The 453,178-nt window shown below is 68.4% G+C and carries 430 protein-coding genes and 6 tRNA genes (1 of these 436 running past the window's edge); 276 read left to right on the forward strand and 160 right to left on the reverse strand.

Annotation, left to right across the window (positions count from 1 at the left end; translation table 11 throughout):
• Positions 1-400, reverse strand: the start of a protein-coding gene (gene kdpA, locus ASC55_RS12915) for a potassium-transporting ATPase subunit KdpA (protein ID WP_055876377.1). Its footprint begins 1,280 nt before the window's first position; 400 of the gene's 1,680 nt are visible here — the first part of the coding sequence; it begins with the start codon at positions 398-400; its stop codon lies off the left edge, out of view.
• Complete coding sequence (locus ASC55_RS12920) at positions 400-489, reverse strand: potassium-transporting ATPase subunit F (protein WP_017201862.1); 90 nt, start codon at positions 487-489, stop codon at positions 400-402. Before ASC55_RS12920 ends, kdpA begins: the two co-directional genes overlap by 1 nt.
• Positions 490-695: 206 nt before the next feature.
• Between ASC55_RS12920 and ASC55_RS12925 the strand changes: the two genes are divergently transcribed.
• Positions 696-1,859 (forward strand): SLC13 family permease, encoded by a 1,164-nt coding sequence (locus ASC55_RS12925; protein ID WP_055876380.1) that lies wholly within the window; start codon positions 696-698, stop codon positions 1,857-1,859.
• Between the two features lie 88 nt (positions 1,860-1,947).
• Here the strand turns inward: ASC55_RS12925 and ASC55_RS12930 are convergent, their stop codons facing one another.
• Both ASC55_RS12930 and ASC55_RS17590 read right to left on the reverse strand, forming a co-directional pair.
• Entirely contained in the window at positions 1,948-2,463 is a 516-nt protein-coding gene (locus tag ASC55_RS12930) for a nuclear transport factor 2 family protein (RefSeq protein WP_055876383.1), read from the reverse strand.
• A gap of 306 nt (positions 2,464-2,769) precedes the next feature.
• Positions 2,770-3,273, reverse strand: coding sequence for a MarR family winged helix-turn-helix transcriptional regulator (locus ASC55_RS17590; protein WP_055876386.1), 504 nt, complete (start codon positions 3,271-3,273; stop codon positions 2,770-2,772).
• Between the two features lie 378 nt (positions 3,274-3,651).
• Between ASC55_RS17590 and ASC55_RS12940 the strand changes: the two genes are divergently transcribed.
• A complete protein-coding gene (locus tag ASC55_RS12940) occupies positions 3,652-4,053 on the forward strand; it encodes a nuclear transport factor 2 family protein (RefSeq protein WP_055876389.1) in 402 nt (133 codons plus the stop codon).
• Positions 4,054-4,127: 74 nt separating this feature from the next.
• Entirely contained in the window at positions 4,128-5,153 is a 1,026-nt protein-coding gene (locus tag ASC55_RS12945) for an NADP-dependent oxidoreductase (RefSeq protein WP_055877854.1), read from the forward strand.
• A gap of 78 nt (positions 5,154-5,231) precedes the next feature.
• Here ASC55_RS12945 and ASC55_RS12950 read toward each other — a convergent pair whose 3' ends face one another.
• Both ASC55_RS12950 and ASC55_RS12955 read right to left on the reverse strand, forming a co-directional pair.
• Positions 5,232-6,107 (reverse strand): NmrA family NAD(P)-binding protein, encoded by an 876-nt coding sequence (locus tag ASC55_RS12950; protein WP_055876392.1) that lies wholly within the window; start codon positions 6,105-6,107, stop codon positions 5,232-5,234.
• A gap of 161 nt (positions 6,108-6,268) precedes the next feature.
• Positions 6,269-6,916 carry a DsbA family oxidoreductase gene (locus ASC55_RS12955; protein WP_055876395.1) on the reverse strand — a complete coding sequence of 216 codons (648 nt, stop codon included), beginning with the start codon at positions 6,914-6,916 and terminating at the stop codon, positions 6,269-6,271.
• An 88-nt stretch (positions 6,917-7,004) separates the two neighbouring features.
• Here ASC55_RS12955 and ASC55_RS12960 point away from each other — a divergent pair, with 88 nt between their 5' ends.
• The gene (locus ASC55_RS12960; RefSeq protein WP_055876398.1) at positions 7,005-7,709 is read left to right on the forward strand and encodes a DUF1361 domain-containing protein; all 705 of its coding nucleotides are present in this window, start codon (positions 7,005-7,007) and stop codon (positions 7,707-7,709) included.
• A gap of 9 nt (positions 7,710-7,718) precedes the next feature.
• Here ASC55_RS12960 and ASC55_RS17795 read toward each other — a convergent pair whose 3' ends face one another.
• Both ASC55_RS17795 and ASC55_RS12965 read right to left on the reverse strand, forming a co-directional pair.
• A complete protein-coding gene (locus ASC55_RS17795; RefSeq protein WP_268775993.1) occupies positions 7,719-7,847 on the reverse strand; it encodes a hypothetical protein in 129 nt (42 codons plus the stop codon).
• 82 nt (positions 7,848-7,929) lie between these two features.
• Positions 7,930-10,050 carry an APC family permease gene (locus ASC55_RS12965; protein ID WP_235563377.1) on the reverse strand — a complete coding sequence of 707 codons (2,121 nt, stop codon included), beginning with the start codon at positions 10,048-10,050 and terminating at the stop codon, positions 7,930-7,932.
• 83 nt (positions 10,051-10,133) lie between these two features.
• Here ASC55_RS12965 and ASC55_RS12970 point away from each other — a divergent pair, with 83 nt between their 5' ends.
• The 6 genes from ASC55_RS12970 to ASC55_RS12995 all read left to right on the forward strand — a co-directional run bounded on the left by ASC55_RS12970 (position 10,134) and on the right by ASC55_RS12995 (position 15,000).
• Complete coding sequence (locus ASC55_RS12970; protein ID WP_055876402.1) at positions 10,134-11,222, forward strand: VanZ family protein; 1,089 nt, start codon at positions 10,134-10,136, stop codon at positions 11,220-11,222.
• Between the two features lie 10 nt (positions 11,223-11,232).
• Positions 11,233-11,967 carry a GTP pyrophosphokinase gene (locus ASC55_RS12975; RefSeq protein WP_055869293.1) on the forward strand — a complete coding sequence of 245 codons (735 nt, stop codon included), beginning with the start codon at positions 11,233-11,235 and terminating at the stop codon, positions 11,965-11,967.
• Positions 11,968-12,029: 62 nt separating this feature from the next.
• Positions 12,030-12,317 carry a hypothetical protein gene (locus ASC55_RS12980; protein WP_055876405.1) on the forward strand — a complete coding sequence of 96 codons (288 nt, stop codon included), beginning with the start codon at positions 12,030-12,032 and terminating at the stop codon, positions 12,315-12,317.
• A gap of 96 nt (positions 12,318-12,413) precedes the next feature.
• Entirely contained in the window at positions 12,414-14,039 is a 1,626-nt protein-coding gene (locus tag ASC55_RS12985; RefSeq protein WP_055876408.1) for a molybdopterin-dependent oxidoreductase, read from the forward strand.
• Positions 14,040-14,080: 41 nt separating this feature from the next.
• Positions 14,081-14,569, forward strand: coding sequence for a MogA/MoaB family molybdenum cofactor biosynthesis protein (locus tag ASC55_RS12990; protein WP_055876411.1), 489 nt, complete (start codon positions 14,081-14,083; stop codon positions 14,567-14,569).
• Positions 14,566-15,000, forward strand: coding sequence for a molybdenum cofactor biosynthesis protein MoaE (locus ASC55_RS12995; protein WP_017831259.1), 435 nt, complete (start codon positions 14,566-14,568; stop codon positions 14,998-15,000). Before ASC55_RS12990 ends, ASC55_RS12995 begins: the two co-directional genes overlap by 4 nt.
• 117 nt (positions 15,001-15,117) lie before the next feature.
• Here ASC55_RS12995 and ASC55_RS13000 read toward each other — a convergent pair whose 3' ends face one another.
• The 6 genes from ASC55_RS13000 to ASC55_RS13025 form a co-directional block, all read right to left on the reverse strand.
• Positions 15,118-15,351 (reverse strand): MoaD/ThiS family protein, encoded by a 234-nt coding sequence (locus tag ASC55_RS13000; protein ID WP_055869296.1) that lies wholly within the window; start codon positions 15,349-15,351, stop codon positions 15,118-15,120.
• On the reverse strand, positions 15,348-15,842 hold the full coding sequence (gene moaC / locus ASC55_RS13005) for a cyclic pyranopterin monophosphate synthase MoaC (RefSeq protein ID WP_055876414.1): 495 nt from the start codon (positions 15,840-15,842) through the stop codon (positions 15,348-15,350). The genes ASC55_RS13000 and moaC overlap by 4 nt, the downstream gene beginning before the upstream one ends.
• Positions 15,839-17,074: a molybdopterin molybdotransferase MoeA gene (locus ASC55_RS13010; protein WP_055876417.1), complete on the reverse strand. Its 1,236-nt coding sequence runs from the start codon at positions 17,072-17,074 to the stop codon at positions 15,839-15,841. Before ASC55_RS13010 ends, moaC begins: the two co-directional genes overlap by 4 nt.
• The gene (locus ASC55_RS13015; protein ID WP_055876420.1) at positions 17,071-17,856 is read right to left on the reverse strand and encodes a HesA/MoeB/ThiF family protein; all 786 of its coding nucleotides are present in this window, start codon (positions 17,854-17,856) and stop codon (positions 17,071-17,073) included. Before ASC55_RS13015 ends, ASC55_RS13010 begins: the two co-directional genes overlap by 4 nt.
• 4 nt (positions 17,857-17,860) lie before the next feature.
• Positions 17,861-18,775: an esterase/lipase family protein gene (locus tag ASC55_RS13020; protein WP_055876423.1), complete on the reverse strand. Its 915-nt coding sequence runs from the start codon at positions 18,773-18,775 to the stop codon at positions 17,861-17,863.
• Between the two features lie 85 nt (positions 18,776-18,860).
• Positions 18,861-20,249, reverse strand: coding sequence for a D-alanyl-D-alanine carboxypeptidase family protein (locus tag ASC55_RS13025; protein WP_235563378.1), 1,389 nt, complete (start codon positions 20,247-20,249; stop codon positions 18,861-18,863).
• A 139-nt stretch (positions 20,250-20,388) separates the two neighbouring features.
• On the opposite strand from ASC55_RS13025, the gene ASC55_RS13030 reads away from it, so the two are divergent.
• The 7 genes from ASC55_RS13030 to ASC55_RS13060 all read left to right on the forward strand — a co-directional run bounded on the left by ASC55_RS13030 (position 20,389) and on the right by ASC55_RS13060 (position 25,886).
• Positions 20,389-20,781 carry a TOBE domain-containing protein gene (locus tag ASC55_RS13030; RefSeq protein WP_055876426.1) on the forward strand — a complete coding sequence of 131 codons (393 nt, stop codon included), beginning with the start codon at positions 20,389-20,391 and terminating at the stop codon, positions 20,779-20,781.
• A 1-nt stretch (position 20,782) separates the two neighbouring features.
• Positions 20,783-21,559, forward strand: coding sequence for a molybdate ABC transporter substrate-binding protein (gene modA / locus ASC55_RS13035; RefSeq protein WP_055876429.1), 777 nt, complete (start codon positions 20,783-20,785; stop codon positions 21,557-21,559).
• On the forward strand, positions 21,556-22,344 hold the full coding sequence (gene modB / locus ASC55_RS13040) for a molybdate ABC transporter permease subunit (protein WP_055876433.1): 789 nt from the start codon (positions 21,556-21,558) through the stop codon (positions 22,342-22,344). The genes modA and modB overlap by 4 nt, the downstream gene beginning before the upstream one ends.
• Positions 22,341-23,420: a sulfate/molybdate ABC transporter ATP-binding protein gene (locus tag ASC55_RS13045; protein WP_055876437.1), complete on the forward strand. Its 1,080-nt coding sequence runs from the start codon at positions 22,341-22,343 to the stop codon at positions 23,418-23,420. Before modB ends, ASC55_RS13045 begins: the two co-directional genes overlap by 4 nt.
• Positions 23,421-23,536: 116 nt before the next feature.
• Positions 23,537-24,628 (forward strand): GTP 3',8-cyclase MoaA, encoded by a 1,092-nt coding sequence (gene moaA / locus ASC55_RS13050; protein WP_055876438.1) that lies wholly within the window; start codon positions 23,537-23,539, stop codon positions 24,626-24,628.
• Positions 24,629-24,634: 6 nt separating this feature from the next.
• A complete protein-coding gene (locus tag ASC55_RS13055) occupies positions 24,635-25,336 on the forward strand; it encodes a hypothetical protein (RefSeq protein WP_055876442.1) in 702 nt (233 codons plus the stop codon).
• Positions 25,337-25,373: 37 nt separating this feature from the next.
• The gene (locus tag ASC55_RS13060) at positions 25,374-25,886 is read left to right on the forward strand and encodes a hypothetical protein (RefSeq protein ID WP_157559465.1); all 513 of its coding nucleotides are present in this window, start codon (positions 25,374-25,376) and stop codon (positions 25,884-25,886) included.
• A gap of 25 nt (positions 25,887-25,911) precedes the next feature.
• Here the strand turns inward: ASC55_RS13060 and ASC55_RS13065 are convergent, their stop codons facing one another.
• Positions 25,912-27,126 (reverse strand): amidohydrolase, encoded by a 1,215-nt coding sequence (locus ASC55_RS13065; RefSeq protein WP_055876447.1) that lies wholly within the window; start codon positions 27,124-27,126, stop codon positions 25,912-25,914.
• A 53-nt stretch (positions 27,127-27,179) separates the two neighbouring features.
• Entirely contained in the window at positions 27,180-27,827 is a 648-nt protein-coding gene (locus tag ASC55_RS13070; protein ID WP_055869311.1) for a TetR/AcrR family transcriptional regulator, read from the reverse strand.
• A gap of 160 nt (positions 27,828-27,987) precedes the next feature.
• On the opposite strand from ASC55_RS13070, the gene ASC55_RS13075 reads away from it, so the two are divergent.
• From ASC55_RS13075 to ASC55_RS13100, 6 genes are all read left to right on the forward strand, one after another.
• The gene (locus ASC55_RS13075; protein ID WP_055876448.1) at positions 27,988-29,649 is read left to right on the forward strand and encodes an ABC transporter substrate-binding protein; all 1,662 of its coding nucleotides are present in this window, start codon (positions 27,988-27,990) and stop codon (positions 29,647-29,649) included.
• Positions 29,650-29,719: 70 nt separating this feature from the next.
• Positions 29,720-30,544: an ABC transporter ATP-binding protein gene (locus tag ASC55_RS13080; protein ID WP_055876456.1), complete on the forward strand. Its 825-nt coding sequence runs from the start codon at positions 29,720-29,722 to the stop codon at positions 30,542-30,544.
• Positions 30,541-31,347, forward strand: a complete 807-nt coding sequence (locus ASC55_RS13085; protein WP_055869314.1) for an ABC transporter ATP-binding protein — start codon at positions 30,541-30,543, stop codon at positions 31,345-31,347. The genes ASC55_RS13080 and ASC55_RS13085 overlap by 4 nt, the downstream gene beginning before the upstream one ends.
• Complete coding sequence (locus tag ASC55_RS13090) at positions 31,344-32,432, forward strand: ABC transporter permease (protein WP_055869315.1); 1,089 nt, start codon at positions 31,344-31,346, stop codon at positions 32,430-32,432. The genes ASC55_RS13085 and ASC55_RS13090 overlap by 4 nt, the downstream gene beginning before the upstream one ends.
• Position 32,433: 1 nt before the next feature.
• Positions 32,434-33,561, forward strand: coding sequence for an ABC transporter permease (locus ASC55_RS13095; RefSeq protein WP_055876458.1), 1,128 nt, complete (start codon positions 32,434-32,436; stop codon positions 33,559-33,561).
• Positions 33,561-35,807 carry a glycoside hydrolase family 3 N-terminal domain-containing protein gene (locus ASC55_RS13100; protein ID WP_055876460.1) on the forward strand — a complete coding sequence of 749 codons (2,247 nt, stop codon included), beginning with the start codon at positions 33,561-33,563 and terminating at the stop codon, positions 35,805-35,807. Before ASC55_RS13095 ends, ASC55_RS13100 begins: the two co-directional genes overlap by 1 nt.
• A 126-nt stretch (positions 35,808-35,933) precedes the next feature.
• Here the strand turns inward: ASC55_RS13100 and soxR are convergent, their stop codons facing one another.
• Positions 35,934-36,383 (reverse strand): redox-sensitive transcriptional activator SoxR, encoded by a 450-nt coding sequence (gene soxR, locus ASC55_RS13105; RefSeq protein WP_055869318.1) that lies wholly within the window; start codon positions 36,381-36,383, stop codon positions 35,934-35,936.
• Between the two features lie 117 nt (positions 36,384-36,500).
• Between soxR and fdxA the strand changes: the two genes are divergently transcribed.
• The 4 genes from fdxA to ASC55_RS13125 are packed head-to-tail and all read left to right on the forward strand — an operon-like array spanning position 36,501 to position 39,330.
• A complete protein-coding gene (fdxA, locus tag ASC55_RS13110) occupies positions 36,501-36,827 on the forward strand; it encodes a ferredoxin (RefSeq protein WP_055876463.1) in 327 nt (108 codons plus the stop codon).
• Positions 36,824-38,182, forward strand: a complete 1,359-nt coding sequence (locus ASC55_RS13115; RefSeq protein ID WP_055876466.1) for an FAD-dependent oxidoreductase — start codon at positions 36,824-36,826, stop codon at positions 38,180-38,182. Before fdxA ends, ASC55_RS13115 begins: the two co-directional genes overlap by 4 nt.
• Entirely contained in the window at positions 38,179-38,688 is a 510-nt protein-coding gene (locus ASC55_RS13120) for a flavin reductase family protein (RefSeq protein ID WP_055876469.1), read from the forward strand. Before ASC55_RS13115 ends, ASC55_RS13120 begins: the two co-directional genes overlap by 4 nt.
• A 12-nt stretch (positions 38,689-38,700) precedes the next feature.
• Positions 38,701-39,330, forward strand: coding sequence for a superoxide dismutase (locus ASC55_RS13125; protein ID WP_055876472.1), 630 nt, complete (start codon positions 38,701-38,703; stop codon positions 39,328-39,330).
• A gap of 51 nt (positions 39,331-39,381) precedes the next feature.
• Here ASC55_RS13125 and ASC55_RS13130 read toward each other — a convergent pair whose 3' ends face one another.
• Positions 39,382-39,669 carry a metal-sensitive transcriptional regulator gene (locus tag ASC55_RS13130; protein ID WP_055876475.1) on the reverse strand — a complete coding sequence of 96 codons (288 nt, stop codon included), beginning with the start codon at positions 39,667-39,669 and terminating at the stop codon, positions 39,382-39,384.
• A gap of 258 nt (positions 39,670-39,927) precedes the next feature.
• On the opposite strand from ASC55_RS13130, the gene ASC55_RS13135 reads away from it, so the two are divergent.
• On the forward strand, positions 39,928-41,574 hold the full coding sequence (locus ASC55_RS13135; RefSeq protein WP_055876478.1) for an FAD-dependent oxidoreductase: 1,647 nt from the start codon (positions 39,928-39,930) through the stop codon (positions 41,572-41,574).
• Here ASC55_RS13135 and ASC55_RS13140 read toward each other — a convergent pair.
• The gene (locus ASC55_RS13140; protein ID WP_055876480.1) at positions 41,571-42,578 is read right to left on the reverse strand and encodes a LacI family DNA-binding transcriptional regulator; all 1,008 of its coding nucleotides are present in this window, start codon (positions 42,576-42,578) and stop codon (positions 41,571-41,573) included. The two genes, ASC55_RS13135 and ASC55_RS13140, sit on opposite strands and share 4 nt — an antisense overlap.
• An 86-nt stretch (positions 42,579-42,664) precedes the next feature.
• Complete coding sequence (locus ASC55_RS13145) at positions 42,665-44,335, reverse strand: glycoside hydrolase family 13 protein (RefSeq protein ID WP_055876482.1); 1,671 nt, start codon at positions 44,333-44,335, stop codon at positions 42,665-42,667.
• 226 nt (positions 44,336-44,561) lie between these two features.
• Between ASC55_RS13145 and ASC55_RS13150 the strand changes: the two genes are divergently transcribed.
• On the forward strand, positions 44,562-44,990 hold the full coding sequence (locus tag ASC55_RS13150; RefSeq protein ID WP_055876484.1) for a DUF1761 domain-containing protein: 429 nt from the start codon (positions 44,562-44,564) through the stop codon (positions 44,988-44,990).
• Between the two features lie 187 nt (positions 44,991-45,177).
• Positions 45,178-46,443 (forward strand): hypothetical protein, encoded by a 1,266-nt coding sequence (locus ASC55_RS13155; protein ID WP_055876487.1) that lies wholly within the window; start codon positions 45,178-45,180, stop codon positions 46,441-46,443.
• A gap of 7 nt (positions 46,444-46,450) precedes the next feature.
• Here the strand turns inward: ASC55_RS13155 and purQ are convergent, their stop codons facing one another.
• The 3 genes from purQ to ASC55_RS13170 all read right to left on the reverse strand — a co-directional run bounded on the left by purQ (position 46,451) and on the right by ASC55_RS13170 (position 48,041).
• The gene (gene purQ, locus ASC55_RS13160; RefSeq protein ID WP_055869328.1) at positions 46,451-47,158 is read right to left on the reverse strand and encodes a phosphoribosylformylglycinamidine synthase subunit PurQ; all 708 of its coding nucleotides are present in this window, start codon (positions 47,156-47,158) and stop codon (positions 46,451-46,453) included.
• Positions 47,155-47,403, reverse strand: coding sequence for a phosphoribosylformylglycinamidine synthase subunit PurS (gene purS / locus ASC55_RS13165; RefSeq protein WP_017831295.1), 249 nt, complete (start codon positions 47,401-47,403; stop codon positions 47,155-47,157). The genes purQ and purS overlap by 4 nt, the downstream gene beginning before the upstream one ends.
• A 104-nt stretch (positions 47,404-47,507) precedes the next feature.
• The gene (locus ASC55_RS13170) at positions 47,508-48,041 is read right to left on the reverse strand and encodes an adenine phosphoribosyltransferase (RefSeq protein WP_017831296.1); all 534 of its coding nucleotides are present in this window, start codon (positions 48,039-48,041) and stop codon (positions 47,508-47,510) included.
• A gap of 135 nt (positions 48,042-48,176) precedes the next feature.
• On the opposite strand from ASC55_RS13170, the gene ASC55_RS13175 reads away from it, so the two are divergent.
• The 5 genes from ASC55_RS13175 (at position 48,177) to ASC55_RS13195 (ending at position 54,134) form a co-directional block, all read left to right on the forward strand.
• Positions 48,177-49,487 (forward strand): ABC transporter substrate-binding protein, encoded by a 1,311-nt coding sequence (locus ASC55_RS13175; protein ID WP_055869329.1) that lies wholly within the window; start codon positions 48,177-48,179, stop codon positions 49,485-49,487.
• Positions 49,488-49,584: 97 nt separating this feature from the next.
• On the forward strand, positions 49,585-50,673 hold the full coding sequence (locus tag ASC55_RS13180) for a carbohydrate ABC transporter permease (protein WP_055869330.1): 1,089 nt from the start codon (positions 49,585-49,587) through the stop codon (positions 50,671-50,673).
• On the forward strand, positions 50,670-51,560 hold the full coding sequence (locus ASC55_RS13185) for a carbohydrate ABC transporter permease (protein ID WP_055869331.1): 891 nt from the start codon (positions 50,670-50,672) through the stop codon (positions 51,558-51,560). Before ASC55_RS13180 ends, ASC55_RS13185 begins: the two co-directional genes overlap by 4 nt.
• A 5-nt stretch (positions 51,561-51,565) precedes the next feature.
• Entirely contained in the window at positions 51,566-52,996 is a 1,431-nt protein-coding gene (locus ASC55_RS13190) for a GH1 family beta-glucosidase (protein WP_157559466.1), read from the forward strand.
• Positions 52,997-53,138: 142 nt separating this feature from the next.
• A complete protein-coding gene (locus ASC55_RS13195; RefSeq protein ID WP_055876490.1) occupies positions 53,139-54,134 on the forward strand; it encodes a LacI family DNA-binding transcriptional regulator in 996 nt (331 codons plus the stop codon).
• Between the two features lie 110 nt (positions 54,135-54,244).
• Here the strand turns inward: ASC55_RS13195 and ASC55_RS13200 are convergent, their stop codons facing one another.
• On the reverse strand, positions 54,245-55,306 hold the full coding sequence (locus ASC55_RS13200; protein ID WP_055876493.1) for a hypothetical protein: 1,062 nt from the start codon (positions 55,304-55,306) through the stop codon (positions 54,245-54,247).
• Positions 55,279-56,151 carry a DUF1266 domain-containing protein gene (locus tag ASC55_RS13205; RefSeq protein ID WP_055876496.1) on the reverse strand — a complete coding sequence of 291 codons (873 nt, stop codon included), beginning with the start codon at positions 56,149-56,151 and terminating at the stop codon, positions 55,279-55,281. The genes ASC55_RS13200 and ASC55_RS13205 overlap by 28 nt, the downstream gene beginning before the upstream one ends.
• Positions 56,152-56,279: 128 nt before the next feature.
• On the opposite strand from ASC55_RS13205, the gene ASC55_RS13210 reads away from it, so the two are divergent.
• Positions 56,280-56,966 carry a TetR/AcrR family transcriptional regulator gene (locus ASC55_RS13210; RefSeq protein ID WP_235563379.1) on the forward strand — a complete coding sequence of 229 codons (687 nt, stop codon included), beginning with the start codon at positions 56,280-56,282 and terminating at the stop codon, positions 56,964-56,966.
• A gap of 75 nt (positions 56,967-57,041) precedes the next feature.
• On the opposite strand, the gene ASC55_RS13215 is transcribed toward ASC55_RS13210, so the two are convergent.
• Together ASC55_RS13215 and ASC55_RS13220 are read right to left on the reverse strand one after the other, a co-directional pair.
• Positions 57,042-57,860, reverse strand: coding sequence for a matrixin family metalloprotease (locus ASC55_RS13215; RefSeq protein ID WP_055869336.1), 819 nt, complete (start codon positions 57,858-57,860; stop codon positions 57,042-57,044).
• A 236-nt stretch (positions 57,861-58,096) separates the two neighbouring features.
• On the reverse strand, positions 58,097-58,735 hold the full coding sequence (locus tag ASC55_RS13220; protein WP_017831303.1) for a GntR family transcriptional regulator: 639 nt from the start codon (positions 58,733-58,735) through the stop codon (positions 58,097-58,099).
• Positions 58,736-58,908: 173 nt separating this feature from the next.
• Between ASC55_RS13220 and ASC55_RS13225 the strand changes: the two genes are divergently transcribed.
• From ASC55_RS13225 to ASC55_RS13240, 4 genes are read left to right on the forward strand one after another with little or no spacing between them, the layout of a single operon-like run.
• The gene (locus ASC55_RS13225) at positions 58,909-60,186 is read left to right on the forward strand and encodes an NRAMP family divalent metal transporter (RefSeq protein WP_055869339.1); all 1,278 of its coding nucleotides are present in this window, start codon (positions 58,909-58,911) and stop codon (positions 60,184-60,186) included.
• A gap of 4 nt (positions 60,187-60,190) precedes the next feature.
• Complete coding sequence (locus ASC55_RS13230; RefSeq protein ID WP_055869342.1) at positions 60,191-60,958, forward strand: LamB/YcsF family protein; 768 nt, start codon at positions 60,191-60,193, stop codon at positions 60,956-60,958.
• A 19-nt stretch (positions 60,959-60,977) separates the two neighbouring features.
• A complete protein-coding gene (locus ASC55_RS13235) occupies positions 60,978-62,612 on the forward strand; it encodes an urea amidolyase family protein (protein WP_055876499.1) in 1,635 nt (544 codons plus the stop codon).
• The gene (locus ASC55_RS13240) at positions 62,609-64,348 is read left to right on the forward strand and encodes an acetyl/propionyl/methylcrotonyl-CoA carboxylase subunit alpha (protein ID WP_055876502.1); all 1,740 of its coding nucleotides are present in this window, start codon (positions 62,609-62,611) and stop codon (positions 64,346-64,348) included. The genes ASC55_RS13235 and ASC55_RS13240 overlap by 4 nt, the downstream gene beginning before the upstream one ends.
• Positions 64,349-64,446: 98 nt before the next feature.
• Here ASC55_RS13240 and ASC55_RS13245 read toward each other — a convergent pair whose 3' ends face one another.
• Positions 64,447-65,775 carry a uracil-xanthine permease family protein gene (locus ASC55_RS13245; RefSeq protein ID WP_017831308.1) on the reverse strand — a complete coding sequence of 443 codons (1,329 nt, stop codon included), beginning with the start codon at positions 65,773-65,775 and terminating at the stop codon, positions 64,447-64,449.
• 197 nt (positions 65,776-65,972) lie between these two features.
• Positions 65,973-66,851, reverse strand: a complete 879-nt coding sequence (locus tag ASC55_RS13250) for a phosphoribosylaminoimidazolesuccinocarboxamide synthase (protein ID WP_055869353.1) — start codon at positions 66,849-66,851, stop codon at positions 65,973-65,975.
• 75 nt (positions 66,852-66,926) lie between these two features.
• On the opposite strand from ASC55_RS13250, the gene ASC55_RS13255 reads away from it, so the two are divergent.
• The 8 genes from ASC55_RS13255 to ASC55_RS13290 all read left to right on the forward strand — a co-directional run bounded on the left by ASC55_RS13255 (position 66,927) and on the right by ASC55_RS13290 (position 73,161).
• Positions 66,927-67,475 carry a GNAT family N-acetyltransferase gene (locus ASC55_RS13255; RefSeq protein WP_055876505.1) on the forward strand — a complete coding sequence of 183 codons (549 nt, stop codon included), beginning with the start codon at positions 66,927-66,929 and terminating at the stop codon, positions 67,473-67,475.
• 73 nt (positions 67,476-67,548) lie between these two features.
• On the forward strand, positions 67,549-68,175 hold the full coding sequence (locus ASC55_RS13260; RefSeq protein ID WP_055876508.1) for a PadR family transcriptional regulator: 627 nt from the start codon (positions 67,549-67,551) through the stop codon (positions 68,173-68,175).
• Positions 68,172-69,743 (forward strand): MFS transporter, encoded by a 1,572-nt coding sequence (locus ASC55_RS13265; RefSeq protein WP_055876511.1) that lies wholly within the window; start codon positions 68,172-68,174, stop codon positions 69,741-69,743. The genes ASC55_RS13260 and ASC55_RS13265 overlap by 4 nt, the downstream gene beginning before the upstream one ends.
• Positions 69,744-69,853: 110 nt before the next feature.
• The gene (locus tag ASC55_RS13270) at positions 69,854-70,090 is read left to right on the forward strand and encodes a DUF4160 domain-containing protein (protein WP_055876512.1); all 237 of its coding nucleotides are present in this window, start codon (positions 69,854-69,856) and stop codon (positions 70,088-70,090) included.
• Entirely contained in the window at positions 70,071-70,307 is a 237-nt protein-coding gene (locus tag ASC55_RS13275; RefSeq protein ID WP_036323853.1) for a DUF2442 domain-containing protein, read from the forward strand. Before ASC55_RS13270 ends, ASC55_RS13275 begins: the two co-directional genes overlap by 20 nt.
• A gap of 41 nt (positions 70,308-70,348) precedes the next feature.
• On the forward strand, positions 70,349-70,903 hold the full coding sequence (locus ASC55_RS13280; protein ID WP_055876516.1) for a GNAT family N-acetyltransferase: 555 nt from the start codon (positions 70,349-70,351) through the stop codon (positions 70,901-70,903).
• 54 nt (positions 70,904-70,957) lie between these two features.
• Entirely contained in the window at positions 70,958-72,436 is a 1,479-nt protein-coding gene (locus ASC55_RS13285) for an amino acid ABC transporter substrate-binding protein/permease (RefSeq protein WP_055876518.1), read from the forward strand.
• On the forward strand, positions 72,433-73,161 hold the full coding sequence (locus tag ASC55_RS13290) for an amino acid ABC transporter ATP-binding protein (protein ID WP_017831317.1): 729 nt from the start codon (positions 72,433-72,435) through the stop codon (positions 73,159-73,161). Before ASC55_RS13285 ends, ASC55_RS13290 begins: the two co-directional genes overlap by 4 nt.
• A 98-nt stretch (positions 73,162-73,259) precedes the next feature.
• Here ASC55_RS13290 and purD read toward each other — a convergent pair whose 3' ends face one another.
• The gene (gene purD, locus ASC55_RS13295) at positions 73,260-74,537 is read right to left on the reverse strand and encodes a phosphoribosylamine--glycine ligase (RefSeq protein WP_055869373.1); all 1,278 of its coding nucleotides are present in this window, start codon (positions 74,535-74,537) and stop codon (positions 73,260-73,262) included.
• Between the two features lie 43 nt (positions 74,538-74,580).
• Positions 74,581-75,255, reverse strand: coding sequence for an NUDIX hydrolase (locus ASC55_RS13300; protein ID WP_055876521.1), 675 nt, complete (start codon positions 75,253-75,255; stop codon positions 74,581-74,583).
• Between the two features lie 49 nt (positions 75,256-75,304).
• Between ASC55_RS13300 and ASC55_RS13305 the strand changes: the two genes are divergently transcribed.
• Positions 75,305-75,673 (forward strand): sterol carrier family protein, encoded by a 369-nt coding sequence (locus ASC55_RS13305; protein ID WP_055876523.1) that lies wholly within the window; start codon positions 75,305-75,307, stop codon positions 75,671-75,673.
• Positions 75,674-75,751: 78 nt separating this feature from the next.
• Here the strand turns inward: ASC55_RS13305 and ASC55_RS13310 are convergent, their stop codons facing one another.
• Entirely contained in the window at positions 75,752-76,258 is a 507-nt protein-coding gene (locus tag ASC55_RS13310) for a hypothetical protein (protein ID WP_235563380.1), read from the reverse strand.
• A 144-nt stretch (positions 76,259-76,402) separates the two neighbouring features.
• A complete protein-coding gene (locus tag ASC55_RS13315) occupies positions 76,403-76,771 on the reverse strand; it encodes a VOC family protein (protein ID WP_055876529.1) in 369 nt (122 codons plus the stop codon).
• 63 nt (positions 76,772-76,834) lie between these two features.
• Between ASC55_RS13315 and ASC55_RS13320 the strand changes: the two genes are divergently transcribed.
• Positions 76,835-77,284 carry a MarR family winged helix-turn-helix transcriptional regulator gene (locus ASC55_RS13320; protein ID WP_055876532.1) on the forward strand — a complete coding sequence of 150 codons (450 nt, stop codon included), beginning with the start codon at positions 76,835-76,837 and terminating at the stop codon, positions 77,282-77,284.
• A gap of 11 nt (positions 77,285-77,295) precedes the next feature.
• On the opposite strand, the gene ASC55_RS13325 is transcribed toward ASC55_RS13320, so the two are convergent.
• The 3 genes from ASC55_RS13325 to ASC55_RS13335 are packed head-to-tail and all read right to left on the reverse strand — an operon-like array spanning position 77,296 to position 80,242.
• The gene (locus ASC55_RS13325) at positions 77,296-78,075 is read right to left on the reverse strand and encodes a heme ABC transporter ATP-binding protein (RefSeq protein ID WP_442922356.1); all 780 of its coding nucleotides are present in this window, start codon (positions 78,073-78,075) and stop codon (positions 77,296-77,298) included.
• Complete coding sequence (locus ASC55_RS13330; protein WP_055876538.1) at positions 78,066-79,139, reverse strand: FecCD family ABC transporter permease; 1,074 nt, start codon at positions 79,137-79,139, stop codon at positions 78,066-78,068. Before ASC55_RS13330 ends, ASC55_RS13325 begins: the two co-directional genes overlap by 10 nt.
• Positions 79,136-80,242, reverse strand: coding sequence for a heme/hemin ABC transporter substrate-binding protein (locus ASC55_RS13335; RefSeq protein ID WP_055876541.1), 1,107 nt, complete (start codon positions 80,240-80,242; stop codon positions 79,136-79,138). Before ASC55_RS13335 ends, ASC55_RS13330 begins: the two co-directional genes overlap by 4 nt.
• A 163-nt stretch (positions 80,243-80,405) precedes the next feature.
• On the opposite strand from ASC55_RS13335, the gene ASC55_RS13340 reads away from it, so the two are divergent.
• Together ASC55_RS13340 and ASC55_RS13345 are read left to right on the forward strand one after the other, a co-directional pair.
• Positions 80,406-84,614 (forward strand): HtaA domain-containing protein, encoded by a 4,209-nt coding sequence (locus ASC55_RS13340; protein ID WP_157559467.1) that lies wholly within the window; start codon positions 80,406-80,408, stop codon positions 84,612-84,614.
• A 107-nt stretch (positions 84,615-84,721) separates the two neighbouring features.
• Entirely contained in the window at positions 84,722-85,036 is a 315-nt protein-coding gene (locus tag ASC55_RS13345) for a hypothetical protein (RefSeq protein WP_017831327.1), read from the forward strand.
• 3 nt (positions 85,037-85,039) lie between these two features.
• On the opposite strand, the gene ASC55_RS13350 is transcribed toward ASC55_RS13345, so the two are convergent.
• The gene (locus ASC55_RS13350; protein WP_055876546.1) at positions 85,040-85,645 is read right to left on the reverse strand and encodes a hypothetical protein; all 606 of its coding nucleotides are present in this window, start codon (positions 85,643-85,645) and stop codon (positions 85,040-85,042) included.
• An 86-nt stretch (positions 85,646-85,731) separates the two neighbouring features.
• On the opposite strand from ASC55_RS13350, the gene purM reads away from it, so the two are divergent.
• The 3 genes from purM to ASC55_RS13365 are packed head-to-tail and all read left to right on the forward strand — an operon-like array spanning position 85,732 to position 89,648.
• On the forward strand, positions 85,732-86,841 hold the full coding sequence (gene purM, locus ASC55_RS13355; protein WP_055869402.1) for a phosphoribosylformylglycinamidine cyclo-ligase: 1,110 nt from the start codon (positions 85,732-85,734) through the stop codon (positions 86,839-86,841).
• Positions 86,842-86,865: 24 nt separating this feature from the next.
• On the forward strand, positions 86,866-88,338 hold the full coding sequence (gene purF / locus ASC55_RS13360) for an amidophosphoribosyltransferase (RefSeq protein ID WP_017831330.1): 1,473 nt from the start codon (positions 86,866-86,868) through the stop codon (positions 88,336-88,338).
• Positions 88,335-89,648: an MFS transporter gene (locus ASC55_RS13365; RefSeq protein ID WP_055876549.1), complete on the forward strand. Its 1,314-nt coding sequence runs from the start codon at positions 88,335-88,337 to the stop codon at positions 89,646-89,648. Before purF ends, ASC55_RS13365 begins: the two co-directional genes overlap by 4 nt.
• A gap of 49 nt (positions 89,649-89,697) precedes the next feature.
• Here the strand turns inward: ASC55_RS13365 and ASC55_RS13370 are convergent, their stop codons facing one another.
• Complete coding sequence (locus tag ASC55_RS13370) at positions 89,698-90,732, reverse strand: LacI family DNA-binding transcriptional regulator (RefSeq protein WP_017831332.1); 1,035 nt, start codon at positions 90,730-90,732, stop codon at positions 89,698-89,700.
• A gap of 94 nt (positions 90,733-90,826) precedes the next feature.
• Here ASC55_RS13370 and ASC55_RS13375 point away from each other — a divergent pair, with 94 nt between their 5' ends.
• From ASC55_RS13375 to ASC55_RS13390, 4 genes are all read left to right on the forward strand, one after another.
• The gene (locus ASC55_RS13375; RefSeq protein ID WP_082524359.1) at positions 90,827-92,653 is read left to right on the forward strand and encodes a glycoside hydrolase family 35 protein; all 1,827 of its coding nucleotides are present in this window, start codon (positions 90,827-90,829) and stop codon (positions 92,651-92,653) included.
• Between the two features lie 264 nt (positions 92,654-92,917).
• Positions 92,918-98,101 (forward strand): endo-alpha-N-acetylgalactosaminidase family protein, encoded by a 5,184-nt coding sequence (locus ASC55_RS13380; protein ID WP_055876552.1) that lies wholly within the window; start codon positions 92,918-92,920, stop codon positions 98,099-98,101.
• 201 nt (positions 98,102-98,302) lie between these two features.
• Positions 98,303-98,536, forward strand: coding sequence for a FitA-like ribbon-helix-helix domain-containing protein (locus ASC55_RS13385; protein WP_055876555.1), 234 nt, complete (start codon positions 98,303-98,305; stop codon positions 98,534-98,536).
• The gene (locus ASC55_RS13390; protein WP_055869415.1) at positions 98,533-98,931 is read left to right on the forward strand and encodes a type II toxin-antitoxin system VapC family toxin; all 399 of its coding nucleotides are present in this window, start codon (positions 98,533-98,535) and stop codon (positions 98,929-98,931) included. Before ASC55_RS13385 ends, ASC55_RS13390 begins: the two co-directional genes overlap by 4 nt.
• Positions 98,932-98,935: 4 nt before the next feature.
• Here ASC55_RS13390 and ASC55_RS13395 read toward each other — a convergent pair whose 3' ends face one another.
• From ASC55_RS13395 to ASC55_RS13415, 5 genes are all read right to left on the reverse strand, one after another.
• Complete coding sequence (locus tag ASC55_RS13395; protein WP_055876558.1) at positions 98,936-99,856, reverse strand: carbohydrate ABC transporter permease; 921 nt, start codon at positions 99,854-99,856, stop codon at positions 98,936-98,938.
• The gene (locus ASC55_RS13400; protein ID WP_157559468.1) at positions 99,853-100,830 is read right to left on the reverse strand and encodes a carbohydrate ABC transporter permease; all 978 of its coding nucleotides are present in this window, start codon (positions 100,828-100,830) and stop codon (positions 99,853-99,855) included. Before ASC55_RS13400 ends, ASC55_RS13395 begins: the two co-directional genes overlap by 4 nt.
• A 90-nt stretch (positions 100,831-100,920) precedes the next feature.
• Positions 100,921-102,234 (reverse strand): ABC transporter substrate-binding protein, encoded by a 1,314-nt coding sequence (locus ASC55_RS13405; RefSeq protein WP_055876561.1) that lies wholly within the window; start codon positions 102,232-102,234, stop codon positions 100,921-100,923.
• A 189-nt stretch (positions 102,235-102,423) separates the two neighbouring features.
• Entirely contained in the window at positions 102,424-103,251 is an 828-nt protein-coding gene (locus tag ASC55_RS13410; protein WP_055876563.1) for an MOSC domain-containing protein, read from the reverse strand.
• A 128-nt stretch (positions 103,252-103,379) separates the two neighbouring features.
• Entirely contained in the window at positions 103,380-103,565 is a 186-nt protein-coding gene (locus tag ASC55_RS13415; RefSeq protein WP_017204296.1) for a DUF3073 domain-containing protein, read from the reverse strand.
• A gap of 150 nt (positions 103,566-103,715) precedes the next feature.
• Here ASC55_RS13415 and ASC55_RS13420 point away from each other — a divergent pair, with 150 nt between their 5' ends.
• Positions 103,716-104,261, forward strand: coding sequence for a universal stress protein (locus tag ASC55_RS13420; protein WP_055869427.1), 546 nt, complete (start codon positions 103,716-103,718; stop codon positions 104,259-104,261).
• A 223-nt stretch (positions 104,262-104,484) separates the two neighbouring features.
• Here ASC55_RS13420 and ASC55_RS13425 read toward each other — a convergent pair whose 3' ends face one another.
• Both ASC55_RS13425 and ASC55_RS13430 read right to left on the reverse strand, forming a co-directional pair.
• Entirely contained in the window at positions 104,485-105,111 is a 627-nt protein-coding gene (locus ASC55_RS13425) for a PadR family transcriptional regulator (protein WP_055869430.1), read from the reverse strand.
• Positions 105,108-105,947 (reverse strand): DUF4097 family beta strand repeat-containing protein, encoded by an 840-nt coding sequence (locus ASC55_RS13430; RefSeq protein ID WP_017831342.1) that lies wholly within the window; start codon positions 105,945-105,947, stop codon positions 105,108-105,110. Before ASC55_RS13430 ends, ASC55_RS13425 begins: the two co-directional genes overlap by 4 nt.
• A gap of 181 nt (positions 105,948-106,128) precedes the next feature.
• Here ASC55_RS13430 and ASC55_RS13435 point away from each other — a divergent pair, with 181 nt between their 5' ends.
• From ASC55_RS13435 to ASC55_RS13480, 10 genes are all read left to right on the forward strand, one after another.
• The gene (locus tag ASC55_RS13435) at positions 106,129-106,791 is read left to right on the forward strand and encodes a GntR family transcriptional regulator (RefSeq protein ID WP_235563381.1); all 663 of its coding nucleotides are present in this window, start codon (positions 106,129-106,131) and stop codon (positions 106,789-106,791) included.
• Between the two features lie 66 nt (positions 106,792-106,857).
• Entirely contained in the window at positions 106,858-107,655 is a 798-nt protein-coding gene (locus ASC55_RS13440) for an MBL fold metallo-hydrolase (RefSeq protein ID WP_235563382.1), read from the forward strand.
• Positions 107,656-107,682: 27 nt separating this feature from the next.
• Positions 107,683-108,468 (forward strand): NAD-dependent epimerase/dehydratase family protein, encoded by a 786-nt coding sequence (locus ASC55_RS13445; RefSeq protein WP_055877868.1) that lies wholly within the window; start codon positions 107,683-107,685, stop codon positions 108,466-108,468.
• Positions 108,465-109,454, forward strand: a complete 990-nt coding sequence (locus tag ASC55_RS13450; protein WP_055876569.1) for a phosphoglycerate dehydrogenase — start codon at positions 108,465-108,467, stop codon at positions 109,452-109,454. Before ASC55_RS13445 ends, ASC55_RS13450 begins: the two co-directional genes overlap by 4 nt.
• Positions 109,451-110,257, forward strand: coding sequence for a hydroxypyruvate isomerase family protein (locus tag ASC55_RS13455; RefSeq protein ID WP_055876572.1), 807 nt, complete (start codon positions 109,451-109,453; stop codon positions 110,255-110,257). The genes ASC55_RS13450 and ASC55_RS13455 overlap by 4 nt, the downstream gene beginning before the upstream one ends.
• Positions 110,254-110,922 (forward strand): hypothetical protein, encoded by a 669-nt coding sequence (locus tag ASC55_RS13460; RefSeq protein ID WP_055876575.1) that lies wholly within the window; start codon positions 110,254-110,256, stop codon positions 110,920-110,922. The genes ASC55_RS13455 and ASC55_RS13460 overlap by 4 nt, the downstream gene beginning before the upstream one ends.
• A complete protein-coding gene (otnK, locus tag ASC55_RS13465) occupies positions 110,919-112,145 on the forward strand; it encodes a 3-oxo-tetronate kinase (RefSeq protein WP_055876578.1) in 1,227 nt (408 codons plus the stop codon). Before ASC55_RS13460 ends, otnK begins: the two co-directional genes overlap by 4 nt.
• The gene (locus ASC55_RS13470) at positions 112,142-112,780 is read left to right on the forward strand and encodes a class II aldolase/adducin family protein (protein WP_055876582.1); all 639 of its coding nucleotides are present in this window, start codon (positions 112,142-112,144) and stop codon (positions 112,778-112,780) included. The genes otnK and ASC55_RS13470 overlap by 4 nt, the downstream gene beginning before the upstream one ends.
• The gene (locus ASC55_RS13475; protein ID WP_055876583.1) at positions 112,777-113,454 is read left to right on the forward strand and encodes a substrate-binding domain-containing protein; all 678 of its coding nucleotides are present in this window, start codon (positions 112,777-112,779) and stop codon (positions 113,452-113,454) included. The genes ASC55_RS13470 and ASC55_RS13475 overlap by 4 nt, the downstream gene beginning before the upstream one ends.
• 22 nt (positions 113,455-113,476) lie before the next feature.
• Positions 113,477-114,463, forward strand: coding sequence for a nucleoside hydrolase (locus ASC55_RS13480; protein WP_082524361.1), 987 nt, complete (start codon positions 113,477-113,479; stop codon positions 114,461-114,463).
• Between the two features lie 14 nt (positions 114,464-114,477).
• Here the strand turns inward: ASC55_RS13480 and ASC55_RS13485 are convergent, their stop codons facing one another.
• The gene (locus ASC55_RS13485) at positions 114,478-114,891 is read right to left on the reverse strand and encodes a hypothetical protein (RefSeq protein ID WP_055876587.1); all 414 of its coding nucleotides are present in this window, start codon (positions 114,889-114,891) and stop codon (positions 114,478-114,480) included.
• A 172-nt stretch (positions 114,892-115,063) separates the two neighbouring features.
• Here ASC55_RS13485 and ASC55_RS13490 point away from each other — a divergent pair, with 172 nt between their 5' ends.
• The 6 genes from ASC55_RS13490 to ASC55_RS13515 all read left to right on the forward strand — a co-directional run bounded on the left by ASC55_RS13490 (position 115,064) and on the right by ASC55_RS13515 (position 119,948).
• Positions 115,064-116,380 (forward strand): MFS transporter, encoded by a 1,317-nt coding sequence (locus ASC55_RS13490; RefSeq protein WP_055876592.1) that lies wholly within the window; start codon positions 115,064-115,066, stop codon positions 116,378-116,380.
• Positions 116,381-116,387: 7 nt separating this feature from the next.
• Positions 116,388-116,669 (forward strand): hypothetical protein, encoded by a 282-nt coding sequence (locus tag ASC55_RS13495; RefSeq protein WP_055876594.1) that lies wholly within the window; start codon positions 116,388-116,390, stop codon positions 116,667-116,669.
• 21 nt (positions 116,670-116,690) lie between these two features.
• Positions 116,691-117,650: a nucleoside hydrolase gene (locus ASC55_RS13500; protein ID WP_055876598.1), complete on the forward strand. Its 960-nt coding sequence runs from the start codon at positions 116,691-116,693 to the stop codon at positions 117,648-117,650.
• Positions 117,651-117,791: 141 nt separating this feature from the next.
• Positions 117,792-118,589, forward strand: a complete 798-nt coding sequence (locus ASC55_RS13505; protein ID WP_055876602.1) for a MerR family transcriptional regulator — start codon at positions 117,792-117,794, stop codon at positions 118,587-118,589.
• A gap of 142 nt (positions 118,590-118,731) precedes the next feature.
• Positions 118,732-119,103, forward strand: coding sequence for a hypothetical protein (locus ASC55_RS13510; protein WP_055869455.1), 372 nt, complete (start codon positions 118,732-118,734; stop codon positions 119,101-119,103).
• A 5-nt stretch (positions 119,104-119,108) separates the two neighbouring features.
• Positions 119,109-119,948: a nitroreductase family protein gene (locus ASC55_RS13515; protein WP_055876606.1), complete on the forward strand. Its 840-nt coding sequence runs from the start codon at positions 119,109-119,111 to the stop codon at positions 119,946-119,948.
• Here ASC55_RS13515 and ASC55_RS13520 read toward each other — a convergent pair.
• On the reverse strand, positions 119,917-121,443 hold the full coding sequence (locus ASC55_RS13520) for an FAD-dependent oxidoreductase (protein ID WP_055876610.1): 1,527 nt from the start codon (positions 121,441-121,443) through the stop codon (positions 119,917-119,919). The two genes, ASC55_RS13515 and ASC55_RS13520, sit on opposite strands and share 32 nt — an antisense overlap.
• A gap of 87 nt (positions 121,444-121,530) precedes the next feature.
• Between ASC55_RS13520 and ASC55_RS13525 the strand changes: the two genes are divergently transcribed.
• The 10 genes from ASC55_RS13525 (at position 121,531) to ASC55_RS13570 (ending at position 132,645) form a co-directional block, all read left to right on the forward strand.
• Complete coding sequence (locus tag ASC55_RS13525; protein ID WP_235563383.1) at positions 121,531-121,905, forward strand: fluoride efflux transporter FluC; 375 nt, start codon at positions 121,531-121,533, stop codon at positions 121,903-121,905.
• On the forward strand, positions 121,902-122,261 hold the full coding sequence (locus tag ASC55_RS13530; RefSeq protein ID WP_055876617.1) for a fluoride efflux transporter FluC: 360 nt from the start codon (positions 121,902-121,904) through the stop codon (positions 122,259-122,261). Before ASC55_RS13525 ends, ASC55_RS13530 begins: the two co-directional genes overlap by 4 nt.
• Before the next feature lie 105 nt (positions 122,262-122,366).
• Entirely contained in the window at positions 122,367-123,632 is a 1,266-nt protein-coding gene (locus ASC55_RS13535) for an ABC transporter substrate-binding protein (protein WP_055876621.1), read from the forward strand.
• Between the two features lie 4 nt (positions 123,633-123,636).
• Positions 123,637-124,596 (forward strand): carbohydrate ABC transporter permease, encoded by a 960-nt coding sequence (locus ASC55_RS13540; RefSeq protein ID WP_055869469.1) that lies wholly within the window; start codon positions 123,637-123,639, stop codon positions 124,594-124,596.
• Entirely contained in the window at positions 124,589-125,470 is an 882-nt protein-coding gene (locus ASC55_RS13545) for a carbohydrate ABC transporter permease (protein WP_017831365.1), read from the forward strand. The genes ASC55_RS13540 and ASC55_RS13545 overlap by 8 nt, the downstream gene beginning before the upstream one ends.
• 3 nt (positions 125,471-125,473) lie before the next feature.
• The gene (locus ASC55_RS13550; RefSeq protein WP_055869471.1) at positions 125,474-126,532 is read left to right on the forward strand and encodes a LacI family DNA-binding transcriptional regulator; all 1,059 of its coding nucleotides are present in this window, start codon (positions 125,474-125,476) and stop codon (positions 126,530-126,532) included.
• 40 nt (positions 126,533-126,572) lie between these two features.
• A complete protein-coding gene (locus ASC55_RS13555) occupies positions 126,573-127,754 on the forward strand; it encodes a Gfo/Idh/MocA family protein (RefSeq protein ID WP_200935183.1) in 1,182 nt (393 codons plus the stop codon).
• A complete protein-coding gene (locus tag ASC55_RS13560) occupies positions 127,751-128,716 on the forward strand; it encodes a DMT family transporter (protein WP_055876623.1) in 966 nt (321 codons plus the stop codon). The genes ASC55_RS13555 and ASC55_RS13560 overlap by 4 nt, the downstream gene beginning before the upstream one ends.
• Positions 128,717-128,828: 112 nt before the next feature.
• On the forward strand, positions 128,829-129,416 hold the full coding sequence (locus ASC55_RS13565) for a TetR/AcrR family transcriptional regulator (RefSeq protein WP_017831368.1): 588 nt from the start codon (positions 128,829-128,831) through the stop codon (positions 129,414-129,416).
• Between the two features lie 16 nt (positions 129,417-129,432).
• Entirely contained in the window at positions 129,433-132,645 is a 3,213-nt protein-coding gene (locus ASC55_RS13570; protein ID WP_055876625.1) for an efflux RND transporter permease subunit, read from the forward strand.
• Between the two features lie 144 nt (positions 132,646-132,789).
• On the opposite strand, the gene ASC55_RS13575 is transcribed toward ASC55_RS13570, so the two are convergent.
• Positions 132,790-133,686 (reverse strand): aldose 1-epimerase family protein, encoded by an 897-nt coding sequence (locus ASC55_RS13575; RefSeq protein WP_055876630.1) that lies wholly within the window; start codon positions 133,684-133,686, stop codon positions 132,790-132,792.
• Between the two features lie 281 nt (positions 133,687-133,967).
• Between ASC55_RS13575 and ASC55_RS13580 the strand changes: the two genes are divergently transcribed.
• A complete protein-coding gene (locus tag ASC55_RS13580) occupies positions 133,968-136,244 on the forward strand; it encodes a DEAD/DEAH box helicase (protein ID WP_055876632.1) in 2,277 nt (758 codons plus the stop codon).
• A 60-nt stretch (positions 136,245-136,304) separates the two neighbouring features.
• On the opposite strand, the gene ASC55_RS13585 is transcribed toward ASC55_RS13580, so the two are convergent.
• Positions 136,305-136,844, reverse strand: a complete 540-nt coding sequence (locus tag ASC55_RS13585; RefSeq protein ID WP_055876634.1) for a YaeQ family protein — start codon at positions 136,842-136,844, stop codon at positions 136,305-136,307.
• Between the two features lie 46 nt (positions 136,845-136,890).
• The gene (locus ASC55_RS13590) at positions 136,891-137,982 is read right to left on the reverse strand and encodes an Rv2578c family radical SAM protein (RefSeq protein ID WP_055869491.1); all 1,092 of its coding nucleotides are present in this window, start codon (positions 137,980-137,982) and stop codon (positions 136,891-136,893) included.
• Between the two features lie 74 nt (positions 137,983-138,056).
• Between ASC55_RS13590 and ASC55_RS13595 the strand changes: the two genes are divergently transcribed.
• The 3 genes from ASC55_RS13595 to ASC55_RS13605 all read left to right on the forward strand — a co-directional run bounded on the left by ASC55_RS13595 (position 138,057) and on the right by ASC55_RS13605 (position 141,928).
• Positions 138,057-138,986, forward strand: a complete 930-nt coding sequence (locus tag ASC55_RS13595; RefSeq protein ID WP_055876638.1) for a M15 family metallopeptidase — start codon at positions 138,057-138,059, stop codon at positions 138,984-138,986.
• A gap of 152 nt (positions 138,987-139,138) precedes the next feature.
• Positions 139,139-140,302, forward strand: a complete 1,164-nt coding sequence (locus ASC55_RS13600; protein WP_055876641.1) for an acyl-CoA dehydrogenase family protein — start codon at positions 139,139-139,141, stop codon at positions 140,300-140,302.
• A gap of 207 nt (positions 140,303-140,509) precedes the next feature.
• Positions 140,510-141,928, forward strand: coding sequence for an HNH endonuclease signature motif containing protein (locus tag ASC55_RS13605; protein WP_055876645.1), 1,419 nt, complete (start codon positions 140,510-140,512; stop codon positions 141,926-141,928).
• A gap of 101 nt (positions 141,929-142,029) precedes the next feature.
• Here the strand turns inward: ASC55_RS13605 and ASC55_RS13610 are convergent, their stop codons facing one another.
• The 4 genes from ASC55_RS13610 to ASC55_RS13625 are packed head-to-tail and all read right to left on the reverse strand — an operon-like array spanning position 142,030 to position 146,009.
• Entirely contained in the window at positions 142,030-142,605 is a 576-nt protein-coding gene (locus tag ASC55_RS13610; protein ID WP_017831377.1) for an ECF transporter S component, read from the reverse strand.
• Positions 142,602-143,477, reverse strand: coding sequence for a siderophore-interacting protein (locus ASC55_RS13615; protein WP_017831378.1), 876 nt, complete (start codon positions 143,475-143,477; stop codon positions 142,602-142,604). The genes ASC55_RS13610 and ASC55_RS13615 overlap by 4 nt, the downstream gene beginning before the upstream one ends.
• 10 nt (positions 143,478-143,487) lie before the next feature.
• Positions 143,488-144,306 carry an energy-coupling factor transporter transmembrane component T gene (locus tag ASC55_RS13620; protein WP_055876648.1) on the reverse strand — a complete coding sequence of 273 codons (819 nt, stop codon included), beginning with the start codon at positions 144,304-144,306 and terminating at the stop codon, positions 143,488-143,490.
• Complete coding sequence (locus tag ASC55_RS13625; protein ID WP_055876651.1) at positions 144,303-146,009, reverse strand: ABC transporter ATP-binding protein; 1,707 nt, start codon at positions 146,007-146,009, stop codon at positions 144,303-144,305. Before ASC55_RS13625 ends, ASC55_RS13620 begins: the two co-directional genes overlap by 4 nt.
• 184 nt (positions 146,010-146,193) lie before the next feature.
• Between ASC55_RS13625 and ASC55_RS13630 the strand changes: the two genes are divergently transcribed.
• Positions 146,194-147,522: a heparan-alpha-glucosaminide N-acetyltransferase domain-containing protein gene (locus tag ASC55_RS13630; RefSeq protein ID WP_055869509.1), complete on the forward strand. Its 1,329-nt coding sequence runs from the start codon at positions 146,194-146,196 to the stop codon at positions 147,520-147,522.
• Here the strand turns inward: ASC55_RS13630 and ASC55_RS13635 are convergent.
• On the reverse strand, positions 147,494-148,039 hold the full coding sequence (locus ASC55_RS13635; RefSeq protein WP_017831382.1) for an ECF transporter S component: 546 nt from the start codon (positions 148,037-148,039) through the stop codon (positions 147,494-147,496). The two genes, ASC55_RS13630 and ASC55_RS13635, sit on opposite strands and share 29 nt — an antisense overlap.
• 167 nt (positions 148,040-148,206) lie before the next feature.
• Here ASC55_RS13635 and ASC55_RS13640 point away from each other — a divergent pair, with 167 nt between their 5' ends.
• From ASC55_RS13640 to ASC55_RS13670, 7 genes are all read left to right on the forward strand, one after another.
• Positions 148,207-151,440: a S8 family serine peptidase gene (locus ASC55_RS13640; RefSeq protein WP_162243057.1), complete on the forward strand. Its 3,234-nt coding sequence runs from the start codon at positions 148,207-148,209 to the stop codon at positions 151,438-151,440.
• Between the two features lie 184 nt (positions 151,441-151,624).
• The gene (locus ASC55_RS13645; RefSeq protein WP_055869515.1) at positions 151,625-153,910 is read left to right on the forward strand and encodes a carbon starvation CstA family protein; all 2,286 of its coding nucleotides are present in this window, start codon (positions 151,625-151,627) and stop codon (positions 153,908-153,910) included.
• 1 nt (position 153,911) lies between these two features.
• Positions 153,912-154,157: a YbdD/YjiX family protein gene (locus ASC55_RS13650; protein WP_055876657.1), complete on the forward strand. Its 246-nt coding sequence runs from the start codon at positions 153,912-153,914 to the stop codon at positions 154,155-154,157.
• A 31-nt stretch (positions 154,158-154,188) separates the two neighbouring features.
• A complete protein-coding gene (locus tag ASC55_RS13655; protein ID WP_055876661.1) occupies positions 154,189-155,370 on the forward strand; it encodes a sensor histidine kinase in 1,182 nt (393 codons plus the stop codon).
• Positions 155,371-155,378: 8 nt separating this feature from the next.
• Entirely contained in the window at positions 155,379-156,113 is a 735-nt protein-coding gene (locus ASC55_RS13660; protein ID WP_055871125.1) for a LytR/AlgR family response regulator transcription factor, read from the forward strand.
• Positions 156,110-156,484 (forward strand): hypothetical protein, encoded by a 375-nt coding sequence (locus tag ASC55_RS13665; protein ID WP_055869524.1) that lies wholly within the window; start codon positions 156,110-156,112, stop codon positions 156,482-156,484. Before ASC55_RS13660 ends, ASC55_RS13665 begins: the two co-directional genes overlap by 4 nt.
• Positions 156,481-157,938 carry a sodium/solute symporter gene (locus ASC55_RS13670; RefSeq protein WP_055876664.1) on the forward strand — a complete coding sequence of 486 codons (1,458 nt, stop codon included), beginning with the start codon at positions 156,481-156,483 and terminating at the stop codon, positions 157,936-157,938. The genes ASC55_RS13665 and ASC55_RS13670 overlap by 4 nt, the downstream gene beginning before the upstream one ends.
• A 1-nt stretch (position 157,939) precedes the next feature.
• Here the strand turns inward: ASC55_RS13670 and ASC55_RS13675 are convergent, their stop codons facing one another.
• The 4 genes from ASC55_RS13675 to ASC55_RS13690 form a co-directional block, all read right to left on the reverse strand.
• Positions 157,940-159,064 (reverse strand): DUF6226 family protein, encoded by a 1,125-nt coding sequence (locus ASC55_RS13675; protein WP_055876666.1) that lies wholly within the window; start codon positions 159,062-159,064, stop codon positions 157,940-157,942.
• Positions 159,065-159,069: 5 nt separating this feature from the next.
• Positions 159,070-160,005, reverse strand: a complete 936-nt coding sequence (locus ASC55_RS13680) for a pirin family protein (protein ID WP_055876668.1) — start codon at positions 160,003-160,005, stop codon at positions 159,070-159,072.
• Positions 160,002-160,346 (reverse strand): GNAT family N-acetyltransferase, encoded by a 345-nt coding sequence (locus tag ASC55_RS13685; protein WP_055876671.1) that lies wholly within the window; start codon positions 160,344-160,346, stop codon positions 160,002-160,004. The genes ASC55_RS13680 and ASC55_RS13685 overlap by 4 nt, the downstream gene beginning before the upstream one ends.
• 73 nt (positions 160,347-160,419) lie before the next feature.
• On the reverse strand, positions 160,420-161,862 hold the full coding sequence (locus ASC55_RS13690) for an MFS transporter (RefSeq protein WP_055876675.1): 1,443 nt from the start codon (positions 161,860-161,862) through the stop codon (positions 160,420-160,422).
• Positions 161,863-161,921: 59 nt separating this feature from the next.
• On the opposite strand from ASC55_RS13690, the gene ASC55_RS13695 reads away from it, so the two are divergent.
• Both ASC55_RS13695 and recQ read left to right on the forward strand, forming a co-directional pair.
• On the forward strand, positions 161,922-162,431 hold the full coding sequence (locus ASC55_RS13695; protein ID WP_055876677.1) for a MarR family winged helix-turn-helix transcriptional regulator: 510 nt from the start codon (positions 161,922-161,924) through the stop codon (positions 162,429-162,431).
• A gap of 62 nt (positions 162,432-162,493) precedes the next feature.
• On the forward strand, positions 162,494-164,542 hold the full coding sequence (recQ, locus tag ASC55_RS13700; RefSeq protein ID WP_055876680.1) for a DNA helicase RecQ: 2,049 nt from the start codon (positions 162,494-162,496) through the stop codon (positions 164,540-164,542).
• 39 nt (positions 164,543-164,581) lie between these two features.
• Here the strand turns inward: recQ and ASC55_RS13705 are convergent, their stop codons facing one another.
• Positions 164,582-165,856 (reverse strand): TetR/AcrR family transcriptional regulator, encoded by a 1,275-nt coding sequence (locus tag ASC55_RS13705; protein ID WP_235563384.1) that lies wholly within the window; start codon positions 165,854-165,856, stop codon positions 164,582-164,584.
• Between the two features lie 133 nt (positions 165,857-165,989).
• Here ASC55_RS13705 and ASC55_RS13710 point away from each other — a divergent pair, with 133 nt between their 5' ends.
• From ASC55_RS13710 to ASC55_RS13735, 6 genes are all read left to right on the forward strand, one after another.
• Positions 165,990-167,288: an MFS transporter gene (locus ASC55_RS13710; RefSeq protein ID WP_055869542.1), complete on the forward strand. Its 1,299-nt coding sequence runs from the start codon at positions 165,990-165,992 to the stop codon at positions 167,286-167,288.
• Positions 167,285-169,054, forward strand: coding sequence for a glycoside hydrolase family 3 protein (locus ASC55_RS13715; RefSeq protein WP_055876685.1), 1,770 nt, complete (start codon positions 167,285-167,287; stop codon positions 169,052-169,054). Before ASC55_RS13710 ends, ASC55_RS13715 begins: the two co-directional genes overlap by 4 nt.
• Before the next feature lie 270 nt (positions 169,055-169,324).
• Entirely contained in the window at positions 169,325-174,262 is a 4,938-nt protein-coding gene (locus tag ASC55_RS13720; protein WP_157559469.1) for a choice-of-anchor G family protein, read from the forward strand.
• A gap of 78 nt (positions 174,263-174,340) precedes the next feature.
• Positions 174,341-175,162 (forward strand): DUF5819 family protein, encoded by an 822-nt coding sequence (locus ASC55_RS13725; protein ID WP_055876690.1) that lies wholly within the window; start codon positions 174,341-174,343, stop codon positions 175,160-175,162.
• A complete protein-coding gene (locus ASC55_RS13730; protein ID WP_055876693.1) occupies positions 175,159-176,394 on the forward strand; it encodes an HTTM domain-containing protein in 1,236 nt (411 codons plus the stop codon). Before ASC55_RS13725 ends, ASC55_RS13730 begins: the two co-directional genes overlap by 4 nt.
• A gap of 120 nt (positions 176,395-176,514) precedes the next feature.
• A complete protein-coding gene (locus ASC55_RS13735) occupies positions 176,515-178,581 on the forward strand; it encodes an acyl-CoA dehydrogenase family protein (RefSeq protein ID WP_055876695.1) in 2,067 nt (688 codons plus the stop codon).
• 129 nt (positions 178,582-178,710) lie between these two features.
• Here the strand turns inward: ASC55_RS13735 and ASC55_RS13740 are convergent, their stop codons facing one another.
• A complete protein-coding gene (locus tag ASC55_RS13740; protein ID WP_055869560.1) occupies positions 178,711-179,157 on the reverse strand; it encodes a hypothetical protein in 447 nt (148 codons plus the stop codon).
• Between the two features lie 125 nt (positions 179,158-179,282).
• On the opposite strand from ASC55_RS13740, the gene ASC55_RS13745 reads away from it, so the two are divergent.
• Entirely contained in the window at positions 179,283-180,329 is a 1,047-nt protein-coding gene (locus ASC55_RS13745) for an NAD(P)-dependent alcohol dehydrogenase (RefSeq protein ID WP_055876697.1), read from the forward strand.
• A 24-nt stretch (positions 180,330-180,353) separates the two neighbouring features.
• Here the strand turns inward: ASC55_RS13745 and ASC55_RS13750 are convergent, their stop codons facing one another.
• Positions 180,354-181,820, reverse strand: a complete 1,467-nt coding sequence (locus tag ASC55_RS13750; protein WP_055877871.1) for an alanine/glycine:cation symporter family protein — start codon at positions 181,818-181,820, stop codon at positions 180,354-180,356.
• Between the two features lie 119 nt (positions 181,821-181,939).
• On the opposite strand from ASC55_RS13750, the gene ASC55_RS13755 reads away from it, so the two are divergent.
• The 28 genes from ASC55_RS13755 (at position 181,940) to ASC55_RS13885 (ending at position 217,322) form a co-directional block, all read left to right on the forward strand.
• Positions 181,940-182,509 (forward strand): DNA-3-methyladenine glycosylase I, encoded by a 570-nt coding sequence (locus ASC55_RS13755; RefSeq protein ID WP_055876700.1) that lies wholly within the window; start codon positions 181,940-181,942, stop codon positions 182,507-182,509.
• A 129-nt stretch (positions 182,510-182,638) separates the two neighbouring features.
• Positions 182,639-188,722 carry an Ig-like domain-containing protein gene (locus ASC55_RS13760; RefSeq protein ID WP_055876702.1) on the forward strand — a complete coding sequence of 2,028 codons (6,084 nt, stop codon included), beginning with the start codon at positions 182,639-182,641 and terminating at the stop codon, positions 188,720-188,722.
• A 46-nt stretch (positions 188,723-188,768) separates the two neighbouring features.
• Positions 188,769-189,740, forward strand: coding sequence for an AAA family ATPase (locus ASC55_RS13765; RefSeq protein ID WP_055869575.1), 972 nt, complete (start codon positions 188,769-188,771; stop codon positions 189,738-189,740).
• On the forward strand, positions 189,740-191,002 hold the full coding sequence (locus ASC55_RS13770) for a DUF58 domain-containing protein (RefSeq protein ID WP_055876705.1): 1,263 nt from the start codon (positions 189,740-189,742) through the stop codon (positions 191,000-191,002). The genes ASC55_RS13765 and ASC55_RS13770 overlap by 1 nt, the downstream gene beginning before the upstream one ends.
• Positions 190,999-193,395, forward strand: coding sequence for a transglutaminase family protein (locus tag ASC55_RS13775; protein WP_055876708.1), 2,397 nt, complete (start codon positions 190,999-191,001; stop codon positions 193,393-193,395). The genes ASC55_RS13770 and ASC55_RS13775 overlap by 4 nt, the downstream gene beginning before the upstream one ends.
• On the forward strand, positions 193,392-194,699 hold the full coding sequence (locus ASC55_RS13780; protein WP_055876711.1) for an RDD family protein: 1,308 nt from the start codon (positions 193,392-193,394) through the stop codon (positions 194,697-194,699). The genes ASC55_RS13775 and ASC55_RS13780 overlap by 4 nt, the downstream gene beginning before the upstream one ends.
• The gene (locus ASC55_RS13785; protein WP_055876714.1) at positions 194,696-195,511 is read left to right on the forward strand and encodes a PP2C family protein-serine/threonine phosphatase; all 816 of its coding nucleotides are present in this window, start codon (positions 194,696-194,698) and stop codon (positions 195,509-195,511) included. Before ASC55_RS13780 ends, ASC55_RS13785 begins: the two co-directional genes overlap by 4 nt.
• On the forward strand, positions 195,511-196,812 hold the full coding sequence (locus ASC55_RS13790) for an FHA domain-containing protein (RefSeq protein WP_055876717.1): 1,302 nt from the start codon (positions 195,511-195,513) through the stop codon (positions 196,810-196,812). The genes ASC55_RS13785 and ASC55_RS13790 overlap by 1 nt, the downstream gene beginning before the upstream one ends.
• Positions 196,809-198,437, forward strand: coding sequence for a serine/threonine-protein kinase (locus ASC55_RS13795; RefSeq protein ID WP_055876719.1), 1,629 nt, complete (start codon positions 196,809-196,811; stop codon positions 198,435-198,437). Before ASC55_RS13790 ends, ASC55_RS13795 begins: the two co-directional genes overlap by 4 nt.
• Positions 198,425-199,162 carry a hypothetical protein gene (locus ASC55_RS13800; RefSeq protein WP_055876727.1) on the forward strand — a complete coding sequence of 246 codons (738 nt, stop codon included), beginning with the start codon at positions 198,425-198,427 and terminating at the stop codon, positions 199,160-199,162. The genes ASC55_RS13795 and ASC55_RS13800 overlap by 13 nt, the downstream gene beginning before the upstream one ends.
• Positions 199,159-200,547, forward strand: a complete 1,389-nt coding sequence (locus ASC55_RS13805; RefSeq protein ID WP_055876730.1) for an RDD family protein — start codon at positions 199,159-199,161, stop codon at positions 200,545-200,547. Before ASC55_RS13800 ends, ASC55_RS13805 begins: the two co-directional genes overlap by 4 nt.
• Before the next feature lie 43 nt (positions 200,548-200,590).
• A complete protein-coding gene (locus ASC55_RS13810; RefSeq protein ID WP_055876733.1) occupies positions 200,591-205,102 on the forward strand; it encodes an FtsK/SpoIIIE domain-containing protein in 4,512 nt (1,503 codons plus the stop codon).
• A gap of 124 nt (positions 205,103-205,226) precedes the next feature.
• Complete coding sequence (locus ASC55_RS13815; protein ID WP_055869603.1) at positions 205,227-205,562, forward strand: hypothetical protein; 336 nt, start codon at positions 205,227-205,229, stop codon at positions 205,560-205,562.
• A gap of 1 nt (position 205,563) precedes the next feature.
• Entirely contained in the window at positions 205,564-206,826 is a 1,263-nt protein-coding gene (locus ASC55_RS13820) for a hypothetical protein (protein ID WP_055876735.1), read from the forward strand.
• Positions 206,826-207,374 (forward strand): hypothetical protein, encoded by a 549-nt coding sequence (locus ASC55_RS13825; protein WP_055876738.1) that lies wholly within the window; start codon positions 206,826-206,828, stop codon positions 207,372-207,374. Before ASC55_RS13820 ends, ASC55_RS13825 begins: the two co-directional genes overlap by 1 nt.
• Positions 207,361-207,978, forward strand: coding sequence for a hypothetical protein (locus ASC55_RS13830; protein ID WP_055869612.1), 618 nt, complete (start codon positions 207,361-207,363; stop codon positions 207,976-207,978). Before ASC55_RS13825 ends, ASC55_RS13830 begins: the two co-directional genes overlap by 14 nt.
• 5 nt (positions 207,979-207,983) lie before the next feature.
• On the forward strand, positions 207,984-208,850 hold the full coding sequence (locus ASC55_RS13835; protein WP_157535634.1) for a hypothetical protein: 867 nt from the start codon (positions 207,984-207,986) through the stop codon (positions 208,848-208,850).
• A gap of 192 nt (positions 208,851-209,042) precedes the next feature.
• Positions 209,043-209,204: a hypothetical protein gene (locus ASC55_RS17375; RefSeq protein ID WP_235563385.1), complete on the forward strand. Its 162-nt coding sequence runs from the start codon at positions 209,043-209,045 to the stop codon at positions 209,202-209,204.
• A 78-nt stretch (positions 209,205-209,282) separates the two neighbouring features.
• Positions 209,283-210,182 carry a hypothetical protein gene (locus ASC55_RS13840; RefSeq protein ID WP_055876741.1) on the forward strand — a complete coding sequence of 300 codons (900 nt, stop codon included), beginning with the start codon at positions 209,283-209,285 and terminating at the stop codon, positions 210,180-210,182.
• Between the two features lie 86 nt (positions 210,183-210,268).
• Positions 210,269-210,616 carry a hypothetical protein gene (locus ASC55_RS13845; RefSeq protein ID WP_055869619.1) on the forward strand — a complete coding sequence of 116 codons (348 nt, stop codon included), beginning with the start codon at positions 210,269-210,271 and terminating at the stop codon, positions 210,614-210,616.
• 14 nt (positions 210,617-210,630) lie between these two features.
• Entirely contained in the window at positions 210,631-211,944 is a 1,314-nt protein-coding gene (locus ASC55_RS13850) for a putative T7SS-secreted protein (protein WP_055876744.1), read from the forward strand.
• Positions 211,941-212,540 (forward strand): hypothetical protein, encoded by a 600-nt coding sequence (locus ASC55_RS13855; RefSeq protein ID WP_055876746.1) that lies wholly within the window; start codon positions 211,941-211,943, stop codon positions 212,538-212,540. The genes ASC55_RS13850 and ASC55_RS13855 overlap by 4 nt, the downstream gene beginning before the upstream one ends.
• Positions 212,541-212,594: 54 nt before the next feature.
• A complete protein-coding gene (locus tag ASC55_RS13860; protein ID WP_055876749.1) occupies positions 212,595-213,482 on the forward strand; it encodes a hypothetical protein in 888 nt (295 codons plus the stop codon).
• On the forward strand, positions 213,479-214,156 hold the full coding sequence (locus ASC55_RS13865; RefSeq protein ID WP_055876752.1) for a hypothetical protein: 678 nt from the start codon (positions 213,479-213,481) through the stop codon (positions 214,154-214,156). The genes ASC55_RS13860 and ASC55_RS13865 overlap by 4 nt, the downstream gene beginning before the upstream one ends.
• A 109-nt stretch (positions 214,157-214,265) precedes the next feature.
• On the forward strand, positions 214,266-214,496 hold the full coding sequence (locus ASC55_RS13870; RefSeq protein ID WP_082524366.1) for a hypothetical protein: 231 nt from the start codon (positions 214,266-214,268) through the stop codon (positions 214,494-214,496).
• Between the two features lie 167 nt (positions 214,497-214,663).
• The gene (locus ASC55_RS13875) at positions 214,664-214,978 is read left to right on the forward strand and encodes a hypothetical protein (RefSeq protein WP_055869634.1); all 315 of its coding nucleotides are present in this window, start codon (positions 214,664-214,666) and stop codon (positions 214,976-214,978) included.
• A complete protein-coding gene (locus ASC55_RS13880) occupies positions 214,959-216,647 on the forward strand; it encodes an alpha/beta hydrolase (protein WP_055876757.1) in 1,689 nt (562 codons plus the stop codon). Before ASC55_RS13875 ends, ASC55_RS13880 begins: the two co-directional genes overlap by 20 nt.
• Positions 216,648-216,680: 33 nt before the next feature.
• Complete coding sequence (locus ASC55_RS13885; protein WP_055869640.1) at positions 216,681-217,322, forward strand: hypothetical protein; 642 nt, start codon at positions 216,681-216,683, stop codon at positions 217,320-217,322.
• A 20-nt stretch (positions 217,323-217,342) separates the two neighbouring features.
• Here ASC55_RS13885 and ASC55_RS13890 read toward each other — a convergent pair whose 3' ends face one another.
• Both ASC55_RS13890 and ASC55_RS13895 read right to left on the reverse strand, forming a co-directional pair.
• The gene (locus ASC55_RS13890) at positions 217,343-217,819 is read right to left on the reverse strand and encodes a dehydrogenase (RefSeq protein ID WP_055869643.1); all 477 of its coding nucleotides are present in this window, start codon (positions 217,817-217,819) and stop codon (positions 217,343-217,345) included.
• A 54-nt stretch (positions 217,820-217,873) separates the two neighbouring features.
• Positions 217,874-218,863, reverse strand: a complete 990-nt coding sequence (locus ASC55_RS13895) for a malate dehydrogenase (RefSeq protein WP_055876760.1) — start codon at positions 218,861-218,863, stop codon at positions 217,874-217,876.
• Between the two features lie 52 nt (positions 218,864-218,915).
• Between ASC55_RS13895 and ypfJ the strand changes: the two genes are divergently transcribed.
• Together ypfJ and pip are read left to right on the forward strand one after the other, a co-directional pair.
• Positions 218,916-219,800 (forward strand): KPN_02809 family neutral zinc metallopeptidase, encoded by an 885-nt coding sequence (gene ypfJ, locus ASC55_RS13900; protein ID WP_055876762.1) that lies wholly within the window; start codon positions 218,916-218,918, stop codon positions 219,798-219,800.
• A gap of 66 nt (positions 219,801-219,866) precedes the next feature.
• Entirely contained in the window at positions 219,867-220,844 is a 978-nt protein-coding gene (gene pip, locus ASC55_RS13905) for a prolyl aminopeptidase (protein ID WP_055876764.1), read from the forward strand.
• A 3-nt stretch (positions 220,845-220,847) separates the two neighbouring features.
• On the opposite strand, the gene ASC55_RS13910 is transcribed toward pip, so the two are convergent.
• Genes ASC55_RS13910 through ASC55_RS13920 form a run of 3 tightly spaced genes read right to left on the reverse strand, consistent with a single transcriptional unit; the run spans position 220,848 to position 224,362 of the window.
• The gene (locus ASC55_RS13910; RefSeq protein WP_055876766.1) at positions 220,848-222,644 is read right to left on the reverse strand and encodes an aldehyde dehydrogenase family protein; all 1,797 of its coding nucleotides are present in this window, start codon (positions 222,642-222,644) and stop codon (positions 220,848-220,850) included.
• Between the two features lie 28 nt (positions 222,645-222,672).
• The gene (locus ASC55_RS13915; RefSeq protein WP_055876768.1) at positions 222,673-224,067 is read right to left on the reverse strand and encodes an MFS transporter; all 1,395 of its coding nucleotides are present in this window, start codon (positions 224,065-224,067) and stop codon (positions 222,673-222,675) included.
• 31 nt (positions 224,068-224,098) lie between these two features.
• Positions 224,099-224,362 carry a glutaredoxin family protein gene (locus tag ASC55_RS13920; RefSeq protein ID WP_017831447.1) on the reverse strand — a complete coding sequence of 88 codons (264 nt, stop codon included), beginning with the start codon at positions 224,360-224,362 and terminating at the stop codon, positions 224,099-224,101.
• 140 nt (positions 224,363-224,502) lie between these two features.
• Here ASC55_RS13920 and ASC55_RS13925 point away from each other — a divergent pair, with 140 nt between their 5' ends.
• Positions 224,503-224,895 (forward strand): SIP domain-containing protein, encoded by a 393-nt coding sequence (locus tag ASC55_RS13925; RefSeq protein WP_055876771.1) that lies wholly within the window; start codon positions 224,503-224,505, stop codon positions 224,893-224,895.
• Between the two features lie 19 nt (positions 224,896-224,914).
• Here ASC55_RS13925 and ASC55_RS13930 read toward each other — a convergent pair whose 3' ends face one another.
• Positions 224,915-225,370, reverse strand: a complete 456-nt coding sequence (locus tag ASC55_RS13930) for an adenylyltransferase/cytidyltransferase family protein (protein WP_017831449.1) — start codon at positions 225,368-225,370, stop codon at positions 224,915-224,917.
• A gap of 120 nt (positions 225,371-225,490) precedes the next feature.
• On the opposite strand from ASC55_RS13930, the gene ASC55_RS13935 reads away from it, so the two are divergent.
• Positions 225,491-226,711, forward strand: a complete 1,221-nt coding sequence (locus tag ASC55_RS13935) for a glycosyltransferase (protein WP_055869668.1) — start codon at positions 225,491-225,493, stop codon at positions 226,709-226,711.
• A 94-nt stretch (positions 226,712-226,805) separates the two neighbouring features.
• Positions 226,806-227,828: a glycosyltransferase family 4 protein gene (locus ASC55_RS13940; RefSeq protein WP_055876775.1), complete on the forward strand. Its 1,023-nt coding sequence runs from the start codon at positions 226,806-226,808 to the stop codon at positions 227,826-227,828.
• A gap of 27 nt (positions 227,829-227,855) precedes the next feature.
• On the opposite strand, the gene ASC55_RS17735 is transcribed toward ASC55_RS13940, so the two are convergent.
• Positions 227,856-229,853, reverse strand: a complete 1,998-nt coding sequence (locus ASC55_RS17735) for a glycosyltransferase (protein WP_055876778.1) — start codon at positions 229,851-229,853, stop codon at positions 227,856-227,858.
• Positions 229,854-230,043: 190 nt separating this feature from the next.
• Here ASC55_RS17735 and ASC55_RS13950 point away from each other — a divergent pair, with 190 nt between their 5' ends.
• The 9 genes from ASC55_RS13950 (at position 230,044) to ASC55_RS13990 (ending at position 244,852) form a co-directional block, all read left to right on the forward strand.
• On the forward strand, positions 230,044-230,997 hold the full coding sequence (locus ASC55_RS13950) for a glycosyltransferase family 2 protein (protein WP_235563386.1): 954 nt from the start codon (positions 230,044-230,046) through the stop codon (positions 230,995-230,997).
• Positions 230,988-231,707: a CDP-alcohol phosphatidyltransferase family protein gene (locus tag ASC55_RS13955; protein WP_055869677.1), complete on the forward strand. Its 720-nt coding sequence runs from the start codon at positions 230,988-230,990 to the stop codon at positions 231,705-231,707. Before ASC55_RS13950 ends, ASC55_RS13955 begins: the two co-directional genes overlap by 10 nt.
• The gene (locus tag ASC55_RS13960; RefSeq protein WP_055876780.1) at positions 231,704-232,321 is read left to right on the forward strand and encodes an arsenate reductase/protein-tyrosine-phosphatase family protein; all 618 of its coding nucleotides are present in this window, start codon (positions 231,704-231,706) and stop codon (positions 232,319-232,321) included. The genes ASC55_RS13955 and ASC55_RS13960 overlap by 4 nt, the downstream gene beginning before the upstream one ends.
• Positions 232,322-232,519: 198 nt before the next feature.
• The gene (locus ASC55_RS13965) at positions 232,520-233,053 is read left to right on the forward strand and encodes a DUF4352 domain-containing protein (RefSeq protein ID WP_055876782.1); all 534 of its coding nucleotides are present in this window, start codon (positions 232,520-232,522) and stop codon (positions 233,051-233,053) included.
• Between the two features lie 92 nt (positions 233,054-233,145).
• The gene (locus ASC55_RS13970) at positions 233,146-237,852 is read left to right on the forward strand and encodes a PKD domain-containing protein (protein ID WP_055876785.1); all 4,707 of its coding nucleotides are present in this window, start codon (positions 233,146-233,148) and stop codon (positions 237,850-237,852) included.
• A gap of 11 nt (positions 237,853-237,863) precedes the next feature.
• On the forward strand, positions 237,864-239,174 hold the full coding sequence (locus ASC55_RS13975) for a hypothetical protein (protein ID WP_055876788.1): 1,311 nt from the start codon (positions 237,864-237,866) through the stop codon (positions 239,172-239,174).
• A 56-nt stretch (positions 239,175-239,230) separates the two neighbouring features.
• The gene (locus ASC55_RS13980; RefSeq protein WP_017831458.1) at positions 239,231-240,583 is read left to right on the forward strand and encodes a polysaccharide biosynthesis tyrosine autokinase; all 1,353 of its coding nucleotides are present in this window, start codon (positions 239,231-239,233) and stop codon (positions 240,581-240,583) included.
• A gap of 287 nt (positions 240,584-240,870) precedes the next feature.
• Complete coding sequence (locus ASC55_RS17520) at positions 240,871-243,531, forward strand: right-handed parallel beta-helix repeat-containing protein (RefSeq protein WP_055876790.1); 2,661 nt, start codon at positions 240,871-240,873, stop codon at positions 243,529-243,531.
• A 10-nt stretch (positions 243,532-243,541) separates the two neighbouring features.
• A complete protein-coding gene (locus ASC55_RS13990; RefSeq protein ID WP_055876792.1) occupies positions 243,542-244,852 on the forward strand; it encodes a lipopolysaccharide biosynthesis protein in 1,311 nt (436 codons plus the stop codon).
• A gap of 66 nt (positions 244,853-244,918) precedes the next feature.
• On the opposite strand, the gene ASC55_RS13995 is transcribed toward ASC55_RS13990, so the two are convergent.
• From ASC55_RS13995 to ASC55_RS14005, 3 genes are read right to left on the reverse strand one after another with little or no spacing between them, the layout of a single operon-like run.
• Complete coding sequence (locus ASC55_RS13995; RefSeq protein WP_055876795.1) at positions 244,919-246,055, reverse strand: glycosyltransferase; 1,137 nt, start codon at positions 246,053-246,055, stop codon at positions 244,919-244,921.
• Complete coding sequence (locus ASC55_RS14000; protein ID WP_055876798.1) at positions 246,055-247,248, reverse strand: glycosyltransferase; 1,194 nt, start codon at positions 247,246-247,248, stop codon at positions 246,055-246,057. Before ASC55_RS14000 ends, ASC55_RS13995 begins: the two co-directional genes overlap by 1 nt.
• Before the next feature lie 4 nt (positions 247,249-247,252).
• Positions 247,253-248,779 (reverse strand): sugar transferase, encoded by a 1,527-nt coding sequence (locus tag ASC55_RS14005; protein WP_055876801.1) that lies wholly within the window; start codon positions 248,777-248,779, stop codon positions 247,253-247,255.
• A gap of 351 nt (positions 248,780-249,130) precedes the next feature.
• Here ASC55_RS14005 and ASC55_RS14010 point away from each other — a divergent pair, with 351 nt between their 5' ends.
• From ASC55_RS14010 to ASC55_RS14025, 4 genes are all read left to right on the forward strand, one after another.
• The gene (locus ASC55_RS14010; protein WP_055876804.1) at positions 249,131-250,273 is read left to right on the forward strand and encodes a low temperature requirement protein A; all 1,143 of its coding nucleotides are present in this window, start codon (positions 249,131-249,133) and stop codon (positions 250,271-250,273) included.
• A gap of 75 nt (positions 250,274-250,348) precedes the next feature.
• Entirely contained in the window at positions 250,349-251,305 is a 957-nt protein-coding gene (locus ASC55_RS14015; RefSeq protein WP_055876807.1) for a dioxygenase family protein, read from the forward strand.
• 200 nt (positions 251,306-251,505) lie between these two features.
• Positions 251,506-251,790 carry a hypothetical protein gene (locus tag ASC55_RS14020; protein ID WP_151486879.1) on the forward strand — a complete coding sequence of 95 codons (285 nt, stop codon included), beginning with the start codon at positions 251,506-251,508 and terminating at the stop codon, positions 251,788-251,790.
• A gap of 147 nt (positions 251,791-251,937) precedes the next feature.
• The gene (locus ASC55_RS14025) at positions 251,938-253,056 is read left to right on the forward strand and encodes a fatty acid desaturase family protein (RefSeq protein WP_174799596.1); all 1,119 of its coding nucleotides are present in this window, start codon (positions 251,938-251,940) and stop codon (positions 253,054-253,056) included.
• Positions 253,057-253,142: 86 nt separating this feature from the next.
• Here the strand turns inward: ASC55_RS14025 and ASC55_RS14030 are convergent, their stop codons facing one another.
• The 3 genes from ASC55_RS14030 to ASC55_RS14040 all read right to left on the reverse strand — a co-directional run bounded on the left by ASC55_RS14030 (position 253,143) and on the right by ASC55_RS14040 (position 255,646).
• Positions 253,143-254,540, reverse strand: a complete 1,398-nt coding sequence (locus ASC55_RS14030) for a hypothetical protein (protein ID WP_055876811.1) — start codon at positions 254,538-254,540, stop codon at positions 253,143-253,145.
• Positions 254,541-254,768: 228 nt separating this feature from the next.
• Positions 254,769-255,293, reverse strand: coding sequence for a hypothetical protein (locus ASC55_RS14035; RefSeq protein WP_235563388.1), 525 nt, complete (start codon positions 255,291-255,293; stop codon positions 254,769-254,771).
• Positions 255,294-255,340: 47 nt separating this feature from the next.
• Complete coding sequence (locus ASC55_RS14040; protein ID WP_017831470.1) at positions 255,341-255,646, reverse strand: DUF7882 family protein; 306 nt, start codon at positions 255,644-255,646, stop codon at positions 255,341-255,343.
• A gap of 134 nt (positions 255,647-255,780) precedes the next feature.
• Between ASC55_RS14040 and ASC55_RS14045 the strand changes: the two genes are divergently transcribed.
• The 3 genes from ASC55_RS14045 to ASC55_RS14055 all read left to right on the forward strand — a co-directional run bounded on the left by ASC55_RS14045 (position 255,781) and on the right by ASC55_RS14055 (position 258,395).
• The gene (locus tag ASC55_RS14045; protein WP_235563402.1) at positions 255,781-256,044 is read left to right on the forward strand and encodes a hypothetical protein; all 264 of its coding nucleotides are present in this window, start codon (positions 255,781-255,783) and stop codon (positions 256,042-256,044) included.
• A gap of 87 nt (positions 256,045-256,131) precedes the next feature.
• The gene (locus ASC55_RS14050; RefSeq protein WP_082524372.1) at positions 256,132-257,502 is read left to right on the forward strand and encodes a peptidoglycan DD-metalloendopeptidase family protein; all 1,371 of its coding nucleotides are present in this window, start codon (positions 256,132-256,134) and stop codon (positions 257,500-257,502) included.
• A 47-nt stretch (positions 257,503-257,549) separates the two neighbouring features.
• Entirely contained in the window at positions 257,550-258,395 is an 846-nt protein-coding gene (locus ASC55_RS14055; protein WP_055876818.1) for a hypothetical protein, read from the forward strand.
• A 39-nt stretch (positions 258,396-258,434) separates the two neighbouring features.
• Here ASC55_RS14055 and ASC55_RS14060 read toward each other — a convergent pair whose 3' ends face one another.
• From ASC55_RS14060 to ASC55_RS14085, 6 genes are all read right to left on the reverse strand, one after another.
• A complete protein-coding gene (locus tag ASC55_RS14060) occupies positions 258,435-258,725 on the reverse strand; it encodes a hypothetical protein (protein WP_017831474.1) in 291 nt (96 codons plus the stop codon).
• 253 nt (positions 258,726-258,978) lie between these two features.
• On the reverse strand, positions 258,979-259,311 hold the full coding sequence (locus tag ASC55_RS14065; RefSeq protein ID WP_055869727.1) for a hypothetical protein: 333 nt from the start codon (positions 259,309-259,311) through the stop codon (positions 258,979-258,981).
• Complete coding sequence (locus tag ASC55_RS14070; RefSeq protein WP_055876824.1) at positions 259,308-259,541, reverse strand: hypothetical protein; 234 nt, start codon at positions 259,539-259,541, stop codon at positions 259,308-259,310. The genes ASC55_RS14065 and ASC55_RS14070 overlap by 4 nt, the downstream gene beginning before the upstream one ends.
• Before the next feature lie 281 nt (positions 259,542-259,822).
• A tRNA-Phe gene (locus tag ASC55_RS14075) sits at positions 259,823-259,895 on the reverse strand.
• Positions 259,896-259,964: 69 nt separating this feature from the next.
• Positions 259,965-260,038 (reverse strand) — tRNA-Asp (locus ASC55_RS14080).
• 29 nt (positions 260,039-260,067) lie between these two features.
• A tRNA-Glu gene (locus ASC55_RS14085) sits at positions 260,068-260,140 on the reverse strand.
• 210 nt (positions 260,141-260,350) lie between these two features.
• Between ASC55_RS14085 and ASC55_RS14090 the strand changes: the two genes are divergently transcribed.
• Complete coding sequence (locus ASC55_RS14090; protein WP_055869732.1) at positions 260,351-261,721, forward strand: M23 family metallopeptidase; 1,371 nt, start codon at positions 260,351-260,353, stop codon at positions 261,719-261,721.
• Between the two features lie 79 nt (positions 261,722-261,800).
• Here the strand turns inward: ASC55_RS14090 and ASC55_RS14095 are convergent, their stop codons facing one another.
• On the reverse strand, positions 261,801-262,292 hold the full coding sequence (locus tag ASC55_RS14095) for an inorganic diphosphatase (protein ID WP_055869737.1): 492 nt from the start codon (positions 262,290-262,292) through the stop codon (positions 261,801-261,803).
• Positions 262,293-262,375: 83 nt separating this feature from the next.
• Positions 262,376-263,041 carry a TMEM175 family protein gene (locus ASC55_RS14100; RefSeq protein WP_235563389.1) on the reverse strand — a complete coding sequence of 222 codons (666 nt, stop codon included), beginning with the start codon at positions 263,039-263,041 and terminating at the stop codon, positions 262,376-262,378.
• Between the two features lie 76 nt (positions 263,042-263,117).
• Here ASC55_RS14100 and tilS point away from each other — a divergent pair, with 76 nt between their 5' ends.
• Positions 263,118-264,110 (forward strand): tRNA lysidine(34) synthetase TilS, encoded by a 993-nt coding sequence (gene tilS, locus ASC55_RS14105; protein ID WP_055876829.1) that lies wholly within the window; start codon positions 263,118-263,120, stop codon positions 264,108-264,110.
• A 63-nt stretch (positions 264,111-264,173) separates the two neighbouring features.
• On the opposite strand, the gene ASC55_RS17800 is transcribed toward tilS, so the two are convergent.
• Positions 264,174-264,770, reverse strand: a complete 597-nt coding sequence (locus ASC55_RS17800) for a DUF937 domain-containing protein (protein ID WP_055876833.1) — start codon at positions 264,768-264,770, stop codon at positions 264,174-264,176.
• A gap of 132 nt (positions 264,771-264,902) precedes the next feature.
• Here ASC55_RS17800 and hpt point away from each other — a divergent pair, with 132 nt between their 5' ends.
• The 10 genes from hpt to ASC55_RS14160 all read left to right on the forward strand — a co-directional run bounded on the left by hpt (position 264,903) and on the right by ASC55_RS14160 (position 273,643).
• Entirely contained in the window at positions 264,903-265,454 is a 552-nt protein-coding gene (gene hpt / locus ASC55_RS14115) for a hypoxanthine phosphoribosyltransferase (RefSeq protein WP_017831480.1), read from the forward strand.
• A gap of 73 nt (positions 265,455-265,527) precedes the next feature.
• On the forward strand, positions 265,528-267,528 hold the full coding sequence (ftsH, locus tag ASC55_RS14120) for an ATP-dependent zinc metalloprotease FtsH (RefSeq protein WP_055876837.1): 2,001 nt from the start codon (positions 265,528-265,530) through the stop codon (positions 267,526-267,528).
• Position 267,529: 1 nt separating this feature from the next.
• On the forward strand, positions 267,530-268,138 hold the full coding sequence (gene folE, locus ASC55_RS14125) for a GTP cyclohydrolase I (protein WP_055869750.1): 609 nt from the start codon (positions 267,530-267,532) through the stop codon (positions 268,136-268,138).
• Positions 268,138-268,947 (forward strand): dihydropteroate synthase, encoded by an 810-nt coding sequence (gene folP / locus ASC55_RS14130; RefSeq protein WP_055876839.1) that lies wholly within the window; start codon positions 268,138-268,140, stop codon positions 268,945-268,947. The genes folE and folP overlap by 1 nt, the downstream gene beginning before the upstream one ends.
• Before the next feature lie 32 nt (positions 268,948-268,979).
• The gene (gene folB / locus ASC55_RS14135; RefSeq protein WP_055869756.1) at positions 268,980-269,375 is read left to right on the forward strand and encodes a dihydroneopterin aldolase; all 396 of its coding nucleotides are present in this window, start codon (positions 268,980-268,982) and stop codon (positions 269,373-269,375) included.
• Positions 269,372-269,911, forward strand: a complete 540-nt coding sequence (gene folK / locus ASC55_RS14140) for a 2-amino-4-hydroxy-6-hydroxymethyldihydropteridine diphosphokinase (RefSeq protein WP_055876842.1) — start codon at positions 269,372-269,374, stop codon at positions 269,909-269,911. The genes folB and folK overlap by 4 nt, the downstream gene beginning before the upstream one ends.
• Positions 269,908-270,390, forward strand: coding sequence for a DUF3180 domain-containing protein (locus ASC55_RS14145; protein ID WP_055869757.1), 483 nt, complete (start codon positions 269,908-269,910; stop codon positions 270,388-270,390). The genes folK and ASC55_RS14145 overlap by 4 nt, the downstream gene beginning before the upstream one ends.
• A complete protein-coding gene (locus ASC55_RS14150) occupies positions 270,341-270,922 on the forward strand; it encodes a PH domain-containing protein (RefSeq protein ID WP_055869760.1) in 582 nt (193 codons plus the stop codon). The genes ASC55_RS14145 and ASC55_RS14150 overlap by 50 nt, the downstream gene beginning before the upstream one ends.
• The gene (locus tag ASC55_RS17805; protein WP_055876844.1) at positions 270,919-272,961 is read left to right on the forward strand and encodes a PH domain-containing protein; all 2,043 of its coding nucleotides are present in this window, start codon (positions 270,919-270,921) and stop codon (positions 272,959-272,961) included. Before ASC55_RS14150 ends, ASC55_RS17805 begins: the two co-directional genes overlap by 4 nt.
• Positions 272,951-273,643, forward strand: coding sequence for a DUF2520 domain-containing protein (locus ASC55_RS14160; RefSeq protein WP_055876848.1), 693 nt, complete (start codon positions 272,951-272,953; stop codon positions 273,641-273,643). Before ASC55_RS17805 ends, ASC55_RS14160 begins: the two co-directional genes overlap by 11 nt.
• A gap of 49 nt (positions 273,644-273,692) precedes the next feature.
• On the opposite strand, the gene ASC55_RS14165 is transcribed toward ASC55_RS14160, so the two are convergent.
• Positions 273,693-275,570: a DUF2207 domain-containing protein gene (locus ASC55_RS14165; protein ID WP_055876849.1), complete on the reverse strand. Its 1,878-nt coding sequence runs from the start codon at positions 275,568-275,570 to the stop codon at positions 273,693-273,695.
• A gap of 80 nt (positions 275,571-275,650) precedes the next feature.
• On the opposite strand from ASC55_RS14165, the gene lysS reads away from it, so the two are divergent.
• Positions 275,651-277,183 (forward strand): lysine--tRNA ligase, encoded by a 1,533-nt coding sequence (gene lysS / locus ASC55_RS14170; protein WP_055876852.1) that lies wholly within the window; start codon positions 275,651-275,653, stop codon positions 277,181-277,183.
• A 32-nt stretch (positions 277,184-277,215) separates the two neighbouring features.
• Here lysS and ASC55_RS14175 read toward each other — a convergent pair whose 3' ends face one another.
• A complete protein-coding gene (locus tag ASC55_RS14175; RefSeq protein ID WP_055871139.1) occupies positions 277,216-278,334 on the reverse strand; it encodes a DUF4192 family protein in 1,119 nt (372 codons plus the stop codon).
• A 112-nt stretch (positions 278,335-278,446) separates the two neighbouring features.
• Between ASC55_RS14175 and ASC55_RS17660 the strand changes: the two genes are divergently transcribed.
• The 3 genes from ASC55_RS17660 (at position 278,447) to ASC55_RS14185 (ending at position 280,946) form a co-directional block, all read left to right on the forward strand.
• The gene (locus ASC55_RS17660; RefSeq protein ID WP_017831493.1) at positions 278,447-278,620 is read left to right on the forward strand and encodes a hypothetical protein; all 174 of its coding nucleotides are present in this window, start codon (positions 278,447-278,449) and stop codon (positions 278,618-278,620) included.
• Positions 278,621-278,706: 86 nt separating this feature from the next.
• The gene (gene cls, locus ASC55_RS14180; RefSeq protein ID WP_055876855.1) at positions 278,707-280,167 is read left to right on the forward strand and encodes a cardiolipin synthase; all 1,461 of its coding nucleotides are present in this window, start codon (positions 278,707-278,709) and stop codon (positions 280,165-280,167) included.
• A gap of 47 nt (positions 280,168-280,214) precedes the next feature.
• Entirely contained in the window at positions 280,215-280,946 is a 732-nt protein-coding gene (locus tag ASC55_RS14185) for a hypothetical protein (RefSeq protein WP_055869776.1), read from the forward strand.
• A 21-nt stretch (positions 280,947-280,967) separates the two neighbouring features.
• Here the strand turns inward: ASC55_RS14185 and ASC55_RS14190 are convergent, their stop codons facing one another.
• The gene (locus ASC55_RS14190; protein ID WP_055869779.1) at positions 280,968-281,966 is read right to left on the reverse strand and encodes a diacylglycerol/lipid kinase family protein; all 999 of its coding nucleotides are present in this window, start codon (positions 281,964-281,966) and stop codon (positions 280,968-280,970) included.
• 83 nt (positions 281,967-282,049) lie between these two features.
• Between ASC55_RS14190 and ASC55_RS14195 the strand changes: the two genes are divergently transcribed.
• Positions 282,050-282,580, forward strand: a complete 531-nt coding sequence (locus tag ASC55_RS14195; RefSeq protein ID WP_055876859.1) for an RNA polymerase sigma factor — start codon at positions 282,050-282,052, stop codon at positions 282,578-282,580.
• 36 nt (positions 282,581-282,616) lie between these two features.
• On the opposite strand, the gene ASC55_RS14200 is transcribed toward ASC55_RS14195, so the two are convergent.
• Positions 282,617-282,997: a YybH family protein gene (locus ASC55_RS14200; RefSeq protein WP_055869786.1), complete on the reverse strand. Its 381-nt coding sequence runs from the start codon at positions 282,995-282,997 to the stop codon at positions 282,617-282,619.
• Positions 282,998-283,106: 109 nt separating this feature from the next.
• Between ASC55_RS14200 and serS the strand changes: the two genes are divergently transcribed.
• From serS to ASC55_RS14220, 4 genes are all read left to right on the forward strand, one after another.
• Positions 283,107-284,423, forward strand: coding sequence for a serine--tRNA ligase (serS, locus tag ASC55_RS14205; RefSeq protein ID WP_055876862.1), 1,317 nt, complete (start codon positions 283,107-283,109; stop codon positions 284,421-284,423).
• Positions 284,420-285,241, forward strand: a complete 822-nt coding sequence (locus ASC55_RS14210; protein WP_055876864.1) for an HAD family hydrolase — start codon at positions 284,420-284,422, stop codon at positions 285,239-285,241. The genes serS and ASC55_RS14210 overlap by 4 nt, the downstream gene beginning before the upstream one ends.
• Before the next feature lie 42 nt (positions 285,242-285,283).
• Positions 285,284-285,368 (forward strand) — tRNA-Ser (locus ASC55_RS14215).
• Positions 285,369-285,417: 49 nt separating this feature from the next.
• Positions 285,418-286,671 carry an LCP family protein gene (locus tag ASC55_RS14220; RefSeq protein ID WP_055876867.1) on the forward strand — a complete coding sequence of 418 codons (1,254 nt, stop codon included), beginning with the start codon at positions 285,418-285,420 and terminating at the stop codon, positions 286,669-286,671.
• A gap of 27 nt (positions 286,672-286,698) precedes the next feature.
• Here the strand turns inward: ASC55_RS14220 and ASC55_RS14225 are convergent, their stop codons facing one another.
• Positions 286,699-287,283 carry a TetR/AcrR family transcriptional regulator gene (locus ASC55_RS14225; RefSeq protein ID WP_017831502.1) on the reverse strand — a complete coding sequence of 195 codons (585 nt, stop codon included), beginning with the start codon at positions 287,281-287,283 and terminating at the stop codon, positions 286,699-286,701.
• A 94-nt stretch (positions 287,284-287,377) separates the two neighbouring features.
• On the opposite strand from ASC55_RS14225, the gene ASC55_RS14230 reads away from it, so the two are divergent.
• Positions 287,378-289,663 (forward strand): glycoside hydrolase family 3 C-terminal domain-containing protein, encoded by a 2,286-nt coding sequence (locus ASC55_RS14230; RefSeq protein ID WP_055876869.1) that lies wholly within the window; start codon positions 287,378-287,380, stop codon positions 289,661-289,663.
• 13 nt (positions 289,664-289,676) lie between these two features.
• On the opposite strand, the gene ASC55_RS14235 is transcribed toward ASC55_RS14230, so the two are convergent.
• From ASC55_RS14235 to ASC55_RS14250, 4 genes are all read right to left on the reverse strand, one after another.
• A complete protein-coding gene (locus tag ASC55_RS14235; protein WP_055876872.1) occupies positions 289,677-292,271 on the reverse strand; it encodes an alpha-L-rhamnosidase in 2,595 nt (864 codons plus the stop codon).
• An 83-nt stretch (positions 292,272-292,354) separates the two neighbouring features.
• On the reverse strand, positions 292,355-293,968 hold the full coding sequence (locus ASC55_RS14240) for an MFS transporter (protein WP_055876874.1): 1,614 nt from the start codon (positions 293,966-293,968) through the stop codon (positions 292,355-292,357).
• Positions 293,965-295,440 (reverse strand): DUF2252 domain-containing protein, encoded by a 1,476-nt coding sequence (locus ASC55_RS14245; RefSeq protein ID WP_055876877.1) that lies wholly within the window; start codon positions 295,438-295,440, stop codon positions 293,965-293,967. The genes ASC55_RS14240 and ASC55_RS14245 overlap by 4 nt, the downstream gene beginning before the upstream one ends.
• 186 nt (positions 295,441-295,626) lie before the next feature.
• Entirely contained in the window at positions 295,627-296,337 is a 711-nt protein-coding gene (locus tag ASC55_RS14250; protein WP_055876881.1) for an ion channel, read from the reverse strand.
• Positions 296,338-296,526: 189 nt separating this feature from the next.
• Between ASC55_RS14250 and ASC55_RS14255 the strand changes: the two genes are divergently transcribed.
• The 6 genes from ASC55_RS14255 (at position 296,527) to ASC55_RS14275 (ending at position 301,055) form a co-directional block, all read left to right on the forward strand.
• Positions 296,527-296,615: transfer RNA gene (locus ASC55_RS14255), tRNA-Ser, on the forward strand.
• A gap of 102 nt (positions 296,616-296,717) precedes the next feature.
• Positions 296,718-298,340 (forward strand): sodium-dependent transporter, encoded by a 1,623-nt coding sequence (locus ASC55_RS14260; RefSeq protein ID WP_055869823.1) that lies wholly within the window; start codon positions 296,718-296,720, stop codon positions 298,338-298,340.
• Positions 298,337-298,471, forward strand: coding sequence for a methionine/alanine import family NSS transporter small subunit (locus tag ASC55_RS17405; protein WP_082524373.1), 135 nt, complete (start codon positions 298,337-298,339; stop codon positions 298,469-298,471). The genes ASC55_RS14260 and ASC55_RS17405 overlap by 4 nt, the downstream gene beginning before the upstream one ends.
• A 111-nt stretch (positions 298,472-298,582) precedes the next feature.
• Positions 298,583-299,449, forward strand: a complete 867-nt coding sequence (locus ASC55_RS14265; RefSeq protein ID WP_055876884.1) for an AraC family transcriptional regulator — start codon at positions 298,583-298,585, stop codon at positions 299,447-299,449.
• A 107-nt stretch (positions 299,450-299,556) separates the two neighbouring features.
• Positions 299,557-300,192, forward strand: a complete 636-nt coding sequence (locus ASC55_RS14270; protein WP_055876887.1) for a GyrI-like domain-containing protein — start codon at positions 299,557-299,559, stop codon at positions 300,190-300,192.
• A gap of 62 nt (positions 300,193-300,254) precedes the next feature.
• A complete protein-coding gene (locus ASC55_RS14275) occupies positions 300,255-301,055 on the forward strand; it encodes a DUF1206 domain-containing protein (RefSeq protein WP_055869829.1) in 801 nt (266 codons plus the stop codon).
• 19 nt (positions 301,056-301,074) lie between these two features.
• Here the strand turns inward: ASC55_RS14275 and ASC55_RS14280 are convergent, their stop codons facing one another.
• Positions 301,075-301,722, reverse strand: a complete 648-nt coding sequence (locus ASC55_RS14280) for a LysE family translocator (protein ID WP_017828038.1) — start codon at positions 301,720-301,722, stop codon at positions 301,075-301,077.
• 76 nt (positions 301,723-301,798) lie between these two features.
• Entirely contained in the window at positions 301,799-302,191 is a 393-nt protein-coding gene (locus ASC55_RS14285) for a nuclear transport factor 2 family protein (RefSeq protein WP_055876889.1), read from the reverse strand.
• Between the two features lie 90 nt (positions 302,192-302,281).
• Here ASC55_RS14285 and ASC55_RS14290 point away from each other — a divergent pair, with 90 nt between their 5' ends.
• The 8 genes from ASC55_RS14290 (at position 302,282) to ASC55_RS14325 (ending at position 308,096) form a co-directional block, all read left to right on the forward strand.
• Positions 302,282-302,662, forward strand: a complete 381-nt coding sequence (locus tag ASC55_RS14290) for a winged helix-turn-helix transcriptional regulator (protein WP_055876892.1) — start codon at positions 302,282-302,284, stop codon at positions 302,660-302,662.
• A 43-nt stretch (positions 302,663-302,705) separates the two neighbouring features.
• A complete protein-coding gene (locus ASC55_RS14295; protein WP_055869838.1) occupies positions 302,706-304,013 on the forward strand; it encodes an aminotransferase class V-fold PLP-dependent enzyme in 1,308 nt (435 codons plus the stop codon).
• Positions 304,010-304,444, forward strand: coding sequence for a Fe-S cluster assembly sulfur transfer protein SufU (gene sufU, locus ASC55_RS14300; protein ID WP_055876895.1), 435 nt, complete (start codon positions 304,010-304,012; stop codon positions 304,442-304,444). The genes ASC55_RS14295 and sufU overlap by 4 nt, the downstream gene beginning before the upstream one ends.
• A gap of 16 nt (positions 304,445-304,460) precedes the next feature.
• Entirely contained in the window at positions 304,461-305,402 is a 942-nt protein-coding gene (locus ASC55_RS17410) for a GNAT family N-acetyltransferase (protein WP_082524374.1), read from the forward strand.
• Positions 305,403-305,461: 59 nt separating this feature from the next.
• A complete protein-coding gene (locus ASC55_RS14310) occupies positions 305,462-306,103 on the forward strand; it encodes an NADPH-dependent F420 reductase (protein ID WP_055876898.1) in 642 nt (213 codons plus the stop codon).
• Positions 306,104-306,214: 111 nt separating this feature from the next.
• Positions 306,215-306,880: a GntR family transcriptional regulator gene (locus tag ASC55_RS14315; RefSeq protein WP_235563390.1), complete on the forward strand. Its 666-nt coding sequence runs from the start codon at positions 306,215-306,217 to the stop codon at positions 306,878-306,880.
• A 110-nt stretch (positions 306,881-306,990) separates the two neighbouring features.
• Complete coding sequence (locus ASC55_RS14320; RefSeq protein WP_055869848.1) at positions 306,991-307,236, forward strand: hypothetical protein; 246 nt, start codon at positions 306,991-306,993, stop codon at positions 307,234-307,236.
• Positions 307,233-308,096 (forward strand): hypothetical protein, encoded by an 864-nt coding sequence (locus ASC55_RS14325; RefSeq protein WP_055876904.1) that lies wholly within the window; start codon positions 307,233-307,235, stop codon positions 308,094-308,096. Before ASC55_RS14320 ends, ASC55_RS14325 begins: the two co-directional genes overlap by 4 nt.
• Positions 308,097-308,119: 23 nt before the next feature.
• Here ASC55_RS14325 and ASC55_RS14330 read toward each other — a convergent pair whose 3' ends face one another.
• A complete protein-coding gene (locus ASC55_RS14330; protein ID WP_055876907.1) occupies positions 308,120-308,959 on the reverse strand; it encodes an SDR family NAD(P)-dependent oxidoreductase in 840 nt (279 codons plus the stop codon).
• Positions 308,960-309,089: 130 nt separating this feature from the next.
• Between ASC55_RS14330 and ASC55_RS14335 the strand changes: the two genes are divergently transcribed.
• On the forward strand, positions 309,090-309,674 hold the full coding sequence (locus tag ASC55_RS14335; protein ID WP_017828049.1) for a hypothetical protein: 585 nt from the start codon (positions 309,090-309,092) through the stop codon (positions 309,672-309,674).
• 64 nt (positions 309,675-309,738) lie between these two features.
• Positions 309,739-309,811 (forward strand) — tRNA-Arg (locus tag ASC55_RS14340).
• A gap of 57 nt (positions 309,812-309,868) precedes the next feature.
• Here the strand turns inward: ASC55_RS14340 and ASC55_RS14345 are convergent.
• Positions 309,869-310,804, reverse strand: a complete 936-nt coding sequence (locus ASC55_RS14345) for a LysR family transcriptional regulator (protein ID WP_017828050.1) — start codon at positions 310,802-310,804, stop codon at positions 309,869-309,871.
• Between the two features lie 71 nt (positions 310,805-310,875).
• On the opposite strand from ASC55_RS14345, the gene ASC55_RS14350 reads away from it, so the two are divergent.
• Positions 310,876-312,606 (forward strand): L-aspartate oxidase, encoded by a 1,731-nt coding sequence (locus ASC55_RS14350; protein WP_055876912.1) that lies wholly within the window; start codon positions 310,876-310,878, stop codon positions 312,604-312,606.
• 96 nt (positions 312,607-312,702) lie between these two features.
• Here ASC55_RS14350 and ASC55_RS14355 read toward each other — a convergent pair whose 3' ends face one another.
• Positions 312,703-313,011, reverse strand: coding sequence for a hypothetical protein (locus tag ASC55_RS14355; RefSeq protein ID WP_055876915.1), 309 nt, complete (start codon positions 313,009-313,011; stop codon positions 312,703-312,705).
• 75 nt (positions 313,012-313,086) lie between these two features.
• Positions 313,087-313,719, reverse strand: coding sequence for a hypothetical protein (locus ASC55_RS14360; RefSeq protein WP_055876918.1), 633 nt, complete (start codon positions 313,717-313,719; stop codon positions 313,087-313,089).
• 55 nt (positions 313,720-313,774) lie between these two features.
• Between ASC55_RS14360 and ASC55_RS14365 the strand changes: the two genes are divergently transcribed.
• Positions 313,775-315,277, forward strand: coding sequence for an L-serine ammonia-lyase, iron-sulfur-dependent, subunit alpha (locus tag ASC55_RS14365; protein ID WP_055876921.1), 1,503 nt, complete (start codon positions 313,775-313,777; stop codon positions 315,275-315,277).
• Positions 315,278-315,343: 66 nt separating this feature from the next.
• On the forward strand, positions 315,344-316,096 hold the full coding sequence (locus ASC55_RS14370; RefSeq protein ID WP_055876924.1) for an AAA family ATPase: 753 nt from the start codon (positions 315,344-315,346) through the stop codon (positions 316,094-316,096).
• A gap of 136 nt (positions 316,097-316,232) precedes the next feature.
• Here the strand turns inward: ASC55_RS14370 and hrpB are convergent, their stop codons facing one another.
• The 3 genes from hrpB to ASC55_RS14385 form a co-directional block, all read right to left on the reverse strand.
• Complete coding sequence (gene hrpB, locus ASC55_RS14375; protein WP_055876927.1) at positions 316,233-318,785, reverse strand: ATP-dependent helicase HrpB; 2,553 nt, start codon at positions 318,783-318,785, stop codon at positions 316,233-316,235.
• Between the two features lie 201 nt (positions 318,786-318,986).
• Complete coding sequence (locus ASC55_RS14380) at positions 318,987-320,591, reverse strand: SPFH domain-containing protein (protein ID WP_055876930.1); 1,605 nt, start codon at positions 320,589-320,591, stop codon at positions 318,987-318,989.
• A 163-nt stretch (positions 320,592-320,754) separates the two neighbouring features.
• The gene (locus ASC55_RS14385) at positions 320,755-321,183 is read right to left on the reverse strand and encodes a MarR family winged helix-turn-helix transcriptional regulator (protein WP_055877883.1); all 429 of its coding nucleotides are present in this window, start codon (positions 321,181-321,183) and stop codon (positions 320,755-320,757) included.
• Positions 321,184-321,629: 446 nt separating this feature from the next.
• On the opposite strand from ASC55_RS14385, the gene ASC55_RS14390 reads away from it, so the two are divergent.
• From ASC55_RS14390 to ASC55_RS14410, 5 genes are all read left to right on the forward strand, one after another.
• Positions 321,630-322,367: a TnsA-like heteromeric transposase endonuclease subunit gene (locus ASC55_RS14390; protein ID WP_055876931.1), complete on the forward strand. Its 738-nt coding sequence runs from the start codon at positions 321,630-321,632 to the stop codon at positions 322,365-322,367.
• Positions 322,367-322,675, forward strand: coding sequence for a hypothetical protein (locus ASC55_RS14395; protein ID WP_055876933.1), 309 nt, complete (start codon positions 322,367-322,369; stop codon positions 322,673-322,675). Before ASC55_RS14390 ends, ASC55_RS14395 begins: the two co-directional genes overlap by 1 nt.
• 197 nt (positions 322,676-322,872) lie before the next feature.
• Positions 322,873-326,754, forward strand: coding sequence for a hypothetical protein (locus ASC55_RS14400; protein ID WP_055876935.1), 3,882 nt, complete (start codon positions 322,873-322,875; stop codon positions 326,752-326,754).
• A gap of 466 nt (positions 326,755-327,220) precedes the next feature.
• Positions 327,221-327,790, forward strand: a complete 570-nt coding sequence (locus tag ASC55_RS14405; RefSeq protein ID WP_055876938.1) for a TlpA family protein disulfide reductase — start codon at positions 327,221-327,223, stop codon at positions 327,788-327,790.
• A complete protein-coding gene (locus tag ASC55_RS14410) occupies positions 327,787-328,548 on the forward strand; it encodes a cytochrome c biogenesis CcdA family protein (protein WP_055876941.1) in 762 nt (253 codons plus the stop codon). Before ASC55_RS14405 ends, ASC55_RS14410 begins: the two co-directional genes overlap by 4 nt.
• A 97-nt stretch (positions 328,549-328,645) precedes the next feature.
• Here ASC55_RS14410 and ASC55_RS14415 read toward each other — a convergent pair whose 3' ends face one another.
• From ASC55_RS14415 to ASC55_RS17525, 13 genes are all read right to left on the reverse strand, one after another.
• Positions 328,646-330,001 carry a M23 family metallopeptidase gene (locus ASC55_RS14415; RefSeq protein WP_055876944.1) on the reverse strand — a complete coding sequence of 452 codons (1,356 nt, stop codon included), beginning with the start codon at positions 329,999-330,001 and terminating at the stop codon, positions 328,646-328,648.
• A gap of 193 nt (positions 330,002-330,194) precedes the next feature.
• Entirely contained in the window at positions 330,195-330,878 is a 684-nt protein-coding gene (locus ASC55_RS14425; RefSeq protein WP_055876950.1) for a copper resistance CopC family protein, read from the reverse strand.
• Positions 330,875-332,590, reverse strand: coding sequence for a cytochrome c oxidase assembly protein (locus tag ASC55_RS14430; RefSeq protein WP_055876955.1), 1,716 nt, complete (start codon positions 332,588-332,590; stop codon positions 330,875-330,877). The genes ASC55_RS14425 and ASC55_RS14430 overlap by 4 nt, the downstream gene beginning before the upstream one ends.
• A 179-nt stretch (positions 332,591-332,769) precedes the next feature.
• Positions 332,770-333,285, reverse strand: coding sequence for a DUF3515 family protein (locus ASC55_RS14435; protein ID WP_055876958.1), 516 nt, complete (start codon positions 333,283-333,285; stop codon positions 332,770-332,772).
• The gene (gene lnt, locus ASC55_RS14440) at positions 333,270-334,874 is read right to left on the reverse strand and encodes an apolipoprotein N-acyltransferase (RefSeq protein WP_082524378.1); all 1,605 of its coding nucleotides are present in this window, start codon (positions 334,872-334,874) and stop codon (positions 333,270-333,272) included. Before lnt ends, ASC55_RS14435 begins: the two co-directional genes overlap by 16 nt.
• The gene (locus ASC55_RS14445) at positions 334,858-335,808 is read right to left on the reverse strand and encodes a cytochrome c oxidase assembly protein (RefSeq protein ID WP_055876961.1); all 951 of its coding nucleotides are present in this window, start codon (positions 335,806-335,808) and stop codon (positions 334,858-334,860) included. The genes lnt and ASC55_RS14445 overlap by 17 nt, the downstream gene beginning before the upstream one ends.
• 25 nt (positions 335,809-335,833) lie before the next feature.
• Positions 335,834-336,169 carry a DUF6804 family protein gene (locus ASC55_RS14450; RefSeq protein ID WP_055876964.1) on the reverse strand — a complete coding sequence of 112 codons (336 nt, stop codon included), beginning with the start codon at positions 336,167-336,169 and terminating at the stop codon, positions 335,834-335,836.
• Positions 336,166-336,693: a signal peptidase II gene (gene lspA / locus ASC55_RS14455; RefSeq protein ID WP_055876967.1), complete on the reverse strand. Its 528-nt coding sequence runs from the start codon at positions 336,691-336,693 to the stop codon at positions 336,166-336,168. The genes ASC55_RS14450 and lspA overlap by 4 nt, the downstream gene beginning before the upstream one ends.
• Entirely contained in the window at positions 336,686-337,354 is a 669-nt protein-coding gene (locus ASC55_RS14460) for a copper resistance CopC family protein (RefSeq protein WP_055876971.1), read from the reverse strand. Before ASC55_RS14460 ends, lspA begins: the two co-directional genes overlap by 8 nt.
• Entirely contained in the window at positions 337,347-338,261 is a 915-nt protein-coding gene (locus ASC55_RS14465; protein WP_055876973.1) for a cation diffusion facilitator family transporter, read from the reverse strand. Before ASC55_RS14465 ends, ASC55_RS14460 begins: the two co-directional genes overlap by 8 nt.
• A gap of 9 nt (positions 338,262-338,270) precedes the next feature.
• Positions 338,271-339,260: an NAD(P)-binding domain-containing protein gene (locus ASC55_RS14470; protein ID WP_319944139.1), complete on the reverse strand. Its 990-nt coding sequence runs from the start codon at positions 339,258-339,260 to the stop codon at positions 338,271-338,273.
• Complete coding sequence (locus ASC55_RS14475) at positions 339,257-339,922, reverse strand: DsbA family protein (protein WP_055876976.1); 666 nt, start codon at positions 339,920-339,922, stop codon at positions 339,257-339,259. The genes ASC55_RS14470 and ASC55_RS14475 overlap by 4 nt, the downstream gene beginning before the upstream one ends.
• A 71-nt stretch (positions 339,923-339,993) precedes the next feature.
• Positions 339,994-340,467: a hypothetical protein gene (locus ASC55_RS17525; RefSeq protein WP_127481847.1), complete on the reverse strand. Its 474-nt coding sequence runs from the start codon at positions 340,465-340,467 to the stop codon at positions 339,994-339,996.
• Between the two features lie 258 nt (positions 340,468-340,725).
• Between ASC55_RS17525 and ASC55_RS14480 the strand changes: the two genes are divergently transcribed.
• On the forward strand, positions 340,726-340,998 hold the full coding sequence (locus ASC55_RS14480) for a hypothetical protein (RefSeq protein WP_029259137.1): 273 nt from the start codon (positions 340,726-340,728) through the stop codon (positions 340,996-340,998).
• Positions 340,999-341,079: 81 nt separating this feature from the next.
• Here the strand turns inward: ASC55_RS14480 and ASC55_RS14485 are convergent, their stop codons facing one another.
• The 6 genes from ASC55_RS14485 to ASC55_RS14515 all read right to left on the reverse strand — a co-directional run bounded on the left by ASC55_RS14485 (position 341,080) and on the right by ASC55_RS14515 (position 346,009).
• Positions 341,080-341,946, reverse strand: coding sequence for a F510_1955 family glycosylhydrolase (locus ASC55_RS14485; RefSeq protein WP_045278977.1), 867 nt, complete (start codon positions 341,944-341,946; stop codon positions 341,080-341,082).
• Between the two features lie 60 nt (positions 341,947-342,006).
• Complete coding sequence (locus ASC55_RS14490) at positions 342,007-342,606, reverse strand: DUF305 domain-containing protein (protein WP_029259139.1); 600 nt, start codon at positions 342,604-342,606, stop codon at positions 342,007-342,009.
• An 85-nt stretch (positions 342,607-342,691) separates the two neighbouring features.
• Complete coding sequence (locus tag ASC55_RS14495; RefSeq protein ID WP_051671013.1) at positions 342,692-343,153, reverse strand: DUF6153 family protein; 462 nt, start codon at positions 343,151-343,153, stop codon at positions 342,692-342,694.
• A gap of 51 nt (positions 343,154-343,204) precedes the next feature.
• Positions 343,205-345,316, reverse strand: a complete 2,112-nt coding sequence (locus tag ASC55_RS14500; protein ID WP_200935185.1) for a heavy metal translocating P-type ATPase — start codon at positions 345,314-345,316, stop codon at positions 343,205-343,207.
• 56 nt (positions 345,317-345,372) lie between these two features.
• Entirely contained in the window at positions 345,373-345,696 is a 324-nt protein-coding gene (locus ASC55_RS14510) for a heavy-metal-associated domain-containing protein (RefSeq protein WP_055876979.1), read from the reverse strand.
• Between the two features lie 31 nt (positions 345,697-345,727).
• Positions 345,728-346,009 (reverse strand): metal-sensitive transcriptional regulator, encoded by a 282-nt coding sequence (locus tag ASC55_RS14515; RefSeq protein ID WP_029259144.1) that lies wholly within the window; start codon positions 346,007-346,009, stop codon positions 345,728-345,730.
• A gap of 234 nt (positions 346,010-346,243) precedes the next feature.
• Between ASC55_RS14515 and cmtR the strand changes: the two genes are divergently transcribed.
• From cmtR to ASC55_RS14540, 5 genes are all read left to right on the forward strand, one after another.
• Entirely contained in the window at positions 346,244-346,603 is a 360-nt protein-coding gene (gene cmtR, locus ASC55_RS14520) for a Cd(II)/Pb(II)-sensing metalloregulatory transcriptional regulator CmtR (protein ID WP_029259145.1), read from the forward strand.
• Complete coding sequence (locus ASC55_RS14525; protein ID WP_036271584.1) at positions 346,600-348,516, forward strand: heavy metal translocating P-type ATPase; 1,917 nt, start codon at positions 346,600-346,602, stop codon at positions 348,514-348,516. Before cmtR ends, ASC55_RS14525 begins: the two co-directional genes overlap by 4 nt.
• Positions 348,516-349,124: a cadmium resistance transporter gene (locus tag ASC55_RS14530; protein ID WP_029259147.1), complete on the forward strand. Its 609-nt coding sequence runs from the start codon at positions 348,516-348,518 to the stop codon at positions 349,122-349,124. The genes ASC55_RS14525 and ASC55_RS14530 overlap by 1 nt, the downstream gene beginning before the upstream one ends.
• Positions 349,125-349,216: 92 nt before the next feature.
• A complete protein-coding gene (locus ASC55_RS14535; RefSeq protein ID WP_235563391.1) occupies positions 349,217-349,654 on the forward strand; it encodes a signal peptidase II in 438 nt (145 codons plus the stop codon).
• A gap of 54 nt (positions 349,655-349,708) precedes the next feature.
• Positions 349,709-349,918, forward strand: a complete 210-nt coding sequence (locus tag ASC55_RS14540; protein WP_029259149.1) for a hypothetical protein — start codon at positions 349,709-349,711, stop codon at positions 349,916-349,918.
• A gap of 175 nt (positions 349,919-350,093) precedes the next feature.
• On the opposite strand, the gene ASC55_RS17415 is transcribed toward ASC55_RS14540, so the two are convergent.
• The gene (locus ASC55_RS17415; RefSeq protein WP_081860107.1) at positions 350,094-350,405 is read right to left on the reverse strand and encodes a thioredoxin family protein; all 312 of its coding nucleotides are present in this window, start codon (positions 350,403-350,405) and stop codon (positions 350,094-350,096) included.
• A gap of 386 nt (positions 350,406-350,791) precedes the next feature.
• On the reverse strand, positions 350,792-351,766 hold the full coding sequence (locus tag ASC55_RS14545; RefSeq protein ID WP_055877896.1) for a helix-turn-helix transcriptional regulator: 975 nt from the start codon (positions 351,764-351,766) through the stop codon (positions 350,792-350,794).
• Positions 351,767-351,875: 109 nt separating this feature from the next.
• On the opposite strand from ASC55_RS14545, the gene ASC55_RS14550 reads away from it, so the two are divergent.
• A complete protein-coding gene (locus tag ASC55_RS14550; RefSeq protein ID WP_055876982.1) occupies positions 351,876-352,850 on the forward strand; it encodes an alpha/beta fold hydrolase in 975 nt (324 codons plus the stop codon).
• 19 nt (positions 352,851-352,869) lie between these two features.
• Here ASC55_RS14550 and ASC55_RS14555 read toward each other — a convergent pair whose 3' ends face one another.
• Positions 352,870-353,847, reverse strand: coding sequence for a sigma-70 family RNA polymerase sigma factor (locus ASC55_RS14555; protein ID WP_327038720.1), 978 nt, complete (start codon positions 353,845-353,847; stop codon positions 352,870-352,872).
• A 24-nt stretch (positions 353,848-353,871) separates the two neighbouring features.
• On the opposite strand from ASC55_RS14555, the gene ASC55_RS14560 reads away from it, so the two are divergent.
• Complete coding sequence (locus tag ASC55_RS14560) at positions 353,872-355,179, forward strand: FAD-binding oxidoreductase (RefSeq protein WP_200935186.1); 1,308 nt, start codon at positions 353,872-353,874, stop codon at positions 355,177-355,179.
• Positions 355,180-355,352: 173 nt separating this feature from the next.
• Positions 355,353-355,898: a DUF6611 family protein gene (locus tag ASC55_RS14565; RefSeq protein ID WP_327038721.1), complete on the forward strand. Its 546-nt coding sequence runs from the start codon at positions 355,353-355,355 to the stop codon at positions 355,896-355,898.
• 37 nt (positions 355,899-355,935) lie between these two features.
• On the opposite strand, the gene ASC55_RS14570 is transcribed toward ASC55_RS14565, so the two are convergent.
• Together ASC55_RS14570 and ASC55_RS14575 are read right to left on the reverse strand one after the other, a co-directional pair.
• On the reverse strand, positions 355,936-356,529 hold the full coding sequence (locus tag ASC55_RS14570) for a hypothetical protein (RefSeq protein WP_055876991.1): 594 nt from the start codon (positions 356,527-356,529) through the stop codon (positions 355,936-355,938).
• Positions 356,526-357,053 (reverse strand): hypothetical protein, encoded by a 528-nt coding sequence (locus ASC55_RS14575; protein WP_055876994.1) that lies wholly within the window; start codon positions 357,051-357,053, stop codon positions 356,526-356,528. The genes ASC55_RS14570 and ASC55_RS14575 overlap by 4 nt, the downstream gene beginning before the upstream one ends.
• Positions 357,054-357,269: 216 nt before the next feature.
• On the opposite strand from ASC55_RS14575, the gene ASC55_RS14580 reads away from it, so the two are divergent.
• The 3 genes from ASC55_RS14580 (at position 357,270) to ASC55_RS14590 (ending at position 360,521) form a co-directional block, all read left to right on the forward strand.
• Positions 357,270-357,923 (forward strand): GntR family transcriptional regulator, encoded by a 654-nt coding sequence (locus ASC55_RS14580; RefSeq protein WP_055876997.1) that lies wholly within the window; start codon positions 357,270-357,272, stop codon positions 357,921-357,923.
• Between the two features lie 203 nt (positions 357,924-358,126).
• A complete protein-coding gene (locus ASC55_RS14585) occupies positions 358,127-359,146 on the forward strand; it encodes a TerC family protein (RefSeq protein WP_055877000.1) in 1,020 nt (339 codons plus the stop codon).
• Positions 359,147-359,240: 94 nt separating this feature from the next.
• Positions 359,241-360,521 (forward strand): hemolysin family protein, encoded by a 1,281-nt coding sequence (locus ASC55_RS14590; protein WP_055877003.1) that lies wholly within the window; start codon positions 359,241-359,243, stop codon positions 360,519-360,521.
• 43 nt (positions 360,522-360,564) lie between these two features.
• Here the strand turns inward: ASC55_RS14590 and ASC55_RS14595 are convergent, their stop codons facing one another.
• The 4 genes from ASC55_RS14595 to ASC55_RS14610 all read right to left on the reverse strand — a co-directional run bounded on the left by ASC55_RS14595 (position 360,565) and on the right by ASC55_RS14610 (position 363,112).
• Positions 360,565-361,470: an SDR family NAD(P)-dependent oxidoreductase gene (locus tag ASC55_RS14595; protein ID WP_055877006.1), complete on the reverse strand. Its 906-nt coding sequence runs from the start codon at positions 361,468-361,470 to the stop codon at positions 360,565-360,567.
• A gap of 35 nt (positions 361,471-361,505) precedes the next feature.
• A complete protein-coding gene (locus ASC55_RS14600; protein ID WP_055877008.1) occupies positions 361,506-362,165 on the reverse strand; it encodes a cation diffusion facilitator family transporter in 660 nt (219 codons plus the stop codon).
• Positions 362,165-362,500, reverse strand: a complete 336-nt coding sequence (locus tag ASC55_RS14605) for an ArsR/SmtB family transcription factor (protein ID WP_017828075.1) — start codon at positions 362,498-362,500, stop codon at positions 362,165-362,167. The genes ASC55_RS14600 and ASC55_RS14605 overlap by 1 nt, the downstream gene beginning before the upstream one ends.
• A 63-nt stretch (positions 362,501-362,563) precedes the next feature.
• Positions 362,564-363,112 (reverse strand): hypothetical protein, encoded by a 549-nt coding sequence (locus ASC55_RS14610; protein ID WP_055877011.1) that lies wholly within the window; start codon positions 363,110-363,112, stop codon positions 362,564-362,566.
• A 155-nt stretch (positions 363,113-363,267) separates the two neighbouring features.
• Here ASC55_RS14610 and ASC55_RS14615 point away from each other — a divergent pair, with 155 nt between their 5' ends.
• From ASC55_RS14615 to ASC55_RS14665, 11 genes are all read left to right on the forward strand, one after another.
• Positions 363,268-364,467, forward strand: a complete 1,200-nt coding sequence (locus tag ASC55_RS14615; protein WP_055877014.1) for a sensor histidine kinase — start codon at positions 363,268-363,270, stop codon at positions 364,465-364,467.
• Positions 364,464-365,066 (forward strand): response regulator transcription factor, encoded by a 603-nt coding sequence (locus ASC55_RS14620; RefSeq protein WP_017828078.1) that lies wholly within the window; start codon positions 364,464-364,466, stop codon positions 365,064-365,066. The genes ASC55_RS14615 and ASC55_RS14620 overlap by 4 nt, the downstream gene beginning before the upstream one ends.
• Before the next feature lie 223 nt (positions 365,067-365,289).
• Positions 365,290-366,054: a 23S ribosomal RNA methyltransferase Erm gene (erm, locus tag ASC55_RS14625; RefSeq protein WP_055877016.1), complete on the forward strand. Its 765-nt coding sequence runs from the start codon at positions 365,290-365,292 to the stop codon at positions 366,052-366,054.
• A 55-nt stretch (positions 366,055-366,109) separates the two neighbouring features.
• Complete coding sequence (locus ASC55_RS14630) at positions 366,110-366,616, forward strand: methylated-DNA--[protein]-cysteine S-methyltransferase (protein WP_055877019.1); 507 nt, start codon at positions 366,110-366,112, stop codon at positions 366,614-366,616.
• Between the two features lie 88 nt (positions 366,617-366,704).
• The gene (thrC, locus tag ASC55_RS14635; protein ID WP_055877022.1) at positions 366,705-368,108 is read left to right on the forward strand and encodes a threonine synthase; all 1,404 of its coding nucleotides are present in this window, start codon (positions 366,705-366,707) and stop codon (positions 368,106-368,108) included.
• Between the two features lie 223 nt (positions 368,109-368,331).
• Positions 368,332-369,669: a purine-cytosine permease family protein gene (locus ASC55_RS14640; protein WP_055877025.1), complete on the forward strand. Its 1,338-nt coding sequence runs from the start codon at positions 368,332-368,334 to the stop codon at positions 369,667-369,669.
• Positions 369,670-369,709: 40 nt separating this feature from the next.
• Positions 369,710-371,257 carry a hydantoinase/oxoprolinase N-terminal domain-containing protein gene (locus ASC55_RS14645; protein WP_055877028.1) on the forward strand — a complete coding sequence of 516 codons (1,548 nt, stop codon included), beginning with the start codon at positions 369,710-369,712 and terminating at the stop codon, positions 371,255-371,257.
• A 1-nt stretch (position 371,258) separates the two neighbouring features.
• Positions 371,259-372,359 (forward strand): DUF917 domain-containing protein, encoded by a 1,101-nt coding sequence (locus tag ASC55_RS14650; protein ID WP_055877030.1) that lies wholly within the window; start codon positions 371,259-371,261, stop codon positions 372,357-372,359.
• Positions 372,356-373,474, forward strand: a complete 1,119-nt coding sequence (locus tag ASC55_RS14655; protein ID WP_055877033.1) for a DUF917 domain-containing protein — start codon at positions 372,356-372,358, stop codon at positions 373,472-373,474. The genes ASC55_RS14650 and ASC55_RS14655 overlap by 4 nt, the downstream gene beginning before the upstream one ends.
• Before the next feature lie 9 nt (positions 373,475-373,483).
• Complete coding sequence (locus ASC55_RS14660) at positions 373,484-374,512, forward strand: S-methyl thiohydantoin desulfurase domain-containing protein (RefSeq protein ID WP_055877035.1); 1,029 nt, start codon at positions 373,484-373,486, stop codon at positions 374,510-374,512.
• Positions 374,509-376,023 carry a PucR family transcriptional regulator gene (locus ASC55_RS14665; protein ID WP_055877037.1) on the forward strand — a complete coding sequence of 505 codons (1,515 nt, stop codon included), beginning with the start codon at positions 374,509-374,511 and terminating at the stop codon, positions 376,021-376,023. Before ASC55_RS14660 ends, ASC55_RS14665 begins: the two co-directional genes overlap by 4 nt.
• 32 nt (positions 376,024-376,055) lie before the next feature.
• Here the strand turns inward: ASC55_RS14665 and ASC55_RS14670 are convergent, their stop codons facing one another.
• Both ASC55_RS14670 and ASC55_RS14675 read right to left on the reverse strand, forming a co-directional pair.
• A complete protein-coding gene (locus ASC55_RS14670) occupies positions 376,056-376,322 on the reverse strand; it encodes a thioredoxin family protein (RefSeq protein WP_055877040.1) in 267 nt (88 codons plus the stop codon).
• Between the two features lie 93 nt (positions 376,323-376,415).
• Positions 376,416-377,156: an SDR family oxidoreductase gene (locus ASC55_RS14675; RefSeq protein WP_055877043.1), complete on the reverse strand. Its 741-nt coding sequence runs from the start codon at positions 377,154-377,156 to the stop codon at positions 376,416-376,418.
• Between the two features lie 131 nt (positions 377,157-377,287).
• Between ASC55_RS14675 and sigJ the strand changes: the two genes are divergently transcribed.
• The 3 genes from sigJ to ASC55_RS14690 are packed head-to-tail and all read left to right on the forward strand — an operon-like array spanning position 377,288 to position 381,047.
• A complete protein-coding gene (gene sigJ / locus ASC55_RS14680) occupies positions 377,288-378,166 on the forward strand; it encodes an RNA polymerase sigma factor SigJ (RefSeq protein WP_082524404.1) in 879 nt (292 codons plus the stop codon).
• 24 nt (positions 378,167-378,190) lie between these two features.
• Entirely contained in the window at positions 378,191-379,531 is a 1,341-nt protein-coding gene (locus ASC55_RS14685) for a M20/M25/M40 family metallo-hydrolase (protein ID WP_157559472.1), read from the forward strand.
• A 55-nt stretch (positions 379,532-379,586) separates the two neighbouring features.
• Entirely contained in the window at positions 379,587-381,047 is a 1,461-nt protein-coding gene (locus ASC55_RS14690) for an MFS transporter (protein WP_055877054.1), read from the forward strand.
• 3 nt (positions 381,048-381,050) lie between these two features.
• Here ASC55_RS14690 and ASC55_RS14695 read toward each other — a convergent pair whose 3' ends face one another.
• From ASC55_RS14695 to ASC55_RS14710, 4 genes are all read right to left on the reverse strand, one after another.
• On the reverse strand, positions 381,051-381,878 hold the full coding sequence (locus ASC55_RS14695; protein WP_082524379.1) for an acyl-CoA thioester hydrolase/BAAT C-terminal domain-containing protein: 828 nt from the start codon (positions 381,876-381,878) through the stop codon (positions 381,051-381,053).
• The gene (locus tag ASC55_RS14700) at positions 381,878-382,156 is read right to left on the reverse strand and encodes a hypothetical protein (protein WP_235563392.1); all 279 of its coding nucleotides are present in this window, start codon (positions 382,154-382,156) and stop codon (positions 381,878-381,880) included. Before ASC55_RS14700 ends, ASC55_RS14695 begins: the two co-directional genes overlap by 1 nt.
• A gap of 131 nt (positions 382,157-382,287) precedes the next feature.
• Positions 382,288-382,692, reverse strand: coding sequence for a VOC family protein (locus ASC55_RS14705; RefSeq protein WP_055877064.1), 405 nt, complete (start codon positions 382,690-382,692; stop codon positions 382,288-382,290).
• A 33-nt stretch (positions 382,693-382,725) separates the two neighbouring features.
• Positions 382,726-383,493, reverse strand: coding sequence for a siderophore-interacting protein (locus ASC55_RS14710; protein ID WP_055877067.1), 768 nt, complete (start codon positions 383,491-383,493; stop codon positions 382,726-382,728).
• Between the two features lie 100 nt (positions 383,494-383,593).
• Here ASC55_RS14710 and ASC55_RS14715 point away from each other — a divergent pair, with 100 nt between their 5' ends.
• The 4 genes from ASC55_RS14715 to ASC55_RS14730 are packed head-to-tail and all read left to right on the forward strand — an operon-like array spanning position 383,594 to position 387,412.
• On the forward strand, positions 383,594-384,589 hold the full coding sequence (locus tag ASC55_RS14715) for a siderophore ABC transporter substrate-binding protein (protein ID WP_055869962.1): 996 nt from the start codon (positions 383,594-383,596) through the stop codon (positions 384,587-384,589).
• Between the two features lie 48 nt (positions 384,590-384,637).
• Entirely contained in the window at positions 384,638-385,624 is a 987-nt protein-coding gene (locus ASC55_RS14720; protein ID WP_055869965.1) for an ABC transporter permease, read from the forward strand.
• Between the two features lie 7 nt (positions 385,625-385,631).
• Complete coding sequence (locus tag ASC55_RS14725; protein WP_055877070.1) at positions 385,632-386,660, forward strand: iron chelate uptake ABC transporter family permease subunit; 1,029 nt, start codon at positions 385,632-385,634, stop codon at positions 386,658-386,660.
• Entirely contained in the window at positions 386,657-387,412 is a 756-nt protein-coding gene (locus ASC55_RS14730; protein ID WP_017828100.1) for an iron ABC transporter ATP-binding protein, read from the forward strand. The genes ASC55_RS14725 and ASC55_RS14730 overlap by 4 nt, the downstream gene beginning before the upstream one ends.
• Before the next feature lie 9 nt (positions 387,413-387,421).
• Here the strand turns inward: ASC55_RS14730 and ASC55_RS14735 are convergent, their stop codons facing one another.
• The 3 genes from ASC55_RS14735 to ASC55_RS14745 are packed head-to-tail and all read right to left on the reverse strand — an operon-like array spanning position 387,422 to position 389,352.
• Positions 387,422-387,619, reverse strand: coding sequence for a hypothetical protein (locus tag ASC55_RS14735; RefSeq protein WP_017828101.1), 198 nt, complete (start codon positions 387,617-387,619; stop codon positions 387,422-387,424).
• A 22-nt stretch (positions 387,620-387,641) separates the two neighbouring features.
• Positions 387,642-388,601, reverse strand: coding sequence for a DNA-3-methyladenine glycosylase family protein (locus tag ASC55_RS14740; RefSeq protein WP_055877072.1), 960 nt, complete (start codon positions 388,599-388,601; stop codon positions 387,642-387,644).
• Between the two features lie 43 nt (positions 388,602-388,644).
• Positions 388,645-389,352: a winged helix-turn-helix domain-containing protein gene (locus ASC55_RS14745; RefSeq protein ID WP_055877075.1), complete on the reverse strand. Its 708-nt coding sequence runs from the start codon at positions 389,350-389,352 to the stop codon at positions 388,645-388,647.
• A gap of 332 nt (positions 389,353-389,684) precedes the next feature.
• Between ASC55_RS14745 and ASC55_RS14755 the strand changes: the two genes are divergently transcribed.
• The 5 genes from ASC55_RS14755 to ASC55_RS14775 all read left to right on the forward strand — a co-directional run bounded on the left by ASC55_RS14755 (position 389,685) and on the right by ASC55_RS14775 (position 396,556).
• Complete coding sequence (locus ASC55_RS14755) at positions 389,685-389,993, forward strand: GNAT family N-acetyltransferase (RefSeq protein WP_055877081.1); 309 nt, start codon at positions 389,685-389,687, stop codon at positions 389,991-389,993.
• 52 nt (positions 389,994-390,045) lie between these two features.
• Positions 390,046-390,528, forward strand: a complete 483-nt coding sequence (locus ASC55_RS14760; protein ID WP_055877084.1) for a DIP1984 family protein — start codon at positions 390,046-390,048, stop codon at positions 390,526-390,528.
• Positions 390,529-390,852: 324 nt separating this feature from the next.
• Complete coding sequence (locus tag ASC55_RS14765) at positions 390,853-392,298, forward strand: MFS transporter (protein ID WP_055877087.1); 1,446 nt, start codon at positions 390,853-390,855, stop codon at positions 392,296-392,298.
• Between the two features lie 103 nt (positions 392,299-392,401).
• The gene (locus ASC55_RS14770) at positions 392,402-393,571 is read left to right on the forward strand and encodes an exonuclease SbcCD subunit D (protein WP_055869977.1); all 1,170 of its coding nucleotides are present in this window, start codon (positions 392,402-392,404) and stop codon (positions 393,569-393,571) included.
• Positions 393,572-396,556 carry an AAA family ATPase gene (locus ASC55_RS14775; RefSeq protein WP_055877089.1) on the forward strand — a complete coding sequence of 995 codons (2,985 nt, stop codon included), beginning with the start codon at positions 393,572-393,574 and terminating at the stop codon, positions 396,554-396,556.
• A 96-nt stretch (positions 396,557-396,652) separates the two neighbouring features.
• Here ASC55_RS14775 and ASC55_RS14780 read toward each other — a convergent pair whose 3' ends face one another.
• Positions 396,653-397,210 carry a phosphorylase family protein gene (locus tag ASC55_RS14780; protein ID WP_055869983.1) on the reverse strand — a complete coding sequence of 186 codons (558 nt, stop codon included), beginning with the start codon at positions 397,208-397,210 and terminating at the stop codon, positions 396,653-396,655.
• A gap of 108 nt (positions 397,211-397,318) precedes the next feature.
• Here ASC55_RS14780 and nadE point away from each other — a divergent pair, with 108 nt between their 5' ends.
• The 3 genes from nadE to ASC55_RS14795 all read left to right on the forward strand — a co-directional run bounded on the left by nadE (position 397,319) and on the right by ASC55_RS14795 (position 402,468).
• Positions 397,319-398,137, forward strand: coding sequence for an ammonia-dependent NAD(+) synthetase (gene nadE, locus ASC55_RS14785; protein WP_055877092.1), 819 nt, complete (start codon positions 397,319-397,321; stop codon positions 398,135-398,137).
• 84 nt (positions 398,138-398,221) lie between these two features.
• Positions 398,222-401,692 (forward strand): TM0106 family RecB-like putative nuclease, encoded by a 3,471-nt coding sequence (locus ASC55_RS14790; RefSeq protein WP_055877094.1) that lies wholly within the window; start codon positions 398,222-398,224, stop codon positions 401,690-401,692.
• On the forward strand, positions 401,689-402,468 hold the full coding sequence (locus ASC55_RS14795; RefSeq protein WP_055877096.1) for a hypothetical protein: 780 nt from the start codon (positions 401,689-401,691) through the stop codon (positions 402,466-402,468). The genes ASC55_RS14790 and ASC55_RS14795 overlap by 4 nt, the downstream gene beginning before the upstream one ends.
• 7 nt (positions 402,469-402,475) lie before the next feature.
• On the opposite strand, the gene upp is transcribed toward ASC55_RS14795, so the two are convergent.
• Complete coding sequence (gene upp / locus ASC55_RS14800; protein ID WP_017828113.1) at positions 402,476-403,108, reverse strand: uracil phosphoribosyltransferase; 633 nt, start codon at positions 403,106-403,108, stop codon at positions 402,476-402,478.
• An 81-nt stretch (positions 403,109-403,189) separates the two neighbouring features.
• On the opposite strand from upp, the gene tadA reads away from it, so the two are divergent.
• Complete coding sequence (gene tadA, locus ASC55_RS14805; RefSeq protein ID WP_055870000.1) at positions 403,190-403,645, forward strand: tRNA adenosine(34) deaminase TadA; 456 nt, start codon at positions 403,190-403,192, stop codon at positions 403,643-403,645.
• Between the two features lie 12 nt (positions 403,646-403,657).
• Here the strand turns inward: tadA and ASC55_RS14810 are convergent, their stop codons facing one another.
• Complete coding sequence (locus tag ASC55_RS14810) at positions 403,658-404,629, reverse strand: cation diffusion facilitator family transporter (protein ID WP_055870002.1); 972 nt, start codon at positions 404,627-404,629, stop codon at positions 403,658-403,660.
• Positions 404,630-404,688: 59 nt separating this feature from the next.
• On the opposite strand from ASC55_RS14810, the gene proC reads away from it, so the two are divergent.
• Positions 404,689-405,528, forward strand: coding sequence for a pyrroline-5-carboxylate reductase (gene proC, locus ASC55_RS14815; RefSeq protein ID WP_017828116.1), 840 nt, complete (start codon positions 404,689-404,691; stop codon positions 405,526-405,528).
• An 80-nt stretch (positions 405,529-405,608) separates the two neighbouring features.
• Here the strand turns inward: proC and ASC55_RS14820 are convergent, their stop codons facing one another.
• The 4 genes from ASC55_RS14820 to ASC55_RS14835 all read right to left on the reverse strand — a co-directional run bounded on the left by ASC55_RS14820 (position 405,609) and on the right by ASC55_RS14835 (position 410,131).
• Positions 405,609-407,201 carry a hypothetical protein gene (locus ASC55_RS14820; protein WP_055877099.1) on the reverse strand — a complete coding sequence of 531 codons (1,593 nt, stop codon included), beginning with the start codon at positions 407,199-407,201 and terminating at the stop codon, positions 405,609-405,611.
• Complete coding sequence (locus ASC55_RS14825; RefSeq protein ID WP_055871145.1) at positions 407,183-407,959, reverse strand: ABC transporter ATP-binding protein; 777 nt, start codon at positions 407,957-407,959, stop codon at positions 407,183-407,185. The genes ASC55_RS14820 and ASC55_RS14825 overlap by 19 nt, the downstream gene beginning before the upstream one ends.
• Before the next feature lie 77 nt (positions 407,960-408,036).
• Positions 408,037-408,708: a potassium channel family protein gene (locus ASC55_RS14830; protein ID WP_017828119.1), complete on the reverse strand. Its 672-nt coding sequence runs from the start codon at positions 408,706-408,708 to the stop codon at positions 408,037-408,039.
• Positions 408,701-410,131, reverse strand: a complete 1,431-nt coding sequence (locus ASC55_RS14835; protein WP_017828120.1) for a TrkH family potassium uptake protein — start codon at positions 410,129-410,131, stop codon at positions 408,701-408,703. The genes ASC55_RS14830 and ASC55_RS14835 overlap by 8 nt, the downstream gene beginning before the upstream one ends.
• A gap of 106 nt (positions 410,132-410,237) precedes the next feature.
• Here ASC55_RS14835 and ASC55_RS14840 point away from each other — a divergent pair, with 106 nt between their 5' ends.
• The 10 genes from ASC55_RS14840 to ASC55_RS14880 all read left to right on the forward strand — a co-directional run bounded on the left by ASC55_RS14840 (position 410,238) and on the right by ASC55_RS14880 (position 415,686).
• Positions 410,238-410,654 (forward strand): ArsR/SmtB family transcription factor, encoded by a 417-nt coding sequence (locus ASC55_RS14840; RefSeq protein WP_055871149.1) that lies wholly within the window; start codon positions 410,238-410,240, stop codon positions 410,652-410,654.
• Between the two features lie 69 nt (positions 410,655-410,723).
• Entirely contained in the window at positions 410,724-411,434 is a 711-nt protein-coding gene (locus ASC55_RS14845; RefSeq protein ID WP_055870015.1) for a DUF2071 domain-containing protein, read from the forward strand.
• A gap of 260 nt (positions 411,435-411,694) precedes the next feature.
• Positions 411,695-411,886, forward strand: coding sequence for a helix-turn-helix domain-containing protein (locus ASC55_RS14850; RefSeq protein WP_017204627.1), 192 nt, complete (start codon positions 411,695-411,697; stop codon positions 411,884-411,886).
• A gap of 153 nt (positions 411,887-412,039) precedes the next feature.
• Positions 412,040-412,138 carry a 30S ribosomal protein bS22 gene (locus ASC55_RS17420; protein ID WP_003792170.1) on the forward strand — a complete coding sequence of 33 codons (99 nt, stop codon included), beginning with the start codon at positions 412,040-412,042 and terminating at the stop codon, positions 412,136-412,138.
• 78 nt (positions 412,139-412,216) lie between these two features.
• A complete protein-coding gene (locus ASC55_RS14855; RefSeq protein WP_017828123.1) occupies positions 412,217-412,519 on the forward strand; it encodes a rhodanese-like domain-containing protein in 303 nt (100 codons plus the stop codon).
• The gene (locus tag ASC55_RS14860) at positions 412,516-412,812 is read left to right on the forward strand and encodes a glutaredoxin family protein (protein WP_055870017.1); all 297 of its coding nucleotides are present in this window, start codon (positions 412,516-412,518) and stop codon (positions 412,810-412,812) included. Before ASC55_RS14855 ends, ASC55_RS14860 begins: the two co-directional genes overlap by 4 nt.
• Positions 412,809-413,111 (forward strand): Dabb family protein, encoded by a 303-nt coding sequence (locus ASC55_RS14865; protein WP_055870019.1) that lies wholly within the window; start codon positions 412,809-412,811, stop codon positions 413,109-413,111. The genes ASC55_RS14860 and ASC55_RS14865 overlap by 4 nt, the downstream gene beginning before the upstream one ends.
• 172 nt (positions 413,112-413,283) lie before the next feature.
• Entirely contained in the window at positions 413,284-414,102 is an 819-nt protein-coding gene (locus ASC55_RS14870) for a basic amino acid ABC transporter substrate-binding protein (RefSeq protein WP_017828126.1), read from the forward strand.
• Positions 414,103-414,136: 34 nt separating this feature from the next.
• Positions 414,137-414,934 (forward strand): amino acid ABC transporter permease, encoded by a 798-nt coding sequence (locus tag ASC55_RS14875; RefSeq protein ID WP_055870022.1) that lies wholly within the window; start codon positions 414,137-414,139, stop codon positions 414,932-414,934.
• Positions 414,931-415,686: an amino acid ABC transporter ATP-binding protein gene (locus ASC55_RS14880; protein WP_017828128.1), complete on the forward strand. Its 756-nt coding sequence runs from the start codon at positions 414,931-414,933 to the stop codon at positions 415,684-415,686. The genes ASC55_RS14875 and ASC55_RS14880 overlap by 4 nt, the downstream gene beginning before the upstream one ends.
• Positions 415,687-415,757: 71 nt before the next feature.
• Here the strand turns inward: ASC55_RS14880 and ASC55_RS14885 are convergent, their stop codons facing one another.
• From ASC55_RS14885 to ASC55_RS14910, 6 genes are all read right to left on the reverse strand, one after another.
• Positions 415,758-415,937, reverse strand: a complete 180-nt coding sequence (locus tag ASC55_RS14885) for a YegP family protein (protein WP_021198051.1) — start codon at positions 415,935-415,937, stop codon at positions 415,758-415,760.
• Between the two features lie 87 nt (positions 415,938-416,024).
• A complete protein-coding gene (locus ASC55_RS14890) occupies positions 416,025-417,116 on the reverse strand; it encodes an ABC transporter ATP-binding protein (protein WP_055877102.1) in 1,092 nt (363 codons plus the stop codon).
• On the reverse strand, positions 417,113-417,907 hold the full coding sequence (locus ASC55_RS14895) for an ABC transporter permease (RefSeq protein WP_055877902.1): 795 nt from the start codon (positions 417,905-417,907) through the stop codon (positions 417,113-417,115). The genes ASC55_RS14890 and ASC55_RS14895 overlap by 4 nt, the downstream gene beginning before the upstream one ends.
• On the reverse strand, positions 417,904-418,842 hold the full coding sequence (locus tag ASC55_RS14900; RefSeq protein ID WP_373695315.1) for an ABC transporter permease: 939 nt from the start codon (positions 418,840-418,842) through the stop codon (positions 417,904-417,906). Before ASC55_RS14900 ends, ASC55_RS14895 begins: the two co-directional genes overlap by 4 nt.
• Positions 418,839-419,978, reverse strand: a complete 1,140-nt coding sequence (locus tag ASC55_RS14905; RefSeq protein WP_055877113.1) for an ABC transporter substrate-binding protein — start codon at positions 419,976-419,978, stop codon at positions 418,839-418,841. The genes ASC55_RS14900 and ASC55_RS14905 overlap by 4 nt, the downstream gene beginning before the upstream one ends.
• 135 nt (positions 419,979-420,113) lie before the next feature.
• Positions 420,114-420,629, reverse strand: coding sequence for a GNAT family N-acetyltransferase (locus tag ASC55_RS14910; RefSeq protein ID WP_055877116.1), 516 nt, complete (start codon positions 420,627-420,629; stop codon positions 420,114-420,116).
• 111 nt (positions 420,630-420,740) lie between these two features.
• Here ASC55_RS14910 and ASC55_RS14915 point away from each other — a divergent pair, with 111 nt between their 5' ends.
• Complete coding sequence (locus ASC55_RS14915) at positions 420,741-421,523, forward strand: sulfite exporter TauE/SafE family protein (RefSeq protein ID WP_055871151.1); 783 nt, start codon at positions 420,741-420,743, stop codon at positions 421,521-421,523.
• Positions 421,524-421,599: 76 nt separating this feature from the next.
• Here ASC55_RS14915 and aspS read toward each other — a convergent pair whose 3' ends face one another.
• Positions 421,600-423,381: an aspartate--tRNA ligase gene (gene aspS, locus ASC55_RS14920; protein ID WP_017828136.1), complete on the reverse strand. Its 1,782-nt coding sequence runs from the start codon at positions 423,379-423,381 to the stop codon at positions 421,600-421,602.
• Positions 423,382-423,524: 143 nt separating this feature from the next.
• Here aspS and ASC55_RS14925 point away from each other — a divergent pair, with 143 nt between their 5' ends.
• The 10 genes from ASC55_RS14925 to ccsB all read left to right on the forward strand — a co-directional run bounded on the left by ASC55_RS14925 (position 423,525) and on the right by ccsB (position 432,510).
• Positions 423,525-423,899: a DUF5684 domain-containing protein gene (locus tag ASC55_RS14925; protein ID WP_017828137.1), complete on the forward strand. Its 375-nt coding sequence runs from the start codon at positions 423,525-423,527 to the stop codon at positions 423,897-423,899.
• 1 nt (position 423,900) lies between these two features.
• A complete protein-coding gene (locus ASC55_RS14930) occupies positions 423,901-424,530 on the forward strand; it encodes a histidine phosphatase family protein (protein WP_055877119.1) in 630 nt (209 codons plus the stop codon).
• Between the two features lie 211 nt (positions 424,531-424,741).
• Positions 424,742-425,629 carry a sce7726 family protein gene (locus ASC55_RS14935; RefSeq protein WP_055877122.1) on the forward strand — a complete coding sequence of 296 codons (888 nt, stop codon included), beginning with the start codon at positions 424,742-424,744 and terminating at the stop codon, positions 425,627-425,629.
• A 3-nt stretch (positions 425,630-425,632) separates the two neighbouring features.
• Complete coding sequence (locus ASC55_RS14940; RefSeq protein WP_055877123.1) at positions 425,633-426,580, forward strand: sce7725 family protein; 948 nt, start codon at positions 425,633-425,635, stop codon at positions 426,578-426,580.
• A gap of 238 nt (positions 426,581-426,818) precedes the next feature.
• Positions 426,819-427,607 (forward strand): RES family NAD+ phosphorylase, encoded by a 789-nt coding sequence (locus tag ASC55_RS14945; protein WP_200935187.1) that lies wholly within the window; start codon positions 426,819-426,821, stop codon positions 427,605-427,607.
• Positions 427,608-427,801: 194 nt separating this feature from the next.
• Positions 427,802-428,149, forward strand: a complete 348-nt coding sequence (locus ASC55_RS14950; RefSeq protein WP_268775997.1) for a MerR family transcriptional regulator — start codon at positions 427,802-427,804, stop codon at positions 428,147-428,149.
• Between the two features lie 62 nt (positions 428,150-428,211).
• On the forward strand, positions 428,212-428,862 hold the full coding sequence (locus tag ASC55_RS14955) for a TlpA family protein disulfide reductase (protein ID WP_082524380.1): 651 nt from the start codon (positions 428,212-428,214) through the stop codon (positions 428,860-428,862).
• A 16-nt stretch (positions 428,863-428,878) separates the two neighbouring features.
• The gene (locus ASC55_RS14960; protein WP_017828142.1) at positions 428,879-429,664 is read left to right on the forward strand and encodes a cytochrome c biogenesis CcdA family protein; all 786 of its coding nucleotides are present in this window, start codon (positions 428,879-428,881) and stop codon (positions 429,662-429,664) included.
• A gap of 82 nt (positions 429,665-429,746) precedes the next feature.
• Positions 429,747-431,531 (forward strand): cytochrome c biogenesis protein ResB, encoded by a 1,785-nt coding sequence (gene resB / locus ASC55_RS14965; protein ID WP_055877909.1) that lies wholly within the window; start codon positions 429,747-429,749, stop codon positions 431,529-431,531.
• Between the two features lie 4 nt (positions 431,532-431,535).
• Entirely contained in the window at positions 431,536-432,510 is a 975-nt protein-coding gene (gene ccsB, locus ASC55_RS14970) for a c-type cytochrome biogenesis protein CcsB (RefSeq protein WP_055877131.1), read from the forward strand.
• A 50-nt stretch (positions 432,511-432,560) separates the two neighbouring features.
• Here ccsB and ASC55_RS14975 read toward each other — a convergent pair whose 3' ends face one another.
• The 3 genes from ASC55_RS14975 to ASC55_RS14985 all read right to left on the reverse strand — a co-directional run bounded on the left by ASC55_RS14975 (position 432,561) and on the right by ASC55_RS14985 (position 438,043).
• Positions 432,561-433,151: a 2'-5' RNA ligase family protein gene (locus tag ASC55_RS14975; protein WP_235563394.1), complete on the reverse strand. Its 591-nt coding sequence runs from the start codon at positions 433,149-433,151 to the stop codon at positions 432,561-432,563.
• A 120-nt stretch (positions 433,152-433,271) separates the two neighbouring features.
• Positions 433,272-435,245 (reverse strand): YhgE/Pip family protein, encoded by a 1,974-nt coding sequence (locus ASC55_RS14980; protein WP_055877137.1) that lies wholly within the window; start codon positions 435,243-435,245, stop codon positions 433,272-433,274.
• Positions 435,242-438,043, reverse strand: a complete 2,802-nt coding sequence (locus tag ASC55_RS14985; protein ID WP_055877139.1) for an MMPL family transporter — start codon at positions 438,041-438,043, stop codon at positions 435,242-435,244. The genes ASC55_RS14980 and ASC55_RS14985 overlap by 4 nt, the downstream gene beginning before the upstream one ends.
• Before the next feature lie 131 nt (positions 438,044-438,174).
• Between ASC55_RS14985 and ASC55_RS14990 the strand changes: the two genes are divergently transcribed.
• Positions 438,175-438,798 (forward strand): TetR/AcrR family transcriptional regulator, encoded by a 624-nt coding sequence (locus tag ASC55_RS14990; RefSeq protein ID WP_055870043.1) that lies wholly within the window; start codon positions 438,175-438,177, stop codon positions 438,796-438,798.
• Here the strand turns inward: ASC55_RS14990 and ASC55_RS14995 are convergent.
• Positions 438,785-440,203, reverse strand: a complete 1,419-nt coding sequence (locus ASC55_RS14995; RefSeq protein WP_162243059.1) for an MFS transporter — start codon at positions 440,201-440,203, stop codon at positions 438,785-438,787. The genes ASC55_RS14990 and ASC55_RS14995 overlap by 14 nt on opposite strands.
• Before the next feature lie 84 nt (positions 440,204-440,287).
• Between ASC55_RS14995 and ASC55_RS15000 the strand changes: the two genes are divergently transcribed.
• Positions 440,288-440,908: a helix-turn-helix domain-containing protein gene (locus ASC55_RS15000; RefSeq protein ID WP_055877145.1), complete on the forward strand. Its 621-nt coding sequence runs from the start codon at positions 440,288-440,290 to the stop codon at positions 440,906-440,908.
• 33 nt (positions 440,909-440,941) lie between these two features.
• Here ASC55_RS15000 and ASC55_RS15005 read toward each other — a convergent pair whose 3' ends face one another.
• On the reverse strand, positions 440,942-441,925 hold the full coding sequence (locus tag ASC55_RS15005; RefSeq protein ID WP_055877148.1) for an o-succinylbenzoate synthase: 984 nt from the start codon (positions 441,923-441,925) through the stop codon (positions 440,942-440,944).
• Positions 441,926-441,965: 40 nt separating this feature from the next.
• Positions 441,966-442,985 (reverse strand): GNAT family N-acetyltransferase, encoded by a 1,020-nt coding sequence (locus ASC55_RS15010; protein WP_055877150.1) that lies wholly within the window; start codon positions 442,983-442,985, stop codon positions 441,966-441,968.
• A 92-nt stretch (positions 442,986-443,077) separates the two neighbouring features.
• Here ASC55_RS15010 and ASC55_RS15015 point away from each other — a divergent pair, with 92 nt between their 5' ends.
• From ASC55_RS15015 to ASC55_RS15065, 11 genes are all read left to right on the forward strand, one after another.
• The gene (locus tag ASC55_RS15015) at positions 443,078-443,410 is read left to right on the forward strand and encodes a PadR family transcriptional regulator (RefSeq protein WP_055870057.1); all 333 of its coding nucleotides are present in this window, start codon (positions 443,078-443,080) and stop codon (positions 443,408-443,410) included.
• Position 443,411: 1 nt separating this feature from the next.
• A complete protein-coding gene (locus ASC55_RS15020; RefSeq protein ID WP_055877152.1) occupies positions 443,412-444,380 on the forward strand; it encodes a permease prefix domain 1-containing protein in 969 nt (322 codons plus the stop codon).
• 10 nt (positions 444,381-444,390) lie between these two features.
• The gene (locus ASC55_RS15025) at positions 444,391-445,311 is read left to right on the forward strand and encodes a 1,4-dihydroxy-2-naphthoyl-CoA synthase (protein WP_017828156.1); all 921 of its coding nucleotides are present in this window, start codon (positions 444,391-444,393) and stop codon (positions 445,309-445,311) included.
• A gap of 13 nt (positions 445,312-445,324) precedes the next feature.
• Positions 445,325-446,479: an AMP-binding protein gene (locus ASC55_RS15030; protein WP_082524381.1), complete on the forward strand. Its 1,155-nt coding sequence runs from the start codon at positions 445,325-445,327 to the stop codon at positions 446,477-446,479.
• 26 nt (positions 446,480-446,505) lie between these two features.
• Positions 446,506-447,297, forward strand: a complete 792-nt coding sequence (locus ASC55_RS15035; RefSeq protein WP_055877154.1) for a class I SAM-dependent methyltransferase — start codon at positions 446,506-446,508, stop codon at positions 447,295-447,297.
• A 61-nt stretch (positions 447,298-447,358) separates the two neighbouring features.
• The gene (locus ASC55_RS15040; RefSeq protein ID WP_055877155.1) at positions 447,359-448,537 is read left to right on the forward strand and encodes a sensor histidine kinase; all 1,179 of its coding nucleotides are present in this window, start codon (positions 447,359-447,361) and stop codon (positions 448,535-448,537) included.
• On the forward strand, positions 448,534-449,169 hold the full coding sequence (locus tag ASC55_RS15045) for a response regulator (protein ID WP_055870070.1): 636 nt from the start codon (positions 448,534-448,536) through the stop codon (positions 449,167-449,169). Before ASC55_RS15040 ends, ASC55_RS15045 begins: the two co-directional genes overlap by 4 nt.
• Before the next feature lie 105 nt (positions 449,170-449,274).
• Positions 449,275-450,036 carry an ABC transporter ATP-binding protein gene (locus ASC55_RS15050; protein WP_055877157.1) on the forward strand — a complete coding sequence of 254 codons (762 nt, stop codon included), beginning with the start codon at positions 449,275-449,277 and terminating at the stop codon, positions 450,034-450,036.
• Positions 450,033-451,493, forward strand: a complete 1,461-nt coding sequence (locus ASC55_RS15055) for an ABC transporter permease (RefSeq protein WP_055870073.1) — start codon at positions 450,033-450,035, stop codon at positions 451,491-451,493. Before ASC55_RS15050 ends, ASC55_RS15055 begins: the two co-directional genes overlap by 4 nt.
• Before the next feature lie 18 nt (positions 451,494-451,511).
• Positions 451,512-452,171: a 2-phosphosulfolactate phosphatase gene (locus ASC55_RS15060; RefSeq protein WP_055877159.1), complete on the forward strand. Its 660-nt coding sequence runs from the start codon at positions 451,512-451,514 to the stop codon at positions 452,169-452,171.
• Between the two features lie 79 nt (positions 452,172-452,250).
• Entirely contained in the window at positions 452,251-452,664 is a 414-nt protein-coding gene (locus ASC55_RS15065; protein WP_055870080.1) for a DUF3054 domain-containing protein, read from the forward strand.
• Between the two features lie 7 nt (positions 452,665-452,671).
• On the opposite strand, the gene ASC55_RS15070 is transcribed toward ASC55_RS15065, so the two are convergent.
• A complete protein-coding gene (locus ASC55_RS15070) occupies positions 452,672-453,160 on the reverse strand; it encodes a SprT-like domain-containing protein (RefSeq protein WP_017828165.1) in 489 nt (162 codons plus the stop codon).
• Positions 453,161-453,178: the final 18 nt, after the last annotated feature.

The raw sequence follows: 453,178 nt of genomic DNA on the forward strand, positions 1-453,178 counted from the left end.
TGAGGCCCGCGAGCTGCACGGTGTAGCCCACGGTCTGCTCGGGGGAGTAGGACTGCCAGTTGGTGTTCGCCACGAACGAGGCGGCGGTGTTGAACGACAGACCCTCCGGCACCGCCGGGAGTCCGAGGGACTGCGGCAGGAACGCCTGCAGCCTCTGCAGGCCGTAGACGAGGAGGACGCCGATGACCGAGAACGTGAGCACGCCGCGGGCGTAGGCGCGCCAGGTCTGCTCGGATGAGGAGTCGACGCCGATGAGTCGGTACACGCCGCGCTCGACCCGCAGGTCGCGCGCCGAGGTGAAGACATGGGCGATGTAGTCGCCGAGAGGGCGGTAGAGGAGCACGAGCACGACCACGACGGCCGTGAGCTGCAGGATGCCGAACCAGATCGACGCGTCCATCAGAACCTCTCCGGCGCGACGAGCGCGACCACGAGGTAGACGACGGCGGCGACCGCGAGGGCGGCGGCGAGGATCTCGAAGACGATCACAGCCGCTCCACCCCCTTGGCCACCAGGGACACGAGGGCGAACAGCGCAAGAGTCAGCGCGATGTAGATGATGTCGAGCACGGATCCGATACAACTCCCGCACGGCTCCCGTCACGGCGATCCTCACGCTTCCCCTACGCCCTCCGAGCAGATGCATGCGGGTTGCTCACGATCGAGCCCTATGCTCACGAAGTGGGAATCAGAAGGATGAGGATCGGGGCCGGGACGTGGATCGTCGCCGGACTGGTCGTCGTCGCGCTCGTCTGCGTGGTCAGCGGGCTCCTGCCGCGCGCCGATGCCGGGGCTCTCGGCACACGGATAGCCCCCGTGCTGGGGTTCGTCGTCGCCATCACGATCGTCGCCGAGCTCGCCCGCGACGCGGCGGTCTTCGACGTGGTCTCGCAGCGGCTCGCCCGCTGGGGCCGGGGGCGGGTGCTGGCTCTGTGGGCGCTGGTGGTCGCGCTCGCCGTGGTGAGCACGGTGTTCTTGTCGCTCGACACGACAGCGGTGATCGTCACCCCTGTCGTGGTCGTCTTGGCGCAGAGCATCGGCGTCTCACCCCTCCCGTTCGCGTTGGCGACCGTCTGGCTCGCCAACACGGCATCCCTCGCGCTCCCGGTGTCGAACCTCACCAACCTGCTCGCCGCCCCCGCGATCGGCGACGGGCCGGGGGCGTTCCTCGCTCTCAGCTGGGCGCCCACGCTGGTCGGCATCCTCGTTCCCGTCGCGATCCTCACGATCATGCATCGGCGTACCGTCTTCGGTGCGTACGAGACGCCGGTGCCGCGCAGACCCGCCGATCCGACGCTGTTCTGGAGCGCCACCGGCATCCTCCTCGTGCTGATGCCACTGCTCGCCCTCACCCATGACGTCTGGATCCCGGCCACGGTCGCCGCCCTCGCGCTGATCGGCCTGTTCGCGGTACGGAGGCGGCGCGCCCTGCGGCTCTCGCTGGTCCCGTGGCAGGCGCTCGCGCTCGCCGCATCACTGTTCGTGCTCGTGGAGGCCGCGCACGCGCAGGGGCTCCTCGACTTCCTGACCTCGCCGACCGCGAACGGCGATTCTGCCGGCGACCTGTTCCGGCTCGCCGCACTCGGGGCCGTGAGCGCCAACGCGATCAACAATCTTCCGGCTTATCTCGTGCTCGAGCCCGCAGCAGGCGATCCCGTCGCCCTGATGGCGTTGCTGATCGGGGTGAACCTCGGCCCGCTCATCACGCCCTGGGCCTCGCTGGCGACACTGCTCTGGCACCACCGGGTCGTGGCGCTGGGCGTGACGATCCGATGGAGCCGCTTCATGCTGTGGGGCGCGGTGGCCGCGGTGCCGACCGTGCTCGCCGCCGTGCTCGTGCTGATGCTGGTCTCGGGCTAGCGACGCGGCGGAGTTCGAGCGGGCCTGGCTCTCGCATCCGACAGGCTCGAGCCCATCCGATGCCGTCGTGTCCCGGAGCGCTTCGGCGCTAGTCCCCGTCTTTCACGTCTCCGCTTCGGCCCGGTGCCGCCATCGGAACGAAGGTGCGGTCTCCTGTCGCAGCCACGGAGTCGAGAAATGCGCCGGTCGCCCTGAGCAGTCGCGCGGTCCCGTCGTGTCCCTGTCGTCTCGCGACGGCGGGTCCGAGCCCACGAAGGAACTTCGTCGCCGCGGGCAGGGGGCGGAAGAACAGCGTGAGCTTCGATATGCGCCCGGTTTCGGCATCCAGGTCGATGAACTGCGCTTCGTTGAGTCGGACGTCGCCTATCCGCGCCTCAGCGAACAGGATCGCGCCGGACGGGATTCGCTCCACTCTGGTGTAGGTGATCTCGGTGATGACGTCGAACACGTCACGAAGCAGATCGACCACGCTCTCCGCGCCCTCGAAGACGAACTGATCGGTCACCGGTGACACGAGCACCACGTCATCGGCGAGAGCAGCGCGGGCGCGCTCCGCATCACCGCTCTCCCCGGCATCCATCCAGGTCTGCAACCAGTCGTTCATGCGGATGTCCCCCGGCGAGCTCGAAGAGCCATGATCCCCTCGGGTGACCCCCATCGACACAGCACCACCGGTCTTGCGAGATCGAGCACCACAACTACCTGCCGTTCGGTTTCGGTGAGTTCGCCCATTCTCCCGATGGCCTGTCGAGTCTGAGCGGGACGGTCAACGGGGATCCCTGTCTCCACACAGGAGTGCCGACTGCGCGATGAAGCGTGTGCAGCGGTGAGGATCATCTTACTGCGGATGATCTTGTCTGGTCCGATATGTCAGCCTGCGCTGAGATCTCGCACGCGGCTGATCGGTCGGCTACGGGGTCGGCGAGGACGAGATGCGCCAGAGGAAGGAGCGGAGGTCCGCGATCTCCGGGGCGCTGAAGCTCGACATGAGGGTCTCCACCGCTTCCTGTCCGAGCTGATTCGCCTCGGACAGGACCTCGGCTCCGGCCGGCGTGGTGGTGGGGATGCGCACCTTGCGGTTCGAAGGGTGCGCGGTGCGCACGAGGAGGCCGTCGTTCTCGAGGCGATCGATGATGCCGCCGAGGGTGGTCTTGTCCAGACCGACGATCTGAGCGATCTCCGTCTGGGTATGTCCTGCTCCGTCTCCTGCGACGGAGAGGACGAGGGTGTCGCGCACATCTCGAAGCCCGACCGAGCGACAGGCTTCATCGAACGTCGCCGTCAGGGCGCGTTCGGACTGACGCAACATCCAGACGAGCGCCGCGCCCTCCGGACCCTCGATGGTCGCGCACGGCGCGATCGAGGGTGTGGAGAGATCGATGTCGGGGAGCACGTCCTCATTGTACTCAGGCATATCAGACCTCCCAGGATCATCTGTTGTAAGATGATCTTGGTCCGTGCAAAGCATCATCCTGCGTCGGGCCGCAGGGTTCCTCCCGTGTGGGGGCCGGAGAAACCCTGCCGACGTGACAGGGCTCCTCCGGTGTGGGGACTGGAGGAGCTCTGCCGACGTGACCACGGATCCCTTCGGGCGCCGTGACGGTGAGCGCATTCCGCGGACCTTTCCGCGCTCCGTTGCGCGCGCAGGAGAGGCATCGCCTGAATCCAGGCCCACTTCCCGTCCTTCCCGGGCCGAGCCCCTGCAGATTATCCGAGATAAGATCATCTCGTATCGTTCAATAAATGGGCGGCGGTCGAGATCCGACAGTCGTCGTCCAGGAAGGAATTCATCATGAGCACCCCAGAGAAGTCCGTACTGGATCGCATGTTCGCAGCCTTCGCAGCGCAGGACGCGCACGCCGCGGCAGCGACCGTCACCGATGACTCGGTCTGGATCCACCACGGCACCCAGAAGCTGCCGTCCATGCGTTTCGAGGGCAAGGCCGCGGTCACCAAGTTCTTCGAGATCAACTTCACGACCATGTCGGTCGAGCAGTTCGAAGTGCTCAGCATGGTGCAGGAGGGCGATGTCGTCGCCGTGTTCGGCCGCGAGAAGTTCACGATGAGCAACGCCGAGGGCGACTTCACCCAGAAGTGGGTGCAGGTCTACACCTTCCGTGAAGGTCTGATCGCCCGCATGGAGGAGTACGCGACCTCCGCTCCGGAGAGCGACTACAACGTCATCACGGAATAGATGATCTCGGTGGTGGGCTGCGGCCCACCACCTCTCCTCTGATGATGATCCAGACATCCGTGACGGAAGAAGCCATGAGCAACAACGCTGCCGAACCCCTGCCCACCTCGACCAGGGCATGGTCCCTGGTGAGCCGCCCGGAGGGGCGACCCACGACGGACGACGTCGCCCTTCAGGTCCTCGCGCTCCCCGACCTCCAGGACGGGCAGATCCTCGTGGAGAACGAATACCTGTCGGTGGACCCCTACATGCGCGGACGCATGAGCGACAAGAAGTCGTACATGCCTCCGTTCGACGTGGGCGCGCCGATGGACGGACCTGCCATTGGCAGAGTCATCGCATCGCGATCGGACGACTTCGTCGTGGGAGACCACGTCTTCCATGTGCTCGGATGGCGCGAGCATGCCGTGCTCGATGCCGACACGGCTTTTCCGGTGGACCCGGACGCGGCTCCCCTGCCCGCATACCTGGGGGTTCTCGGAATTCCGGGGCTGACCGCCTACGTGGGGATCGAACGGTTCGCCGAGATCTCGGGCGGCGAGACCGTCTACGTGTCGGGAGCCGCCGGCGCGGTGGGCAGCGTCGCAGGCCAGATCGCGAAGCTCCGCGGTGCAGAGCGCGTGATCGGAAGCGCCGGCAGCGATGAGAAGGTGCGCGAGCTCGTCGAGGTCTTCGGTTTCGACGCCGCCTTCAACTACAAGACTGCGCCGATCGCGGATCAGCTCGCCGAGCTGGCGCCCGACGGGGTGGATGTCGTGTTCGACAACGTCGGAGGCGAGGCGATGGAAGCCGGGATCGGGGCGTTGCGCGTGCATGCGCGTTTCGTGCTCGCCGGCATGCTCTCGCAGTACAACGACGAAGCCGTGGTCGGGCCGCGAAACCTCTGGCACCTCTCCATCACGCGTTCGCGGATTCTCGCGTTCATGGTGTCGGAGGAGATGGATCTGCGCGAGCGCTTCCTGACGGAGGCCTCGGGCTGGATCGCCGAGGGCACGCTTCGGCACCGCGAGACGATTCGAGAGGGCTTCGACGGGATGTTCGATGCATTCCTGGCGATGATGCGCGGAGAGAACACCGGGAAGATGGTCGTTCGGGTGTGACACCTGCTCACAGGAGAAGGGCCGAGCTGCTGACCGCGTCAGAGGCTCGGCCCTTCTGGTGTGCTTCTCCCGCGCTTCTCAGACGCCGCTCTCGGCGAGAGCACCCTGGTACAACTCGGACAGCATCGCCGGGAGCCCGCGAGGGCGGCGCCCGAGCAGTGCGGTCAGGTCCGATGACACGACCTCATACTGGCCGTCCTTGATATCGGCCACCGTCCCTGCGGTGAGGTGTCTCGCGAACTCGGGCATGCCGGTTCCCGCGAGCATCGAGGTGAACTCGTCCGCGGAGACGTCGCGATACTCGACAGGGCTGCTCACGAGTTCTGAGAGGGCCGATGCCACCTCGGCGTACGACCAGGAGCGGTCGGCGGTGAGAGTGTAGGTCCTGTTCTCGTGGCCGCCGTCGATGAGGACGTTCGCGGCCGCCTCAGCCAGCTCGGCACGCAGCACGTACGGCACGCGTCCTGCCCCGCCGGGCAACGAGAACGAACCGTCTCGCAGAGCCGGGCTGACGATATCCCGGATCGCCTCGGCATACATGGTGTTGCGCAGGAAGGTGTACCCCACCCCGCTCGCCGTGATGTGATCTTCGGTCTCGAAGTGACTGCTCATGATGTCCCGCACTCCGGAGGACGCGATGTCGCGGATGGCGAGGCCGGTGTAGACGATGTGCTCGACGCCTGCCGCGACGGCCGCATCGACCACCTGGCGTTGCTGGTGCGCTCGATTCATCGACATCGTCGAGATGAGCAGGAGAGTGCTGACGCCAGCGAAGGCTGGAGGGAGCGAGGCGGGGTCGTCGAAGTCGGCCAGCCGAACGGGCACGTCGACGAACCGTGCAGCCTTCGCGGCATCGCGCGCCAGGATCGTGAAGTTCCCCTCGAGGTTCGATCGGCGCAGGTGTGAGACGACGCCCCGCCCGAGCTGGCCGGTGGCACCCGTGACCATCAGCATCTAGGCCTCCTCTCGGGCGGCGGACTCGGTGAGGCGAGGCTCTGAGGGGTTCGACACGGTTCCGACCACGGGAAGCGCACAACCCTGCGGGGTGCACATCTCCTCGCCGCCGGCTTCATCTTCACCGTCGAAAGGCCGCAGGAGTGGTCTCTGCGATGCGCTCATGCGGATGCCCTTTCGTTCCATGCCTGTTCGAGGGCCGCGACGATCGTGCTCACGGGTTTCGCGCCGGAGAGCGCGTAGGTGCGGTCGATCACCACGAACGGAACGCCTCCGGAGCCGAGCGCGGTCAGTTCGGCATGGTCGGCTTCGACGTTGCTGCGGAACCGACGCTCATCCAGCGCCTCCCGGGCTTCCTGCGCATCGAGACCCAGGGGTTCAGCGAACGCCGCGAGCTGCTCGCTCGTCCAGATCTCCACCCTGTTGCCGAACTTCTCGCGGAAGACGAGGTCCCACGCCTCTCGGTGCTTTCCCTTCGATGTCGCCCATGCCAGGAACTCATGCGCGAGCGTCGTGTTGCCGATGGTGTTGCCGGCCACGTGATAGGCCTCGATGCCGTCGGCGTGGGCGATGTCCTCGATGCGGCGAGCCATCTCCGTCGCCTCTTGTTCCGTTGCGCCTCGTTGCCTCGACATGAACTCGGTGAACTCCCACCCGGTGCCCTCGGGCAGCTCGGGGAGAAGTCGGAACGACTTGTGCTGGAGCTCGGTCTCGCGACCATGCGCGAATTGCTCGATCGCCGCGTTGATCCGCTCGTTGGCGATACCGCACCACGAGCAGACGACATCTGCCCACATCTCGACCTTCATCACGCCATCGCTCTCTTCGTCTTCGGATTGTATGGATCCATACTATCCGAACTCGGACGATAAGGGCTTTTCAGGTACGCTCCGTCAGGTGGTCATTCTCTTCGTGGGTTCTCTGGGGCTGAACATCTACGCGACGGTGCTCGTGCTGCTCCGGGCGCGGGTCTACGGCACCCGGCTGTACCGGCCGATGCTCTGGAACATCTTCTTGTCGATCGTCCCCGTTCTGATCCTCGCGGTGGTGATGGCGGTCTCTGTCGCGCTTGTCGTGGTGGCTCCGCCGCTCAGCGTGGCAGCGCTGGTCGTGGGAGGTGTGGCCTGGCTGCTCATGCTGCCCAACGCCAGCTACCTGATCACAGAGCTCAACCAGTCTCATCGCAAGGCCGACGACCCCGTGCCGCTGTGGTACGACATCATTCTCGTCATCTCGCTCGCGATGTCGGGGGTCATCAACACCGTGGTCAACGTGTTCCTCGCGCACACGATCTTCGCCCTGCAGTTCTTCGGAGATCAGGCCGGTGCCTTCACGAGATGGCCATCGCTCGTCGCCGTCGGGGGCGTCCTGGTGGCGATCGCGTTCGGCATGTACCTGGGGCGCTACATCCGCGTGAACAGTTGGGACATCCGGCACCCGGGCGCACTGCTGAGTCGCGTCGGTGAGCACTTCCGCACCCGCACGACGCGAGGCGCTGCGATCGGCTTCACCGCGACATACGCGATCTTCCTCGCGTTGATCTACACCGTGGTCGCGGGGCCCATCGTCGAGAACCTCCTCAACCTCGAGGCTCTGCGCTGACCGCCTCGCTCAATGCCGGTCGGGCTTCGTTCCGAGGTCGGTCCACAGCCAGGTGAGATCGACCTGGGCTGTCGGCGGCAGCGAGACGGACGCCGGGTCGAGGGCGGGGCGGAAGATCGATTCGTCGTGGATGCTCACACTCTGTATTGCGCGATCCCGACCATCGGGTTCACGGAGATTCGAACGCGAGATCCGGAAGGGGGCGGGGGACGACGCGGACTCAGGCCTCGGGGGCGCCGTCCTGCGGCGGGCCGGCAGGACGGTGCGCGCGTCGGCCGTTCACGACCACAGGACGACCGGCGCGCTCCTGCCCGGGCAACGGGCGTGAGCGGCGGCCGTAGATGAGCTCCGACGAGTCGAGCAGCCACGGCACGAGGGTGATCGACACGCCATGCACGAGCATCAGCTGGTTGGCGAGACGGCGGGCGCGACGGTTGTGCAGGAACGACTCCCACCAGTGGCCCACGATGTACTGCGGCAGGTACACGGTGACGACGGACGAGCCGTGCTTCTCGCGGTACTGCTTGATGAACTGGGTGACCGGTTGCGCGAACGAGCGGTACGGGGATTCGACGATCACGAGCGGGATCGGCACGAGGTGGTCGGCCCAGTCCTTCTGCAGATGTGCCGCATCGTCGGAGGCCACCGCCACGTGCACCGCCAGGGTCTTGCCGTGCTTGGCCGCGATCGCGTAGTCGATGGCCTTCACGACCGGCTTCTGCAGTCGATTGACGAGAACGATGGCGAGGTCGCCCGTCGCACCGAACCGGGTGGTGTCGTCGATCGCGATCTCGTGCTCGACGTCGCGGTAGTACCGCTTCACGCCCAACATCAGGAAGGCGAGGATCGGGATCGCGAAGAACACCAGATACGCGCCGTGCGTGAACTTGGTGATCGTCACGATGACCAGCACGAGCACGGTCATCACAGCGCCGGCCGAGTTGATGATGAGCCCGACCTTCGCCGAGCGGCGATCGGATGCCGAGGTGCCGTCGACTCCCGAGTCCTTCGTGTCCTCGACCGGTCCGCGAAGCACGCGTCGCCAGTGCCGCACCATGCCGATCTGTCCGAGTGAGAACGAGACGAACACGCCGATGATGTACAGCTGGATCAGCGTGGTCAGCTTCGCCTGGAAGATCACGAGCACCGCGATCGCCGCGATGCCCAGCAGGATCATGCCGTTCGAGAACACGAGGCGGTCGCCACGGGTGTTGAGCGACTTCGGAGCGTAGCCGTCGCGGGCGAGCACGGCCCCCAGCAGCGGGAAGCCGTTGAACGCGGTGTTCGCGGCGAGCAGGAGCACGCACGCGGTCGCCGCCTGCACGATGAAGAACGCGATGCTGCCGCCGCCGAAGGTCGCTGCGGCGATCTGGGCCATCAGGGAGGGCTGCGGATTCGTGCAGTCGAACCCGACGAGGTCGCAGGGGTTCTCGGCGTAGTGCACACCGGTGATGAGGGCGAGGGCGGTGAGCCCGGCGAAGAGGCAGATGGCGATCGAGCCCATCAGCACGAGGGTCGACTGGGCGTTGCGCACCTTCGGAGCGCGGAACGCGGGGACCCCGTTCGACACGGCCTCGACGCCGGTGAGGGCGGAGCATCCGCTCGAGAACGCGCGCAGGATCAGCAGGATCACGGCCGCCTGCCCGAGGCTCTCGGCCTGCACCGAGAACTCGGCGCTCGAGGCCACGGGGGCGTCGCCCAGGAAGGTGCGGATCAGGCCGGTCACGATCATGACGCCGACCGAGCCGATGAACACGTACGTCGGGATCGCGAAGACCAAGGAGGCCTCGCGCACCCCGCGCAGGTTCACGACGATGATGAGCACCACGAAGCCGACGGCGAGCTCGATGCGGAAGGGGTCGAGCCCCGGCACGGCCGAGATGATGTTGTCGACACCGGAGGCGACCGACACGGCCACGGTCAGCACGTAGTCGACCAGGAGTGCCGCGGCCACGATCACACCGGGGATCTCGCCGAGGTTCTTCGACGCGACCTCGTAGTCGCCACCGCCCGACGGATAGGCCTTGATGAGCTGGCGGTAGCTGAGCACGACCACGACAAGCAGCACGACGACGGCGATCGCGACGAGTGGCGTGAACGACAGGAAGGTGAGCCCGCCGATCAGCAGGATCATCACCAGCTCCTGCGGGGCGTAAGCCACCGAGCTGAGGGCATCGGATGCGAAGATCGGCAGAGCCATGCGCTTCGGGAGCAGCTGGTCGTCGACCTGCTGACTCGTCAGCGGTTCTCCGATGAGGATGCGCTTGGCGCGCGGCGGTGCGTCCGCGGCCTCCCTGTTTTCGTCTGGCACGTCGGGCGACACTACGCCTCCTGATGGCATCCTCACGCGATCCTCACGGAATCCCTACGGTGGGATGTGCGGTCCTCACGCAATCCTTACGGGCGCGGCTACACTGGCACGCGGTGGAAGATCAAGTGTTGCTCGGATTCATCGCGATCGCGGTGGGGGTGGCTTTCGGCATCCTTCTGTTCGTGCCGTTCGTGGCGGTCAGCTACCGGCGGCGCGGGCGACTCGGCTTCGGGCGCACGCTGCTCTGGCTCGCGGCCCTCATCTACTTCTGGGCCATCTGGACCTACACCCTGCTTCCGCTGCCCGACCCCGACACGATCCGCTGCGTGGGGGCGATCACCGATCCGATGTCGGTCGTGCGCGACGTGCAGAAGGCCCTCGCGGCGCCAGGGAACCCGCTGCGGCACCCGGCCCTGCTGCAACTGGTGTTCAACGTGGTGCTGTTCGTGCCGCTCGGCTTCTTCGTCCGCGTGCTCGCCGGCCGCGGCATCCTGACCGCGCTGGCCGCAGGCTTCGGTCTGTCGTTGCTGGTCGAGACCACGCAGCTGACCGGTGTGTGGGGCGTCTACCCGTGCGCGTACCGCTTCTTCGACGTGGGCGACCTCATGACGAACACGCTGGGCGCCGTCGTCGGGTGCACAGTGGCCCTCCTCGTCCCGAGGGCGCTGCGCGGCGCGAAGGCGAGCCCCGACGCTGACCTCCCGCGTCCCGTCACCCGCGGTCGCCGGGCCCTCGCGATGCTGTGCGATGGCCTCGCCTTCGGGTTCCTGAGCGTGGGCGTCAGTGTGACCGTGCAGCTGTGGCTGCAGTTCGTGGCCGACGACCGCGCAGCGGTGCTCGACGGCGGCCTCGCGTCCGCCGCGGGAACCATCGTCCCTTCGGCCCTCTTCCTGGTGCTGATCCTGATCAGTGGGCGCTCGATCGGTGACATCGCCGTGCAGCTGCGGTACACGGGCTCACCCCTGCCGGCACCGTTCGCCCGGCTCCTGCGGTGGACGGGCGGCATCGGCGGGCTCAGCGCGCTCGCACTGCTGGGGGGACTCTTCGATCTCGCCTCGTCGCTCCTGATCCTCGTCGCGATCGTGATGCTGTTCACCACCCGCTTCGGGCGCGGGCTTCCCGGCGTCCTCTCCGGTCAGCATCTCGTCGACGCCCGCGCGGACATCAGGGATCCACAGCGGTTTCCGATCACGACGCCGTAACGTCGAGGGCATGACGACTGTTCACGTCACCGAGGACACGATCAACCAGGCCCGCGTGCTGCGAGACGAGCTGCAGCGGTTCCTGCGCGAGTACGAGTTCGGGATGCGCGAGGTCGAGACGAAGATCTCGATCCTGCGCGACGAGTTCACGCACGACCACGCGTACAACCCCATCGAGCACGTGAAGAGTCGGCTGAAGTCGCCCGACAGCATCGTCGAGAAGATCGCCCGCAAGGGTATCGACGAGCCCGACTTCGACCGCATCCGCGCAGAGATCACCGACATCGCCGGTGTGCGCGTGACCTGCAGCTTCGTCGCCGACGTCTACCGACTGTTCGACCTGCTCACCGCGCAGGACGACGTCACCGTGCGCACGGTCAAGGACTACATCGCCCACCCCAAGGCCAACGGCTACAAGAGCCTGCACGCGATCATCGAGGTGCCCGTGTTCCTGTCGACCGGTGCGCTCTCGGTGCCGGTGGAAGTGCAGTTCCGCACGATAGCGATGGACTTCTGGGCGAGCCTCGAGCACAAGATCTACTACAAGTTCTCGAACCAGGTGCCCTCGCACCTCGTCGACAGCCTCTCGGATGCCGCGGATGCCGCCGCCGAACTCGACAGCCGCATGGAGCGACTGCACCGCGAGGCGCACGGGGTGCCGCAGCGCCAGCTCGCCCCGGCTCCCCCTCCCGCGCCGCCGGCGATCCCGGACGCTCCCACCGATCCACGGGTGGTCGGGGTCTGACCGGGGCGCGCCCGCGCGAGAGCGTGTTGCGCGCGCAGCCGAGGTCCTGGGAGCATCGGCTGGTGGGGAGAACGCAGGAAGCCGAGGCCGTCGAGGCCGACACCGACGTCGACGAAGTCGCGAAGATCGACCAACTCGCGGGAGTCGACCGTGAACGGCAGCGGTGCGAGTGCGACCACGGCGACGACGACGGCTACCAGCCGTGCGGGCGCAAGGCGAAGTGGCGCGTCACGGTCGACTGCGTGTGCGGCGAGGGCCACCCGCGTCGGGTCGAGATCCTGTGCTCCCGTTGCATGCGCACGCTGCGGCAGTTCCAGGGACGCGAGGCCATCACCGTGCGGCGTCTCTGACCTGCGGGAGCGTCTTCCGCCGATCCTCACATCCGATCGCGCCTCGGCTCCGAACAACGGGGGATCACACCGGACCCGGTGGAACAGGAGACGATCATGGTGCAGCGCCGCAGTGGCAAGAGATTCCTCGTCTGGGCCGCCCTCGCGGGCGTGATCGGCGGTGGCGTCTTCCTCGCGACGGCCGAGCTGTTCGCGCTGCTCTTCGCGCGCGCGGCCAGTCCGATCCTCGCGGTCGGCGGGTTCGTGATCGACATCGTGCCGCAGCCCTTCAAGGAGTTCGCGATCGCCACCTTCGGCGAATACGACAAGATCGCGCTGCTGGCCGGCCTCGGTCTCGCGGTGTTCATCGCCTCGGCGATCGCCGGCATCCTGCAGCTGGTGCGTCCGCCGCTCGGCGTGATCGCTCTGGTGATCGCGGGCGTGCTCTCGACCGCGGCGATCGTGACCCGCGCCGCGGTGACCCCGCTCGCCTTCCTTCCGCCGGTGCTCGGAACCGTCGCGGGGTCGTTCGTCCTCGTTCTCCTGTGCCGGCGCCTGCGCGGGTGGAGGGCATCCGTGGTCGGAACGCCGGGGGACGAGAACGACGACACGGTGTCCGCGGACGCCGCTGAGACCGGTGCCGACCTCGCCGCTGCGGAACCTGCGCGGCCGGGGATCGACAGGCGCCGCTTCTTCGTCCTCGCCGCTCTCGCCGGAGCATCCGCGCTGGTGGTGGGCATCACGGCTCGCACGGTGAGCATGGCCGTGTCATCGGTGGAGGCGATCAGGAGCGCGCTCAAGCTGCCCTCTCCCCGCACGACGGTCACGGTGCCGGACGGCGCCGAGCTCGACATCCCCGGGCTCAGCAAGCTGTTCACCCCGAACAAGGACTTCTACCGCGTCGACACGGCCCTCACGGTTCCCTCGATCGATCCGGACACCTGGCGTCTGGTGATCGACGGCATGGTCGACCAGCGTGTGGAGATGAGCTTCCAGGACATCCTCGACATGGGCCTCGACGAGTACGCCATCACGCTCACGTGCGTGTCGAACGAGGTCGGCGGCGAGCTCGTCGGGAACGCGAAGTGGCTCGGGGTGCCGTTGCGCGACGTGCTCAAGAAGGCGGGTGTGAAGTCCGGCGCCGACATGGTGCTCTCGCGCAGCGTCGACGGCTACACCGCGAGCACGCCGCTGTCGGCACTCACCGATGACGACCTCGATGCGATTCTCGCCGTCGGGATGAACGGTGAACCGCTCCCGCTCGAGCACGGTTTCCCTGTGCGGATGGTGGTTCCCGGACTCTACGGGTACGTGTCGGCGACCAAGTGGCTCACGGAGCTCAAGGTGACGACGTTCGCCCAGGATGAGGCGTACTGGACGCCGCGTGGCTACAGCGCCGAGGCGCCGATCAAGTTCGCCTCTCGCGTCGACACCCCCAAGATCGGCGAGGCGGTGGCGGCGGGGAAGATCCCGATCGCTGGAGTCGCCTGGGCGCAGTCGGTCGGCATCGAGCGCGTGGAGGTGAGCATCGACGACGGCGACTGGGTTCAGGCCACCCTGTCGGCGCCGATCAACGACGACACCTGGGTGCAGTGGTTCATGGAGTGGGATGCCACACCGGGCACGCACTATGTCGCGGTGCGCGCGGTGAACAAGAACGGCGACCTGCAGATCCAGGAGCGGGCACCCATCGCGCCGAACGGATCGTCGGGCTGGCAGCGTTCGCTCATCCGGGTCAACTGAGACCCGTGCGCGGTCACCCGCTCGGGCCTATGGTGGGAGCCATGGGCCCGTTCCCCGCACTCGTGATCACCGTCTCGGACCGCTCGTTCTCCGGAGAACGCGAGGATCGGGGAGGCCCGATCGCCGTGGGGCTGCTGCGTGAGGCAGGGTGGCACTGCCCCGACGCCGAGGTCATCGCCGACGGTGCGGGGTCGGTGGCGGATGCCCTGCGCCGAGCCGCCGCACGTGGCATCCGCCTGGTCGTGACCACCGGTGGGACGGGCATCGGCCCTCGTGATCTGACACCCGAGGGGACACGGCGTGTGATCACCCGCGAGCTTCCCGGCATCGCCGAGGAGCTGCGTCGTCGCGGCCTCGCCGACACCCCGCTGTCCGTGCTGTCGCGCGGGCTCGCCGGCATCGTCGACCCGGCGGGCATGCTCGTGGTGAACCTGCCCGGCTCGACCCGCGCTGTCGCCTCCGGCGTACCCGTGGTGCTCGGCGTCGCCGCGCACATCCTGGATCAAGTGGAGGGCGGAGACCACTCATGAACGACGTGCGAATAGCAGCGGTATCGGAAGCGCGACTCGATCTGGATGCACACCTGGCGGCGGTCGAAGATCCCCGGCTGGGAGCGGTGACGACCTTCGTCGGTCGCGTGCGCGACAACGACCCCGACGCCGAGACGCCCGTGGTCGGACTGGAGTACAGCGCGCACCCCGATGCGGAGGCGGCACTGCGAAGGATCGCCCAGGAGGCCGGTGCCGGAGCGGAGGCCCCCGCCGTAGTGGCCGTGAGCCATCGCATCGGACGCCTCGACGTCGGCGATGCGGCCGTCGTGATCGCGGTCGCCTCCGAGCACCGCGCCGAGGCGTTCGAGGTGTGCCGGGCCGTCATCGAGGCGATCAAGGCAGACCTGCCGGTGTGGAAGCGTCAGCTCGAGGTCGACGGGACGTCGTCGTGGAAGGGCATCGGCGGCTGAGCCCCTCGCACCATCGCCGTACTCGACACGTCACCTGCATGAGGTTTTGCCGTATGCAGGAGGAAACGCCGGCCGGCGATCATGCAGGTGGCCGGCGGTCATGCACGTGGTGCGCTGTCAGCCGCCCGCGAAGGGCGGGAGCACGTCGATGAGCTCGGCGTCGTCGAGGGCGATGTCGCCGTCGGTGCGCACCCCGTCGACGAGCACCGCGCAGCGCGGCAGGATGTCGGCGAGAGCCGGATGCTCAGCCACGACGGCGGTCCGCAGAGCCAGGAGGGAACGTTCGCCGCGCTCCTCCTCGCCCGTCCCCGCGGCCTCTGCGGCGGCGGCGAAGTAGCGCACCCGCGTCATCGGGCTTCTCCGGGGGCGGCTTCTCCGGGGCGCACCCAGTCGCCCGAGCGCCCTCCCGACTTCGCCACGATGCGCACGTCTTCGATCACGACCGCGCGGTCGACGCCCTTGATCATGTCGACGACCGCCAGAGCGGTGACCGAGACGGCGGTGAGAGCCTCCATCTCCACCCCGGTGCGATCTGCGGTGCCCACGGTCGCCTCGATGCGAACGCCGTCGTCGACGATGTCGAGCTCGACGCTCGCGCGGTGCACCCCGATCACGTGCGCGAGCGGCAGCAGGGAAGGCGTGGACTTGGCCGCCTGGATACCGGCGATGCGCGCCACGGCGAGCACGTCGCCCTTCGGTACGGTGCCGTCGCGGAGGGCGGCGATCACGTCGGTGCTGCAGCGCACGAAACCGCGGGCGGTCGCGGTGCGGACGGTCGGCTGCTTCGCGGTCACATCGACCATGTGCGCGCGGCCGCCGGCGTCAAGGTGGGGAAAGCTCATCCGACCAGCATGACATCGATCACATCGCCCACGGCGACGGTCTCGACCTCGGCCGGCACGATCGCGAACGCGTGCGCACGGGCGAGTCCGCCGGCGAGATGGGATCCCGATCCGCCGGCGGTCGCCGGACGCACGGTGCGCGCGGCGAGGTCGACCACGGCCGGCAGGTACTGGCGACGTCCCGGGGGCGGCGTCCACGATGCGTCGGCGGTGAACGGCGCACGAGGGCGGTGGATCAGGGCGCGCCCCTGCATCGCGAGCAGGGCGGGGCGCACGAACACCTCGAACGACACCGCCACGCTCACGGGGTTCCCCGGCAGGCCGAACACCAGGCACCCGTCATCGAGCACTCCGAAGGCCTGCGGCTTGCCGGGCTGCATGGCGACCGCGCTGAACTCGACCTGTCCGCCGCCGTCGAAGGCCCCGCGCACGGGCTCGTAGGCCCCCGCGCTCACCCCGCCGGTGAACACGATCACATCGGCGCCGAGGGCGAGGGCTTCGGCGGTCACCGCCCTGACGGCGCCCGCCTCGTCCGGAACGCGCGCGACCAGCACCACCTCGGCATCGGCCTCGGAGACCAGTTGTTCGAGCAGCGGTCCGTTGGAGTCGGGGATGCGCCCGCGGGTGGGGGATTCCCCCGGTGCGAGCAGTTCGCTCCCGGTCGACACCACCGCCACGCGCGGAGCTCGCGTCACCGAGACCTCGGCGACCCCGGCGGCGACCGCGGCGGCCAGCTGGAAAGGACCCAGGCGCTCGCCGGCGTGCACGACCTCGTCGCCTGCGTGCAGGTCGGCCCCGCGTCGGCGCACGAACACCCCGGGCTTCGCCGGAGCGCGCAACACCCTCACCTCGTCGAGCGAGTCGGCGAGGCCACCGGCCGTGTCCTCGAACGGCACGATTACGTCGGCGTCGGTGGGGGTGGGGGATCCGGTCATGATGCGGGCGGCTTCGCCCACGCCGAGCGGGGGGTCGAGGTCGACGCCCGCGGGGAGGTCGGCGACCACGCGCAGAGTGACCGGGTTCTCCTCGGAGGCCTCAGCGACATCGGCGCCGCGCACGGCGAAGCCGTCCATCGCGGAGTTGTCGAACAGGGGGATGTCGTGGGCGGCGGCTGCGGGAGCGGCGAGGGTGCGCCCTGCAGCATCAGCCACCGGACGCGCCTCGCTCTCGATCAGGCGGACGGCATCGAGCACACGGGCGAGCTGCTCCTCGACCGTGCGGCGGCCGGTCATGCGCGCACCGCCCTCGTCGCCGCGGATGCCGGACGGATCGGTATCTCGTGCTGGCGGGAGGTGAGCGCATCGATCATCGCGAGCCGACCGAGCAGCGGTTCGCCGGCACCGCTCAGGAGCTTGATCACCTCGCCCGCCAGCAGCCCGCCGACCTGCACACACAGGGCTCCGAGAACACCGACCTGAGCGCAGCTGGGCGGCTCGCCCTCGGTGCCCAGCGGGAAGAGGTCGGCGAGCACCACCGGCTCCCCCTCCGGCGGGTCCGACCAGAACACCGTGGCCTGCGCATGCCACTCCTGCACGGCACCCCACACGAGCGGGAGTCCGAGCGCTTCGGCCGCCGCGGCCACATCGCGGCGGGTCGCGAACGAATCGCTCGTGTCGACCACCACATCGGCGCCGGCGAGCAGGCGTTCGGCGTTGCCGGCGTCGAGGCGTCCGGGCACCTGGGTCACCACGGTCTGCGGAGCGAGGGCGGTGATGGCGCGCGCGGCGGATGCGGTCTTCAACGCTCCGATGTCCTCCACCCGGTGCGCCAGCTGGCGCTGCAGGTTGGTGAGCTCCACTATGTCGTCGTCGATCACCGTGATGGTGCCGATTCCCGCGGCGGCCAGGGCGAGCAGCACGGGGGAGCCGAGCCCTCCCGCGCCGATGATTGTGACATGCGCGGCGTTGAGGCGGCGCTGACCTTCTTCGCCGATGCCGGAGAGCACCGCGTGCCGGGCCGTGCGGACGAGTTCTTCGGGGTCCAGCGCGGCGACGGGGGCGACGAGGGGCTGCATGGGTTCAGCGTATGCCCCCGGTTCTGGCATCGAGCGCATCGTCGACGACCGCGAACACCTCGGGATCCCAGGTGAGCGCCCGCTCCCACGGCAGGCCGAAGGCGTCGGCGAAGAAGATGCTGTGCACGTCGTCGTCGAAGCTGTGACGGACAGCGCGGGGGAGGACCTCGCTCGGCACGTCGTCCGCCCGAGCGCTCCGCTGCGACACGAGCCCGTCGTGCGGCCACAGCTGGAGTGGTTCGGATGCCGCGTGGAAGTGCCCGGCGCCGATCGCGGTGACGGTGATCGTGTCGAGCACTCCGACCTGGGCCGCATTCCACTCGCGCAGGAACCGGCGCGAGACCTGGTCGGCAGCGCCCTGCGAGTTCTCGGCGGCGTAGCTGCGCGATCTCTCCAGGATCTGGGCGGTCCCCTCGTCGCCGGCGGCGTCGTTCGCGGAGATCTCGCCGGTGAGCACATCGCCGAGCAGCGAACCCTCCCACGGGGTCCCGAGGGTGAGGAGTCGATGCACCGACGGTCCGGCCCCCTGCAGATGGCGGATCGCCGCGCGGGAGAACAGCCCGCCCATCGAGTGCGCGACGAGGTCGACGTCGGTGAGGCCGTGTTCCTCGCCGAGCCACCGCAGGAATGCGGCCAAGCGGGCACCGCCCTCGTCGATCCCGCCGACCGCGTTGACGGTCATCTCTGCGGGCAGCACGACGGGCACATCAGCGAAACCCTGCCACCCGGCGTCTTCCCGGACCTCGCCGTCTCCGATGCGGGCGGGTGCGGTGAAGACCGCAGCGCCACGCTCGAGAAGATGAGCGCGAAGGGCGGTGAGCGTGTTGCCGGCGGCGAGGCCCGACCCGCTGGCGCGGTCGGGATCCGTGAACGGTGTCACTGCAGCACCGCCCGATACGAGAACGACAGCATCCGCCATGGTGTTCCTTCCGAAGACCTACGCGGTCAGGATAGGGCAGAACGCGGGTGCCCTGACGACGGTCGATCGGATCGCTCGTGTCGCCTCAGCGCGCGGCATCCGTCATCGAGCCGAGCTCGGACGGGTGGGTGAGCCGCCACCACTCGGACGGCGAGTCGATGCTGCCTTTGATCTGGACCCGGGCGGTGACGGTGTTCGGGCCCGCGGTCCAGGTGACGCTCCCCACGACCGAGCCGTCCCGATAGGTCGGCGGAGTCTCGATGTCCATCGTCACGGTGATCGGCGTGTCCGACCAGGTGAAGATCGATGCCGCCTCTCCGATGACCAGTCGCGCGGTGTCGCCCCACGGCGTCGAGATCGTGCCGATCTCCTGTCCCGAGGTCGCGACCGGCACCTGGTGGAAACCGGCGCGGACGCTGTCCAGAGTGGCGATCACGCTGGCGTTCACCGACTCGCGCGAGGGTCCTCCGAGCACGACACCGGTCACCGCGAGAGGGTCGGTGGTGCCCACGACGAGGGTCGCGGTGTACAGCAGGCTGTAGGTGCCCTCGCCGAGGCTGCCGGTCTTCAACCCCGTGATGCCGCTGGTTCCGAGAAGTCCGTTGGTGTTGTTGAGCGGGCCGGCGCCGGGGAGTGAGATCGATGGGGTCGCGACGATCTGAGCGATCACCGGATTCGCGGCGGCGAGCTTCCCGATCGCCAGGAGGTCGGCGGGCGTGCTCGTGTTGCGGGGGCTGATCCCCGTGGGCTCGGTGATCGTCGTGCCCGTCAGGCCATGGGCGGCGAGCCAGTTGCGCGTCGCGCCGAGGAACACGCTCTGCGATCCGAAGATCCGGGATGACAGCGCCTCGGCGTAGTTGCTCGCCGAGGGGATCAGCATGGCGGCCAGGGCATCGCGCAGCGACATCGAGGTGCCGGTGGGCATGGGGGCGATGGTCGCCCCCATCACGTAGTGCCTGTCGTAGAGGTCGTGATCGGATTTGTCGAACGTGATCGTGGGTCCGGGGTCTTCGGCGGAGGCGAGAGGGGAGGCCTCGAGGATGACCAACGCGGTGATGAGCTTCGTGATGCTCGCGATGGGGAGCGGCTCGCCGGTGCCGCTCGACGTCCAGATTCCACTCGCCGACTCGCCCAGGTAGGCGTCCGCGCCGGAGACGCTGATCGCCGATGCGCCGACCGGGGGCGTGGCGACCGCCGCCGCACCGACGGTCGGTGCCTGCGGTGTCTGTGTGGTCATCGTGGGCGCACCGACGGGAGCGGTGAGAGCCCACCCGACGTAGCCGCCGGTGACGGCCAGCAACAGGACGACGCAGACCGCCGTGATGATGAGACCCCGGCGCCTGCGCCTTCGGCGGACTACCGGATCGACGAGATCACGAGGGGAGAGGAACTCCTGCTCGTGCGTCATCAGCTCGGCGAAGTCGGACAGGTCGTCCGCCGGTGGATTCGGTGCCGTCATGGTGATAGTCATCATGTCGGACATCCGACGCACGCGGTATCGGCCATTCGGGGGACACAGGGACCGCGGCGCTTGAGGGTGGGGTGTTCGGCCGCGTCGTCGCAGGAACGGAGATTATCAGTAGATATCTCCGTATCTGCGGTAGATTCTCTTCATGCAGACCTACCGGATCGCCCGTGCCGCGCAGCTGCTCGGGGTGAGCGACGACACGGTCCGTCGATGGATCGAGCAGGGGCTGCTGCCGGTCACCGATGCGGTTCCGGCCGAGATCCCCGGGGATGCCGTCGCGGCGCGAGCCGTCGCCCTCGCGGACGAGGCGAAGAAGGCCGGAGACGTGCTCTCCAGTGCCCGCAATCGCTTCGTCGGCATCGTCACCCGGGTGCAGGTCGACGGGTTGATGGCACAGATCGACATCCAATCCGGACCGCATCGGGTCGTCTCGCTGATCTCGTCCGAAGCGGTGCGCGAACTCCAGCTCGAGGTCGGTTCGCTCGCCACCGCATCCGTCAAGGCGACCCAGGTCGTCGTCGAGGTCCCGAAGGGCTGACATGAACCGCACGTTCCGCCGTTCCGCCGTCGCCGTCCTCGCCGCCGTCGCGCTCGCCCTCACGGGCTGTGCGACCGCCGACGGGAGCACGGCCACACCGACGACGGCGGAGGGCGGCCTGAGCGGAGACCTCACGGTCTACGCCGCCGCCTCCCTCAGCGGGGCCTTCGACGCGATCGGAGAGGCCTTCACCGCCGAGAACCCGGGCGTGCGGTTCAGCCCCGTGTACGACGGCTCGTCGACCCTGGTCACGCAGATCCTCGAAGGCGCGCCGGCCGACGTGTTCGCATCCGCCGACGAGGCCAACATGGACAAGGCGACCGATGCCGCGGTCGATCCTGCGTTGTTCGCCTCCAACACCCTCGTGATCGCCGTGCCGACCGGCAACCCGGGCGAGGTCGGGGCACTGGCCGATCTGGCCGACGTGACCACGGTGCTGTGCGCGCCGGAGGTGCCCTGCGGTGCGGCCTCCGCGAAGCTGCTCTCCACGGCGGGCGTGACGGTCGACGCCGCGAGTCTCGAGCAGAACGTGACGGCCGTGCTCACGAAGGTCGCCGCCTCCGAAGCCGACGCCGGACTCGTGTACGCCACCGACGTGATCGGTCGTGACGATGTCGAGGTGATCGTGCCCGACGGCGCCGACGAGGTCGTCAACCACTACCCGATCACCGCGCTCTCCGACGCGCCGAACGTCGAGGCGGCCGAGGCATTCGTGGCCTTCGTGCTGTCGGCGGAGGGTCAGAGGATCCTGGCGGACTTCGGCTTCGGAGCCCCGTGAGCGCGGCACCTGCGCACGGATACGCTCCGCGCGCTCTCGCAGTTCCCGCCCTCGTCGGACTGGTCTTCCTGGTCCTGCCGCTCACCGCTCTCGTCGCGCGGGTGCAGTGGTCGACCTTCCTTGCGGATGTGACGTCGCAGGCTGCGCTCTCGGCACTCCTGCTCTCGCTCGGCACCGGCCTCGTGGCCACCGTCGTGTGCATCATCGTGGGCGTGCCACTCGCGCTGTACATCGCCCGCTCCGGCCCTCGACTGGCAGCGGTGCTGCGCGCCGTCGTCACGGTGCCACTGGTGCTGCCGCCGATGGTGGGCGGTGTCGCGCTGCTGTACCTGTTTGGGCGTGCAGGGTGGCTCGGCGGACTCGGTCTGTCCTTCAGCACCCCGGCGGTGGTGCTGGCGCAGACGTTCGTCGCGCTGCCGTTCCTGGTGCTGGCCGTGGAGGGTGCCGTACGCACCTCGGGCGTGGACTACGAACGCACGGCGGCGGCGCTCGGAGCCGGCCGATGGACGATCCTGCGCCGCATCACCCTGCCGCTCGCGGCTCCGGGCATCGTCGCCGGCGTCGTGCTGTGCTTCGCGCGGGCGATCGGCGAGTTCGGCGCGACGGCGCTGTTCGCCGGAAATCGGCCTGGGGTCACGCAGACAATGCCGCTGGCGATCTACACGGCGTTCAACGGAGCGGGAGTGTCGCAGGGCACGGCGGTCGCCCTCGCGCTGCTGCTGCTCGCCACCGCGATCGTCGTACTGCTGCTGGTGCGCGGGTGGCGACCGGGGGTGACACGATGAGTCCGTCGGAGCACCACGCCGGCGCAGCGCCGGGGCTGCGGGCGCAGGTGATCGTCGAACGCGAGCACTTCGCCGTCGAGGTCGCGGTGCAGGTCGCGGTCGGCGAGACCGTCGCCATCATGGGGCCCAGCGGTGCGGGCAAATCGACCCTGCTGCAGGCGCTCGCAGGGCTCGAGCCGCTGACCGCAGGGGAGATCGAGGTCGCCGGACGCGTGGTCGACCGCGTCGCCGCTCCGCGCGTGCGGACCGCACCCATGAACCGGGGCATCGTGCTGCTCGGCCAGGATGCGCGGCTGTTCCCTCACCTGTCGGTGCGCGAGAACGTCGCCTTCGGCCCTCGCGCGGCAGGAGAGGACGCCCGCACCGCGCGAGACTCGGCCGATGAGTGGCTTGCACGCGTCGGACTCCCCGGAGCGGGGGATCGCATGCCGCGCGAGCTCTCCGGCGGCGAAGGGCAGCGCGTCGCGGTCGCCAGAGCGCTCGCCGCATCTCCGCGCGCGGTGCTGCTCGACGAACCGCTGGTGGCGCTCGATCCGGCGACGGCGGGCGACATCCGACAGATGCTGCGCGATCAGCTCACCGGGATCACCACGCTCGCGGTCACGCACGACGCCGCGGACGCCGTCGCGCTGGCTGACCGTCTCGTGGTCATCGAGTCGGGGCGTGTCACGCAGACCGGACCCGTGCGCGACGTGCTGTCTGCGCCCGCCTCGGACTTCGTCGCCTCGATCGCGGGCGTCAATCGGCTGGTCGGCGTCGCGGCGGACGGCGGGTGGCGCAGCGGTCACCGGCGTCTCGCGAGCACGGATGCCGCCTCGCTCGCGCTCGCCGCGGTCGTGGGCTCGCCGCTCGCCGCAGTGTTCCGTCCCGAGCATGTGCAGGTCGTCGGTGATGCGGAATCGGATGCCTGGGAGACCGAGGTCACACGACTCGAATCCACGCTCGCCGGGGTGCGGGTGCAGACCGAGTCGTGCGCGGTCGATGTCTCGCTCGCCGAAGCGGACGGGCTCGTGCCGGGGGATCAGGTCCGCCTGCGGATAGACCCCGAGCGCGTGCGCTTCGTGTCCGTGGTCTGAGCAGCCCCGCGAAGGCCGTCGCAACACTGACAATCTCCCGCTCGCCGTCGACCAGGCGGCCCCGATCGGGTCTCGGCGGGTTAGTCTCGAACGATGACGGGGAGCGGGGGAGCGCCATGACGGCCGTACCGGTCGTGATCGGTGTGCGCCCGCCGCACGCCGCATCGGCGCCGCAGGCGGCCGGCCACGAGGCCCCCGGTGGCGGTCTCGTCGACACGCATGGCCGTGTGCATCGTGATCTGCGCATCTCGCTCACCGACCGCTGCTCGCTGCGCTGCACCTACTGCATGCCCGAGCAGGGCAACGAATGGCTCGCCCGCACGAGCATCCTCTCCACCGACGAGATCGTCGAGGTCGCCGAGGTGGCCGCCGCTCTCGGCATCCGCACGTTCCGCCTCACCGGCGGCGAGCCGCTGCTGAGAGGCGACATCGTCGAGGTCGTGCGGCGCATCGCCCGCATCGAGGGGGAGGACGGCCCCGTCGAGGTCGCGATGACCACCAACGGCATCAGCCTCGCCCCGAAGCTCCCCGACCTGATCGATGCCGGACTCACGCGCCTCAACATCAGCATCGACACGGTCGACCGTCAGCGCTTCGCCGATCTCACCCGGCGCGACCGACTAGACGACGTGTTCGAGGGCATCGCCGCGGCCGCGGCCTCGTCCCTCCGCCCTCTCAAGCTGAACGCGGTCGCCATGCGCGGCATCAACGACGACGAGCTGGTCGACCTCGTGGAGTTCGCGATGAGGATGGGCGCGCAGCTGCGCTTCATCGAGCAGATGCCGCTGGATGCCGGACACACCTGGGACCGAGCCTCGATGGTCACGCGCGAGGAGATCCTCGCATCCCTGGGCGAGCGTTGGCGTCTCGACCCGGTCGAGGGTCGTGGGGGAGCGCCGGCCGAGAAGTGGCGCATCGACGGCGGACCGCACGAGGTGGGTGTGATCGCCTCGGTCACCGCCCCGTTCTGCGGCGCCTGCGACCGTCTGCGCCTGACCGCCGACGGTCAGCTGCGCAACTGTCTGTTCTCGAACGTCGAGTACGACCTGGTCGACGTGCTTCGCGGCGCCGACGCCGTACCGGGCGCGCGTGCCGGGGGGATCGCCGCGATGCTGCGTTCCTGTGTGCACGGCAAGCTCCCGGGACACGCGATCAACGACCCCTCGTTCCTGCAGCCGGCGCGCGGCATGAACGCGATCGGCGGCTGAGCCGGCGTGCGCATCGCCGACTCGCGCGCGGCCGTGCTGACGCAGCTGTGGGCTGAGATCGAGAGCCTTCGTCCTGAGAATCGCATCCTGGTGGCCCTGGACGGCTTCGACGGGGCAGGCAAATCGCACCTCTCCCGCGAACTCGCGGTTCACGCGCGGCGACGTTCGAGCAGACCTGTCGTCCGTGTGAGCATCGACGGATTCCACCGCCCGAAGGCGGAGCGCGTCGCCGCGGGTGTAGGTCCAGAAGGGTTCTACTCCGGTTCGTACAGATACGATGCCTTCCACGCGTGCGTGGTCGACGGCCTGCGTGTGCACGGCTCGATCACACCGGGCGTCTGGGACGTCGATCGCGACGAAGCTGTCAACCCCGCTCCGATAGCCGTTCCTCCGGCGGGGGTCGTGCTCGTCGACGGGATCTTTCTCCAGCGTCCCGAGCTTGCGAAGGTGTGGGACGCGACGGTCTGGGTCCACGCGCCCTTCGAGGTCAGCGTCCCCCGGGGCAACGCTCGATTCCCGGGGAACCATGACCCGGACCCGGAGGCTCCGTCGAACCGGAGATACGTCGGCGGTCAGCGGCTGTACCTCTCAGCGGCCCGGCCGCAGGAGCGGGCGACGTGGGTCTGGGACAACACGATCCTCGAGCAGCCGACGTATCGACGGAACGGGGGGTGCACGGATGTGGGAGCCGATCGGGCAGGGGCGTGACGGGTACCGCCTGACGATCCGGGCGACGCGAGTCTCCATGCGCCAGCTCGTGGCGATCATCGTCGGCTGCGTGGCTGTGGGAGGGTCCGCTGCCACGGCGGCGTTGATCGCGATCTCCCTCGAGACCGATTCCATCCTCGGCAGGTCCGGTGTCGTCGCGGTCGCCGGTGGCGTGGCTGTCGTCATCGTGCTCGCCCTGTTGTGGATCTTCGCCTGGCGAAGGAAGCGCTACGTCATCGAGTGGGATGACGGGGGGATCCGGATCATGGGTGCCGGGGTGGAGCGAGCGCTCCCCTGGGCCTCCATCGCTCGTGTGCTGATCCGCCTCGACACGGACTACGCCCGCGTCGAGGTGAGGGGCACGGACGGCGAGTCCGTGACGCTCTTGGCCGGATTCGGCTCCCAAGACGTGAAGAAGGCCCACGCGATCGACCCGATTCCGGGAGAGGTCGCCGACCTGCTGCACCGCCATCTTTCTGTCGAACAGCCGAGCAGGAGAGACGCCCTCGGCCTGCACGTCTTCCTGCGGACGCGGCAGACCGTCGCATGAGCGGCCCTGCCCGGTTCTTCCACCTCTAGGCGAGGAACTCCCGGGCCGCGGCCGAGAGGGCGGTCACGCCGACCTCGATCGTCGGGTGGATCTCCGGCGCGAAGAACGGCGAGTGGTTGGTGGGGATGTCCTCTCCCAGGCGACCGGCGGCGACCGCCTCGGCGAACCGCGTGGGGTCGATGCCGCCCCAGAACCAGAACACGAGAGGCACTCCGGCGTCGCGGGCGAACCATGAGACGTCCTCGCTGCCGGTGAACATGCCGGGGTCGATGACGGCCGCCTCGCCCAGCGCGCGCTGCAGCGCTGCGGTGACGCGTGCGGTGGCGTGCTCGTCGTTGATCGTGGCCGGCAGTGTGTGATCGGTGCGGATCTCGGGCTCGCGCTCGGCGCCCGAGGCCGTGGCCTCGGCCCGCACGATGCGCTCCACGCTCGCGAGCACCTTCTCGCGCGTCTCCTCGTTCGGGTAGCGCAGGCTCAGTTCGAGCTTCGCCTCGGCGGGGATGATGTTGTTCTTGAGGCCGGCGTGGATCGAGCCGACCGTCACGACCGCGACGCCCTGCGGATCGATCTCGCGGGAGGCGATGGTCTGCAGACGCATCACGGTGGCTGCCGCCATCACGACGGGGTCGATCGTGGCGTGCGGGSGSGAGCCGTGTCCGCCGCGCCCGTGCAGGGTGACGGTGAGCCCGTCGGAGGCCGCCATCTGCGTGCCGCTGCGCACGCCGATCACGCCGGCGGGAAGCGGCGTGACGTGCTGGCCGAGCACCACGTCGGGCTTCGGGTAGCGGTCGAGGATGCCGTCGTCCAGCATCGCGCGCGCCCCGGCGCCGTACTCCTCGGCGGGCTGGATCAGCACGACGAGGGTTCCCGACCAGTCGGAGCGTTCGGAGACGAGCTTCTCGACCGCGCCGATCATGGCGGTGACGTGCATGTCGTGACCGCAGGCGTGCATGACGGGAACGGTCGTGCCCGCCGGGTCGATGCCCTTGGCGGTGCTCGCGTACGACAGGCCGGTCTGCTCCTCGACCGGGAGCGCGTCCATGTCGGCCCGAACCCACACGACCGGACCTTCGCCGTTTCGCAGCACGCCGACGACGCCGGTGACTCCGACGCCCTCTTCGACCTCGAGGCCCAGGTCGCGCAGATGCTGGGCGGCGATGCCGGCGGTGCGCGTCTCCTGGAACGAGAGCTCGGGGTGCTGGTGCAGGTCGATGTAGAGCGCTTCGAGATCGATCGTCATGGCCCGAGCCTAGCCCTGCGCGCGACTCGTGCCGAGGGTGCGCGATCGACGGATCAGGCGGGGTGCACGTAGGTCGGCAGTTGCGGCCCCGGGCGCAGCACGGCGTTCACGATCGCCTGGATCGCGAACTCGCTCGTCTCCCCGAGCTCGACGGTCCCGGGATGCAGGAGCCACTGCAGCTGCAGGCCGTCCATCACCGCGAGGATCGCGGCGGAGGCTGCGGCGATGGTGTCCGGATCGCGCACGCCCTCCTGGGCGCACAGCTCGTGGAATGCGGCGGTGACTTCTCGACGCAGGGTCGTGTACCGCTCCTCGAAGTAGTCCCTGGCGGGGTGGTCGTCGGTCACGGACTCGGCGGAGAGCACCGTGTACGCCTGCACGATGCCGGGCCGTTTCTCGTTCGCGAATGCCGTGCGCACCAGGTGCAGGAACAGCTCGGGTCCGCCGGGGATGTGCTTCTCGGCGAGCTCCGCGACGTCGGCCTGATCGCGGTAGGCGAGCACCTCGAGCAGCAGCTTCTGCTTCGAGCCGAAGTGGTGGAGGACGCCCGCATGCGTGATGCCGACCTGCTCAGCCACATCGGCCAGGGTGCCGTTGGTCGACCCCTTGTTGCCGAAGATCTCCACGGCCGCCTTGAGGATCTGCTCGCGCTTCGCGAGGGTCGCCGGGCGCACGCGCACGGTCTGGTCGCTGTCTGACACCGCGGCCTCCTCTCCATCGTCGGATTGTGCTTGCGATCAAACTTACTACTCGGTAACCTCACGGAAGCTTACTTTCTCGACAGTAAGCAAATCACGACAGTCGGCGGACTCCCCGTCCTCCGGCGACGCCGCACAAAGACCCGTGCCCCTAGGAGAAGCAATGAAGCTCAGAAAGTCTCTGATCGCCGTGACCGCGATCACCGCCCTCGGCGTATCGGCCCTCGCCGGTTGCTCGACAGGCGGTGGATCCGACGAGGGTGCCGGCTCCGCATCCCTCACCATCGCCAAGCCAGACGGCGCGATCACCACCGAGTCGAACAACCCCTTCGTCGGTGATTCCTCCGCGTCGAAGTACGGCTACGGCAAGGTGATCTTCGAGACGCTGGGCCTCGTGAACCAGACCGGCGACCGCGGCGTGACCCCGTGGCTCGCCGAGAGCATCGAGTGGAACGACGACTACACCGTTCTCACGGTCGTCCCTCGCAAGGACGTCACCTGGAGTGACGGCACGCCCTTCACCGCCGACGACATCGTCTTCTCGTACGAGCTCGTCTCCACTCCGGCTCTCGACACGGCCGGCCTGCAGTTCGAGGGCGCCGTGGTCGAGGGCGACGCGGTCGTGCTGACCTTCGCCGAGTCGAAGTACGTCAACCAGGCCCGCGTGCTGCACGTGCCGATCGTCCCGAAGCACATCTGGGAGAACCTCGACGACCCGGCCACGAACCCCGTCAAGGGCGACGACCTCGTGGGCACCGGCCCCTACGTGCTCTCGAACTGGTCGACGGAGTCGGTCACCCTCGAAGCCCGCGACGACTACTGGGGCGGTGCCCTCGCGGTGCCCGAGCTGCACTACGTCTCCTACGGTGACAACACCGCGCTCACCACGGCACTCGCCAACGGCGACGCCGACTGGGCTCAGGCGTTCATCCCGCAGATCGAGGAGCAGTTCCTCTCGGCCGACCCCGAGCACAACAAGTTCTGGGCGGCGCCCACCACCGGTTCCGCGACGCTGTTCATGAACCTCCAGCAGAAGCCGTTCGACGACCCCGCATTCCGTCAGGCTCTCGCCTGGGTGATCGACCGCGACGCCTACGTCGACATCGCGCGTGAGGGCGCGAGTGAGCCCGTCTGGTCGGTCACAGGCCTCTCCTCGATCCTCGACGACGAGATCCAGCCCGAGTTCACGGACAAGGAGTACGCGGTCGACGCCGAGAAGGCCCGCGATCTGCTCACCACCGCCGGCTACACCTGGAAGGACGACGCGCTGATCGACCCCGACGGCGAGCCTGTGTCGTTCACGCTCTCGGTCCCCTCCGGATGGAGCGACTGGAACACCGCGCAGGAGCTGATCGCCGAAGACGTCACCGAGGCCATCGGCGCCGAGGTCAAGATCGACATGCCGGATTGGGGCGGCTGGGCCGACCCCCGCGACAACGGCACGTTCTCGGCGATCATCCACTGGCTCGAGGACAGCGGCACGGCGTACGGCCTCTACACCTCGACCATGGATCCGCGCTGGATCTCGCCCGAGGGCAAGGCCGGCTTCAACTTCGGTCGCTTCGACGACCCGGTGGCGACGGCGGCGCTGAACACCTACGCCAACGCCTCGTCGGACGAAGAGCGCACGACGGCCCTCGACACGCTGCAGACGATCTTCTCCGAGCAGGTGCCGGCCATCCCGCTGGGCGCGCACCCGCTGCTGGGTGAGTTCAACACCCGCAACTACGTCGGGTGGCCCTCGGACGAGGACCCGTACGCGTCGGCCGACCCGACGCAGCAGAACATCGTGCAGATCCTCACGAAGCTGAAGCCCGCCGAGTAGGCACCATCCTGCAGGGGAGCCCGCGCCGAGGCGGTGCGGGCTCCCCGATCAGATCGACGAAGGACACCCCATGCCAGAACCCCTGCTCAGCGTGCGCGACTTCTCGGTCGTGTACGACGTCGATCCCCCCGTCGAGGCGGTGAAGAACGTCACCCTCGAACTGCAGCGCGGCGAGATCCTCGGCCTCGCCGGGGAGAGCGGATGCGGAAAGACCACCCTCGCCTACGGCGTGCAGCGCCTGCTGCGCGCACCGGCCGTCATCACCGGCGGCAGCGTGACCTTCCATGACGTCACCGGCGTCGACATCGACATCAACGCTCTCGATGTCGATGCGATGCAGCGGTTCCGCTGGGACAAGGTGTCGATGGTGTTCCAGGGGGCGATGAACGCCCTCAATCCGGTGGCGACGATCGGGTCGCAGCTGGAGGACGTCTTCGAGATCCATCGTCCCGATATGAACCGCGCGCAGCGGCGTGCCGAGTCCGAGGAGCTGCTGGAGATCGTCAAGGTCGGACGCCAGCGCATGCGCTCCTTCCCGCACGAGCTCTCCGGCGGCATGCGCCAGCGCGTGATGATCGCGATGGCCCTCGCCCTGCGCCCGCAGCTGATGGTCATGGACGAACCCACGACCGCCCTCGACGTGCTGGTGCAGCGGGAGATCCTCAAGCAGATCTCGCAGCTGCGGCACGAGTTCGGCTTCTCGGTGATCTTCATCACCCACGACCTTCCTCTCCTCTTGGAGATCAGCGACCGGATCGCGATCATGCGCGAGGGCGAGATCATCGAACTCGCGACAGCGGAGCGCATCTGGACACAGCCCGCGCACGAATACACGAAGACGCTGCTGTCGTCGTTCCCCCGACTCACCGGGGAGAGAGGGGTGCTGGTGCGATGACCACCCTCGAATTCCGAAGCGTCACGAAGGCCTACAACGTCCGCGGCGCCGGCCAGATCAAAGCCCTCGACGATGTGAGCTTCACCCTGACCTCCGGGCAGACGATCGGGCTGGTCGGCCAGTCCGGAAGCGGCAAGTCCACGATCGCGAAGATCCTCACCCAGCTCGAGACCCCGACCAGCGGAGAAGTGCTGCTCGACGGCGCACCCATCCCTCGGCGAGGCAGGGGTCTGCGGAAGTACCGGCAGCAGCTGCGCATGGTGTTCCAGGACCCGTTCGCCTCGCTCAACCCGTACCACTCGATCCGCTACCACCTGGAGCGTCCGATCCGCCTCGACGACGTCGTGCCGAAGCGGGAGACGGAGGCCGAGGTGCGCCGACTCCTCGACCGCGTGCGCCTGGATGCGGACGCCGTGATCGACCGCCGCCCGCACGAGCTGTCGGGCGGCCAGCGGCAGCGGGTGGCCATCGCGCGTGCCCTCGCCTCGCGTCCCTCGCTCCTGGTCGCCGACGAGCCCGTGTCGATGCTCGATGTCTCGATCCGCCTCGGTGTGCTGAACCTGCTCGCCGACCTGCAGCGCGAAGAGGGGCTCGGCGTGCTCTACATCACCCACGACCTCGCCACCGCCCGCCACTTCAGCGACGAGATCATGGTGCTCAACCAGGGCCGTGTCGTGGAGTACGGCGCCGCCGACGACGTGATCCTCAACCCGCAGGACCCGTACACGCGCGAACTGCGATCGGCTTCCCCCGACCCGGACAAGTTCTTCGCACAGGCGACATCGACCGGAGGCGCACTGTGAGCACCGCGTTCCCCCAGCTCGACGACGACGACCTCGTCGCCCGCGACGCCCTCGAGGTGGGTACCACCGCGACCGCGGCAGAACGCGGACGGCGGCGCGTGCCATGGCGCTTCTTCGCCGGTCGCGCGGCCTTCTACCTGTTCACGCTCTGGGCGGCCATCACGATCAACTTCTTCCTGCCGCGCTTCATGAAGGGCGATGCGGTCAGCTCGTATCTCGCACGCAACCGCAGCGTGAGCCCCGAGGCCGAGGCGTCGCTGCGCATCCTGCTCGGCATCGACACGGACAAGTCGATCTGGCAGCAGTACATCGAGTACTGGGGGATGCTGCTGCGCGGCGATCTCGGCATCTCGACGCTGCACGGTCTGCGCCCGGTCGCGGAGGTGCTCGCGTCAGCCCTGCCGTGGACGCTCGGCCTGGTCGGCATCGCGACCATCATCTCGTTCACGATCGGCACCGTCGCCGGAGCGGTCGTCGGATGGAAGCGCGGCAGCAAGCTCGACGCGATCATCCCGGTGACGACGTTCTTCAACACCATCCCGTACTTCTGGCTGGGCCTCATCGCGATCGCGATCTTCTCCTCCACCCTGAAGTGGTTCCCCTCATCGCATGCCTACGACAAGGGGCAATCCCCGGAATGGAGCTTCGACTTCATCGGCCAGGTGATCATGCACGGCACGCTTCCGGCACTGACCATCGTGGTCGCCTCGCTCGGCGGCTGGGTGCTCGGCATGCGCAACATGATGCTGACCGTGCTCGACGACGACTACATCACGGTCGCTCAGGCCAAGGGCATGCCCAACAAGCGGGTGCTCTGGGGCTACGCCGCCCGAAACGCGGTGCTGCCGCAGGTGCAGAGCTTCGCGCTGTCGATCGGGTTCATCGTCGGCGGCACCATCGTGATGGAGATGGTGTTCAGCTATCCGGGCGTCGGCAAGCTCCTGCTCGATGCCACCAACGCCAAGGACTTCGCCCTCATGCAGGGCGTGTTCCTCGTGATCACGCTGTCGGTGCTCGTGGCCAACATCCTCGCGGATGTGGTCTACGCCTACCTCGACCCGCGCACGCGCCAGATGGAGTCCTGACATGACCGTTCCCACCACCGCCCACAGCACGGCACCCGACGGATCGGCCGTCGTCTCCGGCATGCCGGAGACCGCTACGCTGCGCACCCCGCCCGTCGCCGCCCCACCGCGCAAGACGTTCTGGTCGCAGCTCGCCCAGGCGTTCGCGATGTTCCGCAACCCCAAGTCGATCGCCGGGCTCATCATCCTCGGGGTGTTCGTGCTCATCGCCATCCTCGCGCCGTGGATCTCGCCGTACGGTCCGACCCAGAAGGACCGCACCGCCCTGCGCCAGCCCCCCTCCTGGGAGCACTGGCTGGGCACGACGCACATGGGGGAGGATGTGCTGAGCCAGATCATCTACGGCACCCGCGGAGTCATCGTGGTCGGCTTCCTCGCCGCCTTCATCGCCACGATCATCGCGATCACCATCGGTGTGATCGCCGGGTACGTGCGCGGCTGGAAGAGCGAGTCGCTGTCGGCGCTGACCAACGTGTTCCTGGTGATCCCCGGCATCCCGCTGATCATCATCATCGCCTCCCAGTTCGAGAACCCGCCCCTGATCGTGATCGCCGCCGTGCTCGGCATCACGGGATGGGCCTGGGGTGCCCGAGTGCTGCGTGCCCAGACGATGTCGCTGCGCAACCGCGACTTCATCCAGGCCGCGCGCGCCAACGGTGAACCGCTGCGCCGCATCATCACGGTCGAGATGCTGCCGAACCTGATGGCGCTCATCGCCTCGAGCTTCGTCGGGACCGTGACGGCGGCCATCCTCGGTCTCACCACGCTGGCGTTCATCGGGGTGATCCCGGTGAGCAACCTGAACTGGGGCACCATCCTGTTCTGGGCCCAGCAGAACGGCGCGTTCCCGCGTCTGTGGTGGTGGTACGTGCCCGCCGGGCTCTGCATCGCGATCATCGGCGTCGCCCTCTCGCTCATCAACTTCGGCATCGACGAGTACGTCAACCCGCGCCTGCGCTCCGCGGGCGAGCGGGCCAGAGCGATGAAGAAGAAGGGGCTGAACGTGAACGACGCCGTCACGGCCGTCCGCAGCGTGCCCCTGCCCGAGAAGGCTCCCGATCCCGTAACGTCGGCGGCCTCACCCGACAGTGCCGACTCCTCGAAGACCTCGACCCAGAACACGAAGTGATGACCTCTCAGACTCTGACCACGCAGCTCCCGTACCAGGACCCCGCTCTCTCGATCCCCGAACGCGTGGCCGACCTCCTCAGCCGTATGACGCTGGAGGAGAAGGTCGGGCAGATGCTCCAGCTCGACGCCCGCGACGACATCGACGACCACATCGCCCGCCGTCACGCCGGATCGATCCTGCACACCTCGCCGGAGCGAATCCTGCGGGCGAACGAGCTCACGGCGCAGACCCGGCTCCGCATCCCGCTGCTGGTGGCGGAGGACTGCATCCACGGGCACTCGTTCTGGCCGGGAGCGACGATCTACCCCACGCAGCTCGGCATGGCCGCGTCGTGGGATTCCGACCTCGTCGAGCGCGTCGCACGCGCGACCGCCGAAGAGGTCGCGGTGACCGGCATCCACTGGACGTTCTCTCCCGTGCTGTGCATCGCGCGCGACCTGCGCTGGGGTCGCATCGACGAGACCTTCGGCGAAGACCCGTTCCTGATCGGCGAGCTGGCCTCGGCGATGGTGCGCGGCTACCAGGGCGACGGACTCGACGATCCGACCGCGATCCTCGCGACCGCCAAGCACTTCGCCGGGTATTCCGAGACGCAGGGCGGGCGTGATGCGAGCGAGGCCGACATCTCACGGCGCAAGCTGCGCTCGTGGTTCCTGCCGCCGTTCGAGCGCGTCGCCCGCGAAGGATGCCGCACGTTCATGCTCGGCTATCAGACCACCGACGGCGTGCCGATCACGACCAACGACTGGCTGCTCAGCGACGTGCTGCGCGGTGAGTGGGGCTACACCGGCACGCTCATCACCGACTGGGACAACGTCGGTCGCATGGTGTGGGAGCAGCGGATCCAGCCCGACATCATGCACGCGGCCGCGGCAGCCGTGCGGGCGGGCAACGACATGATCATGACCACTCCGTCGTTCTTCGAAGGAGCGCTGGACGCGGTGGCCGAGGGCATGCTCGCCGACGACGCGTTCGATGCGGCGGCCGCGCGCATCCTCACGCTCAAGTTCGAGTTGGGGTTGTTCGAGAACCCGCGTCTTCCCGGAACCGAGCTCGACGCCGTGGTGGGCAGTGCGGCGCACGCCGAGCTGAACCTCGAGGTCGCCCGACGCTCGCTGGTGCTGCTCGAGAACGACGGTGTGCTGCCGCTCGATCCCACGGCGGCGCTGAAGGTCGCCGTGACCGGGCCTCTCGCCGACGATGCCCAGACACAGCTCGGCGACTGGGCAGGCGGCTCCGGCCAGGCGGGCTGGCTCGACGGCCAGCCCCGCGAGATGATCACGACCGTGCTCGACGGTCTGCAGTCGGTCGACGGCTGGACCATCACGCACGCCCGCGGCGCCGACATCCTCACGCTCGAAGAAGACCCGCAGGGGCCGTTCTTCCCCGACAAGCAGCCGCGTCCGCCGGTGGTGAAGGCCTGCGAGCCGGATGCCGCGCTGATCGCGGAGGCCGTCGCCGCGGCATCCGACTCCGACGTCGTCGTGGCGGTCGTCGGCGACCGGATCGAGCTGGTCGGCGAAGGGCGCTCCACTGCGACGCTCGAGCTCATCGGCGGGCAGAACGCCCTGATCGATGCGCTCATCGCGACCGGCACGCCCGTCGTGATCGTGCTGCTCGCCTCGAAGCCGCTGGTGCTCCCGGCATCGGCATCGAAGGCCGCCGCCGTGATCTGGGCGGCGAACCCCGGCATGCAGGGCGGGCGCGCACTCGCCGACATCATCTCCGGCGCGGCCGAACCGTCGGGGCGCCTGCCGATCTCGTTCGCGCGCCACGTCGGCCAGCAGCCGACCTATTACAACCAGATCCGCGGACAGCACGGCGATCGCTATGCCGACCTCACGCAGTCGCCCGCCTGGGCATTCGGCGAGGGCCTCTCGTACACGACGGTGGAGTACTCCGACCTGACGCTCGACGCGACTTCGCTGCGGGAGTCCGACACCATCGTCGGTCATGTCACGGTGTCGAACACCGGGGAGCGGTCCGTGCGCGAGACCGTGCAGGTGTACGTGCGCGACTCCGTGACGAGCGTGAGCTGGACCGACAAGGAGCTCAAGACCTTCCGTCAGGTCGACCTCGCCCCCGGCGAGTCCGCGCGCGTGCGGGTGGAGCTGCCGGTCGCCGACTGCACGATCGTGGATGCCGCGGGCAACCGCATCGTCGAGGCCGGCGCCTTCGAGCTGCTCGTCGGCCCCAGCTCCCGCGACGAGGCTCTCCTCTCCGCGGACTTCGAGGTCGCCTGACCTGTCGTAGCCCTGCCTCGCCGAGACCCACGCCCCTCGCCGAGGCCCACTGCCGCCGACGTATCCGGCGATGGGTCTGGCGGGCGAGCGTGGGTCTCGGCGATACTGACGCGGCGACGAGGGGGGTCAGTCCTGCAGGCGCTGGGGGCCGGCGCCCTGGGTGCCCAGGGCGTCGTCGGGGTTGAGCAGGCCGCACGCCTTCATCGACAGGCAGCCGCAGCCGATGCATCCGGTGAGTTCGCGTTCGAGTCGTTCGATGCCCTCACGGCGCTTCTCGAGTTCGCGCTTCCAGCGCCTCGAGGCCCGCTGCCAGTCGGCGTGGCTCGGAGTCTCGGTCAGGGGTACGTCGGCGAAAGCCGTCTGCACGTCGGACAGCGGGATGCCGAGGCGTTTGGCGACCGTGATGAGCGAGACGCGGCGCAGCATGTGCCGGGCGTAGCGGCGCTGGTTCCCGGGGGTGCGGGTCGAGGCGATGAGGCCGAGCGACTCGTAGAAGTGCAGAGCGGAAGCGGCGACTCCGGTGCGCCTGGTCATCTCGCCGATCGTCAGCGGCTCGTCGGGTGCGTGCGGACTCATCCCGGTGCCTTCCTCGATTTGACCTCAAGTATACTTGAGGTTTTACGGTTGTCAGGTGGCCCCGATACGGGCCGAACGACCGAACGAGGACAGCGTGACCCGAACGAAGACCCCGCGATGACCTATGTGATCGCTCTGCCGTGCGTCGATGTGAAGGACAAGGCCTGCATCGACGAGTGTCCCGTCGACTGCATCTACGAGGGCGAGCGGTCGCTCTACATCCACCCGGATGAGTGCGTGGACTGCGGTGCCTGCGAGCCGGTCTGCCCCGTCGAGGCCATCTACTACGAAGACGATCTGCCCGACGAGTGGCAGGACTACTACAAGGCCAACGTCGAGTTCTTCGACGAGATCGGAGCTCCCGGAGGCGCCGCGAAGACGGGGATGCTCGCCTTCGACCACCCGATCATCGCCGCACTCGCGCCCCAGGGAGAACACGCATGACCGTCGTCGAACCCCGCATCGCCATCGTCGGGGCGGGCCCTGCGGGCATCTACGCCGCCGACATCCTGCTCGGCCGCGTGCCGAACGCGTCGATCGACCTGTTCGAGAAGCTGCCGGCGCCCTACGGCCTGGTCCGCTACGGCGTCGCCCCCGACCATCCGCGCATCCGCAAGATCACCGATGCGCTGCACGAGGTGCTCGTGAACCCGCGCATCCGGCTGCGGTGCAACGTCGAGATCGGCGTCGACGTCGGGATCGACGAGCTGCGTGCGGCGTACGACGGGGTGATCGTGGCGACGGGGGCCGACCTCGACGTCGCCCTCGACATCCCCGGCATCGATCTGCCCGGATCCTTCGGCGCGGCCGATTTCGTCGCCTGGTACGACGGGCACCCTGATGCGCCGCGCACCTGGCCTCTCACGGCGGAGACGGTGGCCGTGCTCGGTGCGGGCAACGTGGCGCTCGACGTGACGAGGATCCTCGCCACGCACGCCTCGGCGCTGAGCCGCACCGACACTCCGGATGCTGTGCTCGATCAGCTCGCGACCAGCCCGCTGCGCGACGTGCACCTGTTCGCCCGTCGGGGCCCCGCCGACGTGCGGTTCTCGGCCATGGAGCTGCGAGAGCTCGCCGAGCAGGACGACGTCGACGTGATCGTCGACCCGGAGGAGCTCGCTCTCGACGAGCACGCCGAGCGGATGGTCGCCCAGTTCTCGCAGCGCCGCATCATCGTGCGCACCATGACCGAGTGGGCGGCCCTCGATCCGGCGAGCCGCACCGCCTCGCGCCGCATCCACCTGCACCTGCGGCAGCGCCCGGTGCGACTGCTCGGCTCCGACGCCGTGACGGGCATCGAGATGGAGCGCACCGCCTCCGACGAGCTGGGTCGGATGGTCGGTACCGGGCACCTGCTGCGCTATGAGGTCGGGGCGGTCTATCGTGCCGTGGGCTACCGCTCGACCCCTGTTCCCGGGATGCCGTTCGACGCCGATCTCGGCGTCGTGCCGCACGTCGAGGGACGCGTCGTGGACGCGGAGGGCGCACCGATCCCGCGGCTGTACGCGACCGGCTGGATCAAGCGTGGCCCGGTCGGGCTGATCGGCTCGACCAAATCGGACGCCGCACAGACCATCGGACATCTCGTGGACGACCTCGACGCCCTGGAGCGCGAGGCCCGCGACGACGACCCGATCGCGCATCTCACCCACGCCGTCGACTTCGACGGGTGGCTGCGCATCGATGCGGCCGAGCGCAGCGCCGGCGCGGACCGCGGTCGCGAGCGGACCAAGCTCGTCGAGCGTGAGGAGATGCTGATGCATGCCAAGCAGGAACAGATGATGGAGGCCGGCCGATGACCGCGACACCCGTACCCACCCCGATCGGCGAGGCGCTCAAGGCCGCGTTCCGCACGCACCCCGCCGGCGTCGCGATCATCACCGCGAGCACACCCGAGGGCCCGGTCGGTCTCACGGCGTCGAGTGTCGCCTCTGTGGCGGTCGACCCTGCCGCGATCGTGTTCTCCGTGACCCGTGCCACCGGTTCCGCCGGGGCGATCCTGGGGGCTGCGACCTTCGTGGTGCACCTGATCGACGACGAGCATGCCGACCTCGCGCAGAGCTTCGCCGTGAGCGGCTCCGAGCGATTCACGCCCGAGCAGGGGTGGGCCGCACTGCCGACCGGAGAGCCTCATCTCCCCGAGGCCAGGGCGGCGCTGCGCTGTCGGACGATCCAGACCGTGGCGGTCGGCTCGTCGACCGTCGTCATCGCCGAGGTCATCGACGTGCTGGCAGGGCCGACCGGCCGCCCGCTCGTCTACCTCGACCGCCACTTCCACGCCCTTCCGAACGACACCCACCACTGAAAGGAAGACGTCATGTCCACTCTCTACACGCTCCCTGAGCTGCCCTACGACTACTCGGCCCTCGAGCCGCACATCTCGGGCAAGATCATGGAGCTGCACCACTCCAAGCACCACCAGGCCTACGTGACCGGTGCGAACACCGCGCTCGAGCAGCTCGCGACCGCTCGCAGCGCCGGCGACCTCGCGAACGTCAACAAGCTCGAGAAGGACCTCGCGTTCAACCTCGGCGGCCACATCAACCACTCGGTGTTCTGGCAGAACCTCTCGCCCGAGGGCGGCGGCGCCCCCGAGGGCGAGCTGGAGGCCGCACTGGTCGACGCGTTCGGGTCGATCGAGGCGTTCCGCGCGCACTTCACCGCGACCGCGCTCGGCGTGCAGGGATCGGGCTGGGCCGTGCTGGCGTGGGACAGCGTCGGAGCGCGCCCCGTGATCTTCCAGCTGTTCGACCAGCAGGGCAATGCCCCACTCGGCGTCACCCCGCTGCTGCAGCTGGACGTCTGGGAGCACGCGTACTACCTCGACTACCTCAACGTGCGCGCCGACTACGTCAAGGCGTTCTGGGAGCTGGTGAACTGGCCCGACGTGCAGCGTCGCTTCGAGGCAGCCCGCACGGCGACGAAGGGTCTCATCGTCGCGAGCTGACCGTGATGTGCGGCCGGCCGTGAGTATCTGCGCGACCGGCCGTGCTCGCGGTCACGCGAGGGAGAGGAAGAGCCTCTCCAGTTCGGCCATCGACACCCCACCGGTGTCGGTGGCCGTCTCCGTCTCCGCCTCCGGGTCGGTCAGGCACTCCTTCATGGCGGAGGCGATGATCTGGAAGCCCGCCTTGTCGAGCGCCGAGGTGACGGCGGCGAGCTGTGTGACCACCGCGCGGCAGTCGCCTCCGCTTTCGACGGCGGCGATCACGGCCCCGAGCTGTCCCTGCGCGCGCTTGAGTCGATTGACGATCTTGCGCTGAGTCTCGGCGTCTGCGGATGACATGTTCGCTCCCTGAGTGTCGGCTGGACTTCTCACTATACCCCCTGGGGTATAGTGAGACCCAGATACCCGTGGGGGTATCGGTGAGGAGTCGAGAACAATGTGCCGAGCTGTCCGTTGCAAGACCTGTGGCAAGACGACCTGGGCGGGGTGCGGTGAGCACGTCGACGCTGTGCGGCGAACGGTTCCCGCATCGCAGTGGTGTTCCGGGCACCCGAAGGAGCAGACGCAGCGCGGCTTCTTCTCGCGGATGTTCCAGCGATGACGTCCGCCGAACCGCTCACGGTCGTCATCGTCGGCGGTGTCGCCGGGGGGATGTCGGCGGCTGCGCGCCTGCGCCGGCTCGACGAGCACGCGCAGATCGTGGTCTTCGAACGCGGACCCGAGGTCTCCTACGCGAACTGCGGGCTGCCCTATTACGTGGGAGGCGCGATCACAGAACGCGAGTCGCTGCTCCTGCAGACGCCCGCGTCGCTGCGCAGCCGCTTCCGACTCGACGTCCGCGTGCGTCACGATGTGGTGCGCGTGGACACCGCCCAGAAGGTGGTCGAGGTCATGGACATCGACACCGGGCGCCGCTTCACGCAGCGCTACGACACGCTGATCCTCGCCACCGGTGCGCGCCCGCGGCGGGATGAGCCCCTCTCCGACGTCCCCGTCCGCAGTCTGCGGACTGTCGAAGACGCGGACGTGATCGATGCGTCGCTCTCGCGCCCCGGAGTGCCGGTGGTGGTCGTCGGCGGTGGCTACACGGGCCTGGAAGCGGTCGAGAACCTCGTCGCACGGGGAGCGTCGGTCACCCTCGTGCAGCGGGGGCCCCACCTGCTCTCTCCTCTCGATGCGGAGATGGCCGCCCCGATCGCCGCCGAGATCCGTGCGCGCGGTGTCGACGTGCGCCTCGGGGTCGAGGTCGCCACGGCGGGGAGCGGCGCCGTCACGCTCAGCGACGGGTCGTCGGTCGCCGCGGAACTGGTCATCGATGCCTCCGGCGTCGTACCGGAGACGGCGCTGGCGGAGGGCGCCGGCATCCGCCTCGGTGAGACCGGCGGCATCGCGGTCGATTCGATGTGCCGCACGAGCGCGCCCGACGTGTTCGCTGTGGGAGACGGCGTCGAGAAGCTCGAGCTCGTGGGCGGTGACACGGCTCTCATCACCATGGCCGGCCTCGCGAACCGACACGGCCGCATGGTGGCCGATCTCATCGCGGGGCGGACCGAGACGGTGCGACCCGCACTCGGCACCGGGATCGTCCGCGTGTTCGGGATCGCCGCGGCGAAGGTGGGGTGGAGTGAACGGCAGCTCCGGGCGGCAGGGCGCGAGTTCTACGTCGTGCACGTGCACCCCGGATCCCATGCGGGGTACTACCCCGGTGCCGAGACGCTGTCGATGAAGCTGCTCGCCGACCCTGGATCCGACGCCATCCTCGGGGTGCAGATCGTCGGGCGAGACGGTGTGGACAAGCGGATCGACGTGGTGGCGACGGCCATGCAGGCCGGCATGCCCGCGGCCGAGCTCGCGCATCTCGAGCTCGCCTACGCGCCGCAGTTCGGCTCGGCGAAGGATGCGGTGAACATCCTCGGCTACGTCGCGGAGAACACCCGCACCGGCACCACTCCGACGATCCAGTGGCATGAGCTCGAGGCCGCGCAGACGGCGGGAGCCACCTTGATCGACGTGCGCTCGCCCGCGGAGTTCGCGGCCGGGGCGATTCCCGGTGCCCTCAACGTGCCGGTCGACGAGCTCAGGGATCGGCGGGACGAACTGCCGGACGGGCCCGTCGTGGTCCACTGTCAGGTCGGACTGCGCGGGCACATCGCCACCCGGATCCTCCGGCAGTACGGTGTCGACGCGCGCAACCTCGACGGCGGCTATCGCACCTGGCGCGACGCCACCCTGCTTCGCGGCTAGAGCAGGCGCGCGGTCGTCCCGCGCACGTTCAGCTCGTAGGGCAGCGCCGAGGGGATGTGCACGGCATCCGGGGTGGCGAGCTTCGCAAGCACCGCATCCGCTGCCCGCTCTCCCTGTCCGAGCGGGAACTGATCGACCGTGGTCAGGCGGAAGAACTCGCCGAGCTCGTGCCCGTCGATGCCGACGATCGACAGCTCCTCCGGCACGCTGAAGCCGAGGTCGCGAGCCGCGAGCAGGGCGCCGATGGCCATCTCATCCGACGCCGCGAACACCGCGGTCGGGCGGGGTCCCGGGCGTCCGAGCAGCTGCTTGGCCGCCCGGTATCCGCCCTCGACCGTGAAGTCGGCTGGTTCGAGGAAGGCATGGTTCAGGGGGAGGCCGGCCTTCGCCAGAGCCTTCTCGAAGCCCAGGCGGCGGTTGGTCGGGATGTGGAAGTCGATGTCGAACTCGGGGTTCGCCCCGATGTGCGCGATGTCGGTGTGGCCGAGGCTGATCAGGTGCTCGGTCGCCAGCTGCGCGACCGCGATGTCGTCGACCGTGAGGGTGTCGAGCTTCGGGTTCGGACCGCCGATCGCGATCACGGGAAGCCCGAGATCGAGCAGGTACTGCGTCTCGTCCTCGTCGAGCTCGATCGACACCGCGATCACGGCATCCACGCGCTGCCGACGCAGGAACGTGTCGAACACATGGCGGCGCACGTCCTTGTCGGCGGTGATGTTGTAGAGCGTGATGTCGTAGCCCGCGCGCATGAGAGCGGCGGAGACGCCGGAGAGCACCGTGCTGAAGAACCACCGGTCGAGGAACGGGACGATGACGCCGACGTTGCGGGTGCGACCGGAGGCCAGGCTCGACGCGCGCGACGAGACGACGTAGCCGAGCGACTGCGCCGCGGCCTGCACCCTCTCCTTCGCGGACTCGGACACATGGCCGCGTCCGCTCAGTGCGCGCGAGACGGTCGCGGTGGAGACTCCGGCGAGCCGGGCGACCTCATCGATGCTGGCCATGTGTTCCTTCTCGAAAAGTGCTCCGGTCGCGATTCCTGTCGTCTCACGGGGGAGTGAGCGGCAGGAATCGCGACCGGAAGGGCCTGTCAGGCCTGGATTGCGGTGGTGTACCAGACGGCGGTGTCGACCGGGATCGATGCGCCCTCGAACGGCTGGCTCTGCAGGATCACGAGGGCATCGGCCGGCAGGTCGATCGGCGCGGTGCCGAGGTTCGCGACCACGTGCACGTCACCGCGGCGGAAGGCCACCGCGTCGGGACCGGCGTCTTCCCAGACCAGCGAGCCGCTGCCGAAGCCGTGCTCACGACGAGCGGCCAGCAGACGCTTGTACAGCGCGAGCGTCGACGAGGGGTCGACCTCCTCGACGTCGCGGGCGTAGGCCGACCAGTCGGCGGGCTGCGGGAGCCACGAGATACCGGTGTCGTTGAAGCCGAACGCCGGAGCCTCCGCCTCCCAGGGCAGCGGCACGCGGCATCCGTCGCGTCCGTAGCGCTCGCCGTTCGTGCGGAACCAGGTCGGGTCCTGACGGTACTCGTCCGGGATCTCCATGGCTTCGGGCAGCCCGAGCTCCTCGCCCTGGTACAGGTACGAGGAACCGGGCAGCGCCAGCATGAGCGTGGTCGCGGCGCGGGCGCGTGCCAGGCCGATCGCGGTGTCCGGCTTGTTCGGGGTGTTCGGGCCGATGCCCTCGCCCTGGGGGTTCTCGGCGGTCAGCGCGAGGCGCGAGGCGTGGCGCACGACGTCGTGGTTCGACAGCACCCAGGTGCTGGGGGCGCCCACCGCGCCGAAGTCGTCGAGGGACTCGCGGATGACATCGCCCAGCGCCTTCGCATCCCACGGCGTCATCAGATACGGGAAGTTGAAGGTCTGGTGCATCTCGTCCGGACGCACCCAGAGAGCGGTCTGCTTGAGCGTCGGCATCCAGGCCTCGCCGCACAGCGCGCGGTCGCCGTCGTATTCGGCGAGCACCTTGTGCCAGTCGCGGTAGATGTCGTGCACGCCGTCCTGGCCCCAGTACGGCACGTTCGACTCGCCGCCGCCCATGGAGTCGGCATCGCTCGGGGGCGTGTAGTCGGGCAGGCCGTCGGCCTTGATCATGCCGTGCGCCACGTCGACGCGGAAGCCGTCGACACCGCGGTCGAGCCAGAAGCGCAGGATGGAGCGGAACTCCTCGCGCACCTCTTCATTGGTCCAGTCGAAGTCGGGCTGGGTGGCGTCGAAGATGTGCAGGTACCACTGGCCGGGGGTGCCGTCGGCCTCGACGACGCGCTCCCACATGCCGCCGCCGAACACCGACTCCCAGTTGTTCGGCGGAAGCTCGCCGTTCTCGCCCTTGCCGTCGCGGAAGATGTAGCGCGCGCGCTCGGGGCTTCCCGGCGCGGCCTTCAGTGCCTGCTGGAACCAGACGTGCTGGTCGGAGGAGTGGTTCGGCACCAGGTCGACCACCACGCGGATGTTGCGTGCGTGGGCCGCTTCGAGCATGTCGTCGAAGTCGGCGAGCGTGCCGAACAGCGGGTCGACGTCGCGGTAGTCGGCCACGTCGTAGCCGGCGTCACGCTGCGGGCTGGTCATGAACGGGCTCAGCCAGATCGCGTCGACGCCGAGCTCCTGCAGGGCGTCGAGCCGGCTGGTGATGCCCGGCAGGTCGCCGATGCCGTCACCCGAGGCATCCGCGAAGGAACGGGGGTAGATCTGGTAGATGACGGCGCTGCGCCACCACTCGGAACCGGGGGCTGCGATCTGCTCAAGCTGTGCCATGGGAACAGGCTAGTGCAAACGCTTACATTCATGCCAGAGCGGGGATCGAATCGGTTCGGTGACGGGAGCTGTGCGCGGGCGTGCGGGCGTTTGCAGGAGGATTCGCCGGATGCATGAGCTCTTCGCCCGCGGGGGTCATGCATCCGTCACGCGATCATGCCGGTGTCGCCGGCGGCCCGATCGCAACCGGGGAGTAGGGTGAGGCATCCGATGAGTGGAGGCTGTCATGGTTCCCGAGATCAACTACTGGGCGGTCCTGCTGGCCACCGCGTCGAGCATGATCGTCGGCTCGATCTGGTACGCCCCGAAGGTGTTCGGTACGCGGTGGTCGAAGCTCGCGAACGTCGACATGGACCGTCCGGCGGCGACGGCGGTCTGGCCCATCATCACCACCGTGATCGTGAGCTTCATCACGGCATGGGTGCTCGCCGGAGCCTCCTCGATCGCCTGGCACTTCTACGGCGGATCGTACTTCTGGGGTGCCATCGTCACCGCGGTGACGCTGTGGGCGGGCTTCACGGCCGCCCGTTTCATCACGCATGACGCGTTCGAGGGGCGCTCGACCAGGCTCACCACCCTGAACATCGCTCACGAGCTGGTGACCGTCGTCGTCATGGCGCTCATCACCGGCGTCTGGCCGCCGGCGATCGCCTAGCGAACCGCCCGGACTCCGGGGATCGGGGGCGGTCAGCGGATCGGCGCGCATCGGATTCGCCGATGGGAGAGGCATCCCTAGACTTTCGCCGCTTCTGCGGTCTCGACGGGGCTGTCAGTGTGGGTCTCGTGGCCTCCGGGCCGCCCGCGTGGTCCTGACGGCGCGCGGCTCTGACCGAGGGGTCCCGATGTCCGGTTCTTCGCGCCGATCGGCGCCGTGGACGATCGCCGCAGCGCTCGTCGCCGCGGCCGTGCTCGTGGGAGCGGCTCCTGCCGCCTGGGGAGCCATCCGGCCGGCGGACGACCAGGGCTCCGGGGCGGGCGCTCCGGATGCCGCGCAGTCCGTCGCGCTGGCGTACGAGTTCCTGGATGCGCGTGTCGATCAGTTCTGCGACGGGGCCGGTCACTGTCTGCCGCGCAGCTACGAGGGCGGGTTCTTCACCACTCCGAGCTGGGACTTCACACCATCGTTCGTCTACGACGACGCGCTCGTGATCATCGCCTACACCGCGCGCGGCCTTCCGGATGATCTCCGTCGCGCGCGGGCGATCGGCGACACGCTCCTCTTCGTGCAGGACAACGACCCGATCGGCGACGGGCGCACCCGGGCGTCGTACGAGCCGCACGGAATCCGTCAGGGGCGAGTGGAGATCACCGGTCCCGGTTCGTTCACCGGGAATCAGGCATGGGTCGGGCTGGCCCTCACGCGTCTCGCACACGCCACCGGGGATCAGCGGTACCTCGACGGAGCGCTGCGTGTGGGGCAGTGGATCCAGGACAACACGGCCGACATGGTCAGGGCCCCGTACGGCTACACCGGCGGTCAGCTCGAGGACGGCACGTCGCTGAGCTGGAAGTCCACCGAGCACAACAGCGATGTGTCGGGGTTCTTCACGCAGCTGGCACAGCTCACAGGGGACCCGGTGTGGTCGGAGAGAGCGGCCGTGGCGGCCGACTTCGTCGCGGCGATGCAGAGTGCCGACGGCCACGTGAACACCGGCACGGGACTCGACGGCTCGACCGTCAACACCCGCCCGATCCCCCTGGATGCCCAGACGTGGAGCTCACTCGCCACCGGCGATCCGCGCTACGGCGCCGCTCTGGACTGGACACTCGCGAACCTGATCGCGACCGATGGCCCGTACACGGGGCCGTCGATCAGCGAGGTCGACGTGTCCAAGGCATGGTTCGAGGGCGGCGGGCACCTGGCTCTCGCCCTCAAGCTGCGCGACGGAGCGGGCGACGCCGATCGCGCCGAGACGCTGCTGAGCAGCATCCGTCTGGCGCAGCGCGACGCGCCCAACGGCGACGGCAAGGGCATCGTCGCGACGTCGAACGACGGCCTCGACTCCGGATTCGGCGACCTCTACTACGCCAGCCTGCACACCGGTGCGACCGCGTGGTACCTGCTCGCGGCAGCCGGGGACAACCCCTTCGCTCTGCCGGTCGAGTGACCCGGGGCTACGCGGCGACGCGGGCGACCGCGGCGATGGCGCTGGTGAAGAAGTCGAGTCCGTCGACACCGCTGCGCATGGCGACGGAGGTGTCGGGGCCGAATCCTGCCTCGGTGGCGTGCTCGGGGTGCGGCATCAGGCCGACCACGTTTCCGGCTTCGTTGGTGAGGCCGGCGATGTCGCGCAGCGACCCGTTCGGGTTGACTCCGGCGTAGCGGAAGGCCACGAGCCCCTCGCCCTCGATACGGTCGAGCGTCTGCTCGTCGGCGATGTAGCCGCCGTCGGCGTTCTTGAGGGGGATCACGATCTCCTGGCCGTTGCGGAACGCATTGGTCCAGGCGGTGTCGGAGTTCTCCACCGTGAGCCGCTGGTCGCGGCGCACGAAGTGCTGGTGGTTGTTGCGGATCAGGCCGCCGGGGAGCAGATGCGCCTCGACGAGCATCTGGAAGCCGTTGCAGATGCCGAGCACGGGCATGCCCTTCGCCGCGGCGTCCTTGACCTCGCTCATGATCGGCGAGAGTGCGGCGATCGCACCGGCGCGCAGGTAGTCGCCGTAGCTGAAGCCGCCGGGGAGGACGAGGGCGTCGACGCCCTCGAGGTCATGCGAGCCGTGCCACAGCGCGACGGGCTCGGCACCGGCGATGCGCACGGCGCGCTGCGCGTCGCGGTCGTCGAGCGAGCCGGGGAAGGTGATGACGCCGATGCGGACGGTCACTCGGCGACCTCGATGCCGACGACATCCTCGATCACGGAGTTGGAGAGCACCTCGTCGGCGATGCGCTTGGCCTCGGCGAGAACCTCGTCGGTGACCTCGCCCTCGACGGTGAGCTCGAAGCGCTTGCCGATGCGCACGTCGGTGAAGCCCTCGACGCCGAGGCGGGCGAAGGCGCCGGAGACGGCCTTCCCCTGCGGGTCGAGCAGTTCGGGCTTGGGCATGACGTCGACGACGATGGTGGGCATGAACGGCTCCGGGAGTCGCGGGCGGACGGGCGCACCCAGTCTACTGCCCCGGGCCCGCGCTCTTTCCCGGCGCGTGTGCGCGACCGCGCGGAGCGGAAGACCGACTACGCGGAGTGGAAGACGGTGTGCAGGTCGCCGACTGCCTCGCGGCCGCCGAGACCGTCGATCTCGAAGAGCACCGAGATGCCGACGACGTGGCTTCCGAGGCGCTCGACGAGCTCGCGCCCCGCGGCGAGGGTTCCTCCGGTGGCGAGCACGTCGTCGATGAGCAGCACGCGGGATCCGGCCGGCAGATCGTCGTGCATCTCGATCGTGGCGGTGCCGTATTCGAGGGCGTAGTCGACGGATGCCGCGGGCCGGGGGAGCTTGCCGGCCTTGCGGATCGGGATGAGTCCGACGCCTGCGGCGATGGCGGCGGCGCTGGCGAGGATGAACCCTCGCGCCTCGATGCCCGCGATCACGTCGAACTGCCCGGCGAAGGGCTCGATGATCGCCTCGGTCGTCACGCGGAGGGCCTCGGCGTCGGCGAGGAGCGGCGTGATGTCGCGGAAGATGATGCCCGGCTGCGGGTAGTCCGGCACATTGCGGATCAGGGCTTCGGCGCGGACGAGGGCGGGGGACAGGGTGGCTTCGGGCACTGCCCAAGGGTACCCCGCGTCGGTCGGGTTGACACCGTGGGAGCGCTCCCATAGAGTGACTGGTCAGTTCGTGGGAGCGCTCCCACGGCACCCCGAAGCACCACACACCGCACGACCACCACAAAGGAGTGAACTGTGAACACACGTGCCCGCCACCGGATCCTCGTGACTGCCGCCGTGGCATCCGTCTCCGCCCTCGCCCTCGCCGGCTGCTCCGGAAACCCGGGAGATTCCGGGGAAGGAAGCGCCGACGAACAGGTCACACTGACCGTCACCACGTTCGGCACCTTCGGCTACGAAGACCTCTACAAGGAGTACGAGAAGGCGCACCCGAACGTCAAGATCGAGGCGACCAACATCGACACCGGCGGCAACGCCCGCACCGATGCGTTCACCAAGATCGCCGCCGGTTCCGGCCTCAGCGACGTGGTCGCGATCGAGGAGGGCTGGCTCGGCGCCATCATGGACGTCTCTGACACCTTCGTCGATCTGCGCGACTACGGCATCGAAGACCGCAAGGACGACTGGGTCGACTGGAAGTACGGTCAGGCGACCGACGCCGAGGGTCGCGTCATCGGATACGGCACCGACATCGGCCCGAGCGGCATCTGCTACAACGGCGCTGCTTTCGAGGCGGCGGGTCTCCCGAGCGACCGCGAGTCGGTGGCCGAGCTGCTGAACGGCGACTGGGAGAACTACTTCGCGGTCGGCGCCGACTACACCGCGAAGACCGGCAAGGCCTGGTACGACCACTCCGGCTTCGTCTGGAACGCCATGGTCAACCAGCTGGACGAGGGGTACTACGCCGCCGACGGCACGTTGAACGTCGAGGACAACGCCGAGCTCAAGGAGCGCTTCGAGCTCCTGGGCGCCGCGACCGAGGGCGGGCAGTCCGCCGCGCAGACGGCGTGGGACTGGAACGGCGGCAAGTCGTTCGTCGACGGCACCTTCGCGACGTTCGTGTGCCCGGGCTGGATGCTCGGCGTCGTGCAGGGGCAGGTCGAAGCCGGCGGCGGTGACGCGTCGACCGGATGGGACTTCGCCGACGTGTTCCCGGGAGGCGCAGCCAACTGGGGCGGTGCGTTCCTGTCGGTCCCGGAGTCGTCGCAGCACAAGAAGGCGGCCGCCGAACTCGCCGACTGGCTGACGCAGCCCGAGCAGCAGGTGAAGCAGTCCGCTGCTGCCGGCAACTTCCCCTCGACGATCAAGGCGCAGGAGACGCTCGCGGCCGACGCGACGCCGAACGCCTTCTTCAACGACGCCCCGACCGGTGCGATCCTCGCCGAGCGCGCCAAGGGCGTCGTGGCCCAGTTCAAGGGTGCCGATGACTCGGTCATCCAGGAGAACGTCTTCGGCCCGGCGCTCAGCAGCCTCGATCGCCGCGAGACCGACACCCAGGGCGCCTGGGATCAGGCCGTCGGTCTGCTGAACGACCTCGTCGGCTGACATCCCCCTTCCGGTCGCAGTTCCTGTCGCCTCGTCCCACGGTCGGCGACAGGAACTGCGACCGGGACTCCTCGGAACTCCGGGACAAGGACACCCCATGACTCTCACCGCCCCGCCCGCGGAAAACCGCGAGAAGGCATCCCCGGCGAAGGATGCGCCGTCGAAGCCCTCCTGGCGCCACCGCGTCTCACGGTTCGACCAGAACGCCTCACCGTACTTCTACATCTCGCCGTTCTTCCTGTTGTTCGGGCTGGTGGGGCTGTTCCCCCTGCTCTACACGGTCTGGGTCGCCGTGCACGAGTGGGATCTGCTGAAGGGCGAGGGGGAGTTCGTCGGTGTCGGCAACTTCGTCGAGATCCTCGGCGACGGGATGTTCTGGAACTCGATCGGCAACACCCTGAGCATCTTCCTGCTCTCCGCGATCCCGCAGCTGGCCGTGGCCCTCGTGATCGCCTACCTGCTCGACCGCGGCCTGCGGGCGCCGACCTTCTGGCGGATGAGCGTGCTGATCCCGTTCGTCGTGACCCCGGTCGCCGTCGCCATCATCTTCTCGAGCATCTTCAACGAGGCCGACGGCCTGGCCAACAACCTCCTCAACCTCATCGGCATCGCCGACCAGGAGTGGAAGCACAACACCGCGCTGTCGCACATCGCGATCGCTGTCATGGTGAACTTCCGCTGGACGGGCTACAACGCCCTGATCCTGCTGGCCGCGATGCAGGCCGTGCCGCGCGACCTGTACGAGTCCGCGGCGCTCGACGGGGCGGGAGCGGCGAGACGCTTCTTCTCCATCACGATCCCCACGATCCGTCCGACCCTGATCTTCGTCATCATCACCGCGACGATCGGCGGGCTGCAGATCTTCGCCGAGCCGCGTCTGTTCGACGTGTCGACCGCGGGCGGCATCGGCGGCAGTGACCGCCAGTTCCAGACGACGGTGCTGTTCCTGTGGGAGCTGGCGTTCTTCCGACGAAACCTCGGAGAGGCGTCCGCCGTCGCGATCCTGCTGTTCCTGCTGATCGTCGGGATCGGTGTGATCAACTTCCTCATCTCCCGGCGGATCTCCACCGGAGACGCCCCTAAGAGCCGTGCGGCCCGTCGCCGCGCGCGCACCGCCGGATCGGCGGCGAGCAGGGCCGCCGCCGGATCGACGATCGCCACCACGACCGAGGAGAACGCGCGATGACCGCCACCCAGGCGCTGAGCGTCCCCGAGAAGATCCGCCGGCGCCGAGCCGTCGCCGGCGGTACCGCCGGCATCGGCAGCCGCCCCGGCTTCCTCACCTACGGCCTCCTGGCCGCGTTCATCATCGGCAGCGTCTACCCGCTGTGGTGGTCGGTCGTGGTCGCCAGCGGCACGAACGCGACGCGAGGTGAGACGCTCCCGCTGATCCCCGGCGGGAACTTCCTCGCCAATGCGGCTCGGGTGTTCGACGCGATCCCGTTCTGGCTCGCCCTCGGCAACTCGTTCCTCATCTCGGGCATCATCACGCTCTCGGTCGTGACGTTCTCGACGCTCGCGGGCTACGCCTTCGCGAAGCTGCGCTTCAAGGGCCGCGACGGACTGATGATCTTCGTGATCGCGACCATGGCGATCCCGACGCAGCTGGGCATCATCCCGTTGTTCATGCTGATGCGCGAGCTCGGCTGGACCGGATCGATCGGTGCGGTCATCGTTCCGACGCTGGTCACCGCGTTCGGCGTGTTCTTCATGCGGCAGTATCTGGTCGACGTCATCCCGGACGAGCTGATCGAGGCCGCGAGGATGGACGGGGCGAACCAGTTCCGCACCTTCCTGACCGTCGGGCTCCCCGCCGCCCGGCCGGCCATGGCGATCCTCGGACTCTTCACGTTCATGACCGCGTGGACCGACTACCTGTGGCCGCTCATCGTGCTCTCCCCGCAGAACCCGACCCTGCAGACGGCGCTCAGCCAGCTGCAGTCCGGGTACTACATCGACTACTCGATCGTGCTCGCCGGCGCGGTGCTCGCGACCCTCCCGCTGCTCGTGCTCTTCGTGGTCGCCGGACGCCAGCTGGTCAGTGGCATCATGGCGGGCGCGGTGAAAGGATGACCCGTATGACCCGCTCCTTCCCCGAGAACTTCCTGTTCGGCGCCGCCACCGCCGCGTACCAGATCGAAGGGGCGGCGTTCGAGGACGGGCGCACCGCATCCATCTGGGATGCCTTCTCGCGTGAGCCGGGTGCCGTGATCGGTGCGGAAAACGGCGATGTGGCCTGCGATCACTATCACCGCTACCCGCAGGACGTGGCGCTCATGAAGCAGCTCGGCCTGCAGACGTATCGTTTCTCGACGTCGTGGTCGCGGGTGCGCCCCGACGGCGGAGCGGTGAACGCGGCCGGTGTCGACTTCTACGAGCGCCTGGTCGACGAACTGCTCAGCGCCGACATCCTGCCCTGGCTGACGCTGTACCACTGGGACATGCCGCAGGCGCTGCAGGAGGCGGGCGGCTGGACGAACCGTGACACGGTCGATCGCTTCCTCGAGTACGCGGGCACCATGCACGATGCGCTCGGCGATCGCGTGAACGTGTGGACCACGCTGAACGAGCCGTGGTGCTCATCGTTCCTCTCCTACACCGCCGGCGAGCACGCACCGGGGCACACCAGCATCGCGGAAGGTCTGCTCGCCTCGCACCACCTGCTGCTCGCGCACGGCAGGACGGTGCAGGAGCTCCGTCGCCGTGATGCCTCGCTCAACCTCGGCATCACCCTGAACCACACGGTCGCCGACCCCGCCGATCCGCAGAACCCGGCCGATGTCGACGCGGCCCGGCGCGTGGACGGACAGTTCAACCGCTGGTTCCTCGACCCGATCTACCGCGGCAGCTACCCGGCCGACATCGTCGACGACATCCGGGCGGTCGACGCCGAGGCTGTCGCACGGTTCGAGGCGGCGGTCCATGACGGCGACCTCGAGACGATCTCGCAGCACATCGACACGCAAGGGGTGAACTATTACCACGGCGACCTCGTCTCGGGCACGGCGCCGGTCGAAGGCCCCGTCTCCGCGGAGCCCGAGACCGAGCGAGTGCGGCGCAGCCCCTATCCGTCGAGCGACGACATCCACGCGGTCGAGCGGGGCCTGCCGCGCACGGCGCAGAACTGGGAGGTGCAGCCCGAGGGCCTCACCCGGGTGCTGCAGCGCGTCTGGACCGAGTACGCCGAGCCCGCGGGCACCGTGCTCTACATGACCGAGAACGGCGCGGCCTACGACGACGTCGTGGTGGTCGAAGACGGCGAGACGCGCGTGCACGATGCCGGCCGCACCGAGTTCCTGCGACTGCACCTCGGTGCGGTGCTCGACGCCGCGGAGGCGGGCGTGGACGTGCGCGGCTACTTCTACTGGTCGTTGTTCGACAACTTCGAGTGGGCGTGGGGCTACGACAAGCGCTTCGGCATCGTCCGCGTCGACTACGACACCCAGGAGCGCACCCTCAAGGACTCGGGGCGGGAGTACGCGCGCATCATCGGCGACCGCGCGCTCTGATCAGCGCGTCGCTCCCGATTCGAATCGTCGGAGCGGTCCCGTCCGGGGTCGAGAGGCGGCAGTTTGCGCGACGCGGAGGGGGAGTGTCGTCGCAGCCCGCGCCGACCGGTGAGAATAGGGCGATGGAAGAGTGCGTACGTTGATGTCGCCCCGAGCGACCATCGAAGAGGTGGCATCCGCCGCCGGTGTCTCCCGATCGACGGTGTCGCGCGTCGTGAACGGGTCGACCGCCGTGAGCCCGGAGGCCCTCGCCGCCGTGCGCGCCGCGATCGATGAGCTGAACTACGTGCCCAACCGCGCGGCACGCTCCCTCGCCTCACGGCAGACGCACGCGATCGCCCTGATCGTGCCGGAGGACACCACCCGCTTCTTCGGCGACCCGTTCTTTGCGGCCATCGTCGCCGGGATCACGGGTGCACTCGGCGGCTCGGACTACCTGCTCAACCTGCTCATCGCGAGCGATGACCCCGGCGACAAGATGACCAGCTTCGTGCGCAACGGCGGCGTCGACGGCGCGTTGATCGTGTCGCATCACACGAGCGACGCGTTCGTCGATCGGATCGCGGATGCCGTTCCGGTCGTCTTCGGTGGACGCCCCGTGCGTCGGCGCGACGGCGACTACGTCGTCGATGTCGACAACGTGGCCGGAGCGAAGAACGCCACCCGCCGCCTGATCGACATCGGGCGCACGCGCATCGCCACGATCTCGGGTCCGCTCACGATGGTCGCCTCGGAAGATCGTGTGCAGGGGTTCCGCGCGGCGCTCGCGGACGCCGGCCTCACTCCGTATGCGGAGGAGGAAGGCGACTACACCGAGTCGAGCGGAGCGGAAGCCGCCAGGCGGCTGCTCGACGGCGGACGGCCGGATGCGATCTTCGTCGCGAGCGACCTGATGGCCCGTGGCGCACTGACGGCACTGCGCTCAGCGGGTGTGCGTGTGCCGGAGGACATCGCCCTGGTCGGTTTCGACGACTCCTCGGTCGCCATCACCACCGATCCGCAGCTGACCACGATGCGCCAGCCGATGTACGCGCAGGGTGAGGCGATGGCCCGGGTCCTGCTGTCGCGACTGGCAGGCGAAGAGCCGCCGACCACGACGATCCTGCCGACCGAGCTGGTGATCCGCGCCTCCGCCTGAGCGGTCGCGCCGGTGGGCGCGCCCTGCGGCGAGGGGGATGAACACGGCTGTGGCCCTGGCGCCCCCTCCGGGCCAGGCCCACAGCCGTGGGTCGGTGTCGGCTGAGCAGGTCAGCCGAAGATCGACGTCAGCAGATCACCGCCGAACAAGGAGAACGCGGTGATGCCTGCGGACAGCAGCAGCACCGCGGCTGTGCCGGCGAGCGCGAAGACGGAGATCCCGCGGCCGCCCAGCCGTTGGCCACGCAGGCCGACGGACACGCCCGCTCTGGCGGCGATGTCTCCGGCGTCATCGTCGCGATACAGCTCGGTGCGCGCCGCGAATCGGCGATGGAACTCCTCGGCGAGGGTGATCGCCGCCGCCATGGTCTCGGCGCGGTCGAACCGCGTGCCGGAAGGCAGGTAGACGTAGAGCCGGTCGGATACGAGTTCGATCTCGGCACCAGAGCCGAGGTCGAGCACGCGGGCCATCAGGTCGGGTGTGAAGATGTAGAGCGCGTCCTGCTGGTAGCCCTTCGGCACCAGAAGGCGGAACGTCTTCGCGAACTCGCCTTCCAGATCCAGGCGCGCAGCCCCGCGCCCTAGACCCAGCGTGGGGATGATGCTGCGCTTCCGGTTCGCGAGCACGATGTGCGGAACGGGTGCCGGCAGCGGTAGCTCGATGAACGCGAACGGGCGCTGGATCGTCGCGCGCTCCTGGCCGTGCGAGACCGAGTGGTGCATGCCCATCTCGAACGGCATTCGCTCGTCATCGCAGGCGATCACCGCACGTTCACGCCCGTGCACGACCCGCGTGAACGCGGTGCCGGGGCGGCGGGTTCGCTCGAGTGCGTCGGCGTAGGCCCAGCCGTTCTGCCAGGCGAAGGCTGCGACCTTCACCCGGCGGCTCAGACCCACAGCCCACCAGACGAAGCCGACGGCGGCGAGCACCGTGTACCCGATCACGAACACCCCGAGGATGGGTGCGACCGTGAGGATGTCGCCGCGCCCGAGGAACCACAGACCCGTCAGCATCGCGGCGGCGAACAGCAGGACGGCGACCAGGACCACCAGGAACCGGCGATGCGGCGGGATCCCGCAGAGGCGTTCGTAGGTGAGGATGTCGCGGAGGCCCGCGCTTCTTCGCAGCGGTTCCAGATCGACGGCTACAGGCTCCACGACAGCGACGCCCACGGACCGTTGCGCTTCTCGGTCGCCGCGGCCTGGAAGTCGGACCAGCCGTCTCCGAACTTCTCGAACGACTTCTCGTCGACACTGCCGTCCGACCAGTGCATCACGCGGCCCACGATGTAGCTCAGGCCGAAGTCTGCCCACGACTCGAAGGCCGGGCGTGCCTCGATGTTGATGCGGTGGATGATCGCGCGTGCTTCGGCGACGTCGCCGTGTCCGAGCGCGACGCCCCAGGTGGTCATCGCCACGGCCTGACCGATCCCGTAACCGTCGAGGGTCTTCACGAAGAGACCGGGGGTCACGATGTCCTTGCCCACGCGCTTGCGCACCTCGGACTCGGCGTATTCGATCGAGGTGACGAAGGTGCGCGCATCGCGCTTGTCCCCGCCTTCCTGCACGATCGCGGCAAGCCACTCCTTCGCCTTCGGGGTGCGTCCGAGGCGCTGGGCGAGCTCGACGCGGACGGCGAGGTAGAGCATCCACACCTCGCGACGACGACGGACGGTGCTGAGGCGCTCGATGCTGGCGAGCCAGTCGTCACGTGTGTGCACACCCCATTGGTCGACCAGGACCTTCTTCTCGCTGTCGCCGAGGAGCGAGGCGGTCGGATCGTTCCAGTATCCGGAGGGCAGGTTCACGATCTGCAGGAAGCCGAGCGCGAGCTCGTTCGCCTCGGCGTCGCTGGTCGAGTAGTCCGGCGAAGCCTTGACCTTGGCCGCGGGGAGGATCCAGCTCACGAGGAAGAACAGCGCGACGACGCCGACGATCGCCCAGGCCCACCACTGGCTGATGAGCCATTCGAAGATCGAGGTGACGCTGTTGAAGTCGACGCTCGCGAGAGAGTGCATTGATGCTCCTGGGCAGGGGGGGAAGTCCGTGTCGGTTCATAGATTGAACGCGTATTCAGTGAGTAATCTATACGGCAGGGGGCGATTCGGAAAAGACAAGCCGGCAGGACTCGGGAGGTGGATGCCACATGGCGCGCTCCGACGAGCAGAACCGGCTGGCCCGCGAGCGCGCCAGGGAGAACATCCTGCAGGCGGCGATCGAGACCTTCAGCGAACGCGGCGTCGCGGGTGCGAGCATCGCGGAGATCACCCAGCGCGCGGGTGTCGCGCAGGGGCTCGTGAACTACCACTTCGGTGGCAAGGAGCAGCTCGTCATCGCCGTGATCGATCGCTGGTTCGAGACGGTGCTCGGCTTCGCCCGAGTGGAGGGGACGCCCGACGAGATGCTCGCGGCGGTGATCGACGCCGCTCTCACGGCGACCGCCTACGCGATTCCGTTGCAGCGGGCCGTGCTGGCGATGCAGCAGCAGCCCTCGACGCACCGGCTGTTCGCGGTGTCGGAGGCGCGGCACGAAGCGGCGGCGACCGCCGCGGAGGACGCGGTTCGCGACCTGTTCCGCGCGCGGGGGGCGGAGGATCCGGCTCTCGAGGAGGTCATGCTGCGCAGCACGATCGAGGGTGTCTTCGTGAAGTCCGCCGTCTTCGGCGACACCTACCCGCTCGAGGAGGCGCGACGCTGGATGTTCCGGCGCTACGGTCTGCCGGAGCCGACGACGCCCATCGCGCCGCCGGTCCCCCTCCGCGACGGTGAACCGCGGCCTCGGGCGACAGCGGCGCTGCGCTCGGACGAGGAGCGCGCGGACGCATCCGCGTGACGAACAGTACGGACGCGGGGCCCGGTCGTGAACGACCGGGCCCCGCTGATTCCGACAGCGTTCGAGTGAACGGTGTCAGTTTCCGTAGAGTGCGACGACTCCGTCGGTGTCGACGCTCGTCATCGACAGATCGGCGGACGATCCGTTGCACTGCGGGTAGTGCATGATCGACGACGAGTCATACGGCGTCAGCGGACGCCAGTTGTTGTCCTCGAAGCAGGTGCCGGCCTCGGGGCGGGTGTGCTCGTGGCGGAAGCCGAGCACGTGACCGAGCTCATGACCCAGCACATTCGTCGGGGTCCAGGACGAGCCCGGGGTCCAGATCGAGTCGTCGATGAGGACGTTCTGCAGGCGCGGCGCCGTGCTCGGGAAGAAGGCCCGGGCGATGTACTGCGTCGTCTGCACGGGCTCCACGGAGAAGAGGACGGCGTTGTTGCGCGTCGTGCAGTTGGCATCGGCGCTGCTGTCGTAGATGAAGTCGATCTTCGATGACGCGGCCTCCCAGAGTGCGGCGCCGCTTTCCATGGCGCTCACGACGTCGGCATGACGTGCACCGAATGCCGTGCTGACGCAGTAGGTGAGGGCGCTCGCCTGCGCGTCGGACCACTTGTCGTCGATGCTGTTGACCGTGTTGACGATGAGGCCGTTGGTCACGGGATCGGCGCCGAGGAGCTGTTCGTAGAACGACCGCAGTTCGCCCTGGTTGGAGATCACCTCGTCCCCGTTGACGACGTAGGCTCCGTCGATGTCTCGGTAGGTCGACGCCTCGAACTCCTGGAAGGTGGGGATGTCGTCGGCGTCGGGTGCGGAATTCGCGGCAGCGGGGATGACCGTGCCGAGGCAGAGCGCAGCAGCCGCGGTAGCGGCGAACGCCAGTTTTCTCGTGAGTCGCAAAGTACTGGTCCTTTTCGATCTGAACGATTCCGCGCGCCCCCTCGGTGCGCGGCCCCCGGGGAGAAAGGCGGGCAACTCTGCGTCGTCGTTCGCCCCGAAGTCCGCTCACGGTAACCATGCCTTTCACGGGATCGCAAGGCATCTCCCGGCACGTTCACAGATTTATGCACTCAGGTCAGAAATACCGAATGCTGTTCTGGTCGAACGTGCTGCCCGACGTCGCGAGACGTCGGGGGTCAGGGGTGACCCATGCGGGCGAAGGCCCCCAACACGCTGCGCTCGGATGCCGTGAGGTAGCGCTCGAGCTCTTCGGTGGCCGCCTCGGGTCCGCGCTCCAGCAGCGCGGTGAGCACCGCGCGGTTGCGCCGGACGAACGGCTCATGCAGTGATCGCGGCTCGTCGATCTCGAGGAAGACGAGGCGCAGCTCGGCGGCGACGTCTCGGTAGGTGCGGGAGAGGCGTGCGCTGTCGGCGAGGGCGACGATCGCGTCGTGGAAGGCCATGTTGGCGCTGCCGATGCGCCGCCAGTCCTCGTGCGGCAGCTGCTCCTCGGCCTCGGCCAGGGCATCGCGCATGAGCTGTACGGCGGGGTGCTCCGGCTCGGACTGGCGCAGCGCCGTGCACTCGATCACACGGCGGGCGCGGTAGATGTCGATCACGTCGGCGATGGTGGGGGATGCCACCGAGACGCCGCGATGCGGGATGTGTTCGACGAGCCCCTGCTCGGCGAGTACACGGAACGCTTCACGGAGGGTGTTGCGCGAGACGTCGAACTGCTCGGCGAGGGCGGACTCCGACAGTCGCGACCCCGGCGCGAAGTCGCCGTCGATGATGCGCTGTCGGAGCACGTCGGCGAGCACGCCCTGCTGGTTCATGCCTTCATCGTAGGTGGCGCCGTGGTCGGATCGTCTGCGGGTGGCAGTGAGGGATCATACGAAAGCAACCGCTCTGTAGCACGGCCGTAACATGATTGTTGAACAATCGGGTTCTATCCGTTCTACACTGGGGGTCACCCGACACCCACCAACGACGATGGGAATCCCCCCGCATGTCTGAGCAGACCACCGCCTCCCTCTCCCCGGAGGACGAGGCCCGCCTCTCGTCCGTCAAGAAGCGCGCGGGCCGCAGTGCCGTCATCGGCGCGATCTTCCTCATGGCCACCAGCGCCATCGGCCCCGGCTTCATCACGCAGACCGCCACGTTCACGGCGACGATGGGGGCGGCCTTCGCGTTCGCGATCCTCATCTCGATCCTCGTCGACATCGCGGTGCAGCTGAACGTCTGGCGCATGATCACCTCCTCGGGCAAGCGCGCCGGCGAACTCGCCAACAGCGCCATCCCCTTCTCGGGGCACCTGATCGCCGTGCTCGTCGTGATCGGCGGGCTGGCGTTCAACATCGGCAACATCGCCGGTGGTGGGCTCGGACTGAACGCTCTGCTCGGAATCGACACCAAGCTCGGCGGCATCGTCACCGCGGCCCTCGCGATCATCATCTTCCTCGTGAAGAAGGCGGGGCCGGTGATGGACGTCGTGCTGGTCGTGCTCGGCATCGGCATGATCGTCATGACCGTGGTCGTGGCCGTCATCGCCCAGCCGCCGATCGGCGAGGCCCTGCGCCAGACCTTCGCGCCGGATGAACTGAACTTCGCCACCATCACGACCATCGTCGGCGGAACCGTCGGCGGGTATATCACCTACTCCGGCGCCCACCGCTACCTCGACTCCGGCCACACCGGACCGGAGCACGCCCGCTCCGTGATGCGTGCGGCGACCAACGGCATCCTCGTCACGGGTGTCATGCGTTACGTGCTGTTCCTCGCGATCCTCGGGGTCGTGGCCTCCGGTGTCACGCTCGACCTCTCCGGTCAGGGCGCGAACCCCGCCGGTCAGGCGTTCGGCGCGGTGCTCGGCGATGCCGGACTCCGCATCTTCGGCGCGATCTTCTGGGCCGCCGCGATCAGCTCGGTCATCGGGGCGGCGTACACCTCCGCCACCTTCCTCTCCACCTTCACCAAGAAGCTCAAGGGCGGCTGGCCCCTGCAGCTGGCGACCGTCGCCTTCATCGTGGTGTCGCTGGCGGTGTATCTGTCGATCGGCACGGCACCCGCGGCGATCCTCGTCTTCGTCGGCGGTTTCAACGGCCTGATCCTGCCGATCGGACTCACGGTGTTCATGTACATCGGCTGGTTCCGCCGGGACCTGCTCGGCTCGAAGAAGTACCCGATGTGGCTGCTCGTCGCCGGTACGCTCGTGACGCTGCTCACCTGGTACATGGGCATCGTCTCGGTCGGCCCCATCTTCGCCTTCCTCGGAATCGGAGCGTGATCGCATGACGTCGATCGACCTGAACTCGGACCTCGGCGAGAACGTCGCCGACCGGATCGTCAGTGACGATGCGAGCATGCTGCGCCTCGTCACGAGCGCCAACGTGTCATGCGGGTTCCATGCGGGGAGCCCTGAGGGCATCCGCGAGACGCTCGCAGCAGCAGTGCAGGGCGGCGTCGTGATCGGCGCGCATCCCGGCTACCGTGACTACGAGAACTTCGGACGAACGAAGGTCGACATCGACTCGGCCTCGCTGCAGGCGCACGTCGAGTACCAGCTCGGTGCTCTCGTGGGACTCGCCGCCGCTGTGGGCGGGAGGGTCTCGTACGTCAAGCCGCATGGTGCGCTCTACAACACGATCGCGCGCGACGAACGGCAGTCGAAGGCCGTCGTGGCGGCGATCCGCGCGATCGATCCGAGCCTGGTGCTGCTGGGGCTCTCCGGGGGCGTCGTGCTCGATGTCGCCGCGCGCGCAGGACTCGCGGTCGCCGCTGAGGCCTTCGCCGACCGCGCCTATCAGCCCGACGGGCAGCTGGTGTCGCGTACCGAGGAGGGGGCCGTGCTGCACGACCCGGATGCGGTCGCGGAGCGCATGGTGCGCCTCGCCTCGGAGGGCGTGATCCGTGCGATCGACGGCACCGACGTACCCGTGGTCGCCCAGTCGATCTGCGTGCACGGCGACAGCCCTGGTTCGGTGGCGATGGCGGCTGCGACCAAGCGGATGCTGCAGGACGCAGGCATCACGATCGCACCGTTCGCGGGCGCGCGATGAACACGGAGCACCTCGTCTGATGCGCATCCGCACGGCATCCGATCATGCTCTTCTCGTCGAGGCGGACGACCTCGACGAGGCGATGCGTCTGAACCTCGCCTGGGAGGGCATTCCCGGCATCGTCGAGCGCATCCCCGGCGCCCGCACCGTGCTCGTGCGCTTCGATCCGCTTCGCGTCTCGGCATCCGACCTTGCGGCCGCGCTCGCCGCAACGCCGATCGACACCGCGCATCTGCCCGGCACGGGAGAGGTCACGGTGCCCGTGAGGTACGACGGCGAGGACCTCGAGGAAGCGGCATCTCTGCTGGGCGTGACGGCGGAGGAACTCGTGAACCGGCACCTCGCTGCCCACTGGCGGGTCGCATTCTCCGGATTCGCCCCGGGCTTCGGATACGTCGTGAGCAGCGACCCCCTGTTCGATGTGCCCCGCCGCGCGTCTCCGCGCACCCGCGTGCCCGCCGGATCGGTCGCGCTCGCGGGGGAGTTCACCGGGGTGTACCCGCGCGAGAGCCCCGGCGGATGGCAGCTCATCGGACGCACGGATGCCGCGATGTGGGACATCGACCGGGACCCGCCCGCCCTGCTGTCGCCGGGGACCGCCGTGCGGTTCGAACGTGTGCGGGAGGAGGCTCGGCTGGACGCCGCTCGGCTGGACGTGGTGGGGCTGGACGCTGCTCGGCTGGACCGAACCGGAGGCTCTCCGGAGCCCGCCCGGCGAGCCGCGCCGCAACCCACTCCAGCCGATGCGGAGGGCGCGGGTCGCGGCGCGGAGGCGGCCGTCGAGGTCGTCCGTGCGTCGCTGCAGCTGCTGGTGCAGGATGCCGGGCGCTCGGGCTATGCCGCGCTCGGGGTCTCGGCATCCGGGGTGGCGGACCGCCGGGCGATGCGCGACGCGAACCGCGCAGTGGGCAATACGGCCCGGGCTGCGGTTCTCGAGAGCGTCGGGGGTGTCGTGCTGCGGTTCCGCGGAGCCGGTGTCGCCGCCGTCACAGGGGCTTCCGGCGCGCTCACGCTGGAAGAGGCCGGAGGAGACGTTCGTCCTGTCACGCACGGCGAGCCCTTCGCCACCGTCGACGGCGACGAACTGACGCTCGGTCACCCCGAGCGCGGGCTGCGCTACGTCATCGCGGTCCGCGGTGGAGTGGATGCGGCCCCGGCCCTCGGCAGTCGCGCCGCCGACACCCTCGCCGGACTCGGGCCCCTCGCACTGACCGCGGGCACAGTGCTCCCCATCGGCGACGCCGGCCGGCACGCCGTCGACCCGTCCGTCGTTGCGCGCGAGCTCCCCGCCCCCGGGGATCTCGTCGACCTGGAGATCACCCTCGGCCCGCGCGACGACTGGTTCACGACCGCAGCGGTCGAGACCCTCACCGGTCAGGAATGGACCGTCACGCCGCGTTCCGACCGCGTCGGCATCCGACTGCAGGGCCAGGTGCCGCTCGAGCGCGCCCTCGGAGGAGAGCTCCCGAGCGAGGGCGCCGTCACCGGCGCGATCCAGGTGCCGCCCGACGGACAGCCGGTCCTGTTCCTGCCCGACCATCCGCTCACCGGCGGATACCCCATCATCGGAGCGCTCACGGATCGCAGTCTCGACCTCGCAGGTCAGCTGGCTCCGGGAGTGCGCCTCCGCTTCACCGTCAAGGAGTCCTCATGACCACCGTGTCGACCGTGCCGACCACGCAGCGGGTCCTGATCGCGAATCGCGGGGAGATCGCGGTGCGCGTCATCCGCGCCTGCGCCGAAGCCGGGTACGCATCCGTCGCGGTCTATGCGGATCAGGATGCCGACGCCCTGCATGTGCGTCTGGCCGACGAGGCCGTGGGATTGGGTGGTGCCACTGCCGCCGACACGTATCTCTCCATCGATGCGCTGCTCGCCGCCGCTCGGCAGTCGGGGGCGACCGCCGTGCACCCCGGATACGGATTCCTGTCGGAGAGCGCTGCGTTCGCGCGGGCCGTGGAGGAGGCGGGGCTGGTCTGGATCGGACCGACGCCCGCGAGCATCGACGCGCTCGGCGACAAGATGACCGCCCGCCGTATCGCTCAGCAGGTCGGAGCGCCGCTGGCTGCCGGCACCGATGAGCCGCTGGCCGGGCCCGAGGAGGCCGTGGCGTTCGCCGAGCAGCACGGACTGCCCATCGCGATCAAGGCGGCGTTCGGCGGGGGCGGTCGCGGGCTCAAGGTCGTGCGGGAGCTGTCCGAGGTGGCCGAGGCCTTCGACGCGGCCACCCGTGAGGCGGTAGCGGCGTTCGGCCGGGGGGAGTGCTTCGTCGAGCGCTTCCTCGAGAGCCCGCGACACATCGAGGTGCAGGTGCTCGGTGACGGGCTCGGCGGCGTCGTGGTCGTCGGCGATCGCGACTGCTCGATGCAGCGCCGAAATCAGAAGCTCATCGAGGAGGCGCCGGCTCCCGGCCTTTCCGTCGAGCAGCGCACACGGTTCCACGATGCGGCGCGGTCGATCTGCGGTGAGGTGAGGTATCGCGGGGCGGGCACGGTGGAGTTCCTGCTCGCGGCCGACGGCACCATCTCGTTCCTCGAGGTCAACACCCGGCTCCAGGTGGAGCATCCGGTCACCGAGGAGGTCACCGGAACCGACCTCGTGCGCGAGCAGTTCCGCATCGCGTTCGGGGAAGGCCCGTCGATCGTCGAGACACCGAACCCGGTCGGGCATGCCTTCGAGTTCCGGATCAACGCCGAAGACCCCGGCCGCGGTTTTCTGCCGAGCCCCGGTCGCGTCGAGCGGCTGCGGATCCCCGGTGGTCCTGGTGTGCGCTGGGACAGCGGCATCGAAGAGGGGGATGTCGTGCAGCCGGCGTTCGACTCGATGATCGCCAAGCTCATCGTGCACGCCGAGTCCCGCGACGCTGCCATCGTGCGCGCGCGGAGAGCTCTGCGCGAGCTCACCGTCGAAGGCCCGGCGACGGTGATCCCGTTCGATGTGATGGCGCTCGACGACGAGGCGTTCGCCACGGAGTCCTTCGCGGTGCACACGCAGTGGATCGAGAGCGCTCTGCTGCCGAAGCTGGAGACGCAGGCGCGGCCTGCAGTCGTGCCGGAGGCCGCTCTGCAGCGCTTCCCGGTCGAGATCGACGGACGACGGGTCGTGCTCGGACTGCCCGCCGCGCTGCTGGCCGGATTCGGTCGGCCGGCCGATCCTGCGACGGAGACGCCCACGGCCGATCCGGCAGAACTGCGCTCGCCGGTTCCGGGCACGCTCGTGCGGTGGCTCGTCGACGACGGAGCCGATGTGGGCGAGGGCGACCCGGTCGCGGTCCTCGACGCCATGAAGATGGAGACCACGGTCGCCGCCCACCGGGCCGGGATCCTGTCGCAGCGTGCAGAGCTCGCAGCGATGGTTTCCGCTGACGCCGTTCTCGCCCTCATCTCCTGAGCAGCCAGTCCTGCTCCGGTCGCACTTTCTGTCGTCTTAGAGGCCCGAGAGCGGCAGAAAGTGCGACCGGAGTGCGACCGGAGTATGCGCGGGAGTGATCAGGCGGGGTCTCCGCCGAGCGGGCCGACGGCTTCGAGCGGCTTCGGGTCGTCGGCACCCGTCTTGCGCAGGCGGGCGATCAGGTTGCCCAGGTGGTAGATCAGGATCGCCGCCACCGTGGCGATGACGATGCCGCCGAGCTCGAAGCCGGAGGCCTCGTCCTTGATCATGAACCCGCCGACGGCCATGATGAGCGCGACGGCTGCCGTGTACTGGTTGACCGGGCGCGAGAAGTCGACGCGGTTGTCGACCCAGATCTTGATGCCGATGACGCCGATCAGGCCGTACAGTGCGGTCGTCACGCCGCCGAGCACACCGGCGGGCACCGAGTTGATGACCTCGCCGAACTTGGGGGAGAGGCTGAGCAGGATCGCGGCTGCGCCGGCCACCCAGTATGCCGCGGTGGAGTACACGCGCGTCGACGCCATCACGCCGATGTTCTCGCCGTAGGTCGTGGTGCCCGATCCGCCGAAGAATCCGGCGAGGGTCGTCGAGACGCCGTCGGCGATCAGCGCCTTGCCGGTCTGCTGGTTCACGGTCGCGTCACCGGTCATGGTCGCGACACCGCGTACGTGTCCGACGTTCTCGGCGATCAGCACGAGGACGACCGGGAGGAACATCGCGAGTGCCGTAAGGGTTCCGGGCTCGGTGAAGTTCGGGAAGGTGAAGGTGGGAAGACCGACCCAGTCGGCCTTCTCCACGGCCGAGAAGTCGAGCTCACCGCGGAACGCCGCGAAGATGTACCCGGCGATGACGCCGAGGAAGATCGAGATGCGTCCGAGGAATCCGCGGAAGACGACGGCGAAGAGGATCGTGATGGCGAGGGTGAACGTCGCGGTCACAGGGGCGGCGGCGTAGTTGTTGTGCGCTGCGCCCGCGAGGTTGAAACCGATGAGCGCGACGATGGTTCCGGCCAGGACCGGCGGGAGGAAACGGTCGACCCACTTCACACCGACCGTGTGCACCACGACGCCGATGATCGCCAGGAGCACACCGACCGCGACGATTCCGGCCAGGGCGGTTCCCATGTTCGCGGAGGCGGTCGCGGCAGTGACCGGTGCGATGAAGGCGAACGACGAGCCCAGGTAGCTGGGCAGCTTGTTGCGGGTTACAAGAAGGAACAGGATCGTGCCGACGCCGCTGAAGAGCAGCGTGGTGGCGACCGGGAACCCGGTGATGATCGGCACCAGGAACGTGGCGCCGAACATGGCCACGACATGCTGGAGTCCGATCGCGATCGTGGCGGGCCAGTTCAAACGCTCATCGGGACGGACGACGGCGCCGGGCTCGACCGTGCGGCCGTTTCCGTGCAGCTTCCACAGGGCCATGCGGGCTCCTCAAGGTTCGGGGGATGGCAGGGGTGCCGGAGCAACACTACCGATTCCTGAGTTTTCCCTGAGCGCCCACCCCTCTCGCATGTGCAGGTGTGAGCGACGGATGCATGAGGGTCCCGCGGCCGAGAGTCATGCATCCGCCCGATCGTCATGCATCCGTGCGGAGATCGGGACCCGGAGATCGGGAGCGCTCAGGCGCCGAGGCGCTCGATCAGCTCGCGGTAGCGGTCGGCGGTGCGTGCGACGATATCTTCCGGAAGCAAAGGCGGCTCGCCCTGCTGGTCCCAGTTCGCGGCCATCCAGTCGCGCACGATCTGCTTGTCGAAGCTCGCCATCCGCTCGTTCGGCGTCGTGCCGGTGCGCCAGGCCTCCGCATCCCAGTATCGCGAGGAGTCGCTCGTGAGCACCTCGTCGGCCAGGCGCAGGGTGCCGTCGGCATCCGTCCCGAACTCGAACTTGGTGTCGGCGAGGATCAGGCCCTTTTCCTCGGCGATCGCCGCCGCGCGGGCGTAGATCGCGAGGGAGGTGTCGCGCAGTTCGGCCGCGCGCTCGGCGCCGACCAGCTCGACGGCGCGCTCGAACGTGATGTTCTCATCGTGCTCGCCCATCGGTGCCTTGTAGGCCGGGGTGAACAGCGGCTCCGGCAGGCGGTCGCCGTTCTGCAGGCCGGCGGGCAGCGGAATGCCGCAGACGGTGCCGCTCTCCTGGTACTCGACCCAGCCCGACCCCGTGATGTAGCCGCGCACGACGCATTCGATCGGCAGCATCTCGAGCGACTGCGCGAGCATCGCCCGATCGGCGACCGCGTCCGGGAGCTCGCCCTCGGCGATGTGGTTGGGGAAATCGGAGAGCTGTGCGAACCACCAGCGGCTCAGTCGCGTCAGCAGGGCACCCTTTTCGGTGATGCCGGGGGAGAGCACGAAATCGAAGGCGCTCACGCGGTCGGAGGCCACGACGAGGATGCGCGTGTCCGCCGGATCCTCCGAGGCGTACAGGTCGCGGACCTTGCCCGAGTAGATGTGCCGCCAGCCGGGAATGCTCTGTGCCGTGCCTTCTGAAGGTGTGCTCACCCGCCCATTATCCCGGTTCCCGCGGTCACCGAATGCCGTGGTCCCGGTGTCAGAGGGGCGATCTAGCCTGGTGGCATGACGGACGACATCCTCACGCCGCGTCTTCGACTCTCGCGTCCCGTCGAGGGCGATCTCGACGCGCTGTTCACGATCTCCGCCGATCCGCGGGTGTGGACGCACTATCCGTCCCTTCGGCATCAGCGCCCGGAAGACACTCTTGCGGGCATGGCGCGCTGGGAGGCGAGCTGGGCCCGCGCCGGGTTGGGATCGTGGGTGGTCCGGTTGCGTTCCACGGGTGAGGTGATCGGCAACGGCGGGTGCACGCTCCTCGGCGACGCGGTGTGGAACCTCGGGTACCGGCTGTCGGCCGATCATCACGGGAACGGGTACGCCACCGAACTCGCGTTCGCCGCTGTCGAGCAGGCGCGCGCGGTCGATCCCGACCGCCCCGTGATCGCCTATCTCGTCGAGCACAACCATGCGTCGGCGAAGGTCGCTGAGAAGGTCGGCCTCGAACTCGTCCACAGGGCACCGGATGCGGGCAACCCCGATCCGTCTGTCTGGCGCCTCGTCTACGCAGACCGTCCGCTCGATCCGGCCCAACTCACAGCCGTGTCGCTGTAGAGAAGGCGGATCGCAGCTGTTCGCTCCGCCGAAAGAGGCGTATAGTCCACATGGACTATTTGAGGTGAGGGGCATGGCGAAGGACGCTGTCGATCGGCTCACCCCCATGGGGGTGATGGTGCTCGCGCTGCTGCGCGAGGGCGACATGCACCCCTATGAGATGGTGCGTCTCATGCGCGCCCGTCACGACGACCGCCTGCTCACGATCACCAACGGGACGCTGTACCACACGGTCTCCCGACTGCACCGCGCGGGTCTGATCGACGAGCTGGGCATCGACCGCGAGGGCAACCGCCCGGAGCGCACCACCTACGCCCTGACGGATGCCGGACGCGAAGCGGTCATGACGTGGGTGCAGCGCGAACTGCCCCGCATCGATCGCCCTGCGGACTTCCGTATCGCGCTCGCCGAGGCGCACAACCTCGAGCGACCGGAGGTCATCGACCTCCTGAGGGCGAGGCGCCTCGCCCTCGTCGAGGATCACGCGAGGCACCGCGACGGTCTCCACGCGGCCCGGGAGAAGAGCGTTCCCGAGCAGGTGCTCGTCGAGATCGAACGCCAGGAGGCTCTGCTGGCCGCCGAGCTCGGCTGGCTCGACTCCCTCCTCTACCGCCTCGAGACCCGAGTCCTGCCGTGGGGTCCCTCGGCATTCCAGAACTCAGACCGCTACCGCGCTCAGCGAAAGGCAGCACAGCAATGACAGATACCCCTCGCGGCGGAGACCGCCCGCCGGCGTCCGCGCCCTCGACCTCCGGTCCGTCGACCGGCACCTACTCCGCGGGGCACAAGCCCACGAGCCCGTGGCCTGCCCTCTGGGCGCTGGTCATCGGCTTCTTCATGATCCTCGTCGACACCACGATCGTGTCGGTCGCGAACCCGGCGATCAAGGCGGCGCTCGACCCGAACACGAACAACCTGGACAACGTCGTGTGGGTCACGAGCGCCTACCTGCTCGCCTACGCCGTGCCGCTGCTGATCACCGGACGCCTGGGCGACCGGTTCGGCCCGAAGAACATCTACCTGATCGGTCTCGCGGTCTTCACTCTCGCCTCGCTGTGGTGCGGACTGTCGACGACCCTCGAGGGTCTGATCGTCGCTCGCGCCGTGCAGGGCCTCGGTGCCGCGTTCATGACTCCGCAGACCATGGCCGTGATCACCCGCACGTTCCCGCCGGACCGCCGCGGCGCCGCGATGGGCCTCTGGGGCGCCACTGCCGGTGTCGCCACTCTCGTCGGCCCGCTCGTCGGCGGCCTGCTCGTGGACGGGTTCGGCTGGGAGTGGATCTTCTTCGTGAACATCCCGGTCGGCATCGTCGCCTTCGTGCTCGCCTGGCGCCTGGTCCCGAAGCTGGCGACTCACTCGCACCGCTTCGACGTCGTGGGCGTGGTGCTGAGCGCCGTGGCCCTCTTCCTCATCGTGTTCGGTCTCCAAGAGGGGGAGAAGTACGACTGGGGTGTGATCTGGGGTCCGATCTCCGTGTGGAGCCTGATCATCGTGGGACTCGTGGTGCTCGGACTGTTCATCCTGCAGCAGGCCAAGACCCGCAGCGAGCCCCTGGTTCCGCTCGAACTGTTCCGCGACCGCAACTTCTCGGGAGCGAACGTGGCGATCGCCGCGGTCGGCTTCACGGTGACGAGCATGTCGCTGCCGATGATGTTCTTCCTCCAGACCGCGCGGGGTCTCACCCCCACCGAGGCCGCGCTGCTGCTGATCCCGATGGCCGTGCTCTCGGGCGTTCTCGCTCCGGTCGCGGGGAAGCTGCTCGACCGCGTGGATCCGCGCATCATCCTGATCCCGGGGCTGCTCTGCGTCGCCGGGGCACTCATCTGGTACTCGGCTCTGATCAACATGGACACCGCGATCTGGATGTTCCTGCTGCCCTCCGCGCTGATGGGCGTCGGCAACGCCGGAATGTGGGGTCCGCTCGCCACGACCGCGACGCGCAAGCTCCCGCCGCGCCAGGCGGGTGCAGGTGCCGGCATCTACAACACCACCAGGACCATCGGTTCGGTCATCGGCTCGGCCTCCATCGCCGCGTTCATGCAGTCCCGGCTCGAGGCGAACCTTCCGGGTCTCGCCGATGCGCCGGCGGGGGGCTCCACCGGAGGGACGCTGCCGCCCCAGGTGGCCGAAGGCTTCGCCGCAGGAATGTCGCAGGCGATCCTGCTGCCGGCGTGCGTGATGGTGGTCGCCCTCATCGCCTCGCTGTTCCTCGGCCGCTATGACAAGACGGAGGCTGCGGCGCCCGTGGCTGCACGCGCCGAGTAGTCGACGACCCTCCCTCCACGATTGATCCCGAGAGGTGTGTATCCCGCACCTCTCGGGATCGTCTTCGTTCGCGCCCTGGAGAGGGAGGGCGATCACGTGACCGTCACCCCGTGCCTGCGGTCATGCGAGTGCGCGGGTACCGATTCTTCTTCTACAGCAACGAGGGATCGGAGCCCCCGCATGTGCACGTGGAGCGGGCGGAATTCACCGCGAAGTTCTGGCTGCGGCCAGTAGAATCGGCCGCGAAGACGAGATTCGACGACCGAGAGCTGCGACTGCTTCGTCGGTTGATCGAACACCGACGCGATCTGATCGAGGAGGCGTGGCATGAGCACTTCGGTGGATGACGCTGTCGCGGTCGGCGTCGTGATCGATGAGCGCGAACTTCACGTGCGGATGAAGGACGGACGCACGATCAGCGTTCCTCTCGACTGGTTCCCGCGGCTAGCCGCTGCGAGCGTCGCGGAACGTGCGGTCTGGCGCTTGATCGGCGTCGGGGAGGGCATCCACTGGCCGCAGCTCGATGAAGATGTCTCCATCGCCGATCTCCTCCGAGGTCGCTGACAGGTTTTGCGGTGGTCCGGCGAATGTGGTGTCATCGGGCGATGACGATCGCACTCTCACGACCGAGCATCGACCTCTTCGACTCCTGGGCCGCCGCGGTGGCCGAGTTCGAGGGCGGACACATCGACGGCGCGGGTATCGAGAAGGGTTTCGTCCCCGACCGGGCCGCTTTCGACGAGTTCGTCGAGCGCGCAGAGCTGTACGCCACACCCGGCGCGGTGCTCCCGGAGGGCCACGTGCCGTGCGACTACTACTGGATCACCGAGGGCGACCACGTCGTCGGCTTCCTCTCCTTCCGCCGCGAACTCAACGACCACCTCCGCCGCTTCGGCGGCCACATCGGCTACTCCGTGATCCCGACGAGGCGTCGCGAGGGGATCGTGCGCGAGGCTCTGCGCCTCATGCTGCGCGCCGCGAAGGCCGACGGCTACGACCGCGTGATGCTCACCTGCGACGACGACAACATCGGCTCCATCCGCACCATCGAGGGGGCCGGGGGCGAGCTCGAAGACGTGATCGATGCGCCGGAAGCCGGGCAGCCCCTGGTGCGGCGCTACTGGATCGACGTTTCGGGCACACGACTCGCCGCGAGCTAGGGTAGATCCTCGGCGGTCGTCCGGTCGCTGCTGTCGACCCGGGGAGCACACGTCGTGATCCGAAACCCATCCGCCGCGGTGAGCCGTCTGCGCTGCTCGGTGCGCACCGCAGGTGCTGCCGCGCTCGTCGCCTTCGTCGCCGTAGGAGCGCTCCTGGCCGGAGCCGCACCCGCCACCGCCGCGAGCGACGGCGACAAGTACGTCATCGGTACGGACACGACGTTCGCGCCGTTCGAGTTCACCGATCAGGACGGCGACCTCGTCGGCATCGACATGGACCTGCTCCGTGCGATCGCGAAGGACCAGGGGTTCGAGGTCGAGATCCGCCAGCTCGGCTTCGACGCCGCCGTGCAGGCGCTGCAGTCGAACCAGGTCGACGCGGTCATGGCCGGTATGTCGATCACCGAGGAGCGGCAGAAGGCCTTCGACTTCAGCGAGCCGTACTTCACCAGTGGTGTCCAGCTCGGCGTGCTCGAAGCCAGCGACATCCAGTCGCTCGACGACCTGGACGGCAAGACCGTCGCCGTCAAGACCGGTACGCAGGGGCAGACCTTCGCCGACGAGAACAAGGACGAGTACGGCTTCCGGGTCACTCCGTACCAGGACACGACCGACATGGTCGATGCGGTCAAGGCCGGTCAGGCCGTCGGCTACTTCGAGGACTTCCCCGTGCTGGCCTACGGCATCCAGCAGGGGTCCGGCTTCCGCCTCATCGGTCAGCCGGAACTGGGCGGCGAGTACGGCTTCGCGGTCAACAAGGGCCAGCACCCCGAGCTGATCGAGAAGTTCAACGCGGGACTCTCGAACCTGAAGGCGTCCGGCGAGTACGACACGATCGTCGACACGTATCTCTCCGGCGGCGAGAAGTCCACGCAGCCCACCGATATCATCTCGGTCGCGGTGCAGTACTGGCCCGCACTCATGGAGGGCCTCTGGCTCACGATCCTCGCGACGATCGTCGCCATCGTGGCCGCGTTCATCCTGGGGCTCGTCTTCGGCTTCGGTCGAGTCTCGAAGTTCGCTCCGTTCCGGTGGATCGCCACCGCCTACGTCTACGTCTTCCGCGGCACCCCGATCCTCATCCAGGCGTTCTTCGTGTTCTTCGCGATCCCGCAGCTGTTCCCCGGTCTCACGTTCAACCCGTTCGTCGCCGGTGCCATCACGCTCTCGCTCAACACGGGTGCGTACATGACGGAGATCATCCGCGGTGGCATCCAGGCCGTCGATCCCGGACAGAACGAGGCCTCGCGCTCGCTGGGTCTCGGACACTGGAAGACGATGCAGAAGGTCGTGCTCCCGCAGGCGTTCCGCATCATGATCCCCTCGTTCGTCAACCAGGGCATCATCACCCTCAAGGACACGTCGCTGATCAGCGTGATCGGCCTCGCGGAGCTGACGTTCGTCTCCCGTCAGATCATCGCCTCGACGTACCTGTCGGCCCAGGTGCTGACGATCGTCGCCATCATCTACTTCGTCGTGATCACGCTGCTGACGCTGCTCGCGAACCGCCTGGAGAGGACGTTCAACGCATGAGCAAGATCCTGGTGCAGGACCTGCACAAGTCGTTCGGTGACAACGAGGTGCTCAAGGGCATCAACCTGGCTGTGGAGGACGGCGAGGTCGTGGCGGTCATCGGGCCTTCGGGCTCGGGCAAGTCCACCCTGCTGCGCTGCCTCAACAAGCTCGAGGAGCCCACGTCGGGGCACGTCGTCATCGACGGCGTCGACCTGACCGACAAGAGCGTGAAGCTCGACGAGGTGCGTCAGCGCATCGGCATGGTGTTCCAGCACTTCAACCTGTTCCCGCACATGACCGTGCTCGAGAACATCACGCTCGCGCCGGTCGAGTGCGGGAAGATGACGAAGGCCGAGGCGCGTGAGCGGGCGCTGTCGCTCCTGGAGCGGGTCGGTCTCTCGGAGAAGGCGGATGCGAAGCCGGCGTCCCTTTCCGGCGGGCAGAAGCAGCGCGTGGCTATCGCCCGTGCACTTGCGATGGACCCCGAGATCATGCTGTTCGACGAGGCCACGAGCGCGCTCGACCCGGAGATGGTCGGCGAGGTGCTGCAGGTCATCCGCGACCTGGCCTCCGGCGGCATGACCATGGTGCTGGTGACGCACGAGATGGGCTTCGCCCGCGAGGTCTCCGGCCGCACGGTCTTCATGGACGGCGGCGTCGTCGTCGAGGAGGCCCCGCCCGCAGAGCTCTTCGGCTCGCCGAAGAACGAGCGCCTGAAGGACTTCCTCTCGAAGGTCCTCTGAGGGGCGTCCGTTCCGCGCTCCACGCATTCGCATCGACTTCCCGTGCACTCGCCGAGTGCACGGGAAGTCTGCGTAGGGAGGTCGTGCGCTCGCGGAGGCTACTCGGCGACGCGGGCGGCGATGTCGGTGCGGTAGTGCGATCCGTCGAGGCGGATGTGGGCGATCGCTTCGTAGGCCCGGTCGCGCGCAGTGCGGAAGTCGGAGGCGACGGCCACCACGTTCAGCACACGGCCGCCCGTGGCGATGAGCGATCCACCGGGCGCATCCGGGCTCGCGGTCGCGGCGTGCACGAGGCGGACGCCTTCGACGGCGGCGGCGTCTGCGAGGCCCTCGATCGGCCGCCCGGTCTGCGGCGCCTCGGGGTAGCCCTCGCTGGCCAGCACGACCGTGATCGCCACCTCGTCGCTGAACACGGGCTCGGGCTGGTCCTCGAGGGTTCCGGATGCCGCGGCGAACAGCAGCTCCGACAGCGGGGTGACCAGCCGCGGCAGCACGATCTGCGTCTCGGGGTCGCCGAAACGCGCGTTGAACTCGATGACGCGCACACCTGCCGGGGTCAGGATCAGCCCCGCGTAGAGCAGACCGATGAACGGCGTGCCCTCGGCGTCGAGCTGCCGGACCACGGGGAGCGCCACGTCGCGCGTGACCTCCTCGACGAAGGCCTGCTCGCTGCCGAACTGTTCGGCGAGCCAGGGCAGCGGCGAATAGGCGCCCATGCCACCCGTGTTGGGTCCGGCGTCGCCGTCGAGCGCACGCTTGAAGTCCTGCGCGGGGCTGAGCGCACGCACGGTGTCGCCATCGCTCAGGAAGAAGAGGGAGACCTCGGGGCCGGAGAGGAACTCCTCGATCAGCACCGGGCCGGCGGGAAGATACTGTTCGGCGTGCGCGAGGGCCTCGGCGCGGTCGGACGTGACGATGACGCCCTTGCCCGCAGCCAGACCGTCGGCCTTGACCACGTACGGGGCACCGAGTTCGTCGAATGCGCTCTCGACCTCGGCGGTGGTGGCGGCGCGGACGGCGCGACCGGTGGGCACACCGGCGGCGTCCATGACCCGCTTCGCGAACGACTTCGAGCCCTCCAGCTGTGCGGCCGCCTTGCCGGGGCCGAACACGGGGATGCCGCGCACCCGCAGGGCATCGGCGACGCCGGCGACGAGGGGAGCCTCCGGGCCCACCACGACAAGGTCGATCGCGTGCTCGTGCGCGAATGCGGTGACCGCCCCGCCGTCGAGGGGATCGACCGAGACAGGGGTCGCATCCTGGGCGATGCCGGCGTTGCCGGGAGCGACGAAGATCTCGTGCTCCGTCTGCTCGGCCCGCAGGGCGAGAATGATCGCGTGCTCACGGGCACCGGAACCGAGGACGAGAATCTTCACCCGTCCAGACTACCGAGGGTGGCGCTCCGGATTTCTGTCCGGCTCAGAGGTCGACGCTCCGCTCCACGGTGGCGTCCCACGGCACGGTCCAACCGGCCGCGTCGAAGAGCGCGTCGAGCACCATCGCGGTGAAGCCCCAGACGATCGTGCCGTCGACGTCGAACGCCGGGCCGCGGAACGTGTGCCCCATCCGTGTGATGGTCGATGTGAACCGGGTCTCCGGGTCGAGCAGCTGCGCGACGGGCACGCGGAACACCTCGACCGTCTCGGCATGGTCGACCGCCACGACCCGCGAGGGCGACCTCCACCACGCCAGCACCGGCGTGACGAGATGGTTGCTCGCGGCGAGCGGGATCACGGGCAGCGTGGCCAGGATCTCGACGCCGGTCGGGTCGAGCCCGGTCTCCTCCTCGGCCTCGCGCAGGGCCGTCGCGACGACATCGGCATCGCCCGGGTCCACGCGGCCGCCGGGGAAGGAGACCTGTCCGGGATGTGAGGAGAGCGTGGGCGCGCGCCGCTGCAGCAGCACGTCGAGGTCACGCGCGACGGCGGGGCCGGTGGTGGACGCGGGGATGCGATCGAGCACGCCGAACAAGATGAGCACGGCCGCATCGTGGGCGCTCTGCGGGTCGGCGAGTGGGGGGATGCGCACTCCCCACGAGTGGTCGGCGACGGCCGCGAGCAGCTCGGCGCGGGCGCCCTGGGGATGCATGCTCATGCGTCCGAGCTTAGAACTCGTCTCGCACGGTCGGTCGTAGTCTGGACTGATGGCCAGGAAGATCGACATCGTGGACGGACGCGCGGCTCTCGATGCCGTCCGCGCCGCGGAGGCCGCGGGTGCGAAGCCGCAGCGCACCGACCTCGCCACCGCCGTGCGCTACCTGCTGCAGCTGCTCGACGAGAAGGCGCCGGGCAACAGTGTCGAGGTGCGGGTGCCGCCGTTCGGTGCGGTGCAGGTCATCCAGGGTCCTCGACACACCCGTGGTACGCCGCCCAACGTCGTCGAGATGGATGCCGCGACCTGGATCGCCGTCTCCACCGGCACGGAGCGATGGGCGGATGCCGCGTCCGGCGGGCGCATCCACGCGTCCGGCACGCGTGCCGACCTGAGCGACGTCCTTCCCGTGCGTCCGTAGCGCGACCGTGCGGACAGGGTCCGCGGAGAGGGCGTCGGCCTTCTGACGGACTCGGGCGCGGTCGATCGACGGTGCGGGTCAGGCCCGCTTGGCGCGCGCGATCTCGTCGGTGACCTGCTGCACGTCGGCGGGGTCGGCATCCCGCGCGAGGGCGACGTAGTGGTCCATGACGGCCGGTCGGTATCGCACGGGCATGGTCTGCCCCGGTGCGAGCCGGGTGAGCGCGGTGATCGTGAGATCTTCGTCGGCGATACCGCGGAACGACGTGCCCTCGACCGTCTCCACATCGAGCATCAGCACGACGCGCGGGTTGCCGTCGCTGCTGACCTCGCGCCAATCGACGAGAACACCGAGCGCGAGCACCCCGTCGCGCAGTTCCGCCTTGCGTCTGCGTGCCTTCCCGCTCAGAAGCGGGTTCGGGGTGACCCCGGGGAAGGCGGGCCCGACGCCGAGCGATTCCCGACTCAGATCGGGCCTGAGCTGGTCCATCAGATCGCTGAGGCTCTGCCTCTTCTTCTTCGAACCGAACATCCTCGCCCTCCCTCGCGTCGGCGCCGGATTCTCGGCCTGGCGCGTCGCCGTCATCGTGATTGTATGTCGCCGACCGACACGGCTTCGCGCGATGGCTCGTCGTCGGGGTGATGCGCGAAGGGGCGGGGATCGCGCGCTCCGCACGTCTGCCGATCTCGGTGACCGACAGCCCCCTGCGGGCGGAGCGTGGACGGTGGGTCAGGCGCGATCGTGGAGGGTGATCCGGTACCCGTCGGGGTCGGCGAAGGTGAAGGTCCGTCCGAAGGGTCCGTCGATCGGGTCCGCGACGATGGTGTGGCCATCGGCGAGGAGCGCGTCGTGGATGGCCTGCACGTCGGTGGCGTGGAGCCAGATCGCAGCGCCGATGCCGGGTTGGGCTACATCGGTGAAATCGGTGTCCGGTGCGACGTCACGGAGGGCGAACGCGATGGGTCTCGTCTCGAAGACGACGGCGTGAGGGGGACCGGCCGGAGAGCGGACGAGGCCGAGATAGTGTTCGTAGAACGCCTGCGAGGCGGCGAGATCGCGTGCCTGCAGGGAGATGAAATCGGGGCCGGTGACGGGCATGAGGGGAGTCCTTCGTTCCGTGTCAGTTTTCTGACATTGGTCAGCTTATGTCAGAATACTGACATGAGTCAAGACCGCGCCGGCATCGACCTCGACACCTCGTTGGGCTACCTGCTCAAGGAGGCGTCCAGTGCCCTGCGCGCGGCGATGGAAGAGGTCCTGCGCCCGCTCGGGATGACCATCACCCACTACTCCTGCCTCGAACTGCTCGCGCAACGGCCCGGCCTGTCGAATTCTGAGCTCGCACGCGGCGCCTTCGTCACGCGGCAGTCCATGAACGTGCTGCTCCAGGCGCTGGAACGGGACGGGTTCGTGACCAGACCGACGGAGGCTCCGGTCGGCAAAGCCCTCCCCGCCCGCCTCACCGATCGCGGTCGGGAGAGCCTCGCGACCGCGACTGCTGCCGTCCGCTCGGTCGAGGTCCGGATGCTGTCCGGCATGAGCGAGGACGAGCAGGCCGGAGCGCTGAAGATCCTCCGGAGCATGATCCGCTCGCTGCGCGAGGAGTCCTAGCCCGGCTCGGATCAGCGCCGCGCGACCACCAGGGGCACCCCCGTCACGGGGTGCGGGAACACGTCGACCGCTTGGCCGTAGACCTGCTCGATCCGGCCCGCCGTCAGCACTTCCGCGGCGGCGCCCGTCGCTGCCACCCGGCCGTCGGCGAGGAGCGTGACGCGGTCGGCGTGCGCGAGCGCGGCATTGAGGTCGTGCAGCACGATGGCCACCGCGATCCCGGCATCCGCACGCCCACGGATCAGCCGCATGACGTCTTCGTGGTGCTTCAGGTCGAGGGCAGCGGTCGGCTCGTCGAGCAGCAGGATGCCGGTGCTCTGGGCGATCACGCGGGCGAGGGCGACCCTGGCGCGCTCGCCGCCGGAGAGGGAGGGCACCGCGCGGGCACTGAGCGCCGTCACCTCGGTCTGCGCCATCGCCGCAGACACCCGCTCGTCGTCATCGTCAGCCGCGGGCGTGCGCGCCCAGGGCGTCCGCCCCATGCGCACGACCTGCTCTGCGCTGAAGGGGAAGGTGACGGTGTTCTCCTGCAGCAGCACGGCACGCTGTTGGGCGAGCGTGCGCGGCTTGACGCGGTCGATCGGCTGATCGTCGAGCTCGACCGAACCGGCCTGTGCCATGACGTCTCCGGCGAGCACGCCGAACAGAGTGGACTTGCCCGCCCCGTTCGGCCCGACGAGGGCGTGGATCTCTCCGGAGTGAATCTCGATGGACGCGTCGTCGAGGATCGTCCGCCCCTCGCCGACGCGGACCGTGAGTCCCGCTCCGCGCAGCCGCACGGTCATGCCCATCCTCCCGAGCGACGCCGCGTGCGCACGAGGAGCCACAGGAAGAAGGGGCCGCCCACGAGCGAGGTGATCATGCCGATCGGCAGGTCGGCGAGCGGTACGGCGGTGCGCGCGACCAGGTCGGCGACCGCGATGAGCAGTGCGCCGCCGAGCGCCGAGGCGATCACGAGCGGCAGGTGGGCGGGGCCGATCAGCATGCGCATCAGATGCGGCACGACGAGCCCGGCGAAGCCGATGATGCCGGCGAACGCCACCGCCGCGCACACCAGGAGGGCCACGGTGACGATGACCACGATCCGCAACAGCTCGACGTTGACGCCGAGGTGCCGGGCGGTGCGCTCGCCGAGGGCGAAGAGGTCGAGGCCGGGGGCGACGATCAGCGCGACCACCACGCCGATCAGCACGAGCGGAGCCACCAGCTGGATGTTCGACCACAGGGCCCCGTTGAGTGAGCCGAGCTGCCAGAACACGATCTGCTCGCGAGTGGATGTGGTGCCGAGAAAGGTGAGGAAGGCCATCCCGGCGCCCGCGATCGCATTGATCGCGATGCCCGTGAGCAGGAGGGTCACGACCTCGGTGCGGCCGCCGGAGCGACTGATGAAGTACACCGAGAACACCGCGATCAGACCGCCGAGGAACGCGAAGGCGGGTGTGGTCCACATCCCGAAGGTCGCCAGGCCGAACGTGATGCTCGCCGCGGCGCCCAGCGCGGCACCCGACGAGACGCCCACGACCCCCGCATCCGCGAGCGGGTTGCCGAAGATCGCCTGCATGAGAACGCCCGAGACGGCGAGGGCGGCGCCGACGAGGAGGCCGAGCACGATGCGTGGCATCCGCAGGTTGAAGATCACGCCGTAGTCAGTGGAAGCTGTCGGCGCCCACGCGGTGTCGATCCCGACCCCGCGCAGCAGTACGCCGATCAGGGAGGTGGGGGAGAGGTCGTACTGCCCGCTCGTGATCGACACGATCCCGGTGATCGCGAGAGCGACCATCAGGCCGACCGTCACCAGGGCGAAGCGCAGGCCCCGGTGCCTCGTCGGAGTCGGGGTGGCGACCTCCCCGGTCACGTCGCGGGCTCGGGGGCGTACAGGGCGCGGGCCAGGGCGCCGATCACGTCGGCGGTGCGCGGGCCGAAGCTGAGGATCTCGCTGTCGGCCATGTCGATCACGCGACGGTTCGCGCCGGCAGGGGTCTGGGCCACGGCGGGGATCCGCTCGATGAGTCCGTCGATGCCGCCCACCGATTCGAGGCCGTCCGTCATCATCACCAGCACGTCCGGCTGTGCGGCGACAAGAGCTTCGGCGGTCATCGGCTTCATGCCCTCCCAGCCGATCTCCGCCGCCACATCGACGCCGCCGACCGCGTCGATCAGGGAGTCCGCTCCGGAGTCCTCGCCGAAGATGTAGTACACGTTGGCGCTGCCGCGCACGTAGAGGAAGAGCATCCGGGCGCGGTCGGCCTCGTCGGTGGGCACGATGGTGGCGATTTCTGCGAGCGTCTCGTCGACGGAGGTGTCGAGCCGTGCGATGAGGGTCTCACCCCGGCGCGGCACCCCGAGCGCAGTGGCGATCTCGGTCACCAGCTCGTCGGTGGTGTCGAGACGGCGATCGCTGGAGATCACGACCACGGCGATGCCCGCGTCGCGCAGCTGCTGACGGACCTCCTTCGGACCGATCGTGGTGTCGGTGAGGACCACGGTCGGCGCCAGCTCGAGGATCGCCTCGGCGTTGAGCGTGTGGCCGGTCTTGGTCACGACCGGGAGCTCTTCGGTGCCGGCGAAGACGGTGGAGGCGTCGCGGCCGACGACCTGGTCGCCGAGTCCGAGCGCGAACACGGTTGACGCGATCGTGCCCGAGATGTCGATCGGGAGGATGCGGTCGATGTCGGCGATCTCGACCTCGTGGCCTTCGCTGTCGGTCACCGTCACAGGCAGCTTCGGAGCGCTGTCGTCGTCGACGGGCTCGATCGCATGGGTCGAGAGGCAGGCGGTGGAGGGGCCGGTGTGGCCGCGCACGTCGTCGATCAGGTCGAGCGCATCGAGCGGGACGGATGCCTGCGGGCAGTCGTCATCCGCGGCGGTAGCCGGTGCGGCCGTGGCCCCCGGCTCTGCGCACGCCGTGAGCCCGACGGCGAGAGCGGCGACGAGGATAAGGGCGGAGACGCGACGCATTAGGCAAGGCTATCCTAAAACTTGACGCGCGATGATGCGCACCTCTACGCTCGGGGTCGACGGCTTACTTAGCTAAGCCTAACCAAAATCCAACCTTCGCCCGACTGCATTGCGGCACCGCCGGCGTGCGTGTTCTTCTGCGCGCCCGGAGCCGTGGAGAACCGTGAACGCCTCAGCCACAGCATCCTCAGGGAGCGCCCGCATACGCGTGCTGCTCGCCGCTTTCGTCTCCTTCCTCCTCGTCGCCGCCGGTGCGGTGATCGTCCCGCCCGCGCACGCCGCCGGCGCGGCGGTCACGGCCGCCGTCGCCTCCGCGGGAACCTCGGGGGTGAGCGTGCAGGTGCAGGTCAGCGGTCTGCCCGAGGTCGAAGGCGCCTACGCGGCCCTCATCGTGAAGGGCACGGAGTCCGGGCTCAGCGGCGGGGGCGGGTACGCCGCGTTCGTCATGCCGACGGTCGCGGGAGGGGAGAGCACGTTCACGCTCGACGCGCCGGCCGGCTCGTTGGACCGCACGAAGGCGTACGAAGTGCTCGTCTGGCAGAAGCACTCGAATCCGAACGAGACCACGATCTACGGCCGCGGCGACGTCGCCGTCTCGGCCGGGCAGTGGGACGCGGTGTTCGGCACCGTTCCCACCGACCCGGGAACCGACCCGGGAACCGACCCGGGAACCGACCCGGGAACTGACCCCGGTACGGATCCGGGTACCGACCCCGGAACTGACCCCGGTACGGATCCGGGTACCGACCCCGGTACGGATCCGGGTGAGACCCCGAAGTCGGCGGCGATCGAGGTTTTCCTCGCCGACGGCACGACTCCGGCCGCAGGCGTGGCGCTCAAGGCGGGCGACAAGGTGGTCGTGAAGGGTTCCGGCTACGACCCGGCCGCGAACCTCGGGACCGAGGGCCGTGGTGTGCCGATCCCGAAGCACCTCCCGCAGGGGACCTACGTCGTGTTCGGCAACTTCGCCTCGGCATGGCAGCCCTCCGCCGGGGCCGCGTCATCGGCCCGCTCGGTGGGTACGCAGGTCTGGGCTCTGGCCGAGGGCGTGCTGAACCAGGTCCCTGCGCAGTACCAGGGTGCGATCCGCGCGCAGTGGGTCGACATCGCGGCCGACGGCACGTTCCAGACCACTCTGACGTTGAAGGACGCCGCGGCCTCCCCCGGTTCTTACGGTGTCTACACGTATGCGGCCGGTGGCGTGATGAATGCCGACCAGGAGCGCAGCGTCGCCCTGAACTACAGCGAGAACCCCACGGTCTCCGCGGTCGTGAAGACGGCCACCGCGAAGGATGGCCTGACCGTCACGGCCTCCGGCACCAAGCTCGGCGCGGTCACCGGCGCCTACGTCGCGGTCATCGAGAAGGGTACCGAGGCGAACGTCACCGGCAGCAGCGGGTTCCTGGCGATGCAGTGGGTGCGCCCGATCTCCGGCGGCGTCTTCACGGTCGACCTGACCGCCGCCGCCGACACGCTCGACCGCATGAAGTCCTACGAGGTCATCGTCTGGAAGCAGCACTCGAACCCTGACGCGAGCACCATCTACGCCCGCTCGAGCATCACCGTCACCGACGCGCAGTGGGAGAGCCTGCAGCCCGCCCCGGTCTCCGCAGCGATCGAGGTGTTCCTCGCCGACGGCACCACCCCGGCGGCCGGAGTGCCGCTCAAGGCCGGTGACGAGGTCGTGGTGAGGGGCTCGGGCTACGACCCGGCCGCGAACATCGGCGGACGCGGGATGCCGATCCCCAAGCACCTTCCGCAGGGCACCTACGTCGTCTTCGGCAACTTCTCCTCGACATGGCAGCCGTCGACGGGTGCCGCATCGTCGACACGCTCGGTCGGCTCGCAGGCGTGGGCTCTGGCCGAGGGCGTGCTGAACGAGGTCCCTGCGCAGTATCAGGGCGCGATCCGTGCCCAGTGGGTCGACATCGCGGCCGACGGAACGTTCCAGGCGACCTTGACGCTGAAGGACGCGGCCACGACGCCCGGTTCTTACGGCGTCTACACCTACGCGGCCGGTGGAGTGATCAATGCCGACCAGGAGCGCAGCGTCGCCCTGGACTACGGCGTCACCCCGGCCATGACGCCCACGGTGAAGTCTGTGACCGCGAAGGACGGCCTGACCGTCACGGCATCCGCGTCGAAGCTCGGTGCGATCACCGGCGCGTACGTCGCCGTCATCGAGAAGGGCACCGAGGCGAACGTCACCAGCAGCAGCGGCTTCCTGGCGATGCAGTACGTGCGCAACATCACCGGAGGCGCGTTCACCGTCGACCTGACCGCGGCCGCCGACACGCTCGACCGCACGAAGTCGTACGAGGTCATCGTCTGGAAGCAGCACTCGATGCCCGATGCGAGCACGATCTACGCGCGGGGCGCCGTCACGGTGACCGACGCGCAGTGGGACACCCTCTTCCCGGCCGGGCCGACCGTCGTCACGACGGTGAAGACGGCGACGGCGAAGGACGGTCTGACCGTCGCGGCCGCAGCCACGAATCTGGGCGAGATCCCCGGCGCATACGTCGCACTGATCGAAGCAGGAACCGAGGCAGACGTGAGCGCCGATGGCGGGTTCCTCGCGATGCAGTGGGCGCAGAAGGTCACGTTCGGCGCCTTCGCCGTCGATCTCGCGACGGCGGCGAAGAACCTCGACCGCACGAAGTCGTATGAGGTCATCGTGTGGAAGCAGCACTCGAATCCCGATGCGAGCACGATCTACGCCCGATCGGGCGTGACCATCACGTCCGCACAGTGGGACGCACTGTTCGACGTGGAGGTGCCGGAGGTGCCCGAGACGCCGGTCACGCCGACGACCCCGGCGGCGAACGTTCCCGGCGGCTCCCTCCGCTGGGCGATCTCCTCGTCGTTCACGAACTACATCACGAGCGATATCGCCAAGGGCTCGATCGCGGTCTCCGACGGGGCGACCCGTTCTGGCGGCCAGTTCCAGTTCGGCCAGACGGTCGGCGGCGACTTCGACATCGCCACCGGTCTCGGCAGTGTCGTGTACCGCGGTTCGGTGCGTTTCACCGGACACCAGGGCGTGCTCGATGTGACCGTGTCGAACCCGCAGATCCGCATCACGTCCGCGAACCTTGCGACGCTGTACGTCACGAGCGGCGGTGCGCAGGTGCCGTTCGCGACCCTCGACCTCTCGAATGCGGCGCGCATCGCGGCTAACGGCGCGGTGACGTACACGGCAGCCCCGGCGGCGCTGACCGCCGAGGGACGCGACCGCGTGCTGTCGGGCTATGGCACCACGCTGAGTCCGGTGACGTTCACGATCGGCTCCGTCGCGGCGGCGCCGGCCGGCTCGAGCGGCACAGTGGCTGCGGCGGTCGTGAAGCCGAAGACCACGCTCCCGGCGACCCCGCCGGCGACCGAGGGCATCGACGCCGATGAGGCCAACCTGTCGGCGCTCGCCTCAGGGCGGCCGGCGATGGTGTCGGCATCCGGATTCCGCGCGAACGAGCAGGGAATCAAGGTCGTCGTCTACTCCACCCCGGTTCTGCTCGACACCGTGACGGCCGACGCGAACGGCGTCGCCACCTGGTCGGGTGCACTCCCGGCGAGTCTCGAGGACGGCGCGCACACGCTCACGTTCCAGGGCTCGGTGAACCGCGGTCTCGCCTTCACGCTGAACAGGGCCACGACCGCGATCGGCGTCTGCACGGTCGAGGGCGCCACGCTCGAGTGGGGCTACAAGGAGTCTTTCCGCACCTACATCGAGGGCATCGCGAAGGGCGGCTGGACGCTGACCGACGTCGCCTACCGGTACCCCGACTACGTGTGGGAGAACGGCGCCGGTTCGTTCGACGACAAGACCCTCGCCGGCCTGGTCTCGTACGGCGGGAGTATCACGTTCACCGGTCACGACGGCGCGCTGAACACGACGCTCGCGAACGCCGGTGTCGAGCTCGCCGGAGAGAAGGGCTATCTCGTCTTCGACGTGACCGGCACCACGCAGGGCGGAGAGAGCATCGACCAGAAGGGCGTGCGTCTCGCAGAGTTCCCCCTCGGCGATGCGGCCGTGGTCGACGGTGTGTTGACGCTCGACGCGATCCCGACCACGCTGACCGAGGCCGGTGCGGCCGCGTTCGGCACCTACGCCGCGGGTGAGGAGCTCGACCCGGTCACCGCCGTGATCCCGGTCGGCGCCGACTGCGGCGTCGCCGAGGAGAAGCCCGACTCCGACTCCGCGGCGACCGCAGTGGTGACCACCGCGAACGAGCCTGCTGACGCCGAAGGCGCCCCGGTGTGGCCGTGGATCGTCGGCGGCCTGGTCGTCATCCTGCTCGCGGCGACTGGCGGTGTGCTCATCGTCCGCCGCAACCGCGAGGCCGAGACCGCCGACACGGCGACCGAGCTCTAGCCGACGCGCACCACGGAACGGCCCTCCTCGCGGCGGACACGGGGAGGGCCGTTCCTCCGTCCCGATCTCGGGTACGCGGCATCCGTCGGTGGTGGGACAATGGATGCATGGCCCCCACCGACTCCCACCAGACCGTCGAAGCGACCGTGCGCCGCGTGCCGCGGTACGGCGTGCTCATGGGCATCGGCGTCGTGGTCGGCGTGATCGCGGCCGGCATCCTCACCTGGACCGGCAGCTTCGACGAGTCGCAGGCCCTCGACGTCGTCTACCCGCCCGGTCAGGTGTTCGGCTTCCTGCTGCTGTGGACGGTTCCGATCGGCATCGCGCTCGGCGGCATCGCCGGCCTGATCATGGAGCGCCTCGCCCGTCGTCACGACCGGGTCGTGCGAGTCGACCGCGAGACCGTCGTCGAAGACGACTGACCTCTACGCGAGTTCGGCGATCACCGGGCGGATCGCGGCGTCGAACGCCACGACGTCCCGACGCAGGCCATCGGTCACCGCCACCGTGAGTGCTCCGATCCACCAGATCCCCCGCTGCGAGAACGGCAGTACCTGCACGTTCAACTCGAACGAGTGTGCGCGGCGACCGACCTCGCGCTCGAACTCCGCGATCGCACTCGCATAGGCGCGATAGGCATCGCCGCCGGTGTGGCTCTTCATCGAGTTCACATACCGGTCGTGTGCTGCCCGCGCGTAGAGGAGGGCGGACGCGGCCTGCGGGGCGATAGCGTCGGCGAGTTCCTCCGCGCCGCGGGCAGGCAGCGCGACGAGGGTGTCGAATCCGTCGATGAGCTCGAGGGGCACGTCGGAGGGATGCGCGCGAGGCTCGACCGTCATGTCCCAATAGTCGCGCCACTGCGCCTCGATCGCGGGCGAGGCGTCGGCGGCGTCCGGTGCGCGCACGGCGAGCTCGCGCAGACTCGGGAGGTCTTCCGGAACCCTGATCCCGAGGCGCTGCCGCAGCGCGAGCGCGACGAGCACCGGAACGCTCGCGTCTTCGCGGATGAGCCACTGCGGCTTGTCGGCCATGGCCCCATCGTAGGCGGGGAGGGCGTCCGGATCCGAGGTCCGACTTCGCGGAGAGTCGGACCGGCTGCTGACGGTAGGATCGAGGTGTGGCTGCCTCCCCCACCAATCCCTATTCCGAAGCCGGCGTCGATACCGCTGCAGGCGATCTCGCCGTCGAGCTGATGAAGTCCTCCGTGCGCGCGACGCACGGACCCGAAGTGCTCGGCGGTGTCGGCGGATTCGCCGGCCTGTTCGACGCCAGCGCGCTGCTCGGCTATCGTCGGCCGCTGCTGGCCAGCAGCACAGACGGCGTCGGCACCAAGGTCGCGATCGCCCAGGCGATCGACAAGCACGACACGATCGGGCAGGACCTGGTCGGGATGGTCGTCGACGACATCGTCGTGGTGGGTGCCAGGCCGCTCTTCATGACCGACTACATCGCGTGCGGCAAGGTCGTGCCTCAGCGCATCGCCGACATCGTGCGCGGCATCGCCGAGGCCTGCTCCGCCACGGGTACCGCACTTGTCGGCGGCGAGACGGCAGAGCACCCTGGTCTCCTCGGGCCGCGCGACTACGATGTCGCGGGTGCCGCCACCGGCGTGGTCGAGGCCGACGCCATCCTCGGCGCCGAGCGCGTGCAGGACGGCGACGTCGTGCTCGCCGTGCAGTCCAGCGGTCTGCATTCCAACGGCTACTCCCTCGTTCGCCATATCGTCACCGGCGCGGGCATCAGCTACGCAGACACCGCGGCCGACTTCGGTACCACCTGGGGTGAGGCCCTCCTCGAGCCGACCCGCCTCTACACGCTCCCGCTGCTGCGCCTCATCGATGCGCTCGGCGGCGGCGTTCACGCGCTCAGCCACGTCACCGGCGGCGGCATCGCGGCGAACCTCGCCCGTGTGCTCCCGCAGGGGACCTGGGCGGAGGTCGATCGCGGCACGTGGTCGCCCAGCCCGGTCTTCCGCGTGCTCAGCGACATCGCAGGTTCCTCGCTCGAGTCGGCGGAGGGCACCTGGAACCTCGGCATCGGCTTCCTCGCGGTGATCGCGCAGGACAAGAAAGATGCCGCCATCGCTGCGCTCGCCGCAGAGGGCATGCCCGCCTGGCAGGTCGCGACCGTGGGCTTCGGCGCGCGTCCGGCCGGCGAGTTCGAACAGGGCGCCAAGGGCGTCGACGGCGGAGCGGTGCGCCTCGTGGGCGCCTACTCCTCCCACTGAAGAAACGGATGAAGTAACCACCCCATGTGCGGCATCGTCGGAATGGTGGGCTCTGCCCCGGTCAATCAGGACATCTACGACGCACTCCTGCTGCTGCAGCACCGCGGCCAGGATGCGACGGGCATCGCCACCGCCGAGGCGAATGGCGTGATGCACAACGCCAAGGCGCAGGGCATGGTCCGCGAAGCGTTCCGCACCCGCGACATGCGCGCGCTGCTCGGCAACGTCGGGCTCGGTCACGTGCGCTACGCCACCAAGGGCACGGCCTCGAACGAAGAGGAGATGCAGCCGTTCTACGTGAACGCGCCGTACGGCATCATCCTCATCCACAACGGCAACCTCACCAACACGCGTGAGCTCACGGCCGACATGGCCCAGCGCGACCGCCGTCACCTCAACTCCTCGAGCGACACCGAGCTGCTGCTCAACGTGCTCGCCGGCGAGCTGCAGAACACGACCTCGACCGTCGACCTCGACCCCGAGCGTGTGTTCGAGGCCGTCGCCCGCACGCACGAGCGCATCGAGGGCGCCTATGCGGTGATCGCCGTGATCGCCGGCTACGGCCTGCTCGCATTCCGCGACCCCTTCGGCATCCGCCCGCTGATCCTGGGTCGTCGTCCCTCGACGGTCGACGGTGCGCACGGCAAGGACGAGTGGGTCGTCGCCAGCGAATCGCTCGTGCTCGAGAACGGCGACTACGAGGTCGTGCGCGAGGTCGAGCCCGGCGAGGCCGTCTTCATCACCAACGACGGCGAGCTGTTCTCCAAGCAGTGCGCGACGGCCGCGACTCTCGCGCCGTGCGCCTTCGAGTACGTCTACCTCGCCCGCCCCGACTCCGTCATGAACGGCATCTCGGTGTACGAGTCGCGGCTGCGCATGGGCGATCGTCTCGCCGACACGATCGCCAAGCACGTGCCGATGGACAAGATCGACGTGGTCATGCCCATCCCCGACTCCTCGCGCCCCGCCGCGATGGAGGTCGCCCGCAAGCTCGGCATCGAGTACCGCGAGGGCTTCTACAAGAACCGCTATGTCGGTCGCACCTTCATCATGCCGGGGCAGGCGGTGCGCAAGAAGAGCGTCCGTCAGAAGCTGAACGCGATGTCGACCGAGTTCCAGGGCAAGAACGTGCTCCTCATCGACGACTCGATCGTGCGCGGGACCACTTCGAAGGAGATCATCCAGATGGCGCGGGATGCCGGGGCCGCCTCGGTGACCTTCGCCTCTGCAGCTCCTCCCGTGCGGCACCCGCACGTGTACGGCATCAACATGCCCTCGCGGCACGAGCTCATCGCTCACGGGCGGACGATTCCCGAGATCGCCGAGGAGCTCGGCTGCGACCACCTCGTCTATCAGGAGGTCGAAGACCTCAAGGCGGCGATCATCGAGGGATCGGTGCTCACCGACCTCGACATGAGCTGCTTCGACGGCCGCTATGTGACCGGCACCGTCTCGGATGAGTATCTGGCCTGGGTGGAGGGGTCGCAGACCTCATGACGATGCCGAGCGCACGACCGCTGTGGCAGGGTCGGGCACTCGCACTCGTGGGGATCGTCCTGGTGGCGTTCTCGCTGCGCTCGGCGGTCGCCTCGCTATCCCCGGTGATCGATCATGTCGCCGCGGACTTCCCGGTCTCGCCGGTCGTCATCGGCCTGATCGGCGCCGCGCCGCCGGTGTGCTTCGCGATCTTCGGTCTGCTCACGCCGCTGTTCGAGCGCCGATTCGGTCTGGAGCGGATGGCCGTCGCCGCGATCACGCTGATGGCTCTGGGGTTGCTCCTGCGCGGCTTCGCCGTGGATTCGACGACCCTGCTCGCGGCGACGGCCGTGGTGTTCGCGGGGGTCGGCTCGGGCAACGTGCTGCTGCCGCCACTGGTCAAGAAGTACTTCCCCGATCGACTCGGGGTCATGATGACCATCTACTCGACCACCATGGCGGTGTCGACCTTCCTGCCTCCGCTGGTCGCGGTGCCGGTTGCCGACTCGCTGGGCTGGCGGGTGTCTCTGGGCATGTGGGGCCTCGTCGCGGGCATCGCGCTGGTGCCCTGGGTGGCGCTTCTGCTGAAGAACGGCCCGCGAGCGGGTGAGCCGGTGAAGACGGAACTGCTCGTCCCCGATCCCACCGACGGTGTCGACGACGTGCAGGATGCGGTGGCCGTCGCGACCGGTCCGATCTCGACCGCTCCGGCGAACCGTCGGCACTTCGCCCGCCTGTGGAGGCTGCCGCTGGCCTGGGCGCTGGCGATCGTCTTCGGGGCGTCGTCCACCATGGCCTACGTCTCGTTCGCCTGGATGCCGACCATGCTCGTCGACATCGGCGGTGTGACTCCGGCGACCGCAGGTTTCCTGCTCTCACTGTTCGCGCTGATCGGTCTGCCGTGCTCGCTGCTGGTGCCGATCCTCGTCGTCCGGTTCCAGGCGACGCGTCCGCTCTTCTTCGTGGCCGTCGGCGGCGGGCTGGTCGGGCTTGCCGGTCTCCTGTTCGTCCCGACCGTCGCGCTGCCGCTGTGGGTGAGCATCTTCGGCCTCACCGCCATCATGTTCCCGCTCAGCCTCGTGCTGCTCAGCATCCGCGCCCGCACACCGGAGAGCGCCGTCGCGCTGAGCGGTTTCGTGCAGAGCATCGGCTACGCGATCGCGGCGACCTTCCCGCTGCTGGTCGGGCTGCTGCACGAGACGACCGCGGGCTGGCAGATCCCGCTGCTCGTGATCGCGGGCGTGCTCATTGTCGCGATCCCCGCCGGCATCGTTGCGGGTCGTCGTCGCACGGTCGAGGACGAGTGGGAGCGCCGGCACGGTCGCTGGTGAACCCCGAAGAATCCGACCCGCAGACCGAGCCGCGCGGCGCGGCTGAGGGCTATCGGGCGGATCGCGGCGGCGCGGTCGATGAGCGCACGATGAGCTGAGGATCGGTGGAGGGCATGTCGCCTACCGCATCGTGCCCCTCGATCTGGGCGATGACCCGGAGAGCTGCGGCACGGCCCATCGCCTCGAAGGGCTGACGGACGGTCGTCAGGGCGGGGGAGGCGTAGGCGGCGAGGGCGATGTCGTCGACGCTGACCACGGACACGTCGTCGGGCACGCTGCGGCCGGCCTCGTGCAGGGCGCGGATCAGACCGAAGGCCATCTCGTCGCTGCTGACGAACACGGCCGTGGCCTCGGGGATCGCCGCGATCGTGCGACCCGCGCGGTAGCCGGATTCGGGCGTCCAGTCGGCGGGGATCAGCGGCGGCGGCACGATTCCGCGATCGCGGAGCGTCTGCTCCCAGGCTTCGCTGCGCTGCTGCGTCTCGGTCCAGTAGTCGTCGCCCGAGACGTGCCAGACGGTCTTGTGCCCGAGGTCGAGCAGATGCTCGACGGCGAGGCGAGCGATCGCCCTCTGGTCGACGGCGAGCGGGGCGTCCTCATCGAGAGAGGTGCGCTCGCTCCGGGTCGCGGGTGTGCGCTCGGTCCGCGCCCGCATCGCCGGGCTCTCGAGCTCGACCGGCACGCCGAGGATGATGCCCTCGGCTCCTTGCCGCTCCAGTCGGTCGAAGGCCTCCAGGAACGCCTCGGCCGACGCGTGGTCGGCGACAGCGGCCGTCGACACGGTGTACCCGTTCGCCGCAGCGGCCTGCTGGATGCCGACGCCGAGCGCCGCCGACGAGTACCGGTCGGTCGAGACGACGATCACTCCCAGCACGCGGGTGCGACCGGAGGCGAGGGAGGCGGCGGCGGCGTGCACGCGGTAGCCGAGCTCCTCGACCGCCGCCATCACACGCCTGGCGGTGTCGGGGCGCACGTTGTCCTGCCCCGACATGACGCGGGAGACGGTCTGCGTGGAGACACCGGCAAGCTGGGCGACATCGACCTGGCTGGGGGCGCGGTCGTCTCTCGGGCGACGAGGTGACATGTGCTCAATGGTAGCGATCAATCGGCGTAAATCCAGGAGGCGGCGAGTCGTGTGATGCGATAATGTGAACGCAAACACTCGTGCTTGGAGCGCTATGCCTGACCTTCTCGCCTCGGCTTTCGACGGCTCTTCCGTTGCCGTCGATGCCCCGGCCGCCGCGTCGCCGATCGGCGCGCCCACCCTGACCTGGCGCGACGGGGAGATCCTCCGCGACGGCGTCGCCCACCGCATCCTCGCGGGCTCGATCCACTACTTCCGGGTGCATCCCGACCAGTGGGAGGACCGCCTGCGCCGACTCGCCGCGATGGGCGCGAACACTGTCGACACGTATGTCGCCTGGAACTTCCACGAGCGCGTCGAGGGCGACGTGCGCTTCGACGGGTGGCGCGACATCGAGCGCTTCATCCGCCTCGCCGGGGACATCGGCCTGGACGTGTTCCTCCGGCCCAGTCCCTACATCTGCGCCGAGTGGTCCAACGGCGGAATCCCGTCCTGGCTCTCGGGGCGCGTCGCGGCGCTGCGCACCAGCGATGCCGGCTTCCTCGCCGCGGTCGACGCCTGGTACGACGAGCTGATCCCCCGGCTCGTCCCGCTCCAGGCCTCGCACGGCGGTCCGATCGTCGCGATCCAGATCGAGAACGAGTACGGTTCGTTCGGCAGCGATGCCGCCTACCTGGCGCACCTGCGCGAGGGGCTCCGCTGTCGCGGGATGGTCGAGATGCTCACGACCGCCGACGGCATCACGGGCGACATGATCGAGCACGGCAGCGTTCCCGGAGCCATGGCGACGTTCACGTTCGGCACCGGCGTGGCCCGGGCCGTGGAGCTGCGTCGTGAGGGGGATGCGCTCATGTGCAGCGAGCTGTGGGGCGGCTGGTTCGACCACTGGGGCGAGCGGCACCATGTGCGCTCCGCCGCGAGCACCGGAGGGACGATCGAGGAACTGCTCGCCGCAGGCGGATCCGTGAGCCTGTACATGGCGCACGGTGGAACGAACTTCGGCCTCTGGAACGGGGCGAATCACGACCAGGTGCTGCAGCCCACCGTCACCAGCTACGACTCGGATGCCCCCATCGGCGAAGACGGAACGCTCAACGAGAAGTTCCACGCGCTGCGGGCGATGTTCGCGCCGTTCCACGCATCCGAGCTCCCTCCGGTTCCGGCAGACCCGCGGCGACAGGCCGCAGCGTCCGCACCGCTCGAGCAGCGAAGCTCCTTGCTGCAGCTGGTCGCCACTCTTCCCGTGACCGGAGAGGTCTCGCCGCGCCCGCGCACGTTCGACGAGCTCGGTGCCGAAGACGGCCTGGTCGTCTACGAGGCGGATGTCTCCTTCCCCGCCGATGCGACGCTCACGATCGACGGACTGCACGATCGTGCCGTGGTGTTCCTCGACGCGCAGGCGCTCGGGGTGCTCGAACGTGACGGCCAGACCTCCCTCGCTCTGCCCGTCGACGGCGGAGCGGGACGGCTCACGCTCGTCGTCGAGAGTCTCGGACGCATCAACTACGGCCCCTATACAGGGGAGGGCAAGGGCATCATGCGCGGCGTGATGATCGGTCGTCGGCTGGTCAACGGCTGGACGCATCGCGTGGTTCTCCAGGAAGCGCCGACCGTGGCGCCGGGCCTCGACCGATCAGCGGAGGCGTCAGACGGTGTCGCCGTCGCGTCCTTCGACATCGCCGAGCCGCTGGACGCCTGGCTCGCCTTCCCCGGGGGGTCGAAGGGGATGGTCTGGTTGAACGGCTTCCTGCTGGGGCGCTATTGGAAGGTCGGTCCGCAGGAGACGCTCTATGCGCCGGCGCCGCTCTGGAAGGTCGGACGCAACGAGGTCGTGGTGCTCGACACCGACGGCCTCGGCGCGACGGTCGAGATCCGCGACGAACCGTCGTTCGGGGAGACCGAGGAGTTCATCGGCTCCTGATCCGCTCTGTCGCATTCCGAGGCCCATCCTCCGCGCCGAGACCCATCGTCACCGGCGGCTGTGAGGGTGGGCCTCGGCGCTGAGTGTGGGTTTCGCCGCCGTAACGGTTCGAAGATGTTTGCGCTCGCTCGGTGAAAAGCCTTGATCTTAAGGCCATCGTGCGCATATTGTGATAGCGCAAACATCGATGAGGGTTGTCGATGATCATCTGCGACGCACCGGAGCGTCTGTGCTCCCGGCGTCACCCCGACCGAGAGGCAAGACGTGTCGAAACCTTCCCGACCGCCCCGCACCGCCGTCGCCCTCAGCTCCCTGCTGGCGACGGCGCTCGCATTCGGTGGCGTGCTCACTCAGGCGCCAGCCGCGCAGGCTGCCGACCTGATCCCGGTCCCCAAGGCCGACTACCGCCTGCACGCGGTGTCGAGCGAGTCGGACCCCTATCCGGCTCCGCCGTCCCTCGACGGCACGGCCCTGGGTGCGTTCGACGGAGATTTCGCGACGCAGTGGACATCGCGGTACTCCGCCAACGCCCCGTTCCCGCACTGGATCGTCGTCGATCTGCAACGGTCGCTCTCGGTGAAGGCCCTCGACTACTCGGGCAAGGTCGGCCAGCGCATCGACGCGAAGAGCGTCGAGGTCTATGTGACCGACGACGCCCAGGCCGCAGCCCTGTCCCCAGCGGAGGGCAGTTGGGGAGCTTCGGTCGCGACGGCGACTCTGCACGCGCCGACCGCGAACAGCGAGAAGCAGCGCATCTCGCTGGACACCGCCGTTGACGGTCGATATGTCGCCCTGCTGATCATCGATGCGCAGGACATGGCGGGCAACGGCGGTGGGGCCGGCGAGATCGAGGTTCTCTCCGACGAGCAGCTGCCGCCGATCGTCACCGAGCCCGAGATCCCCGACACCGATGAGACGGTCGAGATCGCCGACGGCGGCACGACCGCTGTCGTCTCGACGGAGTTCCCCCGCATCACCGGGTACCGAGTGGGCAGTGAGAGCATCGCCGGCCAGCGCTCCTCGGCGAAGACTTGGTCGGTCAACGGCACCGCCTACGCGTCGCAGACCACCTCGACGCCGTCGGCCACCGGAATCGACTACGTGTCGACGCTGACGGGCATCGACGTCACCGTGCGCAGCAGCATCCGCGTCGCGAAGGACGGCACCGTCGGGTTCGAGGTCACCGCGGTCGAGGGCACGGCGACCGTGACCACGCTCGGTCTCCCCGACAACGCCTTCCTCTCCGCGAGTGCCGCGGATGCCGGGTCGGTGCTCGATCGCACGGTGATCAGCCCCGACAGCACGAAGAACGCCGATGAGCACATCGCGGTGAACGCATCGACGGCGACCGGGCAGAAGGGTGCGGCCTTCGCATTCCTCGGCAACGGGGCTCTCGTGGGCAGCGTGATCACCAACGCGACCACCCAGGCCTCCGGCGGCACCGCATCGTGGAACACCCGCCTGACCACCCGTGTGACCGAGGCCGCAGGACGCACGGCCGAGATCGGCTCCAGCGCCTGGCTGATCCATCCGACCACCGCCGTCGACAGCCGGGTGACGACGTACGCCCTGCCCAAGGTGACCGTCCTCCTCGCCGCCGACCGCAACGCCGACGCGAGGGTCGACTGGCAGGATGCCGCGATCCGCTACCGCGAGGTCGACACCCCGCGTCTCGGAGCCGACCGGGTCGCCGAGCGCGTGGTCAGCCGCATCCCCTTCAACTTCGCCTCCAGCGCGACGAACTACTTCGACCTGGTGCTCGACAACACCAAGCGCATCGCGAACCAGACGGACGGTCTCGGCCAGTGGGTGCTCAACAAGGGCTACGGCAGTGAAGGCCACGACTCGGCGAACACCGACTACGGCGGGAACTACAACGAGCGCGCGGGCGGCCTCTCCGACCTGAACAACCTCGTCGACGAGGGCGCGAAGCTCAACGCCGACATGAGCGTGCACGTCAACGCCACCGAGATCTATCCGCAGGCGAACGCCTTCGACTCCGCGATCCTCGACGGCACGCCCCCGTACAAGCCGGGCTGGAACTGGCTCGACCAGTCGTACTACATCAACCAGCAGACCGACCTCGGAACCGGCCGGGTGCTCGACCGCTTCCAGCAGCTGCGCGACGAGGTCCCCGGCCTCAGCGGCGTCTACATCGACGTGTACTACTCCAACGGGTGGGTCGCCGAAGAGCTCGCGGACGAGCTGAACGGCATGGACCTCGAGGTCGCGACCGAGTGGGGCGACAAGTTCGTCGACAGCACGGTCTGGTCGCACTGGCCGAACGACCTGGCCTACGGAGGCAAGGACAACAAGGGCATCAACTCCACCATGGTGCGCTTCATCCAGAACGGGCAGACCGACGTCTGGAACGACGACGCCCTGCTCGGCCAGCAGCGACTGATCGACGCCGAGGGCTGGGTCGGCAACCGCAACTGGGACGGCTTCGTCGACAACATCTGGAAGCAGAGCCTGCCGACCAAGTTCCTGCAGCACTTCGACCTGCTCACCTACGAGGCGGGCGCCGAGGCGACCCTGACGGACGACGTGGCGGTGCGCATGGACGGCAGCACCAGGGTCATCACGATGGACGGTGCCACGGTGCTGCGCGGCGACTCGTACCTGCTGCCGTGGCAGTCGCTGGAGTCCAACGAGGACTCCGGCTCACCCGTCGACGCCGACAAGATGTACTTCTACTCGGCCTCCGGGGGAGACAAGACGTTCGGCCTCACCGAGGCCTTCCGCGGCAACACCGCCTTCGACGTGTTCGAGCTCGGCGACCAGGGGCGCGTCAAGATCGGCACGGTCGACGCGGCAGGCGGTGAGCTGACGCTCAGTGCAGAAAAGGGAACGGCCTACGTGGTGGTGCCCCAGGGCGGCGCGCAGCGTGCGGCCGTCGAGTACCGCGACGCCGGCCTCGACGACCCCGGGTTCAACTCCGGCTCGCTCGATGTCTGGAACCCGCAGGGGGATGTGACGATCGAGCGCACCGACCTGGGCAGCGCGAAGAACGACTCCCGGGGTGACAACATCGCCGTTCTCGGTGCATCCGCGTCGTCGATCTCGCAGACGGTGACCGGACTCACTCCCGGGCAGCGGTACGCGTTCTCCGCGCAGGTGCAGATCGACCCCACCGCCACCCGTGACGTGAGCGTTTCGGTCGACACCGGCTCCGGCGCGGTGACGCGCACCTGGAACCTCTCGCCGACGTACAACTACATGCGCGCCGACTCCAAGGCGGGCCAGTACTACCAGCGCGGCTCGACGTCGTTCCTGGCTCCGGCATCCGGTGAGGTCACCGTCTCCATCGGTGCCGTCGCGGGTGACGCGAAGGTCCGCATCGACAATGCCCGCGTCTCGGCCGACACCACGGCGCCGTTCGCGGCCGGCACGGTGTACTCGAACGATTTCGAGGGCAACGAGGCCGGCTGGGGGCCGTTCGTGAAGGGCGACGCCAACGGCATCGACGACCCGCGCACGAGCATCTCGCGCCGGCACGACCCGTATGCGAGCAGCGACTGGCGCAACACCGCCAAGCCGTTCGATGCCGGCCCCCTCGCGGGGCTCGCGGTGGACACGACGCTCAACGGCGATCACTCGCTCATGTCGCACTCCGAGAACAACGGAGTCGTCTACCGCACCGACCCGACGCTCGTTCCGCTGCAGGAGGGACACTCCTACCGCATCGGGTTCGACTACCAGGTCGGAGCGAGCGGTGCGTACCGCTGGCTGACCGGAACCGACGCGGTGGCTGGCGGCACGGTCACCTCGACCACGCTCAGCCGCACCGGGATGACGCAGGCGCTGGAGACGACGGAGTTCACGCAGGACGTGATCGTCGGATGCGGCGACTACACCTGGGTGGGACTCGAGCGCGTCGGGGGACCGGACGTGGACTTCGTGCTGGACGACTTCACGGTCACCGACCTCGGCCCCACGACCGGCGGCACTCCCTGCGCGACGGTGTCCGGCGAAGCGGGTGTGCTGAGCCCCGGTGCGCAGACAGCGTTCACGACCACCTTCACCAACAGCGAGTCCATCGCCGTCGAGAACATCGGCGTGCAGCTCGAGGTGCCGGAGGGCTACGCGGTCGAGGTCGCCGACGGCTCGTCGAACCTGTTCGGCGAGGTCGCGGCCGGCGACAGTGTGGAGACCACCTGGCTGGTCACCGCACCGGCCGCGGCCGCGGGAACGACCGTCGGCATCCGGATCGCCGCGACGTACCTCGCAGACTGCGATGTGCGCTCGGTCACCACCACCCAGGAGGTGTCGGTGTCCTCGCGAGCCCGCATCCCCAACTCGCAGATCTCCGTGACGGCGAGCTCCGAGGAGACGTCGGGTGAAGACGGTGCGGCCGCGAACATGCTCGACGGCAACGCCGGCACGTTCTGGCACAGTCGGTGGAGTTCGGCGGCGACGTCGTACCCGCACGTGGTGACGTTCGACCTCGGCGCCGCCGAGCAGGTCGACGGCATCTCGTACCTGCGCCGCGGTGCCAACCAGAACGGTCCGATCAAGGGCTACGAGGTCGCGGTGTCGACCGACGGACAGACGTACACCCCCGTCGCCTCGGGAGAGTGGAAGAACGCCGCCGAGTGGCAGGACGTGGACTTCGCGGAGACCACGGCCCGCTACATCCGGGTGACCGCCACCTCGTCGATCTCGGGGACGCAGTTCGCGGCCGTCGCGGAGATGGCCGTGTACGGTTCGTCGGCCCCTCAGGACGGTCACGCACCCGAGACGCGTCCCGACGACGACCTGAGCGACTGCAACCCGGTGATCGATCCGAAGCTCGGACTCGACGCCGACGCGGTGCGTGCCGGGGAGACGGTGGGCATGGCGCTCACGGGCTTCGGCCCGGGAACGACGGTGTCGGTCTGGCTCGACGATGTGAAGCTGACGGATGCCTCGGTCGACGCCAAGGGCGCGTTGACGACGCGTCTGCTGATCCCGGCGAACACGCAGCTCGGAAAGCACCGAGTGATCGTGCAGGATGCGGCGGGTACGGAGCTGGCCAGCGCTTCGGTGAAGGTCGAGAAGGCGAAGCCCGGGAAGAAGGCGACCGTCACCCCCTCCATCGGATCTGTGGCGGCCGGGGCGACCCTGACCGTGCAGCTGAGCGGCTTCGAGCCCGACGCTCTGGTGCAGCTCTGGCTGCACTCCGAGCCGGTGCGCATCGGGGAGCTGACCATGTCTGCCGACGGTGAGGCCGTGGCGACCGTCACGATCCCCGCGGCGACACCCGCCGGCGCACACGCGCTCGTCGCGACCGACGCGCAGGGTGTCGAGCTGGCGCGCGGCGACCTCGCGGTCACTGCGGCGGCGGGAAACGGCAACCTGGCGACCACCGGCGCGGAGGGGCCGATCTGGGCTGGTGCGGCTCTCGCGGCCCTGCTCGCGATGGGTCTCGGTCTGGGGCTCTGGCTGCGGAGGCGCCGCCACAGCTGATCCGCTGATGCAGAACGGCCCGGAGGGGAATCCTCCGGGCCGTTCTGCTGCGCGCGCGGACGCGGCTTCCTGCACGACAGGGCCCGGTATCGGGTTCTCCCGATTCTCCGGTGCGCCACCCCCGTGCCGTGCGGCGAGAACACGCGAGGAATCAAGATGGTCCCCATAGCCGAACGAGAGGAACGCATGCATACTGAAAGCATGCCCAACGTGCTGATCCGTGACCTCGATCCGACGATCCACTCGGTCCTCGCGGCACGCGCGGAAGCACGGGGGCAGTCGCTGCAGCAGTACCTGACATCTGAGCTGGCGCTCCTCGCGTCCCGCCCCACTGTTCCTGAACTCTTGGCCGCTCTCGGGGAGAGACCTGCTGCACCGGCCATCTCGCCGGAGGCGATCGTCGCGGCGATCAGAGAGGGGCGAGACGACCGATGATCGTCGTCGACGCCTCCGTCGTGGTCGACGCGCTCTGCAACGTCGGTTCGAGCTCTTCACTTCACCGACGACTGGCCGATGAAGTGCTGCTCGCTCCCGATCTGCTTCCCGTCGAGGTGGCATCCGCGTTGCGCGGCTTGAACCGTGGAGGAGAGCTGACCGATGACGCGCTCGAGGCCGCCGCCGTCGACCTCTCGCGGCTGCAGGTCGAGCTGTACCCCACGCTGCCCCTCATCCCGCGCATTCTGGCGCTCCGCCAGAACGTGACGGCCTACGACGCGGCCTATGTCGCGCTCGCGAGCGTGTTCGGTTGCCCGTTGATCACGCATGACCGAAGGCTCGCGCGCGCGGCCTCCGGTCATTGCGTTGTCGAGGTGCCAGGGGACTCCGGTTGAAGGGTCAGCCCTTCACGGCGCCGGCGGCGAGGCCGGAGCGCCAGTACTTCTGCAGGGCGAAGAACAGCAGCACGAGCGGGATCACTCCGAGCAGCGCGCCCAGCATGACCGCGCCCTTGTCGGGGGCGAAGTAGCTCACCATGCCGTAGAGGCCGAGGGTCACGGGCTTCAGATCCTGACTCGAGATCATCATGAGCGGCAGCAGGAAGTTGTTCCACGTGGCCACGAAGATGAACAGGAAGATCGTCACCATCGCCGGACCCAGCAGGCGCATCACGATCGTGAAGAAGATGCGCGCCTCGCCGGCGCCGTCGATGCGGGCGGCCTCGAGCAGTTCGGTCGGCACCGATGATTGCGCGTAGACCATGCCGAGGAAGACGCCGAACGGCGATACCGCCGACGGGATGATGATCGCCCAGACGGTGTTGGTCAGTCCGAGGGCCTGGAACTCGATGTACAGCGGGACGGTCAGCAGCGCCACGGGGAGCAGCAGCCCCGCCATGATCACGCCCACGGCGATGCGCTTGCCGGGGAATGCGAACTTCGCGATCGCGTAGCCGGCCATCACGGCGAACAGGGTGCCGATGACGCCTGCGCTCACGGAGTACAGCATCGAGTTGCCCACCCAGCGCCAGAACAGTCCCTGCGTCCAGCTCATCAGGCTGTCGTAGTTGGTGTCGAGGTTCCAGCCGGCGAACCAGAAGCCGAAGGTCGAGGTGAGGTCGGTGTTGTTCTTCGTCGAGGCGACGATGAGCCAGTACACCGGCACCAGGAAGTACAGCGTGGCGATGACGAGCGCGATGATGCCGAGCGCGCGCGCGAGCGGGGTGGGCGCGATCGAGGGCGGCGGAGCATCCACATCGCGCGGACGGCGAGGGCGTCGACGTGTGGATGCCTCGGTGGTGATGAGGCGCGTGGTGGTCATGCGTCGCCCTTCCGGCGCTGCAGCAGCGCGTACACGATCGCGAGCACACCCGCGATCAGAGCCATGAGCAGCGAGTAGGCCGATGCCGGACCGCTGCCGGACGGTGAGATCTCGCCCATCATCGTGTTGTAGGTGAGCATCATGGGGGTGAAGTCCTTGCCCATCCACGAGTTCGCGGCTTGCAGCACCACCGGCTCGTTGAACAGCTGGATGGTGCCGATGATCGACAGCAGCACCGCCAGGAGTGCGGCTCCCCGCACCAGCGGCACCTTGATGCGCATCGAGATCTGGAAGCCGGAGGCTCCGTCGAGGCGGGCCGCTTCATACAGATCGCGCGGAACGGCCTGCAACGCCGACAGGAAGATGAGCATGTTGTAGCCCGTGTAGGTCCAGGTCGTCATGTTCGCCATCGAGAACAGGATCGTGCCCGGCGCCATGAAGTCGGTGCCCTCGGGCAGGAACGGCAGGAAGGGCGACACCTCCGGTGTGTACAGATAGAGCCACATCATCGCCGCGATGATGCCGGGAACCGCGTACGGGAGGAAGAAGGAGAGGCGGAACAGCGTCGGGCGACGCACGATGAACGAGTCCAGCAGCAGCGCGAGTCCGAGGGCGACGAGGATCATGACGGGGATCTGCAGGGCCGCGTAGAGGACCACGCGCCCCATGCCGGTCCAGAAGGCTCCGTTGGTCGCGGCGGTGACGAAGTTCTCGAGCCCGACGAACGTGTCGACGAGCTCGCCGCCGCCGTAGAGTCCATCCCCTGCCGGCACCTGCGCGAAGAACGACGAGCGGATCGAGACGATGATCGGCACCAGGAAGACCAGCACGAACAGCACGGCGAACGGCGCCATGAACAGCCATCCCGTGAGGCCTTCGCGTCGGGTCCCGAACCGGCGCCGGCGGGTGGGGCCCGCGGGTATGCGCGCTGTCGGCGCCGGTGCCGCACCTCGCGTTTCGGTCACTGTGACCATGGTGTCGCCTCTCGATGTCAAGACGACGGCGGAGTGCACGATTGCGCGTGCACTCCGCCGTCGATCATCCGATGATGCCTTCTCGTCGACTCACTCCGCGACCGGGAGGCCGAGGTCCTTCAGCGAGGACACCGCGGTGTCCTGAGCCGTGGTGAAGATGTCGGCGACCGATGCGGTGCCGGCGACGGCTGCCGCGGCAGTCTCGTTCATCTTCGACAGCGTCGAGAAGCCCGGTGCATACGGGAAGTCGGGGTTCAGATCTCCGGTCGCGGTGGCGAGCTCGGCGAGCACATCCTGGCCGCCGAACTGACGCAGCATCTTCTCGGGGGTCTCCACCTCGCCCTTGGCGGCGACGACGAGGCCCTGCGACGCGAGGTCGTCGACCTGCGTGTTGAACCAGTCGTTGAACTCCATGGCCTCGGCGGGGTGCTCGCACCCCTTCATCACCGAGACGCCGGAGCCCCCGTCGGGGCCGCTCATGGCGCCTGCGCCGAAGTCGGGGAGCTGGGCGACGCGCCACTGCCCCTCGGCCGGCGTGCCGTCGAGCGAGTCGAGGAGGAACCCGGCTTCCCACGCGGCTCCGACGTGGCCGATGAGGCTGCCGTCGTTGAGCGCGGCGGTGAAGCCCTCGCCCCACCGCTCGGTCGCGAGGGTCTGCTTGCCGTCGAGGACGCCTTGCCAGAACGCGGCGACGCGCTCGGAGCCTGCTCCCTCGGCGTCGACCTTCCACTCGTCGCCGGCGGTGGTGAACCAGGTGTCGCCCGCCGCGGCCGACTGGGCGGAGAGCCAGTTCTGCGCCTCGTCGGGCGTGAAGGCCGTGACGTACTTGCCGGCGGCTGCGGCCGTGGCGGAGTCAGCCGTCAGGTCGTCGAGCGTCTTCGGTGCGTCGAGGCCCAGCGCCTGGAACTCGGCTTCGTTGTAGAAGTAGACGAGGGGGCCGGTGTCCTGCGGGAGGCCCACGATGGCGTCGCCGACCTTCATGCCGCTGAAGGCTCCGGCGGAGAAGTTGTCCTCGTACTTCTTGGCCTCATCGGCGACGTCCTGCAGCAGTCCCTTCACGAACAGCTGCGGCACCTCCGAGTAGCCGGTCTGTGCGAGGCAGGGCCCGTTGCCGGCCTTCACGTCGGTCTCGAGCTTGAGGATCATGTCGCTCGACTTGCCGTCGAACTTCGTCGCCTTCACCTGGATGTCGGGGTGCTCGGCGTTCCAGCGGTCGACGATCTCGGACGCCGGCGTCATGCCCTCGCCGTCGGGGAGACGGTGCAGGTACTCGATCGTGATGGGTTCGCCGCTGGCGCCGCTGTCACCGGAATCGCCGGATGAGCAGGCGGCGAGGCCGAAGGCCGACACCGCGCCGACCGCGACGATCGCGGCAGTGCGGGTGAAGCGAGGGGTGATTGCCATGCTGTTCTCCTCTTTGAGGTCATGTTCCTGCGGATCGCCCTGGGCGGGGGAGTGACGCCGAGGCGCCGTCGATCACATGCACATCAAATCAGAAAATGTTTGCGCTCACAACCCCGGGATGATCACAACACAGCCGCACTCGTGCCGCTGAAAGGGAGCGCTGACATACCTCGTCGAGGCACTCGAGGATCACGCCAGGTGCGCGCGGACCTCGTCACCGACGCGGATCACTCCGCCGCCGGGGGTCGAGCCGTCATCCGACGGCGTCCAGCCGGGCAGCAGCAGGCGTCCGAGGGTCGGTTCCTGCTGCGCGAGCGCTCCCGTGAGAGTGGTGAGCACCTTCGCGTCGCGCACGCCGGTGTCGGGATTCGCATGGGTCGCGAGGCAGCGCACGATGGGGCCGGCGGTCTGGAAGGTGAGATCGCCGATGCACACCTCGCCGGTCCACTCGAGCTCCTGCCACGCAGCGGCGTCGTCGATCACGATGTTCGAGCGGAAGCGCCGGTCGTCGATGCCCATCCCGAGCGCTTCTCCCAGTGCGCGGACGCTGCCTCGGCCATGCACCGAGACGTAGCCGCGCGCGCGGTCGTGGAAGCGAGGCGTCTGCCCGTCGCCGACGAGCACGAGCGGGAGCCGGCCTGGCCGACGAAGGCGGCGCCCCTCCGGGGTCGCGAGGACGAACTCGGAGAGAGCATCCGCGAGATCGCGCCGTCCCTGTGCGTCGAGGTCGGCCTCCACGAGAGTCGCGCCGGCGTGCTCGATGCGGATGCGCCGCGTCTCGTCGTCATAGCGGGTGTGCAGCGCGGCGAGCCCGGGGAAGTCCTGCAGGGCGAGTCCCTTGGCCTTGGGCCAGTGATCGACGCCGTCGCGGTGCTCCGGCTCAGCGGCATCCGCGAATCGGAACGCCAGCACGCGGTCGCCGGCGACTCTGCCGTCGGGGTGCACGGTCAGGGAGTCGCGGTGCTCGGGAGTGAGACCCTTGATCGGGTGGCGATAGAGGGAGACGACGCGTGCCATGAGGAGATCCTCTCAGCTGCCGAACCCCGCGCACGACGAATGAAGCACTGGTGCCGAGATTGTCTCCTCGGCACCAGGCCACGACGAAACACCCGCACCACGTGCGGGTGTGACGAACAGAGGGGCGGTCAGGCCTTCTCTAGTTCGTCCTCGTCTTCGTCGGCATAGTCATCGGCCCACTTGTCGACATATGCGTCTTCGTCGGTCGGGTGAGCCAACTCGCGCTCGAGAGCGGAGTAGTTCACCGACGGACTGTACGCCTTGAGTTCGCGGGCGATCTTGGTGTGTTTCGCCTTCTGACGGCCACGGCCCATGCGCGAGACCCCCTCACGAGTTAAGCGGCGGGTTTGAAGGCCCGCGGCATTTTTCACGACACCGGTCTAAAGCCGGTAAGAGTAGCATTCAGAATAGCACGCGGGTAAGACCCTCTGGCCGACGCCAGGCAGGTGAAGGGAACGATCTCCATGACCGACAACACCTCTACTCCCTCCGACGAGGCCGCACAGAACGCGGCGCTGCAGAAAGCCGTCATCGTCGGCATGCAGGTCGACCAGGATCGGCACGTGATCGACGAGGCTGTCCGCTACGCGCGATTGCTGAGCGCGCCGCTGGTCGTCGCGCACGTCGACGTCACGCGCTTCGTGACGTACGAGGACCCGGACGGCTACGTCCATTCGGCTCCGATCGACATCAACTTCGACGCCGGTGCCGCGGAGTTCGAGGCGGTCGAGGCCACGGCCGCCCGGCTTCTGGCGGGGACCGACATCACCTGGACGGCTCGGCAGCTGGTCGGTGACCCGGCCCTGGCCATCAAGCAGCTCGCCAACAAGCTCGACGCCCAGCTGATCGTCGTCGGCACGCGCAAACGCGGCATCGGCGAGTCGATCAGGGAGTTCTTCACCGGATCGGTCGCCGCACGTCTTGCGCACCGACAGCATCGTTCGATCCTGGTCGTGCCGCTCGGCGAGTCGGTGCCGGACGAGCAGAAGGAGATCTGGCCCGAGCAGTAGCGGGCGGTTCCGAACACAGAAGAGGCCCCGCAGGCGTATCGCCTGCGGGGCCTCTTCTGTGTATGTCACCCCCTGTGGATGACGATGCCGTGACGTCGTGCCGACGGTGCGGGGTGCAAGACCGGCGCGGCGCCGAGCGACGGCTGCGTCATCGGAGAGGAAGGCTCTGTCCGGGGCGGGGTCTCTTCCGGCCGCGGAGACGCTGCGGCGCGGGTCGACCCGCTCACGACCGGGAAGCGCTCAGGGCGACCGTCACGCCGCGTGCCGCAGTGTCCAGTGCCGTCTCGAGCTCGGTCACGACCGACGGCGACAGCGTGCCGCCCTTGGCGATATGGGTGCGCAGGTCGGTGCGCACCCTGGCTCGGAAGGCGTTGATCACGGCGTCGGCACGGTGCATCTCCTCGCGGCTGACGAGACGGGAATCGTCGGTCGCCGTACGAGGCCGGTTCTTCGCCGCCGCGCGCTCGCCCTTCTCTGCCGCGGCCAGGTCGGCGCGCAGACTCTTCATCGCGTCTTGCACGCTCTGTCGCACCTCGCTCGCGATCAGGCGTACCGAGTCGGTGAGCCCGGCCTCGATGCCGGCGAGGTCGCCCTCGCGAGAGGCGAGCTCAGCCCTGCCGGCATCGGTGATGGAGTAGATCGTGGTGCGACCGTCGACGGTCTTGGTGACCAGGCCCTCCTCCTCGAGCTTCGCGAGCCGCGGGTAGATGGTGCCGGCGCTGGGCGTGTAGGTGCCGCCGGTGCGATCGGTGAGCGACTGGATGATGCCGTACCCGTGCTGCGGCGCCTCGGCGAGGAGCGAGAGCAGGTACAGGCGCAGATCGCCGTGGGAGAAGACGGCGGGGCTCATGCTTCCCACTCCTCGTCTTCCGTGATCGATGCCGGCGTGCGACGGAGCACGGTGACCCCGCCCGAGACGGAGTTCGCGCGCAGGTCGACGAATCGTCCGGCGAGCTCTCCGGTCGTGCCGGTGTAGTTGCTGGGGCCCGAGGTGCTGCGCTCGACGCCGTCGATCAGCAGACGTCCGCTCAGGGAGCGGATGACGTAGTTCGCGGCCAGTGACTCGTCGAGGCGCACGGTGGTGCCGCCGGAGACCGAGTTGACGTTGATGGTGTTCACGTCGCCCGCGGCATCGACCAGCGTGGAGCCGGACACGATGTCGACGGTCGCACGGCGCACGGTGCCTGTGACGGCCACGTCGCCTGAGACGCTGTTCGCGGTGATCGAGCCGGTGAGGCCGCGCACCTGTACGTCGCCGGAGACGGAGTTGACCGTGAGGTCGCCGATCAGGGTGTCGACGATGATGTCGCCGGACACGGTGTTGAGCCTGGCGTCGTTGCGGAGTCCGGAGACCAGCGCGCCGGCGCTGACGACGCCGAGGTTCAGGGCGATCGCGCGGGGGACCGCCACGCTCACCTCGGCGCGGGGGCCGCCGGAGCCGAAGTTGCGGAACACCTCGAGGAAGTTGTCCCAACCCAGCTGCGGGTGGTCGATCTCGACCTCGCCGTCGTGCGCCTCGACGCGCAGGTCTTTGGTGGTGACGCCGTGCACCTCGATGCGGATGCCCGGTTCGTCGTGGGCGATGATGTCGACCTGTCCGCCGACGAGGCCCACCTTGAGGCGGGTGACGGATTCGATGTCGATGACGCGTTCCTCGCCGGGGGCGATGAGCCACTTCTCGGTCATGTCTGCTTCTCCTGGGTTGAGGGTCACGATATATCGTGTGTTGCCACAATAACACGATATATCTCGATCCTGTCAACCCCCTCTTCCGGTGCGGGCGCATCGCCGCGACGGCCGCGCGTCCGTCCGAGCGCCGATGGGCCGACCGGTAGTCTTCGACGGAAGGACTTCGAGGGGAGAAGATGTGGCAGGGCGATCGACGAAGCAGCCCATCGCCGACCGAATGTACGAGGTGCTGCTGCACCAGTTCATGTCGGGCGAGCGGGCGGCGGGGCAGAGCCTGAACATCGGAGCCCTCTCGCGTGAGCTGGATGTCAGTCAGACACCCCTGCGTGAGGCGCTGGCGCGGCTGGAGCACACCGGGCTCGTTCAGCGCGAGGCGTTGCGAGGCTACCGGGTGGCCCCGGTCATGACGCGCGACGAGGTGGAGCAGCTGGGCGAGGCCCGCGTGCTGCTGGAGCCCCGTCTCGCCTACGAAGCCGCGCAGCGCACGACCCCCGAATTCCTGGAAGGCCTGCGCGAGGCGGTGGAGGACTTCCGGCGCTCGGCCGAGGTCGCCGACACCGAGACCGAGGGTTTCGATCTCTACTGGCGCAGCGATGCGCGCTTCCACATGATGATCGCGGCGCAGTCCGGCAACGCCTTCCTGGAGATGTCGTACGCGGCACTCGGTGGGCAGATCCAGCGGTTCCGTCTGTTCTCGAAGTTCGGACGCACGGGCGCCGTGAGTGCCGCGCCGGAGCATGACGCGGTCTATCAGGCGATCGTCGCCGGTGACGCGGAAGGTGCGGCCGCAGCGATGAGGCACCACATCATCGGTGCCACCGAACGGCTTCTGGAGGCCTGAGCGGCGGAGGGGCTCCGCGGAGCCCGGGAGCTGTCGGTTCTCGTGGATTGCGCTATACTATTTTTTGTGAGCGCGCAGAATGAGGGCACCATGTCGGCGTCGACGACCGGGTCAGCAGGATCATCCGGGTACGTCGCACGTCCGCTCGTCGAGGGCTTCCCCGGCAAGTCGAGCTCTCACGGCGCCTTCGGCTGGAGCAGCCTGTGGCTGCTCGACGACGGTGTGCGGCGAGTGCTCATCGATGCCGGTCAGCCCGCGTACATCCCCCTCATCCACGCCGGCCTCGAGCGGTACGGACTGACCACGGACGACGTGACGGACGTGCTGTTGACGCACATGCACTGGGACCACGTCTCGAACTTCCCGATGTTCGCCAACGCGACCACCTGGGTGGGGGAGCGCGAGCTGCGCTGGGCCGCGGAGCAGCCGTCCGGCACCCCTTTCCTCCCCGACCTCCACGTGCAGGAGCTGCTTCGCCGCACCGATCGGGTCGGGCGCATGACAGCGGGCCAGGAGGTTCTCCCCGGCATCCACGCCATCGACAGCGCCGGGCACACCCCGCATCACCTCGCCTTCTATCTCGAGCGCGCCGACGAGAAGCGCGTGTTCGCCGGCGATGCGGTGAAGAACCTGTACGAGCTCGCCTCAGGACGGGTCGACTCCACGCTCGACCTCGACGCCAGCGCGGCGACGATCGTCGCGATGCGCTCGCTGCTCACCGACACCGGAGCCAACCTCGTGCCAGGGCACGACGTGGAACTGCGATGGGAGGACGGCGAGGTGCGTCGCCGGCACGCCGCGAGGGCCGCGATCGGATTCTTCGCCGACGCATCGACGGGTGAACAGGACCGCAGCATCGGCTGACAGCCGAGCGCGCAAGAGAGGACGATGATGACGACAGTGCTGTACACCGGCGGAACAGGGCGCATGGGGCGGGTGATCCGCGAGGGTCTCGCCGCCCGATACGACCGCGTCGTGCTGTTCGCGCGTGCCGACGCCGACGAGTCGCTCTTCCCCGGCGAGCAGATCGTGATCGGCGACCTCGGCGACCTCGACGCTCTCACGGCAGCGGCCGAGGGCGTGGACGTCATCGTGCACCTCGGCGGCATCGCCGACGAAGCGCCGTACGACGACATCCGCCGCGTGAACATCGACGGCACGTACCACGTCTACGAAGCGGCGCGACGGGCCGGCGTTCGCCGCGTCGTCTACGCCAGCTCCAACCACGTCGTCGGTTTCCACCCGGCGAGCGAGGTCCTGGACGAGAGCGCACCGCTTCGTCCTGACACCTTCTACGGGGTCTCGAAGGCGTTCGGCGAGGCCATCGCCAGCCTGTACCACGACAAGTGGGGGATCGAGTCGGTGCTCGTACGCATCGGCACCTTCCGCCCGGAGCCCGATGACAGGCGTCAGCTCGCGCTCTGGCTCAGCTGGCGCGACGGCATCGAACTCTTCCGCTGCGCGATCGAGAGCGCCCCGTCGGGCTGTCAGGTCGTCTACGGCTGCTCTGCCAACACCGGGCGCTGGTGGAACGGCGACGCGGGGTGGGCGGCGATCGGCTACGTGCCCCGCGATGACGCCGCCGATCACGCCGACGGCGTCGACCTCGATGCCCCTGCACCCACCCTGCACGGCGGCGCCTTCGCCGCCCCCGACTATGAAGGAGGGATCTGGTGACATCGACCGATTCCCACGACGTGCTGATCACCACCGCATTCCTCGAGCCCGGCGACGAGGTCGACCGGATGCTGCGCGGCGCCGGACTCACGACTCGGCACGAGCCCGAGCTGGAGCGCCTGGACGCCGAGGATCGCGCACGGGCGCTCGCCGGAGTCCGGGCGATCATCGCCGGCACCCGCCCTCTGGGCGATGACGAGTTCGCGCAGGCCCCCGAGCTGCGGCTTGTCGTGCGCACGGGCGTCGGCTACGACAGCGTCGATGTGAGCGCGGCGACCGCGCGCCGGGTGCCTGTGTGCGTCACCCCTGGCGCCAACCGGCAGGCCGTCGCCGAGCACGTCTTCGCCCTGGCGCTGGCGTGCGCCCGGCGCATCCCCGAGAACGTGAGCAACCTCGCCGCAGGGACGTGGCAGCAGCTCACAGGGCGGGAGCTGCGGGGCGCGACTCTCGGGATCCTCGGGCTGGGCTCGATCGGCAAGGCGGTCGCGACGATCGCGGCGGGCTTCGGCATGCACGTCGTCGCGTACGATCCGTACTTCGACGAGAGCTTCGCCGAGGCCAACGGCATCCGTCGCCTCGAGCTCGACGAACTGCTGCGGGAGGCCGACTTCGTCACACTGCACCTCTTCCTCGACGAGTCCACCCGGCACCTCATCGACGCCTCGCGCCTGGCCATGATGAAGCCCGACGCGGTGCTGATCAACACGGCGCGCGGGGGCATCATCGAGGAGGATGCGCTGGTCGACGCCGTGCGCGACGGGCGCATCGGCGCCGCCGCTCTCGACGTCTTCGCGGACGAGCCGCTGGGAGCATCGAGCCCGCTCCTGCACACCCCCGGCATCCTCGCCACGACGCACGTCGCGGGCGCGACACGTGAGGCACGTGGCGAGTCGGGTCGGATGGCTGCGCGCAACGTGATCGCGGTTCTCGGCGGCCAGGCACCCGAGTTCGTGGTGAACCCCGACTACGACGCGGTGACCGCATGATCGTCGAGACGTCGTCGGGGCCGGTGCGCCTCGCCGCCAACCTCAAGTGGTTGTTCACCGAGGTCCCCTTCGCCGAGCGGTTCGACGCGGCAGCCGAGGCGGGCTTCACCGCGGTGGAGTTCGCGTCGCCGTATGAGCTCGCCCCCGCGGAGGTGCGTCGTCTGCTGGACGACGCCGGCCTGACGCAGATCCTCATCAACACGCCGGCCGGAGCCGCAGGGTCGGCCACGGCATCCGGTGCGGCGTACGTCCCCGGCGCGGAGCAGGAGTTCCGCGACGGGGTGCTGCGGGCTCTGGAGTACGCGGCTGTCCTCGGGGCCGGCGTGGTGCACGCCATGGCCGGGATCGCGCCGTCCGACGCCGACGCCGACGCGGCCTTCGCGACGTATGTGTCCAACATCTCCTGGGCGGCCGCGCAGGCGCGTGGCACCGGGGTGCGGATCGCGTTGGAAGCGATCAACAAGCGTGATCAGCCCGGCTACGGCCTCGCGTCGATGGAGACCGCTGCGGCGGTGGCGCAGGCCGTGGATCCCGACGTCGTGGGCGTGCTGTTCGACGTCTACCACGCGCAGGTCGACCGCGGGAACGTCATCGAGCGGTTCGAGCAGCTCCAGCCGACGGTCGTGCATGTGCAGATCGCCGACAACCCCGGTCGCGGCGAACCCGGAACGGGCGAGATCGCCTACGAGCGCGTGCTCGCCCAGATCGCGCAGAGCGGATACCCCGGGTGGATCGGCTGCGAGTACGCCCCCGTCGCGGGCACCCGCGAAGGACTTTCCTGGATCGAGAGGACCCTCCGGTGACCGAACCGAGGATCGCGCTCATCAGCGCGACGCCGCTGGCGATCGCTCCGGCGACCGCCGCCATCACCGCCGCGCTTCCCGCAGCGACCGTGTGGAACCTGCTCGATGACCGTCTGCTCGCCGACGCGCAGACCGAGGGCGGCATCACCGCGCCGCTGGCTGCGCGCATGGACGGCCTGATCGAGCTCGCCCTCGCCGGGGGAGCGGACGGCGTGCTGCTCACCTGCTCGCAGTTCGGGGAGCGCGCCGACCGGCGCGAGAGCGACGCCGGCGGACACACCGTCCTCTCGGCGGACGGCCCCCTCTTCGCCGAAGCCGTCGCCGCCGACCCCGAGCGGGTTCTGCTCGTCGCCTCGCTGCCCTCGGCTGCGAGCGACAGCGCAGCGCGTCTGGCGCAGGCGTTCGTGGAAGCCGGATCGGCTGCGCACGTGCACCCGGTCGTGATCCCCGCAGCAGCCGCCCCCCTCGTCGCCCCTGAGCTCGTCGAGACGCTGGCCGCAGCCATATCCGACGTCGATGAGCCCTTCGATCTGGTGGTGCTCGCCCAGTACTCGCTCGCGGGTGCCGCCTCGGCACTCGCCGACCGACTCGGCGTCACGGTCCTGGACGGGCCCGCCGCGGCCGCGCGACGATTGACCACGGTGCTCCAGGAGGAACGCCGATGATCGGCGTCATCGCCGACGACGTGACCGGAGCGACGGATGTCGCCGCGGCGCTGCGCCGCGCGGGACTGCGCACCCTCCTCGCGCTCGACACCGAGATCGACGAGCCCGCTGTCCCGGCCGACGGCATCGTCATCGGCCTGAAGACGCGGTCTCTTCCCGTCGACGAGGCCGTCGCGCAGAGCCTCGCCGCGCTCGCGGTCCTGCGACGGCACGGAGCAGATCTCATCTACGTCAAGTACTGCTCGACGTTCGATTCCACGGACGAGGGCAACATCGGTCCGATCACCGAGGCGATCGCCGATGCCCTTCAGGCCGACCTGGTGGTGACGACGCCGGCCGCGCCCCTGCACGGGCGCACCGTCTATCGCGGTCACCTCTTCGTCGGCGACGTGCTGCTGGCCGAGACCCATATGCGCGAGCATCCGGTGACCCCCATGCGCGATTCCTCGGTGCCGCGGCTGCTCGCGGCGCAGTGCACGGCACCGGTCGGGCTCCTGCCGCTCGAGGTCGTGCAGCGCGGTGCCGACGCCGTGCGCGAGGCCCTGGGAGGGGCACGCGCCGAGGGGACCCGTCACCTCGTGGCCGATGCCATCACGGATGCCGACCTCGCCGTCCTCGCCGATGCCCTCGACGGCGAGCCGCTCGTCGCGGGATCGGCCGGACTCGTCGGAGCGATCGCTCTGCGGCAGACCGCGGGCGGTACGACGGCGCCGGCGCCCCCCTCGGGTCGTACCGCGATCATCGCGGGCAGCTGTTCCCGGCGCACGCTCGAGCAGATCGACCGCTTCGTCGGGTCGGGGAACCCTTCCCACCGCGTCGTGGCCGAGCCCGGTGACACCGCAGAGCTGCTCGCCGCACGCGCTGTGGAGTGGTGGGACCGGCAGCCTTCCGACGCCGCCGCGCTCATCTACTCGTCCAGCCCCGCAGCGCAGCGCCGTCATGACGTGCCGGGCGCCGGGGAACTGTACGAACGGACGGCGGGCCTCATCGCATCCCAGCTGTCCGATCGTGGCGTGAAGCGCATGCTCATCGCCGGGGGCGAGACCTCCGGCGAGGTCATCCGCGCCCTCGGCACGACCGTCGCGGTGGTGGGGGAGGAGGTCGCGCCGGGCGCGCCGTGGATCCACGACGAGGCGCGTGACGTGCACCTGGTCCTCAAATCCGGGAACTTCGGCGAGGAGGACCTCTTCGTCGAGGTCGCGCGACAGGGCCGCACGGCATGAGCGCCGACGCCCGCCGCGCGATCGTGCGCGTCGCCCACTCGATCCACCGCCGCGGCCTCACGCACGGCCGCACCGGGAACCTCGCCGTGCGCGACGGGGAACGCGTGCTGGTCACACCGACGGGCGTGAGTCTCGCCGACGTGGACGCGGACCAGCTGTCGGTGGTCGCCCTCGACGGCGCGCACCTCGACGGTCCGCAGCCGACGAAGGAGGCGTTCCTCCACGTCGCGATGCTGCGCGTGCGGCCGGATGCGAATGCGGTCGTGCACACGCACTCGGTCCACGCGGCCGCGGTGTCGTGCCTGTCCGACGTCGATGCCGAGAACCCGATCCCGCCCCTGACCGCGTACTACGGCATGCGCGTGGGAACACTGCGGATGCTCCCCTACTACGCGCCGGGCGACCCGGCTGCGACCGGTGCTGTGGAGGATGCCGCGCGCGTCACCCACGCCCTGCTCCTGCGCAACCACGGCCCCGTCGTCGCGGGGGTGGATCTTGACACCGCCGTCGACGCCCTGGAGGAGCTCGAGCACACCGCGCAGCTGTTCTTCCTCACGCGTGGCCTCGCCACATCGCCCCTCACCTCGGCGCAGCTGCACTCGTTCGCCACGCCTTCCGGAAGGAACCCCTCGTGATCACCCTGTACAGCGGCCTCGTCGTCAAGAACCCCCTCGTCGAGCACGTCATCCCCGCGTTCGAGCGCGAGACCGGCACACGTGTCGAGGCGACGTTCGAACCCACCACCGTGCTGCTGGAGCGCATCTCCGCGGGCGCGCGGCCTGACCTGGTGCTCGGGGTCTCGTCTTCTGTCACCGATCTCGCGGTTCGTGGCCTGGTGGATCCCTCGCATGTCGCAGAGATCGCGGTCTCATCCGTGGGCTTCGCGCGGCTCGACGGCGCTCCGGCGCCGGTCGACGACTCGGCATCGGCGTTCCTCGACTATCTGCTCGCCGCCCGCGCCGTCGCCTACACGCTCAGCGGGGCGAGCGGTGTGCACTTCATGCAGGTGCTCCGCGAACGCGGACTTCTCGAGCGCATCGATGAGCGCGCCGTGCGGTGCGCGAGCGGGCTCACGGCCGAAGCTCTGCTGGACGGTCGTGCCGATGTCGCGATCCAGCAGGTCAGCGAGCTGCGCTCGGTGCCCGGTGCGCAGGTCGTCGAGCCGATACCCCACGAGTTGCAGTCCTACGGACGGTTCGCTGTCGGCGCTCGGCCTGGAGCCGGGGACGATGCGGCGCGATTCGTCACCCTCTTGACCGAGAAGTCGGCACAGGACGCGTTCGCCGCGTTCGGACTGTCGCGCCCCTGATCCCCGTACGAGGAGAGCACTGATGAGAAGAGTTGTGGTCGACACCGACACCGGTGTGGACGATGCATTGGCCCTGATGCTGTTGGCCGCCGACCCCGAGGTGGAGATCCTGGCGGTGATCAGCGTCTTCGGCAACACGACGGGGGAGCGCGCCGCAGACAATGCGCGGTACGTGCTGGACACCTGCGGGCGCACCGATGTGCCGGTGTACCGCGGTGCCGACGTGCCGATCGTGCAGGAGCTGCGCATGAACCCGGGCATCCACGGCGAGGACGGCTTCGGCAACACGGGCCTGCGCCCTGCCCGTTCCGTGCCGGCGGAGCCGCGCGGGGTCCCGATCCTGCTCGATCTGGTGGATCGGTACGAGGGGGAGATCGACTATCTCGCCCTCGGCCCGCAGACGAACCTCGCCGTGGCGCTCGAGGCGGAACCCGAGCTTCTGACGCGACTCCGCTCGACCACCATCGTCGGCACGCTCGGTCCGGCCCTGTATCACGACACCGCACCGTGGGAGGATCGGCGATTCCGCGTCTCGCGCGATCCCAACGTGTCGTTCGACATCGATGCCGCGCGCATGGTGGCCCGGCATCAGGGCGACGTCACGTGGTGCGGGCCGTATGTCACCCGCCAGGCCCTCGTCCCCGAGGACTTCTTCCTCGAGATCGCCTCCACGACGGGGTTCGCCCCGGCGCAGCTGATCACCGAGATCAGTCGGGACTACGCCGGCTTCTACTCGCGCTCCTACCCGCAGCCGGAGGGGCGTCGGGTCATGGGGATCAACGACAGCATGGCCGTCGCGAGCCTTCTGCATCCCGAGCTGGTGACCGGTGCGGTCATGCGCCCGCTGGAGACCTTCCTCGACGAGGAGACCGGCGACCGCTTCCTCGCGGGAGTGCATCCGGTGAAGGACGAGACACGACCGATCCACCGCGTGATCTTCGACATGGACTTCGACGGCGTGCTGGAGCGCATCGGCGAGGTGCTGCGGCGTCCGCTGCCCTGGCGCTGAGTCACGCGGGCGGCTCAGTCGTAGGTTCGCGCGCGAACCCACGGCATCGGCAGCAGATCGACGGCGGTCACCCACACCGGGTGGCCGCCGTCGTCGACGAGTGTGCGGATGCCCGGTGCGATCGCGGGTACGACCTCGCGGCAGACGCCGCACGGGTTGAGGATGACCGCCGTACCGTCGTCGCGCAGACCGACGGAGACGATGGCCTCCACCTCCTGCTCCCCTCCGATCCGGGCGTTGGCGAGGGCTGTGCTCTCCGCGCAGACGCTCTCCCGAGGGGTGCGCAGGCTGAGGCCGAGGTAGATCGCTCCGGAGGCCCCGCGGGCGGCGGCGGCGACGCGGTGGAGGTTCGTGTCGTGCGCGCGGATGATCAGTTCCGATGCGGCGTCGAGGAGCCGTCTGTCGTCGTCGTCGAGCGAGGAGTTCACGATGCACTTCTTTCTGTCACAGACGGGATTCCTGCTATACTATAGTCGTGTTCGGATCTGCTTCCCGAAGATGAGCACTCCTCGCCGACTGGCAGGAAGTGCCTCATGACCAGGAGATATCCGCATATTAGGGTCGATCACCTCCCTCTCGGGGGCAGAGCAAAGGAGCTCCATGAGCACTGAAGAAGTAGTGGCCGCCGCACCGCAGCAGCTGACGAGCAAAGCGAGCCGATCCGAGCGCCGAAACCTCCGGGCGTTGAGCTGGGGACATGCGCTCGAGTGGTACGACTGGGCGATCTTCGGATTGCTGTCGGTCTATCTCGGCGCGGCGTTCTTCCCCTCCGACAGTCCACTCGCATCGACGTTGAACGCGCTCGCCGTCTTCGCCGTCGGATTCGTCGCACGTCCGCTCGGCGGCGTCGTCTTCGGCTTCGTCGCCGACCGCTTCGGGCGCAGGAAGATCATGATCTTCGCCGTCGGCGCTGTCGCGCTGGGCAGCTTCATCATCGGCGTGCTCCCCGACTACCAGAGCATCGGGGCCATCGCGCCGATCATCGTCGTCGCCGCGCGCCTCCTGCAGGGACTCTCCGCCGGTGTCGAAGCGCCGCTCGGCACGGCGTACGCGCTCGAGCTGGTGCCCAACCGCCCCGGCTATGTCGCCGGCTTCTTCGCGTTCTTCAACAACCTGGGCAACCTGCTCGCGCCGCTCTCGATCTTCTTCATCAGCCTGCTGCTGGGCCCCGAAGCTCTCGCCGCATACGGCTGGCGCATCCCGTTCATCGTGGGCGGGCTGTTCGGTCTGATCGTGCTGTGGCTGCGTCGCACGCTCCCTGAGACGCTCGACACGGCGGCGATCCGCACGGTCGGCGCGATCCCCACCAAGGACAACTCGGTGTGGCGCGACGTGCGCAAGTACTGGCTGAGCGTGCTCGCCACCGTCTTCATCGTGGGCGCGATCCAGGCATACAACTACACGTGGATCGCGGGCCTGCCGAACCTGGCGAACGGAACGTTCGGCGAAGACCCGACCGCCGTGTTCGCCATCACCACCGGAATGGGCGTCTTCCTGACCGTCGGAGCCTTCGCGCTGAGCCGAATCCTCGATCGGTTCCCGATGTCCCGGTGGTTCGTCATCGCGCGCATCGCGGCCATCCCGACGATCTTCCTGGCGCTGCTGTACTCGCAGCCCGGGATCGGAACGCTCGCCGGGGTGATGTTCGGCGGTGCGATCGTGCTGCTTCTCAACATGACGATCTTCGTCGTCGTCTCCAACTCCCTGCTGCCGCAGCACATCCGCGGCACCGGACTCGGTCTCGGGTACGGCCTCGGCGTCGCCATCTTCGGCGGCACCGCCTCGTACCTGCTGCTCTGGCTGCAGAGCCAGGGGATGATGTGGGTCTTCCCGATCTACATCGCGACCCTGTGCGCGATCAGCGTGGTGCTCTACATCCTCGCGAAGCGGCGCAACGGCCTCTTCGTGGGCAAGTGACCTCCTGATGGATCTCTGGCGCGAGATCGTCGGCTGGGCCGGCAGTGCTCTCCTGATCATCTCGATCCTGCAGCCGACGATCTCGCGCCTGCGCTGGTTGAACCTCGGAGCCTCGTCGCTGCTCATGGCGTACAACCTGATGCTCGGCAGCGCGCCCATGGTCGCACTCAACATCACGTTGATCGCGATCAACTGCTGGTACCTGTTCGTCGTCGCGCGCGCCGCGCGGGCGAAGACGGCGAACGCAACCGCGCTCAGTGAAGAGTCCGACCGGCGCGCTCGCCGCTAGGACATGACAGAAAGTATGAGTATGGAACGACTGATCATTGACACCGACCCCGGGATCGACGACGCGGGGGCGCTGTTCTGGGCGCTCTCCTCGGATGCCTTCCACATCGAAGCGCTGACGACGGTCTTCGGCAACGTGGATGTCGACACCGCCACGGCGAACGCCCGCAAGATCGCCGCCGTGGCCGGCCGTTCCGACCTGCCCATCTGGAAGGGCGCGAGCCGACCGCTGGTGGGCGAGCCGCACTTCGCGGAGCACATCCACCGACCCGGCGGGGTGGGCTTCTGGGAGTACCCGGATCCGGATCCTCATGCAGAGGTCGAGCCCGACGCCGTGCGTCGGATGATCGACACGGTCATGTCGGCGCCGGGCGATGTGACGATCATGGCGCTCGCGCCACTCACCAATGTCGCTCTGGCCATCAAGCTGGAGCCGGAGTTCGCGCGCTCGGTGCGCCGCATCATCTACATGGGTGGGGCGGCGCTCACGTGGGGCAACGTGACCCCCGTCGCGAGTGCGAACATCTTCAACGATCCCGAAGCCGCGGAGATCGTCATCCAGTCCGGCGCGCCCCTCACGCAGGTGGGACTGGACGTCTCCCGGAGCTTCGCCCTCACGCCGGACCACGTCCGCACGCTCTGGGAGTCGCGCTCGCCGATGGGCCTGGCGCTGTGCGAGATGATCGGATACCCGGATCGTCAGGATGACCCCGACGAGATGCCCGAGTGGAAGACCGAGGGCATGCACCTCAACGACGTGCCCTGCGTCGCCTATGCCCTCAACCCCGACTGGTTCACGGTGCGCAACCTCCGTGTGGATGTCGAGCTGAACGGCACGCACACCCGCGGACAGACCGTCGTGCAGATGATCGATCGCTGGCAGGGTGTGCCGAACGTCGACGTGCTGTTCGACATCGATGCTCAGGCGGTCGCCGACGCGCTGACGGCTTCGCTCACCGCGTTCGGAACAACCACCGACTGATTCGCGCCTCGCCGACGAACGGCCTCACCCTCAGATAGGGGTGAGGCCGTTCGTCGTTTTCAGGAGCGAGTTGACCTTGACGCAACGTCAACTTCTAGAGTTCAAGACAACACCACGCAGGGCACGAAGGAAGGAGGAGCGATGGAGAAGGAGGACTGGTCGATCCAGGAGATCGCCCGCCTCGCCGGCACCACCAGCCGCACGCTGCGGCACTACGACGACATCGGTCTGCTGCCGCCGTCGCGCATCGCCCACAACGGCTACCGGCACTACGACGGACAGGCGCTCGTGCGTCTGCAGCGCATCCTGCTGCTGCGCGAGCTCGGACTCGGACTGCCGCAGATCGCGGAGGTGCTCGGCGCGGCATCGGTCGGCGAGGGCGCCGGCAGCGAGGCGACGGCACTCGAGACCCATCTCACGCTGTTGCGCGAAGAGCAGACCCGGCTGGCGCGGCAGATCGCGTCGGTCGAATCCACCATCACGGCATTGAGAGGAGGTGAGAACCTCATGGCAGAGAACATGTTCGACGGCTTCGATCACACCCGCTACAAGCAGGAGGTCGAGGAGCGCTGGGGCGAGAAGGCGTACGCCGACGGCGACAGCTGGTGGCGGGGGATGACCGACGCCGAGCGCACCGACTGGCAGCAGCGCGTGTCCGACCTCGGGCGCGACTGGATCGCCGCGGCGGAGAGCGGCATCGATCCGGCGTCCCCCGCGGCCCAGGAGGTCGCTCGGCGTCACGTCGAGTGGCTCACGGGCATCCCGGGTACACCTGCCGCCGCCTCCGGCGGTGACGTCAAGGCGTACGTGATCGGGCTCGGCGAGATGTACGTCGCGGACCCGCGCTTCGGTGCGAACTACGCGACATCATCCGGAGGCACGCACGGCGCCGAGTTCGTCCGCGACGCGCTTCGGGTCTACGCGGACGGCAACCTGTAGCTCCGGGCTCGACGGCAGAAGCCCCCTCGTGTGCGATCTCGCGCACGAGGGGGCTTCTCCGTCCGGGCACAGCGCGTACCGGACCGCCTCACCCGGGTGCAAGGGGGAGGTCGTGGCCCGGGTCCGGGCGTAGGGTCATGCCATGAGACGGCGCGACGACCCAGGATCGACGGGACTGTTCATCGCTGCGGCCACGGCCTACGCCGTGAACGTCGCGCTCGGAGCATCCGTCGCCCTGCGCCTGATCGACACCCGTCGCTTCCGCTGGCTGCACCACGCGCTGTACATCGCGACGTGCGCGACCTCTGTGTCCGCCCTCGTGGCGGGCTGGTCGCGGGGTCCCCGCACCGCCGGGCGCCGTGCCGCTCTCGCGTTGCTGCCCGCGGCCGTGCCCCTCGCGGCGATCCCCTACCTCGGCACTCACACCCGACGGCACCCGCTGGTCGCGCTCGCCGCTGCTCCCTTCATCGTCGCGGGGCTGGTGCTCTCGCGATCCGCCGCCGACCGGAAGTGAAACGTATGGAACTGCTCGATGCCATCCGACGCCGCAAGACCACGAACGGCGCTTTCCTGCCCGACCCCGTCTCCGAGGATCACCAGCGCATCCTCCTGGAGGCCGCAGGGCGTGCCCCCTCGCAGCTGAACAGTCAGCCCTGGCGGTTCGTCGTGATCGAGAGTCGCGACACGATCGAGCAGATCGCCCGCATCTCGGGGGAGAGCATGACCGAGGCGATGTCGAACGGCACGTTCTTCGAGCGCTACAAGCCCTACTTCCGCTTCAGCCAGGCCGAGATGGAGGAGAAGCGCAGCGGCATGCTGTTCGACAAGCTGCCCGCCGCTCTTCGGCCGTTCACGAGTCAGGTGTTCACCAAGCGCGGGCAGACGCTGATGAACACCTTCGGGGTGCCGAAGACCCTCGGCGCCGAGAACCGGAAGCTCGTCGCGGGATCACCGCTGCTGCTGGGCGTGATGCTCGACCGCAGCGAGTACCGGCCGGGACAGCTCTCCTCGTTCTACTCGGTGTTCAGCATGGGCGCGGCGATGGAGAACGTCTGGCTCACCACGGTCGAGCTCGGCATGGGCATCCAGTTCATCTCGTTCCCGATGGAGGTTCCGGGGCGCTGGGAGGAGATCGTCCAGCTGCTGCGGGTGCCGGACGACCTCGAGCTCATGGCCGTCTATCGGCTGGGCTACCTGCCTCCGGAGCAGCGCCGGCCGGCGATCGACTGGTCGAGCAGTCAGCGCAAGCTCGTGTCGCAGTACGTGTTCCGAGAGAACGGCGACACGCCGCAGCAGGGGTGGGACGGTGCCCCTCCCGCCGGCGACATCACTCCGGGTCCGTCGGCGACAGCGGGGTGAGGTCCCGCAGCGCCGGACCCTCCAGACGCGTGCCGTCCGGAGCGAAGCGGGAGGCGTGCAGCGGGCAGTCCCAGGAGCACTCCGCGTCGTTCCAGGCGAGCACCCCGCCCAGGTGCGGGCACACGCCGCTCACGGCGCGGGTCACACCGTCCACGGTGGAGACCGCGATCGGGCGCCCGGCCCGATTCGCCACCACACCCTCGCCCTCGGTGGGCTGGGGGACGGGGGTGCTGCGACTTTCGGCATCCGCCCAACCGGAGACGAGTGCCGTGGCGACCTTGCCGCCCTCCACGGCCCCACGACGGATGTCGGCGGGGACCGTCAGGCGCGTGCCGATCGTCGTGATCCAGCTCGGGCGGTCGCGTCGGGGCGTGCCGAGGATCTCGGAGGTCAGTCGTTGCGCGGCGGCGGGAGCGTTCGAGAGCCCCCACTTGGCGTAGCCCGTCGCGAAGCGGATGCGACCGAGGCCGCGGGGCATCGCCCCCACGAACGGGATGAGGTCGTGCGACTCGTAGTCCTGCGCCGACCACCGATGGGTCTCCTCGGCGCCGGGGAAGTGCAGCTGCGTCCAGGCGATGAGATCCTCCACCGCTGCCGCCTCGCCGTCCGAGCGACCGACCGGGTGGCCGTTGCCGCCCACGACGAGCCGCGCGTCGCCGCCGGGGCCGTCCGCTGCGGTGACCGGGCGGATGGAGCGCGTCGGTCCGTCGACGGAGAGGAACATCCCCTCGGGGAGGTCGTCCGGCACCCGGAAGGACACGCAATAGGACCGGAGCCCCCGCGTCTTGGCGAAGTACAGGCCGCGATCGGTGATCGGGGTGCCCGTCGCGAGCACGATGTGGTCGGCGAAGAGCGGGCCCTGCGTGGTGTCGACACGTCCGGTCAGCGCCCTGGTCCTCGTCGCTCTGACGCCGGTGTGGAGCGTGCCGCCCGCGGTGAGCAGCTCCTGGGCGAGGGCCACCGACACGGCCACGGGGTCGATCGCGACCTGATCGTCGAGCGCCACGGCGGCGGCCACGGGGAACGGCGTCGCGGGGAGCGCGGTGGACGGCAGCAGCCTCGCCGGCACGCCCGCCTCGCGTGCGGCGGAATGCTGCTCGTCGACGGTGTCGATCCCGGCGGGCCCCTGGGTGTACGAGTGATCGGTGTGGCGCGTGAAGGGGACTCCCGCGAGTTCCGCGAACGCGAGCAGCCACTCCATCCCCGAGCGGTTGGCGTCGACGTACGCGCGGACGAGCGCTGCCGGGTGGTGCCGTCGGATGGTCGCGAGCTGTGCGCCCTGCAAGAGGGAGAGCTTTCCCGTGTTCGCGCCCGTCGCGAGCTGGGCGATGCCGCCCGCGTCGATCACCGCGACATCGAGGCCGGCCCTGGTGAGCATCACCGCCGTCGAGAGGCCGGTGATCCCGGCGCCCACGATCACGACGTCGTGCAGGGCTCCGGGCTCGAAGGGCGATCCGGCGGGCAGTGTCCGGTCGAGCTTCCACAGGGGATTCATGTCGTCAGTCAACGCTGTTCGCGATCCGGTATCCACCGCCTTGACATCCGAACGGCGCACTGCCAGTCGGGGACTACAGTGGCGGACGTGAACTTCCGCCGCATCCTCCTCGTCGCCGCCGGCGGCACGATGGGTACGGCGGCGCGGCTCGGCCTGGGGCTCGTGCTCCCGGACACCGGGGCATTCCCCGTCGCGGTGCTCATCGCGAACGTGGTCGGGGCGCTGCTGATCGGCGTGCTGGCCGCGCGTCTTCCGGCATCGGCCGACCTGCGGCTGATGCTCGGAACCGGCGTGCTCGGAGGCTTCACGACGTACAGCGCCTTCATGACGGGCACGCTCGACCTGTGGACGAGCGCGCCGATCCTCGCCATCGTCTACGCCGTGGGCACCCTCGTGCTCGGTCTCGGTGCGGCGGCACTGGGGCTGCATCTCGGTCGCCCCCGCACCGGGAGGACATCGTGAGTCCGCTGCTGTTCCTCGGTGCCGCGCTCGCCGGAGGGATCGGCGCGGTGCTGCGCTATCTCGTCGACCTCGGGGTCGCTCGTCTGGCCGGACGCCGCTTCCCCTGGGGCATCCTGCTGGTGAACATCTCGGGATCGTTCGCGCTCGGGCTCGTCACCGCCGCGCTGCCGGATGCCGCCTTCCTCCTCGGGGCGGGGCTGCTCGGCGGCTACACGACGTTCAGCACGGCGATGCTCGACACGGTCGCTCTGTGGCGTGACGGCGAACGCCGGGCATCCGCGTTCAATGCCATCGGGATGCTGCTGCTCGGCGTGCTCGCGGCCGGCCTCGGCCTGGCTCTCGGCTCCCTCTTCTGATTCGGGGTTGCGACGGGCGGTTCCGTCGCGTTATCCTCCTTGCTAATCGATTAACGCTAAACGATTAACACCCCCGCACTCGTGCACCTGTCGAAGGAGACACCGATGCCCCGTACGACCAGCCGCGCTCTCGGCGCACTCGCCGCATCAGCGGTCGCCGTCCTCGCCCTGAGCTCCTGCTCCGCCTCGACGGGCGGCGGCTCCGACGGCGACGTGACCCTCAGCTACGCCATCTGGGACGAGAACCAGAAGCCGGCGATGGAGGACATCGCCGCGGCGTTCACGAAGGAGAACCCGAACGTCACGGTCGACGTCCAGGTCACGCCGTACAAGGAGTACTTCACCAAGCTGCAGACGGCCGCGACCGGCGGCTCGGCGGCGGACGTCTTCTGGATGAACGGCCCGAACTTCCCGCTCTACGCCTCGAACGGTCAGCTCGCCCCGCTCGATGACGGGGGGATCGACGCCGCCGACTACCCGCAGGGCCTGATCGACCTCTACACCTACGACGGCAAGCTCTACGGCGCCCCGAGGGACTTCGACACCGTCGCCCTCTGGTACAACAAGGCGCTGTTCGACGCCGCCGGCGTCGAGTACCCGTCGGCGGACTGGACGTGGGACGACTTCACCGCCGCTGCCGCGAAGCTCACCGATCCCGCGAAGGGCCAGTTCGGAGTGGCGGCCAGCCAGTACGGCCAGGAGAACTTCTACAACTCCATCGCGCAGGCCGGTGGTGAGGTGATCTCGGCCGACGGAACGAAGAGCGGATACGCCTCGCCGGAGGCGCTCGCGGGCATCGAGCTGTGGACCGATCTGATCGCCGCCGGGTCCTCGCCCACGGCGGAGCAGATGACCGATACCAACCCCGAGGACTTCTTCCTCTCCGGCAAGGTCGCCATGTTCCAGAACGGGTCGTGGGCGGCGATCGCCTACGCCGACAACGCCGACATCGGCGACATCGTCGACGTCGCCCCGCTCCCGGCGGGGGTCGAGGGCAACCAGAGCGTGATCCACGGCGTCGGCAACGTCGCGAATGCGAAGAGCGCGCACCTGGCCGAGGCCAAGGCGTTCGCGGAGTTCGCCTCCGGAGAGCAGGCCGCGAAGATCCAGGCCGAGACCGGCACCGTGATCCCCGCATTCACGGGAATGCAGCAGGCATGGGTCGACGCCCTGCCGCAGTACGACCTGCAGGTCTACATCGACGCCCTCGACAACGCCGTGCCGTACCCGGTGTCGAAGAACACCTCCGCCTGGACGAGCATCGAGAGCGAGGTGCTCTCGCAGGTGTGGTCGGGAGCGGTGACCCCGAAGGAGGGCCTCCAGGACCTCGCCGACCAGATGCAGGCGGCACTGGACGCCGAGCAGGAGTGACCGCATGACCGTCATCGCACCTCGTGCGGTCGAGACGGCGCAGCGGATGCCGCAGCCGCAGGGCTCCGGCATCCGCCGCCGCCGGCGGAGCCCGGGAGCCTCGCCCTGGTGGGCGCTGGTCTTCCTCGGGCCGACCGCACTGGGCATCACCGTGTTCTATCTCTGGCCGACCGTCCGCACGCTCATCATCTCGTTCACGAAGTCGGGCCCGTTCGGCGGATCCGAGTGGGTGGGCATCGAGAACTACACGCGCCTGTTCCAGGACCCCGAGCTCATCGGAGCCCTTCGCAACACCGCGATCTACACGATCATCGCCCTCATCGGCATCCCGCTCGCGGTCGGGATCGCCGCTCTGCTGAACACGGCGGGGCTCAAGGGTCGCAGCGCCTACCGCACGCTGTACTTCATCCCGGTCGTCACCATGCCGGCCGCCATCGCGCTGGTCTGGCGCATGATCTACAACGGCGACTACGGGGTGCTCAACGCCGCGCTCGGCGCGGTCGGCATCGAGGGGCGCAGCTGGCTCACCGACCCGAACACCGCGTTGGTCGCGATCGCCGTCGTCGGCATCTGGGCGGGACTCGGGACCAACATCGTCATCTTCCTCGCCGGTCTCCAGGGCATCCCCGACACGATCATGGAGGCTGCCGACCTCGACGGCGCGGGCCCCGTGCGCAAGTTCTTCTCCATCACGATCCCGCTGCTGTCGCCGTCGATCTTCTTCGTCAGCGTGATCAGCGTGATCGGGGCGCTGCAGGTGTTCGACCTCATCTACATGATGCTCGGACGCAGCAACCCCGCCATGCCGAACACCCGCACGGTCGTCTACCTCTTCTACGAGGCGGGCTTCCTCGACAACGACCGCGGCTATGCGGCCGCCGTCGCCTTCCTGCTGCTCGTGATCATCCTGATCCTCACGATCGTGCAGTTCCGTCTGCAGAAGAAGTGGGTGCACTATGAGTGACGTCTCGCTCGACACGCGCGCCGTGGTCGGCGCCTCCGCCGGCCGCTCCGGGACGCCGAAGAACCGCGGCATCTGGATCGTGCACCTCGTGCTCATCCTCGGCGCGGTTCTGATGGTCTTCCCCTTTGTCTGGCAGCTGCTGACCTCGTTCAAGACGCTGTCCGACTCGGTGCAGGTGCCGCCGTCGTTCCTGCCGCGCGAATGGGTGTTCACCAACTTCGCCGAGGTGTTCGACTCGATGCCCTTCGGGCAGATGTTCCTGAACTCGGTGTGGCTCACCGTGGGGCGCACGGTCGGCCAGGTGGTGCTGTGCACCATGGCGGGCTACGCGTTCGCGCGCATCCCCTTCCCCGGACGCAACGCGCTGTTCGTGGTGTTCCTTTCGGTGCTGATGGTGCCCTCGCAGCTCTACCTGCTGCCGCAGTACGAGATCATCCAGGCACTCGGCTGGCTCAACACCCTGCAGGCGCTCATCGTGCCCGGCATCTTCAGTGCTTTCGGCACCTTCCTGATGCGGCAGTTCTTCCTGTCGATGCCCGCCGAGCTCGAGGAGGCCGCCCGCATCGACGGAGCCAATCCGTGGCAGACCTTCTGGCGGATCATGGTTCCGCTGGCGAAGCCTGGCATCATCGCACTTGTGGTGTTCACCGTGCTGTGGTCCTGGAACGATCTGCTCTGGCCGTTGATCGTGACGACCGACCCCGCGAAGATGCCGCTGTCGGTCGGGCTCTCGCAGCTGGTCGGCATCCACGGCACCGACTACCCGGTGCTGATGGCGGGCGCGCTGCTGGCGACCCTGCCGATGCTCGTGACCTTCATGGTCCTGCAGCGGCAGTTCATCCAGGGCATCGCCTTCAGCGGATCGAAGGGCTGAGACATGGCGAAGAGCGAGCACCAGGCGCCCCGGCGCCCGACCCTGCGCATGGTCGCCGAACGGGCCGGCGTGTCGACAGCGACCGTGTCGTACGTGTTCTCCGGACGGGCGGGTGCCGCATCTGGCGCCGGTGTGGCCGAGGCCACGGCCGCACGTGTGCTGGCGGCCGCCGACGAGCTGAACTACCGGCCGAACAGCGCGGCGCGGGCGATCCGCACCGGACGCAGCGGCATGGTGCAGCTGTCGCTGCACATGCTCAGCGACCCGTGGTCGCTGGCCGTGGCCGACGCGGTGAACGCCGAGGCCAACAGGCACGGGCTCACCACGCTGATCCTCGCCGACGGCGATTGGCACGCCGCGCTCGACCGGGTCGAGAGCGACGTGGCCTACCTCGACGGCGTGGGACTCGACGACCAGGCGCGGCAGAACCTCGCCGACCTCGTGCGTCGCGGACAGCGCCTCGTGGTGTTCTCGGAGCATCTCGAGCCGGACGGCTTCGACGTGATCCGCTCCGACGCGATCCCTGGGTGCGAGATCGCGATGGATCACCTGCTGGAGAGGCACACCGCGATCGGATGCATCGCCGCAGAGGGAGCAGTGCGCCTCGCCGGTGAGCAGGTCACCCGCTACACGCCGTACCTCCAGAAGCTGGCCTCTGCCGGCATCGAGCCTGACCCTGCCTGGACGGTGACGTACGCCGACACCCAGGCGAGCGCCTTCACCGCCGCGGTCGAGCTGCTGTCGGGCGAGAACCGGCCGCACGCGGTCTACGCCACGACCGACTTCGCCGCGATCGCCGCGATCAACGCCGCGCACATGCTCGGGCTCCGGGTGCCGCACGACGTCGCAGTGGTGGGTGTCGGCAACACCCCCGACGCCCGCCTGATCGCGCCCACGCTCACGACCGTCGGTCCGACCGACTTCTACGAGAGGCAGGCGCGCATCATCGTCGACCGTGCCCTCGAGAGCGACTCCGCACCCGGGCGTCTGCACGACTTCGCGTGGACGCTCTTCCCCGGCGGATCGACCGACCTCGACGCCCCCGCACCGCGGGCCCGTTGACCTCGGCATCCGCACAGACTCATCACACAGAAGGACCATCGTGGATCTCCAGATCGGCATCATCGGCTTCGGCGCGCGCTCGACCCTCCAGGAAGAGGTGCATCGTCCGGGGCAGGGGTCACGCATCAGCGCCGTGTGCGACCTCGCCCCGCGCGCTCGCGAGGACGCTCGCGCCCTCGTGCCGGACGCCCTCATCACCGACTCGCTCGACGAGCTGCTGGCCTCGGGCGTCGACGCCGTCATGGTGCTCACACCCGACGACACGCACGCAGCCCTCAGCATCCGTGCCCTCGAAGCCGGAGTGCCGGTGTTCTGCGAAAAGCCCCTCGCGATCGACCTCGCCGACGCCGATGCGATGCTCGAGACCGCACGCCGCACCGGCACTGGTCTCTACATCGGCCACAACATGCGGCACATGCCCGTCATCACCCTCATGCGCGGGCTGATCCAGAGCGGCCGCATCGGCCAGGTCAAGGCCGTGTGGGTGCGGCACTTCGTCGGCCACGGCGGCGACTTCTACTTCAAGGACTGGCACGCCGACCGCCGCCGCACCACCGGACTGCTGTTGCAGAAGGGTGCGCACGACATCGACATCATCCACTGGCTCGCCGGCGCCTACAGCGAGCGGGTCTCCGCGATGGGGGCGCTGAGCGTCTACGGTGACATCACCGACCGCCGCGACAGGGCGGGGGAGCGGATGCCGGACTGGTTCAGCATGGACAACTGGCCGCCCACCGCGCTCACGGGGCTCCACCCCGTGGTCGACGTCGAAGACATCTCGATGGTGAACATGCAGCTGGAGGGCGGCATCTTCGCGTCGTACCAGCAGTGCCACTTCACCCCCGACTACTGGCGCAACTACACCGTGATCGGCACCGAGGGGCGCATCGAGAACTTCGGCGATGTGGCCGGCAGTGAGGTCAAGCTGTGGAATCGGCGGCATGCCGGCGCGGCCGACGCCGACGAGACCTTCATCGTCCCCGAGGTGCCGGATGCGGGTCACGACGGCGCCGACGCGCTGCTCGTCGCGGAGTTCCTGCGGTTCGTCCGCCACGGGGGTCTGACCGAGACCTCTCCCGTCGCCGCGCGCGAGGCGGTGGCCGCGGGCATCCTCGCCACCGCGTCGTTGCGAGGTGACGGCTCGGCGATCGAGATCCCGCCGCTGGATCCCGAGCTCGTCGCCTACTTCGAGCGGGGGCAGGTCGAGGCCGCTCTGGTATGAGCGCAGCGCGGGTCGCCATGCGGTCGGTCTCGTCGAGCACCGATCGCGTGCGGCTCGCACTCGAATCGGTGGCGCTCGTGGTGCTGCTCGCCGCGACCTGGGTGATCGCAGGGGTCGCCTTGCAGGGGGCAGGGGTCGCCGTGGTGTCGGCGGGTCGCACTGGGTTCGCCGTGCTCGGCCTCGTGGCGGTGGCGACTCTGGCGCGTCCGCCTTCGCCGGCGACGGCTCCGCGTTACTCCGGTGGGGAACTCGCCGCCCTCGCCGTCACGGGTGTCGCCGGCTACACGATGCTCTCGACCCTCGCGATCGCTCTCGCGGGCCCGGCGATCCCGAGCCTCGTCCTGTCGCTCTCGCCCGTAGTCGTGCTGCTGCTCGAGAGCGCTCTTGCGCGCGCCCGTGTGCATCCGCTCGTGCTCGCGGCGACCATCGTCGCGGTCACCGGCGCCCTGCTGTACATCGTCCCTAGGATCGACGGCGCAGCGGAGGCGGACGTCGTCGGGGGTATCCTTGCCGCCCTCGGCGCGATGGTGTCGATGTCGGTCTACGGGCTGCTCTTCGCGCACGTGAACCGGGACCGCGCCGGCGCGATCACTGCGCGCATCCTCCCAGTGTTCGCCCTCGGGAGCGTGCCCCTGCTGGTGTGGGCCGTCATCGAGGTGGGACTCGGTGGAATGATCGAGCCGGTCAGCATCGCCGTGCTGGCCGTGCTCGGACTCGGCATCTACGTTCCCGCGTATCTCGTGCAGCATCGCATCATCCTCACCGCCGGCCCTTCATACGTCGCCCTGCTCGGGCTTGCGGTGCCGCCACTGGTGGGCATCGCATCGGTGTTGCTCGGTCTCGCCGCTCCGCCGGGGGCGATCCAGATCTTCGGCGTCGCGCTCACCCTCGCGGGACTGTTCGTCGTCATCCGGATGAGGTTCCGCCGGGTACGCACGGATGCGGAGAGTCGGCCGAACTGACCGGGTCTCGGGCCCCGCAGCGGTCGCCGTCGCGAGCGCGCCCGCTTTCTCCCAGCATCCTCACAATCCGAAAATGTACAAACGTACATGTACGGATGTCCAAGGGGGCGGGATGAAGCATGGTGCGCGTCGTCGACGTGACCCTGAAGCGCGCCGTCTCGAGATCGTCACCGCTGCCGCAGAGCTCATCGTCGAGGTGGGCGCAGAGGCCGTAACGCACCGCATGGTCGCCGCGCGCGCCGGGGTGCCCCTCGGGGCGACGACCCAGTACTTCGACACCCTCGACGACCTCAGGGCCGCAGCCTTCCGTGCGCTCGCCGAAGAGGTCGACGCGCGTCTCGACGGTGTCCGGCAGACCCTCGCCGAGCGCGGCGACAGCCCCGAGGTGATCGCCGCTCTCGTTTTCGAGAGCATGGACGACCACCACGCCGTCCAGGCCGACCGCGCCGTGGTCACGGCAGCCGTGCACGACCCTCGCCTTCGTGAACTCGCGCGACACCTGTCGAACCGCCTCGTCGAACTGCTCGCGCCGACCTACGGCGAAGAACGCGCCAGAGCGGCGATGATCTTCATCGACGGCGTCATGTGGAGCATGCAGATCCGCGACGATCGCCTCGCCCAGTCCTTCATCGAGTCCGCACTGGCGCGGATCCTCGGAGACGCCGTCTCCACCCCTTCCGCAGCGACAGCCACCCCCTGACACCGAGGAAACCGCCTTGTCGAAACTCGCCATCCTGAGCCTGAAGAACCGCGCGCTCATCGCCCTCATCACCATCGTCGCGGCGGTGTTCGGCGGGCTCGCGCTCACGAACCTCAAGCAGGAGCTCATCCCCTCGCTCGAGCTGCCGGCGCTCGTGGTCATGACGACCTACCCCGGCGCATCGCCCGAGGTGGTGGAGAACGACGTGTCCACGCCGGTCGAAGCGGCGATCCAGGGCGTGCCCGGTCTGGAATCGACCACGGCGACCAGCACCACCAACGCGTCGATCGTGCAGGCGATGTTCGCCTACGGCACGAACCTCGCCACGGCCGAGCAGAAGATCCAGCAGGCGATCAACCGCATCTCCTCGCAGCTGCCGGAGGACGTGAGCCCCCAGGTGCTCTCGGTCTCGATCGACGACTTCCCGGTGATCCAGGTCGCCGTCACGGGTTTCGAGGATGCCGAGAACGCCCAGGCCGAGCTCGAGTCCGTCGCGATCCCCGAACTCGAAGACGTCGACGGCGTCAACGCCGCAGAGATCGTCGGCGGGGTCGGGCAGCGCATCAGCATCACCCCCGACGTCGCGCAGCTCGCCGCCGTCGGCACGAGCACCACGGCGATCAGCGATGCCCTGAAGCAGAACGGCACGCTCTTCCCCGGCGGTGATATCACCGAGAACGGGCAGACGCTCACCGTCCAGACCGGGGCGAAGATCACCTCGGTCGAGGAGATCGCCGCGCTTCCGCTGGTCGGCACAGATGCCACGATCGGCGATGTGGCGTCGGTCGTGCAGGAGTCCGACCCCGTCACCTCCATCTCGCGCGTGGACGGCAAGGACGCGCTCTCGATCTCGATCACCAAACTCCCCGCGGCGAACACGGTCGAGGTGTCCAACGGCGTGATCGCCGCGCTCGACACGATCGGCGAGGCCTTCCCCGACGCCCAGTTCACGGTGATCTTCGACCAGGCGCCGTTCATCGTGCAGTCGATCGAGACGCTCGCCACCGAGGGTCTTCTCGGCCTGGTCTTCGCTGTGCTCGTGATCCTCGTGTTCCTGCTGTCGGTCCGGTCGACGCTCGTCACCGCGATCTCGATCCCGACCAGCGTGCTCATCACGTTCATCGGGTTGCAGGCGTTCGGCTACTCGCTGAACGTGCTCACGCTCGGCGCGCTCACGATCGCGATCGGTCGAGTGGTCGACGACTCCATCGTCGTGATCGAGAACATCAAACGCCACTACGTCGGCGATGCCGACAAGGGCGATGCGATCCGTCTCGCGGTGCGCGAGGTCGCCATGGCGATCACCGCATCCACCATCACGACGGTCGCGGTGTTCCTGCCGATCGTCTTCGTCGGCGACATGGTCGGCGAGCTGTTCCGTCCGTTCGCGATGACCGTGACGATCGCGATGGTCGCGTCGCTCCTGGTCGCACTCACGATCGTGCCGGTCCTCGCATACTGGTTCCTCAAGCCCGGCAAGCCGCTGCTCGACGAGCACGGCGACGCGATCGACCCCGAGCACCCCGACGCCCCGCCGACCTGGCTGCAGCGGCAGTACCGCCCGATCCTGGGCTGGACGCTGAAGCACTCCGGCATCACCGTGATCCTCGCGGTCGTCGTGCTCGGTGCCACCCTGGCCGCTGCGCCGCTGATGAAGGTCAACTTCCTCGGCGACTCCGGTCAGAACACCATGACCATCACGCAGGACCTCGGCCCGTCGGCGAGCCTGCAGGCGAAGTCGGATGCCGCGGTCGCGGTCGAGGATGCCCTCCTCGACATCGACGGCATCGAGCATGTGCAGGCCTCGATCGGCACCAGCGGCTCGGCGCTCAGCGATGCCTTCTCCGGCGGTGCGGGTGTCACCTACTCGGTGCTGACCGACTCGGATGCCGACCAGGAGAAGCTCCGCGCCGACGTGCAGGATGCGATCGACGGACTCGGCGACGACGTGGGCGACGTGGCCGTCTCGGCATCGGCCGGCTTCGGATCGAGCGACATCGAGATCACGGTCAGCGCCTCGAACTCCGACGACCTCCAGACCGCGACGACCACGCTGGTCGAAGAGCTCGACGGGCGCGACGGCGTCGGCCAGGTGAGCGACAACCTCGCCGCGTCGCTGCCGTACATCGCCGTCGTGGTCAACCGGGAGGCCGCCGCACAGCGCGGACTCTCCGAGGTCGCCGTCGGAGGCATCGTGTCGGGCACCATGCGCCCGCAGCAGGCGGGATCCGTCGAGATCGACGACACCGCCCTCACGGTCTACATCGTCACCCCGAACCCGCCGACCACGGTCGAGGCGCTCAGGACGCTCGCGATCCCGACCCCCGCCGGCATCGTGCAGCTGCAGGACATCGCCACCGTCGAGCAGCAGAACGGACCCACCTCGATCACCACCGAGCAGGGCCGTCGGACGGCGACGATCACCGTGCCTCCGGCATCCGACAACCTCGCCACCGCCACGCAGTCGGTGAACGAGGCGCTCGCGGCAGTCGACCTGCCCGACGGAGCCTCCGCCGAGGTCGGCGGTGTCGCCTCGCAGCAGGCCGACTCGTTCTCGCAGCTGGGCCTCGCCATGCTCGCGGCGATCCTGATCGTCTACGTGGTCATGGTCGCGACGTTCAAGTCGTTGCGTCAGCCGCTGCTGCTGCTCGTGTCGGTGCCGTTCGCGGCGACGGGTGCGATCCTGCTGCAGATCCTCACGGGCGTGCCGCTCGGCGTCGCGTCGCTGATCGGGGTGCTGATGCTCATCGGCATCGTGGTGACGAACGCGATCGTGCTCGTCGACCTCGTGAACCAGTATCGGGAGAAGGGTCTGTCGACCATCGAGGCGGTCAAGGCCGGAGGCGAGAAGCGTCTGCGGCCGATCCTGATGACCGCGCTCGCGACGATCCTCGCCCTGACCCCGATGGCTCTGGGCATCACGGGGCACGGCGGGTTCATCTCGCAGCCGCTCGCGATCGTCGTGATCGGCGGTCTGATCTCGTCGACCGTGCTGACGCTGATCGTGCTGCCGACGCTCTACAACCTCGTCGAGGGCGCCAAGGAGCGGCGTGCGGCTCGCAAGGCCGGTGGAGCGGGTGCCGGCGGGACCCCGACGCCGGATGCTCCGGTCGGGCCTGATGCGTCCGGTGCCGCTGCGGCGTCGGGGCAGCCGGTGCTGATCGACGCCTCCGGCCTGCCGCACGCATCGCAGCTCACCCGCCGCGAACTGCGCGAGCGCGGGGAGTAGCCGCGCTCGGGTGGTGATCACCTCCGCAGAAAGGCCCCGGATCCGCATCCAGATGCGTGATTCGGGGCCTTTCCACGTGATCGTCGAGGAGGTGCTCACTGCTGCGGCCCCGCAACGAGCCGCCCACAGCGCAAACGGCCGGACTCAGAACAGCGTGATCCCCCAGTGCAGGGTCCAGGTCTCGTCGGGGGCGAGGCGACGGATGCCGAGGCCGCTGTTGAACGCATCGGCGGGCGCGGTCATCGGCTCGATCGCGACCGCGAGATTCTGCCCGGGGTAGGCCGGCGTCGTGTACACCTGCACGTAGTCGAAGCCCTCGCCCTGCCAGAGCGTGACACGACGACCGTCCGGCGCGGTGAGCGAGTGGCGCACGCGCCCGTCGGGGTCGCGTGCGAGATCTGTGAATCCGGTGTCGAGGGTGACATCCCCCAGGCGCACACCTTCGCGCAGCTCGGGTCCGACCGGTCGGGTGCCGGTGGGGAGCATCCGCTCGTCGGTCTCGAACGCCGTCTCCGCGGGCACCCGCAGCACGAGGTCGTGCGGGTCGACGTCGCCGATCGTCACGAACGGATGCGTGCCGAGGGCGACCGGCGCCGGCGTGCTCGAGCGGTTGGTGAGCGTGTGCGTCACCTCGATGCCGTCGGTGGTGAGGGCGTACGTCGCGGTCGTCTCGATCAGGTACGGGTACCCGGTCTGGGGGACGATGTTCGCCCGCAGCACGGCTTCGCTGTCGGTGTGCGCCACCTCGTAGGCCGTGAATCGCAGCAGGCCGTGGCTCGCGTTGCGCAGCTTCGGCTCCGTGATCGCGAGCCTTCGCGTGGTGCCCTCGTCGTCCCACTCCCCGTCTCGCACCCGGTTCGGCCAGGGGGTGAGGACCACGCCGGAGCAGGCCGGGGTGGGCAGGTCGTACGGGTACGGCGGCACGAGGTCGACACCGCCGATGCGCAGCGAACGCAGAGATGCGCCGACCTGAGCGATCTGCGCGTCCACCTCGCCGAGTCGGAGGGTGATCTGGGCGCCGGTGGGGGAAGCGGTACTCACCTCGTCATCGTACGGCCACCATCGGGTCGGCAGTCTCTCAGGCGCGTCGGCTACACTTGACCGGTCGGCTTCGGACACCCGCGCGTTGGCGCGGACGTTTTATGTGTGTGAAGTGTGAGTCCAGGGGCCGATGGTGAGCGTCGCTCGACGCTAATCAACCATCACATGAATGGCCCCGGCCGCTGACAGTCCGGAACCCCGCTGGTCGAGTTCGACCAGGCGCAGGGTGCTCGCGCGTGCGCGCGGCGCTGTTCTCGTGCGAGAACACAGAAAGACACGCAATGCCGAAGAACAAGAAGCCCCGCGGCGGACGCCCGTCCGCGAACTTCGAGCCGCGCTACGGCGCGAAGAAGACCTCCTTCCACGATCGTCACAACGGCGGCCCCGCCCGTGACGGTGCGCGCGATGAGCGCGGTGGACGAGCGGATGCCGGCGATCGCCGCACCGCTCCTGCCGCAGGCGGTTACGACCGTCGCCCCGGCAGCCGCAGCGCCGGCCACCGCGGCTACCGTCCGGCCGAAGCCGAGTCGGGTGCGCCCAAGCAGCGCTGGGGTGCGTCTGAGCGCGCCGGCCGCGACGAGGCCCGCGGCATCCGCAACCGCGCGGAGTCCGGGCGTCGTGAGGCCCCGCACCACCGCAACGACGAGCGCTCCGAGCGCCCCCGCTTCAACGACCGGCCCACCGCCGGCGGACGCTTCGCCGACCGCCCGCGTCGGGACGATCGCGGCGGACAGCGTCCGACCGGACCCGGCACCTACCGCGACGAGCGTGGCGGCGACCGCCCCCGGTTCGACCGCGATGACCGCGCGCGTCGTGACGACCGCGGTGCCGGCACCCAGCGTCAGGGCTTCCGCGACAACGACCACCGCGATGGTGGGCGTCCGGGTCGCGACGACCGACGTGGCGCCGAGCGCCCCCGGTTCGCCAACGACCGCGGTGGAGATCGCCCCCGGTTCGACAACGACCGTGGTGCCGATCGTTCGCGGTTCGACCGTGACGAGCGTCCGCGTCGCGACGACCGTGCCGGCGACCGGACCCGGTCGAACGACCGTGGCGCCGCGCGCCCTGAGCGCTCTTTCGACGCCGACCGCGCACGCCGTGCCTTCGACCGCGACCGCACGCAGCGTTCGTACGAGGGCGGCCGCGACGAGCGTTCGCGTCCGTCGACCGGTGGCGCCTACCGCACCGAGCGCCCGCGCCCGCTGACCTCCGACACTCGGGGGCGTCCGGCGCGCAACGAGCGTCCGAGCCGCAACGACTGGAACGCCACCAGCCGTCCGCCCTCGACCGGAGCGAAGTTCGCACCGGGCGACGACGTCGTGCACGAGCGCCTCGAGGCGAAGTCCGTCGCGGCCGTCGAGGTCGATGGTGTGACCTTCGGCGACCTCGGACTCGGATCGAACATCGTCGAGACCCTCGTCGGTATGGGTGCGGCCACGCCGTTCCCGATCCAGGCCGCCAGCATCCCGGCCGTGCTCGCAGGGCGTGACGTCCTCGCCCGCGGCCGCACCGGCTCCGGCAAGACCATCGCCTTCGGTGCTCCGCTCGTCGAGCGCGTGCTGCAGTCGCAGGCCGGCAAGCGCCGTGAGTTCGGACGGTCGCCGCGTGCGATCATCCTCGCTCCGACGCGCGAGCTCGCGCTGCAGATCGACCGCACGATCCAGCCGATCGCTCGCAGTGTCGGCCTGTTCACCACGCAGATCTACGGTGGCGTGCCGCAGGGCCGCCAGGTGGGCGCGCTCAAGAAGGGCGTCGACATCGTGATCGGCACCCCCGGTCGTGTCGAGGACCTCATCAACCAGGGCAAGCTCGACCTCTCGGACTGCCGCATCGCGGTGCTCGACGAGGCCGACCACATGTGCGAGCTCGGGTTCGTCGAGCCGGTGCAGCGCATTCTGCGTCACACCGCCGACGGCAGCCAGAAGCTGCTGTTCTCGGCCACGCTCGACCGTGAGGTGGCGGCTCTCGTCGACGAGTTCCTCGTCGACCCGGCCGTGTACGAGGTCGCGGGAGAGGACCAGGACTCCAGCACGATCGAGCACCGCGTGCTCGTGATCGAGCACCGCGACAAGGCCGACATCCTCACCTCGCTCGTCGACCGCGATGGCAAGACGCTGGTCTTCGCCCGCACCCGCGCCTATGCAGACATGCTCGCCGAGCAGTTCGACGACGCCGGCATCCCGGCCGTCTCGCTGCACGGCGACCTGAACCAGGCCAAGCGCACGCGCAACCTGGAGCGTCTGACGTCCGGACGCGTGAACGTGCTCGTCGCCACCGATGTCGCCGCCCGCGGCATCCACGTCGACGACATCGACCTGGTCGTCCAGGCCGATGCGCCGGACGAGTACAAGACGTACCTGCACCGCTCGGGTCGCACCGGTCGCGCGGGTCGTTCGGGCCGTGTCGTCACGCTGATCACGCGTCAGCGCCAGCGTCGCATGACCGAGCTGCTCGACCGCGCCGAGATCGACGCGCCGTTCGAGAACGCCCGTCTCGACGACGACGTGATCGAGGAGATCGCCGGTCGCGTGCCGACCGCGGCTGACCTGACCGCCTGAGTCATCTCTCCGAAGGCCCTGTCCCGCTTCCGCGGGGCGGGGCCTTTCGCGTGTGCGCGGTCAGGAGAGCTCGTGCACGTGCACGGCGGAGGTGAGGTTCGTGCCGTTGAGGTCGAGGTAGATCACGCTCTCGGTCACGGTGAGGGTCATGGTGTTGCGGCGCTCGATCAGCACGGCCGCGCTGTCGATGAAGCCGGGGTCGAAGCTGTAGACGCGGATGTCCTCGCGGCGGTGGATGCGCTTGTCCGTCCACGGCGCCATCACCTTGGCGGGGTCGCGGTGGGTGTAGACCACGGTGCGCTCGGCGAGCCTGCTGCCGTAGTGCAGGCGTTCGGCGTCGGGCGCACCGATCTCGACCCAGGCGGTGATGAGGCCGGTGAGGTCGCGCACGAGCACAGCCGGTTCCTCGGTCGAGGAGATGCTGCCGCCGAAGGCGATGCCCTCGGCGAACTCGAGCCCGTAGGCCAGCACGCGCGTGAGCATGTAGGCATCGGTCTCGGACGGATGCCGCGCCACGCGCAGCGAGTAGTCCTCGTAGACGCCGCGATCGGTGTCAGCGAGCTGCACCTCGAATGTGTGGACTGTGGAACCGATCGCCATGATCCCCGAGCCTACGCGGCTGCGGGATGCGCGCTTGACCGTCGGGTCAGAAGAGCATCGGCTGCGCGGGTGACGCCTCGGATCGTGCGCTGGGCGTGAAGCGCACCGTCGCGGCGGTCGACACCGTCGTCTGCACGTGGCCCTGCCCCGGGCGGAACCCGCGGCGGGAGTAGTCGTCTTCGTGACGGCCGTCGAGGCCGTGCATGCGGATCAGCGGACGGGTGCGCTTGGCGAGCCACTGTCGGTACCCCTTCGGGGCCTCGGCCGACGCTCCCGGGTACAGCCCGCGGTAAGACGACACCAGGTCGGGCCGCGCCTCGCCGAGCCACTCGAAGAACCACGGCTTCACTCCCGGACGAAGGTGCAGGGCTCCGTAGATGACGGCGCGCGCCCCGGCCTCCTTGATGCGCACGAGGGCACTGTCGATCGCGGCGAGCGAGTCGGTCATGTGCGGCATGATCGGCATGAGGAACACGGTCACCGGGAACCCGGCATCCGCCAGCGCCCGCACGGTGTCGAGTCGCGCCTGGGTCGTCGGGGCTCCGGGCTCGATCGCCTTCTGCAGGTCGTCGTCGTACATCGCGATCGACATCTGCACATCGATCGGCACCCGCTTCGCGGCCTTCACGAGCAGCGGGATGTCCCGGCGGATCAGCGTCCCCTTCGTGAGGATCGAGATCGGGGTGCCGGACGCGGCGAGGGTCTCGATGATGCCAGGCATGAGCTTGTACCGGCCCTCGGCCCGCTGGTACGGGTCGGTGTTGGTGCCGAGGGCGACGGTCTCGTGCTCCCAGCTGCCGCGCCGCAGCTCCTTCTCGAGCACCTCCACCACATTGACCTTGACGACGATCTGCGAGTCGAAGTCGGCCCCGCCGTCGAGGTCGAGGTACTCGTGGGTTCCGCGGGCGAAGCAATACACGCAGGCATGCGAACACCCCCGATAGGGGTTGATCGTCCAGGCGAAGGGCATGCGCGAGGCGCCGGGCACATGATTCAGCGCCGACTTCGACAGCACCTCGTGGAACGTCATCCCGGCGAACTCGGGAGTCGTGACGGAGCGCAGGACGCTCGACCGGTCTTCGAGGCCGGGCAGCGCCGCCGCATCCGTCTCTCCGAGCTTCTGTCCCTGCCACCTCATTCGACAATTCGAACAGAAAGACGATGTTAACGCAAGCGACTCTGCAACTTATCTTCGAATGAGAGGATGGATCAATGCCCTTCCTGCCGCACCCTCAGCATGCGGCACCGCGGTCCCCGATCCGCGGACCTGCATTGCCGATCGGTGTCGCCGTGACCGCGATCGGGGTCCTGTTGTCGATCGGTTCCGGTCCGGTGCCGTCCTCCGGCGCCGACTCGATGCCGGTGCCGGTCGCGGTCATGCAGGTCCCGCCGGTCAAGGTCGCGGCGACCACGGCGGCCGACCCCTGCGCAGACTCCTCGGTGAAGCAGGCGATCGCGAACGGCGATGACGCGGCGACGATCGCGGCGTTCGGGGGTGGCGTGGCCTTCCGCGAGGCCGTCGTCGCGGGCAACGCTCCCTGCATCTCGCTCAGTGATCCGGCGCGGCTGTGGGTCGTGGTGAACAAGTCGTCGCCGCTGAACCCGCCCGAGTACGAGCCGACGGACCTCGCCTCGGTGCCGCTGCAGATGACGACGCCGTCCGGGCGCGTGCGCACCGACGTGGCCGCTGCCGTCGGCGAGATGGCGGATGCGGCGGTCGCTGCCGGTGTCGGGCGGATCGGCGCGAACAACGGATACCGCTCGTACGGTCTGCAGGTGACGACCTACGGCTCGCACGTGCGATCGCAGGGCCAGGCCGAGGCGGATGCCGGCTCGGCGCGTCCGGGCCACAGTGAGCACCAGACGGGTCTCGCGCTCGACGTGGTCGCGTGCGGGACGGGCTGCGGCGGACTCGACGGCTTCGGTGCCACGGCGCAGAGCGACTGGGTCGCGGCGCACGCCTGGGAGTACGGATTCATCGTGCGCTACGAGCAGGTCGGCACCCCGGTCACGGGGTATGCGCCGGAGCCGTGGCACCTCCGCTATGTCGGCGTCGACCTCGCCGCCGCCTATCACGAGGGTGGATTCCACACGCTCGAGGAGTTCTTCGCGCTGCCGGCCGCCCCCGACTACGCGCACTGAATCGGCGCGGAACGCCACGGTTGCGGCATCCGACAACCGCGGTACCCAGTGTCACGTTTTATGGGATGCATTCTCACAACGTCCTGTCCTGGACCGGTCGTGCGACGTAGAATCGCCGGAGCAACGATGCATGAGACGTTCAGGAGGACGGCATGGAACGCGACATCTACGACGAGGATCACGAGGCATTCCGGGACCTGGTCAAGGACTTCGTCAAGCGCCACGTGACCAACGAGGCGATCGAGCGGTGGGACGCCGCGGGGGAGATCGACCGGGCGACGATGCTGGCCGCCGGCGAGGCGGGTCTGATCGGCCTGTCGGTCCCGGAGGAGTTCGGTGGCGCCGGCATGCTGCAGGACTACCGCTTCCGCACGATCGTGATGGAGGAGGTCATCGCCTCCGGCGCGGGTTCGCTGGCCGGTGCCTTCGGCATCCAGGACGACCTGGCCGTGCCCTACCTCGTGCACATGGGAACGCAGGAGCAGAAGGAGAAGTGGCTTCCCCGCATGGCCACGGGTGAGGTGCTCGGCGCGCTCGCCATGACCGACCCGGGTGCGGGTTCGGATCTGCGTGGCATCAAGACCAACGCCAAGAAGGTCGACGGCGGCTACATCCTCAACGGTGCGAAGACGTTCATCTCCTCCGGTACGACGGCCGACGTCGTCGTGACCTTCGTCAAGACCGGTGAAGGCAACCGTCCCGACGCCTTCAGCCTGCTGCTCGTGGAGAAGGGCATGGAGGGCTTCGACCAGGGCAAGAAGCTCAGCAAGATGGGCTTCCACGGCTGGGACACGGCCGAGCTCAGCTTCACCGACGTGTTCGTCCCCGACGAGAACCTGATCAGCGGCAAGGAGGGTCAGGGCTTCATCCAGCTGATGCTGAACCTGCCGCTCGAGCGTCTCTCGATCGGCGTCGCCGCAGCCGCAGCCGCGCAGGCCGCCCTCGACTGGACCGTCGCCTATACGAAGGACCGCGAGGCGTTCGGCGAGCGCATCGCCGACTTCCAGAACACCCGCTTCCGGCTCGCCGACATGGCCGCGACCACGGACGCGATGTGGGCGTACATCGACCGCGCGTTGCTCGCCTACAAGAACGGCACCCTCACCGCCGAGGATGCCGCGAAGGTCAAGTTCTGGGCTACCGAGCGCGAGTGGGAGGTGCTCGACACGGGCGTGCAGCTGCACGGCGGTTACGGCTACATCATGGAGTACCCGATCGCCCGCGCCTTCACTGATGCTCGCGTGCACCGCATCTACGGCGGCACGAACGAGATCATGCGCGATCTCGTCGGCCGTCAGATCGTCGGCAAGCGCTGACGTCACCTACGCAGAAGAGGCCCCGGATGCGACATCCGGGGCCTCTTCCTGTCCCTGCTGTATCGCCGGACCTCGGTGCCACCAGGCATTCGGAGCGACGCACTCCTGGCGGCTGACTCGGTTCTCGGTCTTCACGACATGCCGGTCGCACCGGTATTCAATAGAACATAAATTCGAATGTCGAGACGGTTCGCGATAGAATCGAGTATGTCGAAATTGACCGCGTTGCACGAGGCGATGTCCCGCCTCGATGAGGCGTGGTCAGATGCCGGTGACTCCGGAGAGCTGTCCCGCGAGCAGCTGATCGAGGTGAGCGCGTCTATCGGGGTGTTGCGGCGTCGGTTGGATGCCGTGCATGTGTCGGTGGCGGCGTGCATCTCCCGCGAGTCGCGTCCAGAGCTCGGGGCGGAGAGCCTGGCCAAGCAGCAGGGCTACCGCAACCCGGCGACGTTGATCGCGGCAGCCACGGGGGTGTCGACCGGTGATGCGTCGCGCCTCGTCAAGGTGGGAGAGGCGACGGCGCCCCGGAGCGACCTTCTGGGTGCGCGTCTGCCGGCGAAGTATCCGCTGGTGAGCGAGGCGCTGGATTCGGGGGCGCTCGGTGCTCCCGCCGCCGCGATGATCATCGGGTTGCTCGATCGTTGTCGGATCGCCGCGGGGGTGGAGCATGTCGTCGAAGCCGAGCGCATGCTGGCGGAGAAGGCGGCAGGTCTGGCACTCGACGATGTGCGCAAGCTCGTGGTCCGTGCAGAAGCATGGCTCGATCCGGATGGTCTGGAGCCTCGTGAGGAAGAGCGCCGCGGCAGGCGCGCGCTGACACTGTTCGAGCGTGAGGGAATGGTGCATCTGAACGCCGTGCTCGATGTCGAGACCGCGGCGCCGGTCGTCACCGCGATCCGGGGCTACGTGACCGCCGTGTTCGCCGCGCGGAAAGACGCGCCCGATGCGGAAGCGCCCGATGCGGATCGGCGGACGGTGCCGATGATCCAGGCCGACGCCCTCGCGGTGTTCTGCGCGCACGTGCTCGGGTGCGAGCAGCGGGTGCCGGTCGCCGGTGCGACGGTGATTGTGCGGATGAACCTCGACGATCTGGAGGCCGGCACGGGGTCCGCGACCGTGGACGGGGTCGATCAGCCGGTCAGCGTCGGGGCCGCGCGGCGGATGGCGGCCGGGGGCGGCGTGATCCCGTGTGTTCTCGGCGGAGACAGCGAGATTCTCGATTGGGGACGGGAGAAGCGGTTGTTCACCCGGGCGCAACGGCTGGCGCTGGTGGAGCGTGATGGGGGATGCGCGATGTGCGGGTTGCCGCCGGAGATGACCAAGGCGCATCACATTCGATGGTGGAGACGAGACCACGGGCCGACCGATCTCTCCAACGGGGTGCTGCTGTGCGAAACGTGTCACCATCGCATCCACGACAACGGGTGGCAGATCCGCATCGATACTGCCGGGAGCGGGAGCGGGAGCGGGAGCGGGAGCGGGAGCGGGAGCGGGAGCGGGAGCGGGAGCGGGAGCGGGAGCGGGAGCGGTGCGGCGGGGCGGGTGTGGTTCATTCCGCCGCGATACGTCGACTCTGCGCGAACCCCGAGGCTCGGAGGCCGCGCACGCTTCGACATCGCGGCCTGACCACGTCGCTGCCTGACCACGTCGCTGCCTGACGACGTCGCGGCTCGACGTCACGGCCCGGCGATGTCACCGCCCGGCGTGTGCGGCTGCGCTCTCGCGGTTCAGCGGTGCCTGCCGATTCCCGCCCTGCGGAGACGGTCGGCGATCAGGATGCCGAGGGCCGTGCCGCCGACGCAGCTGGCGATCGCCACGACGAAGAAGGCGATCTGGGCGAAGAGAGACATGGACCCGAGGTCGAACCACGCCCACGCCGAGATCGGATACACGATGCCCACGATGACGGCACCGAGATAGTGCATCCAGGTGCCCCAGTAGCGCCAGAGCACGAACAGGAACGGCAGCTCCGTGAAGGCCGCCCACCAGAGATTGGTCAGCACGGTGCTGAAGCCGTATCCGGAGAACGGCACCATCACGAGACCGGCGATCAGCGCGACGAGCAGTCCGACGAGCGGACGATGCAGCAGCCGCAGCGCGATCACCGATGGCAGCAGCCAGAGACCGGCGAGCGCCATGCCCACGAACGGGAGCGGCCCGGTAAGCACGGTCGAGAACCAGTTCATCGGTGCGAGAAGCACCGCTCCCGCCACACCGAGCGCCGCACAGGTCAGCAGGATGACGGTGGGGAAGCGGAATCGTCCGCCGGTGCGGGGCGACCGGCCCGCGGCATCCGCGCTCATGCCAGGGGCTCCGCCGCGGCCTCGCGAGCGGCCTTCGACGCGGGGGAGGCTGCACCGACCCGCCAGTACCCGCAGAAGCTCACCGCATTCTTGTCCACCCCGCGCTCACCGACGAGGTGCTTGCGGGCGCCGGAGGCGAGCGCCTGCTCGCCCGCCGCATAGGCGTGGAACGGAGCCTCCGGCAGGGTGGTGCGGGCGAGCGCGTCCAGAGCGAGCGAACCGGGAGCGACGCCGTGCGGCCGCACGATCCGCACGACCTCGATGCCCGAGGGATGCGCGAACTCCAGCGCATCCTCCTCGCTCGGCGTCTCGACGATCGCGGTACCGATGGCGCCGGCCGGAAGCGAGGCACAGATCGAGGCGATCGCGGGCAGGGCGGTCTCATCGCCGACGAGCACGACGCGATCCACGCCGCGCTGCGGATTGAACGTGAGCCCCTCGTCGATGATCAGAACATGCTCGCCCGGCCGGCAGGTCTCGGCCCACCGCGACGCCGGTCCGGCGGTACCGTCGGCCGCCGATCCGTGCAGCACGAAGTCCACGTCGATCTCGGCACCGGCATCCGCGGTCGCCGGGCGGAATGCCCGCACGCTGTAGTTGCGCATCACCGGACGCTCGCCGTCGGGGATGCGCAGGAACTTCAGATACCCGAACACCTTGTTCGCCTTCGCCGGCACCCGCTCCAGGCCCGCATCACCCCCGATCGGGAGGAACAGCCGGAACCACTGGTCGAACCCCATCGGACGGAACTTCTCGATCTCGCCGCCGCCGAGCGTCACACGGATCCAGTGCGTCGACAGCCGTCGCGTGCGCAGCACGACCAGCTGGATGAGATCGGCCGACTCGGGTTTGACCATCTTGCTGTAGGCCACGATGCGCCTTTCAGGGAAGCTGCCAGGGGAAGGACACGACGAAGATCGCCGCCGACCCCAGCAGGGTCGCGACGGTGAAGACGGTGTCCCGTGTGCGGAACGGGACGAGGTATCGCTCTGTGCGCGTCGAGTGCGCACCGAATGCACGCGAGTCCATCGCGAGTGCCACGCGCTCTGCGTGACGGATGGCCCCGGCCAGCAGCGGCACGATGTACCCCCACCCCCGAGCGATGCGCGCGAAGGGTCCGCGTCCGCCGTGATACCCGCGCACCCGATGAGCGGCCCTGATCACCGACAGCTCATGGCCGAACCGCGGCACGAACCGGAACGCGGCCAGGGCCGTGTAGCCGATCCGGTAGGGAACCCGCAGCTGCTGCACACTGGCCCGCACGAGATCGGGGCCGCTGGTGGTGAGCCCGCCGACGAGCGCGAGCGCGACGATCGAGCCGAGCCGCAGCGCGGTCGCGAAACCGATCAGCAGGGCCCCGCTGTAGAGCGTCCAGTCGCCGATCTGCAGGACGGGGGCACTGCCCGCGACGAGGCCGGCATCGACCCACAGCGAGAAGCCGACACCGATCAGCAGCATGCCGGCGGGGAGCCCGAGCAGCAGCAGGGCGAGGAGTCTGCCCGTCAGGCGTGCGCCGACCAGGATCAGGGCGTAGGCGAGCACCAGGAAGGCCACGGGGGTGGCCAGATCCCGCACGAAGACCAGCAGCACCATCGCCGGCGCGAATCCGGCGATCTTCGCGAGCGGGTTCAGCGCGTACAGGAACTGTCGTCGCGATGTCGCCGTGATCCGTGCGTAAGGGTCGAACGTCGCCGTGGTCACGATGTCGCTCCGAGCCCGGCGGAGGTCAGCACGCGCTGCAGGGCCGGCAGGCGCAGTCCCGCGGCGGCGAACAGCTGCTCGTCCTGCAGAAGAGCGGCGGTGGGCCCGACCGCCCGCACCCGACCGTCGGCGAGGACGACGACATGAGTGGTGTGCTCGGCCACGAGCTGGAGGTCATGCGTGACGATCACGATCGTCGTCCCCTCCGCGCGCAGGTTCTGCAGCAGATCGAGGAGCTCGGCGGCCCTGGCGCGGTCCTGTCCGAAGGTGGGTTCGTCGAGCGCCAGCACGCGCGGACGGGTGATCAGCGCGGTACCCACCGACAGCCGCCGCTTCTCGCCGCCGGAGAGCAGGAACGGATGCACATCCGCCTTGTGCTCCAGCCCGAAGCGGGTGAGCATCTCGTCGACGCGGGCCGAGATCTCGGCATCCGGCACGTGGCGCAGCCGCAGACCGTGGGCCAGCTCGTCGAAGACCGTCGCCGCGATGAACTGGTGCTCCGGATTCTGGAACACGAACCCGATGCGTGCGGCGAGGTCGCGCGGAGACGCGGCCCCCGCGTCGACGCCGTCCACGGATACCTGCCCGCGCGGTGGGGGGACGACGCCCGCGAGCGCCTGGATCAGCGTGGTCTTGCCCGCACCGTTCGCCCCGACGATGGCCGTGAGGCTGCCGGCCTCGAGGTCGAGGTCGATCCCGTGCAGGATCTCGGTCCGGCGTCGGCGCACGGTCAGCCCGCGGGCGCGGATGATCGGCGGCGCCTGGCGTCCCGTCTCGCCGTCGCTCTCGTCGCTCAGTGGCCCGGAACCTCCGGCGCCGGGCGGCCGGGCGGAGCGGGAGGAGAGTCCCTCGCGCTCGAGCGCGGCAGCGAGCTCCTGCGGCGACAGCGGCAGTGGGTCGAGGGAGATCCCCTGGCTCCGAAGGCGCAGCGCCGCCAGGGTGGCGCCGGGAAGCCACACGCCCATCCCTACCAGCTCATCGGCATGCTCGCGGATGACCTCGGCGGCCGGTCCGTCGAAGGCGACGCGACCTTCGCGGTCGAGCACGATCGCACGCGTGACGAACGCCATCGCCGCGTCGAGGTTGTGCTCCACGAGCAGGATGGCGCGGTCTCCGGCGGCGACGACCTCCGCCAGGGCGGCGTACACGTCGTCGATGCCCTGCGGGTCGAGGTTTGCCGTCGGCTCGTCGAGCACGATCAGCGCCGATCCCATCGCGAGAGCGCCCGCGATCGCGAGTCTCTGCCTCCCTCCACCGGAGAGATGGTCGGGGTTCTCATCGCGCCGATCCCAGAGACCGACCCGTCGCAGCGCCTCCTCGACGCGACTCTCGACGACATCGAGCGGGAGCAGCAGGTTCTCGGGGCCGAACGCGACCTCGTCGTAGACGCTTCCGGTGACGATCTGCGCATCGGGGTCCTGGAAGACCATCGCGACCTGTGTGCTCAGCACGGCCGTCTGCGCGCTCGCGGTGTCGATCCCGCCCGCCTCGACGGTGCCGACCATGCGCGCGGGGAGTGCGTGGGGGATCAGGCCGTTCAGCGCGAGGGTGAGCGTCGACTTGCCGGAACCGGACGGTCCGAGCAGGAGCACGACTTCGCCCGCGTCGATGTCGAAGGTCACATCGCGCGGTGAGGGGTGCGCCGCATCGGCGTGGGTGAGCGAGAGCTCACGCACGCGGAGCAGGGGCGCGGATGGGCGCACGGTGGAGTCCCGGGTCGGCGGATCGTACCCCTCTAACTTAGCTGAGCCTTACCTGATAATCCATGCGCGCAGAAGCCCTCTTCCGGATGACAGCGGTCATCCCGAAGGCGGACGCGCTGTGCCCGCATGCAGGGCATCGTCGTAGAGGCGTCATTCTGTGCGCCGAACGGAACAAGGGGAGAACGTGCGAGAAGACACGAACACGATCGCGATCGCGAAGCCGCAGGAGAGCGGACGCGTGCCGACGCGCCGCGAAGGCGGGACCGGATCCCGGGGAGAGCTCGGCCGTATGGTCGGCATCGACTTCGCCCGGTTCCTGGCGATCATCGGCATGTTCTGCGCGCACCTCCTCCCGCCGGTCGGCATGCCGGGCCACATCTCCTGGCTGTCGAACGTCGTCGACGGGAACGCGTCGACCCTGTTCGCGGTCGTGGGCGGGATCAGCGTGGTCCTGGCGACCCGCTCCTACCTGGAGCGGGGGCACATCGCGGCGGCCCGGTGGGCGATGGCTGTGCGCGGTCTCCTCGTCATCGTGCTCGGGGCCACGCTCGCCCTGGCGCCGGGGAGCATCGTCGTCGTCCTCGTCTACTTCGGGGTGGCGATGCTGGGCAGCATCCCGTTCCTGCGGATGGGCGCGAAGGGACTGCTCGTGTGGGCAGGAGTCCTCGCGGTCATCGGCCCCATCCTCAACGCCCAGCTGCGAGGGATGATCGGCGTCGTCGGAGAGGGCGGCGGTGTGAGCTGGCCGCAGTGGGGAGAGCCGCTCGTGGCTCTGCGGGCGGTCTTCGTCACCGGGACCTACCCCGTCATCACCTGGATCGTCTACGTGCTCGTGGGCATGGCCGTGGCGAAGCTGCTGATCGGCGCACGCCGGAATGCGGCGGAGCCCCGTCTCCTCGCCTGGATGGCCGGAGTCGGCGCTCTTCTCGCCGTGCTCGCGGTGTCGGTCAGTGCCCTGGTCTACGGTCTCTTCGGGCGCGCTGCGGTGATCGCGACGATGCCGGTGGAGGCCGCCGAGGCGATCGACGGCCTGGTCGGATCCCCGGGCTTCGGCGCACCGCTCTCCCCGGAGTGGTGGGCGCTCGCGCTGCAGACTCCGCACACGGGAACGACCCTCGACATCCTGCGCGGCGTCGGCATCGCCCTCTTCGTCATCGCGAGCATGCTGTTCCTCGCCGGCGTCCTCCCGAAGGCCGCCCTCCGCGTGCTGGAGCCGATCAGGGCGGCGGGAGCCGCACCGCTCACGGTCTACACGCTCCACGTCCTCGCGGCGGCTGCCGCGACCGTCGCATTGGCGTCCGTCGGTCAGATCGACGCGCCGGCCGACATCCCGTGGTGGTACCTCGGGCCGGGGATCCTCGGGGTCCACATCCTGGGGGCGCTCGTCGTCGGTGCGATCCTGGCCGCGCTGCAGCGTCGTGGTCCGCTCGAAGCGCTCGTGAGCTCGATCTCGGGCGCGGTCGCGAGACGGCTGGGAGCGGTGCCTACCGGCGGGCGACGCCGGCGCGACTGAGCGCCGAGCCGATCGCGAGGCCGACAGCGGTCCACGCGATGGGTCCGAGCACGGAGATCGCGAGGTACAGCAGCTGCGCCCACAGCGGCATCACCGAGAGGTGAGCGGCGAAGAACACCACGACCGCGACGAAGACGCCGATGATCGCCGCCGAGAGGAAGAAGCGCCACGGTCCCCAGGAGCGATAGCGGGTGAGGGCGGCCACCCCCTCCTGGATCAGGCCGAACAGCAGCGCGGTGCCGATGAAGCGCAGCGCCCAGGCGGGGTTGAAGGCGCTCGCGATCAGGGCGGCGAACACATGGGTGATGAGCGCGACGAGCGGAAGGCGCAGCACCTCCTGCGCGATGATGCCCGGCAGCACGTGCGAACCGAGCACGAGGCCGTAGAGGAACAGCAGCGGACTGGCCAGCAGGACAGGCGTCACCCAGCCGGCGATGCCCGCGAGGATGCCCGTCGCGACACCGATCGCCGCGCAGACGAGCAGTACGCGGGTCGACAGGACGGAGGTGCGGGCCACCTCTCCAGCTTACTGTCGACCTATCGGGAGGGCGGCCGTGCATAACCCTGGTCGATCGGCGAATGCGGGTTGGTCTATCGGCCAGATCTCGCGTCGATCGCCGAGAGCCGGACTATGTTGGCCGCGGTGCAGCAACGCGGCTGCGCCGTGATCATCGGGAGCACCACATGGGTCGAACACCCCTCCGGATGGCAGCCGCCACCACCCTGGCCACGCTGTTCATCGCATCGACGGCAACCACCGGCTACGCCGCGACGGAGGAGGTGACGCACCCTGTCCCCGTCGCAGGCACCCCCGGGCACTACATCGTGGTGATGAAGTCGGATCCGCTCGCCACCTACGAAGGCGACGTCAAGGGTCTGAAGGCCACCAAGCCCGCCGAAGGCGAGCAGCTGGAGACGCAGTCGCAGGATTCGCAACGCTATGTCGAGCATCTGCAGACCGAGCAGACCGACCTCGTCAGCGACATCGGCGTCACCCCCGACACCACCTACCAGGTGGTGCTGAACGGCTTCAGCGCCGACCTCAGCGGCGAACAGGTCGACGCGCTTCGTGCGTCGAAGGACGTCATCGGGGTGTACCCGGATGAGATCCGTCACCCCGATGCGCAGACGTCGACCGACTACCTCGGGCTCGGCGACGACCGCAAGGGCCGCGGCGGCGTGTGGCAGCAGACCGGCGGGGTCGAGAAAGCCGGAGAGGGCGTGGTCGTCGGCGTGATCGACACCGGCATCGCCCCCGAGCACCCCTCGTTCGAGGGCAAGAAGATCAAGAAGCAGAAGAAGCAGCACAACCGCAACAAGGGCGCTCAGCCCTACACCGACGGCACCTACGTCTACTTCGACAAGTCGGACGGCGGGCAGTTCCAGGCCGCGATGGTCGAGGGCCAGGACTGGGACAAGAGCGACTACTCGTCGAAGCTCATCGGCGGACAGTACTTCTACGCCGGAGCCGAGGCGGCCGGTTTCGATTTCCAGTACGACTACCTCTCGCCCCGTGACGGCGACGGCCACGGCTCTCACACCGCGAGCACCGCGGCGGGCAACTTCAAGGTCAAGGCCAGCATCGAGAACGTCGATTTCGGCACGATCTCGGGAGTCGCGCCCGCGGCGAAGATCTCGGCCTACAAGGCCTGCTACGTCGGTCCAGACACGACGGTGACCACGGATGACATCTGCGCGCAGAGCGACCTGATCGCCGCGATCGACCAGGCCGTCGCCGACGGCGTCGACGTGATCAACTACTCCATCGGCGGAGGCGCCGCGAGCACCGTGATGGCTCCGGAGGACCTCGCGTTCTTCAACGCCGCAGCCGCGGGTGTCTTCGTCGCGACGAGCGCCGGCAACGACGGCCCCGATCCGGTCACGGCCGATCACGCATCGCCCTGGTACACGACGGTCGCCGCCTCCACCATCCCCACCTGGGAGGGCACGGTGCAGTTCGACGGATTCGCGCAGGCCGGAGCCTCGGTGAGCGTGCCGTTCGGGCAGAAGGTCACCGGTCCCTCGATCGCCGCCGTGGATGCCGCCGCCGCAGGAGCCGCCGATCCGCAGCTCTGCCTGCCCGGCACCCTCGACCCCGCGAAGGTCGCCGGCCACATCGTGGTCTGCGATCGCGGAGGCAACGCCCGCGCCGAGAAGTCGCAGGTGGTCAAGGACGCCGGTGGCATGGGCATGGTCCTCGTGAACGTGCCCGGTGGAGCCGACTCGCTCGACAACGACTTCCACGCCGTGCCGACCGTGCACCTGAACGCCGTGCACCGCGCCGCCGTGCTCGCGTACGTGCAGGGCGGCGTGGACCGTCCGATCACCCTCGTCGGTGAGAACACCACGGGCGTGACCACCCCGACGCCGCAGATCGCGGGATTCTCGAGCCGCGGACCGATGCTGGCCGACGGCAGCGATGTGATGAAGCCGGACGTCGCGGCTCCCGGTGTCGCGATCCTCGCGGCGACCGAGAACGCACCGGGCGAGAAGCCGACCTTCGGCATCCTCTCCGGCACGTCGATGGCCTCTCCGCACGTCGCAGGTCTCGCGGCTCTGTACCTCGGCGAGCGCCCCAAGGCGACGCCGGCTGAGATCAAGTCGGCGATGATGACCACCGCCTACGACACGGTGCTGCCCGACGGATCGAAGAACAAGAACCCGTTCGAGCAGGGTGCGGGTCAGGTCGACCCGAAGCGGTACCTGAACCCGGGTCTGCTCTACCTCAACGGGGTCAAGGACTGGGCGGCGTTCCTCGACGGGAAGGGGCTGTCGGACTTCCCCGGCATCGACCCGATCGACGGCAGCGATCTGAACCAGGCGTCGATCTCGATCGGCTCGCTGACCAGCGCGCAGACCGTCACCCGCACGGTCACCTCGACCGAGAAGGGCACCTTCACCGCCAAGGCCTCGGTGCCGGGAGTGAACATCAAGGTCACACCTCAGCAGCTCAAGTTCGACCGTCCCGGCCAGACGAAGACCTTCACGGTCACGTTCGACAACGCCAGCGCCCCCGTGGAGCAGTGGGCCACCGGCTCGCTGACCTGGACGAGTGCGAAGAACTCGGTGCGGTCGCCGATCGCGCTGTTCCCGGTCACGGCCGACGCTCCGGCGGAGGTCACGGGCACCGGCGTCGACGGCAGCACCACGGTGGACATCACCCCCGGCCTCACCGGTGATCTGGCACTCGGACTCTCGGGTCTGACGCCGTTCGAGATGCTCGCCGACGCGGACAACCCCGTCGACGGTCACTCGGGAGATGAGAAGTCGGGCGACGCGAACAAGGACGTGTCGTGGATCGTGAACGTGCCCGAGGGGACGACGCTGTCGAGGTTCGACCTCGACTCGTCCGACGACAAGGGCAGCGACCTCGACCTCACCGTGTACCGGGTGGTGAGCCCGGACGACCTGCAGTACTACCAGCGCTGGCGCTCGGCGACCGGCTCGGCGGACGAGCAGGTCACGATCCCGTCGCCGACGGCCGGTACGTACCTCGTGGTGGCGAACATCTACTCCACGACGGGCCCGATGACGTGGGACATGACCTACGCCAACGTGCTGCCCGACGGCGAGGGCGACCTCACCGCCACGCCGAACCCGCTCGCCGCGGTCCGCGGTAAGCAGATGTCCTACGACCTCAGCTGGACCGGTCTGACCGCCGGCACGCGCTACCTCGGGCTCGTGCAGTACGGCGACTCCGATGTACGCACCGTGCTGACGGTCGACGTGCCGAAGGCGAAGGCACCGGAGGCTCCGGCACCCGAGACCCCGGCGCCGGAGACCCCGGCACCGGAGGCTCCGGCACCGCAGACCCCGGCACCGCAGACCCCGGCACCGGAGACGAGCGCCCCGGCGACGCCCGCACCGGAGACCCCCGCACCGGAGACCCCGGCACCGCGTGGGGAGAAGAGGGAGTAGTCGGCAAGCGACACCGCACAGCACCCCGTGGTCGATGGACCGCGGGGTGCTGTGCTGCGTGCGCGCATCCGTTCACCGCGTGATCCGCGCCGCTCGTCGCAGCATCCACTCGCTCGGCCCCGTGCGGCGGCATCGCTTTCCTAACGTGGGGGAACGCAACGTCGCGTATCCCGAGGAGACCTCCATGACCGCACCTTCGTCGCGCCGCCGCGACGGCGCCGGACTCGTCGACGACGAGCCCGTGATCGTCACCGATCCGAAACTCCCCTCCGTCGCCCTCACCGAGGAGCACCACGAGAAGGCGAACCGCTGGACTCTGCCGAAGATCATCCTGTGGTCCGCGATCGCGTTGCTGGGCGCCGTCGCCTGGACCATGCTCGCGATCGTCCGCGGCGAGACCGTCAACGCGATCTGGTTCGTGTTCGCCGCGGTGTGCACCTACCTCATCGGCTATCGGTTCTACTCCAAGGTGATCGAGAAGTACATCACCCGACCCGATGACCGCAGGGCCACGCCCGCCGAGGTGAAGCAGGACGGCAAGGACTACGTCCCCACCGACCGTCGCGTGCTCTACGGCCACCACTTCGCGGCCATCGCCGGTGCCGGACCGCTCGTCGGTCCCGTGCTCGCCGCGCAGATGGGATACCTCCCCGGCACGATCTGGATCATCGTGGGCGTGGTGCTCGCCGGCGCCGTGCAGGACTACACCGTACTGTTCTTCTCGATGCGCCGCGGCGGACGCACGATCGGCCAGATGGCCCGTCAGGAGCTCGGCCGGATCGGCGGCACCGCCGCGATCATCGCCTCGCTGCTGATCATGCTGATCATCGTCGCGATCCTCGCCCTCGTCGTCGTCAACGCGCTGGGGGAGAGCCCGTGGGGCGTGTTCTCGGTCGCGATGACCATCCCGATCGCGCTCTTCATGGGCGTCTACCTGCGCTACCTCCGCCCCGGCAAGGTCACCGAGGTGTCGATCATCGGCTTCGTGCTGCTGATGGCCGCGATCATCGGCGGAGGCTGGGTCGCCGGTACCGAGTGGGGTCAGGCGATCTTCCACCTCGATCGCACGACCATCGCCTGGGGCATCATCGTCTACGGCTTCATCGCCGCCGTGCTTCCGGTCTGGCTGCTGCTCGCCCCGCGCGACTACCTGTCGACCTTCATGAAGATCGGCGTGATCGTCATGCTCGCGGGAGCCATCGTCCTCGTGCGCCCCGAGATCACCGTCCCCGCCGTCAGCGTCTTCGGCGAGAACGGCATGGGACCGGTGTTCGCAGGGCCCCTCTTCCCCTTCCTGTTCGTCACGATCGCGTGCGGGGCGCTCTCCGGGTTCCATGCGCTGATCGCGTCCGGAACCACTCCGAAACTCATCGAGAAGGAGCGCCAGACGCGCTTCATCGGCTACGGCGGCATGCTCATGGAGTCGTTCGTCGCGATCATGGCCCTCGTCGCCGCGATCTCGATCGACCAGGGCATCTACTTCGCGATGAACGCCCCGACGGCCGCGACAGGGGGAACAGTCGAGGGGGCGGTGGCCTTCGTGAACTCGCTGGGCCTGACGGGGGTGAACCTCACACCCGAGATGCTCACCGGCACGGCAGCCGCGGTCGGCGAGGAGTCGATCGTCTCCCGCACCGGAGGGGCGCCGACGCTCGCGCTCGGCCTCGCGCACATCATGCAGCAGGCGCTCGGCGGTCAGGCGATGATGGCTTTCTGGTACCACTTCGCGATCATGTTCGAGGCGCTGTTCATCCTCACCGCCGTCGACGCCGGCACCCGCGTCGCCCGCTTCATGCTGCAGGACTCGATCGGCGCCTGGTTCCCCAAGTTCCGCGACGTCTCGTGGCGCCCCGGAGTGTGGATCTGCACCGCGATCATGGTGGCCGGCTGGGGAGCGATCCTCATCCTCGGGGTGACCGACCCGCTCGGCGGCATCAACACCTTCTTCCCGCTGTTCGGCATCGCGAACCAGCTGCTCGCCGCGATCGCGCTCGCCGTGGTGATGGCCATCGTCGCCAAGCGCGGTCGGAGCTACGTCAAGTGGCTGTGGATCATCGGGCTGCCGCTCGCGTTCACCGCGGTCGTGACCATCACGGCGTCGCTGTACAAGATCGCGTCTCCGGTTCCGGCGATCGGCTACTGGGCGAATCACTTCCGCTACGTCGCCGCCCGCGACAGCGGAGACACCTCGCTCGGTGAGCCCCAGGTGCTCGACGCCGTCATCCGCAACACCGCCGTGCAGGGCACGCTCTCGATCATCTTCGTGACCCTCGCCATCGTCGTCATGGTGGCCGCCGTGATCGTGACGATCAAGGCGATCCGCAACGGCGGCGGCGAGAACACCGAGGAGGCCCCCGTGGCCTCGCGCCGCTTCGCTCCGGCAGGGTTCCTGCCGAGCGCCGAGGAGCGCGAACTCGAGAAGCAGTGGGAGCCGCTCCTGGCCGACGAGCGCAAGGCGTCGACCCACTGAGATGGCCGACACCATGAACCGGGCGGATGCCGCGACCACCCTCGTGCGGACGCTCTTCAGCGCCGTGGCGCGGGCCGGGCGCGGCATCCGCTGGTACATCACGACACTGATGGGCGACAGCGCCTATGCGACGTATGTCGCCCATCAGCGTCGCCAGCACCCGGACGAGGATCCGCTGACCGAACGGCAGTTCTGGCGGCAGCGGATGGACGACCAGGATCGCAACCCCGGTGCCCGCTGCTGCTGAGCGCGGTGTCGTCGGTGCCTAGGCTGGGACCATGACCGACGTCGTTCTCGCCGCTGTGTTGGGCGTGCTCGGCGGCATCGTCCTCTCGGTGCTCCTCCTGCTCGCACGCCGACTCGCCCGTGGGGCCGCCGACCTGGGAAGCGATGCCGAACAGGCGGCGCTCACGGCGCTGCACCAGGCGAGCCTGGCGGCACCGCACCTGCGTGCAGGGCTCTCCGCCCCCGACGTCGTGAAGGCCGCACGGCACCTGCGCGTACTGCTCGGCAGCGCAGCGGTCGCGATCGTGAGCGCCGAGGGCACCGTGTCGTTCGACGGCCCCTCCGACGGGCTGGAGTCCGCGGCACGCCGCATCGCCGCGCAGGTGAGCGCTTCCGGTCGACGGCAGGTCTTCCCGGCACGCGGAAGGGACGGTGAGCTCGAGGCCGTCGGGGCTCCGATCCTCGTCGACGGCCGCGTGGTGGGTGTCGTGGTCGCCTTCGCGGCATCCGTGCGGGCAGCGCTGGTGCGGGCGGCCGAAGAGGTCGCCGACTGGTGCGCGGCGCAGGTCGAACTCGGCGGACTCGATGCGTCGAGGACCCAGCTGGCCGAGGCGGAGCTGCGGTCGTTGCGGGCGCAGATCTCCCCGCACTTCATCTACAACGCCCTCACAGCGATCGCGTCGTTCGTGCTCACCGACCCCACGCGCGCGCGCGAGCTGGTGCTGGAGTTCGCCGACTTCACCCGCTACTCGTTCCGTCGACAGGGCGAGTTCACCACGATCGCCGAAGAGCTGGGCAGCATCCACTCCTACCTCGAGCTCGAGCGGGCCCGCTTCGGTGACCGGCTGAGGGTCACCCTGCAGATCGCGCCGGAGACGCTTGCGACGGTCATCCCGTTCCTGTCGGTGCAGCCGCTCGTCGAGAACGCGGTCCGTCACGGTCTCGAACCCGGCGTCGGGGGAGGGGAGATCCGCATCGCCTCGCGCGACGACGGCACCCACACCGAGATCACGGTCGAGGACGACGGGGTCGGCATGGACCCCGAGGGGCTGAGGGCGACCCTCACGGCGGGCGACGACGGCGTCCACGTGGGTCTGCGCAACGTCGACACCCGGCTGCGTCAGCTCTACGGCGCGGACGGAGGCCTGGTGGTGGAGACGAACACCGGCGCCGGTACCCTGGTGCGCATGCGGGTCCCGAAATCGCAGCCGCAGCACGACCCGGACAACGACTGACGTTCATGATGACCATCGCGCCTCCGATCGATGTGCTCGTCGCGGACGACGAGAGACCCGCCCTGGACGAGCTGGTCCACCTGCTGCGCACCGACCCCCGCGTCGGTGAGATCCTCACGGCATCGTCGGGGGCTGAGGCACTGCGGGTGCTGTCCGAGCGGGCGGTGCGGATCGCGTTCCTCGACATCCACATGCCGGGGTTGAACGGGATGGAGCTCGCGCGCGCTCTGATGACCCTCGCCGAACCGCCGTCCGTCGTGTTCGTGACCGCCGACGAGGCCAGGGCGGTGGAGGCGTTCGAGCTGCGGGCTGCCGACTATCTGCTCAAGCCCGTGCGCCTCGAGCGGTTGCGTCAGGCGGTCGCCCGGGTCGTCGAGCTCGGCGACACCGCGGGCCTCGGCGACGACGAGGTGCTGCCGGTCACGGTCGGATCCGTCGTGCGGTTCGTGCGCCGCAGCGAGGTGCGCTGGGTGCAGGCGCAGGGAGACTACTCCCGGCTGCACACCGGCGACGGCACAGGGCATCTGGTGCGCATCCCGATCTCGGAACTGGAGGCTCGGTGGGCGGCGGCCGGATTCCTGCGCATCCATCGCTCCTCGCTCGTGCGCACGGCCGCCGTGACCGAGGCGCGTCTGTCCGGGGCGGAGCCCGCCGTGTCGATCGGCGCGGTCTCGCTGCCGGTCAGTCGGCGTCTGGTGCCGGCGGTGCGCGACGCCCTGCTGCGTGGAGAGGGCGCCGGATGACCGAGAAGCCGAAGCGCGTGCGCGTCACGGCCGACCTGCCCGATCGGCGACCAGCGACCTTCACCCGCGGCATCGCCCTGCCCGGCTCGCCCGTGGACGAGGCGGATGCCGTGTACGCCCGGGCCCTGATGCGCAGCCAGCTCCGACTCGCGCTCGGCACGGTCGCCGGGTTCGTGGTCGTCGTGATCGCGCTCACCCTGACGATCGCCCTCATCCCCGAGATCGGACAGGTCCTGGTCTGGGGCCTGCCCTTGTCGTGGTTGCTGCAGGCGTACGCGTTCTATCCGATCATCGTCGTCTTCGCGGTGCTCTACGTGCGCACCGCCGCGCGCAACGAGCGTCGGTACCGGGCGCTCCGGGACCGCGAATGAACGTGGTGCTCGATCTCATCGGCGTCGCGCTCGTCATCGTCGCGACGCTGCTGATCGGGGTCTACGGACTGCGCATCTCCCGCACCACGGGAGACTTCTTCGTGGCGTCGCGCACCGTGCGACCCGTGTGGAACGCGTCGGCGATCAGTGGCGAGTACCTCTCGGCCGGTACCTTCCTCGGGCTGTCGGGCCTCGTATTGCTCGACGGCGCCCGCGGGTTCTGGTTCCCGATCGGATACGCGGCCGGCTACCTCCTGGTCCTCGCGTTCGTGGCGGCCCCGCTCCGACGCAGCGGCGCCTACACGATCCCCGACTTCATCGAGGCGCGCCTGGAGTCGACGTCGGCCCGACGTGTCACGAGCATCGCGGTGCTCGTGATCGGCTGGCTGTACATCGTGCCGCAGCTGCACGGCGCCGGCCTCACCCTGCTCGTCGTGGCGGGCCTGCCGGAATGGGTGGGAGCCGTCACCGTCGCGGTGCTCGTGGCTGCAGCGGTGGCTGCGGGCGGCATGCGCGCGATCACGTATGTGCAGGCGTTCCAGTACTGGCTCAAGCTCACTGCTCTCCTCGTGCCGGTCGTGTTCATCGCCTTCGCGCTCAGCGGCGGTCCGCACGACTTCGACCCCGCGCTGGTCTTCCCGGTCGAGGCCGGCCCCTCGGGGTTCGACGCGTACGAGACGGCCTCGCTGCTGCTTGCGCTGCTGCTGGGAACCATGGGTCTTCCCCATGTGCTGGTGCGCTTCTACACGAGTCCGACCGGGGTCTCGGCGCGACGCACGACGGTGATCGTGATCGGCATGGTCAGTGCGTTCTATGCGGTCTCGAGCACGATGGGCCTGCTGGCGCGCATCGCCGCTCCCGACCTCGCAGTGCCGGGCATCGCCGACACCGTGGTGCTGCTGCTGCCGTCCCGCGTCTTCCCCGGGGCGTTCGGCGAGCTGCTCACGGCACTGATCGTTGCCGGGGCGTTCGCGGCCTTCCTGGCGACATCTGCCGGCCTCGTGGTGTCGCTCGCCGGAGTGATCAGCCAGGACGTGTTCTCAGGATCGGTGCGCTCGTTCCGACTCTCGGCCGTGCTCTGTGCGCTGGTGCCGCTCGCCGTGGCGCTGCTCACGGCCCCGGCCGGTCTCGGATCGAGTGTCGGAGTGGTGTTCGTCGTGGCGGCGTCGACGTTGTCACCGGTCGTGCTGTTGGGGGTCTGGTGGCGAGGACTCACCGCGCGTGGGGCGGTCGCCGGGATGCTGTCCGGCGGTCTCGCCGCCGGCCTCGCGCTGCTCGTGCATGCCCTGATCGATGGCGTCGGGGCGGCGGCGCCGTACCTCGCCCAGCCCGCCGCCTGGACCATTCCCCTCGCGACGGCGGTGACCGTCGTGGTCTCGATCCTCGACCCGCGGGGCCCGTCGCCGCGCACGGAACGCTTCCTCGCGCGGGTGCATACCCCGGAGCGCGGCTGAGTCAGACCGGCTCCGCGCGCAGCGTCCAGGCCGGCCACCAGCCATCGGGGAGACGGCCGAGAACGTCGGCGGCCTCGTCGAGACGCTTCGCGGGGATCGCCGGGTCGGGCTGGCCGCCACTGGATCGTCCGCTGCCGTCGGGGGTGTGGATCCGGGTGTGCAGCCAGCGCCGCTGTCCGACGGGGAAGACCTCCCTCAACCCTCCGGCCGCGATCGCGAGAAGGGTCTGCTCCAGGTTGTCGGCCACGCTCTCGGCGGTCTCGTCGCAGGCGTCGCAGGTGCATACGGGCGCACGGTCCCGGAATAAGGCCCCGGCTTCGATGTCGACGGACTCGGCCGACACCGTGAGGGTGATCGTCGCGCCCGTCGTGGGGCGCAGGCACATCACGCGGGCCCCCGATTCGGAGACCCGTCGGTCGACGTCGACGACGTACCAGGTCGCCAGGTGCTCGACCAGCGCGTCGACGACGGACAGCACGGGGGCGAAGCGCTCAGGATGGGAGACCCGCGAGTAGGCGTCGTCCGGCGGAGAGCCACCGGCCCAGCGGGACCCGTAGTCGATGACCCGGCCGTCGTCGTCGAAGAAGTCCGGGATCGCGAGGGGCGGACGTGCGAACGCCATAGGGGCGACCACGAGGTCGACGTCGACCTCGTGGTGCGCGAGGGCACTCGACTCCAGGTCGTCGCGGTCGGCCTGGGGCCAGGAGGCGAGCATCTCTCGAAATGCCTCACGCTGCTCCGGGTGCTCCACGATCGCCCGCAGCACGCCCGCGACCGGAATCGACATGGCCGAGGTACCGACCTCAGGCTCGCTCGTCATCCGCCACCTCGCCGCGGGATGCGCCACGGCTATCGCGTTCCCCAGGAACCGCGAGGCTGCCTCCGTCATCTCGGGAGCATCGAGGAGCTCGGCGTGCGCAGCGATGAAGTCCCACAGTGCGAAGAGGTCGGTCGCGAGGACGGCGGGGTCTGCATCGGAATCGCGTGCGAAGGCCGCGAAGGGCTTGAAGCCCTCCACGAACCGCGCGGGCGCGACCGACTCGACGCTCGGCCAGATCAACGTGGCGGATGCTGTGGCGCCCGGCATCGGCGCCAGAGTGCCGGGGAAGAGGTCCGACGTCGTCATCAGGATCAGATCCGGCGTCCGCGGGGCATCAACTGCACGTCGGGCAGCGGCGGAGCGGGGATTCGAATGTCGTGACCGCCGACGATGCCGAACCGTGCCGGCTCAGCAGCGGCCGACGACTCCGCCTCCCACGCGTCGCGCGCTGCGACGATCTCCTCGTGCGTGCGGCCGGCGAAGTTCCACCACATCACGATCTCGTCCTCGAACGGCTCGCCGCCGAGCAGGAACAGCAGCGCACCCTCGTCGCTCGACACCTCCACCTCGTCGCGCGAGTCGCCGAGATACAGCAGGCCGTTGCGCTCGAGCGGATGCTCTGCCACCACGGCATCGCCCTCGACCAGCATCAGCGCGTGCTCCCAGCCCGAACGCAGCGGCAGGTGCACCCGCGAGCCGGGGGAGAGCACGATCTCGGCGCCCACGATCGGGGTGTGCACGGTGGCGGGGGAACGCACCTCGGCGAACTCGCCGAGCACGACGGTGGCCTCGGCATCCGCGCCCTCGTCGGCCGGGATCGCGAGCGCGGGCAGTGCGGTGTGCCGTTCGAAGCCGGGGGCACCGTGGCGCGCGGAATCCGGGAGCGCCACCCAGAACTGCAGCGCATCGAGGGGGACGGGCCCGTCGCCGATCGAGTACTCCGAGTGCGAGATCCCGTTGCCTGCGGTCATCAGGTTCAGCTGCCCGCGGCGCAGGTCGGCGTCGCTGCCGAGCGAGTCGCGGTGGCGGATCTCTCCGACCAGCGGCCAGGTCACCGTCTGCAGTCCGATGTGCGGATGCGGTTCGACCCGCATCTCGGTGTCGGCGGGACCGAACCGGTCGAGGAAGCACCAGGCGCCGATCGTCGGCAGGTTGCGGTGCGGCAGTGCGCGCAGCACGTTCATGCCGCGTACGCCGCCGAGCGGAACTTCGCGGGGTTCGAGGATGAGGCGGCGCTGCCCGATCATTCCGCTCGGCCCGTCGGGTCCTCGCCCGCAGAACCGGCGGGGGCGGATGGGAGCTTCGGCCAGCGGATCTCCGCGCCCGGCACCTCGTGGGTCTCGAGGTATTTCGCGATGTACGGGCACAGCGGCACGATCGCATCACCACGCTCCGCCGCATCCGCCAGAGCGGCCGATGCGAGCTTCCCCGCCAGTCCCTGTCCCTGGAATGCCGGGTCGATCTCGGTGTGGGTGAAGCGGATGGATCCGGGGCGCAGATCGAACGCCGCGAAGCCCGCGAGCACGTCGTCGGAGCGGAGCTCGTAGCGCGATTCTTCGTCGTTGCGGGTCACGGTGATCTCGGTCATCGGGTGCTCCTTCGAACGGGGTGCCTCCAACCTACGCCCGCCGGAAGCGCCTTGGTCGCTCCCGGGTGACGAGTCAGTGCGCCGTCTCCTCGACTGCTGCGGCGTGTGCGTCGTCGCGGCTCTTCTTCGGGAAGAGGAAGGTCAGGGCGAGGAAGGCGATCAGCATCAACGCGGGCACGATGAGCGTCTGCTGGTAGGCCTGCGAAGGGGTGCCGGATGCTGCGGCATCGAAGAAGACCGACGCGAAGATCGCCACACCGACCGCGCTCGCGATCGCCTGCACCGCGGTGAGGACGCCGGAGGCGGAACCGATCTCCTCATCTTTCACCGCCGCGAGGATCGTGCTGAACAGGGCGGCGATGATCGCGCCGCCGCCGACGCCGAAGAGGGCGATGCCGGGGACGATGGTCCAGATGGTGAAGTCGCCCGGCTGCTCCAGCTCGAGCCAGAGGAGCGCGGCGCCCAGCAGCTGGGTCACCGCCCCGAGCTGCAGCACGGATCGGCCGATCTTCTCGGCGAGCCACGCGCCGCTGACCGCACCGCCGACCGCAGAGCCGAGCGCGAGGGGGAGGTTGCTCAGCCCGGCCTCCCCGGCGCTGAAGCCGTTGCCGACCTGCAGGAACAGGGTCAGCACGAGCTGTGTACCGGTGAGGCTGCTGAAGAAGAGGGCGATGCCCACGAGTCCGAAGGTGTACGCGCGACGGGTGAACATGGTCGCCGTGACGAGGGGCACGCCCCCACGGGCGAGCAGCTGCCGCTGCTGCCAGCCGAACATCACGAACCCGCCCAGCCCTGCGGCCACGCATGCCCAGGCCCACAGCGGCCACTCCAGCTCGGGGCCGAAGGTCAGGCCGAGGACGAGGATGCCGGAGGAGGCGGCGATGACGGTGGCGCCGAGGAGGTCGATGCGGACGGCTCGATCGCCGGATCGTCGCGGCAGGATGCGCCATGCGACGGCCAGGGCGATGATTCCGATCGGGATGTTCACGAGGAAGACCGAGCGCCATCCGAGACCGAGGATGTCGGCCTCGATGAGTCCGCCGCCGATGATCGGGCCCAGGATGCCGCCCAGGCCGAGTGCCGGGCCGAAGATGCCGAAGGCGACCGCGAGTTCGGCACCCGAGAGGTTCTCGCGCAGCAGTCCGAGGCCCTGGGGGAGCAGCAGTGCGCCGGCGGCGCCCTGGATCAGGCGGAACGCGATCAGCAGTTCGGCGGTCGGGGCGAGGGAGCACAGCAGGGAGGCGATCGTGAAGGCGGTGAGCCCGAGGAGGAACATCCGTCGACGTCCGAAGCGATCGCCCAGACGGCCGCCGAGGATCAACCCGGCTCCCAGCGCGAGCGCGTAGCCGCCGATCACCCACTGCAGGCCCAGGGCGTTCGTTCCCAGCGATGCCTCCAGGGACGGGCCGGCGACGTTGACGATCGTCGCATCGAGCATGTCCATGACCTCGGCAGCCAGCATCACCCCCAGAATCGCCCAACGCCAGCGGTATGGGGCCTCGGTCACGTCGCTCATGTCATCTCAATTCTTGATTATCAATCAAATTAGCAATATGGAGTATTACCATTGCGGGCATGGATGTCAAACGAGCCGAGCGGGTGTCGAAAGCCGCTTCGGGGTACGACCCGTCGCGTCGGCACGACGCCGGCGAGATCGATGACGGCGACATCCGGTCCCGTGTGCAGCAGCTCACGATGCGACAGCAGCGTTTCGAACGGTCGGTCGCGAAGCAGCTCGAACTCGATGCCCCGGGTCTCGAGGTGCTCGACCATCTGATCTCGCGCGGACCCGCGACGCCCACCGAGCTGGCGCATCGCATCGAGATCTCGACCGCGGCCATGACCCTCGTCCTCAACCGTCTCGAAGACCGCGGTCATGTGCGCCGAGATCGTCACCCTTCCGACGGGCGCAAACTCATCGTGACCGCCTCCGAAGATGCCGCTGCCGATGCTGAGCGCCTCGTGGCGCCGCTGATCGACGAGGTCGAGGCGCAGATCGCGGCCATGAGCGCCCAGGAACGGGCGACGGTCGCGACCTTCCTCGATGGCCTCATCGGCGCCTACGATCGGTCGACCCTGAGCTGATCGCGCCCCTCGTCTGTGGAGGACGCGCCGCCCGCGTCGGCGGGGGTGGTTACGCTGGAGGGATGCCGCAGACTCCCCGTGACCCGTACGCGGATCTGCCGTACGCCGACGAGCCCTACGACGACGGGTGGGAGTCGTCCGTCCCGCCGGAGCCGATGGATTGGGAGCCGCAGGGCGCGGGCTTCGAGCCCCCGCTCGACTGGGGGCAGGGACCGGTCACCCCGGTGGCTCCGCGGTCTGCCGCGGCCTCGCCGTCGGCTGTGCGCACCGCCGCCCCGAGCCGCTATCCGACCGCGCGCGAGGCGCTGCACACGGTCTTCGGGTACGACGAGTTCCGCGGCGATCAGGCCGACATCGTCGAGCAGGTCATCGCGGGCGGCGACGCCGTCGTGCTGATGCCGACCGGTGGCGGAAAGAGCATCACGTACCAGGTGCCGGCTCTCGTGCGCGAGGGCACCGGGCTCGTGATCAGCCCGTTGATCGCGCTCATGCACGACCAGGTCGATGCGCTGCGAGCCAACGGCGTCAACGCCGCCTATCTCAACTCCACGCAGGCCATCGATGAGCGTCGCGAGGTCGAGAGGGCGTACATCGCCGGCGAGCTCGACCTCATCTACGTCGCACCGGAGCGTCTTTCCAGCGCGCAGACCACTGCTCTTCTTCAGCGCGGAACGCTCAGCGTGATCGCGATCGACGAGGCGCACTGCGTGTCGCAGTGGGGTCACGACTTCCGCCCCGACTACCTCGCCCTGGGCGACCTGGGCGAGCGGTTCCCCGGGGTGCCGCGCATGGCTCTCACGGCCACGGCGACCGCGGCGACGCACAAGGAGATCACCGAGCGACTGCAGCTCGGCGCCGCGAAGCACTTCGTCGCGAGCTTCGACCGCCCGAACATCCAGTATCGGATCGTGCCCAAGGTCGACCCGCGCAAGCAGCTGGTCGCGTTCATCAGATCCCAGACGCCGGCGAGCGACGACGGCGCGCAGCCCGCGGGCATCGTGTACGCGCTCAGCCGCAAGTCGGTCGAGCAGACGGCGACCTACCTCGCCGCGCAGGGGCTCGATGCGCTGCCGTACCACGCGGGTCTGCCCGCCGAGGTGCGGGCGGCGAACCAGGCGCGCTTCCTTCGCGAAGACGGCGTGGTCATGGTCGCCACGATCGCTTTCGGCATGGGCATCGACAAGCCCGACGTGCGCTTCGTCGCGCACATCGACCTGCCGAAGTCGGTCGAGGGTTACTACCAGGAGACCGGTCGCGCTGGTCGCGACGGCGAGCCCTCTGTGGCCTGGATGGCGTACGGCCTCGGCGACGTCGTGCAGCAGCGCAGGCTCATCGACCAGAGCCCCGGCGACCGCACGTTCAAGATGCGGATGGGTCAGCACCTCGACGCCATGCTCGCCCTGTGCGAGACCGTGGAGTGCCGACGCCAGAACCTTCTCGGCTATTTCGGTCAGGAGTCGCAGCCGTGCGGCAACTGCGACACGTGCCTGGAAGACACCGAGACGTTCGACGGCCTCGTCCCCGCGCAGAAGCTGCTCTCGACGATCGTGCGGCTCAAGCGCGAGCGCAATCAGGCGTTCGGCGCCGGGCATCTGATCGACATCCTCCGCGGGGCCTCGACCGAGCGCATCCGGCAGCAGGGCCACGACAAGCTCGCGACCTACGGCATCGGCAACGACCTCTCCGACCAGGACTGGCGAAGTGTCGTGCGGCAGCTCCTCGCTCGCGGCATCGTGGTCGCGCAGGGAGACTACGGCACTCTCGCGCCCGGAGAGCAGGCGGCCGGTGTGCTCCGAGGGGAGACCGCCGTGCCGTTGCGCAAGGACACGATCGGGCGCCCCACCTCCTCCGGCCGCGCTCGCAAGGCCAGCGCCGCCGACGCCTTGGACGCGGGGGATCGCGGACTCTTCGAAGCACTGCGCGCCTGGCGGGCCGAGACGGCGCGCGAGCAGGGCGTGCCCGCGTACATCGTCTTCGGCGATGCCACCCTCCGTGCGCTCGCCGAGCATCGTCCGGCCTCCCTCGCCGACCTCGACGGCATCACCGGCATCGGGGCGAAGAAGCGCGAGGCCTACGGCGAGGGCGTGCTGGCGGTCATCGCCGCCGCCTGATCCGACGCGGAGTCAGCGCTTGATCCGAGGCCGCAGCATTCAGCGCGGAGGCAGCACGTCGTCGAGGTGGGCGCGCAGGTGGGTGGCGATGTCGAGCCGCTCCCTGTCGTACAGCCACTGGTACTGCAGTCCGTCCCACATCGCGATGAGCCACGTGGCTTCGTGCACCGGGTCGCGATCCGTCGGCAGGTCGCCGTCGACCTGGGCGAGGCGGAAGAGCTCGGTGAAGTACTCCAGCGCGTTCGCGAACCGCGTCGCGAAGTAGTCGTGCGCGGGGTGGGCGGCGGGAACCGCCTCGCAGGACAGCACCGCATACACCTCGATCAGGCCCGGCTCATCCTGTGAGCTCCGCGCGGCGCCATCGGGGATGCTGCGGAGCACTTCTCCGGCGGACGCTGCGCCGGTGAACCCCTGGTTCTCGTTGATGGCGCTGTCCCGTTCGGTGAGGACGGCGCTGAGCAGCAGCTCCTTCGACGGGTAGTGGTGCAGCAGGGTCGACTTCGACACCCCGACCGCGGTGGCGATGTCCTGCAGGCTGGTGTCGCCGTAGCCGTCGCGTGCGAACAGGCGCGTCGCATCGGCGAGGATCCGCGTGCGGCGGCGACGGCCGACCGCATAACCGGGTTCGGTGTCCGGCGTCGCCGTCGTGCGCAGCTCGGGCAGGGGGCCGGCCGCGTGCGCGTCGTATGAGGGGTCGTCGTCGGGATCGCGCCATGCGACCGGCAGCGCCCAGAGGTTCTCGCGTTCCTCGAGCATCTCCACCACGTCGACTCGATCCGGAAGGTACTGCGAGAGCAGTTGCAGGCCGTCCCACCCGGCCGTATGCCTAACGGTCTCGCCGTCGACGTCGCGATCGGCCGCGATGACTCCGTGGTACTTCGCGTCTTCCAGGACGTCGACGCTCAGCGCGCGCAGCCGGCAGTAGCGCTCACGCATCCGCGCGTGCGCGGGGTGACCGGCGGCCGAGGCCTCGCCGGTGAGCGCCGCGAACAGCTCGAGGTAGCCCGGAGTGCGTGCGTTTCGCTCGGCGATGCTGGAGAAGACCAGCTCGCCGGGTTCGGCAGCCGCCGCGATCGCGCTGAACACGCTCTCGTTGTCGGCTTCCAGTGCGGCGACGACCTCGCCGAGAAGGTCGTCCTTCGAGGCGAAATGGCCCAGCAGGCCCGGGTGGCTGACGGCGGCGGCGGCGGCGATGTCGCGGAGGGATGTCGACCGATAGCCGTGTGCGACGAACAGGTCGTGCGCAGCAGACAGGATGCGCTGGCGCGTGGCGGCAGCGCGGGCATGTCGCGAGCCGGTCGCTGTGGTCGTCATCGCATCCTCCTTGTGCATCCTATCCTCGCTCATTACCAAGCGGTCTGGTTTCAGTTACCAACCGGTCGAGATTGGTGTATGGTCAACCCAGAACCGCGTCGCCGAAGACGTGCGGTGAATCGAAAGGACTGTCATGACAGAGTTGTCATCCGCCGCTTCCGCGGCCGCGGTCGGCACCACCGGGTTCAAGGCCCCGGGGACCACGCCGCTGAAGACCCCGCGCGGGTACACGCCGGGCCTCGCCGCCGTGAACTTCGGCGTCTACCTGGCCCTGCTCACCCCGGTCATGGTGTCGATGGCGTTCAAGGTCCAGCACATCGACCCCGTGAACACCGAGGGCAGCCTCGGGCTCGTGATGGGCGTCGGCGCGATCTTCGCCCTCATCGCGAACCCGCTCGTCGGTCGGCTCTCCGACCGCACCACGTCGCGCTGGGGCATGCGTCGTCCGTGGATCCTCGGTGGTGCGATCATCGGCCTCGGCGGCTTCGTGCTCATCGGGTCGGCGACCTCGGTGTGGATGGTCCTGCTCGCCTGGTGCCTCGTGCAGACCGCGATGAACGCCGTGCTCGCCGCCGCCAATGCGACGCTGCCCGATCAGGTACCGGTCACCAGCCGCGGCAAGGTTTCCGGCATCATCGGCATCACGACTCCGATCGGCATCCTCGCCGGGAGCTTCCTGGTGAACTTCCTCCCCGGTGACTTCGAGCGCTTCGTCGTTCCCGGCGTGATCGCGCTGATCCTCGTGATCGTGTTCGTCCTGACCCTCAAGGACCGGCGTCTCACCGAGAAGCCCGCCGAGAAGTTCACCGTCGCGATGTTCTTCGGCTCGTTCGTGTTCAATCCGCGCAAGCACCCCGACTTCGGCTGGACGTGGCTCACCAAGTTCTTCGTGATGTTCGGATACGCCGGCATCGCCACGTTCCTGCCGCTCTACCTCGTCACCAAGTTCGGGCTCGACGAGCAGGGCGCTGTCGGCATCATCCTCGCCGCCAACCTGGCCTCGATGGCGGCGATGGCGATCTCGTCCCCGCTCGGTGGATTCCTCTCCGACAAGATCGGCAAGCGTCGCCCGTTCGTCGCCATCGCCGGGGTCATCATGGTCATCGGCCTGGTCATCCTCGCGATCGCTCCCGATGTCACGACCGTCATCATCGCGCAGTCGATCATCGGTCTCGGCGCCGGCTCCTTCCTCTCCGTCGACCTCGCCCTCGCGACCGAGGTGCTGCCCAACCCCGACGACGTGGCGAAAGACCTCGGTGTGCTGAACATCGCCAACGCCCTTCCGCAGTCGATCGCCCCGGCCATCGCCCCCGGCATCATCGCGCTGGGAGCGGCCACCCCGCTCGGCGGCTACACCACCTGGTACCTGTTCGGCGCGCTCGTCGCGCTCGCCGGCGCCGTTCTCGTCTACCGCATCAAGGGAGTCAAGTGACCATCTCCGACACCACAGCCACATCCACGGTCCGCCCCTGGCTGGACGCCGATCTGCCCGTCGACGAACGCGTGCAGCTGCTCCTCGACGCCATGACGATCGAGGAGAAGGCGGGACTGTTCTTCCACACGATGATCGCGATCGGCGATCTCGAAGAGCCGAACCCCGTCTTCGCGACTCCGTCGGCCCGGGAGTTCCTCGAGACCAAGCGGATGACCCACTTCAACCTGCTCGGCGCCGCGCCCACCGGTCGGGAGATCGCGGCGTGGCAGAACGCGCTGCAGCGCCTGGCGGCATCCACCCGCCTCGGCATCCCCGTGACGCTGTCGACCGATCCGCGCCACTCCTTCAGCGAGAACCCCGGGGCCTCGATCCTCGCCGGCCCCTTCTCGCAGTGGCCCGAGACCCTCGGCCTCGCGGCGACCCGCGATGAGGCACTGGTCGAGCGCTTCGCTGATATCGCCCGTCAGGAGTACACGGCGGTCGGGCTGCGCGTGGCCCTGCACCCCCAGGTCGACCTTGCGACGGAGCCGCGGTGGGCCCGGCAGACGGCGACCTTCGGTGAGGATGCAGAGCTGTCGGGCACGCTCGGCGCGGCCTACATCCGCGGTTTCCAGGGTGCTTCGTTCGGCCCCGGCTCGGTGTCGACCATGACCAAGCACTTCCCCGGCGGGGGACCACAGAAGGACGGCGAGGACCCGCACTTCCCCTACGGTCGGGAGCAGGTCTACCCTGGCGGCGAGTTCGAGCTTCACCTGAAGCCGTTCGAAGACGCGCTCGCCGCGGGCACCCGGCAGATGATGCCGTACTACGGGATGCCCGTCGGCACGGAGTACGAGGAGGTGGGATTCGGGTTCAACAAGTCCGTGATCACGGGTCTGCTGCGTGAGCGCTACGGCTTCGACGGTGTCGTGTGCACCGATTGGGGCCTGATCAGTGACTCCGAGATCTTCGGCCAGCCCTTCCCTGCACGTGCTTGGGGTGTGGAGCACCTCACGCCGCGCGAGCGCATGAAGAAGGTGCTGGACGCCGGTGCCGATCAGTTCGGCGGTGAGGCGAATCCGGAACTCCTGCTCGAGCTCGTCGCCGAGGGCGAGGTGACCGAGGCCCGTCTCGACGTCTCGGCGCGACGCATCCTGCGCGAGAAGTTCGAGCTCGGTCTGTTCGAGAACCCGTACGTCGACGAGGACGCGGCCGACGACATCGTCGGGCGCGCGGAGTTCCGTGCCGCCGGGGAGGACGCCCAGCGCGCCTCGATCACGGTGCTCTCGAACAACGGTGCTCTGCCCTTCGCGCGCGGCCGAAAGCTCTACGTCGAGGGCATCGACGCCGAGGTCGCAGCATCTTTCGGGGAGGTCGTGGAGACGCCGGGCGAGGCCGATCTGGCGATCATCCGCCTGCACGCCCCGTTCGAGGAGCGCGAGACGATGTTCGAGAACTTCTTCCACGCCGGCTCCCTCGCGTTCTCGGAGCAGGTGGTCGCGCATGTGCGCGAGGTCGCGCACGCCGTGCCGACCGTCGTCGACGTGCTCGCCGATCGTCCGCCGATCCTGACGCCGATCGTGGAAGCTGCCGCCGCGGTGACCGTCAACTGGGGCGCTTCGGGTGCGGCACTGCTCGATGTGCTCAGCGGCGCGTTCCCCGCGCAGGGCACGCTGCCGTTCGACCTTCCGCGGTCGATGGCCGCGGTCGAGGCTTCGCGTCCCGACGTGCCGTTCGACACCGCTGATCCGCTGTTCCGCTTCGGCCACGGGCTTTCGCTCTGACCGTTTTCGATCTGGAACCGCCCCGCAGACCCTCGGTCAGCGGGGCGGTTTCTTCGTCTGCGTGGACTTGACGGCGGCGCCCTGTCTCGTCGCACGCATCCTCGGGGGCGCAATGTCTCGCAGGATGCCGGAATCCGGATGATTTCTGGACGAATGCTGGACATCCCCTTTGCGATCCCGTAAGAATGGGCGCAACATCGCTCGGCCGACTGACGTCGACCCGTGGGGGGGCCATGTGACGCGGAAGATCGCATCACACGGGAGTAGCGGATGGAATTGCAGGAGAGGGTTCTGCGGCGACGCAGAGCAGTTGGAGGAGGCATCGCCGGCGTCACCGTCGGCGCGGTGATCCTCGCGAGTGCGCTGGTGCCGACTGCGGCGAATGCGCTGGACACGGTGAATCCGAACGATCCGGCGGTCGCGCAGGGGCAGATCATCCAGCTGCCCGCCGCTCTGCTCGGGGGCCTGGACATCGCGGCTCTCGGTCACACGCTCACCAGCAACCCCGCAGCCCCGGGCTCTGAGCTCGGCGGGCTGGACGTGGGTCTGCTCGAGGCGCTCAACATCGACGTCGGCACCCTGAACGTGCCGCTGCTGACCGACGGCACCGGGCCGGGTCTGCTGCGGCTCGGTGATCTGGGTGCGGCGCAGAGCTTCAGCTCGTCGCCGACGCAGACGCAGTCGATCGCGTCGTCGGGCACGATCACCACGGGCGGGGCGATCGACACGGGCGCCATCGACGGCGGTGTGAATCCCGGCACGCTCGAGCTCACCGACCTCTTCGACCAGCTCGCCGTCGCCGGCCTCACCGACGCGGTCCTCGATCAGGCCTCGGTCGGCATCGGTGCCCTCGCGTCGCGCGCCGAATCGAACGCTGCGGCGGCCACATCTCAGTACCGCATCGCGGATCTGAACCTCGACCTGCACAGCAACCTGGTCGCCGGGCTGTCGGGAACGCTGGCCTCGGCGATCCAGGGCACCGTCACTCCGGTGAGCGATCTCGCAGGCCCCGGTGGAGCGCTGACCGCTCTCGTCACGACCCTCGTCAGCACGATCAACGCGATCCCCGATGTGCCGCTGCTCGCAGCCTTCACCGCGACCGGAGGAACGGTCGGGATCGCCGGACTCGACACGGTAGGACAGACCGTGACCACCCAAGTGCTGGAGACCCCGATCGAGAACACGACGGGATCGGTGCTCGTCGACCTGAGCACCGGGACGGTCTCCGTCGATCTCGCCAAGATCCTCGTCGAGACCGGCGCAGGAGCGAACCTCAACACCCTGCCGGCGAACACCCCGGTGCTCTCGGCCACGACCATCTCCGCGATCCAGCAGGGGGTCACCTCCGCGCTGACGGGTACGCACCCGAACAGCCTCAACGGCAAGGTCTCCACGATCCTGAAGTCCACGCTCGACGCGCTCCAGGTGACGCTGACGGTCGGCGTCGACCTCACTGTTCCGCTCACCGGAACGGCACTGGTGTCGGGGGATGTGACGGTCAAGGGCTCGCTGGCGCAGTTCGCCGGCACCGCGACCCCCGTGCCCACGGTCACGACGGACATCACGCTCGCCGGCCTCAACATCGGCGTCCTCCTCGACCCGGTGGTCTCGGCCGTCACGAATGCGGTCGCCATCACGACGGGTCCGCTCGTGAACACCGCCCTGAACAGCGTGATCCCGCTCGCGCAGCCGGCGCTCGCCGCGTTGACGGGCCCTGTGCTGACGACGCTCGATCCTGTGCTCCAGGGCGTGCTCTCCGATCTCGTCGACATCACGATCAACGAACAGCCCGCCACGGGGGACATCCCCGGAGACAGCTTCACGGTGCGCGCCCTCGCGGTGGACCTGCTCCCTGCGGTCGGCGGCGGAGTCTCCCTCGACCTCGGGTCTTCGACGGTGAAGTCTGCGGCTGCGGCCGTCGCGGCGATCGATGCGGCTGCCACGGTGCAGGCGGGAACAAGCCTTCCCGTCACCGGATCCGGCTGGCCTGCGAACACCCAGGTCTCGGTGCAGGTGACGACTCCCGGTGGAGGGATCGTCAACGACCCGTTGCCGGTGACGACAGATATCAACGGAGCCTTCACCTTCGGCTACGGGATCCCCGCTGCGACACCTCCCGGCGCGGGCTACATCGTCACCGCGACCGACGGCACGAGCACTGCAACCGACACCACCGAGGTCACCGCCGCAGCAGCGGTCGATGCCGCACCGGCCGTGCAGGCGGGCACGAACCTCGGCATCTCCGGAACCAACTGGCCCGCGAACACCCAGGTGTCGGTGCAGCTGCAGGCGCCGGGAGGCGGCGCGAACATCGGCGGTCCCGAGCTGGTGACCACCGACGCCGCGGGGACCTTCACCCTCGACTACCCCGTCCCAGCGGGAACCCCGGCCGCCACCGATTACGAGGTGACGGCCACCGCGGGTACGCAGACCGCCACCGATACCACCGAGGTGACCGACGCTCCGGTCGCGGCGATCGAYGCGGCGGCGACGGTGCAGGCGGGAACGACGCTCCCTGTCACGGGATCGAACTGGCCGGCGAACACCGAGGTGTCGGTGCAGCTGACGGCTCCCGGYGGCGGCGCGGACATCGGCGGCCCTGAGACGGTCACGACCGATGGGTCCGGTGCGTTCACGCTCGACTATCCGGTGCCCGCCTCGGCCACACCCGGCACCGGCTACACGGTGACGGCGACCGTCGGCGCCCAGACGGCTTCCGACACGACCGAGGTGACCGCCGCGGTCGCGATCGACGCGGCGGCGACGGTGCAGGCGGGGACGAGTCTCCCTGTCACGGGATCGAACTGGCCGGCGAACACCGAGGTGTCGGTGCAGCTGACCGCTCCCGGCGGTGGAGCGGACATCGGCGGCCCTGAGACGGTCACCACCGATGGCACCGGTGCGTTCACGCTCGACTACCCGGTGCCCGGATCGGCCACACCCGGCACCGGCTACACGGTGACGGCGACCGTCGGCGCCCAGACGGCTTCCGACACGACCGAGGTGACGGCCGCAGCGACCGTGGATGCGGCGGCGACGGTGCAGGCGGGCAGCGACCTGGCCGTATCCGGCACCAACTGGCCGGCCGACACCGATGTGATCGTGCAGCTCTCGGCTCCGGGAGGTGGGGCCGTCGGTACACCGCAGACGGTGACGACGGGCGGGCTCGGCGCGTTCACGCTCGACTACCCGGTGCCGGCCGGTACGCCCGCGGGAACCGGGTACACGGTCACGGCCTCGGCCGGCGCTCAGACCGCGACCGACACGACAGAGGTCACTGCGGCTCCAGTCGTCGTCGATGCGGCGGCGACGGTTGCTGCGGGCACCAACCTCGCCGTCACCGGCACCGGGTGGCCGGTGAGCACCTCGGTCTCGTTGCAGCTGACCGCTCCCGGTGGTGGTGCGGACGTCGGTGGTCCGGTGACGGTGACCACCGACGCATCCGGGGCCTTCGCGGCGAACTATCCGGTGCCCATCGACACCACCCCGGGTACGGGCTACACGCTCACGGCGACCGCGGGTGCGGTCACCGGCTCGGACACCACCGAGGTGACCGCGGGCGACCCCGGCGATGTCAACACCAACGCGGCGGCCTCGGCCTCGGCGTCGGCCGATGCGACCGCCGACGGCGATCCCTCGGCCCAGTCAGCTGCGGAAGCCGCTGCGCTCGCTGATGCGACCTCCACCGCATCGGCGGCGGCGACGGCCGATGCCACCTCCGCCGCGGAATCCGCGGCGACGACCACGGCGTCCACGACGGCATCGACCGACGCGACGTCGACGGCCAACGCCGCAGCGGCTGTCGCTGCCCAGGCCGCGGCCCAGGCAGACGCCTCGAGCGACGTGAATGCCGCGGCTTCGACAGCAGCCGATTCGAACTCCGCGGCATCGTCCGAATCCGCAGCGACGGCGACATCCTCGGCGGACGCGTCGTCGGAGGCCGCGGCCAACGCGAACGCGGCGGCCTCGGCATCCGCTTCGGCCAATGCCGACGCCTCCACCGCTGCGGTCGCCGAAGCCTCCGCGCAGGCGGCGGCCTTCTCCGACGCGACGGCGGAGGGATCGGCTGCAGCGGATCCGGCAGCCGAGGCGGCATCGGAGGCCGCGGCGACGGCGACCTCGTCCACGGCGGCGACCGCGGATGCCACCTCCGAGGCGAACGCCGGTGCGGCGATCGCCGCGCAGGCGGCAGCACTGGCCGACGCCACGACGGACACGGCGGCCGAAGCCTCGGCCACGGACGATGCCAGCACGAGTGCAGCGGCGAACGCGAGCGCAGCGGCGATCGCGAGCGCCTCGACCGATGCCTCCTCGGATGCGGTCGGCTCGGCGGACGCCTCGGCGGAGATCAACACGAACGCCTCGGCATCGGCCTCGGCGTCTGCCCAGGCGGATGATGACAGCAACGCCTCGGTCGAGGCAGCCGCTGTGGCTGCGGCACTCGCCGACGCGACCAGCCAGGCATCCGCCGCGGCGGACGTGTCGGCCAGCGCCGCGGCCCAGGCCGCAGCGACCACCGATGCCTCCACGGATGCCTCCACCACGGCCACCACGGCGGCGAACGCCTCGGCAGCGGCCGCGGCTCAGGCGGCGGCGCAGAACGATGCGACCTCGACGAGCGCGGCCGACGCCTCGGCCTCGGCCGATGCGGATCCGAACGCCTCGGCGGCAGCGGCGGCGAACGCGTCGTCTTCGGCCACGGCCTCGGCGTCGGCTGCGGCGGATTCCTCTGCCGAAGCCACGGCTGCGGCCTCCGCGACCGCCTCCGCCACTGCCACTGCGAGCTCCTCGGCGGATGCGGCGGCCGATCCCACCGGGAACATCGCCATCACGATCAAGTCCCCTGTGCTGGAGCGCGGCAAGCAGCAGACCGCAGTCGGCACGGGCTTCACGCCCGGAGAGACGGTCACCGGTGTGATGACCTCCGACCCGCTCGCGCTGGGCAGCCAGGTCGCGAACGCCCAGGGCACGGTCACCTTCACCTGGACGGTCCCCACGGCCACCGATCTGGGGACCCACACCGTGACGCTGACCGGGGCGACCTCCGGCAGTGTGTCGGCGACGTTCCAGCTGGTGGCATCGGGCCTGGCCACGACCGGCGGGCAGCTCCAGAGCGGGTGGATCGCGCTGGCCGCGCTGCTCCTCACGCTCGGGCTGGGGACGATGAGACTCGCGAGATCCCGCCGGCCCCTGGTTCAGACGGAGTAGATCGCGATGCAGGAACGCTGAGTGGTCGGGGCCGTTTCCCCACGGCGGTCCCGACCCTCGTCGGTGGGAGGGAAGTGGATGAGCACCAGAGTCGAGTCCTCGCCGGAGGCGGACGTTTCCGTGTCACCGCAGACGGCCGCGGTGCATCCGCGCCCGACCTGGTGGGTGAAGCTCATCGCCTTCGCCGCCTGCCTCCTGACGCTGTGGCACATCAGCGCGTCGTTCCTGTGGATCGCTCCCTACTCGGCGCTGCGGGAGATCCCCACGCAGGAGGTGCTGGCGGGATACATGCTGCCGATGTTCGGCCAATCGTGGAGCGTCTTCGCACCCGAGCCCATCAACGGCGACTACCACTTCAACGTCCGCGCCGTCATCGAGAAGGACGGCGAGGAGGTCGAGACCGGCTGGGTGAGTGCCACCGACGTCGAGCTGTCGATGATCCGGTACAACCTCTTCCCGCCGCGGGCCGGCATCCAGTCGAGTGAGGTGGCGAGCGGACAGATGAACGCCTACAACAAGCTCAACGCCGACCAGCAGGCGGTGGTCGGTCTCGACTTCGCGAAGGAGGGGTGGGAGGAGTGGATGGTGCGCTCCTTCGAGGAACTCCCTGGAGACGAGAACCCGTCGACGGCGGCCTACATGGCCGAGGAGCATCTCTCCACCGCATATGCGACCCAGGTGGCCTATGCGATCTGGGGTGCGGATGCCGTGGTCAAGGTGCAGTACCGCGTGAGCCGTCAGAACGTGATCCCCTACAAGGATCGCAACGATCCGAGCGCCCAGCGGCCGGACCCCACGTTCTCGACCACCGGATGGCGACTCCCTATAGAAGAGGAGGGGCAGAGTCGAGAGAACTTCGCGAACACCTTCCGTGGCCAGTTCGAGAGGATCCAGCCGTGAGCGCGCCGGTCAAGACCTCGGCGCGGAAGTCCGACGCGAAGACGAGGAAGGATCCTGCGCCGCAGGGCACGACCACGTCGGCACCCGCCCCGGCGACCGCCCCTCCCGCTGCTCCCCGTGATCCGGCGCCCGCGCCGGCGAACACCGTGCCGAGGTCGTTCGTGACCCGGTTGCTGAGCTTCGTGTCGTCGATGATCGCCGGGCTCTGGGCGATGGTGCTCTCGGCCGTCGATCGCATCTCGGCGTTCATCGGCGACTGGCTCTTCAACGGCAAGAAGGCTCTCTACGGGCTCGCGGTCACGCGCATCCTCTTCGGCGTCACCGCGGTCGGCCTCCTGGCCTCGAACTTCGGCACCCGCCTGTACACCTTCGGATCGGGCTCTGCCTGGAACGGCGAGCTCGCGGAGCCGGTGAGCGAGTTCCCGAAGATCTGGGTGTTCAGCGCGTTCCATGCCGCGATGGGCAACGACGTCCTCTACACGGCGCTCTACCTTCTTCTCGGGGTGCTCGCCGTGCTGTTCGTCCTCGGGTGGCGCTTCCGGATCGTGCTCCCGATCTTCTTCTGCCTCTGGGTGGGCTTCATCGAGGCCAACGACATGGTGGGCGACCAGGGCGACAACATGTTCCGCATCGCGCTGCTGCTGCTGCTCTTCGCCGACCCCGCAGCCCAGTGGTCGCTGGATGCCAGGCGTCGGGCGAAGTCGGGGGAGTGGTTCGCTCCGAACAGCCAGCCGGCGCTGCTGGGAACGATGTTCCACAATCTCGCCCTCGTGGCACTCGCCGCCCAGGTGTTCTTCGTCTACGCGTCCGGTGCGCTCTACAAGGCGGGTGGTGCGCCGTGGGAAGAGGGGTATGCGGTCTACAACCCGCTGCAGACCGCGCGGTTCGGCACCTGGCCGGTGTTGAGCGACCTCGTCACGGCGTGGGGGCCGATGGTCACGATCGCGAGCTGGGGGTCGATCCTCCTGCAGGTCGCCTTCCCCCTCATGCTGCTGACGCGTCCCACCCGGCTGATCGGCCTGCTGGGCATCCTCTCCTTCCACATCGGCATCGCGGTGCTCATGGGGCTCCCGTGGTTCTCGCTCACCATGATCGCTATCGACGCGATCTTCATCCGCGACCGCACATGGGGGCGGTTGAGCGCGGGGACGAAGCGGCGTTGGCAGGAAGCGGGCGCCGCACCGCCGCCCGCGACGCCCGAAGCGGTTCCACCAGTCCGGACTGTGGTCTGACGACAACGCGGCGGCGAGATGTGCCCGTCGGGCGTTGGAGGATGTGGACAGGGCAGTTCGTCTCTGGTTGTGGCAGACCTACCATGGCTGTAATCCCACTTCCCTCTGAGAGGAACGCACATGGTCGACGCCGCCGTCCGTCCGAAGACGACTCGCACCTCCACCGACACCGCGGATGCGAACCTGCACATCGATGTCGCCCGCGTCAACGACGCCCTGATGGGCACGTGGGCAGACGTGCGTCGCCAGGCCCGCGAGATGATCAAGGACTCGGCGTTCTGGCGCAAGGATGAGCTCGGCAAGGACGAGCACCGCGAGCGCGTGCTCAGCCAGCTGCACCTCCTGGTCGAGAACAAGGCCGTGCACCGCGCGTTCCCCACGTCGCTCGGCGGCGAGGAGAACAACGGCGCGAACATCGCGGGCTTCGAGGAGCTGGTGGTGGCCGACCCCAGCCTGCAGATCAAGTCGGGCGTGCAGTGGGGACTCTTCGGCTCCGCGATCCTTCAGCTCGGCACCGAGCAGCACCACGCGAAGTGGCTTCCCGGTGTGATGGACCTCTCGATCCCTGGCGCCTTCGCGATGACCGAGATCGGCCACGGCTCCGACGTCGCGGCCGTCGGTACGACCGCGACGTACGATCCGGCGACGGAGGAGTTCGTGATCAACACCCCGTTCCGCGGGGCGACGAAGGAGTACCTCGGCAACGCAGCGCTGCACGGCGTCGCGGCGACCGTCTTCGCGCAGCTGATCACGAACGGCGTCAACCACGGCGTTCACTGCTTCTATGTGCCGCTGCGCGGCGAGGACGGCGTCGACCTTCCCGGCATCGGCCGCGAGGACGACGGCCTCAAGGGCGGACTCAACGGCATCGACAACGGGCGCCTCTCGTTCGACCACGTGCGCATCCCGCGCACCAACCTGCTCAACCGCTACGGCGACGTCGCAGCGGACGGCACGTACTCCAGCGCGATCGACAGCCCCGGCCGCCGCTTCTTCACGATGCTCGGCACCCTGGTGCAGGGACGTGTGTCGCTCGACGGTGCGGCATCCTGGGCCTCGGCGCTCGGCCTGCACATCGCGATCACCTACGCCACCCAGCGCCGCCAGTTCGATGGTGCGGACGGGCAGGAGGTCGTGCTCATGGACTACGGCAAGCACCAGCGCCGTCTGCTCCCGCGCCTGGCGACCACGTACGCGCAGATCTTCGCGCACGACGAGTTCCTGCAGAAGTTCGACGGCGTCTTCTCCGGCCGCACCGACACCCCGGCCGACCGTGAAGACCTCGAGACCCTGGCCGCCGCGCTCAAGCCGCTGTCGACCTGGCACGCGCTCGACACGCTGCAGGAGGCCCGCGAGGCCACCGGTGGCGCCGGCTTCATGTTCGAGAACCGTCTGGTCGGACTCCGCGCCGACCTCGACATCTACGTCACCTTCGAGGGCGACAACAACGTGCTGCTGCAGCTCGTCGGCAAGCGTCTGCTGACCGACTACGCCAAGCAGTTCCAGGGCAAGGATGCGGCGGCGCTCGCGAAGTTCGCCGTCGGCATGACCGCGGGCAAGCTGTTCCACGGCGCCGGTCTCCGCCAGCTCGGCCAGGCCGTCTCCGACTTCGGTCAGGTGAGCCGCTCGGTCGAGCGGGGTCTGCGGGAGGAGCAGCAGCACGACCTGCTCGCCGGACGCGTGCAGCAGATGGTGGCCGACATCGCCTCCCGCCTGCGCCCCGGTGCGAAGGACAAGGCCCTCGGCGCCCGCCTGTTCAACGAGAACCAGGCCGAGCTCATCGAGGCGGCCCGTGCGCACGGCGAGCTGCTGCAGTGGGAGGCGTTCACCGACGCCGTTCACCAGATCGACGATGAGGACACACGGAAGGTGCTCACCTGGCTGCGCGATCTCTTCGGCCTGCAGCTCATCGAGAAGCATCTCGCCTGGCACCTGATCAACGGACGCCTGTCGACGCAGCGCGCTGCGGCCGTGTCGAGTTACATCGACCGCCTGTGCGCTCGTCTTCGTCCGTATGCGCTCGACCTCGTGAACGCGTTCGGCTACGAGCCCGAGCACGTGCGCGCGCCCATCGCCAGCGGCCTGGAGAAGCAGCGTCAGGATGAGGCCCGCGCCTACTACGCCGACCTCGCAGCGACCGGTCAGGCGCCGATCCAGGAGAAGGCGCTGAAGAAGAAGCAGCGCTGACGGCCTGCGGTTCAGCCCGGACCTGATCCACCTGTCGGGAGTTCGTGACGAGCGCACGGCGAATCCGCGCGATTCTCCCGACAGGTGCGTATCCTCCCGACAGGTGTTCGGGGAGATGCGGATCGGGTGTCAGGGTGCCGCTGTGAGATCCACTCCGCGTTCGGTGGCCAGGGCCTGGAGCTTCTGCGCCGCGTCGGTCTCGACGCACACGCACGCCTGCAGACCCGCCTCGTCTTCGTCGCGCAGGAGGTAGTAGCTGTCGGTGTCGGTCAGCTGCACGCCGCCGGCGTCGAAGAACAGCCAGCGCACGCGCACGAGCACGAGCCGGTCGGAGAGATCGCGACGCTCGAGCAGCTCGAATCCGACGGAGGCCAGGCCCAGCCGCTGGTAGATCGGATAGGAATGCCGCAGACCGTCGATCATGGCGTCGCGGGATTCCAGCACACCGGAGGAGCGGTCGTTCACGATCGTCCCCGGCGTCGACCACAGACTCGCCGCGGTCTCGGCATCGAATGCGGTCAGGCTGTCCGCATAGCGGGTGAGGTACCGGGAGATCGTGTCGTCGGAGGTGGTCATGGCGTGAGCCTAAGCGTGGCCGAGCGGAGCGCACCCGGCCTTGACAATCGCCGATTCGGCCGGGACGGCCGATTCTCATCCGGTGCTGGGTAGTCTCGGCAGGTACCCGATCCGAGGAGTCCGAGATGTCTGCTGTGAACGCCTATGCCGCACCCCGTGAAGGGGCCCCGCTGGAGAAGACCGTCATCGAGCGACGCGAGCTCGGCCCGCTCGACGTGCTGATCGACATCGCGTTCGCGGGTATCTGCCACTCCGACATCCATACCGTGCGCGGCGACTGGGGGCCGCAGCAGTACCCGCTCGCTCCCGGCCACGAGATCACCGGCACCGTCGCCGCGGTCGGCGAGGGCGTCACCCGGCATGCGGTCGGCGATCGCGTCGGCGTCGGATGCCTGGTGAACTCGTGCGGTGAGTGCCGCAACTGCCTGCGGGGGGAGGAGCAGTTCTGCACCCAGGGGGCCGTCCTCACCTATGGCAGCACGGATCGTGACGGCACGGTCACGCAGGGCGGATACTCCGAGCAGGTCGTGGTCACCGAAGCGTTCGTCCTGAAGATCCCCGACGCGCTGCCCCTGGATGCCGCAGCTCCCCTGCTGTGCGCCGGCATCACGACATACTCACCGCTGCGGCACTGGAACGTCGGACCGGGCACCCGCGTCGCCGTCGTGGGACTCGGGGGCCTCGGGCACATGGGCGTGCAGATCGCGCACGCACTCGGTGCCGAGGTGACCGTGCTCTCGCAGACCCTGAGCAAGAAGGACGACGGGCTGCGGCTCGGCGCCGACCACTATCGCGCGACGAGCGACCAGGAGACCTTCCGTGAGCTGCGGTCGTCGTTCGACGTGATCCTCAACACCGTCAGCGCGGTGATCGATCTGCGCTCCTATCTGAGCCTGCTCGACGTCGGCGGCGCCATGGTGTGCGTCGGGGCTCCCGGCGAACCGCTCTCGGTCGGGGTGATGTCGCTGATCGGCGGCCGTCGCTCGCTCGCCGGCAGCAACATCGGCGGCATCCAGGAGACGCAGGAGATGCTCGACTTCTGCGCCGAGCACGGTATCGCCGCCGAGATCGAGACCATCCCCGCTTCCGACATCAACGCCGCCTACGAGCGCGTGCTCGCATCCGACGTGCGGTACCGGTTCGTCATCGACGCGGCGACCTTCGGCTCCTGACATCGCGGCCGTGGTGGCGGCGGCTCAGCGGCGGCGAGACGTCGGCAGGTCGATCGGTCCGGTGACGGAGAGCTCGTCCTCCCACACCTCGATTCCTCGGACCTCGGGGAGTCGGGCCTTGGTGAAGACCGGATCGAGTCCTTCGCGTCGCTGCTGCGTGTAGTCCTTGAGGAGCTTGAAGGCGACTCCGGAGAGCAGTGCGATCGCCACGAGGTTCACGATCGCCATGAAGCCCATCGCGCCGTCGGCGAAGTTCCACACGACATCGGCCGACACGATCGATCCGACGAACACCGCCCCGATGGCGAAGAGCCGGTAGCCGAGCAGGACGGCGGGTGTCGACGTGATGAACTCGATGTTCGTCTGCCCGTAGTAGTAGTTGCCGAGGATCGAGCTGAATGCGAGCAGGAAGATGATCACGATCAGCAGGATGTTCGACCAGCTGCCGAGCGCACCGACCACCGCCCCCTGCGTCAGCCCGATGCCCCGCTCGGCGTTCGCGAGGTCGGGGACCGAGACGAGGATGATGAACGCGGTGATCGAGCACACCAGGAACGTGTCGAAGTAGACGCCGAGGGTCTGCACGAGACCCTGCTTGACCGGGTGCGTCACCGCGGCACTCGCGCCCGCGTTGGGCGCGGAACCGAGCCCGGCCTCGTTGGAGAACATGCCCCGCTTGACGCCGGTGAGGATGATGTAGCCGAGCGCGGCGCCCACGATCTCGTTCGGCCCGAACGCCTGCGTGAAGATCATGGCGAAGACCTCGGGAAGGCGCTCGATGTGAATCACCACGATGACGAGCCCGAGGAGCAGGTACAGCAGCGCCATGACCGGGACCAGGGTCTGAGTGACGGAAGCGATGCGGCGCACGCCTCCGAAGATCACCAGGCCCATGAGGACCGCGAGCGCCGCGCCGATGGCCCACGGCAGCCATGCGGGGGCCCCGCCGCCCAGGCTCCCCGCGATGGTGGCCTGGATGGTGTTGGCCTGCAGCGAGCTGAACGCGATCGGGAAGCACACGATGAGGATGACGGCGAACAGGACTCCCATCCAACGCGCGCCGAGCCCGCGCTGCATGTAGTACGCGGGACCTCCGAGGAACCCGTCCTTGTCCCGCGTCTTGTACAGCTGCGCGAGCGAGGACTCGATGAACGAGGACGCCCCGCCGATGAACGCCATCAGCCACATCCAGAAGATCGCACCGGGTCCGCCGATCGCGATCGCCGTGCCGACACCGGCGATGTTGCCGACGCCGACACGCGAGGCCGCGGAGATGGTGAACGCCTGGAACGCCGAGACGGATTGCGGCTCGCCGCTCTCGGTGCGCGGGGTGCGATCCGTCAACGTGCGAAACATCTCCGGGATCAACCGGAACTGCACGACGCCGGAGCGGATCGTGAAGTACAGGCCGAGGAGGACGACCAGGGGGAGGACGATCCACGTCCACAGGTTGTCGCCCCACGTCAGCAGCCACTCGTTCACAGAATCCATGCGCACAGTCTGGTGGAACTGCTCCGATGACACCAGCTTTCGCGCGCACAGCATTCCGGTGGGACGCGTCCGCCTCCGTGTCGGCGCTCGGTGTCGGTCGCCGCGGATAGCCTGACCGGATGACCTCTCTTCTCACGGGCCCCGACGCCCGCGACCGCTGCGCCTGGGTGGGCGACGACGACGAGTACCGTCGCTATCACGATGAAGAGTGGGGCACGCCTCTGCACGGCGACCGCGCGCTGTACGAGAAGATGGCGCTCGAAGGGTTCCAAGCGGGCCTCTCCTGGATCACGATCCTGCGCAAGCGACCGCGGTTCCGCGAGGTGTTCGCGGGTTTCGAGCCCGAGATCGTCTCCGAGTACGACGAGTCCGACGTCGAGCGCCTGATGGGCGACGCCGGGATCATCCGCAACCGCGCGAAGATCGAGGCGACCATCGGCAACGCCCGCATCGTGCGCGGCATGGCCGAGGGGGAGTTCGACGAGCTGATGTGGTCGTTCGCCCCGGCGGCCCCCGGCGCCCGTCCCGCATCCTTCGCCCACGTTCCCGCCGTCACGCCGGAGTCCACGGCGTTGAGCAAGGAACTGCGTCGTCGTGGGTTCCGATTCGTGGGGCCGACCACCATGTACGCCCTGATGCAATCGGGCGGCATGGTCGACGATCACATCGCGGGCTGCTGGCGGGCCTGATCATCGCGGATGGGCAGAACTCCCCATCGAGCGGTATTCCGAGACGCGGTTAGGATGAACGGGTGCTCGGTGGGCCCGGAGGGACCGCCCAGGAGCTAACGAAGAGTGTCACCTGGGGGGGAACCGGGAATGAAGGCGTTGTCTTGGATACGCGCGCGGCCCAAAACACTGGCGTCCGCCGCCGGTGTCACCGTCGGCGTCATCGCTATCACCACGATGGCCTTCACCTATGAGGGCTTCCCGACCACCAAGGTCGACCTGAACGACGGCGGCGTCTGGATCACGAAGACGTCGAGCCTGCTGGTCGGGCACTTCAACAACGAGTCGACGGTCCTCGACGGTGGCCTGCGCACCACGGGCGAGAACTACGACATCCTTCAGGACACGAGCAACATCCTCGTCGTCGATGAGAACGCCTCCACCCTCACCGCCGTCGATCCCGCACGCGTATCTCTCGGCGACTCCGCAGGCATCCCCTCCTCGGCGAAGGTCGCGCTGGGCAACCGCACGGCCGCGATCCTCGATCAGAAGACCGGCGAGCTCTGGGTCGTCCCCGCCCAGGGCGTCTCGTCGTTCGAGGCAGAGGTGAACGAGCCCGCCGCAGAACTCGGCGCCGGAGCCGATGTCGCGGTCGCCAAGGACGGCACGGTGTTCGGACTCGCCCCGGAGCGCGGCGAGGTCGTCACTGTGCCCGTGGACAACGAGGGCGAAGCCCTCGACGCCTCGGCCGCATCCGTCGGCGAGCTCGACGCGTCCGCGAAGCCGACGATCACGGCGGTCGGCCGCACGCCGGTCGTGCTCGACCGCTCGGCAGGCGTCGTGACCTCGCCCGGTGGCATCCGCACCGAGATCCCCGGCGCGGACAAGGCGGTCCTGCAGCAGGCGTCCGAGAACACCGACGCAGTGGCGATCGCGACCACGAACGCCCTGGTGAGCGTTCCCCTCGACGGCGGCGAGCCGACCGAGGTCGACGCCGGCGGCACCGGCACCGCGGCCGCTCCGGTCTGGCTGCGCGGATGCACCTACGGCGCGTGGGCGGGCACCGCCACGTTCATCCGCGAGTGCCCGGGCACCGGCAACGACGTCAACGCCCAGGTCGACGGCGCCGAAGACGCGAAGAGCCTCGTGTTCCGCGTCAACCGCGACGTCATCATCCTTAACGACGCCGTCGGTGGCGCGGCCTGGCTTGCCAACGAGAGCCTCCAGCGCGTCGACAACTGGAACGACCTCACCCCGCCGGAGGGCGAGACCGAGAACGAGGACGACTCCACCGAGGAGACCGTCGAGACCACGCTCCCCGAACGCAAGGAGGAGAACACTCCTCCGATCGCCGAGGATGACACGTTCGGCGTGCGCCCCGGTGTCACGACCATGCTCCCGGTGCTCGACAACGACAACGACCCCGACGGCGACGTCCTGGTGGCGGCGCTCGCCGAGGCCCAGCCCGCGGTCGGGACGATCCAGCAGGTGCAGAACGGCGGATCGTTGCAGATCGCGGTGGAGGAAGGCGCCTCCGGGTCGACCACGTTCACGTACGAGGCCGACGACGGCCGCGGCGGCAAGGACACGGCGGCCGTCACACTGACCGTCTACGACAAGAGCATCAACACCGCTCCGGCGCCCAAGCGCAGGACGACGCTGACGGTCGAGACCGGCGGCACGATCTCGTACAACATCCTCCCCGACTGGATCGACCCGGAAGGCGACGACGTCTACCTCAAAGACGTGGTGCCCGCGCCGGGTGACGAGGTCGACTTCAGCACCGACGGCCAGATCACGTACAAGGCCACGGCGAGCCAGCAGGGTCTCAAAGAGGTGCAGGTCACGGTCGCCGACGGATACGGCGAGACCGCCACAGCGACCGTGACGCTCGACGTGCGGCCCGAAGGGTCGACCAAGCCCAAGACCAACGCCGACCATGTCGTGACCCGCGTCGGCGAGCAGGTGACGGTGGCCCCGCTCGCCAACGACACCAGCTCGGGACGAGAGCTGCTGCGCCTCGGTCGTGTGAACGAGGTACCCGGCGCGACCGTGCTGCCGGACGGACCCAACAAGACCTTCACCTTCACCGCCGACGCCCCCGGCACCTACTACGTGCTGTATCTCGCGACCGCGGGTCCCGAGAGCAGCCAGGGAATCGTGCGCGTCGACGTGCTGGAGGCGAGCGAGACGGATCTGCCGCCGGTCGCCGTCCGTGACGTCGCGCTGCTGCCCACGGGCGGAGATGTGCTCCTCGGCGTGCTCGCGAACGATGTCGACCCCGCCGGCGGCATCCTCGTCGTGCAGTCCGTCTCGATCGAGGACGACTCCGGTGTCTCGGTGTCGGTCATCAACCATGAGACCCTCCGCATCACTGACCAGGGCTCGCTCACCGATCAGGCCCGCATCAAGTACCGCATCTCGAACGGCTCGAAGTCGGCCGAGGGCGAGGTCGTGGTGATCCCGATCCCCGCGCCCGACCAGCTCCTCCAGCCGGTCGTGAACGACGACACCGCGATCGTGCGGGCGGGCGACGTCGTCACCATCCCGGTGCTCGACAACGACACGCACCCGAACGACGACGTCATGCACGTCGTCCCCGAGCTGGTCGAGCCGCTCATCGATCCGGAGGACGGCGAGGCCTTCGTCTCGCAGGACACGATCCGCTTCAAGGCGGGCCCTGTCGCGAAGACGGTGTACCTCACCTACGAGGCCGTCGACTCCCGCCAGCAGAAGGACGCCGGCTACGTCACGATCCAGATCCTGCCCGTCGACCCCGAGACGAACGCCGCGCCGCGCCCGCAGGACCTCGTGGCTCGCGTGCTCGCCGGGTCGACGGCGAACATCGCCGTGCCGCTGGACGGCATCGACGCCGACGGCGACTCGGTCGAGCTGATCGACATCGCCTCCAGCCCCACGAAGGGCCGCATCACCGAGACCGCGCAGAACTACTTCACCTATGAGGCGTTCGACGGATCCTCGGGTGTCGACGTGTTCCGTTACCGCGTGCGCGACCGCCTCGGCAAGGAGGGCATCGCCACGATCCGCGTGGGTATCGCCCCGGGCGAGCAGGTCAACCAGAGGCCCTTCGCCGTCAAGGATGCCGTGGTCGTGCGGCCGGGTCGAGAGATCTCGGTGCCGGTGATGGCGAACGACTCCGACCCCGAGGGCGACAAGATCGCGCTCGTCAAGGACGGCCTGGAGGTCCCGACCGACACGGGCATCACGGCCCGCGTCTCGGGAGACCGGGTGCTGGTTCAGGCGCCGAACCGTGAGCTCGAGACGTCGCTGCAGTACACGATCCGCGATGCGCGCGGAGCAGAGGCCACCGCGGCGCTGCAGATCACCGTCGACGAGAACGTGCCGTTGCAGGCGCCGGTCGCTCGCGACGATCGCGTGCGCCCGACCGATCTCACCGACGGCACGATGAGCGCCGATCTCGACATCCTCAAGAACGATGAAGACCCCGACGGTACGACCGACCGCCTGAAGGTCTCTCTCGGCGAGGGGGCGACGCAGCTCGAGAACGGCAAGGTGCGCGTCACCGTGACCGAGAACCTGCAGCTCATCCGCTACACCCTCACCGATCAGGACGATCTGTCCGCATCGGCGTTCATCTTCGTCCCGGCCGAATCGGATCTGCGCCCGATCCTCGACTCGACCAAACCGCTCGAAGTCATGAGCGGGGAGACCAAGGAGATCCCGCTCTCCAAGTTCGTCACCGTCGCCGGCGGAGGAACCGCGCGGATCACCGAGCACGCCAAGGTGAACGCGGTGTACGCGAACGGCGACGACCTCGTGAAGGACGAGACGACGCTCGTGTACACCTCGGCCGAGGGGTACTTCGGACAGGACTCGCTGACCTTCGAGGTGACCGACGGCACGGGCCCGGATGACCCCGAGGGACGCAAGGCCACGCTTAGCATCCCGATCAACGTGCTGCCGCCCGAGAACCAGCAGCCCGAGTTCATCGGCGCAGAGGTCATCGTCGCCCCCGGTGAGAAGGCCTCGACGCTCGACCTCGCCGCGTTGACGACCGATCCCGACCCCGAAGACGAAGGCACGCACAAGTACAAGTACGTCAGTGGTGCCGGCAAGGGCATCACAGCCAAGATCGACGGCTCCGACCTGCTCGTGGAAGCTTCGTCCGACGTCGAGAAGGGCACCGTCGCGACGCTGAAGCTCGAGATCACCGACGGGACGACCGAGCCGGTCGACGGCACGGTGACCGTGCGCGTCGGGGCCTCGACCCGACCGCTGCCCGCCGCCAACACCGACACGATCTCGGAAGCCGACCAGGGCAAGAGCATCACGGTGCCCGTGCTCGCGAACGACTACAACCCGTTCCCCGAGACGCCGCTCAAGCTCATGACCGCCGTGACCGAATCGGGCTCCGGAGGCGCCACGGTCAAGGGCGATCAGGTGGTCGTGACCCCGGATGCGAGCTTCGTCGGCACCATGGTCGTGCGCTACCGCATCCAGGATGCGACGAAGGATGCCGACCGCGAGGCCAACGGACAGATCATCGTCACGGTGCAGGGCGTTCCGGATGCACCGGGAGCCCCGCTCGTCTCGAGCGTTCAGGATCGCACCGTGGTCGTCTCGTACGGAGCGCCGTCGAACAACGGTGCCGAGATCACGAAGTACACGGTCAAATCGGTCAGCGGCAACCCGTATTCGAAAGAGTGCCGGTCCACGACCTGCACGCTCGACGGGCTGACCAACAACGTCGAGTACACCTTCCAGGTCACGGCGACGAACCGCGTCGGCGAGTCGAAGCCGTCCGGTACCTCGGCGGTCGCCCGTCCGGACGCTCGGCCCGACACCCCGAACCCGCCGACCCTCGCCTTCGGCGACAAGTCGCTCAAGGTCTCCTGGGCCACCCCGACCACGCCCGGGTCCCCGGTCGAGAGCTACACACTCGAGATCTCGCCCGCTCCGCCGTCCGGTGTGTCGCAGAAGCAGGCCACGGGCAACTCGATGACCTGGGACGGCCTCGAGAACGGCTCGAATTACCAGATCCGCGTGCAGGCCCACAACCGCGCACCCGAGCCGTCGAGCTGGAGCGCCTGGTCGGCATCCGAGGTCCCCGCGGGCCCGCCGATGCCCGCCGCCGCGCCCACCGTGACGCAACTCGCAGGTGTCGGCAACGAGGCTCAGATGCAGGTGAAGTGGATGCCGGGGAACGCCAACGGCGACCCGATCGACTCCTTCGAGCTGCAGGTGTGGGAGGGGGGAACGCTCCGCAACACGGTCTTCCCCGGAGCAGGAGTCAGGGAGCAGGCGGTCAAGGTGCCGACATCCGAGACGCCGTACACCTACCGCATCCGCGCGCACAACAAGGCAGATTGGGGCGAGTGGAGTCCGATGTCGGCACCGCGCCGCGGCGTGAACAAGCCGGGTGCGCCCTCTCTGTCGAACGTCGCCGAGGGCGACCGGTCCCTCAAGCTCACCTGGTCTCCCGGCGCGCTGAATGGCGCCAGCTCGACCGAGGTGCGATACGAGTACTCCGTCGGAGGAAACTGGGCGGCGATGCCGGGCAACAACGTCATCACCGGACTCTCGAACGGCACCAACTACAACGTGCGGGTCCGTGCCGTCTCGACGGTCGATGGACAGACCTACGCCAGCGACGCGTCCGGCCAGATGTCGGGCAACCCGTACGGTCCGCTGAAGCAGCCGTCGGTTACCGCAGCGCCGAACCCCACGAGCGTGACGTTCGGCTGGAACGCGAATGTCTCGGCCAATGGGCGCGGCATCAAGACGGTGCGCATCCGCATCGACGGCGGTGGATGGTCCAACGTCGCAGCGAACGGAAGCACCACCGTCGGCAACGGCTACAGCCAGCGCCACACGATCGATGTCGAGGTCACGGATGAGGCGGGGCAGAAGATCACCCGGTCCGAGGCTGGAACATCCGGACCGAAGCCCAACCCCCGGGCCTGGGTCACCTCCACGGGCAATGCCAACGGCCAGCCGAACTGCAACGACGGCACATGCGCGTACTTCTACCTCAACGCGCAGGACTTCGATCCCGGTCAGACCATCTCGGTGCGGTGCAACAACAACGACCCGACCTACGGCGGGGTCTGGGGCGGTCCGTACTCGATCACGATGGACGGCAACGGCAACTACGGCGGTCGACTGAGCTGCTATCTCGGCAACCGCCGCGGCGTGATCGAAGCCTGGGTGATGGTCAACGGCAACGCCTTCGAACACCGCGTCTGGCAATGATGCGCTCTCTCTTCTCGACATCCGAAGAACAAGGAACGACACACTCATGACAATGACCCCCGAGCAGGCCGCCTGGTTCCAGGGCACTTTCCAGCGCCTCGTCGAGAACATCGACAAGGCCGTGCAGGGCAAGCAGGAGATCGTCGGCCTCGTGCTGGCCTCGATGCTCGCCGAGGGCCATGTGCTCCTCGAGGATGCGCCGGGAACGGGCAAGACCAGCCTCGCCAAGGCGCTGGCCGCGACCGTGCAGGGCACCAGCGCACGCATCCAGTTCACGCCCGACCTGCTGCCGTCCGATGTCACCGGTGTGACGATCTACGACCAGCAGTCGCACCGCTTCGAGTTCCACAAGGGGCCGATCTTCGCATCGATCGTGCTCGCCGACGAGATCAACCGTGCGTCGCCGAAGACCCAGTCGGCGCTGCTCGAGGTCATGGAGGAGTCGCGGGTCACGGTCGACGGCGTCACGCACGAGGCCGGGCGTCCGTTCCTCGTGATCGCGACGCAGAACCCCATCGAGCAGGCGGGCACCTACAAGCTGCCCGAGGCCCAGCTCGACCGCTTCCTGATCAAGACGTCGATCGGCTACCCCGACTTGGCCGTGACCGAGAGCATCCTCGCCGGTGCCTCCGACCGCAACCCGTCGGCCGGCCTGTCCGCGATCATCACGACGAGCGCCGTCGCCGACATGGCCGACCTCGCCGCGACGGTGCATGTCGAGCCCGCCGTGCTCCGCTATGTGGCCGAGCTCGCCGAGGCCACTCGCGAGGACGGGGCCATCCGGCTCGGTGTCTCGGTGCGCGGGGCGATCGCGATGGTCCGCATGGCCAAGGTGTGGGCGGCCGCTCAGGGGCGCCACTTCGTGCTCCCCGACGACATCAAGCTTCTCGCCCGCCCGGTGTGGCAGCACCGTCTGCTGCTCGACGCCGAGGCCGAGTTCGCCGGCACCAGCAGCGACACCGTGATCGCCCGCGTGCTCGATGCGGTGGCGGCACCCCAGGCCCGAGTGGCGGCCTGATGACCGCGGAGGCCCTTCAGGCATCGCCGCCGCAGACGGAGCGCGACGCCGGTTGGTGTGACATCGCGGCCGTCATCGGCGCGCGCATCCTGACGCGCCTCCGGAAGATCGCGTCGGCGATTCGTCCGCTGGCCTGGGTGCTGATGGCCCTCGCCGTCGGCTTCTGGGTGCTCGGGCAGATCGCCGGCTGGTCGGAGTTCACGATCGCGGCCGTGGTCATCGCGATCGCCGTGGCCCTGTGCGCGCTGTTCCTCATCGGCCGCACCGCCTACGACGTGGCGCTCGACCTCGCCCGCACCCGCGTTGTCGTGGGAGAGCGCGCTGTCGGCGCCCTGACCCTCGCCAACCGCGGCACCAGGGCGATCCTGCCCTCGCGCGTCGTGCTCCCGGTCGGCTCCGGCCGCGGCGAGTTCGGCATCCAGCGGCTCGCCCCGGGGGAGGAGGCGGAGGAGCTCTTCGCCATCCCCACCCAGAAGCGCGGCGTGGTCAAGGTAGGACCGGTCAGCGTCGTGCGCGGCGACCCGCTCGGCCTGTTCGAGCGGGCGCACCGGCGGGATGATCCCGTCGACCTCTTCGTGCATCCGCGCACCGTGCTGTTCGACGGCCAGTCGCTCGGCTATCTGCGCGACCTCGAGGGGCTGCCCGCCGCCGATCTCTCTCGCGACGATGTGTCCTTCCACGCTCTCCTGGAGTACCAGCCGGGCGATGACCTGCGTCACGTGCACTGGCGTTCGACGGCCCGCACCGGCACGATGATGGTGCGGCAGTACGAGGAGACTCGGCGCTCGCACTTCGTGATCGGTCTCTCGCGCTCGCTCGCCGACTACGCCACCGAAGACGACTTCGAGCTCGGCGTCTCGGCTGCGGGATCGATCGGCCTGCGCGCGCTCCGCGACTCGCAGCGCGTCGACATGCGCGTGCAGGGCCGGGAGCTGCCCGCCGGCACCGGCAAGCAGCTGCTCGACTCGCTCTCGGCCGTCGAGAACAGCAAGCCGAAGGAGGGCGGCATCGCCGAGCTCGCCGGCGTCGTGTCGGCCACCATGCCGCTGGCGAGCGTGGTCGTGCTGGTGTGCGGGGCTCGCGTGAAGTCCGACGACCTCCGCCTCGCGTGTGCGCGCCTGCCGTTCGGCGCCAGGGTGCTCGTGGTCGTCGCCGACACCACCGCGTCCGCCCCGGCTCTGCGTCGCATCGGCGATGCCGACGTGGTGACGGTCGGAGCACTCGAACAGATCCCGCTCGCCCTGCAGAAGGTGCTCGCATGACCGCATCCTCCGCCGCGTTCGGCGATCTTCCCCTGCGCCGCTGGGTCCTCGACCTGACAGCGACGGCGCTCCTGGTCCTCACCGCGCTCATCGGCTTCTGGCCCACGTTCGCCGGTGGGTCCTTCCTGCCCGCCGTCGCCGGCGGCATCCTGGTCGGCCTCGCGATCGCGGTCGTCGCGACCTGGCGCCGCTGGGGAATCCTGATCATCACGGGTCTCACGGTCGCCGCGTACTTCGTGTTCGGCGGCGCCTTCGCCCTGCCGCAGACCTCGATCCTCGGATTCATCCCCACACTGGAGACACTGCAGAAGCTGGCGCTGGGCACGGTGACCGCCTGGAAGCAGATGCTCACCACGGTCGCCCCCGTCGCGGCCGCCGACGGACATCTCGTCGTCCCGTTCCTGCTGGCCCTCGTGATCACCACCGTGACCGCCTCCCTCGCGCTGCGCCTCTCGCAGGTGGCCTGGGCGCTGATCCCCGCCGGCGTCCTGCTCATGCTGGTGATCGCGCTCGGGACGCCCGAACCCGCGTTCCCTCTCGTGCAGGGACTCGTCTTCGCCGTCGTGAGCATGTCGTGGCTCGCGCTGCGCCAGCTCTGGGCACCGCAGAACACCGCCGTCTCCGTGAGCGAGGTCGATCCGTCGCGGGCGTCGCACATGCGCACCCGCCGCCTGCTCGCGGGTGTCGCCGTGCTGGCCATCGCCGGAGGAGCCGGAGTCGCCACGAGCGCGATAGCGAACCCGGCGCAGCCACGGCACGTGTTCCGCGATGTGATCATCCCGCCGTTCGACATCCGGGACTATCCGAGCCCGTTGCAGGCCTTCCGCAAGAACGTGCGCGACGAGGCGGATGAGACCCTCTTCACGGTGCAGGGTCTGCCCAAGGGCGCGCGTGTCCGCACCGCCGTCATGGACCAGTTCGACGGCATGGTCTACAACGTCACCGACGGTGGCCCCACCTCGTCGAGCGCCTTCACGCCGCTGCGTTCGAACATGTCGCCCGATGCCGAGGGCGTCCCGGTGACGCTCAAGATCGAGATCGACGAGTATCGCGGGGTGTGGGTGCCGACCGCGGGAGAGCTGTCCGAGATCAGCTTCTCGGGCGACGACGCCGAACAGCTGCGCCGCGGCACCTACGTGAACACCGAGACGGGCACGGCCGTCGCCACGACGAAGCTGACCACGGGCGACGAGTACACGGTGGATGCCGTGCTGCCGAACGTGCCCGACGACGAGCAGCTCGCCGAGGTGCCGTTCGGCAAGGTCGCGATGCCGAAGCCGAGCAACGTGCCGGAGGAGCTCACCGCCCTCGCGGCCGAGACCGTCGCGGGAGCCGAGACGCCGATCGAGCGTGTGCGCGCTCTTGAGAACCTGCTCGCCAAAGACGGCTTCTTCAGTCACGGCCTGGAGGGGGAGGTCATCTCCCGTGCCGGGCACACGGCCGAGCGCATCTCGACTCTCATCGGCGGCGAGCAGATGATCGGTGACGATGAGCAGTACGCCGTCGCCATGGCACTGCTCGCGGGCCAGATCGACATCCCCGCTCGCGTGGTCATGGGCTATTACCCCGACGAGACGCGGGAGGGCGAGGCCGTGTTCGCCGCGACCGGCGACGACGTGCACGCCTGGGTCGAGGTCAACTTCGAGGGCATCGGATGGGTGAGCTTCAACCCGACTCCGCCCGAAGACCAGGTGCCCAACGACCAGAACACCAAGCCCCGGGTCGACCCGAAGCCGCAGGTGCTGCAGCCTCCGCCTCCGCCGCAGGAGCCCGTCGACCTGCCGCCCACCCTGCCCGACGACCGCGAGGCCGAAGACGAGAGCCTGAACATCGCGGGCATCATCGGGGCGATCCTGGTGATCGGCGGCATCTCCCTCGGGGTGATCGCCCTGCTCGCCTCGCCCTTCATCGTGATCGGCGCCTGGAAGGCCGCGAAGCGTCGCTCGCGTCGCGCCGCCGCACGCACCGCAGACCGCATCAGCGGGGGATGGGACGAGCTGACCGACCGCGCGGTCGACTACGGCGCCCGCATCCCGCCCGGCGGTACCCGCATCGAGGAGGCCGCCGTCGTGGCGTCCTCGCTCACGGTGCCGCAGGTCACGGCCCTCGCCGAGCGCGCGGACTCCGAGGTGTTCGGCCCCGCGGAGCCGAGCCCGGCGGACGTCGAGTCCTTCTGGCAGGAGGTCGATGACATCGTCGGTGGCCTCGGGAAGGACGCCGGCTTCTGGAAGCGCCTCAAGGCACGACTGAGCGTCCGCTCGCTGATCGGCGGCACCGCGATCTCGAACGGATTCCAGAATCTGAAGGAAGCTGCGGCCGTGCGCGTTCGCCGCGAACCTGGCACCATCAAGAACAGCACGACGCCCCCGTCCTCCGAGAGCGAGACCCCATGACGCAGCCCGCGCCCGACCAGATCGCGCCCGTCGCCCGTCGCGCCGTCGCCTACATCATCGATGCCCTGATCGCCGGCGGGCTCGCGATCGTGCTCGGCGGCGGACTCCTCATCGCCGCCTCTCTCACCGGCAGCATCGAAGGGAGCATCGGGGTCTTGCTGGTCGGCGGTCCCGTGGTGAGCCTGGTGCTCCTGGGCTGGTTCGTCGTCTACACGGTGATGCAGGCGGGCAACGGCTCGATCGGCATGCGCGCCCAAGGACTGCGGCTCGTCTCTGCGGCCGACGCGAGCCCGCTGGGCTTCGGGCGTGCGCTGCTGCGCAACATCATCTTCGGCCTCGCCGCCTCTGTGGTGGTGGGGTATTTCACGCCGCTCTTCGACGGCTCCGGACGGTTCCAGGGCTGGCACGACAAGGTCGCCGGCTCCCTGATGCTGGACGCCAAGGTGCCCGCACCCGTCGGGTCTGCCGCCGCATCGCCCGCGGCGCCGGCGGTACCTGCTCCGACCACGGCTTTGGCGAACTCGACGCCCGCACCCGCACCTGCACCGGCGATCCCGGGGCTCCCGCAGCCGACGGAGGCAGTGGCCGCGACCCCGGTCGTGCCTCCGGCACCCGCGGCACCGGCCTCCGTCCCGCCGCGCCCGGCCGCACCCGCGGCACCGGTCGCCGAAGCGGGATCGCTCATCGCCTTCGTCCCCGGGATCACACAGGATGCGCCCGGACGGCCCGCTCCGTCGCTGGAGCCCGCACTCGACGCGACGATCCAGCAGCAGCCGGCGCCTCCCGTCGCGGCCCCTCCCGTCGCAGCACCGATCGTCAGCCCGGCGCCGCCCGTTCCGCCGACGCCCCTCGCCGTCGAGACCCCCGCAGCTGCGCCCGCGACCCCGGAACCTCCGCTCGCGTCCGCGGCTCCGGCCGCCCCGAGTGCTCCGGTCGCCGCCGATGAGGACGACCTCGAAGACACCAGGATCAGCGTTCCCGGACACCGTCTGGTGTTCACCTGGGACGACGGCACTCGTGTGTCCGTGTCGCGACGCACGGTCTTCGGCCGCAACCCCGCACCGGAAGAGGGAGTGACGCTCGTGCCGGTGCGCGACGAGACGCTCTCGCTCTCGAAGACGCACTTCGAGGCGGCGGCGGAGACCTCGGGCGGTTGGGTGATGGATCGGCACTCCACGAACGGCATGACCATCGTCCGCGAAGGCCAGCGGATCGCCTGCCCCGCCGGGCAGCGCGTGCCGGTGCGTCTGGGCGATGCCATCGAGATCGGCGACCGCATCGTCACGATCGGCGGATACGCGTGAGGCCGGGACTCATCGTCTCGACCGGATCGGCGACGCATCCGGGTCTTCGGCGTGCACTGAATGAGGACGCCCATCTCGCGGCCGCTCCGATCTTCGTCGTCGCCGACGGGATGGGCGGGCACGAGGCCGGGGAGCGCGCGAGCGCCGCGGTGATCGCCGAGTTCGCGCGGTACATCGGACGCTCTTCTCTCGCCCTCGACGATGTGCGCCATGCACTGTCCCTCTCCAGGGAGAGCGTGGAGGAGCTGTCCACCTCCGGCAACGGCCGTGCCGGCACGACGTTGAGCGGTGTGGTCATCGCCTCGGTCGACGGCATGGGCTACTGGCTCGCGCTCAACATCGGAGACTCGCGCACCTACCGTTTCGCCGACGGCGAGCTCGAGCAGATCAGCGTCGACCACTCCGTGGTGCAGGAACTGATCGAGTCGGGTGAGCTCACGACCGAAGACGCCGTCTCCGATCGGCGCCGCAACATCATCACGCGCGCGATCGGGGCGAGCAGCACCGGCGACGCCGACTACTGGATGTTCCCCGCCGAACTGGGCGACCGCATCCTGGTGTGCTCGGACGGACTCACCTCCGAGGTGCCGGACGCGCGCATCCGCGAGGTTCTGAAAGCCGAGTCGGACCCCCAGCGAGCCGCAGACGTGCTCATCGACGAGGCTGTCAGCGCAGGGGGCAGGGACAACATCACGGTCCTCGTCATCGACGCCGTCTCCGTCGCCTCACGTCCGGGGACGCTCATGGCCACCGATACGGACATCGACCAGGACACACGTCCACGAGAAGCCGCAGCAGGAGGGGTTCGCTGATGCAGACCATCTACCGACCGGGACAGTGGTACCTGATCGTCATCCCGGGAGCGCTCGTCGCCCTGCCGCCCGACGTCCCCGGCGATGTCGTCGCCCGGCTGTGGGAGCGTCTGCCGGAGGACAAGACCCTCGCGACCGTCGTCGACGTGCTCACCACGCACGCGGGCGGGTCGTTCACATCGCTGCCGTCGTTCGTCGCAGCCGTCGCCGAAGGCGCCGATGTGCGCATCGCCCTGCGGGGGGCGGTCTCCGCGCAGGTGGAGACCGGGACGGAGTCGCTCGAGCTCTCGGGTGCCGAGGTCACGACCTGGAACGAGCGATTCCTCGGCGGTGCCACGAAGATCGACATCACGGTCGAGGCTCCCGCCGACGCCGTGGGTCTGCCCGTGCAGGGCGGCATCGTGCGGGCCGCGGCGGTGAGCGCCGAGCTCGAACCGAGCGACGCCGATCCGCTGACCTCCGCGCTCGGTCCGGCACCGGTCGTCGGAGACGCGGCAGCGGACGCACCCGCATCGGAGCCCGTCGCGGTGCCGGAGCCCGTCGCGGTGCCGGAGCCTGTCGCTGCACCGGAGCCTGTCGCCGCACCGGAGCCTGTCGTCGTCCCGATCCCGGAGCCCGTCGCGGCACCGGAGCCGGAGCCGGAGCCCGAGCCGCAGTCGGATGTGGAGCCGGATCCGGAGGAGCCGCTCCCCGTCATCGACGACGCCTTCCTGCCGCCGACGGAGGTGACGCTCGCTCCGCCCGTCGATGACGACTTCGACCAGCTGTGGGGAGCCACCGTGCATTCCGTCGGCGCAGCGGCACCGGTGGCGGCACCGGTCGCCCCGGTCGTCGTGGAGGGCGACCATGACGGTGCGACGATCTCGGCCGCAGACCTCCGTGCTCTCCGCCAGGAGCCGCCGGTCGCGAACGACGCGCCGACCGAGGTGCTCGAGGTCGCTCCGGCGCCGACCACGGTGTCCGTCGGTCGTATCCGGCTCTCCACGGGGCAGGTGACCGCCCTCGACCGCACCGTGATCATCGGACGCCGTCCGCGGTCGACCCGTGCGAGCGGTGCGAACCTTCCGCACCTGATCGCGGTCGAGAGCCCCCAGCAGGACATCTCGCGCAGCCACCTCGAGGTCAGACCCGAAGGCGACACCGTCGTGGTCATCGACCTGCACACCACGAACGGGTCCACTCTGCTGCGTCCGGGGGTCGACCCCGTGCGGCTGCACCCCGGCGAGCAGACGCTGGTGCTCTCCGGCGACGTGGTCGACCTGGGCGACGGCGTCACCGTGGCCTTCGAGGACCTCCCGTGACGCGTCGCCCCTCACCGCCGCCGGATCTCCCCGGCTTCACGTATGTGGAGCCGCTGGGCACCGGTGGCTTCGCCGATGTCTTCCTGTACGAGCAGGAGATGCCTCGGCGCCGAGTCGCGGTGAAGGTCCTGCTCGCCGATCGCATCTCGAGCGGTGCGGCGCAGGAGTTCGCCGATGAGGCGAACGTCATGGCGATGCTGTCCACGCATCCCGCGATCGTCACGATCTACCAGGCGGGGGTCGCCGGCGACGGCCGCCCCTACCTCGTGATGGAGTACTGCCCGCGGCCCAACCTCCAGCTCCGTGCACGGAAGGACCCGTTCTCGGTCGCCGAGGCACTCCGGGTCGGCGTGCAGGTGGCCGGCGCCGTCGAGACGGCCCACCGTGCCGGCGTGCTGCATCGCGACATCAAACCCGCCAACATCCTCGTCACCGAATACAACCGGCCGGCGCTCACCGACTTCGGCATCGCGTCGACGACGGGGGCCACCGGTGAGGCGTCGGGGATGTCGATCCCGTGGTCGCCTCCTGAGTCGTTCGCCGAGCCGCCGCAGAGCGGACCCCGCACGGATGTGTGGGCACTCGGGGCGACGCTGTACACACTGCTCGCCGGACGATCGCCGTTCGAGCGACCGGGAGAGCGCAACTCCAGCGCCGACCTCATCGAGCGCATCGAGCGCGCTGCGCTCCCCTCGCTGAAGCGGCCGGACTCCCCGGAGAGTCTGCAACGGCTGCTCGAGCGCTCGATGGCGAAGAACCCCGACGACCGTTTCCCGAGTGCGGTGGCGTTCGCGCGAGCGCTGCAGAAGGTGCAGATCGAGCTCTCGCATTCGGTGACGCCGATCGACATCGTCGACGACCACCCGCCCGCGGAAGACCTGGATGACGACGGCGACGGTCTCACCCGGGTGCGGGAGATCGTCAGCATCGATCCCGACATGGCGTCGTTCACCCGTCCGTCAGCGACGACGCAGCGGAAGGACCCTCCGGCCATGTTGCCGGGGATGCCGCGCTTCGACGCGCCGGTCGCCGAGGAATCGTCCGTCGAGCAGACACAGCTGCGTGCGCCGACCCCGGCTCCCGCCGCTCCGATGGCGCCGGGCGCCGATGACCGGACCATCGCCCGCGCACCGATGGTGGTCGCGCCCGATGCCGCCGTGCCGCCGCCGTCGGTTCCGGGCACCCCCGCCCCTGCCCCGGTCGCCGCCGAGCCGGCTCGCAGCCGCAAGGGCCTGTGGATCGCGCTCGCCGCAGCGGGCGTGGTGCTCGTGATCGGCGGGATCGTCGGCCTGAACCTCCTGGTCGCGGGAATCGCTCCCGAACCGCAAGAGACGGCGGAGGCCGTCGATCCGAAGGATGTCGGAACGGATGTCGTGCCGAAGGTGACCGAGCTCGCCGGCACGCGGCAGGGCGATCAGGTGGTCTTCACCTGGACGAACCCGAGCCCGCTCGACGGCGACTCGTACATCTGGACGCCGGTGGTCGTCTCCGGCGAGGTCGCTCCGCAGCAGACGCCGGACCCGACCGCGGCGGTCACCGCCGGTGCGGGCACCGTCTGCATCGACGTGATGCTGCGACGTGACGACGGTCGCGCGTCCGAGACCGTGCGGGGGTGCGTCGAGTGAGTGGCGAAGGCGGAGTGACCGTCGAGTTCGCGGGGGAGTACTTCCCCGTCCGTCCGGGCGGACGGTTCATCGTCGGGCGCGAGGGCGACCTCGAGCTGGACGACAACCTGTTCCTGCACCGCCACTTCCTGGAGATCACCGACGCCGACGGGCTGTGGTGGCTGTCGAACGTCGGCACGCGGCTCACGGCGACCGTCACCGACTCGGCGGGCGGCGTGCAGGCGTGGCTTGCTCCCGGCGCACGTCTTCCCGTGGTCTTCGAGACGACCACGGTCGTGTTCAGCGCGGGTCCGACGACGTACGAGCTCACGCTGCACGCGGCAGAGCCGGCGTTCCGCGCGACCAGGCGCGAGCACGACGACGGTGGCGCCTCCACCATCGGCGACGTCCCGTTGACCCTCAGCCAGAAGCTCCTCATCCTCGCGCTGGCCGAGCCGCAGCTGCGCAGGGACGGCACCGGCATGAGTGAGATCCCGACCTCGGCGAAGGCGGCGGAGAGACTCGGATGGACCGTCACCCGGTTCAACCGCAAGCTCGACAACGTGTGCGACAAGTTCGACCGGATCGGTGTGCCCGGTATGCGCGGCGGTCAGCGCAGCTTCGCGACCAACCGACGTGCGCGCCTCGTCGAGCACGTGATCGCATCGCGCCTGGTCGGCAAGAGCGACCTGCCCCTTCTCGACACCGCGCACACCGTCGATGAGGTCGAGGGAGAGCAGGAGTGATCTGGGAGATCGACGACCACGCACCGGAGGTCGAAGGACTCGACGCGCACGGGCGTCCCGATCCCGCGTATGCGGAGTCGCTGGGCCTGCGGGCAGCAGGGCGCGGGGCGCGCGTGCTCGCCGCGGTGATCGAGTGGACGGTGGCCGTGCTCATCGCGCTCCCGGCCATCATCGCGCTCACCCCGGTTCTCGCCCAGGCGGTGGCCGGGCAGTTCGACCCCGAGAAGTTCTTCGCCCGCGGTGACCTGGTGTGGCTCATCGTCGCGGCGGCCGTCTCGCAAGGCCTGATGATCGCCTACGTCGTGGTCCAGCTCGTGCTGCACGGCCGCAAAGGTGTGACGCTCGGCAAGGCGATCTGCGGGATCCGCTCCGTGAACGTGCGCACCCTCGAACGCCCCGGCTTCTGGCGCGGCGCCGTGGTCCGCTACCTCGTCGCCTACGCCTCGTTCATCGTGCCGCTCATCGGCCCGGTGCTGGTGATCATGCTCTCCCCGCTCTTCGACATCGAGCGGCGAGGACGCGGCTGGCTCGACCTCGCCGCGGCGACCTGGTTCGTCGACGTGCGCGGCGGACTGAACCCCTACGACCAGAAGCGCATGCGCATCGCGCGCAAGCGCGTGAAGACGCCCGAACACGAGGAGAAGGCCCCGCTGCCGTCACTGGCGACGCCGGTGCATCGCGATGCACCGGCCGAGTACGTCCCCAGTGCGCGTCTCTCCGGCGGTGTCATCGGTGCGCACCGCGCCGCGTCGGGGCCGGCGGTCGAGCCGGCGCAGGCTCCTGCTCCGGGGGCCTTGGTCTCGTCGACGCCGCCGTCGCTGGCGACGGGAGCCCCGGGTCCGGCATCGTTCGCTCCGGCTCCGGCTCCGGCTCCGGCTCCGGCTCCGGCTCCGGCTCCTGCTCCGGCATCGGACCCGGCCCCGGCGTACGTGGCGCCTCCGGCGGCTTCGCCGATGCCGCCTGTTCCGGTGGCTGAGCCTGTTCCAGCGGCTGGGCTTGTTGCGGCGACGCCGGCACCGGCCGACGCCCCGGCAGCGCCCGTCGTCGCTCCCGCGGGCGTCCGCGCGATTCTGGTGCTCGACACCGGGGAGCGCATCGAGGTGCGCGGGACGACGCTGTTCGGGCGGTCCCCGAGCGCGGCTCCCGGCGAGGGCGAGGCGCTCCTGGTGCCGGTGGTCGACGACACGCGATCGGTGTCCAAGACGCACATCGCGGTGATGCCCGCTCGACGGGGCGTCTTCGTCGTCGACCGCGCGTCGACCAACGGCAGTGCGGTCGTGCGGGGCGGCGCCGAGACCGCTCTGCCGGCCGGCCACCCCGCCGAGCTGAAGACCGGGGACACGGTCCGCTTCGGCGACAGGTCCCTCCAGGTGGAGTGGGTATGACCCTGAGCAGTGAGATGCGCCCTCGGCGCGGTGAGGACGAGCGATGAGAGTCAAGCTGACCCTGCGTCGACCTGCAGCACCTCTGACCGATGTGGTCGTGATGGCGGACTCGACCGCGACGATCGCCGATGTCGCGCGACAGATCGCCACGACCGACCCGGCGCGCAGCATCGCGGCGGGAGCGGCCGATGTGCTCACCCTCTCCGTGGCGCCGCCGACCAGCGAGCAGCTCACGCTGCTCAACCCCGACCTGCTCGTGGGTGACGCACCGATCGGCTCCGGATTCCTCGCCGAGGTGGTCAACGTCGGACCCCACCGGGCCTCGACGGGAGGCGCCGGTGCGCGTCCTGCCGCGGTGCTCACGGTCGTCGCCGGACCCGCCGCCGGTCAGGAGTTCCCGCTGCCCATCGGGCACTTCCTGATCGGGCGAGACGCCGCCAACGATGTCACCATCGCCGATCCGCTCGTCTCCAAGCGCCACGCCAGGATCGAGGTCGCGACCACGTTCGTCGAGCTGGTCGACCTGAACTCGGCCAACGGCATCCTCGTGGACGGCGGTCTGGTCCAACGCCTCCGGGTCATTCCCGGTCAGACGTTCGTGCTCGGCGACTGCGAGTTCGTCGTGCACATGGTCAGCGACTTCGACGGTTCGGCGTCGGGCGACCCCGTGCTCGAGCGCGGGGGAGCGTTGATGTTCAACCGCAGCCCCCGGGTCGAGGAACGCTTCACCGGTCAGGAGCTGGACGAACCGCGCTACCCGCGCGACCAGCCGTCGAGGCTCTTCCCCTGGCCCATGCTCGTCGCGCCAATCCTGCTGGCCGTCACGATGTTCAGCATCACGCAGCGCCCCGCGTCCCTGTTGATCGCCGCCGCATCACCGATGATGATGTTCGGCAACTTCATCTCGCAGAAGACCAACATCGGCCAGCGCCTGCGCAAGGAGGCGGAGTCGTTCGAGGAGCAGTTCGAGCGACTCGAGGAGACGCTCTACCACTCGCACCCGAAGGAGCGGGAGGTGCGGCAGAACGAGGTGCCGGCCGTCGCGGTGGTGTTCGACGAGGCGATGCGCCTCGGCCCCCTGCTGTGGACGCGCCGACCGGAGCACTGGAACTTCCTCGCCATGCGGCTCGGGGTGTGCGAGAGCGAGGCGCGCACCCGCATCAAGCGCACCGAGACTCCGGAGGCGCTCGTCGAGTACGTCGAACGTGTCGACCGTCTCGAGGAGCGGTACCGGATGATCGCCGACGTACCCATCCTGGAATCCCTGCAGAGTGTGGGGTCCATCGGTGTCGCGGGGCCGACCTCGCTCGCCAGCGATGCGCTGCGCGGCATCGCGGTCCAGCTGTTCGGAACGCACTCGCCGAACGAACTGGTCACGGTCGCCCTCACCGAGCCGGGGTGGGCGAACGAGCTCGACTGGCTCAAGTGGCTGCCGCACACCTCGAGCGAGCGCAACCCGTTCAAGGAGATGCCGCTCGCGGACTCCGCCTCGACCGGCACGGCCCTGCTCAGCGGTCTCGAGGAGATCGTGCTGCGTCGCTCGCGGGAGTCGAAGTCGGCGCGTCCTCCGTACGGCGCCGACTGGGATCCGATGCGCTACGGCACCGACGTCAAGCGCGCGGCCGAGGACGCCACGTTCCCCGGGCAGACCGCGATCCTGGTCATCGTGACCAATGACGCCCCCGTGGACCGGGCCCGCCTGACCCAGATCCTTGAGCGTGGTGCCGACGTCGGCGTCTACGCCCTCTTCGTCGCCCCGGTCGTCGAAGCGCTGCCCGCGGCGTGCCGCACCTTCGTGGATGTGAGCGCCGGACTCGGCGACGCCGTGGTCGGCACCGTCCGCAGCGGCGTGGACTACCACGGGGTGCAGGTAGAGGGCGTCTCGCACGCGTACATGATGATGTTCGCGAAGCGTCTGGCTCCGGTCGTCGATTCGAGCACCGTGATCGAGGATTCCTCCGACATCCCGAACTCGGTCAGCTTCCTCTCGCTCGTGGGGAACGAGGTCGCTGAGGATGCGAACGCCGTGATCGACCGCTGGCGGCAGAACAACACCATCATCGACCGCTCCGGCGCGCCCCAGTCCCGTCTCAAGAAGGCCGGGAACCTGCGCGCCATCATCGGCCAGTCGCAGACCGATGCGATGACCCTCGACCTGCGCACACAGGGTCCGCATGCGCTCGTCGGCGGCACGACCGGTGCCGGCAAGAGCGAGTTCCTGCAGGCGTGGGTGCTCGGCATGGCGGCCGCCCACAGCCCTGACCGTGTCACATTCCTCTTCGTCGACTACAAGGGCGGCTCCGCCTTCGCCGACTGCGTCGACCTCCCGCACACGGTGGGGCTCGTCACCGACCTCAGCCCGCACCTCGTGCGGCGTGCGCTCACCAGCCTGCGCGCGGAGCTGCATCACCGCGAGCACCTCTTCAACCGCAAGAAGGCGAAGGACCTGCTCGAGCTCGAGAAGCGCCGCGACCCGGAGACCCCGCCCGCGCTGGTGCTCGTGATCGACGAGTTCGCCGCGCTCGCCGGAGAGGTGCCGGAGTTCGTGGACGGTGTCGTCGACATCGCTCAGCGCGGTCGCTCCCTCGGCATCCACCTGATCATGGCGACGCAGCGCCCCGCCGGCGTCATCAAGGACAACCTCCGCGCGAACACCAACCTCCGCGTCGCGCTGCGTATGGCCGACGAATCCGATTCCAAGGACGTCGTCGATGATCCGGTGGCGGCGACGTTCTCGCCGTCGCTACCCGGGCGCGGTATCGCGAAGACCGGTCCCGGGCGTCTCGTGCCCTTCCAGTCCGCCTACGCGGGCGGGTGGACGACCGATGAGGTGCAGGTCGCCGAGGTCAAGGTCGCCGAGCTCCGGTTCGGCTCGATCCAGACCTGGGAGGCCGAGCAGGCTCCGGAGTCCGACTCCCACGACGAAGACCTCGGACCCAACGACCAGAAGCGCATCGTGGCGACGCTCGTGAACGCGGCGCGACAGGCGCGCATCCCGGCGCCCCGACGCCCGTGGCTCGACGATCTGGAGGGCGCCGTCGACATGCGCGACCTCCCGGTGCTCGGCGACGGACAGGTGCTGCTCGGCAAGATGGATGTCCCGGAGCGTCAGCTGCAGGAGCCGGCCTACTTCCATCCCGACAAGGACGGGTCGCTGCTCGTCTACGGCACGAGTGGATCGGGCAAGTCGACTGTGCTGCGCACGATCGCGATCGCCGCCGGGTTCGACTCCGCGCATTCGAACGTCGAGGTGTACGGCCTCGACTTCGGTTCCGGCTCGCTCAAGAGCCTGGAGATGCTGCCGCATGTCGGGTCGATCATCTCGGGCGACGATTCCGAGCGCGTGCAGCGCGTTCTCCGCTCGCTCGCCAAGGTGCTCGACGACCGCGGAAAGCGCTTCAGCGCCGCCAATGCCTCCAGCCTGACCGAGTACCGCGAGATCACCGGTAAGGACGAGGCGCGCATCCTGCTCCTGATCGACGGCTTCCCGCAGTTCCGCACCGAGTGGGAGTCCACCACCGCGCGCATGCCGTTCTATCAGACGTTCATGCGCATCCTCGGGGAGGGGCGCCCGCTGGGCGTGCACGTGATCGCGAGCGCCGACCGTTCGGGCTCCGTGCCCACCGCGGTCAGCGCCAACGTGTCGCGGCGCGTGGTTCTGCGGCTCTCCGACGAATCCGGGTACGCGATGCTCAACGCTCCCAAGGACGTGCTGGACGAGCGTTCGGCGCCTGGTCGTGCCATCGTCGACGGCCGGGAGACCCAGATCGCGACGCTCGGGGGGACTCCGAACGTCGCGGAGCAGACCAAGCTCCTCGAGAAGCTTGCCGAGTCGCTGCGCGAAGCCGGGGCGCGTGAGGTGCCGGAGATCGGCGCACTTCCCACTCGCCTGTCGGTGCGCGACCTGCCCGATCGACTGGGCGAGTTCCCGGTGCTCGGCGTCGCGGAGGACACTCTGGCCGCCCGCGACTTCGATCCGGTCGGCACGTTCGTCGTGGCGGGGCCGCCCTCGTCGGGCAAGACCAACGCCCTCAAGGCCATCATCACCTCGATGCGTCGGCTCGACCCGCAGATCAAGCTCTTCCACTTCGGCGGGCGGCGGGCGCAGCTCAAGGACTACGTCGAGTGGACCCGCAGTGCGGTGACCCCGGAGGACGCCAAGGAACTGGCCAAGGAGATCACCGAGATCGCCACCGACGAGACGTTGGGCGTGCGTCTGCTCGTCGTCGTCGAGGATGTCCCGCAGTTCGCGGACAGCCCGGCGGAGCGCGAGATGAAGGCTCTGTTCCAGGCGATCAACCGCAGCGACCACCTTCTCATCGGCGACGCCGACGTGACTCAGGTGACCAGCGGGTTCGGTTTCATCGCGGACTTCAAGGCCGGCCGCAAGGGCATCATCCTCAAACCGGATGCCTTCGACGGCGATGCCGTGTTCAAAGTGCCGTTCCCGAAGGTCAAGCGCACGGACTTCCCGGAGGGGCGAGGGATCTTCGTGCAGGCGGGCCGTCAGGTCACGGTCCAGCTGCCGTTGGTGGAGGCGGAGAGGAAGGCATGACCCGATGGGGAGTTGTGCCCATCGTGGAACCCGCCGGTTCTCCTTAGGGTGGGGAGGGTCGTGATGAGAGCCGACGCGCACGCAGTGGTCAGAAGTCGATCGGTGGAATCGAGGAGGTATCGTCGTGGGAACTGACATCAACATCCCCATGTCGCAGCTGGAGCAGTTGAACACGTCGTTGGGCAACATCATCAAGGAGTTCGAGAGCGCCGGTACACGCAGCGACGCCCTGGAATCCGCGATCGGCGCCCCGCACGGCGAGACGGCCCTGCGCAGCGAGATCAGCCGCTTCGAAAGCGACTGGAACGACAAGCGCGACACCCTGAAGTCGAAGCTCGAGAGCGCGAAGGAGCGGGTCGTCGACTTCGCCACGGCGTGGACGGACTTCGACCTCGAGGCGGCGAAGAACCTCGACACCACCGAGAACCCGCCGCAGGTCGAACCGAACGGGGCACGCTGACATGGACAGGACACCCACCGCAGGCAAGCAGTACGAGATCATCCCGATCGAGGGGGAGGCCCCCGCGATCGAGCTCCGTGGGATCGAGATCGAGAGTCTCGGCGACCAGATGCTGGCCGCCGCAGATCTGCTCGCCACGATCGACCTGGGCGCCGAGTGCCGGGGGAAGAGCCTCGATGCCTTGAAGGGCGACGTCACCGACGTCAAGGATGATCTGCGCAAGGCGGGCGAGCGTTACCAGCCGAGCGGCACGCACATCATCGAGTACGCACGGAAACTCGAAGGCGTGAAGTCGACTCTGAGCACGCTGATCCCCGACCTCGAGGATCTCTGGAACGCCTATCAGACCACCGCCGGCAGCTACGAGGACGACTCGAAGCTCCCGGAGCCCGCAGAGGGCGAATCCACGGATGACCGCACGTCGCTCGCCGACGTCGACGGCGACCACGATGCCTGGAAGGCCAAGGCCGTCGAATACGAGGGCGTGTACGACACGTGGTGGGAGGCCTACGAGCGGGCCAGGGCGGGCATTCAGACCGCGAACGACGAGGGCGTCAAGGACTCGTGGTGGGATGACCAGCTGCCCTGGCTGGAGGCTCTCGGCACGATCCTCTCCTACGCGGGCATCGTGCTCGCGGTGGCGGCGTGCATCATCGGCGGTCCTTTCATCCTCGCGGCGGCGATCATCGGCCTGGCCGCACTCGCCGTCACGGTGTGGAAGGTCAGCTGCGGCCGCGGCAACGGATGGGACATCGCGATGGCGGCCGTCGGCGTGTTCCCGTTCGGCAAGGCGTTCGCGCTCGTCAAGGGCTTCAAGGCTGCTCCGGGACTGGCGTCGCTCGGTCGGGGGCTGCTCGGCATGGGTGGCGACATGGTCGGTGCCGGATGGCGTGGCGGGTCGAGATTGACGGGTGTGCTCGCCGAAGGCAACCTCGGTCAGGTCTTCCATGCCGGTGGTGCCGTCAACCGCAACGGCACCGCAGTCATGCGGAACTTCTTCAACGGACTCGAGTCGCCGTCGATGCTCAGCCGGCTGCTCCGCGGCAGCGAAGGTTCGTGGGCCGGTGCGATCGGCGACGGCGCCTCCGGTCTCTCGAACGCGGCCTTCAACAACCTTCGGTCGTTCCTCGGCAACACGCCGAACGGCAGCGTCATGGATGACATGCTGTCCGGCGGCAATGCCGCGCTCGACTTCCTCGACAACCTGGGTAAGGCCGGAGCGGGCTTCGCCTATGACAGGACGACGAGCGGGTGGGGATTCTGATGCGGAGCATCGAGGTCGACATCGACGATCGCTGGTTGCTGCCGGTTCCCTCCGACGTGGATCCGGGAGTCTGGGCGCGCGAGAAGGTCGCGACGCTGCAGTCCGAGCCGGAGCGCGACCCCGAGGAGACCGTCGAGGCACTCATCTCCCTCACCGCGAGCGCGGATCCGACAGCGTTCGCCACGCTGCTGTTCTGCCCTGACGGCCTGCCAGGACGCGCACTCGTGGCGATCTACGCCACGGAGAGCGATCTCGCCTCCCTCGACGATCTGCCGGAGCTCGCACCCGCCGCGCTTCCGCGGCAGGTCCTGCCGTTGCGCGAGCACGATCCCGCAGTGGGTCGGGTCATCTCCACGATCACCCAGGTGCCGGACGTCGGCATCCTGGGAACGCTGCACTACGAACTGCTGCGCGACGGCGCACTGCTGGAGGTCGTCGTGACCAGTCCGAGTCTGCCCCACCTCGGTGTGGGGATGCCGGTGTTCGAAGAGCTCATCGAGCGGATCGTCGTCGCACCGATCGGATCGGGTCAGCATGTCGCTGCGTGAGGAACTGCTCGGTCTCTCCTCGGGAACGCCGCGCTTCCGGATCCTGCTCCCTGCGGAGTGGGCGAGTTGGCCGGTGACCCCGGAGCTGGGAGCACAGCTCGAGCAGCGCACCCGGCCGGCCTTCGCCCGAGCAGGTCGGCCTGACCTCGACGGCATGTTCACCTCGCAGCTCAACAGTGCGATGAAGGGGCTGGCCGAAGCGGGTGCGAAGTACGTGTTCCTCCCTTCGGAAAGGACTCCAGGAAAGGACCCGCTCGCGCTGTCGATGATCGCGACGTTCATCGATTCGCCCGACGGCCCTCTCGACGCATGGGTCACGTCGCGGATCCGCGACGGTGCCGAGCTGCTCGACACGGAGGGGCGGATCGTCTACTGGCGGGACCGCAGGGCCGGACTCGACGATGAGACGCATCGCGCGCAGAGCATCTACGTGATTTCGGTGCCGGGCACGAACCGCCGGAAGGCGCTCATGCTCACGGGCAGCACGATCGTCGGTGCCGAGACGGCGGACGACGACGAGTACGCTGTCGCCGTGCGAATGATCTTCGATGCGATGGCATCAACCGTGACCTGGGTGGCCGACGACGTGGATACCGACGAGTGAAGCCTGTGATCCGTCTCTCCGGAGACGACGCCGCGGTTCGGGTGGTCGGAACGGAAGCCGTGAAGGCGCTTCGTGCGGATCCGCAGACCGCGTCCGCGCTGTTCAGTCGGCTCTGGAAGCTGCATCTGCGTCGCGCGCGGTTCGTGACCAGTGCGGGTGCGCCACCGGTGTCGGCGGCGGGGGCATCACCGGAGCGCGAGTCCGGCACGGCCTATCGCGTGATCTGGGGAGTGCTGCTCGGTATCGGACTCGTCGCCGCTCTGGTGCAGGCCGTGATGCTCGGACCTGCTGATCGAAGGAACTCGTTCACAGACCCGAGCACCGCGCTCTCGGTTGCTCTCGTCGCCGGCGTGATCGCGCTCCCTGTACTGCTGATCGTGCTGATGCTGCGCGTGCCCGATCCGAAGAGCGCGCGGACGGGCGAGACCCTCGCGGTGCTGGTCGGCGTGATCTGCGCGGGCATCCTGATCTTCCGCCTGGCGGTCGGCGGCGGTGACGGGCGTGGCTTCGCCCCGCAGGACCTCGCGGTCTGGCTGCCGATGACCGCGGTGAGCGTGCTGTTGATCATCGGCATCGCCGTGCGCAGCGACCTGGTGCGTCGGCGCTCCGCGGTTCCTGCATCTGTCGGGCCGTCGCGACCGCAGACGGACTCCGTTCGGGAGATGCGTCGGGAGGCGGAATGGGCGGCATCGTCCACCCGACAGGACGCGTCGACGAAGGCCGACTGGCTGGCGCGGCTCGATCAGCTGGCGGAGCGCGGTGTCGATGCCGGCAGTGTCGCCCAGGCGCGGACGATGACACCGGCCGCATGGCTCACGTGGCTCGCCTATGACGGCGAGATCGACATCGCCGGCGTCATCCCGCGCCCCTGACGCTCGTCGGGCGCTGCAGTGGGGATGGGGAGTTGTCCCCATCGACGGCCCTGATGGTTTGTCCGTAGGGTGGAGTTATCCGGGCCGGAGTGGTCTGGTTCAATCGATTTCCGGAGGTGTGGACGATGGCCGATTTCGGTGCGTCTTATGCAGAGATGGAGCAGGTGGCGTCGTCGCTGTCGCAGGCTCGTGATGACATTCAGGGTCAGTGCGTCGGGGAAGTTCGGTGAGGGGTACACGGAGCTGACGACGGGTCTGAAGACCGCGGTCGACGGTATCAACGACATGTCGGAGTCGCTGCTGGGCATGATGCGGGCGATCCAGGACCTGGATCAGCAGCTCGCCGGCAGCTGACAGCAGCACGGTTTCACGAAGAGGGGCGACCATGACGGTCGGCCCTCTTCGTCGTTCGCGGGCGTTTACTCTGGGAGCATGAGTGCGTCCGAGGCTGTCGAGGAGTTCGAACGCGGTGTGCTGGAGGCGAATGCGCCCCTGGCCGCACTGCATGAGGCGGCGGGAGTCTCGGGTGATGCTCGGATGCGGGAACTCGCGGCCCACATCGCGTTCCCGTCCTGGCCGGGAGCGACGTCGGCGACGGCGTTCAAGCGCGCGGCTCAGGAGGCGGAGATCACCGCGGTGTTGAACGAGTATGCGGCCTCCGCTCGCCCGCTGATCCGACCGGCTGACCAGGAGCGCTGGGAGCTGCTTGTCGCCGACATGCAGCGCAGGAGCGGCGAGGGATTCCTCGCGGACGAGCTCGGGCGCAGCGCGGTGGGAGCCTCACTCCTGCGGGCGGAGCTCGGCGGACGTCCGCATCGGGCGCAGCAGCGCGGCGGTATCGACTGCGCATGCGGCTATGCGGTCGATGGCGTCATGCCGCAGAAGCTGTGTCCGGAGTGCGGTGACGTGCTCCTGCGGCGCTGGGTGGCCGAGGAACGGCGACTCCTGCGGGCCATGCCTGCGTACGCGGAAGAGGTTGCGCGAGTCATCGAGGTGACTGCGCAGAAGCAGGCCAAAGTGGCCCAGAGTCGCGGCGACTACACGGCCGACGAGGCGAGCGCGACGCGCAGAGCTGGCGGACGTCGACTCTCACGTCTTCGCCGCACGCACCGCGTCGAGCTGGCGGAACTCGACCTCCGGCGTTGGTCGAGCTTCGTCGAGATGCTCTCCCGAGACGCGCGCCCCGCAGTTCGGACCACCGCTGCGAAGGCGCAGAAGCGCGGCCCCGGTGCGGCGGCTCTCACTGAACTCTCGCTCCTCTCGATAGCCGACGTGATCAAGGTCGCTGAGCGCATTCTGGAGAAGCGCAGGAACAGCAGCTGGAAGGTCTGAGGTGTCGGCGGATGGGGAGTACTCCCCATCGCGTCGCGCGGTGCTTCCCAGTAACGTCATAGCGTCCGGGAAAGAAGGAGGGGGTCATGGCAGGCGAACGCATGCTCGTGCCGATCAGTGATCTGCAGACGACCAGCGAGAAGCTCACGGCGATCGTGGCCGAGCTGGAGTCGGCCGCGGCGAAGCAGGATGACGTCGAGAACGCCGTCGGCAGGCCCTACGGCGACGGACGTCTGAAGGATCGCTGCCACGACTTCGAGGGCAGCTGGAACGACAGCCGCGACAAACTGCTCACCAAGCTCAAAGAGGTCGCTGATCGCGTCAAGGGCACGGTCGACGAGGTCACGAGCCTCGACACCGAGATGGCGACGTCGATGGAGCAGTCGGGTTCGGGGAACGCACCGGGCGCCGGCCGTCAGCCGGCCGCGGTCTAGGGGGAGAGAAGCAGATGCAGACGAACAAGGGGCGTGACGTCGAGGTCGTGGCCGGAGATGCCGTGGCGATCGCCGACAGGGGGACGAAGATCGTCGAGCTCGGTGACAGCATGGTCAGTGCCGCCGCGACGCTCAAGGGGATCAAGGACGGCTCCATCGAAGGCGAGGGCTACGCGATGGACAAGATCAAGGATGTCGTCGACGACGTCCACAAGGATCTCGACGAGGCGGGTCGCCGCTACAAGCCGGCAGGGACCACGCTGAACAACTACGCCGCGGCGCTCGAGACCGCCCAGAGCCGCATGCGCACCATCGTGGCCGACTGCCAGACCAGCCTCACCGAGCTGCAGACCGCGCAGTCGAATGCCGCCGACGCCGCCGATGCGCTCCAGGCGCACAACACGTCGACGCGGCTGAACCCACCGGCACCCGAAGACACATCGGCGAGCACGACGGCCGGCACGAATCTCGCGAACGCCGCCTCCGGCGCGGCATCGACCCTCAACACCGCGGAGACCACCCACAACGACAACCTCGACGCGTTCGACGGCGAGTACGACACCTGGCACACGGCCTATGAGACCGCTGTCTCGGGGCTCACCGACGCGAACAAGATCGGCGAGGACTCCACCTGGGAGAACATCGCCGGTGTCCTCGCCGTGGTGGCCGAGTGGGTGAGCTGGATCGGCCTCGCCATCGCCGTGCTCGGACTCATCATCGGCGGGCCCTTCTTCGCTATCGCTGCTCTGGTGGTCGGGGTCATCGCACTGGCACTCACGGTCGCCCTGATGTTCGACGGGCGCAAGGGGTGGGGCGATCTCGCGATGTCGATCATCGGGATCCTCCCGATCGGGAAGCTCGGCAAGATCTTCAAGGGGAACGCGAAGTTCGTCGATGAGTTCGTCGCGCAGTTCCGCAATCCCGTGCAGCAGATGACGAGACTGCGTGGCCTCGGTGGCACCGCGAGTCCGTGGTCCGGTGCTGTCGCCAACAACTTCGGCAACTATGCATCCCGCGTTTCCGGTATTCGCCAGCACGGCGTGAACTGGCAGAGCGGCCTGGCCGAGAGGTTCCTCTTCGGACCCAACCGCTCGTTCAGCGTGGCGTTCAGCGATGCCGTGGCCTCGACCGGGCCGAGGTTCCAGCAGGTCCTCACCGACAGCCTGCCCAAGGGACTTCAGGCCATTGCCGATGCCCCGTCGAATTCCACATGGGAGGCCATCTGGAACAGCTATAAATGGGCCGACCGCACCGTCGCTGTCGGCAGCAACGGGTCGCCGTCCGGCGGACTCTCGCCGGCAGGGCTGGTCAACGGCGTCACGCGATGACCGTGGCCGCAGCCTTCACATGGGATCTCGACTACGACGCCTCTTGGTTCATTCCTCTTCCCGGCGCGAGCGACCTGGCCCGCGATCCGGCAACGCCTGAACGCTGGGTGCGAGCCTGTCTCGAGCATTTTGCTGATCAGGCGATCTTCGGACCGGATCAGCTGCCGGCCATTCGAGCGACAGCCGAGGCGCTGGTAGCCCAGGCGCGGCCGTCGCAGACTCAGCTCTGGTTCGCTCCGCGCGGCATCTACAGCGACCTGCTCGTCTCGATCTCCGTCGCCCGTTCGGAAGACGCCGGCACCACAGAGGAGCTCTTCGATGGCGCGAGTCTTTCCACGGCTGCTGACGCGACGCCGCTGCGCACGGAGACGCATGGCGCCGGCTATCTGTTTCGTCGCAACGGCGTCGCCGACGGCGAGGGCTCGACTCTCGTAGAGCAGTGGACGGTGCGTCTGAACAACGGATCGTGGGCGATCCTCGTCGACACGATCGGCACCGCCCTGCCGGCTTTCGTGCTGTTCGAGCAGCAGCTCATCCGGCTGATCTCGGGCATCATCCTGCCCCCTCCCGCACCGAGCGCGAGCGTACGAGGATGAGTCGGCCACGCCGATGACGCAGACTGGAGCCACGATGCCGTCGAAGGAGCGGGGATGAAGAGAGAGACGACACTCGAAGCCGACGAGGTAGCACTGCTCGCCCGCAACGAGGCAGTGGCGACGATCCACGAAGACGCGGTGCGAGTCGGCCGAGCATCGATCGCTGAGGTCATGGGCGTGCATGAGTCGATGCGGCGCAGTGATGTGGAACGGTTCAATCGGGAGGTGCACGCACTGCAGCGGCGCTCTCTCGTCGACTATGCCCTGCGTGTGCGCGGGCTGCTGGCAGAGGACGATGCAGGCCCGTGGCGGCAGAAGGTCGAACGACGCCCGGCCGGGGCTCGCAACGATCTGTTGCGCGAGGTGGGCGTGCCGGGCGCGTTGTTGCTGCTCGATGCGATGGAACCCGTCCCGGATGAACCCGCTCAGGCGTCGTCCCTCGAAGAGGCTCTGGCGCGTGTGGCCGACCGGTGCACCTGTGGATACGCGAAGACTCGTGCGGTGCCGCGCAGATTGTGTCTCGTCTGTGCGATGAGTGTCAACGACGCCTGGCTGTTCGAGGAGCAGCGGCTCCTCGAACGCTCCCCGCAGCTCGCGCGTGAACTCGATGCGATCTTCGACCCGCTGCTCGACAGGATCGCCGACATGAGGAACTCGCCGATGGAGGGGTTCTCCGATCTGGCCGCGAGCCTCCGACGCAAGGCCTCCGGTCGCATCGCGAAAGCGAACCGTGCCCATCGCGAAGTGAAGGCGCAGGGTGATGACAAGTCCTGGCAGGAGTTGGCTACCCTCGCAGCCCTCGACCCGAGACCGTTTCCTGCTGGCGACGCCAAGCGTTGGAAGCGCACCGGATGGGGGAGCGCCCGGCTGAGTGCGGTTGCTCTGGGAGAGGGCAATCCAGAAGTCAAGGCACGCATGACGAAGAGAGCGCAGACGCGATGAACGAGATGAACGACCTCGGCGTGGAATTCCGCTTCGGCATCCCCGCCTTCCGTCTCGTGCTGCCCCCGGGGTGGACGACACACCTCCCGACGAACGCGGGGCAGCAGGAGGACGTGCGCAAGGCGAGTGCGATCTTCATGCAGGCCGGGCGCCCCGATCTGGACGCCGAGTTCCGCACGATGATGGCGCAAGCCAACCAGGGCATGCGGCGCACCAAGGTGTTCGCGATCTATCGGCAGGAGGACGTGCCGATGGAGGAGCTGCTGCCGTTGTCGATCACGGCCTCTGCCCTCGATGCGCCCGACGGCGAGAACCTCGACGCCTGGGTGACCGAGGCATTCCGCGCGCGTGGCGCGGTGTTCCTCGACGAGAACCTCAAGCACATCGTCCGCTGGTCCACCGAGGCCAAGCGCCCCGCGGGTGCGCCCGCGATCGACGGGGTCGGCGGCCGAACGGTGACGTACATCATTCCGGTACCGGGGACGCTGCGTCGCAAGGCGCTCGTGTTCACGTCGACCATCGTGATCCCTGACGGAGACGTGATCCCCGCCGAGGTGCTCGACGGCATCGAGCTGCTGAGCGACGCCATGATCTCGACCTTCGCGTGGGAGCAGCTGGTCGAGGAGCCCGCGGTCCCGGACATGGCAGGGCAGACGCCCACTCCCGGCAGTTGAGGCGGTCGATGGGGACTTGTCCCCATCGACGGTGTTTGCGGCTGCCCCGTAGGGTGGTCTTATTCGGGCCGGAGGGGTCCGGTTCTTTCGATTTGCGGAGGTGTGGACGATGGCCGATTTCGGTGCGTCTTATGCAGAGATGGAGCAGGTGGCGTCGTCGCTGTCGCAGGCTCGTGATGACATTCAGGGTCAGCACGCGTCGGGCAAGTTCGGTGAGGGGTACACGGAGCTGACGACGGGTCTGAAGACCGCGGTCGACGGTATCAATGACATGTCGGAGTCGCTGCTGGGCATGATGCGGGCGATCCAGGACCTGGATCAGCAGCTCGCCGGCAGCTGACACCGCGGCGCCAGCTGACACAACAGTCTCGAGGAGGGGTCGACGGTTCGCCGTCGGCCCCTTCTGCGTGCCCTCGAGCCCCGGATCACGCCCGATGGGCAGTTCTCCCCATCGGTGCCGTACGAGCGTCCAACTATGGTGGATCACGGCAGAACCGGGGGGAAGCCATGTCAGACGTCGAGATCGACAAGCGCGCACTCGAAGGCGCCGTCCTGCAGATCAGCTTCTCGGTCGGTGACTACGTCATGTACGCGAACGACATCGCCGCGCGCGACACGGGCGTCGGCAACCCCGCGGGGCGCACGGGCCTGCGGGTCATGCTCGAGAACGCGCTCGGACAGGCGATGCTCGAGGCGCGGGCGCAGCATCTCGCGGGGATCGGCATCACCGATCGACTGACGAGCATCAACGAGTCATTCGAAGACCTCGACGTCTCACTGGGCAGCGGATGGGATGTCGACTATGTCGCTGACCTCTCCTAACCGCGGGTGGACGCTCGAGGAGATCGAGTATGACAGTGGGCAGCTCGAAGGGATCCATGCCGATCTCGGAAAGCTCACAGACGCCGGAGGGAACGCGCAGATCGTGCTGCGCAACATCGACGGTGGCCTCGAGGGGCGGGGCCAGAGCATCACTCTCGTGCAGCGCGAATCGGGGCTGCTCGCCACTCGGATGAACCCGACCATCGCCACACTCGGGCGCATCGCCGACGTCGTGCGGGCCTACGGTGAGGCTGTCGCGACGCATGCCAGAACCGCGAACGACCTGATCGACGACATCGAGACCGCGCATGCGGCGAACGAGGCGGCGGTCGCCGATCTCGAGAGTGCACGATCCCAGCAGCAGATGTGCACCCCCGACGACGACGCGAGCACGCGTTCGACCGCGGAACAGGACGTCACCGACGCGCAGAGCTCGCTCGCCACGACACGCAGCGCCCTCGAAGGCCTCTGGGAGAGCTGGGAAGCCGCATACGCGCTCTGGGACGAGGCGTATGGTGCAGCGATCGCCGGACTCGTCGGTTCGGACGGCTCGACCCTCAGCGACTCGACCCTCTCGGCGATCGACGCGCTGGCGAACGCCGATACCCCTGCCGAGGTCACGGAGATCTGGGACAGTCTCACCGATGCGCAGCGCGATGCGCTCCGTCTCACGTACCCGGGCTTCATCGGGAACCTCGAAGGTGTGCCCTACCTCGATCGCATGCTCGCCAACAGGGCGACATATGAACGAGTGATCGACGCCGGACCTTACGGCGAGCCGCTGGACACGCAGTTCGAGAACCTCGGGATCGAGATCAACCGGTTCCACGGGCAGTTGCTGATGTTCAACCCCTTCGAGCAGCCGCAAGCCACCGCCGCTGTCATGTACGGCGTGACCATTCAGGATGAGAACGGTGACCCCGTCGACCCGCTCAAAGGCGTCACCAACGTGAACGTGCTCGTCGGCGGGATGTTCTCGGGCCTTGGAGACCTCGAGGCATGGGGGCAGAGCGCACGCGACCTGAACTTCTTCGCCGGCGGGTACAACGATGGGACCAGGTCGGCAACGATCGCCTGGTACGGATACGACTCGCCCAACCTCCTTACCGAGCACACGATGGGCAGCGCTACTGAGGGGGCCGCGACTCTCAGCGCCACGCTGCGAGGGCTCGACAACGAGGTGTCGTCGAGCGTCACGACCTCCGTCATCGGGCACTCGTACGGCAGCACGACCGCTTTCCTGGCGGTGGGTGGATCCCCCGACAACCTCGGTGTCGACAATCTGATCGCGGTCGGCTCGGCGGGGGTGCCGGACGGCTACCACCAGACGTGGACCGGAGATGATCCGATGGACTATTCCGGCACGCAGGTCTACGCGTCGCGGGCTCCCGGCGATCTGGTCGCCCGCTATGGTGAGCACAGCTCCTTCGGACACGGCACCAACCCCGAAGAGCTGCCGGGAGCGATCAGCTTCGAAAGCGACGGCGGCTCCGTGCCGAAGGTGGGCGGCGGCACCGAGGACGGCCTCGGAACCCCGGGCCACGCGGCGCACGACGGCGGCAACAGTATCTGGGGCTGGTGGGAAGAAGGCAACGGATACCTCGCTCGCGATTCGGAATCCTTCCGTAACATTGCCTACATCGTGGCCAACGGCCAGGCGTGGAACTGAGTCGTGGTGGCAACGGCAGCAAGGGGCGGGCGGATGGCGAAGCGCTGGCGGATCACCGCAGCGATGGCGGTGCTCGCGTTAGGCCTTACCGGGTGCACGAATGAAGGAGACGGCATGGCGACCCCGACCGGCGACGAGCTCGTCGCCCAGGCGAAGCAGCACTACCTTGACTATCGCGAAGTCACGAACGGCGTCCAGGCGCTGATCTTCGACGGCCCGTGGGAGGCTCCGGGCGGCTCATTCGGCATGGAGCCTTCGGGGGCGGGGTGCCCGGACGGTTCTTACAAATTCTCTCTCGCCAGGTCGACGAAAGTGGGCCCGGAGCAGCATGCCGAGCGAGGCGCCGCTGTGCAGAAGTACCTCATGGATGCGGGCTATGAGCTCGACGGCATGGACTTGGGGTCGGGCGAGATTCAGTCGAGTGATGTGATCGTGCGCGAGCAGGGCGACTTCTCGTTGTTGACGGTGACGTTCATCACGAACGGCAACGTGCTCGTGACGGCGACGACCAAGTGCTGGTCCGGTGACCGCTACGAGCTCGGTGACCTGATTTTCGGTGATGCGAACCTTTCGGACGGGTACCTGCCGCGTGAGGAGTCGCCGAGCGATCCGCTCTTCTTCGGTGTGACACCAGGCGAGCCGGCGTTCGGCCCGACTCCCACACCGACGCCATAGCGTCGGAGGCGTCGCCCCGGTCAGTGAGCGGCGGCCGCGTCGGCCAGATGCCGCGCGTCGTGGCTGAGCACCTTCACGATGATGCCGTGCCGACGGAGCTCCGACGCGGTGCGGGCGCCTTCGTCGGCGTCGAGGCCGAGTGCCTTGATGTTCGCGACCACGACCACATCACCCGTGCGCAGGGTCGAGATGAGACGCGCGAGGCGGTCGTTCCAGCTCTCCAGGATGTCGGGCGCAGGGTGGCGGAATCCCTCGATCGGGACACCGAAACGGGTGAGGTCTTCGCGCTGCTCGACGACCGACGGCATCCCCTCGCGGGCGACGACGAGGCCGACCAGACGCGATCCGTCGGGACGGGCCGTCCAGAAGTTGCGGTTCTGCTGCAGCTCGGTGAAGCACTTCGGGCACGTCGCAGCATCGTGCGGCAGGTGCAGGGGGCTCGTCAGAGCCTCGTCGACCGATGCCGTGGTCTTCGTGGGATCAATCGTCTCGCTCATCGCGCACCTCCGGCATCCATTCTGCCCTGTCGTCGGACGCCGCGGCGACCGGATTCACAAGAGACCGAGCGCCTGAACCGTCTCCCGCTCCTGGAGCAGTTCCGCCACGGAGGCGTCGATCCTGGTGCGCGCCCAGTCGCTCACCTCGAGCCCGTCGACGATCTGCCACTCGCTGTCGACGGAGCGCACCGGGAACGACGAGATCAGGCCCTCCGGGACCCCGTACTCGCCGTGCGAGACGACGCCGGCCGAGGTCCAGTCGTCGGTGCCCTGCACCCAGTCGCGTACGTGGTCGATGGCGGCACTCGCGGCCGATGCCACGGACGACGAGCCGCGGACCTCGATGATCTCGGCGCCGCGCTTGGCGACCCGCGGGATGAACGTCTGGTCGAGCCAGGCGGGAACGTCGCCCACGATCTGCTCGAGCGCTTCTGCGACCGGTCGCCCGCCGACGGTCGCGTGCGAGATGTCGGGGAACTGCGTCGCCGAGTGATTGCCCCAGATGGGCACGCGGCGAACGGTGTGCACCGGAGCGCCGAGTGTGTGTGCGAGCTGGGCCCGCGCGCGGTTCTCGTCCAGCCGCGTCAGCGCGGTGAAGCGCTCCGCAGGCACACCGTCGGCCGCAGCCGCCGCGATCAGGGCGTTCGTGTTGGCGGGGTTGCCGACCACCGTGACACGCACGCCTGCTGCGGCATTGGCGGCGATGGCAGCCCCCTGCGGGCCGAAGATACCGCCGTTGGCTGCGAGCAGGTCGGCGCGCTCCATGCCGGGGCCGCGCGGTCGTGCGCCGACCAACAGGGCGAGGTCGCAGCCGTCGAAGCCCACCGCGGCGTCGTCGGTCACCTCGACGTGCTCGAGCAGACCGAACGCACCGTCCTGCAGCTCGAGCGCGGCACCCTCCGCGGCGCCGAGCCCCTGCGGGATCTCCAGCAGTCGCAGACGCACCTTCTCATCCGGGCCGAGCAGGTCGCCCGCCGCGATGCGGAACAGCAGTGCGTAGCCGATCTGTCCGCCGGCGCCGGTGATGGTGATCGTGGTCGTCATGCCCCGAGCCTACGTCCGTTGGAGGGGCCTCCGCTCGGAGTACCCTCGACGCATGACCTTCAATCCCGACGCCGACATCTCGGGCAACACCACACGTCGACGCGGACGCACGGCAGCCATCGCGGGCGGCGCCGGTGTCGGCGTGCTCGGCATCATCGCCCTCATCGCCGGGCCTCTGCTCGGCATCGACCTGACCGGGCTGCTCGGCGGGGGAGCCACGGGCGGCGGGAGCGAGCCCGCCGGCGGATCGGCCATCGAGAACTGCGACACGGGTGCCGACGCGAACGCCGACGTCGACTGCCGCATGGCCGGGGCACAGGTCGCGCTCGATGCCTTCTGGAGCGACAACGTCGAGGGCTACCGCGCGCCGGAGATGATCGTCGTCGACGGCGCGACATCGACGCAGTGCGGCACCGCCTCCAATGCCGTCGGTCCGTTCTACTGCCCGCCTGAGGAGAACGTGTACGTGGACCCCACGTTCTTCCAGCTCATGCAGCAGCAGTTCGGAGCATCGGCCGGCGATCTCGCGCAGCTCTACATCGTCGGTCACGAGTGGGGCCACCACATCCAGAACATCACCGGCTACATGGATCGATACCCGAACAACGGGACCGGTCCCGGCAGCAACGGCGTGCGGATCGAGCTGCAGGCCGACTGCTACGCCGGTGCATGGCTCGGACGGATGACGGAGCAGACGGATGCCGACGGCGACCCCTACCTGATCGCGCCGACGGAACAGCAGCGCGAAGACGCCCTGAACGCGGCTTCGGCGGTCGGTGACGACAGCATCCAGGCGCAGTCGGGGTTCTCGAACCCGGAGAGCTGGACGCACGGCTCCAGCGAGCAGCGGCAGCGCTGGTTCGCCGAGGGCTACCAGAACGGACTGGGAGTCTGCGAGCAGGCGCTGACCCTTCCCGCTGACCAGCTGGATCCGTGATCCCGGCGCACGAGTGAACGTCCGCTACCGTTGACGAAGCAGTCAGCACGACCGGCTGGGGGGCCGATGATGAAGAAGACGGATGCACTGTATCCACCGATCGAACCGTACGAGACGGGGGAGCTGCTCGTCGGCGACGGCCACCGCGTCTATTGGGAGGTCAGCGGCAACCCCGAGGGCAAACCCGTGGTGTTCCTGCACGGCGGTCCGGGGAGCGGAACCTCGCCGTGGCAGCGGCAGTTCTTCGACCCGAAGCGCTACCGCATCGTGCTGCTCGATCAGCGCGGCTGCGGCAGGAGCACACCGCACGCGAGCGCCCCGGATGCCGACTTCCGTCACATCACGACGGCTCACCTGATCGCCGACATCGAACTCCTTCGCAAGAATCTCGGCATCGCGAGATGGCAGGTGTTCGGCGGATCGTGGGGCAGCGCCCTGGCCCTCGCCTACGCACAGGCGCACCCGGATGCCGTGACCGAGCTGGTGCTCCGGGGGATCTTCACGCTGCGCAGGGTCGAGCTCGAGTGGTTCTACGAGGGCGGTGCCGCCGCCCTGTTCCCTGATCTCTGGGAGAGCTTCATCGCGCCGATCCCGCTGCTGGAGCGGTCGCACATGATCGAGGCGTATCACCGCCGACTGTTCGATCCCGACCCCGCCGTGCACGTGCCGGCGGCGGTCGCCTGGTCGACCTGGGAGGCGTCGACCGTCACGCTGACGCCGAACGCTGCGCAGATCGAGGCGATGTCCGACCCGGTGAAGGCCACCGCTTTCGCTCGCATGGAGAACCACTTCTTCGTCCATCGAGGCTGGTGGGAAGAGGGACAGCTGATCGCCGGCGTCGACGCCATCCGTCACATCCCGACCGTCATCGTCCAGGGGCGGCATGATGTCGTGACGCCGATGATGACGGCCTGGGATCTGCACCGGGCGTGGCCGGAGGCGGAGCTCGTCGTGGTCGACGATGCCGGTCACGCGGCCACCGAGCCCGGCACGAAGAAGGCGCTCCGCGCGGCGACCGACAGATTCGCCCGCGCGGCGCGCTGACCCTCAGGCCCGCAGCGCCTTCGTCAGCGTCTTGACGAGACCCGCGATGCGCCCGTCCACCCGATAGCGGGTCAGCCCCTCGCTCACGGTCGCGCCGGTGCGGGAGGAGACGAACCACGGCGGCTTCGGCAGGATCGTGAATCGCCCGCCGCCGTTCGCGATCGGCAGAGATCGAGGGAACGGGCGGAACGGACCGCGGAGCACCGAGCGTTCGACCCGGTCGAGCAGCAGCGCGTTGTGCACGATGCCGATGCCGCTGCCCACGTCGCCGATCGTCCCGCCCGGGAACGCGCCCCACGTGAGAGTGGGGGTGATGAATGCGAAGGCCGTCCAGCTGTTGATCGCGATCGAGCCGTAGCGGGCTGCCGCGATCGCCCTCTCGAAGCCGGCCCCGAGCGACTTCTCGGTCGCGGGGTCGATCAGCAGGTTCGCGCCGAGGGTGCCCTGGAGCTTGTCGTTGGCGTGAGTCACGGCGGCGTCCAGGAACTGCTGGCCCGTGCCGGGCAGCGTCACGACACCCAGCACCGGCGCGAAGTACTCGGTGGTCTCCAGAGCCTTCGGGTCGTCGTCCGCGTCTATCTCGACGAGCAGCCGGTCACCCAGCACGAGTGCGTCGGGGTAGGCGTCGGTCGCGAGCTCCATCCGCGACGAGGACCCCGGGTACCAGATCGGGCGCTCCGGCGCATTGGCGTAGGCCCGTCGGAGGGCAGCGCGGAAGGCGTCGGCCTGGTCCCAGTCGGACGACATGATCACGACCTGACCGGCGATGCAGTTGTGGCCGCAGTTCTGCAGACGCATGGTGGCGATGTGCTCGGCCTGGTAGGTGAGGTCGGCGTCTGTCCAGGCGCCGGGAACGACGATGATCGGTGAGACGCCGCCGAGCTCTGCGGTGATCGGCTTCTTCAGCTGCGGGCGGTTCTCGCGCCGACGACGCGTGGTCGCTGCCGCTCCCGTGCCCTTCGACGGGCCCCACACGATCGTGTCGAACGTCGCCGCGGAGCCGGTGATGTGCACGTGCACGAGACCGGGGTGTGCGGTGAGGTGGGCGCCGACTTCGGGGCCGCCGCGGACGATGCGCAGGAAGCCGGGCTCGATGAGCGGTGCGAGCGCGCGCTTGTAGACCGGCACCAGGGCATCCTGCGTGGGATTCACCTTGAGCAGCGCGGTGCGGTTGTGGGCCAGCAGCTCGTAGAGCACGTCCAGCACCGGGATCGAGGTCACGTTGCCCGCGCCGAGCACCAGGCCGACGCCGCCCGATTCGGTGGGCGTGCGCTGCGCGAGACCGGCCGACGCGCGAGCGGCGCCCGGTGTGACGCCCGGTTCCAGCCAGACCTCGCCCGTGAAACCCGAAAGGAGGAAGGAATCGATTCCGGTCAGCGGGAAGGCGTGCACGCGAGTGCGCCCTCCCGGGGCGCGGTCGAGCGTGATCCCGTCGAGGGGGTTCGCGCCCTTCGCCAGACGAGACAGGGTCTCGATGTAGGCGTCGAGCGCACCCAGCACGCTGTACGGCCCACTGAGCCACTCCTCGCCGCGCAGCGGATGACGGGCATCGAGGCCCTTCGAGGCCGCGGCCGTGGTCGCCCAGTCTTCCGCGGTCGCGGCGACACTCGTGCGCACCGCGCGCAGCAGCGTGACCCGCTGGGCGACCGTGAGGGCCGACCAGGTGCGGGCTCCGGTCTGGAGGGCGTCGACAGCGGAGTCGAGGCGCTCTCGTTCGGCTTCGCCCAGCGTCGGGGCCCCGCTCTTCGGCGCACGCTTCGAGGGCGTGGCGGAGGTGGCGGTTGTGCTCGCAGAAGTCATCGACGTCTCCTTCGGACGGGATCCCAGCTTAGGCGTCGGAATCGGCGACGGCATCGATGTCCGCGCGACGCAGGCGGTACCGGCGCAGCGTCAGCAGGCTGGCGCCCATCAGCACGGCGGGCAGGACGCTGAAGCTGAGGACGATACCCGTGATCGCCGCCTCCGGCTGCTCGACGGTGGTGCCGGCGACGGTCGAGATGTACCCGGTCGCCGCGAGCGTCAGCGACACCGCGGTCGCTCCGAGTGCGAAGCCGACCGTCTCGCCCGCGGTCCAGATGCCGGTGAAGGTGCCGGCCTGGCCGGGCCCGCTCGTGCGCTCGTCGTGGGAGATCACGTCGGGGAGCATCGCCATCGGCAACGACTGCAGGCCTGCATAGGCGATGCCGGCCACGGCGACGGATGCGTAGATCCACGCACCTGGCGACCACACCGCGAAGACGAGTGATGCCGCTGCCGCCGTGAACAGGAGGCTGGCCATCGCGAAGGCCCGCTCCTTGCCGACCCGTCGCGCGATGACCGTCCACCCAGGGGTGGCCAGCAGCGCCGGTCCCACCAGCGCGACGAAGACGAAGGTCACCGCATCCTCCGATCGCAGCACCCAGGTCGCGACGTACTGCGCGCCGGCGAGCATGGTTCCCGTCGCGAGAGCCTGCAGCACGAATGTGCCCAGCAGCGCGCGGAAGGACTGACTGCGGCCGAGGGCGCGGAAGCCCGACATGTACTGGTCGCGCCAGGTCGAGACGGTCGCGGCCGTCGCGGGAGAGACAGCGCTCCGCTGGGCGGCATCATCCGCGGTTCGAGCGGCCACGAGCATCCCGACGCCGATCACGACGCCCGAGGCGATGCCCATCAAGAGGTATCCCCTGACCGGGTCGTCGCCTGCATTGCGCAGCGCGGGACCGCCGGCACCGAACAGCAGGATCGCTGCGGTGAGCACGACGACGCGCCACCCGAGCAGACGCGTGCGCTCGTCGTAGCTGCCGGTCAGTTCCGCGGGAAGGGCGACGTACGGCACCTGGAACAGGCTGAAAGCCGTCGCGGTCGCCAGGAAGGCCAGCAGCACGCTGATCGCTCCGGCGACGGGACCCCAGGTGGGCGGTACGGCGAAGGTGAGGGCGAAGAAGAGGGGGAGTGCGAGCGCCCCGGTCACCATGAACCCGCGGCGAGAGCCGGTCCGCGCGAGCTGGCGGTCGGACGCGGCCCCGATCAGCGGGTCGATCAGCACGTCCCAGATCTTCGCCGCCGTGACGATCAGCCCTGCCGCGAGTGCGGCGACGCCGAGATTGTCGGTGAGGAAGTACGTCAGCACCAGCCCGGGCAGTGTGGCGTAGCCGCCGGTCCCGAGCGAGCCGATCGCGTACAGCGCGATCGTTCGCGGAGAAAGACGGACGGGCGCTCGTTCGGACCGAGCCTCGGTGCTCATCGCGCCAGTGTAGTGGCGCGATGCCGCGGGATCAGATCAGCGAGAGCTCGCGCAGCTTCGACTCGACATCGGCGTTCGACGGCTCGACGTGATGCGAGGCATCGGGGTACACGACGACGGGGATGTTGGTGCGACCCGAGATCTCCTTCGCCACGTCTGCGGCGGCGGGCTCGGCGACCAGGTCGACGTACGTGTACTCGACCCCGAGTGCATCCAGCTGCTTCTTGGTGCGGATGCAGTCGCGGCACCAGTCGGCGCCGAACATCGTGATGGTGTCGGAGGCAGGAGAAGTCATGCATCCAGCCTACGACCGCTCGGGTGAGGTGGCGCTGAGTGTCGAGCGGATCATGGTCGGACTCGCGCGAAGAAGGCCCCGTCGGCGCGGATCCGCGCGCATCTCTTGTAAGTAAGGGTGCCCTTACTTACACTGGGGGCATGAGCAGCGCATGCGAGCACCTGGAGGATCCCGACTGGGACGACATCGAAGGTGCCGTGCTCATCGCCGGCGATGCGGCTGACGCCGGATTCATCGCGAGCATCGCTGCGCGGCTGCCGTGGGATGCCCAGGGCGTTGTCATCCTCGAGGCTGCGGCTCGCATCCAGTTCCGACACATCGACGTCCCGGATGGGGTGTCGGTGCGCTGGCTGGTGCGGGGAGACGGCACCAGGGCGCATACGCGTGGCGAACGGCTCGCGAACGCCGTGCACGCGTGGTGCGTCGAGTGGGCGTGCAGCGAGCCGCCGTCGCAGTGGACGGTGTGGCTCGGACCGCACACACCTCCGCACGTGGCGCGCATGGCGCGCAGCCTGCTCGGCGTCGCGAACTGACCGCCGGGCGGCGTGCTGCTCAGCGCGAGGCGGCGACCGCGGGAGCGTTGGCACCCGCGGTGATCGCATCGAGTGCACGCCGCAGCGACGAGCTCGACGTGTGCGCCGTGTACGGGAAGTACACGACCTCGACCCCGACCTCGGCGAACTCGCGCTCCAGGCGCAGGCCCTTGTCGGTGCCGCGCCAGTCGTCGCCCTTGAAGAAGTGCGTGAACTGCACGTCGCGCCACGAGTCCATCTTCGACGGCGTCGTCTCGACGTAGACGTCGTCGACGAACGAGATGTGCTTCACGATCTCCGCACGCTCCGCGGTCGGGATGACGGGCTCGATGCCCTTCACCTGACGCAGCATCTCGTCGCTGACGACGCCTGCGATCAGAATGTCGCAGTGCTGCTTGGCGTGACGAAGTAGATTCAGATGCCCGACGTGAAACAGGTCGAAAGCACCAACGGCATAGCCGATACGCGTCCCCATGATCTCCCCAGATCAGTAATTCCCCAGTAAGCGGATCCCCATCCGCTTCGCGACTCCCACAGCCGCGGTTCGAGAGTCTAGCAGGTTCGGGTTTCTCTCCGCACAGGATCCCGTGGAACGATGGAGGCCGCACGCGATGCGCGTGGGGAACAGGGGGCGGACGTGGGGACACCGGTCACGATCATCGTGCCGACGTTCAACGAGCGCGACAACGTCGCCGAGCTCGTCGCGCGGACCGCCGTGGCGCTCGAGGGGTGGGACGCCGAGATCCTGTTCGTCGACGACAGCACCGATGACACGGCCGCTGAGGTCGAGCGCGTCGCGGCCGATTCTCCGATCCCCGTGCGCGTCATCCATCGCTCCGAGAACACCGGAGGGCTGGGCGGCGCCGTCGTCATCGGCCTCGAGGCGGCGGCCTCCGATGTCTGCATCGTGATGGACGGTGACCTGCAGCATCCGCCCGAGCTCCTTCCCGTCCTGCTCGCTCGATTCGCGCAGGGGGACGCCGACGTCGTCGCCGCCTCCCGCTACGTCGGCGGAGGAGACACGAGCGGGCTCGGCACAGCGGTGCGCTTCGGCGTCTCCCGCGTCGCGACCTGGCTGACCAGGGCGATGTTCCCGATTCGCCTCGCTCGCAGCACCGACCCGATGACGGGGTTCTTCCTGGTCGACCGCGGTCGCCTCGACGTCTCGACGCTCCAGCCTCGGGGTTTCAAGATCCTCCTCGAGATCCTCGCGCGCAACGACCTGCGCATCGCCGAGGTGCCGATGGAGTTCGCCGAGCGACGACACGGCACGTCGAAGGCGAGCTTTCGCCAGGGGGCGATGTTCCTCGAGCACCTCGCACGACTGCGCTTCGGCAAGATGTCGCTGTTCGCGCTGATCGGCGTGATCGGCGCCGCCGCGAACCTCGGGATCATGTGGGCGCTCACCGCTGCGGGGGTGCCGTACATCTGGGCGGCGATTATCGGCGCCGAGGTCACCATCATCGGCAACTTCGTGCTGCAGGAGCGTTTCGTGTTCGCCGACATGCGCACCGATGCGCGCGCCCTCGGCATCCGCTTCGCCAGTTCCTTCGCGTTCAACAACGTCGAGGCCGCGCTTCGGATCCCGGTGATGGCTCTGATGGTCGAGTCGTGGCATATCTCGAGCGTCGTCGCGACGGGTCTCTCGCTCATCGTGGCCTTCTTCGCCCGGTTCCTGTTCCATTCCCTCGTCGTGTACGCGCCTCGACGGCGGCGCAAGGGGGAGTCCGTCGGCGCCGAGCCGCCGACGGATACCGCGGCTCAGCGCGTGATCCGCGCCATCGACGTCGAGGTCATGAAGCCGGGCGAGCTCTAAGACTCCTGCGGCATCGACTCCTGCGGCATCGCGGTCAGTGCTGTCGGCGGTGACGCCTCTTGCCAGGACGCCTGGGGAGGTCCATAGTTGGCTCGTGGAATCCGAGGGCGGTCCCTCGTCATCTCTCACCTGGGTGCATCGTGCCGAACAGTCGGTGCGCACCTGGGAGCAGAGCCACGCCAGGGGAGAGGTGCCCAGCGTCTGGCCGTACGGCCTCGACGCGCTGCGCGACCATGCCGACGTCGAGCTGATCGATCTCGCCCCACCCGGCCGGATCGCTCGAGCCCGTGCTCGATTCGCGGTCGGGCCGCGGCCCGTCGACGGGCTCGCGCTCACCTGGGACGAGAACACGGCCTATCGGATGCAGACGACCCATCCGCGCACCCGATTCGCCACCGGTGTGATCTGGCTCACGGACATGGTCGAGACCGGCGACGCGCCGACGCGGATGGTCGCGATGCTGGGGAGGGCCGAGGCTGCGTGGGTGCTCAGCGAAGCGCAGGTCGAGCCCGTGCGGAGGATGCTGGGGCCTGGCGCGACTCGGGTGTTCGCCGTGCCCTTCGGAATCGACAGCGCGTTCTTCGTTCCGAGGCCGTATCCGGCCCGTCCGCGCATCGTGAGCGTGGGCAACGACAGGGATCGCGATCCCGCCACGCTGTTCGCGGCGCTCACTCGCATCCTCGCGATCTGTCCCGAGACCGAAGCGGTGGTGCAGACGCGGTCGGACCTCGCCCCGCCTGAGGGGGTGCAGGTCGTCCGGCACCTGCCGCACGCGGAACTCCGCGACCTCTACGCGACCGCGAGCGTCGTCGTCATACCGACCAGGCCGAACCTGCACGCCTCCGGGATGACCGTGGCGCTCGAAGCACTCGCGACGGCCCGTCCTGTCGTCGTCACCGACACACCGGGGATGCGCCAGTACGTGAGCGAGGGCCGCACCGGACACCTCGTCCCCCCGGAGGATCCGGCGGAGCTTGCCCTCGCCGTGCTCCGCCTGCTCGATGATCCGGCGCACGCCGCAGAGCTCGGGCAGAACGGCCGCATAGAGGTGGAACAGCACTTCACGACGCAGATCATGGTCGCATCCCTGGCGCGAGGGCTGCTGCCCGCGATCTGACCTCGAGCCGACGACGGTCGGGGCGCTCTAGTGCTTCGCGCCGCGTCTTTTCACCCGCACGGCCGCGCGGAACGCATCGGCGTGCGCTCGACCGGCGTCGGCCCAGTCGCGCCGGGAGAGATCGGGTGAGCCCGTGAGCGTCGTCGCGGCACGCCAGGCCTCGACGACCGTAGGAGCGTCGAGGTCGCCGTCGTACATCAGAACCCACTCCTGGCCGACCTCGCGTCCGAGAGCCTCGTTCGCCTCGTTGCGGGGGACGAGCACCGGGCGGTCCATCGACAGGGCGGCGAGGACGCTGCCGGAATTATGCATGAAGCGGTAGGCCAGCACGATGAGGTCGGATGATGTGGCGAGCTGGACGAGTTCGGCGTCGCTGAGGAAGTCGAGGTGCAGCGACACTCCGGGCAGGTCTGCGGTGCGTGCGCGGAGGTCGTCTCCGAGCTCGGGGGTGGACGGGCGTCCGCCGATGCGCAGGCTCAGCGCCGGTTCGACGGCGACCGCCTCGCCGTACGCGTCGATGAAGCCCTCCAGCCCCTTGTAGCGGCGGATTCCACCGAACGACCCGAGCTGCCCCGGCACCCGCTCCGCCGCGGGGAACTTCGCGTACCAGCCGCGGTAGTCGCCGTGCAGGATCAGGCTGTGGGGGGTGCCGGGCGCGAGCGGAGTCGTCTCGTTGATGACGATCCGGTAGTCGGTGTGGCGATCGATGAAGCGCAGCAGCCACAGCCGCGGCGCATTGTCGTCGGGAAGCTCGATGTTGTGAACCGTGCGCACCACAGCGATGCGGCGCGAGAGGCGGTGGCGGAACACGAGTGCTGCGGTGAGCAGGAACTTGCCCGTGGACTTCCACCAGGTGGACCCGTGCAGCTTCGCCTCCGGCCAATGCCAGTGGAAGGCGTCGTAGCGCCCGAAGAGGGCCGTGCCCCAGGAGAAGCGCAGACGGGTGAGGCCCTCCGTCGAGCCGAGCGCCTCATCGAGCATCTTGTTGTACGGGTTCGTCGTCGGACGCGGAGCGCCCAGCGACTGCATCACGCGGATGGTCGATCCGGTATCGGTCATGGTCGTGTCATCCTCCGATGGGCGACGGTACTCGTCGTAGCGGCGGCCGAGGGCGGCGGCGATCGTGCCGCGGCCGCGGTGCACCAGGCGGGTCCCCCTGGCGTGGTGGGTGATGTTCGAGGTGAGAGCTCCGAAGGTCCTCCGCAGACCACCGACGACGATCCGCGCGACACCGCCGATCAGAGCCCGCAGTCGCAGGACGCCGCGCCGGGCCTTCCCCTCGGTCAACTGCAGCTGGATGCGAGTGCCGGCGTTCGCCGAGCTGAACGCGCGCTGCGCCGCCCAGGATCGGCTCAGCCGCGAGGCGACCACGAGGTCTTCGGTCTCGGACTCGTTGCACCACACGATCAACCCACCGCGCTGGGCGAGCTGGCGGGAGAAGAGAGTGTCCTCGCCACCACCCAGGCCGAGGGACGTGTCGAAGCGCAGCCCGAGCCGGCGGATGGACCGCAGGTCGAGGAGCAGGTTGCCGGCGGCGGCCACCTGCAGCACGGTGCCCGTCTGCCTGGGCGGTCGCCGGAACGTTCCCGATGCGAGCAGCCACGGATCGACGTCCTCGTCGAAGACCGAGATCACGCGACCCATCACCGCGTCGGCCCCGTGCTCGCGCCAGACCTCGATCAGCGAGGAGAGCCATCCCTCCCGGGGGATCTCGTCGTCGTCGATGAAGGCGACCAGATCGCGATCCACGCACTCATCCAGGATCCGGTTGCGGGCGGCGGCGATGCCCGGTGCGGGCTCGACGACGTAGCGCACCGGAAGGTCCGCGCCTGCGGCCACGTCGCGTCCAGAGCCTGCAGGGTCGTTGTCGACGACCAGCACGTCCACCGTGATGCCGAGGTCGGCGCACTCGGCGATGCGCGACGGCAGCGTGCGCAGCAGTGCCTCCAGAAGCTCCGGCCTCCGATACGTAGGTACGCCGATCGTCACCGCGATCATGTCGTTCGATTCCGGTCCCCTGGTCATCCGCCCCATCCCCATGGCAGTAGCGCGCCTCGACTCCGACGCCGGCTCATCGTATCGTGAACCCCTGAGACCGGTCTGCGGAGCGGGCTCGCGTATAGTCTTTGTCCTGGGAGTCGACGTCGGTCGCGACTCTGGGGAATTCGACCGGCGCCCGAGGCGATCCGCGAGCCGGATCCGGGGGGAGGATCGCGTGTCAATCGTGCACGGACGGCTTGTCGTGGTCGTGGTCAACTACGCCTCGGCCGGGCTTCTGCAGCGCAACCTGGTGACGGTCGAACGGGAAGCGCGAGCGATCGCGCAGGACGCTCTCGTCATCGTCGTCGACAACTGGTCGAACGCGGACGAGCGTCGCGCCGCGAAGAACATCGCGCGCGAGCACGACTGGGTCCTGATGGAGCCGGAGGCGAACTCGGGCTTCGGTGGCGGCGTCAACCTCGGAGTGACGCGTGCGCTCGCCGAAGGGGCGACCGATGTGCTCGTGATCAACCCGGATGCGCACATCGACCGCGACTCGCTGCATCGACTCGCCTCCGCCACTGCAGCCTCACGCACGACGCTCGCGTCGCCGATGATCACGGACTCGGAGGGAAGAACGTGGTTCGCCGGGATCGACCTTCTGCTCCACGACGGCACCATGCGCGCTCGTCGCAAGCGCGTCGAGGGCGACACCCAGCCGTTCGAGCCCTGGCTGAGCGGGGCCTGCCTGTGGATCACGCGCGAGGTGTGGGAGCTCTCCGGCGGCTTCGATGACGACTACTTCCTGTATTGGGAAGACGTCGACTTCTCGCGTCGGGTGGTCTCAGCCGGCGGTTCCCTCATGCTCGTCGAAGACGCCAGGGCGGTGCACGACGAGGGAGGGACGCAGCGCGCGGAGCCCGAGACCTCACGGGCGAAATCCGAGGGCTATTACTACTACAACATCCGCAACCGGATGCTGTACGCCGTGCGCCATCTCGATGACGCGGCCGTGCAGCGCTGGCGCCGCTCGATTCCCCGAACGGCCAGGGAGGTCATCCTCCGCGGCGGACGTCGACAGCTGATCCAGTCGGCCGCGCCGATCCGGGCCTACCTCCGCGGTGTGCGCGAGGCTCGCCGGATCGCACGGACGCACACAACGGTCCAGAAGGGCAGGAAATGGTCGTAGACGCCTACCATCGTCTCGCGCGTGCGCAGAAGGGGCATGCCCGTGGGGCCCCCGCGTATTCGGTGTACGTCAACCGCCGCATCGGGAGGGTGCTCGCCGCCGTCGCCTATCGGATCGGGCTCACCCCGAACCAGGTGTCGATCATCAGCGCGGTGCACTCGTTCGTCGCGATCGGTCTCATCGCTTTCGGGCCGGTGAACGTGCCGATGGGCCTCCTGATCGCCCTCCTTCTGGTGCTCGGGTATGCCTGGGATTCCGCGGACGGCCAGGTCGCACGTCTGCGTGGGGGTGGAAGCCCCCAGGGCGAGTGGCTCGACCACTTCATCGACACGCTCAAGATCGCCTCGCTGCATCTGGCCGTGCTGATCGGGCTCTACCGTGTCGTTCCGGAGACGCCGCTGCTTCTGCTGATCCCCATCGTGTTCAGCATCGTCGCGACGACCACCTTCTCCGGCATGCTCCTCAACGACCTGCTCAAGGGCAAGCATGCGGTGGCGTCGACTCATGAGCGTGGCGGGGGAACCCTGATGCGTTCCCTCATCCTGCTGCCGACCGACTTCGGCCTCGTGTGCCTCGTGTTCGTCCTGTGGGGGTGGACCCCGGCATTCCTGATCGGCTACGGCGCGCTCTGCGTCGCCGCCGTCCTGTTCCTCGCGCTCGCCGCGGTGAAGTGGTTCCGCGAGATCGGAAGGCTCGGTGCGTCCGCATGACCGACGAGAGGATCCTGGTCGTCTGCGCCGCCAACGTCTGTCGATCGCCGTTGGCCGAACTCGCACTGCGGCGCGGACTCGGGGCGGATTCCCCCCTCTCCGTGAGCAGCGCCGGTGTCCGGGTCAACGAGGGCGATCCGATCTGCTCCGCTGTGGCGTCGCTGCATGATGACGCGCAGTGGCAGGCCCAGGCCCAGGCGCACCGGGCGACGCCGGTCACGATCGAGCAGATCGAGCAGGCGAGCATCGTGCTCACGGCATCGCGCGACATCCGCGGCGAGTTGGTGCGACTCGCGCCGCGGTCCCGTGACTGGATGTTCACGATCAAGGAAGCCGCCCACCTCGGCGAGGGCTTCGCGTCGTCCGCGCCCGATCGGGTGGCGGAGTATGTCGCCCATCTCGACCGGGCCCGCTCGCGAGCCGTTCCGTTGACTCCGTCCGGAGGCGTCGGCGCCCGCCTGCGGCAGCTCTTCGGAGGCCGCACGACCGTCGACCCGACGAGCATCGCCGATCGCCACGGAAGCCGCGGACACCTGGAGACGATCGCGGAGGTCGAGGCCTCCGTCGCGACCATCCTCGCTCAGCTCGGAGGACATCGGCGCCATTCGTCCTGAGTGAACAGTTGCGATATTCCGCTCCTCGCACTACGATTAGCCGATGCCGCGTTCTGCGCGGTTGAAGGGGACCCGAAGCCGAGGGGGCTTTGGGATGGGGAATCTGGGTTCTGGGGAGCTGCAGTGTTCAACGTTTCATCATGCCGTTCTGGGGACGGCACTTCGCGATCGCTACGCGCGATACTCGTCGCGCCGTTGGTGGCGCTCGCACTCGTGACGGCCGGCTGCACCGCAGCGCCAGACGCGTCGGAGACGCCGGCGCCTGAGGGCACCAGCACCACCGACTGGACGCCGCCCGCCGACGCGGAGGCCGAGGGCCCCACCGAGGGCCCGGCTCTCACGGAGGAGAACGGGGCGCTCGACGCCCCGATCACTCTCTCCACCGACGTGGTCGTCACGATCGACAAGATCTCGACCACCACGATCGAGCCCAAGACGCCCGGCGAGTACGCCGGGTCTGCGGTCGTCGTCACGCTGTCGGTCGCCAACGACTCGAAGCGCGCACAGAGCGTCGACTCCGCGGTGGTCAGCCTCGTCACAGACGACGGTGACATCGGGGTCGCCACCACGGCAGGCCCGAACAAGCCCCTGCAGGGTGAGCTCGCCGCCGGTGCGAAGACCACCGGCACCTATGTGTTCATGCTCGATCCGACGCAGGGGCGCTCGGTGAAGATCAGCGTCAACTACGCGGCGGGGGAGCCGGTGGCGACGTTCGCCGGCCAGCTTTCCTGACGCTCGTATACGCGCACCATCGCAACATTTCGGTATTTCGTTCTTGCACTAACTCACTTTCAAAGAAGAAAACTGGCGGCTGGGGAGTCACTATGGGGAACACATCGACCACGAGGCGGGCGCTGAGCGCGCTTGCGTCTGTCGTGACGGCGGCGTTGCTCGTCGCGGGCATGACGACATTGGGTGCGCAGGTGGCGTCGGCAGACGTCCCGTCGACGCCACCGCCTCTGCTGCAGCGCGACGACAACGTCGTCACGTCGGATCCGATCCCGACGGTGCAGATCGACAACGGCTATGTCTGGGCTCAGACGATGATCGGATCGACCGTGTACGCGGTGGGCAAGTTCGACAACGCCCGTGCACCCCTGGCCGCACCCGGCACCAGCCTGACGGCGCGTTCCAACGTGCTCGCCTATGACATCAACACGGGTCAGCTGCTCTCGTTCGCCCCGCAGGTGAACGGCGTGATCAAGGCCGTCGCCGCGTCGCCCGACGGCACCCGCATCTACATCGGCGGCTCGTTCAACTCGGTCAACGGCCAGGCACGCTGGAACTTCGCGGCCCTCGACGCCGCGACCGGCCAGCTCGTCCCCGGCTTCTCGCCGTCGATCGGCGGCAGTGGGGTCTACGCCCTCGCGGCCTCCGGATCGAGTGTCTACGTGGGCGGTCTGTTCACCCAGGGCAACGGCACCGCCCGCAAGAACCTCGCCGCCTTCAGCGCCACCAACGGCGCCCTGCTGAACTGGGCTCCGCAGACCGACCTCCAAGTCGATGCGATGGTCATGGACCCCGCGGGTCAGAACGTCATCGCCGCCGGTCGCTTCTCGCAGGTGAACGGCGACCTGACCATGCGCGGCACGGTCGCGCTGGACAAGACGACCGGTGCCGTGGACTCGTCCTGGGCGCTGCCGCAGACCGTGAAGAACGGTTCGAACACGGGCAGCAACTCCGGCAAGGCCGGCATCTTCGGCCTCGCCGCCGACTCGACGGCCGTCTACGGCACCGGATGGGTCTACGCCGACGCCGCCACCGGAAACCTCGAGGGAACTTTCGCGGCGGAAGCCGGCACCGGACAGGTCCGCTGGATCGCCGACTGCCTCGGCGACCACTACGGCGTCTACTCGACGGGCAAGGTCGTCTACACGACGAGCCACACCCACGCCTGCGGCACGATGAGCCTGCACCCCGAGCAGAGCCCGCGCACGCACCGCTACTCGGAGGCGTACACGGCCGATGCTCGCGGAACGCTCGGCAACCAGCCGGCAGCCGGTGGCACCTACAAGAACTGGGCGGGAACCCCCGGTCCGTCGCCGTACGCCTGGACGCCCGACTGGGCTGTCGGTGTGACGACGGGCATGGGACAGGCCGGACTCTCCATCACCGGTACCGGCAACATGATCTCGATCGGCGGAGAGTTCCGTTCCGTGAACAACGGTCGCTTCGAGGGGCTCGTGCGCTTCTCGACGAACCCTCCTGGCGGAGCCAAGGACGGCCCTCGTCTCTCGGCGGCCAACTGGACCGGCACGGCACAGTCCTTCATCCCTGGACGAGTCCGGGTCTCGATCCCGGCCAACTGGGACCGCGATGACCTGACGCTCACCTACGAGCTTCGGCGCACCGGCACGGCCACGCCCGTCGCCACGACCACGGCCGATGGAACCTGGTGGAAGCGACCGGCCGTCACTCTCGAAGACAAGACCGCTACGCCGGGCTCGCAGCAGGAGTACACCGTCGTCGCGAAGGATGCCAGTGGCAACACGGTGAGCAGCCAGGCCATGTCGGTGACCGTCGCGTCGGGAGCTGTCTCGAGCTACACCAACACGGTGATCGATGACAACCCTCAGCTGTACTACCCGCTGGGCACCGCGCCGCAGGACTGGGCGGGATCGAACACCCCGGTGTTCGGCTCGGGTGTGACCTCCTCGTCGTCCGGTGTGGAGAACACGGCAACAGGAGCATCGACCTTCACCGGCACCTCCACGGGCCGCGTCGCATCGACCAACAAGGTCGCCCCACCCGCGGAGTTCTCGACGGAGCTGTGGTTCAAGACCAACACCACGACCGGTGGGAAGCTGATCGGCTACGGGAACGCGGCCTCTGGTGACTCCACCAGCTACGACCGTCATCTCTACATGACCAACAACGGTCGCCTGATCTTCGGCACCTACCAGGGCAGCACGCAGACGATCCAGAACTCCACGGCGCTGAACAACAACGCGTGGCACCACGCGGTGGCGACGCAGAGCGCGGACGGCATGAAGCTGTATGTCGACGGTGCGCTCGTGGCGTCTGCGCCCGGTGCGACCAGCGCAGAGAACACCCTCGGGTACTGGCGCATCGGTGGGGACAACATCACCAGCTGGCCCTCCGCGCCGAGTTCCAAGTACTTCAAGGGAGCCCTCGACGAGGTGGCCGTATACCCTTACGCGCTGACCGCAGCACAGGTGCAGACGCACTACGGCATCGGCAAGGGCTTCCAGCCGCCGACGGCCGCCTTCACGGCGACACCGACCGATCTCGCTGTGGCGTTCGACGCCAGCGCGTCCGTGCCGACCGGCTCGGCCACGATCACCGGCTACAGCTGGAACTTCGGCGACGACTCGGCGACGGCCTCGGGTGCGACGGCCTCGCACACCTACGCGGCTGCCGGCACCTACACGGTCAAGCTCACGGTCACCGACAGCAACGGGCTGACCACCACGACCGAGAATCCCGTCGTGGTCGAAGCGGCGAACGTGCTGCCCACCGCCTCCTTCGAGGTGACAGGCGCCGGGCTCTCGGTCTCGGCGGACGCCTCCGCCTCGGTCGATTCCGACGGCACGATCGCGTCGTACGACTGGAACTGGGGAGACGGTTCGACCTCGACCGGCCAGGTCGCCAGCCACGTGTACGCCTCGGCGGGAACGCGCACGGTCACTCTGACGGTCACCGACAACCGCGGTGGCACGGCCACGACCACGCGAGAGGCCGTCACGACCCACGCGAACCCGGTCGCGACCTTCACCTCGACCGCGTCGGGGATGAACGTCGACGTCTCGGCCGCAGGATCGAGTGCCTCCGACGGCGCGACGCTCTCCTACTCCTGGAACTGGGGCGATGGCAGCGCAGCGGGCACCGGTGCGACCGCCGGTCACACCTACGCCCAGCCGGGCGCGCATGACATCACCCTGACGGTGACCGACAGCCTCGGAGGATCGGCGAGCGTCACGAAGTCCGTGACGGTCCAGGCGCAGGTGTTCGCCGCCTCCGACTCGTTCGGTCGCGTGGTCTCGAGCGGTTGGGGTGCGGCTGATGTCGGCGGCACCTGGGCGCCCATGAGCGGTTCGGCCGCCGTCACCTCCGTTGCAGACGGAGTCGGCAAGGTGAACCTCTCGCCGGGTGAGACCCGCGAGATGCTGCTGCAGGGCACGTCCCTCCTCGACACCTCGGCACGGATCAGCTACGCGCTGGCCTCCGGTCCGTCGACGGGTGTCGCCTACGAAGGTCTCGGCGCACGTCGCTCGGGTTCGAACGGCTACCGGGCGCTCGCGTGGCACCGAGCGGACGGGAGCACGTGGCTCGTGATCCACCGCAACGGTACGGCCATCGCCAGCACCGCTGTCGCCGGTCTCACCTGGACCGCAGGAAGCACGTTCAACCTCGCCATGGAGACGACCGGTTCCGGAACCACGACGATCCGCGCGAAGGTGTGGGCTGCCGGAGCCGCGGAGCCTGCCAACTGGCAGCTCTCCACGACAGACGCGACGCCGGCACTGCAGACCGCCGGAGCGCCGACCGTCTTCTCCTACCGCGCGGGCAGTGCGACCGGTACCAACCTCGCGAGCTTCGACGACTACACGCTGAAGAACCTCGGCGTGGTGGCACCGGAGCCGGAGCCGGAGCCCGAACCCCAGCCCACGAACGTCGCCCCGACGGCCGCGTTCACGGCGACGGCCTCGGGCCTGACGGTCAACGTCAACGGTGGAGCATCGACGGATTCCGACGGCACCATCGCTTCCTACGCCTGGAACTTCGGCGATGGATCCACGGGCACCGGAGCAACGAGCTCCCGCGCGTACGCTGCGGCGGGCACCTACACGGTGACCCTCACGGTGACGGACGACAAGGGTGCGACCAACACCGCGACCCAGCAGGTCACGGTCACGGCACCGCCGGTCGACCCGCAGCCTGAACCCAACCCGGCCGCGTTGGTGAGCGATGAGTTCGACCGTACGGCTGGTCCCGGATGGGGCTCGGCGGTCACGGGCGGCGCCTGGAGCATCGCCGGGGGCTCGCAGGCGGCGGCGACCGTCGCCGACGGCCAGGGCAAGCTGAGCCTGGTCGCCGGAGACACCCGCCACGCGACGCTCAACACGACCTCGATCGGCGATGCGATCCTCGAGACGCAGTTCCGCGTCGACCAGGCTCCTGCCGCCGGTGGCGCCTACATCGGTGTCATCGCGCGACAGACTGCTGCCGGGAAGTACTTCGCCCGTGCGTGGCTGCGTCCTGACGGCACCGTGTGGCTCGTGGTCCACCGTGAAGGGACGGTGCTGCTGACGCAGGCCGTACCCGGACTCGTCTGGGCGGCGAACACGTCGTACAGCCTGAAGGTGTCCGTCACCGGATCCGCATCGACCGCCATCTCGGCGAAGATCTGGGCGACCGGCACCACGGAGCCGGCGAACTGGCAGCTCAACGCCACGGACGCGACGGGGCTGGCGGCAGGTTCCGTCGGTCTCAGCGGCAACCGGTCGGGCAGCTCGACGGCGCCGCTGAACGTCTCGTTCGATTCGTTCCGCGTCACCGCGCCCCAGTAAGATCCTGACGCATGGCCACTGCTGTTCCGATCGCGCTCCTCGCCGTCGGAGGAATCGCAGCAGTGGCCATCGTCGTTTTCGTGCTCCGGCTGCTGCCGCGCACCGCTTTCGTGGTGTGGGCCTGCGTGCTCTTCTTCGTGCCGCTCTGGGTCGGTGTGAACGTGGGCTTCTACTGGGCGGCGATCACTCTGCTCACGGCTCTGATGATCATCGTCAACTGGTCGGTGGTACCGCTGCGTGCTGCGGATGCCTGGGTCGTGGCGTTCGTCATCGTCATCGTGGGGCTGTACGGCTTCGGCACGGTCGACCTCGCATCGCTCGTCGCCGCACTGCTCGAATGGGTGATCCCGTACCTCTGGGGTCGCGTCGTGCTCGCACGGATCGGTGCGGAGTGGGTCACGTCGACGATCGCCGTGGTCGCGATCGTCGCGGCGGTCCTCGGCATCGTCGAGTTCTTCACCTCGTTCAACCCGTTCGTCCTGATCCCCGGATCAGGCGTCGTCTACGACACGTGGAGCCCACTCCAAGAGCGGGGCGGCGTGCTGAGGGTCGAGGGAGCCTTCGGGCACTCGATCGCCCTCGGCGCCGCACTGGCGATGTCGTCGGCGTTCGTCGTGGCGACCAAGTGGCGGCTGATCCCGAAGATCGGCGGGGTGGTGATCCTCGCGGTGGCGACCGTGCTGACGTTCAGTCGTGCCGGTCAACTCACCCTCGTGCTGACGCTCGTGCTCTCCACCTTCCTGATCGTCGGGGTGTCCAGGAAGTTCCGGATCTCCGTCGTCGTCGCCGGTGTCATCGGCACCGCCATCGCGATCCCGATCATCGACTCGGTCTTCGGGGCGGCAGGGGAGGAAGCCGGTGGCAGCGCGGACTATCGCACCGATCTGCTCGTCCTCCTCCAGCAGGTGCAGCTGTTCGGCAACCCCGGCGACTGGCACTCGCTCGTGTCGGGCGACTACTACCTCGGCTACTTCGCACGTTCGGTCGACAACGCGCTCGTCCTCACCCTGCTCCGGTACGGCTATGTGCCGACCCTTCTGATCATGGCGGCCCTCGTCTGCGCGGCGATCATGACCGTGCGGCGCTCCACCCGGAGCCCGGCGTCGATCGCCGTCGTCGGCCAGCTGCCGAGCCTGGTGGTCGTCGCGCTCATCACGCAGTACAGCATGTTCCTCTGGTTCTGCGTGGGGCTCGCGATCACGTGGGCTCGTGACGCCGACATGCTGCGCGGAGCGCGTGAGGTGCCGTCCGAGTTGCGGCAGGGATCAGCCGATCCGTTCGCGCCTGCAGCAGGGCGCAGAGCAGTGCCTGGGCAATCATGAAGTCGTCGAAGAGAACACTCCTCTAGAATCGAAGTCTCAGGGGGGAATGGGGAGTCATGGGCGAGAGCCGGGTGAGTCTGCGCGTCATCGCCAGCTCGTTGCGCAAGTTCTGGTGGATGGTCGTGCTCTTCGGGGTCGTCGGGGCCGCAGGTTCCTACGGTTACGCCTCTCTGCAGACTCCGCTCTTCCAGGCGACGACCTCGCTGTACTTCGCTCTCAACCAGGGCACCAGCGCATCCGACCTCAATCAAGGCTCGGTGTACACGCAGAGCCAGATGCTCTCCTTCGCGCAGCTCGCGACGAGTTCGCGGGTGCTCGATCCCGTCATCGAGGAGCTCGGTCTCGACACGACGCCGCGTGCTCTCGCGCGCGACATCGAGGTCACGATCCCGCAGAGCACCGTCACACTGCGCATCACGGGGATCACCGATGACGCGAAGGCGGCCGCCGAGCTGGCTGACGCCGTGGCTGAACAGCTCATCATCGTGGTCAAGGATGTGGCGCCCAAAGACCCGCAGGGCGAGTCCACGATCACCGCGCAGGTGATCGATGACGCCGTCGTGCCCGAGTTCCAGTTCACGCCGAGCAAGCCTCGGGATGCCCTTCTCGGAGGCTTCCTCGGTGCCGTCCTCGGACTCGCCATCGCGGCGTTGATCGGTGTGCTCGACACCCGCATGCGCACCGAGGAGACGCTGACCGAGGCGGGTGGCGATCCTGTGCTGGGCGTCGTCTCGAAGTCTCCGCTGCTGGCCATGCGAGGCATCGCCGTCGCCCAGGAGCCACTGGGCCACACCTCGGAGGAGTTTCGTCGCATCCGCTCGGCGCTCGCCTACGCGAACGTCTCCTCGCGGGTGAAGGTGCTGCTGGTGACGTCGGGCATGCCCTCCGAGGGCAAGTCGACCGTCTCGGTGAATCTGGCCATGACCCTCGCCGGGCTGCGCAACTCCGTGCTGCTCATCGACGCCGACATGCGGCGGCCGCGGGCTCACGAGCACGCCGGCATCGACGGCTCGATCGGGCTGACGAGCGTGCTGCTCGACGAGGTCGAGTTCGAGGTCGCCAAGCACAGCGTGGCCGACAGCACGCTCGACATCCTGCCCGCAGGCACCGTCCCTCCGAACCCCGCAGAGCTGCTCACTTCGGCGCGCATGGCGCAGCTGCTCGACTTCGCCGCGGCGGAGTACGACTACGTGGTGATCGACTCTCCTCCGATCCTCAGCGTGGCCGATGCGAACCTCTTCGCAACCCAGACAGACGGCGTGATCCTCGTCGTCGACGCGACGAAGACTCGTCGTGCCGCGCTCGCGAAGAGCATCAAGTCGCTCGAGTCGGGTGGCGCGCGCATCCTCGGCACGGTGCTCAACCGCGCCCGCCCGGATCGGCATCGCAGCGAGTACTACAGCGACTGAGGCGTCTTCGGGCCAGGCGCGGAAGACGCAGCAGCGCAGCATATCGGTGAGACGCTGTGTCCGTTTGTCTTTGCCCGGGTAGCCGGGTATTCTTCATGAGTTGCGAGGGGGACTCGCTCTTTGCTGCCGGGGTTTAAACTGCGGCGGAGATGCGGGGTGATCATGAATCTGCCCCAGAAGACGGTGACATCGTGTCCACTCCGTTCCTCGATCTCGCATCACGTGAGACCTCCACTCCGCCTCACCGACACCCTCGAAGGGTTCTCGCCGGCGCACTTAGCGCTGTCTTGGCGGTCACCGCCGCGCTGACGGCCGTTCCCGCGTCGGCGCTCGCAGACGACGCCGTGCCCCTCTCCCAGCGTGCGGCGTCCACCGACACCCCGGTCATCGACGACGACATGGATCGCACGGTCGGCTCGGGATGGGGTTCGTCTCCTGAGGGCGCATGGCGTGTGGTGGAAGGTGCGGCGAGCGTGTCGGGCGAACAGGCCCAGCTCGCCAGCCGCAAGCCGGGAATCACCGCCAGAGCCACTCTCGACGGCGTCGCTGCGGGCGACGTGGACAGCCGCTTCTCGCTGACGGTGCCCGAGCTTCCCGTCGGAGGGCCGCTCTACCTCTCTCAAGCGGTTCGGGTCTCCGGCGCCGACTCCTATGGTGTGCGCGTGCGCGTTCATCCCGACGGCTCGGCATATGTGTCGATCGTGCGGCTCTCCGACCTCATGCGTGTGCAGCACCTCAGCGAGCGTAAGCTGCCCCTCACGGTGACGAGCGGCACGACCATGACGGTCGCGCTCAGCGTCACCGGTGCGAGTCCTGTGGAACTGGGCGCCAAGGCCTGGGAGTCGAGCGCTGCCGAGCCGAGCGACTGGCAGGTGACGTACACCGACGATTCCGACGCCCGCATCCAGGCCGCAGGCGGCTACGCGTTCGCGCTCTACACGTCCTCAGGGGCCCGCACCGCTGTGCCGGTCGGCATCGACGACGTCACCGTCACCACGCCCGCGCTCACGACCGAGCCGTCGCCGGAGCCGACGACGGAGCCGACGACGGAGCCGTCACCCGAGCCGACGACTGAGCCGTCGCCCGAGCCCACGACCGAGCCGTCGCCCGAGCCGACTCCGACTCCGACTCCGACGCCCACCCCGACCCCGACCCCGACGCCCACCCCGACGCCGACTCCCACGCCGACGCCGACGCCGACGCCGACGCCGACGCCCACGCCGGTGCCCCCGGTGACGGAGCCGGTACCCCCGGTCACGCCGGAGGGCGTGCGTGGGGAACCCGGTGCCAAGGCCCCGGGGACGCTCTCCTATGACGCCCCTGCAACGGCCATCTACGTCGCTCCCGCAGGATTCGATGGAGCGTCGGGGACCAAGAACTCACCCGTCAAGACGATCGCTGCCGCGCTGCGGGTCGTCCCGAACGGCGGCACGATCGTCCTTCGCGGCGGGACCTACCACGAGGAGGTCGTGGTGCCTGCGCAGAAGCGGGTCACCATCCAACCCGCACCCAACGAGTCGGTGTGGCTCGACGGTGCGAAGCCGGTCACCGGCTGGAAGGCCTCGGGAAGCGCGTGGGTCGTCGATGGCTGGAACACCGCTCTCGACGCGAGCCCGACGTACACCAAGGGTGCTCCGGACAACACGGCGGCGGACTGGCGGTTCGTCGACCCGGCCCACCCGATGGCCGCGCACCCCGACCAGATCTGGGTCGCGGGCGTGCAGCTGCGCGAGGTGGCCTCCGCATCGCAGGTCGAAGAAGGCACCTTCTTCGTCGATGACTCCGCCAAGCGTCTGGTGATCGGCACGAACCCGACGGGCAAGTCGGTCGAGGCGAGCGTGCTCACGCAGGCTCTCTCGATCCGCTCGGCGGGATCCGAGGTCAGGGGAATCGGAGTGCGCCGGTACGCCACCAGCGTTCCGCAGATGGGCACCGTGGTCGCAGCCGCCCCGAACGTCTCGCTCACCGACGTGACGATTCGCGACAACTCGACCACGGGCTTCTACTCCTGGGCGCCGGCGACCACGCTGACGCGCGTCTCGCTGATCGGCAACGGCCTGCTCGGCGGAGGTGCGTCGCAGGCGGACGGACTCACGGTGACGCAGATGCTCTCGGTCGGCAACAACGCCGAGCACTTCAACCATTCGCCGGTGTCCGGAGCCTTCAAGGTCACGCGTACCCGCGGGGTGACGGTGAAGGACAGCGCGTTCACCGGCAATGACGGGCGCGGCCCGTGGTTCGACGAGTCCGTGCTCGACGTCGCGTTCACCGGCAACGACGTGATCGGCAACACCGGCCACGGCGTCATGGTCGAACTCTCGGAGCGGGCCGTAATCGCCGACAACGTCATCGCCCGCAACGGCGAGTTCGGTCTGTTCGTGCTCAACTCCGGCAACGTGAAGATCTGGAACAACACGTTCGTCGGCAACGGCAACCGCAACATCAGCATCGGGATGGACTCCCGCCGTGCCTCCGACCCGAACACCCCGGGGCACGACCCGCGGACCCGGTACGCGCCACAGGCCTCGTGGATCGTGCGCAACGTGGTGATGTCGAACAACGTCATCGCCGAGAGCGCCGGCAACTGCCTGGTCTGCGTGCAGGACTTCTCGCTGCAGTACACCGGATCCCAGATGGTGTCGAGCGTCGAGGGCAACCTCTACCACCGCACGTCGCCGGGGACGCCCAGGTGGTTCTCCGCGTGGTCGAAGGGCTCTGTCTCGAGAGACCCTGCGGTGACCGACACGCTCACCGCGTTCACGGCAGCGACGGGCCAGGATCGGCGCTCGCAGTTCGTCGAGGGCGCGCCGGTGGTCGACGGCGGCTATGCGCTGCTTCCCGCGTACGCGGCCGCGCAGGGATCCGTGGCGGTTCCGGTGCCGTCTGATATCGCCTCAGTATCGCGACTCCCCGGCAACGGCGCGACGCTGGGGGCCCTGCCCCGGTGACGATGTAAGCATGGGCTCTCTTCTCGCTGTCGGCGCGCGTGCGCTGACGATGGTCATCGCGCTGGTCTGCGGCGTCCTCACGACCCGGATGATCATCGGCGGCGCCGGCGTCGACAGCTTCGCCCTGTACACGCTTCTGACGACCATCCCGTCGCTGCTGACCTTCACCGACCTCGGCAGCGGGGCGGTGCTGGTCAACGCCGTGGCGACGAGCGAGAACGTGCGCACGGATGAGAAGCTGCGTTACCAGCTCACGTCGGTCGGGCGCGTGCTGCTCATGTTCGCGGCCACGGCGATGGCGATCAACACCATCCTGGTGCTCACCGGGGCCTGGGAGCTGGTGTTCGGCGAGGCAGGAGGACGCCCCGGCGCCTCGCTGGCCGCGTTCTACTGCGTGACGATCTTCTGCCTGGGCATCCCTCTCGGCGTCTGGGCGCGGATCATGCTGGGACAGCGCCGCAATCACATCGTGATCCTCCTCCAAGGGCTGATCTCTCCGCTGACCATGACCGGTGTCTGGCTGATGCTCACGTTCGGCGGCGAGAACCTGCACTCCTTCGTGGCCATCGCGTCCTTCGCGGCATCCTTCCTCGTCTCGGTGCTCGGAATCCTCATCACGGCGCGCACAACCTCGCCCCTGATCCCCGCGGCCGCGCGGATGGTCCTGCGGCCCCGGCGGTATCCGGGAGTCCGGGTGATGGATGTCGGCTGGCCGATGCTCGCGCAGATGGTCACCTATCCGATCGCGGTCGGCTCCCAGCGGTACGTGATCGCTCAGCTGGGCGGCCCCACCGACGTCGCCGAGTACGGTGTGGCCGGGCAGGTCTTCTTCGCCCTCAACGGCCTGGTGATGGCGGGCGGACTCGCGCTCTGGCCCCATTTCGCGAAGAGCAGGCACGATGGCGACCTCCGGCGGGGGCCGTTCCTGCTGTCGGCGCTGTTCGCCGTCGCCATCGGGCTCGCCACGGTGATGGTGTGGCTCGTCGGTCCGTGGCTGTTCGGGTTCATCACGCAGGGCGAGCTGACCGTGCGTCCCAGTACGATCTTCGCCTTCGGCCTGATGATCATGATGACCGCGGCGGTGTATCCGCTGGGCATGTTCATCATGGACAAGCCGGGCATCCGCTTCCAGGTGATCCCCACCCTCAGCATGGCCGCCGTGGGGATCACGCTCTCCTTCGTGCTGACGCCCGTGCTGGGAATCGCGGGACCGCTGATCGGTGTCGCCTTCGCGCTCGTCGTCTGCCAGCTGATCCCGTTCTCGATCTACATCGTCCGGAACAAGAAGCGACTGACCGTCGGAGACCTCGAGCAGGTCTAGCCGCGCGGTGCGCGACCGTGGCAACCGTGCCGGATGGGTGGGGGAGTCAGTCCCGCATGCGGGGCGTCAGCCCAGCAAGTGCGTGGTGATGCTCGAGCGGTACACCTCGGGCGCGTGACGGCGGAGGGCCTCGCCACGGCTGTCTGCGACGGTCGACACCATCTCGTCCCAGCGGGTGTCGATGTCGGTCAGAGCGGACGCGATCGCAGCGGAGTCGCCGGCGGTGACGAGCTGCGCGGTGCCGTAGCCGCCTGCCGCTTCCCGAAGACCGCTGCTGTCGCTGGCGATCACCGGACGCAGCGCGAGGATTCCCTCGACGGCGGTGTTCCCGAAAGGCTCATCGATGCGCGAAGGCACGAGCAGCACATCCGTCTTCTCGAGGAACGGCCAGATGTCGGTGTGGAATCCGGCGAAGTCGACGGAGACCCCGGCTTCTGCGGCCTGCGCGCGCAGATCGCGCTCGAACCACTCATACCCCTCGAAGACTGCGCCCAGGAGGGTCACATCCACAGGGCGCCCGGCGGAGTGCAGCCGGGCTGCGGCCTCGATCACGAGGTCGGGTCCCTTGCGGGGGGAGAGTCGTCCGATATACAGCACACGGAGCGGTCCCTCGGTGCGAGGACGGGGAGAAGTCGGCTGCGCAGGAGAGGCGACACCGTTGTAGACCACGTGCGACCGACGCGCGAGGGCAGGAAGCGCGGTTCGGATCGTATCCAGGCTGAAGCGACTGTTCACCAGCGTGCGGTGGGAGGCCAGGTGAGGGGAGTAGAGGATGCGGTTGACGAGTCGGTTGCCCGATGCCTCGGCCTCGTGGACGTGGCTCACCGACCGGATACCCCGCAACCGCGCGATCAGCGGCCATTCGGGGATGATGATCGTCGACACGTAGACGACGTCGGGGCGCACTCGTCCGATCAGGCGCCACGCGGCACCCAGGCCGCGGAAAGTGTCGCGGAACAGCTTCGGCAGGCCCCGTGGCGTCAGCAGGACCTTGCGCAGCACGAGCATCGGCACGATGACGACCTCGGCGCCGGCGCTGCGGAGTTCGTTCACGAGCAGTCCGGTACTCGGGAGGGCCACGACCACGCGTGCGCCCGCCTCGACGAGGCCGATCGCGCTCTCGAGCAGCATGCGATCGGAGCCGAACAGCTCGGCGCCGGGATGCACGAGCAGAACGGTGTGCTTCTTCCTCTCACCGCTCATCACGCCCCCGATCCGGCAGGCGCGGGGACCCAGTCCGTCGACCGGCGACGTGCCCGTCGAGCGGAGGGGTGGATCGTCGCGCGTTCGGCTATGCGATGGGCGAGTGCTTCGTATTCGTCGGCGACGTCGTCCCAGCGGAACCGGGTGCGCGCGATCTCCTGCACGGCCGTGGCACGGGCCTCGGTCGATGCCGGGTCGGCCTCTGCCGACATCACGTGCTCGGCGACGTCGGCAGCATCGGAGAAGAACCAACCGTTGCCGTCGAGCACCTCCCGGTTGAAGGGGACGTCGAAGCCGATGACGGCGGTGCCGGCACCCATCGCGCGAAGGAGCGACGGGTTGGTTCCGCCGACGGAGTGGCCGTGCACGTACGTGAGTGCATTCGCATAGAGCGCGTCGAGCAGCTCCTGGTCGTACACGCCGCCGACGAGTCGGATCCGTTCGTCACCATCGGCCACGCGTTCGATCTCCTGGGTGTATCCCGCGCTGTACGGTGCGGAGCCGACCACCACGAGAGGCAACTTCGCGTCGCTGTCGCGGTAGCCCTCCACGATCTCGAGCACATGGTTCTCCGGCTCGAACCGGGCCACCACGAGGTGGTATCCGCCCGATTCCAGCCCCATCTCGGCGACTCCGCGCTCGGGCAGCTGATCGAGGATGGGGGCGCCGTAGCGGATGAGCTCGGTGGGCACATCGAACTGGTGCCGGTAGTAGTCGGCGATTCCCGGCGCATCGGCGATGAGAGCATCGGCGGTGCGCACCCCGAACTGCTCGGCCCAGCGGTAGTAGGCCTTGCCGCGCGGTCCCCACTTCGAGCGTCGCCATTCGAGCCCGTCCATGTGCAGGGCGACGGGTGCTCGGCGCATCCGGAGCAGGGGCAGGAACGGCGAGTTGGCGGCGTTGAAGACGAAGGTCGCGTCGGGCCGGCGTCGGAACATGAGGTGCAGGGCCGACAGCCCCGTGTGGCTCAGCGTCTCGATCTGCTTGACGGGGACCGCGGGAAGGTGGACGACCCGCATTCCGAGGTACTCCTTCTCACGCCGCTCGGAACCACGGGTGTACACGACGACGTCGTGACCGCGGTCCGCGAGCCGGCGCCCGACCTCTTCGATGGCGGTCTCGAAACCGCCGTATGCCGCGGGCACTCCTCGGGTCCCCACCATCGCGATGGTGAGGCGGTTCGAATTGCTCATCCGATCAGTATGCCCCGCTGGGCTGCACCATGACTTTGGCGGTACGCCACATGATCTGCAGGTCGTTCATCACGGACCAGTTCTCGACGTATCGCAGGTCGAGGCGCACGCTCTCGTCCCAGGAGAGGTCGCTTCGTCCGGAGACCTGCCACAGGCCGGTGATCCCGGGCTTGATGTACAGGCGACGGAAGACGGTGCCGTCGTAGGCGGTGACTTCGCTCGGCAGCGGCGGTCGAGGACCGACCACGCTCATGTCGCCGATGAGCACGTTCCAGAACTGCGGCAGTTCGTCGAGTGAGAGCTTGCGCAGCACCTTGCCGACACGGGTGACGCGAGGGTCGTCCTTCATCTTGAAGAGGAGACCTGCGCCCTCGTTCTGCTCCTTGAGCATGGCGAGCTGCTTCTCGGCGTCCGTCTTCATCGAACGGAACTTGACCATCTTGAAGCGGCGGCCGTCACGGCCGACGCGCTCCTGGAAGAAGAAGACGGGACCGGGCGAGTCCATCTTGATGAGCAGCGCGAGGACAGGCGCCAGCAGGCCGATCGGGATCAGCGCGAGCGTGGCGACGGCGACGTCCAGTGCCCGCTTCAGCAGGTGCTGTCCGCCTTCGTAGGTCGGGATCTGCACCTGGATCAGCGGCAGGCCCTCGACGGGTGCGAAGGAGATGCGCGGACCCGCGACGTCGGTGAGTCGGCTGGAGAGCACGAGCTCGGCAGCGGTTCCCTCGAGCTGCCAGCTCAGCTGCTTGACGAACTCCGGCTCGCCTTCGGGGCGGCTCGCCACGATGATCGTGTCGGCGCCGACCTCGGCCGCGACCGACGACACGGAGTTCACGTTCCCCAGAACCGGGAACCTCGTGTCGTCGATCACGATGTCGCGCGCATTGCCGTCGAGGAGCGTCGCGCCGACCACCTGGTACCCGGATGCGCCGATCGGGTGCAGCGTGCGGACCACATACTCCACGTCGTCCCTGTTGCCGACGACGAGGGTGCGGGAGGCGAACCTCCCCTGGGTGCGCTGCTTCTGCAGCCAGTGGCGCCACAGCCACCTGGTCACCAGAAGCGTCAGCACACCGACGGGCAGCCCCAGCAGCAGCGTCAGTTGCATCGACTTCCATGCGAGCAGGACCGCCACGATGGCGATGATCCCGAAGGCGAGTCCGGTGGCGTGCGCGACGCCGCGGTACTCGGTGGCGCTGGCGCGGAACAACGCGGCGTCCCGCGTGTGCAGCGCGCTGAGCATGAGGTACCACAGCGCGGCGAGCGGGATGCCGTTGCGCAGGACCTCGGGCACGGAGACGCCGGTGGACAGCTCGACCGCTGCCGTCAGACCCATCGCGAACAGGATGACAGCCGCATCCGTCGTCCGCAGCCGCATCCGATAGCGACGCTCCCATTGACGGCGCCTTTCCAGAGTCGCCGAAGGGCGCGGTGTGACCACCGTGCGCGTCACCGACTTGGTGGCTCGCGGAGCTGCGACCGGCACGAAGCCGGTACGAGCGATGCTCAGGGCATCCTCGACCGAAGTCATGCCGAAGCCTCATGAGCCGTGAATGTACGCAAAAAAACCCAGTGCGACATGTGATTCCCCAGTTTCCCCAGACCATGAACCCCACGTTCACGGCTTTCGTCTGCGTCCCGACCCCTCGGGTCCTGCTGAAACTCCCCGTGATTCCCACATCACGGAGTGCGTTCTCATCGTCCCAAACGATGATCGCTGACAGCAGGCACTGCAGACCTTGACCACTGTAGCGGAACATCGCCGCCACGGGAAGGTAAATCTGATGAATGGATGAAAGAAGGTTGCGAGGAGCCCTTGAGCCGGGGCTATTCTGTCGCGGTGACCGTGAATACAGACACTGCGCGCTTCCAGCTTCGACCGATGCTGCCACGCGACCCTTCTCAGCCGCACCGCACCGCGAGCCCGCTCGAGCTCTTCTTCGATCTGGTCTTCGTCGTTGCCGTGAGCATCGCCTCCGCGCAGCTGCACCATGCGCTCAGCGAGGGGCACTTCCTGCACGGCATCACCTCCTACGCGATGCTGTTCTTCGCGATCTGGTGGGCCTGGATGAACTTCACCTGGTTCGCCACCTCGTTCGACACGGACGACTGGCTCTATCGGGTCACGACGTTCGTGCAGATGGGTGGGGTCCTCGTCTTGGCTGCGGGCATCCCCGGGGCCTTCAACGAGGGGGACTTCACCCTCCCCGTCCTCGGCTATGTCGTCATGCGCGTCGCGATGGTGACGCAGTGGTTGCGGGCGTCACGTTCGGCAGGCCCCCTGCGGTCGGCCACGCGTCGGTACGCTCTCGGCATCGCCGCAGTCCAGGTGCTGTGGATCCTGTTCCTGCTGATCCCGGTGGGCCCGCTGCAGATCGTCGCGTTCGTGCTCTTCGTGCTGGCCGAGATCAGCGTCCCGGTGTTCGCCGAGTACCGCAGGCAGACTCCGTGGCATCCACACCACATCACCGAGCGCTACGGGCTGTTCACGCTCATCGTGCTCGGAGAGAGCCTGCTCGCCTCCGCCAACGCGATCATCGACGCCCTCGACAAGGTCGAGAGCCTCGGGCCGCTGATCGCCATCTCGGTGCTCACCCTCGTGGTCACGGCGTCGCTGTGGTGGATCTACTTCTGGCCGCCGCACCAGCGCGCCATCACGAGCTTCGGACGCTCGCTCCGCTACGGCTACACGCACTACTTCGTGTTCGGGGCGGCCGCCGCCTTCTCCGCCGGGATCGAGGTGGAGCTCGACGTCCTGACCGGGAAGAGCCACCTGTCGAGCATCGCGGCATCACTCACCGTCACGATCCCGATCGCGATCTTCCTCCTCGCCGTCTGGTGGATCGCCATCCGTGAGAACGCCGACCGTGTCGTGAACACGGTGGTGCCCTCAGGTGCGGTGCTGGTGCTGCTCGATCCGGTCCTGCCGATCCCGGTCACGCTCACCGCCCTGGTGCTCGTCGGCATCGTGGTCGTGCTGGTGCTCCGCCCCCCGGTCGCGTCCTCGCGCATAGACAAGGCATAGATCGGGCAAAGTCTCCTGATCGGAAGCTCCGCGACGCTGAGGACACGCAACAGTCCGTCGAGGAGGAGACAGATCATGAGTATTCCGGAACCCACCCAGACCCCCGATGGTCCCGCGTACGAGGGGCGCCTGCTCGATCGACGCGATGAGGAGATCGTCGATCAGGGGGCCGCCTTCGATATCCGCACGCTGGTGACCAGGCGCGGTGTGCTCGGACTCGCGGGTGTGGGTCTGGGCGCCGTCGTGCTCGCGGCCTGCGCGCCGCCGGCGTCGGTCGGGTCGGCGAGCCCGACGCCCACGGCCACGTCGGGGGCCTCGGCGGGCGATGCCGCGAGCGTCGGCGAGATCCCCGACGAGACGGCAGGGCCCTACCCGGGAGACGGATCGAACGGTCCCGATGTGCTCGAGGACTCGGGGATCGTCCGCCAGGACATCCGCTCGTCGATCGACGGCGGTGCGACCGCCGAAGGTGTTCCGCTCACGTTCGCGTTGCAGGTGATCGATCTCGCGAGTGGGGGAGTCCCCTTCGCCGGCGTCGCGGTGTACGCGTGGCACTGCACGGCGCAGGGCGAGTACTCGATGTACTCCTCCGGGCTGGAGGATGTCACCTACCTGCGCGGTGTGCAGGTCGCCGATGCCGATGGCAGAGTGTCGTTCACCTCGGTGTTCCCCGGGTGCTACTCGGGGCGCTGGCCGCACATCCACTTCGAGGTGTACCCGGATGTGGGCTCGATCACCGACTCGAGCGCGGCCATCGCGACGTCGCAACTGGCCCTTCCCGAGGCGGCGTGCGCGGCCGTCTACGCAGAGGCTGCGTATGACGGCTCCGCGAGGAATCTCTCGCAGATCACGCTCGCGAGCGACAACGTCTTCGGTGACGACTCCGGTGTCCTGCAGGTGGCCGCCGTCACCGGAAGCGTGCAGGGCGGGTACTCGGCCACGCTCGCGGTCGGCGTCGACACGGCGACCACCCCGGCTGCGGGCGGGGGCCAGGGCGGGTCGGGCGGCGGGGGTCGGCCGCCGTCGAGCTGAGCCGAAACCGTGGATGGGGGCCGGGTGGGCCGGTCTGCTATGCTTATGGAGCAGCGTGTGTGCATCGCCCCTCTCGGCCGCCACGTCGCCACTGATCAGGGCCATTACGGACCGCGCACATCGATGCGTGCGGAATCCGCCCTCGGTCTCACATCTTGCGGAGCGCCACGCGTGTCCGCCACACAGCAATGAGCATGACCATGAGCACCACCACCTTTCCCCCGTCCGATCCGTTGACCTGGAAGCAGGCCGACACAGATGTGCACGTCGCGACGCGCGGCGGCGAATTCGCCGGCTTCGTCGAGTTCGACGGCAGCGCGCACCTGGTGCGCGACAACCACGGCGCCGAGCTCGGCGTCTTCGACTCGCTCGATGACGCCTTCCGTGCGCTCGAAGACGCGAACCAGCCTTCCCGACGTGGGCCCGTCTTTCCGTCGATGCTGCCTCGGGCCTGGCGTCGCCGCACCCGCCGCGCCCGCGCCTGAAATCAGCGATTCACGCACAACGAGCGTGGTCCGTCAAGGGGTGCGGATGTATTCCCGAAGGCGCATGTGGGCGGGGCTACTGTGAGGTAAGCGTTGGGCATCTGCCTTGGGCTTCCACAGCTCGAGGGCTCCGAACGTCAGGAGAAGATCATCTCCATCACACAGATCGAACCGACCGCGGCAACGCTGGGCCCGATTCGTCAGACTTACTCCGGCAATGCGGACTTCCCGCCCATGGCCCAGGCGTACAAGCAGGTGTCGCAGGTGGTCAAGGAGACCGGCCTGCTTCAGCGCACCCAGTGGTTCTACATCTTCGTGGCCGCAGGCATCGCGGTGGCCCTCGGCGGCCTCATCACCGGCTTCATCCTGCTCGGCGACAGCTGGTTCCAGCTGCTGATCGCTGCGGGGCTCGGCATCGTCCTGACGCAGATCGCGTTCCTCGGGCATGAGGCCGCGCACCGCCAGATCCTGAGCACGGGGCCTGCGAACTTCAAGCTCGCGCGCATCGTGATCGCCAGCATCGGCATGAGCTACTCGTGGTGGGACTCGAAGCACACCAAGCACCACGGAAACCCGAACCAGGTCGGCAAGGACCCCGACATCGAGGTCGACACGATCTCGTTCCTCGAGGAGGACGCCGCCAAGGCGAAGGGCCTGATCAAGCTGATCACCCGCAAGCAGGGTTGGCTCTTCTTCCCGCTCCTCACCCTCGAGGGGCTGAACCTCCACTTCCTCGGCCTGAAGTACCTCATGACGACGAAGAACGTCAAGGGACGCTGGACCGAGCTCAGCATCATCGCGCTCCGGTTCGCCCTCATCCTGGTGCCCGTGTTCATGATGCTCCCCCTCGGTATGGCTTTCGCCTTCATGGGGGTGCAGTTCGCGGTCTTCGGCGTCTACATGGGAGCCGCGTTCGCGCCGAACCACAAGGGGATGCCGATCATCGAGCCCGGCGCCCGTCTCGACTTCTTCACCAAGCAGGTGCGCACCTCCCGCAACATCAGCGGTGGATGGTGGACGACCTGGCTCATGGGCGGCCTCAACTACCAGGTGGAGCACCACCTCTTCCCGAGCATGCCGCGACCGCACCTCGCCAAGGCGCGGGAGATCGTACGCGACTACTGCGCGGCGAACGACGTGCCCTACACGGAGACCAGCCTCGGTCGGTCCTACATGATCGTCATCGAGTACCTGAACCGGGTCGGACTCTCCGCCGGAGCAGATCCCTTCGACTGCCCGGCAGTCGCGCAGTTCGGGCGGGGGTAGCCACCAGACATCACCGGGCCTGATCAGTCCGGGAACGACAGAGGCGCGAGCAGGAATCCCTGCTCGCGCCTCTGTCGTTCGTGGGTCTACTTGGAGGACTTCTTCTTGGTCTCCACCACGTCGATCGTGATCTTCTCGAGCGGGCGGTCGTCGTCGAGCTCGTCCTCGAGCACCTCGTCGCCGAGGAAGGTCTCCTCCGGCACCTCGTCGGCGATGACCGGCGCGGGCGCGGACGTCGGCGCGGCGGGCGCGTCCGCTCCGGTGATCTCCGTGGGCAGCGAGTCGTCGGAGAAGATCCCGTCGGGACGGATCAGCTCGCGCACCTCGGCCATGAAGCTCGTCAGCTGCTGCTGCTGCCACCGCAGCTGACGTGTGCGGTCCTCAGCGTCGTGCAGCACCGCAGTGGTGTGGCCGGTGACCGAGTCGACGATCTTCTGGGCCTTGGCGCGAGCGCGCTCGAGCGTCTCGCGAGCGCGGACCTGAGCTTCGGCCTCGATCGCCTGCGCCTGCGAGCGGGTCAGGCGCTCGTAGTCCTCGGCGCGTGCCGAGATGCGCTGGGCGTGCTCGAGCGATGCCGTGACCTGCTCGTTCGCGTCGTTGGTGATCCGCTCCGCGTGAGCGACGGCCTGGTTGTGCAGCACGAGGAACTCCTGCTGCGCGTCGTCCTGGCGGCGGGTGAGGGTCTCCTCGAACTCCAGCACACGGGCGTTCATGTCGCGCACATCGCGCTCGGCATCGGCACGCAGCTGGGTCGTCTCGCGGGTGACGAGCGAGCGCAGCGCGGCCGCGCCCTTCTCAGCTTCGGTACGGATCGCCGTGGCCTCCTGTGCGGCCTGGTTCACCTTCTCCGCGGCGTGCGCGGCTTCGCGCTCGATGCGTGCCTCGTGCGCGGTGTACTCGGTGTCCATCTTCAGGCGCACCTGATCGGCGTCACGCTGCGCCTGGGCGGTGATCCGCTCGGCGTCGGCCTCGGCCTCGGCGCGCTGCGCGGTCACTTCCTCACGGGCAGAGGTCATCAGACGGTCGGCCTGCACGGCCGCGTTCTGGATGAGCACGTTCGCCTGCTCCTCGGCGACCCGCAGGATCGCCTCGAACTGCTGGCGCGACGGAGCCTCTTCGCCGTCCGGCTGCGGAGCGTCGACGAGTTCGGAGGTGAGGGTGGCGACCTGCTGCTCGGCGTCGGACACCTTCGCGTTCGCGGCCGTCAGCTCGCTCTCGAGAGCTTCGCGAGCCTTGCGCTCTTCTTCCCGCACCGCCTCGACGGCTTCCTCTTCGCGGGCCTGCGCCTCGGCGACCTCTGCGGCGGCCTGCTTGAGCTGGTTGCGGAGGGTCGAGAGCGCCGCGTCGACCTCGGCCTTGTCGTAGCCGCGGAAGCCGACGGTGAACGCACCCTGCTGCTCGCGGGGCGCGGTCTCGATCAGCTGGTCGAAGAAGTCCGGCGAGCGCTCGCCGTCGCGGTCGGAGGTACCGGGAGATTCGCTCATGGGTTTCTTGCCTTTCTGGCGGGGCCACACCGGGAGCGGCGGCTCCATCCCGACAGTCGGGACGGTGTGGACCGGAGGAGGTCGTCAGGGCGCACGCCACCACCGTGACCCGGCGGAGGACCGGCGGGCAGGGCGCGCCCTACAGCCTAGTTGCGTCTGCTGAATGTTTCGCCTTCGTCTTCCTGCTCCGCCGACGCGGCGGTCGAAGGCGTTCGACTCGCCGGGTGGTCAGGCCTCGTGCACCCAGCGCGCGTTCCTGTCGTCGAGAGGCTCGCCGCGCACGTATCGCACGGGTTCTCCTGGGGCGACCGCGACCTCGCGGACCTCCGCTGCGGCGGCGATGCGCGAACGCAGATCGGTCCACAGCTGCACGGTCTGCGGAAAACCGAAGTACTCGCGGAAGGTCTCGATCTGCATCCGGGTTCCGTCTGCGACGGGAACGAGCCGGGCGACCGTGTCATCGGGCTCGACGAACCGGATGCCGTAGGCGCCGTCGCTGCGGATGACGTACTCGCGCTCCTTCGTCGCCATCGCCGATGCCACGATCTCGCGAGCGCGGGGTTCCGCGGCCTGGATCACCACTGTGGTGCCGAGTTCGGTGAGTGCCGCGTCGAGCTGGTCCGAGGCGAACTTCTTGCCGGCTCGGGCGCCGGCCTCCGAGGCTCCGCGGCCCAGGCGGCTCTTCAGGATCGGACCGCCGATGATCAACGCGAGGATCGGCAGGCCGAGGAGAAGGTACGCAGCAGCATCCACGGGCACAGCGTATCCGGACACCTGACGTGCCCCTCGCGCAGGGCGCGTCAGACGGAGGTCATCAGATGGTCGAGCACCAGCTCGCCCGACGCGTTGAGAGCCTGCATCATCTCCGCGATCAGTCGAGGATCGATCGGTGGCTGCTCGGCGGCGTCGTACCCGAACTGCAGGGGGATCGCCGGGTGGATCCAGACGGTGGCGCGCTTGTCCACTCCGTCGGTGACGGGGCGCCAGGTCATCATGAAACTCTCCTGGCGGCGGAGCTTCGTCGAGATGACGATCTTCAGATGCGCCAGCGTCGCGTCTTCGATGAGGATCGGATCCGAGGTCCCGTCGTAGCGCAGTCTGCCCATGAGAGAACGCTACACCGCGCGCGTTCTGCCTCTTCTGCGGCCCGTGCGCAACCCCCTCTGCGAAGGGCCGTCGGATCGATACCGTCGCAGCATGACGACAGTGGAATGACAACGAGGAGGGCGGGGTGCAGACGATGGCGCGTACGCGGATTGCGCTCAACGAATCAGAGTTCTTCCTGGCGCAGGGCCAGGACGTCGCGGAGCTGAGAGGCCGGATGGAAGGAGCGATGCGCGCGGGCGGTGGGTTCGTCGAATTCGTCGTGGTGGGCAATCGCGCGGTGAGCGTGCTGATCACTGCGGCGACGCAGGTCGTGATCTCCGTCGAGACGGTGGAGTACGACGCGCGCGACACCGGGGACAGTGCCGTGCCGTACGGCGGGGAGTACGACCTGCTGTGATCGCGGGCCGTGGGCTCCCGAGACGGATGTGCGGGAGCCTCGGCCGCGCTCTGCGGCGCAGCGCGGCGCACTGCTACGGTGACGACGGTGGGCATCGCGCCCCTGGGGCCGTCGAACAAGAGGAACTTCGAGATGAAGGGTCCGTCCCGTCTGCGTCTTGGTCGTATCGGGATCGCCACCGCGCTCGCGGTCGTGATCGGTGCGCTGGTGCCGTCATTGTCGGCGAGCATCTCGGCGACCGCGGCCACCGATGGGCAGATGGTGTATCCGGCCTCGGGCAACATCCAATCGAAGGTCGGCGACGGCTGCCGTGGCAACTATCGGGCGCACGAGGGTATTGACATCTCCGCCGCCGGTGGCACGCCGATCCTCGCCGCGTACAGCGGCGTGATCAAGTCGCGGACGGTGAACAGCGGCTACGGCAACTACACCGATGTCGAGCATCCGGGCGGTTACGTCACCCGGTACGCGCACATGGCTTCGCCGGGAACCTACGCTCCCGGCACCCGGGTGGAGCGTGGACAGCAGATCGGAATCGTGGGCAACACAGGGAACTCGCCGGCGTACCACCTGCACTTCGAGGTCCGGCGGAACGGCGCCGTCTACACCGGGATCAACGACGGCTTCGTGTGCCTGACGAACGTCGCGCGCGGAGGGACGATCCCCCTGACGTTCCCCGGACTGCGCACGGAGTCCGGCCCTCCGATCCCGCCCGCTGACTTCACCGGCGACGGCAGGTCCGACCTGCTGCTGGTGGCGGGCAACGGCGATCTGCGCCTGCGGGCAGGAACGGGTTCCGGAGGCTTCCAGGCTCCGACGACCCTGGTCAGTGGCTGGGCGGGCGATCGCCGGCACCTCACGCGCGCCGACCTCAACGGCGATGGACGAGGGGACGTCCTCGCAGCCAGGACGGATGGTGTGCTCGAGTTCTCTGCCGGCAACGGTGCCGGAGGGGTGGCGGCGCCCGTGGGCATCGGTGCCGGCTGGTACGACATGCTGCACGTCACCTCCGGTGCCGACTACACCGGCGACGGGAAGCAGGACGTGGTGGGTGTCTCGCCGGGCGGTGTCCTCGTCATCTACCCCGGGAACGGTGCCGGCGGCCTCGGGGGAACGCCCAAGACCGTCGGCGGCGGCTGGCACGGCTTCCACTTCCTCGTCGGCGGCGACTTCAACAATGACGGGTGGGGGGATCTCATGGCGATGAGCGACAACGGCACCCTCTACTTCTACCCGCGGGTCTCGGGCGGGGCCTCGCCGCCGGTCGTCGTCGGAAGCGGATGGCTGGAGTTCACCGCGGCGACGGGAGGGGCCGACTACGACGGCGATGGGCGAGCCGATCTGCTGGTGCGCACGGCGGCGGGCGAGCTCTTCTTCTATCCGGGCAACGGCGACGGCGGATTCGGCGCGCGGAGGCTCGTCAGCGCCGACTGGGCCGATCACCTCGCCATCGAGTAGTCGACGGCATGCCCGCCGCGTCCAAGAGCGCGGCGTAGGGTGGGCGCATGGCCGAGCCGACGTTCGAGGAGATCGCGGCGGGGTTGTACTCCGGGCCTCCGGAAGAGTTCGTATCGTCGCGCAAGGCGCGCGCGGAGGAGGCCGGGCAGGCCGCACTCGCGTCGCGGATCATGGCTCTGCGCAAGCCCTCGATCGCGGCGTGGGTGGTGAACGTGTTCGCCCAGGAGCGGGCCGGGCAGCTGGCAGAAGCCTTGGCGTTGGCTCGGGAACTTCGCGAGGCGCAGGACGACCTGGATGCCGCGGCGCTGGCGAAACTCGGCCGTGAACGGCGTCTGCTGACGAGGAAGCTCGCGCAGGCCGCGGGAGAGCTGGCCGCGTCGCGGGGCGAGCGTGTCACACCGTCGACGCTCGAGGCGGTCGAGCAGAGCATCTCCGCCGCCTTCTTCGACCCGGTGGCTGCGGCTGCCGTCGCTTCAGGGCGGCTGGTGCGCGCTCTCGCGCCCTCGGCGACGGCGACCGATGTGCGCGACGCCGTCGCGGGCGATCTGCCCGAGCTGGAGTCGCTCTCACCGCCTGCGGTGGACGAACTGCGAGAGCGAAGGGCCCGCCGCGATGCGGAGCGCGCGATCGTCACGGCCGAGAAGGAACAGGCGTCGGCCGAGCGCGAGCTCGCCGAACGTGATGCGGCGCTGAGGGAGCTGCGTGCCCGGAAAGACGAGCTCAGCGCGCGTGTTTCGGAACTCGAGGCCCAGCTCTCCCAGACCCGCGCCGATCTGACCAGGGCAGAGCGCGACCTTCCGGAGGCGGAGCAGCGCCGGGTGGACGCGACGATGAGGGCGGATGCTGCGGCCGATGCCCTCGACGCGGCACGGAACGCGAAAGAAGCGCTCTGACCGGCGCCTGCGATCCGTGGCGCTTGCGGCGCGGGAAGGTCAGAGCGGGCGGTGGATGAGGCGGCCGCGGAGAAAAGGGAGCACCGGGGCTCTGTATTCCAGAGCTGACGTGTCCTCGGGATCGAGAACGAGCTCCGCCTGCCCGAAACGCCACATGCGGTTGTAGAGGTAGACGCCGATGGTCGTGTGCCGGTCGGCGGGAACCTGCCAGGTGCCATCGCCCCACTGCGTCGGCTGGCCCCGTCCGCCGATGACGAGCGTCGGCCTGACGCCCGCGTAGAGCGCGAGGCGCGGCCTATGCATCGTGAGCTCGATCCGGCGGGTGCTCATCTGTGCTCCTCGTCTTGGGGCTCCCGGTCGAACGGTGACACGGGGTGGGCTCGCCGGGGAAAAGCGAACTCTCTGCCATGCAGAAGGTGGCGAGGGTTCTTGAGTGATTGTAGCGATCACCCTTGTGGCTCCGACTGGCAGCGATCTGGTGGCCATTCGGCTTTCCGTTGGAGATTGAAGTGGCTTCTGCTGAGCTACCGGCACAACACCGGCACGGTAGGCAGCTACCTTCTGAACGAGTTCTCGGCGGGTATCAGGATCGTGAGTTACGCACGTCCCTCAGCCGCGAGATCTTGATGATCAAGAGGCTGAGCGCCACCGTCAAGGTTGCGACCAGAACGGCGGCAGCGAACCAGGACCCGGTCAGGGTCATGGCCGGCGAGGTACCCACCTCCGAGGAGCCCTGAAACGAGGCGACCAACGGGATGGTGATCGTCAATCCGCCTGTGAACGCCGCAGCGGCACTGAGCATCCCCGCGATGAGGAGCAACCCGGTGGAGATCATGAACGCGTGAATCACGATCAGCACGACACCGGCTCTCGTCGCCACTGAACTGCCGCCCAGATTGCTCCCGGTGGTAGTCATCGCACGCACCGCGCGGTGAAGCCATTCTTCGTGGACAGCTGCGCGCTGACTGATTCCTCGAGAAGCCCATCACCCAGGTTGTGGAGTGCGCTGGAGACCTCTTGGGCTGTCACCGCCTCGCCATCCGGACATGAAGCGGCTTCGGCGAACGCTGGTATCGCGGTGAGCATAGGCCCCGACAGCACCTCCGTGACAACGATCTTCGGCGACTGGTGTGCATTCATCAGCATCTTCAAAATGTCCCGGTGACTCGATGGTCGAATCCAGCGATTCGTCATGAGCGTAGATGGAGGCCACTGCGCCGTCTGTAGGCACTTCGGGGGACAAGGTGCATGTCCAGGGCGCTTCGCCTCGCTGAACTCGCTCAGTACCGTGGGTTCCGCGTGCTCGACAAACGGGCCGAAACAGCCGGGGGAGCGGGCGAGAGCCAGACGTGCCCGGGGCAAAGCAAAACCCCCGCCATGTAGAAGCTAGGCGAGGGTTTCTGGGCTGATTGTAACGATCAGCCGTGTGGCTCCGACCGGCATCGATCCGGTGACCTTTCGATTTTCAGTCGAACGCTCTACCAACTGAGCTACAGAGCCGCGCGACCGGCGAACCTGTCGCGTCCTAGACGAAGAGCCCTCTCCGAAGAAAGAGCTCATCGCACGGAGCGACCCTGACGGGACTTGAACCCGCGACCTCCGCCGTGACAGGGCGGCACGCTAACCAACTGCGCTACAGGGCCATACTTGTTTTCAATTATACCGGAAGGTGTGACCCCAACGGGATTCGAACCCGTGCTACCGCCGTGAAAGGGCGGCGTCCTAGGCCGCTAAACGATGGGGCCGAGTCAGTCCCGGGGGACTTCCTTGCCGACGCTCAAGCATAAGGGATGTTTTGAGCAAATCGCGAATCGAGGGCGTGGTGCTGCACCCCGGGCGTGTTCCCGGGGGACGATCGAGGTGTCGGGAGGGGGCGGGATCGCCGTGATGCCCCCTGGTGCGGATGTGAAAGTTGTTGTTAGTGTGGCAACTGTGAAACCGGCGGAAGGGGCCGTGTGAACGACAAGATCACGCTGGATGCTGCAGTTGCTGCGGCGTCCGAGGACTGCGGCTGCGCGCCCACTCCGACAGAACGCCGTGCTTTCGGCAAGATGGGCATCAGCCGTCGCGGTGCCCTCGGCATCGGCGCGCTCGGTGTCGTCGCGCTCAGCGCCTTCGGCATCACCAACGGTGTGTCGGCGGCCTATGCCGCCACGTACCCGAGCTGGGACGATGTGCAGCGCGCGAAGAACAACGAGGCGGCGAAGGCTGCCGAGGTCTCGCGCATCGAGGGACTGATCCAGTCGCTCACGCAGAAGGTCGCCGAGACTCAGGAAGCCGCGAAGGTCGCGTCGGCGGAGTTCTATGACGCTCAGCAGGCCTACTTCGCTGCGGCCACCGAAGCCGACTCCATGCAGGCGAAGGCCGACGAGCAGGCTGCGGTTGCCGACAGCTCCGCCCGCAAGGCAGGGCAGGTCGCCGCGCAGCTCTACCGCAACGGCGGCGACGACACGTCGATGGAACTGTTCTTCGCCGGCTCGGCGAACAACGCCGATGAGCTGCTCGCGCGCCTCGGCACGATGGACAAGCTCCTCGAATACAACCAGTCCGTCTACGACAAGGCCGTCGCGGCGCGCAACTCCGCGCAGTCCCTCAGCGACCAGGCGGTCGTCGCTCGCAACGAGCGCGACCGGCTGCAGAAGGTCGCCGAAGAGAAGATGGTCGCGGCGCAGCAGGCTGCGGATGCGGCGCAGGCAGCCCTGGACGAGCAGTCGGCGAACCTGGCCACGATGCAGGCTCAGCTCGCAGCCCTCAAGGATGCGACGACCCAGACGGTCGCCGGATACCAGGCAGGCGTCGAGGCAGAGGCGAAGGCACGTCGCGAACGCGAGGCCGCCGAGCGTGCAGCGGCCGCGGCAGCAGCCGCTGCCGGTGGCGGCGGAGGCGGCGGAGGCGGAAGCCAGGGCTCGGGTGGCTGGTGCCGTCCGCACGGCGGAGGAAAGAGCTCCGGATACGGTCCTCGCTCCGTGCAGTGCGGTCCGAAGGGCTGCTCCTCCTCGTTCCACTACGGCACGGACTTCGCCAACGGCTGCGGCTCGGCGATCTACGCCGCAAACTCCGGCACCGTCGACTACGCCGGCCCGAACGACGGGTACGGCAACTACATCCGCATCCAGCACGGTGGTGGCGTCGGCACCGGTTACGCCCACATCCGCGACGGCGGCATCCTCGTCCGCTCGGGGCAGTGGGTCAACTCCGGTCAGCTCATCGCCTACGCGGGCAACACCGGTCGCTCGTTCGGCTGCCACCTGCACTTCGAGGTGTACGTCGGCGGCCGACCCGTGAACCCCGTGGCCTTCCTCGGCGATCGCGGAGTACCCGCCTGAGCGTCGACCACTCCTGACACGAAGAAAGACCCCCGGCCGCTGAGCGGTACCGGGGGTCTTCTTCATGCGTGCGGCGGGATCAGTGGCCCTGCTCGCCGAAACGGACGATCGCCTCGTCGAGGATGCGCTGCGCCTCGGCGGCGTCACCCCACTCGTCGACCTTGACCCACTTGTTGGGCTCGAGGTCCTTGTAGTGCTCGAAGAAGTGCGCGATCTCCTTCTTCGTGTACTCGGCGATGTCGTCGATGTCCTGGATGTGCGCCCAGCGCGGGTCCTTCGAGAGCACGGCGACGAGCTTGTCGTCCCCGCCGGCCTCGTCGCTCATCTTCAGCACGGCCACCGGACGCACCTCGACGACGACGCCGGGGTAGATCGCGTGGTCGAGCAGCACCAGCACGTCGAGCGGGTCGCCGTCCTCGCCGAGGGTGTTGTCGAAGTAGCCGTAGTCGGCCGGGTAGCCGAAGGTCGTGTAGAGCACGCGGTCGAGGTGCACTCGTCCGGTCTCGTGGTCGACCTCGTACTTCACGCGGCTGCCGCGCGGGATCTCGATGACGGCGTCGTGTGCGCCCATGCGTGTGCTCCTCAGGAAAAGTTCGGTTGGATGCCGCGGACTAGCCTACCTGCGGCACTCGCACGCTCGGAGGCCGTGATCGTTCAGGATCCTGCGTCGACGGGTGGGGCACCGTCTTCGTGCGACCGACTCCGGAACAGACGATTCAGCACACGGCTCATCGGATCGCTCAGAAGCAGCAGGAGGAGCCCGTAGTACCCGTTCGGAGAGGCTGCGACCGCGATGATGAGGGCCGCGCCGAAGAGGACGATGGCGGCGAGGTCGCCGATAGCCCCCAGACGGATGGTCTGGGTCGACACGGTGCTGAGCTCGCGATGACGCGCCAGGTAGAGCCAGCCGGCGAGGGTGGTCACCTGCGTCATGATCAGCGTTCCGATGTAGACCACGGCCTGCAGAGCGTCGGTGTCCATCTGTCCGATCATCGCCGTGGGAACCGGCAGCCAGACGATCGTCGCCATCCAGGCGACGTTGATCCACAGCAGCGGTCCCGTGATCCACTCCACATCGCGGTACTGGCGGTGATGCCCCATCCAGAAGGTCGCGATGAGAAGGAAACTCAGCCCGAAGCTGAGCAGCTGACCCGAATGCTCGTTCAGGAACTCGGCCGTGCTCATGTGACCGGACGCGGCCTCGGAGACCGACTCCATCAGCGGGAGGATGAGCAGCGTCATCGCGATAGCGACGACGGCGTCGACGAACGCCTTGAATCTCTCGGTCCGGAAGGGGAGTGCACGCGTGTTGTCGGTCACGGCGTCAGGATAGCCCCGGACGCCGCTGCGCACGGCGGCGGGCACGCAGATCGGAGGATTGCCCTAGCGTGGAATCGTGCCGTCACTTCCTCCCGCCATCGCCGAGATCCGCCTGGCCGTGCGCACCGCGCTCGCCGCGCTCCCCGAGGGATCGACGGTCATCGTCGCGCTGTCCGGTGGAGCGGACTCACTCGCGCTCGCCGCAGCCACCGCCTTCGAGGCCTCGAGACTCGGGCTCCGCGCGGCGTCATTGACCGTCGATCATGGTCTGCAGGACGACTCCGCAGAGGTCGCCGCTCGCGCAGCGCGCACCGGCGCCGAGCTCGGCCTCGACCCCCTCATCGTGCGCGTCGACGTCGCGGGGGAGGGCGGCCCCGAGGCTGCCGCCCGCGATGCTCGCTACGGGGTGCTGCGCGATGCGGCCGCAGATGTGCGCGCCGCAGCGGTGCTGCTCGGCCACACCCTCGATGACCAGGCCGAGACGGTGCTCCTCGGACTCGCCCGCGGATCCGGCGCCGCGAGTCTGCAGGGGATGGCCCCGGTGCGGGAAGACGACGACGGCGTGCGGTGGGTGCGACCGCTGCTCGGTGTGCGGCGGGAGACGACGAGGGCATTCTGCGCGGCGTCCGCGCTCGACCCCTGGGACGACCCGCACAACCTCGACGACCGCTACGCGAGGGTCCGGGTGCGCGAGCGCGTGCTCCCTGTTCTCGAGGCCGAGCTCGGCCCTGGCATCGCCGAGGCCCTCGTGCGCACGGCCGAGCAGCTGCGGGAAGACGCCGAGGCGTTCGACGAGATGATCCAGGAGACGATCGAAGACATCGTCGAACACGCAGAGGCGGGAATCTCGGTGAGCGTGGCAGCGCTCGCCGCCAACCCTGCGGCGCTGCGCAACCGCATCATCCGTCTCGTCGTCGACAGCGAGTTCGGGGTCAGCCTCACGAGGACGCAGACCGTCGAGGTCGCGCGACTGGTGACCGACTGGAGCGGTCAGGGACCGATCGACCTGCCAGGGTGCTCGGCCGTTCGTCACGGCGGGCGCATCGTCTTCACCGCATCCGGCCGCTGAGCGCGTCTCGTCTCGAACGCTCTCCGCGTCCGTACCCGACGGCCGGATGGGTGGAGTGAGGTCTTACTTCTTTCCGCCGAGGAGGCCGCCGAGGATCCCACCGAGGTCGATGCCGCCGCCGGAGCCACCGCTGTTGCCGCCACCGAGAAGCCCGCCGATCACGTCGCCGATGCCACCCGACGCGCCGCCCTTGTCGTTGCCGCCGAGCAGGCCGCCGATGAGGTCGCCGATGCCACCGGAGCTCTCGGCTCCGGCATCGGCCTTCGCCGTCTTGTCCTTGTTCGCGTTGGCGATGAGGCCCATCACGATGGGGGCCAGGATCGGAAGGAGCTTGCCGAAGTCGATGCCGGGGGTCGCCTTCGACTCCGTGAGCTCCTTCGTGACCTCCTTCTCCTTCGATCCGAGGATGTGCGCGACGATCTTGCCGCCGTCCGCCTGATCGATGTCGTCGACCTTCGAGGCACTGGAGCTGCCCTCGTGCTTCTTGAGCGCGTTCCGGATGGCGGCGGAGCCCTCATCCGTCTGCGCGTTCTTGGCGAGCCCGCCCAGCAGCACCGCGCCGCCCTGCTCGACCGCGACCTTGGCCTCGTCGCGCGAGACGCCCAGCTTCTCGGCGATGTCGTCGATCGGCACCTGCGTGAGGATGTCGTCAAGAGCCATGGTGAATCCTTCCGTCGGGGCGTCCGCCCACATCACCGCTCACAGTAGTGCGGATGCCACGCGAGGGGGAGATGCCTCCCCGATCGACGAACCTGGGACCGAGCATCCGATCACGTCGCCTAAAATCGATCCATGCGCGCCGCGGAGATCCAGGACGACCTTGCACAGATCCTCGTCACAGAGGAGGAGATCCTCGCCAAGCTCGACCAGCTCGCGGCGCAGGTCGCCGAGGATTACGAGGGCAAGGACCTCGTCCTCGTCGGGGTGCTCAAAGGCGCCGTCATGGTCATGGCCGACTTCGCGCGGGCGCTGCCGTTCCACGCACCGATGGACTGGATGGCGGTCTCGAGCTACGGAGCGAGCACCAAGTCGAGCGGCGTGGTGCAGATCCGCAAGGACCTCGACACCGACCTCAACGGCAAGCACGTCCTGATCGTCGAGGACATCATCGACTCCGGCCTGACCCTCAGCTGGCTGCTGGAGAACTTCGGATCCCGCGGAGCCGAGTCGATCGAGGTGCTGGCGCTCCTGCGCAAGCCCGAGGCCGCGAAGGTCGTCATCGACTGCAAGTACGTGGGCTTCGACATCCCCACCGATTTCGTCGTCGGATACGGCCTCGACTACGACGAGCGTTACCGCAACCTGCGCGATGTCGCGGTGCTCGCGCCGCACGTCTACAGCTGACGCCGGCGCCACGCTACGCCGTGGGTGAACGCACAGCGGCCCCCTAGGGCGCGCGCGATACGCTGATCCGATCATGGATGTGAAGAAGCTCACCCGGAATCCGCTGATCTACGTCGCGCTGATCGGCGTGCTCCTGTTCGGCGGTTTCCTGCTGATCTCGAATCTGGGCGCGCCCAAGCAGATCACGACGCAGGAGGGGCTCAAGCTCCTCTCCGGCACCACGGTCACCGAGGTCGTGAACACCGACGGCGATCAGCGCGTGGACATGACGCTCTCCAAGCCGTTCCAGGGCTCGGAGAACGTGCAGTTCTACTACGTCGACGCGCGCGCCGACGAGGTGGTCACCGCGATCAACGAGGCGGCTCCGAAGGACGGCTTCAACGACGCCGTCCCGCGCGCGACCTGGTTCGACGGCTTCCTCTCGCTCCTCCTTCCCCTCGTGCTGCTGGGTCTGCTGTTCTGGTGGCTGCTGTCGTCGATGCAGGGCGGTGGCGGCAAGGTCATGCAGTTCGGCAAGTCCAAGGCCAAGCTCGTCAACAAGGAGACCCCCACCGTCACCTTCGCCGACGTGGCCGGTGCCGACGAGGCCATCGAAGAGCTCCATGAGATCAAGGAATTCCTCCAGGACCCCGCGAAGTTCCAGGCCATCGGAGCCCGCATCCCGAAGGGCGTGCTGCTGTACGGCCCTCCCGGAACCGGCAAGACGCTCCTCGCCCGCGCCGTCGCCGGCGAGGCCGGAGCCCCCTTCTACTCGATCTCCGGTTCCGACTTCGTCGAGATGTTCGTCGGCGTCGGTGCCTCGCGCGTGCGCGACCTCTTCGGCCAGGCCAAGGAGAACGCGCCGGCCATCATCTTCATCGATGAGATCGACGCCGTCGGTCGTCACCGTGGCGCCGGCATGGGCGGCGGCAACGACGAGCGCGAGCAGACCCTCAACCAGATGCTGGTGGAGATGGACGGCTTCGACCCGAACGCGAACGTCATCGTGATCGCGGCGACCAACCGCCCGGACATCCTCGACCCCGCACTGCTGCGCCCCGGTCGCTTCGACCGTCAGATCGGCGTCGACGCGCCCGACCTCAAAGGCCGTCAGAAGATCCTCGAGGTGCACAGCAAGGGCAAGCCTCTGGCGAAGAGCGTCGACCTCGAGGTCGTCGCCCGCAAGACCCCCGGATTCACGGGTGCCGACCTCGCGAACGTGCTCAACGAAGCCGCTCTGCTCACCGCGCGCTCGAACGCGCAACTGGTCGACAACCGTGCCCTCGACGAGGCCATCGACCGTGTGATCGCCGGCCCGCAGCGCCGCACCCGCGTGATGCGGGACAAGGAGAAGCTGATCACGGCGTACCACGAGGGCGGTCACGCGCTCGCCGCCGCTGCGATGAACTACACCGACCCCGTGACCAAGATCACGATCCTGCCCCGCGGCAAGGCCCTCGGCTACACGATGGTGCTGCCGCTGGACGACAAGTACTCCGTCACCCGCAACGAGCTCCAGGACCAGTTGACTTACGCGATGGGTGGCCGCGTCGCGGAGGAGATCGTGTTCCACGATCCGACCACCGGGGCCTCGAACGACATCGAGAAGGCCACCTCGATCGCCCGCAAGATGGTCATCGAGTACGGCATGACCGCCGAACTCGGTCCTGTGAAGCTGGGGACGGAAGGCGGCGAGCCCTTCGCCGGCCGCGACATGGGTCGAGGCCGTGAGTACTCCGAGACGATCGCCGAGCGGGTCGACACCCAGGTCCGCGCGCTCATCGAACAGGCCCACAACGAGGCGTACGAGGTCATCAGCGCGAACCGCGACATCCTCGACAAGCTCGCCCTCGCGCTGCTCGAGGAGGAGACCCTCGACCACAACCAGATCGCGGAGATCTTCACCGAGATCAAGAAGCTCCCCGAGCGCCCGCTGTGGCTCTCGAGCGAAAGACGCCCGGTGTCCGAGCGCCCTCCGATCGAGGTGCCGAAGAAGGATGTCTCGCTCGCGGCATCCGTCGAGGCTCCGGCCAGCGCGCCGCGCACGCAGCAGGGTTCGGCGGGAGCCGGGAACCCGCGGCCCGCGACGGCGTGACGTGACAGTAGACAGGCAGCGTGTCGAACGGCTCACGAGAGAGCTGCTCGAGGCGATCGGCGAGGACCCGGACCGACCGGGGCTGAAGCAGACCCCGTCGCGCATGGCAGAGCTGTATTCCGAGTTCTTCTCGGGCGTCGGCGAAGATCCGGCCGAGCCGCTCGCGCGCACCATCAGCGTCTCGCGCGGTCCCGCACCCGACACCCTGCCCTCCGGTGCTGTGCTGCTGCGCGACATCCGCTTCCGTTCCGTCTGCGAGCATCACCTGCTGCCGTTCGCCGGGCATGCGCACATCGCCTACCTCCCCGGCGAGCAGGTCGTGGGGCTCGGAGCGCTCGTGCGTGTCGTCGAGATCCTCGCGGCTCGCCCCCAGGTGCAGGAGCGCCTCGGCGAGCAGATCGCCGACACCATCGCGGAGCACCTCGACACCCGGGGCGTGCTGGTCGTGCTCGATGCCTCGCACGGGTGCGTGACGATGCGCGGCGGCCGGCAGACCGAGGCATCGACCCTCACGATCGCGGCGCGCGGCGAGTACACGGACGCCGTCGCCAGGGCGGAGCTGATCACGCTGATCGGCGCGTCCGTCCCCCTCGGGGCGACGGCGCGCTGATGACCGGCATCTGGGGCATCGTCAACGTCACACCCGACTCCTTCAGCGACGGCGGGCGCTATCTCGACGTCGATCGCGCGGTCGCCCATGCACTGCGGCTGCGGGCCGAGGGTGCAGCAGTGCTCGACGTCGGCGGAGAGTCGACCAGACCCGGTGCCGACCGCGTCGGCGACACGGTCGAGCAGCAGCGCGTCATCCCCGTGATCGAGCAGCTCGCCGCCGCAGGAGTGCCGGTCAGCGTCGACACGCTCAGCGCCTCGACCGCGGCCGCGGCCGTGCGGGCCGGCGCCAGGATCGTGAACGACGTCTCCGGAGGGCTCGCCGACCCCGACATGCGTGCGGCCGTCGCGGAGTCCGGGGCCGACTTCGCGATCGGGCACTGGCGTGGCTTCTCGGCCGACATGTACGCGAAAGCCGAGTACCGGAGGGTCGCGCGTGAGGTCGCCGGCGAACTGCAGGAGCGCATCGGCGAGGCCGCGGCCTCCGGAATCGCCCCGTCGCGCCTCATCGTCGACCCCGGCATCGGGTTCGCGAAGGCAGGTGGGCAGAACTGGGACGTGCTGCGGGGACTCGACGAGATCGTCGCACTGGGGCCTCGCGTGCTCATCGGCACCTCGCGCAAGCGTTTCCTCGCCGAGGTGCTGCGTCACGAGACCGGCCCCGACGAAGAGGTGTCGGAGTCTCGGCGCGATCTCGCGACCGCCGTCACCAGCGCTCTCGCGGTCAGGGCAGGAGTCTGGGCCGTGCGTGTGCACGACGTGGCATCCACGCGTGATGCGCTCGCGATCGCGCACGCCTGGGAAGGCTGAGGCGTATCGGGGCGGCCCCGTACGCTAGAGGCATGCAGTCCCTCGACGAGATCGTCCTCACCGGTCTGACCGTGTTCGGTCGTCACGGCGTCTTCGACCACGAGCGCCGGGACGGACAGGACTTCACGATCGATCTGCGTCTGCGGCTGTCGCTCGCGAAGGCCGCAGACTCGGACGAGGTGACGGACACGGTGCACTACGGAGAGCTGGCCGAGAAGGTCGCCGCCGTGGTGGCCGGTGAACCGGTGAATCTGATCGAGACGCTCGCCGAGCGCATCGCCGCCGTGGGTCTCGAGGACCGGCGGGTGCAGGAGGTCGTCGTGACCGTGCACAAGCCGCACGCGCCGATCCCGCTGAACTTCGCCGATGTGGCGGTCACCATCACTCGCCGCCGCACGACCGACGCGATGGAGGACACGACCGCATGAGCCGCAACCTCACGAACCCGCCCGACATGCCGGGGCCTCGCCCCGGACGCCCGGAGACCACCGCGGTCGTCGCGCTCGGCGCGAACCTCGGGGATCGTCACGGCACGATCAGGGCGGCAGCCGAGAGGATCGCCCGGCTGCCGCTGGTGAGTGAGGTGCGCCTCTCCCGACTGTTCGAGACCGTGGCCCTCCGTCTCGACGGCCCCGACCCCGAAGCGCCCGGATACGTCAATGCCGTGGCGCTGGTCACCACGCGCCTCGCACCCGAGATCCTTCTCGGGATGCTGCACGCCATCGAGGACGAGAACGGCCGGGAGCGCCGTGAGCGCTGGGGCGACCGCACCCTCGATCTCGACCTCATCGCGTATGACGGCGTGCTCTCCGACGAACCGCGTCTGCAGCTGCCGCACCCTCGGGCCGCTGAGCGGCTCTTCGTGCTCGATCCCTGGTTGGACCTCGACCAGGACGCGGTGCTGCCCGGTCGGGGCAGAGTCGCCGACCTCGCAGCCGAGCTGCGCGCCCGGGGCGAGGGATGAGACGCACCTCTGCAGGCGTGCTCGTCGTCCTCGCGCTGCTCTCCGGTGCCGGCGGCTTCCTGCTCGATCACCTGCTGACTGCGTCGGGCCGCATCACCTTCACTCCGTCGCTGCTGCTCCCGGTGCTCCTGCTGTTGATCGCCGCGGCATCCCTCGGCGTCGCCTGGCCGGTGCGCCGGAGCGTGCGATCGGGTATCCGCATCGATCCGTTCCGTGCGCTCAGGGCAGCCACGCTCGCCCGGGCGTCGAGCCTGCTCGGCGCCATCATGGCGGGATTCGGAGGCGGGTTGCTCGTCTTCCTCGTGTCGCGTCCCGTGGTTCCGCAGGTAGGGTCGACTGTGGCCATGCTGGCCCTGATCGGAAGTGCGATCGTCCTCGTGATCGCCGCGCTCGTCGCCGAACAGTTCTGCACCCTGCCGAAGGATCCTGATGACTCAGAACCCAGAGACCGCGCCCCTGAACTCGGCGGAGGGCACTGACCTCGACGCCCTCGACCGGGGGACGTACACGCAGCTGCGCACGGCACGCAACGAGGCCCGCCTCGAACTCGACGGCACGTGGCACCAGATCTCGCCGCGCTACGTCGTCTCGCAGATCCTGCAGAACGTGATCTTCATCGTGCTCGTCGTCGTCGCCGCCGTCGTGCTGAACATCGTGCTGCACCAGCAGTGGGTGTGGATCCCCGCCGGGATCATGCTGCTCATCACCGTGTTCGCGCTCATCATCCTCCCGCGGCAGGCGAAGGCGATCGGCTACATGCTCCGCGCCGACGATATCGTCTTCCGCAAGGGGATCCTCTGGCAGCGCATGATCGCCGTGCCTTACGGCCGCATGCAGTTGGTCGACATCACTCAGGGGCCGCTCGATCGCGCGTTCGGCATCGCCCAGCTCAAGATGGTCACGGCCGCGGCCACGACCGGTGTGCAGATCCCGGGCCTCACCCAAGAGGCGGCCGAGGCGCTGCGCGACACGCTCATCCACGTCGCCGAGACTCGCCGGACAGGCCTGTGAGCGAGCAGCAGCCCCCTCTCGCGCCGAGCGCTCAGGCACCCGTCGGCGGGGAGGCCTCCGAGACGCTCGCGAACGGCGAGTGGCACCGGATGCACCCGCTCACCCCGCTCTTCAAGGGCGGGCTGGCGCTGATCATCATCGCGGGTATCGTCATCGCGAACATGCGGGACCGGCTCATCGCCTGGGCCGTGGCGCTGTTCACGCCCGAAGAGGCGCACTACGGCGACTACGGCGGCGCCGACCCCGTCGACTGGGTGCTCTCGAACAACCTGATCCTCGTCGCGCTGCTCGGCGTGCTGGGGCTCGTGGTCGTGCTGGTGCTGATCTTCTGGTTCGTCTGGCGCTTCCAGCAGTTCCGGATCACCGGAGACCATGTCGAGGTCCGCAAGGGCATCATCTTCCGTTCGCACCGCCGCGCGCCCCTCGACCGCGTGCAGGGCGTCAACCTGACCCGTCCGTTCCCCGCTCGTATCATCGGACTCGCCAAGCTCGAGGTCGTCGGCGCCGGCAACGACGCGAACGTCGAGCTCGAGTACCTTGCGACGCCGCGGGCCGAGGCCGTGCGCGCCGACATCCTGCGCCTGGCTTCCGGGGCACGCGCGGCGCGCGATGCCGCACGGAACCCGGGCGCGGCAGCGGCCGCACCGGCGTCCGCTCGGGCGCAGCTGGTCGGATCGATGAACGCGGGGGTGAACGATCTCATCTCCGGTGTCGATCTCGCCGACGTGGTCCCGGAGAGCGTCGTCAAGATCCCGACCGGCCGGCTCGTGGGATCGCAACTGATCTCGGGCCTGCTCTGGTTCGTGTTCTTCGGAGCGATCTTCGCGGTCGCGATGGGCAGTGCGCTGATCGGCATGCTGGCCGACGGCGTCACCGACGGCGGCATCGTGATCCTCGGGATGGGCCTCGGCATGGGTGTGCCCATGGTCATCGCCGTGGTCGGTATCACCTGGGCGCAGATCTCGAAGTCCCTCCGCTACTCGATCGCGCCGACCCCGGACGGTGTGCGGATCACCTACGGTCTTCTCACGACCGTGACCGAGACCCTTCCGCCCGGACGCATCTTCGCGGTGGAGGTCTCGCAGTCGCTGCTGTGGCGCCCGTTCGGCTGGTGGACGATCAAGATCAACCGGATGAGCGGCAAGAGCGCCGCTCAGCAGTCGTCCGGGAGCGGGCAGCAGTTCAACGTGGTGCTGCCGGTCGGCAAGCGCGCTGACGTCGAGCGAGTGCTCGCTCTGGTGCTGCCCGACGTGCCGGCGGAGAGCATCCCGTTCCTCTGGGAACAGGGCATCGTCGGCCCCGCAGACGGCGACACCTATCGCACGATGGCGCGGCGCGCGCGGTGGCGGCGTCCGTTCTCCTGGAAGCGTCATGGCTACCTGGTCGCCGACTTCGGTCTGCTGCTGCGCCGCGGGAACGTGTGGCGCAAGCTCGCGGTGTTCCCGCTGGCACGCCTGCAGGGCGTCTCCCTCAGCCAGGGACCGATCGATCGGGCACAGCGGGTCTCCGGCGCGCAGGTGCACACCGTGCCCGGTCCCATCACCGGATACCTCTCGGGGTTCGAGCGGGCGGACGCGCTGGCGCTGATCGACGAGGTCAGCCTCGCTGCCGCCGAGGCGGCCTCGCGCGACACCACTCACCGGTGGAGCGCGCACACCGATGCGGCAACGGTGGCCGCTCCTGCGGCCCCGCCCGCCTACACCGGCCCGCCGCCGGTCTTCCCCGTCCCCGTGCAGACGGCTCCGCCTGCGCCGCCGGTTCTTCCGTCTGCTCCTCCGGTTCTTCCGGCTGCACCGCCGGTCGGGCCGCCCGCGGGTGCTCCCATGACGCCTCCTGCGCCCCCGGTAGCTCCTCCTGCGCCCCCGGTCATGCCTCCGGTGACTCCGCCGCCTGCACCTCCCGCGAGTGCTCCTGCGGCGCCCCCGGCCGCGCCGCAGGTGACGCCTCTACCGGCACCTCCGGTCGCACCCCCGGCTGCGTCGGACACCCCTCCCGCACCCCCGCTGCGGCGGCGGAGGAGGAGCGACGATGACGCGTGACGGTCGCCTCGGCGTCGGCATCATCGGCGCAGGGCGCGTCGGGCCGGTCGTCGGTGCGGCGCTCGGAGGCGCGGGGCATGCCGTGATCGGGATCACCAGTGGATCCGACGACGAACGTGCCTCCGCGGTGCTCCCTGATGTGCCGGTGCTCGAGGCCCTGGAGGTGGTCCGTCGAGCAGAACTCGTGGTCATCGCCGTCCCCTCCGAGCAGCTGCCCTCGTTGGTGGCGGGCATCGCCGAGGTGGGAGGCTGGCAGGTCGGTCAGCTCGTGCTCCACACCGATCCTGCGTACGGCATCGAGGTGCTCCGCCCAGCGGCCGAGCGCGGAGCGATCCCCCTCGCCGTGCATCCTGCGATCACCTTCACCGGGACCTCGATCGACCTTCGACAGCTCCAGGCCGGGTTCGCCGCGGTGACGGCTCCAGCCGCCGTGCTGCCGATCGCTCAGGCACTCGCGGTGGAGATGGGGTGCGAGCCCGTCGTGATCGCCGAGACCGATCGCGCGGCATACGCGGATGCCATCGCGACGGCGACCGAGTTCTCACGCTCGATCATCGGACAGTCGACCGCACGGCTGCGGGAGATCGGCGTCGAGAACCCGGGCGGCTATCTCTCGGCACTGGTGCAGTCGACCGTCGAGCGGGCGCTGCGCGAAGCCTCCGACGCGCCGCCGCTGATCTGAGAGCTCCTCCTCTCGACCCGCGTCGCACGCCCGGTCGCGGAAGATGGGCTCAGCGTCCGCCGGAGAACCCTCCGCCGCCGCCCCCTCCGGAGAAGCCGCCGCCGAACGATCCGCCGGCGCTCGACGACGTGCCCGAAGAGGCGGCCGAATACGTCGCGGCCGAGTGGGACGAGGCCACGAACGTGGCGAGCTGCGCCCGAAGCGCGAACGATGCGGGATCGCCGATCCAGTATGCTCCGCGCTGGGCCGTCGTATATGCCTTCTCGAGCACATCGCCCCATTCGTCCTCCATGCCGAACAGGATGGCGTAGGGGAGGAGCCTCTCGTACACGTGGATGACGTCGGCGGTGCCGTCGGCTCTTCGCTCAGCCCCGCTGTACGACTGCAGCATGCGCAGGCGGTCGGCGTCCGCGACGCGGATGAACTCCTTCACCCCCTGCAGATATTCGTATGTGCGGGCGCCCTCGGCGGTGAGCACGGTGTGCTTCGAGAAGGCGTAGAGGCTGGAGAGGAGCACGAGGAACGTGCCGAATGCGATCACGACGAGGGCGGGAATCGCCGACAGTCGTCCGCTGGCCGCGCTCCAGATCCCGAACCCCAAGCCGAAGACCGCGATGCCGATCGCGCACCACTGCAGGATCATCGCACCTCGGCTGCGCACCTTCTCGGTGAGTCCGCGGTTCCGGGCCGCGGTCGTTCCGCTGTGCTGGAGCGCGGTCATGCGAGCGGCGAAGGCTTCGTCGGCGGCGGGGAGATCGACCACATCGTCGGTGCCCGCATCGGCGAACAGCGCTTCGAGGGCGTCGACGTCCAACTGGTCGGGGATGTGCGCTCCGGGCAGACGGCGCAGCCGCGGGTCTTCGTCTTCGCCTCCCTCCTCGATGCGCAGCACGCCGCGCACGGCGAGGTGCACGATCTCGGCCGGGATCACGTCCTTGGCGCCGGGAACCACAGCGGCGGCGAGCAGCGGCGGCAGCGCATCCGGCACGTCGTACTGGGCGACCACGATCCCCGTGGCGACGCGCCGTCTGCGCGTGAACGCCGACACGGCCGCCCAGCTGCCGACGGAGAGCCCGAGAGCGCCCACCGCCGCCACTATCGGAGTGATGTCGGCGACCGGGTCCGGAGTGCGGGCGAGGGGTTGGGCGACGGCATCGGGGTCGAGGCCGATGGCGACGGTCACGCCGTCGCCGGCCGGGCGCGCGCCCGACTCGACGCGGAATGTCGCGACACCGCCGTCGGTGGTCGGGCCTTCCAACTCGCACTCGTCCGTCGAGCCGGAGGGCCCGGTGTAGCACCGCGTGGCTCCGTTGAGCTCCGCGCTCAATGCGGGGTCGAACACGACTTCGGCGCGGAAGCGGTCGATGGGCTGCGTGCTGTCGAGGGGGAGCAGATCCCAGTAGAACTCGTCGGCCGGGGGAGCGGATGACCCCGCCGATGGAGCGGTCGCGAGGATCACATCGCGCATCTCGTACTCGATCACGTAGGTAGTGAGCCCTCGCACGAAGTCATCGTCGTTGCCCGTGAGCACGTAGAGGAGGCCGTCTTCCTCGTCGGTCTCGTACGGCACGTCTGCGCCGTTCTCATCGGTCACCGACAGGACCGAGGTCTCGGTGCTCGCCCCCTCGTACGACGTCACGAGTCCGCGGACGATGCCGTGGTTCTGGTCGAAGTCCGGGAAGTCGGCGACCAGGGTCTCGGTCACCCGCATGCGAGCACGGCCCTCGTCGTCGAGACCGATCTCGTAGACGGCATCCCACGAGCTGTAGGAGAAGTCGTCGACATCTGCCGCAGCGGCCGGATGCGGCGCGGCGGCGACCGACGATGCGGACCCGCCGGGCGCTGCCAGAGCTGCTGCCGGGGCGAGGACCGCCGCCATCGAGAGCGAGAGGGCGGCGAACGCGCGGAGGATGCGGGTGTGGGCCATTCTTCGAGGCTACCCAGCGCGTGCCGAGGAGCGGCACGCCGCCTCGGTAAACTGGGAGGGACTTCCAAGGAGCCCCGCACATGACTGACGCGTCCGCCGCGCCCGAATCGGCCTCGACCGACTCTTCCCTCGAAGAGGACGTCCACGAACAGAAGGCCGTGCGTCTCGCCAAGCGCGAGCGCCTGATCGAGAAGCGGGCGGACGCGGGCGGCGGGGCGTTCCCGGTCGGCGTGCCCGTGACGCACACGATTCCCGCGCTGCGCGCCGAGTACGGCGAGCTCGAGGCGGGCGCCGAGACCGGCGTCATCGTCGGGGTCGCGGGTCGGGTGGTGTTCAGCCGCAACACCGGCAAGCTCTGCTTCGCCACACTGCAGGCGGGTGACGGATCGCGCATCCAGGCGATGATCTCCCTTGCGAACGTCGGCGAGGAATCGCTGGCGAACTGGAAGGAGTACGTCGACCTGGGTGACCACGTGTTCGTGCACGGCGAGGTCATCTCCAGCCGCCGCGGCGAGCTGTCGATCATGGCCGACGACTGGACGATCGCGGCCAAGGCGATCCTGCCGCTGCCCAACGCGTACTCCGAGCTCAGCGAGGAAGGACGCGTGCGCAGCCGCTACCTCGACCTGATCGTGCGGGAGCAGGCGCGCAACACGGTGCGCGCCCGGGCCGCCGTGAACGCGAGCCTGCGTTCGACCTTCACGAGCCACGACTACCTCGAGGTGGAGACCCCCATGCTGCAGGTGCAGCACGGCGGGGCCTCCGCTCGCCCGTTCATCACCCACTCGAACGCGTTCGACACCGAGCTCTACCTGCGCATCGCGCCGGAGCTCTACCTGAAGCGCGCGGTGGTCGGCGGCATCGAGCGCGTCTACGAGATCAACCGCAACTTCCGCAACGAGGGCGCCGACTCCACGCACAGCCCCGAGTTCGCGATGCTGGAGGCCTACCAGGCATACGGCGACTACAACCAGATGGCCGCGCTCACGCAGGAGCTCGTGCAGAACGCGGCGATCGCGGTCGCCGGGTCCACGACCGTGACCTGGGCCGACGGCACCGAGTACGAGCTGGGTGGCGAGTGGGACCGCATCTCGATGTACGAGTCGCTCTCCGCCGCCTCGGGTCGCACCGTCACCCCTCAGGACTCGGTCGAAGACCTGATCGCGTTCGCTCAGGAGAACGACGTCGACCTGCCGCCGCAAGCCACCCATGGCAAGCTCGTCGAGGAGCTGTGGGAGCACTTCGTGAAGGGCGATCTCGTTCGCCCGACGTTCGTGATGGACTTCCCCGTCGACACGTCGCCCCTGGTCCGTGAACACCGCTCGATCGCGGGCGTCGTGGAGAAGTGGGACCTGTACATCCGCGGTTTCGAACTGGCGACCGGGTACTCCGAGCTCGTGGACCCCGTGATCCAGCGCGAGCGCTTCGTCGAGCAGGCCAAGCTCGCAGCCCGCGGTGATGTCGAGGCGATGCCGGTCGACGAGGAGTTCCTGCGGGCTCTCGAGCACGGTATGCCGCCGTCCGGAGGAATGGGCATGGGAATCGATCGCCTGCTGATGGCCATCACCGGCCTGGGCATTCGCGAGACCATCCTCTTCCCCCTGGTCAAGTAGCTCGATCCGTTCCGCCTTCACCCGCCCCGCCTTCACTCCGCCGAGCGAGACCGGAACGCCCACTCCGGGAGCATCGCACCGCCGATCATCGTCTCGAGGAGGGCGGCGAGGGGGTAGCGGGGGTCGATCTCGCGCACCATATCGAGGTATCGGCCCGCGTGGCTCGCGCGCCCCAGGGCCCAGGACAGCCACGCGGCGACGGTGAGCGGGGCAGGTCGCGCGGGTCGCGGTGCCCTCGCGGCCGCTTCGCGCATCGCAGACAGCGCGCATCGCAGGCGGTCGGTGTCAGGGGTGGGACCGCGTCCGAGGAACACCTGGCCCACCTCGTCGGGGACCATCACCCCGGACGCGGCGAAAGCAGTCTGTGCATCGAGCGTGCGGATGCCGCCCGCGAGGTCGGTCGCCCATTGAGCGATCGCGACGTCGCGCAGCAGAGGTCGTTCCAAGCACCACAGCAGCGTGGCCGTCGCGAGAGGCGGGAGACCGTCGGGCGCAGCCAGCACGGACTCGAAGAAGGCCGGAACGTCTTCGAGCAGGACGAGCGCGGCGACGAGCTGCGGATTCTCCCGCGCCGTCAGCCGACCTCGTCCTTTCCCGTCGAGGAGCGCGGCGAGCTCGACCGATGCTCTTCCCACACGCTCCTTCTCCGCGAGATCGATCGGGGGGAGTTCCGCGCCGACGCTCTGGTCTCCGGAGACATCGCCCGTCGGCAGCAGATCGGACGGATGGCAGATCTGCGTCAGCGATCCGAGCTCCGGCTCGTCGTCGATGTAGCTCGACCACCCCGAAGGGGTCACGCAGAGGGCATCGACCACGCGGAGCCCCGCATCCTCGGCGCATCCCAAGAGCTCGTCGAGCATCACCGCATGCGGGAGGACGAGGCCGTCTCGTGTGGGGTGCGCCTCCTCGTCGGTGTAGACGACGACGGCGACCGCATCCGTCCCGGATACGCGAGCCACGAGGCCGACCGCGGCGTCGGCGTAGGCCTCGAGGTCGGTGCCGTCGCGGGGGAGGTCGAGACGCATGGCCCCGTCAGTGCGGGTGCCCCGGAAGGGGAGGAGCACGGTGCTCCGACGAGGCGTGAAGCCCGCGAGAGTGGGGACGATGCCGAGGAAGGCGGCGGAATCTGCGGCGCGGAGAACTGTGGTCATCCCCAGAGTGTGGTCGAGCGTGCGCACCGGTGGGTGCCGAAAGGGGGCCTGTGGACACAGATCCTGTGAGCCCGGAACTGTGCACGAACAGTGGCTCGCGTACCATGGAGTGATGGACAACTTCTGGCTCGCCGCGGCATGGTCGCTTCTGCCGACCGTCGGGGTGAGCATCGTGTTCTTCTTCGTGGTCCGCGGCATCCTCCGCTTCGACCGCACCGAGCGCAAGGTGCACGCGCAGATCGAGGCCGAGGAGCGCGCCGCGCGGGGTCTTCCGCCGCGCGCCTGAGTCCGACCCATCGGCTACTGTGAAGCCAGCGCACCCACTCTGGTGCGCAACTGCTGTGATGGTCACTGCGGTGGCAAGGGGGCGCGATGACTGCGGAGACCTGGGGATGGTGGATCGCCGCCTTCCTGCTGGTGCTCGATGTCATCATCCGTGTCACGGCGATCATCGTCATCCCTCGCAACCGCCGCCCGACGGCGGCGATGGCGTGGCTGCTGGCGGTCTTCTTCATCCCGTTCGTCGGTGTCTTCCTGTTCCTCGTGATCGGCAATCCGCGTCTCCCGCGGGCACGCCGGCGCAAGCAGGACCAGATCAACGAGTACATCGCCGAGACCAGTGAGCACCTGCATTTCGGCACGCTCCGACCGAACGCCCCCGCGTGGTTCGGGCCGATCGTGCAGATGAACCAGAAGCTCGGCGCCCTCCCGCTCTCGGGCGACAACGGCGCTCATCTCATCTCCGACTACCAGGAGTCGCTCGACGAGATGGCCGAGGCGATCCGCACGGCGCAGGAGTATGTGCACGTCGAGTTCTACATCCTGCAGTCGGATGCCGCGACCGACAACTTCTTCCGTGCTCTCGAAGAGGTCCGCGCGCGCGGCGTCGAGGTGCGCGTGCTGCTCGACCACTGGGCCAACCGCGGCAAGCCCCGCTACAAGCAGACCATCGCGCGGCTCAATGCGATGGGCGCGGACTGGCACCTGATGCTTCCGGTGCAGCCGCTCAAGGGCAAGATGCAGCGTCCCGATCTGCGTAATCACCGCAAGCTCCTCGTCGTCGACGGCAACATCGCCTTCCTCGGATCGCAGAACGTCACCGACTCGACCTACAACCTGAAGAAGAACATCAGGCGCGGCCTGCACTGGGTCGACCTGATGGTGCGTCTCGACGGCCCGGTGGTGCTGAGCGTGAACGCGATCTTCGTCGCCGACTGGTACAGCGAGACCGACACGGTGCTCGAGGGCATCGACATCGCCCACGCGAACATCGGCTCCGGCGACCTCGACTGCCAGGTGGTGCCGTCAGGGCCGGGGTTCGAAGTCGAGAACAACCTCCGTCTCTTCCTCGCGCTGCTCTATGCGGCGAAGAAGAAGATCATGATCGTCAGCCCCTACTTCGTCCCCGATGAGGCGCTGCTGCTCGCGGTCACGGCAGCCGTCGACCGCGGTGTGCACGTCGAGCTGTTCGTCTCGGAAGAGGGCGACCAGGCGATGGTCTATCACGCTCAGCGCAGCTACTACGAGGTGCTGCTCAAGGCGGGCGTTCGCATCTGGATGTACCGCAAGCCCTACATCCTGCACACCAAGACGCTGACGATCGACGACGAGGTCGCGGTCATCGGCTCCAGCAACATGGACATGCGCTCCTTCGGCTTGAACCTCGAGGTCTCGATGCTGGTGCGCGGCGAGGAGTTCGTCGCCGAGATGCGCGAGGTCGAAGACAAGTACCGCTCCCTCAGCCGCGAGCTGACCCTGGAGGAGTGGATGCAGCAGCCGCTGCGCTCGACCGTGCTCGACAACCTGGCCCGGCTCACCTCCGCTCTTCAGTAGGCGATGCGGGCTATCCGCGCGAACTTCTCCGGGACTACCCTGTGAGCATGACCCTCGCGCTTCGTCCTCTCGCCTCCGTCATCGGTCTCGTCGCCGCTGCGCTCCTCGTCGCGGGGTGCACCGCTGGGCCGGGTGCGCAGACGCCGACAAGCTCGCCTGCCCCCAGCGCAGGCGGCGTCGACGACCAGAACGATGTCGAGGGCACACTGCTCGATGACGGACGCATGTTCGCCGTCGTCACCTGGGGCTCGTCGACGTGTGTGCCGCAGGTCGACACGGTCGAGGCCCAGGGTCAGACCGTCACGGTCACGCTCGTGGATCCGGACGGCGATGGCGCCGAGAAGGCCTGCACGGCCGACCTCGCGCCGCGCGCGAGCATCGGTGCGCTTCCCGAGGGAGTGGATCCGACCGCCGACATCACCCTCAACGTCTCCTACGGAGACATCACCGACGATGTGGACCTCGACGCTGACCCGGCCGCGACGGGGACGCCGGGCACCTCGACCGAGTACCTGCCCTCCGCCGGCTGGTTCGACGACGGCGGTCTCGTGCTGCTCACCTGGGGCTCCTCGTCCTGCCCGCCGGTCGTCGATTCGCTCGAGGGATCGGGAAACGCGGGGACGGCGACGTTCGCGACCGACGCCGACCAGGCCTGCACGATGGACATGGCGCCGCGTGCGACCATCCTCTCCTTCGGTGAGGACACGGTCGACGACGATGCTCCCTTCACGCTGACCCTCGTCGGCGGAGCTCTCGACGGCACGGTCGAGGTCCGCTGATCCCGAGGCGCCCTTCGGCTCTCAGAGGGTGTGTACCGGGTGACCGGAGGGCAGTGCCAGCAGCAGAGCTCCGGGATCTGCCCAGCAGGTGATGCGCACGGCCTCGCCGAACTCGTCGCCGTCGAGCTCGATAGGGACGGGGTCGGTTGACGCGGCTTCTGCTGCTGATCCGTGGAAGTAGTGCACCGAGGCGTTCTTGCCGCGATGCTCGAGTACGCGGCGTCCCGCGCGGAAGCGATGCAGCACGGAGTTGTCCCACCAGATCTTCCGCCACACCCCGAACCAGCCGAAGATGCCGGTCGGCTGGATGACGGCGACGTCGAGGGCGGCATCCGTGATCGACGCGTCGGGGATCAGGGAGATGCCGGCCGGAAGGGTGCCGCAGTTCGCGAAGAGCAGGCTGTATGCGCGGTGCGAGTGCAGGCGCCCCTCATCGACCTGGTAGACGGCGCGGAAGGGCTTCGCGCGCGGCAGGGAACGGGCGGCGCCATCGACGTACGCGATCCACCCCACCGATCTCTTCAGATCGGAGCGGGTATTCGCGATCATGTCGGCATCGAGCCCCATGCCGGCCAGCACCACGAAGGCATGCCGGGCTTCCTCGCCGTCCTGTCGCGTGAGGCGGGCCCAGCCGATGTCGATCGGATGCCGGAAGTCACCGAGCGCTGCGCGGATCATCTCCGTCGGGTCGCCCAGGGGGAGTCCGAGGTTGCGGGCGAGCAGGTTGCCGGTGCCGCTGGGCAGGATCGCCAGCGGCACACCGCTGTTCGCGATCGCTTCCGACACGGCGCGCACCGTGCCGTCGCCACCCGCGACGAGCACGACATCCACGCCGCGCTCGAGAGCCTGTGCCGTGGCATGCTGACCCGCATCCTCCACGGTCGTCGGGTAGAAGGCCGGATGCTCCCATCCCGCCTCGCGCGAGAGCTCGCGGACACGGGCTCGAAGATGCTTGCCGTCGACTTTGATCGGGTTGTAGACGAGCGCCGCCTGTCGCGGGACGGGGGCGCTGGTGGTCATGGCGCTACTCTAAACCGGGAAGTGCTCGGGTCTCCTCATCCGCGAGGGCGACCCTGCTCGACCGCGACGAGGGGAGCGAACGAATGCGCGATGTCTCCCATGGCGATTCGCAGGCCGTGCTCTCCGCGCTGATCGAGACCGAGCCCGATCGGCTTCGGCGGCGCAGCATCTCGCTGGGAGTCCCCGTCTCCGACGCGGAGGACGCGGCCCAGACCGCGCTCCTGCGGGCATGGCGCTCGGTCTCGCACCTGGAGACCCCGCAACCGGGACGCATGTGCGCCTGGCTCGATGTCATCGCCAGGAACGTCGCCATCGATCTCGCGCGGCAGCGCGCGCGGCGGCCGGAGGCCGCCCTGGAGGATGACGTCGCGGGCGAGGGGGCGAGCGTGGAGTCCGCCGTGGAGGTCCGGGTGTTCCTCGACGGCGCGCTCACCGCCCTCCACTCGCTCCCGGAGACGCTCCGGGAGCCCTTGCTGCTCACCGTGGTCGACGGCCTCTCCACGGAGGAGGTGGCGATCCGGCTCGGAATCGAACCCGCGGCCGCACGGCAGCGCATCTCGCGTGCACGGAGAGCGTTGCGGGAGTGCCGACGCACCGGGATGGACGAGGGCTGACGGAGGCCGGGCACAGGGCCGGGCCTCCGAGCCGCCTCAGGCCGTGCCGAAGGGGTTGTCGATCACGTAGCGCCAGCCGTGCTCGTCGTCGTGCACCGCGACATCGGCCGTCGTGCCGGCGAGGTCGATCGCGGATCCGTCGGGACCCGTGCCGGTGATCGTCCAGTCGGCGACCGCGAGTCCGGTGCCCTCGCTCTCGAAGACGTGACGGACCGTCATCGAGATCGGCAGGTTCAGACCGAGGAACTGCTCGAGAGCCCCTCTGACCGCGTCCGTGCCCGTCACGGCCGCTCCCGGTGCGGGCACGAAGACGACGTCCGGGGTGTTCAGCGCCATCAGCCCGTCGAGGTCGCGGGCGTTGAAGCGATCGGCGAAGGCGAGGTTCAGCTGGTCGAGGGAGGTGACGCGGATGCTCATGGGATTCCTTTCCACAGGTCGACGCGGTGCCGACCACTGCAGAGGAAGACGACACCGGCCCGAGAGTGTGACATCCGGCACCTCGGAGCGTTCACCGTAGACTTGGTGGATGATCGACCTCGCACTCCTCCGCGACAATCCGGAGATCGTCCGCCGCTCGCAGGCTGCTCGTGGAAACGACCAGAGCACCGTCGACGTCGCTCTCGAGGCCGACCGATCGCGCAGGGCCGCGCTCTCCGCGTTCGAGGAGCTGCGTGCCGAGCAGAACGCCTTCGGCAAGCTCGTCGCGAAGGCTCCGAAAGAGGAGAAGGCTGCGCTGGTCGCGCAGGCGAAAGACCTCGCCGAGCGCGTCAAGCAGGCCCAGCACGCGGCGAACGAGGCCGCCGAAGCCGCGGCTGCCGCTCTGGCTCGGATCGAGAACGTGGTGATCGACGGCGTGCCGGCCGGCGGCGAAACCGATTTCGTCGAACTGCGCCGCGTCGGTGACGTCCCGGCGTTCGACTTCGAGCCGAAGGACCACCTCGAGCTCGGCGAGCTCCTCGGAGCGATCGACATGGAACGCGGTGCCAAGGTCTCCGGCGCGCGCTTCTACTTCCTGCGCGGCATCGGCGCACGTCTCGAGATCGCGCTGATGAACCTCGCGCTCGACAAGGCGCTTCAGAACGGATTCGTGCCCCTGATCACCCCGACGCTCGTGCGCCCGGAGATCATGCAGGGCACCGGCTTCCTCGGCGAGCACGCCGATGAGGTCTACCACCTCGACAAGGACGATGATCTGTACCTGGTCGGCACCAGCGAGGTCGCGCTCGCCGGGTATCACAAGGACGAGATCGTCGACCTGGCAGACGGTGCCCTCCGCTACGCCGGCTGGTCGACCTGCTATCGCCGCGAGGCCGGCTCGCACGGCAAGGACACCCGCGGCATCATCCGGGTGCACCAGTTCAACAAGCTGGAGATGTTCGTCTACACGACTGCGGAGGAGGCCGAAGCCGAGCACCTGCGCCTCGTGGCCCTGCAGGAGGAGATGCTGACCTCGCTCGGTCTCGCGTACCGCGTGATCGATGTGGCAGCGGGAGACCTCGGCTCCAGCGCCGCTCGCAAGTACGACATCGAGGCGTGGGTGCCGACGCAGGGCGCCTTCCGCGAGCTCACCTCGACGTCGAACTGCACGACCTTCCAGGCGCGCCGCCTGGACGTGCGTCATCGCCCTCTCGTCGATGCGGCGGATGGAGCGACGCAGGGAGCAGCGAAGACGCAGCACGTCGCCACGCTGAACGGCACGCTCGCCACGACACGCTGGATCGTCGCCCTGCTCGAGACGCACCAGCAGGCCGATGGATCCGTGCGAGTGCCCGAGGTCCTGCGCCCCTACCTCGGCGGCCTCGACGTGATCCAGCCCCTCGTCGACGGGCGGGCCGCTCGATGACGGGCCCCTGGCTGGTCGGCCTCGACGTCGACGGGACCATCCTGCTGCAGGACGAGACGATGAGCCCCGGTGTTCCGGAAGCGATCGCCCGGCTTCGCGACGGCGGGCACATGGTCACCATCGCGACCGGTCGCAGCTGGATGGCGACCCGCCGATACGTCGAGGAACTCGGATTGACCGCGGACTACGTGGTGTGCTCCAACGGCGCGGTGACGATGCGCCGCTCGGGTGACGACTGGGAGCGCTGGAACGTGGAGACGTTCGATCCCACTCCGGTCCTCGGCCTGCTGCGAGAGCGTCTCCCCGAGGCCAGATACATGGTCGAACTCGCCTCCGGGCAGCGGTTGTTCACCGAGCAGCTCGATGACTGGACGCTCGACGGCGGGCGTCAGGTCGACTTCGATGAGCTCGGGGAGCTCCCCGTCTCGCGCATCGTCGTCGTCTCGCCCGGCCATGACGAAGATGACTTCCACCGCCTGGTGGCGGACGCCGGTCTCAACGAGGTGTCGTACGCGATCGGCTGGACGGCGTGGCTGGACATCGCGCCGCAGGGCGTGGACAAGGGAACCGCTCTGGAGCAGGTGCGCACCGAGCTGGGCCTCGACGAGGGACGCATCCTCGTCGCCGGCGACGGACGCAACGACATCGGGATGTTCGGCTGGGCTCGCTCGCTCGGTGGCCGCGCCGTCGCGATGGGACAGGCGCCCGACGTGGTGAAGGAAGCCGCCGGTGAGGTCACCGCAGACGTGGTCGACGGTGGTCTGGCGCGAGCGCTCGACACGCTTCCAGCCCCCGCCCAGGTCAGCGCAGGAGAATAGTTCTCGGCTAGACTCACGCCTGGTCGACAGAAGCGTCTGTCGGGAGGGTTGTCCGAGCGGCCGATGGAGCTGGTCTTGAAAACCAGTGGGCAGAGATGTCTCGTGGGTTCGAATCCCACACCCTCCGCATTTGAGCACGGTGCCCCCGCACCGGCGCTTAATCCGAAAGGACCCGAGTGAGCCAGAACACCCGACGCCGTCACACGATCGCGCGCCACGGTCAGCTGGGCACTCCTGGCACCGTCGGCCAGCTCTTGAAGTTCATCGCGATCGGCCTCGCCGTGGTTCTGGTGAGCGGGCTCGGCGTCGGCGCCTACGTCTTCTACGACCTCTCGAGCACCGTCTCGGCGAACGCGGTCGAGATCGAGGGCCAGGACCCGATCCCGCCGGACATCGGCGAGTACGAGGGCGGCTTCAACATGGTGCTCACCGGGGTCGACACCTGTGAAGAGAAGTACAAGGACCTCTTCGGCGAGCGATGCTCCGGAGCGGACTCCGAGGGCTCGCTCAACGACGTGAACCTGCTGGTGCACGTCTCCCAGGAGCCGCGCCGGATCACGGTCGTCAGCTTCCCGCGCGACCTGATGGTCCCGATCCCGGCCTGCACCGACAAGAACGGCAACGCCACTTCCGCGATGAGCAAGCAGCCGCTCAACACCGCGTACACCGACGGCGGCCTGAACTGCGTCGTGAAGACGATCTCCGAACTCACCGACCAGGAGATCCAGTTCGCGGCCGGCGTCACCTTCGGTGGTGTGATCGAGATCACCAACGCGATCGGCGGCGTCGACGTCTGCCTCGCCAACCCGATCAAGGACCGCTACACGGGCCTCGACATGGCCGCAGGAACTCACACGATCGAGGGGCTGCAGGCCCTGCAGTTCCTGCGCACGCGTCACGGAGTCGGCGACGGCAGCGACCTGGGCCGCATCGGGAACCAGCAGCAGTACATGTCGAGCCTCGCCCGCAAGATGATCAGCGGCGACGTGCTCGGCAACGTCCCCGTCATGCTGAAGCTCGCGAACACCGCGATCCAGAACCTGGAGCCGAGCGAGTCCCTCACGAACCCGATGACGCTGGTCCAGATCGCTCTCGCGGTCAAGTCGGTCCCGTTCGAGGACATCGTCTTCGTGCAGTACCCGAACGGCACGGACTCGGCCAACCCGAACAAGGTCGTCCCCAACTACACCGCCGCCTCGGCGCTCTGGGAGGCGCTCGCGGCGAACGCGCAGCTGCAGATCACGCACGAGAACAACACCAACGACGGCGTGGTCGTGCAGGAGCCGACGGCACCCGTCGAGGAGCCTGCGACCGACCCCGCGGCGACTCCGGATCCGGCAGCGACCCCCGACAATGTCGTGGCTCTGCCCGATTCGATCAAGGGCAACTCCGCCGCGCAGCAGACCTGCTCCAACGGCAACGTCCGCTGAGTCCGGGCCGCGACATGCGGCGACCGTCTAGTCGGCGGTGGGCGGCGCGGGCGGATGGAGTGCGTCGATGAGGGCGCTCATGATGCCGGGCATGTCGACGCTCGGGTCGATCATCCACTGCAGCTGAAGACCGTCGGATGCTGCCTGGATCACGCGAGCGAGTGTGTCGGGATCGAGGGCGGAGCGCCGCTCTTCGGCGCCGAAGCTGTCGGCGATCGATTCGCGCAGGCGGGCGCTGCGGTCGAGGAAGTACTCGTGGGCCGGGTGATCGGGGTCGGCGGCGTCGACCGAGAGGCGTGAGAACAGGGCGACCAGCCCCGGGACCTCGGTGTTGTGGCGGATCACCTCGATGAACCCGGTCCGCGCCTCGGCGTCGCTGAGGCCTGACGGATCGAGGCCGTCGTGCTCGTCGCGCTTTCGAAGGACTTCGGTGAAGAGCTCTTCCTTCGAACCGAAGTAGTGCAGCAGAGCGGCGGGGGTCACTCCGACGACCTCGGCGATCTCCTTGAGCGAGGCGTTCTGATACCCCTTGCGCCCGATCACGTCGAGGGCGCTCTCGAGGATCTCCTCGCGTCGCGCCACGCCCTTCGCGTACGAACCTCGTCGTGCCATACCCCGACCCTAATCCTGAATGTCGTTTGATATCTAATACTGAAGGGCATATGGTTTTCGCAAGGACATCGACGTCGTGCGCGAAAGGGACACAATGACCGAGAACTCGGCTTCCGACCTCACCCTCGAGGAGAAGGCTTCGCTCACCAGCGGCGCAGACTTCTGGACCACGAAGGCCATCGACCGCGTGGGCATCCCGTCGGTGATGATGACCGACGGTCCGCATGGCCTGCGCAAGCAGTCCGGCAGCACCGACCACCTCGGTCTCGCCAGCAGCGTCCCCGCCACCTGTTTCCCGCCCGCCGTCGGCATCGGCTCGTCCTTCGATCCGGAGATCATCGAACGGGTGGGTGCCGCGATCGGGGTGGAGGCCGCGATCGAGAACGTGGCTGTCGTGCTCGGCCCCGGCATCAACATCAAGCGCTCACCGCTGTGCGGACGCAACTTCGAGTACTTCTCGGAGGACCCGATCGTGTCCGGCATCCTCGGCGCCGCATCGGTCCGTGGCATCCAGTCGAAGGGCGTCGGCACCTCGCTCAAGCACTTCGCGGCCAACAACCAGGAGTTCGACCGTATGCGCGCGAGCTCGGATGTGGACCCGCGCCCGCTGCGCGAGATCTACCTGCGCGGATTCGAGCGGGTCGTGAAGGACGCGGCACCCTGGACCGTCATGTGCTCGTACAACAAGCTCAACGGGGTCTGGACCTCGGAGGACCCGTGGCTGCTCACCAGCGTGCTGCGCGACGACTGGGGCTTCGACGGCCTCGTGGTCTCGGACTGGGGAGCCGTGAACGATCGCGTCGTCGGCGTCGCGGCAGGGCTCGACCTGGAGATGCCGGCCTCGGGTGGACGGACCGACGCGCAGCTCGTCGAGGCCGTTCGTGCGGGAACCCTCCCCGAAAGCGTGCTCGACACCGCTGCCGCTCGTGCCATCGACCTCGTGCGCAAAGCGGGGGAGCGTCCGGCCGTCGCAGGACCGCTCGACGTCGACGCGCACCACGCGCTCGCACGGGAAGCCGCTGGTCGCTCGATCGTGCTGCTGAAGAACGACGGCGCGCTGCTGCCACTCGCCGCAGACCAGAAGGTCGCCGTGATCGGTGCCTTCGCGACCGAACCGCGTTTCCAGGGCGCCGGCTCGTCGCTGATCAACCCCACCCGCGTGGACAACGCACTCGACGAGCTGCGTGTCGTGGGCGGCGAGAACGTCAGCTATGCCGCGGGCTTCGCGGTCGAAGGCGGAGCCGTCGAGGCATCCGGTCGCACCGCGGAGGAGCTGCGGGCCGAGGCCGTCGGCGTCGCCCGGACGGCGGACGTGGCGGTGCTGTTCCTCGGTCTGCCGGCTGCGGAGGAGTCGGAGGGCTTCGACCGCGACCATATCGACCTGCCTGCCGAGCAGCTGGCCGTGCTCGATGCCGTGCTCGAGGTCAACCCGCGCGTCGTGGTCGTCCTGTCCAATGGCGGGGTCGTGGCACTGCCCTTCGCCGACCGCGTGCCCGCGATCATCGAGAGCTGGCTGCTGGGCCAGGCCGGTGGCGGCGCCGTCGCCGATGTGCTCTACGGTGCGGTGAACCCCTCGGGCAAGCTCACCGAGACGGTGCCCGTGCGGCTCGAGGACAACCCGTCCTTCGGCAACTTCCCCGGCGAGTTCGAACACGTGCGCTATGGCGAGGGCCTGCTGGTCGGCTACCGCTGGTACGACGCGAAGGGTCTCGACGTGACCTTCCCGTTCGGCCATGGACTCTCGTACACGACGTTCGAGTACACCGGTGCGACGGCCGAGGTCGGAGCGGACGGCGGTATCGTCGTGCGCCTCGACGTCACCAATTCCGGCGACCGCGATGGCCGCGAAGTCGTGCAGGTCTACGTCGCACCGACGACCTCGATCGTGCAGCGCGCGCCCCGCGAGCTCAAGGCATTCTCCTCGGTCGCCCTGGCCGCGGGGGAGACCCGCTCCGTCGAGCTCGTCGTGCGGCGTGAGGACCTCGCCTACTGGGACATCCGCGTCGACCGCTGGGTCGTCGAGGGCGGCGAGTACACCGTCGAGGTGGCCGCCTCCAGCCGTGACATCCGCTCCCGTGTCTCGGTCGAGATCTCGGGTGACGCGGTGCACCAGGAGCTGACCATGAACTCCTCCGTCGGGGACCTGATGACACACCCGATCGCCGGACCCATCGTGCAGCAGGCGCTCGGCGGCCTGATGGGCGGGCTCGGCGGAGATGCGGCCGCGGCATCGATGATGCCGAACGACGAGGCGATGCAGAAGATGATGGCGTCCTTCCCGATCGGACGCCTCGCCGGATTCCCCGGGCTTCCCGTCGACTTCGAGCAGATCGAGCAGCTGATCGCGGCGGCGAACGCGGGCGGTCCCACGGCCGGTTGAGCCGCGACCGCCCTCAGGGACGCAGAGCCACGGCGCGCGTGTGCGCGCCGTGCCCGAGCTCCTCACGGGCCGCGCCTGGCAGATCGAGTTCGGCGATGGCACCGACCGGCACCACGACCTCGACCCGCAGCTCATCCTGCTCGACATGCCAGGAGATCGAGGTCTCTCCATAGGGTGTGCGCTGCGTCGCCGACGCGTGCGTCAGACCACCGCCCGGCCGCGGGGCGAAGCGGATGCGACGATAGCCGGGCTCCGCCGGGGCGAGTCCGGCCACGCTGCGGTGCAGCCAGTCGGCGACCGCTCCCAGCGCGTAGTGGTTGAACGACGTCATGGTTCCGGGGTTCACGGTGCCATCCGGCAGCATCGCGTCCCATCGCTCCCAGACCGTGGTCGCGCCCTGCACGACCTGATAGAGCCACGACGGGCACTCCTGCTCGAGAAGCAGATCGTAGGCGGCATCGGTGTGGCCGGTCATGGTGAGCGCGTCGCTGACGAGCGGCGTGCCCACGAATCCGGTCGCGATGCGGTTGCCGGCGGCGTGCACGAGATCGGCGAGGCGGGCGCCTGCCACAGCACGCCGCCTGTCGTCGGCGAGCAGGTCGAACACGATCGCCAGGGCGTAAGCGGTCTGTGCGTCGGAGGTCATCGTGCCGTCGGCGCGCACATACGCATCCCGGAACGCGGCGGCGACGTCGGCGGCGAGGCTTTCGTAGTGCGCGACGTCGGCCGTGCGCCCGAGCACGCGAGCCATATCCGCGACGGCTCGCGCCGACCGCGCGAAGTAGGCCGTCGCCACGAGATATCGATCGGTGCGCGCATCGGCGGGATCCTGTGGGGGAGCGGCGGGGTCGAGCCAGTCGCCGAGCTGGAAGCCCTCGTTCCACAGGCGGTCGGGCCCGGCCAGGGAGTCGACCTTGTCGACCCAGCGGCGTGCGCTCTCGAACTGCGTCGCCAGCACGCCGTCATCACCGAAGCGCTGGTAGAGGGTCCAGGGCAGCAGCGTGGCGACATCACCCCAGGCGGCTCCCGCCCTGATCGGGGACCACACCTTGTGCGAGGGGATCACCGGCACGAACCAGGGCACCGTGCCGTCGGGCAGCTGGTCGGCCTCGACGTCGCGGAGCCATCCCGACAGCATCCCGGAGACGTCGAACAGTGTCGAGGCGGTCGGCCCGAACACCTGCACGTCGCCGGTCCAGCCCACGCGCTCATCGCGCTGCGGACAGTCGGTGGGGATATCGACGAAGTTCCCGCGCATGCCCCAGACGACGTTGCGGTGCAGCTGCTCGACCAGAGGGTCGGAGCACGAGAACCATCCGGTGCGCTCCAGGTCGGTGTGCAGTACGCGCGCGATGAGGGCGCCGGCCGCGGCATCCGCATCGAGGTCTCCCGGCCACCCCGAGACCTCGACGTACCGGAAGCCGTGGAACGTGAAGCGCGGTTCCCACTCCTCGCCCGCGGGACGTCCGTCGAGTGTGTAGGCGTCGCTGGAGCGCGCGCTGCGCAGAGGGCGCGTGTAGATCTCGCCCTCCTGCAGCACCTCCGCGGTGCGCAGTGTGACGGTCGCGCCACGGGGCCCGGCGACGCGGATGCGCACCCGTCCGACGAGGTTCTGCCCGAAGTCGAGGATGCGCGCGCCACCGGGCGAGGTGAGCACGGCGATCGGCGCGACCTCCTGCGTCACCCGGACGGGCGGGGCGGTCGGGGCGACGAGGGTGCGCGGGTCGCGCGTGCGCACGGCGACCGGCAGCCACCCGCCGTCGTCGAACGACGCCGTCGTCCACCCGGGGATCTCCTGGCGCGCGTCGTAGTCCTCACCGTCGTAGATCCCGGACCGCAGGATGGGGGAGAGCGCCGCCTTCCACGAGCCGTCGGTCGCGACCGTCTCGCGTCGCCCGTCGGCGTAGACGATCTCCAACTGCCCGAGGAAGGAGAGATCGCCGCCGAACACGTTGCGGTGGCCGCCGCGCCAGCCGAGACGTCCGCGATACCAGCCGTCTCCGAGCCAGGCGCCGAGCGCGTTCTCGCCGTCGACGAGCAGGTCGGTCACGTCGTAGGTGTAGTACCGCAGACGCTCGCGGTAGACCGTCCAGCCCGGTGAGAGCGTGTCGGAGCCGACGCGGATGCCGTTGATCTCGGCTTCGTACAGGCCGTGCGCGGTGGCGTAGAGCCGGGCGCGGGCGATCGTGCCGTCGATGCGGAAGCTCCGCCGGACCAGGGTGGCGCGGCGGGCGTCGCTCTCCGGATCCTCGTCGAGATCGAGCCCGACCGGCTGCGCCGACCAGTCTTCGGCATGAAGCAGCCCCGTCTCCAGCCAGGTCTCGGGGCTCCGGTCCGACCAGCTGCCGTCGACGCCCTGCACCGCGACGTGCACACGGACGCGCTCTCGCGAACCGAGCGCCCGGCCCGGCCAGGGGACCAGGACCTGGGCGGCGGACGTCACCTCGACGCGCTCCTCGCCGTCCGCGCGCACCACGGTGACCGCATACCGCTCCTGGCGCCAGCCGTCGGGTGCGCCGGAGAGCCTCCAGCTCAGACGGGGGCGGCTCTCGCCGATGCCGATCGGATCCCTGTGGTGCTCGATGCGCGGTGCGGAGACGATCGTCATGCTCCTCATCCTCGCCGATCCCGAGGACAACGGCGATGGAGTCGGACGATCTCGTGCCCCACGACTCCCGTGCCGCCCCGGGGTCACCCGGTCGTCGGGGTGCGTCGCAGGTGGGCGTCGTTCGTGCGGGGTATCCCCTTCGAGAAGAACAGCGACAGGAGGCTGATGAGGATCAGCGCGAAGAACGCGATACGCAGTGAAGACAGCTGCGAGTCGCGGTAGATCGTGACGAGGGAGTCGGCGTCCGCGTCGCTCAGACCGGCCTTCTCCGCGATGGCGGCCACGTCCGCTGCCGGCACGATCGCGACGCCCTGCTGCGTGGCGCTCGCCACCGTCGTCTTCGTGGCGTCGGGGAGAGCGCTCGACGCGACTCCCGATGCGAACGAGGTCGACAGGGCGCCGATGAGGATCGAGCCGATCAGCGCCGTTCCCAGCGACGAGCCGAGGTTCTGGAACACGCCCTGGAGCCCGCCCACCTCGCTCGTCTCCTTCTCCGTCACGCTCGACATGTTGACATTCCCCAGCTGCGAGGCGAGCAGTCCGAGGGCTGCTCCGGCGAGGAACATCCCGGTCGCGAAGAACACGCTGCGCAGGTCGCTCGTCGCGGAGCCGAGCAGGATGACGGCGCTCACGACGAGTGACACCTGCCCGATGCGCACGATCATGCGTGGCGAGAGCACGCGCGAGAGCCGGGTGCCGACGATGGAGAACAGCACGAGGGCGATCGAGAGCGGGAAGATCCGGACGCCGGTCTCCAGCGCATCGAGGCCGAGGGTCATCTGCAGATAGACCGGCACCATGAAGAACAGCCCCGCCGTCACCGTGTACTGCGCTCCGAGCACGAAGAGCCCGCTGCGCAGCGACGTGATCGAGAACATGCCCACGTGGATGAGCGGAGAGCGGCCCAGGTTCTCGAGAAGACGCTGGCGGGAGAAGAAGAGTGCGAGGAGCACGATGCCGAGCACGATGAACCAGGCGGCGGGGGAGATGCCGAGCGGTGCGATGGCGACGTCGCCGATGGTGGGCGGATTCAGCGGAAGCACCCATCCCCAGGTCTTGCTCTGCAGCATCCCGAACACCACCGCGACCAGTCCGATCGAGGACAGGGCGACGCTGAGGAGATCGATGCGCACGCTCTGCCGTGGCGTCGGATCCGTGACGATTCGGGCGCACAGCACCACACCGATCATGATGAGCACCTCGGCGGCGAACACGTAGCGCCAGTCGAAGTACGTCGTGACGAATCCTCCGATCAGGGGTCCCGCTGCGACGGCCGCTCCGGACACGGCGCCGATGATCGCGAAGGCCGTGATGCGCTCGCTTCCCCGGTAGTTGTCGGCGACGAGCGCCGCGATGGCCGGGATGACGAGCACAGCACCCAGCCCCTCGACGATCGACCAGCCGAGGAAGAGGAACTGCACGTTCGGGCTCAACGCGGTGATCAGCGAGCCCGCCGCGTACACGCACGACCCGATCACGAACGCCCTGCGACGACCCCACACGTCGCCCAGCCTCGCGCCCAACAGCATGAACGCGGCCATCGTGAGGGTGTAGAAGGTGATGGCGCCCTGCATCGCGGTGACGGTGGTGTCGAGGTCGGACACCACCGTCGAGATCGACACGTTCATCACGGTGCCGTCGAGCACCATCACGAACTGCGCGGATCCGAGGACGGCGATGACACCCCAGCGCTTCATGGCGACTCCTTCGAGGGTGCGGATCCCCTCGTGGGGAGCCTCCCCGCCGTGAGCGCGTCGCGGAAGCTCGTGAAGTCGCGCTCGTTCTGATCGGCGTAGGTGTCGGCGAAGACGCAGACGGCCTCCTCGAATGCCCGCCCGCGACCGAGATACCCGGCGACCTCGACACGGTCCCCGCTCCTGGCGTGCCCTCGGGCGAGGGTCTCGCCGCAGATGCGCGCATACAGCGCCGCCCCGCGCGGAGTCATCGTCTCCGGATCGATCCCGCCTTTCCAGTCGTGCAGCTGGCGCACGTAGAAGTCGCGGGTCGTGCCGTCGGCGCCGGCCACCCGCTGCCATCCGAGGAAGATGTCGCTGGCCGCCTGCATGAGTCGCTGCCCGCGCACCACCCGTTCTCCCTCGTTCCCGTGCGTTCCCGGACCGAGGTAGCGCTCGAGGACGGAAGGCTGCGCGGTCTTCGCCTGCAGGAGCAGAGGATCGTGATCGTCTCTGCCGCTGAGGAGCACGACCCAGGCCCTCGTGCCGACGCTGCCGATCCCTCCCACCGTCCGGGCCATGTGGCGGTAGCGGTACTCGGAGATCGGGTGGTGCTCGCCCGGCAATGTGTGCTGGTACTCGGAGAGGAGATTCCGCATCAGCGCGGCCTCGTCGAAGTCGGCGCCGGCCCCCGGCAGGAAGTCCTCGACGGGCGTCACCAGCGGCGGGTTCGGGATGATCCGGAGCTGTCCGTCGACGACGTGCACGAGCTTCGCGAACGATCGCATCCGGTCCCGCTTGCGTGCCTTCTTCACCACCGCATCCAGTCGAGCGACCGTCACGTCGTCCGCACGTCGCCGATCTCGTTCCGCGCGGATCCGTCGGCGCGCGCTCTCGGCGTCGAAACGGTCGTACCAGGCGTCCAAGACAGGGGAGTCGGCCGCGCGCCGCATCGCCTTCCGGTAGCCCACGACCGACGCGCGGACGCACGCACGCACCTCGTCCGCGGAGAAACCACGATGGCGGCCGGCCACGGCGAAGCTCGTCGCCAGGCGCTTCACGTCCCATTCGAACGGGCCGGGGAACGTCTCGTCGAAGTCGTTCATGTCGAAGATGAGCCGGCGCTCCGGAGTGCCGAACAGGCCGAAGTTCGACAGGTGCGCGTCACCGCACAGCTGCACAGTGATGCCGGTGTGCGGCGCGGTGGCGAGGTCGGCGGCCATCAGCAGGGCCGCCCCCCGGTAGAACGCGAACGGCGAGGCCGACATCCGCTCGTACCGCAACGGAACGATGTCGAGATCCCGCGTGGTGGCCTGCCCCTCGAACAGCGCGACCGGGTCGGGGCGGTCCGCTCCCGGACGCCACGGGCCCTGGTGTGAGCGAGGGGCACGAGCACGGGCGTCGCGACCGCGGCTCCACCTGGCGACGAACTCCGGCGCGACCGCATCCGGTGGCGCGAACTCGTCGCGCTCCTCGGCGCTTCCGATGTCCCCCATGCCGTACCTCCCACCCGTCTGTCGACGGCGCGGGAGCCGGAGGGCCGGAGGAGGATCCCGGGCCGGATGCGGGCGGCGTCGCACTGCTCATCGTCGCAGTCCGTGGGGGGATCACGGGAAGGGCATCACCCCTTTCGGGCGAGGTCGGGGAGGTGTCGGCGCCGCTCCTCGACCGCGGCCGCAGGGTCAGGCGTCGGATGACGCGGCGCGCTTCGCGCTGGCACCCCGCATGATCCGCGCGACCGCGGTGATCAGGAACAGCTGCCCGGTGATGGCCTCGGCGATGGCGATCCCCTGTCCGGTGGCGCCGACCGGCACCAGGTTGCCGTATCCGGTCGTGGTCAGCGTCGTGAAGGAGAAGAACAGCTGGTTGCCGAGCGAGTCGAGATTCTCGTCGCCGAACATGGGGGTGGGTGAGAACTGAGAGATCAGGTTGTAGACGAACGCGAAGAACATCCCGACCAGGATGTACGCGGTGATCGCCGCCAGAAGGGCCTCCAGGTCGAGGCCGCGTCGGTTGACCTGGTGCGCGATGATCGCCCAGGGAGCGACCAGCAGGGCGATCATCGACGCCGTCGACAGCGGGATCGCGAGCAGAGGACCCTCGACACCGAAGAGGACGGCGGCGACGGCGGAGGCCCCGGCCACCGAGAGCACCACCCACGACACGCGTTGGACGAGGTTCCGGGCCCTGGTCACGTAGAACACCATCGCGATCGTCGCCAGCATCGCGAGGAAGGCCCAGGGGCTCGGATCCGTGCTCGGCTGCGCGGCGCACAGGCCGTAGGAGACGACGAGCAGGACGAGGATGATGGCGTATCCGCGGGCCTGGCCGTCTCGCCGGCGACGCGGGGGCGTGTCGGAGTGCTCCGGCTTCACGGTGTCTGTCCGGGGCATGATCGGTCCTCTTCCGCGCGGTGGACGCGGGGCGCCCACGATGTGCGGCCAGTATCCCAGCGCGAGTGCGCCTCCCCGCTCAGGCCGGTTGCGCGTCGGCCAGAAGGAGAGTCCCTAGGGCTGGTTCGTCACCGCTCGTCTGACCCGTTATGATGGCTAGGTGCATCCGTGCTTTCGGGTCGGATGCCTGGAGACGTCGCATAGTCCGGCCGAGTGCACCACCCTGCTAAGGTGGAGTCCCCTCACGGGGACCAGGGGTTCAAATCCCCTCGTCTCCGCACAAGAACCCCCGCTCAGGCGGGGGTTTTCTCGTTGGTTCCTGCGCGGGGGAATCCGGTGTCGAGTGCGAATCGGGCCTGCCCTCGGGTAGTCTCGCCCGCATGGCAACCGCAACGACGCAGACCCACAAACGCGAGGCGTTCAGCTCGCGGAACGTGTTCATCCTCTCGGCGATCGGCTCCGCGGTCGGCCTCGGCAACATCTGGCGGTTCCCCTACGTCGCCTACGAGGGCGGGGGCGGTGCGTTCCTGATCCCGTACCTGTGCGCCCTGCTCACGGCCGGCATCCCGCTGCTGTTCTTCGACTACGCGATCGGTCACCGTTTCCGCGGATCGGCACCGCTGGCGTTCCGCCGCATGCACCGCGCTGCCGAGCCCCTCGGCTGGTGGCAGGTGCTCATCTGCGTCGTCATCGCCGTCTACTACGCGGTGATCATCGCCTGGGCGGCCATGTACACCTGGTTCTCGGCCCAACTCACCTGGGGTGCGGGCAACGAGAACGACTTCTTCTTCATCGACTTCCTGCGCTCGGCCGACGTCGCCGAGGTGGGCGTGTCCACCGAGTTCGTGCCGCAGGTCGGCATCCCGCTCGTCGTGGTCTGGCTGATCGTGATCGTCATCATGGCGCTGGGCGTGAAGCGTGGCATCGGCCGGGCGAACATGATCCTGATGCCGTTGCTCACCATCATGTTCGCGATCCTCGTGGTGCAGTCCCTGTTCCTCCCGGGTGCGATGGACGGCCTGAACGCGTTCTTCACCCCGAACTGGGAGGCTCTGGCCGATCCCGGGGTCTGGGCATCCGCCTACGGCCACATCTTCTTCTCGCTGTCCGTCGCCTTCGGCATCATGGTGACCTATTCCTCCTACCTGAAGCGCAAGACCGATCTCACCGGCTCCGGACTCGTCGTCGCCTTCGCGAACTCGGGCTTCGAGATCCTCGCCGGGATCGGTGTCTTCGCGGCTCTCGGCTTCATGGCGCAGGCGCAGGGCACGGAGGTCGCCGGCGTCGCATCCTCCGGCATCGGACTCGCCTTCATCGCCTTCCCGACGATCGTGTCGCAGGCGACGGGCGGGTCGATCATCGGGGTGCTGTTCTTCGGGGCACTGGTGTTCGCCGGTGTCACCTCTCTGATCTCGATCCTCGAGGTGATCGTGGCCGCGCTGCAGGACAAGCTCGGCTGGGCTCGGGTGCGCACCACGCTCACGGTCGCGATCCCGCTGGCGATCATCTCGATGGCGCTCTTCTCCACGACCACGGCCTTGTCGGTGCTCGACACTGCGGACGCCTTCGTCAACTCCTTCGGCATCATGGCGGTCGCGCTGGTGGCCGTGATCATCGTGGCCTGGCTGCTGCACAAGCTGCCGGTGCTGGTGGAGCACCTGAACCGGCGCTCCAGCTTCCGTGTGGGGACGATCTGGAAGGTGCTCGTCGGCGTTCTCGCGCCGGTGGTGCTCGGATACCTCTTCATCAGCGAACTGATCGCCAAGACCTCCGAGCCGTACAGCGGCTACCCTGGCTGGTTCCTCGCGATCTTCGGCTGGGGGATGGTCATCGCGCTGGTCGTGCTGGCTCTGATCCTGTCGGCACTGCCGTGGAGCGGGCGCTCGCACGCGAAGGACGATCCCGAGTACGACGAGTTCCTCTCGAAGGAAGAATACGAACCGGATGCGGAGACCTCGGCGATCCCGCTGATCGACACGACCACGAAGGGAGCCGGCGCATGACCACGACAGCGATCGTCATGATGATCATCGCGATGGTCACGGTCTGGGGCGGCCTGGTCGCCGGGATCGTGAACCTCGCGCGCCATCCCGAGGAGTCGGAGACCGAGCCCGCGCCGCCCGTCGAACTCTGACGGTGATCGAACTCTGACGCCGATCGAGTGCGTGCGCTGATCGCATCGGACCGCAGAAGTCGGGTCGCGATGGGTACGCGACGGTGACGATGGTGAGGAAAGGAGGACCTCATGATCGGCACGCTGAACGCACTGATCGACCTGGTCGACGCGGGAGACCCGGGCCAGGAGATCGACGTGGCCTCGTTCTCGCATGAGCACGGGACCACTGAGTATCACCTGCGCCGGATGTTCTCGGCACTCGCGGGCATGCCGTTCTCGGAATACTTGCGTCGTCGTCGGATGACCCTCGCCGGGGCGGAGCTCGCTGCGGGCGCCGCGAGTCTGCTCGACGTGGCCGTGCGCCACGGGTACGGGTCGGTCGAGGCATTCGGACGCGCGTTCCGGGCGGTGCACGGAATCAGTCCAGCCGATGCGCGCCGTGACGGGGGTCCTCTCCGCACTCAACCAACGCTCCGGTTCCGCCTGAGCGTCGAAGGGAGAATCCCCATGGACGTCACCATCACCCACCAGCCCGCGCTCGTCCTCGTCGGCCACGCCGCCGAGGTCCCGTTGATCCACCAAGGCGTCAACCCGCACATCCAGGCGCACATCGCTGCGATCCCGTCCCAGGAGCATGCGCGGCTTAAGGATCTCGGCGACGCCGAGCCGTCGGGGATCCTGGCCGTCACCGCTGACATCGAACCGGACGCGCCGGAGGGCACGCTGCTCACCTATCTGCATGGCGTCGCCCTGCAGAGCACCACTCCCGTTCCGGACGACCTCGACTCCCTCCATCTCGAAGCCGGCTCCTGGGCGGTCTTCGCCGCCCGCGGCCCGTTCCCCGAGACGCTGCAGGATCTGTGGGCCGCCACAGCGACCGAGTGGTTCCCGTCGAACCCCTGGCGGCTGCGTCGCGGCCCCTCGATCGTGCGCTACCTCGAGTTCTCAGGGGACTCCGCGTCGTGTGAGCTCTGGCTTCCGGTGGAGCACGGCTGACGCTCGGCCGGGGGCGGGTGGGCATCCGCGCACCACCCGCCCCCGCCTCGCCGCCCCATGTCCGCCCCCCCGTGCGACACTGGGCCCACGGACCAGGGAGGCACATCATGGTGGCCATCGACCCCAAGAAGACGCTCGACGCGTATCGGGCGAAGCGGGGGGAGTTCCGCATCGTCGAGGTGCCGCCCCTGCAGTACCTGATGATCGACGGTGCGGGGGATCCGAACACCTCACCCGCCTACCGGGACGCGGTGTCTGCCCTGTTCCCCGTGGCGTACGCATTGAAGTTCGCGAGTCGGAGCGAGCTCGGCGTCGACACCGTGGTGATGCCCCTCGAAGGGCTCTGGCATGCACCCGACATGGAGTCGTTCACCTCCCGGCGCGACAAGTCGGCATGGATGTGGACGTCGATGATCATGGTCGGCGACCACATCACCGCGTCGATGTTCGCGCACGCTGTGGAATCCGTGGCGCAGAAGGCGGCGAAGAAGAAGGAGCCGATCCCGGCGCTGGATGCGGTGCGGCTCGAGACGCTCGAGGAGGGGACCTGTGTGCAGACGTTGCATGTGGGTCCGTTCGACGACGAGGGTCCGGTGCTCGACGACCTCCACCACCGGTTCATTCCCGAGAACGGTCTGCAGATGCGCGGACGCCACCACGAGATCTACCTGAGCGATCTGCGTCGCACCGACCCTGCGAAGCTGCGCACGCTCCTCCGGCAGCCGGTGACGCGGGGCGTCTGAGCGGTGGGAGCCGGGAACGCAAGCCCCTCCGCGGCCTCCCGCACGACGGATACGCTTCAACGATGAGCACGGTCAAACACGTGGCGCGCGTCGCCAAAGGGTCCTCCGCATTCCGGCGGATCGCCCGTGCCGGATTCGTCGTCCTCGGCCTGATCCACGTCATCATCGGGTCGATCGCGATCTCCATCGCCGCCGGCGCCTCGGGCGACGCCGACCAGGACGGTGCGATGGAGCAGATCCGCCAGAACCCGGTCGGAGGACTGCTGCTCGTCTTCGTCGCGGCCGGTCTGATCGCGCTGGCCGTATGGCAGATCGCGAGCGCGTTCCTCGCCGCCGACCCGGCAGAGACCAAGAAGTGGGGTCAGCGCGTCAAGCTCTTCGGCATCGCCCTCGCCTACCTCGTGGTCGCCGGCATGGCGCTCATCTACGCCGTGGGCGGCAACGCTGATTCGGAGACCGCCTCGAAAACCCTGAGCGCGATCCTCCTCTCGGCACCGGGAGGGGTCGCACTGCTCGTCGTGGTCGGGCTCTCCGTGGTCGGAGTCGGGGTCGGATTCGTCGTGGGCGGGTTCACCCGCGGCTTCGAGAAGCTGCTCGATCTGCCGTCGGGGGCCGCACGCGGCGGCATCGTGACGCTGGGCGTGATCGGCTACTTCGGCAAGGGCGTCGCGGTGGCCGTGACCGGGGTGCTCTTCGTCGTGGCCGCCGTCACCCAGGACCCGGAGAAGGGCGCAGGGCTCGATGCTGCACTGCACAGCCTGCTCGAGCTGCCCCTCGGCGGACTCGTCCTCGGAGCGGTGGGAGCGGGTTTCGCGGTGTACGGCGTCTTCTGCATCGCTCGGGCCCGCTTCGCGCGCATGTGACCGCGACGTCCGAGAGCGCTCAGGCGGTCGCGGGCTTCTCGCTCCACACCAGCAGGAACGCTCCGAGCGCGATCATGAGTCCTCCGCCCGACGCGCCCATCGCCTCGATGCGTCCAGGCGAGCGGCCGAACCAGTCGCGGGCGGCGCTCGCGAGGAGCACCCACACCGCATCGCAGGTCACACCGATCGTCACGACGATCGCCCCGAGCAGGAAGAGCTGCGCGGGAACGGACCCGGCATCCAGGTCGACGAACTGCGGCAGGATCGCGAGGAAGAACGCGATGGACTTCGGGTTGGTCACCCCGACGACGAAGCCTTCGGCGAACAGCCGCCAGCCCGAGCGTCGCGTGGGTGCGGATGCCATCGCTCTCGCCGCGTCCTTGCGGTGACGGATGGCCTGGATGCCGAGGAAGATCAGGTACCCGGCGCCGAGCACCTTGACGATCGTGAACAGCACGACCGACTGCGCGATCACCGTCCCGACGCCGAGCGCCACGGCCACGACGAGGAGGATGGACCCGACCGCCGTGCCCAGGATGCTGAGGAAGCCGCCCATCCGCCCGAGCGCCATCGCCCGCCCGATGGTGAACAGCACGGTGGGCCCGGGGATCACGACCATGACGAAGGCTGCGACGACGAAGGCGAGCAGCGTGTCCTGGGCGATCATGGGATGAGCCTAGACGCGGAGGCACCGGACGGTCGAGCTCCCGACCGTCCGGTGCCCGCGACCAGCGGCCGCTCGATCAGGCCGTGCCCCAGAAGCGGTCCTCGGCCTCCTGGTCCTCGCTCATCAGCCAGACCTCGGCGATCCGGCCGTCGGCGACCCGGAACACGTCGACCCCGTGCTGGTCGAGATCCTCGTGCCCCTCGCGCTGGGCGCGGAAGCGCACCGTGGCCGAGACGAGGCTGCCGCTCTCGGTCGCCGATTCGGTCTCGAGTGCGAACGTGCCGCCGCTCAGCTGCATGAAGCGACCCAGGTGCGCGAGGATCGCGTCCGGTCCGACATGGTCCCCGGACACCTGGTTCGCCCCCGGCTGGTGCCAGACGGCATCCGGATGGAAGGTCGCGGCCAGCGCTTCCATGTCTCCGGCGGCCATGGCCGCACCGTACTGTCCTACGACGTCGATAGCCGACATGATGCTCCTTCTCGATGGGTCGGTACTGTGGAGCATCCAGCGTCTCGACAGCGGCGCGGTTACTTCAACGTCACCCGGAAGGAGCGGCGAATGTCGAGCACGTGGACGGTGTTCTCCGCCAGCTGCCCCTCGCGCGCCTCGCTCGCGCGCATCGCGAACAAATGGACGGCGATGATCGTCGTGCTCCTGCACGAGCAGCCGTTGCGCTTCGGCGAACTGCACACCCGGATGGACGGGATCGCGAAGAAGGTGCTCGTCGACACGCTTCGTGCTCTCGAACGCGACGGGATGCTGGATCGCGCGGTCGGCCAAGACGGCCATTCGCGCTACCTGCTCACCCCGCTCGGACGCACCCTGTACGAGCCGCTCCAGGCTCTGCAGGTCTGGGCCGAGTCGCATGTGGAGGATGTGCGCGAAGCGCAGGACCGCTACGACGAGGTCGCCGACGCGAAGATGCTCGACGGGCACTGACCGCCTGCGCCCACCCGTCGCCCACAGGTGGGAAACTGGAACGATGAGCGTTTCTCCCGGTGTCGACGTGATCGCCCCCTTGAACGAGGCCGAGGTGCGGCGCATCCGCGGGGACTTCCCCATCCTGGGTGCGCGGGTGCAGGGGCATCCGCTCGTGTACCTGGATTCGGGAGCGACGTCGCAGCGACCGACCGCGGTCCTCGACGCCGAGCGTGACTTCGCCACTTCCTTGAACTCCGCGGTGCACCGCGGTGCGCACACGCTCGCGGCCGAGGCCACAGAGCTGTTCGAAGACGCGCGCGCCGCCGTCGCCCGGTTCGTGGGAGCCGCCGACGACGAGATCGTCTGGACCTCGAATGCGACCGAGGCGATCAACCTCGTCGCGTACTCGATGTCGAACGCGTCGCTCGGGCGCGGGGGAGCCGCCGCCGAGCGATTCCGGCTCCGCGAGGGCGATGAGATCGTGACCACCGAGATGGAGCACCACGCGAATCTCATCCCGTGGCAGGAGCTCGCGGCGCGCACTGGTGCGACGCTGAAGGTCATCCCCCTCGACGACGACGGCGCTCTGCGGCTCGACGCCGCGGCCGAGCTGATCACCCCGCGCACGAAGCTCGTCGCATTCACGCATGTCTCGAACGTGCTCGGAGTGATCAACCCCACCGATCAGCTGGTGGCCCTCGCGCGGGAGGTCGGTGCCCTGACCCTGCTCGACGCGTGCCAGTCCGCGCCGCATCTGCCCCTCGACGTCCGCGCCCTCGATGTCGACTTCGCCGTGCTGTCGGGCCACAAGATGCTCGGCCCCACCGGCATCGGCGCCCTCTACGGTCGCCGCGAGGTGCTGGCCGCCCTGCCGCCGTTCCTGACGGGCGGGTCGATGATCACGACGGTCACCACGACCGAGGCCGAGTACCTTCCGCCGCCGCAGCGCTTCGAAGCCGGCACACAGCGCGTCTCGCAGGCGATCGCGCTCGCCGCGGCTGTCGGCTACCTGACCGAGGTGGGGATGCCGCGCATCGCCGCGCACGAGGCGGCCTTCGGGCGCCGACTCGTCGACGGGCTGAGCGCGATCGACGGGGTGCGCGTGCTCGGCGCCGGAATCGATCTTCCCCGTGTGGGCCTGGCGAGCTTCGATGTCGAGGGCATCCACTCGCACGATGTGGGGCAGTTCCTCGACGACCTCGGCATCGCCGTGCGCGTCGGCCACCACTGCGCGCAGCCGTTGCACCGACGTCTGGGCGTGACCTCGTCCACCAGGGCGAGCACCTACCTGTACACGACCGATGCCGAGGTGGACGCCGTGATCGAGGGCGTCGCCGGAGCGATCGACTTCTTCCGGAGGGGCGCATGAGCGACCTGCAGAACCTGTACCAGGAGCTGATCCTGGACCACTCGCGCACGCCGCACGGCTACGGACTCCGCGAGGAGATCCCGGGGCAGTCCCACCAGCTGAACCCGACCTGCGGTGACGAGATCACCCTCCAGGTGCATCGCGACGCCGACGGCAGCGTCGAGGCTATCGCCTGGGAGGGCCACGGGTGCGCGATCTCCCAGGCCTCGGCCTCCCTGCTGGCGGAGCTCGCCGAAGGACTCAGCGTCGAAGACCTCGAGGTGCGCATCGCGGCATTCCGTGAGGCGATGCGATCCCGCGGCAAGATCGAACCCGACGAGGAGCTGCTCGGCGACGCCGCGGCCCTCGGCGGAGTGTCGAAGTACGTCGCCAGGGTCAAGTGCGCCATGCTCGCCTGGGTCGCCGCAGAGGACGCGCTGACCCGCAGCTGAGGTGCAGGATGGAGGCATGCCCCTGCACCTGACGCCTCTGCCCGCCGCGCGCTTCGACGAGTGGAGGGCGGCGTCGCGGCAGCGCCTCATCGACGGCAACAGGCGATCGGGACGACGCCTCGGTGCAGACGCGGTCAGCCACGTCGAGCACACCTTCGACGAGCTGTTCCCCGAAGGCGTCGCGACATCGACGGCGTGGGTCGCGAGCATCGTGGACGATGCGGATGGCGAGCTCGGAACGCTCCTGCTGGCCCTGAACGGTCAGAAGCTGCTCCTCCTCGACCTCGTCTTCGAGACGACGTCGACCGATGCCCGGCCCGACGATCTTCTCCACAGCATCCTGCAGATCGCCCGCGACAGGGGCGCGACGCAGATCGCCATGCCGCTCTTCCCGCAGGACGCGGCCGCACGGGCATTCGTCGAGGGACGCGGGTTCGAGGTCGCCTCGATCCAGATGGTGCTGGAGCCGCTTCCGGTGCGCGAGGTCGCCGGGCACGTCGATGTGCGGCCGATGACCGCGGAGCGCTTCCCCCGTTTCGTCGCCGCGTCTGAGGAGGGTTTCGCGCACGACCTCGTCGAGTCCGGCCGGTACACGCCGGAGGAGGCCGCCGCCGAGTCGCATCGTCAGATGCGGGCGGAGCTTCCGGACGGACTCGATACCGAGGGGCAGGAGCTCTTCACCGCCACCGTCGCCGGCACCGAGGTCGGCATCCTCTGGTTCGGCATGCGTCGGCGCGACGGCCGACCGCAGGCGTTCATCCTCGACATCGAGGTGGCGGCGGATCAGCGCCGCAAGGGGTACGGGCGCGAGCTGATGCACGCCGCCGAGCGCGAGGCCCGCCGGCTCGGCGCGGAGTCGATCGGGCTGCACGTCTTCGGCTTCAACGAGGGAGCGGTCGAGCTCTACGAACAGCTCGGCTACCGGCGCACCGAGGAGAGCCTGCTGCGCGACCTCTGATCCGCGGTCACGAGACGACTCGACGGGAATAGCCGCGCGCGCCTGACGTTGGTCCCCACATGACAACTCTCGGAATCATCGGTGCAGGACACATCGGCAGCCAGGTCGCGCGCGTGGCGATCGCGAACGGCTACGACGTGGTGATCGCCAACTCCCGCGGGCCGGAGACGCTCGCCGATCTGGTCGCCGAACTCGGCTCGAAGGCTCGGGCGGCCACCGCGCAGGAGGCCGCTGCCGCTGCCGACGTCGCGGTCGTCACGGTGCCGCTCCGCGCCATCGACGACCTCCCCGCCGAGCAGCTCGCCGGCAAGATCGTCCTCGACACGAACAACTACTACTTCGAGCGGGACGGCCACATCGAGGCCCTCGACAAGGGCGAGACGACGACGTCGGAGCTGGTGCAGCGCGCCCTCCCTGACTCGAAGATCGCGAAGGCGTTCAACCACATCTTCGCTTCGGAGATCACGTCCGACGGCACACCTGCCGGCACCCCCGATCGTCGCGCACTGGCCACGGCCGGTGATGATGCGGAGGCCGTCGCCTTCGTGACCCGCTTCTACGACGAGGCCGGATTCGACACGGTCAATGTGGGGCCGCTGAGCGAGTCCTGGCGAGTCGAGCGAGACCGTCCCGCCTACGTGGTCCGGCAGAACGCCGAGGAGCTCACCGCGAACCTCGCGATCGCGAACCGCCTGCCCTGAGCACCGGTGCGGCGGGGAGGCGGAGAGCTCCCTCGCCGCAGGGCCCGCACCCACGCGACCCTTGGGATACCAAAAGTTGAGGAACACCGCCCGGAGTGCGAGAATGCCCAGATGGCGGGGGCTATGGCAGCAGGCGGCGAACTCGAGTCGGTGAGAGTCACGCGCGTCCTTCGCGACGACATCATCCTCGGGCGGCGCAGACCGGGAGCACGGCTCGTCGAGCGCGACATCGCGGCGGAGCTGAACGTCTCCCGGCTCCCGGTTCGCGAAGCCATCCGCACGCTCGTGGCCGAGGGGATCGTCGTCGCACGCCCCCGTACCTGGGCGGTCGTGCGGGAGTTCACCCACCGCGACATCCAGGACTTCGCCGAGGTGCGCGAGGCCATCGAGACGCTGATCTTCGTCTTCGCAGCCGAGCGGCACGATGAGGCCGGGATCGCCCGCATCCGTAGAGCCTACGAACGCGAACTCGAGGCCGCTCGCGCCGAGGACTCCGAGGCGGCCAGGGTCGCCGCGGCGGAGTTCCACGAGATCGCCGTCGAGCTCGCGGCGAACGAGATGCTCGGCGAGCTCATCGCCGTCTTCCTCACGCGTCTGCGCTGGTTGTTCGGACAGCACGACGACCTGCTCGCGATGGCGGACGAGCACCGCATCATCCTCGAGGCGATGACGGCGCGCGACACCGAAGCGCTGCGTCGGATCGTGCCGGCGCACTTGGCCAGCGGACAGTCCGCAGCCGAGCGACGTCTCGCCGAGCGCGGCGATCTGAGCGCCTGACCCGTCGGGCCCACCGTCTCTCGCGGTCGGGGGACTGCAGAGACGGCTCCGGTTGTATATTGGGGCGATCGGAGTCGGTCCGGAACTGTTGCGCTGTCCTGGGGAGCGAGATGCGGAATCTTGCTGTCGCTGTCGGATGCCTCCTGCTGGTCGGTGGGATCTCGCTCGTCGTGATCGCCGACCAGGAGCGTCTGGAGTCGATCGCCGCGGTCAAAGCGGAGATCGTGAGGATCGAGCGCGCGCTGGATGAATCTCGCGGCGAGAACCTGGAGCTCGCAGAGAAGCTCACAGCCCTTCGCTCGCAGCTCGCTGATCAGGACGCGGACATCGCCGACACGACGGGATTCCTGCCGTGATCCGGCGCGTGCTGGCTGTCACGGTCGCGGCCTCCGTGCTGCTCGTCGGGGGGATGGTCGGCAGAGCCGACGCTCTCGAGAACGAGAGATCGGCAGCCATCGCGCAGCTCGAGGCCCTGAACGACCGATATCACGACGCCAGTCAGCGCACTGACTACCTCGACGCCGCCGTCGGCCGCGCGGAGCAGGAAACCGCAGAACGTGCCGCGGTCCTCGCCCTGCGCCCGGCCTTCCTCGCCGAACTGCAGGCGCTGACCACCGCGCTCCAGGGGGCGGAGGGGCGGGTGGACACGGCCACGCATCGCGCCGCCGCACTCTCGGCGCAGCAGACTGTCGTCGCAGAGAAGGAGAACCCCGACACGGTCGCCGCGGCCACGGCCACCGTCCACGCGCTCGCCGAGAAGGTGGGCACCGAGGTCGCCTCGTGGCAAGCGGCTCAGAGCTCGGGCCCCGGTGGGCCGGCATGGTCGTCGAGCGGCCCGGACGGGTATGCGCGGGTGCGGGCAGCCCTCGACCTCGTCGGGGGCGGGGGCGTCGGGCTCTACGAGTCCTCGTCGTGTGCGGGCGGCAACGCCCCGGCGTGCGCCAACAGCAACGGATACATCAAGTACCGCGCCGACATCGTGAACTGGAGCGATGGTCGGCTGACCTGGGCCATGGCGCACGAGCTCGCGCACATCTACCAGTTCCGCGTGTGGGGCTCGCTCACGTCGTCCGGAGCCTACGGGGCGCTGTTCGGCAGCGACCCCGAGTTCCTCGCCAACTGCATGGCCGTGGTGCGGGGGTACCCCGGATCGGTCAGCTGCGACGGCGAGCAGCAGGCCTGGGCCTCGGGCATCTGGGTGGGCGCCGTCCGCTGAGCGGAGTCGCTCACAGGCCCGGATCAGTCCGCCGGTGTCGTCGTGTCGATGGCGGCACGCAGCGGCCGCCGCATCACCCGCCAGTACGACGACGGCGCGACGCGGGTGAGCACATCGATCAGGCGGGCCTCGCGTCCGACCATGGTGCGCGCGGAGCGTCGTTCGGTCGCCCGGACGATGCGCGCCGCCGCGTCCGCGGGCTCGGTGTGATACATCCGGGCCTGCGCGGCGGCGGCGCGGGCGGCCATGGCCGGATCGATCGCGGCGGCGTACCGCCCGTGCAGGATGATGCCGGTGCGCACGCCCGCGGGGTAGACGGCGCCGACGCTGACCGAGGTGCCCTCCAGCTCATGCCGCAGTGCCTCGGAGAAGGCGCGCACGGCGAACTTGCTCACGGCGTAGGGGATGCGTCCGGCGGGGGCGGCGAGTGCGTAGACGCTCGCCAGGTGCGTGATATGCGCGGCCGGAGCTGCGCGGAGCGCGGGGAGGAGTGCCTTGGTGATCGAGACCGTGCCCCACAGGTTCACATCGGTGAGCCAGCGCATCTCCTCCATCGTGAGCTGGTCGATGTCGCCGAGCATCGATGATCCGGCGCACGTGATCAGGGCGTTGATGCGCGGGTGCCTCTCGGCGATGCTCGCGGCGGCGGCGAACACGGCGTCGTCATCGCGCAGGTCGACCACATGCGTCGTCACGTGGGCGTCGGTGAGTTCCGCGGCGATGGTCGCGAGCGCCGCGGCGTCGTGATCGATGAGCGCGAGGTGAGTTCCTCGACCGGCGAGCAGGCGCGCGATGTCGGCGCCCATCCCGTTGGCGGCTCCGGTGATCACGGTGGTGCTGCCGGTGAGGTCGAGGTGCTTCATGTGGCTCCTGCGGCGCGCGATCCGGGTGTGAACCCGCGGATGTCGGATGGGTGGGGCAAGCTGATTCCGAACCATTCTGGCCGACACCGGGCCGCAGTGATACCGGTACGCTCAAGGAGAGGAGGTACCGGTGGGACGGACAGCGGATGCCATCGCCGAAGGCGTTGCGATCGCGACCGCTGCTGCGCGCCTCGCGGTGAAGAACCACATCCTCATCGGCACCATCGCCGAAGACGGTGTCTTCGACATGGACAAGTACATCGACGATGCGCGTGAGGCGCTTCGCGCCATGGCCGAGGAATCGGAAGAGGCTGCGGCCACCGTCACCGCCCTCCGCAAACGCGCGAGAGGTCGGCACTCCGATCCGGTGGGAACGCACGACTATCGCGACCGCGATGTGCGCAACCTCCGCCGTCGGGCCAAGCAGTCCACGGGTGTGGCCGTGCGTCTGCGCGAGATCATGCAGGACCGCGAGCGCCTCGCCGAGATCGTCGAGGAGGCGAGAGACGCCGCCTGGGCCGACGTGCGCCACAACCTCGATCGTCGCCTGCGCGTCGAAGGCATGCGTCCCGATCAGGATCCCGACTACAACCGCATGCGCGAAGCGCGTATGCAGGCGCTTCGGCTCGTCGATCTGCAGGCGCTCTCGTCAGAGCAGAGAGCCAAGGCCAAGCGGCGGAAGAAGCAGCAGAAGGCGGCCTCGGCCGACGAGTGAGGCCTCGTTTCGCTTTCCCGTCGCGACTGTTGTAGGCTGTTCTACGGCCCGCTGAGCGGGCTGGGCGCCCGTAGCTCAATGGATAGAGCATCTGACTACGGATCAGAAGGTTAGGGGTTCGAGTCCCTTCGGGCGCACACTGTGTTGAGACAGTAAAGGAACGGCTTCCACTTCGGTGGGGGCCGTTTCTGCGTTCAGAGCAGGCTCGTGATGGCCGGGTCGCGGTGCGCGACCTCAGCGGCCGTGGCGACGATGACCTCGCGGATCGCGGCGACGGCGACGGCAGGGGTCACATCCGCACGGTGGGCGAGGCTCACGGTGCGGGTCATCATCGGATGCGTCAGTCGAACCGACCGCAGGGCGGGCCGATCGAGCAGCACCATCGCCGGGACCACCGCGACACCGACACCGCGCTCGACGAAGCGCAGCACCGCATCCATCTCGGCGCCCTCGAGCACGTGGGTGGGCCGGAGCCCCTCCGAGCGGAAAGCGGCATCGGTCGTCGCGCGGAGCTCGTAGGTCTCGTCGAGAGCAATCAGCGGGAGCGTGGCGAGGTGGGCGAGGCTCATCGCGGGCATGGTCGAGACCGGCGGCTCGGCGGCGGCGGAGATCACGACGAGCTCTTCGGCGAGCAGCGGGGTGCGCGTGAGGCTGAAGCCCGAGGGCGGTGGGCCGTCGGATTCGGTGATGAGGGCGATGTCGACGGCGCCTACGGCGAGCTGTTCGACGAGCCGGCGGGAACCGCTCTCGGTCAGATGCAGATCGACGCCCGGATGACTCGCGTGGAAGGAGCGGATCGCCTCGGCGACCAGGCTGATGCAGAGCGTGGGCGGCGCACCCAGGCGTACGCGTCCGCGGCGGAGTCCTGCCAGCTCGCCCATCTCGTCGCGGATGGCATCGGCCTCGGCGAGCATGCGCTGTGCGCGGGGGAGCAGCGTCTCGCCCGCAGCCGTGAGGGCGATGTGGCCGCGTGCGCGGTGGAACAGCTCGGCGCCGAGCTCGCGTTCGAGCGTCGAGATCTGCCGGCTCAGCGACGGCTGTGCCAGGTGCAGGTGCTCGGAGGCGCGGGTGAAGTGTCCGAGACGCGCGACCTCGACGAACCCGCGGAGCTGCTCGAGGTTCATGGCCATAGCCTACCCGCATCGTTTCCAGTCGAACTATGCATTGGAGTTATTAGGATCGCCTAACTAGCGTGGATCGCATGGCTACGCGCGAACGACAGATATCCACCACGGTCCTCGTCATCGGCACCGGCGGCTCCGGGCTGCGGGCGGCGATCGAGATCGCCGAACACGGTGTCGACGTGCTCGCCGTCGGCAAACGCCCGAGGCAGGATGCGCACACCTCGCTCGCCGCCGGCGGCATCAACGCGGCGCTCGGCACCATGGACGCGGATGACAGCTGGCAGCAGCACGCGGCCGACACCATCAAGGAGAGCTACCTGCTCGCCAACCCGCACACGGTCGAGATCGTCACTCAGGGCGCCGAACGCGGCATCCGCGACCTCGAGCGCTGGGGCATGGACTTCGCCCGCGAAGACGACGGTCGCATCTCCCAGCGCTTCTTCGGTGCCCACACCTTCCGCCGCACGGCCTTCGCCGGCGATTACACGGGCCTGGAGATCCAGCGCACTCTGGTGCGCAAGGCCGAGCAGCTCGAGGTCCCGATCCTCGATCACGTCTACATCACGCGCCTGCTCGTGCGCGACAACGTGGTGTTCGGGGCCTACGGCTTCGACCAGGCCGACGGCACCCGCTACCTCATCCACGCCGACGCCGTCATCCTCGCCGCCGGCGGACACAATCGCATCTGGCGGCGCACCTCCTCCCGCCGCGACGAGAACACGGGTGACTCCTTCCGTCTCGCCGTCGATGCGGGCGCCAGGCTCCGCGACCCCGAGCTCGTGCAGTTCCACCCGTCCGGCATCATCGAGCCGGAGAGTGCAGCGGGCACCCTGATCTCCGAAGCGGCTCGCGGGGAAGGCGGCATCTTGCGCAACGCTCTCGGCGAGCGGTTCATGGCGAAGTACGACCCCGAGCGGATGGAGCTGTCGACGAGGGACCGCGTCGCGCTCGCCGCGTACACCGAGATCCAGGAAGGACGCGGCACCGAGAACGGCGGCGTCTGGCTCGACGTGTCGCACCTGCCCCGAGAGACGATCATGACCCGTCTGCCCCGCGTCTACCAGACGATGATGGAGCTGCAGATGCTCGACATCACGACAGATCCGATCGAGATCGCCCCGACCGCGCACTATTCGATGGGCGGCGTCTGGGTGCGATCGGAGGACCACCAGACCGACGTCGACGGGCTCTACGCAATCGGCGAGGCCTCCAGCGGATTGCACGGCGCGAACCGCCTGGGCGGGAACTCGCTCATCGAGCTTCTCGTCTACGGGCGCATCGTCGGGCAGGCGGCCATGGAGCATGCGGCGGGTCTCGACGCCCAGCGTCGCTCGGCGTCGGCGGTCGCCGAGGCCCGCGCCGAGATCGATGACCTGCTCGCCGCGGAAGGACGCGAGAACGTGCGTGCCCTGCAGCGTGCGATCCGCAACCTCATGACCCGGTACGCCGGTGTGGTGCGCTCGGAGGAGGGGCTGCTGGCAGGCCTCGCCGACCTCGACATGATCGAGGGGCGCATGGAGGACATCGGCATCCACCCCGACATCGCGGGCTTCCAGGACCTCGCGCACGCGTTCGACCTCAAGGCCTCAGCGCTCGCCGCCCGCGCCACGCTCGAGGCCGCACTGGAGCGTCGCGAGACGCGCGGATGCCACAACCGCAGCGACTTCCCCGACAGCGATCCCACGCTGCAGGTGAACCTGGTGTGGTCGCCGAAGGACGGCGTGACCCGGGAGGCGATCCCCGAGATCTCGCCCGAGATCGCCGAGCTCATGCGCGAGGTCGACATCACGGGCAAGCTCGTCGAGTAGTCGCGGACCCGACTCGCTCCGGGTCGCACTTTCTGCCGTCCGATCTCCGATCAGGCGGCAGAAAGTGCGACCGGAACCGGCTCGCCGGGGCGACGCTCAGTCGGCCTGCGGCTCCTCGGTGTCGATCACGCCGATGCCGACGGCCTCATGATCGGGCTCGGCCTCGTCGCGCTGGGGTGCTTTGGGTTCCTCGCCCGGAGCCTTCTCGGTGCTCGGCTCCTGCAACTGCTCGGTGCTCGGCACCTCATCGGGGTCTGCCTGCTCAGCGGACTCGGCCTGTGCGGGGGAGGCATCCGGCGCGGGCGACTCCGCCGTCACCTCTCCCGCATCGGCGCCCGATGAGGGTGTGGGTGTGGGAGCCTGCGTCTCGGGAGACGGTTCCTGCTCGGGTGTGCTGTTCGTCATGATCGTCCCTTTCGCGATGTCGTCGCCATCAGGATGCCGTCGCAACCGCACCGGATGAAGGGGCTTGACGCGGCCTCAGAAGTGCATCTGCTTTAGCGTGCCGTACTTGATCAGCAGCTCCTCGAGAGCGTCGCCGTCTTTGTACTCCACGCGCACGGTCTTGCCGGTGCCGCCCGCGAGAACGATGTCGGGACCGTTAGAGAACAGCAGCGTCGACCAGGGCGAGGTGAACACGATCGCCCCTGCGGCATCCCTGGCCGTGACGCCGTCGGCATCAAGCGCGATCTCGACGATCTTGTCGGACCCCTTCACCGGGAAGACGGCGGGGAACTCGCTTCCCTCCCATTCGCGGAAGTAGGCGCTCAGGCCGATCTTCGCCTGCGGGAAGCCGGCACGCAGACTGCGTCCGATCCGCGAGACATGCACCTCATGCTCGGCGCGTTCTCCCTGATCATCGGTGATCGCGACCGTGACGGTCCCGCCGATCGGGTAGGTCTGCCGGAACAGCTCCTCCTGGCGCTTGTCATCCGGTGCCAGGTCGCTGCTCTCCAGGAACGGCTGCTCGCCGATCCACCCGGTGCGCACGCTCCAGGTGCGGGTCGTCGCCTTGCTCTTCTTGCGCGAGCTGAGAACGCCGAACACGACGATCAGCACGAGCACGAGCGCGCCCGCCGCGAGGAACAGCAGGATCCCGGTGTCATCACTCATGCGATCAGGTTAATGGGGGTGAACTGAAGAGGGGAAGGCGGCGTACCCTGGACGAGTGACTGCGTACGTCTCGGCCTTCGACCTGTTCTCCATCGGAGTGGGGCCCTCGAGCTCCCATACGGTGGGCCCGATGCGCGCGGCCCTGGACTTCGTCCACCGGCTCGGCGCGAGCCAGACGCTCAGCGCGGTGTCGCGGATCGAGTGCACGCTGTTCGGTTCGCTGGGAGCGACCGGTATCGGACACGGAACGCCGGATGCCGTCGTGGCGGGGCTGCGGGGATTGTCGCCGGAGAGCTGCGACCCTGCGGAGGTGCGTTCGGCCTGGACCGAGTACCCGGCGGGTGAGCCGCTCACTCTCGATGGCCAGCAGCAGATCCCGTTCGCGAAGACCGACATCGTCTTCGCGCCACGCACCAGGCTGCCCGGTCATCCGAACGCCATGACGATCACCGCGTGGGACGCCGCCGGCGCGACGATCGCCGAGGAGACCTACTACTCGATCGGCGGAGGCTTCATCCGGCGTGAGGGGGAAGAAACGTCGATCACCTCTGCCGGCTTCCCCTATTCCTACGCGGATGCCGCGTCGCTGCTCGCCCTCTGTGACGAGAACGGACTGTCGATCGCCGAGGTCGCGCGACTGAACGAGACTGCGGTGCGCAGCGAGGAAGAGGTCGCTGCCGGGCTGGACGCGATCTGGAATGCCATGTCGGCGTGCGTCGATGCCGGCCTGCACTCCGACGGTGTGCTGCCCGGCATGCTCAAGGTGAAGCGGCGGGCGAGCACGATCCGTGCGCAGCTCGATGAGGTCGAGGCCGACGGGCACCGTGAACTCCCCGGCGAATGGCTCGGGGCTTTCGCGCTCGCGGTCAACGAGGAGAACGCGGCGGGCGGGCGCGTCGTCACTGCACCCACGAACGGTGCGGCCGGCATTCTGCCCGCCGTAGCGATGTACTGGTGGCGGTTCCTTGCCGACTCCGGGCTCGGTGCCGGCAATGCCGTGACGCCCTACGGCGAGCTGGTCGGAAGTGCGCTGCTGGGCTTCGGCCCTGACGGTCGCAGCCTCGCCGCGCAGGTGGATGCCGACCTCGATCCCGAGCAGACGGCCGAGGCCAACCGCCGCCGTGGCATCCGACGTTTCCTGCTGACGGCGACCGCTCTCGGCTCGCTGTTCAAAGCGAACGCCTCGATCTCGGGGGCGGAGGGCGGATGTCAGGCCGAGGTCGGATCCGCCTGCGCGATGGCCGCGGGTGGCCTCACCGCGGTGATGGGAGGCACGAACCGTCAGATCGAGAACGCGGCCGAAATCGCGATGGAGCACCACCTCGGTCTCACCTGCGACCCGATCGGCGGGCTCGTGCAGATCCCGTGCATCGAGCGCAACGCGATCGCCGCCTCGACCGCCGTGACCGCCGCGCGTCTCGCGCTGCGCGGAGACGGCAGCCACTACGTGTCGCTGGATGCCGTGGTCGAGACGATGCGCCAGACCGGCGCCGACATGTCGACCAAGTACAAGGAGACCAGCGAGGGCGGACTCGCGGTCAACGTCATCGAGTGCTGAGCGCCACTGGCGCGCCGTGTCGGTAGTCGCGGATAGCCTCCTCGGAGACCGACCGAGGAGAGTGTGATGGATCCGTTCTGGGACCCGCGCAGCAAGCGCCGGCCCCAGCAGCCGGTCGTCGCCGTGCATCCGACCGATGACGCGCCCACGCCCGGCGCGCAGTGGCCCACAAGCATCCCGGCCGTCGCCCAGGTGCTGCGGGAGGGTATCGATCTCGACCCCGGAGTGACATTCCTCGTCGGCGAGAACGGCAGCGGCAAGTCGACCATCGTCGAAGGGGTCGCGATCGCCTACGGATTGTCGCCCGAGGGCGGGTCGCGCCAGGCGAAGCACAGCACGCGCCCGACGGAGTCGCCGTTGTCGGAGTGGTTGCGGCTCCAGCGTGGCGTGGGTGCGAACCGGTGGGGTTTCTTTCTGCGCGCCGAGACGATGCACTCGTTCTACACGTACCTGGAAGAGAACCCCTCGCCCCGCGGCGACGTCGCCTTTCACGAGATGAGCCATGGCGAGTCGTTCCTCGCGCTGCTGGAGAGCCGGTTCGATGAGCCGGGGTTCTACTGCCTCGATGAGCCCGAGGCCGCACTGTCGTTCTCCTCGACGCTCGCGCTCATCGCCGTGCTGCAGCGCATCGTCGACGAGGGGGGCCAGGTGCTGTGCGCCACGCACTCTCCCGTGCTCGCCGCGTTGCCCGGGGCGCGCATCCTCGAGGTCGGTGACTGGGGCATCCGCTCCGCCGAGTGGAACGACCTCGAACTCGTGAATCACTGGCGGTCGTTCCTCGACTCGCCTCCGCGCTACCTGCGTCATCTGCTCGACTGACCTCGGCTCGATCCGCGGCGCACGTCGCAGGCTGGCGAGTCGTTTCACGCCAGCTGCGGCACCGCGCGGCAGCACTCACGCTGCGGCTGCGCACGCATTGAGACGCCGGCCGAGGCCCCTCTCAGTGAGTGGAGCGTCAGCGGGCGGAGCGGTTCTTGGTGTGCCTGGTCGGTGCGGTGGCCCAGGGATCCTCGGGCCACGGGTGCTTCGGATACCGGCCGCGCATCTCGGCGCGCACCTGGGCATACGGGCCCGACCAGAACGAGTTCAGGTCATCGGTGACCGCGAGCGGGTGTCCGGCGGGGGACAGCAGATGGAAGAGCACCGGCACACGCCCGTCGACCAGCCGGGGAGTCTCGGCCCACCCGAAGCACTCCTGCAGCTTCACCGCGACCACGGGCCGGGCGTCGGGGTCGTCGGGCGCCGGGTAGGCGATGCGGATGCGGGAGCCGGTGGGAACTTCCAGACGCTCGGGCACGAGCTCGTCGAAACGCACGGCCTCGGGCCACGGCAGCAGTCGGCGCAGCGCCGACGTCAGATCCAGTCGCGCGGCAGGAGTGCCGGACGCCAGTGCGTCGAGCTCCGGCGCAAGCCAGGCGTCGAGGGCGGCGAGCAGCCCGGCGTCCGAGACATCCGGCCACGGCGACCCCAGTTCACGATGCAGCAGCGCCAGACGACGCCGCAGCTCGGTGGCGGTGGCGGACCACGTGAACATGCCCAGCCCCTCGCGCTGCAGCGCGCGGCGTACGGCGTCGCGGCCCTCTTCGGCCGATGCGCGCACCGGTGCCGAGGAACGCAGGATCGCTCCCACGCGCCGCTCGCGTCGTGCCTGCAGGCGACCTGCGACGAACTCTGCCTCGACGCGGTCGGTGAGCAGGTGGCTCGCCGCGTGCTCCATCTGCTCCTCGGTGAGCATCGCCGCCGACCGGACGATCGCCCCGGATCCGGCGGACCCGCGCCCGGACGCGCGCGCGACGTCGGCGATGGCCAGCCACTCGACCGCCGCGAGCGGGCCGGTCACTCCCGCGCGGGTGCCGGATGCCAGCAGGAAAGTCGCCCCGTCGGCCGAGCGGTCCACGCGACGCGCGACGCGCTCAGGGAAAGCCAGCGCGATCACGAGGCCGACGCCGTCGAGGTCGGAGCGCAACCCCGGTGTCGCCGTGCTCAGACGCTCGAGACGATCCGCGTCGGTGCGCCAGCGGCGGGCATCCGCCGTGCGTCCGCCTCGCAGGGCGATGAGTGCCTGCGCGACATCGGAGTCCGCGGAGCGCAGGTCGCCGCCCACCAGCGCGACGACCTCGGCGGCGAGTCGAGCGCCCACCGCTGGACCGCCATCACGCAGCGCGCGTGCGAGCCGCGGATCGGTGGGGATGCGGGCCAGGGCGCGGCCCTCGTCGGTGGCGCGGCCCTCATCGTCGATCGCGCCGAGTCCGTGCAGCACCGTGATGGCGTCGGCCAGGCTGTCAGCGGGCAGGGGGTCGATCAGCCGCAGACCGGCACCGCCCGGCGCACCCCAGCACGCGAGTAGCAGGGCCGCATCAGCCAGGTCGCTCGACGCGATCTCCGGTGTCGGGCGGGCGGGGGCGGCGGCGTAGGTGCGTTCGTCGATGCAGCGGACGACGGTCCCCGGCCCCTGGCGAGTGCCGCGGCCGGCGCGCTGCACGCTCGACGAACGGGAAGCCGCGGCGGTCACGAGCCCCGTCATCCCGCGCGCCGCGTCGCGCTGAGGCGTGCGCGCCAGGCAGGTGTCGACCACCAGCCTCACACCGGGCACGGTGAGCGAGGACTCTGCGAGCGAGGTCGTGACGATGATGCGGGTCTGCTCGTCCTGGCGGCGCCCGCGGATCACGGCATCCTGCTCGGACGCGGGCATGCGACCATGCAGCTCCCGCACGTCGAAGGCGTCGGTCGTGTCGCGGATGCGGCGGGCGATCTCCGACACCTCGCGGGCGCCCGGCGCGAAGACCAGCACATCGGCCGCGGGGTCGTCGCGGCGCAGCTCCCGAGCGGCGGATGCGGTGGTCCGCGCGACGTGATCCAGGAACGCCCAGGTGACACCGCGCTCGTCGAGGCGCGGTGCAGGGCTCGGAGCCCAGCGCTCGGTGAGGGGGAAGGCGGGAACATCGTGGTCGACGATCGGGGCTGGTTGCTCGTCGACGCCGAGGACGGAGGCGATGCGCGCGGCGTCGAGGGTGGCCGACATGGCGATGAGGACGAGGTCGTCTCGCAGCTCGCGTACCTCCGAGAGCAGGCCGATCAGGAGGTCGGTCTCGAGCGCGCGCTCGTGCACCTCGTCGATGATCACCGCATCGACGCCCTGGAGGCCGGGATCGTTCAGCAGCCTCCGCAGCAGGACGCCGGCCGTGACGAATTCGACCCTCGTCTCCTTTGCGACCGCGCGCTCGCCTCGGACGGTGAACCCCACACGAGTGCCGAGCGGGGAACCGTCGAGCTGTGCGAGCCGGCGCGCGGCGGCCCTGGCGGCGACGCGACGCGGCTGGGTGACGATGACGCGGCCGGTCGAACGAGAGGCGAGCAGCGGTGGCACGAGCGTCGTCTTGCCGGTGCCTGGTGGCGCGCTCACCACCGCTGACGTGCTCGTGTCGAGCGTCTGGGCGAGCTCGTCGAGGGCAGCCGCGAACGAGAGTCCTGCGCCGATGGTGGCGAGGTCGAAGGCAGCTGACGTCATCGTCCCAGTCTGCCCGGTCGGCGTCGTCCGGCGTCGTCCACAACTCAGGACGGTTGCGTCCGATGCGGTCAGATCCGGCATTCTGGCCGGCCGCCGGCGACGAATCTCCTGAGTCAGCGATGGGAAAGGGGAGCCCGCACGAAGACAGCGGATGCCGCGACCGGAAGGGCCGCGGCATCCGCTGTCTTCGTGTGGCGGGGACTACTCCGTGTCTGTCGCCGGCGCTGCAGGCGGCGGCGGAGTGGTCGGGTTCGGAACCCGCGTCTGCGCAGGCGCAGGAGCGGCGGCCGCAGCCACACCCTCGCCGATGCCGCGACCGACGGCCTGACCCTGGATGATGCCGGCGAGGTCGAGCCCCGTGGCCGAGTGGACGCTGTCGAACACCGACCGCATCGCGATTGCGCTGTCGGCTCCGACGACGTTCGAGGCGCCGTCTTCGCCCGAGCCTCCGATGATCGACACGTTGCCGATCGCGGCGTAGCCCTTCGAGAACTCCGCCATGATCGAGGGCAGCACTTCGAGCACCCGCTGCGAGAGGAACGCGTCCTGGTTCGACGCGATCGCCTTCGCCTCCGCCTCGAGGGCGGCCGCTCGCGCGTCACCCTCGGCACGGATCGCGTCGGCCTCGGCGCTGGCGCGCAGGCGGCGGGCTTCGGACTCGGCCTCTGCCTGGGACCGCAGCGCGTCTGCCTCACCCTGCGCCTTCGCGACAGCCGCAGCTGCTTCACCGTCGGCGCGTGCCCTGTCGGCCTGGGCCTGCTGCTCGGCGATGCGAGTACGGGCCTCGGCCTGCTTGACCTGCTCGATCGCGGCAGCCTCGGCCGCGCGCTCGCGGGTGTACAGCTCGGCCTGTGCGCGGGTCTCCGCCTCATACCGCTGCGCGTCGGCGACGCGCTTGACGTCGGCGTCGAGCTGAGCCTGCTTGTTCTCGGCCTGCTGCTGCAGAACGGCCTGCTGCGCCTGCTCGCGGGCGAGGTTCTCAGCCTGCTCGGCCTCGGCGCGAGCCCGACCGATGCCGGCGTTGGAGTTCGCAGTGTTGGTGTCGAGCGCGGTCTGCTCGATCAGGTTGGCTTCCTGGTTCGCGATGTTCTTCTGGTTGATCGCGCGGTCGGCGTTGGTCTGCGAGATCTCCGCGGACTGGCGCTTCGCCTGGATCTCAGGAGCACCGAGCGACTGGATGTAGCCGACCTTGTCGGTGATGCCCTTGATCTGGAACGAGTCGAGGATCAGGCCCTGCTCGGCGAGCTCCTGAGAGACATCGGCGGCGATCTGGTCGGAGAACTTCTTGCGCTCGCGCATCAGCTCGACGACCGAGAGGGTGGCCACGATGCCGCGGAGGGCACCTTCGAGCTGCTCGGTGGTGAACTGCTCGATCGCCTTGTCCTGCGAGGCGAAGCGCTCGGCGGCACGGCGCACCAGGATCGGGTCGGAGCCGATCTTCACGATCGCGACGCCGTCGACGTTCAGGGTCACGCTGTCGAGCGACTGGGCCTCGGCGTTGAGGGAGACCTGGCGTGAGCGCAGCGAGATGATCTCGTGGCGCTGCGTGATCGGGTTGACGAGCGACTTGCCGTTCACGATGACCGTGACCGGCGACTCCGACATCTCGGACCTGCTCGAGCCGTCTGCCGAGAGGACTGCGGTCTGCACCTTCTGCTTGCGACCGGAGATCACGAGTGCCTCGTCGGCGCGAGCGACCTTGATCCAGCTGCGTGCGAACAGCAGCAGGATGAGCAGTAGGACGACGACGACGACGACGGCGATTCCGACGATGACGAGGATGCCGACGATTCCGGCGATCTCCATGGATGACCTCCCTGGTTCCCCCCGAGGGGGCGGTCTCGAGCGCGCCGTGGTGCGCGCCTTCGTCCCCCACCCTGCCAGATAGTGCCCGCCCGCGTTGAGGAGACGACGGTTGTGAGCGGGAACAGGAGGACCTCGCACGGCGCTCTGCGCTGTGCAGGGGAGGTCAGCGGGCGCGGAGCTTCTCCGCGAGGTCGCGCAGCGCGCGCAGTTCGTCGTCGTCCAGGCGCGACATGCGGTCGGCGATCGAGCGTCCGTGCACGGTGGCGAGCGCGCGGAAGGCCTTCGCACCCTCGTCGGTGGCGCGGATCAGGGCACCGCGTCCGTCGTCGGGGTCCGCGCATTTCGCCACGAGTCCTCGCGTGACCATGCGGTCGACCAGACGCGAGACGCTGGGCTGACTGATCAGCATGTTCGAGGTGATGTCGCGCAGCCGCGCGGTCATGTCGGGGGAGCGGGTCACCGTGAGCAGCACATCGTATTCGGCCTGTGTGATATCGCTGTGCTCGAAGTCGCTCAACATCTCGGTGAACAACTGGTGCTGCGCGCGGAACAGGCTCTCCCAGGCCTCCAGGGCGAGCTTGCGATCGGTCATCATCACAGGATAGTGCGAACAGTAAAGGGCCGGTCGGAGAGGCTCCCGACCGGCCCTTGTCCCTTGCACCAAGAGTGTCCTGCAATCACATGCGGTGAGTGCCACAGCAAACATTCACCGTGTGATCACTGTATAACGGCGAGATAACGAATGCAACGGTTTGGTCACGGAAAGTTCGGGTGGGTGTCTGTATGTCCGATCTCACGAAAAGTGTCGGAGTCTCACGAAAGCTGTCGGAGCGTCTCACGAAGGTGTCGGAATCTCATGAGAGGTCTCGGTCGCACTCCGTGTCGACGAGACCCGTTGGGTGCTGGACGTACTCTGCCCGTGAGCCGATCCCCAGTCGGGCGATCCTTGTCAGGGCTCAGGACATAGGCCAGAACCGCTCCCCAGGAGAGAGGCTGACTGCCGAATAGGACGTATCCGTCTATGTCGATTGGATCCCTATGGACCTGGCGCAGCAGTGGCTCGCCTCCCCCGCTCCCGGCTCGGCTGTGAAGCGAACGCGCGTCGAGTATCGACTCGACGGTGTTCAACTGGAAGTCGACGCAGTCGATTGCAACGACGTCGCCTTCGAAAGAGGTGCTCCGGTCCATAGTTTCCCCAGTTGGCGCTTGAAGCGGCACTACGACGGATATCACTGGATGGGTGCGCTCGGCGTCTCAATCGGCTTTGAGTCGCTGACAGAGAGGGACTGCCTCATCGAGTTGGACCGCACGCCCGGCGTCGTCGGCGTCGCGAGCCAGCCGATGTGGATTCGGTGGACCGCGGCTGGGGGTATACGTGAGCACTATCCGGACTACTTCGTTCGTCTCGACGGCCGGCAGGCCGTGCTGATGGACGTCAAGCCTGCGCATCAGAGCGATGACGACGTCAGAGCGCAGTTCGACATGACTGCCCTGTTCGCTGCTGAGCGCGGATGGCGGTACGTCGTCTATGACGCCGAATCGCCGATCCGGGGGGGGGGGGGGGGGGGCCTCGCGCCGTTTCGAGATAGCGCGATCAGCGAGGACTCTCCGAAATTGCCCGAGGGTGGCTTGCCGCCAGGCGAGGTCGCCAGCCTGTTCGACGTCGGATCCAAGGGGTACGCGCACTGTTACGCGCTCCTTTGGTTGGGTGCGCTCGAGGCAGATCTTGAGCAACCGCTCAGCAGTATGACAATCGTGTGGGAAAGGAGCGCGTAATGCGCGTTGCGGTCGGCGGGGCCCTCATGTGGCGTCGACGCAAGTACGTGGTTCTGTTCATCGAGAAGGATTCTGCAACACTCCGAGACGACGATGGCTCCGAAATCGAGGTTGCCGTGGACGAACTTGGACGCGAGGCAGCGCCCATGCCTTCGGACACGTCCGGGCTCCTCCATCTGTCTCTGCAGGCGGAGGATATCGAGCCGAGGACGGATCCCTGGCTACAGGCGCGCATCCGCATTGAGGCCTCCCGCAGCGACGTCGGGGTTGGAAAGGCCATTGGGTGTCAGTCCTCTCACAGCATCTGAGCATCCTGCGCCTATCGCCACTGCGGTGATCGTCGTTTTGGCCTCGCCGGCCCGGTCGCGAATGAGCTCGTTGCGTCGCCGTCGATCATAGGCAATCAGACGGCGACGAATGAGGCGATGAGATCCCGCGGTAGACATCCTTTGGCGTCGACGAACCCCGCGTCAGTCGTTAGATTCATGAGCAGAGGAGGCAGGGGATGCTCAACGTTTGGAGTCGGTCTGGGGCGGTAGCGGGGCGAGGTTTTCACTATCAGGACGCGGTTGGTGCGTGGCTCAGCGGTCGGCTGATCGCGGGCGAACTGGATGCGCAACGCATCGTCCCGGAGGGATTCGAAGATCTACATATCGACGGGCCCGAGCTGACGTTCGTGCAGGTGAAGAGCCGACAGGAGAAGCGAGGCGCATTCTCAGTCGGCGAGACTCTCGGATTTCTTGAGGAGATGTGGGCCAAGCACCTGGCCCGCGAAGCAGAAGGCATTGCTTCAGGTCGCTTGATGCTCATCCAAGAGCGAAGCGTCTCCGGGGAGGTCTTCGACGGGCATGCCGCAGTCCTGGCAGACCTGCCTCTGACTCACCCGCTCGTGGAAGGTGTGACGGAGAGACTGGGCTTGGATCATGCCCGAACCCTCCTACAGCTGACGACCTTGATCACTTTGGATTGGCAGGATGCGCAATCCGCCGCGGTGGATGCGATTACATCCGCCTCCGGGGCGGTACGCGGTGCGGCAGAACTTATTGAGCGCCTGCTGCGGATCGACATAGCAACCGCGGCGGATCAAAACGCGGCAGCTCCTGATCCGGACAACGCGGCGTTCGTGAACGTGAGCTCGATCTCGAAGCGAATCGAAGAAGTGCTAATTCTCCTTGACCGGGATGCCCTGGAGCGGGCACTCCTGGATGGCATCTGTGTTCCCGTTCAGTTCTCGAGCGACGCGGCGGCGAACGACTACTACTTGGGCACCGCAGCCCGGCCTTCACACATCGCATCTGGGTTGCCAGCGCCGATGCCGGATATCGCCGCGCAGGCAATCGAAAGCCTGAACTCGGGCGTTTCCGTCCTATTGACCGGTCCTTCCGGAGTCGGAAAATCAACCGCCCTCTGGTCGACGGTCTACACGCGCCGCGACGTCACCTGGTATCGAGTGACTCGCCTCTCGGCCGATGCCATCCAGGCAATCAGAGATCTCCTCACCGCGCGTATACCGAGCCGCCGAAACCAGATCGGTTTGGTCGTGGACGGCGTGGGGACGGGGGAGCTTGTCGGTTGGGACGCAATCAACCAGGCTGCCAGTGATTTCGAAGGCGTCATGCTCCTCGGGACGGTTCGCAACGAGGACCTCGTCAGCGTACAAGATCGGGCCGCGTGCACGATCGTGGAAGTTGCCCTCACGGAGGAAGTCGCCGAATCGCTGCACGAGAATCTTCGGCGACGCGGGTTGACCTCATACGCGCATTGGCGTGAAGCGTACGTCGAAGCGGACGGGCTGACGATGGAGTTCACTTACATGCTCACGCGTGGCCGTCGGCTCCGAGACGTCCTGCGAGACCAAGTGCTCTCTCGCGTGCGGGCACAGCAAGAGACCGAGCTCCAGATCCTCGCCCTGATCGCAACCGCAGGTAGATGGGCGATCTCAGTGCCTATCTCGGAACTGTCGGAGTTTGAGAACGGATCAGGAAGCCTGCGAAGCGCCCTGACGCGGCTGAACGAGGAACACCTCGTCCAAGTCATGAGTGAGTCGGTGCAAGGACTACATCCGGTGAGATCACGATTCCTCTCTGAGGTTCTCCATGAGCTGCCGCCACCGACCGCCAGCATGACGACAGTGAAGCTCGTATCCATGCTTCCCGCTCCTGCCTTACCGGCGCTGTTGGCAGGAATCTCGCAAGATCTCCCGGGTGCCTTACCGGCGGCCGTAGAGGCGCTTATCGTCAGGATGCAGTCAGGCGATAACGCAGATGTTCTTGAAGGGCTTCGCGCCGTGAAGTTCGTCGATCTGAGCGCCCGATCCGGGCTGTGGGTCGAAGTGCTCGATCGACACGATGTGCAACCGCCGTCAAAACTCTTCGCGATCCAATTAGCGCTGATCGATTCGGACCTAGCGAGTTTGCCGTTCCCGGAAAACGTCTCAGCGGCGATTGCAGAGTTGCGCGCCGCAGTGCGCGAGCCGTTCGAGTTTTTGGACAAGGCTGTGCAACGAGTGGGTGTGCGACGACTCGGCGAAGTGATACTCGACTTGCCAGATTCGGCCAGCGTGAACCAGGCCCTCGAACACTCTCGAAGCCTCGCGCCGGCGATCGCCAGCGACCTGGTGCAAACACTGGGGCGGATGCGCGAAGAAGGCCGTCCCGTCAGATCACTCGAAGTTGAGCCAGATCTGGACGAGTTGGCTGAGCTCTTGCTAGCAGCGGCCACGTTCGCTCCGGAAGTCGCGGAACTACTGCTCGAGGCCGCGGGGGGTGCTGACGGCGCGCAACAGCGCATCCTCGAGCGATTCCCCTGGGCGACGACGGTGGGAATCGTTGACGGTCCTGAGGGTGCAGTTTTCCGTGGCCAGATCCTTCACATTTCCGATCGAGTGCAGGGCGACGCTGACAGAAACGCCAAGGAACTTGCTCGGTTAGGGATCGCACTCAACCCGAGCGTCGTGCATGCAGACATCACCACCATTTGGGCGGACGGATCGCCGTATGAGGTCGCAGGTCATTCGATGGGTGTGTCGACGCTTCGTCGGCAGTATCTTCACTCGCGGTCGTCTGTGAGTGGCCATCGCCAGACCGCTGGGTTTGCCGCGGCTCGCTTGCACGACCTAACAGCGACTGATCGTGCGGAGATCGCGCTAACAGGAATCGCCATCGCCGCGTCGCTCCTCCCAAGGACTATCCGTGTGTGGCTCCGTGGTGAGAATCGTCCTTCTGTCATGTCTGCCATTCACACCTCTCGCGTTGAACTTGACGCGCTTGCGCGTCGCCTGGTCCCGGTGTTTCGCGAGCCGATTGCCGCTGAAAGCTCCGTTACAGCGGATAGCCTCCAGACTCTGCTTTCCGCGATCGCGGTGGACATCCCAGCTCGGCTGGCCGACGCTTCAGGGTATGTAGTGCTCGCGGCGCATATCAGTGACACCCTCGTGGATGCAGTGGGCAAGGCACGGCAAGAGCGGTGGGAGATGGTGGGTGCTGATCCCGACGGGCTGCTTGACGTCGTCGAGCAAGAGCTCCAGCAGCTTGCGACCGTGCTCCAGGAGGTTGGGTCAGGGGGGACGACACCGCAGGACATTCGGCGAGCCGCACGGTCTGGCGACTCGCAGCAGGCCTTGTCTCGCGCGAAAGACCTGTCAACTCGGAACGCGTTGCGGCGTGCCGAGCGCGGTCAGCACGAGAGACTCGCGGTTCTCCGGGAATTCGGCCGGCAGGCTGATTCTTACTCACGGATCGTCCGGGGCGTTCGTGACGGCTGGCCGCCACGGCAGTACGCGATCGCGGTCAAGGCGGAGAACGTTGTCGACTGGCTCCTCGTGCTGGAGAGAACGCTCGCGGCTCTCACTCCCGCGGAGATGAGAGAGGCCTACCGTCCCGCATTGGTAGTCTTCCCGGAGATAGCAGGACGTCGAATCGACTCGTACGGCTGGCAGATCATAGGGTCTGCGTTCCCGATCGTCGAACCACTCACCGGTTGGGGCGGAGAGTTTCCGGAGGCGTGGGAGACGCCGAGGGCCGAGGCGTTCGGTGTGGGACAGCATGCGCTCGCTGTGTTGTCTGGGCTCGTCCTCCTAGAGCGCTCTCGGCCGACCGCTCTGCTTGCCGAAACGCGTTTGTCTGCGGAACGGGAGTTGCACGCTGCTCGCGCGGCCCTCGGCGCTTACCGCGATCGGATCACTCAGGACATTGCTGCCTTTCTCGACTCCTTGGCCGTACAGGTAGCCAGCGAAGCAGAAGGGGACGTAGACGAGATGTTCTCGGCTCAATTTGTAGCGCTCCTTCGGGGTCAGCAAACCCCGATCGCGAGACAGCTCAGCATGTACGCGAGTCTGGCGGTACAGGCCGACATAGATCTGGAGGTGGCCGAGGCGCTCGCTGAATGACGCTTCTTGATGCTGCGCTGACGCCCGACGACCGCGAGCGCAGGCACATTGGAGCACGGGGCGACCGTCAGTGACAGGTTTCGTGAGACGAGGTGATTGTCACCTAGGAACTGTCAGTCCCGGAATATCGCACCGATTTCGTCTCATTCTCTGTCAACTTTCATGAGATCGGACAACTATCGTGTCGTTTCTCACGAAACCTGGCGCATTCTCACGAAACCTGGCGCTGTTCTCATGAAAGGTGGCGGATTCTCGCGGATGTTGTCACACGGTCCTCCGGGATCGACACCTGCGTCAGCAACGCCGACGTCGCCTACGCATCAACTACCTCTGGAGAAGCGTCGGAAGCGGCAAGCGAGTTCAACAATGCGGTGGCCTGGTTCGGCGGACGCATAGGGGATCTGCGTACAGTGCGAATGTGCCTCGAGACCCACGCTTTCGTACCGTTCGTGGTGCGGTCGGAGTCATGCTCGCTGCCGTGTTCGCCATCGGTCTGAGCGGGTGTGCGCCGGATCCGGTCAGCGATTCCTTCCTCAAGGGTGAGAACACCGGGTATGTGGCCGCTGACGGCTCGATCGTCGAGATCCCGGTGGCCGAGCGGAGCGAACCGGTCGCCTTCAGCGGCATCACGGAAACTGGTGATGATTTCGACAGTGCCGACAACGCCGGCAAGGTGACGGTGGTCAATTTCTGGTACGCCGGGTGCGCGCCATGCCGCATCGAGGCGAAGGATCTCGAGAGTGTCTGGCAGGAATACGGCGGCGAGGATGTAGCTTTCATTGGCATCAACACCCGCGACCAGGCGGACACTGCCCAGGCTTTTGCTGACGAGTTCGGCATCACCTATCCGAGCCTGATCGACGTGAACACGGCCGAGGCGAAACTCGCTTTCTCCGAGGCCGTGCCGATCCAGGCGACGCCGACGACTCTCGTGCTCGACAGACAGGGCCGTGTCGCCGCTCGCATCATCGGGCCTATCGATGGCACCTCGATCCTCTCGACCCTCGTCAAGGACGCCCTAGCGGAGACACCGTGAACGCCGACACAATCATCGGGTCCGGTGCGCTCTGGCTCGCAGTCCCCATTGCGATGCTTGCCGGCCTCGTGTCGTTCCTGTCGCCCTGCGTGCTCCCGCTGGTCCCCGGCTACCTCGGCTTCCTCGGCGGAGCGGTCGCGCCGCGGTCGAGGGGCGACGCGACGCATGCAGCTGCGCCTGAGCGGCGTCAGCTCGTGGTCGGCGTGCTGCTGTTCATCCTCGGCTTCAGTGTCGTCTTCGTTCTCATCACCGCGCTGAGCGGGACGGCCGGCGTGTTCTTCCTACGCTGGGGGGACGTGATCACACGGATCCTCGGCATCGTCGTTATCCTGATGGGTCTCGTCTTCCTCGGCCTGCTCCGTTTCGCCCAGCGGGAGGTCCGCTTTCACGTCGGCTCCCGGGCCGGTGTCGTCGGGGCGCCGCTACTTGGAGTGGCACTCGGCATCGGCTGGGCGCCGTGCATGGGGCCGACACTTGCCGCGATCATCGCGCTTTCGTTCAACGCTGGCGACCCTGTCCGGGCCGGCTTCCTTGGCCTCATGTATTCGCTTGGCCTCGGCATCCCGTTCCTTTTGGTCGCGCTCGGTTTCGGTTGGGCGGCGAAGACGGTCGAGTTTCTCCGACGTCACATCCGGGTGGTGAACGTCTGCGGCGGCATCATGCTGATCGTCCTCGGGATCCTGATGGTGACCGGGCTGTGGACCGACATCATGTCGCGGCTGACAGCGGTGATGGGCAGCGTCATCCTCCCTCTCTGAGATCCCTAGCAAGGATGTCGCGAGTGACGACTGGAGCAGCCCTCTCTATCCGACTGCTCATGTCGACGGCGCCACTTCGTGATTCCGTGTCGGAGCCTTAGATATAGACGCCGCGGTCTTCCATGAATCGGACGGGGTTGGTGTAACCACCATTGATGTAGACCTCGAAATGCAGATGGCAACCGAAGGAGCGTCCAGTGTCACCCGCGTAAGCGATGACCTGTCCGGAATTGACCCACTGCCCCCGGCCGACGGCGATGCCACCGGGTTTGATGTGCGCGTAACCGGTGCTGACGCCCCCGCCGTGTTGGATTCGGACGTAGTTGCCATAGTTGCCGTTGGCGCCGGCGTAGTCCACGGTTCCGGAGTTGGCGGCGTAGATCGCCGCCCCGCAGCCGTTGGCCATGTCCGCGCCGTAGTGGTAGCTCGAGGAGCAGCCCTGCGAACCGCAGATTGGGGTCCGAGGACCGTAGCTTGAACTTCGGCCGCCTCCGTGTGGCCGAACCCACCCGCCGCTTCCGGCGGAGCCTCCCCCGCCACCGTTTCCGCCTCCGTTGGCTGCTGCTTCGGCGGCTTCGCGTTCGCGACGGGCTCTCTCTTCGGCCTCGCGCGCGGCCACACCCGCCTGATAGCCAGCGACCGTCTGCGTGGTGGTGTCTTTCAGGGCGGCGAGCTGCGCCTGCATCGTCTCGAGGTTCGCGGCCTGCTCGTCGAGGGCGGCTTGTGCGGCGTCGGCCGCTTCTTGTGCGGCAATCATCTTCTGCTCTGCGACCTGCTGCAGTCGGTCCCGTTCGTCGCGGGCGACCTTCGCCTGATCGGTGAGCGATTGGGCGGTATCGCGCGCGGAGATTGCGTCATCGTAGACCGATCGGTTGTACTCGAGCAGCTTGTCCATGGTGCCCAGGCGGGACAAGAGCTCATCGGCGTTGGCCGCGGAACCGGAGAAGAACAGTTGAAGTGCTGAGTCGTCTCCACCGTTGCGGTACAGCTGTGTCGCAACTTGACCGGCCCTGCGCGCAGAGGCTTCGGCAATCGCTGATTGTTCGTCCGCTTGCGCCTGCAGGCTCTCGGCTTCCGTGATCGCAGCGAAGTATTCCTGCTGAGCTGCATAGAATTCGTCGGAGGCTGTATCGGCGGCAGCCTGAGTCTCGGCGACTTTCTGCGTCAAGGACTGGATCAGCCCTTCGATCCGGGTGATCTCGGCAGCCTTGGCAGCTTCGCTGTTCTTGGCGCGTTGCACATCGTCCCAACTCGGGTACGACGCAGCGTACGCAGCTGAAACGCCGGAGCCGATACCGAACGCAGCGAATGCAGCGACGCCGAGGGCTCCGAGCCCGAAAGCGCCACGTCGAGTAACACTCAGCTTCCAGAACGAGTCGCGTTCGGCGGGCGTGGGTGCACACCCGCATTCTTCAGCCGCCTCCGTAGCCGCAGAGATGCTTCGTCCGTTCACTGTGCCCTCTCCTCGAGCTCGGCTTCGTGGATTCTGCCGCCATGGGCGCACAGATTGGCCATGCCCGCATTGCCCGCCGTCTGGTCTATCGTCCGTTCGTGGGGAAAGAAGTAGAGCCGACTCGCCCATGATCTCTGATCTGTGGCCCATATCTGACGCAGCGAACTTGAGTTCGACTGCCCTGACACGAAGCTCACTCTTTCGTGTCCGTGTGGACGTCGGCGCTCAACCTGTTGTGTTTCTTCTTCCTCACTTGCCGTACGACAGCGGTGGCGGTGATCACCGCGGCACCTAGGACAGTGACGGCGATGATGAGCGGGATCGCGATCGAAGCCACCTCGTTCTCGCCTGCGGATGCCGCCGGGGGAGGAGTGTCGGCCGCTGGAGGTTCGGTGGTTGGCGCGGTGGAGGGCAACGCCTTTGCCGGTTGGATCCGTGATTGTTCGTTCCCGCATGCTGGTTTGTCCCATCCCAGCCCTGGCTCGCTGCCGGTGGGAGCGTACGTGAACGTGAAGCTCTCGGAGATGGGGTGACCGTCGCTGGAGACGGCGTTCCACAGCACGGTGTAGACGCCCGGCTCTCCCAGTGAGACCGGGGTGGTGAGGATATTGCGGTCGATGGTGGAGCAGCTGGACTCGTAGAAGAGGCCGTCGGGTCCTTGCACTTGGGCGAAGCTGGCCTGGCTGAAGTCGATGAGTTCCCCGCTGAACGTGAGAGCGACGTCCTCAAGTTGGGCGACGGTTTCGTCTGCCCCGGGCACGGTGTCCAGGAGGTTGTCGTGCGCGAGAGCTGCGGGGGCCGGTGCGGCCACGATTCCCAGTGTGATGAGGGCAAGAAGGGTGCTGGCGAGCCAGCGGGTGCGGTGGGTGGAGGTCACAGGTTCGGGTCCTTTCGTACGGCGGGCACCGGGGTGCTGTCGGTAGGTCGGTTGTTGCGTTTCGTGTGGAGGACGGAGATGCCGGTGAGGATTGCGAGCGTTCCCGCGATCATCAAGGTGGCGCCTCCGGCGAGGGCCTGGTCCTGGAGGGGGGTGGGTCCCCACGTCCGCCCCATGGCGCCAAACCACTCCGCGACGATGAGGTCGGAGCGGGTGATCGTGGCGATGCCGAAGAAGGTGGCCACGCCTGTGAGCGCAGTGAGTGAAGCCAAACGCCACCGCCCCTCGGGGGTCGTGGACGCGTTTAGGGCGAGCGATCGTGCGAAGAGGCACCCGGTGACGAGGAGCTGGCTGATCATCCATTCCGCGCCGAGTTGGTCGTAGAGCGACCATCGGAACAGGTCGGAGTAGTGGATCAACCCCAGCGATGTGGCGAAAAGAGCCGCGGCGACGACGGGGCGTTGAGCGAACCGTGCCAGCGGGCTGCGGGCGGCCCAGAGAAGCCATTCCCGCGGCCCTCGGCTTCCATCGTCCCGTGGATGGATGACCAAGGTTGCGAGGGTGAGGGGCGCCGCGAAGACAAGGAGCAAGGGGATCGCGAGACTGAGGAGAGCGAAGGAGAGGAATCGCATACTGATGAGCGAGTCGTCGTAGGCGGCGAGCGGGCCGCTGGTCGTCCACAGAAGCACTCCCATCCCCGCAATCCAGCTGATCGTCCGCCTGGCTGGCCACGGATACCCGCGGCGCTGAGCGCGTCGGACGCCGAGGAGGTAGAAGACGATTCCGAAACCCGCGACGAGCACCCAGAGGAGGTCGGGGCTCCACGCCGTGAACCATCTCTGCAGGGTGAGTTCGATCGGGACGGGTGCGTCGGTGAGGATCTCCGCGGCGGTGGTCTGCGGGAGTGTGACCGTATCGGCGGGGGCGGCGGTGCGGGCGAGAGCTGCGGCGGCCCCGCTCGCGATACCCATGAAACCAAGTTCGACACACACGATCATCCAGAAGGCGCCACGGCCCTCGCTGGCTTTCGCGATGAGTCGACGGCGGTAGGCGGCACCCAGGATGCCCATGATCAGAAGCGCGCCGATCTTTGTGCAGAGGATGAGGCCGTACGGTGAGGCCAGGTCCTCCCACCGTCCGAGGGCAGTGAGCGTCCGCGCGTATCCCGAGATGGCGACGCCGAGGAACGCGATGAGCGCCACCGTAGAGTACCGGCGGAGCACACTTTCGAGTTCGTGCGGAGAGCTAATCGGTCGCACGACGACGAGCAGGATGAGACCCCCGAGCCATATTGCCGCTGAAATGACATGCAGGACGAGGGACATGACCGCGGGATCGTGGTTGGCGAGCTCACCCGAATGGCCCTGGGTGGCCATGGGTATCAGGCTGATGACCGCAAGCACGGTCGTGAACAGCACCGCCCCATAGCTGCGCACAGCGAATGCGAGGACTGTCACGACTGAGGCGAGGATCGCGGTGATAAGCCATGATCGTCCCAGCTCCGTGTCGAGGAGAAAGCGGCCGAGCTGCGCACCGAACTCGGCGCCCAAGCTCACTTGCGGATTGAATGACGACAGGAAGGTGAGAAAAGCCACCACCCCGCTGGTGATGGTGAGGGTCGCGGCGCCGGCAGAGGCAATATTTAGCGCGACGATGAAGGGTTTCCCCCCTGAGGGGAGAGCGAACACCGCCAGCACCAGGGGCCCGAGCATCGCCGCACCGGAAAGATTGACGAACAGCTTCGCGGCTGGGAGTCCCCATCGCACGAGCGCTCCAGGGTCACTGGTGAGTCTCGGTGCAGCTCCTCCACCGATTGCGAGCCCGACCACCACAGCGATGAGTGCGGCGACAACGAGAATCGTTGGTCCAACGATCCGGAGAACGACGGGATTCATGGAGTGGTATCTCCCGTCCCAGTGCCAGGAGCGTCCGGGTCTTCCGTCACAGGTGCCGTGCATTCACCGGTCTTGGGGAGCTGCTGGATCGCCCCGGCGAGAGATTCAAGAACCGCGTCCGCCGACAGGGTGGTCGTGTCTACGTACACCTGGGCAGCCGGCTCCCGGCCGTAGGTTGTGAGCCGCAGATTCGGGGTCTCCTCCTCGTCGACGATCCAGTCGACGCCCCCCAAGCTGACACATTGCAGCGTGGTGGGGGCCGGGGGTTCCAACCCGCAGGTGAGGAGCACGCTACTGGGGGTGCCCCATGCTGCGGTGGCCTGAGCGTCCGTCCACACGCGAGCCTGGTCGCCAATCGAGTCCGGTAGTCGCACGGTGACCTCTGCGCACAGCGGGTCATTCGCGTTTGCTGCGGGCTCGAGGTGGACGGTGGGTGCGCAGCTGCTGAGTAGAAGCAGTGCGCACAGTGCCGCGACAGAGGTCAGAATCTTGAGCTTCACAACTTCATCCATCCGTCTTCTTGGGCGTCAGCATGCGACCGCCGCTGTCGGATCGACATGATGAGCAGCGCTAGTACGGTTCCGATACTGAGTGTCCAGTCGAGCCACGGCATCAGCACGACGGCGAGGGTCGTGCCGGTGCGGAGAGGGACCTCGGTGATCTTCGCCGCGGTCGTGTCCACCGCAACCTGAGCCAACACCTGTCCATCGCGGCCGATGACTTGACTGGTCCCGGTGGTGGAGACGTTCACGGCAGTTCTCCCTGTTTCGATCGCGCGCATGCGGGCGATGGCCAGCTGTTGGAGGTTCTCGTCGGTGCCTCTGAAGTCCGCGTTGTTGGTTTGAAACACGAACATCTGCGCGCCAGAGGCCGCGCTTTGGTGGATGACGTCGTCGTAGATGACGTCGAAACAGATCGCCAGACCGATGGGCACATCGCCAACGTTCACGAGGGGTGTGTTGGAGCCGGGCGTGTACTCGCGTTGTATCAATCCGATGAGGTCGGGGGCGATCGCTTCGTAAAACCAACGGTCCGGAACGTATTCGCCGAAAGGGACGGGGTTGGCCTTGTCGTGGAGCTGCTGCGGCCCGGCGCTGGTCCACAGCATCGAGGTGTTGAACGTATCGGCTCCACGAGTGGTCGCCGCATTCACCAGTGCCGGAGCACCAGCACCCTGCACGAGTCGATCAAGGCGGCCTGCGACGGCGACATCGCGCAGGGGATCTGCGTCAACGGCCCCTTCTGGCCAGACGAGAAGGTCCATCTCACGGTCCAGAAGAGGAGCGGTCGCTTCTTCCTGCGCGCGCATGATGTCACCTGTTGTCCTGGTGTCGAAGTAGCCGCTAGGGCCGTTGCCCTGCACCCATCCGACGCGCATCATTCCCGCTTGCTCGGTGGGGAACAGAGGGACGACTGTCGCGGCAACGACGATGACCGCCGCTGCTGCTGCTGGCTCCCATCGGCGGAGGATGAGGGCCTCCACGACGCTCGCGCAGACGAGAACCGTCAGGAAGGACAGCCCGGTGGTCCCCACCCATGAAGCGGCCTCCGCGAGCGGGCTCTCGGCGAGGCTGAAACCGACGCGCGCCCACGGGAAACCGGTGTACGGCGTACTCCCCATCAGCGTTTCTCGCAGCACCCACACCCCGGCGACGAGCACGGGAGTGATCGCGCGATACCCGTGTCGCGCCCGGGTGGTGGCGACACGATAGGCGAGTGCGATCAGCGCGCCGCCGGCACCGAACAGCAGGGATTCCAAGCCAGCCAGCGCGACCCACGGGATGGGGCCCAGAAACCGTGACACCCATACCAAGTGGGTGAAGTAGAAGGCCGCGCCGTAGACGAGGGAGATCAGGAACGCCCTGGGGAGAGAACGTCCGCGGAGCGTCCACAGCCCGATGGTTACGCTCACGAACGTTGCAGGCCACCACCCGTATGCGGGGTAGCCGAGATCCAGCATTCCTCCTGCGATGGCGGACGCGACAATCGCTACGGGGAAGGGCACCGCAGCTGACAGGCGCGCATCGTGCTCTCTGGGGTTACCGCGCCTTATTCGGCCGGAGAGGGCGTTTCTCACTAACGGGTCAGCGGTCACGGTCATGAGAGCTCAGTTTTTTGAGGTAGGCGTTGTACGTGTCGAGGTCGGTGTTCCCGTGCACGTCGGCGTACCGGTCGTCCGCGGCAGCACGAGCGGTGTCGCTGCGGAACCAACGATGCATCACGTAGATCAGCATCAGCACGGTCGGGGCTTCACCGTAGGACCATGCCAGAGCGCCGGCTAGCTGCTGGTCGGCGAGGGGATCGATGCCCAGCGCCTCTGTGGGGGCGACGAATGAGCCGACCAGGATCGTACTGGCCATCATGAGGAACACCCCGAAGAACGCGTGCAGCGCGGCTTCAGCAAACACGTCCAGTGCACGCGCACCATGACCCAACCTGACCGGCAGAGGATCGGAGGACAGGATGGGGATGGTGAACAGCATGCCGGCGAGAAGGAATCCGACCTCGAGCGCGACGTGACCTCCGGGCGCGGTGAGGATGACATCGGCAGCACCCGCAAGGTAGATGCCGTAGAACGCGAACAGGTAGAGCGGGACAGTGGCCCACGGACTGAGCACCCACTTCGCGGCGGGGTTTCGAAGAGCGCCGTGCGCTGTTTTCAGGACTACCCGTCCCGCTCCGTGATGCGGTGTTGCTCGCAGAAGAAGGGTTCCGGGTGAGCCGAGGACCAGCAGCGGCGGCACCATCATCATCAGAGTGAGCTGCTGGAACATGAAAACGGACACCAGCGCCTGGCCATACGTTTCAACGCCCAGACCGGTGACCGCCGCGAGGAGAATGCACCCGAGCAGAAAGCTGACCGTCCGCCACACAGGCCAACGACGCCCGTGCGTCCACAATCGGATCGCTCCGACGAGATACAGCGCAGCGAGAATCCCCGCGACGATGGGTAGCACCGGAAGCGGGATGTCGGCTGGTGCGAGGAACGTCTGCAGAGACGGGGGACTGCTGGGGATCTCGCCGCTCACACGCATGGTCGTGACACGAAGCTCATGCCGCTCACTTCCGGATCACCTTGATCGTCGCACCCGCTGCCAGGAACACCACGGCCGCGATGGGCTGTGCTGTAGTCCACACGACACCGGAGAAGGGGAATGGCATTACCGGATTCCAGAGCACGGCGATCGCGAGGAAGACCGGGATCCACCACCAGTGGCGTGCCTGCAGCGCAAACCACGCGACGATCAGCCCGAAAATTGAGGCGATGAAGAGGACGAGGGGTGCCCAGTTCGCCTGGAAGAGCACCGGAGCCAGGAACAGGATCGCGGCGGCGACGAGGCTGGGGGCCAGGGCGTTCCGCTGGTAAGTGGAGGGGACGCGTTCTTTTGGACTCATGGGTGAACCGTTTCTTCGGTGGGTGCAGGGCCGACGGGATCGGGGTCTGGCCGTCGACGGCTTGTGCGCAGACCCGCGACGATGAGGAATACGGCACCGATGCCGAGAGCGACGTCGGCGAGGTTGCCGATGAACAGGTTTCCGTAGGCGAGGAAGTCGGTGACGTGCCCGATCCCGAACGCGGGCGGCGAGAACAAGCGGTCGATGAGGTTTCCGATCGCACCGCCCACGATGAAACCGAAACCAACCGCCGACCACACGTTCCGGGCTCGGGTGGCGGCACCGATGAGGAGCGCAGTGACAGCGACCCCGATGACGGTGATGACCCATGTGGAGCCTTCCCCGAGCGAGAAGATCGCCCCGGGGTTGAAGGCCAGTTGAAGACCGAGCCAGTCACCGATCAGCGGTATACGCGCATCTTGCCGCAACGTGTTCAGAGCAAGAGTCTTGGTGCCTTGATCGATCAGGATGACGATGGCGGTGACGATGAGCATCACGGCCGACCGGCGGACTCGATCACGCATCGGCGTCTTTCTCCGTAGCTGCGGCATCCTTGGCGGCCTGTGCGCGGTCGCGCTGGTGACGCTGGCGCCCGGCCATAACCACTCCCACGACGCCGATCCCCAGAATCAGTGCCAGACCCGAGAGGAAGAACAGGGGCAGCAGTTCGAAAGCACCGCCGCCGGATGCCGTGCCACCGTATGTTTGCGCGGGTCGGGCCGGTTCCGGCTCCTCGGTTGGGGAGGTTTCAGGGGTGGGGCTTGTGGTCGCAGTGCTGGGTTCCGTGTCCATCGCGGACGTGACCGTGTACACATACTCCCCGTTGATCGGGTGTCCGTCGGCGGAGACGGTCTTCCAGCGGACGGTGAAGATGCCGGTTGCGGCGTCGGGGGAGAGGTGTTGGGTGATCGAGTCACCGCTCACCGTTGGCGGGTCGACGGCGACGTTTGCTCCGCTTTCATCGATAACCTCGACGACCGTTGCGTCGTCATCACCGGTGAGGGTCCCGGTGAACATCAGAGAGATCTCATCGGGGGAGCCGTTGATGGTCGAGTCGGCGGTGGGGTACGACGAAACGAAGTCATCATGAGCGGCGGCCGGAGATGCAGTCCCAAGTACGACGGATGCCGACAACAACAGGGTGGTGAGGACGGCAGTGGTGCGTGCCGAGAGGCGTTTATGCATGGGTGTCGTGCTCTCCGGGGTGGGATTCGGGTTCGATCTGAAAGGTGGAGTGTTCGATGCTCACGGCGAAATGTTCGCTGACGCATTGCTGAAGTGATGTCAGCAGTGCGGCGGAAGCTTCCATCGTGACGGTGTCATCGACCACGACGTGGGCGGTGAGCGTGGGGAGGTCGGTCGAGACCTGGGTCGCGTGGAGGTCGTGCACAGCGACCACGTGCGGAAGGGCAAGGATGTGGCGGCGGACGTCCTCGAGGTCGAGGCCGGCAGGTGTGGACTCCATCAACACCCGGCCGGATGCTCGCAACAGGATGAGGGTGCGGGGAATGATGAGCAGCGCGATCAAGACCCCCGCGACGGCGTCCGCCTGATACCAACCGAAAACGGCGATGAGGATGGCGCTGGCGATGACGCCGACGGAACCGAGGGCATCGTTGACGACCTCGAGGAACGCGGCGCGCATGTTGAGATTGCGTCCGCGGCCGCTGAACAATACGAGCATGGAGGCGATGTTGGCGACGAGACCGACGATGCCGAAGAACAGCAGACTCCCCGAAGCGATCTCAGGGGGCTCGAACAGCCGCCGTACGCCTTCCACGAGCGCGAAGATGCCCACTCCGAGCAGCAGAGATGCTTGAGCGAGCGCACCGAGCACCTCCGTGCGTTGAAGACCGAAGGTGTATTTGGGAGTCGGGGGACGGTTCATCAGATGCGCAGCGGTGACGGCCATCGCCAACCCGATGACATCGGTGAGCATGTGCGCCGCATCAACGAGCAGTGCGAGGCTGCCTGTGATGATCGCGCCGATCACTTCGACGATGAAGACCGAGGAGGTGATCGCGAACGCGATGACCAGGCGATTGCGGGGAGTGGCGTCACCAATACCGTGACTGTGCCCTGTTTCTGTCATGGTGCTCCTTTACGGCCGTCCAACGATGAGCCGGGCGACGGTCGCCGCATCGCGACTCGTCCCAGCGAGGGTGTCAGCGTCCGCGCGGGAGTATCGCGGCATGCCAACAGTGAACAGTCCGGGGATGCGTGCACTGACGTGCAATGGCTGCCCGGGCGGCTCCGAATCGGGCAGCCACCCGTCTGCCGCCCTGTATCCGGTCGCGAGGATCACGGAATGCGGCTTCATGGACGCCCCATCGGCGAACATCACGGTGTCTCCGTGAATCTCCGTCACGGCGGCGGCATGAGTGACGTCTGTCGAAGCTACGCGGTGGCGTGCCTCGGACATCGGACCCTTACGCCGCAGCCTTGACCAGACGGACCGCTCCGATATCCGTGCTGGTTCGGCTCGAGTCGCGAGGGTGACGTCGTGGGAGGACGCGAGTTCTTCAGCAATCTCTACTCCGCTGTATCCGCCGCCAACGATCAACACGGGGCCGGGGGGTATCTGCGCGGGGTAGAGGTACTGGCTGGAATGCAGCACAACACCGGGTACTGCCAGTTCCTGGCGCCATCCCGGTATGCGCGGCACGGCGGCAGCTCCCGTTGCGCAGACCACATTTCGGGTTTGCACTTCCCCGGCGGAGGTCGACAGATGCAGCGTGGATCCGTCGCCCAACCGGTTGACTCCAAGAGCTCGTGTGCTCCACACGGTTTTCACACCGATGGCTTTCTCCACCGAAGACAGGTAGTCGGACATCTCATCCGCACTCGGATGACGGTCTTCATCGCCCGGGAAAGGGAACCCGCGGACGACATTGTGGCGTGCCGCACTGCGTAGTTTCATCGCCTGCCGCCGTGTGGCCCAGCTTCGTTGACCGGGGGGTGCAGAATCGATGATCACGAAGTCTTTCTGTGGCTCAAGCCCGGAGGACCTGAGCGCGGCGGCTGTCGCCAATCCGGAGTGCCCGGCGCCAACGATGATGACGCGACGGTGCGATAGCGAATGCGCCATCATTCAGCACCGTTCACCGCGGCTTCAATGCTGTCTTCCAGGTCAGTCCACGTCTCCAGTACGACAGGCTCCCCATCGATGAAGAACGAGGGGGTGCTGCTGACACCGAGCTGCTCACCCTCGTCGAGATCGAATTGGACCCGTTCTGCTGTCGCCGGATCAGCGACCGCATCATCGAACGCGGCCATGTCCAATCCGAGTTCCTCCGCAAACCCCCGGAACAGGTCCGCACGAGACTCTTGAGCCTCACCCCATTGAGGCTGCGTCTCGAACAGGCGGTGATACATGTCTTCCAGGCGGCCCTGCTGCGCTGCGGCTTCGGCAGCGATTGCGGCGTTCTTTGAGTTGAGGTGACCCGGCAGCGGGAAGTAGCGGATCACGTAGGTGATCTCGCCATCGAACTTGCCGCGGAGATCCTCGACGAGGGGATAGAAAGCACCGCAGGCCTCGCACTCGAAATCGAGGAATTCGACGACCGTCACCGCCCCTTCTCCTCCGTCATCGAGGACGTGCGAGTTCTCACGGACGACCTGTGGACCGTCAGCGGGCCCCGTCTCGGGTGCGGCAGCTTGATTCTGATTGATGAGGACGAAGACCAGCGCGACGACCAGCAACACCACGGCGATAGCCACGGTGACAAGTACCGCTTTCACGGAAGATTTCATAGACACTCCAAACACACACAACGAACGAGGACGACCAGTGGAGCGCCATCGAAAAGATGGCGCCGCCAGGGTCAGGTCCGCGACAGAGAAAGCTGTGTGAGAGAAGGAGGCAGTGCGAACAGGCGCCCCGTCAGGGCCGCCATTGATGGTGCGCGCGGCAAACGTTCGCGAATACGAGAAGAGGGGATGTGACGGCGGAAGGTCCGCGTGACGATGAGCACCAAGAAGCAGCAGATGATACCCAAGAGGCACCCGGCAACACCGATCATGATGTCGTTTGCTGTGTCCCCGGTCACGAATTGTTCGGCGGTCGCGCCGGCAACGCTTTCACCCGAACCCGCCGAGACATGGCCAGTCGAAGGCGTCCCTAGTGCGGATGAGGATGTCGTGCTCAGATATGGAGTCGCATCCGTCGCGTCACGGTGGCCGCCCGGCCATGCTCCGACAACGAGAAGAAGAGCCAGTCCGAGGGCTGTAATGATCTTCGTTATCAAGAATTTGTCGGCGCGGCTGGCGCAGTTGCGAGTGCGACCGTGGACGACCATGACCTCAGGATGCTACCAGCCCCACCAATCAAGATTCCTTGCGAACCCGTGAGCCACGCGCCCGTTCTACCGGCGAAACGAGGAAGTCTTAGGACGTCCGCTGAGCCAGCCCATCGCCCATTCAACTGGGCCAGTTCCGACGAAGCGCCACCACAGCCAACCCACCACGATCATGCCCGGAACGATCACCAGCCAGCCCAAGTAGAAGTTCTCGGCAGGGGGGCCATACGCGTTACTCCAGAGCGCGATGAGGCCGCCGTGCAGCAAGTACAGGGACAACGCCACCCGACCGCACGCGCACAGGGGAACAAAAGGGGTCTGCTGCTCGGCGCGCAGCTCGTCGGCACCCGCGGTGCGGAGATCTCCAAGCGCGTCGACACCTACGCCACGGCTCTGCACCACGGCATGACCGTCGCAACGATGAGTGACCTCGACCTCTCCTGCACGCCCCCGCTCGGCTCCCCATGGGACGCCGTGCAGCTCGCAACGCAGGCATGGGAGCGCCAAACTCGGACGAGCACTTTGGTGTAAGTAACCCCTGGGATCGGCTACCTCAGCCCAAGTCGTTGCTGCGATCCGAACCCGGGAAAGATTGTGACCGTTCGGGGCGGCCTAGCGGGGCAGCGCAGTGAGTCCGCTCTGATCGAAGACCAAGATGTCGCCGCCGTTCGTGATGGTGATCGCTTGTGCGGAGCCGTGGGTTGTGCCGGCGGGAACCCACTCCGCGCCTGATGCGGGTCTGACCCAGATCTGTCCGCCGTTGCCGACACCGACGAGGCGCTTGCTATCGGGTGAAGCGGCGAGGAGGTAGAGCAGCGGTGCATCGTTCACGGTGGTGAACGTGGCGCCCTCATCCGCGCTGACTTGCAGCCCGTCGGGTGTGGCGGCGAACAGTTGCCCTGCGGCGTCGATGGCGAGGTTGACCGCGACGACTTCCCCGGCGGGCGACCATGTCTGTCCGGTGTCGTCGCTGCGGAGCAGTTCGATGGAGTCTGACGCAAGCCCGTACAGGCTCTCGTCCGGGCCGGCGGCGAGAGCGTGGAAGTCCTTCTCTCCGGTGAGCGAGACCGGTGACCAGGATCGGGCGCTGTCGTCGCTTCGGATGATTCCGAGGTTGGGGGAACCGAGTTCGGGGGCAGTCGTTCGCCCGGGGTGTCCAGACGCGATGAGGGTATCCCCGATGGCGGTGAGGCCCATCGCGTCAAAGTCGGTGTTCTGGACGCGGTCGCCAATTTCGCCGTCAAGCGTGGCCGTGTAGATCCCGTCGTGGGCGCCCAGTAGGTAGCCGTCTCCTGAGGGGTCAGGCACGATCGCGTGGACGTGTTCGATGGTGGTGGCGTGGTCGTGTCCGGTGGTCGGCTCGGCAGGTGCTGTGCACCCGGCGAGCACGATGCTGGCCGCGATTGTCGTAGCGATCGTGAGTGCTCCGCGACGTCGCAGGCGGGAAGTAGGCAGGGTGAAGTTCTTGAGGGTTCGCATGATGGTGTCCGCAAACAGATCTATGGGTGGGGTGCGGGAGTCCCGCACCCCACCCGTGGATCACGGAGTTGCGAGGATCTCCTTCATGGTGGCGATCTCTTCCGTTTGCGTGTCGATGATGGTCTCGGCCAGTGCGACGGCGTCGCTGTTCTGACCGTTGTCGACTTCGTCTTGCGCCATGTCGACGGCACCCTCGTGGTGCTGGATCATCTGCTCGAGGAACAGACGCCCCGCATCGGGACCGGCGGCATCTTCGAGGGCCTGCATGTCCTCTTCGGACATCATGCCGCTGCCGTGATCCATGCCCTCCATGCTGTCCATCTCCGCGCCCCAGTCTTCGAGCCACTGGTCCATCTGCTGGATCTCGGGCTCCTGAGCGGCTTTGATTTCTTCGGCGAGAGAGACGACGCGCTCGTCAACGCCGTCCTTGCTGAGGAGGACGTCGGACATCTCGATGGCCTGTGCGTGGTGTTCCTTCATCATGCTGGCGAACATGATGTCGGCGTCATTCGCATCTGCTGTCTCTGCGGGCGCGGACGAGCTGCCGCCGTGGTCCATGCCTTCCATGCCGTTGTCGGATCCGGTGGTTCCCGCGCAGCCGGCGAGGGCGAGCAGTGCGGTGAGGGTGAGTGCGGCGATCGCCGCGGGTCGAATCTTCATGAGGGTTCTCCAAGGGTCAGTGATGGGGCCCGGCGGCTGCCGGTGCCCGAGGGTGCGTTGCCCGCCAGAGCGGGCTAGCGCGTGATCACGTGCGACTGATGCAGAGAACCGTGAGAGATGGAGGCGGGGGAAGGGCGTGAGCGCGGGCGGGCCCGCGTGTTGTCGCGGGCGCGCGGGTCGCAACCAAGAGGGTGTGCCGCCAGCCGAGCCCGATCCGCCTGAGAAGGATGGTGGCCACCAGGAGCGCGAGGACGCACGCCATCCACGTCATCGAATCTCCGGCCCCACACGTCGCGCATCCCGCCTCCTGTGTCGGCGCGGCTGGCACGAGGGCGGTCGCGGAGGCGTCGGGGTGATGGGCGGATACTTCGGCCTGAGTGCTGACGGTGACGGTGTCATGGTGACCGGCGGCCGTCGCATGCGAGTTGAAGGAGTGCATCGCCAGTAGGCCGGCGATAATGCCCACGGCGATCGCGAGGACGGCCAGGACGGTGTGGGTGAGCGTGCGCGGTCCGCGCACCTGTTGTGAGACCTTGATCAGCGACATACTCACCTCCCGTTCGCCCCAGCCTACCTCCGTCGACCTAACTGTTTCTCGCTACTTACCGGCCACGGCGTCCGGGCGCAGATCCAGTCGGCGCAGCAGCTGCGCGTTGAGCGCGACGACGATGGTTGACAGGGACATCAGCAGCGCGCCCACGGACATCGGGAGCACGAACCCGATCGGGGCGAGCACTCCGGCGGCGAGGGGGACGGAGAGCAGGTTGTAGCCGGCGGCCCACCAGAGGTTCTGCTTCATCTTCCGGTAGCTGGCCCGCGACAGTTCGATCACCGAGAGCACCGACCGGGGGTCGTCGCTGGCGAGGATGACGCCCGCGGACGCGATCGCAACATCCGTCCCGGCGCCGATGGCGATGCCGACGTCGGCCTGCGCGAGCGCGGGGGCGTCGTTGACACCGTCTCCGACCATCGCGACCTTGCGCCCTTCGCCTTGCAGCTCTTTCACCTTCGAGGCCTTGTCTTCGGGTCGGACCCCGGCGAAGTACCGGTCGATGCCGAGCTCGCCCGCGACGGAGGCTGCGACCGCGTCGGCGTCACCGGTGATCATGACCACCTGCACGCCACGCTCGTGGAGGGCCTCGACGGCGTGACGCGACTCCGAGCGGATCTCATCCGCCAAGCGCAGGGCACCCGCGACCTGTCCGTCGACGAGCACGTGGAGGATGATCGCACCCTCACGGCGCCACTCGTCGGCGACCGGTAGCTCGGAGGCGTGTTCCTGCTCGAGCATGTACGGGCCACCGACCTGCACCACGCGCCCATCGACACGTGCACGGACCCCGACCGCCGGGGACGATTCGAAATCGGCTGACGAGGGGACCGTGAGGGTCTTCTCTTTCGCCGCGTTGACGATCGCGCGGGCGAGGGGGTGTTCGGAGTCTGCTTCCGCGGCCGCGGCCCAGGCCAGCAGCTGGTCAGGGTCGGTCCCGGAGACGGGGTCGATCGCGGTCACGGCGGGGGTGCCCTTGGTGAGCGTGCCGGTCTTGTCGAACAGGACGGTGTCGACGGTGCGCATGCTCTCCAGCGCGAGACGGTCCTTGATCAGCACGCCTCCGCGAGCGGCACGCTCGGTGGCGATCGACACGACGAGCGGGATCGCCAGACCGAGCGCGTGCGGGCAGGCGATCACCAGCACGGTGATCGTGCGGATCACGGCGGCGTCGGGCATGCCGACGATCGTCCAGACGATGGCGGTGATCGCGGCGGCGCCGAGCGCGAACCAGAACAGCCACCCGGCGGCCTTGTCTGCGAGCCGCTGCGCGCGCGAGGATGAATTCTGCGCTTCGGTCACCAGCTTTTGGATCCCCGCGAGAGCGGTGTCGTCGCCGATCGCGGTGATCTCGACCCGCACCCCGGAATCGGTGGCGACGGTGCCGGCGATGACCTGGTCGCCGTCGCTGCGGCGCACGGGCCGGGACTCGCCGGTGATCATCGACTCGTCCATGCTGGCCGAGCCCTGCACGATCCTCCCGTCAGCGGGCACCCGCCCGCCTGGGCGCACCACCACCACGTCACCCACCAGCAGATCGGACGGGGCGACCGTCACGGTCGTGTCGCCTTCGATCTTTTCCGCCTCGTCGGGCAGCAGTGCAGCGAGGGAATCCAGTGCTGAGGTGGTCTGTGCGAGGGAGCGCATCTCGATCCAGTGGCCGAGCAGCATGATCACGATCAGCAGCGCCAGCTCCCACCAGAAGTCCAGCTCATGATGGAGGAGGCCGAGGCTCGCGCCCCAGGATGCGAGGAACGCGACCGTGATCGCGAGGGCGATCAGGAGCATCATTCCGGGCTTGCGGGCACGAAGTTCACTCACCGCGCCGGTGAGGAACGGGGCCCCACCCCAGATGTACATGACCGTCCCGAGAACCGGGGACACCCACCCAACCCAGGCGGCTTCCGGCAACGGGTACCCGAGCAGCATCGAGAACATCCCCGAGAACCCGACAACCGGGACCGCAAGGACCAGCATGATCCAGAACAACCGCCGGAACTGGCCCACGTGATCGCCGTGGCCCGCGTGACCGCCGTGGCCCGCGTGACCTTGAGGAGCGCCGTGGTCGTGGCTCATCGCCGCGTGGTCATGCTGCGCCGTCGGCGCGGTGCCGGGATTCTCGTGTGCGATGTGATGGGTGTGCTCGTCGTGCTGGCTCATCAGAACTCCTTGTTCGATGCGCCCGGGGTCGAGCCGGGTGCGGACGGATAAGTGAATCAGGCCTGGCTGGTCGCGAGGCTGTAACCGGCCTCTTCGACCGCAGCCCTCACGGCAGCGGGATCGACAGGGGCTGCGCTGTGGATCGTCACGCGGGACGAGCCGCCGGCGTTCAGGTCGACAGCGACGAACGCGACACCGTCAAGCGCGCTCAGTTCCTCACTGACGCTCGACACACAGTGCGAGCACGTCATTCCCGTGACCAGTACCTCTTCCGAGACCGGGGCCGCCACAGGAGTGGATGCCTCGATGTTCGATGGGGCTGCGCAGCATGCGCAACCAGCGTTTGCGTCCTTCAGTCCGAGTTCGATGCGGTCAGTCATAGTGAATTTCTCCAGATCGTTAGACGTGTGGTTATGAACGGACCAGGCGAGCGATGGCGTCGTTAGCTTCGCGGACCTTCTCCGCCGCAACCTCGCCACCCTCAGCGCTTGCCTGAGCGACGCAATGGCTCAGATGGTCACCCAGGAGCGACAAGGCCACCGTTTCGAGCGCCTTCGTGGCCGCAGCGACCTGCGTCAGGATGTCGATGCAGTACTTGTCCTCATCGACCATCCGCGAGATACCTCGCACCTGACCCTCAACCCGACTCAATCGCTTGCGCAGATCCGCCTTGTTGTCGGTGTAACCGTTCATACCCACAACATACCCCCTGGGGGTATGTAACTCAACAGGCACCGGCCTATTCCCGAACGACAGCCTCCGGCTGCAGTTTCGAGGGACGATCGCTATCGAGCGCCCGGCGGCATGCGGCGTCGTCCACCACAGCAGGATCGCGCACCTCACGACTGGTTGACGCGGCGACGAACAGAACGCCATAACATTCGATCGAATTGATAACCAGTCAGCGGTCACTGTATAGTTCAGTGCATGCTGACCATTGCTTCCCGTCTTGATGTGATGAACCGACTCGGCCGGGCCATGGCTGATCCGACCCGTTCCCGGATCTTAATGACGTTGCTCGACGGACCGAGCTATCCCGCTGTGCTCTCGCGCGAACTGGAGCTGACGCGCTCGAACGTGTCGAACCACCTCACCTGCCTGCGCGATTGCGGCATCGTCGTTGCCGAGCCGGAGGGCCGTCAGACCCGATACGAAATCGCCGACCCGCACCTAGCTGCTGCCCTCGTCGCACTGGTGGACGTGACGCTGGCTGTCGACGTGCACGCCCCGTGCGTGGACTCGGCGTGCACGGTGGCGGGCTGCTGCGGAGCGGGGGCTGGCGCGTGAGCGAGGCGTGTGGTTGCGAGCATGAGCCTGCCGCCACGGCGGGAGAGGAACACGAAGAGGCTGAGCGGCCCTGGTGGAAAGACCGCGGGATCATGGTGCCGATCTTCTCGGGTGTCGCGTTCCTGGGGGGTCTGATCCTCGAGTGGTCCGGCTTAGAGATCCCGGCGTTGGTGCTGTTCTGGGTCGGACTACTGCTGGGCGCGTCGACGTTCACGCCGGGCGCGATCCGGAAACTATTCAAGGGCAAGCTCGGCATCGGGTTGCTGATGACGATCAGCGCGATCGGCGCAGTCATCCTCGGGTACGTGGAGGAGGCTGCAGCTCTGGCGTTCTTGTACTCGATCGCTGAGGCGCTCGAGGACAAGGCGATGGACCGCGCCCGCGGCGGGCTAAGGGCACTGCTGAAGCTCGTGCCGGAGACAGCGACGGTGCTGCAGGGCGGTGTCTCCGCGCAGGTACCGGCGAGAGAGTTGACGGTTGGCCAGGTCATGGTGGTCCGCCCGGGTGAGCGGATCGCGACCGATGGGATCGTCCGATCCGGGCGCTCCAGCCTGGACACATCGGCGATCACCGGGGAGTCGATCCCGGTCGAGGTCGAGCCTGGCGATGTTGTGTCGGCCGGTGCGATCAACAGTGCCGGCGCGCTGGAGGTTGAGGCGACGGCTGCGGGCACCGATAACTCGCTCACGACGATCGTGGAGCTGGTCGAGAAAGCGCAGACCGACAAGGGCGAGCGTGCCCGTCTGGCGGACAGGATCGCCCGCCCACTGGTGCCCGGCGTTCTGATCCTCGCGGCGCTCGTCGCGATCATCGGTTCGCTGCTGGGTGACCCGGAGGTGTGGATCACCCGCGCGCTCGTCGTGCTGGTCGCGGCGTCTCCGTGTGCGCTGGCGATCTCGGTCCCGCTGACGGTCGTCGCTGCGATCGGCGCCGCGAGCAAGTTCGGTGTGATCATCAAGTCCGGCGCCGTTTTCGAGCGCTTCGGTACGGTCCGGCACGTCGCCGTCGACAAGACCGGAACCCTTACCCGCAACGAACCCGTGGTCACCGCCGTACTCACCGCGAACGGTGTAACCGAGGTCCAGGCGTTGGCGTGGGCGGCTGCGCTGGAGCAGCACAGCACACATCCTCTTGCCTCAGCGATCACCGCCGCAGCTCCGGGGACACCGGCAGCTGCAGATGTGACCGAGCAGGCCGGCCATGGTATTGACGGCACCGTCGACGGATCGAGAATCACCGTCGGCAGTCCCCGCTGGCTGGACGCCGGCGACCTCGTTGAGCGGGTCGCAACGCTGGAAGAGCAGGGCATGACCGTCGTCATCGTGCACCGAGACGGGTCACCGGTCGCCGCGATCGGCGTCCGCGACGAGCTGCGCCCTGAAGTCCCCCAGGTAGTCCGGACACTCACCGGCCAGGGCGTCGGGGTGACGATGCTCACCGGCGACAACGCCCGGACCGCTCGTGCCCTGGCTGCGCAGGCCGGGATCAGCGATGTGCGCGCGGAGCTGCGCCCGGAGGACAAGGCGACCGCGATCGGGGAACTGTCGAAGGCGGGACCGGTCGCGATGATCGGCGATGGCATCAACGATGCCCCCGCCCTCGCGGGCGCAGACGTCGGCATCGCGATGGGCGCGACCGGCTCCGACGCAGCGATCGAATCCGCGGACGTGGCCTTCACCGGCCATGATCTACGCCTCATCCCGCGGGCGTTCGATCACGCCCGGCGCGGTCGACGGATCATCAACCAGAACATCATCCTGTCGCTGCTGATCATCACCGCCCTGCTCCCGCTCGCGCTCTTCGGCGTCCTGGGGCTCGCGGCTGTCGTCCTGGTCCACGAGGTCGCCGAGGTCATCGTGATCCTCAACGGCCTGCGGGCCGCCCGCACCCGCACGCCACGACTGGGACGCTGATGCTCGCCACCATTGGATCAGCGATCGGCCTGTTCGCGGCAACCAACATCGACGACATCGTCGTGCTCACCGTGCTTTTCCTCGCCTCCAGCCGAGGGAAACCCCGGCCGTGGCAGATCGTCGCAGGCCAGTACCTCGGGTTCATCACCCTCGTCGTCATCAGCGTGATCGCCGCGCTCGGCCTCACCATCGTCCCGGACGAATGGGTCGGCTTCCTTGGCCTGATCCCGCTCGGCATCGGCATCTGGACGCTCATTCGCGGCCTGCGCCGCAACGGCGATGACGATGACGACGACTCCAAGATCACCGCGGTCGGACTGTGGGGCGTCGCTGGTATCACGATCGCCAACGGGGCGGACAACATCTCCCTCTACACGCCGATCTTCCGCACCAGCACGCCCGGCGACGTCGCGATCATGATCGTCGTGTTCCTCATCCTCGTTGCCGTCTGGTGCGCGGCGGGCCGGCTCATCGGCACTAACAAGGCAGTCACCGAGGGGTTGGAGCGCGTCGAGCACTGGCTTGTACCGGCAGTTTTCATCGGTCTGGGCCTGTTCATCCTGATCGAATCCGGGGTCATCGTCCGTCTGATCGAGGTCCTCGCATGATCCCTTCCGAAACAGAAGCTCACCCGCCCGCTGTGCGCGAGCGGTCGTCGGCGCGGCGGTGGCAGCTCACTGGTGGAGCGCTCCTGATCGCCGTGATTGTCGTGTTGATTGATCAGGGAACGAAGGTGTGGGCTGAAGCGGCCCTCACTGAGCGTGAGCGCGTCCCCCTAATCGGTGACCTGTTGGGTTTGCAGCTCGCCTACAACCCCGGAGCGGCATTCTCCTTCGGGGAAGGCTTCACCTGGGTGTTCGCGCTGCTAGCCGTCGCCGCCACCGTCACAGCAATCGTGTTCGCGTTCCGAGTACAACGCCTGGGATGGGCAATCGTCATCGGCGCGCTCGGAGGAGCTGCCGCCTCACACGCAGGCGACCGCCTTTTCCGCGATCCGGGATTCGCCCGCGGACACGTCGTGGACTTTCTCGCCTACGGAAATTGGTTCATCGGGAACATCGCCGACATCGTGATCTTCGCCGCAGCGGTCACCGGAGCGCTCCTCATGATCCGCGCCGGCGATGAGGCCACAAAGTGAAACCGCTTTGAGAAGCGGGGACAACCCATCAACTCGCCCTCTACATCGGCGCTATTGCTCGGCGCGCAGCTCGTCGGCACCCGCGGTGCGGAAATTTCCAAGCGCATCGACACCTACGCGGCAGCGCTGCACCACAGCATGACGATCGCCGCAATGAGCGACCTCGACCTCTCCTACACGCCCCCGCTCGGCTCCCCCTGGGATGCCGTGCAGGTCGCAACACAGGCATGGGAGCGCGAAGTCCGGACAATCGCCGTGGTGTAGCTCGCCCGTGCGTGCGGCTTCTGAGTGTGGGGACTACGTAGGCGGGCGGTCACGTCGTAAGCGAAGCGCGACCCACAAACCGCATCGTCGACAGATGAACGCACCGTCGTCTCCGAGGGCGTGCAGCTTCCTTCGTGGTAGATGCCGGCCGCAGCACGTGCAGGCGACATCGAGCTCAGTCTCCATAGGCCCTCATTGCCTCTCGGATCTGTTCAACCGTTGGCATCCCGGCCAACCCAGCAGGTGTGCTGTAGATGCGGCAAGCCAACTCACTACTACGATCCGACCCCGGGAAGAGATCGTTTCCGTCCACCGTGATCGTCGGGGAGCCCGCAAATTGAACCCCGGCGGCGTCTTCCTCTGTTCGGATGAGTCGATAACGCAGGCTCAATCCGTCGTGGCCTGTTTCGCTAAGCGCCTCGGCAACACGACGACTGGCCTCAACCCAGCTAGGGCAATCAGCGATATGCAGCAGCTCAATCTCCACGACTCAATCATCCTCGATTCTCTGCTGATGTCGTGACCCATTTGTGGTGGAGGGCTATCACCGAAAACGATCGTTTCCGGCCGACGTACCGAGGTCGCCGGCCGATTGTGCGACACGCCGGTCGCGCACCTGCCGAAAACCCCTGCCCGAACCTGTTGCGCCGAAACGGCCCGCCCGACCCTTTAGGCAATGTGAAAGCGGCCGCGATTTCCGACAAGTTTCGTGAGACAACCGGCAGTTTCCGCAGCGCACCACTCACCCGTCTTTCCGGGGGTGCTCCGTCTCACCAACCGACAAGTTTCGTGAGATCGGACATGATCGCACGGCACCAACCCGGAGTTCCGCTTCGCAGGCGCTCCGAGACGACGCGGCGGCTTACGAAGCCGTCACGTGAGTCGCTCGCGGTCGACGAGGTGGGTGGCGAGCCGCTCGACGGCGCTCGCGAGCTCGGCCGGCTCGATGGCAGATACCGGAGCAGTGAGCGCTATCTCGGCGATCGTCATCGCGAGCCTTCCGAGATCTTCGCTGCGGATTCCGATGACGCAGTGCTCTGCGTGATCCTCCCGCAGAGTGTGGTCGGCCCACCGGAGGACGCCCTCGATCTCGGCGTACGGCATGTGGATGACGAGGGTCGCAGCGTGATCGCGGGCCGTGCGGCCGATCGATCTCGCGACGAACTCGGCGGCGTCTCCTCCGGGAACCGTTCGGGCCGGGAAACGAGTGCCGACGGGTCGCGGCGCCTGGATGCGGTCGAGTCGGAACGTTCTCCAGTCGCCACGATCTCGGTCCCACGCGACGAGATACCAGCGACGTCCGGCTGTGACGAGCTGATGCGGCTCGACGTGCCGCCTGCTGTGCTCTTCCCGGGTTCGCCGATAGTCGAACCGCACATGCTCGTGGTCGCGACATGCTGCGGCGAATACGCTCAGCGACTCCGGATGGATGACGTCGTCATCGACTACCCGCCCCAGGGAGGCGACACTCGAGTGCAGCGCCGACACCCGTCGACGAAGCCGGTGAGGCAGAAGCGCTTCGATCTTCGCCAGAGCGCGCAGTGATGTCTCCTCGATCCCACTGATGGCGGCTTCCGCGGCATAGCGCAAGCCGATCGCCACCGCGACGGCTTCCTCGTCGTCGAGGATCAGCGGCGGCACATGCGCTCCCGTCGCGAGCCGGTAGCCGCCGTACCTCCCCGAGGTGGAATCGACCGGGTAGCCGAGCTCGCGAAGGCGGTCGAGGTCTCGCCGCACCGTTCGTTCGGTCACCCCGAGCCGAGCCGCCAGTTCCGCACAGGGCCAGAAGCGGTTGGTCTGCAGAAGCGACAACAACTGCAGGGCTCTGCCCGTGGGATTGGTTCTCATGATCTCAGCCTGCCGAGGATGCAGGACATCAGGTGTCCAGAATGCTCCGTACGGTCCGAGTAGCCGCCGATCCAGACCCGCGATCGGTGCCGAACTCAGAGGAGCATCCATGAAGCTGTCCGACTTCCCCGACCCCAGCCTTATCCCGGTCAACGGCGTTGAACTCGAAGTCTTCGAGGCCGGGCGAGAGAATGCCGGGAACCCTGTCGTGCTGTGCCACGGATGGCCCGGGCATGCCTCCGTCTGGCGGCATCAGGTGCCAGCGCTCGTCGCTGCGGGGTACCACGTCATCGTCCCGAATCAGCGTGGCTACGGCAACTCCTCGCGGCCGGCTGACGTGACGGCCTACGACATCGGACACCTCTCGGGCGACCTCGTCGCACTTCTCGATCACTTCGGATACGACAGGGCGGTCTTCGTCGGTCACGACTGGGGCGCAAGCGTCGTCTGGGGGCTGACGCTGCTGCATCCCGACCGTGTGGACAAGGTGATCAATCTGAGCCTGCCCTATCAGGAACGTGGAGAGGTTCCGTGGATCGAACTCATGGAAGCCGTGCTCGGTGGTGACTTCTACTTCGTCCACTTCAATCGACAGCCTGGCGTCGCAGACGCCGTCTTCGATGAGAACACGTTCCCGTTCCTTCGCAACCTGTATCGGAAGAACGAACCCCCTCGGCAGCCTCAGCCGGGGATGGCGTTCATCGATCTCGCCCGAGCGGAGGTACCACTCGGCGATCCCGTCATGAGCGACGAGGAACTTGACGTTCTCGTCTCGGCTTTCGAAACCTCGGGATTCACGGGCGGCGTGAACTGGTACAGGAACCTCGACCGCAACTGGCACCTGCTCGCCGATGTGGACCCGATCATCCTCCACCCCGCACTCATGATCTACGGCGACAGAGACATGGTGCAGAAATCCGAAACCCTGGCGGACTTCGTGCCGAACGTCGACGTCCTCAGCCTCGACTGCGGGCACTGGATCCAGCAGGAAAAGCCCGCCGAACTCAACGAGGCGATCGTGAGTTGGCTGCGACGACAGGACGCGACGCGCTCCTCCGGGTCGTGGTCAGGGTCAGCATCCTGAGCGCCGGAAGGCCGACGAGTCAGGGCTTCGAGAGCATCCCGGTCTGCAGTGCCGTCCGGATGGTGGCGGGGTCGGCCAGGGCATCGATCTTGACGACTTTCCCCGCGCCGACGGTCAACACGTAGAGCGCGACGATCTCTTTCCGGTCGCGCCAATACGCGATCGCCGCGAGCCCTGCGAACTCCACGATGATCGCTTCATCGATGCGTCCGGACAGGGCATCGCCGACGGCGTCGGAACCGGTGATCTTCGGCGTGAGGGCGGGAGCGTTCTCGGCCTGACGCGATGCGGCCAGGGCGATCGCATCCGCATCGGCGCGCAGGGTGACATCGGGATCCAGAAGGGCGATCAGATCGTGCATCTCGCCGCTGCGTGCGGCGGCGAGGAAGGCGACCACCTCGCGGCGCTGCTCCTGTCTGATCGCGTCCCAGTCGCGATCGCGCAGTCGCTGGCGAGCGCGTGACGCGCGCTTCTTGACCACGTCGACCGTCGAGCCGGCGATCTCGGCGATCTCGGCGAAGGGATAGCCGAAGACGTCGTGGAGCATGTAGCTCAGACGATCCACCGGCGAGAGCTCTCGCAGCACGATCGTGAATGCCATCGCCACCTGCTCGTCCTTCAGGATGAGCCGTTCCGGGTCCGCACGGGGATCGTCGATGGGGGTCGCGGGTTCTGCGATGTCGTCGACTGGCAGCGTCTGGTGCGTGCGTCGGCGCCGCGTCACGTCGATCGCCGCACGCGACACCACGGTGGTCAGCCAGGCGTCGACGTCGTTGATCGTGCTCAGGTCGGTCTCGGCGAACCGGAGCCAGGCGTTCTGCACCGCATCTTCCGCGTCCCACATGTCGCCGAGGATTCGGTATGCCAGGACACGCAACCGGGCTCGCTGTGCGCCGAAGACCTCTGCGTTCGACACAGAGCTGCTGCGAGGTGCGGTCACCTTTCGAACACTACCTGCGTCATATAGGTAGCGGCTCGCTGCGCAAGCGTGGCCCACCGACAACTGGGGAAGGAATTACCTGTGACGCAAGAGACCGAGAATCTCATCGAGCTGAGGACCGTCGTGCGAGGGGAGGTGGCGCTTCCGGGCGACGACGGCTTCGACGAGCGCTCGACGCCGTGGAACATCGCCGTCGATCAGCGACCGATCGCCGTCGTCGACGCGGCCGATGCGGAAGACGTCGCCGCTCTCGTCGCCTTCGCGGCCCGCAACGGTCTCCCGATCATCGTGCAGCCCGGTGGACACGGTGCCACCGGTGCGGCGACGGGGGCCATCGTCCTGCGGACGTCGCACCTGACGACACTGTCGGTGAACGCGTTCGACGGTATCGCGCGGGTGGGGGCGGGGATCTCGGCCGGTGCCCTGCAGGAGGCCGCAGCGGCGGCGGGCTTCACTGCGCTCGCGGGGAGCAGCCCGATCGTCAACGTCGTCGCGCTCGCGCTCGGGGGCGGACTGAGCTGGTTCGGACGCAAGTACGGATGGGTTGCCGATTCCATCCGTGCGCTCGAGGTCGTCACACCGCAGGGCGAACACCGACGTGTCACCGAAGAGTCCGATGCGGACCTGTTCTGGGCGCTGCGCGGTGGTGGTGGGCACGCAGCCGTCGTCACACTCGTCGAGCTCCAGCTGCATGAGGCGGCGCAGTTCGCCGGCGGGCGGATCATGTGGTCGGGAGAGCACACGGCCGCCGTGGTCGACGCCTTCGCTTCGCTGACGAGTGACGCCCCGGACGAGTTGACGATCTGGCTCGAGATCCTGAGCTTCCCAGGCGCGCCGCCGTTCGTGGCTCTGGACGTGGCGTACCTCGGCTCGAACACGGAGCTCCGAGAGCTGTTGCGGCTCGATGCCCTGCCTGCACCGCTGCGCGATGGGGTCCGCGACATGCCCCTGGCTGACATCGGGACCATCGCCGATGAGCCCACCGACCCGTCTCCGGGAATCACACAGGTCGAACTGCTGCGCACCCTCGACAGCGACGTGCGAGAGGCCCTTGCGTCGGCCTCGCCCGCACCGGCGATGATCGTGCAGGTGCGACCGCTCGGCGGAGCTTTCGCCGCGCCGTCGAACACCCCCTTGGGGGCGCTGACGGAGCCCTACCTGATCAGTCTGTTCTCCTCCCCGCGCGGTGCGGACGCGGCTGCGGCCATCCAGGAGTCGCACGCGCGACTCGTCGCTCAGCTGCCGGTGACCGGACGCAAGGTCCCTACCTTCCTCCAGGGCGGCGACAGCCTCGGGAACGTCTACGACGGTGAAGCGCTCGAACGCCTCCGACGCATCGTCGAGCAGCGCGACCCCCAGGTGCTGATTCGCACCGAACACGCCCTGTAGGCAGTGCCTGTGCGGAGCCGCCCGTCCTGGTGGCTCCGCACAGCCCGAGTCGATCCTGATCCCGACCGGCGCGGTCCCGCACCCGTCGTCATCCCGCATGGATGGCGACCGCGGCCGTATGGGTTCCGTCTGCACGGGTGCTTCGCGCGCGCGGCCGGAGCAACGTGGGAGGCATGTCCGTCATCTCCCGTCCTCCCGTCCCCTCAGACTCAACGGCGTCGAGGGCAGCGCGCCCTCCGCGGTGGGGATACCTGTCGAGGTCTGTGAGCCATTACGGCACCGTCGCGTGCGTGCTCGCGGTCTATCCGCCGGATTCCACAGACGAAGAACTCCGCCTCGCGGAGGCCCACCGCTGGTACACGCCGCTGTCGCTCGGCGGCGGGGTCGTGGCGTGGGTGGTGCTGTGCGCTGTGGGGGTCTCTCCGTTGCTCGCGGCCGCGCTCCTGCTGGCCGCCCTGCTTCCGATCGGCATCGTGCTCTCTCGGCGGTCGCGCGACATCCGCCACCGCACGGTCACCGTCTCCGCATGCAGAGCGGGCCTCGGCGAAGACACCGAGGGAGAGCGCGCCCAGCAGCTTCGCCTCGACAGCCTTGCCGAGGCGCTGGGCGATGCCGCACTCGCGTGCCGCCAGGGCGTGATCGACCGCGACCGCTTCAACCGCATCTGGGCGGCGGCATATGCGCAGGCCGCGGCCATCGCCGCCACCTCCGCGCGGTGACGCTCACCGGGCAGAGGACGAGCCCGCCGGCGGCCGATCAGTCGACGCCCGCGTCGCTCTGATACTTGCGGCACGCCCTGCCCGTCGCCTCGGTCTCCTCGGCGTCGTCTCTCTCTGCGCCAGGGTTCTCGCGGGGGACGACCTGGCTGAGCGAGAGAGTGCCCGTGCAGGTGAAGACGACGAGGTCGCCGGGCGCACAGGCCTGCGGAAGTCGTGCCTTCAGCCGGGTGCCGCCACTCGCCGTCTGCAGAGTCGTCGGCGCGAGATCTCGGGCACGTGGGGAGTGCAGAAGGTCGATGTGGGTGACCAGAGGCGCGAGCGCATGCAGGGCGCAGTCGACCGTCACCACGACCTCGCGGTGCCAGCCGTGGGGCTCTTCGCGAGCGATGATCCGTGCCACCACCAGCGTCACGTGCGCATCGGCCTCGGGGTGAACGGCGGACGGGCCCGTCGGTGCGATCAGCACGCAGGGGGTACGCCGCTCTCGTGCGAGATCGGTCAGTGAACGTCCGGCGACCACGATGTCGTGTGCACGGACTTCCGTATCGGTCGGCCACAGCTTCCGCACGTCGCGTCGCGGGTCGTTCCACACGAAGGCCGTCGAGTGCAGGACGGTGTGCAGCACGGTCATCGCGACGCCTCCACCTGGAGCGCCGCCGCGCCCACAGCGCGTGGCCGCACGTTTCGCAGCGTGACGGCACCGATGCAGGGGACGACCAGGAGATCGCCCTCTCGAAGGTCGGACGGAAGGACGGCGACCGGGTGCGGCCATGCCACGCCGCCCTCCTCTCCGGGGATCAGCTCGATACTCGTCGTCTTCGCCGAAGAAGCCCTGCCGATGAGGCGGCATTCCTCCCACGCCGCATCGACGCCGTCGAAGGAGCAGTCTGTGAGGGCGATGCGCTTGTCTTCCTGAGTGTCGACACGCAGGGTGATACGGAACAGCAGCACGGTCACGTCGGTGCCCGTGCCGGGTATCGGCAGGTCTCCGGTGAGCACGGCGGGTGAGCCGCTGATCTCGAACAGACGCATCAGCGAGATGCCGCCCACCACGACATCGGTGGTCGTAGGCTCCGAATGGGTCGGCCACCTCCAGCGGTCGAGGGGAGTGGGGATGCTCCGTCGCAGCGTGGGAAGGATCTCGGTGAGGGTCATGTCTCCGTCCTACGCTTCCGTGATCGTGCCGATGAAGAAGCCTGACGGAACGCATGCGCCTCCGCCCCGTTCGCTCACGAAGTCCGCACCCCTCGGGCGTCATGCCGGATGCGATACATTGCAGTGCAGGTAAGATTTCAGGCTTTACTGCGTCGACGTGCTCGAGTGGAGGACTAAGCGGTGGCACTCTCAGGTGGACCCCTCGAACGCAGGTCGATGAGCGATGAAGCGTACAACCGGTTGCAGGAAGCGATCATCAGCGGCGAGCTGCGTCCGGGAGAGCGGCTGCGCGACTACGAGCTCGCGGAACGCCTCGGCACCTCGAAGACCCCGATCCGCCATGCCCTCGACCGCCTGGCCGACCACGGCCTCGTCGAGATGCAGCGCAACCGCTACACCCGGGTCGCGCCGATCGATCTGGATCAGGTCCGCAATGCCGTCGACCTCTTCGGCGACATCTGGATCGGCGCGGTGCGTCATGTGATGCCTCGGATCCAGGACGACGACACCGCGTACCTCGCCGAGCTCGCCGGGGAGATGTCGACAGCGGTGAAGGACCGCGACGTCGTCGGCTTCGGGATCGCACTTCGTGCGACCGCGACGGGTTTCGCGCGCATCGAGGGCAACGCCTCGCGCGCCGTCGTCATCGACCGCCTCGGGCCGCAGATCCGTCGGTTCAGCCAGCATGCGAAGGACGCGTTCGACTGGGATGTCGTCGGTGCCTTCGTCGTCTCCCTCCGAGAGGCGATCCTCGAGCGCGATGCGAGCAAGACCCGCGCCGTCCTGGTCGCCTTCTTCGATGACGCGCTCCCCGCCATCATCGATCGCGCCGAGGAGCAGGACCTCACCCCCTCCGACGCCCCGGAGTAGCGGACCGCCTGCATGGCACTTTCGGCAGATCCACAGGAATCGCAGAGGGACTTCTCCTAATCTGGGAGATCCCAAGGGGAGTACTCCGACACGGTGGGGTCGTCATTACGGATGCATGTCGCATCCCGGGCCACCGGTTCCATGTCTCATGGAATGGAGAAGACTTTGGCGGTACTGTCGTACCCCGAGTCTGGAGCCCTCATTTGGATATCACGCCGCTGATCTGGGTCATCACGATCGCGATCACGATCGCCTTCTTCGTCTACGAGTTCTTCGCCCACGTGCGCACCCCGCACGAGCCGACGATCGCGGAGTCGGCGCGCTGGTCGATCTTCTACATCAGCCTCGCGCTGCTGTTCGGCGTCGGCATCGGCGTCTTCTCCGGATGGACGTTCGGTGGGGAGTACTTCGCCGGGTATCTGACCGAGAAGGCGCTGTCGATCGACAACCTCTTCGTGTTCCTCATCGTCATGACCGGCTTCGCCGTGCCGAAGAAGTACCAGCAGAAGGTGCTGATGATCGGCATCGTCATCGCGCTGATCCTCCGCGGCATCTTCATCGCCGTCGGCGCGACGCTCATCGAGAACTTCTCGTGGATCTTCTACCTGTTCGGTGCACTCCTGCTCGTGCTCGCCTACCGTCAGGCATTCAGCAACCACGAGAGCAACCCGGCCAACGGACGATTCATGACGTTCGTGCGCCGTCACCTCCCCGTCAGCGACGAGTACAACGGCGACCGCCTCACCGTGGTGAAGAACGGCAAGCGCTTCGTCACGCCGATGCTCCTCACGATCATCGCGATCGGGTTCATCGACCTGGTGTTCGCCGTCGACTCGATCCCTGCGATTTACGGTCTCACCGACCAGGCCTACATCGTCTTCACGGCGAACGCCTTCGCGCTGATGGGTCTGCGCCAGCTGTACTTCCTCATCGGCGGACTGCTCGAGCGCCTCGTCTACCTGGCTCAGGGGCTCGCGGTCATCCTCGCCTTCATCGGCGTCAAGCTCGTGCTGCACGCGATGCACGTCAACGAGCTTCCGTTCATCAACGGCGGCGAGCCGATGCTGTGGGCTCCCGAGATCCCGATCTGGTTCTCGCTGCTGTTCATCGCCGCCACCATCACGATCGCGACCGTGGCCAGCCTTCTCAAGACGCGTCGGGCACCGGATTCCGTTCCGGCCGGCGCCGACACCACCACCCGCAACGACAAGGAGCACTCTTGAGCGCGCAGCGCTGTTCTGACTCTTCGGACTCTGACAGTACGAGCGCCCGGTTCATCCCGGGCGCTCACCCCACCACAGGCGAGGCGGCCCTCTGATGGGCGACCTGCTCTGGAACATCGCCCTCGTCTTCGCGTTCGTGCTGATCGGCGGTGTCTTCGCTGCGACGGAGATGGCGCTGGTCACGCTGCGCGAGAGCCAGATCAACGCCATCGGTCAGCGCGGGCGCCGCGGGGCGAAGGTCGCCGCCCTCGCCCGCAACCCCAACACCTTCCTGTCGGCGGTGCAGATCGGTGTGACCGTCGCCGGGTTCGCCTCGGCGGCGTACGGTGCGACATCGATCGCCCCCTCGCTGGCACCGGTGCTGGAGTCTTGGGGCCTCGCCCCTGCTCTCGCGCTCACGGTCGCCACGCTCGTGCTCACCCTCGTTATCGCCTATCTGTCGCTGGTGCTCGGCGAGCTCGTGCCGAAGCGCCTCGCGATCCAGCGCAATGCGCAGTTCGCCTACGCGGTCGCTCCCGCACTCAACGGGTTCGCGACGGTCATGCGCCCGGTGATCTGGTTGCTGTCGGTGTCCACGAACGCCCTCGTCCGGCTGCTCGGCGGCGATCCGCACAAGACCAGCGACGAGATGACGGATGAGGAGGTGCGCGACATCGTGGCCAGCCATCAGGGGCTGCCCGATGACGAACGGCGCATCCTCGACGACGTGCTGTCCCTCCGCGGGCGCCAGGTCAGCGAGGTCATGCGACCGCGGCCCGAGGTCGTCGCCCTCGACGAGGCTGCGAGCGTCGGCGAGGTGATGGCGCAGGTGCGCGACCTTCCGTTCTCGCGCTACCCCGTCTCGGAGACCTCGATCGACGACATCACCGGGTTCGTGCACGTGCGCGATCTCTTCGAGGCCGCGTCCGACGATCCGACGCGTCCGCTGAGCGCGCTCATGCGCGACATCCCCTACATCCCCTCGACCGCACGTGTGCTGCCGACTCTGACCCGCATGCGCGCAGAGGGGCACCACATCGCGGTGGTCGTCGACGAGTACGGCGGGACCGACGGCCTGGTCACTCTGGAAGACCTCGTGGAGGAGGTCGTCGGTGAGATCTTCGACGAGTACGACGCCGAGGTCTTCATCTCGGCTGACGACGGCATCGACGGACGACTCAACCTGCAGGACTTCGAGGAGCTCACCGGGTTGTCGATGCCGCGCGGTTCGTCCGACACGATCGCCGGATTCGTGACGGAGCAGCTGGGGCGTCTCGCCGTCGTCGGCGACGTCGTGGAGGTGCCGGGCGCCACGATCCAGGTCGCGGAGCTCGATCGACGACGCATCGCCCGGGTGCGAGTCGTGACCGAACCGGTCGTCGAACCGGAGGCCTGAGCCCGAAAGTCGGCGGCGGCGACGCTCTCGGTCCCGACCGGGATCAGGTCGGGAAGCGCACCCCGGTGATGCTCTCCGCCGCCGACCACAGAGCCGACCCGATGTCCGCGGAGCGCACCTCGTCGGAGGCTGCCACCCGTGCCGGCGCCCCGCGGAACTCGAGCAGTCCGCCAGGACCCCAGTAGTCCCCGCCGGCCACATCGGCCGCCGTGGCCGCGTGCACGATCGGCAGCGCGCCGCCGTCCTTGCCCTGCACGAGCACGCGCGTCGGTGCGGCCAGGGCGCGGATGAAGCCGGACACCGGGGCGAGACCCGCACGCGTCGGGGTGAGCGGATCGACCGCGTAGCCGGGGTGCGCGCACACCGCAGAGCGCGAGGAACCGGACCAGCGTCGCGCCAGCTCGAACGCGAAGGCCATCAAGGACGCCTTCGATCGTCCGTACTGGCGGAGTGAGGGGCCGCTCCACGGGTCGTCGAGGGTGTCGGGATCGAGGTGCGCGAAGCGATGGGCGATCGAGCCGACGGCGACCACACGCGCATCCGGTGAGAGGAGCGGCTCGAGCTGTGCGACGAGGGCGAAGTGGCCGAGGAAGTTGGTGCCCACCATGAGGTCGAATCCGTCGCTCGTGCGCGCCGACCGATCGGCAGCCTTCACCCCGGCGTTGCCGATGACCGCGTCGAGCTTCTCGTCCACCTCTGCGGCCGCCCTGGCCACGCTGTCGAGGGAGCCGAGGTCGAGCGACAGCACGCGCACGTCGGCGCCGGGCACCTGACCCCGGATCGCGGTGACCGCGGTCCGGGCGCGCTCGGGGGAGCGGCACCCCAGCAGCACGCGCGCCCCTCGGGTGGCGAGCTGCTCCGCGCACCAGTAGCCGATGCCCGCGTTCGCGCCGGTGACCAGCACCGTACGTCCGAGCAGATCTCCGGGTGGTGGGGGAGTGGCATCCATCTCCCCAACCTAGGCGCAGGTTGTGCTGCCCAGACTCAGCGGTCGCTCTCGTGCTGGTCGTCGTCTTCGAGGAGCATGCCGACCGAGGTCGCGCAGGCGTCACCCTTCCACGCCTCGATGCCCTCGCGCACCGCGAACGCGGCGATCACGAGCCCGGCGACCGCATCGGCCCACCACCATCCGAGCAGGGAGTTGGCGACCAGGCCGACCAGCACCGCGGCGGAGAGATACGCGCAGAGGAGTGTCTGCTTCGAGTCGGCGACCGCCGTGGCCGAGCCGAGCTCGCGACCCGCGCGGCGCTCGGCGAACGACAGGAAGGGCATGACGACGACGCTGACGGCAGTCAGGAGGATGCCGATCGTGCTGTGCTCCGGGCGTTCGGCGGTGACGAGAGCCGTCACGGACGTCGTCGTGACGTAGATCGCGAGGGCGAAGAATGCCACGGCGATCACACGCAGCGTCGGCTTCTCCCAGCGCTCGGGGTCGCGGCGGGTGAACTGCCAGGCGACGGCGGCCGCGGAGAGGACCTCGATCGTCGAGTCGAGGCCGAAGCCGATGAGGGCTGCCGATGACGCGACGGATCCCGCACCGATCGCGATGACCGCCTCGATCAGGTTGTAGCCGATGGTGACGCCGACGATCAGACGGATGCGGCGGTGCAGGATGTCGCGTCGCGATGCGGTGGACGTGGTCATCAGCAGGTGCAGCCGTCGCCCGCGCAGCAGTCCGGCTCGACGATGAGCATGACGCGCATGAGCATGTCGAGGGCCGGTGCGAGGTGGCGGTCCGCGAGCCGATAGCTGCTGCGTCGACCGTCGGGGACGCTCTCGACGAGTCCGCATCCGCGCAGGCACGCGAGGTGGTTCGACATCGCCTGGCGTGAGACGCCGAGGGCGTCGGCGAGGTCGGCGGGATAGCGGGGCGCTTCGCGCAGTGCGAGCAGAACTCCGGCGCGGGTGGGATCCGAGAGCGCGTGCCCGAGTCGGGCGACGGCGGCAGTGTGGGTGAGCGAGGCGAGAGCGGTGGTCACGCACCCCACTGTACAGAAAAGGCTGAATTCAAGAGATCTTGAATTCAGCTCTTCCGTGACGGATCAGCGGATGGCGTACACCGCGCTTCCGACGATGACGGCGACGACGGTGGTCCATCCGATGATCGCCACCGCCTGCCAGAACAGGATGCGCGCCCTGCCGATGCCGGACGCGGCGAGCATCGTCGCGGTGAACTGCGTCGGCAGCAGGAGCGGTCCGAGCAGGCTGACCCCCGGCACGCCGTAGCGTTCGAAAGCCCGCTGGAACTTCTCGCGTCGGGCGCTTCCACGGCCCGTGTCCGAGACCTCTGCGGCCGGCTCCTCGACCGTGCCCCCGCCGGCACCCGCGAGCGCTGCGGTCTTGGCGCGCGAACGGTTCACGACGGCCTGGCGCGCTCCCGAGCTCACCAGCACCACCACCAGGACGCAGAGGAAGTTGCCCACGATCGCGGCGATCGCGGCGATCACCGGGGAGATGCCGCCGAGGATGCCGATGCTCACCGCGCCCTCGCCCTCGATGAAGGGGACCGCGCCGGCGAGGGCGACGATGAGCGGCTGCACGAGCTCGGGGACCTGAGCCACCAGGTTCTGGAAGTTCTCGATGAGGTTCATGGGATGCTCCCGGTTGTCGGTGCGAACGGAGTCTCCGCCGCGATGACTCCAGTCCAGCCGAGCACGCCCACCCGCGGCAGTGTCGGCCCGTCACCGCTTCCCGGGCGGATCGCACGATAGGACCGTGACAACTGTCACGGTCCTATCGTGGGAGCGTGACCCGCGTTCCCTCCGCCCTCGCCACCGCACCCGCGCCAGGCTCCCGTCAGCTCGCGCGCGGCATCACCGCGACCTGGTGGTACACGGTGACGGCCGTGCTGTTCATCGAGCTGATGCTCGTCGGAGCGTGGACGGGCATCGCCGCCGCAGTCGATGTGAGCGGAGGCATCCTGCTGTTCATCGGTCTCGGTGGTCTGCTCTGGTGCGCGTCGACGCTGATGCTGCTCCTGGACTATCGCCACCGCCTCGATGCGGAACCCGGCGTCGCCTGGGGGCGGCTGGCCGTGCCGTTCGTCGTCGCGGTGGGCTACGGCGTGACGGCTGGTCTCCTCGTCGGCAGCTGGCAACTCGCCGCCATGCCCGTGGTGCAGTTCTTCGTCTTGCTGAGCTGGCCTCGCGGCGTGCGGGTGCGGGTCGTCGCCGCGGCGACCTTCCTCCTGATCGCGCTCGCCCTGGTCGATTCGGCGACGAGCGGGGTGGGCATCGGGCTTCCCTGGTGGATGCCGGTCATCTACGGGGCGATGCTGCCCGGAATGAGCGTGAGCTCGCTGTGGTGGTGGGATGTGCTGGTGACCCTCGACCGCGCCAGGGCGTCCGAGGCCCGCCTCGCCGCGACCCAGGAGCGCCTGCGCGTGGCGACCGATGTGCACGACCTGCAAGGGCACCATCTCCAGGTCGTCGCGTTGCAGCTGGAACTCGCCGAGCGTCTGCTGCCGGACGACCCGGAGGCGGGGATGCAGCAGCTGCACGCGGCGCGGATCAGCGTCGACGAGGCGCGCCAGGGCACCAGAGACCTCGCGATGCGGTTCCGCTCTGTCCCGCTCGGAGACGAACTGGCCAACGCCCGTGATCTGCTGACCGCGGCCGGACTGCAGGTGGATGCCGCGATCGATGCGGATGCCGATGCGGCGCCGGCGTCGGCTCTCGGACCCGTCATCCGGGAGACGACCACGAACGTCCTGCGGCACGGCGGCGGGGTGCATGCGCGCCTCTTGCTGACCCGGACCGCCGATGCGTGGCGCTACGAGATCGCGAACGACGTGGCGGTCGGCGCCGAGATCGAACATGACGGCTCGGGTCTCGAGGGCGTGCGTCGGCGGATCGAGGAGGCGCACGGCTCCCTCGACGTGCGGCGCGATGGGGATGAGTTCGTCGTGGTCGTGACCGTGCCCTCGACCTCGGAGGAGGCGCGATGATCCGGGTTCTGCTCGCCGATGACGAAGGGATGATCCGCTCGGCCCTCGCGGCCCTGCTGCGGCTGGAGCCCGACATCGACGTCGTCGCAGAGTGCGCCGACGGCGAGCAGGCGGTCGCCGAGGCGCTGCGGCTACGGCCCGACGTGTGTCTGCTCGACCTGGAGATGCCGGGCCTCGACGGCGTGCAGGTGGCCGAGAAGGTGAACAGGGCGATCGCGACGCGTTGCGTGGTCGTCACCCGTCATGCGCGTCCGGGGGTGCTGCGCCGTGCCCTGGCTTCCGGGGTGGCAGGCTTCCTGCCGAAGTCTCGCGGAGCGGACGAGGTCGCAGCGGTCATCCGCCGCGTCGCGGCCGGAGCCCGCTACGTCGATCCGGAGATCGCTGCGGACGCTCTGAGCGATGAGCGCTCGCCGCTGACGGATCGCGAGCTCGACGTGCTGCGGGCGGGCCGTCGTGGAGAGACGACCGGGCAGATCGCGCGGGCACTCTCGCTCGCTCCCGGGACCGTGCGCAACCACATCTCCGTCATCCTCGGGAAGCTCTCGGTCGGCACACGTCAGCAGGCCGTGCTCATCGCCGAGGAACGCGGCTGGATCTGACGGCCGATAGGCTGACGGACATGGGAACAATATGCGCTGCGCCCATGATGGGGCGCACCTTCGTCGCACGCGACCGCCGCGCCTGACGGCGCGCTCGCTCTTCGCACGCATCTGCGCGCCGTCCACCGAGATGTCATCGCACCTCGGGACGGGCAGTCCTCACTGACGCTCTCCGCGTCCTCCCTCCTTCGGGGTGCTCCGATTCTTCTTCTGGAGCGCACTCATGCCTCGTTCAATCCATGGCGGCCGTCACGAACTCGGCCAGAACTTCCTCACCCACCGTCCGACCCTCGCCCGCCTCTCCACCCTCGTCGGTTGCACCTCCGGCTCGATCCTGGAACTGGGCTGCGGTGACGGCGCGCTGACCCGCGCACTCGCGCAACTGGGCAGGCCGCTCACCGCGATCGACGTCGACGAGCACCGCGTGCACCGACTGCGCAGGGCGCTGCCCGGAGTGCGCGTCGAGGTCGCCGATGCCACGCGGCACCCGTTCGATGCCGAGGTCGTCGTCGGCAACATCCCCTTCCACCTGACGACGCCGATCCTCCGGCGGCTGCTGTCGAGCGGGCGTTGGAATGACGCGGTACTCCTGACGCAATGGGAGGTGGCGCGCAAGCGGGCAGGCGTCGGCGGAGGCACGATGATGACCGCGCAATCGGCGCCGTGGTTCGAGTTCTCCCTCGAGGGCCGGGTGCCGGCGTGGGGGTTCTCGCCGCAGCCGAGCGTGGACGGCGGTCTGCTCGCGATCACCCGTCGTGGTTCACCCCTCGTGCCGGACGCCGACCGACGGGCGTACGACGCGTTCGTCCGGGCCATGTTCACGGGGCGGGGAGGCGGTCTCCCCGCGATCGTGGCGACAGCCGCTCGCATCTCGATGCCGCGGGCGCGACGTGCGGTGGCGGACTCCGGCGCGGGGGAGCGTCGCCTTCCGCGCGATCTCCGTCCGCAGGACTGGGCAGCGCTCTGGCATCAGGTCGCTCGAGGGTGACACAGCTGGCCGGGGGCGGGAGTCGGGAGTCGGGAGTCGGAGGTAGCCTCGACGCATGTCGGCCTTCGGAACGCTCTCGACTCCCGTCGGTGTCATCGGCGTGGTCAGCGACGGTGCGGCGATCACCCGCGTCATGTGGCGGTCGACCCCGCCCGAGGGTGGAGTCGTCCCGCCGGACCCCGCCGCCGATCCCCTGCTCGTCGAAGCGCTGGCTCAGCTCGCCGCCTACTTCGACGGCACACTGCGACGCTTCGACGTTCCCATCGACCTCGGCGAGCAGACCGCGGCGACGAGGGCGGTGCTCACGGCCCTCCACGAGACGGTCGGGCAGGGCGAGACCATCACGTACGGCGGACTCGCGGCGCGCAGCGGCACGGAGGTGCCGGCCAGGGGCATCGGATCGATCATGGGCGCGAATCCCGTTCCGCTGATCGTGCCCTGCCATCGGGTCGTCGCGGGTGACGGACTCGGCGGATACTCCGGCGGTGACGAGGGGCGGGGACTCGAGACCAAGCGCTGGCTGCTGGAGCATGAAGGGGCTCTGCCGACTTCTCTGTTCTGAGCCGACGCCGGGCATCCGTCATCGCGTCATCTCGGAAGCGAACACCCTGCGAGAATGGACGGGCCGAGTCCCGAGCCGAGGAGCCAACGTGCAGTTCATCTCCACCCGCGGCGGCATGCAGCCGCAGTCGTTCAGCGAGACGCTGCTGGAGGGCCTTGCGCCCGACGGCGGCCTGGCTGTGCCCGAGGTCATGCCGACCGTCGACGGCGAGACGCTCGAGCGCTGGCGTGCGCTGACCTACCCGCAGCTCGCGACCGAGGTGCTCGGTCTGTTCGCGACCGACATCCCGCGCGCGGACCTGGCGCGGATGACGGATGCGGCCTACGCCGACTTCCCCGACGGTGTGGTGCCGCTGCGGGCGATCGATGACGACCTGACTCTGGTCGGTCTGTCCGAAGGCCCCACCCTCGCGTTCAAGGACATGGCCATGCAGTTCCTCGGCCAGGTGCTCGAATACACGCTGGAGCGCAACGACTCCGTGCTCAACATCCTCGGCGCCACCTCGGGAGACACCGGCTCGGCGGCCGAGCACGCCCTGCGCGGCAAGGAGCGCGTCGCCGTGTTCATGCTGTCGCCGCAGGGGCGCATGAGCGCATTCCAGCGGGCGCAGATGTTCTCGCTCGACGACGCGAACGTGCACAACATCGCGGTCGAAGGGGTCTTCGACGACTGCCAGAACCTGGTCAAAAAGCTCGCGGGAGACCTCGACTTCAAGCGCGCGCAGCACCTCGGCGCGGTGAACTCGATCAACCTGGCGCGCATCACGGCGCAGACCGTCTACTACTTCTGGGCCTGGCTGCGCGCCACGGATGCCGGCGGCTGGACCGAGCTGTCGTTCACCGTGCCCTCCGGGAACTTCGGCAACATCCTCTCCGGGTTCTTCGCCAAGCAGATGGGGCTGCCGATCCGTCGCCTCGTGCTCGCCGCGAACGAGAACAACGTGCTGGACGAGTTCTTCCGCACCGGCGTCTACCGCCCGCGCAGCGCGGCCCAGACGCTCGCGACCTCCAGCCCGTCGATGGACATCTCCAAGGCATCGAACCTCGAGCGCTTCATCTTCGAGCTGGTCGACCGTGATCCTGCCCGCGTCGTCGGCGCGTGGGACGATCTCGAAGCGCAGGGGTATTTCGACTTCTCCTCCGAGCAGGAGCGCTTCCTCGAGGAGTTCGGCATCGTCAGCGGCACGTCGACCCACGAGGACCGACTGGCGACCATCCGCTCGGTGTACGAGACGACCGGTGAGGTCATCGACCCGCACACGGCCGACGGCGTCAAGGTCGCGCGCGAGTATGTCGAGCCCGGCGTACCGATGCTGGTGCTCGAGACCGCCAAGCCGGAGAAGTTCGCCGAGACCATCCACGAGGCCATCGGCGTCGAGCTCGGCTATGCGCCGGAGCTGCAGGAGATGCTCGATGCCCCGCAGCATGTGACCGAGATGGCCGACGACGAGCACGCGCTCCGCGCCTTCATCCAGACGAACGCGCTGCACTGATTCCGCGGTCGCCAGACCCACGCTTCGAATCGAGACCCACTCCCGCCGGCGTCGGCGCGAGTGGGTCTCGTCGTTGACGCGAGGTCTCGCCCGGTCGCGGAAGCGGTGCGGATGTGCGATCAGCACATCCGATGGCGATCCTCGTGCGATATGCACATGTCGGCTGTGTGGGAAGCGTCGCTACTGTGGCGCACAACCCGTTCCCTCCTCCCGAAGGATCCTCATGGCACGCACGGCGCACGCAGACGACTTCGCGCTCTCCCGAGTGACTCCCGAGGCCCGAAAGCCCTGGTTCGGAATCGCCGTGCAGCGATTCGGACAGGTCTCGGCCCTCTCGCAGTTCCTCCTCGGCGCGACCCTCGGCTACAGCATGACTTTCGGCGAGGCCGTCCTCGCCTTCCTCTTCGGTTCGCTCATCCTCGAGGTGATCATGTGCGTGGTCGGGTTCATCGGGCAGCGGGAGGGACTCAACACCGCGCTCTTGGCGCGCTGGACCGGCTTCGGTGAGATCGGAGCCTCGCTGGTCGGGCTCGCGATCGGCATCAGCCTGATCGGCTGGTTCGGAATCCAGTCGGCGATCTCCGCGCAGTCGCTGGACGCCCTCATGCCCGGTGCGCTGCCCGTGTGGGCCTGGAGCCTCATCTTCGGCCTCGCGGTCACCGCGATCGTGGCCTTCGGATTCGTCGGGATGCAGTGGCTCGCGAACATCACCGTGCCGCTGTTCCTGATCCTGGTCGGTTGGTCGGTCATCACCGAGCTGAGCCGGCACGACATCGGTGAGCTGCTCACGGGGCCCGCGCCCGGTCCGACCATGAGCGTGTGGGCTGGAACCGGCATCGTCGCTGGCGGCCTCATCGTCGGTGCGATCATCACGGGTGACATGACCCGCTTCAACCGCTCGCGCGCCGACGTCGTCAAGCAGACCGTGCTCGGTGTCTCGCTCGGCGAATTCGTGATCGGACTCGCCGGCGTACTGTTGGCCCACGCTGCCGCCACCGGAGACATCGTCGCGATCGTCACGTCGTCGGTCGGCTTCATCGGCTTGTTCATCGTGCTCACCGGCACGCTGAAGATCAACGACTGGAACCTGTACTCCTCGACCTTGGGCCTGGTGAACTTCATCTCCACCGCATTCGGCAAGAACCTGCACCGCGTCACCACGACGATCGTGCTGGGCGTCGTCGGATCCATCCTCGCCGCGGTCGGCATCCTCGGACAGTTCACCGAGTTCCTGATCGTGTTGAGTGTCGCGTTCCCGCCGATCGCCGGCATCATGGTCGCCGAGTACTACGTGGTACGCCGCTGGCGTCCTGATCTGGACGCCACCCGCGAGGCCGGCACTCTCCCGGCGACCGCGCCGCGCATCGTCCCCGCGACGATCGTCGTCTGGCTGGTCTCCGCGCTGGTCGGCTACTTCGTCACCTGGGGCATCCCATCGCTGCTCAGCCTCTTCCTGTCGATGGTGCTGTACATCGTGGCAGGAAAGCTCGGCTGGGTCCGCGGCGTCGGAGTGGCGACGACGCGGCAGGCGACCCCGGTCGAACAAGCAGCGACGGCCTGAGCCGCCCGAGACAGACATCCCTCCCAGGAAAGCGAGAATCATGCACATCGGTATCGACGTCGGCGGCACCAACACCGACGCAGTCCTCATGGACGGCACCCGCACTCTGGCGGGGGTGAAGCACTCGACCACCCCCGACGTCACCAGCGGCATCATCCAGGCGATCGAGGATCTGCGCACCGGACACTCCTTCGAGGGCGCAGACATCGATGCCGTCATGATCGGCACGACGCACTTCATCAACGCGCTCGTGCAGGCGCGCCGGCTCGCACCCGTCGCCGCACTGCGGCTCGGCTTGCCCGCAACGCGGGCTCTGCCTCCTCTGATCGACTGGCCCGAGGTGCTCGTCGAGGCCACACAGGCTCGCAGCTACCTCGCGCACGGCGGCTATGAGTTCGACGGCCGGCCGATCTCGCCCCTCGACCCCGAGGAGATCCGGGCGCACGCCGAGGACATGAAGGTGCATGGCATCCGCTCGGTCGCCATCTCCTCGGTCTTCAGCCCGGTCAACCACGACCTCGAGGTGCGGGCGGCGGAGATCGTCGCCGAGGTGCTGGGGGCGGATGCCGCCATCTCGCTGTCCCACGAGATCGGACGCATCGGGCTCCTCGAGCGCGAGAACGCGACGATCATCAACGCCGCGCTGCGTGAACTCGCGTCCGAGATCGTCGACGGGCTCACCTCGGCCGTGCGCGCCCAGGGCATCGAGGCGCCGATCTTCCTCAGCCAGAACGACGGCACGCTCATGGACGAGGAGTACGTACGCCGTTACCCGGTTGCGACCTTCGCCTCGGGGCCGACGAACTCGATGCGCGGTGCCGCCGCCACGAGCGGCCTCGACGATTGCGCCGTGATCGACGTGGGTGGCACCACGGCCGACATCGGCCTGCTGATCAACGGCTTCCCGCGTGAGACGGCGAACGAGGTGAAGGTCGCGGGCATCCGCACGAACTTCCGGATGCCTGATGTGCTCTCGCTCGGCATCGGCGGCGGCAGCATCGTCGATGAGGAGACGGCCGAGGTCGGGCCGGCATCCGTCGGCTACAAGCTGAACACGGAGGCTCTGGTCTTCGGCGGATCGACCCTGACCGCCACCGACATCGCGGTCGCGGCCGGACGCGCACAGGTGGGAGATGCGAGCAGGGTCGCACACCTCGACCCGGTGTTCGTCGAGCGCGTGCTCGCCCGCATCGCTGAGCGCGTGTCCGAAGCCGTCGACCGCATGCGGACCTCGCCCGAGCCCATCGCGGTGGTCGCGGTCGGCGGCGGCTCCATCCTGCTCCCGGATGAGCTGCCGTTGTTCGGGACCGTACACCGCCCTGAGAACTATGCGGTCGCGAATGCCATCGGCGCATCGATCGCGCAGGTCGGCGGAGAGATCGACAAGGTCTACGCGATCGAACCCGGCCGTCGCGAGGAGACGATCGCCGAGGTGCGGGCAGAAGCCGTCGACAAGGCGATCGCGGCCGGCGCCAAGCCCTCGACCGTGTCGATCATCGACTTCGACGAGGTGCCGATCCCCTACCTTCCCGGCAACGCGACGCGCATCCGCGTGAAGGCCGTCGGCGACCTCGACATGGGAGCATGACATGAGCTGGACCATCACTCCCGCCCACATCGACGGGCTCGCGCGCGGCGCGGCCGTCCTCGGCACCGGTGGGGGAGGAGACCCGTACATCGGTGCGCTCCTGGCCCGTCAGGCACTCGTCTCCGGCGACGTCACGGTCGTCGGCCTCGATGAGGTGCCCGATGACGCACTCGTGCTGTTCGTCGCGATGATGGGCGCACCGACCGTCATGGTCGAGAAGCTGCCGAGCCTCGCGGAGGTGGTCGAACCGGTCAAGGCCCTCGGCATCCACCTCGGGCGCCCCGTCACCCACATCGCGTGCGCAGAGGTGGGCGGTGTGAATTCGACCATACCGATCGCCGCCGCCGCAGCGCTGGGGCTGCCCCTGATCGATGCCGACGGCATGGGGCGCGCGTTCCCCGAGCTGCAGATGGTGCTCCCGACCCTGTACGGCGTGACCGCATCGCCCCTCGCGTTCAGCGACGAGAAGGGGAACACCGGAGTGCTGCAGACGGTCGACAACTCATGGACCGAGCGCATCGCCCGTGTCGCCTGCGTCGAGATGGGCTGCTCGGTCATGATCTCCGGATTCTCGATGTCGGGCGCCGCGGCGCGCGAGTCGATGGTCTCGGGGTCGCTCTCGCGCTGTATCGAGATCGGTCAGCGCATCGCTGCGGCCCGGGATGCGAAGACGGACCCGGTCGCGGGGGTGGTCGACCTCCTCGGCGGGCGCGAGCTGTTCGACGGAAAGGTCGTCGACGTGCACCGTGCCACCACGACCGGCTTCGCTCGCGGACGTGCGCGTATCGACGGCGACGACGGTGCGAGGCTGACTCTGCAGTTCCAAAACGAGCATCTGGTGGCGGAAGCCGACGGGGAGGTCCTCGCGACCACTCCCGACCTGATCATGGTGCTCGACGGCGAATCCGGCGAGCCGATCACGACCGAGGCCCTGCGCTACGGGCAGCGGGTGCGGGTGATCGCAGCCCCCGCCGACGAGCGCTGGCACTCGGAGGCGGCGCTGGCGATGGTCGGCCCCGGCTACTTCGGATACGACATGGCGGCGCATCGCTTCGACGGCAGCGTCTCCGCGGGGACCGTCCGGACGGGAGTCGCGGCATGAGCTGGCAGCTCACGGCCGCTGACCTCCCCGACCTCGCTCGCGGTGCGACGCTGCTCGGCACGGGCGGCGGAGGCGATCCCTATATCGGCAAGATGCTGGTCGAGCGTGTGCTGGGGGAGGGGAGCATCACGATCCTCGACCCGGACGAGCTCCCCGACGACCTGTTCGTGATCCCGACGGCTCAGATGGGCGCCCCCACCGTGATGGTCGAGAAGATCCCCGCCGGCACGGAGCCCACCCTGGCTCTGCGCACACTCGAGGAGCACCTCGGGCGGACGGCGGATGCGACGATGCCGATCGAGTGCGGCGGGATCAACTCGATGATCCCGCTCATCGTCGCGGCCGAGACCGGGCTGCCGGTGGTGGATGCCGACGGCATGGGGCGCGCCTTCCCCGAACTGTCGATGGAGACCTTCGCCGTCTACGGCGTTCATGGCTCGCCTCTCGCGCTCGCCGGAGAACGGGGCGAGAAGGTCGTCATCGACACCGGCGAAGACGACCGCCAGATGGAGTGGCTCGCCCGGGCTGTCACCATCCGCCTCGGCGGCGTCGGACACATCGCCGAGTACGCGATGACCGGAGCCGACGTGCGGCGCACGGCCGTGCCCCGCACGATCTCGATGGCACTCGCGCTCGGCCGCGCCATCCGTGTCGCCCGCGAGGAGCACCGCTCGCCGTTCGAGGCGATCGCCTCGACGCTGTCCATCACCCTCTACCCGCACCTGCGCGAGCTCTGCGTCGGCAAGGTCATCGATGTCGAGCGGCGTACGACCGAGGGGTTCGCGAAGGGGCGCGCTGTGATCGCGCCGCTCGGGGCCGACGACGGAGATACGTTCGAGATCTTCTTCCAGAACGAGAACCTCACTGCTCGCCGGGGAGACACCCTCGTGGCGATCGTTCCGGACCTGATCTGCGTCGTCGACCACGAGACGGCCGAGCCGATCACGACAGAGGGGCTCCGCTACGGACAGCGCGTGCGGGTGCTCGGCATCTCCACCCCCGAGATGATGCGCACGCCGGCCGCGCTCGCCGCGTTCGGCCCCTCTGCCTTCGGTCTCGCGGCGGAGTTCGTCCCGATCGAGACGCTGACCGTGGGCGAGGACGAATCTCCCTAGGCTGGACGCATGAAGCTGCAGCGCGACGACCTCACCGCGCTCGCCCGCGGCTACGCGCTGCTCGGGTCCGGTGGCGGCGGCTCGACCACCATGCTCGAGCTGATGCTCGCCGGGGACGGGGAATGGCCGATCGAGGTCTCGCCGATCTCGGCCCTGGATCCGGCCACACCCTGTCTCGGTGTCGCGTTCGTCGGTTCCACGATGCTGCTGGGCGAGCGGCTTCCGGGGGCGGACCCCTTCGCCAGGCTCCTCAGCGCGGTGCAACGATGGATCGGACATCCGGTCTCCGCCGTGTGCTCGCTCGAGGGCGGAGGGATGAACGGCCTCGCACCGCTGACCCTGGCTGGATCTCACGTGGTCGTCGACGCGGACTGCACCGGACGAGCGGTGCCTGGACTCGACCAGATGTCGCTCTTCGTCGACCGGGTGCCCGGGCTCGTGTTCGCGTGCGACACGGGTGCCGATGGTGTCGCGCTCGTCGAGGCGCATCGTGCCATCGACGCCGAGCGCGTCGTGCGTTCGGCGATCATCCAGGCAGGTGGGGTCGGCTGCGCCGTGCTCGGCGGGTTCACGGTCGGCGATCTGAGGGAGCACGCGATCGGCGGCCATCTCGCCCATGCCCTCGAGCTCGGCAGGGCGTATCTCGGCGCCATGATCGCCCCGCTTCCCCTGCTCGCCGATGCGCTGGGGGCGCAGCTGCTCGCCGAGGGGCGCATCGTCTCGATCTCGTCGTCGACGCAGGACCCGCATGTGAACGCGGTCGAGATCAGCGGGCTCGCGGGTGCCGTGCACCGGATCGTGACACGGTCGGAGACGCTCGCCGTGCTCACCGACGGGCGGCTGGTGGCGTCCGCCCCGACGATCATCGTGGTCATCGATGCGGTCTCACAGGAGATCCTCGAGGTCACCGAACTCCGCCTCGCTCGTAACGTCGCGGTCCTCGCCGTCCCCGCGCCGCAATGGTGGAACGACCGGCCTGAGCGGCGTGCGAAAGTCCTGCCGTCCGCCTACGGGCTCGACGATCTGGACGCCGCGTGAACGAGTGGCTGCAGCTGGGGGCGCTGCTCGCCCACGCCGAGAACGGCGGCCTTCGACGGGTGGCCGGGCCGGCGGATGCGGCGTGGGAAGCGGTGGCGGTGGGATCGGGTGAGGCCGAGCTCACCGAGAGCGGCGCCGACCGGCTCGCGATCCTCACGGCGGGGCGTCCGACCTCGACCTGGCAGCAGGACGCGTTGCTGCGCCGGTTGCGTGACCGTGGCTACACCGGACTGGCCCTCGCCGGTGCCGGCTCCTTCGATGCGGGGGCGTTCCGCCTGGCGGACCGGATCGGCCTCTGCCTGCTCGACGTCGAGCGGCCGATTCAACTCGCGAAGGCCTGCTGGATGCTGATCGAGGCTCGTGACGCGCTCACGCTGAGCCAGGTACGCAAGGTCGCCCAGTCGTTCGAGTACGCCGCCGATGACCTGGCCGACCTGCTCGGCCACATCGCGGCGAACCTCGGCGTCGGCGCCGCACTGATCGACTCGTCGGGGGTGCTGCAGGAAGCGGGCGCCCCTCTCGATGAACGGCTTCATGCCGCGATCGGGTTCGACTCGTGGCTCGACCGGACGAGCATCGGCGACGCCGCGGCCGCATCGGTGCGTGTGGACAGCCCGGGTCGCAGCGGTCTGCGGCTCGTGCTCTTCGGCCGGGGCCTCAGCGAGGCGCAGGTGCAGTCGCTCTCGGTCGCCGCCGAAGTCGCGATGCCTGCAGTCGCGGCGCGCATCCTGATCGACGAGGTGGCGGCGGTGAACGACGTCGCGGTGTCTTCCGGACTCCTGCGCGACTTCGTCGATCTGCATGGCACGGCCGACGCCGATGTCGAACGGCGCATGATCGAGCGCGGCTGGCGCACCGCGGGTCATCACCTCGGCTTCCGGATGGTCGCGAGGGGACGGCTCGATTCCTTCTCGCTGCTGCGCACGGTCAGCGCGGGACTCAGCGCCATCGACGGTGAGGCGCACGCGACGACGGCCGGTCGAGGACTGAGCGGGTGGCTGACCTTTCCCGAGTCACCGGACCCGGACCGTGTGGAGAGGGCTGTCGCTGCTCTGCGCGAACTCCACCTGGGGGCGCTGCGCGACTTCGCGGTCGCGACCGGCGTCGGTTCCCTCCACGGCGGATCGGAAGGCCTCGCCACGACCTTGGACGAAGCGGGGGATGCCGCGCGCATCGCGGCCTCACGCTCCGCGACAGGATGGTTCGTGCGCGTCGACAGCCTCGGGCTGGAACAGCTCCTGCTTGCGTGGACGGGGAACGACACGTTCGTCCCCGCTGCGGAGTCCTTGCTCGCGCCGCTGCGGGAAGGAGGGGGCGAGCTGCTCACCACGCTCTCCGCGTATCTCGACCATGAGTCGGGCATCGCCGCGACCGCGACCGCGTTGGGCCTGCACCGCAACACCGTGATGGTGCGGATCCGGCGGGTTCAGGAGCTTCTCGGGATCGACATGACCGATCCGGAGGCGCGCCTCGCCTTGCATCTTGCGTGTCGCGCGGTGAAGCCTCGCTGAGCCGGGCGGACCTCGCTCGAGCTGGCGGGACGTCAGGCCGGGAGGGCTTTGACCGCGGCGGTGAGCACCTGCGGGACCGTCGGCACACCGGTGGCGCGGAAGACCTCCACACCGGCAGCGTCGCGGATGATCACGGTGGGCGTGAACGCGATGTCGAGCTCCTCTGCCGCATCCGGGCTCTGTGCCACGTCGATCTCGATGACGGTCGCTTCGGGGAGGAACCGCGCGGCCTCGGCGAGCACGGTCCGCGTGCGTGCGCAGGCGCCGCAGAACGACGACGACACTAGGGTCAGTTCCATGCACACCTCCTCGGACGCGGCTCACACCACGCAGAGATGCAACCATCATCCTGCTCGCCCTGTTCCCCAGGGGCAGAGCCGAGCGCGGGATCGCTAGTCTGCAGCGAGCCACTCCGCGAAGCTCTGACTTCCGAGCTCGGCGTCGGGACCGGGGAGACCGAGCCCTGCCCTCATGCCGGCCATCTGCGGCCCCGGCACGTTCAGCGTCGGCACCCAGCCACGGTATCCCTCGCGCCGGGCGTACGCGCGGACCATGTCCGCCAGCTGCTCCTCGCGAGGCCCGGCGAGGTCCCGTGCACGGCCTTGGGGTGGCGCTGCTGCGAGGGCGGCGAGGCGTGAACCCACCTCGCGGGCGGCCACGGGCTGTGTCCGGGCCTTGAGAGCGATGTGGAGCGGGCCCAACTTCGCCCGTCTGAACATCTGCGCCGCGAACTCGTGGAACTGCGTCGCTCGCAGGGTCGTCCACGGAACGAGCGACGCCTCGACGACCTTCTCCTGGGCGATCTTGCCGGCGTAATAGTCGTAGGGCATGCGGTCGATCCCGACGATCGACAACAGCACGAAGTGTCCGACCCCCGCGTCGGCGGCTGCCGCGGCCAGGTTCCCTGTCGCCGCGGTGAAGAACTCGATCGCTTCGCTGGCTTTGCGCGTCTCGATGCTCGTGACGTCGATCACCGCGTCCGCGCCGGCCAGGGCGTGGCCCAGGCCCTCTCCGGTCACCAGGTCGACTCCCCGTGACCGGCTCAGGACGACGGCGTCGTGCCCCGCGGCCCGCACCGCCTCGACGGTGTGCCGCCCGACGGTTCCGGTTCCTCCTGCGACGACGATCCTCATATGTGTTCTCCTTCGTCTCGGTACATCCTTCTCCTTGTTCGACGACGCAGGCGAACGAAACGTGAGGCGCCTGTCGAGAGCGGCATCGACATGGCGTCGGCAGGAGGCCGAGACGGACCAAGATGGAGGCGATGGATGATCTCGTTGTGGTCGAAGCCGAACGCCGTACCCTGCTCGCTCTCGCGTATCGCCTGCTCGGCACGGTCGCGGATGCCGAGGACGCGGTGCAGGAGACCTACGTGCGCTGGGTGCGGCTGACCGACGCGGAGCGCGCACGGATCGTCAATCCGGGTGCGTGGCTGACGCGCGTCGCCGGACGCATCTGTCTGGATGCCCTTGGCTCGGCGCGAGCGCGGAGGGAGAGCTATGTCGGTCAGTGGCTTCCGGAGCCCGTGCCGCAGGACTCGCTGTTCGTCACCCCAGTTCCGGACCCGCTCGACAGCGTGTCCCTCGACGAGTCGGTCGGGATGGCGCTGCTCGTGCTCCTGGAATCGCTCACTCCCCCCGAGCGTGTGGCCTTCGTGCTGCACGACGTGTTCGGCGTCCCGTTCGCGGAGATCGCCGAGACAGTCGGAAGGAGCACGGACGCCGTGAGACAGCTCGCGTCGCAGGGACGTCGACGGGTGCGAGAGCGGCGTGCGCGCCTGGCGACGCGGGAGCAGCACGATGCCGTCGCCCGCGCATTCCTCGAAGCCGCAGCGACCGGACGGCTCGATCGCCTGATCACTGTGCTCGATCCCGATGTCGTGCTCATCTCCGACGCGGGCGGGAGGAAATCGGCGGCGCTGCGACCGGTCCTCGGGGCCGATCGCGTGGCACGTTTCCTGCAGGGCATCGCTCGGCGCCACCCCGGCGCGGAGGTCATCCTCGTCCCGACCGCGGACGGGCTGGCCGCGCTTGCCACGCTCGACGGTTCCCCCGATGCGGTGTTCTCCTTCGTCGTCGAGGGCGAGCGGATCACCGAGGTGCTCGCCGTGCGCAATCCCGACAAGCTCACGCAGTGGTCCTGAGAACCGCTGAGTACGATGGCGGGTGTGACCACACCGACCGTGCGCCCGGGCATCGCCGAGCGGCTTTCGCAGATGATCCGGATCCCGACGGTCTCGGCCGAGCTCGACGAGCGCGGCTCGGCTCCGTTCGAGGAGTTCGTCGCGCTCATCGCGGAGCTCTATCCGCTGACGCACGAGAAGCTGGCGCTCGAACGGCACACCGACTTCGGGCTGCTGTTCCACTGGCAGGGGACCGGCGCGGCCCCGGATCGACCGGTCGTGCTGATGGCGCACTACGACGTCGTCCCGGTGGATGAGAGCGACGCGTGGACGCACCCGCCCTTCGCGGGGGTGATCGCCGACGGCTCGGTGTACGGACGAGGTGCCCTCGATGACAAGGGCCCGCTGATCGTGGTGCTCGAGGCGGTCGAGAATCTGCTCGCCGACGGGTTCGTGCCTCCTCGGGACGTGTACCTCTCCTTCGGCGGCAACGAGGAGACCTATGGGCGCGCGGCCGAGGAGATCGCCCGCGTGCTGCGCGGGCGTGGCATCGTCCCCTGGCTCGTGCTCGACGAGGGGGGTGCCGTCGTCGACGCGCCTCTGCCGTTCGTCCCCGGTCGCGCAGCGATGATCGGTGTCGGCGAGAAGGGCGTGATGACGCTCCGGCTGACCGCGCGGGGTGACGGCGGACACGCCTCCGCGCCGCCGCCGCTCACCGCGGTCCGGCGCATCGCCAGGGCCGTGGACCGGCTCGGACCCACCACTTTCCGCCCTCATGCCTCGAAGGCCATCCTGCGGATGCTGTCGCAGCTGGCCGCGCAGACTCCGGGCCCGGCCCGTCACCTGCTGCGGCTGCTTGGCTCGGCGCCGCTGCTGACAGCGCAGGTCTTCGCCGCGCTCGGTGGCGAGCCGGCGGCCCTCGTGCGCACCACCGTCGCCCCGACCATGCAGTCCGGTGGCACGGCGGCGAACGTGCTGCCGTCGCAAGCCTCTGCCACCGTGAATCTGCGCATCGCGCTCGGAGAGACGACGCAGCAGACCGTGTTCCGGGTGCGCAGGCGCATCCGCGATCCGCTGGTCGAGGTCGAGGTGATCGAGGCGAGCGAGCCCTCGCCGGAGTCGCCGACCGACAACGCCCCGTTCGCTCTGCTGGCCGAGGCCCTCGACACGGCGTTCCCCGGCGTCCCCGCCGTGCCGTACGTGATGATGGCGGCCACCGATTCGCGGCATTTCCATCGCTTCTCACCTGCCGTCTACCGCTTCGCGCCGCTGGAGATGTCCAACGCGCAACGCGCGTCGATCCATGGCGTCGACGAGAGCGTGGAGATCGCCTCTCTCGAGCGCGGAGAGCGATTCCATCGGGCGCTGCTCGAACGGCTAGGGTGATCTCACCCTTCTCTCGGATCGTGCCGGGGGACCCGATGCAGAAGCAGGAGACGCGATGACGCGCACCCGCACCTTGGGCACTCTCGCCGTCGTGGTCGGCTTCCTCGCCTTCGTCGAGTTCACCAGTGGCGTGCTGCAGGGCTACTACACCCCGATGCTCACCGACATCGCCCGTCATCTGGGCATCCACGATGCCGACGTGAACTGGCTCGAGGGTGCGCAGCTCATGCTGTCGGCGCTCGTCGTGCCGGCTTTCGCGAAGCTCGGCGACATGGTCGGGCACAAACGGATGCTGCTGATCTCGACCGCGGTCACCGCGGCGGCGGCCCTCGTCCTGCCCTTCACCGATTCGTTCCCTGTCTTCCTCGCGGCGTGGGCGTTGATGGGCTTCTACGTCGTCTGGCTTCCTCTCGAGATCGCCCTGATCTGGTCGAGGTCGCGCCGGATGGAGGGGCGCTCCTCGATCACTGCCAAGGCGGCGGGCCTTCTCGTCGCCGCGCTCGAAGGCGGTGCGATCATCGGTGCGCTCGTCGGTGGCGCGCTCATCGACGTGCTGCCCCTCACCATCGTGCTGTTGATCCCGGCCGTGCTGATCGTGGTGTGCTTCTTCGTGATCCTGTTCGGGGTCAAGGAGTCTCCCGATCCCACGGGCGGCATCTTCGACACGATCGGTCTCGTGCTCATCTCGCTCGCCCTCCTGTGCTTCACCGGCGGTCTCAGCCTGCTCCGCCTCGAGGGCGGCCTGACCAACCCCTGGTCCTGGGCAGTCGTGATCCTCGGCGTCCTGCTCGTGATCCCGTTCGTGCTGTGGGAGCTGCGCTGCGCCGACCCGCTCATCGACGTGCGCATGTTCCGCTCGCCTGCGCTCGGCCCCGTCTTCCTCACAGCCGGCCTCTTCGGGGTCAGTGTGCTGGGCGCGCAGGCTCCGCTGTCGACGTTCGCCCGCACCGATCCGACGGTCTACGGATACGGTCTGGGCACGAGCGGGTTCGCGACCTCGCTGATCATCGGCGTCTACCTGATCGCCATGATCACGGGCGCTCTCCTGTTCTCGACGGTCGCACGGTGGGCGACGCCTCGTCTGACCCTGATGGGGGCCTCGGTGCTGGTGGGCATCGGGTTCCTGTTGTTCCTGCCGTTCCACGACACCTACGCACAGGTGATCACGAACATGGTCGTCGTGGGACTGGGCTCCGGCGCGCTGGTCGCGGCGCTCCCTGCCGCTGCGGCATCCGCGGCTCCGGCCACGCAGACGGGGGTGGCGACGGGGCTGACCAACTCGGTCAAGACCGTGGGTGGTGCGATCGCCTCGTGTGTGTTCGGCATCGCGCTGTTGCACGGAGTCGCGAGCACCGCGGGGGCGACCGAGGGGACCGCTGGTTCGCTCGCCGGCTACTTCACGGTGTGGATCGTCTGCGGAGTGACTGCGCTCGTCGCTGCTGTGATCCTCGTCTTCGTTCCGAAGACCGCGTTCACCGATCGGACGGCGGAGGCAGAGGTCGCTCCGGCGCTCTGATCCTCAGACCCGCAGGTCGAGGGCGTGCACGATCTGCGGCCACGCGAGCGCGCCGAGTTCCGCGTCAGCGGAAGGAGACCCGCCGCGCGCCATCGTCACTCCGCCGGCCGCGACCGTCTCACCGGGTAAGACCATCCTGTGCCCCGCAGCAGGGTGAGTGACCACCGTCGTCTCCCGTCCGTGCGCACTCCGGCGCGCGGAGATCTCGGCGGCGAATCGGCCACTCGGCCAGACGCGGTCGTCGCCTCCCGCGATCAGCACGACGACACCGGTGATGTACTCCGTGCGGATCGCTGCGGCCGCGGCCGCGTCAGGAGCGCGATCGATGCTCGCCTCGTACAGGGATCGGTACTCGGGCGGCACGGTCGACGACACCCAGGACGGATCGAACGACACGGCGGGCAGCGGCGTGCCCCGGCTGGTCCAGTGCGACGACCAGTCTCCGTCGGTGAGCCCGGCCCAGACGACGGATGACGGAGCGACGGCCACCGTCGCGTCGACCGGGTGAAGGGAGGCGGTCACCAGGGCCGCCTCCGCTCCGAACGACGTTCCGAAGATCGCGACGCGATCGGCGTCGCGGCGCAGGAGATCGAGCTGATCGATGAACAGCTCGATCGGCACCTCGTGCGGTGCGGGGCGCTGGCCCATGCCGCCGAACCAGCGGATGGCGCGCACCCGTGCACCGTGCCGTGCGAGCAGGTCGGCCCGCTGGGACTCGACCCGACCGCTGGACCCGGCGAGGAGCAGCACGGCTGTGCCGCAGGGAACTTCCGGAAAGGCATCGTGCCGGTCGGCATGCGGTACCGAGGCGTGACGGCGAGGCGTCGTCATCACTCGCGGTCGAGGCCGAAGGTGCGCTTCACGATGGCCTGCACGTCGCGGTCGAGACCGTCGATGCGGGTGTTCACGGAATCGAAGCGGGTGTTCACGGAATCGAAGCGGGCGTTCATCTCGGTGCGCAGCCCGTCGATCTGGCCGTTCATCTCGGTGCGCAGGCCGCCGATCTCGCTGCGGAGGATCCGGACGAACAAGGTCGACACCACGGTGAGCGTGCTGAACATCAGCACGGTGAACGACCCGATCATGGTCCAGATCTGCGCGTCATTCATGAATCCCACTCCCTCATCGTCGCATCGATTCGGCACGCCTGCCAGAGCGCGGGAGGCGAAGATATCGGTCGTCTGAAAGACGCGCACAACGTGCTTCTGTGTTCTCTGGTGGAGGATAGGTTGCCCGGGCGTCAAGCCTTCTCGCGGGGAGGGTTGTACATGAACTCGACCCGGATGCCGTCGACGTCTTCGACGAACGAGGCGTAGTAGCGCTCCGAATAGCGCGGGTACTCCTTGGGCTCGCGGATCGCTGTCCACCCGGCCTCGAGAGCGACGGCATGAAGGTGCTCGACCTGCTCGCGCGTCGGCACCGAGAAGGCGATGTGCTGCCAGCCGATACGACCATGACGGTGCGGGGTGGAGTCGTCATCCCAGGTGTAGAGGATGATCTCGGTCTCGTCGCCGTTGTGCCACGAGATGGAGTGGTCGTCCGCACCCCCGCTCTGATATCCGAGAGCGGCGAGGACGGGGTGGAACTGCGCCCGGCCACGCTCGAGGTCGCCGACGGTGATGCCCAGGTGATCCAGAAGAGCCATACGCCGAGTCTTCCAGGTGCCGCCGACGTCGCACTAGTGCGGCGCGTGGTACTCGGCTTCGCCGCGCTTCCAGTAGCCCTTCACGACGGCGTTCGCGGTGTCGACACCCCAGCGCTCGAGGAGCGCCCTGCCGGGTTTGACGATCGACTGCTCGGCGGCGATGAAGACGAAGGGGTCGGGCCCGACCACGTCTTCGGCGGTCAGCGTCTCGATGAGGGCGATGAGTGCGGAACCGGAGGGAGCTTCCCCGCGGTGCAGCCACTCGACGTCGACCGGTGCCTCGATGTCGATCTCGCGCCCCTGGTTCACGGTCTCCACCACGATGCGTGCCGGGGTGCCTGACGGAATGAGCGCGGCGAAGCGGCGGATGGCGGGGATGGCGGTCTCGTCGCCGACCAGCAGCCAGGAGCCGGGGTCGCCGGCCAGGACGGCCGATCCGCGCGGACCGCCGACGCCGATCGTGGATCCGATCGGTGCCGTCGCAGCCCAGGGGGCCGCGACGCCCTGGTCGCCGTGCACGGCGAACTCGACGTCGAGCCAGTCTTCGCCCCACGCGAGCGGGGTGTACTCGCGGCTCGGGGATGCTCGCAGCTCTTCGACGGACCCGGTCGGGCCTGCGGGGAAGAACAGGCGCATGTGGTCGTCGGAGCCGGGGGAGTCGAAGCCCGCGAGGTCTGAACCGGTCAGCCGCACGCGCACGAAGTCCGGTGCCAGCCATTCGCGGGCACTCAGCGTGACGTTGCGGAAGCGCAGCTCCAGGCCGCGACGCTCGATCGAGAAACCGGATTTCGTATCGCTCATAAAGTAAGGCTAACCTAAAAGTGACGGGCGAAGGTGATCCCTGCTCGTCACCCCGGCGCCCATCGTGTGCGCACCGATCCCGCAGAACAGGAGTCTCTCCATGTCCGTGCCCAGAACCCTCACCGCCACGAGCGTCGCTCTCGTCGGCCTCCTCGCCCTCGCCGGGTGCGCTTCCGGCGGCTCGGCGGAACCGGAGAAGACCGAACCCGCGGCAGCATCCGTCACGATCGAGGACAACACCGGCACGCACGAGATCCCGACGCCTCCCGCGTCTGTCGTGGCCCTCGACAACCGCACATTCCAGACGCTCTCCGACTGGGGCGTCGAACTCTCCGCCGCCGCCGTCGCGCTCATGCCGGAGACCGTGTCGTACGTGAAGGACGACGCGATCGTCGACATCGGACTCCACAGCGAGCCCGACCTCGAAGCGGTCGTCGCCGTCGAGCCCGACCTGATCATCAGCGGCCAGCGGTTCACGCAGCACAACACGGCGATCGCGGACCTCGTGCCCGACGCCACGATCATCGACCTCGAGCCGCGCGAGGGTGAGCCCTTCGACGAGGAGCTCAAGCGTCAGGTCACCGTGCTCGGTGAGATCTTCGGCAAGCAGGACGAGGCCGACAAGCTCGTCGACGACTTCGATGCTGCCGTCGAGCGCGCCAAGGCCGCCTACGACGACGCCGACACCGTCATGGCCGTGAACACCTCCGGCGGCGAGATCGGCTACCTCGCCCCGACCGTCGGACGCTCGCTCGGACCGATCTACGACATCCTCGGGCTGACCCCCGCACTCGAGGTCGACGACGCGACCGACGACCACCAGGGCGATGAGATCTCGGTCGAGGCGATCGCCACCTCGAACCCCGATTGGATCCTCGTGCTCGACCGCGACGCCGTGTTCGCCGCCGAGACCCCCGACTACGTGCAGGCGGCCGAGATCCTCGAGAGCTCGGAGGCGCTTGCCGGCGTCACCGCCGTCAAGGAGAAGCAGCTCGTCTACATGCCCACCGACACCTACCTGAACGAGGGCATCCAGACGTACACGGCATTCCTCAACGACCTCGCAGACGCCCTCGAGAAGAGCGCGAAGAACTGAGGTACTGCGGCGGCATCCGGGTGACCCGGATGCCGCCGCATCGTCATCATGGTCTCCACCGACATCGCCTCGCCGCCCCGCAACGCCGGGCGGCTCTTCGACGTGAAACTGCTCATCGGCGTGCTCGTCGTCGCCGTGCTCCTCGTGATCTCGCTCTTCACCGGGGTGTACGACGTCACCGGCGCGGAAGACGGCGCGCAGATGTTCCAGATCACGCGCGTTCCCCGCACGATCGCCCTCGTCCTGGCCGGCGCCTCGATGGCCATGGCGGGTCTGGTGATGCAGCTGCTCACCCAGAACCGCTTCGTCGAGCCGACGACGACCGGAACGACCGAGTGGGCGGGGCTCGGACTCCTGTTGGTCATGATCCTCGTGCCGCAGCCGTCGCTCTCGCTACGGATGGCCGGTGCGGTGCTCGCGGCCTTCGTCGGCACGATGGTGTTCTTCGCGTTCCTGCGGCGGGTCGCCCTCAAGTCCTCCCTCATCGTGCCGATCGTCGGGATCATGCTCGGTGCGGTCGTCGGCGCGCTGTCGACGTACCTCGCGCTGGCGACGAACTCGCTGCAGATCATCGGCGTCTGGTTCGCAGGCAGCTTCACCTCGGTGATGCGCGGCCAGTACGAGATGCTCTGGATCGTGGCGATCGTCGGCGTGATCGTGTTCATCGTCGCCGATCGACTCACCATCGCCGGCCTCGGCGAAGAGGTCGCCACCAACGTCGGCGTGAACTACAACAGGATCATCCTGCTCGGAACGGTGCTGATCGCGGTCACCACCGGTGTGGTCACCGTGGTCGTCGGCAATCTTCCCTTCCTCGGGCTCATCGTGCCGAACATCGTCTCGATGGTGCGCGGCGACGACCTGCGCAGCAACCTGCCGTGGGTGTGCCTGCTCGGCATCGCGATCGTCACGGTGTGCGACATCATCGGACGCACCATCATCATGCCGTTCGAGGTACCGGTGTCGCTGATCCTCGGGGTGGTCGGTGCCGTGGTGTTCGTGCTCCTCCTGCTGAGGCAGCGTCGACGTGGCTAGCGGCGTGATGAGCGAGGTGGCGACCACCGGCCCGCTCCGGTCGGCGGGCTCGTTCACGACCGCGCGTGCGCGCCGTCGCTACTTCGTCGTGCTCGGGACCCTTCTCGTCCTCGCCGCCGTCTCGGGCTTCGGCCTGCTGGCGTGGGCGAATCCGATGCCGGTCGGCTCCACCGGGTTCTGGCGGATCGCCCAGCACCGGGCGACCGACGTCACGGTCATGGCGCTCGTCGCGGTCGCGCAGGCCATCGCCACGGTGAGCTTCCAGACCGTCACCAACAACCGCATCATCACCCCGTCGATCATGGGTTTCGAATCGCTGTACCGCGTGGTGCAGACCTCGACCGTGTACCTGTTCGGCGTGGCAGGGATCGTGGCGATCCAGGGCATCGGGCAGTTCGCGATCCAGGTCGCGATCATGGTCGCTCTCGCCGTCGCCCTCTACGGTTGGCTGCTGTCCGGCCGCTACGGCAATCTGCAGATCATGCTCCTGGTGGGCATCGTGATCGGGGGAGGCCTCGGGGCGATCTCCACCTTCATGCAGCGCCTGCTCACGCCCAGCGAGTTCGACGTCCTGGCCGCGCGCCTGTTCGGCAATGTCTCCAACGCCGACTCCTCGTACCTGCCGTTGGCGATCCCACTGGTCGTGGCGGCGTCTGCGCTGCTGTGGCTCCGCTCGCGTCGGCTCAACCTGATGGCGCTCGGGCCCGATGCCGCGCGCTCCCTGGGCGTCGATCATCGCCGTGAGCTGTTCATCGTGCTGTTCCTCGTCGCCGTGCTGATGGCGACATCGACGGCTCTGGTGGGACCGATGACGTTCCTCGGCTTCCTGGTGGCCACGCTCGCCTACCAGTTCGCCGACACGCACGACCATCGGCTGATCTTCCCCGTCGCGGTGCTCACGGCCTTCACGATCCTGGCCGGGGCCTACTTCGTGATGAAGAACGTCTTCTACGCGCAGGGGATGGTGTCGATCCTCATCGAGCTCGTCGGCGGCACCGTCTTCCTCATCGTCATCCTCAGAAAGGGCAGACTGTGATCGCTCTCGACGGCGTTCGCCGGGACTACAGCAGCGAGGTCGCGATCGGCCCCGTCGACCTCGAGATACCCGCCGGCGGCATCACCGCCCTCATCGGTCCGAACGGGGCGGGCAAGTCGACCCTGCTCACGATGATCGGTCGTCTCAGTGGAATGGACGCCGGTGCGATCGAGATCGCGGGACTCGACGTGGCCTCCACCAAGTCGAAGGACCTGGCGAAGGTCGTGTCGATCCTGCGTCAGGAGAACCACTTCGTGACCCGGCTCACCGTGCGCCAGCTCGTCGGCTTCGGGCGCTTCCCGCACTCGAAGGGGCGGCTGAATCGCGGCGACGAGGAGATCATCAGTCGGGCAATCGACTTCCTCGACCTCGGCGCCTTGGAGGGCCGCTATCTGGATGAGCTCTCCGGCGGGCAGCGCCAGCGCGCGTACGTCGCGATGGTCCTGGCGCAGGACACCGAGTTCGTCCTTCTGGACGAGCCGCTGAACAACCTCGACATGCGGCACGCCGTGCAGATGATGAAGCATCTTCGGCGGGCGGCGGAGGAGCTGGGGCGCACGATCGTCATCGTCCTGCACGACATCAACTTCGCCGGGCACTACGCCGACCACATCTGCGCCATGAAGGACGGTGCTGTGGTGGAGTTCGGGTCCCCCGCCGCGATCATGACGGACGAGGTGCTCACCCGCGTGTTCGACACTCCTGTGCGCGTCGTCGACGGTCCGTCCGGGCCGCTTGCCGTCTACTACTGAGCGGGCCCCTCAGAGCTCGATGCCGTGGTCTTCGTCGTTGACGCCGGCGTTGTTGCCCCGGCGCGACTCGTAGCCGAGGAACCAGCCGAGCCACACGATCGCCGCGAGCAGCACACCGAGCCAGACGTTCTGGAAGATCAGCCCGATCACGACGCCGACGATCAGCAGGCCGACGGTGACGAGGATGCGCAGCAGAGAACGTGACATGGCCTCAGCTTAGGTGGCGTCCTCAGTGCCCACGATGATCTTCGGGTGCGAGGCGGGGACCCCTTCGTGGCTCCTGCACACCGCTGGCGTGGATGAGGCGCACGACTCGTTGCCGCTGTCCGGCCCAGGGGGCGAGGAGCTCGACCATGCCGTCGTCGTCGGTGCGCTTTCCCGTCAGCGCGTAACCGACCTGGTGGGCGAGGTGATAGTCGCCGACGCTGACCGCATCCGGATCTCCGAGTGCGCGGATGCGGGTCTCCGCCGAGGTCCACACCCCCACGCCGGGAAGGCTCGTGAGCACGCGGTCGCGGTCGGCCCCTGTGACGGCGGCTCCCACAGCGCGGGCGATGCGGTCGCCGCGCTCGGCCGCGCGCACGATGGTGCGCGACTGGGGCGGTTCGACCCCGGCACGGTGCCAGGCCCAGGAGGGGATGCGGAACCACTGCTCGGGCGAGGGAGCGGCGAACATCGGTCGCGGAGTCGGCCCCGGCGCCCGAGTGCCGAAGCGGGATACCAGCCAGCGCCACGCGCCGAAGGCCTGCATGCCGGTCACCTTCTGCTCGAGGATCGCGCACGCGAGCGCGTCGAACACCTCGTCGGTGCGGGTCAGACGCAGGCCCGGGTGTCGTCGCGCGGACTCGGCGATGAGCGGGTGCAGCGCGGGATCGAAGTCTCCGGAATCGTCGTGGGCACCGCAGAGCGCGGGCACGCTGTCGAGAGCGTGCTCGGCACCGGGACCCCAGGCCGAGGCTCGAACCTCGTCGCCTGACATGCGGACCGCGAGTGTCGTGGGGCCGTGCGGGGTACGCGTGGCACGCCAGATCACCGTTCCGTCGATGATGGTCGTCGGATCGTTGCCGCCGCGGCGGAGCATGCCGACCGTGCGACGCAGGTCCAGGGGGTGCGGTGGTCGGTAGACGGTCTCTCGGGGAGCATCCGCGGAGGCGGCGTCGGCCGCCGCGGGATGCTCGATGAGGGTCATGCGCCCACCCTACGCGTCGGTTCTGACACCGACTCCCGGCGACTCAGAAGCGGTCGGGCGAGGGGGTGCCGTGGCCGTAGCGGATGACGACGTCGGCGTGCCGGTCGAAGCGGTATCCGATGCCGCGCACGGTGCGGACGATGTCCTCGTAGCGACCGAGCTTCGCGCGGAGGCGACGCACGTGCACGTCGATGGTGCGCTCGCCGGGAGTCTCGTCGTCCTGTGCCTGCCAGAGGGCGGAGACCAGCTCGCTGCGCTCGATGGTGCGGCCCTCGCGGAGCACGAGGTACTGCAGCAGCTCGAATTCCTTGTACGTGAACGCGGCGGACTCGCCGTCGATCAGCACGCGCTTGCGGGAGATGTCGACGGTCACGCCGCTCTCCTCGTCGGTGGTGTCCTCCTCAGCGGCGGCCTTGGTGCGGGCGATGGCGCCCGGCTCCTGCAGCGCGAGCCGGACCACATCGAGGTCACGGCCGCCCGAGCCGTGCGGTGCGAGCGCGACGGTGGCGTGGGTCTCCGCTCCGGGCGCGAGCTCGGCGAGGGTGCGGCGCAGTGCGTCGACGAGGAGGGGGAGGCTGACCCCGGCCTCTGCGGCCTTGATCTCGTCCAGCCCCACGTAGAGGGCGAAGCCACGGGGCGAGCGCACAGCGGGAAGGTCGGCTCCCGCTGCGGGGAGGGGTGCGGAGGGCTCCGGCTGGGTGCGGGTCGCGGCGGTGGTGGCGGGACGCTCGAGAAGTGCGGTGTTCGACATGATGATGAAGTCCTCAGGACGTGAGCCCGAATCGAACGGGGCTCTGATGCGTTGCATGAATGACCGGCGGAGCCGGGAAGCGAGCGAGGGTGGATGCTCGGAGACACTGACCTCGCAGATGGCGAGGAGTTCAGGTCAGGCGGGGTGGCTGTTCGTTCAGCGACACATTCGGCAACACATACCGACGCGACCGGGCATCATCATCCCGGCAGTCCTGTTCGCCTCCTGGGCGGACAAAGGGCTTGCGTTGGTGGTCATGGGGGGATTATGTCTGATCGTGACGCCCCATGTCAAAACGCCCGGGCGCTCGGAGCGGGCGTAACGTGGTTCGAATGACGATCTCGCACACTGTCGACGGCTTCATCCTGACCGACGAGAAGGACGCCTCGCGGTACACGCTCATGCGCGACGACAAGCTCGTGAGCGTGCTCGACTACCGTGACGATGGCCGGACGATCGCGCTCACCAGGGCGTTCACCGTCCCGACTTTCCGCGGCAACGGCTATGCGGGGAAGGTCGTCGAGGGAGCTGTGGCTGACATCGAGGAGCGAGGTGATCGCAAGGTCGACGCCGTCTGCTGGTACGTCGCCGACTGGTTCTCCGCCCACCCGGAGCGTGCCGGTCTCCTGCGCACCCGCTGACTCTCCGGTCGTATGACGAACTGTTACGGTCGCTCCCTGCGAGGATGACGTCATGAAACTCGCCGAAGCCCTCACCGCACGCGCCGACCTGCAGCGCCGCATCGAGCAGCTGCGGGCGCGCATCGTCGCGAACGCCCGCTACCAGGAAGGTGAGGAGGCGGCGGAGGATGCCGCCGCCCTGATCGTGGAGGCGGATGCCGCGCTCACGCAGCTTCGCGACCTCATCCGGCGCATCAACGCCACCAACGCGCGTCTCGATCTGGGGGCCGACGGCACCATGACCGACGCGCTCGCCGCGCGCGACGTGCTACGTCTGCGGCACTCCGTGCTGACCGATGCCGCGGCCGCGGCCTCCGGGTCCAACGACCAGTTCCTGCGCCAGATGCGATCGGAGCTGCGGCAGGTCGCGGCGCTCCCGGTGGCGCAGCTGCGCTCGCAGGCCGACGCCGTGGCCCAGGAGCTGCGCGAGCTCGACAACCGGATCCAGCAGGCGAACTGGTCGAACGATCTGGAGGAGGAGAGCGGAAGTCGGTAGTCACGAGGAAGCGGGCACAACCCCCAGCCGGCGGGGCAAGCCGGCACCTGTCGGGCGGAGGGCAGCCCCGATATTGCATCGCGCAGCCCCGCACGCCGCACAGGTGAAGGTGCACAGCGCATCTCGCATCACCGCGTGCCGATCATCGTGACGAGGGTGGGTCAGGGGACCTTCCGCTTCTTCTTCGTACCCCTGGGGCGAGAGTGCCTGCGATAGGATCGAGTTCTGCTCAGCCCCGTTGGCTGAGGCGGTCAGGTGCCGAGAGGCACGCTGATCCGAGGCTCGAAACCTCCGGCATCCTCAACAGACACCGGAGGTTTTTCCATGTCTTCTTCCCTGCGCGCCCATCCTCGTTCCCGGTGGTGGGCACTCATCGTCATCTCGCTCACGCAACTGGTCGTCGTCCTCGACGGCACGATCGTGAACATCGCCCTGCCCCGCGCCCAAGCTGCCCTCGGGCTCTCGGACGGGCAGCGACAGTGGGTCGTCACGGCCTACGCCCTGGCTTTCGGGGCCCTGCTGCTGCTCGGCGGCCGGATCGCCGACTACGTCGGGCGCAAGCGCGTCTTCATGATCGGCATGGTCGGATTCGGAGCGGCATCTCTGTACGGCGGGTTCGCACAGCAGGGGTGGGAACTGATCCTCGCTCGCGGGCTGCAGGGGGCCTTCGCCGCCCTCCTCGCGCCCGCCGCGCTCGCCCTTCTCACCGTCACGTTCCCCTCGGGGCGGGAGCGGAACACCGCATTCGCCGTCTTCGGAACCGTGGCCGGCACCGGCGCAGCCGTCGGGTTGCTCCTCGGCGGCGTGCTCACCGAGTTCGCCGACTGGCGCTGGTGTCTCCTGGTCAACCTCTTCTTCGTCGCGATCGGCGTGATCGGCGGCGCACTCTTCCTGACCGAGAGCAAGGCAGAGGGCGAGAACCGCTACGACGTCTGGGGTGCGATCTGCGTGACCCTCGGCCTCGGTGCGCTCGTCTACGGATTCAGCCGTGCCGAGAACGGGTGGGCCGATCCGCTGACGATCGCATTCCTCGCCATCGGGGTCGTGCTCCTGGCCGTGTTCGTCTGGGTGGAGAGCCGGGTGGCGCAGCCGCTGCTACCCCTGCGCGTCGTCGCGGACCGAGTGCGAGGCGGGGCGTTCCTGATCCAGGGAATCGCCGGTGCGATCATGATCGGGGCAACGATCTACCTGACCTTCCACCTGCAGTTCGTGCTGGGCATGGGCGCGCTGCAGGCGGGCCTCGCGAGCCTGCCGCTGCCGATCGCGACCATGGTTCTGGCCCCGATCGCGACCAAGCTGCTGTCGGTGATCGGCCCACGTCCGCAGCTGGTCGTCGGACCGCTGTTCGCCGCGGTCGGGCTGTTCCTGCTCTCCGGGATCACCCCGGACGGCGCCTACTTCGTGCAGATCGCTCCGGGACTGGTGCTCCTGGGCATCGGCATGGGGTTCGTCTTCATCCCGCTGCAGAACCTAGCGCTCTCGGGAGTCGCCCCGCATGACGCGGGAGTGGCGTCGGCGGTGGCGAATTCATCGATGCAGATCGGCGGCTCGATCGGCCTGTCGGTGTTCACCGCGGTGTACGCCGCCTCCGTCGGCGGTCGCTCTCAAGCCGATCTCGCACCGCAGCAGTTGACCGACGCCTACGGGTGGACCTTCATCACCGCGTCGATCCTCATGGTCGTGGCGTCCGTCATCGCGGCGACCATGGTGCGCGGCACGAAGGAGCAGCTGCTTCCGGCGCAGGACACGCCCGTTCTCACGGCGCACTGACGTGGTGGCGCGGCATCCGTTCCGGGGCGAGGATCCCGCATCGGGAACGGATGCCACGGCACGCCTCGGACGGAATGTCGGAGGGGCTTCGTACCGTGTGAGTATGCGCATCCTGCACACCTCTGACTGGCACATCGGCCGGACGTTCCATGGCAACTCGACCATGGACGCTCTCGCCGAGGTTCTCGGAGCGCTCACCGCACAGGTTCGCGACAACGCGGTCGATGTCGTCGTCATCGCGGGAGACGTGTTCGATTCCGCCACTCCGTCCGGCGCCGCCTACACCCTGCTGGGCGATGCGCTGGTGGCCCTGCACGAGACGGGTGCCCGTGTCATCGTCACCAGCGGCAACCACGACTCGGCCGCACGGCTCGGCTTCCAGGCCCGTCTGCTCCGCGAAGGCATCCACGTGTTGACTGACCCGCTGGCGGTCGGCGTCCCCGTCACCGTCGCCGATGCGCATGGGCCGGTGCACTTCTTCGGAATTCCCTATCTCGAGCCGGCGATCGTGCGCCAGCACTGGCCCGAGGGCGATGGCTCAGGGCGTCAGCTGCGCACGCAGGCGCAGACCATGGCGCATGCGATGGACCTCGTGCGCGCCGGCATGGCGCGACACGAGGGGCGCTCGGTGGCGATCGCCCATTGCTTCGCCGCCGGTGTCGACGCGACGGTCGGGCTCGAGCGCGAGGTGCGTCAGGGCGGCCTCGATGTCGTACCGCTGAGTGTGTTCGACGGTCCTGACTACGTGGCGCTCGGCCACATCCACGGGCGTCAGAAGCTCAGTGATCGGGTCCGCTACGCGGGGGCGCCTCTGCACTACAGCTTCGGGGAGCAGGACAAGCCTCGCGGGTCGTGGCTCGTCGACGTCGATGCCGATGGACTCGCCGAGGTCGAGTGGCTCGAGCTGCCGGTGCCGCGCCGCCTGGTCACGCTCACCGGCCCGCTCGACGAGCTCCTTTCCGCCGAGAGCGTCGCCACGCACGCAGACGACTGGGTCTGCGCCGTGTACACCGACGCCGTGCCGCAGACCGAGCCGATGCGCCGCCTCCGCGAGAGCTACCCCTACTGCGCCATGGTGCAGCATCAGCCCGAGGTCAGGGCCGAAGCAGACGAGCGCTCCTACGTGCAGCGTCTTCGCAACGCGGTGACCGATGCCGACCGCATCGATGCCTTCCTCGAACATGTGCGGGCGGGTCAGGGACCGACGGTGGCCGAGCGCGACCTGATCCGGGCGATCCTCGACGAGCGTGTGCGCGCCGAGGCGCTCGTCTAGATGCGTCTTCATCGCCTGGAGGTCGAGGGCTTCGGCCCCTTCCGCTCGCGTCAGACGGTCGACTTCGACGCGTTCGCCGACGATGGCATCTTCCTGATCGCCGGACGGACCGGGGCGGGCAAATCCAGCATCCTCGACGCCGTCTGCTTCGGTCTCTACGGCGGAGTGCCACGATACGACGGCGGCGAGAAGCGCCTTCGGAGCGACCACTGCGAGCCCGACGATCCCTCAGAGGTGGTCGTCGAGTTCAGCACTCCCACCGGCCGGTTCCGGGTGACCCGTTCGCCCGAGTATCTGCGCCCGGCCAAGCGCGGCGGCGGCATGACCAAGCAGGCGTCGGCCGTGGCCCTCGACGAGTGGACGGATGCAGGGTGGGTCGGACGCGCCGCACGCGCGGTCGATGTCGCAGGCGAGCTCGACGAGATCCTCCAGCTCAGCCGCGAGCAGTTCCTGCAGGTGATCCTGCTCGCGCAGAACAGGTTCTCGGAGTTCCTGCTCGCGGGGAGCCGCGACCGGCAGGCGCTGCTGCGCAGGCTGTTCGGCACGCAGCGTTTCGAAGATGTGCAGGCGCGGTTCGATGAGCGTCGTCGGGAGGCGGAGCAGGCGCTCGGCACTCGGCTCGCGACCGTCGAGGCCCGTGTCGACGAGGCCGAGCGCCTTGTGGCCGCCGATGGGTTGTCGGGAGACGGCGATGACACAGAGCCCGAGGCTCCGCACGTGTCGTCGTCAATCGATGAGCGTCTCGGCGCCCTCCGACGGGCGAAGGCCCGCGCCGACTATCGTGCAGAGCGCCGAGCATCGGAGCGCATCGACGCGGAGAAGCAGTCGGCGGCAGCCGATGAGGCGCTCGCTGCGACGCGCGAGGAGCAGCGCGCGCAGCGTGAGCGCGACCGCGCCAGGGCTGCGCTCGAACGCCTCGACTCCGAGGTGCCCGTCATCGAGGAGGCCCGTGCGGAGCTCACCGCGGCGCGCGCCGCCGAAGCGCTCCGCTCGACGATCGCCGCCGCGGCACGTGCACATACGGCGTTCGCGAGCGCATCCCGAGACGAACAGAGCGCCCGTGCGGCAGGAGAGGCCCTCGGGCTCGCTGTGGATGGCGACCTGGACGCGTGGACGGCGGAGCGCACCCGGGAAAGCGGAGCCTGGCAGCGGGCGCGAGAACTCGAAGAGGCGGCGCCGGCACTCGACGCCGAGGTGCGATCGGCAGAGGCCGCGGTCGAAGCAGCGACTCTACGCATCGAAGCCGCGGACGCGAAGCGCACCGCACTTCCCGACGAGATCGCCGCGCTGACAACGAGACGAGACGAGACCCGGCGCCTCGCCGACCGTGTGGACGACCGACAGGCGGCCTTGGCGGCGGCAGACGTGCGTCGAGAGGCCGCGCGGGAGGCGGAACGGCTGCGTGCCGCCGAGAGCGCACTCGACCTCGAGCTCACGCAGGCCACAGCGCTGCATGCGGCTGCGCAGTCGGCCCTGTCTCAGCTGCGTCAACGGCGAACCGACGGCATGGCCGGAGAGCTCGCATCGACACTCCGACAGGAACATCCCTGCCCTGTCTGCGGCTCGCTCGATCACCCGGCACCGGCCACGCATTCCGACCCCGTCTCGCTCGAGGACATCGCCCTCGCGGAAGAAGCGCGAGATGCCGCGGCGCAGAAGGAGCGGCAGCTGGCGTCGACCTCCTCGACGCTGCGCGCCGAGTCGGCCGCCGCCACCGCCCGCGCCGACGGGCGGGACATCGAACAGGCCGAGAGTGAGTACGCCGACGCCGCTGCGGCGCTCTCGATCTCCCGTGCGGCCCTGGAAGACCTCACGGCGCTCGACATCCAGCTGGGCGAGCTCGTCGCCCGTGCCGAGCGGCTCGATGCCGAACGGGAAGAGGATGCGCGAGCCCTTGCGGAAGCACGAGAACAGCACGCTCTACTGCGGCAGCGGAGCGCCGAGGCGCACGAACTGATCGTCGAGGCGCGGGGTGGATTCGACACCGTCGCCGCCCGGCTCGCCGACACGGAGTCGAGGATTGCCGCAGCGCACGCGCTCATCCAGGCCATCACGGAGCGCACGCGCAGGGCCGAGGCGCTCGTCGAGGCGGAGACGGAGCGGGACGCGGCGCTCGCAGAATCCGTGTTCGACGACGTGGCCGCCGCCGAGGGGGCGCTGCGTTCGATGGAGGAGCAGGAGGCCCTCGACGCGAGGATCGCCCGGCATGCCGTGCAGCGGGAGAAGGAACGGGCCGTCCTGTTCGATCTCGAACTGCGTACGCTGCCCGAGGAGCCGATCGACCTGGAGCCGGCTGAGCAGGCATCTGCCGCCGCCCGCGGCGCCTGGACGGCGGCCGTCGACGAAGCGGCGAGGGCGGCCGGCACAGCGGAACGGCTCGGAGGCCTGATCGAGTCGGCCTCGACCGAGCATGCCCGCACCGCCGACGACGCCGCGGAGTTCGAGGTGCTGCAGAACCTGGCCGACACGATCGCGGGCAGAGGCGCGAACACCCGCAAGATGACGCTCGAGACCTTCGTCCTCGCCGCCGAGCTCGAAGAGATCGTCGAGGCGGCCAACCGCCGGTTGCACGACATGTCGACGGGCCGCTACCAACTGCAGCACTCCGATGCACTGGCGGCTCGAGGTGCTGCGTCCGGTCTCGGCATCGTGGTCTCCGATGCCTTCACCGGTCAGACCCGACCGCCGCAGTCGCTGTCGGGGGGCGAGACGTTCCTCACCTCCCTCGCCCTCGCTCTGGGACTGGCCGAGGTCGTCACCGCACGCGCGGGCGGGATCCGCCTGGACACCCTCTTCATCGACGAGGGATTCGGCTCCCTCGATGGAGACACGCTCGACGTCGCGATGCGCACTCTCGACGAGCTGCGACAGGGAGGCCGGACGGTCGGGATCATCAGCCACGTCGAGGCCATGCAGGAGCAGATTCCCGCTCAGCTCACGGTGCGAGCGCTGCCGAACGGGCCCAGCATCATCGAGGCCCGCTGAGGCAGGCGCGCTGAGTCAATCGTGGCCCGCTGAGTCGTGTACGGCGGAGCGCAGGCCGGTTGAGTCGAAACGCTGGGGACAGGCGTCCCCGCGCTCTCAGACGCCGTACTCGCTGCGGATGAATTCGCGCAACTGCACGCTGCAGCGCGCGACGGCCTCACGCCAATCCGTCAACGCCCCGTCTTCGGCCTGATCGGACACCGCGCGGAACACGCGGATCGGGACATCGAACTGTCCGGCGACCCAGATGTAGGCGTAGGTCTCCATGTCGACCAGGGCCGCGCCCGAGGGACGGATCACGGCGGTGACCTCGGCGTCCTCGACGAAGTGGTCACCGGTGGCGATCAGCACGCCGTCGCGCCCGGTCGAGACACGTGCCGGCAGCGACACGTGCTGGCCCGAGATGCCGTCGAGATCGGTCACGTCATGCTGAAACGCGGTGCCGACTTCGTGGACGGTCGCCGCGAGGTCGGGATCGATCGCGCCGGCCGTGCCCACGACCACGATCTCGTCGTAGACCTTGGCGTCGAGCGCGCGAGTCAGGGCGTACGTCGCCTGGAGCTTGCCGGGGCCGCTCACGAGACGGTCGAAGCCGTCGAGCTCCTCAGGGAATGCGGACAGTTCGGATTCGAGGGCAGCGAGCAGCAGTTTCACTGGCCTATTCTCTCAGGTCTTCGCTGGCAGGAGCATGCGCACGCCGCGGCGTCACCCGGGTGTAACACGGAAGGGCGATACTGATTCGAGGACAAGACGGAGGATGACATGTCGTTGCAGAAGCAGATCTCTGAAGACCTCGGCGTCAGGCCCGAGATCGACCCCGAGTCCGAGGTCGAGCGTCGGGTCGGATTCCTCGTCGACTACCTCCGAACGACCGGGGCGAAGGGCTACGTGCTCGGGATCTCCGGTGGGCAGGACTCCACGCTGGCCGGACGCCTCGCGCAGCTCGCCGTCGAGCGGGTGCGGGCGGAGGGAGGGGAGGCGACGTTCCTCGCCGTGCGCCTGCCTTACCGTGTGCAGCACGATGCCGCAGACGCCGAGGCCGCCCTCGACTTCATCGCGCCCGACTCCTCGGTCGAGGTCAACATCCAGAACGGCGTCGACGGTGTCGAGGAAGACATCGAGTTCGCGGTCACGAGCGACATCAGCGACTTCAACCGGGGCAACATCAAGGCGCGTGTCCGCATGGTCACGCAGTACGCGCTCGCCGGCCATGACGGGATGCTGGTGATCGGCACGGACCACGCCGCCGAGGCTGTGACCGGCTTCTACACGAAGTTCGGCGACGGCGCGGCCGACATCCTCCCGCTCTCCGGGCTCAGCAAGCGGCAGGGGCGCTCGATGCTGCAGTTCCTCGACGCTCCGGATCGCCTGGCGTTCAAGGTGCCGACCGCCGACCTGCTCGACGGTCAACCGGGGCGCGCCGATGAGGATGAGCTCGGACTCACCTACGAGCAGATCGACGACTTCCTCGAAGGGCGCGACGTCGACCCCGAGGTCGCCGGCCGCATCGAGGCGAGGTACCTCGCGACGCAGCACAAGCGGCATCTTCCGGTGACTCCCGACGACACCTGGTGGCGCTGACGCCGGTCGTCTCGACAGGCGCACGCGTTCGCCCGTGTCGGATGCCGCGGATAGTGTCGAAGGATCCGACAGAACGGGAGCATCGTGCGGATCGACACTCAGGCGCAGCGCGTCATCTGGAGCGCGAGCGACCTCAAGGCGGCCGCCGAATGCGAGTTCGCATGGTGTCGGGCGATCGACGCGAAGCTGGGGCGGGTGCCGGCCGTCGAAGAACCGGAAGACGCCACGCTGAAGCGCGCGGCGCAGCTCGGCGATGTGCACGAGCAGAACGTGCTCGCCCGCTACATCGACGATCTCGGTGACGAGAACGTCCACCGTGTCGAGAAGGTCTCGTCGGTCGACGCCGAAGCACTGGCCGCGGCGATCGATGAGACGGTGACCGCGCTGCGCTCAGACGTACAGGTCGTCTTCCAGGCCGCTTTCGCAACCGAGGAGTTCGTCGGCTTCGCCGATTTCCTCCGTAAAGACGACGACGGGCGCTGGCGGGTGCAGGACTCGAAGCTGGCGCGCAAGGCGCGTGTCACCGCCCTCATGCAGCTAGCGGCATATGTCGACCAGCTCGATCGCCTCGGCATCGCGCGTGCCGATGAGGTCGACCTCATCCTCGGCGACGGCACGCTCAGCACGCACGCCGTCGACGATCTCCTCCCGCTGTTCCAGGTGCGACGCGCGCGGCTGCGCGCACTCATCGCCGATCGGCGCATCGCCGACGGTGCGACGGGCGCTCCGCTGGCGTGGGGCGACGATCGCGGCGACCTCCAGGTCGTGGCCTGCGGGCGCTGCGCCACCTGCGAGGAGCAGGTGCTCGCGCACCGGGACCTTCTCATGGTCGCGCGGATGCGACCGGTGCAGCGGGCCCGGTTGCGGGCCTCCGGCATCGAGACGATCGACGCACTGGCCGAGGCCGTCGAGGCGCCGGCGGGCATGAACGCCGACACCTTCGAGACCCTTCGCGCACAGGCCCGTCTGCAGTTGCAGGCGGACGCCGAGGGGGCGCCGACGTTCGACGTTCACTACGCGCAGGCGATCCACACTCTTCCGCTGCCCAGTCACGGCGACATCTTCTTCGACTTCGAGGGCGATCCGCTGTACACCGAGCCTGCTCCCGACGGCGAGGCCCACTGGGGGATCGACTACCTGTTCGGCTGGGTGGACAACGCCGACCAGTACTCGGCCCTGTGGGCGCACACGTTCGCCGACGAGAAGCGCGCGCTCGAGGACTTCCTCGACTTCGTGAACGCACGCAGGCTCGCCCACCCCGGCATGCACATCTACCACTACGCGCCGTACGAGACCTCGCACCTGGTGGCCATGGCTGCGAGGCACGGCGTGCGTGAGGGCGAGGTCGACCGGCTGCTGCGCGAGGGGGTGTTCGTCGACCTCTACCCGCTCGTGCTGCGGACGGTGCGGGTCGGGTCCCGCTCGTACTCGATCAAGAAGCTCGAACCGCTCTACATGGGCGAAGACGTGCGCACCAGCGACGTGCAGAAGGGCGACGACTCCATCGTGCAGTACGTCGCGGCCCGCGAGCTCGCGGCGGCGGGGGAGAGGGCCGAGGCAGACGCCGTTCTGGCCGACCTCGCCGACTACAACCGCTACGACTGCGTCTCGACGCGGCGGTTGCGCAACTGGCTCATCGACATCGCCCGACAGCAGGGCGTGACGCCCGCACCGCCCGACGACGCCGACGAGGTCATCTACGAGCCGTCGCCCCGCTCGGTCGCGCTCCTCGCCGACGCGGAACGCGCTGTCGAGGACGGCGACGACGGGGTGGTGCACCGGATCGCCGCTGCGGCCATCGACTACTTCCCCCGCGAGGCGAAGAGCTTCTGGGTGTCGCACTTCCAGCGGCTGCGCGAACCGGTGACGATGTGGGACGGCACGCGAGACGTGGTGCGGATCGACCGTCCCTCATCGGTCGTGCGTCGGGAGTGGAGCATCGGCGAGGGGCGACGGGTGATGTCGCGCGACATCGAGATCCGCGGCGAGGTGTCACCCGGCACGACGCTCGGCCCGGGGGCTCAGCCGTTCGCGCTCTACGAGGTCCCGGCTCCGTTCGACACCGAGGTGCCGTCTCGTGCGGTCCATGTACCGCACACGGTCACGGTCTCCGAGGTGCTCGACGACGGCTACCTCGTCACCGAGACGGCCGTGCAGGGCCAGACCTGGGACGAGCTGCCGCTCGCGCTCACGCCGGCGGCGCCCCCACGTGTGGTCTCACTCCAGGGAGCCATCGACGAGTGGGCCGACGCCGTGCACCTGGCCGCTCCCGGTTTCCCAGAAGACGCCGCGACCGACATCCTGCGCCGTATCCCGCCACGCACGGTGTCGGGACGCGCACTGCCGGAGGCCGGTGATGACACCGTCGATGCCATCGTGCGCGGTGTGCTCGATCTCGACCGCAGCTATCTCGCCGTGCAGGGTCCTCCCGGCACAGGCAAGACCTATACAGGATCGCGGGTGATCGCACGCCTGGTGAATGAGCACGGCTTCAAGGTGGGTGTCGTCGCGCAGTCGCATGCCATCATCGAGACTCTCCTGGCAAGGGTCGTCGCCGACGGCGTCTCGCCGGCACAGGTGGCGAAGGCGCCGAAGGACCCGGATGCGGATCCGCCCTACACCGTGATCCCCAAGAGCGGTATGGCGTCGTTCCTCGGGGAGCACGCCGGCGAGGGGGCCGTCGTCGGCGGTACGGCGTGGGATTTCAGCAACACCCAGCGCGTCGGTCGGGCAGGACTCGACCTCCTCGTGATCGATGAAGCGGGGCAGTTCTCGCTCGCCTCGACGATCGCGGTCGCGGCCGGGGCGAAGCGGCTGCTCCTCCTCGGCGATCCGCAGCAGCTGCCGCAGGTGAGTCAGGGAGCCCACCCCGAGCCGGTGGACACATCCGCCCTCGGCTGGGTGATGGACGGCGATCCGGTCGTGCGTCCCGAGTACGGCTACTTCCTCGCGCGATCGTGGCGGATGCATCCCTTCGTCGCCGCGCCCGTATCGAAGCTCGCCTATGCCGGACAGCTCGCCTCGGCCCCTGGCACGGAGCGCCGATCGCTCGACGGCATCGACCCGGGCCTTCACGTCATGCCTCTTCGTCATCGCGGCAATGCGACCCAGTCTCCCGAAGAGGCCGCGGAGGTCGTGCGGCTCGTCGCCGACCTGGTCGGGCGCACCTTCACGGACAACGACCCCGGCGCCTCGAAGCGGCCTCTCACGCAGTCCGACATCATCGTCGTCACCCCTTACAACGCGCAGCGTCAGCTGGTCCTCGATGCGCTCGCCGATGCCGGGTTCCCCGACGTCCCGGTGGGCACCGTCGACAACTTCCAGGGCAAGGAGGCCGTCGTCTCCATCACCTCCCTGGCAGCATCGAGCGGTCGGGATGCGCCACGCGGGCCCGAATTCCTGCTGTTGCAGAATCGACTCAACGTGGCGATCTCCCGCGCCCAGGTTGTCGCCTACCTGATCCACTCGCCCGCGTTGCTGGACGATCTGCCGTACACGCCGGAGGGTGTGGCTCGCCTCAGCGCCTTCGCCCGTCTCGTCGGGGCAGCGGGATGAGCGCCCACACGGTCGACGAGATCCTGGCCGCCTCGGCCGCATGGGTCTGGTTCCCCCGCGACAGCGAGCATGTGCGCGAGCACCTGCTGCTCGTGCGTGATCCGGAGAGGTTCGGCGGCGGGGTGCGCGGTTCCCAGGTGGAATCGAGTCTCAGCCCCGCGGAGGTGGTCGATCATGCGCTGGAGCGGACGAGAGCGTGGGGCGCGCAGCGATTCACATTCTGGACGAGCTCCGCCGACCGCCCTGACCTCGAGGAGGAACTGCGTCGGCGCGGCGCAGAACACATCGACACGGTGGCGGTGTTCGCTCGCCCTCTCGACGGTGCAACCGTTGACGTGCCGGCGGATGTGACCGTCGAGGTCGTGCGCACGCTGGAGCAGGTGCGCGCTGTGGACACCGTCAACGTGCCGGTGTGGCAGCAGCGACCGCTCGATGCGGAAGGTCTGCAGGCCGAGTTCGCCGAAGTGACCGCAGCACTCGAGGCGCGCGAGGGGTTCCGGGTCCTCGCGCGGATCGGCGACCGCGCTGTCAGCACCGGAGGGTGCACCATCGACGACGGATTCGTCCGACTCTGGGGTGCATCCACGCTTGCGACGGACCGCGGTCGGGGGGCGTACCGTGCGGTGCTCGCGGAGCGACTGCGCCGGAGTGCCACCTGGGGAGCGAAGACGGCCCTCGTGAAGGGTCGCATCTCGACATCGGCGCCCATCCTGGCGCGCGCCGGATTCACTCACTACGGCGACGAACGGGCGTACCGCCTGAATCCGGCGGCGTAGAGCCGAATCAGACGGTGCCGTAGAGCCTGTCGCCGGCGTCGCCGAGCCCGGGAACGATGTAGCCCTTCTCGTCGAGGCGCTCGTCGAGTGCGCCGAGCACGAGAGTCACGTCGCGGTCGCCCGCCATGGCCTCGATCGCGGCGACGCCCTCGGGGGTTCCGAGCAGGCAGATCGCGGTCACGTCCTTCGCGCCGCGGTCGAACAGGAACTGGATCGCCGCGGCGAGCGAGCCACCGGTAGCCAGCATCGGGTCGATCGCGAAGCACTGGCGATCGCTCAGATCGTCGGGCAGGCGCTCGGCATAGGTCGTCGGCTCGAACGTCGTCTCGTCGCGCACCATGCCGAGGAAGCCGACTTCGGCCGTCGGGAGCAGCTTCACGAGGCCTTCGAGCATGCCGAGACCGGCGCGCAGGATCGGCACCACGATCGGGCGGGGCTCCGAGATCTTCACACCCATCGTGGTCGTCACCGGTGTGGTGATCTCGATCGGGCTGACCTTCACGTTGCGAGTCGCCTCGTACGCGAGCAGCGTGACGAGCTCCTCTGTGAGCTGCCGGAAGACCGGCGACGGCGTGCGCGCGTCGCGCAGCACCGAGAGCTTGTGGGTGATGAGAGGGTGGTCGGCCACGTGAACACGCATGGATACAGGGTAATGCGCTGCGGGGCCAGGCACGACATCGGGTGCTCCGGCCGCGCTCGGCGGCTGTCGTAGGCTCGACGCATGACCGCTGCCGACGACCTCGCGATGGCGCGCGCCCTCGTGCTCGCGGCCGAGGCTGCGGCGGCCTCGGAGATCCCCGTCGGCGCGGTGGTCCTCGACCCCGACGGGCGGATCATCGCCGAGGGTCGCAACACCCGCGAGGAGACCCACGATCCGACGGGTCACGCCGAGATCGAAGCGCTCCGACGTGCCGCGGCAGTGGTCGGCTCCTGGAATCTCGAGGGGCACACGCTCGTGGTGACTCTCGAACCGTGCGTCATGTGTGCCGGGGCGGTCCTGCAGGCCCGTATCGGTCGCGTGGTTTTCGGTGCCTGGGACGACAAGGCGGGCGCGGCGGGCTCGATGTACGACGTGTTGCGCGACCGGCGGCTGCCCTACCGTGCCGAGGTCATCGGCGGTGTCGCGGCCGATGCGGCGACCGCGCTCCTGCGCTCGTTCTTCGAGCAGCGGCGCTGAGCGCTCCCGCGCTCAGTCCGAGGACTTGAGCACGAAGACGTCGGTCGAGGGCTCGGGGTCGATCGCGGGGCGGTAGACGTCCGGCTCGATGTAGACGATCCGTGCCACCGGCACGGCCTCGCGGATCCGCGCCTCGATCGCATCGATGTCGTCGGCGGCCTCGCGCAGCGGCTTGTCGGCGTTGAGGGCGATCTTCGCCGCGACCATCAGCTCGTCGGGGCCGAGGTAGAGGGTCTTCATGTGGATGATCTTCTCGATCTCATCGCCCGCGTTGATCGCGTCCACGATGCGGTCGTGGTCGGCCTGGGTGGCGCCTTCTCCGACCAGGAGGCTCTTCGTCTCCACGCCCAGCACGATCGCGATCAGCACCAGCAGCACACCGATCATGACGGTGCCGAGCGCGTCGAACATCGGGTTGCCGGTGATGAGGGTGAGGCCGACGCCGAGCAGCGCGAACGTGAGGCCGGTGAGTGCGCCCACGTCTTCCAGCAGCACGACGGGAAGCTCCGGTGCCTTGGAGCGGCGCACGAACGACACCCACGACTGGCCCTTCTCGCGCACGAGGTTGCTCTCGCGCATGGCGGTGCGCAGCGAGAACGACTCGAGTCCGATGGCGACGACGAGCACCACGAGCGGCAGCCACCACCATGTCTTGTCGAGCTCGTGCGGGTTCGTGAGCTTCTCGACGCCCTCGTAGATCGCGAAGAGGCCACCCACCGAGAAGAGGATGATCGAGACGACGAAGGCGTACACGTAGCGCTCCCGGCCGTAGCCGAACGGGTGCGCACGGTCGGCCTCGCGCCGGGCCTTGCGTCCGCCCAGCATCAGCAGCAGCTGGTTGCCCGAGTCGGCGACGGAGTGGATGGCCTCGGCGAGCATCGAGGCGGATCCGGAGAGAGCCCAGGCGATGAACTTCGCGAGGGCGATGCCCATGTTCGCCAGGAACGCCGCGACGATGGCCTTGTTGCCTCCGGATGCACTCATGGGATGAGTCTAGAACCGCCCGCCTGAGGATGTCGGAGTGCCCGCCGTAGGATGACGACATGGCTGACTCGCTTCCTTCCCTCGCTTTCCTCGGTGCCGGCTCGATGGGCGGTGCGATCCTGCGCGGAGTGGTCGCCTCGGGCATCCGGATCGACGGCGGGATCACCGCGACGAACCGCACTGCGGAGAAGGCGGAGGCGTTCGCCGACCTCGACGGCGTCACGAGCGTCGCCCTCGCCGAGCGTCCCGAGGGCAACGTCGAGGCAGCCGCAGGAGCGCGGATCGTGCTGGTCGGCGTGAAGCCGGCGATGGTGCCCGATCTGTTGCGCGAGATCGCCCCGCACCTCGCCGCCGACGCGATCGTGGTGAGTGTCGCCGCCGGCGTCACGTTGCAGACCTTCGCCGATGTGCTCGGTCCTGAAGCCCGAGTCATCCGCTCGATGCCCAACACTCCGTCGACCGTGCGCAAGGGCGTCACCGGTCTCGCCGCCGGCGCTGCGGTCCCGGACGAGGATCTCGCTCTCGTCCGCCGCCTCTTCGAGACCGTCGGGGCTGTCGTCGAGGTGCCGGAGTCTCAGATCGATGCGTTGTCGACGATCTCGGGCTCAGGGCCCGCCTACGTCTACCTGCTGATCGAGGAGTTCACGAAGGCCGCCGTCGGCATGGGATTCGCCGATGCGGATGCGCGGCTCATGGTCGAGCAGACGTTCATCGGGGCGACAGCCCTGCTCGATGCCTCGGGGGAGGAGCCGGCAGAGTTGCGCCGTCGCGTCACGAGCCCGAAGGGAACGACCGAACGGGCGATCGCCGTGCTGCAGGACGCGCACCTCGATCGCACTTTCGCCCAGGCTGCGGACGCCGCACTCGCACGGGCCAGGGAGCTCGCCGCCGGGGCCTGAGCCATGCGACTGCGGATCGAGGGTGCGATCTGGTGATCGAGATCGTGCTCGACATCGACGCCTGACCCGGTCCGCCGCGGTCAGCTCTCGCTGGACACGTCGGCGAGCACCTCGGGCCAGCGACGATCCAGGATCTTCCCGCCGAGCACGGTTCCGCCCCAGAGCGCCAGACCGCCGAAGACGATGCCGCAGGCGAGGCTGATCCACCCCAGCCCGGGATTCCAGATCGCTGCGATGGCGAATCCGAGCGCCGGTGCACCGAGCACGAGCGTGATCGGGCCGATGATGATCATCGCGAGCAGCGACTGCACCCCGCCGGAGGATCCGCGGCCGAAGGGGTTCGCCTCCGGGGCCGGTGCCCGCCCGGGGAGGAAACTGCCCACCCACGCTCCGGCGCCGGCGGCGATCGCCGTGAGGCCGAGCGACGCACCGAGGCTGCCGGGCAGCAGGTCCGGCCGTCCTGCGAGCAGGCAGGTCGCCACGCACAGCGCGACCGTGACCGGTACCGCGATCAGTCCGAAGCCGAGCAGGCGCCCCGCGCGGTCGGCGGCCCCGGTGACTCCGGTGAGGATGTGCATGGCGACGGCGTCGTTGTCGTAGGCGATCGCCATCTGCACGATCGTTCCGGTGAGCAGGGCGTTGATCGCGGGGATCAGGGTGATCGCGGGCGCGAAGCCGATCGCCTCCTCCTGCAGACCGTTCATGAGGGCGATACCGATGAAGATCGCCGGCAGCAGCAGGAGCATCACGATGTTGACGAGCTGTCGCGGATCGCGGCGGAAGTAGCGCAGAGATCGTGCAGCGACCGCACCCGTCGAGTTCGCCGGCAGCATCCGATCGAGCAGGCCACCGGAGCGCACCCGTCCGCCACCGCTGCTCTGGATCGGCGAGACGAGACGCGCGGCCAGAAGTCGCTGCGACGCGAACCACAGGACGAACACAGTCGCGAGGGCGATCGCCAGGCGAAGCGCCGCGGTGACGACGTCGCCCTGCGCGGCCGATGCGGAAACCCCGAACACGGCACCGACCGGTGTCCATCCGACGATGTCCGCGACCATGGAGAAGGCTCCGCCGACGTCGGTCACCGTGGTGAGCGCACCGATCCCGAGGTTGAGGATCAGCCCGGACGAGGCGGCGAGCAGTACACCGAGAGTCAGCACCAGATCACGCGTGCTGCGACGCGCGAGCCAGCCGGCGAGCAGGCCGCTCACCACGCGCGCACCGAGCACACAGGTGACGACGGCCACGGGGATCATGAGGAGGGCGATGAACAGTGCCGGCAGGCTCACCGACCAGCCCACCAGCATCAGCAGCAGTGCGACCGTGGTGCCGATGCCACCGATGGTCGTGGCCCCTGCGATCACGAATCCCGGCAGCAGTGCGGGCGCGGTCACGGGCAGCAACGCGAAGCGCTCGGGAGCGAGTGAGTCGTCGGCGCTGACCAGGATCGAGCCGATCCACCATCCGATGACGATCGCGGACCCGGTGAGCACGAGGGCGGTGACGGCACCCTCCGGCGCCGCGAATCGCAGAGCGACGAGCCCGGCGGTGAGAACGGCCAGGAGGCCGAGGGCGATCATCCCGGTGATGATGAGGGTGACGATCATCCAGGGGTTGCGGGACAGCTGATGACGCAGCTGCCGCCAGCGCAGGCTTACGAGGAGCGCAACCATGCGAGCGTCTCCGTCCCGAGGTCGTGCGCCCCCACGAGCGTGAGGAATCGCTGCTGCAGCGAGAGGCCGGCGCGCACCTCGTCGAGCGGGCCGTGCGCGAGCAGGCGTCCTTCGGCGACGATGGCGACCCTGTCGCACATCGACTCGACGAGCTCCATCACGTGGCTGGACAGCACGACCGTGCCGCCGCCGTCGACGAAGGAGCGCAGGATCTGACGGATCGTCTCGCCCGATACCGGGTCGACCGCCTCCAGCGGCTCGTCGAGGATGAGCAGTCGAGGTGCGTGGATCAGCGCGCAGGCGAGCCCGATCTTCTTGCGCATGCCGGCGGAGTAGTCGACGACGAGCGTGTCCCGCGCATCGGCGAGCCCCAGCGCATCGAGGAGATCACCGGTCCGCGAGACGACCTCCGTCTCGGCCATTCCGCGCAGCAGCCCGGTGTAACGCAGCAGCTCCGCGCCGGTCAGCCGGTCGAGCATGCGGATGCCGTCGGGGAGCACACCCATGCGCGCTTTCGCCTCTGCGGGGTTCTGCCACACGTCCGCACCGAGCACCCAGGCGGTTCCCGCATCCGGACGCAGCAGGCCCGTGGCCATCGCGAGCGTCGTGGTCTTGCCGGCGCCGTTCGGGCCGAGCAGGCCGAGCATGGATCCGGCGGGCACATCGAGGGAGAGACCGTCGACGGCGACCTTCTGCCCGAACTGCTTGCGAAGCCCGCGAAGGGCGAGGACGGGAGGGGCCGCTGTGGGGTCGGTCATGACTCCCATCCCACCACGGCTGTGAGGCCCCGCACATCCGCCGCGAGGGGGAGCCGGGAAACGAAGCCGGGACGGCGTCAGCGATCGAGGCCGGCGAAGCGCTCGATGTCGCTGTTGGTGCCCGAGACGATGATGAGGTCGTGGTTCGTGACGATCGTGTTCGCCTCGGCATAGCGGAACGGCTTGCCGGGGCTCTTCACGCCCACGACGGTGACCTTGTACTTCGAGCGCACGCCCGACTCGTTCAGACCGACACCGCGGATGAACTTCGGCGGGTACATCTTGGCGAGGACGAAGTCGTCGTCGAAGCGGATGAAGTCGAGCATCCGTCCGCTCACGAGGTGCGCCACGCGCTCGCCGGCCTCGCGCTCGGGATAGATGACGTGGTTGGCGCCGACGCGGGCGAGAATCTTGCCGTGCGACTGCGAGACGGCCTTGGCCCAGATCTGCGGCACCTTCAGATCGACGAGGTTGGCCGTGATCAGCACCGATGCCTCGATCGAGGAACCCACCGCGACGACGGCGACCTGGAAGTCCTGTGCGCCGATCTGCCGGAGGGCATCGATGTTCTTCGCATCGGCCTGCACGGTGTGCGTGACGCGCTCGGACCACTTCTGCACGAGCTCGAGGTTGTCGTCGATCGCGAGCACCTCGCGGTCGAGGCGGTCGAGCTCTCCGGCGCAGGCGGCGCCGAACCGGCCGAGGCCGATGACGAGGACGGGAGCGTCGCCCCGGAGGACTTCAACCAACGATCGGCCTTTCCACGGGCAGTGAGTAGTACTGCGTTCGTGATGTCGCGGCGACTGCCGCGGCGAGAGTCACTGTACCAACGCGGCCCATGAAGATGGTCGCGGCCATGACGTACGACGCCGAATCGGGGAGCTCAGCGGTGAGCCCTGTCGACAGCCCCACAGTGCCGAACGCCGAGATGACATCGAACAGGACATGGCTGATGTCCGCCTTGGTGATCTGGGCGATCACGATCGTCGACAGGGCGACGATGGTCGCGCCCCATGCGACGACGCTGAGGGCGACGCGCTGCACATCGCTCGGGATGCGACGACCGAAGGCCTCGACCGACTGGCGCCCCTTGGCCTCGGACCACACGGCGATCGCCAGCACCGCGAGAGTGGTCACCTTGATGCCGCCGGCGGTCGAGGCGGAGCCGCCGCCGACGAACATCAGCATGCTCGCGGCGAGCAGGGATGAGCCGTTCAGATCGTCCATCTCGATCACGTTGAAGCCGCCGGAGCGGGTCATCGCCGAGAGGAAGAAGGCCTGAAACGTGGTGTCGGTGGCATCCATCGACCCGAACGTCTTGGGGTTGTTGAACTCGAGGACCACGAACACGGCGGCACCCAGGATGAACAGCAGGATGGTGGTGACGAGCGTGAGCTTGGTGTGCAGCGACCAGCGCTTCACATGCCAGACGTGCTTGGCGAGGGTGTAGATGACGGGGAAGCCGATGCTGCCGAGGAAGACGCCCACCATGAGGAGCGAGAGCACGAGGTAGTCGTCGGCGAACACGGCGACGCCGCCGTCGTTCGGCGCGAACCCGGTGTTCGTGAACGCCATCGCCGCGAAGTAGGGGGCCTCCCAGAGTGCCGCGATCGGGTCGACCTCGGCCATCACGAGCGCGGGGTAGAGGAGTATCGCGAGCGAGGCCTCGATGATCAGCGCTGACACGGCGACCGTGGTCAGCAGCTGGCCGACCTCGCCGAGCCGCACGGTCTGGCTCTCGTTGACCACGCCGCCGTGCGCCCGCATCGGATTGGTGTCGCCGGCGGCCATCAGCTTGGCGCGCAGGCCGAGGCGCTTCGAGATCAGCATGCCCATGAGCGAGGCGAGGGTGAGGACACCCAGTGCGCCGATGTTCACGCCGAGGAACACCACGACATGACCGAACGGCGACCAGTAGTTGGCCATGTCGACGGTTGCGAGTCCGGTGACGCAGATGGTGGAGACGGCGGTGAAGAGGGCATCGCTCAGCGGCGTCACGGTTCCGCTCGCGGAGGCGATCGGCAGGGAGAGCAGCACGGTGAAGACCAGGATCAGCAGCGCGAAGATGACGATCGCGAAGCGTGACGGCGAAGAGGTGACGAGGTGCTTGACCCAACCGGCCGCGCTCTTGAGGCTCTGCCGCGGGGACGACGCCGAAACGATGCCCGACATCGCTGCCCCCTGTGGTTTCTCCTTCGGCCGCGCACAGCGGCCGCACGGCGCCTGTCGCCGAGCCTTCGTCATGGTACTCCGTGCCGGGGACGACTACCCTGAACTCATGACGGACATCTTCGACGTGATCGCAGACGGTACGAGGCGAGACATCCTCCAGCTCCTGCTGCGGCGCACGACCGAAGGAGAGGCGGGCACGAGCGTCAGCCAGATCGTCGCCGATCTGGGTATCAGCCAGCCCACCGTGTCCAAGCACCTGAAGGTGCTGCGCGACGCCGAGCTCGTCACCGTGCGCGAAGACGGCCAGCGCCGCTTCTACAGTCTCGCGGTCGAGCCGCTCGAGGCCGTGGACGACTGGCTGGTGCCGTTCCTGGTCGACGCTTTCGGCGACGGTGCTCCCGACATCGTCTACCCGGGCATCCCGCTCAACGAAAGCGCCACCCATGCGGCCGAGGTCGTCGGACGTGCGGCGGCATCCGCGAAGCACGTCGTCGCCAACGCCCTCAAGCGGCTCGGAGCCTGACGGCCGAGTGGCCGGCCCCTCTCTCGCCGAAGGCTTGTAGCTATTTAGCGAAGCTGTTAAATTGAAGGCATGAACCTTCTCCTGCGCACTCTCCGTGGCCGGATGCGGCGCCGTCTGCTGCTGACCTATCGGGTCGATCCCGCGGTCGCGGGCGGGATCATCCCTGCCCCCTTTCGACCCCAACTCGTCGACGGGAGCGCCGTCGGGGGAGTGTGCCTGATCGCGCTGACGGAGTTGCGTCCCGGCTGGGTGCGTCCGCGCTGGGGCATCTCCACGGAGAACGCCGCGCACCGATTCGCGGTCGAGTGGGACGAGGGCGGGGCGACGCACACGGGCGTGTACGTCATCGAACGGCACTCCTCCGACATCGTGCCGGTCGTCGGGGGCGGCAGGTTCTTCCCGGGAATCCAGCGGCGCGCACGGTTCGTGATCGAGGAGACCGGTGCCAGATTCCGGGTCGGGATGGAGGCGTCCGACGCGAGCGTGTTCGCTGACGTCGAGGTGACCGACGGATGGGAGAGCACGCTCTTCCCGACGGTCGACGACGCCTCGCAGTTCTACCGTGCGGGCTCGATCGGCTGGTCGCCGCGGCGGGACGGCAGAGGAGCGGAGGCGGTGGAGCTGTCGACGACGCGGTGGGTCGCGGAGGCGGGGCGCGTGAACGAGGTCGGGTCGTCGTTCTTCGACGGGCTTCCGCGAGGGGCTGCGCAGATCGACAGTGCCCTCGTGATGCGCGACCTCCCCGTCAGCTGGCGCAGACCCGCAACGACTCGCCCCTGACGACAGGGGGGCTTGTCGTCAGGGGCGAGGTGCGGGTCCCCACACCCGGGGCGGACTCGGCGGTGCCGGCGCGAGCCCTGAGATCACGATCGCAGTGCGGGATGAGCGAATGCCGCAGAACGTCTATGTCTGTGCTGGGACGGCTGCCCGGCGGAGCGCGCTCGTCGGCGGTGTCGTCCCACTGATCACACGAGCCACAGAGGTTTACACGCGTCCCAGCTACCCCATAGAGTGTGCTCATCGAGAAAGGGGTACGTGGGATGCCCGAAGTTCCTGACGTCCGATTCCTCACGGTTGCTGAGGTCGCGGAGCTGATGCGCGTGTCCAAGATGACCGTGTATCGGCTCGTTCACGCGGGCGAGCTGCCGGCCGTCCGTTTCGGGCGCAGCTATCGCGTGCCCGAGTCTGCCGTAGCCGACGCGCTGCAGCGCCCGATCGCCGACGTCGGCTGACGTCGCCGGCTGTCTCGAACTCCGTCGCCCCGGGCGAAGGATGCGTGACAGCCCATGCCTTCGGGTTTGCTAGACTGACCCGAGGCATTTTCCGTGCCCGTACCCGGGTGTCCGATTTCGGCGACACCCAGCCACTGACTTAGTGAGGTTTCCGTGGGTTCTGTCATCAAGAAGCGCCGCAAGCGCATGGCGAAGAAGAAGCACCGCAAGCTGCTTCGTAAGACTCGCCACCAGCGTCGCAACAAGAAGTAAGCGACCAGACACGAGCGCCTGTCTTCGGACGGGCGCTTTGTGTCTCCGGCCGCATCTCCGTCCCGCCGAGAGGATGTCATGAAGTCGATCACCGTCACCGAGCTCGCCGAGCGCACCGGTATCCCGCTCATCGATGTGCGGGAGGTGGACGAGTTCGCCGCAGGCCACGTGCCCGGGGCCGTCAACATCCCGATGTCCGAGATCGGCAACCGGCTGGAAGAGCTCCCCGCGGAGGCGTTCGACGTCATCTGCCAGGCGGGTGGGCGGTCGGCGCGTGTGGTCGAGGCGCTGGAGTCGCGCGGCTACGACGCCACGAACGTCGAAGGCGGGACCGGCGAGTGGATCGCCCAGGGGCGCCAGGTCGAGGTGCCGTCGGCGTGACCACGCTGACCCTGATCGGCAAGCCCGACTGTCACCTCTGCGACGTCGCCTCCGACGTCATCGATGCCGTCGTCGCCGAGCTGCCCGATGCCGCGGCCGAGCAGATCGAGATCGTCGAGGCCTCCATCCAGGACGACCCCGCGCTGTACGAGCTGTGGTGGGAGAAGATCCCGGTCGTGCTCATCGACGGCGAGCTGCACGCGCATTGGCGGGTGGCGCCCGATCGGCTGCGCGAAGCGCTCGAGGACTCTCTTCGCGCAGACGCGCTGACCGGAACGAAGGAATCTCTGTGACCATCCGCCATGTCGTGACCTGGAAGCTCGCCGCCGAAGACGTCGCAGAGCGCGGTGCGCAGGCGGCTGAGGTCGCTCGCCGTCTGAACGCCCTCGACGGCGTCGTTCCGCAGCTCCTCTCCATCTCCGCGGGAGCGAACGTCGCCTACCCGGAAGCGAACTGGGACGTCACGCTCGTCGCGGACTTCGCGTCGATCGCGGCGATCGAGGAGTACCAGGTGCACCCCGCCCACGCCGAGGTGGCCGCGTACATCCGCACCGTGGTCGCGTCTCGCGTCGCCGTCGACTTCGAGGTCTGAGACCGCGTCGCGCCGGCCCCGGAATTCGGTTTCTTCGCGTGACCGGGGCGTACTTGCAACACAAACGTAATGCGCGTCTATGCCGATGTCATTGGTCACGCGACGAGCCGCATGTTTAGATGAACTCCTATCCGTCAGCGGGCCTTCGTGCCCTCGACTCACAGGAGCCGACATGCCTCGTCGCAACCTCATCGCCGGTCTCGCCCTCGTGGCGACGGCCACCCTCGCGCTCGCCGGCTGCGCCACCGGATCATCCGACGCGGGCAGCAGTGACGCTCCCGCCGCCGACGACAAGTACGGTCTCGTCGAGGCCGGAACGCTCACCGTGTGCTCAGATGTCCCCTACCCGCCGTTCGAGGTCGAGGACCCGTCCAGCGAGACCGGCTATTCCGGATTCGACATCGATCTGCTCAGCGCGATCGCCGAGAAGATCGACCTGAAGCTCTCCGTGCAGGACGTGGGTTTCGACGCCCTGCAGTCGGGCACCACGCTTGCTGCCGGCACGTGCGACATCGGTGCCTCCGCGATGACGATCACCGACGAGCGCAAGGCCAACCTCGACTTCTCCGACCCGTACGTCGACTCGCTGCAGTCGCTTCTCGTGCGTACCGACTCGGACATCAAGTCGATCGACGACCTCGACGGCAAGAACGTCGGTGTGCAGCAGGGCACGACCGGCGAGACCTACGCGGGCGAGAACGCTCCGGGCGCGCAGCTCGTGCAGTATCCCTCGGACGGTGAGCTGTGGCCGGCCATGCAGGCGGGTCAGATCGACGCGATCCTGCAGGACCAGCCCGTCAACTACGTGCACGAGCAGGATGACCCCGACTACAAGATCGTCGAGACGTACCCGACCGACGAGTCGTACGGCTTCGCCTTCGCCAAGGGAGAGAAGGACGAGCTGCGCGATGCCGTCAACAAGGCGCTCAAGGAGCTCCAGGACGACGGCGGCTACCAGAAGATCTACGACAAGTACCTCGCGGCCAAGTGACCGGCGGCGTCGGTAGAACGGGAGGACCTCGACGATGGCGTTGAGGCGTACCACCAAGAGCAAGCTGTATCGGTACTCGGTCTACGTCGTGCTGCTCGCGATCGCCGTCTGGGCGATCGTGAGCACCGACTGGGCGAAGATCGGGCCGCTGTTCTTCAATCCTGAGGTCGCGGCGAAGATGTTCCCCGGGATCATCACGACCGCCCTGGTCAACACGCTGTGGTTCACGGCCGTGGCCTTCGCCGGCGGCCTGCTGCTCGGCGTCGTGCTGGCGCTGATGAAGCTGTCGACCATCGCGCCGTTCCGGTGGATCGCGACGGTGTGGATCGAGTTGTTCCGCGGGCTTCCCGCGATCCTCACGATCTTCGGCATCGCCTTCATCCTGCCGATCGCACTGGGCGTCCCCGGCACGAAGCTCGGTGGGCCGGTGGTGCTCGGACTCATCGGTCTCATCCTCGTCGCTTCGGCGTACATGGCCGAGACGATCCGTGCCGGTATCCAGGCCGTTCCCAAGGGGCAGACCGAGGCCGCGCGCTCGCTCGGCATGTCGCCCATGAAGACGACGTTCTGGATCATCGTGCCGCAGGGGTTCCGGATCATCATCCCGCCCCTGACCAACGAGTTCGTGCTGCTGCTGAAGGACACATCGCTGCTGTTCGTGGCGGGTTCCTTCATCTGGTCGAAGGAGCTGACGAACTTCGCCCGTGATGCATCGACGCAGAACACCAACGCGACGCCGCTGATCATGGCGGCGATCCTGTACCTGATCGTGACGATCCCGCTCACGCGCTTCAGCGCGTGGCTCGAACGACGGATGGCGAAGCAGCGATGATCACCGATCTGATTGATGTCCACGCCCCCGCGATCGATGTGCAGGGGCTCGTGAAGTCGTTCGGCGACAACGAGGTGCTCAAGGGCATCGACCTCACCGTCACCAAGGGCGAGGTCGTGTGCGTGATCGGACCCTCGGGCTCGGGAAAGTCGACGCTGCTGCGGTCGGTGAACCTGCTCGAGGAGCCGACCGGCGGCAAGGTGCTGATCGAGGGGATCGACATCACCGACCCCGACGTCGACATCGACCGGGTGCGCACCCGCATCGGCATGGTGTTCCAGAGCTTCAACCTCTTCCCGCACCTCGATGTGATGGGGAACCTCACGATCGCGCAGCAGCGCGTGAAGAAGCGCTCGAAGGCTGAGGCGGCGAGGGTCGCGAAGGAGATGCTCGCCCGCGTCGGGCTGGCGGAGAAGGCCGATGCCTACCCCGGGCATCTGTCGGGAGGACAGCAGCAGCGTGTGGCGATCGCGCGTGCGCTGTGCATGAACCCCGACATGATGCTGTTCGACGAGCCGACATCGGCGCTCGACCCCGAACTGGTCGGCGAGGTGCTGCAGGTCATGCGCTCGCTCGCCGATGAGGGGATGACGATGCTCGTCGTCACGCACGAGATGGGCTTCGCGCGCGAGGTCGGGTCTCGCCTGATCTTCATGGACGGTGGACACATCGTCGAGGAAGGCGACCCGCGCGAGGTTCTCGGCAACCCGCAGCACCCGCGCACGAAGGACTTCCTTTCGCGCGTGCTCTGATCCGAGATCGACGAGACCCCCTGCCGCAGATATCTGCGACAGGGGGTCTCGTCGTGAAGCGTGGAAGGAGGTCAGTCGGCTTCGACGACCTCGGCGTCTGCGGCGTTCCGGCGGACGGAGTCGATCCCGTTCAGCGCGGCGGACTTCGACGAGTAGCCCTCGCTGATCGCGATGACCTCGCCGTTGCCGGCCTTCAGACGGAACCGGTACTCGCCGGACTTGTCGGTGTACAGCTCGAACTTGCCTGCCATGAGGCGTCCTTTCTCTCTCGGATGGAGGGAACCCCGCCCCTCGGGCCTCACGCTAGCGCTCGGCGAGGGTCCGGGGAAGAGCGGGGGTCAGCCGCGGGGATGAACCGCGACCGGCTCGGGAGCGATCGCGATGCGCACCCGATCACCGAACGCCGGGTGGGTTCCCGGGGCATGCTGCACGCGCACCAGCTCACCGGACTCGGTGCGCACGAGCGTGCGACGCATGCTCCCGAGGAAGGTGCTCTCCTCAACCAGGGCGTCGGCTGCGGCATCCTTCTCGGAAGCGAAGTAGACGTTCTCGGGTCGCAGGTACACATCGACCGGGCCGTCGGCCGGCGACTGCAGGGGAAGTCGCTGCCCCCACACCATGACGTGATCGCCCTCGGCGACCCCCGACACGACGCTGGACAGCCCGACGAAGGCGGCGACGCCGGCTGTGGAGGGCATCGTGTAGAGCTCCTCCGGCGATCCGATCTGCTCGATGCGGCCGGCGTTCATCACGGCGATCCGGTCGGAGACGGCCAGCGCCTCCTCCTGGTCGTGGGTGACGAAGACGGTCGTGATGCCGAGTCGCAGCTGGATGCGGCGGATCTCGTCGCGCAGCTGGACCCGCACCTTCGCGTCGAGCGCGGAGAGCGGCTCGTCGAGCAGCAGCACCTTGGGCTCGGTCACCAGCGCGCGTGCCAGCGCGACCCGCTGTTGCTGTCCGCCCGAGAGCTGGTGCGGGAACCGGTCGGCGAAGTCGGCGAGGCCGACCAGAGCGAGAGCATCGACGGCGCGGCGCGCTGCCTCGGCTTTGCCGATCCCGCGCCGGCGCAGGCCGAAAGCAGTGTTCTCAGCAACCCGCAGGTGCGGGAACAGCGAGTAGGACTGGAAGACCATCCCGATGTCGCGCTTGTTCGTGGGCACCCGCGAGACGTCGCCACCGCCCAGGAGCACCGCACCCTCGTCGGCGCCCTCGAGGCCTGCGAGCACCCGCAGCAGAGTCGTCTTGCCGCAGCCGGAGGGACCGAGAAGGGAGACGAACTCACCGGGAGCGATGTCGAGATCGACCCCGTGCAGCACCCGGTTGCCGGCGTAGCTCTTGACGATGCCCTGCAGCTCGACGCGAGTGCCTTCACCCGCCTGGGCGAGCAGCAGGTTGTCCTTGGTGCGCGGCAGCGCGTGGTCGACGGTCATGAGCGGGCCTTTCCGGTGCCGCGCGCGACGCGGCCGATCAGGAGGAGCAGGAGGAACACGAACACCATCGCGAGCAGGGTGAAGATGGCCGGCGCGTACGGATCCTGTTTGTTCACCACGACCATGGCGGTCTGGAACACCTGGCGGTTCAGGAGGGAGGCGATCGTGAACTCTCCGAGCACCACGGCGATGGAGATGAGAGATGCGGCGAGCAGCCCCTGGCGGAGGTTCGGGGCGAGCACTTTCAGCACGACCGTCGGCCAGCTCGCGCCGAGCGAACGTGCGGCCTCGGAGAGGGTGCGCAGGTCGGCGGCGTCGATCGATGCCTGGATCGACCGGAACGCGAACGGCAACACGGTGATCCCGTAGGCGAACGCGAGCGTCCAGGTGCCGGTGCCGAACGCACGGCCGATCTGCACGTAGATCGGGGCCAGCCCGACCACGAGCACGATCGCCGGGATCGAGATGGGCAGCAGCACCGCGAATTCGAAAGCGGGCTTGAGGTTCGGGAAGCGCAGGTTCACCAGGATCATCGTCGGCGCGAGCAGCAACAGCACGATCGCGACGGTGACGACGGCGAGCACCAGGGAGTTGCCCAACCCCGTCCAGATCGGCTTGAGCGTCGCCGCGGCCGCGGGGTCGAACAACGCGGTCCAGCGTGCGAACGACAGCCCGCCTTCGGGGTCGCGGAGGGTGAAGAGGAAAGTCGACACGAGGGGAACGGCGAAGAACGCACCGACCAGGATGCCGATGGCCCAGCGGGTCGCGAGAGAGGGGCCGAGTCGGTTCACGACTGCCACCTCGCTGCTCGTCGCTGCACGAAGGAGTAAAGCGCCATCACGATCCCGACGATCACGATCATGCCGAGCGCGAGAGCACCGGCGAGGTTCTCCCGTCCGAGCACGGTCTCACTCGTGAGGGCCGTGCGGATCTGCAGCGGCACGATCTGCGCACCCTGGCTGGCGAGGGCGGCGGCAGTGGCGTACGAGGAGAACGCGTTCGCGAACAGGAGCAGCAGGCTGGCGAGGAACGAGGGCGCGAGCACAGGGATGCCGATGCGCAGCCAGAAGCTCGCACGGGTGCCGCCGAGGGTGAGGTTCGCCTCGGCCCACTGCGGCTTGAGCGCGGCGAGGGCGGGCATGAAGGTGATGACCATCAGTGGTATCTGGAAGTAGAAGTAGGGGAGGACGAGGCCGGGCAGCTCGTAGAGCCACGTGCCGTTCTCGAAGATGTTGACGCCGAAGGACTCCTTCAGGAACACGGTGACGACGCCTTGGATGCCGATGGTCGCGATGAAGGCGAATGCGAGCATGACGCCGCCGAACTGCGCGAGCACACCCGCTGCGGCGTCCACTGCCGAGCGCGTTCGGCTCTCGGGGTCCATGCCGAGCAGGGCGTAGCAGACGAGGGCGCCGACGATCGCGCCGACGACGGCGGTGAGCAGCGAGAGTCCCGCCGAGTTCGCGAACGTGTTCAGCACGACGGGGTCGGCGAGGGCCGACAGGTTCGTCCAGGTGAAGGAGCCGTCCTTCGTGAAGAAGCCGGAACCGATCGACAGGATCGTCGGCACCGCCAGGAAGAGCACGACGTAGGCGGCGAAGGGGACGAGCCCGAGCCACGCGAAGGACGGAGCGGACCGCCGGGTCCTCGCGTGCGGCGAGGACCCGGCGGAGGTGGCGGGGGCGGATGCCGCAGCATCCGCCACCGTTGCGGAAAGGGTGGTCACTGGACCGCCGAAGCCCACTTCTCGCCGAGCAGCGTGCCGGCGTTCGTCGACTGCTCCTCGGTCGGGACCACGGTCTCCTCAGGAGCCTCGGGGAGTGCGGCGGCGAGGTCGGCGTCGATCGTGCCGGCGTCGGTCATGGCCTCCATGCGCACCGGACGGGCGCCGCCCTTCAGCCAGAGGTTCTGCACCTCGTCGCTGTAGAGGAACTCCTGCCACAGACGTGCGGCAGCAGGGTGCGGGGCGTCGGCGTTGATGGCCTGGTTGTAGTACCCGGCGTAACCGGTGCCGTCGAACACGACGACCTTCCAGTCCTTGTTGTCCGCCGTGTGCGAGGCGTTCAGGTAGTCCCAGTCGAACACGACGGGGGTCTCGCCGCTCGCGATGGTCGCGGTCGTCACGTCGACCTTGAGCAGGTTGCCGGCCTTCTGCAGCTCGGAGAAGAAGTCGATGCCCGGCTGGAAGTCGTCGAGGGTGCCGTCGGACTGCACGGTGGCGAGTCCCACAGCTGCGAACGCGGCTCCGGCCTGGGTCGGGTCGCCGTTGATCGCGACCGCGCCCTTGTAGTCGGCCGAGAGCAGGTCGGAGAGCTCGGCGGGAGCGTCGAACTTCGACGAGTCGTAGCCGATCGACATGTACCCGCCGTAGTCGCCGACGAAGAGACCGGTGGGCTCCTTCAGCTCCTCGGGGATGTCGTCCCAGGTCTGCACCTTGTAGGGAGCGAAGACATCCGTGTTCTGCAGGGCGACGGTGAGGCCGATGTCGAACACGTCGGGCGCGGTGTCCAGGCCCTCGTTCGTCTTCGCGGCCTGGATCTCCTCGGCGCTCGAGACGTCGGGGGAGGCTTCGTTGATGGTGATCTCGGGGTACTTCTCGGCGAACAGATCGAGGATCTCGCCGTAGTTCGCCCAGTCGCGGGGCAGCGCGATGACGTTGAGCGAGCCCTCGGCCTTGGCCGCGGCTTCGAGGTCGGCGAACGTGCCGAAGTCGGCGACCGAGGTCGCGGCGGAGGCGTCCACATCGGAGCCGCCGGCGGCGGGCGCGTCTGTCGCGCCTGCGCAGGAGGTCAGCGCCAGTACGGCCGTGGTGGCAAGGGCGATGCCGGCGCCGATGCGCGCGCGGCGGGTGAAGCGAGCCATAAGTGTCCTCTCGGTGTCCGGCGCTGTGAGCCGGTTTCGGGTTGCGAGAGGACACTATGAGGCGGAGGTTGCCGCCCGTCGCGGGTCTGGTGAACGGATGGTGGCGAGGCGGTGGCCGAACAGGGCCACGGCGTCTCAGCCCTGCGGGACGCTGTACTTGAAGCCGCGGTGCGAGCCGACATACCCCAGCCGCTCGTAGAAACGGTGCGCGTCGGTGCGGGAGGCGTCCGAGGTGAGCTGCACCACGCTCGCGCCGACCGCAGGGGCCGCTGCCTCCGACACCCAGCGCATCACGGCGGAGCCGATGCCCGACGAGCGCAGGCTGCTCTGTACGCGGACCGCCTCGACCAGCAGCCGTCGAGCGCCGCGACGTGCCATCCCGGGGATCGAGGTGAGCTGCAGCGTGCCGACGATCGCGCCGTCGAGCTCGACGACGAGCAGGTCGTTCGACGGTTCGGCCAGGATCTCGATGAGACCCTGTCGATAGGCCGGTCGGTCCTCCTCGGAGGCCACATCGCCGCGGGCCGCGCTGATCGGGTCGTCGGCGAGCAGGGCGATCACGGCATCCGTGTCATCGACCGTGGCACGCCGCAGGAGCGCCGTCCCGATGCGCGATTCGAAAGAGTGGGGCAGCGGGAGGGCGTCGAGCATGGCTCCAGTCTGCCAGCGCACGGAGCGGATGCCGGAGCGGCGTCCACTCTCTGGAATCATGGCGAGGTGGATATCGGCGCCGTGCTCGGTCTGGAGCAGCTCACGTGGGGGATGCTCCTGCTCGTCGTCGTCGCTGCGTTCTGCGCCGGCTGGATCGACGCCGTCGTCGGCGGGGGAGGACTGCTACAGCTGCCCGCGCTGCTGCTGATCCCCGGTATCTCGCCGGTGCAGGCCCTTGCGACGAACAAGCTCGCTTCGGTCTTCGGCACCGCGACCAGCAGCGCCACCTACTATCGGCGCGCGAAACCCGACATCCGCACCGCCGTGCCGATGGCGATCGTCGCACTGATCGGCTCGTTCGGGGGCGCGGCCGTCGCGACGGTGCTGCCGCCGGCCGCCTTCAAGCCGATCATCGTGATCGCCCTGCTCGTGGTGGCGTTGTTCACCGCGTTCCGGCCGCAGATGGGGGCGGCGACCCAGCTGCGGTTCCACGGGCACAAGCACCACATCATGGCGGGCGCGGCAGGACTCGGCATCGGCTTCTACGACGGGATGATCGGTCCGGGCACGGGCACCTTCCTCGTCATCACGCTCGTCGCACTGCTCGGCTACGACTTCCTGCAGGCCAGCGCCAAGGCCAAGATCGTCAACCTCGCCACGAACGCGGGCGCACTGATGCTGTTCATCCCGCACGGTGCCGTGCTGTGGCTGCTCGGCGGCATCCTCGCCGTCGCGAACGTCGCGGGCAGCTACCTGGGGTCGCGGATGGCGATCTCCCGCGGGACCACGTTCATCCGGGTCGTCTTCCTCGTGGTCGTGATCGTCCTGATCGGCAAGCTCGGCGTCGACGTCTGGAACGAGAACATCCTCCCCGCCTTCGCGTCACTCGGCTGAACGACCGAAAGCGCCCGGGTCGCACGAGTCCGAGGACTGCGTGCGACCCGGGCGTGAGTCCGCGTGGCGGTGGGCGTCAGGCCTCGTCGTCCTCGGGCTCGTAGTCGACGCCGGCCTCGGCGCGCTGCGCGTCGGTGATGGGCGCCGGAGCGGAGGTGAGCGGGTCGAAGCCGTTGCCCGACTTCGGGAAGGCGATGACCTCGCGGATCGACTCGGTCTTGGTCAGGTGCTGCAGCACGCGGTCCATGCCGAGCGCGATCCCGCCGTGGGGCGGGGCACCGAACTTGAACGCGTCGAGCAGGAAGCCGAACTGCTCGTCGGCCTGCTCGTCGCTGATGCCCATGACCTCGAACACGCGCTTCTGCACGTCTTCGCGGTGGATGCGGATCGAGCCGCCACCGAGCTCCGAGCCGTTGCACACGATGTCGTACGCGTAGGCGAGGGCCGATCCGGGGTCGGTGTCGAACGTGTCCTGGAACTCGGGCTTGGGGCCGGTGAAGGCGTGGTGCACGGCCGTCCAGGCGCCCGCGCCGACGGCGACGTCACCGGAGGCCACGGCGTCGGCTGCCGGCTCGAACATCGGAGCGTCGACGACCCAGGTGAAGGCGAATTCATCGGGGTTCAGGTAGCCGAGGCGGCGTCCGATCTCGACGCGCGCGGCACCGAGTAGCGCACGGCTCTCCTTGGTGGAACCGGCGGCGAAGAACACGCAGTCGCCGGTCTCGGCACCGACGAGCTCGGCGAGCCCGGCCTGCTCGGCCTCGGACAGGTTCTTCGCGGCAGGGCCGCCGAGCGTGCCGTCCTCGTTGAAAAGCACGTAGGCGAGGCCGCGGGCGCCGCGCTGCTTGGCCCAGTCCTGCCAGGCGTCGAGCTGCTTGCGGGGCTGCGAGGCGCCACCGGGCATGCGCACCGCGCCGACGTACTCCGCCTGGAAGACGCGGAACGGGGTGTCCTTGAAGTACTCGGTCGCCTCGACGAGCTCGAGTCCGAAGCGCAGGTCGGGCTTGTCGGAGCCGTACTTGGCCATGGCGTCGGCGTAGGTCATGCGCGGCAGGGGCGTGGCCACCTCGACACCGATCGTCGCCCACATCGCCACGATGAGCGACTCCATGAGCGTGATCACGTCTTCCTGGTCGACGAAGCTCATCTCGATGTCGAGCTGCGTGAACTCCGGCTGACGGTCGGCGCGGAAGTCCTCGTCGCGGTAGCAGCGGGCGATCTGGAAGTACTTCTCGACGCCACCGACCATCAGCAGCTGCTTGAACAGCTGCGGCGACTGCGGCAGGGCGTACCAGCTGCCGGGGCTCAGGCGAGCCGGCACCAGGAAGTCGCGCGCGCCTTCGGGCGTGGAGCGCGTGAGGGTGGGCGTCTCGACTTCGGTGAAGTCGTCGGCGTGCAGCACGTCGCGGATCGCCTTGTAGACGTTCGAGCGCAGGCGCAGAGCGGATGCGGGGGCCGGACGACGCAGGTCGAGGTAGCGGTACTTGAGACGGGCTTCCTCGCCCACGGTCTCGGTGTCGGCGAGCGCCGTGGAGACCTGGAAGGGGAGGGGAGCGGACTCGTTCAGCACCTCGACGTCGGTCGCGATGAGCTCGATCTCGCCGGTGGGGAGGTTCGGGTTCGCGTTGCCCTCGGGGCGCAGCGACACCTCGCCGGTCACCTTCAGCACGAATTCGTTGCGCAGCGGGTGCGCGATCTCCTCGTCGCGGATGACGACCTGAGCGATGCCGGAGGCGTCCCGCAGATCGATGAAAGCGACTCCTCCGTGGTCACGACGGCGATCGACCCAACCCGAGAGGGTGACGGTCTGACCGATGTGCTCGGCTCGCAGAGAGCCTGCCGAGTGGGTGCGAAGCACGGAGTATTCCTTCTGATCTGGGAAATGGGGAACCCGCCCATTCTACGGGGGCGGTCGGGAGGTCATCGGCCCCGTCGGCGGCGTCCGGGGCGGCATGTCAGTAGGATCGCCACGACACAGCTCTTACACAGAAAGGATGCACCGTGGACAACAACGGCATCGCCGATCTCTACGCATCGATCTTCTCCGGTACTACGGGCCTGATCGCGCTCGTCTTCTACATCCTCGTCGCCATCGGGCTGTGGAAGGTGTTCACGAAGGCCGGATACCCCGGCATCCTCGCGATCATCCCGATCGTGAACCTCGTCTTCCTGGTGAAGATCGCCGGAATGTCCGGCTGGTTCGCACTGCTGTACCTCATCCCGGTCGCGAACCTGATCCTCGCGATCATCGTCGCGTTCAAGCTCGGTGAGCGCTTCAACAAGGGCGGGCTCTTCTCGTTCTTCCTGCTTTTCCTCTTCCCGTACATCGGGTACCTGATCCTCGGCTTCGGGGATTCGCGCTACAGCAAGGCGTGACATGACGGCGTCCCGGTTGCACCTCGTCCGACACGGCGAGGTGCACAATCCGGCCCGCGTGCTCTACGGTCGTCTTCCCGACTACCACCTGAGCACGGCGGGCCGGGGGATGGCCGCAGCGGCGGCCGACCACGTGGCCTCGCTCGAGCGTCCCGTGCGCGCGCTGTACTCCTCGCCGCTGGAGCGTGCGCAGGAGTCGGCCGAGCCGTTCGCGGAGCGCTTCGACCTCGTGCCCGAGGTCGACATCCGCCTGATCGAGCCGACCAACGTGTTCGAGGGGACGCAGATGCGCCGTTCCCTGATGAACCCGCTGAACTGGTGGCACCTGCGCCAGCCGTCCGTTCCCAGCTGGGGTGAGCCGTATTCCGCCATCGCGGAGCGGATGCTCGGCATCATGGACGAAGCGTGGGATGCGGCACCGGACGGCGACGTCGTGATGGTCTCGCACCAGGCGCCGATCTGGATCACCCACCTCCGAGTGGCGGGCCTGCCCTTGCAGCACGACCCGCGCACGCGTCGCTGCGCCCTGTCGAGTGTCACCTCGTTCGAGCGCGTCGGCGACGTCTGGCGAGAGGTCGCCTACGCCGAGCCCGCCGCGACCGGCGGCGCCGTGGACGTCGGCGCGGTCTGAGACCCGCTTTCGAATCGCGCAACTGGCTCGATTTCGACGCCGGATGCAGCCAGTTGCACGATTCGAAGCGGAAGGTTCAGCCTTCGGCGGGACGACCTCGCGTGAACCTTTCTCGCGCCGGCCATGAGAGGGCTCGAACTCGCGAGCGACGGCCTCGGTTAGACTCAGCGCGGGGGTCGACCTCAAGGGCTGAGCGCGAAAGGGGGAGCCGATGACCGTCGGGACGAGCGAGCTTGCCGCCTTCAGCCGGATGTTCTCCTCCGCGGTCGTCCGCGATCTAGGACAGCGCGGCAAGTCGAGCCTCCTAGCTCGGTTGTTGGAAAGTACGGGCACTGCTCAATCGCTGGAATCCGAAGCGACCGTCGGCGATGGCTTCGACTACGCTTTCCGCTCCCTGCGCTCGCTCGGCAACCGCGACGAGTACGTTTATCGGTCTGCCATTACGCAGAAGATCCTGCTCGGCCGACACAACCTCTTCACTGCGTCCATGGTCGGAGAGGCGCGCGTGGGATCGAACAAGGCGGATGTCGTCGTGTTCAACGGGACGTCCACCGCGTACGAGATCAAGTCGGAGCGCGATTCGCTTGCTCGACTCAGGAATCAGGTGACCGCGTACGGAGATGTCTTCGCAGCTGTCAATGTGGTCACGAGCCCGTCTTATCTCGACAAGGTGTTTCGCGAGGTGCCCGCAGAGGTCGGAGTTATCGTTCTCACCGAGCGTTTCACTCTGCGGACCGAGCGTGAAGCGGCTGTCGAGCCTAGCCGGACACGGCCTTCGGCGATTCTCGACTTTGTGCGGGTCGACGAGGCCGCAACCATACTCAACAAGCTCGGTGTTGAGTATCCGGACGTGCCGAACACACAGTTGCGGTCATCGCTAAGAGAGATCTTCTCTCAACTCGCTCCCGAGCGGGTTCACGACGCCATGGTCACAACGCTGAAAGCATCTCGCTCACGAAACGCGGCCTCCGAGTACATCAAATCGCTCCCAATGTCGTTGCATGCTGCCATGCTTACGCTAAACATGAATGACGCGTCAGCGCAGAACGTTCGCGACGCGACACGCTTGCCCATAGGTGCCGCTCTCGCTTGGAGATGACTGATGTATCACCCGTACTTTCGAGGAAAGCAGTTCGAGCTTCTGGCTGTTCGCGAAAGTGCCGAGGTGATGGAGAAGGCTTCCTTCGTCCCCATCATTGAACCCGTGCGCGAGTCTCTCAACGGGCTCGAACGAGCACTCGAGGCCATCAGTGATGCTGGGGGTCGGGCCATCGTCATCATCAATCCCCGACACGGCGACCACAAAGCCAACGGCGCAAGCATCAGCGCGTTCCTGGAGGACAACTATCGGGGCAACGATGCCATCTCGGCGGGAGTGCTTCTGCTGAGCGGACACGCTCTGGACGAGGCGAAGGCGCTAATCTCGACCCACGCAAATCACGAGCTGACCATCGTGCACTCTGGATTCACCTCGCCGCGTGAGCTAGCCGACTGGCTCCGAGATCAACCGGCTCCAGTCACGAACGTCTTCATCGAAGATCAGGCCAGCACGCTGTACCGCAAGCACTTCAGCGGGTCGACCCGTGTCCTGGTTCGAGACGGGTTCGTCCAGATGAAGAACGCGGACTATGACCGTGTAGATCCGTTCTCAGATTTGCACGTTACCTATCCCGAACTCGGCATGCAGGGTTACGGCGATTTTCTGACTGTCGGTGACCGGTTCACGGAGGGAGGCGGACCCGCGTACGCCGTTGCGATCCACCTCACCTACATCGATCCGGAGCAGGATGACGAGATGTTCGTCTACCACTTTAAATCGGATTCGAACGAGACCCCGACGGACCCCGGACAGAAGTTCATCGAAGCGTTGAGCAAACTCATCGCCGCGCTCGACAGCGGTTCCTCTCATCTCCTCGAGACGTCGGCAATTGAGGAGTTCCGACGGCTCTATCAGGCGAAGCACTTCCCGGGATTGGGTTACGTCAAGAAGCTCTCGATCCGTCATCACCTCGAGACGCTGGCGGAGTATCACCGCACTGTTGATGCCTGAGCGGCTCTGCTGCGCCGAGTGCTTTGGAGATAGTCACCTTCGAAAAGACATTCCGGCAAGATTTCCCCGACCACCGGGTCGATGTGACTACTGCGGCGTCGAATCCGCAAGTCGCGCTGCGCCTGAGGAGCTTAGCGATCTGTTCGAAGCTCTCATCGAGATCTATGAGCCGTCGGTCGAGGGGGCACCCCTGATACCGCTGCTCCGTCGAGATTGGCATCTGTTCACTGGTCCGGCTATGAGCAGAGACGCGGCAGCGGAAGAACTCTTGGTCGACGTAATGGGTCATCGGGGCGCGGTGAACACACTCTTCTCTCGTTCGGTGGGCTCGGCAGTGCCGGGCTTCGCGCGTTGGGAGAACCTCCGGAAGGAGATCATGCACGATAACCGGTGGTTCCTCACTGAGAGCATTCAGTACGACCGTCTCGCCGCCCATTTCAGCTCGCTGGAGGTCGACCCGGCCGAGCTCAGCAGCGAGTGGTACCGCGCTCGGGTCGTGGATGAAGAGTCCTTCGGTGTTTCCAAGATGGGTGCTCCGCCCGCGACGAAAGCAACCCACGGGCGCGCGAACCCGCCAGGCATCAGGTACCTGTACGTAGGGTCGACGCTTGACACTGCAGTGTCAGAAGTGCGCCCGCACACTGGCGACGTCGTATGCGTGGCAGAGTTCGCCGTGGGGAACAAGAAGGTCGTGGATCTCCGCGATCCGCGATCCATGGTCTCCCCTTTTCCCTTTGTCCTCGAGGATGATCAAATCAGGCAGGTGTACGCAGATCTACCTGTTCTCGTGCGACTGGGTGAAGAGCTCACTCGGCCGGTAAGACCTAGCAGTGCTGCTTACGAGTACGCACCTAGTCAATACCTATGTGAGTTCATCAAACACAGCGGCTATGACGGCGTGGCTTACGCGAGCTCGGTGAGCGATGGTGTGAACTTGGCTCTTTTCCGTCCCGACGACTTCGTGGCCCACAGTGTTGAACAGTACGACGTCTCGAAGGTGAAGCTGACAGTCTCACCACGCTCGTGATGCAGGACTGAGATGGTGGCTGCCAGCTAAAGCTCGAGCGCAACTGTGGCCCACGAGTCGGTTCGAATGAGACTCCGCGAAGATCCGATCAACTATCGTGACGAAGCGGACAGTCGGCTAAGGGCGAACCAGGCGGAAAAGCGAGGCTCAGGTATGCCCCATACGGAGCGGTATGCCTGACGATTGACATCGAACTGCCCACGAACGTGCTGCGGCACTGGGAATCGGTGGGTCTGCTCCGGCCGCCTCGAGACTCCGCGGGGCGCCGGCGCTACGGCGAAGACGAGGTCGTGCGCATCGCCGTGATCCAGCGCAGCAAGGCCGCGGGGATGACGCTCGAACAGATCGGGGTGCTGCTCGACGACGGCAGCGCCGGGCGGCACCAGGTGCTGCAGCAGCATCTGGACGACATCGATCGGCGTATGGAGGAGATGCGCCGATCCCGCGAGATGACCGAGCACGCGATGGGCTGCCGGGCGCACGACATCGCCACCTGCCCGCGGTTCCGTGCGGGTGTGGACGACGTTCTGGCACGCTTCTGAGACCCTCGGCGAGGCGCCCGTTTCCGGCTCGCGCATAGGATCCTCTGCGTAAACTCGGAGTCGTGCCAAGCGATTCGACGGTCCGTCAGATCCGCAGCGGCCGCTCCTCCCGCACCCGGCGTTCGCGTCGTGCGGTCGGTGCCGCGCTCGCTGCGGTGCTCGCCATCGGCTTGAGCGCCTGCGCTCCCGATCCGGTAAGCGAATCGTTCCTGAACGGCGAGAATACGGGCTATGTCGCCGCCGACGGTGCCATCGTCGAGATCCCGGTCTCCGAGCGCGGCGAACCCGTCGTGTTCAGCGGGGTGACCGAGGAGGGCGAGAAGTTCGACAGCGCCGACATCGCCGGACAGGTCGCGGTCGTGAACTTCTGGTACGCCGGCTGTGCGCCGTGCCGCCTCGAGGCCGCCGATCTGGAAGCGGTGTGGCAGGACTTCAGCGATGAGGACGTCGCGTTCGTCGGCATCAACACCCGCGACCAGGCAGACACCGCTGTGGCCTTCGCGAACGAGTACGGCGTCACCTACCCCAGCCTGATCGATGTCGACACCGCCCAGGCCAAGCTCGCCTTCGCGAAGGAGACCCCGATCGCTGCGACGCCGACCACACTCGTGCTCGACAAGCAGGGCCGGGTCGCTGCCCGCATCATCGGCCCGATCGACGGCAAGTCGATCCTCTCCACGCTCGTCAAGGACGCCCTGGCGGAGGACTCGTGACCATCAGGGGAGCCTTGTGAACCCCGAAGCGATCATCGGCTCCGGGGCCCTCTGGATCGCGATCCCGGTCGCGATGCTCGCGGGACTCGTCTCTTTCCTCTCCCCGTGCGTGCTCCCCCTCGTTCCCGGCTACCTCGGTTTCCTCGGCGGCGCCGTCGCGCCTCGGTCGACCGCTGCTGCCGGTGCGGAAGGCGGGACGACGACGCAGACCACCGAGACCGCGACGCGAGGGCGACTCGTCGGGGGCGTGCTGCTGTTCATCCTCGGGTTCACGATCGTCTTCATCCTCTACACCGTGCTCGGCGGAACGGCCGGGGTCTTCCTGCTGCAGTGGGGCGACCTGATCACGCGCATCCTGGGGGTCGTGATCATCGCGATGGGGCTGGTGTTCCTCGGGCTCTTCGGTTTCGCGCAGAAGGAGTTCCGCTTCCACGTCGACTCGAAGGTCGGCGTCGTCGGAGCCCCGCTCCTCGGTATCGCGCTCGGCATCGGATGGGCTCCCTGCATGGGCCCGACGCTCGCGGCGATCCTCGCGCTGTCGTTCAACGCCGGTGATCCTGTGCGGGCGGGCTTCCTCGGTCTCGCCTACTCTCTCGGCCTCGGCATCCCCTTCCTGCTCGTCGCCCTCGGCTTCGGTTGGGCCACGAAGGCGATCGGTTTCCTGCGTCGGCACATCCGGGTGGTCAACATCATCGGTGGCGTGATGCTTCTCCTCCTCGGCGTGCTGATGGTCACCGGGCTCTGGACCGACATCATGTCGAGACTGACGGCGGTGATCGGCAGTGTCATCCTCCCGCTCTGACGATCCGGAGGTGGGCGCGCGACCCGATTCCCGTCCCGACAAGCCCGCCCGTCCCGAGAAGAACCCCCGCACTGAGAAGGCCATGACCAAGAACAAGGGCGCCGCGAACAGCGACTCCAGCGATCCGCTCCGTCCGTCCGACCACGTCGACGGCGACGACTCGATCACCCAGCCGCGGCTCGGGTTCGTCGGCTGGCTGCGCTGGGGGTGGCGTCAGCTGACCTCGATGCGCACCGCGCTCATCCTGCTGCTCGTGCTCGCGATCGCCGCGATCCCCGGCTCGATCTTCCCGCAGCGGATGGCCGACCCGAACGGCGTCACGCAGTGGGAGCGCGACAATCCCGACCTCTTCCCGGTGCTCGACGCGCTGAAGCTGTTCGACGTGTACCTGTCGCCGTGGTTCTCGGCGATCTACCTGCTGCTGTTCGCCTCGCTCGTCGGTTGCGTGATCCCGCGCATCAAGCACCACGCCAAGGCGCTGCGTGCGCGCCCGCCGCGCACCCCCGCGCGACTGCAGCGGCTCGAGGACTACCGCGCGGTCACTCGGGACCCTGCGGCAGACTCCGGCACGAAGACCGGCGATGCCGAAGCCGAGGCCGCCGCATCGATCGACGTCGCCACGAAACAGCTCAAGGCTCTCGGCTACCGTGTGGAGCGCTACGACCGCGGCCGCACGTTCTCGGTCTCCGCGGAGCGCGGCTACTGGCGCGAGACCGGCAATCTGCTCTTCCACCTCGCGCTCGTGGGGGTGCTGGTCACCGTCGGTATCGGCGGCGGGTTCTCGTACACCGGTCAGCGCGTGCTGGTGGAGGGGGAGACCTTCGCCAACACGCTCCTGGACTACGACTCGATGAACCGCGGACGCTTCGTAAGCGACGACGCGTTCTCTCCGTACTCGATGCGCCTCGACTCCTTCGACGTGACGTACCAGCCGTTCGGTGAGCCCGGCTCCGGGCAGGCCGGAGACTTCTCTGCCAACGTCACGGTGCAGGAGAACGGCGAGGAGCGCACCGGCTCCGTCAAGGTCAACGAGCCCCTCGGTGTCGCCGACGATGACGTGTTCCTCCTCGGCAACGGCTACGCGCCGACCGTGACCGTGCGTGACCCCGAGGGCAACGTGGTGTTCACCAACAGCACGCCGTTCCTTCCTCAGGACAACAACATGACCTCGCTCGGTGTGCTCAAGGTGCCGGACGGGCTTGCGGAGCAGGTCGGACTCGTCGGGTTCTTCTACCCGACCACGGGCGTGCTCGAGAGCGGTGCGTTCTTCTCCGCCTACGGCGACCTCACGAACCCGACGCTCACTCTCGACGTGTACACCGGAGACCTCGGGATCAACGAGGGGGTGCCGCGTTCCGTCTACGTGCTCGACACCACGGGGATGACCAAGCTCACGGGCCGCACCACCGACGTCGAGTCGATCGAGCTGGCACCGGGGCAGACCGCACAGCTGCCGAACGGCCTCGGCTCGGTGACCTTCGAGGACGAGTCTCCGGCCGGCGCAGCGGACGCCTCCCAGTCGGTGAAGCGCTTCGCCTCGCTGCAGATCCACCGCGACGAGTCCGGCGTGTGGGTGCTCGGTTTCGCGCTGCTCGCACTCGGCGGTCTCATGATCGCGCTGTTCGTGCCGCGTCGCCGTGTGTGGGTCAAGGCCACAGCGCACGACGGCGAGATCGCCCTCGAGTACGCCGCGCTCGCCCGAGGCGAGGACCCGACCCTCGCCGCAGCCGTGGAAGACCTCGTCGCAGGGCACGCCCGACTGCTCGACGCGGCCGGAGGCACCACGGCGCGCCCCACGATCGATGACACCGCGGACGAGTCCGCCGAGCCGGAAGCCCCGGCAACCGACACCCGGAAAGTAGACTGACACCATGCTCGAGCTCAACGTGATCTCGCCTGTCCTGCTCTGGACGGCGATCGCGATCTACGCGGCGGCCTTCGTTGCCTACGCCTTCGATCTCGCACGGCGCTCGCAGGCGACAGCCGACGCGCAGAACGTCCGCGAGTCGGTGCTCGTCGGAGCGGGTGGCGGGAGCACCACCGCATCCGCAGGCACGTCCGGTTCCGGTACCGCCCCGCAGCGATTCGTGATGGCCCGGATCGGCACCTCGCTCACGGTTCTCGGGTTCCTCTTCCACCTCGCCGCTGCGGTCACCCGTGGCATCGCGGCCGGACGAGTCCCGTGGGCCAACCTGTACGAGTTCGCCATGATGGGCACGCTGCTCATCATCGCGGTGTACCTCGTCGTGCTCACCCGCATCGACCTGCGGTTCCTCGGCACGTTCATCACGGGCCTCGTCGTAGTGCTGCTCGGCCTCGGGGCGACCAACTTCTACGTCGACGTCTCACCGCTGATGGACCCGCTGAAGAGCGTGTGGCTCGTCATCCACGTGTTCGTGGCCTCGCTCGCGACCGCGTTCTTCGCTCTCGCGTTCGCGCTCTCGGTGATCCAGCTCATGCAGTCGCGCCGCGAGCGACTCCTCGGCGAGAACGCCACGAAGACCGGTCCCGGCTTCCTCCGCACCTTCCCGAACGCGGTGCGCCTGGAGAGCCTGGCGTACATGTTCACGATCATCGGCTTCATCCTCTGGACCTTCACGCTCATCGCCGGGTCCATCTGGGCCTACTACGCCTGGAGCCGCTTCTGGGGCTTCGACGTGAAGGAGACCTGGACCTTCGTGATCTGGGTGATCTACGCCGGATACATCCACGCCCGCGCGACCCGCGGCTGGCGCGGCAACCCCTCGGCGTGGCTGGCGATCGTCGGCTTCTCGGCCGTGATCTTCAACTTCACGATCGTGAACGTCTTCTTCAAGGGCCTGCACGCCTACTCCGGCCTGAGCTGAGCTGAGCTGACCCGCGGTGCCACCAGCGTCGCGGAGACGGCTTACCGGGGTCAGCCGCGCAGCGGGATGACCTCGGCGTGCTCGATGCCGCCCTGGTACCAGACCAGTTCGGCTTCCGCGATGACCTCGGTGGGCGCGGGTGAGAGCGGGCGGACCTCGGCTTTCGCGAAGCGCGACCACTCGGCTCCGTCGAGGGTCTTGCCGTAGAGCACCGACAGGTGGAACGTCCAGTCCTCCAGCGGCAGCTCGCCGATACGACGGAAGTCCGTGGCATCCAGCGCGGCGGTCAGCGACGAATACGCCGACACGAGCGAGGGGCTGCGGGCGAGGCGCACGATCAGGATCTGCCAGGGCATGGGGAATTCGTCGACAGCTTCGGCGATGACCTCGATCGGGGCCTGACGCGCTGCCCACGAGCGGATCAGCTCGGTGAGTGCCTCGCGTCGCTCGGGCTCGTAGAACCCTCGCAGTGTGACGTGCCCGGTGTGCGGGCGCCGTGCCGGGACGCCGAGGCGGGAGACGGCGGCATCCTGGACATCGCGATAGACCGTGCCGACCGCCGCGGTGGGCCGGAGCACGAGGTACTGCTGTCCCTCCAGGCTCGCGAGTTGGTCGGGGGTGTCCATGAACGGCCGGCGCATGTCAGGAGCCTAGGACGCGTCGTGAGGATGCGAAACCGGAGGCTGACACACGAACGGCCCGGTGCGTCATACTTCGACGCGCCGGGCCGGTGTGGATGGTCTTCGCTGCGGGACGAGGAGTCAGGCCGTGGCGAGGACCGCCTTGGCCGAGGTCGTGCGCCGCAGCGTCACGGCGAGGGTCGTGGACACAAGAGACAGCACACCCCAGACGACCAGAGCGGCGACCGCCGAGCCGCTGGCGGTGATCAACCCCGCGAAGGCCGGAGCCGTCGGGAGGGCGGCCCCGATACCGGCGAGCCAGCCGGGCACCGTCGAGATCAGACCCGTCGCGACCGCGAGCACTCCGACCAGGGCCGAGATCCAGCGTCCGATCCCGCCGAACAGGGCGACGAGCGCCTGGTTCACGGCGGCGAACACGACACCGGCGAGCACGGCGGTACCTGCGAAGGCCCACCAGGTACCCGCATCGTAGCTGGCGACGACCTGCACGATCAGTGAGACCAGCAGTCCCTGACCCGCGCCGATCAGAGCCGCGGGAGCGAACGCCCGCAGCGTGAGCGTCGCCGACGACCGGCGAGAGGTGAGCGTGCGTGCCGTGTGGGCGCGCATCACCACGAAGGTCGCGAGTCCGCCGAACCAGAGCACCACCGCAGCGAGCAGCGGGATCGCGGTCGGGCCGAAGATCGTGTTCATCGACGAGTTCGACGACACCGGGTCGGCGATCACCGAGGCGAGAGACTTCGACTCGGTGTCGGTGAACGAGGGGAGCGAATCGGATGCCGTGCGCAGCCCACCGGCGAGGTCGCCCGTACCGGTCGCCAGGGTGTCGAGACCGGTCGTGAGCTCGGTGGCACCATCGGCGAGAGCGGTCGCTCCGCTGGAGAGCTGGGTCGCACCGGAGGCGAGGCCACGGGCGCCGGTGGCGGATGCGCCGATGCCCTGGTCGGCGAGCTGGGTGAGGCCGGAGGACAGCTGGGTGGCGCCGGCGCCGGCCTGCGTCATGCTGGACGCAAGAGTGCTGAAGGTGCCGGGGAGGGCAGCGACGCCACCGGCGACCTTCTCGTTGTTGAGGGTGCCGGACGCGGTGCCTGCGCTCTGGGCCACCGCACCCGCATCGGATGCGAGGGAGGTGAACAGATCGCACTGCGCCTGGTCCCTCACCGGGGTTGCGCATGCCGTCTGCTGCAGCGCCCCCAGCCTTCCCGCCAGGGCCAGCGAGCCGTCCGCCGCCGACTTCGCCGATGCCGAGGCGCCTTGGATCGCACCGACCAGCTCTTGCGTACCGCCGATGTTCTGCTGCAGCGCGGCACCCCCGGCGGTCAGCCCGGATCCGATCTGCGCGGCACCGGCGGCCGCCTCACGTGTCTTGCCCGCGATCGTGTCGAGTCCCGAGGCGAGCGACGAAGCACCCGTCCCGAGCTCACCTGCTCCGGATGCCAGCTTCGCAGCGCCGTCGGGGATCGCGGCGGCTCCGGTGGCGGCATCCCGCGCCCCGTTCGCGAGCTTGAGCGCGCCGTCTGCCGCATCGCCGATCTGGTCGCCGATCGTGGTGAAGCCGACCAGGATGTTCTCGGTCGTCGCCTCGGAGAGCATCGTGCCCATGGTCGACGCGGCGACATCGGCGAGCTGACCCGTGATGAGGTCGTCGGCGACGAGTCCGTCCTTCGGCGTGGTCACCGTGATGGTGGCCTGCTCGGCCTTGCCTCCGCCGTCGGAGATCGCGGTGCCGGCCGAGGTGGCGGCGGTCGAGAAGTCCTCGGGGATCGTGATGACGGCCTGGTAGGAGCCGTCGGCGAGTCCGTCGGCCGCGTCGTCCTTGTTCGAGATCACCCAGGTGAGGTTCGAATCCAGATCGTCTGACCCCTCCACGAGACCCGCGGCGAGCTGGCGCCCGAGCGGAGTCATCTGCCCGTCGATGGTCACGGGCTCGTCGAGATTGACGATGGCCGCGGTCATGGAGTCGAGGCGCTCCGTCGGGTTCTGCAGGGCCGCGACCAGGATGCCGCCGACCGCCGCCGGCAGCAGCAGCACGCCGAAGATGGTCAGCCACGTGATGGGCTTGCGGGAGCGCGCGCGCTCGATGGGGAGGGTCATGCGGTCACCTCGGTGGATTCTGCGGCGCTCCGGCGAGGAGCACGCGTGTCGAGAGTCTGTGCGTCGGGCCATCCGGCCTCGGCGAGGGTGGTCCGTGCCGAATCGGCGTCGGAGGCAGTGGCGAACACCGCGAGCGTGCGGGAGGCTGCGGCATCGCGCAGCATCGCCGTCGCCTGGTCGCGCTGTCCGCCGCTCAGGCGGTCGATCCCGTCGATCACGACGATCTGCGACTTTCCGCGCAGGGCTTCGGCGAGGTCGCCGAGCGCGGCATCCGCATCGTCGACCAGTACGCAGCCGACGTGAGAGCGCACCCAGGCGGCGCGTCCGGGGAGCAGGTGCCCCGCGACTCTCAGCTTGCCGTCCGCGGGGGTCAGGCGTCCCGCGATCGTCAGGGCCAGAGCCCGGCGGGTGCGCACGTCGCCACCGGTCGCGATCACGGCACCGCCTTCGGGGATCCGCATCGAGAGACCCTCGATGAGCGGCGCATCGGCGCTGATCTCGAGGTCGTCGGCGGCGACGATCGACCCGTCGCCCGGCCATGCGGCCAGGTGTCGTTCGCGTTCGACGGCCTCGCCCTCGACGTCGACGCGGGGGAGAACCTTCTCCAGCCAGCGCGGGAGCTCCCAGGCACGTTCGCCCAGGATCGCCATGAGCGCGGGGATCAGCGTCATCCGCACCAGGAAGGCGTCGAAGGCGATGCCGGCGGCGAGGCCGAGCGCGATCGGCTTGAGCGACGAGTCGCCCTCGGGGACGAACGCGACGAACACCGCGAACATGATGAGCCCGGCTGCGGTCACGACCTTCGCCGAGCCGGTGAAACCGCTGCGCACGGCCCGGAGCGCGGCGGCCCGCCGGGTGGCACGGTTCGGGCTCGTCGCATCCTTGTCGTGCACGAAGTCCTCGCGCATGCGGGAGACGAGGAAGACCTGGTAGTCCATGGCCAGACCGAACAGCACGCCCATCAGGATGATCGGCATGAAGCTGATGATCGGCCCGACCTTGGCGACGTGCAGCAGGTCGGCGAACCATCCCCATTCGAACACCGCCCCGACCACGCCGAAGGCGGCGACGATCGAGAGCAGGTATCCGGCCGCAGCCGTGATCGGCACCCACAGCGAGCGGAACACGATGGTCAGCAGGATCAGCGAGAGGCCGATCACGAAGATGCCGAACGGCAGCAGCGCGTTGCCGAGCTGGTCGGAGATGTCGATCCCGACGGCGGTGAAGCCGGTGACCTTGAGGTCGATGCCGAACTCGTCGAGCCACTCGTCGTGGTGGCTGCGCAGCTCACGCACGAGGTCGGCCGTCGCCGGATCGTCGGGTGCGGTCTCGGGGATGATCTGCACGATGCCGGTGTCGGCGGTCTCGTTCGGCGTCGCGAGGGCGACCTCCTTCACGCCGGGGACCTTCGCGACCGCGTCGCCGAGGTCTTCCATCAGGGTGAGCGGGTCGGTGGAGGTGACGATCGTGCCGGTGAGGATCAGCGGACCGTTGAACCCGGGTCCGAACTGCTCGCCGACGAGGTCGTAGTTCTGCCGGGCTTCGGCGTCCTTCGGCAGCACGCCGGCGTTGGGGAGGGCGAGGTCGAGGCTCAGCGCGGGCACGGCCACGATCCCGAGTCCGAGGACGACGGCGAGCGACACCAGCACCGGGTGCTTCATGACGCCGCCGACCCAGCGGGCGCTGCCCTTCGCCGGGGCCGTGACGGGCTTCGGCTCCTCCGAGGCATCGGATGCCGCGCTCTTCTTCGTCTTCGGCGCCTTGACCTTCTTCGGGCGACCGACGACCTTGCCCTTCATGAATCCGAGCAGAGCGGGGGTCAGGGTGACGGCGATCGCGACGGCGACGGCGACGGCGGCGGAGGCCGCGATACCCATGGTGGTGAGGAACGGGATGCCGGCGAAGCCGAGGCCGATCAGCGCGATGAGCACGGTGACGCCGGCGAAGACGACGGCCGATCCGGCGGTACCGACGGCACGGGATGCCGATTCCTCCGGATCCACGCCCTCTCGCACCTGATCCTGATGTCGCGCCATGATGAACAGCGCGTAGTCGATGCCGACCGCGAGTCCCAGCATGAGCGCCAGCAGCGGGGTGGTCGAGGAGACGGTGGCGAAGGCGGTCGCGGTGAAGATGCCGGCCATCGAGATGCCCACGCCGAGGATCGCGGTGAGCAGGGGGAGCCCGGCCACCACGAATGAACGGAACGTGACGATGAGCACGAGGAGCGCGATGAGGAGCCCGACCGCCTCGGTGAGGGTGACGCCGGGGATCGAGATCGCGAAGAGGTCGCCGCCGAGCGAGGTCTGAGAGCCGGAAGGAAGCACGCCGTCGAGGTCGCTCACGGCCGAGCGCAGCGCATCCTTCGTCGTGTCCGAGACGTCGGTGGCCTCGCCGTCGAACTGCACGCGCACGATGGCCGCCGTGTCGTCCTCGTTGATCATGCCCTTGACCATCTCGTCGTAGGGCGAGGTGGCGGCGAGCACGCCGTCGAGGTCGCCCAGCTCGTCGACGGCGTCCTCGATGTGTTCGCGGTAGTCGTCATCCGTGATCTTGTCGCCGTCGGCGGCGACCACGATGAACTGCGCATTCGTGCCGCTCACCTGCGGGAACGAACGGGAGAGCTGCTCGAGACCGGCCTGCGATTCGGTTCCGGGGATGGAGAACGTGTTGTCTGTTCCCGCTCCCAGCACGAGTGCCCCGGCGCCGGCGATGCCGAGCGCGAGCAGCCAGGACACGAGGACTCGCCACGGGTGCCGGAAGGACCAGCGTCCGAGCGAGGACAGGAGTGTGGACACGCGATCCTCCGAGGGGTGCGGGGTGGATACACAGGTGTATCCGATACATAGATGTATCGTAAGGTGACCCGCCCGGCCAAGCCTGTGTGCGGGGTGTGAATCATGCGAGAGTGAAGGGTCAGGAGGTTTCGATGTCGACACCCGCAACCCGCAGCCGTGAGAACACGCGTGCCCGTCTGCTCGAAGCGGCGGCGCAGGTCTTCGCCGAGGTCGGGCTCGACGGAGCATCGGTCGAAGCGGTCTGCGAGCGAGCCGGCTTCACCCGCGGCGCGTTCTACTCGAACTTCGAGTCCAAGGACGAGCTGTTCCTCATGCTCGCCGCCAGCGTCTCCGAAGTGCGCGTGAACGCGGTGCGCACCCGTGTCGAGGAGCTGACCGCCGCCGGTGCCCTCGTCGAGGGATGCGATCCGATCGATCTCGTGCAGCAGATCATGGAGCTCGGCGGAGACGACCGCCTCGGCGTCATGCTGCTCAGCGAGATCCGCATCCGCGCCCTGCGCGACGCGAGGTTCGGCGAGGCGTATCTCGCCCAAGAGCGCGAGATGGTCTCGAGCATCGCGCAGATCGTCGACGACATCATCTCGGCGGGTCTGCTGCGGCTGCGGCTCCCGGCCGAGATCGCCGCGCGCATGCTCATGATCATCTGGGAGGGCATGACCGTGCGAGGAGCGATGGCCGGCCAGGACGACGCGCAGCTTCGGCACTCCGGTGGCGAGGAGCTCGGCCGCCTGGTGCAGCTGCTCATCGAGCCGTAGTCGGCGTCGCCGTTCCCCGAGCCCTCGAGGTCTGACGGCTCGCTGCGAGGGAGAGCAGTGCGGCACCGGCCAGGAGCGCAGCCGTCACGAGGAACGTCACCTTCAGTGCTGCGGTGAGCGCCTCCGGAGATGCGGTCGCGATCTCTGCTGCGCCGGAGGCTGCGGCGAAGAGTGCCGCGAGCACGGAGGCGCCAGTGACGAGCCCGAGATTGCGGGACAGGCCGAGCAATCCTGACGTCACACCGCGGTGCTCTGTCGGCGTCGCACTCAGGACTCCGGTGTTGTTCGCCGCCAGGAACAGCTGGTACCCGGGGGCGAGCAGCACAGTGCCCGTGATGTATCCGATGAGCCCCCACCAGGAGGGCAGCAACGCGAGCGCGAGGGCTCCGACGACCATGGCCGAGAGCCCCGCCGTGGTCATGAGCCGCGTGCCGAACCGGTCGACCGCGCGGCCGGCGATCACACCGGTGCAGATCGAGGCGAGCGGTCCCGCGGCCATGGTCGCCCCGATCGCGGCCGGAGCGAGGTGCAGCCCTCCCGCGAGGAAGAAGGGGCCGACCACGAGAGTGCTCATCATGACCGTGCCCACGATCAGGTTGAGCACCGCCCCGATCGAGACGTCGCGATTGCGGAGCAGAGCCGGCGGCAGGAGCGCATGGGAAGCGCGGGCCTCCCGGAGGGCGAACAGAGCGGCAGTGACGATCGCGCCGCCGAGGAGCGGCATCGTCGGCCAGGATCCGTCGGCACCGGGCGAGGTCACGCCGAGCGTGTAGAAGGTGACGGCCGCCGTCAGCAGCAGCACGCCGCCGATGTCGAATCCGCGTCGGGGCCCGCTCGCCGCGGAAGTATCGCGATCGGTCATGCCGGTCAGAACCGCGACCAGCACGCCGAGCGGCGCCATGGCTGCGAAGATCGCCGGCCACCCCGCTACCGTGATCAGGAGGCCGCCGAGCGCGGGGCCTGAGGCGGTGCCCACTGCGGCCGTCGTCCCCAGCAGACCCATGACACGTCCGAGGCGCTCCGGCGCGACCACGTCGCGGGCACGGGCGAGAGGGAGCGCCATCATCACGGCAGCGCCGACACCCTGCAGAGCGCGGGCGCCGATCAGCACCCCCAGCGTCGGAGCGAGCGCGCAGAGCACGGCAGCGAGGGTGAAGATGACGATGCCGATCCCCAGGATGCGTCTTCGCCCGAGGAGGTCGCCCAGGTATCCCACCGTGAGGCTGGTCGCTGTCATCGCCAGCAGGTACGCGAGCGCCACCCACTGTGTCTGGGAGAAGGTGCCATCCAGGTCCCGGGCGATCGTGGGGAGCGCCACGTTGGCGGCGCTGGTGCCGAGGGACGCGACCAGCACGCTGAGAGCGAGCCCGGCCGTGCCTGAGCGAAGGGGGGAAGTCGTGGTCACGGTCATGTCCTCAGCATCGATCGCGCCTTCACTGAACAGCAACACGAGTTGCCGAAAGCGGGATGGCAGTGATGGGATGAGGCCATGGACGAACACGAGGCGGTCATCGACGCGACGCTGGAGCAGATCGGTCCGAGGCTCCAGGCGCTGCGCCTTCGACGAGGAGCGACACTCGCCGAGGTCGCGTCGGCCACGGGTATCTCGAAGAGCACTCTCTCGCGCCTGGAGACGGGTCAGCGGCGCGCGAGCCTGGAGCTGCTCCTGCCGCTCGCGCGCATGTACCGGGTGTCGCTGGACGACCTCGTGGGTGCTCCCGAGACCGGCGACCCGCGGGTGCGGCTGCGCCCGCGGCGGGTCAACGGGCGCACTGTGGTGGCGCTCACGCGCCAGCCGGGCGAGAGGCACGCGTGGAAGATCATCGTGCCTTCCGAGGCCTCGGAGCCGAAGCTCACCTCGCATGAGGGGTCGTCATGGATGTATGTGCTCACCGGACGCATCCGGCTCATCGTGGGTGACCGCGACATCATGCTCGAGGCCGGAGAGGTCGCGGAGTTCGATACACGCACGCCGCACTGGTTCGGCGCCGATGGGGAGCACGACGCCGAGATCCTCACGATCTTCGGCGCGGAAGGCGGCCACGGTCAGCGCAGCACCGACCTCGCCACGCGCCACCTCGCCGAGGTGCTCGGCGGGCCTCCGCGGTGACGTGCGACGGGGTCCTCGCCGCGGCAGTCGGCCTCAGTGTGCGGCGGTCGAGAGCTCATAGTGGCAGCGGGCGAGGCGCGCGAGCCACCATTCGCGTCGTTCGTCCGATGCGGCGAGACGACTGAGTGCCTCCGCATCGGGTGTCACTCGGCCGACCGAGATCGAGCCGTCGACCGGGCGCAGGTCGGCCACGTCGTCGAGGAACAGCGACGCCGTGCCGAGCCCGCAGTCGTAGTCGAGTGTCGGGAGGGCCGCAGCGAGGGCGGCTCCCTGAGACAGGCCGATAGCGGTGTCCAGGGCGCTCGAGACCACGACGGGGAGCCCCGCGGCGGTGACGATCTGCAGCGCGTGAGTGATGCCGCCGAGGGGCTGCGCCTTGATCACGAGCAGGTCGGCCGCGCCGGCACGGGCGACCGCGAGCGGATCGGACGACTTGCGCACGCTCTCGTCGGCGGCGACCGGGATGCCCATGTACTTCACGCGCCTGCGGAGATCCGCCAGCTCCGGCACCGTCGCGCAGGGCTGCTCCACGTACTCCAGGTCGTACTCGCCCAGCGCATGCACGGCGTGCTCGGCCTCGTCGACGTTCCAGGCTCCGTTCGCGTCGACCCTGATGCGGCCCTCAGGGCCCATCGTCTCGCGCACGGCGCGAACGCGCGCCACGTCGTCGGAGAGGGTCTGCCCCGGCTCGGCGACCTTGACCTTCGCCGTGCGGCATCCGGGGAACCGCGCCAGCAGCTCGGGCACGCGCGACGCCTCGATCGCGGGCACCGTGGCGTTCACGCCGATCCGATCCCGTAGCGGCTCCGGCTGCTCGCGCCATGCGAAGTCGATCGCGGCCGCGAGCCATGTGGCCGCCTCCGCGTCTTCGTACTCCACGAACGGTGAGAACTCCGCCCACCCCTCCGGCCCCTCGAAGAGCAGTGCCTCCCGCACGTCGACGCCGCGGAAGCGACTGTGCATCGGGAGGGCGACGACCCTGGCCGAGTCGAGCAGGTCTGAGAGCGGCGGGATCATGTGCCCATTCTGTCCCCGGGAGGCCTGCGACCGCTGCACGTCAGGCCAGGTGTTTCTGCAGCTCGCCCATCCGCTCGGTGGGAATGAACCCGAGAAGCGTGTTCACGGCGAGCATGTGTGCGTTCGATTCCGCGTTGCACGTGTAGACGGCAGGTGCATGAGGAGCTCGGTGCTGCAACAGGCGGAGGTTCGCGATCTTCACCGCCGTGCCGAGGCGGTGGCCGCGGTCGGCCCGGCGCACGAGCGTGCCCCATTGGTACGCATTGCCGTCGTCGCCCGACACGACGAGCTGGGTGTAGGCGGCGACCTGACCCTCCGGCGTCAGCGCGACGGTGCCGATCGGAAGACGGTTCTGCCTGACGAGGAGCTCCTCCTGCTCGCGGATGCTCTCCACGTCGGGCTTCGCGGGTGCGATGTCGAGATCGCCGCTGGGGGCTTCGGTATCGATCGAGGCGTCGAGGATCGCCCAGCCTTCGACGACGTCGTCCGGCACCGGTCCGATCCAGCTCCGGACCGAGTAGCCCCGGGTCGCCGCAGCGATATCGGCGTCGATCCGGTCGAGCACCTCGAGGTCGAGCGGGAGTGCGAGCCGGTTCTGCACGTCCCCGAGCGCGAGCGCGTAGCCGTGGCGGCGGGCGAACTCGCGACCGGGTGCGCCCTTGCCGTCGGATCCGAGCTCGTACGGCCACGAGGTGTCGCCCTGCGCTGTGGTGCGTCCGGCCTCGGCGGCTTCTGCCTCGAGGAAGGCCAGGGCGGTGCTGCCGACTCCGCGCCGTCGATGCGCCGGCGGCACGTGGACGGCGAGGTGCGCGACGTGTGTGTTGTCCTTGAGGGGGAGTGCGAGGCCCGCTGCGCCGACGACAGTGCCGTCGTCGCACAGCAGGAGGGGGCGTCGCTCGAGAGTCTGGGACTGCTGCTGCATCGCGTTGCGCGTCTCCTCGCGGGACCAGACCGGGATGTCGGATCCGCGGTCGGCACGTTCGGCGGCTGCATAGGCATCCCACCAGGCGTCCACCTCCGCGGTGTCGAACGGGTCGATGCGCGTGATCTCGAGCGTCATGACTCCACGCTACTTCCCCCTTCCCGTCCGCCCCGGGACTGTCCGAAACGTACGCTGGACAATAGTGTGTGACACACAGTAATGTGGGCTGCATGAACGAGACGCTCGACACGCACCTGCAGGAGCTGCGGCGCGGCACCGTGGTGCTGGCCTGCCTGCAGCTGCTGCGCACGCCGGGCTACGGCTATTCGCTGCTCGACCAGCTCGAGAAGCGCGGCTTCGCGACGGATGCGAACACCCTGTATCCGCTGCTGCGCCGCCTGGAGAAGCAGGAGTACCTCACGAGCGAGTGGAACACCGAGGAGGCGAGGCCGCGCAAGTTCTACCGCACCTCGGACGCCGGCATCCGCCTCGCCGACACCCTCACCGACGAATGGCGATCGCTCACCACGGCGATCGCGTCCCTCACTGCAGAGGAGAACTGACATGACCACCGCAGCCACGCTCACCGAGCGGTATATCAGTGCCACGATCCGTAGTCTTCGGCCGGATGCGCAGGACGATGTCCGCGCCGAGCTCGAAGCCTCCATCACCGATGCGGTCGAGGCGCGAGTCGAGCAGGGTGAGGCGCCAGAGGCCGCCGAGCGCGCGGTCCTCACCGATCTCGGCGACCCCGGGGTGTTGGCTGCCGGGTATGCGGATCGCCCTCTGCACCTCATCGGCCCCCGTTACTACCTGACCTGGTGGCGGCTGCTCAAGCTGCTGCTGATCATCGTTCCGGCCTGCGCCGCCGTGGGTGTCGCGATCGCGAAGTTGATCGAGGGGGCACCGGTCGGAGACGTGATCGGCGCAATCGTCGCCGTCACCCTCTCGGTCGTCGTTCACGTGTGCTTCTGGGTGACACTGGTGTTCGTCGTGCTCGAGCGCACCGGTGCCGACACGGGGGAGAAGTGGGACGTCGACCAGCTGCCCGTGCCGACCGAGAACGGCGCCGCGCGCAGCGACATGATCGCCACTCTCGTCTTCCTCGGCATCGGCGTCGCCGCGGTGGTGTGGGATGCGACCCGCGGGTTCTTCCCGACCGGCGGCGATCCGATCCCGATCCTGAACTCCGGGCTCTGGCCGTGGGGGATGACCGTGCTCCTCGCCATCATGCTCGCCGACGCCGTCCTGGCTGTCGCCGTGTACCGCCGACGCCGGTGGACGGTCGGTCTCGCCGTCGTCAACACGGCGCTCTCGATCGCGTTCGCCACCTGGGCGGTGACACTTCTCGTGCGGGACGAGCTGCTGAACCCGGAGTTCGTGCAGTTCGTGTTCGCCGACAACGGGGTGGACGCCGACACGTTGCGCATCCTCGCGGTAATCACCGGAGTCGGCATCATCGCCGTCCAGACCTGGACCATCATCGACGGCTGGATGAAGGCCTGGCGCGCTCGCTGCGGGCGCGAGGAATAGGCTGGATGCCGTGACCACCGCATTCGTCTCCGACCTCTTCGACCCGGCCGAATGGGTGCTCGCGCCCGGTGCGGAGGACTACACCGACATCACCGCGCACGTCTCACGTGACGGCGGAGTCGCACGCATCGCGTTCAACCGGCCGGAGGTGCGCAACGCGTTCCGTCCGCACACCGTGGATGAGCTCTACCGCGCGCTCGACATCGCTCGGCAGGATGCGCACATCGGTGCGGTGCTGCTCACGGGCAACGGCCCGAGCCCGAAGGATGGCGGCTGGGCGTTCTGCTCGGGCGGTGACCAGCGCATCCGCGGTCGCGACGGCTACAAGTACTCCGACACGGAGACCGCGATCGTCGACGGCGCGGGCCGTGCCGCCGTCGGCCGTCTGCACATCCTCGAGGTGCAGCGGCTCATCCGCTTCATGCCGAAGGTCGTCATCGCGGTCGTGCCCGGATGGGCGGCCGGCGGCGGACACTCCCTGCACGTGGTCTGCGACCTCACGATCGCCTCCGCGGAAGAGGCGCGTTTCAAGCAGACGGACGCCGACGTGGGCAGCTTCGACGCCGGCTACGGCTCCGCCTACATGGCCCGCCAGACGGGGCAGAAGTTCGCCCGCGAGGTGTTCTTCCTCGCCGAGGAGTACTCCGCCCAACGTGCGTACGAGATGGGTGCGGTGAACCGCGTGGTGCCGCATGCCGAGCTCGAGCGCGAGGCGCTGAAGATGGCGCGCACGGTGCTGACCAAGTCGCCGACGGCGATCCGCATGCTGAAGTTCGCCTTCAACGCCGTCGACGACGGGCTGGTCGGTCAGCAGGTCTTCGCGGGAGAGGCCACCCGCCTCGCCTACGGCACCGACGAAGCCGTCGAGGGTCGCGACTCGTTCCTCGAGAAGCGCGACCCCGACTGGTCCTCCTTCCCCTGGCACTACTGAGTCGGAGACCCGCATGACCGCCCTGATCCCCACGGATGCCGAAGATCCGGTTCTGCTGCGGGAAGCCCTGCGGCGTGCGCTCGACGGGGGCCCTGCTCTGGGACTCGGGATGGTGGACGGCGCCCCGGAGAACGTGGCGGACGGCCTCGCCGCCGTGATCGCGACGTCGGGATCGAGCGGCATCCCGAAGCGGGTCGCCCTGAGCGGGGAGGCCCTGCGGGCGAGTGCCGAGGCCACGGCGGCGCGCATCGGCAGCGGACGCTGGCTGCTCGCGCTGCCGGCCGGCTATGTCGCGGGGCTTCAGGTGCTGGTGCGGTCGATCCTCGCCGACACGCGACCGGCACGGATCGAGGGCCGGTTCTCGCCGGTGTCGTTCGCCGAGGCGACTCTCGAGATGCTGCGGCCGGCGTCGAAGGCGGGGATCCCCGACCTGTACACCTCCCTCGTCCCCGCTCAGGTCGCGACCCTGCTCGACGCGGCGGATGACACCGCCGTGCGGGCGGCACTGCAGGCCTATCGGGCGATCCTGGTGGGCGGCCAGGCCCTCCCGGAGCCGCTGCGGGAACGGGCGGCCGACCTCGGTGTGCGACTGGTGCGCACCTACGGTTCGACCGAGACCAGTGGGGGATGCGTCTACGACGGTGTGCCCCTCGACACGGTCGGCGTGCGGACGGTCGACGGTGAGCTGCGCATCGCCGGTCCCATGCTCGCCGAGGGGTATCTCGGCGACGGGTCGCTGACCGCCCGCACGTTCGTGCGCGATGAGCACGGCATCCGCTGGTACCGCACGGGCGATCTCGGCCTCGTCGAAGACGGTGTCGTCCGTGTGCACGGCCGCGCCGACAACGTGATCGTGTCCGGGGGGATCAACATCTCCCTCGACCGTGTGGAGCGGATCGTCCGCCGGATCGCGGGCCTTCATGAGGCCGTGGTCGTCGGCGTGGAGGATGAGCGCTGGGGCGAGGCGTCCGTGATCGTCGCGGCTCGGGGCGAGGTGCTCCGCCGCAGCGAGTCGGAGCAGCTCGCGCACGCTCGCGACGCCGTCGAGGACGAACTCGGCAAGCACGCCCGTCCCGTCCGGCTGATCATGGTGGACGAGATCGAGGTGCTCTCCTCGGGCAAGCCCGACCGCGAGGCCATCCGTCGCATGGTCGCCGACCTGCGCTGAGCGCACGCTCTGCCAGACTGGGCCGCATGGCCTCGTACACGCATGGACATCACGAATCCGTCCTCCGCTCGCACAACGTGCGCGACATCGCGAACTCCGCCGAGTACCTTCGCCCGCACCTCACCGCCACGACCCGTCTTCTCGACGTGGGTGCGGGGCCGGGCAGTATCACGGCCGACTTCGCCGGCATCGTCGCCCACGTCACGGCCACCGAGATCGATGAGAGCGCCCTGTCGCTCTCGCAGGGACTCATGGCAGAGCGCGGGCTCACCAACCTCTCGTTCTCGATCGAGGACGTGCACGCGCTGAGCTTTCCCGACGACTCGTTCGATGTCGTGCACGCGCACCAGGTGCTCCAGCACGTCGGCGACCCGGTGACGGCCCTGCGCGAGATGCGCCGCGTCGCCGTTCCCGGGGGGATCGTCGCCGCGCGAGACGCGGACTACGCGGGCTTCCTCTGCTTCCCGGAACTGCCGGAGCTCGATCGCTGGCTCACCCTGTACCGCACGGCGGCACGGGCCAACGGCGGGGAGCCGGATGCGGGACGCCGGCTGCTGTCCTGGGCGCGCGCCGCGGGATTCACGGACATCACCGCGACGGCATCCACCTGGTGCTACGCGTCTCCCGCCGAGCGGGCCTGGTGGGGCGGCATGTGGGCCGACCGCATCCTCGAGTCGGCGCTCGCGCGGCAGCTCGTCGACAGCGACATGGCGACGCGGGCCGATCTGCAGGAGATCAGCGACGCCTGGAAGCGCTGGGCCGACGACGGCGACGGGTGGTACCTGGTGCCGCACGGCGAGATCATCGCCCGGGCCTGACACGGCGGAGATACATCCCGCGACGGATGCCCGCGGCCAGGCCCTCGCGTAGCGTGGGGGAGTGATCCGCCCGCTCTCCCGCACCGCGCTGATCCTCGACATCGTCGGGGCGGCGCTGCTGTTCCTCGTGCTCGTGCCGACCTCGCTCGTGTTCTACGGGCCGGGGACGGGCAACGACGCGATCGGGGGGCTCGCGGTCGTGGGCGTCTTCATCGCGAGCGTGCTGATGTGCGGTGGCGTCGCGATCGGCCGGCTCGCCCCGGGGTGGGCCCTCGCCGCTGCGTGGGCCGGTGCCGTGCTGCAGATGCTGTCCGGCTTCGGGCCGCTCCCGGTGAACTTCGCGATCCTGCTCGTGCTCTACGCCACCTCCGCGTGGGGCACGCGCCGCGTGCTCTGGTGGGGCTTCGGATCCGCGTTGTTCGGAGGGTTCGTCGCGGCCGTCTTCATGATCATCGTGAACGGTGTCGCCTTCGGAACCGGGTCCGGCTGGGAGAAGGTCACCGCGGGCACGCTCCTCCTCGTCGTCTCGGTCATGGCGCTCGGGTTCGCCTGGGTGTGCGGACTGCTGTGGCGTGTGGTGCTGCGCGCTCGCGGCACCAGGTCGGCTCAGCTGCAGGCGGAGGCGCTCGCCGCGGAGGAGCAGGAGCGCGTGCGCATCGCGCGCGACATGCACGACGTGGTCGCGCACTCGCTCGCGGTCGTGATCGCGCAGGCCGATGGCGCCCGATACGCCGCCGCCGTGAAACCCGAGGTCGCGACCGAGGCACTCGGGACCATCGCCCAGACGGCACGCGGCGCTCTGAGCGACGTGCGGATGCTCCTCACGCAGCTGCGGCACCGGCAGGGCGACGGTCCGCAGCCCACGCTCGCCGATCTCGAAGCGCTGTTCGCGCAGGTGAGACAGGCGGGCATCGAACCGCGGGTCACGGTCGATCCGACGCCGCCGGGGGAGCCACCCGCCGCCATCCAGCTCGCGGTCTACCGCATCCTGCAGGAAGCGCTCACGAACGCGATCCGACACGGCGACGGCGCGGTCGACGTGAACCTCGCCTGGCTGCCGGATCGTGTCGACGTCGACGTGCGCAACACGGTCACGGGCGAGGCGACCGTCGCGCCGGGGGGACACGGAGTCATCGGCATGCGTGAACGCGCACAGCTCGTCGGCGGTAGTCTGCAAGCCGAGCGCCGAGGGACACAGTTCGTCGTCCACGCCACGCTCCCGATCGGAGTCTCCGAATGATCAGAGTCGTGCTCGTCGACGACCAGGCGCTCTTCCGTGCCGGCATCCGGATGCTCGTCGCCTCCCAGCCCGACCTCGAAGTGGTGGGGGAAGCCGGCGACGGGAAGGAGGCGCTCGACGTCGTCCGCATGACCCGGCCGGACGTGGTGCTGATGGACATCCGGATGCCCGTCATGGACGGGCTCACCGCGACCGCCGAGATCCTGGCACGCCCGGAGCCGCCGCGCATCGTCATGCTCACCACGTTCGACCTCGACGAGGCGGCGGCGCGGGCCATCCGTCAGGGGGCGAGCGGCTTCCTCCTCAAGGACGCCGACCCCGAGTTCCTGCTCGCCGCGATCCGCACCGTGCACTCGGGATCGAGTGTGATCGCCGCCTCGGCGACGCGCGACCTGTTCGAGCACTTCGCCGAGGCACCCAAACCGGTGCCCGCGCAGTACACCGACCTCACGGACCGTGAGCGGGAGATCTTCGCGCTCGCCGCCCGCGGGCTCTCGAACTCCGAGATCGCCGCTCGCGAGTATCTGAGCGAGGCGACCGTGAAGACGCACATCAGTCGCATCCTCAGCAAACTCGCGCTGCGCGACCGCGTGCAGCTGGTGGTCTTCGCCTTCGAGCACGGCCTCGCCTGATCCCCCGCGCGCTCCGGGGCGCCCCGCAGATCATCCTTGCGATGTATGCGGAAGGGTCCCCGGGAGCGATGACCCGCGCGGGGCCGCGGAAATAACGTCGGAGTCATGGAGATCACGACCACCGACCTCGGGCTCGCCGCCCGCGTCCAGCACCTGAAGAAGACCTACGGCTCCGGCGAGGGCACCGTCCGTGCGCTGGACGATGTGAGCGTCGGCATCCGCCGTGGGCAGTTCACCGCGATCATGGGGCCGTCCGGTTCCGGCAAGTCCACCCTGATGCACATCATGGCGGGACTCGACAATCCCACCGAAGGGCGTGCCTGGATCGGAGACACCGAGATCACCGGCCTCGGTGACATCGACCTCACGATCCTGCGGCGTCGACGCGTCGGCTTCATCTTCCAGGCGTTCAACCTGGTCCCGACGCTCGATGCGCTCGGCAACATCATGCTTCCGTTCGAGCTCGACGGTCGTCGGCCGAGTGCGATCGAGCGGGCGCGCATCGACGGACTTGTCGAGACGCTCGGGCTCGGTTCGCGTCTCGCTCATCGTCCGCACCAGCTGTCCGGCGGTCAGCAGCAGCGCGTGGCGATCGCCCGTGCCCTCGCCACCGCACCGGATCTGGTCTTCGCCGACGAGCCCACCGGAAACCTCGACTCGAAGACCGGGCGCGAGGTGCTGCGACTGCTCGCCACCGCGAGCCGCGAGCACGGCCAGTCCATCGCGATGGTCACGCACGACGCGATCGCCGCGAGCCACGCCGACCGCGTGCTCTACCTCGGCGACGGCCGCATCGTCGCCGACCACCCGCGCCAGAGCGCCGAGGAGATCTCGGCCTACATGCTCGCCGCCGAGGTGGCGGCATGACCGCCGTCGCCACGGTCGTCCCCGAATCGCGGGCGACCGGCCCCCGGCTGGCGTGGCTGCGCGATCGGGGGATGGGCGCGAGCATCCTGGTCGCTGCGTTGTCTGCCGCGTTCGGTGTGCTCCTCGTCGAGATCACCGCCTACATCGGCGCCGTGCTGCAGGCCGACCCCTTCATCGGTGACAGCGGGACGCTCGCCTTCGTGGTGGCCCTGCTGTCGGTGCTGCTGACCGTGGTCGCGATGTATGTCGCCGCCATCGTCACCGCGAACACCTTCTCGACGATCATCGCCGGACGCACCCGTCAGATCGCGCTCATGCGTCTGATCGGGGCGACTGCGCGTTCGCAGCGGTCAGAGGTCGGAAAGCAGGGACTCGTCGTCGGGCTTCTCGGCGCGGCGATCGGTCTGCTCGCCGGCCTCCTGCTCGCGGTGATCGGGGTGCAGATCGGCGGGCAGCTGATCGACAACGCCCCCTCCGACTTCTCGCTCGCCCAGCCGTTCGTGGCGCTGCCGGCGATCGGTGTCGCCCTCACCACCTGGGCGGCGGCGTGGGCAGGCTCCCGGCGCGTGCTGTCGGTGACCCCGCTGCAGGCACTCGGCGGTTCGGTCGAGCGCACGCACGACGAGGTCTCCGGCAAGGCGGGGCGGCACATCGGCGCCTGGGTGCTGCTGATCGCCGGCGCCGCGCTCCTGGTGGGCGGCGTGCTGGTCGGACTCCTCACGCCGCTCGGTGTCGTGGTCGCCTTCTTCGGAGGCGTGCTCTCGTTCACGGGCCTCGCTCTCGGATCCGTTCTGTTCATGCCGCCGGTCCTGCGCCTGGTGGGACGCATGTTCGGGTCGAGTGCGACCGCGCGCCTCGCCGCCGAGAACGCGCTGCGCTACCCGGAGCGCTCGTCGCGGATGGCGATCGGCGTGGTGATGGGGGTGACCCTGGTGACGATGTTCGCCGTGGCCCTCGAATCGGCCAAGCGTCTGATGATGAGCCAGGTCACGGGCGAGGTCCCGGAGGAGTTCTTCGCCCCGATGGATGCGTTCGCTGCGGTGATGATGGTGCTGGTCGCCGTCTCGGCCGTGATCGCCGCGGTCGGTCTGGTGAACCTGCTCACGATCGGGGTGGTGCAGCGGCGCCGGGAGCTGGGACTGCTGCGCTCGATCGGTCTGTCCAACCGCCAGGTGCGACGGATGGTGCTGCTCGAAGCCACGCACATCACGGTCGCGGCGACTCTGACGGGACTCGTGCTGGGCGTCGCGTACGGCTGGATCGCCGCGCAGTCGCTGCTGGGCTCGGTGCCGACGCTGCCGGAGTTCACCCCGGCGGGGCTCGTGGCTCCGCAGATCCCGTGGATCCCGGTCGCCATCATCGTCGTCGCGACGGCGGTGCTCACGCTGGTGGCGGCGGCGACGCCCACGAGGTTGGCCACCAGGGTGGCTCCGGTCGAGGCGCTCGCAGCGGATTGACGCCTCTAGGCTGGTCGGATGCCGTCGCCGTTCGATCAGTCCACGTACCAGGTCCGCCTCGACTGGGGCACTGCGGGGCTCGCCCGTCTCGCCACCGCCGATGTCGTCGTGGTCGTCGATGTGCTGCGGTTCTCCTCCACGGTCATCGATGCCACGGCCTCGGGCGTCACCGTCGCACTGGAAGAGGCGCAGCGCTGGTCCCGCAACGGTGCAGCCGTGGTCGCCGCGGCCTCCACGGACTCGACGGTGCTCGTGGGAGGCATCCGCAACGCGGCGGCTGTCGCGCGGGCGGTGCAGACCATCCAGGAACGACGGCAGGCACGCACTTCGGTCGCCGTCATCGCGGCGGGTGAGCTCGACTCCGCGGGGACGTTGCGGTTTGCGGTCGAGGACCAGCTCGGAGCCGGAGCGATCGTGTCGGCGCTCTCTGCTCGGGGCATCGATCACACGGCTCCGGATGCTGCGGTGGCCGCGGAGGGCTTCCATGCTCTCCGCGGCGCCGTGCGGCACATGGTCGGTGCGAGCGGTTCCGGCCGCGAGCTCGCCGACGGAGTCATCGCTACCGCCCGCATCGAAGCGTCGGGACTGGTGCCGACATCGGTGGCGGACGCCGCCGTGCTCGACGCGGTCGATCTCGTACCGGTGCTGCGCGACGGATCGTTCACCCGTTTCGAGTGACGCCCGCTTCGGGTGCGGTTATTCCGCCGGATGCCGCGGGGCGGGCGCTGCTTCGGTTCGAGGCACGTAGGGTCGTGGCATGAGGTACCTTCCCGCTGTCGTCGTCGATGTCGTGCTCGTGCTGATCTTCGCCGCGATCGGCCGCGCCTCCCATGACGAGAACCCTGCCGGTTTCCTGCTCACGGCGTGGCCCTTCCTGATCGCCCTGCTCATCGGGCATCTCCTCGCCGCGCTGCTGCCCGGTCGGCCACGCCGCCCCTGGTCCGTGCTGTGGGGTGCCGTGGTCTGGATCGTGACGGTCGCGGGAGGAATGCTCATCCGCGTGCTCAGCGGCGACACCGCCGAGGTGCCGTTCATCATCGTGGCGACCCTCGTGCTCGGGGCCTTCCTGGTCGGCTGGCGCGCGATCACCGCGCTGCTGCGTCGCCGGCGCAATTCCCCCGATGCGGCGGAGGCCACGCGGTCCGAAAGCCTCGACGAGCCGAACGACTGAGTCGCCGTCAGCGCGGCATCTGCGCAGCGAGGCGCACGTCGGTCGAGATCTCGCGTCGGGTCCAGGCGAACAGATGCCGGGAATCGAACGTCCGCGAGCAGCGCGCGCACGATGTGGGTCTCGTGGGGCGACGGTGCCGGTAGGTCACGTGCCCCGCGGGGCAGCTGCCCACCCAGGGCGCGAGCTCCACGGCCGTCTCACCGTGGTGGGTCGTGCCGCCGACGTAGCCGAGGTCGCGGGCGACGCGCTTCCATACCGGTCCATGCGCTGCCGCGTGGCCGGCGAGGGCGTGCGCGACCTCGTGCAGCAGCACCTGGTGGATGTCGTCGTCTTCGAAGCGTGCGGCGAGGTAGCGCGACACGGTGATGCGCTTCTTCGTGTAGTCGCATTGGCCGGCCCGACGCTTGGCATTGTCGAAGCCGAAGGACCAGCTGTCGTCGAGATGCAGCGTGATCAGTGCTTCGCCCCAGACGCGCACACGGTCAAGTTCCGCCATGCGATCAGGCTAAGCCAT

Source organism: Microbacterium sp. Root322 (assembly GCF_001425645.1).
Lineage (GTDB): Bacteria > Actinomycetota > Actinomycetes > Actinomycetales > Microbacteriaceae > Microbacterium > Microbacterium maritypicum.

Bases quoted from the DNA above. Each gene is read 5' to 3' on its own strand.
- ASC55_RS12925 (WP_055876380.1), top strand. From the start codon at position 696: ATGAGGATCGGGGCCGGGACGTGGATCGTCGCCGGACTGGTCGTCGTC.
- ASC55_RS12930 (WP_055876383.1), bottom strand. From the start codon at position 2,463: ATGAACGACTGGTTGCAGACCTGGATGGATGCCGGGGAGAGCGGTGAT.
- ASC55_RS17590 (WP_055876386.1), bottom strand. From the start codon at position 3,273: ATGCCTGAGTACAATGAGGACGTGCTCCCCGACATCGATCTCTCCACA.
- ASC55_RS12940 (WP_055876389.1), top strand. From the start codon at position 3,652: ATGAGCACCCCAGAGAAGTCCGTACTGGATCGCATGTTCGCAGCCTTC.
- ASC55_RS12945 (WP_055877854.1), top strand. From the start codon at position 4,128: ATGAGCAACAACGCTGCCGAACCCCTGCCCACCTCGACCAGGGCATGG.
- ASC55_RS12950 (WP_055876392.1), bottom strand. From the start codon at position 6,107: ATGCTGATGGTCACGGGTGCCACCGGCCAGCTCGGGCGGGGCGTCGTC.
- ASC55_RS12955 (WP_055876395.1), bottom strand. From the start codon at position 6,916: ATGAAGGTCGAGATGTGGGCAGATGTCGTCTGCTCGTGGTGCGGTATC.
- ASC55_RS12965 (WP_235563377.1), bottom strand. From the start codon at position 10,050: ATGCCATCAGGAGGCGTAGTGTCGCCCGACGTGCCAGACGAAAACAGG.
- ASC55_RS12975 (WP_055869293.1), top strand. From the start codon at position 11,233: ATGACGACTGTTCACGTCACCGAGGACACGATCAACCAGGCCCGCGTG.
- ASC55_RS12985 (WP_055876408.1), top strand. From the start codon at position 12,414: ATGGTGCAGCGCCGCAGTGGCAAGAGATTCCTCGTCTGGGCCGCCCTC.
- ASC55_RS12990 (WP_055876411.1), top strand. From the start codon at position 14,081: ATGGGCCCGTTCCCCGCACTCGTGATCACCGTCTCGGACCGCTCGTTC.
- ASC55_RS12995 (WP_017831259.1), top strand. From the start codon at position 14,566: ATGAACGACGTGCGAATAGCAGCGGTATCGGAAGCGCGACTCGATCTG.
- ASC55_RS13000 (WP_055869296.1), bottom strand. From the start codon at position 15,351: ATGACGCGGGTGCGCTACTTCGCCGCCGCCGCAGAGGCCGCGGGGACG.
- moaC (WP_055876414.1), bottom strand. From the start codon at position 15,842: ATGAGCTTTCCCCACCTTGACGCCGGCGGCCGCGCGCACATGGTCGAT.
- ASC55_RS13010 (WP_055876417.1), bottom strand. From the start codon at position 17,074: ATGACCGGCCGCCGCACGGTCGAGGAGCAGCTCGCCCGTGTGCTCGAT.
- ASC55_RS13015 (WP_055876420.1), bottom strand. From the start codon at position 17,856: ATGCAGCCCCTCGTCGCCCCCGTCGCCGCGCTGGACCCCGAAGAACTC.
- ASC55_RS13020 (WP_055876423.1), bottom strand. From the start codon at position 18,775: ATGGCGGATGCTGTCGTTCTCGTATCGGGCGGTGCTGCAGTGACACCG.
- ASC55_RS13025 (WP_235563378.1), bottom strand. From the start codon at position 20,249: ATGATGACTATCACCATGACGGCACCGAATCCACCGGCGGACGACCTG.
- ASC55_RS13030 (WP_055876426.1), top strand. From the start codon at position 20,389: ATGCAGACCTACCGGATCGCCCGTGCCGCGCAGCTGCTCGGGGTGAGC.
- modA (WP_055876429.1), top strand. From the start codon at position 20,783: ATGAACCGCACGTTCCGCCGTTCCGCCGTCGCCGTCCTCGCCGCCGTC.
- ASC55_RS13045 (WP_055876437.1), top strand. From the start codon at position 22,341: ATGAGTCCGTCGGAGCACCACGCCGGCGCAGCGCCGGGGCTGCGGGCG.
- moaA (WP_055876438.1), top strand. From the start codon at position 23,537: ATGACGGCCGTACCGGTCGTGATCGGTGTGCGCCCGCCGCACGCCGCA.
- ASC55_RS13060 (WP_157559465.1), top strand. From the start codon at position 25,374: ATGCGCCAGCTCGTGGCGATCATCGTCGGCTGCGTGGCTGTGGGAGGG.
- ASC55_RS13075 (WP_055876448.1), top strand. From the start codon at position 27,988: ATGAAGCTCAGAAAGTCTCTGATCGCCGTGACCGCGATCACCGCCCTC.
- ASC55_RS13080 (WP_055876456.1), top strand. From the start codon at position 29,720: ATGCCAGAACCCCTGCTCAGCGTGCGCGACTTCTCGGTCGTGTACGAC.
- ASC55_RS13085 (WP_055869314.1), top strand. From the start codon at position 30,541: ATGACCACCCTCGAATTCCGAAGCGTCACGAAGGCCTACAACGTCCGC.
- ASC55_RS13095 (WP_055876458.1), top strand. From the start codon at position 32,434: ATGACCGTTCCCACCACCGCCCACAGCACGGCACCCGACGGATCGGCC.
- ASC55_RS13100 (WP_055876460.1), top strand. From the start codon at position 33,561: ATGACCTCTCAGACTCTGACCACGCAGCTCCCGTACCAGGACCCCGCT.
- soxR (WP_055869318.1), bottom strand. From the start codon at position 36,383: ATGAGTCCGCACGCACCCGACGAGCCGCTGACGATCGGCGAGATGACC.
- fdxA (WP_055876463.1), top strand. From the start codon at position 36,501: ATGACCTATGTGATCGCTCTGCCGTGCGTCGATGTGAAGGACAAGGCC.
- ASC55_RS13115 (WP_055876466.1), top strand. From the start codon at position 36,824: ATGACCGTCGTCGAACCCCGCATCGCCATCGTCGGGGCGGGCCCTGCG.
- ASC55_RS13120 (WP_055876469.1), top strand. From the start codon at position 38,179: ATGACCGCGACACCCGTACCCACCCCGATCGGCGAGGCGCTCAAGGCC.
- ASC55_RS13125 (WP_055876472.1), top strand. From the start codon at position 38,701: ATGTCCACTCTCTACACGCTCCCTGAGCTGCCCTACGACTACTCGGCC.
- ASC55_RS13130 (WP_055876475.1), bottom strand. From the start codon at position 39,669: ATGTCATCCGCAGACGCCGAGACTCAGCGCAAGATCGTCAATCGACTC.
- ASC55_RS13135 (WP_055876478.1), top strand. From the start codon at position 39,928: ATGACGTCCGCCGAACCGCTCACGGTCGTCATCGTCGGCGGTGTCGCC.
- ASC55_RS13140 (WP_055876480.1), bottom strand. From the start codon at position 42,578: ATGGCCAGCATCGATGAGGTCGCCCGGCTCGCCGGAGTCTCCACCGCG.
- ASC55_RS13145 (WP_055876482.1), bottom strand. From the start codon at position 44,335: ATGGCACAGCTTGAGCAGATCGCAGCCCCCGGTTCCGAGTGGTGGCGC.
- ASC55_RS13150 (WP_055876484.1), top strand. From the start codon at position 44,562: ATGGTTCCCGAGATCAACTACTGGGCGGTCCTGCTGGCCACCGCGTCG.
- ASC55_RS13155 (WP_055876487.1), top strand. From the start codon at position 45,178: ATGTCCGGTTCTTCGCGCCGATCGGCGCCGTGGACGATCGCCGCAGCG.
- purS (WP_017831295.1), bottom strand. From the start codon at position 47,403: ATGCCCACCATCGTCGTCGACGTCATGCCCAAGCCCGAACTGCTCGAC.
- ASC55_RS13180 (WP_055869330.1), top strand. From the start codon at position 49,585: ATGACTCTCACCGCCCCGCCCGCGGAAAACCGCGAGAAGGCATCCCCG.
- ASC55_RS13185 (WP_055869331.1), top strand. From the start codon at position 50,670: ATGACCGCCACCCAGGCGCTGAGCGTCCCCGAGAAGATCCGCCGGCGC.
- ASC55_RS13190 (WP_157559466.1), top strand. From the start codon at position 51,566: ATGACCCGCTCCTTCCCCGAGAACTTCCTGTTCGGCGCCGCCACCGCC.
- ASC55_RS13195 (WP_055876490.1), top strand. From the start codon at position 53,139: ATGTCGCCCCGAGCGACCATCGAAGAGGTGGCATCCGCCGCCGGTGTC.
- ASC55_RS13205 (WP_055876496.1), bottom strand. From the start codon at position 56,151: ATGCACTCTCTCGCGAGCGTCGACTTCAACAGCGTCACCTCGATCTTC.
- ASC55_RS13210 (WP_235563379.1), top strand. From the start codon at position 56,280: ATGGCGCGCTCCGACGAGCAGAACCGGCTGGCCCGCGAGCGCGCCAGG.
- ASC55_RS13220 (WP_017831303.1), bottom strand. From the start codon at position 58,735: ATGAACCAGCAGGGCGTGCTCGCCGACGTGCTCCGACAGCGCATCATC.
- ASC55_RS13225 (WP_055869339.1), top strand. From the start codon at position 58,909: ATGTCTGAGCAGACCACCGCCTCCCTCTCCCCGGAGGACGAGGCCCGC.
- ASC55_RS13230 (WP_055869342.1), top strand. From the start codon at position 60,191: ATGACGTCGATCGACCTGAACTCGGACCTCGGCGAGAACGTCGCCGAC.
- ASC55_RS13235 (WP_055876499.1), top strand. From the start codon at position 60,978: ATGCGCATCCGCACGGCATCCGATCATGCTCTTCTCGTCGAGGCGGAC.
- ASC55_RS13240 (WP_055876502.1), top strand. From the start codon at position 62,609: ATGACCACCGTGTCGACCGTGCCGACCACGCAGCGGGTCCTGATCGCG.
- ASC55_RS13245 (WP_017831308.1), bottom strand. From the start codon at position 65,775: ATGGCCCTGTGGAAGCTGCACGGAAACGGCCGCACGGTCGAGCCCGGC.
- ASC55_RS13255 (WP_055876505.1), top strand. From the start codon at position 66,927: ATGACGGACGACATCCTCACGCCGCGTCTTCGACTCTCGCGTCCCGTC.
- ASC55_RS13260 (WP_055876508.1), top strand. From the start codon at position 67,549: ATGGCGAAGGACGCTGTCGATCGGCTCACCCCCATGGGGGTGATGGTG.
- ASC55_RS13265 (WP_055876511.1), top strand. From the start codon at position 68,172: ATGACAGATACCCCTCGCGGCGGAGACCGCCCGCCGGCGTCCGCGCCC.
- ASC55_RS13275 (WP_036323853.1), top strand. From the start codon at position 70,071: ATGAGCACTTCGGTGGATGACGCTGTCGCGGTCGGCGTCGTGATCGAT.
- ASC55_RS13280 (WP_055876516.1), top strand. From the start codon at position 70,349: ATGACGATCGCACTCTCACGACCGAGCATCGACCTCTTCGACTCCTGG.
- ASC55_RS13290 (WP_017831317.1), top strand. From the start codon at position 72,433: ATGAGCAAGATCCTGGTGCAGGACCTGCACAAGTCGTTCGGTGACAAC.
- ASC55_RS13300 (WP_055876521.1), bottom strand. From the start codon at position 75,255: ATGAGCATGCATCCCCAGGGCGCCCGCGCCGAGCTGCTCGCGGCCGTC.
- ASC55_RS13305 (WP_055876523.1), top strand. From the start codon at position 75,305: ATGGCCAGGAAGATCGACATCGTGGACGGACGCGCGGCTCTCGATGCC.
- ASC55_RS13310 (WP_235563380.1), bottom strand. From the start codon at position 76,258: ATGACGGCGACGCGCCAGGCCGAGAATCCGGCGCCGACGCGAGGGAGG.
- ASC55_RS13315 (WP_055876529.1), bottom strand. From the start codon at position 76,771: ATGCCCGTCACCGGCCCCGATTTCATCTCCCTGCAGGCACGCGATCTC.
- ASC55_RS13320 (WP_055876532.1), top strand. From the start codon at position 76,835: ATGAGTCAAGACCGCGCCGGCATCGACCTCGACACCTCGTTGGGCTAC.
- ASC55_RS13325 (WP_442922356.1), bottom strand. From the start codon at position 78,075: ATGGGCATGACCGTGCGGCTGCGCGGAGCGGGACTCACGGTCCGCGTC.
- ASC55_RS13335 (WP_055876541.1), bottom strand. From the start codon at position 80,242: ATGCGTCGCGTCTCCGCCCTTATCCTCGTCGCCGCTCTCGCCGTCGGG.
- ASC55_RS13345 (WP_017831327.1), top strand. From the start codon at position 84,722: ATGGCCCCCACCGACTCCCACCAGACCGTCGAAGCGACCGTGCGCCGC.
- ASC55_RS13350 (WP_055876546.1), bottom strand. From the start codon at position 85,645: ATGGCCGACAAGCCGCAGTGGCTCATCCGCGAAGACGCGAGCGTTCCG.
- purF (WP_017831330.1), top strand. From the start codon at position 86,866: ATGTGCGGCATCGTCGGAATGGTGGGCTCTGCCCCGGTCAATCAGGAC.
- ASC55_RS13365 (WP_055876549.1), top strand. From the start codon at position 88,335: ATGACGATGCCGAGCGCACGACCGCTGTGGCAGGGTCGGGCACTCGCA.
- ASC55_RS13370 (WP_017831332.1), bottom strand. From the start codon at position 90,732: ATGTCACCTCGTCGCCCGAGAGACGACCGCGCCCCCAGCCAGGTCGAT.
- ASC55_RS13375 (WP_082524359.1), top strand. From the start codon at position 90,827: ATGCCTGACCTTCTCGCCTCGGCTTTCGACGGCTCTTCCGTTGCCGTC.
- ASC55_RS13385 (WP_055876555.1), top strand. From the start codon at position 98,303: ATGCCCAACGTGCTGATCCGTGACCTCGATCCGACGATCCACTCGGTC.
- ASC55_RS13390 (WP_055869415.1), top strand. From the start codon at position 98,533: ATGATCGTCGTCGACGCCTCCGTCGTGGTCGACGCGCTCTGCAACGTC.
- ASC55_RS13395 (WP_055876558.1), bottom strand. From the start codon at position 99,856: ATGACCACCACGCGCCTCATCACCACCGAGGCATCCACACGTCGACGC.
- ASC55_RS13400 (WP_157559468.1), bottom strand. From the start codon at position 100,830: ATGGTCACAGTGACCGAAACGCGAGGTGCGGCACCGGCGCCGACAGCG.
- ASC55_RS13405 (WP_055876561.1), bottom strand. From the start codon at position 102,234: ATGGCAATCACCCCTCGCTTCACCCGCACTGCCGCGATCGTCGCGGTC.
- ASC55_RS13410 (WP_055876563.1), bottom strand. From the start codon at position 103,251: ATGGCACGCGTCGTCTCCCTCTATCGCCACCCGATCAAGGGTCTCACT.
- ASC55_RS13415 (WP_017204296.1), bottom strand. From the start codon at position 103,565: ATGGGCCGTGGCCGTCAGAAGGCGAAACACACCAAGATCGCCCGCGAA.
- ASC55_RS13420 (WP_055869427.1), top strand. From the start codon at position 103,716: ATGACCGACAACACCTCTACTCCCTCCGACGAGGCCGCACAGAACGCG.
- ASC55_RS13425 (WP_055869430.1), bottom strand. From the start codon at position 105,111: ATGAGCCCCGCCGTCTTCTCCCACGGCGATCTGCGCCTGTACCTGCTC.
- ASC55_RS13430 (WP_017831342.1), bottom strand. From the start codon at position 105,947: ATGACCGAGAAGTGGCTCATCGCCCCCGGCGAGGAACGCGTCATCGAC.
- ASC55_RS13445 (WP_055877868.1), top strand. From the start codon at position 107,683: ATGACGACAGTGCTGTACACCGGCGGAACAGGGCGCATGGGGCGGGTG.
- ASC55_RS13455 (WP_055876572.1), top strand. From the start codon at position 109,451: ATGATCGTCGAGACGTCGTCGGGGCCGGTGCGCCTCGCCGCCAACCTC.
- otnK (WP_055876578.1), top strand. From the start codon at position 110,919: ATGATCGGCGTCATCGCCGACGACGTGACCGGAGCGACGGATGTCGCC.
- ASC55_RS13470 (WP_055876582.1), top strand. From the start codon at position 112,142: ATGAGCGCCGACGCCCGCCGCGCGATCGTGCGCGTCGCCCACTCGATC.
- ASC55_RS13480 (WP_082524361.1), top strand. From the start codon at position 113,477: ATGAGAAGAGTTGTGGTCGACACCGACACCGGTGTGGACGATGCATTG.
- ASC55_RS13490 (WP_055876592.1), top strand. From the start codon at position 115,064: ATGAGCACTGAAGAAGTAGTGGCCGCCGCACCGCAGCAGCTGACGAGC.
- ASC55_RS13495 (WP_055876594.1), top strand. From the start codon at position 116,388: ATGGATCTCTGGCGCGAGATCGTCGGCTGGGCCGGCAGTGCTCTCCTG.
- ASC55_RS13500 (WP_055876598.1), top strand. From the start codon at position 116,691: ATGGAACGACTGATCATTGACACCGACCCCGGGATCGACGACGCGGGG.
- ASC55_RS13505 (WP_055876602.1), top strand. From the start codon at position 117,792: ATGGAGAAGGAGGACTGGTCGATCCAGGAGATCGCCCGCCTCGCCGGC.
- ASC55_RS13510 (WP_055869455.1), top strand. From the start codon at position 118,732: ATGAGACGGCGCGACGACCCAGGATCGACGGGACTGTTCATCGCTGCG.
- ASC55_RS13515 (WP_055876606.1), top strand. From the start codon at position 119,109: ATGGAACTGCTCGATGCCATCCGACGCCGCAAGACCACGAACGGCGCT.
- ASC55_RS13520 (WP_055876610.1), bottom strand. From the start codon at position 121,443: ATGAATCCCCTGTGGAAGCTCGACCGGACACTGCCCGCCGGATCGCCC.
- ASC55_RS13535 (WP_055876621.1), top strand. From the start codon at position 122,367: ATGCCCCGTACGACCAGCCGCGCTCTCGGCGCACTCGCCGCATCAGCG.
- ASC55_RS13540 (WP_055869469.1), top strand. From the start codon at position 123,637: ATGACCGTCATCGCACCTCGTGCGGTCGAGACGGCGCAGCGGATGCCG.
- ASC55_RS13545 (WP_017831365.1), top strand. From the start codon at position 124,589: ATGAGTGACGTCTCGCTCGACACGCGCGCCGTGGTCGGCGCCTCCGCC.
- ASC55_RS13550 (WP_055869471.1), top strand. From the start codon at position 125,474: ATGGCGAAGAGCGAGCACCAGGCGCCCCGGCGCCCGACCCTGCGCATG.
- ASC55_RS13560 (WP_055876623.1), top strand. From the start codon at position 127,751: ATGAGCGCAGCGCGGGTCGCCATGCGGTCGGTCTCGTCGAGCACCGAT.
- ASC55_RS13565 (WP_017831368.1), top strand. From the start codon at position 128,829: ATGAAGCATGGTGCGCGTCGTCGACGTGACCCTGAAGCGCGCCGTCTC.
- ASC55_RS13580 (WP_055876632.1), top strand. From the start codon at position 133,968: ATGCCGAAGAACAAGAAGCCCCGCGGCGGACGCCCGTCCGCGAACTTC.
- ASC55_RS13585 (WP_055876634.1), bottom strand. From the start codon at position 136,844: ATGGCGATCGGTTCCACAGTCCACACATTCGAGGTGCAGCTCGCTGAC.
- ASC55_RS13590 (WP_055869491.1), bottom strand. From the start codon at position 137,982: ATGAGGTGGCAGGGACAGAAGCTCGGAGAGACGGATGCGGCGGCGCTG.
- ASC55_RS13595 (WP_055876638.1), top strand. From the start codon at position 138,057: ATGCCCTTCCTGCCGCACCCTCAGCATGCGGCACCGCGGTCCCCGATC.
- ASC55_RS13600 (WP_055876641.1), top strand. From the start codon at position 139,139: ATGGAACGCGACATCTACGACGAGGATCACGAGGCATTCCGGGACCTG.
- ASC55_RS13605 (WP_055876645.1), top strand. From the start codon at position 140,510: ATGTCGAAATTGACCGCGTTGCACGAGGCGATGTCCCGCCTCGATGAG.
- ASC55_RS13610 (WP_017831377.1), bottom strand. From the start codon at position 142,605: ATGAGCGCGGATGCCGCGGGCCGGTCGCCCCGCACCGGCGGACGATTC.
- ASC55_RS13640 (WP_162243057.1), top strand. From the start codon at position 148,207: ATGGGTCGAACACCCCTCCGGATGGCAGCCGCCACCACCCTGGCCACG.
- ASC55_RS13645 (WP_055869515.1), top strand. From the start codon at position 151,625: ATGACCGCACCTTCGTCGCGCCGCCGCGACGGCGCCGGACTCGTCGAC.
- ASC55_RS13650 (WP_055876657.1), top strand. From the start codon at position 153,912: ATGGCCGACACCATGAACCGGGCGGATGCCGCGACCACCCTCGTGCGG.
- ASC55_RS13655 (WP_055876661.1), top strand. From the start codon at position 154,189: ATGACCGACGTCGTTCTCGCCGCTGTGTTGGGCGTGCTCGGCGGCATC.
- ASC55_RS13660 (WP_055871125.1), top strand. From the start codon at position 155,379: ATGACCATCGCGCCTCCGATCGATGTGCTCGTCGCGGACGACGAGAGA.
- ASC55_RS13665 (WP_055869524.1), top strand. From the start codon at position 156,110: ATGACCGAGAAGCCGAAGCGCGTGCGCGTCACGGCCGACCTGCCCGAT.
- ASC55_RS13670 (WP_055876664.1), top strand. From the start codon at position 156,481: ATGAACGTGGTGCTCGATCTCATCGGCGTCGCGCTCGTCATCGTCGCG.
- ASC55_RS13675 (WP_055876666.1), bottom strand. From the start codon at position 159,064: ATGACGACGTCGGACCTCTTCCCCGGCACTCTGGCGCCGATGCCGGGC.
- ASC55_RS13680 (WP_055876668.1), bottom strand. From the start codon at position 160,005: ATGATCGGGCAGCGCCGCCTCATCCTCGAACCCCGCGAAGTTCCGCTC.
- ASC55_RS13685 (WP_055876671.1), bottom strand. From the start codon at position 160,346: ATGACCGAGATCACCGTGACCCGCAACGACGAAGAATCGCGCTACGAG.
- ASC55_RS13690 (WP_055876675.1), bottom strand. From the start codon at position 161,862: ATGAGCGACGTGACCGAGGCCCCATACCGCTGGCGTTGGGCGATTCTG.
- ASC55_RS13695 (WP_055876677.1), top strand. From the start codon at position 161,922: ATGGATGTCAAACGAGCCGAGCGGGTGTCGAAAGCCGCTTCGGGGTAC.
- recQ (WP_055876680.1), top strand. From the start codon at position 162,494: ATGCCGCAGACTCCCCGTGACCCGTACGCGGATCTGCCGTACGCCGAC.
- ASC55_RS13705 (WP_235563384.1), bottom strand. From the start codon at position 165,856: ATGACGACCACAGCGACCGGCTCGCGACATGCCCGCGCTGCCGCCACG.
- ASC55_RS13710 (WP_055869542.1), top strand. From the start codon at position 165,990: ATGACAGAGTTGTCATCCGCCGCTTCCGCGGCCGCGGTCGGCACCACC.
- ASC55_RS13725 (WP_055876690.1), top strand. From the start codon at position 174,341: ATGAGCACCAGAGTCGAGTCCTCGCCGGAGGCGGACGTTTCCGTGTCA.
- ASC55_RS13735 (WP_055876695.1), top strand. From the start codon at position 176,515: ATGGTCGACGCCGCCGTCCGTCCGAAGACGACTCGCACCTCCACCGAC.
- ASC55_RS13740 (WP_055869560.1), bottom strand. From the start codon at position 179,157: ATGACCACCTCCGACGACACGATCTCCCGGTACCTCACCCGCTATGCG.
- ASC55_RS13745 (WP_055876697.1), top strand. From the start codon at position 179,283: ATGTCTGCTGTGAACGCCTATGCCGCACCCCGTGAAGGGGCCCCGCTG.
- ASC55_RS13750 (WP_055877871.1), bottom strand. From the start codon at position 181,820: ATGGATTCTGTGAACGAGTGGCTGCTGACGTGGGGCGACAACCTGTGG.
- ASC55_RS13755 (WP_055876700.1), top strand. From the start codon at position 181,940: ATGACCTCTCTTCTCACGGGCCCCGACGCCCGCGACCGCTGCGCCTGG.
- ASC55_RS13760 (WP_055876702.1), top strand. From the start codon at position 182,639: ATGAAGGCGTTGTCTTGGATACGCGCGCGGCCCAAAACACTGGCGTCC.
- ASC55_RS13765 (WP_055869575.1), top strand. From the start codon at position 188,769: ATGACAATGACCCCCGAGCAGGCCGCCTGGTTCCAGGGCACTTTCCAG.
- ASC55_RS13770 (WP_055876705.1), top strand. From the start codon at position 189,740: ATGACCGCGGAGGCCCTTCAGGCATCGCCGCCGCAGACGGAGCGCGAC.
- ASC55_RS13775 (WP_055876708.1), top strand. From the start codon at position 190,999: ATGACCGCATCCTCCGCCGCGTTCGGCGATCTTCCCCTGCGCCGCTGG.
- ASC55_RS13780 (WP_055876711.1), top strand. From the start codon at position 193,392: ATGACGCAGCCCGCGCCCGACCAGATCGCGCCCGTCGCCCGTCGCGCC.
- ASC55_RS13790 (WP_055876717.1), top strand. From the start codon at position 195,511: ATGCAGACCATCTACCGACCGGGACAGTGGTACCTGATCGTCATCCCG.
- ASC55_RS13810 (WP_055876733.1), top strand. From the start codon at position 200,591: ATGAGAGTCAAGCTGACCCTGCGTCGACCTGCAGCACCTCTGACCGAT.
- ASC55_RS13820 (WP_055876735.1), top strand. From the start codon at position 205,564: ATGGACAGGACACCCACCGCAGGCAAGCAGTACGAGATCATCCCGATC.
- ASC55_RS13825 (WP_055876738.1), top strand. From the start codon at position 206,826: ATGCGGAGCATCGAGGTCGACATCGACGATCGCTGGTTGCTGCCGGTT.
- ASC55_RS13830 (WP_055869612.1), top strand. From the start codon at position 207,361: ATGTCGCTGCGTGAGGAACTGCTCGGTCTCTCCTCGGGAACGCCGCGC.
- ASC55_RS17375 (WP_235563385.1), top strand. From the start codon at position 209,043: ATGACATTCAGGGTCAGTGCGTCGGGGAAGTTCGGTGAGGGGTACACG.
- ASC55_RS13840 (WP_055876741.1), top strand. From the start codon at position 209,283: ATGAGTGCGTCCGAGGCTGTCGAGGAGTTCGAACGCGGTGTGCTGGAG.
- ASC55_RS13845 (WP_055869619.1), top strand. From the start codon at position 210,269: ATGGCAGGCGAACGCATGCTCGTGCCGATCAGTGATCTGCAGACGACC.
- ASC55_RS13850 (WP_055876744.1), top strand. From the start codon at position 210,631: ATGCAGACGAACAAGGGGCGTGACGTCGAGGTCGTGGCCGGAGATGCC.
- ASC55_RS13855 (WP_055876746.1), top strand. From the start codon at position 211,941: ATGACCGTGGCCGCAGCCTTCACATGGGATCTCGACTACGACGCCTCT.
- ASC55_RS13860 (WP_055876749.1), top strand. From the start codon at position 212,595: ATGAAGAGAGAGACGACACTCGAAGCCGACGAGGTAGCACTGCTCGCC.
- ASC55_RS13865 (WP_055876752.1), top strand. From the start codon at position 213,479: ATGAACGAGATGAACGACCTCGGCGTGGAATTCCGCTTCGGCATCCCC.
- ASC55_RS13870 (WP_082524366.1), top strand. From the start codon at position 214,266: ATGGCCGATTTCGGTGCGTCTTATGCAGAGATGGAGCAGGTGGCGTCG.
- ASC55_RS13875 (WP_055869634.1), top strand. From the start codon at position 214,664: ATGTCAGACGTCGAGATCGACAAGCGCGCACTCGAAGGCGCCGTCCTG.
- ASC55_RS13880 (WP_055876757.1), top strand. From the start codon at position 214,959: ATGTCGCTGACCTCTCCTAACCGCGGGTGGACGCTCGAGGAGATCGAG.
- ASC55_RS13885 (WP_055869640.1), top strand. From the start codon at position 216,681: ATGGCGAAGCGCTGGCGGATCACCGCAGCGATGGCGGTGCTCGCGTTA.
- ASC55_RS13890 (WP_055869643.1), bottom strand. From the start codon at position 217,819: ATGAGCGAGACGATTGATCCCACGAAGACCACGGCATCGGTCGACGAG.
- ASC55_RS13895 (WP_055876760.1), bottom strand. From the start codon at position 218,863: ATGACGACCACGATCACCATCACCGGCGCCGGCGGACAGATCGGCTAC.
- ypfJ (WP_055876762.1), top strand. From the start codon at position 218,916: ATGACCTTCAATCCCGACGCCGACATCTCGGGCAACACCACACGTCGA.
- pip (WP_055876764.1), top strand. From the start codon at position 219,867: ATGATGAAGAAGACGGATGCACTGTATCCACCGATCGAACCGTACGAG.
- ASC55_RS13910 (WP_055876766.1), bottom strand. From the start codon at position 222,644: ATGACTTCTGCGAGCACAACCGCCACCTCCGCCACGCCCTCGAAGCGT.
- ASC55_RS13915 (WP_055876768.1), bottom strand. From the start codon at position 224,067: ATGAGCACCGAGGCTCGGTCCGAACGAGCGCCCGTCCGTCTTTCTCCG.
- ASC55_RS13920 (WP_017831447.1), bottom strand. From the start codon at position 224,362: ATGACTTCTCCTGCCTCCGACACCATCACGATGTTCGGCGCCGACTGG.
- ASC55_RS13925 (WP_055876771.1), top strand. From the start codon at position 224,503: ATGAGCAGCGCATGCGAGCACCTGGAGGATCCCGACTGGGACGACATC.
- ASC55_RS13930 (WP_017831449.1), bottom strand. From the start codon at position 225,370: ATGGGGACGCGTATCGGCTATGCCGTTGGTGCTTTCGACCTGTTTCAC.
- ASC55_RS13935 (WP_055869668.1), top strand. From the start codon at position 225,491: ATGGAGGCCGCACGCGATGCGCGTGGGGAACAGGGGGCGGACGTGGGG.
- ASC55_RS17735 (WP_055876778.1), bottom strand. From the start codon at position 229,853: ATGACCAGGGGACCGGAATCGAACGACATGATCGCGGTGACGATCGGC.
- ASC55_RS13955 (WP_055869677.1), top strand. From the start codon at position 230,988: ATGGTCGTAGACGCCTACCATCGTCTCGCGCGTGCGCAGAAGGGGCAT.
- ASC55_RS13960 (WP_055876780.1), top strand. From the start codon at position 231,704: ATGACCGACGAGAGGATCCTGGTCGTCTGCGCCGCCAACGTCTGTCGA.
- ASC55_RS13970 (WP_055876785.1), top strand. From the start codon at position 233,146: ATGGGGAACACATCGACCACGAGGCGGGCGCTGAGCGCGCTTGCGTCT.
- ASC55_RS13975 (WP_055876788.1), top strand. From the start codon at position 237,864: ATGGCCACTGCTGTTCCGATCGCGCTCCTCGCCGTCGGAGGAATCGCA.
- ASC55_RS13980 (WP_017831458.1), top strand. From the start codon at position 239,231: ATGGGCGAGAGCCGGGTGAGTCTGCGCGTCATCGCCAGCTCGTTGCGC.
- ASC55_RS13990 (WP_055876792.1), top strand. From the start codon at position 243,542: ATGGGCTCTCTTCTCGCTGTCGGCGCGCGTGCGCTGACGATGGTCATC.
- ASC55_RS13995 (WP_055876795.1), bottom strand. From the start codon at position 246,055: ATGAGCGGTGAGAGGAAGAAGCACACCGTTCTGCTCGTGCATCCCGGC.
- ASC55_RS14000 (WP_055876798.1), bottom strand. From the start codon at position 247,248: ATGAGCAATTCGAACCGCCTCACCATCGCGATGGTGGGGACCCGAGGA.
- ASC55_RS14005 (WP_055876801.1), bottom strand. From the start codon at position 248,779: ATGACTTCGGTCGAGGATGCCCTGAGCATCGCTCGTACCGGCTTCGTG.
- ASC55_RS14010 (WP_055876804.1), top strand. From the start codon at position 249,131: ATGCTGCCACGCGACCCTTCTCAGCCGCACCGCACCGCGAGCCCGCTC.
- ASC55_RS14015 (WP_055876807.1), top strand. From the start codon at position 250,349: ATGAGTATTCCGGAACCCACCCAGACCCCCGATGGTCCCGCGTACGAG.
- ASC55_RS14020 (WP_151486879.1), top strand. From the start codon at position 251,506: ATGAGCACCACCACCTTTCCCCCGTCCGATCCGTTGACCTGGAAGCAG.
- ASC55_RS14030 (WP_055876811.1), bottom strand. From the start codon at position 254,540: ATGAGCGAATCTCCCGGTACCTCCGACCGCGACGGCGAGCGCTCGCCG.
- ASC55_RS14040 (WP_017831470.1), bottom strand. From the start codon at position 255,646: ATGGGCAGACTGCGCTACGACGGGACCTCGGATCCGATCCTCATCGAA.
- ASC55_RS14045 (WP_235563402.1), top strand. From the start codon at position 255,781: ATGGCGCGTACGCGGATTGCGCTCAACGAATCAGAGTTCTTCCTGGCG.
- ASC55_RS14055 (WP_055876818.1), top strand. From the start codon at position 257,550: ATGGCCGAGCCGACGTTCGAGGAGATCGCGGCGGGGTTGTACTCCGGG.
- ASC55_RS14060 (WP_017831474.1), bottom strand. From the start codon at position 258,725: ATGAGCACCCGCCGGATCGAGCTCACGATGCATAGGCCGCGCCTCGCG.
- ASC55_RS14065 (WP_055869727.1), bottom strand. From the start codon at position 259,311: ATGACTACCACCGGGAGCAATCTGGGCGGCAGTTCAGTGGCGACGAGA.
- ASC55_RS14070 (WP_055876824.1), bottom strand. From the start codon at position 259,541: ATGCTGATGAATGCACACCAGTCGCCGAAGATCGTTGTCACGGAGGTG.
- ASC55_RS14095 (WP_055869737.1), bottom strand. From the start codon at position 262,292: ATGGGCGCACACGACGCCGTCATCGAGATCCCGCGCGGCAGCCGCGTG.
- ASC55_RS17800 (WP_055876833.1), bottom strand. From the start codon at position 264,770: ATGGCTCTTGACGACATCCTCACGCAGGTGCCGATCGACGACATCGCC.
- hpt (WP_017831480.1), top strand. From the start codon at position 264,903: ATGCGCGCCGCGGAGATCCAGGACGACCTTGCACAGATCCTCGTCACA.
- ftsH (WP_055876837.1), top strand. From the start codon at position 265,528: ATGGATGTGAAGAAGCTCACCCGGAATCCGCTGATCTACGTCGCGCTG.
- folP (WP_055876839.1), top strand. From the start codon at position 268,138: ATGACCGGCATCTGGGGCATCGTCAACGTCACACCCGACTCCTTCAGC.
- folB (WP_055869756.1), top strand. From the start codon at position 268,980: ATGCAGTCCCTCGACGAGATCGTCCTCACCGGTCTGACCGTGTTCGGT.
- folK (WP_055876842.1), top strand. From the start codon at position 269,372: ATGAGCCGCAACCTCACGAACCCGCCCGACATGCCGGGGCCTCGCCCC.
- ASC55_RS14145 (WP_055869757.1), top strand. From the start codon at position 269,908: ATGAGACGCACCTCTGCAGGCGTGCTCGTCGTCCTCGCGCTGCTCTCC.
- ASC55_RS14150 (WP_055869760.1), top strand. From the start codon at position 270,341: ATGACTCAGAACCCAGAGACCGCGCCCCTGAACTCGGCGGAGGGCACT.
- ASC55_RS14160 (WP_055876848.1), top strand. From the start codon at position 272,951: ATGACGCGTGACGGTCGCCTCGGCGTCGGCATCATCGGCGCAGGGCGC.
- ASC55_RS14165 (WP_055876849.1), bottom strand. From the start codon at position 275,570: ATGGCCCACACCCGCATCCTCCGCGCGTTCGCCGCCCTCTCGCTCTCG.
- lysS (WP_055876852.1), top strand. From the start codon at position 275,651: ATGACTGACGCGTCCGCCGCGCCCGAATCGGCCTCGACCGACTCTTCC.
- ASC55_RS14175 (WP_055871139.1), bottom strand. From the start codon at position 278,334: ATGACCACAGTTCTCCGCGCCGCAGATTCCGCCGCCTTCCTCGGCATC.
- ASC55_RS17660 (WP_017831493.1), top strand. From the start codon at position 278,447: ATGGACAACTTCTGGCTCGCCGCGGCATGGTCGCTTCTGCCGACCGTC.
- cls (WP_055876855.1), top strand. From the start codon at position 278,707: ATGACTGCGGAGACCTGGGGATGGTGGATCGCCGCCTTCCTGCTGGTG.
- ASC55_RS14185 (WP_055869776.1), top strand. From the start codon at position 280,215: ATGACCCTCGCGCTTCGTCCTCTCGCCTCCGTCATCGGTCTCGTCGCC.
- ASC55_RS14190 (WP_055869779.1), bottom strand. From the start codon at position 281,966: ATGACCACCAGCGCCCCCGTCCCGCGACAGGCGGCGCTCGTCTACAAC.
- ASC55_RS14195 (WP_055876859.1), top strand. From the start codon at position 282,050: ATGCGCGATGTCTCCCATGGCGATTCGCAGGCCGTGCTCTCCGCGCTG.
- ASC55_RS14200 (WP_055869786.1), bottom strand. From the start codon at position 282,997: ATGAGCATCCGCGTCACCTCCCTCGACCAGCTGAACCTCGCCTTCGCC.
- serS (WP_055876862.1), top strand. From the start codon at position 283,107: ATGATCGACCTCGCACTCCTCCGCGACAATCCGGAGATCGTCCGCCGC.
- ASC55_RS14210 (WP_055876864.1), top strand. From the start codon at position 284,420: ATGACGGGCCCCTGGCTGGTCGGCCTCGACGTCGACGGGACCATCCTG.
- ASC55_RS14225 (WP_017831502.1), bottom strand. From the start codon at position 287,283: ATGGCACGACGAGGTTCGTACGCGAAGGGCGTGGCGCGACGCGAGGAG.
- ASC55_RS14230 (WP_055876869.1), top strand. From the start codon at position 287,378: ATGACCGAGAACTCGGCTTCCGACCTCACCCTCGAGGAGAAGGCTTCG.
- ASC55_RS14235 (WP_055876872.1), bottom strand. From the start codon at position 292,271: ATGACGATCGTCTCCGCACCGCGCATCGAGCACCACAGGGATCCGATC.
- ASC55_RS14240 (WP_055876874.1), bottom strand. From the start codon at position 293,968: ATGAAGCGCTGGGGTGTCATCGCCGTCCTCGGATCCGCGCAGTTCGTG.
- ASC55_RS14245 (WP_055876877.1), bottom strand. From the start codon at position 295,440: ATGGGGGACATCGGAAGCGCCGAGGAGCGCGACGAGTTCGCGCCACCG.
- ASC55_RS14250 (WP_055876881.1), bottom strand. From the start codon at position 296,337: ATGCCCCGGACAGACACCGTGAAGCCGGAGCACTCCGACACGCCCCCG.
- ASC55_RS14260 (WP_055869823.1), top strand. From the start codon at position 296,718: ATGGCAACCGCAACGACGCAGACCCACAAACGCGAGGCGTTCAGCTCG.
- ASC55_RS17405 (WP_082524373.1), top strand. From the start codon at position 298,337: ATGACCACGACAGCGATCGTCATGATGATCATCGCGATGGTCACGGTC.
- ASC55_RS14265 (WP_055876884.1), top strand. From the start codon at position 298,583: ATGATCGGCACGCTGAACGCACTGATCGACCTGGTCGACGCGGGAGAC.
- ASC55_RS14270 (WP_055876887.1), top strand. From the start codon at position 299,557: ATGGTGGCCATCGACCCCAAGAAGACGCTCGACGCGTATCGGGCGAAG.
- ASC55_RS14275 (WP_055869829.1), top strand. From the start codon at position 300,255: ATGAGCACGGTCAAACACGTGGCGCGCGTCGCCAAAGGGTCCTCCGCA.
- ASC55_RS14280 (WP_017828038.1), bottom strand. From the start codon at position 301,722: ATGATCGCCCAGGACACGCTGCTCGCCTTCGTCGTCGCAGCCTTCGTC.
- ASC55_RS14285 (WP_055876889.1), bottom strand. From the start codon at position 302,191: ATGTCGGCTATCGACGTCGTAGGACAGTACGGTGCGGCCATGGCCGCC.
- ASC55_RS14290 (WP_055876892.1), top strand. From the start codon at position 302,282: ATGTCGAGCACGTGGACGGTGTTCTCCGCCAGCTGCCCCTCGCGCGCC.
- ASC55_RS14295 (WP_055869838.1), top strand. From the start codon at position 302,706: ATGAGCGTTTCTCCCGGTGTCGACGTGATCGCCCCCTTGAACGAGGCC.
- sufU (WP_055876895.1), top strand. From the start codon at position 304,010: ATGAGCGACCTGCAGAACCTGTACCAGGAGCTGATCCTGGACCACTCG.
- ASC55_RS17410 (WP_082524374.1), top strand. From the start codon at position 304,461: ATGCCCCTGCACCTGACGCCTCTGCCCGCCGCGCGCTTCGACGAGTGG.
- ASC55_RS14310 (WP_055876898.1), top strand. From the start codon at position 305,462: ATGACAACTCTCGGAATCATCGGTGCAGGACACATCGGCAGCCAGGTC.
- ASC55_RS14315 (WP_235563390.1), top strand. From the start codon at position 306,215: ATGGCGGGGGCTATGGCAGCAGGCGGCGAACTCGAGTCGGTGAGAGTC.
- ASC55_RS14320 (WP_055869848.1), top strand. From the start codon at position 306,991: ATGCGGAATCTTGCTGTCGCTGTCGGATGCCTCCTGCTGGTCGGTGGG.
- ASC55_RS14330 (WP_055876907.1), bottom strand. From the start codon at position 308,959: ATGAAGCACCTCGACCTCACCGGCAGCACCACCGTGATCACCGGAGCC.
- ASC55_RS14345 (WP_017828050.1), bottom strand. From the start codon at position 310,804: ATGGCCATGAACCTCGAGCAGCTCCGCGGGTTCGTCGAGGTCGCGCGT.
- ASC55_RS14350 (WP_055876912.1), top strand. From the start codon at position 310,876: ATGGCTACGCGCGAACGACAGATATCCACCACGGTCCTCGTCATCGGC.
- ASC55_RS14355 (WP_055876915.1), bottom strand. From the start codon at position 313,011: ATGACGAACAGCACACCCGAGCAGGAACCGTCTCCCGAGACGCAGGCT.
- ASC55_RS14360 (WP_055876918.1), bottom strand. From the start codon at position 313,719: ATGAGTGATGACACCGGGATCCTGCTGTTCCTCGCGGCGGGCGCGCTC.
- ASC55_RS14370 (WP_055876924.1), top strand. From the start codon at position 315,344: ATGGATCCGTTCTGGGACCCGCGCAGCAAGCGCCGGCCCCAGCAGCCG.
- hrpB (WP_055876927.1), bottom strand. From the start codon at position 318,785: ATGACGTCAGCTGCCTTCGACCTCGCCACCATCGGCGCAGGACTCTCG.
- ASC55_RS14380 (WP_055876930.1), bottom strand. From the start codon at position 320,591: ATGGAGATCGCCGGAATCGTCGGCATCCTCGTCATCGTCGGAATCGCC.
- ASC55_RS14385 (WP_055877883.1), bottom strand. From the start codon at position 321,183: ATGACCGATCGCAAGCTCGCCCTGGAGGCCTGGGAGAGCCTGTTCCGC.
- ASC55_RS14390 (WP_055876931.1), top strand. From the start codon at position 321,630: ATGGACCTGGCGCAGCAGTGGCTCGCCTCCCCCGCTCCCGGCTCGGCT.
- ASC55_RS14395 (WP_055876933.1), top strand. From the start codon at position 322,367: ATGCGCGTTGCGGTCGGCGGGGCCCTCATGTGGCGTCGACGCAAGTAC.
- ASC55_RS14400 (WP_055876935.1), top strand. From the start codon at position 322,873: ATGCTCAACGTTTGGAGTCGGTCTGGGGCGGTAGCGGGGCGAGGTTTT.
- ASC55_RS14405 (WP_055876938.1), top strand. From the start codon at position 327,221: ATGCTCGCTGCCGTGTTCGCCATCGGTCTGAGCGGGTGTGCGCCGGAT.
- ASC55_RS14430 (WP_055876955.1), bottom strand. From the start codon at position 332,590: ATGCTCGGGCCCCTGGTGCTGGCGGTGTTCGCTCTCCCCTCAGGGGGG.
- ASC55_RS14435 (WP_055876958.1), bottom strand. From the start codon at position 333,285: ATGGATGAAGTTGTGAAGCTCAAGATTCTGACCTCTGTCGCGGCACTG.
- lnt (WP_082524378.1), bottom strand. From the start codon at position 334,874: ATGACCGTGACCGCTGACCCGTTAGTGAGAAACGCCCTCTCCGGCCGA.
- ASC55_RS14445 (WP_055876961.1), bottom strand. From the start codon at position 335,808: ATGCGTGTGAGCGGCGAGATCCCCAGCAGTCCCCCGTCTCTGCAGACG.
- ASC55_RS14450 (WP_055876964.1), bottom strand. From the start codon at position 336,169: ATGAGTCCAAAAGAACGCGTCCCCTCCACTTACCAGCGGAACGCCCTG.
- lspA (WP_055876967.1), bottom strand. From the start codon at position 336,693: ATGCGTGATCGAGTCCGCCGGTCGGCCGTGATGCTCATCGTCACCGCC.
- ASC55_RS14460 (WP_055876971.1), bottom strand. From the start codon at position 337,354: ATGCATAAACGCCTCTCGGCACGCACCACTGCCGTCCTCACCACCCTG.
- ASC55_RS14465 (WP_055876973.1), bottom strand. From the start codon at position 338,261: ATGACAGAAACAGGGCACAGTCACGGTATTGGTGACGCCACTCCCCGC.
- ASC55_RS14470 (WP_319944139.1), bottom strand. From the start codon at position 339,260: ATGATGGCGCATTCGCTATCGCACCGTCGCGTCATCATCGTTGGCGCC.
- ASC55_RS14475 (WP_055876976.1), bottom strand. From the start codon at position 339,922: ATGAAATCTTCCGTGAAAGCGGTACTTGTCACCGTGGCTATCGCCGTG.
- ASC55_RS17525 (WP_127481847.1), bottom strand. From the start codon at position 340,467: ATGGTCGTCCACGGTCGCACTCGCAACTGCGCCAGCCGCGCCGACAAA.
- ASC55_RS14485 (WP_045278977.1), bottom strand. From the start codon at position 341,946: ATGCGAACCCTCAAGAACTTCACCCTGCCTACTTCCCGCCTGCGACGT.
- ASC55_RS14490 (WP_029259139.1), bottom strand. From the start codon at position 342,606: ATGAAGATTCGACCCGCGGCGATCGCCGCACTCACCCTCACCGCACTG.
- ASC55_RS14495 (WP_051671013.1), bottom strand. From the start codon at position 343,153: ATGTCGCTGATCAAGGTCTCACAACAGGTGCGCGGACCGCGCACGCTC.
- ASC55_RS14500 (WP_200935185.1), bottom strand. From the start codon at position 345,316: ATGAGCCAGCACGACGAGCACACCCATCACATCGCACACGAGAATCCC.
- ASC55_RS14510 (WP_055876979.1), bottom strand. From the start codon at position 345,696: ATGACTGACCGCATCGAACTCGGACTGAAGGACGCAAACGCTGGTTGC.
- ASC55_RS14515 (WP_029259144.1), bottom strand. From the start codon at position 346,009: ATGAACGGTTACACCGACAACAAGGCGGATCTGCGCAAGCGATTGAGT.
- cmtR (WP_029259145.1), top strand. From the start codon at position 346,244: ATGCTGACCATTGCTTCCCGTCTTGATGTGATGAACCGACTCGGCCGG.
- ASC55_RS14530 (WP_029259147.1), top strand. From the start codon at position 348,516: ATGCTCGCCACCATTGGATCAGCGATCGGCCTGTTCGCGGCAACCAAC.
- ASC55_RS14545 (WP_055877896.1), bottom strand. From the start codon at position 351,766: ATGAGAACCAATCCCACGGGCAGAGCCCTGCAGTTGTTGTCGCTTCTG.
- ASC55_RS14550 (WP_055876982.1), top strand. From the start codon at position 351,876: ATGAAGCTGTCCGACTTCCCCGACCCCAGCCTTATCCCGGTCAACGGC.
- ASC55_RS14565 (WP_327038721.1), top strand. From the start codon at position 355,353: ATGTCCGTCATCTCCCGTCCTCCCGTCCCCTCAGACTCAACGGCGTCG.
- ASC55_RS14570 (WP_055876991.1), bottom strand. From the start codon at position 356,529: ATGACCGTGCTGCACACCGTCCTGCACTCGACGGCCTTCGTGTGGAAC.
- ASC55_RS14575 (WP_055876994.1), bottom strand. From the start codon at position 357,053: ATGACCCTCACCGAGATCCTTCCCACGCTGCGACGGAGCATCCCCACT.
- ASC55_RS14580 (WP_055876997.1), top strand. From the start codon at position 357,270: ATGAGCGATGAAGCGTACAACCGGTTGCAGGAAGCGATCATCAGCGGC.
- ASC55_RS14590 (WP_055877003.1), top strand. From the start codon at position 359,241: ATGGGCGACCTGCTCTGGAACATCGCCCTCGTCTTCGCGTTCGTGCTG.
- ASC55_RS14595 (WP_055877006.1), bottom strand. From the start codon at position 361,470: ATGGATGCCACTCCCCCACCACCCGGAGATCTGCTCGGACGTACGGTG.
- ASC55_RS14600 (WP_055877008.1), bottom strand. From the start codon at position 362,165: ATGACCACGTCCACCGCATCGCGACGCGACATCCTGCACCGCCGCATC.
- ASC55_RS14610 (WP_055877011.1), bottom strand. From the start codon at position 363,112: ATGAACCTCATCGAGAACTTCCAGAACCTGGTGGCTCAGGTCCCCGAG.
- ASC55_RS14620 (WP_017828078.1), top strand. From the start codon at position 364,464: ATGATCCGGGTTCTGCTCGCCGATGACGAAGGGATGATCCGCTCGGCC.
- erm (WP_055877016.1), top strand. From the start codon at position 365,290: ATGCCTCGTTCAATCCATGGCGGCCGTCACGAACTCGGCCAGAACTTC.
- ASC55_RS14630 (WP_055877019.1), top strand. From the start codon at position 366,110: ATGTCGGCCTTCGGAACGCTCTCGACTCCCGTCGGTGTCATCGGCGTG.
- ASC55_RS14640 (WP_055877025.1), top strand. From the start codon at position 368,332: ATGGCACGCACGGCGCACGCAGACGACTTCGCGCTCTCCCGAGTGACT.
- ASC55_RS14645 (WP_055877028.1), top strand. From the start codon at position 369,710: ATGCACATCGGTATCGACGTCGGCGGCACCAACACCGACGCAGTCCTC.
- ASC55_RS14650 (WP_055877030.1), top strand. From the start codon at position 371,259: ATGAGCTGGACCATCACTCCCGCCCACATCGACGGGCTCGCGCGCGGC.
- ASC55_RS14655 (WP_055877033.1), top strand. From the start codon at position 372,356: ATGAGCTGGCAGCTCACGGCCGCTGACCTCCCCGACCTCGCTCGCGGT.
- ASC55_RS14660 (WP_055877035.1), top strand. From the start codon at position 373,484: ATGAAGCTGCAGCGCGACGACCTCACCGCGCTCGCCCGCGGCTACGCG.
- ASC55_RS14670 (WP_055877040.1), bottom strand. From the start codon at position 376,322: ATGGAACTGACCCTAGTGTCGTCGTCGTTCTGCGGCGCCTGCGCACGC.
- ASC55_RS14675 (WP_055877043.1), bottom strand. From the start codon at position 377,156: ATGAGGATCGTCGTCGCAGGAGGAACCGGAACCGTCGGGCGGCACACC.
- sigJ (WP_082524404.1), top strand. From the start codon at position 377,288: ATGGATGATCTCGTTGTGGTCGAAGCCGAACGCCGTACCCTGCTCGCT.
- ASC55_RS14690 (WP_055877054.1), top strand. From the start codon at position 379,587: ATGACGCGCACCCGCACCTTGGGCACTCTCGCCGTCGTGGTCGGCTTC.
- ASC55_RS14695 (WP_082524379.1), bottom strand. From the start codon at position 381,878: ATGACGACGCCTCGCCGTCACGCCTCGGTACCGCATGCCGACCGGCAC.
- ASC55_RS14700 (WP_235563392.1), bottom strand. From the start codon at position 382,156: ATGAATGACGCGCAGATCTGGACCATGATCGGGTCGTTCACCGTGCTG.
- ASC55_RS14705 (WP_055877064.1), bottom strand. From the start codon at position 382,692: ATGGCTCTTCTGGATCACCTGGGCATCACCGTCGGCGACCTCGAGCGT.
- ASC55_RS14710 (WP_055877067.1), bottom strand. From the start codon at position 383,493: ATGAGCGATACGAAATCCGGTTTCTCGATCGAGCGTCGCGGCCTGGAG.
- ASC55_RS14715 (WP_055869962.1), top strand. From the start codon at position 383,594: ATGTCCGTGCCCAGAACCCTCACCGCCACGAGCGTCGCTCTCGTCGGC.
- ASC55_RS14720 (WP_055869965.1), top strand. From the start codon at position 384,638: ATGGTCTCCACCGACATCGCCTCGCCGCCCCGCAACGCCGGGCGGCTC.
- ASC55_RS14725 (WP_055877070.1), top strand. From the start codon at position 385,632: ATGAGCGAGGTGGCGACCACCGGCCCGCTCCGGTCGGCGGGCTCGTTC.
- ASC55_RS14735 (WP_017828101.1), bottom strand. From the start codon at position 387,619: ATGTCACGTTCTCTGCTGCGCATCCTCGTCACCGTCGGCCTGCTGATC.
- ASC55_RS14740 (WP_055877072.1), bottom strand. From the start codon at position 388,601: ATGACCCTCATCGAGCATCCCGCGGCGGCCGACGCCGCCTCCGCGGAT.
- ASC55_RS14745 (WP_055877075.1), bottom strand. From the start codon at position 389,352: ATGTCGAACACCGCACTTCTCGAGCGTCCCGCCACCACCGCCGCGACC.
- ASC55_RS14755 (WP_055877081.1), top strand. From the start codon at position 389,685: ATGACGATCTCGCACACTGTCGACGGCTTCATCCTGACCGACGAGAAG.
- ASC55_RS14760 (WP_055877084.1), top strand. From the start codon at position 390,046: ATGAAACTCGCCGAAGCCCTCACCGCACGCGCCGACCTGCAGCGCCGC.
- ASC55_RS14765 (WP_055877087.1), top strand. From the start codon at position 390,853: ATGTCTTCTTCCCTGCGCGCCCATCCTCGTTCCCGGTGGTGGGCACTC.
- ASC55_RS14770 (WP_055869977.1), top strand. From the start codon at position 392,402: ATGCGCATCCTGCACACCTCTGACTGGCACATCGGCCGGACGTTCCAT.
- ASC55_RS14775 (WP_055877089.1), top strand. From the start codon at position 393,572: ATGCGTCTTCATCGCCTGGAGGTCGAGGGCTTCGGCCCCTTCCGCTCG.
- nadE (WP_055877092.1), top strand. From the start codon at position 397,319: ATGTCGTTGCAGAAGCAGATCTCTGAAGACCTCGGCGTCAGGCCCGAG.
- ASC55_RS14795 (WP_055877096.1), top strand. From the start codon at position 401,689: ATGAGCGCCCACACGGTCGACGAGATCCTGGCCGCCTCGGCCGCATGG.
- upp (WP_017828113.1), bottom strand. From the start codon at position 403,108: ATGCGTGTTCACGTGGCCGACCACCCTCTCATCACCCACAAGCTCTCG.
- tadA (WP_055870000.1), top strand. From the start codon at position 403,190: ATGACCGCTGCCGACGACCTCGCGATGGCGCGCGCCCTCGTGCTCGCG.
- ASC55_RS14810 (WP_055870002.1), bottom strand. From the start codon at position 404,629: ATGAGTGCATCCGGAGGCAACAAGGCCATCGTCGCGGCGTTCCTGGCG.
- proC (WP_017828116.1), top strand. From the start codon at position 404,689: ATGGCTGACTCGCTTCCTTCCCTCGCTTTCCTCGGTGCCGGCTCGATG.
- ASC55_RS14820 (WP_055877099.1), bottom strand. From the start codon at position 407,201: ATGGTTGCGCTCCTCGTAAGCCTGCGCTGGCGGCAGCTGCGTCATCAG.
- ASC55_RS14825 (WP_055871145.1), bottom strand. From the start codon at position 407,959: ATGACCGACCCCACAGCGGCCCCTCCCGTCCTCGCCCTTCGCGGGCTT.
- ASC55_RS14835 (WP_017828120.1), bottom strand. From the start codon at position 410,131: ATGTCGGGCATCGTTTCGGCGTCGTCCCCGCGGCAGAGCCTCAAGAGC.
- ASC55_RS14840 (WP_055871149.1), top strand. From the start codon at position 410,238: ATGACGGACATCTTCGACGTGATCGCAGACGGTACGAGGCGAGACATC.
- ASC55_RS14845 (WP_055870015.1), top strand. From the start codon at position 410,724: ATGAACCTTCTCCTGCGCACTCTCCGTGGCCGGATGCGGCGCCGTCTG.
- ASC55_RS14850 (WP_017204627.1), top strand. From the start codon at position 411,695: ATGCCCGAAGTTCCTGACGTCCGATTCCTCACGGTTGCTGAGGTCGCG.
- ASC55_RS14855 (WP_017828123.1), top strand. From the start codon at position 412,217: ATGAAGTCGATCACCGTCACCGAGCTCGCCGAGCGCACCGGTATCCCG.
- ASC55_RS14870 (WP_017828126.1), top strand. From the start codon at position 413,284: ATGCCTCGTCGCAACCTCATCGCCGGTCTCGCCCTCGTGGCGACGGCC.
- ASC55_RS14875 (WP_055870022.1), top strand. From the start codon at position 414,137: ATGGCGTTGAGGCGTACCACCAAGAGCAAGCTGTATCGGTACTCGGTC.
- ASC55_RS14880 (WP_017828128.1), top strand. From the start codon at position 414,931: ATGATCACCGATCTGATTGATGTCCACGCCCCCGCGATCGATGTGCAG.
- ASC55_RS14885 (WP_021198051.1), bottom strand. From the start codon at position 415,937: ATGGCAGGCAAGTTCGAGCTGTACACCGACAAGTCCGGCGAGTACCGG.
- ASC55_RS14890 (WP_055877102.1), bottom strand. From the start codon at position 417,116: ATGACCGTCGACCACGCGCTGCCGCGCACCAAGGACAACCTGCTGCTC.
- ASC55_RS14905 (WP_055877113.1), bottom strand. From the start codon at position 419,978: ATGGCTCGCTTCACCCGCCGCGCGCGCATCGGCGCCGGCATCGCCCTT.
- ASC55_RS14910 (WP_055877116.1), bottom strand. From the start codon at position 420,629: ATGCTCGACGCCCTCCCGCTGCCCCACTCTTTCGAATCGCGCATCGGG.
- ASC55_RS14915 (WP_055871151.1), top strand. From the start codon at position 420,741: ATGCTCCTGCTCGTCGTCGTCGCTGCGTTCTGCGCCGGCTGGATCGAC.
- ASC55_RS14930 (WP_055877119.1), top strand. From the start codon at position 423,901: ATGACGGCGTCCCGGTTGCACCTCGTCCGACACGGCGAGGTGCACAAT.
- ASC55_RS14935 (WP_055877122.1), top strand. From the start codon at position 424,742: ATGACCGTCGGGACGAGCGAGCTTGCCGCCTTCAGCCGGATGTTCTCC.
- ASC55_RS14940 (WP_055877123.1), top strand. From the start codon at position 425,633: ATGTATCACCCGTACTTTCGAGGAAAGCAGTTCGAGCTTCTGGCTGTT.
- ASC55_RS14945 (WP_200935187.1), top strand. From the start codon at position 426,819: ATGAGCAGAGACGCGGCAGCGGAAGAACTCTTGGTCGACGTAATGGGT.
- resB (WP_055877909.1), top strand. From the start codon at position 429,747: ATGACCAAGAACAAGGGCGCCGCGAACAGCGACTCCAGCGATCCGCTC.
- ccsB (WP_055877131.1), top strand. From the start codon at position 431,536: ATGCTCGAGCTCAACGTGATCTCGCCTGTCCTGCTCTGGACGGCGATC.
- ASC55_RS14975 (WP_235563394.1), bottom strand. From the start codon at position 433,151: ATGCGCCGGCCGTTCATGGACACCCCCGACCAACTCGCGAGCCTGGAG.
- ASC55_RS14980 (WP_055877137.1), bottom strand. From the start codon at position 435,245: ATGACCCTCCCCATCGAGCGCGCGCGCTCCCGCAAGCCCATCACGTGG.
- ASC55_RS14990 (WP_055870043.1), top strand. From the start codon at position 438,175: ATGTCGACACCCGCAACCCGCAGCCGTGAGAACACGCGTGCCCGTCTG.
- ASC55_RS15000 (WP_055877145.1), top strand. From the start codon at position 440,288: ATGGACGAACACGAGGCGGTCATCGACGCGACGCTGGAGCAGATCGGT.
- ASC55_RS15005 (WP_055877148.1), bottom strand. From the start codon at position 441,925: ATGATCCCGCCGCTCTCAGACCTGCTCGACTCGGCCAGGGTCGTCGCC.
- ASC55_RS15010 (WP_055877150.1), bottom strand. From the start codon at position 442,985: ATGACGCTCGAGATCACGCGCATCGACCCGTTCGACACCGCGGAGGTG.
- ASC55_RS15015 (WP_055870057.1), top strand. From the start codon at position 443,078: ATGAACGAGACGCTCGACACGCACCTGCAGGAGCTGCGGCGCGGCACC.
- ASC55_RS15020 (WP_055877152.1), top strand. From the start codon at position 443,412: ATGACCACCGCAGCCACGCTCACCGAGCGGTATATCAGTGCCACGATC.
- ASC55_RS15030 (WP_082524381.1), top strand. From the start codon at position 445,325: ATGACCGCCCTGATCCCCACGGATGCCGAAGATCCGGTTCTGCTGCGG.
- ASC55_RS15035 (WP_055877154.1), top strand. From the start codon at position 446,506: ATGGCCTCGTACACGCATGGACATCACGAATCCGTCCTCCGCTCGCAC.
- ASC55_RS15045 (WP_055870070.1), top strand. From the start codon at position 448,534: ATGATCAGAGTCGTGCTCGTCGACGACCAGGCGCTCTTCCGTGCCGGC.
- ASC55_RS15050 (WP_055877157.1), top strand. From the start codon at position 449,275: ATGGAGATCACGACCACCGACCTCGGGCTCGCCGCCCGCGTCCAGCAC.
- ASC55_RS15055 (WP_055870073.1), top strand. From the start codon at position 450,033: ATGACCGCCGTCGCCACGGTCGTCCCCGAATCGCGGGCGACCGGCCCC.
- ASC55_RS15060 (WP_055877159.1), top strand. From the start codon at position 451,512: ATGCCGTCGCCGTTCGATCAGTCCACGTACCAGGTCCGCCTCGACTGG.
- ASC55_RS15065 (WP_055870080.1), top strand. From the start codon at position 452,251: ATGAGGTACCTTCCCGCTGTCGTCGTCGATGTCGTGCTCGTGCTGATC.
- ASC55_RS15070 (WP_017828165.1), bottom strand. From the start codon at position 453,160: ATGGCGGAACTTGACCGTGTGCGCGTCTGGGGCGAAGCACTGATCACG.